At 74.5% G+C, this 456,473-nt stretch carries 424 protein-coding genes, 7 tRNA genes, 1 other RNA gene, 2 pseudogenes and 1 riboswitch (2 of these 435 only partly in view); of the genes and pseudogenes, 248 read left to right on the top strand and 186 right to left on the bottom strand.

Translation table 11 applies throughout. The annotated features are described in order from the left end of the window. From ybeY to leuA, 6 genes are all read left to right on the top strand, one after another. Window positions 1-21 carry the end of an rRNA maturation RNase YbeY gene (gene ybeY / locus H2O74_RS10210; RefSeq protein WP_182111487.1) on the top strand. 432 nt of this gene lie to the left of the window's left edge, so the window shows 21 of its 453 coding nt (coding positions 433-453); the start codon falls outside the window, past its left edge; it ends in the stop codon at window positions 19-21. Further along, window positions 18-1,307, top strand: coding sequence for a hemolysin family protein (locus H2O74_RS10205; RefSeq protein WP_182111486.1), 1,290 nt, complete (start codon window positions 18-20; stop codon window positions 1,305-1,307). Before ybeY ends, H2O74_RS10205 begins: the two co-directional genes overlap by 4 nt. Next, window positions 1,304-2,248, top strand: a complete 945-nt coding sequence (era, locus tag H2O74_RS10200) for a GTPase Era (protein WP_182111485.1) — start codon at window positions 1,304-1,306, stop codon at window positions 2,246-2,248. The genes H2O74_RS10205 and era overlap by 4 nt, the downstream gene beginning before the upstream one ends. Window positions 2,249-2,309: 61 nt before the next feature. Then, window positions 2,310-3,800 carry a S9 family peptidase gene (locus H2O74_RS10195; RefSeq protein ID WP_182111484.1) on the top strand — a complete coding sequence of 497 codons (1,491 nt, stop codon included), beginning with the start codon at window positions 2,310-2,312 and terminating at the stop codon, window positions 3,798-3,800. A 98-nt stretch (window positions 3,801-3,898) separates the two neighbouring features. Then, entirely contained in the window at window positions 3,899-5,560 is a 1,662-nt protein-coding gene (locus tag H2O74_RS10190; RefSeq protein WP_182111483.1) for a hypothetical protein, read from the top strand. Window positions 5,561-5,826: 266 nt separating this feature from the next. Continuing rightward, the gene (gene leuA, locus H2O74_RS10185; RefSeq protein WP_255491897.1) at window positions 5,827-7,533 is read left to right on the top strand and encodes a 2-isopropylmalate synthase; all 1,707 of its coding nucleotides are present in this window, start codon (window positions 5,827-5,829) and stop codon (window positions 7,531-7,533) included. Window positions 7,534-7,601: 68 nt separating this feature from the next. Here leuA and rsgA read toward each other — a convergent pair whose 3' ends face one another. Continuing rightward, window positions 7,602-8,672 (bottom strand): ribosome small subunit-dependent GTPase A, encoded by a 1,071-nt coding sequence (gene rsgA, locus H2O74_RS10180; protein ID WP_182111481.1) that lies wholly within the window; start codon window positions 8,670-8,672, stop codon window positions 7,602-7,604. 330 nt (window positions 8,673-9,002) lie between these two features. On the opposite strand from rsgA, the gene recO reads away from it, so the two are divergent. Both recO and H2O74_RS10170 read left to right on the top strand, forming a co-directional pair. Beyond that, complete coding sequence (gene recO / locus H2O74_RS10175; protein ID WP_182111480.1) at window positions 9,003-9,734, top strand: DNA repair protein RecO; 732 nt, start codon at window positions 9,003-9,005, stop codon at window positions 9,732-9,734. Continuing rightward, a complete protein-coding gene (locus tag H2O74_RS10170; protein ID WP_182111479.1) occupies window positions 9,734-10,561 on the top strand; it encodes an isoprenyl transferase in 828 nt (275 codons plus the stop codon). Before recO ends, H2O74_RS10170 begins: the two co-directional genes overlap by 1 nt. A gap of 39 nt (window positions 10,562-10,600) precedes the next feature. Here the strand turns inward: H2O74_RS10170 and H2O74_RS10165 are convergent, their stop codons facing one another. From H2O74_RS10165 to H2O74_RS10145, 5 genes are read right to left on the bottom strand one after another with little or no spacing between them, the layout of a single operon-like run. After that, entirely contained in the window at window positions 10,601-11,107 is a 507-nt protein-coding gene (locus H2O74_RS10165; protein ID WP_182111478.1) for a DedA family protein, read from the bottom strand. Further along, entirely contained in the window at window positions 11,100-11,534 is a 435-nt protein-coding gene (locus H2O74_RS10160; RefSeq protein WP_182111477.1) for a Fur family transcriptional regulator, read from the bottom strand. The genes H2O74_RS10165 and H2O74_RS10160 overlap by 8 nt, the downstream gene beginning before the upstream one ends. After that, window positions 11,534-12,466, bottom strand: coding sequence for a metal ABC transporter permease (locus tag H2O74_RS10155; RefSeq protein ID WP_370525727.1), 933 nt, complete (start codon window positions 12,464-12,466; stop codon window positions 11,534-11,536). Before H2O74_RS10155 ends, H2O74_RS10160 begins: the two co-directional genes overlap by 1 nt. Then, on the bottom strand, window positions 12,463-13,236 hold the full coding sequence (locus H2O74_RS10150; protein WP_182111476.1) for a metal ABC transporter ATP-binding protein: 774 nt from the start codon (window positions 13,234-13,236) through the stop codon (window positions 12,463-12,465). The genes H2O74_RS10155 and H2O74_RS10150 overlap by 4 nt, the downstream gene beginning before the upstream one ends. A 37-nt stretch (window positions 13,237-13,273) precedes the next feature. Further along, window positions 13,274-14,200 (bottom strand): metal ABC transporter substrate-binding protein, encoded by a 927-nt coding sequence (locus H2O74_RS10145; protein ID WP_220457946.1) that lies wholly within the window; start codon window positions 14,198-14,200, stop codon window positions 13,274-13,276. 228 nt (window positions 14,201-14,428) lie between these two features. Here H2O74_RS10145 and H2O74_RS10140 point away from each other — a divergent pair, with 228 nt between their 5' ends. The 3 genes from H2O74_RS10140 to H2O74_RS10130 are packed head-to-tail and all read left to right on the top strand — an operon-like array spanning window position 14,429 to window position 18,593. Next, complete coding sequence (locus H2O74_RS10140; protein WP_182111475.1) at window positions 14,429-15,814, top strand: glycine--tRNA ligase; 1,386 nt, start codon at window positions 14,429-14,431, stop codon at window positions 15,812-15,814. A 16-nt stretch (window positions 15,815-15,830) separates the two neighbouring features. Then, a complete protein-coding gene (gene dusB / locus H2O74_RS10135; protein WP_255491896.1) occupies window positions 15,831-17,021 on the top strand; it encodes a tRNA dihydrouridine synthase DusB in 1,191 nt (396 codons plus the stop codon). Between the two features lie 27 nt (window positions 17,022-17,048). Further along, window positions 17,049-18,593 carry a PQQ-binding-like beta-propeller repeat protein gene (locus H2O74_RS10130; protein ID WP_182111473.1) on the top strand — a complete coding sequence of 515 codons (1,545 nt, stop codon included), beginning with the start codon at window positions 17,049-17,051 and terminating at the stop codon, window positions 18,591-18,593. A 21-nt stretch (window positions 18,594-18,614) separates the two neighbouring features. Here the strand turns inward: H2O74_RS10130 and H2O74_RS10125 are convergent, their stop codons facing one another. Both H2O74_RS10125 and H2O74_RS10120 read right to left on the bottom strand, forming a co-directional pair. Next, on the bottom strand, window positions 18,615-20,354 hold the full coding sequence (locus tag H2O74_RS10125) for an alpha-amylase family glycosyl hydrolase (RefSeq protein ID WP_182111472.1): 1,740 nt from the start codon (window positions 20,352-20,354) through the stop codon (window positions 18,615-18,617). Between the two features lie 57 nt (window positions 20,355-20,411). After that, window positions 20,412-21,476 (bottom strand): LacI family DNA-binding transcriptional regulator, encoded by a 1,065-nt coding sequence (locus H2O74_RS10120; RefSeq protein WP_255491554.1) that lies wholly within the window; start codon window positions 21,474-21,476, stop codon window positions 20,412-20,414. A 170-nt stretch (window positions 21,477-21,646) separates the two neighbouring features. On the opposite strand from H2O74_RS10120, the gene H2O74_RS10115 reads away from it, so the two are divergent. The 16 genes from H2O74_RS10115 (at window position 21,647) to H2O74_RS10040 (ending at window position 40,309) form a co-directional block, all read left to right on the top strand. Then, entirely contained in the window at window positions 21,647-22,891 is a 1,245-nt protein-coding gene (locus H2O74_RS10115) for an extracellular solute-binding protein (RefSeq protein ID WP_182111470.1), read from the top strand. Window positions 22,892-23,000: 109 nt separating this feature from the next. Further along, window positions 23,001-24,629, top strand: a complete 1,629-nt coding sequence (locus H2O74_RS10110; RefSeq protein ID WP_182111469.1) for an ABC transporter permease subunit — start codon at window positions 23,001-23,003, stop codon at window positions 24,627-24,629. 1 nt (window position 24,630) lies between these two features. Beyond that, window positions 24,631-25,563 carry a sugar ABC transporter permease gene (locus H2O74_RS10105; RefSeq protein WP_182111468.1) on the top strand — a complete coding sequence of 311 codons (933 nt, stop codon included), beginning with the start codon at window positions 24,631-24,633 and terminating at the stop codon, window positions 25,561-25,563. 13 nt (window positions 25,564-25,576) lie between these two features. After that, entirely contained in the window at window positions 25,577-27,442 is a 1,866-nt protein-coding gene (locus tag H2O74_RS10100; RefSeq protein ID WP_182111467.1) for a glycoside hydrolase family 13 protein, read from the top strand. A 35-nt stretch (window positions 27,443-27,477) separates the two neighbouring features. Next, complete coding sequence (locus tag H2O74_RS10095) at window positions 27,478-28,788, top strand: deoxyguanosinetriphosphate triphosphohydrolase (protein WP_370525724.1); 1,311 nt, start codon at window positions 27,478-27,480, stop codon at window positions 28,786-28,788. A 9-nt stretch (window positions 28,789-28,797) separates the two neighbouring features. Continuing rightward, the gene (gene pnuC, locus H2O74_RS10090; RefSeq protein WP_182111465.1) at window positions 28,798-29,409 is read left to right on the top strand and encodes a nicotinamide riboside transporter PnuC; all 612 of its coding nucleotides are present in this window, start codon (window positions 28,798-28,800) and stop codon (window positions 29,407-29,409) included. After that, a complete protein-coding gene (locus tag H2O74_RS10085; protein ID WP_182111464.1) occupies window positions 29,406-30,467 on the top strand; it encodes an AAA family ATPase in 1,062 nt (353 codons plus the stop codon). Before pnuC (H2O74_RS10090) ends, H2O74_RS10085 begins: the two co-directional genes overlap by 4 nt. A 22-nt stretch (window positions 30,468-30,489) precedes the next feature. Beyond that, a complete protein-coding gene (locus tag H2O74_RS10080) occupies window positions 30,490-32,136 on the top strand; it encodes an AAA family ATPase (protein ID WP_255491553.1) in 1,647 nt (548 codons plus the stop codon). Further along, window positions 32,133-33,173, top strand: a complete 1,041-nt coding sequence (locus H2O74_RS10075) for a hypothetical protein (protein WP_182111463.1) — start codon at window positions 32,133-32,135, stop codon at window positions 33,171-33,173. Before H2O74_RS10080 ends, H2O74_RS10075 begins: the two co-directional genes overlap by 4 nt. After that, window positions 33,170-34,996, top strand: coding sequence for a hypothetical protein (locus H2O74_RS10070; RefSeq protein ID WP_182111462.1), 1,827 nt, complete (start codon window positions 33,170-33,172; stop codon window positions 34,994-34,996). Before H2O74_RS10075 ends, H2O74_RS10070 begins: the two co-directional genes overlap by 4 nt. Further along, window positions 34,986-35,600: a hypothetical protein gene (locus H2O74_RS10065; protein WP_182111461.1), complete on the top strand. Its 615-nt coding sequence runs from the start codon at window positions 34,986-34,988 to the stop codon at window positions 35,598-35,600. Before H2O74_RS10070 ends, H2O74_RS10065 begins: the two co-directional genes overlap by 11 nt. A 59-nt stretch (window positions 35,601-35,659) precedes the next feature. After that, on the top strand, window positions 35,660-37,216 hold the full coding sequence (locus tag H2O74_RS10060; protein WP_182111460.1) for an AMP-dependent synthetase: 1,557 nt from the start codon (window positions 35,660-35,662) through the stop codon (window positions 37,214-37,216). Between the two features lie 39 nt (window positions 37,217-37,255). Next, window positions 37,256-37,768, top strand: a complete 513-nt coding sequence (locus H2O74_RS10055; RefSeq protein WP_182111459.1) for a toxin-antitoxin system HicB family antitoxin — start codon at window positions 37,256-37,258, stop codon at window positions 37,766-37,768. A 72-nt stretch (window positions 37,769-37,840) separates the two neighbouring features. After that, entirely contained in the window at window positions 37,841-38,683 is an 843-nt protein-coding gene (locus tag H2O74_RS10050; RefSeq protein WP_182111458.1) for a DUF4097 family beta strand repeat-containing protein, read from the top strand. 25 nt (window positions 38,684-38,708) lie between these two features. Next, window positions 38,709-39,485, top strand: coding sequence for an ABC transporter ATP-binding protein (locus H2O74_RS10045; RefSeq protein WP_182111457.1), 777 nt, complete (start codon window positions 38,709-38,711; stop codon window positions 39,483-39,485). Further along, window positions 39,482-40,309, top strand: a complete 828-nt coding sequence (locus H2O74_RS10040; protein WP_182111456.1) for an ABC transporter permease — start codon at window positions 39,482-39,484, stop codon at window positions 40,307-40,309. Before H2O74_RS10045 ends, H2O74_RS10040 begins: the two co-directional genes overlap by 4 nt. A 16-nt stretch (window positions 40,310-40,325) precedes the next feature. On the opposite strand, the gene H2O74_RS10035 is transcribed toward H2O74_RS10040, so the two are convergent. Continuing rightward, window positions 40,326-40,781 carry a VOC family protein gene (locus H2O74_RS10035; protein ID WP_182111455.1) on the bottom strand — a complete coding sequence of 152 codons (456 nt, stop codon included), beginning with the start codon at window positions 40,779-40,781 and terminating at the stop codon, window positions 40,326-40,328. 122 nt (window positions 40,782-40,903) lie between these two features. Between H2O74_RS10035 and dnaG the strand changes: the two genes are divergently transcribed. The 6 genes from dnaG to fucO all read left to right on the top strand — a co-directional run bounded on the left by dnaG (window position 40,904) and on the right by fucO (window position 47,664). Next, window positions 40,904-42,865, top strand: a complete 1,962-nt coding sequence (dnaG, locus tag H2O74_RS10030) for a DNA primase (RefSeq protein WP_182111454.1) — start codon at window positions 40,904-40,906, stop codon at window positions 42,863-42,865. Between the two features lie 123 nt (window positions 42,866-42,988). Then, window positions 42,989-43,285, top strand: coding sequence for a hypothetical protein (locus H2O74_RS10025; RefSeq protein ID WP_182111453.1), 297 nt, complete (start codon window positions 42,989-42,991; stop codon window positions 43,283-43,285). 86 nt (window positions 43,286-43,371) lie between these two features. Then, a complete protein-coding gene (locus H2O74_RS10020) occupies window positions 43,372-44,745 on the top strand; it encodes a polysaccharide lyase family 1 protein (RefSeq protein ID WP_220457945.1) in 1,374 nt (457 codons plus the stop codon). 149 nt (window positions 44,746-44,894) lie between these two features. Then, a complete protein-coding gene (locus H2O74_RS10015) occupies window positions 44,895-45,362 on the top strand; it encodes a DUF664 domain-containing protein (protein WP_182111452.1) in 468 nt (155 codons plus the stop codon). A 114-nt stretch (window positions 45,363-45,476) separates the two neighbouring features. After that, on the top strand, window positions 45,477-46,427 hold the full coding sequence (locus H2O74_RS10010) for a DUF808 domain-containing protein (RefSeq protein ID WP_182111451.1): 951 nt from the start codon (window positions 45,477-45,479) through the stop codon (window positions 46,425-46,427). An 85-nt stretch (window positions 46,428-46,512) separates the two neighbouring features. Next, window positions 46,513-47,664 (top strand): lactaldehyde reductase, encoded by a 1,152-nt coding sequence (gene fucO, locus H2O74_RS10005; protein WP_182111450.1) that lies wholly within the window; start codon window positions 46,513-46,515, stop codon window positions 47,662-47,664. Between the two features lie 83 nt (window positions 47,665-47,747). On the opposite strand, the gene H2O74_RS10000 is transcribed toward fucO, so the two are convergent. After that, window positions 47,748-48,248, bottom strand: coding sequence for a Fur family transcriptional regulator (locus H2O74_RS10000; protein WP_182111449.1), 501 nt, complete (start codon window positions 48,246-48,248; stop codon window positions 47,748-47,750). Between the two features lie 171 nt (window positions 48,249-48,419). Here H2O74_RS10000 and H2O74_RS09995 point away from each other — a divergent pair, with 171 nt between their 5' ends. Further along, window positions 48,420-49,541, top strand: coding sequence for a HoxN/HupN/NixA family nickel/cobalt transporter (locus H2O74_RS09995; protein WP_255491550.1), 1,122 nt, complete (start codon window positions 48,420-48,422; stop codon window positions 49,539-49,541). A gap of 28 nt (window positions 49,542-49,569) precedes the next feature. Here H2O74_RS09995 and H2O74_RS09990 read toward each other — a convergent pair whose 3' ends face one another. The 6 genes from H2O74_RS09990 to H2O74_RS09965 form a co-directional block, all read right to left on the bottom strand. Next, window positions 49,570-50,139 carry a DUF308 domain-containing protein gene (locus H2O74_RS09990; protein ID WP_182111448.1) on the bottom strand — a complete coding sequence of 190 codons (570 nt, stop codon included), beginning with the start codon at window positions 50,137-50,139 and terminating at the stop codon, window positions 49,570-49,572. 107 nt (window positions 50,140-50,246) lie between these two features. Continuing rightward, entirely contained in the window at window positions 50,247-51,182 is a 936-nt protein-coding gene (locus tag H2O74_RS09985) for a glycoside hydrolase family 68 protein (protein WP_182111447.1), read from the bottom strand. Window positions 51,183-51,185: 3 nt separating this feature from the next. Next, window positions 51,186-52,070 carry a carbohydrate ABC transporter permease gene (locus H2O74_RS09980; protein WP_182111446.1) on the bottom strand — a complete coding sequence of 295 codons (885 nt, stop codon included), beginning with the start codon at window positions 52,068-52,070 and terminating at the stop codon, window positions 51,186-51,188. A gap of 1 nt (window position 52,071) precedes the next feature. Continuing rightward, on the bottom strand, window positions 52,072-53,040 hold the full coding sequence (locus H2O74_RS09975; protein ID WP_255491549.1) for a carbohydrate ABC transporter permease: 969 nt from the start codon (window positions 53,038-53,040) through the stop codon (window positions 52,072-52,074). A gap of 111 nt (window positions 53,041-53,151) precedes the next feature. After that, entirely contained in the window at window positions 53,152-54,447 is a 1,296-nt protein-coding gene (locus tag H2O74_RS09970) for an extracellular solute-binding protein (protein ID WP_182111445.1), read from the bottom strand. A 105-nt stretch (window positions 54,448-54,552) separates the two neighbouring features. Beyond that, window positions 54,553-55,587: a LacI family DNA-binding transcriptional regulator gene (locus H2O74_RS09965; RefSeq protein ID WP_255491894.1), complete on the bottom strand. Its 1,035-nt coding sequence runs from the start codon at window positions 55,585-55,587 to the stop codon at window positions 54,553-54,555. Window positions 55,588-55,791: 204 nt separating this feature from the next. On the opposite strand from H2O74_RS09965, the gene H2O74_RS09960 reads away from it, so the two are divergent. From H2O74_RS09960 to H2O74_RS09935, 6 genes are all read left to right on the top strand, one after another. After that, window positions 55,792-57,876, top strand: a complete 2,085-nt coding sequence (locus tag H2O74_RS09960) for an alkaline phosphatase family protein (protein WP_182111444.1) — start codon at window positions 55,792-55,794, stop codon at window positions 57,874-57,876. Between the two features lie 2 nt (window positions 57,877-57,878). Further along, window positions 57,879-58,664, top strand: coding sequence for an MBL fold metallo-hydrolase (locus H2O74_RS09955; protein ID WP_182111443.1), 786 nt, complete (start codon window positions 57,879-57,881; stop codon window positions 58,662-58,664). A gap of 130 nt (window positions 58,665-58,794) precedes the next feature. Next, window positions 58,795-60,078 carry an ABC transporter substrate-binding protein gene (locus H2O74_RS09950; protein ID WP_255491548.1) on the top strand — a complete coding sequence of 428 codons (1,284 nt, stop codon included), beginning with the start codon at window positions 58,795-58,797 and terminating at the stop codon, window positions 60,076-60,078. A gap of 42 nt (window positions 60,079-60,120) precedes the next feature. Next, window positions 60,121-61,047 (top strand): carbohydrate ABC transporter permease, encoded by a 927-nt coding sequence (locus H2O74_RS09945; protein ID WP_182111441.1) that lies wholly within the window; start codon window positions 60,121-60,123, stop codon window positions 61,045-61,047. Continuing rightward, window positions 61,047-61,946: a carbohydrate ABC transporter permease gene (locus H2O74_RS09940; RefSeq protein ID WP_182111440.1), complete on the top strand. Its 900-nt coding sequence runs from the start codon at window positions 61,047-61,049 to the stop codon at window positions 61,944-61,946. The genes H2O74_RS09945 and H2O74_RS09940 overlap by 1 nt, the downstream gene beginning before the upstream one ends. A gap of 52 nt (window positions 61,947-61,998) precedes the next feature. Next, window positions 61,999-62,071: transfer RNA gene (locus H2O74_RS09935), tRNA-Asn, on the top strand. A gap of 58 nt (window positions 62,072-62,129) precedes the next feature. On the opposite strand, the gene H2O74_RS09930 is transcribed toward H2O74_RS09935, so the two are convergent. Beyond that, a complete protein-coding gene (locus tag H2O74_RS09930; protein WP_182111439.1) occupies window positions 62,130-62,633 on the bottom strand; it encodes a hypothetical protein in 504 nt (167 codons plus the stop codon). A 139-nt stretch (window positions 62,634-62,772) separates the two neighbouring features. Between H2O74_RS09930 and H2O74_RS09925 the strand changes: the two genes are divergently transcribed. Further along, window positions 62,773-62,846, top strand: a tRNA-Ile gene (locus H2O74_RS09925). Here the strand turns inward: H2O74_RS09925 and H2O74_RS09920 are convergent. From H2O74_RS09920 to H2O74_RS09905, 4 genes are read right to left on the bottom strand one after another with little or no spacing between them, the layout of a single operon-like run. Continuing rightward, complete coding sequence (locus tag H2O74_RS09920) at window positions 62,828-63,364, bottom strand: hypothetical protein (protein ID WP_182111438.1); 537 nt, start codon at window positions 63,362-63,364, stop codon at window positions 62,828-62,830. The genes H2O74_RS09925 and H2O74_RS09920 overlap by 19 nt on opposite strands. Window positions 63,365-63,414: 50 nt before the next feature. Then, window positions 63,415-63,906 (bottom strand): hypothetical protein, encoded by a 492-nt coding sequence (locus H2O74_RS09915; protein ID WP_182111437.1) that lies wholly within the window; start codon window positions 63,904-63,906, stop codon window positions 63,415-63,417. Between the two features lie 2 nt (window positions 63,907-63,908). Further along, window positions 63,909-64,100 carry a hypothetical protein gene (locus H2O74_RS09910; protein WP_182111436.1) on the bottom strand — a complete coding sequence of 64 codons (192 nt, stop codon included), beginning with the start codon at window positions 64,098-64,100 and terminating at the stop codon, window positions 63,909-63,911. Window positions 64,101-64,135: 35 nt separating this feature from the next. Next, a complete protein-coding gene (locus tag H2O74_RS09905; protein ID WP_182111435.1) occupies window positions 64,136-64,495 on the bottom strand; it encodes a YtxH domain-containing protein in 360 nt (119 codons plus the stop codon). Window positions 64,496-64,825: 330 nt separating this feature from the next. Here H2O74_RS09905 and def point away from each other — a divergent pair, with 330 nt between their 5' ends. Beyond that, entirely contained in the window at window positions 64,826-65,317 is a 492-nt protein-coding gene (def, locus tag H2O74_RS09900) for a peptide deformylase (protein WP_182111434.1), read from the top strand. Between the two features lie 176 nt (window positions 65,318-65,493). After that, on the top strand, window positions 65,494-65,994 hold the full coding sequence (locus H2O74_RS09895; RefSeq protein ID WP_182111433.1) for a DUF3145 domain-containing protein: 501 nt from the start codon (window positions 65,494-65,496) through the stop codon (window positions 65,992-65,994). Window positions 65,995-66,391: 397 nt separating this feature from the next. Here H2O74_RS09895 and H2O74_RS09890 read toward each other — a convergent pair whose 3' ends face one another. The 5 genes from H2O74_RS09890 to H2O74_RS09870 form a co-directional block, all read right to left on the bottom strand. Further along, window positions 66,392-67,636, bottom strand: coding sequence for a beta-ketoacyl synthase (locus H2O74_RS09890; RefSeq protein WP_182111432.1), 1,245 nt, complete (start codon window positions 67,634-67,636; stop codon window positions 66,392-66,394). Between the two features lie 98 nt (window positions 67,637-67,734). Beyond that, window positions 67,735-67,983 carry an acyl carrier protein gene (locus H2O74_RS09885; RefSeq protein ID WP_182111431.1) on the bottom strand — a complete coding sequence of 83 codons (249 nt, stop codon included), beginning with the start codon at window positions 67,981-67,983 and terminating at the stop codon, window positions 67,735-67,737. Between the two features lie 97 nt (window positions 67,984-68,080). Continuing rightward, window positions 68,081-69,082, bottom strand: coding sequence for a beta-ketoacyl-ACP synthase III (locus tag H2O74_RS09880; protein ID WP_182111430.1), 1,002 nt, complete (start codon window positions 69,080-69,082; stop codon window positions 68,081-68,083). Continuing rightward, entirely contained in the window at window positions 69,079-70,053 is a 975-nt protein-coding gene (locus tag H2O74_RS09875; protein ID WP_182111429.1) for an ACP S-malonyltransferase, read from the bottom strand. Before H2O74_RS09875 ends, H2O74_RS09880 begins: the two co-directional genes overlap by 4 nt. A 78-nt stretch (window positions 70,054-70,131) precedes the next feature. After that, window positions 70,132-71,307, bottom strand: a complete 1,176-nt coding sequence (locus tag H2O74_RS09870) for a CdaR family transcriptional regulator (protein WP_255491547.1) — start codon at window positions 71,305-71,307, stop codon at window positions 70,132-70,134. A 160-nt stretch (window positions 71,308-71,467) separates the two neighbouring features. Between H2O74_RS09870 and H2O74_RS09865 the strand changes: the two genes are divergently transcribed. After that, entirely contained in the window at window positions 71,468-72,151 is a 684-nt protein-coding gene (locus H2O74_RS09865) for a hypothetical protein (RefSeq protein ID WP_182111427.1), read from the top strand. 81 nt (window positions 72,152-72,232) lie between these two features. Here H2O74_RS09865 and aceE read toward each other — a convergent pair whose 3' ends face one another. After that, window positions 72,233-75,025 (bottom strand): pyruvate dehydrogenase (acetyl-transferring), homodimeric type, encoded by a 2,793-nt coding sequence (aceE, locus tag H2O74_RS09860; protein WP_223147948.1) that lies wholly within the window; start codon window positions 75,023-75,025, stop codon window positions 72,233-72,235. A gap of 274 nt (window positions 75,026-75,299) precedes the next feature. Here aceE and H2O74_RS09855 point away from each other — a divergent pair, with 274 nt between their 5' ends. The 7 genes from H2O74_RS09855 (at window position 75,300) to H2O74_RS09825 (ending at window position 80,363) form a co-directional block, all read left to right on the top strand. After that, window positions 75,300-75,710: a DUF3052 domain-containing protein gene (locus tag H2O74_RS09855; RefSeq protein WP_255491546.1), complete on the top strand. Its 411-nt coding sequence runs from the start codon at window positions 75,300-75,302 to the stop codon at window positions 75,708-75,710. Continuing rightward, window positions 75,707-76,192, top strand: coding sequence for a peroxiredoxin (locus H2O74_RS09850; protein ID WP_182111424.1), 486 nt, complete (start codon window positions 75,707-75,709; stop codon window positions 76,190-76,192). Before H2O74_RS09855 ends, H2O74_RS09850 begins: the two co-directional genes overlap by 4 nt. 50 nt (window positions 76,193-76,242) lie before the next feature. After that, window positions 76,243-76,316 (top strand) — tRNA-Val (locus H2O74_RS09845). A 36-nt stretch (window positions 76,317-76,352) separates the two neighbouring features. After that, complete coding sequence (locus tag H2O74_RS09840; protein ID WP_182111423.1) at window positions 76,353-77,207, top strand: MOSC domain-containing protein; 855 nt, start codon at window positions 76,353-76,355, stop codon at window positions 77,205-77,207. Window positions 77,208-77,217: 10 nt separating this feature from the next. Continuing rightward, entirely contained in the window at window positions 77,218-78,432 is a 1,215-nt protein-coding gene (locus H2O74_RS09835) for a Nif3-like dinuclear metal center hexameric protein (RefSeq protein ID WP_255491545.1), read from the top strand. 18 nt (window positions 78,433-78,450) lie between these two features. Then, complete coding sequence (locus H2O74_RS09830; RefSeq protein WP_182111422.1) at window positions 78,451-79,203, top strand: zinc ribbon domain-containing protein; 753 nt, start codon at window positions 78,451-78,453, stop codon at window positions 79,201-79,203. Continuing rightward, complete coding sequence (locus H2O74_RS09825) at window positions 79,200-80,363, top strand: bifunctional RNase H/acid phosphatase (protein WP_182111421.1); 1,164 nt, start codon at window positions 79,200-79,202, stop codon at window positions 80,361-80,363. Before H2O74_RS09830 ends, H2O74_RS09825 begins: the two co-directional genes overlap by 4 nt. A 26-nt stretch (window positions 80,364-80,389) precedes the next feature. Here H2O74_RS09825 and H2O74_RS09820 read toward each other — a convergent pair whose 3' ends face one another. Next, the gene (locus tag H2O74_RS09820; RefSeq protein ID WP_182111420.1) at window positions 80,390-81,175 is read right to left on the bottom strand and encodes a YaaA family protein; all 786 of its coding nucleotides are present in this window, start codon (window positions 81,173-81,175) and stop codon (window positions 80,390-80,392) included. A gap of 101 nt (window positions 81,176-81,276) precedes the next feature. Here H2O74_RS09820 and rnpB point away from each other — a divergent pair. The 4 genes from rnpB (at window position 81,277) to H2O74_RS09800 (ending at window position 84,141) form a co-directional block, all read left to right on the top strand. After that, an RNA gene (gene rnpB, locus H2O74_RS09815) (RNase P RNA component class A) lies at window positions 81,277-81,665 on the top strand. Window positions 81,666-81,848: 183 nt separating this feature from the next. Beyond that, on the top strand, window positions 81,849-83,114 hold the full coding sequence (locus tag H2O74_RS09810) for an MFS transporter (protein WP_255491544.1): 1,266 nt from the start codon (window positions 81,849-81,851) through the stop codon (window positions 83,112-83,114). 101 nt (window positions 83,115-83,215) lie between these two features. Beyond that, window positions 83,216-83,656 carry a response regulator gene (locus H2O74_RS09805; RefSeq protein ID WP_182114195.1) on the top strand — a complete coding sequence of 147 codons (441 nt, stop codon included), beginning with the start codon at window positions 83,216-83,218 and terminating at the stop codon, window positions 83,654-83,656. Window positions 83,657-83,787: 131 nt separating this feature from the next. Continuing rightward, window positions 83,788-84,141 (top strand): STAS domain-containing protein, encoded by a 354-nt coding sequence (locus H2O74_RS09800; RefSeq protein WP_182111419.1) that lies wholly within the window; start codon window positions 83,788-83,790, stop codon window positions 84,139-84,141. Window positions 84,142-84,156: 15 nt separating this feature from the next. Here the strand turns inward: H2O74_RS09800 and H2O74_RS09795 are convergent, their stop codons facing one another. The 3 genes from H2O74_RS09795 to map (H2O74_RS09785) are packed head-to-tail and all read right to left on the bottom strand — an operon-like array spanning window position 84,157 to window position 86,694. After that, window positions 84,157-85,008 carry an MBL fold metallo-hydrolase gene (locus H2O74_RS09795; protein WP_182111418.1) on the bottom strand — a complete coding sequence of 284 codons (852 nt, stop codon included), beginning with the start codon at window positions 85,006-85,008 and terminating at the stop codon, window positions 84,157-84,159. 4 nt (window positions 85,009-85,012) lie between these two features. After that, window positions 85,013-85,807, bottom strand: coding sequence for a polyphosphate--glucose phosphotransferase (gene ppgK, locus H2O74_RS09790; RefSeq protein ID WP_182111417.1), 795 nt, complete (start codon window positions 85,805-85,807; stop codon window positions 85,013-85,015). After that, on the bottom strand, window positions 85,804-86,694 hold the full coding sequence (gene map / locus H2O74_RS09785) for a type I methionyl aminopeptidase (protein WP_370525721.1): 891 nt from the start codon (window positions 86,692-86,694) through the stop codon (window positions 85,804-85,806). The genes ppgK and map (H2O74_RS09785) overlap by 4 nt, the downstream gene beginning before the upstream one ends. A gap of 57 nt (window positions 86,695-86,751) precedes the next feature. On the opposite strand from map (H2O74_RS09785), the gene H2O74_RS09780 reads away from it, so the two are divergent. Genes H2O74_RS09780 through map (H2O74_RS09770) form a run of 3 tightly spaced genes read left to right on the top strand, consistent with a single transcriptional unit; the run spans window position 86,752 to window position 88,584 of the window. Further along, on the top strand, window positions 86,752-86,937 hold the full coding sequence (locus H2O74_RS09780; protein ID WP_182114193.1) for an SPOR domain-containing protein: 186 nt from the start codon (window positions 86,752-86,754) through the stop codon (window positions 86,935-86,937). Further along, the gene (locus H2O74_RS09775) at window positions 86,927-87,811 is read left to right on the top strand and encodes a pentapeptide repeat-containing protein (protein WP_182111416.1); all 885 of its coding nucleotides are present in this window, start codon (window positions 86,927-86,929) and stop codon (window positions 87,809-87,811) included. The genes H2O74_RS09780 and H2O74_RS09775 overlap by 11 nt, the downstream gene beginning before the upstream one ends. Continuing rightward, window positions 87,808-88,584, top strand: a complete 777-nt coding sequence (gene map, locus H2O74_RS09770; RefSeq protein ID WP_182111415.1) for a type I methionyl aminopeptidase — start codon at window positions 87,808-87,810, stop codon at window positions 88,582-88,584. Before H2O74_RS09775 ends, map (H2O74_RS09770) begins: the two co-directional genes overlap by 4 nt. Window positions 88,585-88,624: 40 nt before the next feature. Here map (H2O74_RS09770) and panB read toward each other — a convergent pair whose 3' ends face one another. Further along, on the bottom strand, window positions 88,625-89,467 hold the full coding sequence (gene panB / locus H2O74_RS09765; RefSeq protein ID WP_182111414.1) for a 3-methyl-2-oxobutanoate hydroxymethyltransferase: 843 nt from the start codon (window positions 89,465-89,467) through the stop codon (window positions 88,625-88,627). Further along, a complete protein-coding gene (locus H2O74_RS09760; protein ID WP_182111413.1) occupies window positions 89,460-91,112 on the bottom strand; it encodes an NAD+ synthase in 1,653 nt (550 codons plus the stop codon). The genes panB and H2O74_RS09760 overlap by 8 nt, the downstream gene beginning before the upstream one ends. A gap of 91 nt (window positions 91,113-91,203) precedes the next feature. On the opposite strand from H2O74_RS09760, the gene glnA (H2O74_RS09755) reads away from it, so the two are divergent. Further along, window positions 91,204-92,541 carry a type I glutamate--ammonia ligase gene (gene glnA, locus H2O74_RS09755; RefSeq protein ID WP_182111412.1) on the top strand — a complete coding sequence of 446 codons (1,338 nt, stop codon included), beginning with the start codon at window positions 91,204-91,206 and terminating at the stop codon, window positions 92,539-92,541. Continuing rightward, a complete protein-coding gene (locus tag H2O74_RS09750; protein ID WP_182111411.1) occupies window positions 92,538-95,600 on the top strand; it encodes a bifunctional [glutamine synthetase] adenylyltransferase/[glutamine synthetase]-adenylyl-L-tyrosine phosphorylase in 3,063 nt (1,020 codons plus the stop codon). The genes glnA (H2O74_RS09755) and H2O74_RS09750 overlap by 4 nt, the downstream gene beginning before the upstream one ends. Before the next feature lie 125 nt (window positions 95,601-95,725). Here the strand turns inward: H2O74_RS09750 and H2O74_RS09745 are convergent, their stop codons facing one another. Continuing rightward, window positions 95,726-96,133, bottom strand: coding sequence for a CoA-binding protein (locus tag H2O74_RS09745; RefSeq protein ID WP_182111410.1), 408 nt, complete (start codon window positions 96,131-96,133; stop codon window positions 95,726-95,728). Window positions 96,134-96,356: 223 nt separating this feature from the next. On the opposite strand from H2O74_RS09745, the gene H2O74_RS09740 reads away from it, so the two are divergent. Both H2O74_RS09740 and H2O74_RS09735 read left to right on the top strand, forming a co-directional pair. After that, window positions 96,357-96,629, top strand: a complete 273-nt coding sequence (locus tag H2O74_RS09740) for a hypothetical protein (protein ID WP_182111409.1) — start codon at window positions 96,357-96,359, stop codon at window positions 96,627-96,629. 68 nt (window positions 96,630-96,697) lie between these two features. Then, on the top strand, window positions 96,698-98,134 hold the full coding sequence (locus tag H2O74_RS09735) for an HNH endonuclease signature motif containing protein (protein WP_182111408.1): 1,437 nt from the start codon (window positions 96,698-96,700) through the stop codon (window positions 98,132-98,134). Between the two features lie 76 nt (window positions 98,135-98,210). Here H2O74_RS09735 and ligD read toward each other — a convergent pair whose 3' ends face one another. Beyond that, window positions 98,211-99,107: a non-homologous end-joining DNA ligase gene (ligD, locus tag H2O74_RS09730; protein WP_182111407.1), complete on the bottom strand. Its 897-nt coding sequence runs from the start codon at window positions 99,105-99,107 to the stop codon at window positions 98,211-98,213. Window positions 99,108-99,126: 19 nt separating this feature from the next. Further along, the gene (locus tag H2O74_RS09725) at window positions 99,127-100,074 is read right to left on the bottom strand and encodes a DNA ligase (protein ID WP_182114192.1); all 948 of its coding nucleotides are present in this window, start codon (window positions 100,072-100,074) and stop codon (window positions 99,127-99,129) included. A 130-nt stretch (window positions 100,075-100,204) separates the two neighbouring features. Here H2O74_RS09725 and H2O74_RS09720 point away from each other — a divergent pair, with 130 nt between their 5' ends. Together H2O74_RS09720 and H2O74_RS09715 are read left to right on the top strand one after the other, a co-directional pair. Further along, complete coding sequence (locus H2O74_RS09720; protein WP_182111406.1) at window positions 100,205-101,173, top strand: Ku protein; 969 nt, start codon at window positions 100,205-100,207, stop codon at window positions 101,171-101,173. Next, window positions 101,170-102,207, top strand: coding sequence for a PHP domain-containing protein (locus H2O74_RS09715; RefSeq protein WP_182111405.1), 1,038 nt, complete (start codon window positions 101,170-101,172; stop codon window positions 102,205-102,207). The genes H2O74_RS09720 and H2O74_RS09715 overlap by 4 nt, the downstream gene beginning before the upstream one ends. 82 nt (window positions 102,208-102,289) lie before the next feature. Here H2O74_RS09715 and H2O74_RS09710 read toward each other — a convergent pair whose 3' ends face one another. The 3 genes from H2O74_RS09710 to H2O74_RS09700 all read right to left on the bottom strand — a co-directional run bounded on the left by H2O74_RS09710 (window position 102,290) and on the right by H2O74_RS09700 (window position 107,002). After that, entirely contained in the window at window positions 102,290-103,990 is a 1,701-nt protein-coding gene (locus tag H2O74_RS09710) for an AMP-binding protein (protein WP_220457943.1), read from the bottom strand. 119 nt (window positions 103,991-104,109) lie between these two features. Continuing rightward, window positions 104,110-105,381, bottom strand: a complete 1,272-nt coding sequence (locus H2O74_RS09705; protein ID WP_182111403.1) for an OFA family MFS transporter — start codon at window positions 105,379-105,381, stop codon at window positions 104,110-104,112. A 1-nt stretch (window position 105,382) separates the two neighbouring features. Next, window positions 105,383-107,002 (bottom strand): acyl CoA:acetate/3-ketoacid CoA transferase, encoded by a 1,620-nt coding sequence (locus H2O74_RS09700; protein WP_182111402.1) that lies wholly within the window; start codon window positions 107,000-107,002, stop codon window positions 105,383-105,385. A gap of 194 nt (window positions 107,003-107,196) precedes the next feature. Here H2O74_RS09700 and H2O74_RS09695 point away from each other — a divergent pair, with 194 nt between their 5' ends. Genes H2O74_RS09695 through H2O74_RS09675 form a run of 5 tightly spaced genes read left to right on the top strand, consistent with a single transcriptional unit; the run spans window position 107,197 to window position 111,689 of the window. Continuing rightward, on the top strand, window positions 107,197-108,339 hold the full coding sequence (locus tag H2O74_RS09695; RefSeq protein ID WP_182111401.1) for an acyl-CoA dehydrogenase family protein: 1,143 nt from the start codon (window positions 107,197-107,199) through the stop codon (window positions 108,337-108,339). A gap of 40 nt (window positions 108,340-108,379) precedes the next feature. Further along, the gene (locus H2O74_RS09690; protein ID WP_182111400.1) at window positions 108,380-109,156 is read left to right on the top strand and encodes an electron transfer flavoprotein beta subunit/FixA family protein; all 777 of its coding nucleotides are present in this window, start codon (window positions 108,380-108,382) and stop codon (window positions 109,154-109,156) included. A 15-nt stretch (window positions 109,157-109,171) separates the two neighbouring features. After that, window positions 109,172-110,092: an electron transfer flavoprotein subunit alpha/FixB family protein gene (locus tag H2O74_RS09685; RefSeq protein WP_182111399.1), complete on the top strand. Its 921-nt coding sequence runs from the start codon at window positions 109,172-109,174 to the stop codon at window positions 110,090-110,092. Further along, window positions 110,089-111,405: an FAD-dependent oxidoreductase gene (locus H2O74_RS09680; RefSeq protein ID WP_182111398.1), complete on the top strand. Its 1,317-nt coding sequence runs from the start codon at window positions 110,089-110,091 to the stop codon at window positions 111,403-111,405. The genes H2O74_RS09685 and H2O74_RS09680 overlap by 4 nt, the downstream gene beginning before the upstream one ends. After that, window positions 111,402-111,689, top strand: a complete 288-nt coding sequence (locus H2O74_RS09675) for a ferredoxin family protein (protein WP_220457941.1) — start codon at window positions 111,402-111,404, stop codon at window positions 111,687-111,689. Before H2O74_RS09680 ends, H2O74_RS09675 begins: the two co-directional genes overlap by 4 nt. Here the strand turns inward: H2O74_RS09675 and H2O74_RS09670 are convergent. Further along, window positions 111,670-112,497 carry a TetR/AcrR family transcriptional regulator gene (locus tag H2O74_RS09670; protein ID WP_182111397.1) on the bottom strand — a complete coding sequence of 276 codons (828 nt, stop codon included), beginning with the start codon at window positions 112,495-112,497 and terminating at the stop codon, window positions 111,670-111,672. The two genes, H2O74_RS09675 and H2O74_RS09670, sit on opposite strands and share 20 nt — an antisense overlap. 85 nt (window positions 112,498-112,582) lie before the next feature. On the opposite strand from H2O74_RS09670, the gene H2O74_RS09665 reads away from it, so the two are divergent. Both H2O74_RS09665 and fgd read left to right on the top strand, forming a co-directional pair. Further along, a complete protein-coding gene (locus H2O74_RS09665; protein WP_182111396.1) occupies window positions 112,583-114,145 on the top strand; it encodes a hypothetical protein in 1,563 nt (520 codons plus the stop codon). 63 nt (window positions 114,146-114,208) lie between these two features. Continuing rightward, window positions 114,209-115,222: a glucose-6-phosphate dehydrogenase (coenzyme-F420) gene (gene fgd, locus H2O74_RS09660; RefSeq protein WP_182111395.1), complete on the top strand. Its 1,014-nt coding sequence runs from the start codon at window positions 114,209-114,211 to the stop codon at window positions 115,220-115,222. A 19-nt stretch (window positions 115,223-115,241) separates the two neighbouring features. Here fgd and H2O74_RS09655 read toward each other — a convergent pair whose 3' ends face one another. The 6 genes from H2O74_RS09655 to H2O74_RS09630 form a co-directional block, all read right to left on the bottom strand. Next, window positions 115,242-116,555: an alkaline phosphatase gene (locus H2O74_RS09655; protein WP_182111394.1), complete on the bottom strand. Its 1,314-nt coding sequence runs from the start codon at window positions 116,553-116,555 to the stop codon at window positions 115,242-115,244. Window positions 116,556-116,679: 124 nt separating this feature from the next. Further along, window positions 116,680-117,039 (bottom strand): hypothetical protein, encoded by a 360-nt coding sequence (locus H2O74_RS09650; protein ID WP_182111393.1) that lies wholly within the window; start codon window positions 117,037-117,039, stop codon window positions 116,680-116,682. A gap of 106 nt (window positions 117,040-117,145) precedes the next feature. Beyond that, complete coding sequence (locus tag H2O74_RS09645) at window positions 117,146-118,624, bottom strand: FGGY-family carbohydrate kinase (protein WP_182111392.1); 1,479 nt, start codon at window positions 118,622-118,624, stop codon at window positions 117,146-117,148. Next, on the bottom strand, window positions 118,621-119,634 hold the full coding sequence (locus H2O74_RS09640) for a zinc-binding dehydrogenase (protein ID WP_182111391.1): 1,014 nt from the start codon (window positions 119,632-119,634) through the stop codon (window positions 118,621-118,623). Before H2O74_RS09640 ends, H2O74_RS09645 begins: the two co-directional genes overlap by 4 nt. A gap of 125 nt (window positions 119,635-119,759) precedes the next feature. After that, window positions 119,760-120,413, bottom strand: a complete 654-nt coding sequence (locus tag H2O74_RS09635) for a response regulator transcription factor (RefSeq protein ID WP_220457940.1) — start codon at window positions 120,411-120,413, stop codon at window positions 119,760-119,762. Beyond that, window positions 120,410-121,789, bottom strand: a complete 1,380-nt coding sequence (locus H2O74_RS09630; RefSeq protein ID WP_182111390.1) for a sensor histidine kinase — start codon at window positions 121,787-121,789, stop codon at window positions 120,410-120,412. Before H2O74_RS09630 ends, H2O74_RS09635 begins: the two co-directional genes overlap by 4 nt. A 169-nt stretch (window positions 121,790-121,958) precedes the next feature. On the opposite strand from H2O74_RS09630, the gene H2O74_RS09625 reads away from it, so the two are divergent. Continuing rightward, the gene (locus H2O74_RS09625; RefSeq protein ID WP_182111389.1) at window positions 121,959-122,738 is read left to right on the top strand and encodes a DUF4352 domain-containing protein; all 780 of its coding nucleotides are present in this window, start codon (window positions 121,959-121,961) and stop codon (window positions 122,736-122,738) included. A gap of 62 nt (window positions 122,739-122,800) precedes the next feature. On the opposite strand, the gene H2O74_RS09620 is transcribed toward H2O74_RS09625, so the two are convergent. Continuing rightward, window positions 122,801-123,289, bottom strand: a complete 489-nt coding sequence (locus H2O74_RS09620; RefSeq protein WP_182111388.1) for a hypothetical protein — start codon at window positions 123,287-123,289, stop codon at window positions 122,801-122,803. A 400-nt stretch (window positions 123,290-123,689) separates the two neighbouring features. Here H2O74_RS09620 and H2O74_RS09615 point away from each other — a divergent pair, with 400 nt between their 5' ends. The 4 genes from H2O74_RS09615 to H2O74_RS09600 all read left to right on the top strand — a co-directional run bounded on the left by H2O74_RS09615 (window position 123,690) and on the right by H2O74_RS09600 (window position 126,093). Further along, window positions 123,690-124,256, top strand: coding sequence for a hypothetical protein (locus H2O74_RS09615; RefSeq protein WP_182111387.1), 567 nt, complete (start codon window positions 123,690-123,692; stop codon window positions 124,254-124,256). Window positions 124,257-124,350: 94 nt separating this feature from the next. After that, a complete protein-coding gene (locus H2O74_RS09610; RefSeq protein WP_182111386.1) occupies window positions 124,351-124,590 on the top strand; it encodes a hypothetical protein in 240 nt (79 codons plus the stop codon). Continuing rightward, window positions 124,532-125,527, top strand: a complete 996-nt coding sequence (locus H2O74_RS09605; protein ID WP_182111385.1) for an alpha/beta hydrolase — start codon at window positions 124,532-124,534, stop codon at window positions 125,525-125,527. The genes H2O74_RS09610 and H2O74_RS09605 overlap by 59 nt, the downstream gene beginning before the upstream one ends. Beyond that, window positions 125,527-126,093, top strand: coding sequence for a hypothetical protein (locus H2O74_RS09600; RefSeq protein WP_182111384.1), 567 nt, complete (start codon window positions 125,527-125,529; stop codon window positions 126,091-126,093). The genes H2O74_RS09605 and H2O74_RS09600 overlap by 1 nt, the downstream gene beginning before the upstream one ends. Before the next feature lie 789 nt (window positions 126,094-126,882). On the opposite strand, the gene glnA (H2O74_RS09595) is transcribed toward H2O74_RS09600, so the two are convergent. Continuing rightward, complete coding sequence (gene glnA / locus H2O74_RS09595) at window positions 126,883-128,307, bottom strand: type I glutamate--ammonia ligase (protein ID WP_182111383.1); 1,425 nt, start codon at window positions 128,305-128,307, stop codon at window positions 126,883-126,885. Window positions 128,308-128,535: 228 nt separating this feature from the next. On the opposite strand from glnA (H2O74_RS09595), the gene H2O74_RS09590 reads away from it, so the two are divergent. Next, entirely contained in the window at window positions 128,536-129,036 is a 501-nt protein-coding gene (locus H2O74_RS09590) for an RDD family protein (protein ID WP_182111382.1), read from the top strand. A 10-nt stretch (window positions 129,037-129,046) separates the two neighbouring features. Here H2O74_RS09590 and H2O74_RS09585 read toward each other — a convergent pair whose 3' ends face one another. Genes H2O74_RS09585 through H2O74_RS09565 form a run of 5 tightly spaced genes read right to left on the bottom strand, consistent with a single transcriptional unit; the run spans window position 129,047 to window position 132,758 of the window. Next, complete coding sequence (locus tag H2O74_RS09585; RefSeq protein WP_182111381.1) at window positions 129,047-129,676, bottom strand: bifunctional 2-polyprenyl-6-hydroxyphenol methylase/3-demethylubiquinol 3-O-methyltransferase UbiG; 630 nt, start codon at window positions 129,674-129,676, stop codon at window positions 129,047-129,049. Between the two features lie 32 nt (window positions 129,677-129,708). Next, complete coding sequence (locus tag H2O74_RS09580; protein ID WP_182111380.1) at window positions 129,709-130,434, bottom strand: DUF4191 domain-containing protein; 726 nt, start codon at window positions 130,432-130,434, stop codon at window positions 129,709-129,711. Between the two features lie 16 nt (window positions 130,435-130,450). Then, complete coding sequence (gene lipA, locus H2O74_RS09575; protein WP_182111379.1) at window positions 130,451-131,452, bottom strand: lipoyl synthase; 1,002 nt, start codon at window positions 131,450-131,452, stop codon at window positions 130,451-130,453. A gap of 4 nt (window positions 131,453-131,456) precedes the next feature. Further along, window positions 131,457-132,137, bottom strand: coding sequence for a lipoyl(octanoyl) transferase LipB (gene lipB, locus H2O74_RS09570; protein WP_182111378.1), 681 nt, complete (start codon window positions 132,135-132,137; stop codon window positions 131,457-131,459). A gap of 9 nt (window positions 132,138-132,146) precedes the next feature. Next, window positions 132,147-132,758, bottom strand: coding sequence for a MarR family winged helix-turn-helix transcriptional regulator (locus H2O74_RS09565; RefSeq protein ID WP_255491542.1), 612 nt, complete (start codon window positions 132,756-132,758; stop codon window positions 132,147-132,149). 72 nt (window positions 132,759-132,830) lie between these two features. Between H2O74_RS09565 and H2O74_RS09560 the strand changes: the two genes are divergently transcribed. From H2O74_RS09560 to H2O74_RS16850, 3 genes are all read left to right on the top strand, one after another. Then, a complete protein-coding gene (locus H2O74_RS09560; protein ID WP_182111377.1) occupies window positions 132,831-135,062 on the top strand; it encodes an MMPL family transporter in 2,232 nt (743 codons plus the stop codon). Further along, on the top strand, window positions 135,002-136,045 hold the full coding sequence (locus tag H2O74_RS09555; protein WP_182111376.1) for a Gfo/Idh/MocA family protein: 1,044 nt from the start codon (window positions 135,002-135,004) through the stop codon (window positions 136,043-136,045). The genes H2O74_RS09560 and H2O74_RS09555 overlap by 61 nt, the downstream gene beginning before the upstream one ends. A 65-nt stretch (window positions 136,046-136,110) precedes the next feature. Then, window positions 136,111-137,619 (top strand): protein kinase, encoded by a 1,509-nt coding sequence (locus tag H2O74_RS16850; RefSeq protein WP_182111375.1) that lies wholly within the window; start codon window positions 136,111-136,113, stop codon window positions 137,617-137,619. Window positions 137,620-137,623: 4 nt separating this feature from the next. On the opposite strand, the gene H2O74_RS09545 is transcribed toward H2O74_RS16850, so the two are convergent. The 3 genes from H2O74_RS09545 to lpdA all read right to left on the bottom strand — a co-directional run bounded on the left by H2O74_RS09545 (window position 137,624) and on the right by lpdA (window position 141,957). After that, entirely contained in the window at window positions 137,624-138,520 is an 897-nt protein-coding gene (locus H2O74_RS09545) for a TIGR01777 family oxidoreductase (protein WP_182111374.1), read from the bottom strand. A 94-nt stretch (window positions 138,521-138,614) separates the two neighbouring features. Further along, window positions 138,615-140,549, bottom strand: a complete 1,935-nt coding sequence (sucB, locus tag H2O74_RS09540) for a 2-oxoglutarate dehydrogenase, E2 component, dihydrolipoamide succinyltransferase (protein ID WP_182111373.1) — start codon at window positions 140,547-140,549, stop codon at window positions 138,615-138,617. Window positions 140,550-140,574: 25 nt separating this feature from the next. Further along, window positions 140,575-141,957, bottom strand: a complete 1,383-nt coding sequence (lpdA, locus tag H2O74_RS09535; protein ID WP_182111372.1) for a dihydrolipoyl dehydrogenase — start codon at window positions 141,955-141,957, stop codon at window positions 140,575-140,577. Window positions 141,958-142,120: 163 nt separating this feature from the next. On the opposite strand from lpdA, the gene H2O74_RS09530 reads away from it, so the two are divergent. After that, entirely contained in the window at window positions 142,121-142,450 is a 330-nt protein-coding gene (locus tag H2O74_RS09530; RefSeq protein ID WP_182111371.1) for an oxidoreductase, read from the top strand. Between the two features lie 6 nt (window positions 142,451-142,456). Here H2O74_RS09530 and H2O74_RS09525 read toward each other — a convergent pair whose 3' ends face one another. Further along, on the bottom strand, window positions 142,457-143,944 hold the full coding sequence (locus H2O74_RS09525) for a leucyl aminopeptidase (RefSeq protein WP_182111370.1): 1,488 nt from the start codon (window positions 143,942-143,944) through the stop codon (window positions 142,457-142,459). A 39-nt stretch (window positions 143,945-143,983) separates the two neighbouring features. On the opposite strand from H2O74_RS09525, the gene H2O74_RS09520 reads away from it, so the two are divergent. From H2O74_RS09520 to H2O74_RS09500, 5 genes are read left to right on the top strand one after another with little or no spacing between them, the layout of a single operon-like run. Next, the gene (locus H2O74_RS09520; protein ID WP_182111369.1) at window positions 143,984-144,361 is read left to right on the top strand and encodes a hypothetical protein; all 378 of its coding nucleotides are present in this window, start codon (window positions 143,984-143,986) and stop codon (window positions 144,359-144,361) included. After that, window positions 144,358-144,789 carry a hypothetical protein gene (locus tag H2O74_RS09515; RefSeq protein WP_182111368.1) on the top strand — a complete coding sequence of 144 codons (432 nt, stop codon included), beginning with the start codon at window positions 144,358-144,360 and terminating at the stop codon, window positions 144,787-144,789. The genes H2O74_RS09520 and H2O74_RS09515 overlap by 4 nt, the downstream gene beginning before the upstream one ends. 10 nt (window positions 144,790-144,799) lie before the next feature. Then, complete coding sequence (locus H2O74_RS09510; RefSeq protein WP_182111367.1) at window positions 144,800-145,828, top strand: quinone-dependent dihydroorotate dehydrogenase; 1,029 nt, start codon at window positions 144,800-144,802, stop codon at window positions 145,826-145,828. Further along, window positions 145,825-146,034, top strand: a complete 210-nt coding sequence (locus tag H2O74_RS09505; protein WP_182111366.1) for a hypothetical protein — start codon at window positions 145,825-145,827, stop codon at window positions 146,032-146,034. The genes H2O74_RS09510 and H2O74_RS09505 overlap by 4 nt, the downstream gene beginning before the upstream one ends. 43 nt (window positions 146,035-146,077) lie before the next feature. Next, entirely contained in the window at window positions 146,078-146,719 is a 642-nt protein-coding gene (locus tag H2O74_RS09500) for a YitT family protein (RefSeq protein WP_182111365.1), read from the top strand. Between the two features lie 13 nt (window positions 146,720-146,732). Here H2O74_RS09500 and H2O74_RS09495 read toward each other — a convergent pair whose 3' ends face one another. Continuing rightward, a complete protein-coding gene (locus H2O74_RS09495; RefSeq protein WP_182111364.1) occupies window positions 146,733-147,743 on the bottom strand; it encodes an aldo/keto reductase family protein in 1,011 nt (336 codons plus the stop codon). A 48-nt stretch (window positions 147,744-147,791) separates the two neighbouring features. Further along, window positions 147,792-148,382 carry a DUF3043 domain-containing protein gene (locus tag H2O74_RS09490; RefSeq protein ID WP_182111363.1) on the bottom strand — a complete coding sequence of 197 codons (591 nt, stop codon included), beginning with the start codon at window positions 148,380-148,382 and terminating at the stop codon, window positions 147,792-147,794. Window positions 148,383-148,435: 53 nt separating this feature from the next. Between H2O74_RS09490 and H2O74_RS09485 the strand changes: the two genes are divergently transcribed. The 4 genes from H2O74_RS09485 to fabG all read left to right on the top strand — a co-directional run bounded on the left by H2O74_RS09485 (window position 148,436) and on the right by fabG (window position 151,652). After that, window positions 148,436-149,830, top strand: a complete 1,395-nt coding sequence (locus tag H2O74_RS09485) for a dipeptidase (RefSeq protein ID WP_182114188.1) — start codon at window positions 148,436-148,438, stop codon at window positions 149,828-149,830. 165 nt (window positions 149,831-149,995) lie between these two features. Continuing rightward, window positions 149,996-150,439 carry a CrcB family protein gene (locus H2O74_RS09480; RefSeq protein ID WP_255491537.1) on the top strand — a complete coding sequence of 148 codons (444 nt, stop codon included), beginning with the start codon at window positions 149,996-149,998 and terminating at the stop codon, window positions 150,437-150,439. Then, window positions 150,436-150,813 carry a fluoride efflux transporter CrcB gene (gene crcB / locus H2O74_RS09475; RefSeq protein WP_182111362.1) on the top strand — a complete coding sequence of 126 codons (378 nt, stop codon included), beginning with the start codon at window positions 150,436-150,438 and terminating at the stop codon, window positions 150,811-150,813. The genes H2O74_RS09480 and crcB overlap by 4 nt, the downstream gene beginning before the upstream one ends. A gap of 44 nt (window positions 150,814-150,857) precedes the next feature. Further along, on the top strand, window positions 150,858-151,652 hold the full coding sequence (fabG, locus tag H2O74_RS09470) for a 3-oxoacyl-ACP reductase FabG (protein ID WP_182111361.1): 795 nt from the start codon (window positions 150,858-150,860) through the stop codon (window positions 151,650-151,652). 9 nt (window positions 151,653-151,661) lie between these two features. Here fabG and H2O74_RS09465 read toward each other — a convergent pair whose 3' ends face one another. The 13 genes and pseudogenes from H2O74_RS09465 to nadA form a co-directional block, all read right to left on the bottom strand. Further along, window positions 151,662-153,755, bottom strand: coding sequence for a YhgE/Pip domain-containing protein (locus H2O74_RS09465; protein WP_182111360.1), 2,094 nt, complete (start codon window positions 153,753-153,755; stop codon window positions 151,662-151,664). After that, on the bottom strand, window positions 153,752-154,564 hold the full coding sequence (locus tag H2O74_RS09460; protein WP_182111359.1) for a hypothetical protein: 813 nt from the start codon (window positions 154,562-154,564) through the stop codon (window positions 153,752-153,754). The genes H2O74_RS09465 and H2O74_RS09460 overlap by 4 nt, the downstream gene beginning before the upstream one ends. A gap of 43 nt (window positions 154,565-154,607) precedes the next feature. Next, window positions 154,608-155,543 carry an urea transporter gene (locus H2O74_RS09455; protein WP_182111358.1) on the bottom strand — a complete coding sequence of 312 codons (936 nt, stop codon included), beginning with the start codon at window positions 155,541-155,543 and terminating at the stop codon, window positions 154,608-154,610. 37 nt (window positions 155,544-155,580) lie between these two features. After that, complete coding sequence (locus H2O74_RS09450; RefSeq protein ID WP_182111357.1) at window positions 155,581-156,594, bottom strand: urease accessory protein UreD; 1,014 nt, start codon at window positions 156,592-156,594, stop codon at window positions 155,581-155,583. After that, window positions 156,594-157,226 carry an urease accessory protein UreG gene (gene ureG, locus H2O74_RS09445; protein ID WP_182111356.1) on the bottom strand — a complete coding sequence of 211 codons (633 nt, stop codon included), beginning with the start codon at window positions 157,224-157,226 and terminating at the stop codon, window positions 156,594-156,596. The genes H2O74_RS09450 and ureG overlap by 1 nt, the downstream gene beginning before the upstream one ends. 39 nt (window positions 157,227-157,265) lie before the next feature. Further along, a complete protein-coding gene (locus H2O74_RS09440) occupies window positions 157,266-157,958 on the bottom strand; it encodes an urease accessory protein UreF (RefSeq protein ID WP_182111355.1) in 693 nt (230 codons plus the stop codon). A gap of 6 nt (window positions 157,959-157,964) precedes the next feature. Continuing rightward, complete coding sequence (ureC, locus tag H2O74_RS09435) at window positions 157,965-159,689, bottom strand: urease subunit alpha (RefSeq protein WP_182111354.1); 1,725 nt, start codon at window positions 159,687-159,689, stop codon at window positions 157,965-157,967. 131 nt (window positions 159,690-159,820) lie between these two features. Then, window positions 159,821-160,129, bottom strand: a pseudogene (locus H2O74_RS09430) (urease subunit beta); the annotation flags it as partial. Window positions 160,130-160,238: 109 nt separating this feature from the next. Continuing rightward, window positions 160,239-161,102, bottom strand: coding sequence for a hypothetical protein (locus H2O74_RS09425; RefSeq protein WP_182111353.1), 864 nt, complete (start codon window positions 161,100-161,102; stop codon window positions 160,239-160,241). 3 nt (window positions 161,103-161,105) lie between these two features. After that, entirely contained in the window at window positions 161,106-161,411 is a 306-nt protein-coding gene (locus H2O74_RS09420) for an urease subunit gamma (protein ID WP_182111352.1), read from the bottom strand. A gap of 138 nt (window positions 161,412-161,549) precedes the next feature. Next, window positions 161,550-164,993 (bottom strand): FUSC family protein, encoded by a 3,444-nt coding sequence (locus H2O74_RS09415; protein WP_182111351.1) that lies wholly within the window; start codon window positions 164,991-164,993, stop codon window positions 161,550-161,552. A 57-nt stretch (window positions 164,994-165,050) separates the two neighbouring features. Beyond that, window positions 165,051-165,581: a thioesterase family protein gene (locus H2O74_RS09410; RefSeq protein WP_182111350.1), complete on the bottom strand. Its 531-nt coding sequence runs from the start codon at window positions 165,579-165,581 to the stop codon at window positions 165,051-165,053. Then, the gene (gene nadA, locus H2O74_RS09405; RefSeq protein ID WP_182111349.1) at window positions 165,578-166,816 is read right to left on the bottom strand and encodes a quinolinate synthase NadA; all 1,239 of its coding nucleotides are present in this window, start codon (window positions 166,814-166,816) and stop codon (window positions 165,578-165,580) included. The genes H2O74_RS09410 and nadA overlap by 4 nt, the downstream gene beginning before the upstream one ends. Before the next feature lie 42 nt (window positions 166,817-166,858). Between nadA and H2O74_RS09400 the strand changes: the two genes are divergently transcribed. Both H2O74_RS09400 and erpA read left to right on the top strand, forming a co-directional pair. Then, window positions 166,859-168,037, top strand: coding sequence for a glycerate kinase (locus H2O74_RS09400; protein WP_182111348.1), 1,179 nt, complete (start codon window positions 166,859-166,861; stop codon window positions 168,035-168,037). Between the two features lie 131 nt (window positions 168,038-168,168). Next, window positions 168,169-168,519, top strand: a complete 351-nt coding sequence (erpA, locus tag H2O74_RS09395) for an iron-sulfur cluster insertion protein ErpA (RefSeq protein ID WP_182111347.1) — start codon at window positions 168,169-168,171, stop codon at window positions 168,517-168,519. Window positions 168,520-168,601: 82 nt separating this feature from the next. On the opposite strand, the gene H2O74_RS09390 is transcribed toward erpA, so the two are convergent. Both H2O74_RS09390 and H2O74_RS09385 read right to left on the bottom strand, forming a co-directional pair. Continuing rightward, window positions 168,602-168,868 (bottom strand): sulfurtransferase TusA family protein, encoded by a 267-nt coding sequence (locus H2O74_RS09390; protein ID WP_182111346.1) that lies wholly within the window; start codon window positions 168,866-168,868, stop codon window positions 168,602-168,604. Beyond that, the gene (locus H2O74_RS09385) at window positions 168,865-170,031 is read right to left on the bottom strand and encodes a cysteine desulfurase family protein (RefSeq protein WP_182111345.1); all 1,167 of its coding nucleotides are present in this window, start codon (window positions 170,029-170,031) and stop codon (window positions 168,865-168,867) included. The genes H2O74_RS09390 and H2O74_RS09385 overlap by 4 nt, the downstream gene beginning before the upstream one ends. 144 nt (window positions 170,032-170,175) lie before the next feature. Here H2O74_RS09385 and coxB point away from each other — a divergent pair, with 144 nt between their 5' ends. The 3 genes from coxB to H2O74_RS09370 are packed head-to-tail and all read left to right on the top strand — an operon-like array spanning window position 170,176 to window position 173,299. Then, window positions 170,176-171,060: a cytochrome c oxidase subunit II gene (gene coxB, locus H2O74_RS09380; protein ID WP_182111344.1), complete on the top strand. Its 885-nt coding sequence runs from the start codon at window positions 170,176-170,178 to the stop codon at window positions 171,058-171,060. After that, a complete protein-coding gene (ctaD, locus tag H2O74_RS09375) occupies window positions 171,060-172,904 on the top strand; it encodes a cytochrome c oxidase subunit I (RefSeq protein WP_182111343.1) in 1,845 nt (614 codons plus the stop codon). The genes coxB and ctaD overlap by 1 nt, the downstream gene beginning before the upstream one ends. Further along, a complete protein-coding gene (locus tag H2O74_RS09370; RefSeq protein WP_182111342.1) occupies window positions 172,901-173,299 on the top strand; it encodes a cytochrome c oxidase subunit 4 in 399 nt (132 codons plus the stop codon). Before ctaD ends, H2O74_RS09370 begins: the two co-directional genes overlap by 4 nt. Window positions 173,300-173,736: 437 nt before the next feature. Here H2O74_RS09370 and H2O74_RS09365 read toward each other — a convergent pair whose 3' ends face one another. The 5 genes from H2O74_RS09365 to H2O74_RS09345 all read right to left on the bottom strand — a co-directional run bounded on the left by H2O74_RS09365 (window position 173,737) and on the right by H2O74_RS09345 (window position 178,798). Continuing rightward, window positions 173,737-174,366 (bottom strand): superoxide dismutase, encoded by a 630-nt coding sequence (locus H2O74_RS09365; RefSeq protein WP_182111341.1) that lies wholly within the window; start codon window positions 174,364-174,366, stop codon window positions 173,737-173,739. A 164-nt stretch (window positions 174,367-174,530) separates the two neighbouring features. Continuing rightward, a complete protein-coding gene (locus H2O74_RS09360; protein ID WP_182111340.1) occupies window positions 174,531-176,267 on the bottom strand; it encodes a ubiquinol-cytochrome c reductase cytochrome b subunit in 1,737 nt (578 codons plus the stop codon). Further along, a complete protein-coding gene (locus H2O74_RS09355; protein WP_182111339.1) occupies window positions 176,264-177,292 on the bottom strand; it encodes a ubiquinol-cytochrome c reductase iron-sulfur subunit in 1,029 nt (342 codons plus the stop codon). Before H2O74_RS09355 ends, H2O74_RS09360 begins: the two co-directional genes overlap by 4 nt. After that, complete coding sequence (locus tag H2O74_RS09350) at window positions 177,289-178,068, bottom strand: c-type cytochrome (protein ID WP_182111338.1); 780 nt, start codon at window positions 178,066-178,068, stop codon at window positions 177,289-177,291. The genes H2O74_RS09355 and H2O74_RS09350 overlap by 4 nt, the downstream gene beginning before the upstream one ends. 91 nt (window positions 178,069-178,159) lie before the next feature. Then, window positions 178,160-178,798 carry a heme-copper oxidase subunit III gene (locus H2O74_RS09345; RefSeq protein ID WP_182111337.1) on the bottom strand — a complete coding sequence of 213 codons (639 nt, stop codon included), beginning with the start codon at window positions 178,796-178,798 and terminating at the stop codon, window positions 178,160-178,162. A gap of 175 nt (window positions 178,799-178,973) precedes the next feature. Between H2O74_RS09345 and H2O74_RS09340 the strand changes: the two genes are divergently transcribed. Both H2O74_RS09340 and trpD read left to right on the top strand, forming a co-directional pair. Next, complete coding sequence (locus H2O74_RS09340) at window positions 178,974-179,432, top strand: hypothetical protein (protein WP_255491535.1); 459 nt, start codon at window positions 178,974-178,976, stop codon at window positions 179,430-179,432. A 10-nt stretch (window positions 179,433-179,442) separates the two neighbouring features. After that, window positions 179,443-180,528 (top strand): anthranilate phosphoribosyltransferase, encoded by a 1,086-nt coding sequence (gene trpD, locus H2O74_RS09335; protein WP_182111336.1) that lies wholly within the window; start codon window positions 179,443-179,445, stop codon window positions 180,526-180,528. Between the two features lie 11 nt (window positions 180,529-180,539). On the opposite strand, the gene H2O74_RS09330 is transcribed toward trpD, so the two are convergent. Continuing rightward, complete coding sequence (locus tag H2O74_RS09330; RefSeq protein ID WP_182111335.1) at window positions 180,540-180,821, bottom strand: Lrp/AsnC family transcriptional regulator; 282 nt, start codon at window positions 180,819-180,821, stop codon at window positions 180,540-180,542. Window positions 180,822-180,855: 34 nt separating this feature from the next. Beyond that, window positions 180,856-182,874, bottom strand: a complete 2,019-nt coding sequence (locus H2O74_RS09325) for a DEDD exonuclease domain-containing protein (protein ID WP_182111334.1) — start codon at window positions 182,872-182,874, stop codon at window positions 180,856-180,858. Between the two features lie 89 nt (window positions 182,875-182,963). On the opposite strand from H2O74_RS09325, the gene H2O74_RS09320 reads away from it, so the two are divergent. Further along, window positions 182,964-183,221: a hypothetical protein gene (locus H2O74_RS09320; RefSeq protein ID WP_182111333.1), complete on the top strand. Its 258-nt coding sequence runs from the start codon at window positions 182,964-182,966 to the stop codon at window positions 183,219-183,221. 128 nt (window positions 183,222-183,349) lie between these two features. Here the strand turns inward: H2O74_RS09320 and H2O74_RS09315 are convergent, their stop codons facing one another. After that, on the bottom strand, window positions 183,350-185,167 hold the full coding sequence (locus H2O74_RS09315; RefSeq protein WP_182111332.1) for a long-chain fatty acid--CoA ligase: 1,818 nt from the start codon (window positions 185,165-185,167) through the stop codon (window positions 183,350-183,352). A gap of 155 nt (window positions 185,168-185,322) precedes the next feature. On the opposite strand from H2O74_RS09315, the gene H2O74_RS09310 reads away from it, so the two are divergent. Beyond that, a complete protein-coding gene (locus H2O74_RS09310; protein WP_182111331.1) occupies window positions 185,323-186,267 on the top strand; it encodes an ROK family glucokinase in 945 nt (314 codons plus the stop codon). 53 nt (window positions 186,268-186,320) lie between these two features. Here the strand turns inward: H2O74_RS09310 and H2O74_RS09305 are convergent, their stop codons facing one another. Beyond that, complete coding sequence (locus tag H2O74_RS09305; RefSeq protein ID WP_182111330.1) at window positions 186,321-186,941, bottom strand: hypothetical protein; 621 nt, start codon at window positions 186,939-186,941, stop codon at window positions 186,321-186,323. A gap of 67 nt (window positions 186,942-187,008) precedes the next feature. Here H2O74_RS09305 and H2O74_RS09300 point away from each other — a divergent pair, with 67 nt between their 5' ends. The 3 genes from H2O74_RS09300 (at window position 187,009) to H2O74_RS09290 (ending at window position 190,487) form a co-directional block, all read left to right on the top strand. Next, complete coding sequence (locus H2O74_RS09300; RefSeq protein WP_255491534.1) at window positions 187,009-187,809, top strand: 1-acyl-sn-glycerol-3-phosphate acyltransferase; 801 nt, start codon at window positions 187,009-187,011, stop codon at window positions 187,807-187,809. A gap of 108 nt (window positions 187,810-187,917) precedes the next feature. Continuing rightward, entirely contained in the window at window positions 187,918-189,138 is a 1,221-nt protein-coding gene (locus tag H2O74_RS09295; protein WP_182111329.1) for a pyrophosphate--fructose-6-phosphate 1-phosphotransferase, read from the top strand. Continuing rightward, window positions 189,135-190,487 (top strand): class II 3-deoxy-7-phosphoheptulonate synthase, encoded by a 1,353-nt coding sequence (locus tag H2O74_RS09290; protein WP_182111328.1) that lies wholly within the window; start codon window positions 189,135-189,137, stop codon window positions 190,485-190,487. The genes H2O74_RS09295 and H2O74_RS09290 overlap by 4 nt, the downstream gene beginning before the upstream one ends. 60 nt (window positions 190,488-190,547) lie before the next feature. On the opposite strand, the gene pknB is transcribed toward H2O74_RS09290, so the two are convergent. Both pknB and H2O74_RS09280 read right to left on the bottom strand, forming a co-directional pair. Then, window positions 190,548-192,548, bottom strand: coding sequence for a Stk1 family PASTA domain-containing Ser/Thr kinase (gene pknB, locus H2O74_RS09285; protein ID WP_182111327.1), 2,001 nt, complete (start codon window positions 192,546-192,548; stop codon window positions 190,548-190,550). Window positions 192,549-192,583: 35 nt separating this feature from the next. Continuing rightward, window positions 192,584-193,756, bottom strand: a complete 1,173-nt coding sequence (locus H2O74_RS09280; RefSeq protein WP_182111326.1) for a LysM peptidoglycan-binding domain-containing protein — start codon at window positions 193,754-193,756, stop codon at window positions 192,584-192,586. Between the two features lie 172 nt (window positions 193,757-193,928). Here H2O74_RS09280 and H2O74_RS09275 point away from each other — a divergent pair, with 172 nt between their 5' ends. After that, on the top strand, window positions 193,929-194,318 hold the full coding sequence (locus H2O74_RS09275) for an Rv2175c family DNA-binding protein (RefSeq protein ID WP_182111325.1): 390 nt from the start codon (window positions 193,929-193,931) through the stop codon (window positions 194,316-194,318). Between the two features lie 40 nt (window positions 194,319-194,358). On the opposite strand, the gene H2O74_RS09270 is transcribed toward H2O74_RS09275, so the two are convergent. Next, on the bottom strand, window positions 194,359-195,513 hold the full coding sequence (locus H2O74_RS09270) for a polyprenyl synthetase family protein (protein ID WP_370525716.1): 1,155 nt from the start codon (window positions 195,511-195,513) through the stop codon (window positions 194,359-194,361). Window positions 195,514-195,688: 175 nt separating this feature from the next. Here H2O74_RS09270 and H2O74_RS09265 point away from each other — a divergent pair, with 175 nt between their 5' ends. The 4 genes from H2O74_RS09265 (at window position 195,689) to H2O74_RS09250 (ending at window position 199,348) form a co-directional block, all read left to right on the top strand. Then, a complete protein-coding gene (locus H2O74_RS09265) occupies window positions 195,689-196,852 on the top strand; it encodes a DUF4192 family protein (RefSeq protein WP_182111324.1) in 1,164 nt (387 codons plus the stop codon). Window positions 196,853-196,926: 74 nt separating this feature from the next. Next, window positions 196,927-197,325, top strand: a complete 399-nt coding sequence (locus tag H2O74_RS09260; RefSeq protein ID WP_182111323.1) for a universal stress protein — start codon at window positions 196,927-196,929, stop codon at window positions 197,323-197,325. Between the two features lie 226 nt (window positions 197,326-197,551). Further along, the gene (locus tag H2O74_RS09255) at window positions 197,552-199,123 is read left to right on the top strand and encodes an RNA polymerase sigma factor (RefSeq protein ID WP_255491531.1); all 1,572 of its coding nucleotides are present in this window, start codon (window positions 197,552-197,554) and stop codon (window positions 199,121-199,123) included. Between the two features lie 12 nt (window positions 199,124-199,135). Next, window positions 199,136-199,348, top strand: a complete 213-nt coding sequence (locus H2O74_RS09250) for a hypothetical protein (RefSeq protein WP_182111322.1) — start codon at window positions 199,136-199,138, stop codon at window positions 199,346-199,348. Between the two features lie 38 nt (window positions 199,349-199,386). On the opposite strand, the gene H2O74_RS09245 is transcribed toward H2O74_RS09250, so the two are convergent. Together H2O74_RS09245 and H2O74_RS09240 are read right to left on the bottom strand one after the other, a co-directional pair. Then, window positions 199,387-199,860, bottom strand: a complete 474-nt coding sequence (locus tag H2O74_RS09245) for a DUF456 domain-containing protein (RefSeq protein ID WP_255491891.1) — start codon at window positions 199,858-199,860, stop codon at window positions 199,387-199,389. A gap of 240 nt (window positions 199,861-200,100) precedes the next feature. Next, window positions 200,101-200,313, bottom strand: a complete 213-nt coding sequence (locus H2O74_RS09240; RefSeq protein ID WP_182111321.1) for a hypothetical protein — start codon at window positions 200,311-200,313, stop codon at window positions 200,101-200,103. A 178-nt stretch (window positions 200,314-200,491) separates the two neighbouring features. On the opposite strand from H2O74_RS09240, the gene H2O74_RS09235 reads away from it, so the two are divergent. Then, window positions 200,492-202,621 (top strand): type IIA DNA topoisomerase subunit B, encoded by a 2,130-nt coding sequence (locus H2O74_RS09235; RefSeq protein ID WP_182111320.1) that lies wholly within the window; start codon window positions 200,492-200,494, stop codon window positions 202,619-202,621. 33 nt (window positions 202,622-202,654) lie between these two features. Beyond that, window positions 202,655-203,671 (top strand): GNAT family N-acetyltransferase, encoded by a 1,017-nt coding sequence (locus H2O74_RS09230; protein WP_182114180.1) that lies wholly within the window; start codon window positions 202,655-202,657, stop codon window positions 203,669-203,671. A 42-nt stretch (window positions 203,672-203,713) separates the two neighbouring features. On the opposite strand, the gene H2O74_RS09225 is transcribed toward H2O74_RS09230, so the two are convergent. Then, complete coding sequence (locus tag H2O74_RS09225) at window positions 203,714-206,164, bottom strand: DNA topoisomerase (ATP-hydrolyzing) subunit A (protein WP_182111319.1); 2,451 nt, start codon at window positions 206,162-206,164, stop codon at window positions 203,714-203,716. Between the two features lie 101 nt (window positions 206,165-206,265). Here H2O74_RS09225 and H2O74_RS09220 point away from each other — a divergent pair, with 101 nt between their 5' ends. The 4 genes from H2O74_RS09220 to H2O74_RS09205 are packed head-to-tail and all read left to right on the top strand — an operon-like array spanning window position 206,266 to window position 211,594. After that, the gene (locus tag H2O74_RS09220; RefSeq protein WP_182111318.1) at window positions 206,266-209,115 is read left to right on the top strand and encodes a GNAT family N-acetyltransferase; all 2,850 of its coding nucleotides are present in this window, start codon (window positions 206,266-206,268) and stop codon (window positions 209,113-209,115) included. Between the two features lie 59 nt (window positions 209,116-209,174). Continuing rightward, window positions 209,175-209,750 carry a DUF5998 family protein gene (locus H2O74_RS09215; protein ID WP_182111317.1) on the top strand — a complete coding sequence of 192 codons (576 nt, stop codon included), beginning with the start codon at window positions 209,175-209,177 and terminating at the stop codon, window positions 209,748-209,750. Further along, a complete protein-coding gene (locus tag H2O74_RS09210; RefSeq protein WP_255491530.1) occupies window positions 209,747-210,937 on the top strand; it encodes an alkaline phosphatase family protein in 1,191 nt (396 codons plus the stop codon). Before H2O74_RS09215 ends, H2O74_RS09210 begins: the two co-directional genes overlap by 4 nt. A gap of 9 nt (window positions 210,938-210,946) precedes the next feature. Then, window positions 210,947-211,594, top strand: coding sequence for a thymidine kinase (locus tag H2O74_RS09205; protein WP_182111316.1), 648 nt, complete (start codon window positions 210,947-210,949; stop codon window positions 211,592-211,594). A gap of 10 nt (window positions 211,595-211,604) precedes the next feature. On the opposite strand, the gene sepH is transcribed toward H2O74_RS09205, so the two are convergent. Further along, window positions 211,605-212,732 (bottom strand): septation protein SepH, encoded by a 1,128-nt coding sequence (sepH, locus tag H2O74_RS09200; protein WP_182111315.1) that lies wholly within the window; start codon window positions 212,730-212,732, stop codon window positions 211,605-211,607. Between the two features lie 115 nt (window positions 212,733-212,847). Between sepH and H2O74_RS09195 the strand changes: the two genes are divergently transcribed. Both H2O74_RS09195 and H2O74_RS09190 read left to right on the top strand, forming a co-directional pair. Then, the gene (locus H2O74_RS09195; RefSeq protein WP_182111314.1) at window positions 212,848-213,723 is read left to right on the top strand and encodes an inositol monophosphatase family protein; all 876 of its coding nucleotides are present in this window, start codon (window positions 212,848-212,850) and stop codon (window positions 213,721-213,723) included. A 223-nt stretch (window positions 213,724-213,946) separates the two neighbouring features. Continuing rightward, window positions 213,947-214,246, top strand: coding sequence for a DUF4193 domain-containing protein (locus H2O74_RS09190; protein ID WP_182111313.1), 300 nt, complete (start codon window positions 213,947-213,949; stop codon window positions 214,244-214,246). On the opposite strand, the gene H2O74_RS09185 is transcribed toward H2O74_RS09190, so the two are convergent. After that, window positions 214,216-214,707 carry a DUF3093 domain-containing protein gene (locus tag H2O74_RS09185; protein WP_182111312.1) on the bottom strand — a complete coding sequence of 164 codons (492 nt, stop codon included), beginning with the start codon at window positions 214,705-214,707 and terminating at the stop codon, window positions 214,216-214,218. The two genes, H2O74_RS09190 and H2O74_RS09185, sit on opposite strands and share 31 nt — an antisense overlap. Before the next feature lie 52 nt (window positions 214,708-214,759). Here H2O74_RS09185 and dut point away from each other — a divergent pair, with 52 nt between their 5' ends. The 4 genes from dut to H2O74_RS09165 are packed head-to-tail and all read left to right on the top strand — an operon-like array spanning window position 214,760 to window position 217,140. After that, complete coding sequence (dut, locus tag H2O74_RS09180; RefSeq protein ID WP_255491529.1) at window positions 214,760-215,266, top strand: dUTP diphosphatase; 507 nt, start codon at window positions 214,760-214,762, stop codon at window positions 215,264-215,266. 38 nt (window positions 215,267-215,304) lie between these two features. Further along, the gene (locus tag H2O74_RS09175; RefSeq protein ID WP_255491528.1) at window positions 215,305-216,051 is read left to right on the top strand and encodes a DUF3710 domain-containing protein; all 747 of its coding nucleotides are present in this window, start codon (window positions 215,305-215,307) and stop codon (window positions 216,049-216,051) included. Then, window positions 216,051-216,416 (top strand): OB-fold nucleic acid binding domain-containing protein, encoded by a 366-nt coding sequence (locus H2O74_RS09170; RefSeq protein ID WP_182111310.1) that lies wholly within the window; start codon window positions 216,051-216,053, stop codon window positions 216,414-216,416. Before H2O74_RS09175 ends, H2O74_RS09170 begins: the two co-directional genes overlap by 1 nt. After that, complete coding sequence (locus H2O74_RS09165) at window positions 216,409-217,140, top strand: DUF3159 domain-containing protein (RefSeq protein WP_182111309.1); 732 nt, start codon at window positions 216,409-216,411, stop codon at window positions 217,138-217,140. Before H2O74_RS09170 ends, H2O74_RS09165 begins: the two co-directional genes overlap by 8 nt. Here H2O74_RS09165 and H2O74_RS09160 read toward each other — a convergent pair. Then, window positions 217,067-217,741, bottom strand: a complete 675-nt coding sequence (locus H2O74_RS09160) for a TrkA family potassium uptake protein (RefSeq protein WP_182111308.1) — start codon at window positions 217,739-217,741, stop codon at window positions 217,067-217,069. The two genes, H2O74_RS09165 and H2O74_RS09160, sit on opposite strands and share 74 nt — an antisense overlap. Continuing rightward, on the bottom strand, window positions 217,741-218,391 hold the full coding sequence (locus tag H2O74_RS09155; RefSeq protein ID WP_223148091.1) for a TrkA family potassium uptake protein: 651 nt from the start codon (window positions 218,389-218,391) through the stop codon (window positions 217,741-217,743). Before H2O74_RS09155 ends, H2O74_RS09160 begins: the two co-directional genes overlap by 1 nt. Before the next feature lie 95 nt (window positions 218,392-218,486). Here H2O74_RS09155 and H2O74_RS09150 point away from each other — a divergent pair, with 95 nt between their 5' ends. The 5 genes from H2O74_RS09150 (at window position 218,487) to H2O74_RS09130 (ending at window position 226,410) form a co-directional block, all read left to right on the top strand. Then, entirely contained in the window at window positions 218,487-220,466 is a 1,980-nt protein-coding gene (locus tag H2O74_RS09150; RefSeq protein ID WP_182111306.1) for an APC family permease, read from the top strand. After that, complete coding sequence (locus tag H2O74_RS09145) at window positions 220,463-221,800, top strand: methyltransferase (protein ID WP_182111305.1); 1,338 nt, start codon at window positions 220,463-220,465, stop codon at window positions 221,798-221,800. The genes H2O74_RS09150 and H2O74_RS09145 overlap by 4 nt, the downstream gene beginning before the upstream one ends. Window positions 221,801-221,949: 149 nt before the next feature. Further along, on the top strand, window positions 221,950-224,772 hold the full coding sequence (locus H2O74_RS09140) for an aconitate hydratase (RefSeq protein ID WP_182111304.1): 2,823 nt from the start codon (window positions 221,950-221,952) through the stop codon (window positions 224,770-224,772). Between the two features lie 165 nt (window positions 224,773-224,937). Then, window positions 224,938-225,255, top strand: coding sequence for a hypothetical protein (locus H2O74_RS09135; protein ID WP_182111303.1), 318 nt, complete (start codon window positions 224,938-224,940; stop codon window positions 225,253-225,255). A 54-nt stretch (window positions 225,256-225,309) separates the two neighbouring features. Continuing rightward, window positions 225,310-226,410: a winged helix DNA-binding domain-containing protein gene (locus H2O74_RS09130; protein ID WP_182111302.1), complete on the top strand. Its 1,101-nt coding sequence runs from the start codon at window positions 225,310-225,312 to the stop codon at window positions 226,408-226,410. A gap of 12 nt (window positions 226,411-226,422) precedes the next feature. On the opposite strand, the gene H2O74_RS09125 is transcribed toward H2O74_RS09130, so the two are convergent. Genes H2O74_RS09125 through H2O74_RS09115 form a run of 3 tightly spaced genes read right to left on the bottom strand, consistent with a single transcriptional unit; the run spans window position 226,423 to window position 229,329 of the window. Beyond that, window positions 226,423-227,184 (bottom strand): type 1 glutamine amidotransferase, encoded by a 762-nt coding sequence (locus tag H2O74_RS09125; protein ID WP_182111301.1) that lies wholly within the window; start codon window positions 227,182-227,184, stop codon window positions 226,423-226,425. A 40-nt stretch (window positions 227,185-227,224) separates the two neighbouring features. Beyond that, window positions 227,225-227,887 carry a CoA pyrophosphatase gene (locus tag H2O74_RS09120; protein ID WP_182114177.1) on the bottom strand — a complete coding sequence of 221 codons (663 nt, stop codon included), beginning with the start codon at window positions 227,885-227,887 and terminating at the stop codon, window positions 227,225-227,227. Further along, window positions 227,881-229,329 carry a GuaB1 family IMP dehydrogenase-related protein gene (locus tag H2O74_RS09115; RefSeq protein WP_182111300.1) on the bottom strand — a complete coding sequence of 483 codons (1,449 nt, stop codon included), beginning with the start codon at window positions 229,327-229,329 and terminating at the stop codon, window positions 227,881-227,883. The genes H2O74_RS09120 and H2O74_RS09115 overlap by 7 nt, the downstream gene beginning before the upstream one ends. A gap of 85 nt (window positions 229,330-229,414) precedes the next feature. On the opposite strand from H2O74_RS09115, the gene dxs reads away from it, so the two are divergent. The 4 genes from dxs (at window position 229,415) to pflA (ending at window position 235,662) form a co-directional block, all read left to right on the top strand. Beyond that, complete coding sequence (gene dxs, locus H2O74_RS09110) at window positions 229,415-231,301, top strand: 1-deoxy-D-xylulose-5-phosphate synthase (RefSeq protein WP_182111299.1); 1,887 nt, start codon at window positions 229,415-229,417, stop codon at window positions 231,299-231,301. 108 nt (window positions 231,302-231,409) lie between these two features. Further along, complete coding sequence (gene pflB / locus H2O74_RS09105) at window positions 231,410-233,689, top strand: formate C-acetyltransferase (RefSeq protein WP_182111298.1); 2,280 nt, start codon at window positions 231,410-231,412, stop codon at window positions 233,687-233,689. Window positions 233,690-233,836: 147 nt separating this feature from the next. Then, complete coding sequence (locus H2O74_RS09100) at window positions 233,837-234,718, top strand: alpha/beta fold hydrolase (protein WP_182111297.1); 882 nt, start codon at window positions 233,837-233,839, stop codon at window positions 234,716-234,718. A gap of 68 nt (window positions 234,719-234,786) precedes the next feature. Next, entirely contained in the window at window positions 234,787-235,662 is an 876-nt protein-coding gene (pflA, locus tag H2O74_RS09095) for a pyruvate formate-lyase-activating protein (RefSeq protein WP_182111296.1), read from the top strand. Between the two features lie 99 nt (window positions 235,663-235,761). On the opposite strand, the gene H2O74_RS09090 is transcribed toward pflA, so the two are convergent. From H2O74_RS09090 to H2O74_RS09070, 5 genes are all read right to left on the bottom strand, one after another. Continuing rightward, window positions 235,762-237,888 (bottom strand): 3-hydroxyacyl-CoA dehydrogenase NAD-binding domain-containing protein, encoded by a 2,127-nt coding sequence (locus H2O74_RS09090; RefSeq protein WP_182111295.1) that lies wholly within the window; start codon window positions 237,886-237,888, stop codon window positions 235,762-235,764. Further along, window positions 237,885-239,105 carry a thiolase family protein gene (locus H2O74_RS09085; protein ID WP_182111294.1) on the bottom strand — a complete coding sequence of 407 codons (1,221 nt, stop codon included), beginning with the start codon at window positions 239,103-239,105 and terminating at the stop codon, window positions 237,885-237,887. The genes H2O74_RS09090 and H2O74_RS09085 overlap by 4 nt, the downstream gene beginning before the upstream one ends. Window positions 239,106-239,154: 49 nt before the next feature. Further along, the gene (locus tag H2O74_RS09080) at window positions 239,155-240,426 is read right to left on the bottom strand and encodes an HRDC domain-containing protein (protein WP_182111293.1); all 1,272 of its coding nucleotides are present in this window, start codon (window positions 240,424-240,426) and stop codon (window positions 239,155-239,157) included. A 48-nt stretch (window positions 240,427-240,474) separates the two neighbouring features. Then, a complete protein-coding gene (locus H2O74_RS16920) occupies window positions 240,475-240,849 on the bottom strand; it encodes a helix-turn-helix transcriptional regulator (protein ID WP_182111292.1) in 375 nt (124 codons plus the stop codon). 260 nt (window positions 240,850-241,109) lie between these two features. Then, complete coding sequence (locus H2O74_RS09070) at window positions 241,110-241,679, bottom strand: DUF3000 domain-containing protein (protein ID WP_182111291.1); 570 nt, start codon at window positions 241,677-241,679, stop codon at window positions 241,110-241,112. Between the two features lie 124 nt (window positions 241,680-241,803). On the opposite strand from H2O74_RS09070, the gene gndA reads away from it, so the two are divergent. The 3 genes from gndA (at window position 241,804) to H2O74_RS09055 (ending at window position 245,355) form a co-directional block, all read left to right on the top strand. Further along, a complete protein-coding gene (gene gndA / locus H2O74_RS09065) occupies window positions 241,804-243,240 on the top strand; it encodes an NADP-dependent phosphogluconate dehydrogenase (protein WP_182111290.1) in 1,437 nt (478 codons plus the stop codon). After that, complete coding sequence (locus H2O74_RS09060) at window positions 243,237-244,565, top strand: hypothetical protein (RefSeq protein ID WP_309232691.1); 1,329 nt, start codon at window positions 243,237-243,239, stop codon at window positions 244,563-244,565. Before gndA ends, H2O74_RS09060 begins: the two co-directional genes overlap by 4 nt. Before the next feature lie 64 nt (window positions 244,566-244,629). Continuing rightward, the gene (locus H2O74_RS09055) at window positions 244,630-245,355 is read left to right on the top strand and encodes a VOC family protein (protein ID WP_182111289.1); all 726 of its coding nucleotides are present in this window, start codon (window positions 244,630-244,632) and stop codon (window positions 245,353-245,355) included. A gap of 25 nt (window positions 245,356-245,380) precedes the next feature. Here the strand turns inward: H2O74_RS09055 and H2O74_RS09050 are convergent, their stop codons facing one another. Next, window positions 245,381-245,866 (bottom strand): hypothetical protein, encoded by a 486-nt coding sequence (locus H2O74_RS09050; RefSeq protein WP_182111288.1) that lies wholly within the window; start codon window positions 245,864-245,866, stop codon window positions 245,381-245,383. A gap of 36 nt (window positions 245,867-245,902) precedes the next feature. On the opposite strand from H2O74_RS09050, the gene H2O74_RS09045 reads away from it, so the two are divergent. Beyond that, window positions 245,903-246,655: an SDR family NAD(P)-dependent oxidoreductase gene (locus tag H2O74_RS09045; RefSeq protein WP_182111287.1), complete on the top strand. Its 753-nt coding sequence runs from the start codon at window positions 245,903-245,905 to the stop codon at window positions 246,653-246,655. Window positions 246,656-246,723: 68 nt separating this feature from the next. Further along, window positions 246,724-247,734 (top strand): cell division protein ZapE, encoded by a 1,011-nt coding sequence (gene zapE, locus H2O74_RS09040; RefSeq protein WP_182111286.1) that lies wholly within the window; start codon window positions 246,724-246,726, stop codon window positions 247,732-247,734. 71 nt (window positions 247,735-247,805) lie between these two features. On the opposite strand, the gene treZ is transcribed toward zapE, so the two are convergent. The 3 genes from treZ to glgX form a co-directional block, all read right to left on the bottom strand. Beyond that, on the bottom strand, window positions 247,806-249,545 hold the full coding sequence (treZ, locus tag H2O74_RS09035; protein ID WP_182114175.1) for a malto-oligosyltrehalose trehalohydrolase: 1,740 nt from the start codon (window positions 249,543-249,545) through the stop codon (window positions 247,806-247,808). Window positions 249,546-249,620: 75 nt separating this feature from the next. Beyond that, window positions 249,621-252,143, bottom strand: coding sequence for a malto-oligosyltrehalose synthase (gene treY, locus H2O74_RS09030; protein WP_182111285.1), 2,523 nt, complete (start codon window positions 252,141-252,143; stop codon window positions 249,621-249,623). Further along, window positions 252,140-254,254, bottom strand: a complete 2,115-nt coding sequence (gene glgX / locus H2O74_RS09025; RefSeq protein WP_182111284.1) for a glycogen debranching protein GlgX — start codon at window positions 254,252-254,254, stop codon at window positions 252,140-252,142. Before glgX ends, treY begins: the two co-directional genes overlap by 4 nt. A gap of 156 nt (window positions 254,255-254,410) precedes the next feature. Here glgX and H2O74_RS09020 point away from each other — a divergent pair, with 156 nt between their 5' ends. Both H2O74_RS09020 and H2O74_RS09015 read left to right on the top strand, forming a co-directional pair. Continuing rightward, window positions 254,411-254,602: a hypothetical protein gene (locus H2O74_RS09020; protein ID WP_182111283.1), complete on the top strand. Its 192-nt coding sequence runs from the start codon at window positions 254,411-254,413 to the stop codon at window positions 254,600-254,602. A 31-nt stretch (window positions 254,603-254,633) separates the two neighbouring features. Further along, on the top strand, window positions 254,634-255,710 hold the full coding sequence (locus H2O74_RS09015) for an NAD-dependent epimerase/dehydratase family protein (RefSeq protein ID WP_182111282.1): 1,077 nt from the start codon (window positions 254,634-254,636) through the stop codon (window positions 255,708-255,710). A gap of 35 nt (window positions 255,711-255,745) precedes the next feature. Here H2O74_RS09015 and H2O74_RS09010 read toward each other — a convergent pair whose 3' ends face one another. The 4 genes from H2O74_RS09010 to H2O74_RS08995 all read right to left on the bottom strand — a co-directional run bounded on the left by H2O74_RS09010 (window position 255,746) and on the right by H2O74_RS08995 (window position 259,836). Beyond that, window positions 255,746-257,131, bottom strand: a complete 1,386-nt coding sequence (locus H2O74_RS09010; RefSeq protein WP_182111281.1) for an APC family permease — start codon at window positions 257,129-257,131, stop codon at window positions 255,746-255,748. 70 nt (window positions 257,132-257,201) lie between these two features. Further along, on the bottom strand, window positions 257,202-258,221 hold the full coding sequence (locus tag H2O74_RS09005) for an NAD(P)/FAD-dependent oxidoreductase (protein WP_182111280.1): 1,020 nt from the start codon (window positions 258,219-258,221) through the stop codon (window positions 257,202-257,204). Beyond that, window positions 258,218-258,763, bottom strand: a complete 546-nt coding sequence (locus H2O74_RS09000; RefSeq protein ID WP_182111279.1) for an isoprenylcysteine carboxyl methyltransferase family protein — start codon at window positions 258,761-258,763, stop codon at window positions 258,218-258,220. The genes H2O74_RS09005 and H2O74_RS09000 overlap by 4 nt, the downstream gene beginning before the upstream one ends. After that, a complete protein-coding gene (locus tag H2O74_RS08995; protein ID WP_182111278.1) occupies window positions 258,760-259,836 on the bottom strand; it encodes a type III polyketide synthase in 1,077 nt (358 codons plus the stop codon). Before H2O74_RS08995 ends, H2O74_RS09000 begins: the two co-directional genes overlap by 4 nt. A gap of 147 nt (window positions 259,837-259,983) precedes the next feature. Between H2O74_RS08995 and H2O74_RS08990 the strand changes: the two genes are divergently transcribed. Beyond that, window positions 259,984-260,862: a UbiA family prenyltransferase gene (locus H2O74_RS08990; RefSeq protein WP_182111277.1), complete on the top strand. Its 879-nt coding sequence runs from the start codon at window positions 259,984-259,986 to the stop codon at window positions 260,860-260,862. Window positions 260,863-260,886: 24 nt separating this feature from the next. Here the strand turns inward: H2O74_RS08990 and H2O74_RS08985 are convergent, their stop codons facing one another. From H2O74_RS08985 to H2O74_RS08975, 3 genes are all read right to left on the bottom strand, one after another. Then, the gene (locus H2O74_RS08985) at window positions 260,887-261,885 is read right to left on the bottom strand and encodes an alpha/beta hydrolase (RefSeq protein ID WP_182111276.1); all 999 of its coding nucleotides are present in this window, start codon (window positions 261,883-261,885) and stop codon (window positions 260,887-260,889) included. Between the two features lie 126 nt (window positions 261,886-262,011). After that, window positions 262,012-263,421: an MFS transporter gene (locus tag H2O74_RS08980; RefSeq protein WP_182111275.1), complete on the bottom strand. Its 1,410-nt coding sequence runs from the start codon at window positions 263,419-263,421 to the stop codon at window positions 262,012-262,014. 59 nt (window positions 263,422-263,480) lie between these two features. Continuing rightward, the gene (locus H2O74_RS08975; RefSeq protein WP_182111274.1) at window positions 263,481-265,031 is read right to left on the bottom strand and encodes a molybdopterin-dependent oxidoreductase; all 1,551 of its coding nucleotides are present in this window, start codon (window positions 265,029-265,031) and stop codon (window positions 263,481-263,483) included. 73 nt (window positions 265,032-265,104) lie between these two features. On the opposite strand from H2O74_RS08975, the gene H2O74_RS08970 reads away from it, so the two are divergent. Further along, on the top strand, window positions 265,105-265,341 hold the full coding sequence (locus H2O74_RS08970; protein ID WP_182111273.1) for a hypothetical protein: 237 nt from the start codon (window positions 265,105-265,107) through the stop codon (window positions 265,339-265,341). A 19-nt stretch (window positions 265,342-265,360) separates the two neighbouring features. On the opposite strand, the gene H2O74_RS08965 is transcribed toward H2O74_RS08970, so the two are convergent. Continuing rightward, entirely contained in the window at window positions 265,361-266,266 is a 906-nt protein-coding gene (locus H2O74_RS08965; protein ID WP_182111272.1) for a D-hexose-6-phosphate mutarotase, read from the bottom strand. After that, entirely contained in the window at window positions 266,263-267,555 is a 1,293-nt protein-coding gene (locus H2O74_RS08960) for a lactate racemase domain-containing protein (RefSeq protein ID WP_182111271.1), read from the bottom strand. The genes H2O74_RS08965 and H2O74_RS08960 overlap by 4 nt, the downstream gene beginning before the upstream one ends. A 98-nt stretch (window positions 267,556-267,653) precedes the next feature. On the opposite strand from H2O74_RS08960, the gene H2O74_RS08955 reads away from it, so the two are divergent. Both H2O74_RS08955 and H2O74_RS08950 read left to right on the top strand, forming a co-directional pair. Continuing rightward, window positions 267,654-269,048: a mannitol dehydrogenase family protein gene (locus H2O74_RS08955; protein WP_182111270.1), complete on the top strand. Its 1,395-nt coding sequence runs from the start codon at window positions 267,654-267,656 to the stop codon at window positions 269,046-269,048. Then, window positions 269,045-270,613: a gluconokinase gene (locus H2O74_RS08950; RefSeq protein WP_182111269.1), complete on the top strand. Its 1,569-nt coding sequence runs from the start codon at window positions 269,045-269,047 to the stop codon at window positions 270,611-270,613. Before H2O74_RS08955 ends, H2O74_RS08950 begins: the two co-directional genes overlap by 4 nt. On the opposite strand, the gene H2O74_RS08945 is transcribed toward H2O74_RS08950, so the two are convergent. Continuing rightward, the gene (locus tag H2O74_RS08945) at window positions 270,547-271,683 is read right to left on the bottom strand and encodes a LacI family DNA-binding transcriptional regulator (protein ID WP_182111268.1); all 1,137 of its coding nucleotides are present in this window, start codon (window positions 271,681-271,683) and stop codon (window positions 270,547-270,549) included. The genes H2O74_RS08950 and H2O74_RS08945 overlap by 67 nt on opposite strands. A 185-nt stretch (window positions 271,684-271,868) precedes the next feature. Here H2O74_RS08945 and uidA point away from each other — a divergent pair, with 185 nt between their 5' ends. The 4 genes from uidA to larB (H2O74_RS08925) all read left to right on the top strand — a co-directional run bounded on the left by uidA (window position 271,869) and on the right by larB (H2O74_RS08925) (window position 276,789). Beyond that, window positions 271,869-273,650 (top strand): beta-glucuronidase, encoded by a 1,782-nt coding sequence (gene uidA / locus H2O74_RS08940; RefSeq protein WP_182111267.1) that lies wholly within the window; start codon window positions 271,869-271,871, stop codon window positions 273,648-273,650. Between the two features lie 94 nt (window positions 273,651-273,744). Continuing rightward, complete coding sequence (gene uidB / locus H2O74_RS08935; protein WP_182111266.1) at window positions 273,745-275,178, top strand: glucuronide transporter; 1,434 nt, start codon at window positions 273,745-273,747, stop codon at window positions 275,176-275,178. Then, window positions 275,178-276,083, top strand: a complete 906-nt coding sequence (larE, locus tag H2O74_RS08930; RefSeq protein ID WP_182111265.1) for an ATP-dependent sacrificial sulfur transferase LarE — start codon at window positions 275,178-275,180, stop codon at window positions 276,081-276,083. The genes uidB and larE (H2O74_RS08930) overlap by 1 nt, the downstream gene beginning before the upstream one ends. Beyond that, complete coding sequence (gene larB / locus H2O74_RS08925; RefSeq protein ID WP_370525713.1) at window positions 276,076-276,789, top strand: nickel pincer cofactor biosynthesis protein LarB; 714 nt, start codon at window positions 276,076-276,078, stop codon at window positions 276,787-276,789. Before larE (H2O74_RS08930) ends, larB (H2O74_RS08925) begins: the two co-directional genes overlap by 8 nt. Before the next feature lie 26 nt (window positions 276,790-276,815). On the opposite strand, the gene larC is transcribed toward larB (H2O74_RS08925), so the two are convergent. Beyond that, window positions 276,816-278,027, bottom strand: a complete 1,212-nt coding sequence (gene larC / locus H2O74_RS08920; protein ID WP_255491527.1) for a nickel pincer cofactor biosynthesis protein LarC — start codon at window positions 278,025-278,027, stop codon at window positions 276,816-276,818. 130 nt (window positions 278,028-278,157) lie between these two features. On the opposite strand from larC, the gene H2O74_RS08915 reads away from it, so the two are divergent. From H2O74_RS08915 to H2O74_RS08905, 3 genes are read left to right on the top strand one after another with little or no spacing between them, the layout of a single operon-like run. Further along, window positions 278,158-278,334 (top strand): CsbD family protein, encoded by a 177-nt coding sequence (locus tag H2O74_RS08915; RefSeq protein WP_182111263.1) that lies wholly within the window; start codon window positions 278,158-278,160, stop codon window positions 278,332-278,334. Window positions 278,335-278,383: 49 nt separating this feature from the next. Continuing rightward, window positions 278,384-278,788: an ATP-binding protein gene (locus H2O74_RS08910; RefSeq protein WP_182111262.1), complete on the top strand. Its 405-nt coding sequence runs from the start codon at window positions 278,384-278,386 to the stop codon at window positions 278,786-278,788. After that, complete coding sequence (locus H2O74_RS08905; RefSeq protein ID WP_182111261.1) at window positions 278,785-279,516, top strand: DUF72 domain-containing protein; 732 nt, start codon at window positions 278,785-278,787, stop codon at window positions 279,514-279,516. The genes H2O74_RS08910 and H2O74_RS08905 overlap by 4 nt, the downstream gene beginning before the upstream one ends. A gap of 34 nt (window positions 279,517-279,550) precedes the next feature. Here H2O74_RS08905 and H2O74_RS08900 read toward each other — a convergent pair whose 3' ends face one another. The 3 genes from H2O74_RS08900 to H2O74_RS08890 form a co-directional block, all read right to left on the bottom strand. Next, window positions 279,551-280,726 (bottom strand): glutamate--cysteine ligase, encoded by a 1,176-nt coding sequence (locus tag H2O74_RS08900; protein ID WP_182111260.1) that lies wholly within the window; start codon window positions 280,724-280,726, stop codon window positions 279,551-279,553. Window positions 280,727-280,818: 92 nt separating this feature from the next. Beyond that, window positions 280,819-281,466, bottom strand: coding sequence for a DUF2231 domain-containing protein (locus H2O74_RS08895; protein ID WP_255491526.1), 648 nt, complete (start codon window positions 281,464-281,466; stop codon window positions 280,819-280,821). 99 nt (window positions 281,467-281,565) lie between these two features. Next, window positions 281,566-282,417, bottom strand: coding sequence for an SDR family oxidoreductase (locus H2O74_RS08890; RefSeq protein WP_255491525.1), 852 nt, complete (start codon window positions 282,415-282,417; stop codon window positions 281,566-281,568). Window positions 282,418-282,480: 63 nt separating this feature from the next. On the opposite strand from H2O74_RS08890, the pseudogene H2O74_RS16915 reads away from it, so the two are divergent. The 3 genes and pseudogenes from H2O74_RS16915 to H2O74_RS08880 all read left to right on the top strand — a co-directional run. Next, a pseudogene (locus H2O74_RS16915) lies at window positions 282,481-283,068 on the top strand (aldo/keto reductase); the annotation flags it as partial. A 110-nt stretch (window positions 283,069-283,178) separates the two neighbouring features. Next, complete coding sequence (locus H2O74_RS16910; RefSeq protein WP_370525712.1) at window positions 283,179-283,703, top strand: aldo/keto reductase; 525 nt, start codon at window positions 283,179-283,181, stop codon at window positions 283,701-283,703. 86 nt (window positions 283,704-283,789) lie between these two features. Then, window positions 283,790-284,152: an ATP-binding protein gene (locus tag H2O74_RS08880; protein WP_182111258.1), complete on the top strand. Its 363-nt coding sequence runs from the start codon at window positions 283,790-283,792 to the stop codon at window positions 284,150-284,152. A gap of 56 nt (window positions 284,153-284,208) precedes the next feature. On the opposite strand, the gene H2O74_RS08875 is transcribed toward H2O74_RS08880, so the two are convergent. Then, complete coding sequence (locus tag H2O74_RS08875; RefSeq protein WP_182111257.1) at window positions 284,209-284,427, bottom strand: hypothetical protein; 219 nt, start codon at window positions 284,425-284,427, stop codon at window positions 284,209-284,211. 260 nt (window positions 284,428-284,687) lie between these two features. Between H2O74_RS08875 and H2O74_RS08870 the strand changes: the two genes are divergently transcribed. Continuing rightward, on the top strand, window positions 284,688-286,949 hold the full coding sequence (locus H2O74_RS08870; RefSeq protein WP_182111256.1) for a bifunctional diguanylate cyclase/phosphodiesterase: 2,262 nt from the start codon (window positions 284,688-284,690) through the stop codon (window positions 286,947-286,949). A gap of 65 nt (window positions 286,950-287,014) precedes the next feature. Here the strand turns inward: H2O74_RS08870 and H2O74_RS08865 are convergent, their stop codons facing one another. Beyond that, window positions 287,015-287,755: a hypothetical protein gene (locus tag H2O74_RS08865; protein WP_182111255.1), complete on the bottom strand. Its 741-nt coding sequence runs from the start codon at window positions 287,753-287,755 to the stop codon at window positions 287,015-287,017. Then, window positions 287,755-288,096 carry an S-adenosylmethionine decarboxylase gene (locus tag H2O74_RS08860; RefSeq protein ID WP_220457938.1) on the bottom strand — a complete coding sequence of 114 codons (342 nt, stop codon included), beginning with the start codon at window positions 288,094-288,096 and terminating at the stop codon, window positions 287,755-287,757. Before H2O74_RS08860 ends, H2O74_RS08865 begins: the two co-directional genes overlap by 1 nt. A 147-nt stretch (window positions 288,097-288,243) precedes the next feature. Here H2O74_RS08860 and H2O74_RS08855 point away from each other — a divergent pair, with 147 nt between their 5' ends. Next, window positions 288,244-288,672, top strand: a complete 429-nt coding sequence (locus H2O74_RS08855) for an OsmC family protein (RefSeq protein ID WP_182111254.1) — start codon at window positions 288,244-288,246, stop codon at window positions 288,670-288,672. Between the two features lie 30 nt (window positions 288,673-288,702). Here the strand turns inward: H2O74_RS08855 and H2O74_RS08850 are convergent, their stop codons facing one another. Genes H2O74_RS08850 through larE (H2O74_RS08835) form a run of 4 tightly spaced genes read right to left on the bottom strand, consistent with a single transcriptional unit; the run spans window position 288,703 to window position 291,839 of the window. Next, the gene (locus H2O74_RS08850) at window positions 288,703-289,065 is read right to left on the bottom strand and encodes a DUF202 domain-containing protein (protein ID WP_182111253.1); all 363 of its coding nucleotides are present in this window, start codon (window positions 289,063-289,065) and stop codon (window positions 288,703-288,705) included. Further along, window positions 289,062-289,430: a YidH family protein gene (locus H2O74_RS08845; RefSeq protein WP_182111252.1), complete on the bottom strand. Its 369-nt coding sequence runs from the start codon at window positions 289,428-289,430 to the stop codon at window positions 289,062-289,064. The genes H2O74_RS08850 and H2O74_RS08845 overlap by 4 nt, the downstream gene beginning before the upstream one ends. Next, window positions 289,427-290,932: a nickel pincer cofactor biosynthesis protein LarB gene (larB, locus tag H2O74_RS16905; protein WP_182111251.1), complete on the bottom strand. Its 1,506-nt coding sequence runs from the start codon at window positions 290,930-290,932 to the stop codon at window positions 289,427-289,429. Before larB (H2O74_RS16905) ends, H2O74_RS08845 begins: the two co-directional genes overlap by 4 nt. After that, a complete protein-coding gene (gene larE, locus H2O74_RS08835) occupies window positions 290,919-291,839 on the bottom strand; it encodes an ATP-dependent sacrificial sulfur transferase LarE (RefSeq protein ID WP_182111250.1) in 921 nt (306 codons plus the stop codon). Before larE (H2O74_RS08835) ends, larB (H2O74_RS16905) begins: the two co-directional genes overlap by 14 nt. Before the next feature lie 90 nt (window positions 291,840-291,929). Here larE (H2O74_RS08835) and H2O74_RS08830 point away from each other — a divergent pair, with 90 nt between their 5' ends. Then, on the top strand, window positions 291,930-293,426 hold the full coding sequence (locus H2O74_RS08830; RefSeq protein ID WP_182111249.1) for a lactate racemase domain-containing protein: 1,497 nt from the start codon (window positions 291,930-291,932) through the stop codon (window positions 293,424-293,426). Continuing rightward, the gene (locus H2O74_RS08825; RefSeq protein WP_182111248.1) at window positions 293,423-294,340 is read left to right on the top strand and encodes an NAD(P)-dependent oxidoreductase; all 918 of its coding nucleotides are present in this window, start codon (window positions 293,423-293,425) and stop codon (window positions 294,338-294,340) included. The genes H2O74_RS08830 and H2O74_RS08825 overlap by 4 nt, the downstream gene beginning before the upstream one ends. A gap of 51 nt (window positions 294,341-294,391) precedes the next feature. On the opposite strand, the gene H2O74_RS08820 is transcribed toward H2O74_RS08825, so the two are convergent. The 11 genes from H2O74_RS08820 to H2O74_RS08770 all read right to left on the bottom strand — a co-directional run bounded on the left by H2O74_RS08820 (window position 294,392) and on the right by H2O74_RS08770 (window position 307,675). Continuing rightward, complete coding sequence (locus H2O74_RS08820) at window positions 294,392-295,072, bottom strand: GntR family transcriptional regulator (RefSeq protein WP_182111247.1); 681 nt, start codon at window positions 295,070-295,072, stop codon at window positions 294,392-294,394. An 85-nt stretch (window positions 295,073-295,157) separates the two neighbouring features. Continuing rightward, window positions 295,158-296,606, bottom strand: coding sequence for an L-fucose/L-arabinose isomerase family protein (locus H2O74_RS08815; protein ID WP_182111246.1), 1,449 nt, complete (start codon window positions 296,604-296,606; stop codon window positions 295,158-295,160). Between the two features lie 73 nt (window positions 296,607-296,679). Further along, the gene (locus H2O74_RS08810; protein ID WP_182111245.1) at window positions 296,680-298,266 is read right to left on the bottom strand and encodes a beta-N-acetylhexosaminidase; all 1,587 of its coding nucleotides are present in this window, start codon (window positions 298,264-298,266) and stop codon (window positions 296,680-296,682) included. Further along, entirely contained in the window at window positions 298,263-300,473 is a 2,211-nt protein-coding gene (locus H2O74_RS08805) for a family 78 glycoside hydrolase catalytic domain (protein ID WP_182111244.1), read from the bottom strand. Before H2O74_RS08805 ends, H2O74_RS08810 begins: the two co-directional genes overlap by 4 nt. A 102-nt stretch (window positions 300,474-300,575) precedes the next feature. Then, entirely contained in the window at window positions 300,576-301,871 is a 1,296-nt protein-coding gene (locus tag H2O74_RS08800; protein WP_182111243.1) for an ABC transporter substrate-binding protein, read from the bottom strand. Between the two features lie 100 nt (window positions 301,872-301,971). Continuing rightward, window positions 301,972-302,796 carry a carbohydrate ABC transporter permease gene (locus H2O74_RS08795; RefSeq protein WP_182111242.1) on the bottom strand — a complete coding sequence of 275 codons (825 nt, stop codon included), beginning with the start codon at window positions 302,794-302,796 and terminating at the stop codon, window positions 301,972-301,974. Beyond that, window positions 302,793-303,746: a carbohydrate ABC transporter permease gene (locus H2O74_RS08790; RefSeq protein ID WP_182111241.1), complete on the bottom strand. Its 954-nt coding sequence runs from the start codon at window positions 303,744-303,746 to the stop codon at window positions 302,793-302,795. Before H2O74_RS08790 ends, H2O74_RS08795 begins: the two co-directional genes overlap by 4 nt. Then, window positions 303,739-304,770 (bottom strand): ROK family protein, encoded by a 1,032-nt coding sequence (locus H2O74_RS08785; RefSeq protein ID WP_182111240.1) that lies wholly within the window; start codon window positions 304,768-304,770, stop codon window positions 303,739-303,741. Before H2O74_RS08785 ends, H2O74_RS08790 begins: the two co-directional genes overlap by 8 nt. Before the next feature lie 129 nt (window positions 304,771-304,899). Continuing rightward, window positions 304,900-305,577: a DUF4232 domain-containing protein gene (locus H2O74_RS08780; protein WP_182111239.1), complete on the bottom strand. Its 678-nt coding sequence runs from the start codon at window positions 305,575-305,577 to the stop codon at window positions 304,900-304,902. A gap of 110 nt (window positions 305,578-305,687) precedes the next feature. After that, on the bottom strand, window positions 305,688-306,851 hold the full coding sequence (locus H2O74_RS08775) for a Gfo/Idh/MocA family protein (RefSeq protein WP_182111238.1): 1,164 nt from the start codon (window positions 306,849-306,851) through the stop codon (window positions 305,688-305,690). Further along, window positions 306,848-307,675, bottom strand: a complete 828-nt coding sequence (locus tag H2O74_RS08770; protein ID WP_182111237.1) for a sugar phosphate isomerase/epimerase — start codon at window positions 307,673-307,675, stop codon at window positions 306,848-306,850. Before H2O74_RS08770 ends, H2O74_RS08775 begins: the two co-directional genes overlap by 4 nt. Before the next feature lie 224 nt (window positions 307,676-307,899). Between H2O74_RS08770 and H2O74_RS08765 the strand changes: the two genes are divergently transcribed. Continuing rightward, window positions 307,900-309,075 carry a Gfo/Idh/MocA family protein gene (locus tag H2O74_RS08765; RefSeq protein ID WP_182111236.1) on the top strand — a complete coding sequence of 392 codons (1,176 nt, stop codon included), beginning with the start codon at window positions 307,900-307,902 and terminating at the stop codon, window positions 309,073-309,075. A 259-nt stretch (window positions 309,076-309,334) separates the two neighbouring features. On the opposite strand, the gene H2O74_RS08760 is transcribed toward H2O74_RS08765, so the two are convergent. From H2O74_RS08760 to H2O74_RS08725, 8 genes are all read right to left on the bottom strand, one after another. Further along, window positions 309,335-310,615, bottom strand: a complete 1,281-nt coding sequence (locus tag H2O74_RS08760) for a glycoside hydrolase family 125 protein (protein ID WP_255491524.1) — start codon at window positions 310,613-310,615, stop codon at window positions 309,335-309,337. Then, on the bottom strand, window positions 310,612-312,183 hold the full coding sequence (locus tag H2O74_RS08755; protein ID WP_220457937.1) for a hypothetical protein: 1,572 nt from the start codon (window positions 312,181-312,183) through the stop codon (window positions 310,612-310,614). The genes H2O74_RS08760 and H2O74_RS08755 overlap by 4 nt, the downstream gene beginning before the upstream one ends. 66 nt (window positions 312,184-312,249) lie before the next feature. Then, window positions 312,250-313,227, bottom strand: a complete 978-nt coding sequence (locus H2O74_RS08750; RefSeq protein ID WP_182111234.1) for a LacI family DNA-binding transcriptional regulator — start codon at window positions 313,225-313,227, stop codon at window positions 312,250-312,252. A 34-nt stretch (window positions 313,228-313,261) separates the two neighbouring features. After that, window positions 313,262-314,575 (bottom strand): ABC transporter substrate-binding protein, encoded by a 1,314-nt coding sequence (locus H2O74_RS08745; RefSeq protein ID WP_182111233.1) that lies wholly within the window; start codon window positions 314,573-314,575, stop codon window positions 313,262-313,264. Between the two features lie 149 nt (window positions 314,576-314,724). After that, on the bottom strand, window positions 314,725-315,891 hold the full coding sequence (locus tag H2O74_RS08740) for a MalY/PatB family protein (RefSeq protein ID WP_182111232.1): 1,167 nt from the start codon (window positions 315,889-315,891) through the stop codon (window positions 314,725-314,727). A gap of 225 nt (window positions 315,892-316,116) precedes the next feature. Continuing rightward, window positions 316,117-316,191, bottom strand: a tRNA-Val gene (locus tag H2O74_RS08735). Window positions 316,192-316,240: 49 nt separating this feature from the next. Next, window positions 316,241-316,311: transfer RNA gene (locus H2O74_RS08730), tRNA-Cys, on the bottom strand. A 52-nt stretch (window positions 316,312-316,363) separates the two neighbouring features. Beyond that, window positions 316,364-316,435 (bottom strand) — tRNA-Gly (locus tag H2O74_RS08725). A 118-nt stretch (window positions 316,436-316,553) separates the two neighbouring features. On the opposite strand from H2O74_RS08725, the gene H2O74_RS08720 reads away from it, so the two are divergent. After that, on the top strand, window positions 316,554-317,672 hold the full coding sequence (locus H2O74_RS08720; RefSeq protein WP_255491523.1) for a chorismate-binding protein: 1,119 nt from the start codon (window positions 316,554-316,556) through the stop codon (window positions 317,670-317,672). Continuing rightward, window positions 317,669-318,523 (top strand): aminotransferase class IV, encoded by an 855-nt coding sequence (locus H2O74_RS08715; RefSeq protein ID WP_182111231.1) that lies wholly within the window; start codon window positions 317,669-317,671, stop codon window positions 318,521-318,523. The genes H2O74_RS08720 and H2O74_RS08715 overlap by 4 nt, the downstream gene beginning before the upstream one ends. Window positions 318,524-318,541: 18 nt before the next feature. On the opposite strand, the gene H2O74_RS08710 is transcribed toward H2O74_RS08715, so the two are convergent. Then, window positions 318,542-318,970: an SsgA family sporulation/cell division regulator gene (locus H2O74_RS08710; protein WP_182111230.1), complete on the bottom strand. Its 429-nt coding sequence runs from the start codon at window positions 318,968-318,970 to the stop codon at window positions 318,542-318,544. Between the two features lie 99 nt (window positions 318,971-319,069). On the opposite strand from H2O74_RS08710, the gene H2O74_RS08705 reads away from it, so the two are divergent. The 10 genes from H2O74_RS08705 to H2O74_RS08660 all read left to right on the top strand — a co-directional run bounded on the left by H2O74_RS08705 (window position 319,070) and on the right by H2O74_RS08660 (window position 328,241). Continuing rightward, window positions 319,070-319,141, top strand: a tRNA-Val gene (locus tag H2O74_RS08705). A gap of 278 nt (window positions 319,142-319,419) precedes the next feature. Next, window positions 319,420-321,420: a threonine--tRNA ligase gene (gene thrS, locus H2O74_RS08700; RefSeq protein WP_182111229.1), complete on the top strand. Its 2,001-nt coding sequence runs from the start codon at window positions 319,420-319,422 to the stop codon at window positions 321,418-321,420. Between the two features lie 5 nt (window positions 321,421-321,425). Beyond that, the gene (locus H2O74_RS08695; RefSeq protein WP_182111228.1) at window positions 321,426-322,013 is read left to right on the top strand and encodes an HIT domain-containing protein; all 588 of its coding nucleotides are present in this window, start codon (window positions 321,426-321,428) and stop codon (window positions 322,011-322,013) included. Window positions 322,014-322,020: 7 nt separating this feature from the next. Further along, the gene (pgsA, locus tag H2O74_RS08690; protein ID WP_182111227.1) at window positions 322,021-322,653 is read left to right on the top strand and encodes a phosphatidylinositol phosphate synthase; all 633 of its coding nucleotides are present in this window, start codon (window positions 322,021-322,023) and stop codon (window positions 322,651-322,653) included. Further along, complete coding sequence (locus H2O74_RS08685; protein ID WP_309232683.1) at window positions 322,650-323,606, top strand: phosphatidylinositol mannoside acyltransferase; 957 nt, start codon at window positions 322,650-322,652, stop codon at window positions 323,604-323,606. The genes pgsA and H2O74_RS08685 overlap by 4 nt, the downstream gene beginning before the upstream one ends. 59 nt (window positions 323,607-323,665) lie before the next feature. Next, on the top strand, window positions 323,666-324,847 hold the full coding sequence (locus tag H2O74_RS08680) for a glycosyltransferase family 4 protein (RefSeq protein WP_182114168.1): 1,182 nt from the start codon (window positions 323,666-323,668) through the stop codon (window positions 324,845-324,847). Continuing rightward, complete coding sequence (locus H2O74_RS08675) at window positions 324,844-325,470, top strand: hypothetical protein (RefSeq protein ID WP_182111226.1); 627 nt, start codon at window positions 324,844-324,846, stop codon at window positions 325,468-325,470. The genes H2O74_RS08680 and H2O74_RS08675 overlap by 4 nt, the downstream gene beginning before the upstream one ends. A gap of 71 nt (window positions 325,471-325,541) precedes the next feature. Beyond that, window positions 325,542-326,711 carry a PrsW family intramembrane metalloprotease gene (locus H2O74_RS08670; protein ID WP_182111225.1) on the top strand — a complete coding sequence of 390 codons (1,170 nt, stop codon included), beginning with the start codon at window positions 325,542-325,544 and terminating at the stop codon, window positions 326,709-326,711. Between the two features lie 100 nt (window positions 326,712-326,811). Next, window positions 326,812-327,714 (top strand): pyridoxal 5'-phosphate synthase lyase subunit PdxS, encoded by a 903-nt coding sequence (gene pdxS / locus H2O74_RS08665; RefSeq protein ID WP_182111224.1) that lies wholly within the window; start codon window positions 326,812-326,814, stop codon window positions 327,712-327,714. Next, window positions 327,711-328,241 carry an NUDIX hydrolase gene (locus tag H2O74_RS08660; RefSeq protein WP_255491522.1) on the top strand — a complete coding sequence of 177 codons (531 nt, stop codon included), beginning with the start codon at window positions 327,711-327,713 and terminating at the stop codon, window positions 328,239-328,241. The genes pdxS and H2O74_RS08660 overlap by 4 nt, the downstream gene beginning before the upstream one ends. A 37-nt stretch (window positions 328,242-328,278) precedes the next feature. On the opposite strand, the gene H2O74_RS08655 is transcribed toward H2O74_RS08660, so the two are convergent. The 5 genes from H2O74_RS08655 to H2O74_RS08635 are packed head-to-tail and all read right to left on the bottom strand — an operon-like array spanning window position 328,279 to window position 333,695. Continuing rightward, window positions 328,279-329,409: a hypothetical protein gene (locus H2O74_RS08655; RefSeq protein ID WP_182111223.1), complete on the bottom strand. Its 1,131-nt coding sequence runs from the start codon at window positions 329,407-329,409 to the stop codon at window positions 328,279-328,281. Next, complete coding sequence (locus H2O74_RS08650; protein WP_220457936.1) at window positions 329,406-330,596, bottom strand: hypothetical protein; 1,191 nt, start codon at window positions 330,594-330,596, stop codon at window positions 329,406-329,408. The genes H2O74_RS08655 and H2O74_RS08650 overlap by 4 nt, the downstream gene beginning before the upstream one ends. After that, window positions 330,593-331,378 (bottom strand): hypothetical protein, encoded by a 786-nt coding sequence (locus H2O74_RS08645; RefSeq protein ID WP_182111222.1) that lies wholly within the window; start codon window positions 331,376-331,378, stop codon window positions 330,593-330,595. The genes H2O74_RS08650 and H2O74_RS08645 overlap by 4 nt, the downstream gene beginning before the upstream one ends. Beyond that, window positions 331,378-332,985, bottom strand: coding sequence for a phenylacetate--CoA ligase family protein (locus H2O74_RS08640; RefSeq protein WP_182111221.1), 1,608 nt, complete (start codon window positions 332,983-332,985; stop codon window positions 331,378-331,380). The genes H2O74_RS08645 and H2O74_RS08640 overlap by 1 nt, the downstream gene beginning before the upstream one ends. After that, window positions 332,982-333,695 (bottom strand): hypothetical protein, encoded by a 714-nt coding sequence (locus H2O74_RS08635; RefSeq protein WP_182111220.1) that lies wholly within the window; start codon window positions 333,693-333,695, stop codon window positions 332,982-332,984. Before H2O74_RS08635 ends, H2O74_RS08640 begins: the two co-directional genes overlap by 4 nt. A gap of 34 nt (window positions 333,696-333,729) precedes the next feature. On the opposite strand from H2O74_RS08635, the gene pdxT reads away from it, so the two are divergent. The 10 genes from pdxT (at window position 333,730) to H2O74_RS08585 (ending at window position 344,116) form a co-directional block, all read left to right on the top strand. Next, a complete protein-coding gene (gene pdxT, locus H2O74_RS08630) occupies window positions 333,730-334,353 on the top strand; it encodes a pyridoxal 5'-phosphate synthase glutaminase subunit PdxT (protein ID WP_304518590.1) in 624 nt (207 codons plus the stop codon). Window positions 334,354-334,369: 16 nt separating this feature from the next. Beyond that, window positions 334,370-335,128 (top strand): YebC/PmpR family DNA-binding transcriptional regulator, encoded by a 759-nt coding sequence (locus H2O74_RS08625; protein ID WP_182111219.1) that lies wholly within the window; start codon window positions 334,370-334,372, stop codon window positions 335,126-335,128. 52 nt (window positions 335,129-335,180) lie between these two features. Further along, the gene (ruvC, locus tag H2O74_RS08620) at window positions 335,181-335,777 is read left to right on the top strand and encodes a crossover junction endodeoxyribonuclease RuvC (protein ID WP_182111218.1); all 597 of its coding nucleotides are present in this window, start codon (window positions 335,181-335,183) and stop codon (window positions 335,775-335,777) included. 129 nt (window positions 335,778-335,906) lie between these two features. Continuing rightward, window positions 335,907-336,515 (top strand): Holliday junction branch migration protein RuvA, encoded by a 609-nt coding sequence (ruvA, locus tag H2O74_RS08615; RefSeq protein WP_182111217.1) that lies wholly within the window; start codon window positions 335,907-335,909, stop codon window positions 336,513-336,515. A 10-nt stretch (window positions 336,516-336,525) separates the two neighbouring features. After that, entirely contained in the window at window positions 336,526-337,548 is a 1,023-nt protein-coding gene (gene ruvB, locus H2O74_RS08610) for a Holliday junction branch migration DNA helicase RuvB (RefSeq protein ID WP_255491521.1), read from the top strand. Between the two features lie 107 nt (window positions 337,549-337,655). Continuing rightward, on the top strand, window positions 337,656-338,093 hold the full coding sequence (yajC, locus tag H2O74_RS08605; RefSeq protein ID WP_182111215.1) for a preprotein translocase subunit YajC: 438 nt from the start codon (window positions 337,656-337,658) through the stop codon (window positions 338,091-338,093). Window positions 338,094-338,154: 61 nt separating this feature from the next. Then, window positions 338,155-339,984: a protein translocase subunit SecD gene (gene secD / locus H2O74_RS08600; protein WP_255491520.1), complete on the top strand. Its 1,830-nt coding sequence runs from the start codon at window positions 338,155-338,157 to the stop codon at window positions 339,982-339,984. Further along, complete coding sequence (gene secF, locus H2O74_RS08595; RefSeq protein ID WP_182111214.1) at window positions 339,984-341,093, top strand: protein translocase subunit SecF; 1,110 nt, start codon at window positions 339,984-339,986, stop codon at window positions 341,091-341,093. Before secD ends, secF begins: the two co-directional genes overlap by 1 nt. Then, on the top strand, window positions 341,090-341,638 hold the full coding sequence (locus H2O74_RS08590) for an adenine phosphoribosyltransferase (protein WP_182111213.1): 549 nt from the start codon (window positions 341,090-341,092) through the stop codon (window positions 341,636-341,638). The genes secF and H2O74_RS08590 overlap by 4 nt, the downstream gene beginning before the upstream one ends. Before the next feature lie 111 nt (window positions 341,639-341,749). Then, window positions 341,750-344,116 (top strand): bifunctional (p)ppGpp synthetase/guanosine-3',5'-bis(diphosphate) 3'-pyrophosphohydrolase, encoded by a 2,367-nt coding sequence (locus tag H2O74_RS08585; protein WP_182111212.1) that lies wholly within the window; start codon window positions 341,750-341,752, stop codon window positions 344,114-344,116. Window positions 344,117-344,204: 88 nt separating this feature from the next. Here the strand turns inward: H2O74_RS08585 and H2O74_RS08580 are convergent, their stop codons facing one another. Together H2O74_RS08580 and H2O74_RS08575 are read right to left on the bottom strand one after the other, a co-directional pair. Further along, the gene (locus H2O74_RS08580) at window positions 344,205-346,016 is read right to left on the bottom strand and encodes a DUF349 domain-containing protein (protein WP_255491519.1); all 1,812 of its coding nucleotides are present in this window, start codon (window positions 346,014-346,016) and stop codon (window positions 344,205-344,207) included. Then, entirely contained in the window at window positions 346,013-346,807 is a 795-nt protein-coding gene (locus H2O74_RS08575; protein ID WP_255491518.1) for a peptidylprolyl isomerase, read from the bottom strand. Before H2O74_RS08575 ends, H2O74_RS08580 begins: the two co-directional genes overlap by 4 nt. A gap of 177 nt (window positions 346,808-346,984) precedes the next feature. Here H2O74_RS08575 and H2O74_RS08570 point away from each other — a divergent pair, with 177 nt between their 5' ends. The 3 genes from H2O74_RS08570 to H2O74_RS08560 are packed head-to-tail and all read left to right on the top strand — an operon-like array spanning window position 346,985 to window position 350,180. Further along, on the top strand, window positions 346,985-347,665 hold the full coding sequence (locus H2O74_RS08570; protein ID WP_182111210.1) for an MBL fold metallo-hydrolase: 681 nt from the start codon (window positions 346,985-346,987) through the stop codon (window positions 347,663-347,665). An 11-nt stretch (window positions 347,666-347,676) separates the two neighbouring features. Continuing rightward, window positions 347,677-349,047: a histidine--tRNA ligase gene (gene hisS / locus H2O74_RS08565; protein ID WP_182111209.1), complete on the top strand. Its 1,371-nt coding sequence runs from the start codon at window positions 347,677-347,679 to the stop codon at window positions 349,045-349,047. 41 nt (window positions 349,048-349,088) lie between these two features. Beyond that, window positions 349,089-350,180: an Rv2578c family radical SAM protein gene (locus tag H2O74_RS08560; protein WP_182111208.1), complete on the top strand. Its 1,092-nt coding sequence runs from the start codon at window positions 349,089-349,091 to the stop codon at window positions 350,178-350,180. A gap of 7 nt (window positions 350,181-350,187) precedes the next feature. Here H2O74_RS08560 and H2O74_RS08555 read toward each other — a convergent pair whose 3' ends face one another. Together H2O74_RS08555 and H2O74_RS08550 are read right to left on the bottom strand one after the other, a co-directional pair. Continuing rightward, window positions 350,188-350,385: a hypothetical protein gene (locus tag H2O74_RS08555; RefSeq protein ID WP_182111207.1), complete on the bottom strand. Its 198-nt coding sequence runs from the start codon at window positions 350,383-350,385 to the stop codon at window positions 350,188-350,190. Between the two features lie 62 nt (window positions 350,386-350,447). Next, window positions 350,448-350,912, bottom strand: a complete 465-nt coding sequence (locus H2O74_RS08550) for a PPOX class F420-dependent oxidoreductase (RefSeq protein WP_182111206.1) — start codon at window positions 350,910-350,912, stop codon at window positions 350,448-350,450. Between the two features lie 127 nt (window positions 350,913-351,039). Between H2O74_RS08550 and aspS the strand changes: the two genes are divergently transcribed. Next, a complete protein-coding gene (gene aspS / locus H2O74_RS08545) occupies window positions 351,040-352,884 on the top strand; it encodes an aspartate--tRNA ligase (RefSeq protein WP_182111205.1) in 1,845 nt (614 codons plus the stop codon). 47 nt (window positions 352,885-352,931) lie between these two features. Beyond that, entirely contained in the window at window positions 352,932-353,678 is a 747-nt protein-coding gene (locus tag H2O74_RS08540; RefSeq protein ID WP_182111204.1) for an N-acetyltransferase, read from the top strand. A 3-nt stretch (window positions 353,679-353,681) separates the two neighbouring features. Here H2O74_RS08540 and H2O74_RS08535 read toward each other — a convergent pair whose 3' ends face one another. Further along, the gene (locus H2O74_RS08535; RefSeq protein ID WP_182111203.1) at window positions 353,682-354,008 is read right to left on the bottom strand and encodes a hypothetical protein; all 327 of its coding nucleotides are present in this window, start codon (window positions 354,006-354,008) and stop codon (window positions 353,682-353,684) included. Between the two features lie 8 nt (window positions 354,009-354,016). Then, entirely contained in the window at window positions 354,017-356,248 is a 2,232-nt protein-coding gene (locus H2O74_RS08530) for an MMPL family transporter (protein WP_182111202.1), read from the bottom strand. Window positions 356,249-356,358: 110 nt separating this feature from the next. Between H2O74_RS08530 and H2O74_RS08525 the strand changes: the two genes are divergently transcribed. Then, the gene (locus H2O74_RS08525) at window positions 356,359-357,726 is read left to right on the top strand and encodes a replication-associated recombination protein A (RefSeq protein ID WP_182111201.1); all 1,368 of its coding nucleotides are present in this window, start codon (window positions 356,359-356,361) and stop codon (window positions 357,724-357,726) included. 391 nt (window positions 357,727-358,117) lie between these two features. Here H2O74_RS08525 and H2O74_RS08520 read toward each other — a convergent pair whose 3' ends face one another. After that, window positions 358,118-359,020 (bottom strand): type IV toxin-antitoxin system AbiEi family antitoxin domain-containing protein, encoded by a 903-nt coding sequence (locus tag H2O74_RS08520; RefSeq protein ID WP_182111200.1) that lies wholly within the window; start codon window positions 359,018-359,020, stop codon window positions 358,118-358,120. Between the two features lie 438 nt (window positions 359,021-359,458). Here H2O74_RS08520 and rpsD point away from each other — a divergent pair, with 438 nt between their 5' ends. From rpsD to nusB, 27 genes are all read left to right on the top strand, one after another. Next, complete coding sequence (gene rpsD, locus H2O74_RS08515; RefSeq protein ID WP_182111199.1) at window positions 359,459-360,085, top strand: 30S ribosomal protein S4; 627 nt, start codon at window positions 359,459-359,461, stop codon at window positions 360,083-360,085. A 125-nt stretch (window positions 360,086-360,210) separates the two neighbouring features. After that, a complete protein-coding gene (locus H2O74_RS08510) occupies window positions 360,211-360,570 on the top strand; it encodes a DUF948 domain-containing protein (protein ID WP_182111198.1) in 360 nt (119 codons plus the stop codon). Continuing rightward, a complete protein-coding gene (locus H2O74_RS08505) occupies window positions 360,570-360,926 on the top strand; it encodes a hypothetical protein (protein ID WP_182111197.1) in 357 nt (118 codons plus the stop codon). Before H2O74_RS08510 ends, H2O74_RS08505 begins: the two co-directional genes overlap by 1 nt. Window positions 360,927-361,028: 102 nt before the next feature. Further along, window positions 361,029-363,695 (top strand): alanine--tRNA ligase, encoded by a 2,667-nt coding sequence (gene alaS, locus H2O74_RS08500; RefSeq protein ID WP_182111196.1) that lies wholly within the window; start codon window positions 361,029-361,031, stop codon window positions 363,693-363,695. Further along, entirely contained in the window at window positions 363,682-364,179 is a 498-nt protein-coding gene (gene ruvX / locus H2O74_RS08495; RefSeq protein ID WP_255491517.1) for a Holliday junction resolvase RuvX, read from the top strand. The genes alaS and ruvX overlap by 14 nt, the downstream gene beginning before the upstream one ends. A 136-nt stretch (window positions 364,180-364,315) precedes the next feature. After that, on the top strand, window positions 364,316-365,485 hold the full coding sequence (mltG, locus tag H2O74_RS08490; RefSeq protein WP_182111194.1) for an endolytic transglycosylase MltG: 1,170 nt from the start codon (window positions 364,316-364,318) through the stop codon (window positions 365,483-365,485). Beyond that, complete coding sequence (locus tag H2O74_RS08485; RefSeq protein ID WP_182111193.1) at window positions 365,482-366,333, top strand: shikimate dehydrogenase; 852 nt, start codon at window positions 365,482-365,484, stop codon at window positions 366,331-366,333. The genes mltG and H2O74_RS08485 overlap by 4 nt, the downstream gene beginning before the upstream one ends. 114 nt (window positions 366,334-366,447) lie before the next feature. Beyond that, entirely contained in the window at window positions 366,448-368,124 is a 1,677-nt protein-coding gene (locus H2O74_RS08480; protein ID WP_182111192.1) for a GspE/PulE family protein, read from the top strand. 79 nt (window positions 368,125-368,203) lie between these two features. Next, window positions 368,204-369,523, top strand: coding sequence for a type IV pilus twitching motility protein PilT (locus H2O74_RS08475; protein ID WP_255491516.1), 1,320 nt, complete (start codon window positions 368,204-368,206; stop codon window positions 369,521-369,523). Further along, window positions 369,520-370,758 (top strand): type II secretion system F family protein, encoded by a 1,239-nt coding sequence (locus H2O74_RS08470; protein WP_182111191.1) that lies wholly within the window; start codon window positions 369,520-369,522, stop codon window positions 370,756-370,758. The genes H2O74_RS08475 and H2O74_RS08470 overlap by 4 nt, the downstream gene beginning before the upstream one ends. A 155-nt stretch (window positions 370,759-370,913) precedes the next feature. Further along, window positions 370,914-371,324, top strand: coding sequence for a type II secretion system protein (locus tag H2O74_RS16840; protein ID WP_304518588.1), 411 nt, complete (start codon window positions 370,914-370,916; stop codon window positions 371,322-371,324). Between the two features lie 32 nt (window positions 371,325-371,356). Further along, entirely contained in the window at window positions 371,357-371,812 is a 456-nt protein-coding gene (locus H2O74_RS16835) for a type II secretion system protein (RefSeq protein ID WP_182111190.1), read from the top strand. Between the two features lie 95 nt (window positions 371,813-371,907). Beyond that, on the top strand, window positions 371,908-373,737 hold the full coding sequence (locus H2O74_RS08455; RefSeq protein WP_182114162.1) for an Ig-like domain-containing protein: 1,830 nt from the start codon (window positions 371,908-371,910) through the stop codon (window positions 373,735-373,737). After that, window positions 373,734-374,399, top strand: a complete 666-nt coding sequence (locus H2O74_RS08450) for a type II secretion system protein J (protein WP_182111189.1) — start codon at window positions 373,734-373,736, stop codon at window positions 374,397-374,399. Before H2O74_RS08455 ends, H2O74_RS08450 begins: the two co-directional genes overlap by 4 nt. Next, window positions 374,396-375,982: an RICIN domain-containing protein gene (locus H2O74_RS08445; protein ID WP_182111188.1), complete on the top strand. Its 1,587-nt coding sequence runs from the start codon at window positions 374,396-374,398 to the stop codon at window positions 375,980-375,982. The genes H2O74_RS08450 and H2O74_RS08445 overlap by 4 nt, the downstream gene beginning before the upstream one ends. A gap of 14 nt (window positions 375,983-375,996) precedes the next feature. Then, window positions 375,997-376,812, top strand: coding sequence for an A24 family peptidase (locus H2O74_RS08440; protein ID WP_182114161.1), 816 nt, complete (start codon window positions 375,997-375,999; stop codon window positions 376,810-376,812). 106 nt (window positions 376,813-376,918) lie between these two features. Further along, window positions 376,919-377,977 carry a type IV pilus assembly protein PilM gene (gene pilM / locus H2O74_RS08435; protein WP_182111187.1) on the top strand — a complete coding sequence of 353 codons (1,059 nt, stop codon included), beginning with the start codon at window positions 376,919-376,921 and terminating at the stop codon, window positions 377,975-377,977. Next, window positions 377,974-378,672 carry a fimbrial assembly protein gene (locus H2O74_RS08430; protein WP_182111186.1) on the top strand — a complete coding sequence of 233 codons (699 nt, stop codon included), beginning with the start codon at window positions 377,974-377,976 and terminating at the stop codon, window positions 378,670-378,672. The genes pilM and H2O74_RS08430 overlap by 4 nt, the downstream gene beginning before the upstream one ends. A 1-nt stretch (window position 378,673) precedes the next feature. Beyond that, on the top strand, window positions 378,674-379,444 hold the full coding sequence (locus H2O74_RS08425; RefSeq protein ID WP_182111185.1) for a hypothetical protein: 771 nt from the start codon (window positions 378,674-378,676) through the stop codon (window positions 379,442-379,444). A 92-nt stretch (window positions 379,445-379,536) separates the two neighbouring features. Then, entirely contained in the window at window positions 379,537-380,757 is a 1,221-nt protein-coding gene (gene aroC, locus H2O74_RS08420; protein WP_182111184.1) for a chorismate synthase, read from the top strand. Next, on the top strand, window positions 380,754-381,299 hold the full coding sequence (locus H2O74_RS08415; protein WP_182111183.1) for a shikimate kinase: 546 nt from the start codon (window positions 380,754-380,756) through the stop codon (window positions 381,297-381,299). Before aroC ends, H2O74_RS08415 begins: the two co-directional genes overlap by 4 nt. Next, entirely contained in the window at window positions 381,292-382,434 is a 1,143-nt protein-coding gene (gene aroB, locus H2O74_RS08410) for a 3-dehydroquinate synthase (protein WP_255491515.1), read from the top strand. Before H2O74_RS08415 ends, aroB begins: the two co-directional genes overlap by 8 nt. Window positions 382,435-382,444: 10 nt before the next feature. Continuing rightward, window positions 382,445-382,885 (top strand): type II 3-dehydroquinate dehydratase, encoded by a 441-nt coding sequence (locus tag H2O74_RS08405; protein WP_182111182.1) that lies wholly within the window; start codon window positions 382,445-382,447, stop codon window positions 382,883-382,885. Window positions 382,886-382,933: 48 nt separating this feature from the next. Next, on the top strand, window positions 382,934-383,572 hold the full coding sequence (locus tag H2O74_RS08400) for a SatD family protein (protein WP_182111181.1): 639 nt from the start codon (window positions 382,934-382,936) through the stop codon (window positions 383,570-383,572). Window positions 383,573-383,647: 75 nt separating this feature from the next. Next, entirely contained in the window at window positions 383,648-384,103 is a 456-nt protein-coding gene (locus H2O74_RS08395; RefSeq protein WP_182111180.1) for a hypothetical protein, read from the top strand. Window positions 384,104-384,172: 69 nt separating this feature from the next. Next, window positions 384,173-384,736 carry an elongation factor P gene (gene efp / locus H2O74_RS08390; protein WP_182111179.1) on the top strand — a complete coding sequence of 188 codons (564 nt, stop codon included), beginning with the start codon at window positions 384,173-384,175 and terminating at the stop codon, window positions 384,734-384,736. 1 nt (window position 384,737) lies between these two features. Beyond that, window positions 384,738-385,154: a transcription antitermination factor NusB gene (gene nusB / locus H2O74_RS08385; protein WP_182111178.1), complete on the top strand. Its 417-nt coding sequence runs from the start codon at window positions 384,738-384,740 to the stop codon at window positions 385,152-385,154. A gap of 7 nt (window positions 385,155-385,161) precedes the next feature. On the opposite strand, the gene H2O74_RS08380 is transcribed toward nusB, so the two are convergent. From H2O74_RS08380 to H2O74_RS08370, 3 genes are all read right to left on the bottom strand, one after another. Further along, on the bottom strand, window positions 385,162-387,432 hold the full coding sequence (locus tag H2O74_RS08380; protein ID WP_182111177.1) for a bifunctional diguanylate cyclase/phosphodiesterase: 2,271 nt from the start codon (window positions 387,430-387,432) through the stop codon (window positions 385,162-385,164). A 72-nt stretch (window positions 387,433-387,504) separates the two neighbouring features. Next, window positions 387,505-390,816, bottom strand: a complete 3,312-nt coding sequence (locus H2O74_RS08375; RefSeq protein WP_182111176.1) for a bifunctional proline dehydrogenase/L-glutamate gamma-semialdehyde dehydrogenase — start codon at window positions 390,814-390,816, stop codon at window positions 387,505-387,507. Window positions 390,817-390,852: 36 nt separating this feature from the next. Beyond that, window positions 390,853-391,464 carry an alpha/beta family hydrolase gene (locus H2O74_RS08370; protein ID WP_182111175.1) on the bottom strand — a complete coding sequence of 204 codons (612 nt, stop codon included), beginning with the start codon at window positions 391,462-391,464 and terminating at the stop codon, window positions 390,853-390,855. Between the two features lie 167 nt (window positions 391,465-391,631). On the opposite strand from H2O74_RS08370, the gene pyrR reads away from it, so the two are divergent. From pyrR to H2O74_RS08265, 21 genes are all read left to right on the top strand, one after another. After that, window positions 391,632-392,258: a bifunctional pyr operon transcriptional regulator/uracil phosphoribosyltransferase PyrR gene (gene pyrR / locus H2O74_RS08365; RefSeq protein ID WP_182111174.1), complete on the top strand. Its 627-nt coding sequence runs from the start codon at window positions 391,632-391,634 to the stop codon at window positions 392,256-392,258. Further along, window positions 392,255-393,244 (top strand): aspartate carbamoyltransferase catalytic subunit, encoded by a 990-nt coding sequence (locus H2O74_RS08360; protein WP_182111173.1) that lies wholly within the window; start codon window positions 392,255-392,257, stop codon window positions 393,242-393,244. Before pyrR ends, H2O74_RS08360 begins: the two co-directional genes overlap by 4 nt. Next, on the top strand, window positions 393,241-394,584 hold the full coding sequence (locus H2O74_RS08355; RefSeq protein ID WP_182111172.1) for a dihydroorotase: 1,344 nt from the start codon (window positions 393,241-393,243) through the stop codon (window positions 394,582-394,584). The genes H2O74_RS08360 and H2O74_RS08355 overlap by 4 nt, the downstream gene beginning before the upstream one ends. Then, window positions 394,581-395,231: a hypothetical protein gene (locus tag H2O74_RS08350; RefSeq protein WP_182111171.1), complete on the top strand. Its 651-nt coding sequence runs from the start codon at window positions 394,581-394,583 to the stop codon at window positions 395,229-395,231. The genes H2O74_RS08355 and H2O74_RS08350 overlap by 4 nt, the downstream gene beginning before the upstream one ends. Beyond that, window positions 395,228-396,472: a glutamine-hydrolyzing carbamoyl-phosphate synthase small subunit gene (carA, locus tag H2O74_RS08345; RefSeq protein WP_182111170.1), complete on the top strand. Its 1,245-nt coding sequence runs from the start codon at window positions 395,228-395,230 to the stop codon at window positions 396,470-396,472. Before H2O74_RS08350 ends, carA begins: the two co-directional genes overlap by 4 nt. Further along, window positions 396,456-399,803 (top strand): carbamoyl-phosphate synthase large subunit, encoded by a 3,348-nt coding sequence (gene carB / locus H2O74_RS08340; protein WP_182111169.1) that lies wholly within the window; start codon window positions 396,456-396,458, stop codon window positions 399,801-399,803. The genes carA and carB overlap by 17 nt, the downstream gene beginning before the upstream one ends. Then, window positions 399,800-400,717 (top strand): orotidine-5'-phosphate decarboxylase, encoded by a 918-nt coding sequence (gene pyrF / locus H2O74_RS08335; protein WP_370525706.1) that lies wholly within the window; start codon window positions 399,800-399,802, stop codon window positions 400,715-400,717. Before carB ends, pyrF begins: the two co-directional genes overlap by 4 nt. A 96-nt stretch (window positions 400,718-400,813) precedes the next feature. Then, complete coding sequence (gene mihF, locus H2O74_RS08330) at window positions 400,814-401,125, top strand: integration host factor, actinobacterial type (RefSeq protein ID WP_182111168.1); 312 nt, start codon at window positions 400,814-400,816, stop codon at window positions 401,123-401,125. An 8-nt stretch (window positions 401,126-401,133) separates the two neighbouring features. After that, on the top strand, window positions 401,134-401,706 hold the full coding sequence (gene gmk, locus H2O74_RS08325) for a guanylate kinase (protein ID WP_255491513.1): 573 nt from the start codon (window positions 401,134-401,136) through the stop codon (window positions 401,704-401,706). A 157-nt stretch (window positions 401,707-401,863) separates the two neighbouring features. Then, window positions 401,864-402,127, top strand: a complete 264-nt coding sequence (gene rpoZ, locus H2O74_RS08320) for a DNA-directed RNA polymerase subunit omega (protein WP_182111167.1) — start codon at window positions 401,864-401,866, stop codon at window positions 402,125-402,127. Between the two features lie 44 nt (window positions 402,128-402,171). Next, window positions 402,172-403,410, top strand: a complete 1,239-nt coding sequence (gene coaBC / locus H2O74_RS08315) for a bifunctional phosphopantothenoylcysteine decarboxylase/phosphopantothenate--cysteine ligase CoaBC (RefSeq protein WP_182111166.1) — start codon at window positions 402,172-402,174, stop codon at window positions 403,408-403,410. A 4-nt stretch (window positions 403,411-403,414) separates the two neighbouring features. Continuing rightward, on the top strand, window positions 403,415-404,623 hold the full coding sequence (gene metK, locus H2O74_RS08310; RefSeq protein ID WP_182111165.1) for a methionine adenosyltransferase: 1,209 nt from the start codon (window positions 403,415-403,417) through the stop codon (window positions 404,621-404,623). A 63-nt stretch (window positions 404,624-404,686) separates the two neighbouring features. After that, window positions 404,687-406,792 (top strand): primosomal protein N', encoded by a 2,106-nt coding sequence (locus H2O74_RS08305; protein WP_182113948.1) that lies wholly within the window; start codon window positions 404,687-404,689, stop codon window positions 406,790-406,792. Beyond that, window positions 406,789-407,427, top strand: a complete 639-nt coding sequence (locus H2O74_RS08300) for an HAD-IA family hydrolase (RefSeq protein WP_182113947.1) — start codon at window positions 406,789-406,791, stop codon at window positions 407,425-407,427. The genes H2O74_RS08305 and H2O74_RS08300 overlap by 4 nt, the downstream gene beginning before the upstream one ends. Before the next feature lie 9 nt (window positions 407,428-407,436). Then, window positions 407,437-408,414, top strand: a complete 978-nt coding sequence (gene fmt, locus H2O74_RS08295; protein WP_182113946.1) for a methionyl-tRNA formyltransferase — start codon at window positions 407,437-407,439, stop codon at window positions 408,412-408,414. Beyond that, window positions 408,411-409,979, top strand: coding sequence for an RsmB/NOP family class I SAM-dependent RNA methyltransferase (locus H2O74_RS08290; RefSeq protein WP_182113945.1), 1,569 nt, complete (start codon window positions 408,411-408,413; stop codon window positions 409,977-409,979). The genes fmt and H2O74_RS08290 overlap by 4 nt, the downstream gene beginning before the upstream one ends. Before the next feature lie 80 nt (window positions 409,980-410,059). After that, window positions 410,060-410,725 (top strand): ribulose-phosphate 3-epimerase, encoded by a 666-nt coding sequence (rpe, locus tag H2O74_RS08285; protein ID WP_182113944.1) that lies wholly within the window; start codon window positions 410,060-410,062, stop codon window positions 410,723-410,725. 79 nt (window positions 410,726-410,804) lie between these two features. Further along, window positions 410,805-410,966, top strand: a riboswitch (FMN riboswitch). Between the two features lie 157 nt (window positions 410,967-411,123). Beyond that, entirely contained in the window at window positions 411,124-411,849 is a 726-nt protein-coding gene (gene pnuC / locus H2O74_RS08280; protein WP_182113943.1) for a nicotinamide riboside transporter PnuC, read from the top strand. 11 nt (window positions 411,850-411,860) lie between these two features. Continuing rightward, entirely contained in the window at window positions 411,861-412,124 is a 264-nt protein-coding gene (locus tag H2O74_RS08275; RefSeq protein ID WP_182113942.1) for a phosphoribosyl-ATP diphosphatase, read from the top strand. Between the two features lie 56 nt (window positions 412,125-412,180). Continuing rightward, a complete protein-coding gene (gene hisG, locus H2O74_RS08270) occupies window positions 412,181-413,032 on the top strand; it encodes an ATP phosphoribosyltransferase (protein WP_182113941.1) in 852 nt (283 codons plus the stop codon). Window position 413,033: 1 nt separating this feature from the next. Beyond that, window positions 413,034-413,495: a PH domain-containing protein gene (locus H2O74_RS08265; protein ID WP_255491865.1), complete on the top strand. Its 462-nt coding sequence runs from the start codon at window positions 413,034-413,036 to the stop codon at window positions 413,493-413,495. A 10-nt stretch (window positions 413,496-413,505) separates the two neighbouring features. Here the strand turns inward: H2O74_RS08265 and H2O74_RS08260 are convergent, their stop codons facing one another. Further along, window positions 413,506-414,642 carry a DUF3866 family protein gene (locus H2O74_RS08260; protein ID WP_182113940.1) on the bottom strand — a complete coding sequence of 379 codons (1,137 nt, stop codon included), beginning with the start codon at window positions 414,640-414,642 and terminating at the stop codon, window positions 413,506-413,508. 33 nt (window positions 414,643-414,675) lie between these two features. Here H2O74_RS08260 and H2O74_RS08255 point away from each other — a divergent pair, with 33 nt between their 5' ends. The 8 genes from H2O74_RS08255 (at window position 414,676) to lnt (ending at window position 424,646) form a co-directional block, all read left to right on the top strand. Further along, entirely contained in the window at window positions 414,676-415,710 is a 1,035-nt protein-coding gene (locus tag H2O74_RS08255; protein WP_182113939.1) for a YafY family protein, read from the top strand. After that, window positions 415,703-416,683, top strand: a complete 981-nt coding sequence (locus H2O74_RS08250; RefSeq protein ID WP_182113938.1) for a YafY family protein — start codon at window positions 415,703-415,705, stop codon at window positions 416,681-416,683. The genes H2O74_RS08255 and H2O74_RS08250 overlap by 8 nt, the downstream gene beginning before the upstream one ends. 9 nt (window positions 416,684-416,692) lie before the next feature. After that, window positions 416,693-417,010: a hypothetical protein gene (locus H2O74_RS08245; protein WP_182113937.1), complete on the top strand. Its 318-nt coding sequence runs from the start codon at window positions 416,693-416,695 to the stop codon at window positions 417,008-417,010. 62 nt (window positions 417,011-417,072) lie between these two features. Further along, a complete protein-coding gene (gene tatA / locus H2O74_RS08240; RefSeq protein ID WP_182113936.1) occupies window positions 417,073-417,369 on the top strand; it encodes a Sec-independent protein translocase subunit TatA in 297 nt (98 codons plus the stop codon). Between the two features lie 46 nt (window positions 417,370-417,415). Continuing rightward, the gene (gene tatC, locus H2O74_RS08235; protein WP_182113935.1) at window positions 417,416-418,159 is read left to right on the top strand and encodes a twin-arginine translocase subunit TatC; all 744 of its coding nucleotides are present in this window, start codon (window positions 417,416-417,418) and stop codon (window positions 418,157-418,159) included. A gap of 9 nt (window positions 418,160-418,168) precedes the next feature. Then, window positions 418,169-421,033, top strand: coding sequence for an RNA helicase (locus tag H2O74_RS08230; protein WP_182113934.1), 2,865 nt, complete (start codon window positions 418,169-418,171; stop codon window positions 421,031-421,033). Window positions 421,034-421,054: 21 nt separating this feature from the next. Continuing rightward, window positions 421,055-422,707: an amidohydrolase gene (locus tag H2O74_RS08225; protein ID WP_182113933.1), complete on the top strand. Its 1,653-nt coding sequence runs from the start codon at window positions 421,055-421,057 to the stop codon at window positions 422,705-422,707. Window positions 422,708-423,053: 346 nt separating this feature from the next. Continuing rightward, window positions 423,054-424,646: an apolipoprotein N-acyltransferase gene (gene lnt, locus H2O74_RS08220; protein WP_255491864.1), complete on the top strand. Its 1,593-nt coding sequence runs from the start codon at window positions 423,054-423,056 to the stop codon at window positions 424,644-424,646. Window positions 424,647-424,761: 115 nt separating this feature from the next. On the opposite strand, the gene H2O74_RS08215 is transcribed toward lnt, so the two are convergent. From H2O74_RS08215 to H2O74_RS08200, 4 genes are all read right to left on the bottom strand, one after another. Next, entirely contained in the window at window positions 424,762-425,106 is a 345-nt protein-coding gene (locus tag H2O74_RS08215; RefSeq protein WP_182113931.1) for an RNA polymerase-binding protein RbpA, read from the bottom strand. A gap of 239 nt (window positions 425,107-425,345) precedes the next feature. Further along, entirely contained in the window at window positions 425,346-427,502 is a 2,157-nt protein-coding gene (locus H2O74_RS08210) for an ABC transporter ATP-binding protein (protein WP_182113930.1), read from the bottom strand. Continuing rightward, window positions 427,502-428,062 carry a heme-degrading domain-containing protein gene (locus tag H2O74_RS08205; RefSeq protein ID WP_182113929.1) on the bottom strand — a complete coding sequence of 187 codons (561 nt, stop codon included), beginning with the start codon at window positions 428,060-428,062 and terminating at the stop codon, window positions 427,502-427,504. The genes H2O74_RS08210 and H2O74_RS08205 overlap by 1 nt, the downstream gene beginning before the upstream one ends. A 56-nt stretch (window positions 428,063-428,118) precedes the next feature. Continuing rightward, window positions 428,119-429,393, bottom strand: a complete 1,275-nt coding sequence (locus tag H2O74_RS08200; RefSeq protein WP_182113928.1) for an MFS transporter — start codon at window positions 429,391-429,393, stop codon at window positions 428,119-428,121. A gap of 103 nt (window positions 429,394-429,496) precedes the next feature. On the opposite strand from H2O74_RS08200, the gene H2O74_RS08195 reads away from it, so the two are divergent. Continuing rightward, window positions 429,497-430,069, top strand: a complete 573-nt coding sequence (locus H2O74_RS08195; RefSeq protein WP_182113927.1) for an MOSC domain-containing protein — start codon at window positions 429,497-429,499, stop codon at window positions 430,067-430,069. A gap of 15 nt (window positions 430,070-430,084) precedes the next feature. On the opposite strand, the gene H2O74_RS08190 is transcribed toward H2O74_RS08195, so the two are convergent. Next, window positions 430,085-432,823 carry an HAD-IC family P-type ATPase gene (locus H2O74_RS08190; RefSeq protein ID WP_182113926.1) on the bottom strand — a complete coding sequence of 913 codons (2,739 nt, stop codon included), beginning with the start codon at window positions 432,821-432,823 and terminating at the stop codon, window positions 430,085-430,087. A gap of 183 nt (window positions 432,824-433,006) precedes the next feature. Here H2O74_RS08190 and H2O74_RS16635 point away from each other — a divergent pair, with 183 nt between their 5' ends. Beyond that, window positions 433,007-433,249 carry a dihydrofolate reductase family protein gene (locus H2O74_RS16635; protein ID WP_255491863.1) on the top strand — a complete coding sequence of 81 codons (243 nt, stop codon included), beginning with the start codon at window positions 433,007-433,009 and terminating at the stop codon, window positions 433,247-433,249. 69 nt (window positions 433,250-433,318) lie between these two features. Here the strand turns inward: H2O74_RS16635 and H2O74_RS08180 are convergent, their stop codons facing one another. Further along, window positions 433,319-433,873, bottom strand: a complete 555-nt coding sequence (locus H2O74_RS08180) for a MarR family winged helix-turn-helix transcriptional regulator (protein WP_182113925.1) — start codon at window positions 433,871-433,873, stop codon at window positions 433,319-433,321. Between the two features lie 62 nt (window positions 433,874-433,935). Here H2O74_RS08180 and H2O74_RS08175 point away from each other — a divergent pair, with 62 nt between their 5' ends. Next, window positions 433,936-434,649 carry an SDR family NAD(P)-dependent oxidoreductase gene (locus H2O74_RS08175; protein WP_182113924.1) on the top strand — a complete coding sequence of 238 codons (714 nt, stop codon included), beginning with the start codon at window positions 433,936-433,938 and terminating at the stop codon, window positions 434,647-434,649. 35 nt (window positions 434,650-434,684) lie between these two features. Here H2O74_RS08175 and H2O74_RS08170 read toward each other — a convergent pair whose 3' ends face one another. Next, the gene (locus H2O74_RS08170; RefSeq protein ID WP_182113923.1) at window positions 434,685-435,215 is read right to left on the bottom strand and encodes a GNAT family N-acetyltransferase; all 531 of its coding nucleotides are present in this window, start codon (window positions 435,213-435,215) and stop codon (window positions 434,685-434,687) included. A 40-nt stretch (window positions 435,216-435,255) separates the two neighbouring features. Beyond that, window positions 435,256-436,017, bottom strand: a complete 762-nt coding sequence (gene arsM, locus H2O74_RS08165; RefSeq protein WP_182113922.1) for an arsenite methyltransferase — start codon at window positions 436,015-436,017, stop codon at window positions 435,256-435,258. A gap of 101 nt (window positions 436,018-436,118) precedes the next feature. On the opposite strand from arsM, the gene H2O74_RS08160 reads away from it, so the two are divergent. Beyond that, complete coding sequence (locus H2O74_RS08160) at window positions 436,119-436,493, top strand: helix-turn-helix transcriptional regulator (RefSeq protein WP_182113921.1); 375 nt, start codon at window positions 436,119-436,121, stop codon at window positions 436,491-436,493. Between the two features lie 139 nt (window positions 436,494-436,632). Here the strand turns inward: H2O74_RS08160 and H2O74_RS08155 are convergent, their stop codons facing one another. From H2O74_RS08155 to H2O74_RS08145, 3 genes are read right to left on the bottom strand one after another with little or no spacing between them, the layout of a single operon-like run. Then, on the bottom strand, window positions 436,633-437,640 hold the full coding sequence (locus H2O74_RS08155) for a serine hydrolase (RefSeq protein ID WP_182113920.1): 1,008 nt from the start codon (window positions 437,638-437,640) through the stop codon (window positions 436,633-436,635). A gap of 9 nt (window positions 437,641-437,649) precedes the next feature. After that, window positions 437,650-438,012: a TfoX/Sxy family protein gene (locus H2O74_RS08150; protein WP_182113919.1), complete on the bottom strand. Its 363-nt coding sequence runs from the start codon at window positions 438,010-438,012 to the stop codon at window positions 437,650-437,652. Between the two features lie 38 nt (window positions 438,013-438,050). After that, entirely contained in the window at window positions 438,051-438,542 is a 492-nt protein-coding gene (locus tag H2O74_RS08145) for a GNAT family N-acetyltransferase (protein ID WP_255491888.1), read from the bottom strand. An 82-nt stretch (window positions 438,543-438,624) separates the two neighbouring features. Here H2O74_RS08145 and H2O74_RS08140 point away from each other — a divergent pair, with 82 nt between their 5' ends. Further along, window positions 438,625-438,894, top strand: a complete 270-nt coding sequence (locus tag H2O74_RS08140) for a hypothetical protein (RefSeq protein ID WP_182113917.1) — start codon at window positions 438,625-438,627, stop codon at window positions 438,892-438,894. 13 nt (window positions 438,895-438,907) lie between these two features. Here the strand turns inward: H2O74_RS08140 and H2O74_RS08135 are convergent, their stop codons facing one another. From H2O74_RS08135 to H2O74_RS08085, 11 genes are all read right to left on the bottom strand, one after another. Beyond that, window positions 438,908-439,075: a hypothetical protein gene (locus H2O74_RS08135; RefSeq protein WP_182113916.1), complete on the bottom strand. Its 168-nt coding sequence runs from the start codon at window positions 439,073-439,075 to the stop codon at window positions 438,908-438,910. Between the two features lie 83 nt (window positions 439,076-439,158). Next, entirely contained in the window at window positions 439,159-442,557 is a 3,399-nt protein-coding gene (locus tag H2O74_RS08130; RefSeq protein WP_182113915.1) for a pyruvate carboxylase, read from the bottom strand. A gap of 96 nt (window positions 442,558-442,653) precedes the next feature. Next, window positions 442,654-443,238 carry a MerR family transcriptional regulator gene (locus H2O74_RS08125; protein ID WP_182113914.1) on the bottom strand — a complete coding sequence of 195 codons (585 nt, stop codon included), beginning with the start codon at window positions 443,236-443,238 and terminating at the stop codon, window positions 442,654-442,656. A gap of 230 nt (window positions 443,239-443,468) precedes the next feature. Continuing rightward, the gene (locus H2O74_RS08120; RefSeq protein WP_182113913.1) at window positions 443,469-444,017 is read right to left on the bottom strand and encodes a bifunctional nuclease family protein; all 549 of its coding nucleotides are present in this window, start codon (window positions 444,015-444,017) and stop codon (window positions 443,469-443,471) included. A 61-nt stretch (window positions 444,018-444,078) separates the two neighbouring features. Then, complete coding sequence (locus H2O74_RS08115) at window positions 444,079-444,747, bottom strand: MerR family transcriptional regulator (RefSeq protein ID WP_182113912.1); 669 nt, start codon at window positions 444,745-444,747, stop codon at window positions 444,079-444,081. A 113-nt stretch (window positions 444,748-444,860) separates the two neighbouring features. Further along, a complete protein-coding gene (locus H2O74_RS08110) occupies window positions 444,861-445,325 on the bottom strand; it encodes an FHA domain-containing protein (protein ID WP_182113911.1) in 465 nt (154 codons plus the stop codon). Between the two features lie 94 nt (window positions 445,326-445,419). Continuing rightward, complete coding sequence (locus H2O74_RS08105; protein WP_182113910.1) at window positions 445,420-446,196, bottom strand: DUF881 domain-containing protein; 777 nt, start codon at window positions 446,194-446,196, stop codon at window positions 445,420-445,422. 1 nt (window position 446,197) lies between these two features. Beyond that, on the bottom strand, window positions 446,198-446,530 hold the full coding sequence (locus H2O74_RS08100; RefSeq protein WP_182113909.1) for a small basic family protein: 333 nt from the start codon (window positions 446,528-446,530) through the stop codon (window positions 446,198-446,200). Further along, window positions 446,527-447,438, bottom strand: coding sequence for a DUF881 domain-containing protein (locus tag H2O74_RS08095; protein ID WP_182113908.1), 912 nt, complete (start codon window positions 447,436-447,438; stop codon window positions 446,527-446,529). Before H2O74_RS08095 ends, H2O74_RS08100 begins: the two co-directional genes overlap by 4 nt. Then, window positions 447,435-448,046, bottom strand: a complete 612-nt coding sequence (locus tag H2O74_RS08090; RefSeq protein ID WP_255491862.1) for a CDP-alcohol phosphatidyltransferase family protein — start codon at window positions 448,044-448,046, stop codon at window positions 447,435-447,437. The genes H2O74_RS08095 and H2O74_RS08090 overlap by 4 nt, the downstream gene beginning before the upstream one ends. Before the next feature lie 117 nt (window positions 448,047-448,163). Beyond that, the gene (locus tag H2O74_RS08085; protein WP_255491861.1) at window positions 448,164-449,600 is read right to left on the bottom strand and encodes an RNB domain-containing ribonuclease; all 1,437 of its coding nucleotides are present in this window, start codon (window positions 449,598-449,600) and stop codon (window positions 448,164-448,166) included. 52 nt (window positions 449,601-449,652) lie between these two features. Between H2O74_RS08085 and H2O74_RS08080 the strand changes: the two genes are divergently transcribed. After that, window positions 449,653-450,282, top strand: coding sequence for a DUF4126 domain-containing protein (locus H2O74_RS08080; RefSeq protein WP_182113907.1), 630 nt, complete (start codon window positions 449,653-449,655; stop codon window positions 450,280-450,282). Next, window positions 450,282-451,310, top strand: a complete 1,029-nt coding sequence (locus tag H2O74_RS08075; RefSeq protein WP_182113906.1) for an LLM class F420-dependent oxidoreductase — start codon at window positions 450,282-450,284, stop codon at window positions 451,308-451,310. The genes H2O74_RS08080 and H2O74_RS08075 overlap by 1 nt, the downstream gene beginning before the upstream one ends. Window positions 451,311-451,317: 7 nt before the next feature. On the opposite strand, the gene H2O74_RS08070 is transcribed toward H2O74_RS08075, so the two are convergent. Both H2O74_RS08070 and H2O74_RS08065 read right to left on the bottom strand, forming a co-directional pair. Further along, window positions 451,318-452,997: an alpha-amylase family protein gene (locus tag H2O74_RS08070; RefSeq protein ID WP_182113905.1), complete on the bottom strand. Its 1,680-nt coding sequence runs from the start codon at window positions 452,995-452,997 to the stop codon at window positions 451,318-451,320. After that, window positions 452,994-453,959, bottom strand: a complete 966-nt coding sequence (locus tag H2O74_RS08065; RefSeq protein ID WP_182113904.1) for a TIGR03885 family FMN-dependent LLM class oxidoreductase — start codon at window positions 453,957-453,959, stop codon at window positions 452,994-452,996. Before H2O74_RS08065 ends, H2O74_RS08070 begins: the two co-directional genes overlap by 4 nt. Before the next feature lie 92 nt (window positions 453,960-454,051). Here H2O74_RS08065 and H2O74_RS08060 point away from each other — a divergent pair, with 92 nt between their 5' ends. The 3 genes from H2O74_RS08060 to H2O74_RS08050 all read left to right on the top strand — a co-directional run. Next, the gene (locus H2O74_RS08060; protein WP_182113903.1) at window positions 454,052-455,125 is read left to right on the top strand and encodes an App1 family protein; all 1,074 of its coding nucleotides are present in this window, start codon (window positions 454,052-454,054) and stop codon (window positions 455,123-455,125) included. Between the two features lie 82 nt (window positions 455,126-455,207). Further along, window positions 455,208-455,705 carry a GNAT family N-acetyltransferase gene (locus H2O74_RS08055; RefSeq protein WP_182113902.1) on the top strand — a complete coding sequence of 166 codons (498 nt, stop codon included), beginning with the start codon at window positions 455,208-455,210 and terminating at the stop codon, window positions 455,703-455,705. Window positions 455,706-455,842: 137 nt separating this feature from the next. Continuing rightward, window positions 455,843-456,473 carry the start of an HNH endonuclease signature motif containing protein gene (locus tag H2O74_RS08050; RefSeq protein WP_182113901.1) on the top strand. 794 nt of this gene lie beyond the right edge of the window, so the window shows 631 of its 1,425 coding nt (coding positions 1-631); the start codon lies at window positions 455,843-455,845; the stop codon falls past the right edge of the window.

The following is a 456,473-nucleotide window of genomic DNA, read 5'->3' as shown; positions in this document are numbered from 1 at the left end:
ACCTTCCTCGCCACGCGATGAGCGGTGCTCCTGCGGGGGCGCTGCTGGTCGTCGCCGCCCTCCTCGTGCTGCCCGCGGTGATGCTGTCCGCCGGCGAGACCGCGCTGCTGCGCGTGAGCCGCACGGCGCTGGCCGAGCTCGCGGCGTCGGACGCGCCGGTCGGTCGACGCCTGCAGCGCGTCGCCGACGACCAGCACAGCACGGCGTCGGCGGCCGCGTTCGTGCGGGTGCTCTGCGAGGCCCTGGCCGCCGTGGCGGCGACCCTCGGCCTGGCCGCGACCGGTCTGCGGTGGTGGCAGGTCCTGGCGCTCGCCGCCGTCGTCGTCGCCGCCGTCGCGGTGGTCGTGGTGCGGCACGTCCCGCGGACGCTCGGGCGCCGCCACCCGGTGGGGACGCTGCGCCTGACGGCGGGCTGGCTCGTCGGCGCGCGCGTGCTCACGACGCCGCTCGGGTCGGCGGGCGCGGGCATCTCCGAGCAGCACGAGCTCACGGACGACGAGCTGCGCGACATGGTCGACCGGGTCAGCGAGTCGGAGCACATGCAGGACGAGGAGCGGGAGATGTTCCGCTCCGTCCTCGAGCTCGGCGACACCATCACGCGCGCCGTGATGGTGCCCCGCACGGACATGATCACGCTGCCGAGCGGGACGCCGCTGCGCAAGGCCATGTCGCTGTTCCTGCGCTCGGGCTACTCGCGCGTGCCGGTCGTGGGCGAGTCGGTCGACGACGTGCTCGGCGTCCTCTACCTCAAGGACGTCGTGCGGCACCGCCACCTGCACGAGGGCTCCGACGAGGAGCCCGTCGACGGGCTGCTGCGGCCGCCGGTCTTCGTGCCCGAGTCCAAGCCGGTGGACGACCTGCTGCGCGAGATGCAGCGCGGCGCCTTCCACATGGCCATGGTCGTCGACGAGTTCGGCGGCATCGCCGGCCTCGTGACGATCGAGGACGCCCTCGAGGAGATCGTGGGCGAGCTCACCGACGAGCACGACCGCTCGCCCGTCGACGTCGAGGACCTGGGCGACGGCGCGTACCGCGTGCCCTCCCGCCTGCCCGTCGACGAGCTGGGCGAGCTGTTCGACCTCGAGCTCGAGGACGACGACGTCGACAGCGCGGGCGGCCTGCTCGCGAAGGCACTGGGCAAGGTGCCCCTGGCAGGGTCGAGCGCCGTCGTCGGCGGGCTCGAGCTGAGCGCGGACCGCGTGGAGGGACGCCGCAAGCAGGTGGCTACGCTCGTGGTGCGCCGCGCGCCCCTCGACAGCCAGGACGAGGTGCCGGACGCACCACCGACGCAGGGAGCTCCACGATGACCCGCCCGACCACCGACGACGGCACCTTCCGGTCCGGCTTCGTCTGCATCGTCGGGCGGCCGAACGCCGGCAAGTCGACGCTGACCAACGCGATCGTGGGGCAGAAGGTCGCGATCACCTCCGGGCGGCCGCAGACCACCCGGCACGTGATCCGGGGCATCGTCCACCGCCCCGACGCGCAGGTGGTCCTCGTCGACACACCGGGGCTGCACCGCCCGCGCACGCTGCTGGGCGAGCGGCTCAACGACCTGGTCAAGAACACGCTCGGCGAGGTCGACGTCGTGGTCTTCTGCCTGCCGGCGGACCAGCGTGTGGGCCCGGGGGACCGGTGGATCGCCCAGCAGCTCACCGAGCTCGCGTCCGGACCGCACTCGACCCCCGTCGTCGCCGTGGCCACCAAGGCGGACACCGTGCCCAAGGGCCGGCTCGCCGAGCACCTCATGGCGGTGGCGGCCCTGGGGGAGTGGGCCGACGTCGTGCCCGTCAGCGCCGTCGAGGGGTACCAGGTCGACACGCTCGTCGACGTCCTCGTGAGCCACCTCGAGCCGGGACCGGCGCTCTACCCGGACGGTGAGCTCACCGACGAGCCGGAGGCCGTCATGGTCGCCGAGCTGGTGCGGGAGGCGGCGCTCGAGGGCGTGCGCGACGAGCTGCCCCACTCGCTCGCCGTCGTCGTGGACGAGATCCAGCCGCGGGAGGGGCGCGACGGCTCGGACGGCAGGCCGCCCCTGCTCGACGTGCGCGTCGAGCTCTTCGTCGAGCGCGACAGCCAGAAGGCGATCATCATCGGCAAGGGCGGCGCCCGGCTGCGCGACGTGGGCTCGACGGCCCGGCGCGGCATCGAGGCGCTCCTGGGGGCCCGGGTCTACCTGGACCTGCACGTCAAGGTCGCCAAGGACTGGCAGCGGGACCCCAAGCAGCTGCGCCGCCTCGGGTTCTGACGGGCGCGGCGCGGGCTCGGCCCGTCCGGTCCAGCCCGACGGCGCGGCTAGACTCCGCGGCGTGCGATACCGGATCGCGCTCTCGAGCGCCGTGGCAGTCGTGGCGCTCGGCATCGTCGGCACCGTCTCCGGTCCGGACTGGGACCCCGTTCCCCTCACCGAGACGATCGAGGTCGAGTCGGCCGACACCGCCATCGGGGGCGTCGAGGGCGCGGACGCGGTCGGCACCTACGAGGTCGCGACCTCGGTGGTGACCGTCGAGCTCGCGGGCGCCGTGGTCGAGGCCCAGATCAGCGAGCCCGTGGGTGCGCAGGGCGACCGCCCGGGCGTGGTCTTCGTCCACGGCGCGGGGACGGGCAAGTTCGACGTCGCGTTCACGCAGCAGGCGCAGGCCCTCGCGAGCGCGGGCATCGTCGCGATGGTGCCGAACAAGCGGCTCGACACGTACACGACGCGCACGCGCGACTACAACGCGATGGCCAGCGACTACCTGCGCAGCGTCGAGCTGTTGCGCGGTCTGCCGGGCGTGGACAGCGACCGCGTCGGGGTCTACGGCGAGAGCGAGGGCAGCTGGATCGTGCCCGTCATGGCGGCGGACAACCCGTCGGTGGCGTTCGTCGTGCTCGTCGCCGCCCCCGTGGTGCCGCCGCGCCAGCAGGCGGCCTTCGCGGTCGACTCCTACCTGCGCAACACGGGCGTGCCGGAGGAGGTGCTCCGCGCCGTCCCGCGCGTGGTCGGCATGGAGTTCCCGGGCGGGGGCTTCGAGTACGGCAACTTCGAGGTGCGACCCTTCCAGCAGCGCATGCGTCAGCCCGTGCTGCTCGTCTACGGGACGGGGGACGCCGCGATGCCCACCGTGCAGGGCGCGCTCGAGCTGGTCGAGGACCTCTCGATGGCGGCCAACCCCGACTGGACCGTGCGGTACTACGAGGACGCCAACCACGGCATCAAGATCGGCGCCACGCTGGTCCCCGAGTTCGCCCGGGACCTCGTCGACTGGGTGCAGGGACTGCCCGAGACTGGCGACGCGGAGCCCCGGGTGGCGGGCGCGGAGCCGTACCAGCGTTTCCGCGCCGACCCCGTCGAGCGCCCCCGCTGGTTCGCCGAGGGTGACCTCGTCGTCGCGGCTCTCGGCGCCTGCGCCGTGGCGCTCCTCGTGGGCCCGGTGCTGTGGGTGGTCCGCCGGCTGCGTGGACGTCGCCAGCGCGCGCTGGGGCGGGGGATCCTCGCCCCGCTCGTCACGATGGCGGCGGGTGCGGCGCTCACGCTCGTGACCCTGGTGGCCTATCTCATGTCCGTCGCGCACCTGGCCCAGAACTACCTCACGAACCCCGTGCTCGTGCAGGGCGGCTGGCTCGCGGTGCGGCTGCTCGGGGTGGTCGCCGTCGTCGCCGGGGTCGTCCTGGTGTACCGCGTCCTGGACGCGCGGCGCCCCGGCGCGGAGCCGGCCGCGCGGACCGTCACGGGGGAGTGGACCCTGGCGACGGGGGTCGCCGGGTCCGCCGTGCTGCTGCTGATGCTCGCCTACTGGGGCGTCTTCCCACCGACATGATCACGTCGGCCATCCGGGTGCCCGCGGCGCTCGGTTGACCGCTACGGTTCTCCCGGGGCGGCTTCGCCGGGCCCCGGACACCGGAGGGGTTCACGACGATGACCGACGCACAGGGATTCACCGCCGCACAGGCAGCGGACCCGACCACGCCCGGGCAGACGCTCGCCGACATCGCGGCGCAGCGGCCTGACCTGCGGCCCGCCGTGGCGGCCAACCCGGCCACGTACCCCGGCCTGCTCGAGTGGCTCTCGGCCCTCGGCGACCCGGCCGTCGACGCCGCGCTCGCCGCCCGTGGCACGGCCGGGCGGGCGCCCGCCGCCGCCGCGCCGTCCGGTCCGATCACCGAGGTCCCCGGCCGCGGCGCGCCCGCGAGCCAGACGACCGAGCAGCCGACGGAGCAGCCGGCGTCGTCGCCGGCCGGTGAGAGCACCGGCGAGGTCACGCCGGCCGGCGAGGCCGAGACGGCCGTGCTCCCCACCGAGGGCCGCGCCGACGAGACCCCGACCGTCGCGCTGCCGCAGGGCGAGAGCACCCCCTCGTCGGGCGCCGCCCAGGAGTCCGGCGCCTCCCAGGGCGGCGGTACGCCGGCGTCCGCGCAGGGCCCCGCCGCACCGCCCTACAGCGCTCCCGCGCCGACGCCCTACTCCGCGCCCGCCTCGCAGCCGTACAGCGCGCAGCCCACCTCGCCCTACGGTCAGCCGGCGGCCGGCCAGCCGCCCTACGGCCAGCAGCCTCCGTACGGTCAGCCCGGCCAGGGCCAGCAGCAGCCGCCCCACGGCCAGCAGCCCGGCCAGGGCCAGCAGCCGCCCTACGGCCAGCGGCAGCCCGGCCAGGGCCAGCAGCCGCCCTACGGCCAGCAGCAGCCCGGCTACGGCCAGCCGCCCTACGGCGCCCCGGGCCAGCAGCCCTACGGGCAGCCCGGCCAGCAGCGCCCGTCGGGTCCGAGCGCGACCGCCTACCCGGGCGGGGCGTACGGCGGCCCCCCGGCGGGCGGCCCGACCGCCACGGCCTACGCGGGCGGCCAGTACCAGCCCGGAGCACCCCAGAAGTCCTCGAACAAGACGCTCTTCATCGTCCTCGGCGTGATCGGCGGGCTCATCGTGCTCGGCCTCGCGGCGTTCTTCGTCATCCGCGGCCTGCTCGGGTCCTTCAGCGAGCCCGACGGGACCTACGGGTCCGACCCGGAGCTCGACGGGCTGTACGACGCGTGCGCCGACGAGGACTGGGAGGCGTGCGACGACCTGTACTTCTCCTCGCCCCTCGGCTCCGAGTACGAGGAGTTCGGTGACACCTGCGGTGGCCGCACCGACGGTGGCGTGAGCTGCGTCACCGAGTTCGGTCGCTCGTCCGACCCGGACCCCGACCCCGAGGGCGAGCCCGAGGCCTATGGCGACGACCCGGAGCTGGACGCCCTGTGGGACGCCTGCGAGGCGGGTGACGGCGTCGCCTGCGACGACCTGTACTTCTCCTCGCCCATCGGCTCGGAGTACGAGGCGTTCGCCGACACGTGCGGCGGCACGACCGAGGACCGCGGCGGCCTCTGCGAGTACTCGTCCAGCGCGCCGTCGGACGAGCCTCAGAGCTACGGTGACGACCCCGAGCTCGACGCGCTCTGGGACGCCTGCGAGGCTGGCGACAACCAGGCGTGCGACGACCTCTTCATGGAGTCGGACGTCGGCACCGAGTACAACGACTTCGGCGACGACTGCGCCGGCCGGGGCCGGCCCGAGGGCCAGCTGTGGTGCGTGCCGGACGCGTGAGCCGGGGGTACAGTGACGGGGTGCGCGTGACACAGCCTCGGCTGCTTCTTCGTCGCCGCGGCGGGGCCTGACCGACCGGTCCCTCGCCGCGGTGGTCGGTGTGCCGGTCGCTCCCCGAAGATCCCGAGCACCGAGGACCAGCGATGAACCCCAGCACCAGCCCCAGCACGACGACGCCCTCCGCCGGTCGCGCCGGCGCGGCCGAGCGCGCGCCCGTCACCCCGGACGCGCCGTACCAGGAGCGCAACAAGCAGCAGCCGTCGCCGATGCGGGTGGGCAAGTACCGGCCCTTCCACGAGCAGATCCGGGTCGAGCTCCCGGACCGCACGTGGCCCGACCGCCGAGCCGAGAAGGCGCCGCGCTGGTGCGCGGTGGACCTGCGGGACGGCAACCAGGCGCTCATCGAGCCCATGAGCCCCGAGCGCAAGCTCCGCATGTTCGAGCTGCTCGTGGAGATGGGCTTCAAGGAGATCGAGGTCGGCTTCCCGTCGGCGTCGCAGACGGACTTCGACTTCGTCCGGATGCTCATCGACGAGGACCGCATCCCCGACGACGTCGTGATCCAGGTGCTCACGCAGTGCCGGGAGCACCTCATCGAGCGCACGTACGAGGCGATCGCGGGCGCCAAGCAGGCGATCGTGCACCTGTACAACTCGACGTCCGTGCTGCAGCGCGAGGTGGTGTTCCGCTCCGACCAGGACGGCATCCTCGACATCGCGACCTCGGGCGCCCACCTGTGCAAGAAGTACGAGGAGACGATCCCCGGCACCGAGGTCTACTACGAGTACAGCCCCGAGTCCTACACCGGCACGGAGCTCGAGTACGCCCTGCGGGTCTGCAACGCGGTGATCGACGTCTTCGACCCCACTCCCGAGCGCAAGGTGATCATCAACCTGCCGGCGACGGTCGAGATGGCGACGCCGAACGTGTACGCCGACTCGATCGAGTGGATGAGCCGCCGGCTGCACCAGCGCGAGAACGTCGTGCTCTCCCTGCACCCGCACAACGACCGCGGCACGGGCGTGGCGGCGGCCGAGCTGGGGTACCTGGCGGGCGCGGACCGGATCGAGGGCTGCCTGTTCGGCAACGGCGAGCGCACCGGCAACGTGTGCCTGGTGACGCTCGGCATGAACCTGCTGAGCCAGGGGGTCGACCCGGAGCTCGACTTCAGCGACATCGACCGCATCCGGCGCACGGTGGAGTACTGCAACCAGCTGCCCGTCCACGAGCGGCACCCGTACGGCGGTGACCTGGTCTTCACGGCGTTCTCCGGCTCGCACCAGGACGCCATCAAGAAGGGCTTCGACGCCATGGCGGCCCGGGCGGTCGCGGAGGGCGTCGAGGTCGACGACCTCGTGTGGGCGGTGCCGTACCTGCCGATCGACCCGCGGGACGTCGGCCGCTCGTACGAGGCGGTCATCCGCGTGAACTCGCAGTCCGGCAAGGGCGGCATGGCGTACCTCATGAAGACGGAGCGCCACCTGGACCTGCCGCGTCGCCTGCAGATCGAGTTCTCGCGCGCCGTGCAGCAGTTCACGGACTCCTCGGGCCGCGAGGTCACGGCCGAGGACCTGTGGCGCATCTTCACCGACGAGTACCTGCCGGTCGAGCCGGGGAGCGACCTCGCGCCGTGGGGCCGCTTCGCGCTGCGGGGCAGCCGGACGGTGAGCACCGAGGCCGGCCCGGACCTGCTCTCCGTCGACCTCGTCGTCGGGGGCGAGCAGCGCACCGTCGAGGGGCGGGGCAACGGCCCGGTCGACGCCTTCGTCGACGCGCTCGCGAGCCTGGGGCAGCCGGTCGAGGTCCTCGACTACGCCGAGCACGCGCTCTCGACGGGCGGCGACGCGCGCGCCGCCGCCTACGTCGAGTGCGCCGTGGGGGACCAGGTGCTGTGGGGCGTGGGCATCGACCCGTCCATCACGACGGCGTCGCTCAAGGCGATCGTCTCGGCCGTCAACCGCGCGCACCGCTGAGGCACCCGGCCGGGGCCCGGCCCGGCCGGGGCCCGGCCCGGCCGGGTCCCGGCCCGGCCGGGGCCCGGTCAGGGGCGCAGGGGGTGGCGGCGGTACGCCTTGGTGCGCGCCTTGAGCTCGCCGGCCGCGGCCGCGCGCAGGCGCGCGTCGACCCGCGCCGCCTGGTAGGCGGCCTCGCGCACGAGCTTGCGGTAGCTCCGCAGGCGCCGGGGGGCCAGATCGCCGTCCGCGACCGCGGCGACCACGGCGCAGCCGGGCTCGCTCGCGTGCGCGCAGTCGGAGAACCGGCACCCGGCCGCGAGCGCCTCGATCTCCGCGAAGACGTCGGCCAGCGCCTCCTGCCCGGCGAGGCCGACCGATCGGATGCCCGGGGTGTCGATCACCGCGCCGCCCCCCGGGACCATGTGCAGCTCGCGCGTCACGGTCGTGTGCCGGCCCTTGCCGTCGCCTCGCAGCGCGCGCGTGCGCATGGCTTCGCGGCCGAGCAGGGCGTTGAGCAGGGTCGACTTCCCGACGCCCGACGCGCCCAGCAGCGCCAGCGTCGCGCCCGCCGCGAGCCGGCCCCGCAGCGGCTCGAGCCCGACCTCGTCCACCGCGCTGACGGCGACGACGTCGGCTCCGGGCGCGATCGCGACGACCTCGCCCAGGAGCGCGTCGGGATGGGCGACCAGGTCGGCCTTGGTCAGGACGACGAGCGGCTCGGCGCCGGACGACCACGCGAGCGCGAGGAGGCGCTCGATGCGCGCGAGGTCGACGTCGGGCGCCATCGCCTCCACGACGACGGCGACGTCGGCGTTCGCGGCGAGGACCTGGGCGTGCGAGGAGCCGGCGGCGACCTGGGCGCGCACGACGGCGGTCCGCCGCGGCAGGACGGCGGCGACGATCCACCCGTCGGGCGGGACGTGTGCGAGCCGCACGCGGTCGCCGGCGGCCGGGACGGCCGTGGGGTCGGCCGCGGCGGCGCGGGCGAGCGCGGGTGACCACGCGGCCCGGACGGGCGACGCGTCGACGCTCGCGTCGGGCGCGGGGAGGAGGACGTCGCACGAGCCGCGGTCCGGGCGGACGACGCGGGCGACCGGCCCGTCGTCGGGACGAGAGGCGGGCGTGGCAGGGGTGGTGGGCGGTGGAGCAGCGGACAACGGAGTGACCCTTCGAGGGGCCGCGCCGGTCAGCGGCGCGGTCGTGCGGGAGGTACGGGCACGGGGACGACGACGACGTCGGTCATGGCGCGCACCTCCTTCCAGGGGTCCGTGGGCGCCGGCCGGGCGCCCGGGGCGGCGCGCCGGGTGGCGCGGCCGCACCACACCGACGCTAGCCCGCGGTGACGGCTCCGGGCACGCGAAATAGTGGACCGGACACGGCGGTGCGGCCGTGGGGGCCGGTGCGCCGGGCGGAGGGTGTGCGCGGTGCGGGCCGGGCGTGCGGCGCGGCGGGGGTGTGGTGTCGGTGGGGCGGGGGACAATGGTGCCGTGAGCCTCTACCGCGACGAGGCGATCGTGCTGCGCGCCCAGAAGCTGGGCGAGGCCGACCGCATCGTGACCCTCCTGACCCGCCACCACGGCAAGGTGCGCGCGGTCGCGAAGGGCGTGCGACGCACCTCGTCCCGGTTCGGGTCGCGGGTCGAGCCGTTCATGGTGGTCGACGCCCAGCTCTACACGGGGCGCAACCTCGACATCGTCACGCAGGTCGAGACGCTGGGGCCCTACGCCCGTGCCGTCTGCGCGGACTACGCGCTGTACACGGCGGGCACGGCCATGCTCGAGACGGCCGAGCGCCTCGTCGAGGCGGAACGCGAGCCCGCCACGCAGCAGTACCTGCTGCTCGTCGCCGCCACGCGGTCGCTCGCGGAGCGGGCGCACGCGCCGGGCCTCGTCCTGGACTCCTACCTGCTGCGGTCGCTCGCGATCGCCGGCTGGGCGCCGTCGTTCACCGACTGCGCGCGGTGCGGCGCCCCGGGTCCGCACCGGGCGTTCGCCGTCGGCTCGGGCGGTGCGGTGTGCGGTGCGTGCCGTCCGCCGGGCGCCGCCTCGCCGGCGCCCGAGACGTTCCGCCTCCTCGCCGCCCTGCTCACGGGGGAGTGGGCCGAGGCCGACGCGAGCGCGGACCGGGACCGGCGCGAGGCGAGCGGGCTGGTCGCGGCCTTCCTGCAGTTCCACCTCGAGCGCGGGCTGCGCTCGCTGCGCATGGTCGAGCGCGTCTGATGGCGCGTGAGCGCGCGAGCACCCGCGGCCGGCGTGACCGCGAGGTGCAGGCCCCGCCGCCGCACCCCTCGGGGGCGCGCCCGCCCGCGATCCCGGCGCAGTTCGTGCCGAAGCACGTGGCGATCGTCATGGACGGCAACGGGCGCTGGGCGAACGAGCGCGGCCTGCCCCGCACCGAGGGCCACGCGGCGGGCGAGGCGGCGCTGCTCGACGTCGTCGCGGGCGCCATCGAGATCGGCGTCACCCACATCTCCGCCTACGCGTTCTCGACCGAGAACTGGAAGCGCTCGCCGGAGGAGGTGCGCTTCCTCATGGGCTTCAACCGCGACGTGCTGCGCCGCCGCCGCGACACGATGGACTCCTGGGGTGTGCGGGTGCGCTGGGCGGGCCGGCGCCCGCGCCTGTGGCGCTCGGTGATCACCGAGCTCGAGACCGCCGAGGAGGTCACGCGCGGCAACGACGTGTGCACGCTGACCATGTGCGTCAACTACGGCGGCCGCGCCGAGGTCGCCGACGCCGCCAGGGCGATCGCGCGCGAGGTCGCCGCCGGGCGCCTGGACCCCGAGCGCGTCGACGAGCGCACGGTCGCGCGCTACCTCGACGAGCCGGAGCTGCCCGACGTCGACCTCTTCCTGCGCACGTCGGGGGAGCAGCGGACGTCGAACTTCATGATCTGGCAGGCCGCGTACGCGGAGATGGTCTTCCTCGACGAGTACTGGCCCGACGTCGACCGCCGCCACCTGTGGCGCGCCGTCGAGACGTACGCCCGCCGCGACCGCCGCTACGGCGGCGCCGTGGACCGGGCGACGGCGACCGACGCGCCCTGAGCCGCACCCGCGGCGTGCCGGGTCGCGGGGCGCTCGGCCTCAGGCGTCCTGGACCACGGTGACCGTCTCGGCGCCGGCCGCCGCGCGGCGGCGGCGCCGTCGGGCGATGAACACGGCGACCACGCCCGCCAGGAGGCACACGACCGCGGCGAGCGCCCACGGCGAGCGCGTGCCGAGCTCGACCGCGCCCGCGACCGCCGCCATCCCGCCACCCGCCCACACCAGCGCCCAGGCCAGGTAGCCGGGGAACGCCCACAGGGTGTACCGCGGCCACGCCAGCCGCAGCACGCCCGCCGACAGGTGCACCGCGCTCTGCAGGCCGACCGTGAGGAAGGACAGGGGCACGACCGGCATGCCCCAGCGCTCGATGAGGCGGGTCGCCCGCTCGATCTGCGGGTTCTCCAGCCGGTGCGCCCACCGCGAGCGCAGGACGCCGGCGGTGATCCCGCGGCCCACCCAGTAGGTCGCCTGGGACCGGACGGCCGCACCGCCGACGAAGAAGAGGTAGACCGGCAGGAACGGCCAGCCCTCGAGCCACTCAGGCACCGTCGGCCCCCGCGCCCACCTCGACGACCGCACCGCTCGTCCCCGCCCGGGCGCACCCGGTGCACGTTCCGAAGAGCTCGATCGTGTGCTCGATGTCGCTGAACCCGTGCGACGCGCCGACCCGGGCGGCCCAGGACTCGACGGTCGGCCCGTCGATCTCGACGGTCGTCCGGCAGGTGCGGCACACGAGGTGGTGGTGGTGCTCCCGCCGGGCGCACCGGCGGTAGAGCGACTCGCCGTCGGCGCTGCGCAGCACGTCGACCTCGCCGACGTCGGCGAGGTTCTGCAGCGTGCGGTAGACCGTCGCGAGGCCGATGCCCTCGCCCCGCCCGCGGAGCTGCTCGTGCAGCTGCTGGGCGCTGCGGAACTCGTCGACGTCGGCGAGCAGGTCGGCGACGGCGGAGCGCTGGCGGGTCATCCGCTGCATCAGCGGCCACCTCCCAGGGTGAGCTGGACGTCGTCGTCCTGGACGGGGTGGGGGTCGTGAGCGGCGCGCGTGTCGCCGCCGCGCAGGCGCGCGAGCGCCGGACGCGCGATCGACGTCGCGGCGTAGAGCCCGATCGCGAGGACGACGATCGTGGCGCCGGGGGACACGTCGTTCCAGTAGGTGATGGCCAGGCCGCCGACGCAGACCACGGCGCCGATGACCATGGCGAGCGTCATCGTGCGCCGGAAGGACGCGGTGACGAGCTGCGCGACCGCGACCGGGACGATCATCAGCGCGCTGACGAGCAGCAGCCCGACGACGCGCATCGCGAGCGTCACCGTGAGCGCCGCGATGACGGCGATCGCGAGGTTGAGCGCCCGCACGGGCAGGCCCGCCGCGCGCGCGAACTCCTCGTCGTGGCTCACCGCGAACAGGGCGGTCCGCAGCCCGACGCCGATGACCAGCACCAGCACGGTCAGGACGACGGTCAGGCCGAGGTCGGCCCAGGAGACCGTCGAGATGGAGCCGAACAGGTACCCCATGAGGTTGGCGCTCGTGCCCCCGGCCTGGGAGATGAGCAGCACGCCGCCGGCGATGCCGCCGTAGAAGAGGAGCGCGAGGGCCACGTCGCCCGTCGTGCGGCCACGCTCGCGGACCAGCTCGATGAGGATCGCGCCGACGAGCGCGGCGACGACGGCGCCCGGGATCGCGAGCGAGTCGGGCGCGAGGCCCGTGAGCGAGCCCACGAGCCAGCCGAGGGCGACGCCGGTGAGGGCGACGTGGCCGATGCCGTCGCCGAGCAGCGCGAGCTTGCGCTGCACGAGGTAGGTGCCGATGACGGGTGCCGTGACGCCGACCAGGAGCGCGGCCAGCAGGGCGCGCTGCATCAGCGGGTCGGTCACCAGGGACACGAGCTCGCTCCAGGCGGTCACTGGTCCCACCCCACCCTCGGTGCGATCCCCACGGCGAGGTCCTCCGGCGTCCCGTGCGGGTGCACGTGGTCGTGGTCCGCGCCGGCGTGCTCGGCCGACGGGGCGGGCGGTGCGCCGTCGTGCACGACGGAGCCGTGCCGCAGCACGACGGCGCGCCGGACGAGCGGTGCGAGGGCGCCGAGCTCGTGCAGCACCACCAGGACGGTCGTGCCGGCCGCGGCGAGGGCCGTGAGCGCGGCGGCGAAGGCGCGCTGGCTCGGCAGGTCCACGCCCGCGACGGGCTCGTCGAGCAGCAGCAGGTCCGGGCGGCGCACGAGGGCGCGCGCGATGAGCACGCGCTGCTGCTGGCCGCCCGAGAGCTCGCGCACCGGCCGCTCCGCGACGGCGGCGAGGCCGACCTGGTCCAGTGCCTCCAGCGCGCGCCGGTGCGCGTCCCGCGGCGGGCGCAGGCGGCGGGCGTGCAGCGTGCCGGACGTCACGACCTCCGCCGCGGTGGCCGGGACGCCGGTCGCGGCCGAGACCCGCTGCGGGACGTACCCGATGCGCTCCCACTCGACGCCGCGGCCGAGGGGCCGGCCGAGGAGCTCGATGCGCCCGCGGTCGACCGGCACCACGCCGACGAGCGCCTTGACGAGCGTGGACTTGCCGGACCCGTTGGCGCCGAGCAGGCCGACGACCTCACCGTCCTCGACCGTGAGGTCGACGTGGTGGATGATCGGCGCGCCGCCGAGGGTCACGTGCACGCCCGTCGCGCGGACCGCGGCGCTCATCGGCGGGCCTCGCACCCGACGGGGCGGGGTCGCGGGGTCAGGCGCACGCGAGCGCCTCCCGCAGGACCTGCAGGTTGCGCTCCATGGCGCCACGGTAGTCCGTGTCCTGGTCGGCCTGGCTCTCGATCGGGTCGAGCACCGCGGTCTGGACGCCCAGGTCGCCCGCGAGCGCCTCGGCGACGTCCGGGCTCACGAGCGTCTCGGTGAAGACGGTCGTGACGTCGTGCTCCTGGGCGAGCTCGCGGACCTCGCGCAGGCGCGCGGGCGACGGCTCCGCCTCCGGGTCGAGGCCGGAGATCCCGACCTGCTCGAGGCCGTAGCGCTCCGCGAGGTAGCCGAACGCGGCGTGGGAGGTGACGATCACGTCGCGCTCGCAGGACGCCAGGCCCTCGGCGAGCTCGGCGTCCAGGTCGAGGAGGTCGGCCTCGAGCGCGGCCGCCGCGTCCTCGTAGTCGGCGGCGTGCTCGGGATCGGCGTCGGCCAGGGCCTGTGCGACGTCGCCCGCGACGGCGGCGAGCAGGGTGGGGTCGAGCCAGAAGTGCGGGTCGGCGCCGTCGTGCGCGTGACCGTCGTCGCCGTGGTCCTCGCCGTGGTCGTCCTCGTCGTGCTGCGCGGCGTGTGCCGCGATCTGCGGGACGTCGGCCGCGTCGACCACGTGCTCCGGGTCGCGTGCCTCCACGGCCTCGTCGACGGCCGCCTGGAAGCCGCCCAGCAGGACGACGACGTCGGCCTCCCCGACGGCGCGGACCTGCCGGGGTGAGAGCTCCAGGTCGTGGGGCTCGGCACCGGGCGGCGTCAGCGGCTCGACGCGCACGTGGTCGCCGCCGACCCGCTCCGCGACGTACTGGAGCGGGTAGATCGAGGCGAGCACGAGGACGCGGTCGTCCTCGGCCTGCGGCCCGGCGCACCCGCCGAGCAGGAGCGCGGCGGCCGCGGCGAGCGCGGCGGGGCGACGAGAGGACATGACAACCATTCTCAAGACGACTGAGAACGGTTGTCAAACGCGCGGGTGCGCCGCGGTCCGGGGTGGGCCGCACGCGCCTACCGGCCGATTCGGTGCCGCGGTGGGGGCGACGCCGGTAACCTGGGGAGCGCCCGGCCGTCGGCCGTGGCGTGCACCCGACGACGTCCGTGCCCGCACGCGCACGCCGTGCGCGAGCACAGCACGGACCCGCTGAATCCTGGAGCTGATGTGGCACCCACGTCCCGCCTCGACGCCGTCACGAACCTCGCCAAGCGGCGCGGCTTCGTCTTCCCGGCCGGAGAGATCTACGGCGGTACGCGGTCGGCCTGGGACTACGGGCCCCTGGGCGTCGAGCTCAAGGAGAACATCAAGAAGCAGTGGTGGCGGGCCATGGTCACCAGCCGCGAGGACATCGTCGGCCTGGACTCCTCGGTGATCCTGCCGCGTCAGGTCTGGGTCGCGTCCGGCCACGTCGGCGTCTTCACGGACCCGCTCACCGAGTGCCTCTCGTGCCACAAGCGGTTCCGCGAGGACCAGATGCTCGAGGAGTTCGAGGAGAAGAAGGGCCGCGCCGCCGAGAACGGCCTGGCCGACATCGCGTGCCCGAGCTGCGGCACGCGCGGCAGGTGGACCGAGCCGCGCGACTTCAACATGATGCTCAAGACCTACCTCGGCCCCGTCGAGGACGAGTCCGGCCTGCACTACCTGCGGCCCGAGACCGCCCAGGGCATCTTCGTGAACTTCGCCAACGTCATGACGACGTCGCGCAAGAAGCCGCCGTTCGGCATCGGCCAGATCGGCAAGTCGTTCCGCAACGAGATCACGCCGGGCAACTTCATCTTCCGCACGCGCGAGTTCGAGCAGATGGAGATGGAGTTCTTCGTCGAGCCCGGCACCGACGCCGAGTGGCACCAGTACTGGATCGACACCCGGACGGACTGGTACGTCGGCCTGGGCATCTCGCGCGACAACCTGCGGCTCTACGAGCACCCGAAGGAGAAGCTCTCCCACTACTCGACCCGCACCGTGGACATCGAGTACCGGTTCGGCTTCCAGGGCAGCGAGTGGGGCGAGCTCGAGGGCATCGCGAACCGCACGGACTTCGACCTGCGAACGCACTCCGAGCACTCCGGCCAGGACCTCTCGTACTTCGACCAGACCAAGAACGAGCGCTGGGTGCCGTACGTCATCGAGCCCGCGGCCGGCCTGACGCGGTCCCTCATGGCGTTCCTCGTCGAGGCGTACGCCGAGGACGAGGCGCCCAACGCCAAGGGTGGCGTCGACAAGCGCACGGTCCTGCGCCTGGACCCGCGGCTCGCCCCGGTCAAGGCCGCGGTCCTGCCGCTCTCGCGCCACGAGGACCTCTCGCCCGTCGCGAAGGCGCTGGCGACCGAGCTGCGCGCGGCCTGGAACGTCGACTTCGACGACGCCGGGGCGATCGGCCGCCGCTACCGCCGCCAGGACGAGATCGGCACGCCGTTCTGCATCACCGTCGACTTCGACTCGCTGCAGGACCAGGCCGTGACCATCCGCTCGCGCGACACGATGGCGCAGGAGCGCGTCAGCCTCGACAAGGTCTCGGCGTACCTCGCGCCGCAGCTGCTGGGCAGCTGACGGGGGCGTCGTGAGCGTGCCGAGCGGATCCGCGACCCCCGGCCCGCCCCTCGGGGCCGTGCCGGGGGTCCGGCCGCTGCGCATCGGACCGATCACTGTCGACGTCCCGGTCGTCCTCGCGCCCATGGCCGGGGTGACGAACCGCGCGTTCCGGCGGCTGTGCCGTGAGCACGGCGCCGGGCTGTACGTCGCGGAGATGGTCACCTCGCGGGCCCTGGTCGAGCGCACGCCCGAGTCGCTGCGGATCATCCGCCACGACCCGGACGAGCGCCCCCGCTCGGTCCAGGTGTACGGCGTCGAGCCGACGACGGTCGGCGCGGCGGTCCGGATGCTCGTCGAGGAGGACCGCGCCGACCACGTCGACCTCAACTTCGGCTGCCCGGTCCCGAAGGTGACCCGGCGCGGCGGCGGCGCGGTGCTGCCGTGGAAGCGGGACCTGTTCGCGGCGATCGTCCGGGCCGCCGTCGGCGCCGCGGCGCCGCACGGCGTGCCCGTGACGGTCAAGATGCGCAAGGGCATCGACGAGGACCACCTGACGTACCTCGAGGCCGGCCTCACGGCCCAGGACGCCGGCGTCGCAGCCGTCGCCCTGCACGCGCGCACGGCCGCCGACTACTACTCCGGCACCGCCGACTGGTCCGCGATCGCGCGCCTCAAGGAGGCGGTCACGGACATCCCGGTGCTCGGCAACGGCGACATCTGGTCCGCTGAGGACGCGCTGACGATGATGCGCGAGACCGGGTGCGACGGCGTCGTCGTGGGGCGTGGCTGCCAGGGTCGGCCGTGGCTGTTCGCCGACCTCGCCGCCGCGATGCGCGGGTCCGACGTCCGCGTCCGGCCCGGCCTGCGGGAGGTCGCCGGCGTCGTGCGGCGGCACGCCGAGCTCATGGTCGAGGAGTTCGGTGACGAGTCCAAGGCGCTGCGCGAGCTGCGCAAGCACATGGCCTGGTACCTCAAGGGGTACGCGGTCGGCGGGCCCCTGCGCGCCGAGCTGGCCCTGGTCGAGTCCCTGACCCACCTCGACGAGCTCCTCGGGCGCCTCGACCTCGACCAGCCGTATCCCGGCGTCGGCGCGGAGGGGCAGCGCGGCCGCGCCGGCTCGCCGAAGCGTCCGCACCTGCCGGAGGGCTGGCTCGACTCCCGCGACCTCAGCGACGCGTTCCGGCGCTCGCTGCAGGAGGCCGAGCTGAGCGTCTCCGGCGGCTGACCCGGGGGTCGGGTCTACGCTCACCGGATGGGCCGGCCGCACGGGCCCGACCGCCCGCGTGACCTCGTCGACGTCGAGCTCGAGGACGCCGACCGGGAGGTCGCGCGCCCCGCGCGGGCCGCGGGCCGCCCGGTGCCCGGCGGGCGCGCCGGCGCGGTGCGCGGCGTGCCCGGCGGGCGCGCCGGCGCGGTGCGCGGCAGGCGCCGGCTCCTGGGCGCGGGTGCGGTCGCCCTGCTCGTGGTGACCACGGTGCTGGTCTCGGAGCGCGAGTCCGAGCGGGACCGCGCGCTCGCGGCGTCGCTCTCCGGCGTGCCCGGCGTCATGGCACCGCTGGACGGCGCCCTCGCCGAGCGGTGGCGGGTCGACGGCGACCGCGTCGTCGGCCAGGCGGGTGACGTGGTGCTCATCGCGGACGGCGACGCGACCACCGCGGTGGACGCCCGCGACGGCGAGCTGCTCTGGACGCGCCCGTCGCCCGACGGGCGCAGCGGGAGCTGCCGGCCGCTCGCCGACCTGGCCGGGCGCTCGATGCCGGCCGTCGGACGGCAGGGGCCCGAGGTCGGCGCCCCGTCCGGCCCCGACGTGGTCTGCGTGCGCTCGGGCCGCACGGGCGGGCGGGACATCGCCCCGCCCGCGCTGCGCGAGGCCGCGTCCGCGGCGGCCAGCACGACCGTGACCAGCGTGGACGGCGCGACGGGCGTCGAGGGGCGCGCGCTCACGGTCGCGGGCGTCCTGGTCGCCAGCGACGTGCTCGACGGCGACCTCGTCCTGGTGACCGACGCCGACGACGTCCGGCTGCACGTGACCCGGTGGGACCCGGGAACCGGCGCGGTGCGCTGGCGGCTGGTGGTCGGGCGCGACGTCGCGGCGGGTCTGCGGCACGTCGGGTGGCGCGACGGGACGGTCGTCGTCGCCGGTCTCGACGAGACCGTGGCCTACGACCTGCGGGACGGGCGCCCGGCCGACGTCGAGCAGCTCGACGCGGCGACCTCCGCGGTGGAGCAGCACGACCTCCCGGACGGGGCGCGCCTGGTGTGGCGGCACGCGCGGAGCGCGACGTTCCCGGGCGGCTCGGGGAGCGTCGTCCTGGCCGACGGCACGCGCACCGTGCTCCCGGGCCCCGCGCTGCGCACGGGCCTGCGTGACCGGTCCGAGCCCGGGACGCTGCTGGTCGCGACGTCCGGGACCACCGTCGGCGCCGTCGACGTCGCGACGGGCGCCGTGCTGTGGCAGGCACCGGGCTCGCGGAGGACGCGGGTCCCCGTGACGGTCGCCGGCCGCGCCGTGCTCGTCGAGGCCGGGACCGCCACGGCGGTGGACGTCCGCACCGGCGCGGTGGCCTGGCAGGTCGGGCCCCTGGGCGACGAGGCGCACGCACCGGCCCTGACGGACGGCACGCTCGTGCTGCTGCACCACCGCGAGGAGGGACGCGACGCGCTCGTCGCTCACGACGTGCGGACCGGGTCGCCGGCCTGGCGCGCGCCGCTGCCCGAGGGCACGAGGCACGTCGTGGGACCGCTGGACGGGCGGGTGCTCGTCGTCGGCGAGGGGTGGGTCGCCGGGCTGGCCTGACCCACCCCGCGCCGAGGCGGCTCAGGCCCGGCGCGCCCAGACCGTCGCGTCGCCGGGCACGACCGTCGCGCCCTGCGCGATCGTGACGGACGCGTGGAGCACGCCGTACCCCTCGGGCAGGGCGACCTCCCGCTCGCCGAGGTTCGCCACGACGAGGACGTCGTCGTTGTGGAAGGCGACGACCTCCGCCGGGTCGCCCAGGCCCTCGGCCCAGGTCAGCGTGCCGTGGCCGAGCCCGTGCTCGCGCCGCAGGCGCAGCGCGACGCGGTAGGTCTCGTACGTCGACCCCGCGACGCCCCGCTGGACGTCGGCGGCGTACCGCGCGAACGACGCCGGCTGGCTGAGCCACGTGCGGCCGGTGGGGGAGAAGCCGAACCCCGGCGCGTCCGCGCTCCAGGGCAGCGGCACCCGGCAACCGTCGCGGCCGCGCTCGGTGTACTGCGAGCGCCACCACGTCGGGTCCTCGCGCTCGTCGTCGTCCAGGCTGGTGTGCTCGGGCAGGCCGAGCTCCTCGCCCTGGTAGAGGTACGCCGACCCGGGCAGCCCCAGCATGAGGAGCGTCGCGGCCCGGGCGCGGCGCAGGCCCAGCTCCTCGTCCGGCTGCGGATCGCCCTCGCCGATGCCGTTGGGCTTGGAGCCCGGGACGGCCAGGCCGAGGCGCGAGGCGTGCCGGACGACGTCGTGGTTCGACAGGACCCACGTCGTGGGCGCGCCGACGGCCTCGTTGGCCGCGAGCGACGCCGTGACCACGTCCCGCAGCGCGGGCGCGTCCCACCGGGCCGTGAGGAAGGCGAAGTTGAACGCCTGGTGCATCTCGTCCGGGCGGACGTAGCGGGCCAGGCGGCTCAGCGGCTCGACCCACGCCTCGGCCACCAGGCAGCGGTCGCCGTCGTACTCGGCCAGGACCTGGTGCCAGTCGCGGTAGATCTCGTGCACGCCCTCCTGGTCCCACATCGGGCCGCGGTTGCCGGCGCCGGTCGAGCCGTCCTCGGCGCCCACCTCGCCCTCGTGCGCACCGTCGATCATGGCGGACGTGCCGGACCAGTCCGGCAGGCCCTCGGCCTTGACCATGCCGTGGGCGACGTCCACGCGGAAGCCGTCGACGCCGCGGTCCAGCCAGAAGCGCAGCACCGAGCGGAACTCGTCGCGCACCTCGGGGTTGGTCCAGTCCAGGTCCGGCTGCGTCGTGTCGAACAGGTGCAGGTACCACTGGCCCGGCGTGCCGTCGGGCTCGGTGACGCGCGTCCACGCGCTGCCGCCGAAGACGGAGGTCCAGTTGTTGGGCGGCTCGTCCCCGCCCGGGCCACGCCCGTCGCGGAACACGTACCGTGCGCGCTCGGGGCTGCCCGGCGCGGCCGCGCGGGCGGCCCGGAACCACGCGTGCTCGCTGGACGTGTGGTTCGGGACCAGGTCGATGATCACCCGGATGCCGAGGTCGTGGGCGCGCTCGATCAGCGCGTCGATGTCGTCCAGCGTGCCGAACAGCGGGTCCACGTCGCGGTAGTCGGCGACGTCGTAGCCGGCGTCGTGCTGGGGCGAGCGGTAGAACGGCGAGAGCCAGATCGCGTCGACACCGAGCTCGGCCAGGTGCGGCAGGCGGGAGGTGATGCCCGGCAGGTCGCCGATGCCGTCGCCCGACGCGTCGGCGAAGGAGCGCGGGTAGACCTGGTAGATCACCGCCGTGCGCCACCACTCACCGGCCTCGCGGCGGGGGGTCGGGGTGTCGACGGGCGCGGGCGTGACGGACGTGGCGAAGGACATGAGCTTCCCGGTGGTGTCGGTGGATGCGGGGGACGCGGCGTCGGGACGCCGGGGGCGTCAGTTGGCGACGGCGGTCGCGTCGACGGCCGGGACGCGCGCCGCCACCATCGCGGCGGCGGCGACCGGACCCGTCGAGCCACGCACGATGAGCTCGGGGTGGAAGAGCAGCTCGGTGCGGGGGACACGGGTGCCGGAGATCTCGGAGAGCAGGGCGCTGACGGCGGCCTTGCCCATCCGCTCCACCGGCTGGCGCACGGTGGTCAGCGGCGGGTCGGTGAAGGCGATGAGCGGGGAGTCGTCGAAGCCGACGACGGAGACGTCCTCGGGCACGCGGAGCCCGCGCGAGCGGGCGGCGCGGATGGCGCCGAGGGCCATGAGGTCGGACCCGCAGATCAGGGCCGTGTGGCCGCTGTCGATGAGCTCGCCGCCCGCGGCCTGCCCGCCCTCGACGGTGAAGAGCGTGCTGACCACGTGCTCGGCCGGGTCGGCCGCCGGGTCGCGGCGCTGCAGGGCCGCCGTGAACGCCGCGACCTTGCGGTGCGCCGGGATGTACCGGTCCGGGCCGATCGCGAGACCGATGCGGGTGTGGCCCAGGGAGGCGAGGTGGCGCAGCGAGAGCTCGACGGCGACGACGTCGTCGGTGGAGACGGCCAGGGCGTCGACGCCGCGCGCGAAGCCGTTGACCAGCACGATCGGCACCCCGCGGCTGCGCAGGCGGTGGTAGCGGTCACGGCCCGCGGCCATGTCGGCGTGGCGGCCCGAGACGAAGACGATGCCGTCGACGCCGTGCTCGAGCAGCATCTCGACGTACTCGTCCTCCGTGGTGCCGCCGGGGGACTGGGTGCACAGCAACGGGGTGTAGCCCCGCTCGGAGAGCATGGTCTCGATCGCCTGCGCGAGGGCGGGGAAGACGGGGTTGTCGAGCTCCGGGACGATGAGCCCGACCAGCCCCTCGGAGCGGGTCCGGAGCTTCTCGGGACGGTCGTAGCCGAGCACGTCCAGCGCGGCGAGGACGGCCTTGCGGGTGTCGGCGGCGACGCCGGCCTTGCCGTTCAGGACGCGGGACACGGTGGCCGTGCTGACGCCCGCCTGGTCGGCGAGGTCCTTCAGCCTGGTGCGCACGGTCGGCAGCGTAGAGGACACCTGTCCTCCCCTCGGGTTCGGTCTGCAACGACGTGACCTGAAAGTTACCGCAACGATTTGCAGCGCGCTATCCGCGGCGTTAGCGTCGCCGTATCAGAGTCGACGCGGCACGGCCCGGCGGCGAGAAACACGAACCACTGGAGAACACGATGCGACGGAGCATCCCACTCGTCGCGGCTGCCCTCGGCGCCGCCCTGACCCTGGCCGCCTGCGGCGGGGGCGACACGGACACCGAGGACACCGGCGCTGCCACCGAGGAGACCGGCGGTGCCGGAGAGGGCGGCACCCTGACCGTCTGGGTCGACGAGACCCGGCAGGCGGCCGTCGAGTCCGCCGCGGCGGCGTTCGAGGAGGAGACCGGCACGACGGTCGAGACCGTGCTGAAGAACTTCGACGACATCCGCGCGGACTTCCTCGCGCAGGTGCCGACGGGCGAGGGCCCGGACCTCACGGTCGGCGCCTCGGACTGGCTCGGCGAGTTCACGACCAACGGCGTGGTCGCCCCGGTCGAGCTGGGTGACCTCGCGGGCGACTTCGAGGAGATCGCCATCGAGGCGTGGACCTACGACGGCCAGATCTACGGCCTTCCCTACGCGATCGAGAACATCGCGATCATCCGCAACACGGCGCTCGCGGACTCCACGCCCGCCACCTTCGACGAGATGATCGCCCAGGGCCGTGCCGCGGGCACGACGTACCCGTTCCTCGTGCAGGTGGGCGAGGACGGCGACCCGTACACGATGTACCCGTTCCAGACCTCGTTCGGGGCGGAGGTCTTCGCCCAGGACGCGGAGGGCGCCTACCTGCCCGAGCTCGAGCTCGGCGGCGAGCCCGGCACCGCGTTCGCGCAGTGGCTCAAGGCGCAGGCCGACGCCGGCGTGCTGAGCACCTCGATGACCTACGACATCGCCGTCGAGGCGTTCAAGAACGGGGAGTCGCCCTACATCCTGGGTGGCCCCTGGATGCTGTCGACGTTCGAGGGCATGGACCTCGCGGTCGACCCGATCCCGAGCGCCGGCGGCGAGCCCGCGCGGCCGTTCTCGGGCGTGCCCGGGTTCTACGTCAACGCGCAGAGCGACAACCAGCTCATCGCGAGCGACTTCCTCACCGGCTACATGGCCACCGAGGAGGCCCAGGTCGCGCTGTACGAGGCCGGCAACCGCCTGCCGGCGCTGACGGCCGCGGCCGACGTCGCCTCCGAGGACCCGCTGACCGCGGGCTTCCGCGTCGTCGCCGAGGACGCCCTCCCGTCGCCCGCACTGCCCGAGATGGGTGCCGTGTGGAGCTTCTGGGGCGCCACCGAGGCCGGGATCATCAGCGGCTCCATCGAGCCGGTCGCCGGCTGGGAGAAGATGGTGACGGACATCCAGGCCGCCATCGACGCCGCCTCCTGACGGACCTCGTCACGCCGGGCCCGGGAGCGGTACTCCCGGGCCCGGCGTTCCACCAGCGACAGTCACGACGGCCGCGACGCAGCGACGCCTCGCCACCTCAGGAGATCCGATGAGCACTCCGCAGGCCCCGATCGCCCCGCCGCCCGTCGAGGAAGGAGCCGCCGCGCGGGCTGGACGCTCGTCCCACGCGCGGACCTTCTCGCGCGGGTTCTTCGTCAAGCTCGTCCTGGTCGCCCTGATCGACGCGATCGGCGTCTACATCGTCATGGCGGCGATCGCGGAGGGGAACCAGGCGATCCTCTGGGCCACCGTGGTGCTGCTCGCGGTCACGAACTGGGTGTACTTCACCAAGCGCGCGGTGCCGCTGAAGTACCTGCTCCCTGGCCTGGCCTTCCTGCTCGTGTACCAGATCTTCGTCGTCGCCTACACGGGGTACGTGGCCTTCACGAACTACGGCGACGGGCACAACGCGACCAAGGACCAGGCCATCGAGGCCCTCCTGGTGCAGAACGAGAAGCGCGTCGAGGGCACCTCCGCCTACCCGCTGGTGGTGGTCGAGCGCTCCGGGCCGCTCGGCGGTGGCGAGCTCGGCTTCGCGCTCGACGTCGACGGCGAGGTCCGCGTCGGCACGGCGGAGGACCCCCTCCACGACGTCGACGACGGCGTCGTGGACGACGGCACGGTGACCGACGTGCCGGGCTGGACGATCCTCACCCGCCAGCAGGTGCTCGAACGCCAGCGCGACGTGACAGGGCTGCGGGTCCCGGTCTCCGACGACCCCGAGGACGGCTCGATCCGCACGCAGGACGGGCGCAACGGCTACGTCTACCGCTCGAGCCTCGAGTACGACGCGGACACCGACCGCATGATCGACACCTCGACGGGCGTCGAGTACGCGCCCAACGCGGAAGGGCAGTTCGAGGCGCCCGACGGCACGAAGCTCCCGGTGGGCTGGCGGGTCACCGTCGGCTTCGACAACTTCGTGCAGGCGTTCGGCGACACGCGGTACTCGACGCCGTTCCTCAAGGTGCTCGTCTGGACCCTCGTCTTCGCGGTGCTCTCCGTGGCGCTGACGTTCTTCGTCGGCCTGTTCTTCGCGGTGGTCCTCAACGACGACCGCATTAAGTTCCGCCGCGTCCTGCGCGCCCTGCTGATCCTCCCGTACGCGTTCCCGGCCTTCATGTCCTACCTGCTGTGGCGAGGCATGCTGAACCGGGACTACGGGTTCATCAACACGGTGCTGCTGGGCGGCGTCGACATCAACTGGCTCGGCGACCCGTGGCTCGCCAAGGTGGCGGTGATGGGGGTGCAGCTGTGGGTCGGCTTCCCGTACATGTTCCTCATCTGCACCGGCGCCCTGCAGTCCATCCCGGGTGACATCGTCGAGGCCGCCAAGATCGACGGCGCGGGGCCGGTCCGCCTGTGGCGGTCGGTGACCCTGCCGCTCGTCCTCGTCGCGACGACGCCGCTGCTCATCTCGTCGTTCGCCTTCAACTTCAACAACTTCAACATCATCGAGATGCTCACCGAGGGGGCGCCGCGGTTCCCGGACGCCTCCGTGCCCGTCGGGGCCACCGACATCCTCATCACGATGGTGTACTCGATCTCCGGCCTGGACGGCGGGGCGCCCAAGAACTACGGCTTGGCGAGCGCCCTGTCGATCGTCATCTTCGTCATCGTGGCCACCATCTCGGTGATCAGCTTCCGCAGGACGCGCGCGCTGGAGGACATCAACTGACATGGCCACCACCGACCTGACCTCCACCGCCCCGGCCACCGCGTCCCGCCGCGGCCGCCGGCCCGCCGACCCCGCGCAGGTCCGCATGGGCCCGCGCCGCTGGTGGCGCGAGCTGGGCTGGCGCTACGTCGTCGCCGTGCTCGCCATCGTGTACGCGGGCTTCCCGATCCTCTACGTCATCTCGGCGTCCCTCGCCGAGGGCGGGACCCTGACCGGCTCCAACGAGCTGTTCGGCACGATCTCCGGCGCGAACTACGCCGACCTGGGCGACACGCGGTTCTGGAACTGGGTCGTCAACACGCTCGTGGTCGCCACGTCGACGGCCGTGGGCACCGTGCTCATGGGGGCGGCGGCCGCCTACGCCTTCTCGCGCTTCCGGTTCACCGGGCGCCGGGTCGGCCTGTCGGCGCTGCTCATCATCCAGATGTTCCCGCAGCTGCTGGCCTTCGTCGCCGTGTTCCTCCTGCTGCTCTCGCTGGGCGAGGTCGTGCCGGCCCTGGGCCTCAACTCGCGGCTCGCGCTGATCATGGTCTACCTGGGCGGCGCGCTCGGGGTGAACACGTTCCTCATGTACGGCTTCTTCAACACCGTGCCCAAGGAGCTCGACGAGGCGGCCAAGATCGACGGCGCCACGCACGCACAGATCTACTGGACGATCGTGCTGCGGCTGGTCGCGCCGATCCTGGCCGTCGTCGGCCTGCTGTCCTTCATCTCCTCGTTCTCGGACTTCCTGCTGGCCAAGCTCATCCTGCAGTCCGAGGAGAACTGGACGCTCGCGGTCGGCCTGTACCAGTGGGTGTCCGACCTGCTCTCGGCGAACTGGGGGCTGTTCGCCGCCGGTGCCGTGATCAGCGCGATCCCGGTCGTGGTGCTGTTCATCTTCCTGCAGCGCTACATCGTCGGTGGGCTCACGGCGGGCTCCGTCAAGGGATGACCGCGAGCAAGGGATGACCGCAGGCGGGACGGCCCGGCCCGTGCGCCTGGACGCCCACCACGACGGGAGCGTCCGGCACGTGCCGGACGCCACGCCGCGGCTGGGCGACGTGGTGCCGGTGCGCGTGCGCGTGCCGCAGGACGCGCCGACGCGGGCGGTGCACCTGCGCACGGTGCGCGACGGCGAGCCGCACGTGACGCCGGCCCGCCTCGACGTCACGGCCGGCGGCGAGCGCTGGTACGTGGCCGAGGTCGAGGTGCACAACCCGGTGACGTCCTACCGCTTCCTGCTCGACGAGCCCGGCGGCTACCGGTGGCTCAACGGCCGGGGGGTCCACGCCCGGGACGTGCCCGACGCGGCCGACTTCCGCCTCACCGTGCACACCCCGGCGCCGGCCTGGGCCCGCGACGCCGTCGTCTACCAGGTCTTCCCCGACCGCTTCGCGCGGTCGGCCGACGCGCCGGCCGGCTCCGGTCTGCCCGACTGGGCCGAGCCGGCGGACTGGGACGACGAGCCCGTGGGCTCGGGCCCGAGCACGCCGCGTCAGCTCTTCGGTGGGGACCTGCGCGGGATCGAGGAGCGGCTGGACCACCTGCGGCAGCTCGGCGCGGACGTCCTGTACCTCACGCCGTTCTTCCCGGCCCGGTCCAACCACCGCTACGACGCGAGCACCTTCGAGCACGTCGACCCCCTGCTCGGGGGCGACGAGGCCCTGGCCTCGCTCGTGGCCCAGGCACACCGGCGCGGGGTGCGGGTCATGGGTGACCTGACCACCAACCACACCGGCGACGCCCACGAGTGGTTCCGGCGGGCCGCCGCGGACCGGGGCTCGGTGGAGGCCTCGTTCTACCACTGGACCGACGCGGGCCACGTGGGGTGGCTCGGCCACGCGAGCCTGCCCAAGCTCGACCACCGAGCCCCGGCGCTCGCCGACCGGCTGGTCCGGGGCCAGGACTCGGTGGTGGCCCGGTGGCTCCGCGAGCCCTTCGCGCTGGACGGGTGGCGCATCGACGTCGCCAACATGACCGGCCGCTACCGCGACGTGGACCTCACGCACGAGGTCGCCCGCGCGATCCGCGCCACCGTGGCCGCGCAGAACCCCGACGCCCTCCTGGTCGGCGAGCACTTCCACGACGCCTCGCGCGACCTGACGGGTGACACCTGGCACGCGGCGATGAACTACACCGGCTTCACGCGGCCGGTGTGGACGTGGCTGACGCCGCCCGGGAGCACGGCGCCGATGCTGGGCCTGCCCGTGCCGCGGCCGCGGCGTCCCGGTGGGGCGATGGTCGGCGCGATGCGCGACTTCGACGCGCTCGTCCCGTGGCAGGTCACCGCGCACCAGTGGAACATGCTCGGGTCCCACGACACCCCGCGGCTGCGCACCACGGTGGGGGCGGGGGTGCGGCCCGAGGGTGAGGTCGACGCCGCGGTCGAGGTCGCGGTCGGGCTGCTCATGACCTACCCCGGCACCCCGATGATCTTCGCGGGGGACGAGGTGGGCGCCACGGGCGACAACGGCGAGCACGCGCGCGTCACCATGCCGTGGGACCGCCCGGAGCGCTGGCACTCCCGGACCTTCGAGACCTACCGCTCGCTCATCGCCGTGCGCCGGGCCTCCGCGGCACTGCGCCGCGGCGGGCTGCGCTGGCTGCTGGTGGAGGACGACGCGGTGCTCTACCTGCGCGAGACCCCCGAGGAGAGCGTCCTCGTCGCCGTGGCCCGCGCGCCGTGGTCGGGCGCCGTCCTGCCGGAAGGGCTCGGCGCCGGCGCCACGACGCTGCACGGCCCGGACCTGCGGCGCGGCGGGGACGGCCTGCTCGTGCCGGGGCAGGGGCCGGGCGTCGGGGTGTGGCGCCTCGACCGGCCCGCGGTGTGAGGCAGGTCCCGCGGCGGGAGACGGCGCTGGCTAGGGTGAACGGCGTGCCCGACGCCTCCCGCCCCACCGGCCCCCGCACCGGGGCCTACACGGACCAGGACCGGCACCGATGGCTGCCCGAGGCTCCCAAGTCCCAGCAGCGCACGCCGTTCGAGCGCGACCGGGCACGCATCCTGCACTCCTCGGCGCTGCGACGCCTGGGTGCCAAGACGCAGGTGCTCGGCCCGTCGACCGACGACTTCGTGCGCACGCGCCTGACGCACACGCTCGAGGTCGCGCAGGTGGGTCGCGAGCTCGGCAAGGCCCTCGGGTGCGATCCCGACGTCGTGGACGCGGCGTGCCTCGCCCACGACCTCGGCCACCCGCCGTTCGGTCACAACGGGGAGCGGGCGCTCGCGGAGCTGAGCGCCGGCATCGGCGGGTTCGAGGGCAACGCCCAGACCCTGCGCCTCCTCACCCGCCTCGAGCCCAAGGTCACCGACCCCCGCACCGGCCGGCCGGTCGGCCTGAACCTCACGCGTGCGAGCCTCGACGCGTCGGTCAAGTACCCCTGGTCGGCGCCCGACGCGCCGCCCGGGCCGGACGGGACGCCGTCGGCCAAGTTCGGCGTCTACGCCGACGACGCCGAGGTGTTCGCGTGGCTCCGCCAGGGCGCGCCCGACCGCGTGCGGTGCCTCGAGGCCCAGGTCATGGACCTGGCCGACGACATCTCCTACTCCGTCCACGACGTGGAGGACGCGGTGGTCGGCGGCCGCCTCGAGCTCGAGGTGCTGCGCGACCCGGAGGTCCGCGCGCGCGTCGCCGCCCAGGTCCGGCTCTGGTACGGCCACGCGGTCGACGCGGCCTCCCTCGACGACGCGATGCGCCGCCTGCCGCTGCTGGCCACGTGGGTCGAGGGCTTCGACGGCTCCCGCCGGGCCCTCGCGGCGCTCAAGGACATGACGAGCCAGCTCATCGGCCGGTTCTGCGGCGCCGCGATCGACGCGACCCGGGAGGTCTACGGGGGCGGGCCGCTCACGCGCTACGACGCCGAGCTGGTGGTGCCGGCGCCGACCCTCGCCGAGATCCTCGTGCTCAAGGGCCTCGCGGTCACGTTCGTCATGGCGCCGCGCGAGCTCGAGCCGCTGTACGGCCGCCAGCGCGAGATCGTGGCGGACCTCGTCGAGGTGCTCCACGAGCGCGCGCCTGCCGCGCTCGAGGCGCCGTTCGCGGCCGACTGGGCGGCGGCCGACGACGACGCGGCCCGGTTGCGGGTGGTCGTGGACCAGGTCGCGTCGCTCACCGACGTCAGCGCCGCCGAGTGGCACGTTCGGCTCGTGCGCCCGGACCGGGGGAGCCGGCCCTAGGGTTTCCGGGTGGACATCCTGGAGATCATCGGCTTCGTCACGGGGGCGGCGTGCGTCTGGCTCGCGGCGCGCGAGAACATCTGGACCTTCCCGGTCGGCATCGCGAACAACGTGGTCTTCGCCGCGATCTTCGTGAGCAGCGGGCTGTACGCCGGCGCCGCGCTCCAGCTCGTCTACCTGGTGCTCGGGGCGCTCGGGTGGTGGTGGTGGGCCCGCGGCGGGGCGGACCACGGACGCCTGGAGGTCCGCCCGACGCCGCGCTGGGCCTGGCCCGTGGCCGTCGTGGCGGCGGCGGGGGCGACGGCGGTCCTCGCCGTGGTGCTCGGGACGTGGACGGACTCCGCGGTGCCGTTCTGGGACGGCCTGACGACCGGCCTGAGCCTGGTCGCGCAGCTCATGCTGAACCGCAAGTGGCTCGGGAGCTGGTACGTCTGGATCCTCACGGACGTGCTGCTCGTGGGCCTGTACGTGAGCCTCGGCCTGCACGTCACCGCGGCGCTGTACGTGCTGTTCATCGGCCTGTGCCTGCAGGGCCTGCGGCGCTGGCGCCGCGCGCAGCGTGACGCCGCCACGGGCTCCCCGGCGTCCGTGGCCGCCTCCGATCCGGCCCCGGTGGCATGACGCGGTACGCCCACGGCCTGGTGATCGGCAAGTTCTACCCGGTCCACGCGGGCCACCTGAACCTCATCCGCACCGGGCTGGCCCGCTGCGACCGGGTCACCGTGCAGGTGCTCGGCTCCTCCCGGGAGTCGGTCCCGGTCGAGACGCGGGCCGGCTGGCTCCGGGCCGAGCTGCCCGGCGCCCACGTGGTGACGGCGCTCGACGACACGCCCGTCGACTACGCGGACCCGGCCGCGTGGGACGCGCACGTCGCGCTCATGCGCTCCCTGCTCGACGCGCCGGTCGACGCCGTGCTCACGTCCGACGCCTACGGCACGGAGCTGGCGCGCCGCCTGGGCGCCACGTGGCTGCGGGTCGACCCCGGCCGGGTGGGCGTCCCCGTCTCGGGCAGCGCCGTGCGGGCCGACCCGGGGGCCCACTGGTGGGCGCTGCCCGCGGGCGTGCGCGCCTGGTTCGCGCGACGCGTCGTCGTCCTCGGCGCGGAGTCCACCGGCACCACGACCCTCGCCGCCGACCTCGCGCACCACCACGGGCTCGAGCCCGTGCTCGAGTTCGGCCGCGAGTGGAGTGCGGAGCGGCCCGGCGGGCTGGCTGCCCCGTGGCACACGGCCGAGTTCGACCTCGTGGCGCGCGAGCAGGCCAGACGCGAGGACGACGCCGCGGCCGCGACCCCGATCCCGCTCGTGGTGTGCGACACCGACGTGCTCGCCACGACGCTGTGGCACGAGCGCTACACGGGCACCCGGTCGCCGTCGGTCGAGCACCTGGCGGAGCGGCGCGTCCCGGACCTGTACCTGCTGACCGGCGACGAGATCCCGTTCGTGCAGGACGGGATGCGCGACGGCGAGCACGTGCGCCACGCGATGCAGGACCGGTTCCGCGAGGTGCTCGCGGCGCAGGCGGCGGCCGGGGGAGCGCCCTGGCACGAGCTGCGCGGGTCGCCGTCCGAGCGCCTCGCGGCGGCGTGCGAGCTCGTCGCGCCGCTGCTCGCCCGTCCGCGGCCGATGTCGGCACCGCTGCCGCAGCGGGGTGCCGAGGCGTTCGCGGACGTCCCGTGATCATCCGTGCCAGACTCGAGGCGTGCTGAGCCCCGACGCCCCCGTGCCCGTGACCAGCGACCCGACCGCGCCGGCCGCGACCCGCGACATCGACCGGGTCTCCTCGGCGCCCACGCGTCCCGGCAGCGGTGGCGCGACCGGCGCCGACGCCCAGCTCGACGTCGAGCGGCTGTTCGCGGGGGACACCGTCGGCGGTCCGGGCGTCGCGCCCGACGCGCCGCTCGACGAGAAGCTGCGCCAGGCGTACTTCTGGCTGGTCAACCACGCCATCATCAGCCCGCACTACGACGTCGAGTTCGCGGACCCCGCGCGGCCGCGCACCGCCTACCGCATCGGCGACACGCGCGCCGTCGTCGAGCTCCCGACGGACCAGTCGTACTCGAGCTTCGTCCTGCTGCCGCTGCTGACGTTCGCCGTCCGGGGCCGGTGCCTCCTGGTGGGCGGCCCGGGTCGCGGCAAGACGGCGAGCGCGATCCTCATGGGCGTGCTCGCCGGGTACCCGGTGCGCGACGTCCGGCGCGCGATGCAGCACGGCCACCCCCAGCTGACCGTGAGCGACCTGTTCGGCACGCCGCTGCCGCGCGACCTCGTCGCGGCCGAGCGGCTCGCCGACATCGACGTCGCGTGGCGCACCTGGCTCGGGATGCGGGTCAAGATCGTCGACGAGTACAACCGCATCCCCACCAAGACGCAGTCGGCGCTGCTGACGGTGCTCGCGGACGGCTACGTCGAGGTCTTCGACCAGATCTACGAGACCGGCGCCTCGGCCTGGTACCTCACCGCGAACGACGACGCCGGCGGCGGCACGTTCCAGGTCGTCGACGCGCTGCGCGACCGGATCGACGTCGTGGTCAAGGCCCTGCCGTTCAACAACCGCTTCCTCGGCGACCTGGTGACGCGCGCTGAGCGCGGGGTGCGCCCGGAGGACAACGTGCCGCCCGAGATCGTCTTCTCGGCCGACGAGCACGACCGCGTGCACCGCGAGGTCCTCGCGGTGCACCTGCCGGCGCCGGTCCGCCGCCGGCTCGAGTACTTCGCCTCCCAGCTGGAGGTCCTCGAGCACGCCGCCTGGCAGCTCGAGTACCGGACCAAGGACACCGCGCGGCTCGCGGGCGTCGACCCGCACACGCTCTCGGTCGCCGACACCGGGCGCGACCGGCTCGCCGACGTCGGCGCGCAGACGCTCAACGGGCTCTCCGTGCGCGCCCTGCAGTCCCTCATCCTGTACGCGAAGGCGATGGCGTACTTCCGCGGGAACGCGCAGGTCACGCTCGCGGACCTGCGCGCCGTGCTGCCCTTCGTCCTGCACGACAAGCTCCAGCCCGACCTCCAGGCCACGAGCTTCGACGCCCCCGAGCGCCAGGCGCTGCGCACGGACCGGGTCTCGTGGATCCGCGACCTCTTCGACACCACGTGCCGCCAGTACGACGCCGAGGAGCTCGACGCCGACGACCCGGTCGGGGAGATCCTGGCCGAGCTCGACCGCGGCACGCACGGGCTCACCGAGCAGGAGGTGCTGCGGCGCACCGCGCGCATCGAGGGCCTGCTCGCGCTCTGGCAGGACTCGGTCAAGCTCTACGGCAGCGTGTACGACGACGCGCTCGCCCTGAAGTACGCCCACCAGCGCTACTCCGGCTACCTCGCCTGGCTGCGGTGGAGCGGCGGGTGAGCGCGCCGCTCGACCCGGCGTCCGCCACGGGCGCCGCGGTGCGCGCGCGCCGCGACGCGCTCAACGCGACCCTGCGGCGCGCTGCCTCGCAGGGCGCGCCCGCCGACGAGCTCGTGAGCGCGACGGCGGACGCGGTCGGGCTCGTGCGCACGCTCGAGGGCGTCGCGGACGGCGAGGCCCTCGGCGACGCCGTCGAGGCGTTCGTCGACGTCGTGACGACGCTGTGCGCGCGCGGGCGGTGGGTGCCCGGGGCGGCGGAGCGCCGGGCGGTCACCGCGGCGGCGGGCCTGGGGCCGTGGGTGCTCGCGGCGCCCCGTGAGGTCGTGACAGTCCTGGCCGCCGCCGCGCCGGCGGTGCAGCGTGGCGGCCGCACGGACGCGTGGCTCGGGCACCTGCGTGCGGCGGCCCTGGCGGAGCTCCCGGGCGGGGACGGCGCGCGCGACGCGGCGGCGCTCGTGGCGCGCGTCCGGGGTGCCGTCGTCGTGGCCGCGTGGCGCAGCGGGCTCGCGCGCTACCGCGACGCCGCGCTGCGCGCCGTCGTGGACCTGCCCGCGACCGTGGCGGCCGCCGCGCTCGGCCTGCCCGCGGCGGACGCCGCCGCGCTCGAGCGCGACGTGCTCGCGCCGCACCGCCGGGACCGGTGGTGGTGGCCCGACCGGCCCGCCGCGCCCGGCGTGGTCGCCCGCCACGGCGGCTTCCGCGGGCTGGGCGGCCCGTGGCTCACGCGTCCGGTCGTCGCCGGGTGGCTGGACGAGGGCCGCGGTGGTCCGGGCTGGCTCGTGCACGCCGACGGCCAGCGCTGGCTCGTGGTGGCCGACGTGCACGGCGTCGCCGTGGTGCGGGCCGGTGAGATCGGCGGCGAGGTCCCCGCGCCGGGGGTCACGGCCGCGGCGCTGGCGGGCGTGGTGCCGTGGGTCGACACCGTCACGGGCGGTGCGGTCTGCCCCGGGGGCACCGACGGCGCCGTCGCGCTGGTGAGCCGGGCGCACTCCTACTGCGTGGACGTCGTCCGCCTGCCCGCGCGGGTGGCCGCGTGAGCGCGCTGGCGGAGCGCTGGCTCGCGGCGTGGCCCGCGGCGCTCGGGGCGTGGGGGCGCCCGACGCGCATGCACCTGCCGACGCTGCACGAGGAGCGGGTGCCGGGTGCCGGGTCGTTCGCCTGGTTCTCCTGCACCGACGTCGAGGTGCACATCTGCCTCGCCGACGTGCGGGCGCGGGGCCTCGAGGACCACGCGGTCGCCGCCCTGGCGCACGAGGTCGGCCACCACGTGCTCGCGCCCGGCGACCTGCTCACGGCGGCCCGCGTGGCGGCGCGCGTGCGGGTCGGCCTGGTCGACGCGGACCAGCTGGTCGGGACCGTCGCCAACCTGTGGGCGGACCTGCTCATCAACGACCGCCTCCAGCGCCGCGCCGGCCTCGACGTGCTGGGCCTGTACGCCGCGCTGGGGCGACCGTCCCCGGACGACCGGCTGTTCCAGATGGTCTGGCGCGCGTACGAGATCCTGTGGCAGACCCCGCGCGGGGCCCTGACGGACCCCGCGGGCGACATCCCCGAGGACGCGGCGCACCTGTGCGCGCGGCTCGTGCGGGTCTACGCGCGGGACCCGGTCGGCGGCGCCGGCGGGTTCGGGGCCCTGGTCCGCACGACGCTCGCCGAGCAGCTCGAGTCGTACCACCCGGACGTCCGGATGGTGCCCTGCGCGCACGCGGAGACGGGCGACGTGGTGCCCGGCGGCCTCGCGGGCGACACGGGCCTCGGGCGGCCGGTGGTGCACCCGGCGCTCGACCCCGCGGTGGTCGGCACGAGCGGCGACGGCGAGGACGACGACGACGAGGGGGACGACGAGGACGGCGACGAGACCGACGGCGCGTGGGGCCGCGGGCCGAGCACCGGTTCCTCCTCGGACGCCACCGGGCAGAGCCTGGAGCCGGCGGACGCGCTGGCGGCGCTCCGGGCGCTCGGCATGACGGTCGACGCGGCGACGGTCGCCGCCGCGTGGTACCGCGAGCACGCCGCGCCGCACCTCGTGCCGTTCCCGACGCGCCCGGCCCACCCGCCCCGCGAGGAGCTGCTCGGCGGGCTGGAGGCGTGGGAGCTCGGCGACGACCTGGCCGACGTCGACTGGACCGGGACGCTCACCGCCTCGCCCGTGGTCGTGCCCGGCCTGACCACGGTGCGCCGCGACGTGCACCAGGAGGACCCGGTGCGCGACGAGCGCCGGGTCGTCGACCTGGACCTCTACCTCGACTCGTCGGGATCGATGCCGAACCCGACCGCCCGGCGCGCCCCGATCGCGCTCGCGGGCGCCGTGCTGGCGCTGTCCGCCCTGCGGGCGGGAGCGCGCGTGCAGGCGACCACCTGGAGCGGCCCGCAGCAGGTCGCCGGGACCGACGGCTTCACGCGCGACGCCGACGCGGTGCTGGCCGCGATCGTCGCCCACTTCGGTGGCAGCACCTCGTTCCCCCTGCCGCTCCTGGAGCGCACCCACCTCGCACCGGCACCGGCCCGTGCCTGGGGCGGCGCGCGCACGGATGACGACGCCACCCACATCGCGGTGATCTCGGACACGGGCGTCGTCTCGATGTTCGAGGACGTCGCGCCCGCGTCGGTGATCTTCCGCGGCGGCGCGGAGCCGACCGCAGACCCGAGCACCGGGATCGCGGCCCGCGCGGTCGCCGCCGCGGGCGGCGGCGGCACGCTCGTGCTGGAGGCCCAGCAGATCCACGCCGACCGGATCGCCGCCGTGGCACCCGGGTACGACGTCCACATCGTCAACGACCAGGAGCAGCTCGTGGCCTTCGCGCGGGACTTCGCACGCCGCCTCTGGGCGTCCGACGGCGGCGGTGCGCATGGCCGATGACCGCACGCGGCACCCGGGGCCGTCCCTGGCGACCCTCACCCAGCGCCTCGCCCTGACGTCGCCGGACATGCTCGACCGCCACGTCGGCGTCCCGGCCCTCGTCGCGGACGTCGTGATCCAGGTCGACGGCACCGTGCTGGACGCCGCCGGGCTGGCCTGGATCGACCGCACCTTCGGCCCCGACGCGCCACGCCGCACGCGGGCCGGCGCCGCCGTGGCGTGCTGGCTGCTGACCGACCCGGCGCTGCTCGGGCACCCCGGTGTGGCCGCCGCGGCCGCGGAGCGCGGGGGGACGGCCCGGTGGTTCCTCCACGTCGTCATGAGACTGGTGAGCGAGCTCGCGCACGTCCGGGACCCGCGCACGTGGGTCCACCAGGACACGGGCCGCGAGGAGGCCGCGCGGGCGGCGCTGGCGGCGGGCGACCTGCTGCCCGCCGGGGAGAGCGAGCAGGAGGCGGCCGACCGGTGGCAGGCGGTGAGCACCGCCTACCGGGAGGTGGCGTCGCGGGCGATGGCGGAGGAGGTGCGGCGCGCCGAGGAGCTCGCGCGCGCCCTCGCGGAGAAGCGCGCGAAGGAGGCGGCGGCGCAGTACTCCAACTACTGACGACGACGAGCCTGATGACGAGCCACCGATGACGAGCCACCGATGACGACGAGCAGGTGATGACGACGGACGACGAGACCCACGGCGGTCCGGCCGCGGCGCCGCCGCCGGACCCGGTCCGCGCCGAGGCGGTGCTCGGCGAGTACGCGCCGCTGTCCGCGCTCGCGCTCGACGACGCCGAGCGCTGGCCGACCCTGGACGCCGCCGGGGCGGCGCGGCTCGCGGCCGTGAGCGACGACCCCGCCGCACCCACGTGGGTGCACCGGGCGGGCGACCGGCTGCTGCCCGCCGACGTCGCGGCCCTCCACGAGGCGGCGCGGCGGTGGCGCCGACCGACGGCGTCCGAGGTGACCGCGTCCGAGGTGACCGCGTCCGAGGCGACGGCGCCCGACGCCGCCCCGCCCGCCTGGGTGAGCGCGCTGGTCGCACGGGCGCACGAGCAGGTGCCGCGGTACCGCCGGCTCGCGCGCGCCGGCCGCTCGGGCCCGACCACCCCGCTGCGCGACCTCGCCCCCGTCGACCGCGAGGACCTGCGGCGGCGGATCGCCGACTTCGTGCCGCTCGACGTCCCGCTCGACCGCGTCCTGGAGGGCACGAGCTCCGGCTCGACGGGCGCCGCGCTGCGGATCCCGCTGCACCCGCTCTTCGTCGCCGGGGACGTCGTCCTGATCCACCGCCTCCTGGCGGAGGCGGGCGTCGACTGGCGCCCCGCGGTGGACCGGCTCGGCCTCGCGAACGTCGTCGACCAGCGGGCCGCGTTCACGTACCCGTCCGCCATGACGGCCTTCCCGCGCGAGGACGGCGAGCCCGTCCCGGTGATGGCCCGGGTCAACCTCGACGACGGCGCCTGGCGTCGGCCGGGCGACCGGGAGCGGTTCCTCGCGGCCTGGGACCCGCAGGTCCTCAGCTCCTCGCCGCTGCCGCTCCTGCGGCTGGTCGAGCTCGCGCGCGCGGGGCTCGACCTGCACCCCGTCGCGCTCGTCAGCGGGGCGGCGCACCTGACGCCCGCGGTCCGGCGGCTGGTGGCCGACACGTGGGACGCGCCGCTGATCGACCTCTACGGGCTGCGCGAGACGGGGGCCGTCGCCACGCGCCGGGACGACGGTCCGTTCGTCGTCCTGCCGCGGCACGTGTGGGTCGAGGCGCTCGACCCGGGCGGTGCGCCGTGCGCCGACGGCGTGCCGGGGGAGCTGACCGTGACCACCGACGAGAACCCCTACCTGCCGCTGCTGCGCTACCGCACCGGCGACCAGGGCGCCCTGCGCCGCCGGCCCGACGGCACCGTGGAGATCCACGGCCTCGAGGGCCGCGCTCCGGTGCGCTACCGCCACCGCGACGGCACCTGGCGGCCGTCCGTCGACGCGACGCAGGTGCTCCAGGGCCACGGCGTCGCGGCGTGGGAGCTGCACCAGGCGGCGGACGGTGCCGTCCGTCTCCGGGCGCTGCCCGCCGCGGGCCGCACGGCCGCGGGGGAGGCGGCCGCGCGCGCGGCGGCGACCGCCGTCGGGCGCCTGCTCGACCGCGACGTGCGGCTCGACGTCGTCGACGGGCCAGTGGCCTTCGGCGGGCGCAAGCCGCGCCGGTTCACGAGCGACCTGGACCCCGTGGCGTCATGAGGTCTTGTGGTGACACCACAGTGGTGTCACCATGACGTCATGGACCTCACGCCCTACGTCGACGACCTCCAGCACCGCCTGGTCGTCGCGGCGGGCGCGGGCGGGGACGACGCGCGCCGGCTCGCGGAGCGGCTGACCGCGCCGCTGGACGCGGCGGTGCGCCTCGTCCTGCTGGACGTCCTCTCGGCGGCGGCGGGGGAGATCACCGCCGAGATCGCGCCGGGGTCGGTCGATGTGCGGCTGCGCGGGGGCGCGCCCGAGCTGGTCGTCACCCCGCCCGCCGCGACCGTGCCCGCGGCGCCCCCTCCCGTCGTCGCGTCCGCGCCGGACGGCGACGCCCCGGACGCCGGCTCCACCACGCGCACCACCCTGCGGCTCCCGGACCACCTCAAGGCACAGGTCGAGGTGGCCGCCGCACGCGACGGCATCTCGGTCAACACGTGGCTCGTCCGGGCGGTCGCCACCGCCCTCGAGTCGTCCGCCGCTCCCGCCACGCAGCAGGCGTCCTCGACGCCGCGTGGCGCGAGCCGCCTCACGGGCTGGGTGCGCTGAGCGCGCGCCGCGCGCCAGCCCCTCGCCTCGTCCCTCACCCGCGTACCCGCTGACCGACCGCCTGGAGTCGTCATGCCCACGTTCCCGACCGACGTGCCCGTCCCGCTGGTGGTGGACCTGCCGCCCGGAAGCACCCTGCACGTCGTCGCGGGGGAGCGGGACGACGTCGTCGTCACCGTCCTGCCGACCGACCCGGCCAAGCCCGGTGACGTGCGCGGCGCGCAGGACGTGCGCGTCGGGCGCGACGGCGACGCGGTGACCGTCTCCGGCCCGCCGACCTGGAAGCAGTACGTGCCCTTCGGCAGCGGGAGCATGACCGTCACCGTGGAGCTGCCCACCGGCTCCGACCTCAGCGGCCGGGCGGGCAGCCTCTACGCCGAGGGGCGCCTCGGCACGGTCGAGATGACCGTCACCGCCGGGGACGCCCGCGTCGAGGAGGCGGGCCGCCTCACGCTCACGGTCTCGGCCGGCGCCGTCGTCGTCCGGCGGGCCACGGGGCCGGTCGCGGTCCGGGCGAGCGCCGGCTCGGTGCGCCTCGCGGAGCTGGTGGGCGACGGCACGATCCGCGCCGGCAACGGCACCACGACCGTCGGGTCCGTCGTCGGCTCGCTGGAGGTGTCCGGGGCGCACGCGGAGGTCGTCGTCGGGCGCGTCCGCGGCACCGTCACCGCCACGGCCGCCTACGGCGGGATCCGCGTCGAACGCGTCGAGCAGGGGACGGCGACCCTGTCGACGTCGTACGGCTCGATCGAGGTCGGCGTCCCGCAGGGCACCGCCGCCTGGCTGGAGGTCGCCTCGCAGCACGGGACCGTCCGCAACGAGCTGCGGCCCGGCGAGGGCCCCGCGGCCGAGGAGCTGACGGCGGAGATCCGCGCCAGCACGAGCTACGGCGACGTCATCGTCCGCCGTCCCTGACGGACCAGATCGAGGGGGGAGCACCATGACCGAGGACCTGGCGATCGACGTGCGGGGCCTGCGCAAGGCGTTCGGCGACCGGCCCGTGCTGGACGGCGTCGACCTCGCCGTCCGCGCCGGCACGATCACCGCGCTGCTCGGGCCGAACGGCGCGGGCAAGACGACCACCGTGGGCATCCTGTCCACGCTGCTGCGCCTCGACTCCGGCACCGCCCGGGTCGCAGGCTTCGACGTCGTCGCGCAGGCGGGCGCCGTGCGCGCCGCCATCGGCGTCACGGGCCAGATGTCGGCGGTCGACGACCTGCTCACGGGCGTGGAGAACCTGCGGCTCATGGCGTCGCTGCACCACCTGGGCCGGCGAGCCGGGCGCGAGCGCGCCGACGCGCTGGCGGCCGGGCTCGGCCTGGGCGATGCCGTCCGCGCGCCGGTCTCGACGTGGTCCGGCGGGATGCGGCGCCGGCTCGACCTCGCGATGACGCTCGTCGGCAGGCCCGCGGTCGTCTTCCTCGACGAGCCGACCAGCGGCCTGGACCCCCGCAGCAGGCGCGCCCTGTGGGACGAGGTGCGCGCCCTCGTGGCCCGGGGCACCACGGTGCTCCTGACCACGCAGTACCTCGAGGAGGCGGACCGGCTCGCCGACCGCGTCGCCGTGCTCGACCGGGGCCGCATCGTCGCCGAGGGCACCCCCGCCGAGCTCAAGGCCACGCACGACGCCGGCTCGCTCGACGACGTCTTCCTGCGGCTGACGGAGCCGCCGGCGCAGGAGCCCACCGACACGTCGACGAGGGGATCGGCATCATGACCACCACCACCACCGTGCCGCGCACCGCGGCCGCCCGCCCGTGGGCCGACACCGTGACCATGCTCCGGCGGAACCTGCTGCGCGCGGTCCGCTACCCCGGCCTGACCGCGTTCACCGTGGGTGGGCCCGTGGCCGTGCTGCTGCTGTTCGTGTTCGTCTTCGGCGGGGCCCTGGGGGCGGGCGTGGCGCCGGGCGTCACCCCGGGCGCGGCCGGCCGGGCGGCATACCTCGACTACATCACCCCGACCGTCCTGCTCTTCGCGGTCGTCGGGGCAGCGCAGAGCGTGGCGATCACCTCCGCGATGGACGCCACGAGCGGCATCATGGCGCGGTTCAAGACCATGGCCATCTCGCCCGGGTCGGTGCTCGGCGGGCCCGTGCTGGGCACCGTCGTGCAGGGCCTCCTCGCGGCCGTGGTGGTGCTCGGCCTCGCGATGGCGCTCGGGCACCGGCCGGCCGTGGGTCCGCTGGACGTCCTCGGGCTGGTCGGCCTCCTGGCGGTCGTCGGGTTCGCGACGAGCTGGCTGTGCGTGGCCCTGGGCCTGAGCGCCCGGTCGGTGGAGACGGCGTCGAACGTCCCGCTGCTCCTCACGGCGCTGCCGTTCCTGGGCAGCGGTTTCGTCCCGGTCGAGACGATGCCGTCGGGGGTGCGGTGGTTCGCCGAGTACCAGCCCTTCACGCCGATCATCGAGACGACGCGCGCCCTCCTGGACGGCACCGCGGTGCCGGCGACGACGCTCGCGCTCGCCCTCGGGTGGTGCGCGCTCATCGGCGGCGCCGGCTGGGCGTGGGCGCGGGTGCTGTACCGGCGTGAGCGCCGGTGACGCGGTCAGCCCGGGCTCACTGTCCCATCACCTGCGCCATGCGGGCGGCCATCTCGGCCTCGGTCATGTCCTCGAGGTGCGTCGCGATGAGCCAGCGGTGCCCGGACGGGTCGCGCAGCACGCCCGTGCGGTCACCGTGGAACTGGTCGGCCGGCTCGCTCACGGGCGTGGCGCCCGCCGCCACCGCCCGGGCGAAGGTCGCGTCGGCGTCGGGCACCCAGAGCGTGAACGACGCGTGGACGGCGCCCTGCGGGTCGGGGGCCACGACGCCGAACTCCGGCATCTCGTCGCTCACCGTGACGACCGTGCCGGCGATCCGCACCTCCGAGTACATGAGCACGTCGTCGGCGACGAGGCGCAGCACGATCTCGGCGTCGAAGGCCCGCCGGTAGAAGTCGAGCATCGCGAGCCCGTCGCGCACGACGAGGTTCGCGGTCACGGACGGTTGGCCGGGTGGGATGTGCTGGACCATCGGAGCTCCTCCTCGAGCCGGTGCACGATGCCTCACGGTCCAGGGTCCTCCGGGCCGCGGCGGGAGTCCAGGCCTCCCGGCCGCCGTACGACCGCTCGCGGCCGAGCACCTAGACTCGCGCCGTGGCGGGACGGATCAGGCAGGAGGACGTGGCCGCCGTCCGCGAGCGCGCCCACATCGAGGAGATCGTCGGCGAGCACGTCACGCTGAAGTCCGCGGGCGTCGGCTCCATGAAGGGCCTGTGCCCCTTCCACGACGAGCGCTCGCCGTCGTTCCACGTCCGCCCCCAGGTGGGGTTGTGGCACTGCTTCGGCTGCGGCGAGGGCGGGGACGTCATCTCCTTCCTGCAGAAGATCGACGGCCTGGGGTTCGCGGACGCCGTCGAGCACCTCGCCGGGCGGGTCGGCATCCAGCTGCGCTACGAGGACGGCGGGCCGACGAGGCCGGGCGAGGAGCCCGGGCGGCGGCAGCGGCTGCTCGAGGCGCACCGCATCGCGGCGGCCTACTACGTCGAGCAGCTCCTGACGCCCGCCGCCGCCGTCGGGCGCACCTTCCTCGCGGAGCGGGGCTTCGACCGGTCGGCGGCCGAGACCTTCGGCGTCGGCTTCGCGCCGCAGGGCTGGGACCACCTGCTGCGCCACCTGCGCGGCAAGGGGTTCACCGAGGCGGAGCTGGTCGCGTCGGGGCTCATGAGCCAGGGCGGCCGCGGCATCTACGACCGGTTCCGCGGCCGGCTCGTGTGGCCCATCCGCGACGTCACGGGCGACGTCGTCGGCTTCGGCGCGCGCAAGCTCCTCGAGGAGGACCAGGGGCCCAAGTACCTCAACAGCCCCGACACGGCCCTCTACAAGAAGGCCCAGGTCCTCTACGGGATCGACCTGGCCAAGCGCGAGATCGCCAAGGCGAAGCAGGTCGTCGTCGTCGAGGGCTACACCGACGTCATGGCCGCGCACCTGTCCGGCGTGCCCACGGCCGTCGCGACGTGCGGCACGGCGTTCGGGCCGGACCACGCGCGCGTCGTCCGGCGCCTGGTGGGGGACAGCGCGGCCGGGGCCGGGGTGCAGCTGGCGTCCGGCACCTCGGTGGGCGGGGAGATCATCTTCACGTTCGACGGCGACGCCGCCGGGCAGAAGGCGGCGCTGCGGGCGTTCACGGAGGACCAGCGCTTCTACGCGCAGACGTTCGTCGCGGTCGAGCCGAGCGGGATGGACCCCTGCGACCTGCGGCTCGCGCGCGGGCCCGAGGCGGTCAAGGCACTGGTGGCGAGCCGGCAGCCGCTGTTCGAGTTCGTCATCCGCTCCACGATCCGCGCGCACGACCTGAACACGGTCGAGGGCCGCGTGGCCGCGCTGCGCGCGTCGGCGCCGGTGGTCGCCGGCATCCGCGACGCCGCGCTGCGGCCCGAGTACGCCCGCATGCTGGCCGGCTGGCTGGGCATGGAGCATGAGGCGGTGCGCGAGGCGGTCAACGCCGCGGGCCGCGCGGCCCGCTCCGACGGCGCGCGCGCCGACCAGCGACCCGGTCGGCCGGACCCGACCATGCCTGGCCCGGGGGAGCGGCCGGCGCCGCGCGGGGCCGAGGCGCCGCGTCGCCCCATCGCGCCGGACCGCACCGACCCGGTGGCCCGTGTGGAGCGCAACGCCCTCGAGGCCGTGCTCCAGCACCCGGCGGCCGTGGACGCGGCGTCGTTCGACGCGCTCACCCCGGAGGCGTTCAGCGTGCCCGCCTTCCGTGCGGTGCACGAGGCGATCCGGGCCGCGGGCGGCCTGGCCGCGGCCGTGCAGCTCGGGGACCCGTCGGCCTGGGTCGAGCGCGTCCGCGAGGAGGGCGCGGGAGCCGTCGCGGGCCTCGTCACCGAGCTCGCGGTCACGCCGCTGCCCGAGGACCGCCCCGAGGTCCTGGACGACTACGTGCGCGGCGTCGTCGACGCGCTCGTCGACCTGGGCCTGACGCGCCAGATCGCCGACGCCCGCGGGCGCCTGCAGCGGATGGACCCGGTCGCCGAGGCTGACGCGTACGGCGCGGCGTTCGCCGACCTCGTCGCGCTCGAGGGCCGCCGGCGAGCCCTGCGGCATCGGGACTGACCGAGAGGGAGCGACGCTCGCGCACGGCGGACCGTAGCCGTCCGGCGCTCGCGCGCACGTCCCCCGGGGACGAGCATGACGCTTGACGGCGGCCGCACCGGCCGCGCAGGGCAGGGAGGCGCCGTGCGACGACGTCCGAGGGTCCGGCGCGCGGCCCCGGCCACGGCAGCCCTCGTGCTCGTCCTCGTCACCGCGTGCAGCCCGCAGGGGCACCCCACCTTCGCGACCGAGGAGGCGTGCCGGTCGGCGTACCCGGAACCCGACGTCCACTGCCGCTACGACGAGTCGGACGACCACTGGCTGGCCACGATGTGGTTCCCGAGCGAGGAGATCTGCACGGCGGCCAAGGGCAGGCCCTGCAGCGCGGGCAGGTGCGAGACCGAGTGCGAGCCGCTCGAGAGCGGCTCCGGCTGGGCGTGACGCGCACCCTTGACGTCGTCGCGCGCCTCACCTAGCGTGCGGAGAGCGCTTTCCGTCAGTGTCGACGGGGCGCCACGGGAGGCACGATGAGGGCACGGACGGGCGTCGTCGTCGGCGCGACGGTCGCGATGCTGCTGGCGGGCACGCCGGCGGCGGCGAGCAACGGCCATCCGCACGGGAACGGCCATCCGCACGGCGGCGGGCACGGTCACGGCACGGGCCGGACCGACCTCGGCCGCGAGGTGCTCGGCGCGCAGGACGGCTGGGCGGCCGCCGACGGCGGCACGAGCGGGGGTTCCGCCGCGAGCGACGAGCACGTCTTCCACGTCGACACGTGGCAGGAGTTCCGCGACGCTCTCGGGGGCGCCGACGCCCGGACCAACCAGACGCCCCGGATCGTCTACGTCCACGGCGAGCTGAACGCGTACGAGCAGCCGGACGGGACGCTCGCGACGTGCGAGACGTTCGAGCAGGCGAGCGGCTTCGACCAGGACGAGTACGTGGCAGCCTTCGACGCGCAGGCCTGGGAGTGGAGGCTGCCGCCCGCCGAGGTGGAGGCGCTCCAGGCCCGCCAGGACGCCGCCGCCGCGGTGCAGGCGGCGCAGACGCAGCAGCACATCGGCTCCCGGACCACCGTGGTCGGTGTCGGTGACGACGCCCGGGTCGTCGGTGCCAACCTGCGGATCCGCGACGCCGACGACGTGATCGTCCGGAACCTGACCGTCTCGGACTCGACCGACTGCTTCCCCGAGTGGGACCCGGGCGACACCGCGGCCGGCAACTGGAACTCGCGCTACGACAACATCTCGGTCTGGACCTCGACGCACGTCTGGATCGACCACACCACGCTCGACTCGGGTGCGGTCCCGCCGTCGGCGCTGGAGACCGTGCACGGTCGGCCGTACGAGGTGCACGACGGGCTGCTCGACATCACGCACAGCTCGGACCTGGTGACGGTCTCCTACAACGTCTTCGGCGAGCACGACAAGACGATGCTCATCGGGTCCTCGGACAGCCGGACCCAGGACAGGGGCACGCTGCGCGTGACGCTGCACCACAACCACTTCGTCGACGTCGGCCAGCGCGCGCCGCGCGTGCGGTACGGCCAGGTGCACGTCTACAACAACCTGTACACCCAGACGAAGGCGGAGGGCTTCACGTACTTCTGGGGTGTGGGGCGCGAGTCGCAGCTCTACGTCGAGAACAACTACCTCGACCTCGCGCCCGGGACCGACGTCGCCACCGTCGTCGGCGCCTACGGCGGCACCGCCATGACGGAGGTCGGGACCCGCATCGGCACCCGGTGGGTCGACGCGCTCGCCCGGTACAACGCCGCCCACCCGGAGGCGCCGCTCGGCACGGACGCCGGCTGGGTCCCCGAGCTCCACGACCGGGTCCAGCCCACGCCGGCGGTCCCGGCGCACGTACGGCGCGAGGCGGGCGCGGGCGTCCTGCGCTGACCCGCGACTGACCGCGCCGCTTGACCCGGGACGCCGACCCCCGAGTGGAGCGTCGTGCCGCGACACGCCGGGGTGTCGCCGCACGACGCTCCGCGGGGGCCGGGGGCGTGGTGACGTGGGGGCATTGGACGGGGTGCCAGGGTGGGGCCATGCACCTCGACGACGACGACCTGATCACCGCCGCCGACCGGGCGCTCGCGGGCATCGCGCAGATCCTCGAGAGCCTCGGGGACGACCTCGCCAACCGCGCGCCGGACCTGCCCGGAGCGAACACGCCGTTCGCCATCGCCACGCACTGCCTCGGCGTGCTCGACCACTGGGTCGGGCGCCTGGTCGCCGGACGCGACGTCGCGCGCGACCGGGACGCCGAGTTCCGCGCAGCGGGCCGCGTCGACGAGCTCGTGGCGCGGCTGGAGGCCGCCCGTGAGCGCCTCGCCGAGGATGTGCGCGGCGTGGACGGCACCGCGCCGTTCGCCCTGCCGACGGGTAGGCCGCGCCGCGACTGGCCCACGACGCGCGGCGGCGCGATCCTCCACGCGGTCGAGGAGCTGGCCCAGCACCACGGCCAGCTCGAGCTCACGCGCGACGTGCTGCTGGCGCGACACGCCCGGCCCTGACCGCGAGACGGGCGCGCGCGGGTGCCTGGGAGGGCCTAACGTTCCGGGGTGCCACCTGCGGTGGCGCGCCGCAGACGCGACCGACGGTCGTGCGGTGAGAACGAGGGAGAGCTCATGCCTGGTGGTCTGGCCGCACTGCTCGACGACATCGCCGCGCTGGCGAAGATCGCCGCCGCCTCGGTGGACGACGTCGCCGCCGCGGCGGGACGCGCGAGCTCGAAGGCCATCGGCGTGGTCATCGACGACACGGCGGTGACCCCCCGCTACGTCACCGGCTTCACGCCGAACCGCGAGCTGCCGATGATCAAGCGGATCGCCGTCGGCTCGCTGCGCAACAAGCTGCTCTTCATCCTCCCGGCGATCCTGCTGCTGAGCCAGTTCCTGCCCTGGCTCCTCACTCCCATACTCATGCTCGGCGGCACCTACCTGGCGTTCGAGGGGGCGGAGAAGCTCTACGAGGTCCTCACCGGGCACGGCAAGGAGAAGAAGGCCGCCGTGCCGGCGCCCCTGCAGGGGCAGGACGTCGAGAAGACGATGACCAACGGCGCCATCAAGACGGACTTCATCCTGTCGGCGGAGATCATGGTCATCGCGCTCAACGAGGTGGCGGACGAGCCGTTCGTCTCGCGCGCCGTGATCCTCGTCGTCGTCGCGCTCGCGATCACGGCGCTCGTCTACGGCGTCGTCGCGCTGATCGTCAAGATGGACGACATCGGCCTGCGGCTCGCGCAGACCCGCCAGGGCGCCGTCGCGACGGCGGGCCGGCTCCTGGTCAAGGGCATGCCCAAGGTGCTGGCCCTGCTCTCCACGGTGGGGATCGCGGCGATGCTCTGGGTCGGCGGGCACATCCTGCTCGTCGGCGTCGACGAGCTCGGCTGGCACGCGCTGTACGACCTCGTGCACCACGCCGAGGAGGCCGTGCACGACGTCGGCGGTATCGGCGGGTTCCTGGCCTGGCTCGTCAACACGCTCGCGTCCGCGCTCATCGGCGTCGTCGTGGGGGCGGTCGTCGTCGCGATCATGCACGTCATCCCGCGGCGCAAGGGCGCCACGGCCGCTCACTGACGCCCCGCGGGCCGTGACGCCCGCACGGCACCGCCGCGCGGTGCGACTGCCGGCGACCTACCCTGGACGGCAGGGGGCGAGTGCGATGGCGCATCGGATGATCTGGAACCAGACGGCGCACTTCGGCGCGGGGTCGATCTCGGTGATACCGGGGGAGCTCGTGGGCCGGGGCTTCAGCAAGGCCCTGGTGGTGAGCGACCGGGCGCTGGTCGACGCGGGGGTCACCGCGCGGGTGACCGACCTGCTCGACGCCGCGTCCTTCCCCTACGAGGTCTTCTCCGACGTCCTGCCCAACCCGCCCATCGCCAACGTCCAGGCGGGCGTGGCGGCGTTCCGGGCGTCCCACGCCGACGTGCTGGTCGCCGTGGGCGGCGGTTCGCCGCAGGACACGTGCAAGGCAATCGGCATCGTCGTGGCCAACCCAGAGTTCGCCGACGTGCGGTCCCTCGAGGGTGGCGCCGCGACCGCGAACCCGTCCGTGCCGATCGTCGCGGTGCCGACGACGGCCGGCACCGCGTCCGAGACGACGATCAACTACGTCATCACGGACCCCGAGCGGCGCCGAAAGTTCGTCTGCTTCGACCCGCACGCGATCCCGGTCCTGGCCGTCGTGGACTCCGACATGATGGCCGGCGCGCCGCGCGCGCTGAAGGTCGCGACCGGGCTGGACGCCCTGACCCACGCCATCGAGGGCTACACGACCCTGGGCGCGTGGGAGCTGTCCGACCTGTTCCACCTCAAGGCCATCCAGCTCATCGCCGCCTCGTTGCGCGCGGCCGCCGACGGCGACGACGCGGCCGCCGAGCGCATGGCGCTCGCCCAGTACGTCGCGGGCATGGGCTACTCGAACGTGGGGCTGGGACTCGTGCACGCGATGGCGCACCCGCTGGGCGCGTTCTACGAGGCGCCGCACGGCGTGGCCAACGGGATCCTGCTCGCGCCCGTGATGGCGTTCAACGCCGAGCACACGGGGGAGAAGTACCGCGACATCGCGGCGGCGTTCGGCGTCGAGGACGCGGCGACGATGCCGCTCGAGGCCGCGCGCGCGGCGGCGGTCGAGGCGGTCGCCACGCTCACCACGGACCTGGGCAACCCCAGGTCCGTCCGGGACGTCGGCGCGACCGAGGCCGACCTGCCCGCGCTCGCGCAGGCCGCGTCCGACGACGTGTGCGCCGGCGGCAACCCGCGTCCGGCGAGCGTGGCCGAGATCGAGGAGCTGTACCGCTCGATCCTCTGATCCCCCCGCCCGGCGCTCGTACCACCCCCCGCAGCGTCTCGATGTCGTCTCGCTCGATGTCGTCTCGCTCGGCCTGGTGCCACCTACCGGTGACCGGCGGGACCCGCCGGGCCCGTCGGGTCGGTGCGGCACTGGCGGCAGACGCCGGACAGCGCCACATGGGTCGCGGCGAGGGCGAACCCGTGCTCTCGGTCGACGACGCGGGCGACGTCGTCCAGCAGAGCGGCGGGCAGGTCCTGCACGACGCCGCAGCGCTGGCACTCCGCGTGCAGGTGGGCCTCGCGGGCCAGGTGGTAGGCCGTCCCCGTGCGCCGCACGTGGACGTGCTGGACGACGCCGAGCGCGGCGAGCGCCTCGAGGGTGCGGTAGACGGTCGCGCGGTGGACGGTGGGGTCCTCCTGCGCGACGGCGCCGAGGATCTCCTCGGCCCCGAGGTGGCCGTCGGCTCGCGACAGCACCGTCAGGACGGCGCGGCGCGGCCGCGTCATGCGCTCGCCGCGGGCGCGGAGCATCGCGCGCACCCGGGCGACGGTGGTCGCCGCATCGTCCGGCGTGTGGCCCGACGTCGCCTCGTCGCTCGTCATGCCTCACCTCATCGTCCGGCCGGCGCGAGGTGCCGGGCCCCGTGGCCACGGCACCGCCAGCCTAGTGCGGACGGGTCAGCGCCGGCAGGGGTGCAGCCGCGACAGAGTCGCGTTACCGTGGCCTAGCAGGTACCCGGCCCCCGCGGGTGCACACCACTCCAGGGGGTTGCCATGACGACGTCGTCCCGTCCCGCCCAGGCCAAGCGCCGCGTCCCGCGCCTCACGCGGGGGGAGTGGGCCTCGATCGGGGCGATGACCGGTGTCGTGGCCGCGCTCCACGTCATCGGCTGGGGGCTGCTCCTGCTCGTCGTCGCGCCGGCGCAGTACCGGGTCGACTCGACCACGGTCTTCGGCGTCGGCCTCGGCCTGACGGCCTACACCCTGGGGATGCGGCACGCTTTCGACGCCGACCACATCGCGGCGATCGACAACACCACGCGCAAGCTCATGGCGGAGGGCAGGCGGCCGGTCTCCGTCGGGTTCTGGTTCTCCCTCGGGCACTCGAGCATCGTCTTCGGGCTCTGCGTCCTGCTCGCCCTGGGTGTCAGGGCGCTCGCCGGGCAGGTCGAGGACGACTCCTCCGCCCTGCAGCAGACCACCGGCCTCATCGGCATCACGGTGTCGGCCGTGTTCCTCCTGGCGATCGGCATCATCAACCTCGTCGTGCTGCGGCAGATCCTGCAGGTGTTCCGCGCGATGCGCCGCGGGGTCTACGACGAGGCCGCCCTCGAGCGTCAGCTCGACAACCGCGGTGTCATCAACCGCCTGCTGCCGCGCGTGACGAAGGCCGTGACCAAGCCGTGGCACATGTACCCGGTCGGGCTGCTCTTCGGCCTGGGCTTCGACACCGCGACCGAGGTCTCGCTGCTCGTGCTGGCCGGGGGTGCGGCGGCGTTCGAGCTGCCCTGGTACGCGATCATCACGCTGCCGGTGCTCTTCGCGGCGGGGATGAGCCTGCTCGACTCCATCGACGGGTGCTTCATGAACTTCGCCTACGGCTGGGCGTTCTCCAAGCCGGTCCGCAAGGTCTACTACAACATCGCGATCACGGGCCTGTCCGTCGCGGTCGCCCTGCTGATCGGGGGGATCGAGGTGGTCTCGATCTTCGCGGAGAAGCTCGCGATCACGAGCGGCCCCGTCGCGTGGGTCGGTGGGCTCGACCTCGGCATGGTCGGCTACGTCGTCGTCGGCCTGTTCGTCGTCGCGTGGGTGGTGGCGCTCGCGGTCTGGCACTTCGGCCGCATCGAGGAGCGCTGGACCGCCGGGCTGCGGTCCGGGCGGCCCGCCGAGTGACCGCCCGAGTGACCGCGCGACGTCGTGCTCAGTCGCGCGGCGACGCCGCGGCCGCCTGACGCTCGCCGCGGGGCCGGCGGTCGCGGGGCCGTCCCAGCAGCAGCAGGCAGAAGCCGTCGACGAGCGTCTGCACCCCGACCAGCACGCCGAGCAGGCCGAAGGTCGCGTCGACGAGGTCGAGGACCACGATCAGGCCGAGCACGGTGGACAGGAGCCCGCCGAGCGCCAGGACCCAGCGGAAGGCGTCGTTCTCGACGGCGGCGATCAGCCGGGTGATCCCGATCGCGAGGAACATCGCGCCCGCGACCAGGGTGAGGGTGAACGCGCTGGCGTCCGCCTGCCGGAAGAACACGAGCCCGAGGACCAGGAGCAGCGCGCCGCTCAACGACGTGGACCAGAAGCCGCCGCGGCCGATGCGCACGAGGGCGGCCGCGATCGCGAGCGCGCCCGAGAGGAGCGTGGCCCACGCCAGCAGGCGCACGGAGACCTGCGCGGCGATCAGGGTGTGCAGGAGGACCACGAGACCGACCGCGACCAGGAGGACACCCAGGACGAGGTCCCAGCCCAGTCGTCGGCGGTCCCCGGTGGGTGTGCTCATGCGCGTCGCCTCCCGCTCGGCCGGTCGCTCGTGACCGCCACGCTACGACGCGGCACGGCATCGGGCGACCGGTCCGAGCGTGGAGGCGCACGGGCGCGCCGGTGCCGTCAGGCGAGCCGGAGCGTGTCCCCGTCGCGCACCACCGGGAGCGGGTCGGTGATCTCGCCCACGAACCGCCCGTCCTCGAGGTCCCGGAACCCGATCAGCGCCCAGCCCGGTCCGTCGCGCACCAGGCGCGCCGCGTAGAGGCTGGGGTGGTCGAACGTCCGCGCACGGTCCAGGTCCCACGGCCCGAGCAGGCTCCTGCCCGGGGCGCACCACATCCCGCCGCCCGGCCAGGTGGCCCGGCGCTCGGGGGCCATGTGCGCGGGCCAGCAGCAGAAGAGCAGGAACGCCATGCCGTCCACCTCGACCACCTGGGGGACCTCGAGCTGGCCGAACCCCGCGGGTTCCGACAGCGGCGGCCGCACGGTCCACGTGTCCAGGTCCGGGCTCGTCGCGTGCCCGATGACGCTGCGGCCCGCCGGTGGCCCGGCGCGCGCCCGGGCCGTGACGAGCATGTGCCAGCCGTCGCCGTCCGGGTCCGCCAGGACCCAGGGGTCCCGCCACGCCTCGTCGAACCAGGCCTCGCCGTCGTACTTCTCGTACCAGCGTCCGTCGGCCTCGGTGAGCGGACCCGGGACGCGGTGCCAGGTCACCAGGTCCTGCGACCGGGCCGCGCCGATGCGCTGGACCACCCCGCCGTCGGCCCGGCTCACGCCCGTGTAGAACAGGCGCCAGGAGCCGTCCGGCGCCCGGACCACCGATCCGGTCCACGTGGCCTGGTCGTCCCACGCGGGGGAGTCGGCCGCGACGAGCGCGTCCGGCACCAGCTCCCACGTGCGCAGGTCCGTGGACCGGGCGTGGCCGATCGACGCACGCAGGTGGCGTCGGTCCGGGTCGTGCAGGGCCCGGCTGGCACGCAGGAAGAACAGGTGGTGGTACCCCCCGTCGTGCGTCTGCCAGCTGTCCCACACCCAGTGGTCGGGGAGCCGGAGCGCCACGGCTCAGCCCTTCACACCGCTGGAGGCGATGCTGCTGACGAACGCCCGCTGGAAGGCGAGGAACATCACGAGCACCGGCAGGGTGATGAGCGAGGTGTAGGCCATCACCTCGCCCCAGGCCGGGTTGATCTGGAAGAAGTACTGCACCCCCACCATGACCGGCCGCAGCTCCTCCTGCTGGACGACCATGAGCGGCCACAGGTACTGGTTCCACGCCGGCAGGAAGGTGAGGATCGCGACGGTCGCGAAGGCGGGACCGGAGAGCGGGACGATGATCCGCCGGTAGATGGTGAACCAGCCGGCGCCGTCGATGCGCGCCGCCTCGTCGAGGGACGGCGGGATGGTGGAGAAGTACTGCGTGAACAGGAAGATCGAGAACGCGTTGGCGATGAACGGCACGATCTGCACGTGGTAGGAGTTCAGCCAGCCGAAGTCGTACATCGGCAGGCCGTTCTCGAACACGATGGTCGGCAGCTTCGAGACCCAGTAGACGAGCGGGATGGCGATCGTCTCGAAGGGCACGATCAGCGTCGCGATGATCAGGATCAGGACGAGCTTGCGGCCGCTCCACTCGAGCCGGGACAGCGCGAACCCCGCCATGCTGTTGACGACGAGGCCCAGGCCGACGATCAGGACCGTCACGAGGACCGAGTTCGCGAGGAACCGGGCCACCGGGACGCGCTCGAAGACGCCCGCGTAGTTCGCCAGGCTGATGTCCCCGGTCGGCAGGAAGGCCTGCGGCGAGTCGATGTCGGAGAGGATCTGCGCGTCCGGCTTGAGGCTGGAGACCAGCATGAACACGAGCGGGAAGAGGAAGAAGACGGCCAGCAGGACCATCGGGAGGTAGCTGAGGAGCCGGCGTGAGGCCGACGTGCGGTGCGTGGTCATGTCAGTCCTTCTCCCGGGTGAGCCAGCGCTGGACGAGTGCGATGACGAGCACGATCACGAAGAAGATCAACGAGATCGCCGCGCCGTAGCCGGTCTCCTGGCGCCGGTAGCCCTGCTGCACCGCGTGGTAGACGAGCGTCGTCGTCGTGTCGAGGGGACCGCCCTGGGTCATGACGTCGATCTGGGCGAACAGGCCGAGCGCCTGGATCGTGATCGTCACGAGGATGAAGACCATGGTCGAGCGCAGGCCGGGCCACGTGACGCTGCGGAACTGCTGCCACCCGTTGGCGCCGTCCATGCGGGCGGCCTCGTAGAGCTCCTCGGGGATCGTCTGCAGCCCGGAGAGCCAGATGATCATGTGAAAGCCGACGGCCTGCCAGATGGAGAGCACGATGATCGCGCCGAGTGCGGTGCGGGTGTCGTTGAGCCAGTCGGCGCCCTCCAGGGCGCCGCCGCTCACGCGCGAGAGCAGCGCGTTGATGAGGCCGTCGCGCTGGTACATGAACTCCCAGAGCACGGAGATCACGACGATCGACGTGACCACGGGGATGAAGTAGATGATCCGGAACAGCGTCACGCCACGGAGCTTGCGGTTGACCAGGACGGCCATCCCCAGCGCCAGCGCCGACTGCACGGGCACCACCACGACGGCGAAGATGAAGGTGTTGACCAGCGAGCGGAGGAACGTCGGGTCCTGCGTGAACGCCCGGACGAAGTTGTCGCCGCCGACGAAGCGTGGCGGGTTGGGCGAGATCAGCCGGGCGTTCGTGAAGCTGAGCCCGAAGGCGAGCAGCACGGGCACGACCAGGAAGAGGAGGAGCAGGAGGGTCGCCGGGGCGACCATCCAGTAGGCCGAGCGGTGACCCTGACGGGCGGCGCGCGCGCGACGGCGGTTGCGGCCGGTGAGCGCCTGGGTGACCGCCTCGTCCGGCAGCGCGTGCGGGGTGATCTGCTGAGCGGGGAGAGTCATGGTGACATCCGATCCGGCGGCTCGGCGGGGCGGCGCGTCGTCGGGTCGCGGCCACGGTCGCCACGGCCCGGCCGGGGCGCGCCGCCCCGACCGCCGTTCAGGACGGTCGGCTCAGAAGCCGTAGCCGTCGTTGGACTCGATGTTGGTGTCGATCTCCTGGACGGCCTGGTCGAGCGTCTCCTGGACGTCGGCGCCGTTCATGATGTCCTTGCCGGCCCGCTCGAAGACGCTCGAGATGATCGGGTACGCCGGTGTGGGCGGTCGCTCGAGCGCGAGCTGCTGGGACAGCTCGACGAAGGGCTGCAGCGGGTCCCCCTCGCCGAACATCTCGGAGAGCTCCTCGGCCTCGGCCGTCGCGGGGATGACCACCTGGCCGTCCGCGAAGGCGGCGATGTACTGCGGGTCGAAGCTGAACTCGAGGTACTCGCGTGCCCCCTCGCTCGCCTCGCACTCGGCCGAGATGCCCCACTGCCAGGACGCTCCGCCGATCTTCGGCCCCTCGCCGAGGTCCGGCGGCGGGAGGATGAGCAGGTCCTCACCCACCGTCTCGAGCGAGTCCAGCGCGTTCCACACGCCCGTGTAGCTCAGGGCGACCTCGTCGTTGTTGAACTCCTCGTTGCCGATCGTCCCGGCGTTGCTCGCGAGGCCGCGCTCGAAGAGGCCCTGGAACCACTCGAAGAACTCGACGGCTTCGGGCCCGTTGAGCGCACCCTCGGCGGTGAGCATCGACTCGCGGTCGATGAGGTCTCCGCCGGCGCTCTGGAGCATCGGCGAGTAGGCGTAGGACCACCACTCGCCGGCGTCCTCCGCGCCGATGTCGAGGGGGGTGGCGTAGCCCGCGCCCTGGAGCGTGGTGAGCGCGGCGTCGAACTCCTCCCGCGTCCACGGCTCCTCGACGGTCGGGACGCGGATCCCGTTCTCCTCCAGCACCGACCCGCGCGCGAAGACGGACAGCGCCGCGTCCCAGTAGCCCGCCGAGTAGACCTCGTCCTGGTACTCACCCACCGCCGTCGGCAGCAGCGCGTCCGTGATCGCGGGGTCCAGGTCGAGCGGCTGGATGTAGCCGGCCCACGCCCAGTTGGGCACGATCGGCCCGTCCATGTCGAGCAGGCACGGCAGGTCCCCGGCCGCGGCTCCCGCGACGACCGCGTCGTTGTACGCACCCTGGGGGAACGACTCGACGACGACCTCGTACCGGTCCTGCGACTCGTTGTAGTCGCCGATGATCTGCTCGTAGATGGCCAGCTCGGCCGGGTTCCCGGCCGAGTGGGTCCACATGGTCAGCTCGGTGGTGCCGCCGTCGCCGTCACCGCCGCCGTCGGACTGGCCTGCCTGTCCGCATGCGGCCAGCGCGGTGGCCGAGGCGGCGGTGATGGCTAGCATCCCCGTGAAGGACTTGCGACTCATCGTGATTCCCTTCATGGGGACCTCGACGGGCAAGGTCGAGATCCCCCGCTCGACGGACGCCGGCCGGCGCCCGTTCGGGTGGTGTCACGCCCGCCGTCGGCCCGGTCACCGGGCCGGCGGCGGGCCTACCGATTCCCGACGGATGAGCGGGCACGGCATCAGGACGACGCCGTCCCCGTCCGCGGGTCTGTCTCGCACGCCGAGCAGCACCTCCACCGCCCACCGGCCCATCTCGTGGTGAGGAAGGGCGACGGTGGTCAGGGGCGGGTCCAGCTCCGCGGCGATGAGCTGCTGGTCGTCGTAGCCGACGACCGACAGGTCTGCGGGTACGGCCAGGCCGTGGTGGCGCGCCGCGGCGTACGCGCCCATGGCCAGCCGGTCGTTGAAGCAGAAGAGCGCGGTCGGGCGCCGGGCCGGGGGCAGGGCGAGCAGGCGGTCCGCCGCCTCCCGGCCACCGGCCGCGTCCGACGTGCCCCGGACGTGCAGCGCGGGGTCCGGCGTGATCCCCGCCCGGGTGAGCACGTCGAGGTATCCCTCGAGCCGGAGCTCGGACGCGAGGGGGAGCGGGTCCTCGTCGATGTCGAGGTAGGCGATCCGGACGTGTCCCGCATCGACGAGCTCCTGGACCGCAGCGGCCGCGCCCCCGCGGTCGTCCGGGACGACCGCGGCAAAGCCGCCCTCGACCGGTCGGGCATCGAGGAAGACGGTCCCGCGGGGGATCCAGGGCGGGGCGGTGACGGCCCGGTGCCACATGCAGGCGTAGACGAAGCCGTCGACCTGGTGGGCGCGCAGCGTCTCCACGGCGTCCTGCTCGGCGGTGGCGTCGCCGCCCGTGCTGACGAGGAACAGCAGGTGCCCGTTCTCGCGGGCCGCGTCCTGGGCCGCCTCGATCATGCGCACCGCGTACGGGGTGGTGGCGATGCGGTCGGAGAGGAAGCCGATCGTGTGGGTGCGTCGCGTGCGCAGCCCTCGGGCGAGGGTGTTCGGCGCGTACCCCAGGTGCTGCGCGGCGTCGCGCACGCGGTCCTGCGTGGTCGCGGGGATGCGGGTCGTCGCCCGGCCGTTCAGGACGAGCGAGACGGTGGCCGCGGACACCCCTGCGTGGAGTGCGACGTCCTTGATGCCGACGCGTCGCACCATCGTCACCCTTCTCGTGCTAAACCGATTAAGCAACCATTCGAGTGTGATCCGTGTCACACCGCCGTGTCAACCCTCGGACAGCCGTGGGCGGCGCCCGCGGGTCCGGACGGCCGTCCCGGGCTCGGGATGCGGACCATGCGTGCCCTGGCAGGCTGGGGCTGACCGCCACGGTGCCCCGACGGACTCGGACCAGGAGGTGGCACCATGCTCGAGCCCGGGCGACGCCGTCGTGGTCTCCGCGGGAGCGACCTGTCCTCGGCCGTCGCGTCGCTCGCCTCGACGGCCGTGGCCCTGCTGATCGCCGCCGCGCTGTGGGACGACCTGGACCTGGGGCTGGCGCGGGCGCTGCTCGCCGCCGGCGTCGTCGCGCTCGTCGACGCCCTCGTCCGTCCCGTGCTGCGGCCGCTGGCGCGCCTCGGGGGAGCGAGCGTCGCGCTGCTCCTGGGGCTCGCCGTCCAGGTGGCGTCCGTCCTGCTCGCCCTGCGGCTGGTCACGGGCGATGCCATCAGCGTGGGCACGGCCGTCGGGACGCTGGTCACCGTCGCGCTGCTCGGGGCGGTGGGGCGCTGGCTCACGGCGGCCAGCGACAACGAGTACGTCGTCGCCGACCTCGTGGCGCGCGCCCGCCGGCGCTCCCGGGCTCCGCGGCCGTCCGGGGCCGCGCGGCCGGCCGGGGTCGTCGTCGTGCAGGTCGACGGGCTGGCCTACCCGCTGCTGCGTCAGGGCGTGCTGTCCGGGGACCTGCCCACCCTGGCGCGGTGGGTCCGCTCCGGCGACCACGTGCTGCGCCGGTGGTGGGCGGCCGTGCCGTCGACGACCCCCGCGAGCCAGGCCGGGCTGCTCCACGGCACCAACCGGGGCATCCCGGCCTTCCGCTGGTTCGACCGGCGGGCGGGGCGGCTGCTCGTCGCGAACCGGCCGGCGGACGCGGCGCTCATCGAGGAGCGCCTGTCCGACGGGCGGGGCCTGCTGGCCGACGGCGGCGTGAGCATCGGCAACCTGTTCACGGGGGACGCGCCCACGAGCCTGCTGGTGATGAGCCGGGCGGGGCGGCCGCGCGGCCTCGGCCCGGGTGGGGCGTACCTGCGCTTCTTCGCGAGCCCGTTCGTCTTCGCCCGGGCGACCCTGACGACGGTCGGGGAGATGGTCAAGGAGCTCTACCAGGCGCGGCAGCAGCGGGTCCGCGGCATCGTCCCTCGCACGCGCCGCGGCTGGGACTACGTCCTGCTGCGCGGGCTGACGAACGCGATGGTCCGTCACCTGACCGTCGCGCTCGTCGCCGAGGAGATGGTCCGGGGCGCGCCGGTCGTGTACGTGAACTTCGTCGACTACGACGAGATCGCGCACCACGCTGGTCCGGCCCGACGCGAGTCGCTGGACTCGCTCGCCGGCATCGACCGGGTGCTCGGGACGCTGGAGGAGATCCTGCCGGCGGCGGCGCGCGACTACCGGTTCGTCGTGCTGTCCGACCACGGCCAGTCGCAGGGCGCCACGTTCCGCCAGCTCGCCGGACGCTCGCTGGAGGACGTGGTGCGCTCGCTCACGGCGGTCGCCGAGTCCGACGCGGTCGCCGCGACGGGTGACGTGGAGGGCTGGGGGCAGCTGAACACCCTGCTGGCCGACGTGCTCTCGGCCTCGGCGGTCACCCGGTCACTGGCCGACCGGCACGCCCGCCGCTCCGGCGGGGGCGCGACGGACCGGCCGGGGCACGACGCGGACGGCGGGCACGAGGGGCCGCTCGACCTCGTCGTCGCCGCGTCCGGCTGCCTGGGCCTGGTCTGGTTCCCCGCGGCGCGCCGATGGGACCTCGACGAGATCCGCGCGCGCTTCCCCGCGCTCGTGCCGGGGCTCCTCGACCAGCCCGGCGTCGGTCTCCTCGTCGTGCGCAGCCCACGTGGGCCGCTCGCGCTGTCGGCGGCGGGCGTCCACGTCCTGCGGGACGGCACCGTGACGGGCACCGACCCGCTGGCAGGCCTCGGCCCGCACGCCCGGCGCGACCTGCTGCGGGTGGCGTCGATGGACGAGGCCCCCGACGTCCTCGTGCACTCGACGGTGGACCCGCTGACCGCCGAGGTCCACGCCTTCGAGGAGCTGGTCGGCTCGCACGGCGGCCTCGGCGGGGACCAGAACCACGCCGTCCTGCTGCACCCCGCGCGGTGGCCGCTGGCGCAGGACCTGCTCGAGCCGCGCGACGACGGCGAGCTGCACGGCGCCGAGGCCGTCCACCGCCAGCTCGTGCGCTGGCTCGAGGCGGCCGGGCTCCGCACGACGGGGAACGAGGTGGGGTAGGGATGCGCCTGACGTGGCTGGGGCACTCGACGGTCGTCCTGGACCTGGCGGGCGCCCGGGTGGTCGCCGACCCGCTCCTGCGGCGGCGGGCCGGGGTGCTGCGCGTCGTGCGGGGGCCGGGCACCGCGGGGCCCGAGGAGTGGTCGCGCACGGCGCCCGACGCCGTCGTCCTGTCGCACCTGCACCACGACCACTGCGACGTCCCCACCCTGCGCGCCATGCGTGCCGCCGTCGTGCTCGCCCCGGTCGGCGCCGGGCGGTGGCTCACCGGGCGCGGGGTCGAGCACGTGACCGAGCTGGCGGTCGGGCAGCGGCACCAGGTCGGCGGCCTGGTCGTCACGGCCGTGCCGGCGGACCACGGCGGGCGGCGCGAGCCCTTCGGGCCGACCGCGGCCGCCGTCGGGCACCTTGTCGAGAGCCCCGACCTGACCGTCTGGCTGGCCGGCGACACCGGAACCTTCGCCGGGATGGCGCGCATCCCCGCGATGGCGGTCCGTGGCGTCGTCGACGTGGCGGTGGTGCCGGTCTGGGGGTGGGGCCCGCGCCTCGGCCCGGGACACCTGGACCCCGTGCGGGCCGCCGCGGCAGCCCGTACGGTCGGCGCCCGGGTCGCCATCCCGGTGCACTGGGGGACGCTGCGCATGTCCGGCATGGCGCGCCCGATGCGCACGCGCCTGCGGATGCCGGGGGAGTGGTTCCTGCACGCCCTGGCGGACGCCGACGACGGCGGGGCCGATGCGGTCCGCGGCGTGCTGCTCACCCCGGGCGAGGCGGTCGAGCTCGCCTGAGCCGGTCCGGACGACGGCTGCGGATGCGGTTCCGGCCGGTCGGCGTACCGTCGATCAAGGGCCGCCGGGACGACGGCGCCCGCCAGCCGCCCCGCACCGTCGCAGGGCTGCCGACGAGGGAGACGACGACGTGTCCTCACCGCAGCGCCTCGGCTCGAGGGGGCTCAGCCGCCGGACCTTCCTGCACGGCCTCGGTCTCGCCGGCGCCACCGCGGCCCTGGCCTCGTGCGCGCCGGCGTCGTCGCGCGGCGTCACGGAGATCGTCTTCTACCAGTCCAAGCCGGAGGTCATCGGCTACTTCGACGAGCTCATCGAGCAGTTCCACCAGTCGCAGTCCCGCGTCCGCGTGCGCCACGACGCGACGTCGAACCTCGCCGGCTCGTTCGTCCGCGAGAGCCCGCCCGACATCGGGTGCCTCAACTACAACTTCGAGGTCTCGCGCTACGTCGAGCGCGGCGCCCTGAGCGACCTGGGCGACATGCCGGAGGCGGGCCGCATCCGCGAGGACCTCCAGCCCTTGATCGACGTCACGGCGACGTACCCGGACCGCACCAGCGTGATCCCGTACTCGCTCATGGCCGCGGCGGTGCTGTACGACCGGGACCTCTTCGAGGCGAACGGCCTCGTGCCGCCGACCACCTGGGCCGAGTTCACCGCGCTGTGCGACGCGCTCACGGCCGCGGGGGTGACCCCGATCTACAGCACGTTCAAGGACCCGTGGACGATCGCCCAGGGGCACTTCGACTACGCCGTCGGCGGCATGCTGGACACCACCGACTTCTTCGCCCGGCTCAAGGAGCAGGGCGACGACGTCGGGCCGGCGTCCGACGTCGCCTTCCAGCAGCAGTTCCTCGAGCCGGTCGAGCACATGGCGGTGCTGGTCGAGCACTCGAACACCGACGCGGCCAGCCGGAGCTACGGCGACGGCAACGTCGCCTTCGCCAACGGTGAGGCCGCGATGTACCTCCAGGGGCCGTGGGCCCTGAGCGAGATCGCCAAGACCAACCCGGACAAGAACGTCGGGTCCTTCCCCCTGCCGATGACGGACGACCCGGCGGACCGCAAGGTCCGGGTCAACATCGACCTCGCCCTGTGGATCCCGGAGGCCTCGCCGAAGAAGGAGGCGGCTCGCGAGTTCCTCGCGTTCCTCATGCAGCCCGAGGTCATCGACGCCTACAACGCCCAGGCGCTGGGCTTCGGCGTGACGCAGGACGCGGCCGAGGTGACCGACGAGACGCTCGTCGAGCTCAAGGAGTACTACGACCGGGCGGCCTTCTACCTGGGTGCGTCGCAGCTCGTGCCGCAGTCCATCCCGCTGCAGAACTACGCCCAGTCGCTCGCGTCCGGCGCCGACCCGAGCGAGGTGCTCGCGACCCTCGACGCCGACTGGGCGCGCCTCGCCTTCCGCACCTGAGCACGTCCGTCCCGCTCCGCCTCACCGACGACCGGAGGCCTCATGGCGACCACCGCAGCCACCCGACCACGGGCGGTCGACCGCGCGCCGACGCCGGGGCGCGGCCTCGGGCGCCGGCGGGTGGGGACGACCTTCTACCTCATGCTCGTGCCCTCGCTCGTGCTGTTCACCCTGTCGATCGCGCTGCCGGCGATCATGGGCATCACGCTGAGCTTCACCGACTCCGTGGGCTTCGGGGAGTTCAGCTTCACGGGGTTCACGAACTACGTCGCCCTGTTCTCGGACCCGGCCATCGCCGCGTCCTACGGGTTCACGGCCGGGTTCGCCCTGGTCACGGTGCTGCTCGTCAACGTCCTCGCCTTCCTCCTGGCCATCGGCCTGACGTCGAGGATCCGGGCGAAGGTCACGCTGCGCGCCGTCTTCGTGCTCCCCATGGTGATCTCGGCGATCGTCATCGCGTACGTGTTCAACTTCCTGTTCTCCAACTCCCTGCCGCAGCTCGGGCAGGCGATGGGACTGGGCCCGCTCGAGGAGAGCCTGCTCGCCGACCCCGACCTGGCCTGGATCGCGATCGTGGTGGTCACGGCCTGGCAGGCGATCCCGTCGGCGCTGCTCATCTACATCGCGGGGATCCTGTCGATCCCGGGGGAGGTGTACGAGGCGGCCGCGATGGACGGGGCGTCGGCCATCCGCCGGCTGCGGTCCATCACCCTGCCGCTCGTCGCCGGCTACGTGATGATCAACCTCGTCATCGGCTTCAAGAACTTCCTCAACGCCTACGACACCATCGTCGGCCTGACCAACGGCGGTCCCGGCACCGCCACCCGCAGCGTCGCGATGACGATCTTCTCGGGCTTCACGGGCGGGGACTACGCCTACCAGATGGCGAACGCGACCATCTTCTTCCTCATCGCGATCGTCCTCGCCGCCGTCCAGCTGCGTCTGACGCGCGGAAGGAGTGCGTTCTGATGACCCAGCAGAGCCTGCTGACCACCGGGCCGGGCCAGGTGCCCGTCCGACGCCGCCGCCGGTTCCGGGCCTCCGGCGGCCAGGACCGGCCGAGGTGGCAGACCACGGTGCTCCTCGTGCTGTGCTCGACGGCGGTGTTCCTGCCGCTGTACGCCACGGTCGTCATGGCGTTCAAGACGGCCGAGCAGTCGGTCGACGGCCAGGTCTTCGCGCTGCCGTCGCCCGTGTCCCTCGACGGGTTCGTGGAGGCGTGGCGGCTGACGAACTTCCCGCGCGGCTTCGCGATCTCGGTGTTCGTGACCGTCGTCACGGTGGTCGGGACCGTGGTGCTCGCGGCGCTCGCCGCCTACGCCATCGCCCGCAACTGGGACCGGCGCTTCTTCCGGTGGTCGTTCTTCTACCTGCTCGCGGCCATGTTCCTGCCGTTCCCGGTGCTCGCGCTGTCCCAGGTGAAGCTGACGGGCATGGTGGGGCTCGACAACCCGCTCGGGGTCGCGATCCTGCACGTGATGTTCCAGCTGTCGTTCAGCGTGCTGCTGTTCACCGCCTTCATCCGCGGCCTGCCGGAGGAGCTCGAGGAGAGCGCACGCCTCGACGGCGCCAGCACGTGGCAGGTCTTCCGGCGGATCGTGTTCCCGATGATGGCGCCGATGAGCGCGACCGTGGCGATCTTCGCGTTCCTCGCCTCGTGGAACGACTTCATGATGCCGTCGCTCATCACGGCCGACTCGACGATGCAGACGCTGCCGGTGCTCCAGAGCGTCTTCCAGACGCAGTTCAGCAGCAACTACAACGTCGCCTTCGCGTCCTACCTCATGGCCATGGCGCCGGCGATCGTCGTCTACCTCTTCACCCAGCGCTGGGTCATGGCGGGCGTCACGCAGGGCGCGATCAAGTAGCCGCGCGGTCCGGGGCACCGCCACGGATCGGGTAGCATTGCGACCCGCACGATCCCGCGTAGCTCAATTGGCAGAGCATCCGACTGTTAATCGGACGGTTACTGGTTCGAGTCCAGTCGCGGGAGCAGCGCAGCGTAGGCCCCGTCCCCGACGGGGCCTTTCGCATGTCCGGCCGCGTCGGGCTCAGGACAGGCCGGCCGCCTCGCGGACCTTCGCCTCGGCCGCGTCGACGACGGCGGCGGTGGCCGGGTCCGACAGGTTCACGCGCCCGTTCCCGAGCACCTGCGTGAGGAGCCCGCCGTCGGCGTCGCGTCGCAGCGCGACCCGCACGACGGCGCCGCCCGGCACGGTCACGCGCGCGGTGTGGACGACCGAGGACTGCACGCGCTCGTGCACCGCGCGCACGAGCGTGCGCGCGTGCTCGGCCTCGAGGTGCAGGACGGTCGCGGGCGAGCCGTCGACCCAGGTGACGGTGAGCTCCGCCGCGTCGGCGTCGAGGCGCGCCCCGTCGACGTCGCACCACGCCCGGCGCAGGCCGGGCCCGGCGAGCACCTGCAGGTGCTGCGTCGTCACGACCGCCCAGCCGTCGCTCAGCGGGGCCGTCGCCAGGATCTTCTCGCCGCGGCGCAGCTCCAGGCTGCGGCGGGCCTCGTCGGGCAGCCGGGGCGCGCGTCGTCGGAGGGCCATGGGACCACCGTAGCCGCGCGTCGTCACCGCCCTCCTCGCGGACCGTGCCCGCGGACCATGCTCGCGGCCCCCGCTCCCGGCGGTCGCGCTCGACCGCTACGGGCGGGGGTGCGTCCGGCTCCGGTACCGTGACGCGCGCGGGCCAGTAGCTCAGCCGGTCAGAGCAGCGGACTCATAATCCGTCGGTCGTGGGTTCAAGCCCCACCTGGCCCACCCGCGCCCGGTCGTGCGCGCGGGCGCTGGGCTCGGGGGTCCGGCGCCGCGGGTCGGACACCGACCGCCCGCCTCGTGCGCGCCGTCATGGCGACGTGCCCGACCGCGAGCACGACCGCCGCGGCACCAAGCCACGACGACCGGGCGGCGACCGCGGCCGAGGCGAACGCCGCGACGGGCAGCACCGCGAGCGGGAGGGGGAGGCGCGCCACGGTGGCGACGAGGTCCGCGTGCCGCCGGCCCCGCGCGAGGTAGCGGGCCCACACGCCCAGGTAGGCCACCACGCACAGGCCGGCCGCCAGCGCGGGCGCGCTCACGAGCGCCGCCCCGGGGAGCGTGACGGCGGCCGCGACGCACCCCGCCTGCCCGACGCGCTCGAGGGTCGCCAGGGCGCGCACCACGACGAGCGTGCCCTCCGGCGGGGGCAGCGGCCCGTCACGCGGCGGGAGCGCGACGTGCAGGACGTTCGGCGCGAGGACCGCGACGACCAGCGCGATGCCGGGGCCGGAGACGTCCACGCCTCACTGTCGGCGCGCGCGGTCTGCGGCGCGCGGGACGTCCGTCCCGGTCAGCGGTCGGTGTCCGGAGCGGTGGGCAGCCCCAGGAGCCACCCGCTGGTCATGGTCGCGAGGATGATCGGCGCCTCGTAGGTCCGCGGGGCGAGCGCCGGGTCGTCGTCGTGCACGGTGACGACCAGGTCGCTGGGCTGAGGGTTGTGCATGACGATCCCGAGCAGGTTCCCGACCAGACCGCGGGCGCGGTGGCGGCGGCGGGCGGCGCCGGTGAGCAGCGCCTCGAGCACCCGCGCGGTGTCACGGCGGGGGACGTCGAGCTCGACGGTGTCCTCGACGACGACCACGTCCTCGCCGTGCCGGTAGAGCCGCACGACGAGCGAGGGGTCGCCGGGCACCTCGACGGGGACCCAGGCCCGGTCGCCGTCGAGCGGGTCGTCGTCCTCCCACGGGTCGGCCTCGGGCACGGGTGCAGGGGTGCGCCCGTTGCGGACCGCGACCTCCCACAGGCCGCGCACGGCCCGCTGCGTGGCCTCGTCGAGGGGCACGGCTACCCCTGCTCGGTCAGGACCGCGGTCGCGAGGAACAGGAGCGATCCGAGGGCGAGCGCGCCGACCGCGAGGCGGAAGGTCGCGCGCTCGCCCGCCTGGTCGTCGGCCTGGCCGAGACGGAAGGCGCGCACGAGGAGGAAGGCGCCGGTGAGGGTCAGGACGCCGCCGAGGGCGAGGAAGACGGGCTGCACGGGGACAGTCTGCCGTCCCCGTGCAGCCCCCGGGATCAGAAGCGGTCCGTGCCGCCCGTGGTCCCGCTGCCGTTCGTGGGCGTGCCGGTCGTGGAGGTGCCGGAGAGGTCCTCGGTGCTCGTCTCGTAGGAGCTGCCGACCTCCTCGGACCCCGAGCCGGTGCGGCTCTTGACCGCGTCCGTCGCCGACTTCACCGCGCCGCCGACCTTCTCGGTGAGGTCGGGCGCCTTCTCCTTGACGAACGCCGTCGCGTCGGAGACGGTGCCCTGGACGCGCGGGTTCTCCCACACGGTCTGCGCGGACGACCGCAGCTTCTCGAAGCGCTCGCGGCCGGCGCGGGTGCCGAGCACGTAGCCCACGGCACCGCCGATGAGCAGGGCTGCCTTGATCCGCATGGTGACGGTCCTTTCGTCGGTGTGCGCGTCGTGCCGCCGGGGGGTGTCCGGCGCTTCCGAGCGTAGGGGGACAGCGCGGCGCGCGCTCGCGCTCGCCCCACCCGTCTCGGCTGGCGGCACCGCGCGCGGGAGTCGACAGTGGAGAGATGGGTAAAGGACGCGTGCGCAGGCTGGTGGCAATCCTCCCGGTGATCATGGCCGGCGTGAGGTGGTACCGGGACCGTCGTCGTCAGCAGCGCGACGGCGGGGCGCCGGGCCGGCGCTGACGACCCGGGCAGACGTGGGTCCCGGCGGGCACGGTGAGGTCCCGCGCCGTGGGAAGATCCCCCCATGGCGATGAGAGACATCCGCGTCGTGCCGGACCCCGTGCTCCGGACCCCCTGCGAGCCGATCACCGAGATCGACGCGCGTGTGCGCTCGCTCGTGGAGGACCTCCTGGAGACCGTCGACCACGAGGGGCGGGCCGGCCTCGCGGCGAACCAGATCGGCGTCAGCCTGCGGGCGTTCTCGTGGAACATCGACGACGAGATCGGGTACGTCCTGAACCCGCGCATCGTCGAGCTGTCCGAGGACGAGTACCAGGACGGCGACGAGGGCTGCCTCTCGGTCCCCGGCCTCTGGTACCCGACGCAGCGCGCCTGGTACGCGCGCGTCGTCGGCCAGGACCTCGACGGCAAGGAGGTCGTCGTCGAGGGCACCGAGCTCATGGCGCGCTGCCTGCAGCACGAGGTCGACCACCTCGACGGGATGCTCTACCTCGACCGCCTCGAACGGTCCGTGCGCAAGAAGGCGATGCGCACGCTGCGCGAGCAGCTCGCCTGAGTTCTGCTGAGACCGGCTGAGGGCGGCCGACGCGGGCCGCCGTCCGTCGTCGTGGCTGGCGCCGGGCGGTCGTGGTACGGCATGCTGGCCCCAGCACGCCGCGTGACCATGTGTGCCTCCCGGAGCGGGATGAGGTCGTTGGGGAAGACGACCCTCGACCCGTCAGGAGGTGTGACATGGCTGGTGCCATCACCCGCGGTGTACTTTTCGTGCACTCGGCACCCCGTGCCCTGTGCCCCCACATCGAGTGGGCTGCCGGCGGAGTGCTGAGCAGCCGCCTCGCCATGGACTGGACCGAGCAGCCGGCCGCGCCCGGCATGTTCCGCGCCGAGGTGTCGTGGCAGGGCGCGCAGGGGACCGGCGCGCGCCTGACGTCGGCGCTGCGCGGCTGGGCGCACCTGCGCTACGAGGTCACCGAGGAGGCCAGCCACGGCGCCGACGGTGCCCGCTGGAGCCACACGCCCGACCTCGGCATCTTCCACGCGGCCACGGACGTGCACGGCAACACCGTGGTGCCCGAGGACCGGATCCGCGCCGCGCTCGAGCACGCCGGCGACGCGGACCGCATGCGCCGGGAGCTGGACCTCGCCCTGGGCCAGGCCTGGGACGACGAGCTCGAGCCCTTCCGGTACGCGGGCGCGGGTGCCCCGGTCCGCTGGCTCCACCGCGTCGGCTGACCCACACGTCCTCCGGGCGTTGTCGAACCTCCGGGCACTCGCGCACCACGTCCCCGTCGACCCACGGACCTCTCAGCACGCCCCCCGAGCACGCACGTCCCCGACCCTCAGCACGCACCCACCGAGCACGCACGTCCCCGACCCGAGTGTGGAGCGTCGTGCCGTGACACGCCGGTGTGTCGCGGCACCACGCTCCACGCTCGTGGCACGACGCTCCGCGCGAGGGCACGACGCTCCGCGCTCGTGGCACGACGCTCCGCGCTCGGCACACGAGGCTCCGCGCTCGCCACGACGCTCCGCGCTCGGCACGGGGCTCCGCACTGGTGTGGGAGGGGACCGGGGCGGGTAGGGGCCAGCAACCCTGAGGTCCCAGAGGGACCTCGGAGCGTCGAGGACCTCAGGCGGTGGTGACGACCAGCGCCACGTTGTGGCCGCCGAAGCCGAAGCTGTTGTTGACCGCGGCGATCTGACCGTCGGGCAGCGCCCGGGGCGTGTCGCGCACCAGGTCCAGGACGAGGTCCGGGTCGGGCTGGTCGACGTTGATCGTGGGCGGCGCCAGACGGTCGCGCAGCGCGAGCACCGTGAAGATCGTCTCGAGCGCCCCGGCTCCGCCGAGCAGGTGGCCGGTCATCGACTTGGTCGCGGAGAGCGCGACCCGGTCGGCGTCCGCACCCAGCACCGCGCGGACACCGCGCGCCTCGATGAGGTCGCCGACGACCGTCGACGTCGCGTGCGCGTTGACGTGGACGACGTCGGACGCAGTGATCCCGGCGTCGGTGAGCGCCGCGCGCATCGCCGCGACCTGACCCCGCCCCTCGGGCTCGGGGGACGTGATGTGGTAGCCGTCCGAGCTCAGGCCGACGCCGCCGATGCGGGCGTAGACGCGCGCGCCCCGCGCCGCCGCGTGCTCCGCGCTCTCGAGCACGACGATGCCGGCGCCCTCGCCGAGCACGAAGCCGTCGCGCTGGGTGTCGTAGGGCCGCGACGCGCCCGCGGGGTCGTCGTTGCGCGTGGAGAGCGTGCGTGACGCGGCGAAGGCAGCGAGCGGCATCGGGTGGATGGCCGCCTCGGTGCCGCCGGCGACGACGACGTCGGCCCGGCCCGAGCGGATCATCTCGACGCCGTAGCCGATGGCCTCGGCGCCCGACGCGCACGCCGAGACGAGGGCATGGGCCCCGGCGCGCGCGCCGAGCTCGAGCTCGACGTACGCGGCGGGGGAGTTGGGCATGAGCATCGGCACCGTCATCGGCAGGATGCGGCGGGCGCCCTTCGCCTGGAGGGTGTCCCAGGCGTCCAGCGTGGTCCAGATGCCGCCGATGCCCGACGAGACGACGGTGCCGAGCCGCTCCGGCTCCACCTCGGGGCTGCCCGCGTCGGCCCACGCCTCGCGCGAGGCCACCACGGCGTACTGCGCCGAGGGGTCCATGCGCTTCATCTCGGGGCGCGACAGGACGGCGTCGGGCGTGACCTTGAGCTGGGCCGCGAAGGTCACGGGGATCTCGTACGTCGCCGCCCAGTCGTTCTCGAGCGTGCGGGCGCCGGACTCGCCGGCCAGGGCCGCCTGCCAGGTGCTGGGCACGTCGCCTCCGAGCGGCGTCGTCGCGCCGAGACCGGTGATGACGACGTCGGGGATGGTGCTCACGGTTCCTCCAGGACGGGCGGGCGGTGGTGCGGCTGGGTCGTGCGGGCCGGCCGGACCCGTCGCGGGGTCGGGCCGGCCCGCACGGCCGACGGCGGGACTCAGCCCTGCGCGCCGTTGATGTAGGCGACCGCGTCTCCCACGGTCGTGAGGTTCTTGACCTCGTCGTCGGGGATGCGCACGGAGAAGCGCTCCTCGGCGAGCGTGACGATCGTCATCATGGACAGCGAGTCGATGTCCAGGTCGTCCGTGAAGGACTTCTCGGACGAGACGGAGTCGGTCGGCAGGCCGGTCTCCTCGCTGACGATCTCGGCCAGGCCGGTGAGGATCTCCTGCTCGCTGTACGCCATCTGTGTCTCCTTGGTGGGGTGGCGGTCGGTGCCCGGTCGGGCGCCTGACGATTGTTCACCGGGTCCGGCGTGCGTGTCCCCGGTGGTGCCGCGTGTCTCAGGGGAGCACGACGACCTGGGCGGCGTAGACGAGGCCGGCGCCGAAGCCGATCTGCAGCGCGAGCGCCCCGCTGCCGACCTGGCCCTCGCGCAGCAGGCGCTCCGTGGCGAGCGGGATGGACGCCGCGGACGTGTTGCCGGTGTCGGCGATGTCGCGACCGACCACGACGGTCTCGGGGAGCTTGAGCTGCTTGATCATCTGGTCGATGATCCGCATGTTGGCCTGGTGGGGGACGAACGCCTCGATGTCCTGCGGTCCGACGCCGGCCGCGGCCATCGCCTTCTCGGCGACCGGGGCCATCTGCCACACCGCCCACTTGAAGACGCTCGCGCCCTCCTGGCGCAGGGTCGGCCACTCGCCGCTCGTGTGGGCGTCCTGCCACGACGAGGTCTGGCGGATGAGCTGCGCCTGCCCGCCGTCCGAGCCCCACACCGTCGGACCGATGCCCGGCGTGTCCGAGGGGCCGATGACGACCGCGCCCGCCCCGTCGCCGAGCAGGAACGAGATCGAGCGGTCGGCCGGGTCGATGAAGTCGCTCATCTTCTCCGCGCCGATCACCAGCACGTTGCGTGCGGTGCCCGCGCGGACCAGCGCGTCGGCCTGCGCGATGCCGTAGCAGTACCCGGCGCACGCGGCGGAGATGTCGTACGCGGCCGCGGGCGTCGCGCCGATCCGGTCGGCGACGATGGCCGCGCCGGCCGGCGTCTGGTGGAAGTACGTCACGGTCGAGAGCAGGACGGCGTCGATGTCGGCGCCCGTGAGCCCGGCGTTCGCCACGGCCGCGCGCGCCGCGCCCTCGGCGAGGTCGATGACGTCCTGGTCCGTGCGCGCCCGTCGGCGGGTCACGATGCCCGTCCGCTGGCGGATCCACTCGTCGGAGGAGTCGATGGGTCCTGCGACGTCGTCGTTCGTCACGACGTTCTCGCCGCGGACCGCCCCGAGGCCGAGGATGCGGGTGTGCGCGGGCCCGACGGCCTGCGTGAGGGTGGGACGGGTCACGCCTGGGTCTCCTCGGTGGTCGGTGGTCCGGCGTGGCGGAGGGCGAGGTCGCGCGCGGCCTCCAGGTCGGCCGGCGTCTTCACGGCGACCGTCTCCACCCCGGGCAGGCTACGCCGCGCGAGCCCGGTCAGGACACCGGCGGGTGCCAGCTCGATGAGTCCTGTCACGCCCATGGCGACCATGGTCTGCTGGCACAGGTCCCACCGCACGGGCGCGACGACCTGCGCCGCGAGCCGCCCCAGGACCGCGGCGGCGCTGCCGTGCCCGTGCGCCCCGCCGCGGTACGCGGCGCCGTCGGCGTCGGACAGGAACGGCAGCGTCGGGTCCTGCGCGGCCCAGCCGGCCGCGACGGGTCCGAAGACGTCGAGCGCGGGCTGCATGTAGGGCGTGTGGAACGCGCCGGCGACCTGGAGCGGGATGACCCGGGCCCGGGCGGGGGGTGCGGCGGCGAGCCGGGCGAGGGCCTCGAGCGAGCCGGCCGCGACCACCTGACCGCCGCCGTTGACGTTGGCGGGGTGCAGGCCGGCGTTCTCGACGGCCGCGAGCACCTCGGCGGGGTCCCCGCCGACGACGGCGCTCATCCCCGTCGGCTCCAGCGCGGCGGCGTCGGCCATCGCCCGCGCGCGGACCGCGACGAGCGCCGCGGCCCCCGCGTCGTCCAGCACCCCCGCGACGGCGGCCGCGGCGAGCTCGCCCACCGAGTGGCCGGCGGTGACGTCGGGGCGCAGGCCGTCGTCCCCGCCCGCCAGGAGCGCGCGGTAGGCCAGCAGCGACGCCGCCACGATGAGCGGCTGCGCGACGGACGTGTCGCGGATCGTCTGCGCGTCCGACGTGGTGCCGTGGGTGACCAGGTCGGTCCCCGCGGCCTCGCCGAGCGTCCCGAGCCGCTCCGCGGCGCCGGGGAGGTCGAGCCAGGGACTGAGGAAGCCCGGGGTCTGGGAACCCTGACCGGGGCACACGATGGCGAGCACCCGACCACTGTGCCGGTCGCACCGTCGTGCGCCGGGCCACGACGCCCACCAAGGTCGGGACCGGCCCTTGTGCGGAACCTACAAGGTGGTCTCGGCGGGGGACAGGCGCCCCAGCGCCAGGGCCGTCTGCAGGACGTAGGCCTCGCGGGCGTCCAGCGGGTCCCAGCCGGTGACCTCGGCGACCTTGCGCAGCCGGTACCGGACCGTGTTCGGGTGCACGTACAGGACCCGCGCGGCCGCCTCCAGGGAGCGGCCGTGCTCGACGTGCGCGGCGAGGGTCTCCAGGAGCGAGCCGCCGGCCCCGCGCAGGGGGCGGTAGGCGAGCTCGACCAGCGTCCGGCGTGCCACGAGGTCGCCCACCAGCACGCGCTCCGGCAGCAGGTCGTCGGCCAGCACCGGGCGGGGCGCCGTCGGCCAGGCCGGTGCGGCCGCGAGGCCCGCGAGGGCGGCCGACGCCGACCGGCCCGCCTCGGCGAGGCTCGGCACCGCCGGTCCGATCACCACGGGCCCCGGGCCGAACCGCGGCAGCAGGGACGTCGCGGCGGCCCGCAGGTCGCCCTCCCCGCCGAGCACGACGACGAGGCGGTCGCCCTGGATCCCGACGAGCGCGTCGTCGGCCGCGCGGCGCGTCGAGCGGCGCAGCTCGGCGGCGCGCACGTCGTCCAGGGGGTGCAGGCTCGTGCCGACGAGAACCAGCGTGCTGCCGTGGCCCGTCCAGCCGAGCGCGGCGACCCGGGAGCGCAGCGCGTCGTCGGCGTCGCCGCGGATGAGCGCGTCGACGACGAGCGCCTCGAGCCGTGCGTCCCACGCGCCCCGCACCTCCGCGGCACGGGCGTAGACCTCGGCGGCGGAGAAGGCGACCTCCCGCGAGTACCGGAGCACGGCCTCGCGCAGGTCGCGCTCGGCGCCCGGCGCGGCCAGGCGGTCGCTGTGCTCCTCGACCACCTCCACCACCAGGCGGACCAGCTGGAGCGTGTGCTGCAGGGACACCGACCGGGTGAGCTCCGGCGGCGCGGCCGAGAAGATCTCGCTCGCCCCCTGCGGCGGGGTGCTCGGGTCGGAGAACCACGTGATGAAGCTCGAGATGCCGGCCTGGGCGACGAGGCCGACCCACGACCGGTCCTCGGCGGGCAGCGCGCGGTACCAGGCGAGGTTCTCGTCGAGCTTGCGCAGGGCGGCGGCGGCGAGCAGACCGCTGCCGTCGTGCAGGCGCCGCAGGGTGTGCGCCTGGTCACGCGGCGCGGTGGAGACCATGGCTGGGAGCATAGGGCGACGGTCGCCCTGGTGGGGGCCGACGCACGCCGGGATGTTGTAGGGAGCCCACAAGTCCGGACGGCGTCTGCGCCGTCCGAGGGCCCCGTCCGGGCGGTCGTCCGCCGGGCCGCGCCGTGAGGGTGCGGCTATGGTCTTTTCCATGGCCTTCCTCCCGCGCCTTCGCCGCCTCATGCGTCGCCCGGTGTCCGCGTCGAGGGTGGGCGTCCGTCGTCCGACCACGACCAAGCGCCGTGACACCATCCACGAGGACGCCGTGCGCGCCATGCTGGGCGAGGACCCCAACGACGCTCGCGCGTTCACGGCACTGGCCGAGATCGTCCGCCGCCGTGCCGCGGGCATGGGGCCCGACGGCGACCCGCTGACGGCGCCGCAGGACGACGTCGAGAAGCACCGGGCCGCTGACCTCGCCGTGTGGGCCCTGGCCGAGGAGCTCGCCGGCCACCCGCGGGCCTGGTACCCGCTCATCGAGCTCGCGCGCCTGTCGCTGCACCAGGACCACGAGGGTGCGATCCGCCGCCTGAGCACCGCCGCCGAGCGCGACCCGTCGGGCGTCGCCCTCGTCGAGGGCCTGGCGGTCCTCCGCGAGGCGGGCCAGCCGGTCGAGGCGCTCAACCTCGGCGTCGGGCACTGGCGGGTCAAGGAGCACACCCCCGAGGTGGCCCGGCAGCTCGTGCTCGCCGCCATCGAGGCGGACCGTCCGCACGACGCCAACCAGCACCTCGCCGCGCTCGGGATGCACCCGGACAAGGGTGCTGTCGCACGGCTGCGCCCCGACCTGGACCGGATCATCGCCCAGGCCGGCCAGAACATCAGCGGCCCGTAGGCCGCCCGGCCACCGCGCCGACGACGAAGGCCCCCGCGCTCCAGGAGCGCGGGGGCCTTCGTCGTCAGCGGGGCGGGCGGGTCAGGAGTCGCCGCCCGCGACGCCCGAGGCTCCGGCCCGGACGTCGTGGATCCGGTACCGCTCGATGGCCTGCGCCGGGGCGTCGGCCGCGACCTCGCCCCGACGGGCGAGGAGCTGGAGCACCTTGACCACGGTCGAGGGCCCGTCGATCTTGAAGTAGCGACGGGCCGCCGCACGCGTGTCCGAGAAGCCGAAGCCGTCGGCGCCGAGCGTCGCGTACTCGCCCGGGACCCACTGCCGGATCTGGTCGGGGACCATGTGGTCGTAGTCGCTCGTCGCGACGAACGGGCCCTGCGCCCCCTCGAGCTTCTGGGTCACGTAGGCCGTGCGCGGCTCCTCGCCCGGGTAGAGCCAGTTGTGCTGGTCGGCCGCCAGGCCGTCGCGACGCAGCTCGTTCCAGCTCGTCACGGACCAGACGTCGGCGCGCACGCCCCAGTCGTTCGCCAGGAGCTCCTGCGCCTCGAGCGCCCACGGCACACCGACGCCGGACGCGAGGATCTGGGCCCGCGGGCCCTCGCCCTCGGCGACCGAGACACGGTGGATACCGCGCAGGATGCCCTCGACGTCGACGTCCTCCGGCTCGGCCGGCTGGATCATCGGCTCGTTGTAGACCGTCAGGTAGTACATGACGTTCGGGTCGCGCGGGTCGCCCTCGCCGTACATGCGCTGCAGGCCGTCGCGGACGATGTGCCGGATCTCGTACCCGTAGGCCGGGTCGTAGTGCACGACGGCGGTGTTGGTCGCCGCGAGGATCGGCGAGTGGCCGTCCGCGTGCTGCAGGCCCTCACCCGTCAGGGTGGTGCGCCCGGCCGTGGCGCCGATGATGAAGCCACGCGTCATCTGGTCGCCGGCGGCCCAGAACTGGTCGCCCGTCCGCTGGAACCCGAACATCGAGTAGAAGATGTAGAACGGGACCAGCGCCTCGCCCTGCGTCGCGTAGGACGTGCCGACCGACTGGAACGCCGCGGCGGAGCCGGCCTCGTTGATGCCGGTGTGCAGGATCTGGCCCGACTCCGACTCCTTGTAGGAGAGCATCAGCTCGCGGTCCACGGCGAGGTAGTTCTGGCCGAGCGTGTTGAAGATCTTCGCGGTCGGGAAGATCGAGTCGAGCCCGAAGGTGCGCGCCTCGTCGGGGATGATCGGCACGATTCGCTTGCCGAACTCCTTGTCCTTCATCAGGTCCTTGAGGAGCCGGACGAAGGCCATCGTGGTCGCCACGTGCTGGTGGCCCGAGCCCTTGGCCAGGACGTCGTACGTCTTCTCCGGCGGCAGCGCCACGGGGGCGAAGCTGCTGCGCCGCTCGGGAACGAAGCCGCCGAGCTGGCGGCGCCGCTCGAGCATGTACTGGATCTCCGGCGAGTCCTGGCCCGGGTGGTAGTACGGCGCGTTGTACGGGTCCTCGATCTGCTCGTCCGTGACGGGGATCCGCAGGGAGTCGCGCAGCGTCTTGAGGTCGTCGACCTTGAGCTTCTTCATCTGGTGCGTCGAGTTGCGCCCGGCGAAGTTGGTGCCCAGGCCGTAGCCCTTGATGGTGTGCGCCAGGATCACCGTCGGCTGGCCCGTGTGGGCCGTCGCCGCCGCGTACGCGGCGTAGATCTTGCGGTAGTCGTGACCGCCGCGCTTGAGCGCCCAGATCTCGTCGTCGGTCATGTTCTGCACGAGCGCCTTGGTGCGCGGGTCGCGCCCGAAGAAGTGCTCGCGGATGAACGCGCCGCTCTCGGCCCGGTACGTCTGGTAGTCGCCGTCGGGCGTGACGTTCATCAGGTTGACCAGCGCGCGGTCCTTGTCCGCGTTGAGCAGCGCGTCCCACTCGCGGCCCCAGATCACCTTGATGACGTTCCAGCCGGCGCCGCGGAAGAACGCCTCGAGCTCCTGGATGATCTTGCCGTTGCCGCGCACCGGGCCGTCGAGCCGCTGCAGGTTGCAGTTGACGACGAACGTGAGGTTGTCGAGGTTCTGCTGCGCCGCGAGCTGGAGCATGCCGCGGCTCTCGGGCTCGTCCATCTCGCCGTCGCCGAGGAAGGCCCAGACGTTCTGCTGGCTCGTGTCCTTGATGCCGCGGTTGTGCGTGTACTTGTTGACCCACGCCTGGTAGATCGCCGACGCCGGGCCCAGGCCCATCGAGACGGTCGGGAACTCCCAGAAGTCCGGCATGAGCCGGGGGTGCGGGTAGGAGGACAGGCCGCCGCCGGGCACCGAGACCTCCTGGCGGAAGGCGTCCAGCTGCTCGCCCGTGAGGCGGCCCTCGAGGAACGCGCGGGCGTAGACGCCCGGGGCCGCGTGCCCCTGGAAGTAGACCTGGTCGCCGCCGCCGGGGTGGTCCTTGCCGCGGAAGAAGTGGTTGAGCCCGACCTCGTAGAGGGTCGCGACCGAGGCGTAGGACGAGATGTGGCCGCCGACGCTGACCTCGGGCCGCTGGGCACGCGTCACCATGACGGCCGCGTTCCACCGCAGGTAGGAGCGGTAGCGCCGCTCGACCACCTCGTCGCCCGGGAAGTACGGCTCCTCGTGCACACCGATCGTGTTGACGTACGGCGTCGTGATCGACGTCGGCACCGCCACGTTCCGCTCGCGGGCGCGCTTCAGCAGGTTGAGGAGCACGTACCGGGCCCGGGGCCCACCGCGCTCGTCGACGAGCCCGTCGAACGACTCGACCCACTCACCGGTCTCGTCCGGGTCGATGTCCGGCACCTGGCTGAGGAGCCCGTTGATGAGCGGGCCCGCGTTGTCTCGTGCAGCCACCTGCAACCTCACCTCTCGTCCGCACCGTTGCGACTCCCGGGTGGGCGCCATCATCCAGTGCTCGGGTCGGCCCGAGGAGTGACGTTGGTGTTGCCGGTCCCCGGTCGTCCGACCATTGTCGTTCTTCCGGGTGCAGAAAGTCACACCGGCGGTGCGGCGTGAGACGTGACGTGGGCGACAGCGCGACCGGGCGGCCTGCGTGTGGCGCTTGCCACAGGGTGGGTGGATGCTGTGGGCTTACCGCGATGCCGGGCCGACGAGCTCGCCCGGCGCACGCACGACGACGAAGGGAACGGCACACCAAGTGGGAGCGACCGCGGAACCCGTGGGCAACCGAGGGGCAGCGGGAGCCGAGCGGCTCGGCTTCTCCACCGGACAGGTCATCCAGGAGTTCGGGTACGGCGACGACGTCGACGACGACCTCCGGGAGGGCATCGAGGACATCGTCGGCGGTGAGCTGGTCGACGAGGACTACGACGACGTCACCGACGGCGTGATCCTGTGGTGGCGCGAGGACGACGGTGACCTCACCGACGCGCTCGTCGACGTCCGTGCCGCGCTCGACGAGGGTGGCCTGATCTGGGTCTTCACGCGCAAGCCCGGCCGCAGCGGCCACGTCGGCCACAGCGACATCGAGGAGGCGGCCACCACCGCAGGGCTCCACGCCACGAGCACGCTGGCGATCGCCCCCGACTGGTCCGCGACCCGCCTCGGCACCCGGAACCGGGGGAAGTGAGCGAGGCGGGCGGCGGCGCGACGGTCGCGGCGCCCGTGCCGGGCCAGCCGGCCCCCGACCTCGAGCTGCCCGACGCGCACGGCACGCCCGTGCGCCTCACGGGCCTGCGCGGCGGCCCGGTCGCGCTCGTCTTCTTCCCGTTCGCGTTCTCGGGCCTGTGCACCGGTGAGCTGTGCGAGCTGCGCGACAACCTCGAGGACTTCGAGGCCGCGGGCGTCCGCCTGCTGGGGATCTCGTGCGACCCGATGTTCACGCTGCGCGCGTGGGGCGAGCAGGAGGGCTTCGGCTTCGACCTCCTCTCCGACTTCTGGCCGCACGGGGCCGCCGCGCGGGCGTACGGCGTCTTCGACGAGGGCCAGGGGATCGCGACCCGCGGCAGCTTCCTGATCGACGCCGACGGGATCGTGCGCTGGTCCGTCGTCAACCCGCGCGGCCAGGCCCGCGAGCTGGGCGCGTACCGGGCGGCCCTCGCCGCCCTCTGACGCCGAGGCGTCGTCGGTACGCTGTGGGCGCCGTCGGCGACGACGGCGTGGGGCCTGTAGCTCAGTTGGTCAGAGCGCCGCGTTTACACCGCGGAGGTCGTCGGTTCGAGACCGGCCGGGCCCACCCAGGACCGACGTCCGCCGCTGCTAGCGTCGCGCCGTGCAGGTGACGTCCCTCGCGGTCTACCCGGTGAAGTCGCTCGGCGGCGTGCCGGTGGACAGCGCCCGGGTGCAGCCGTGGGGGCTCGAGCACGACCGGCGCTGGATGGTCGTCGACGAGGCCGGCGCCAAGGTCTCCGCGATCGCGGTCGGCGCGATGGTGACGATCACGGCCACGCCGCGGCCCGACGGCGGCCTGCTCCTGGCGCACGACGGCGCGGCCCCGCTGACGGTCCCGGTCCCGGTGGACGGCCCGCGCGTGGAGGTCACGCTCTCGCGCGTCGGCACGGCCCACGCCGCCGACGACGCCGCCCACGCGTGGCTGAGCGAGGCGCTCGGACGGCGCGTCCGGCTGGTCTGGCTCGACGACCCGCGCCGCCGGGCGGTCACGGCGGAGCACGGCGGCCGGCCCGGTGACGTGCTCAGCCTCGCCGACACGGGCCCCCTGCTGCTGACCAGCACGTCCTCCCTGGAGCGGCTCGACCGGTGGGTCGCGCAGACCTGGGCCGACCGGTACGCGCAGTGCGGCGCCGCCGCGGGGTCGCGCCCCGGGCCGTTGGCGATGACCCGGTTCCGCCCCAACCTGGTCGTGACCGGCGACCTCGAGCCGTTCGCCGAGGACTCCTGGCTGCGGATCACGGTCGGCGACGTCGAGCTGCGCGTCTCCGAGCACTGCGACAGGTGCGCCGTGACGACGATCGACCCGGCGACCGGCGCGCGTGGTCAGGAGCCGCTGCGCACGCTCGCCGCGCACCGCCGCCGCGACGGCAAGGTCTGGTTCGGCGTGCGCGCCGTACCCGTCTCGACCGGGACCGTGCGCCTCGGCGACCGGGTCGAGATCGTGCGCTCCCGGTAGCCTCAGCGGCGTGAGCGGCGACGAGGCGAACCCCGAGACCCTGACCCTGGCCGACGTCGTCGGGCTGCTCGACCGGCGCTACCCGCCCGGCACGGCGGAGGGCTGGGACGCCGTCGGCACGGTGTGCGGGGACCCGGCGCAGCCGGTCCGGCGCGTGCTGCTCGCCGTGGACCCGACGGCCGACGTCGTCGACGAGGCGATCGCCCTGGGCGCCGACCTGCTCCTGACGCACCACCCGCTGCTCCTGCGCCCGGTGCACTCCGTGGCCGCGACGACCTTCAAGGGCGCGCTCGTGCACCGGCTGATCCGCGCCGGGTGCGCGCTGCACGTCGCGCACACCAACGCGGACGCGGCCGCCGACGGCGTCGCCGAGGCGCTCGCCGTCGCCGTCGGGCTGACGGACCTCGCACCGCTCGTCGCGCTGCCGGACGCACCGCTGGACAAGCACGTCGTCTTCGTCCCGGTCGAGCACACCGAGCGCGTGCTCGACGCGATGAGCGGCGCGGGCGCCGGTGCGGTCGGCGAGTACAGCCGGTGCGCGTGGACCGGCACGGGCACCGGGACGTTCGTGCCCGGCGCCGCGGCTGCGCCGGCGATCGGCACCCGGGGCGAGGTCGAGCGGGTCAGCGAGGACCGGCTCGAGATGGTGGCGCCGCGGGGCGCGCGCGCGGCGGTGGTCGCGGCGATGCGCGCGGCGCACCCCTACGAGGAGCCGGCGTTCGACGTCCTGGAGCTGGCGTCCCTGCCGGGGGCCGCGGGGACCGGCCGCGTGGGCCGGCTCGCCGGGCCCACGACCCTGGGCGCCTTCGCGGAGCGGGTCGCCCGCGTCCTGCCCGCGACCGAGCAGGGCGTGCGCGTGGCCGGCGACCTCGACGCGCCGGTCGAGCGGGTCGCCGTCGTCGGCGGGTCGGGGGACTCCCTCTTCGACGCGGTGCGCCGCAACGGCGTGGACGCCTACCTGACCGCGGACCTGCGGCACCACCCGGCGTCCGAGCTGCGCGAGCGCGCCGCCTTCGAGGCGTCGTCGGCCGGACGCCTGCCGCAGGACGGCCGGCCGTTCCTGGTCGACGTCGCCCACTGGGCGAGCGAGTGGCCGTGGCTGGAGTCCGCGGCGCGGGTGCTGCGCGAGGATGCGGCCGGACGGGGCGCTACGGTGGACGTCCAGGTCAGCACCCGGCGCACCGATCCCTGGACCGCCCGGATCGCCTCGGCCCCCCAGCCCTGAACCACCCCCGGAGGACCCGTGACGACAGCACCTGCGCCCGACCAGCTCCGACTCCTCGACGTGCAGGCGCTCGACACGCGCGCCCAGCAGCTCGCGCACCAGCGCCGCGTGCACCCGGCGCACGAGCGCGCGACCGAGCTGGCCTCCCGGCTCGCGGACCTCGAGGCCGCGTACGTCACGTCGAAGACCGCGGTGAGCGACCTGCGGCGCGAGGTCGCCAAGGCCGAGGCCGACGTCGAGCAGGTCCGCACGCGCGCCGCGCGCGACCAGGCGCGGCTCGCGTCCGCGGCGGTCAGCGCCAAGGACGCCCAGGCGCTGACGCACGAGATCGCGGCGCTCGCCCGGCGCCAGTCGGACCTCGAGGAGATCGAGCTCGAGGTCATGGAGCGCCTGGAGGCGCACGAGGCGACGCTCGCCGAGGTCGGCAAGGCCCGCGACGAGGTGCTCGCGCAGCAGGAGGAGGCCGCGGGCATCCTCGAGCGCGCGCTCGCGACGCTGGACGAGGAGCTCGCGCAGGTCGCGGCGGAGCGCGAGCAGGTGGCGCACGGCCTCGACGCGGGGCTCCTGGCGCTCTACGACCGGCTGCGGGCCCAGCTCGGCGGCAGCGGCGCGGCGGCGCTGCGTGGGCGCCGGTGCGAGGGCTGCCGGCTGGACCTGAACCCCAGCGACGTCGAGAAGATCAAGGCGGCGCCGCCCGAGCAGGTCGTGCGCTGCGAGGAGTGCGGGCGGATCCTCGTGCGCGGCGCGGACGGCCGCAGCGCGGCGTCGTGACGCGGCGCCTGGTCGTCGAGGCCGACGGCGGCTCGCGGGGGAACCCGGGACCGGCCGGCTGGGGCGCCGTCGTGCGCGACGCGGCGACCGGCGCCCTGCTCGCCGAGCGCGCCGGCTACCTGGGCTTCGCGTCCAACAACGTGGCCGAGTACTCCGGGCTGGTCGCCGGGCTGGAGGCGGCCCGGGACATCGACCCCGCCGCGCACGTCGAGGCGCGGCTGGACTCGAAGCTGGTCGTCGAGCAGATGTCCGGCCGGTGGCAGGTCAAGCACGCGGACATGAAGCGGCTCGCGGAGCTGGCGCGGGGCGTGCTCCCCGCCGACCAGGTCACCTACACCTGGGTGCCCCGGGCCCAGAACGGCGCGGCGGACGCGCTCGCGAACCAGGCGATGGACGCGCGCGAAGGGCTGTGGCGCGACCACCCCGACGGCTACGGACCGGACGCCACCCCGCCGGTGGAGCCGCAGGCGCCCGCGCGGGCGCGCCGCCCCTCGGGCGCGGCCATGCGCTTCGACGACGCGGAGCCGCTCACCGTCGTCCTGATCCGGCACGGCGAGACGCCGATGACGGCGTCCAAGGCGTACTCCGGGGGAGCGGTGCCCGGGCCGTCGCTGACGTCCACCGGGCGGATCCAGGCGGCGAAGGCCGCGGACATCGTGTTCCGCATCGGCCGCACCCTGTGGCCGGACCTGCCCCACCCCAGCGCGCTGCGCGCCTCGCCGATGGTGCGCACGCAGGAGACCGCGGGTGCGGTCGGCCGCCGGCTGGGCCTGCGCGTCGAGCTCGACGAGGCGTTCCGCGAGTGCGACTTCGGCGAGTGGGAGGGCCTGTCCGCCGATCAGATCGAGGAGCGCTGGCCCGGCGACCTCAAGCGCTGGCACGTGGACGCGGAGTTCCGCGCTCCCGGTGGCGAGTCGATCGAGGACGTGGGCGTGCGGGTCTCGGGGGCGCTCGAGCGGCTGCGCGACGAGGCCGTGGGCCGCACGGTCGTGGTGGTCGCGCACTCCGTCGTCATCCGCGCGGCCATCGGCGCGACGCTCGGTGCGCCGTCGTCGGTCTGGGCCTCGGCCCGCGTCGGGCCCGCCTCGATCACCATCCTGCGCCTGTGGGCCGACGGCGAGCGCGAGGTGACGGTCGTCGGGATGCCGACGGACCTCTAGGTTCTGCGGACCCCGGGGGTCGTGCGTCAGCCGACGACGAGCCGCAGCTCGTGCGTGCCGGCGCGGCGGCCCGGGACGAGCTCGGCGTCGAGCAGGGTGGTGCCCACCATCTCGCCCGCCGCCTCGAGGAGCTCGGCCGGCGTCGTCGGGTCCTCGCCCGCGCGGGTCACGAGGTGGCGGGTGAGCAGACCACGCGTGTGCTTGGCCCAGTGCGAGACGACCGTGCGGCGTCCGGCCTCCTCGCGCAGCACGGTGACGCTCACGTGGCCCGGGCCGCCCGACGGCGCCCACGCCGCCGCGTACGCCGCCGAGCGGCAGTCCACGACCAGGCGGTCCGTCGCGAGCGGGTCGAGCTCGCGGGCGAGCGGCTCGCGCCATGAGCGCGCGAGCGGGCCGACGCCCGGCAGGTCGGTGCCCATCGACAGCCGGTAGGCGGGGATGAGGTCCGCGGGGGTCACCGCGCCCCAGAGCGCCGAGACGACCCGGACGCACCGCAGGGAGCGCGCGCGGGCGGCGTCGTCGGGCAGGTCCGCGAGACCGGCGGCACCGAAGAGGACGCCGGTGTACACGTCGTGCGCGGGCGCCGTCGGCTCGGTCTTCAGGCGCGTGTTCCGCGCGACCTCCGGTGCGAGCGACGCGCCGACCCCGAGCACGTCGAGGGCGTCAGTGCGCCGGCTCGCACGGGCGAGGGCCGTCAGGACGCGGCGGCGGTGCGCGCTGAGGCGGTGCGCGCCGCTCAGGGCGGCGAGGTCGAGGGGGGCGCCGTGCCGGGGGGCCGTCTTGCCCTCGGACGGCGGGAGGAGCACGAGCACCGCAGCAGGCTAGTGCGCCGCGCGGGCCCGCCCGTGCCACGGGGCCCCGGTCATGACGGACGTCACGCCGCCGGGCGGCGTCCCGGTAGCCTGGTCCCGGATGAGTCGGCCAGGCGGTCGCGTCACCGGGTCCGCCCGGTGCCGAGGAACGTCCGGGCTCCGCAGAGCACGGTGGTGGGTAACGCCCACCCGGGGTGACCCGCGGGACAGTGCCACAGAGAGAAGACCGCCTCGCCGCCGGCCTCGGCCGGCAGCGCGGTAAGGGTGAAACGGTGGTGTAAGAGACCACCAGCGCACCGGGTGACCGGTGCGGCTAGGTAAACCCCACTGGGAGCAAGGCCAGACAGGGAGCGTTCGAGGGCTGCTCGCCCGAGCTCCCGGGTAGGCCGCTGGAGGCGTGCGGCAACGTACGTCGTAGAGGGATGGCCGCCACCCGCACCGGGGTAACCGGGTGCGGGGACAGAACCCGGCGTACCGGCCGACTCATCCACCTCGCCCGGCGCCGAGCGGTGAGAGCACGCGCCCACCCCGCCGACGTGACGAACGCCATAGCCGCGGGCCAGGCGCCGATCTGGTGCCACGATGAGGGTCTCCCGTCACCGGCCCGCGCCGCGGAGCTCCGTCGCCCGCGGCCGCGGGGAGCCCTTGCACCACCAGCACCGATGGGACACGTGTGACCGACCGCAGCAGCACCACGGAACGACTCTGGACCCGGGACCTGGTCCTCGCCTCGCTGGCGAACCTCGTCCTGGCGTTCGTCTTCTACCTCCTCATGACCACGATGGCGCTGTACGCCGTGGAGCGGTTCAGCGCGACGGACAGCGCCGGGGGACTGGCGTCGAGCATGTTCGTCATCGGCGCGGTGGTCGCGCGCCTCTTCGCCGGCAACCTCGCGGACCTGGTCGGCCGGCGCCGGATCCTCGTCGTCTCGATGGTCGTCTTCGTCGTCGCCTCGTTCGCCTACCTCCCGGTCGACGCCGCGGCCGACTCCCTCGGTGTGCTGCTGGCGGTCCGCGCGGTGCACGGCGTCGCGTTCGGCATCGCGAGCACCGCCGCGCTGTCCCTCGCCCAGTCCCTGATCCCCGCCTCGCGCCGCGCGGAGGGCACGGGCTACTTCACGCTGAGCACCACGCTGGCGACGGCGATCGGCCCGTTCCTCGGCCTGCTCCTGGTGCACGGCCCCGGGTACGACGTGCTGTTCGTCGTCAACGGCGTGGTCGCGGTGCTCGGGATCGTGTTCTCGGTGCTGCTGCTCCGGACGCCCGACGTGCTGCCGGGGCCGGACGAGCGCGCGCGGCTGCGGCGGTTCCACCCGCGCGACATGCTCCACCCCGACGTGCTGCCCGTCGCGAGCTTCATGCTCGTGCTCGCGGTGAGCTTCGCCGGCGTGCTGACGTTCCTCAACTCCTACGCGGAGGATGCGGGACTCGAGTCCGGCGCGAGCATCTTCTTCCTCGTCTACGCGGTGGTGCTGTTCGGGACGCGCCTCGTCGCGGGCAGGGTCCAGGACCGGCGCGGGGACAACGTCGTGGTCTACACGGCGCTCGCCGCGTTCGCGGTGGGGCTCGTCCTGCTCGGCCTGGCCACCTCCGACGCCGTGCTCGTCGTCGCCGGCGGGTTCCTGGGGATGGGCTTCGGCACGCTCATGTCGGCGATGCAGGCCATCGCCGTCGGCCGCGTGCCCATGCGCCGCGTCGGCGTCGCCGTCTCGACGCACTTCTTCATGGTGGACCTGGGCGTGGGCCTCGGCCCGATCCTCCTGGGCGTGCTGCTCGACGCCATCGGCTACGGCGACATGTACCTGGTGCTGGCGGGCACCGTCGTCCTCTCGGCCGCCCTGTACCACGGCGTCCACGGGCGCAAGGAACGCGCGCGGCGACGCGCCGTGGCGACGCTCGAGACGCCCCTGGACCGCGCGCCGGTGCCGGCGCAGGGCTGAGCGGGCGGCGCTCGGGCCCGGGGCTCCGCACGTGTGGCGAGCGGGTGATGTCCGGCGCCCGGGGAGCGACGGGCCCCCGGGCGTGTGATCATCAGGGCGTGATGATGACCGAGATCGCCGCCCTGGACGTCCTGCTCGTCGAGGACGACCCCGGCGACGTGCTGATGGTCCAGGAGGTCTTCGAGGACCACGGTCTCGGCGGTCACCTGGACGTGGTGAACGACGGCGCCGAGGCGCTGGCGTACCTGCGCCGCGAAGGTGCCCACGCCGCCGCCCGTCGCCCGCACGTGATCCTGCTCGACCTGAACCTGCCCAAGATCGGTGGCCGCGAGGTCCTCGAGGCGGTCAAGACGGACCCGGAGCTCGGGTCCATCCCGGTCGTGGTCCTGACCACGTCGTCCGCGGAGGAGGACGTGGTGCGCGCCTACACGGCGCACGCGAACGCCTACGTCACCAAGCCGGTCGACTGGGACGCGTTCACGGCGGCGATCCGGCGGATCGGGCACTTCTTCGGCGACGTCGCGCGCCTGCCCGGGCGCTGAACGTCACCGCGTCACCCCGGCGGCTCCCGACGTCGGCCGGTATCCTCGGGGAGCCTTCCGACGTCGCACGACGAAGCTCGGGGGCCAGGACTCCCGGCCTGCGACGCCGGGACAGCAGGAGGCCGTAGGTCATGGCAGGCACAGATCAGCACGCCGTCGGGGGGATCACCGTCGCCGAGCGCGACGACTCCACGGTGGCGCATCTCTGGGGCGAGATCGACGAGGCGCTGCGCGAGCAGGCCAGCATCGCGCTGAGCAGGGCGCTCACCCGGGATCTGCCCGTCGTCCTCGACGCCGCGCAGGTGACCTTCATCGACTCCACGGGGATCGCGTTCCTCATCCAGTTCATGCGCGTGGGACGCGAGGAGGGCCTGCCGGTGACCCTGCGCAACCCGCCGTCGCTCGTGACGGACGTGCTGGAGCTGCTCGGCCTGCAGGGCCTGTTCGACGCCTCGGGCGACGAGAGCACCATCACGGCCACCTGAGCCCCGGAGGCGCCCTCAGCCCCGCTCGCGCAACGCCGCGACCTGGCGGTCGTGGTGCCCGCGCTGCTCCGGGTCCGCCAGCCGCGGGTCCTCCGCGGGCAGGCCCGCCCCCGCGGCGCGCGCCCCTGGACGTTCCGGGAAGGCACCCAGCGCGCCCAGGTAGGCGCGGTCCGCGGCGAGCCGGGCGGCGAGCCCGGCCGCGTCGGTCGGCGTCCCGTGGCCCGGCACCAGGGCCTGGACGGACCAGCGCGCCGCCGCGGCCTCGAGGGTGCGCAGGGCGGCGAGGTGGTCCCCGACCGGGTCGACGGCGTCCGTGTCGAGCAGCGGGATCTCGGTCTCCGAGAGCAGGTCGCCCGCGAGGAGCACGCCCGCGCCCGGCACCACGAACGCCGCGCTGCCCGGGCAGTGCGCCGCGTGCGGCACGACGACGACCTCGGGGCCCGACCACGGCACCCGCTCGCCGGGCAGGGGGTCGAGGCGCCCCGTCAGGGCCGGGTCGTGCCCGGGGGCCGTCGCGTCCGCCTCGGCCGCCAGCGCGTCCGCCGTCGCGCGGGCGTGCTCGACGGCGGCGCGGGTGGCCCACCGGGGAACGGCTCCCAGCGCCGCCGACCAGAGCACGTGGTCCCAGTGCGGGTGCGTCGACGCCCCGGCCTCGACGCTCAGCCCGCGGCGCGCCAGGGTGGCGGCGAGGGCCGCGAGGTCGGCCGGCGTGAGCGCCGGGTCGACGAGGAGGCAGCGGCCGTCCGCGCCGAGGACGACGGTCGTCGTCGTGGACCACGGCTGGCTCGTCGCGACCAGGACACTCGGGGCGACCTCGACGAGGGCGACGTCGCCGGGCGCACCGCGGCCGGGCGCGGCGTCGTCCACCGGCTCAGTCGGACGCGGTGGCGTGGGCCGCCAGCGCCGCCGCGCCGACGATCCCCGCGGCGTTGCGCAGCTGCGCCGGCACGATCGGGGTGCGCAGGTCCAGCAGCGGCAGGAAGTTCTGGTGCTTCTTGCTCACGCCGCCGCCGACCACGATCAGGTCGGGCCAGAACAGGTCCTCGACCACCCGGAAGTAGCGCTGGAGGCGCTCCGCCCAGCGCTCCCAGTCGAGGTCGTCGCGCTCGCGCGCGCTGTCCGCCGCGCGGGACTCGGCGTCGTACCCGTCGATCTCGAGGTGGCCCAGCTCCGTGTTCGGGACGAGCGTGCCGTCGACCACGAGGCACGAGCCGATGCCCGTGCCCAGCGTGACGACGAGCACCACGCCGGGCGTGTCCCGGGCGGCGCCGTAGAGCGTCTCCGCGTAGCCGGCCGCGTCGGCGTCGTTGACCGCCAGCACGCGGCGCCCCGTGGCCTCGGCGATGACGCCCGTGACGTCCGTCCCGATCCACGACTCGTCGACGTTCGCGGCCGAGCGGGCCACGCCGTGCTGGATGACCGCCGGGAACGTCACGCCGATCGGCATGCCCGCCGGCAGGTGGAAGGCGTCGAAGAGCTCGCCGACGGTCCGCGCGACGGCGGCGGGCGTGGAGGGCTGGGGTGTGGGGATGCGGACCCGGTCCGCGGCGAAGGTGCCCGCGACGAGGTCGACGGGGGCGCCCTTGATGCCGCTGCCGCCGATGTCGATGCCGAAGGCCAGGGTCGGTCCGGCGGTGCCGGGGTCGAGCTCGGGGGTCGTGGTCATGGCAGGGTCAGGATCTCCGCTCCGGTCTCGGTCACCACGAGGGTGTGCTCGAACTGCGCGCTGCGCCTGCGGTCGCGCGTCACGACGGTCCAGCCGTCGTCCCACATCTCCCACTCCGGTGTCCCCAGGTTGAGCATGGGCTCGACGGTGAACACCATCCCCGGCTCGATCACCGTGGCGTACCGGGGCGCGGCGTCGTAGTGGGGCACGACGAGCCCCGAGTGGAACGCCTCGCCGACGCCGTGCCCGGTGAAGTCCCGGACCACGCCGTACCCGAAGCGCTGCGCGTACTTCTCGATCACGCGGCCGATGACGTTGATCTCGCGGCCCGGCGCGACGGCCTTGATGCCACGCATCATCGCCTCGTGCGTGCGCTCGACCAGGAGCCGCGACTCCTCGTCCACGTCGCCCACCAGGAACGTCGCGTCGGTGTCGCCGTGGACGCCGTTCTTGTAGGCCGTGATGTCGACGTTGACGATGTCCCCGTCCCGCAGGACCGTGGAGTCCGGCACGCCGTGGCACACGACCTCGTTGACCGAGGTGCACAGCGACTTGAGGAACGGGACCTGGCTCGGTCGCGGCTGGTACAGCAGCGTGGACGGGTAGGCGTCGTGGTCGCACAGGAACTCGTGGCCGATGCGGTCCAGCTCGTCCGTCGTGACGCCCGGCGCGACGTGCCGCCCGACCTCCTCGAGAGCCTGCGCCGCGAGGCGGGACGCCACGCGGATCCGCTCGATCGTCTCCGCGTCCTTGACCTCCGAGCCGGTGAAGGGCAGCTCGCGGTCCTTGCCGACGTACTCCGGCCGCTCGATGTGGGCCGGGACGCTCCGCACCGGGCTCAGGGTCCCGGGGACCAGGGTGCCGCCGGGCGCGTGCGAGATCGACATGCCTGGCAGTCTACGGAGCAGGCGCGGAGGTCGCGCCGCGAGCCGGAGGGAGCGGTCATGGGCGACGGCACGGAGTTCTGGTTCAACCCCGGGACGGGGGAGATCGAGGAGGGGCGCGTGAGCCCGTGGACCGAGCGGATGGGCCCGTACCCGACGCGCGAGGCGGCCCAGCAGGCGCTGACGAAGGCCCGCGCCCGCACCGACGCGTGGGACGAGGACGACCGGCGGTGGCGTGACGGCTGACGCCGACCCCGGCGCAGCGCGGGCGCACCTGCGTGCCGACTGCGCGCGGTGCGTCGGCCTGTGCTGCGTGGCCCTCGCCTTCTCGCGGTCCGCGGATTTCGCGATCGACAAGGAGGCGGGGGAGCCGTGCCGACACCTCGCCGTCGACCACCGCTGCACCATCCACGCGCGCCTGCGCCCCGCCGGGTTCGCCGGGTGCACGGTGTACGACTGCCTCGGCGCCGGCCAGCGGGTCACGCAGGTCACCTTCGGCGGCCGGACCTGGCGGGACGACCCCGCGGTCGCGGCCGCGATGTTCGCGGCCTTCGGCGTCGTGCGCGGCCTGCACGAGATGCTCTGGTACCTCGCGGAGGTGCTCGACCTGCCGCGCGCGGCGGCCGAGCACGAGGCGGCGCGCCGGCTCACGGCCCGTCTCGAGCAGGTGACCGCCGCCGCTGCGCCCGTCCTGGCCGACGTCGACGAGCGCGCGCTCCAGGCCGAGGTCGCCCCGGTGCTGCGCCGCGCGAGCACCGCCGTGCGCGGGCGGCGCGCGCCGGACCTCGCGGGCGCGCGGCTGGTGGGCGCCGACCGCCGCGGCACCGACCTGCGCCGGGTCGGCCTGCGGGGCGCGGTCCTGGTGGGCGCGGACCTGCGGCGCGCCGACCTGCGCGAGGCCGACCTCCTCGGGGCGGACCTGCGGGGCGCGGACCTCGCCGGGGCCGACCTGAGCACCGCCCTGTTCTGCACGCCGATGCAGCTCGCCGCCGCCGGCGGTGACGCCGCCACGCGGCTGCCGTCGTCCGTCGCGCGGCCGGACCACTGGCAGGGTGGTGCACCGGTTCCCGCCGCCCCGGCGGACGGGCCCGTCCGACCGGCCGAGAGAGGCACCGCATGATCGAGATCCTGAGCCCCACCGAGGTCGCCCGTGCGCGCGAGACCGGCGCGCTGGTCGGGCACACCCTGCACACGCTCAAGGGCCGCGCCCGGGTGGGCACGAACCTCCTGGAGATCGACGCGTGGGCGCGGTCGATGATCCTCGGTGCGGGCGCGGTGTCCTGCTACGTCGACTACGAGCCGTCCTTCGGGCGCGGCCCCTTCGGCCACTACATCTGCACGTCGGTCAACGACGCCGTGCTGCACGGGCTGCCGCACGACTACGCGCTCGCCGACGGCGACGTCCTCACGCTCGACCTCGCGGTCCTGCTCGACGGGGTCGCCGCCGACGCGGCGATCACCTTCGTGGTCGGCAGCTCACCGCGCCCGGAGGACCTGGCCATGATCGCCGCGACTGAGCGGGCGCTGGCCGCCGGCATCGCTGCGGCCCGCCCCGGGGCCCGCATCGGCGACCTCTCGCACGCCATCGGCACGGTGCTGCGCGCGGCCGGGTACCCGGTCAACACCGAGTTCGGGGGCCACGGCATCGGGACGACGATGCACCAGGACCCGCACGTCGCGAACACCGGGCGACCGGGGCGCGGCTACACGCTGCGTCCCGGGCTCCTGCTCGCGCTCGAGCCGTGGATCATGGCGGACACCGCCGAGCTCGTCACCGACGCCGACGGGTGGACCCTGCGCAGCGCGACCGGCTGTCGCACGGCGCACACCGAGCACACCATCGCCATCACCGACGACGGCGCCGAGATCCTCACCCTGCCGCGCCGCGCCTGAGGCGGCGCGGCGCCCGGCTCAGGTCCGGGCCACCCGGTGCTCACTCGGCGAAGCTGTGCTCCGCCGCGGGGAACCCGCCCGACCGGACGTCCTCGACGTAGGCGCGGGCGGCGTCGCTGAGGGCCTCCCGCAGCCGGCCGTAGGCCTTGGCGAAGCGCGGGGACCAGTCGGTCAGGCCCGCCATGTCCGGCCACACGAGCACCTGGCCGTCGCACTGCGGGCCGGCGCCGATGCCGATCGTGGGGATGGTGAGGATCTCGGTCACCTGGGCAGCGAGCGGCGCCGGCACCATCTCGAGCACGACGGCGAACGCGCCCGCGTCCTGGAGCGCGACGGCGTCGGCGCACAGGCGCTCGGCGGCGCCCTCGCCGCGGCCCTGCACGCGCTTGCCACCGTGCACGTTCTCGGACTGCGGCGTGAAGCCCAGGTGGCCCATCACGGGGATGCCGGCGCCCACGAGGAGGCGCACGTGCTCGGCGACGCGAGCGCCGCCCTCGAACTTCACCGCGTGCGCGCCGGCCTCCTTGAGCATCCGCACGGCAGTCGCGTGCGCCTGCTGGGGGGAGGCCTCGTAGGACCCGAACGGCAGGTCGGCCACGACGAGCGAGCGCTTCACGGCGCCGGTCACGGCCCGCGCGTGGTGGATGATCTCGTCGACCGTCACCGGGATCGTCGTCGCGTAGCCGTAGAAGTTGTCGCCCAGCGAGTCGCCCACGAGCAGCACGTCCGTGCCCACCTCGTCGAAGATCCGCGCGGTCGGCGCGTCGTAGGCGGTGAGCATCGTGATCCGCTCGCCGCGCTCCTTCGCCTCGCGCAGGTGGTGCACCCGGACGCGACGGGGCTTCGGCGCCCCGCCCGCGACCGGCGTCGTCGGCTCACTCATCGACAGGTCCCTTCGGCTCGCGCCAGCGTGTGGTGACCGGGAGACGCCGGTCGCGCCCGAACGCCAGCGCGCTCACCTTCGGGCCCGGGGGGTACTGCCGCCGCTTCCACTCCGCGCGGTCGACCAGTGCGAGCACCGTGTCGACCACCTCGGCGTCGAACCCGCGCGCGAGCAGCTCCTCGCGCCCTTCGGCGTGCTCCACGTAGGCGTCCAGCACCTCGTCGAGCAGGTGGTACGGCGGCAGCGAGTCGGTGTCCATCTGGCCGGGGCTCAGCTCGGCCGACGGGGGCTTGGTGATCGAGCTCTCCGGGATCGGCGGCATCTCGCCCTGGTCGAGCGCGACCTGGTTGCGCCACCGCGCCAGCGCCCACACGCGCGACTTGTCGACGTCCTTGAGCGGCGCGTAGCCGCCCACCGCGTCGCCGTAGATCGTGGAGTAGCCGACCGCCAGCTCGGACTTGTTGCCCGTGGCGAGCACGAGATGACCCTCGACGTTCGAGACGCCCATGAGGATGACGCCGCGGACGCGGGCCTGGAGGTTCTCCCCGGCGACGCCCGGCAGGTCCATCTGGCTCGTGAAGGCGTCGACCATCGGGCCGATGGGCTGGACGCGGTAGTCGGCGCCGAGCCGCTTGGCGAGGTCCTCGGCGTCGTCGCGCGAGTGCTGCGAGGAGTGCCCGGAGGGCATCGAGATGCCCACGACGTTCGAACCGCCCACCGCGTCGGCGGCCATCGCGGCGACCAGCGCCGAGTCGATGCCGCCGGAGAGGCCGAGCACGACGGAGCGGAACCCGTTCTTGGTGACGTACCCGCGCAGGCCGGTGACCACCGCGGAGTACACCTCGGCGTCCGGGTCCATCGGCGCGGCCAGCAGCCCGGGCTCGGGGTCCACGCCGCGGTCGGGCAGCTCCCAGACCAGCAGGTGCTCGACGAACTGCGGGGCTCCCGCCAGGGGCGTGCCGTCCTGCCCGACGACGAAGGAGCCGCCGTCGAACACGAGGTCGTCCTGGCCGCCGACCATGTTGACGTAGGCGACCGGGGCGCCGACCTCGCGCGCCCGCCGGGCCGCCAGCTCGCCGCGGACGTGGCCCTTGCCCTCCTCGTAGGGGGAGCCGTTGAGGACGAGGAGCAGCTCGACGACCGCCTCGTCCATGAGCGAGACGGGGCCCCCGTCCTGCCAGATGTCCTCGCACACGACGATCCCGATGCGCCGCCCGTCCACCTCGATGACGCACTGCCCGTCGCCCGGGGTGAAGATCCGGAACTCGTCGAACACGCCGTAGTTGGGCAGGTGGTGCTTGTCGTACCAGGCGACGACCTCGCCGCGGTGCAGCACGAGCGCGCGGTTCGTGGCGCGGCCCTCGGCGTTGCGCCCCAGCGTCCCGAGGACGACGACGATCTCGCCGAGCCCGGCGTCGACCAGGTCGCGGCACAGGCGCGTGACGGCGCGCTCGGCGCCCCGGGCGAACGAGTCGCGCAGCGCGAGGTCCTCGATCGGGTAGCCGGTGATGGTCATCTCCGGGAAGGCGACGAGGGCGGCCCCCTGGGCCGCGGCGTCGGCCGTCCACCGGAGCACGGCGCGGGCGTTGCCGTCGACGTCGCCGACGCACGTGTCGACCTGGGCGAGTGCGATGGTCAGACCCATGGCGGCCACCCTAGTCAGCGCGCGGGACGCGCGGCGTGCCGAGGCGCGGACCTGACGGTGCTCCGGGCCCCGCGTACGGCAGGATGTGGTCATGGACAGGCAGCAGGAGTTCGTGCTCCGCACGGTCGAGGAGCGGGACATCCGCTTCATCCGTCTCTGGTTCACCGATGTGCTGGGCATCCTCAAGTCGGTGGCGATCGCGCCGGCCGAGCTCGAGGCGGCCTTCGCCGAGGGCATCGGCTTCGACGGCAGCGCCATCGAGGGCCTCACGCGGGTCTACGAGGCGGACATGCTCGCCAAGCCCGACCCCTCCACGTTCCAGGTGCTCCCGTGGCGCGGTGACACCCACGGCACCGCGCGCATGTTCTGCGACATCCGCACGCCCGACGGCGAGCCGTCGCTGGCGGACTCGCGCTACGTCCTGACGCGGGCGCTGAACCGGGCGAGCGAGCAGGGGTTCACCTTCTACACGCACCCCGAGGTGGAGTTCTACCTCTTCGAGTCGCCCGCGGACCCCGAGCGCCCCCTCGTGCCCGTGGACCAGGGCGGCTACTTCGACCACGTCGCGCGCGGCACCGGCCACGACTTCCGGCGGGCCGCGATCACGATGCTCGAGTCCATGGGCATCTCGGTCGAGTTCTCGCACCACGAGGCGGGCCCGGGCCAGAACGAGATCGACCTGCGCTACGCCGACGCGCTGACGACCGCGGACAACATCATGACGTTCCGCACGGTGGTCAAGGAGGTGGCGCTCGAGCAGGGCATCTTCGCCTCGTTCATGCCGAAGCCGCTCGCGGACCACCCCGGGTCCGGCATGCACACCCACCTGTCGCTGTTCGAGGGCGACCGCAACGCGTTCCACGAGCCGGGCGCGCCGCTGGGCCTGTCGAGCACCGCGCGCAAGTTCATCGCCGGCCTGCTCCACCACGCGGCGGAGATCACCGCGATCACGAACCAGTACGTGAACTCCTACAAGCGGATGTGGGGCGGGGCGGAGGCGCCGTCGTACATCTGCTGGGGGCACAACAACCGCTCCGCGCTGGTCCGGATCCCGCTCTACAAGCCCGGCAAGGCGAACTCGAGCCGGGTCGAGTACCGGGGCGTCGACTCCGCGGCGAACCCCTACCTCGCGTACGCCGTGCTGCTCGCCGCCGGCCTCAAGGGCATCGAGGAGAACTACGAGCTGCCCGACGGCGCCGAGGACGACGTCTGGGAGCTCACCGACCCCGAGCGGCGCGCGCTCGGCATCCAGCCGCTGCCGTCCTCGCTCGAGCAGGCGATCGCGGTGATGGAGAAGTCCGAGCTCGTCGCCGAGACGCTGGGCGAGCACGTCTTCGACTTCGTCCTGCGCAACAAGCGCGAGGAGTGGAACGCCTACCGCGCCCAGGTCACGCCGTTCGAGCTGAAGCGGTTCCTGTCGGTCCTGTGACGACCGGGACCGAGGTCGCGGACGGTGGTCGCCGTCGCACGCTGCGCGCGCGTCTGACCCGCCTCGGCTTCACGGACACCGAGCGGGCCTGCTCGTTGCTCGACGACCCCGACCTCGTCGCGGTCGTCGGCACCGTCGACGAGGCCGCGCCGCTGCTCGAGGCGCTGGCGGCGGTCGCCTCCCCGGACGAGGCCCTGCTGGCGCTCACGCGGGTCTCGGGCGCGTGCCGCGGCGCGGGCGAGGGGTCCCGCTGCGGGCTGCGTGACCTGCTCGCGGAGCCGTCGCCCCACCGCGACGCGCTGCTCGCCGTCCTCGGGGCCTCGTCCGCGCTCGCGGACCACCTGGTCCGCCATCCCGACGACGTCGCCGCGCTCGCGGACCCGACCCCGATCGGCGCCGACGTGCGCGACGTCCGGGCCGAGCTGCTCGCCGCCGTCGGCGCGGACGACGGCGTGCCCGAGGGCGGACCCGTCGCCACGGTGGCGGGCGCCGGGGGTGTCGACGCGCTGCGGCGTGCCTACCGGCGGCGGCTCCTGCGCATCGCCGCCGCCGACCTGCTGAGCCCCGAGCCGCTCTCGCTGCTGCCGGCCGTCGCGGCGGCGCTCGCCGACCTGGCCGCCGCCGCGCTCGAGGCCGCGCTGGCCCTCGCGCGCGCGGCGCACCCCGACGAGGCGGCGACCGTCCGGCTCGCCGTGATCGGCATGGGCAAGTGCGGCGGCCGCGAGCTCAACTACGTCAGCGACGTGGACGTGATCTACGTCGCGGAGCCGGTCGAGGGCCGCTCGGAGGACGAGGCGATGCGGGCGGGCGCCAAGCTCGCCGCGTCGCTCGCCCGGGCGTGCGACGGCACGGCGACCGAGCCGCCGCTGTGGCCTGTCGACGCGGCCCTGCGGCCCGAGGGCAAGAACGGCCCGCTCGTGCGCACGGTCGCGAGCCACGTCAGCTACTACGAGCGCTGGGCCAAGACCTGGGAGTTCCAGGCCCTGCTCAAGGCCCGGGTCGTGGCGGGGGACCGTGAGGTGGGCCGCCGCTACACCGAGGCGATCGCCCCCATGGTGTGGTCCGCCGTCGAGCGCGAGAACTTCGTCGAGGACTCCCAGGCGATGCGGCGCCGGGTCGAGCAGCACGTGCCCGCGGCGGAGGCGGACCGTCAGCTGAAGCTGGGCGTGGGCGGCCTGCGGGACGTCGAGTTCACCGTCCAGCTGCTGCAGCTCGTCCACGGCCGCGCGGACGAGTCCATCCGCAGCCCCAGCACGCTGACCGCGCTGGCCGCGCTCGCGGCGGGCGGCTACGTGGGGCGCGACCACGCGTCGCGGCTGGCCGTGTGCTACCGCCTGCTGCGCGCGCTCGAGCACCGCATCCAGCTGCACCGCCTGCGGCGCACGCACCTGATGCCCACGGACGAGGGCGAGCTGCGCACGCTCGCGCGCTCGATCGGCATGCGCGCCGGGGGAGCGGCCGAGGTGCTCGAGCGGTGGCGGACGGTACGCCGCGAGGTGCGGCACCTGCACGAGGAGCTCTTCTACCGCCCGCTGCTCCCGGCGACGGCCAGCCTGTCCCGCGAGGACGTCACGCTCGCCCCCGACGCCGCCCGCGCGCGCCTGGCGGCGATCGGCTACCGGGACCCGGCCGGCGCGCTGCGTCACATCTCCGCGCTCACCGAGGGCGTGAGCCGGCGCGCGTCCATCCAGCGGCAGCTGCTGCCGGTCCTGCTGGGGTGGTTCGCCGAGGGCAGCGACCCCGACGCGGGGCTGCTCGCGTTCCGCCGCCTGTCCGACGAGCTCGGCACCACGCACTGGTACCTCAAGCTGCTGCGCGACTCGGGCGTCGCCGCGCAGCGCCTCGCGCGCCTGCTCTCGACCTCGCGCTACGCGGCCGACGTGCTCGCACGCTCGCCCGAGTCGGTCGCGTGGCTCGACGACGACGCCGAGCTGGCGCCCCGCGACGTCCTGCGCCTCGAGGCGGAGGCGGACGCCGTCCTCACCCGGCGCGACGACGCCACGGAGGCCGCGACGCTGCTGCGGGCGCTGCGGCGGCGCGAGATGGCGCGCACCGCGGTGGCCGAGGTCCTCGGCTCGAGCTCGGTGGTCTCGGCCTCGGCCTCGCTGACCGCCGCCGCCGACGTCGTCCTGGCGGGGGCCCTGCGCATCGCCGAGTACGAGGTGCAGCACGGTCCCGACGGGACGCTGACGCGCAGCGCCATCATCGCGATGGGCCGCCTGGGCGGCAGGGAGCTGGGGTACGCCTCGGACGCGGACGTGCTGTTCGTGCACGACCCCCTGCCCGGCGTCGACGACGCGCGTGCGCAGGCCCAGGCCATGACCGTCGCGCAGCGCGTGCGCCAGATGCTGGGCCAGGTCGGCCCGGAGCCGGCGCTCGAGGTGGACGCGGACCTGCGCCCCGAGGGGCGCAACGGGCCGCTCGTGCGGACCCTCGCGTCGTACCGCGAGTACTACCAGCGCTGGTCGTCGCCGTGGGAGAGCCAGGCGCTCCTGCGGGCGCGCCCGGTGGCCGGTGACCCGGCGCTCGGGGACGCGTTCGTGACGTTGATCGCCCCGCTGCGCTACCCGGACGGGGGCGCCGACGCGGGCATGGTGCGGGAGGTGCGCCGGCTCAAGGCGCGCATGGAGGCCGAGCGGCTGCCGCGCGGCGTCGACCCGAGCCGGCACCTCAAGCTCGGGCGCGGTGGCCTGAGCGACGTCGAGTGGACCGCGCAGCTTCTCCAGCTGCAGCACGGGTTCGAGGTCGAGGGCCTGCGGACGCCGAGCACGCTCGAGGCGCTCGACGCGGCGACCGGCGCCGGGCTGGTCGACGCCGCGGACGCCGCCGTCCTGCGCGAGGCGTGGCTGCTGTCCTCGCGCCTGCGGGACGCCCTCGTCCTGTGGAGCGGGCGGGCCGGCGGTGCGGGCGCCGACGTGCTCCCGCACGACCGGCGCGCCCTGTCCGCGCTGGCGCGCCTGGTGGGCTTCGGCCCGGCGTCGGGCGCCGAGCTGGAGGAGACGTACCTGCGCGCGGGCCGCCGCGCCCGGGCCGTCATGGAGCGCCTCTTCTACGGCTGACACACCCGGTCGCTGCGGATAGGGTCCGCCGGATGGGGTTCGGCTCACGCTCGCCCTGTTCGCCGCGCTCGTGGGCGTCGGCGCGTACACCGTCAGACGCCCGGGCTGACGGCCCGGCGCCCGCGTCAGCGCAACCCGCGCGCGGGCCCCTCGATCTTGGGGCAGGTGTCGACCACGACGTCGAGCCCCGCCGCGCGGGCGCGCTCCTCGGCGGCCGGGTCCGTGACGCCGAGCTGCAGCCAGACGGCCCTGGCCCCGACAGCTATCGCCTCGTCGATGACGGCACCCGCGCGCGAGGAGTTGACGAAGACGTCGACGACGTCGACCGGGCCGGGCACATCGGTCAGGCTCGCGTACCCGGTGGCGCCGTGCACCGTCTCGGCGCGCGGGTGGACGGGGACGATCTCGTGGCCGAGGCCCTGCACGTAGGCCGAGACGCCGTACGCGGCGCGGGACCGGTTGGTCGACAGCCCGACGACGGCCCACCGGCCGGGCGTGGTCAGGAGCCGGTCGATCACCGCGGGATCGTTCATGTGGCCAGCCAAGCACAGCGCGGGTCGCGGTGCAGGGCCGCCGGAGCGTCGGGCAGCAGGGTGCCTCGGGCGACACGGTGCGTCGGCGCTCGGTACGACGTCTTCTGGCTCGACGTCGGCGAGGTTCGACACATCTGAGGGGCAGGTTGGTCAGGTTTCACGACGGCCGGTCGAGGACTCGGTGGGCGCGCCACGGCCCAACCCGTCGCACCGAGGAGAGACCGTGACCTACTACGCTCCGCGCGTCGTCCCGTGCTCCGGCTACGCCACGGCGGGCTTCGTCTTCGCGGCGACTGGTCTGGTGCCTGTCGGTCTCATCCTCTGCATCATCGCCTGGAGCGAGACGCGCAGCGGTGAGCGCGGCGGCCACGCCTTCACGGTCGCCGGGCTCACCCTCAGCGTGATCTGGTTCGCGCTCATGGCGTTGGCGATCGCGCTGGCGGCCAGTGGGGTCAGCCTGCTGTCCCTCGTGCTAGACGCCCTCCTCACCGGCTGATCCGAGACGTCGTTCCTGGTCAGCGTGCACGGCCGGGTCGTGTCAGACCCTGTCCGTAGGGTGCCGGTATGTCCACTTCGCTGAGCGACCCGGTCGGCGCCGGTCCGGTGCCCGAAGACGGTGGCGGGGGTGCCGGCACCTGGGCCGAGGCGTGGCTGTGGTCCATGCGGCACCGGCTCGCGGCGGAGCTCGAGGAGGCGGTCCCCGGCCCGGAGCTTGCCGCTCGGCTGGGCGGCCTGGAGCCGGCGGACATGGACGACGCCGCGCTGATCGAGGCGGTGGCCGCGTGGGAGCGGCTGGCGTCCTGGGTCGCCGCCGGCCAGGCGCGCGCGATCGCGCAGCTCGCCTCGCGGCCGCGGGCGTTGGGTGGGGCCTTCGTGGCCGATCAGGTTGCTGCGTGCCTCTCGACGACCGGGGCCGTGGCTGAGAACAAGGTTGCCCTCGCGCTCGCTGCGGAGCGGGTGCCCGCCGTGGGTGACGCGCTCGCTCGCGGCGAGATCGACGTGCGTCGCGCGACCGTCCTGACGGACGAGCTGCGGCGGCTGCCGGACGCCGCGGCGCAGGACGTCGCCCTCTCAGTGCTTCCGGGCGCCCGCACGTGCACCGCGCCCCAGCTCCGGTCCCGGCTGCGACGGATGGAGCTGCTGCGCGATCCCGACGGCGCCGCGGCGCGGCACGCGGACGCGCGCGGGCAGCGCCGGGTCGAGCTGCAGCCGGTCGCCGACTCCATGGCGTGGCTCGCCGCGTACCTCCCCGCCGACGACGCCCTGGCGGTCCACACGACGCTGACCGCGCTCGCGGGGGAGGCCGCGCCCGACGACTCCCGGTCGCTCGACGAGCGTCGTGCCGACGCCCTCGTGGACGTCGCCACGCGCTGGCTCGACGCGGGGGCGCACCCCGACGGGACGCCGCTGGCGACGCGGCAGGGCAGGCGTCCGCACCTGGCCGTGACGGCGTCCGCCGCCACCCTGCTCGGCCTGTCCCACGAACCCGCGGACCTGCAGGGCTACGGCCCGATCCCGCCGGACATGGCGCGCCGCATCGCGTCCCGCGCGACGTGGGAGCCGCTCCTGGTCGCGGTGCGCAGCGGCGAGCCGCTGGCGCGCGGCACGCGTACCTACGCCCCGACCCGGTCGCTGCGCGACGCGGTGGGCCTGCGGGACCGCACCTGCCGGTTCCCCGGGTGCCGCATGCCGGCGGCGAGGTGCGACATCGACCACGTCACGCCGTTCGACCCGGTGCCCGGCGTCGACGAGCCCAGCGTCGACGAGCCCGGCGTCGAGCAGACCCGCGTCGGCAACCTGCAGGCGCTCTGCCGCCACCACCATCGGGCCAAGACCCACGGCGGCTGGAGCCCGACGCGGCGCGAGGACGGCGTCACCGTGTGGCGCTCACCCACGGGCCAGACCTACCGCCGGCTGCCCGAGCACGAACCGCCGATGAACCCGCCGCGACCGCCGCCGCCCGACGGCGTCATCATCGACCTCCACCCGCCGCCGTTCTGACGCGCTCGGGCCCGCACGGCCCGGCCCGGCGGGGGCCGGGGGGCGGGGCGCAGCCGGCGCCTTCCGCCTGACGGCGTCACGTCCCTGCCGCGAGCAGGTCGCCCTCCTCCTCGAGGCGGCGGACGACGTCGTCGGGGCCCAGCTGGACCATGCCCGGCTCGACCTCGTCCCAGCGGCGGGGCGCGGCGACGCGGGGCTCGTCCTTGGCGCGCAGGGAGTACGGCGTCACGGTGGTCTTGGCCGGGTGGTTCTGGCTCCAGTCCAGGAGCACCTTGCCCGGGCGCAGCGCCCGCTTCATGTTCGCCAGCAGGAGGTCGGGATGGGCCGCCGCGAGCTCGTGCGCGACCGTGCGCGCGTACTCGCGCACCTCGGTGGCCGGCCGGACCTTGGGCAGCGGCGCGTACAGCTGCATGCCCTTGCTGCCGCTGGTCACCGGGAACGTCGTCGTGAGGTCGTCCTGCGCCAGGCGGTCGGCGACGAGGTGCGCGACGCGGGCGCACTCGTCGAGGCCGGCCGGGGGACCGGGGTCGAGGTCGATGACCAGCCGGTCCGCGCCGCGCAGTCCGCCGCGCGGCCCGACCGTCCACTGGGGCGTGTGCAGCTCGACGGCGCCCTGGTTGGCCGACCACACCAGGCCCGGCAGGTCGTCCAGGAACGGCAGGTCGAGGACCGTGCCCTCGTCCTCGGTGCCCGGGCTCGCGGGCAGCTGGAGGTGCCGCAGCCACTCCGGGGCGCCGCGCGGCGTGTTCTTCTCGAAGAACTTCTCGCCGTGGACCGTCGTCGTGAAGCGGATCCGCGTGACGGGGCGGTGCTCCAGCTGGCGCAGGATCGCCGGCGCGACGGCGGTGTAGTAGCCGATCATCTCGGCCTTGGTGAAGCCGGTGGAGGGGTACAGCACGCGGTCCAGGTGCGTGAGCTTGACCGGGCGCCCCTCGACCTCGACCCACTGCGCGTCGTCCTTCGCCACGGTCATCCCCTCGCTCGGCGGCAGGTCACGGAGCCTCCCACGCGTCGACGTCGCCATCCGTGCGCAACGCGCGGACCACGGGGTGACGCAGGCGCCCGCCCCGCATCCGCTGGAGGTAGACGACGTCGACGCCGACCTCCGGCCGACACCACGTGACGCCGCGCGCGTCGACGTCGGGCACCTCGTCGTCCAGCACGGGCTCGGTGCTCTCGCGGCCGGTGAGCTCGCGCAGCAGGTCCGCGCCGCGGCGCCCGGCGAGGCCGCTGCCCGCCTTGCCCAGGTAGCGCCACCTGCCGTCCGCGTCGGGGGCGCCGAGCAGGATCGCGCCGAGCCGGTTGCTCGACGCCGCGACGCCCGCTCTCCCGTACCCCTCGCTGCGCCAGCCGACCACGGCGGCGGTGCGCGTGGCGCGGTGCGCCGCCTTCACCCAGTCGGGTGATCGGCGCCCCGGCTGGTAGGTCGACGTGCGCCGCTTCGCGACGACCCCCTCGAGGCCGTGCTCGAGCGTCACCTGCCACAGCGTCGGGCCGTCGGGGTAGACGGGGGAGAGCTGCACGTGCGCGGGCAGCTCGAGGCGCTCCAGCAGCTCGCGGCGCTCGCTGAACGGCCGGCGGCTCACGTCCACGCCGTCGAGCACCAGCACGTCGAAGACGATGTACGTGGCGGGTGCCGAGGTCGCGAGGCGGGACGCGCGTGCGGCGTCGCGCACGTTCATGCGCTCGGCGAGCGCCTCGAACGACGGGATCCCGCCCGACATCACGACGACCTCGCCGTCGAGCACCGTGCCCGGCATGGCCGCCAGACCGGCGAGCTCGGGGTAGGTCACCGTGACGTCGCGACCGGAGCGCGCGACCAGCCGCAGCGAGCCGCTCGTGGTCTGCGCGAGCACCCGGACGCCGTCCCACTTGACCTCGTAGGACCACTCCGGACCCTCGGGCAGACGGCCCTCTTCGGCCGCACGGGTGGCGAGCATGGGCTGCACGGGTCCATCCTGCCCACAGAAGGTGCCGACCGGCACCCGGATCGCGCCTGCCCTCGATCGGCACAGCGCCCCGGGAGCAGGCAGCCCGACCTGGCGGGCGCGGCGCCGAGGAGGTGGGCGCATGCGTGCGATCTGGAAGGGCGCGGTGGCCTTCGGGCTGGTCAACGTGCCGGTCAAGCTCTACGCCGCGACCGGTGAGCACAGCGTCCCCCTGCACCAGGTGCACCGCGAGGACGGCGGCCGGATCCGGTACAAGAAGGTCTGCAGCGTCGACGGCGAGGAGGTCCCCTACGGCGACATCGCCAAGGGCTACGAGACCGACGACGGGCGGATGGTCGTCCTGACCGACGAGGACCTCGACGACCTGCCCCTGGCGACGGAGCGGGAGATCGCCGTCGAGGAGTTCGTGCCCTCGGACCAGGTCGACCCGATCATGCTCGGCAAGACGTACTACCTCGAGCCCGAGAAGACGGCCGCGAAGCCGTATGCGCTGCTGCGTGAGGCGCTCAAGACCACCGACCGCATGGCCGTGGTCAAGGTGGCGCTGCGCCAGCGCGAGTCCATGGCGGTGCTGCGCGTGCGCGACGACGTCATCTGCCTGCAGACCCTGCTGTGGCCGGACGAGGTGCGCTCGGCGGACTTCCCGATCCTCGAGGCCGAGGTGCAGGTGCGTCCCCAGGAGCTGCAGATGGCGTCCTCGCTGGTCGAGTCGCTCGCCGCCGACTTCGACCCCTCGGCGTTCGAGGACCGCTACCAGGCGGCCCTCGAGTCGCTCATCGAGGCCAAGGTGTCCTCGGGTACCACGATCAAGGCGGCGGCCGGCAAGGACGACGACGAGGGCTCGGGCGGCGAGGTCGTCGACCTGCTCTCGGCGCTCCAGCGCAGCGTCGAGAAGGCGCGCGGCGCGCGTGCCGGTTCGGCGGCGCCCGCCGAGCCCGCGGCCGAGCCCGCGCCGAAGCGGGCGAGCCGCGCCAAGGCGGCCCCGAAGGACGACGAGGCGGCCGAGAAGCCGAAGCGCGCGAGCCGGGCCAAGCCCAGGGCCGACGACGCGGAGCCCGCGAAGAAGACCACCCGGCGCCGCGCCTCGTGAGCGTGGCGCGGGACGACGTCGTCGGGACGCTGCACCGGATCGCCTTCCTGCTCGAGCGGCAGCAGGCGTCTGAGTACCGCTCGCGCGCCTACCGCGGCGCCGGCGACGCCGTCGCGGCGCTCGAGGACGCCGAGTGGCGCGCGCGCACGGCCGACGGCGCCTGGCAGCAGCTGCCGGGGGTGGGGGAGCGCACGGCGGAGGTCATCGCCGCCGTCGTGCACGGCGAGGTACCGGGCGTGCTGGCGGACCTCGAGCGCGAGCTGGGCGAGCGCCTGCGGGCGGCGACCCCGGCGGGCCAGGCGCTGCGGGACGCGGTGCGCGGCGACCTGCACTCCCACACGGACTCCAGCGACGGCGGCGCGCCCGTGCAGGCGATGGCGCTCGCGGCGGTCGAGATCGGCCACGAGTACCTCGCGATCACCGACCACTCACCGCGGCTCACGGTGGCCAACGGGCTCTCGGCCTCGCGCCTGCGGCGGCAGGTCGAGCGCATCGGGCAGATGAACCGCGTGCTCGCGCCGTTCCGCCTCCTGACGGGCATCGAGTGCGACATCCTCGACGAAGGGACGCTCGACCAGGAGCCGGCGCTGCTGCACGAGCTCGACGTCGTCGTGGCGTCCGTGCACTCCAAGCTCCGGATGGAGCGCGCGGCCATGACGCGGCGCATGGTCGCGGCCGTCAGCGACCCGCGCACCGACGTGCTGGGGCACTGCACCGGGCGGCGCGTGCGCGGCAAGGAGCGGCCGCAGTCCGAGTTCGACGCCGCCGCCGTGTTCGCCGCCTGCGCCGAGCACGGCGTGGCCGTCGAGGTGAACAGCCGCCCGGACCGGCAGGACCCGCCGGACGACCTCATCGCGGTCGCGGCCGAGGCCGGGTGCCTGTTCAGCATCGACTCCGACGCGCACGCCCCGGGCCAGCTGGACTGGCTCGTCGACGGCTGCGACCGGCTGGCCGCGCACGGCGTCGACGTCGACCGCGTGGTCACGACGTGGCCGGTCGAGCGCCTCCTCGCCTGGACCCGCGCCCGCTCCTGAGGAGGGACCCGGGGGTGCTACGCCCTCGCGTCGCGGGCGCGACGGGTGCTCGGCTCATCGGGCCGGCGCGGCGCGGCGCGCCTCAGGCCATGGGCGCGGCAGGTGCCGTCGCGGCGGGGACGGGCTCGGTCCCGGCGGCCGTGGTCGCGGCAGGCGCCGTGGTCGCGGCGACGGCCAGGCCGCGCAGGGCCGTGCGGTCCACCTTGCCCGTCGCCTTGCGGGGCAGCGTCGCGACGCCGACGACGGCGGTGGGCAGCTTGTGCCGGGCGAGGGTCAGGGCGCCCAGAGCGCGGACCTCGTCGAGCGCGGGGAGCGGCCCCGGTCCCTCGACGGCGAGCACGATGGTCTCGCCCCACCGCGGGTCGGGCACGCCGACGACGGCGAGGTCGTCGACGCCCTCCCGGGTCGCCAGCTCCGAGACGGCGCGCTCGACCTCGCAGGGGAAGACCTTCTCGCCGCCCGTGTTGATGACCTCGCTGAGGCGCCCGACCACCGTCACGCAGCCGTCCGGGTCGAGGGTGGCCAGGTCACCGGTGCGCAGCCACCCGTCGTCGGTGAACGCGGCACGCGTCGTCTCCGGGTCCCGCCAGTACCCGGGCGTGACGTTCGGGCCGCGGACCTGGATCTCGCCGGCGGCGACGACGGCGGCCGAGCGGGCGCGGACGTCGTCGTCGCCCACGCACGTCGCGGGGGCGGCCGTGGCGGCCGTGGCGGCCGCGCCGGCCGCGCCGGTCGCGCCGGCGGTGACGGGCGTGACGGCGCCGCTCACCGGGTCCGCCAGGCGCAGCGTCGTCCACGGCAGCGGGAGGCCGGCGGAGCCCGCCTTGGCGGTGGTCCAGCGCTGCGGCAGGTAGGTGGCTCCCGGCCCGGTCTCGCTCATGCCCCACGACTGCTGCAGGTGCATGCCGCGCGCCGCGAAGGTCCGCACGAGCGCCGGCGGCACCGGCGCGCCGGCGACGATCGCCGCCCGGACACCGGAGAGGTCCGCGACCTCGAACCCGGGGCACCGGGTGATCGCCCCGAACATCGCGGGCACCCCGAACACCGTGGTGGCGCCGCCGACGAGGTCCGCGAGCGAGCGCTCCGCGTCGAACGCCCGGCGGGACAGGACGGTGCCCCCGCGGACCAGCGTGCGCAGGACGAAGGCGTTGAGGCCCCCGATGTGGGACATCGGCGCCACGGCGAGGGCGACGTCGTCCGCGCGCGTGTCGAAGGTCGCGTCGATGTTGCGCGCGCTCCACCACAGGTTGCCATGGGTGAGCTGCACGCCCTTGGGCCGGCCGGAGGTGCCGGAGGTGTAGATGAGGACGGCCAGGTCGTCCGGGGCGCAGCGCGTGGGCTCGCCGTAGGGGTGCGCGTCGGCGTCGGCACCGAGGGCGCGGGGCGTCGCGTGGCCGTGCGGGACGAGGCTCAGGCCGGGTCGTGCGTGGGCGACGTCGCGGTAGACGTCCGCGAGGTCGTGGTCCACCAGGAGGGCGGACGGCTCGGCGTGGTCGAGCAGCGCACCGGCTTCCGCCGCGGAGAGCCGGAAGCCGAGCGGGACGAACACCGCCCCCGCGTGCGCGCTCGCGAGGAGGGTGACGAGCAGCTCGACGCTGTTGCGCCCGGCGTGCGCGACCCGGTCCCCGGGGCGTACCCCGGCCGCCGTCAGCTCGCCCGCCAGGGCGGCGGCGGCCGCCGCCACCTGCCTCGCGGTCCACCGCGCGTCCTCGTCGACGACGCTCGTGGCGCCCGGCGCGCGGTACGCGGCGTGCGCGAACGCGGCGGCGGGGCTGAGGTCCACGTCCACGTGCTCACTGCCTCTCGTGGTGACCGCGGTACGCGGCGGGCCTGGGATCCCGCCGCGCACCGCGGAGCTGGGTGCCGGCGCCGGCCGTGGGAGGACGGCCGGCGCCGGACAGGTCAGGCTCCCGTCGCCGCCGGAGCGCGGTCCGCCGGGGTGGCAGGCGTGTCCGTCGGCGTCGCCGGACGGCGGCTCACGCGGACCAGCACGAGCGTGAGCAGCAGGCCGACGACCGCGAGCGCGATCGCGATGATGAACGGCTTGGTGTAGTCGCCCTCCGCGCCCATGCTCGCGGCGATCCGCGGGGCGAAGAACGCGGCGACCGAGTACGCCGTGAACACGATCCCGTAGTTGATGCCCTGGAACCTGGGACCGAAGTTCTTCATGGTCAGCGCCGGGAAGATGCCCATGACACCGCCGAAGCACAGGCCCAGGCCGATGATGCCGATCGCGAAGCCGACCGTGGAGGACACGGTGACCAGCACGAGCATCGACAGGCCGACGACCGTGTAGATCAGCATCAGGCCGGTCGTGTAGCCGAGGCGGTCGGAGACCGCGCCCCAGACGATGCGACCGAGCATGTTGCAGGCGGCGTAGATCGACACGAACACGGCCGCGGTGGTGGCGCTCAGGCCGAACATCGCGCTCTGGCCGATGCCGGAGGCCTGCGAGGCGATCATGAGCCCGGAGAACGCGCCGACACCCATCATCAGGAAGATGAGGACGAACGCGGGCGTGCGCACCATGCCGGTCCACGGCAGGTTCACCTGGCCGCCGGCACCCGCCGGCGGTGTCCAGCCGGCCGGGGTGTAGCCCACGGGCGCGGCCCGCAGGAAGAGCGCGGCGACCACGACGACGACGGCGTACACGGCGCCCATCGCGACGAACGCCGTCGTGACGCCCGATCCCTTGATGATCGCCTGGGCCGCCGGGGCGGCGATCACCGAGGCGGCGCCCATGCCGCCGGTGATGAGTCCGGCCGCGAGCCCGCGCTTGTCCGGGAAGAGCTTCATCGTGTTGTTCAGGCAGCCCGAGTAGGCCAGGCCCTGCCCGAGGCCCGCGAGGACGCCGTAGCTCAGGTAGAGCATCGTGGTCGTCGTCGAGATGCCGGTGAGCATGAAGCCCGCCGCGAACATGAGGCCGCCGACGAGGATCGAGACGCGGGCGCCGCCCTTGTCGACGATCCACCCGCCCAGGATCATCGGGATCGGGCCGATCGCGGCGTTGATGGTGAACGCCATCATCACCTCGGGCATCGTCCAGCCGCGCAGGCCGCTCAGCGGCCCGGCGAAGACGGAGAACGAGTAGATCGCGCCCGTGCACATGAGGATCGCGACGGATCCCCAGAGCACGGCCCACCGGTTGATGGTGGGCGTGGCTGTCCGGGACATGTCAGGCCTTTCCGACGAGCGCGGGCGTCGGCGCCGGCGCGGAGGGGTACTGCGGGACGGGGGTACCGCTCACGTGGGCAGCCAGGCCGCCCCAGGTCTCGTGGAAGAGCTCGGCCGGCATCTGCCGCAGGTCCGGGGACACGGCCGGGACGAAGTCCATCTGGTCCAGGACGTCGGTCTGCAGGTCCACGCCGGGCGCGACCTCGATGACGGTCATGACGCCGTCGACCAGCTCGAAGACGACGCGCTCGGTGACGTAGAGGACGCGCTGACCGCGCTGCGCCGAGAACGGGCCGCTGAACGTGATCTGCTCGACCTGGCCGAGGAACTTGTGGGCCCGGCCCTCGGTGCGGATGCTCACCGCGCCGTCCGCGACCTCGACGTCGAGCCCGCCCGCGGTGAACGTCCCCGCGAAGACCAGGGTCTTGGCCGACTGGCAGATGTTGATGAAGCCGCCGCAGCCGGCGACGCGCGAGCCGAACTTCGACACGTTGACGTTGCCGACGGCGTCGGTCTGGGCGAGCCCGAGGACCGCCACGTCGAGGCCGCCGCCGTCGTAGAAGTCGAACTGCGCGTGCATGTCGACCAGGGCCTGGGGGTTGTACGCGTGCCCGAAGTCCTTGAGCCCGGCGGGCACGCCGCCGACGGCGCCGGCCTCGGTGGTCAGCATGATCTGGTCGCTGAGGCCCTCCTCCGCCACCACGACGCCGACGTCGGCGGGGATGCCCACGCCGAGGTTGAGCACGGTGCCGGGACGCAGCTCCATCGCGCAGCGTCGCGCGATGACCTTGCGCTCGGACAGCGCGAGCGGCGCGACGCCCGAGAGCGGGACGCGCAGCTGGCCGGAGAACGACGGGTTGTAGTGGGTGTTCTCGGTCTGGAAGTGGTTCTCCGGGGAGGAGACGACCAGGTAGTCCACGAGGATGCCCGGGACCTTGACGTCGTTCGGGTCCAGCGAGCCGGCCTTGGCGATCGACTCGACCTGGGCGATGACGATGCCACCGCTGTTGTGCGCCGCCTGCGCGATGGGCAGGACCTCCATCTTGAGGCCCTCGTGCGTGAGCGTGAGGTTGCCGTCCTCGTCGGCCACGGTGCCGCGGATCAGCGCGACGTTCACGGGGAACGAGGGGTAGAAGAGCCACTCCTCACCGGCGAGCTCGACCACCTGGACGAGGTCGTCGACCGAGGAGGGCGACATGCGCGCGCCCTCGACCCGGGGGTCGACGAACGTGCCGAGGCCGACCTTGGTGATCACGCCGGGGCGCTTGGCCGCGATCTCCCGGTAGAGCTGCGTGATGACGCCCTGGGGGAGGTTGTACGCCTCGCACCCGTCGGCCTCGATGAGGGCCGCGAGCTTCGGCGACGCGATCGCGATCCCGCCGATCCAGCGCTTGAGCAGGCCCTCGTGGCCCCAGTGGCTCATGCCCTTGTCGCGGCGGTTGCCGACGGCGCTCGCGTGCATGACCGTCAGGGCGCGCGGGGCGCCCGTGGCGAGGAAGCGCTGCTCGACGGCGGCGAGCGTCTCCTCGTTGACGCAGGCCAGGCCGAACCCGCTCAGTGCGACGGTGTCGCCGTCGGCGACGAGCTCTGCGGCCTCGGCCGCGGTGATGACGTGTGCCACGTCGTGTCCCTTCCTCGGAACGGTCGACGGAGGTCCGCCGAACGCTCCGTACTTTTCCGGACGGGCTGCGTCGGTAAACGGGACCATTGTCCTGAGAAGTGGTGGGGGGCAGCGGCCGACGATGGCTCCGGACGCCACGACGGCGGCCGGGCGCGGATCGAACGGGCGCCCCTGGGACTTGGAGAGGGACACCCATGGACTTCGGCCTGACGGACGAGCAGCAGCTGCTCCTGGAGAGCCTCGACGAGCTGCTCGAGCGCGAGTGCCCCGAGTCGTACATCGCCGACCTCGACCTCACGCACCAGCCGCCGACGTCGTTCCGCAAGGCGATGAACGAGGCCGGCTTCGGCTCGCTCGGCTTCCCCGAGGAGTTCGGCGGCACGCCCAGCGACGCGCTGACGCTCGTGATGCTCGCCGAGCGGGTCGCGCGGCAGGGGCTGAACAACGGCTACGGCCTCGAGCTGCTCCAGGCGATGGACATCCTGGAGTTCGGCTCGCACGAGCAGCAGCAGGAGATCCTCGGGCTCCTCGCCGCCGGCGACGTGCCCTTCGCGCTCGGCTTCACCGAGCCCGGCGCCGGCTCGGACAACGCGGCGATGGCCACGACGGCCGTGCACCACGACGGGATGGTGACCTTCAACGGCACCAAGACCCTCATCACCAACGCGCTGCAGTCGCGCTACCTGCTGCTCATGGCGAAGAACCCCGAGGTCGAGGACCGCCGCAAGGCCATCTCGATGTACCTCGTGCCGATGGACGCCCCGGGCGTCACCACGAACCGCCTGGACAAGATCGTCTGGCACATCTCGGACTCGTGCGAGATCTTCCTCGACGACGTCACGCTGCCGGAGAGCTGCCTGGTCGGGGTCAAGGGCAACGGCTTCAAGCAGCTCATGCGCAACTTCGAGCTCGAGCGGCTCGTCATCGCCGCCAACTGCCTCGGCATGGCGCAGTGCGCCTTCGACGACGCCGCCACCTACGCCGCGCAGCGCGTGCAGTTCGGCGTCCCGATCGGTTCCTTCCAGCTGATCCAGCTCAAGCTCACCGACATGGCGATCAAGCTCGAGAACATCCGCAACCTCGTCTACAAGACGGCGTGGATGGTCGACCAGGAGCTGCCGCTCAAGAGCCAGGGCGCGCTGTGCAAGCGCTACGCCGCGATGGCCGCCTTCGAGGTGGCCGACGAGGCGATGCAGATCTTCGGCGGCGTCGGCGTGACCGTCGGCACCCGCGTCTCGCGCCTGTGGCGCGACCTGCGCGGACACCGCTTCGGCGGCGGCACCGACGAGATCATGGTCCACATCGCCGGCCGGCAGATCGTCAAGGACCACAGCTGACGCACCGCGCCCGCCACAGCCACCTCCCGAGGAGAACCCCATGAAGATCGTCGTCGCCTACAAGTGGGCGCCCAACCCCCAGCACGTCGAGGTCCGCCCCGACGGCACCGTCGACCCGAGCCGCGCCAAGGCCTCGGTCAGCGAGTACGACCCCGTCGCCTTCGAGCTCGCCCGCGCGCTCGCCGACACCACCGGTGACGAGGTGGTCGGCCTCACCGTCGGCGACGCGTCCATCGACACCCCGCTCGGCCGCAAGGCCGCGCTCTCGCGCGGCCTGGACCGGCTCGTGGTCGTGGCCGACGACGCCCTGGCCGGCGCCGACGGCACCCGCCTCGCGGCGGTGCTCGCCGCGGCGGTCCGCAGCCTCGGCGACGTCCGCGTCGTCCTGACGGGCGACTCGTCGATCGACGTCGCCGCCGGTCAGGTCCCCATGACGCTCGCCGGGCACCTCGGCTGGCTCGGGCTGACGTCCGTCTCGTCGGTCGTGCCGCAGGACGGCGGCCTCGTCGTCGAGCGCGAGGCGCCGGCCGGCGTCGTGACCCTCGCGGTGAGCGGTCCGGCCGTGCTCGCGACCACGACGGACGCCGTCGTGCCGCGGGTCCCGGGCATGAAGGACATCCTCGGCGCCGCCAAGAAGCCCGTCCAGGTGCTGCCGCTCGCCGAGCTCGACGTGCCGGCCCCCGGCACCGTCGTCACCACCGTGGGCACCGCCCGCCCGGCCGCCGGCGACCGCCGCGGCATCGTCCTGGACGGCAGCGACCCGGCCGCCGCCGCCACCGAGCTGGTCGGCGCCCTGCGCCAGGCCGGCGTCCTGTAGGAAGTGAGCGTCACCATGAGCAACTCCACCCAGGCCCTGGTCCTCGTCGCCGACGAGCCGGCCGTCACCGGGCTCGTCACCACGGCCCGCACCCTCGCGACCGAGGTCGTCGCCGTGGTCGCCGGACGCCGCGAGGTCGCGGACGCCGTCGCCCCCGCCGTCGACCGCGTCCTGTGGCTTCCCCTGCCCGACGGCCTGCCCGTCGAGGCGCTCGCGTCCGAGGTGGCGCGCGTCGTCGCCGAGGCCGCACCGCGCGGCGTCGTCGGCGCCACCACCGGCGCGGGGCGTGCCCTGCTCGGTGCCGTCGCGGCCCGGGTCGGCGCGCCGGTGCTCCAGGGTGTCACCGCCGTCGAGTCCGGCGAGCAGGTCGTCGTCACGCACGGCGTGCTCGGCGGCATCAGCGAGCACCGCAGCGCCGTCGAGGGCGTCGTCGTGCTCGCCGTCGGTCCCGGCGCCGTCGCCGAGGCCGGTGCCGCGGCGCCCGTCGAGGAGGTGGCCGTCGCGCCGCTGACGGGCGTCACGATCACCGACGTGCGCACCAAGGAGCGGGCGGACGTCGACCTGGGCGCCGCGCGGACCGTGGTCGCGGTCGGCCGCGGCCTCAAGGCCCGCGAGGACGTCGCGCTGATCGAGGACCTCACGCGCGCGCTCGGCGGTGAGCTGGCGTGCTCGCGTCCCCTCGCCGAGGGCGTCGACTGGCTCGCCAAGGAGCGGTACATCGGCATCTCGGGCCAGCACGTCTCGCCCGCGCTGTACGTGGCCGTCGGCATCTCGGGTCAGCTCCAGCACATGGTCGGCGTGCGGGACGCGGGCGTCGTCGTCGCGGTGAACTCGGACCGCGACGCGCCGATCTTCGCCCAGTGCGACTACGGCATCGTCGGCGACCTCTACCAGGTGGTGCCGGCCCTCACGGCGGCCGTCGGGGCGACGTCGTGAGCGAGGTCGCCGAGCCGGACTTCGACGTCGCCGTCGTCGGCGCGGGCCCGGCCGGCGCCGTCGCGGCGTACCGGATGGCGTCCGCCGGGCTGTCCGTCGTGCTCATCGAGCGCGGCGAGACGCCCGGGTCGAAGAACCTCTCGGGCGGCGTGCTCTACGGCCGCGTGCTCGACGAGGTCTTCCCGGGCTTCGCGGACGAGGCGCCCGTCGAGCGGCGCATCACGCGCCACGTGACGACGTTCCTCACGCCGGACTCGGCGGTCGGGATCGACTACAGCGGCCAGGGTCTGGCCGACCCGGTCAACGCGGTCACGGTGCTGCGGGCGAAGTTCGACCCGTGGCTCGCCGGCAAGGCCGAGGAGGCCGGGGCGTTCCTCATGCCCGGCGTGCGCGTCGACACCCTGCTCACCGAGCCGGGGCCCGACGGCGCGCCGCGGGTGGTCGGGGTCCAGGCGGGCGACGACCAGCTGCGCGCTCGCGTCGTGGTGGCCGCCGACGGTGTGAACTCCTTCCTCGCGCGGAGCATCGGCCTGCGGCCGAAGGAGCCGACGAACCACATGGCCGTCGGCGTCAAGGCCGTCATGGCCCTGCCGCGCCAGACGATCGAGGACCGGTTCGGCGTCACGGGGGACCAGGGCGCCGCGCACGCGATCGTCGGTGACTGCACGCTCGGGATCGGAGGCGGCGGGTTCCTGTACACCAACACGACCTCGCTGTCGGTCGGTGTCGTGCTGCGGCTCGACGACCTCGTGCGCTCGGGCCGGACGTCGGCCGAGGTGTTCGAGCACTACCTCCAGCACCCCGGGCTCGCGCCGTACCTCCGCGGTGCGGAGATGGTCGAGTACGGCGCCCACGTGGTCGCCGAGGGCGGGCTCGCGATGGTGGGCGAGGTCGCCACCCACGGCATGCTCGTGGTGGGGGAGGCCGCGGGCCTGACCATCAACAGCGGGCTGACCGTGCGGGGCATGGACCTGGCGATCGGGTCCGGCCTCGCGGCGGCGGACGCCGTGGTCGAGGCGCTGGCCGCGGGCGACGTCTCGCGCGAGGGGCTGGCCGGCTACCGGCGCCGCCTCGAGGAGAGCTTCGTCATGAAGGACATGCGGACCTATGGCAAGGCGCCGAAGTTCCTCGAGCGCACCGGCATGTACGGCGCCTACGGCGAGCTCGCGGCGAGCATCTTCCACGACGTCTTCGCGCTGGACGGGACGCCCCGGCGTCACCTCGTCCAGACGGCGAAGGCGGCCTTCTCCCGGTCGCCGGTGACCCTCCGGCAGCTGGTCAGCGACGGATGGGCAGGAGTGAGGGCACTGTGAGCACCCCGATGACGGTTCCCGAGCGGCTCGCCCGCACGACCTTCACGATCGACGAGGAGGAGTCGCACATCGCCATCGACCAGGAGCTGTGCCGCAGCACCGGGACGGACAAGGCGATCATCGCGGTGTGCCCGGCCGGGGTGTACAGCGAGCAGGACGGCCGCGTCGTCGCCGACTACGCCGCCTGCGTCGAGTGCGGCACGTGCCTGGCCGTGGCGGCGCCCGGCGCGCTGCGGTGGCACTACCCGCGCGGCGGCTTCGGCGTCAGCTACCGGGAGGGGTAGGCGCGGAGCCGGCGTGCGCCACCGCGGCGAGCTGGGCGTCCACGAGCCGGGAGACGTACTCCGGCATCGTGCGGTGCACCCGCTCGAGGAGCTCGGGCGGCGTCACGAGGACGTGCATGAGGATGGCGCCCTCGACCGCGTCGAGGAGCTGCACGGCGGAGGCCCCCGCCGGCAGCTCGCCGTCGCGGATCGCGTCCTCGACGCGGTGGCGCTCGTCCAGCACGAACGTGGTGATCGCGTCGTGGCGGATCTCCGCGAACACCGTGGGGTGGGCGCGGGCCTCGACGTACAGGCGCAGCATCGCCAGGCCGAACGGTCCGAGGTAGAGCTGCGCGCGCCGCAGTCCGTGCGCGACGAGGTAGTCGCGCACGGACTGCGGCGCGTCGTCGTCGGTGGCGTCGGACGCGTCGCCGTCGGACGCGTCGTCGGCAGCCGGGTCGGCGGCGGGGGCGGCGTCGGGCGCGTCCTCGGCAGGGCGGTCGGGCTCGCCCCCGGCGGGGCGCGGGGCGTCGGCCGGCTCGGGGCCGAGGGCGTCGTCGCCCTCGGCCTGGACCCGCCGCAGCGCGGAGGCGAGCAGCGTCGCCTTGTCCGGCCAGCGCAGGTAGATCGACGACTTGCCCGCCCGGGAGCGCGTGGCCACCTCGTCGATGGTCAGGCCGGCCCAGCCCTTCTCGCCGAACACGTCGAGGGTGGCCCGCAGCGCACGGTCCTCGAGCTCGGGATCGCGGGGGCGCCCCCGCCCCCGCTTCGCATCCGTCGTGCGGCCGGGCGGTGGGGTCGAGGGCTCCGGCGGGGCGGACGAGGTCACCTCCCGAGGGTAGTGCCGCAGGCGCCGTCCGGCCCGCGCAGAGCCTCCCCGGGCCCGGCCCGGCGCGCGGCGGTAATGTCCGGGAATGGGGCGACGTGGCCGACCGGGCGCGGGGCACGCGATGGTGGAGGTCGAGCTCGAGGCCGACGACGTCGAGGCGGGCTCGGTCCTCGCGGAGCTCGCCGCGCGCAGCCCCCACCACGGCTCGGCGCCCGCGGAGACAGCCGGCACGGTCGACGCCCCCCGGGCCCGACGTGGACCGCGCCTGCGGCCCCGGGTCGTGGGCGCCGTCGCGGTGCTGGGGATCGTCGCCGCGTGGGGTGCCCACGGCCTCCAGGCGCAGCGCGCCGAGGAACGCGCCGCGCGGGCCGGCGCCATCCCGGGCGTCGTCGCACCGCTCGACGAGCCCCTGGTCGCGACCTGGGAGGCGTCCACCGTGCTCGGCGTCTCGTGGACGGACGACCTGGTGCTGCGCTGGCAGGAGCGCATCGGGGGCGTCGAGCTCCAGGCGCTGGAGCCCGCCACCGGGCAGGCGCGCTGGAGCGTGGCGCGCGGCGCGACGGACGACGGCCGGGGCGTGGACTGGTGCGAGGGTGTGGCCGGTCGCGAGGAGCGCCCCGTGGTCCTGTGCTGGCGGGTCTCGCCCGTGGTCGTCCCGAACTCCGACGGCACGACCACGACCTTCGACGGCGAGCTGGTGACCCTCGACGCGACCGACGGCACCGTGGTCTCCGAGCACCCGACGGCCCTGCCGTCCTCCGGCTACGGCGTGATCGACGGTGACGCCGTGCTCGCGTACCGCGACGGTGACGTCGTGCGCGTCGTACGGACGGACCCCGTGACCGCGGAGGTGGTGTGGTCCCGCGAGCTGGCCCTGACCGCGCGCCAGCCGGACGGCTCACCGAGCGCCTGGGTCACGGTCGAGCACGACCTGGTCGTGGTGCACGGGCCGACGACCCTCGTGCTCGACGCCGACGGGGTGACCCTGGGGTCGTGGGACGCGCCGGACGTCGACGTCGAGGATGCCGACGCGCTGTCCCCGTCGCTGGAGGGTGCGCTCGTCGAGGTCACGGACCGGGGATTCGGTGCCTGGACGGACGTCATCGGGTCGAGGCGGGCCGCCACCGGCACCTGGTACGACCGCTCGGGTGCGGCGCTGAGCCCGGTGGAGGGCTTCCTCGCCGAGCCCGAGGTGAGGGACGCGAGCCTGGACCACGTGGTGCTCACCTCGAGCGGCGGCCGGGAGCTGCGCGCGACCGATACGCGGTCGGGCCAGGTGCGCTGGAGCGCGCCGCTCGAGGTCGGTCAGGTGCTGCTGCGGCGGGACGGGAGCGCGATCGTCGCCGACTCCGGCAGCGTCTTCTCGCTCGACCTGCTCACCGGCGCCCGCCAGTGGTCGGTCCCCGTGGCCGGCGCGCGCGCGGACCTGGGCACCGTGACCGACGGGCAGCGCGTGGTGCTGCTCGCGCGGTCCGACGGCCGGTGGGTCCTGCACGCCGTCGGTCTCGACGGCGTGCCGCTGTGGACCTCCGCGCTGCCGACGGCGGCCGCGCTGCCGGACGGCATCCTCGCCGGGATGCCCGTCCTGCTCGAGGTCGACGGCAGCCCCGTGCTCAACGGCAGCCAGACCATGGTGGGCCTGGGCTGACCGCGCGGTGCTCGGCGCGCGGCGCCTACGGTGGACGGGTCGGCCGTCGAGGAGAGGAACCGCATGACGCTCCGCCTGGGGTACAAGGCATCCGCCGAGCAGTTCGGCCCGCGCGAGCTCGTGGAGATCGCGGTCGCCGCGGAGGCGCACGGCATGGAGAGCGTCGCCGTGAGCGACCACTTCCAGCCGTGGCGCCACGAGGGCGGCCACGCGCCGTTCTCGCTCGCCTGGATGGCCGCGGTCGGCGAGCGCACCAGCACGATCCGGATCGGGACGAGCGTGCTCACGCCCACGTTCCGCTACAACCCGGCCGTGCTCGCGCAGGCGTTCGCGACGATGGCGGTGCTCTACCCGGGCCGCGTGTTCCTCGGCGTGGGGACGGGCGAGGCCCTCAACGAGATCGCGACCGGCTCGCGCCCCGCCGAGGAGCCCTGGCCACCGTTCAAGGAGCGGTTCGCGCGGCTCCGCGAGGCCGTCGAGCTCATGCGCACGCTCTGGCGCGAGGAGCGGGTCACCTTCCGGGGCGAGTACTACTCCACGCGTGACGCGTCGATCTACGACCGGCCCGACGGCGGCGTCCCGGTGTACGTCGCCGCGGGCGGCCCCGTGGTGGCGCGGTACGCGGGGCGGGCCGGCGACGGCTTCATCTGCACGTCCGGCAAGGGCATGGAGCTCTACACCGACAGCCTCCTGCCGGCCGTGGCCGAGGGCCTCGAGCGCGCCGGACGCGCGCACGACGACATCGACCGCATGATCGAGATCAAGCTGTCGTACGACCCCGACCCGGCGGTGGCGCTCGAGAACACGCGCTTCTGGGCGCCCCTGGCCCTGTCGAAGGAGCAGAAGCACGACATCGACGACCCGGTCGAGATGGAGCGCGCGGCCGACGCGCTGCCCATCGAGCAGGTCGCGTCCCGGTGGATCGTGGGCTCGGACCCGGACGAGGTGGTCGCCGGCATCGCGCCCTACGTCGAGGCCGGGCTGAACCACCTCGTCTTCCACGCGCCCGGGCACGACCAGCGACGCTTCCTCGAGCTCTTCGAGCGCGACCTCGCGCCGCGCCTGCGGGCCCTCTGACGGCGCCGTAGGCGCGGGGTCACCCCCGCCTGCCGCGCAGCGCGTCGAGGATGACGTCGTGCACGTTCGTGGCGTCCTGCGCGCGCGCCAGGCGCTGGGCCGAGGGGCCTTCCGCGGTCAGCGGCGTGGCGCCGCCGGTGTGGCCCGACGTCGTCCAGTCCACGACGAACTCCAGGTCGGAGCCCGCGACGGGGAAGGGGCCGTCCTCGAGGCTCTGCAGCACCTCGGCGCTCGTGCTGGTCGGGTCGCCCGACTCGTCGTCCGGGTCGACGTTCTCGATCGCGAGCCCGCCGGTCTCGTGGTCGCCGACGACCACGACCAGGGTTCCCGGGTGCTGGCGCGCGAACTCGTGGACCAGTGCCACCGTGGCGTCGAGGGCCTGGCCGGCCTGGATGGTCCGCGCGGCGTTGTTGTTGTGCGCCATCTCGTCGACGCCCTCCTCCTCGACCATGAGGAAGAAGCCCTGGCGGTCCTGGGAGAGCACGTCGAGCGCCTTCTGCGTCATGGTGCTGAGCGGCACGACCGGGGCGTACTCGTCGCCCGCGCCCTCCGGCGCCTGCTCGAACATCTCCTCGTTGGCGAACAGGCCGAGCAGCCGGTCGGCGTCGGCGGCCGCGAGCTCCTCGGGCGTGCTGACGTAGGTGTACCCCGACGCCTGCGCCCGCTCGACGAGGTTGCCGATCGTGCTCCGGCTGACCTCGGGTCGCGGGTCCGCCGGGTCGTCCGGGTAGGCGCCGGGGTCCCCCTCGGGGTACCACCAGTCCTCCCCGCCGCCGAGGATCACGTCGGGCCGGGTCTCCTCGATCATCTGGCGCGCGATCTCGGTCTGGTCGCCGCGGTCGGCGACGTGCGCACCGAACGCGGCGGGCGTCGCGTCGGTCACCTGCGCGGTCGTGACCAGGCCCGTGGCCTTGCGCAGGTCGCGCGCCTCCTCGAGGAGCGTGCGCACCGGCGCGCCGGTGAGGTCGACGGACACGGCCCCGTTGTACGTGCGCACACCCGTGGCGAAGGCGGTCGCGGCGGCCGCGGAGTCGGTCACGGCCTCCTCGGGATCCGCCGAGTCGGTGTGGGTCCACCCCGCGTACTCCAGGGAGTCCATGGCCAGCTCGCCGTCCTGACCGACGGTGGCCAGGCGCGTCGCCTCGCGCGCCGCGATGCTCAGGCCGTCGCCGACGAGCAGGACGACGTTGCGCGCCTGGTCGCGGCCGTTGCCGTGGCCGTTCCCCTGACCGTTCCCGCGGCCGTCGCCCTGGCCCCCGCCCGCGGCCAGGCCGATCGCGAGCACCGCGGCGCCCGCGGCCGTCGTCGTCCGTCGTGACGTGGTGAGTCCCATGTCGCCCCCTGGCCCGACGTCGTCGTCGGCCTCGATCCCGGCACTTCTCCGTACGGGTGAACGTACGCCGCAGGTGCCGGGGCGCACCAGGGTGGCCGGCCGACCGGACCGGGGAGCAGCCCCGTCAGGACCGCAGGGCGGTGGCGGCGGCGGCGAGGAGCGCGCGCACCGGCCCGGCGGCGTAGCCGGCCATGGCCAGGGCGAACCCGTCGGGGTGCACGTCGTCCGCCCGCAGCAGGGGCGGCTCGCCGGCGGCACGCCGGTCGAGCTCGTCCGCCGCCCGCCCCACGAGCCGCTCCACGGCCTCGGCCCGGTACCCGCGGCGCACCCCGGTGCGCGGCAGGGCGGCGAGTGCGGCGCGCAGCTCGGCGCCGGTGCGCGGTGGTGCCGGGCTCGCGGGCTCGCCGCTGCGCGCGGCCGTGTCGCGGAGCGCGCCCACCCCGAGGCCCGGGGCCCCCAGCGCGCGGCCGGTGAGGTCCGTCATGACCGCTCCTTCGTCGACGTCGGTGTCCACCTCGACATCGGCGCGCCGCGGGCCGGGCTTGACCACCCGGACGGGTGGTTCGCCGCGCCCCCTCGACCCCGGCGGCTCAGCCGGCGTCGTGCTCGCGCAGGTCCGCGAGCTCGGCGAAGACGTCGCGCAGCGCGGGGTAGAGACGGGACTGCGCGGCGAACAGCCGTGCGTAGACGTCGGCGGTGCGGGGGTCGGGCACGACGTCGTGGCCGTCCGGGAGGTGGACGTCGGGCGCGCCGCCCGCCAGGTGGCCGCGGGCCAGCGCCGCCGCGCCGGCCGCGCTGATCTCGCCGGCCGAGCAGACGCGCACCGTGCGCCCCGTGACGTCGGCGACCACCTGGACCCACAGCGGGCTCCGGGCGCCGCCGCCGACGGCGCGGACGACGTCGACCCGGTGCCCGGTCGCCGCCTCGAGGCGGTCGAGGTGCAGGCGCAGCTCGAACGCGACGCCCTCGAGGATCGACCGGTACAGGTGCGCGGGGGTGTGACGCCCGTGCCACCCGACGACCGCGCCGCGCGCGAGCGGGTCCCAGTGGGGCGTCTGGGCGGCGTTCCAGTAGGGGAGCGTCAGCAACCCCTCCGCGCCGGGCGGCAGGGCGGCGGCCGCGGCCTCGAGCGCGTCGCCGGGGGTCCCGCCGCCGAACTGCTCGCGGCACCACGAGGCGACGTAGGCGGCCGCGTTGAGCACCGTCTCGAGGGTCCACGTCCCCGGCACCATCCCGGCCAGGGTCCGGAACGCCGGGTCCCACCGGTACTCGGGCGAGGTGACCCCCAGCACCATGGAGGTGCCCAGGTTGAGGTAGGCGACGCCGTCCTGCGCCGCCCCCAGCGCCAGGCCGGCGGCCTGACCGTCACCGAGCCCGGCCACGAGCGGGAGGGGACCGGGCAGGCCCAGCTCGCCGGCCGCCCCCGCGGTGAGCAGACCCAGCACCTCGCCGTCGGGGACCAGCTCGGGGAGCTGGGCGGCGCGCACGCCGGCCAGCGCCAGCAGCTCCGGCGACCACTCGTGCGTGCGCAGGTCGAGCAGCCCGAGCGTGTCGGCCGACGCCGCGCTCGTCGCCCACCGGCCCGTGAGCTGCAGGCACAGGTAGGCCTGGACGTCGCCGACGCGCGCGGCGTCGCGCAGGACGGCCGGCTCGTGCCGGCTCAGCCAGGCGAGCTTGTAGATCGCGGGGGTGGTGTCCGGCGGCTTGCCCGACACGTCGTGGACACGGTCCGTGCCCAGCGCGGCGATCTCGGCGTGCGCGCGTGCGTCGAGCCAGAGGATCGCGGGCCGCAGGGCGGCACCCGTCTCGTCCAGGCACGCGAACGACTCGCGCTGGTGCGTCACGCACACGGCTCCGACGGCGGCCGGGTCGGGGAGCGCCGCGATCGCCTCCCGCGCGGCGTCGCGCGTGGCGTCCCACCACCGGGCCGGGTCCTGCTCGTGCCATCCCGGGCGAGGGCTGCTCGTGGTGATCGGACGGGAGGCGCTCGCGACCACCCGCCCGTCGGCGTCCTCCACGACGGCCTTGGCGGCGGTGGTCGAGCAGTCGACCGCCAGGACGAGCGTCATCGGCCCGGCGCGACGACGACCTTGAGGCCCTCGCGCGCGTGCGCCGCCCGGAACGCGTCGGCGGCGCGCCCGAGCGGGTAGGTGTCGCTCACGAGCGAGGCGACGTCGACCCGGCCGGACGTCACGAGCGCGATCGTCCGCGGGTACATCTCCTTCATGCGGCGCGACAGCTTCAGCGTCAGTCCCTTGCGGCGCGCGGCCGACGCCGGGAAGCAGGTCGAGTCCGCGTCGGGGATGCCCGCCAGCACGACCGTCGCCCCCGGGCCTGCGGCGTGCACGGCGAGCGCCACGGCGTCGTCGTTGCCCGCGATCTCGAGCACGACGTCGCCCCCGCGTCCGGCGGTGGCGTCGGCGAGCGCATCGAGGACTCCCGGGTGCGAGGGGTCCAGGACGACGTCGGCGCCCAGGCGCGCCGCCGCCTCGCGACGGTGCGCGAGCGGCTCGACGGCGACGACCCGCTCGGCGCCGGCCAGCCGCGCCAGCTGCAGGGCGCACAGCCCGATCGGTCCGCACCCCACGACGACCACCGTCGCGCCCAGCCGCGCCCCGCCGAGGTCGACGGCGTGCAGGGCGACCCCCAGGGGCTCGAGCATCGCCGCGTCGGCGTCGCTGAGCTCGTCGGGGACGGTGTGCAGCAGCTCGGTGGGCCACGCCATGAGCTCACGCAGCCCGCCGTCGTTGCGCCCGTGCCCGGCGAAGCGGACGGTGGGGCACAGGTTCCGGTTCCCGGCCAGGCACTGCTCGCAGCGCCCGCACGGGTCCGCGGGGTCCAGCGCGACGCGACGCCCGTGGTGCGGGCCGCCCTCGACGACGCCGGCGAGCTCGTGCCCGAGCACGAGCGGCTCCGACAGGGTGGCGTCGCCGATGCCGCCGTCGGCGAACCAGTGCAGGTCCGAGCCGCACAGCCCGACGGCGGTGACCCGCACGAGGCTCTCGCCCTCGCCCGGCACCGGCTCGTCGACCTCGTCGATCCGCAGGTCGCCGACGCCGTGCAGACGTGCTGCCCTCATCCTGGGTCCTCTCGTGTGGTCGACCCTCGTGCGCCTGGAGCCTACCGACCCAGGGGCGCGCGCTCACCGGGGTGCGCGGCAACACTGCCCGGTGGACGCGGCCTCGGCGGCGGCGGCTCGGCACGTCAGCCGGGCGTCAGGCCGGCACGGTCGACCAGGGTCGCGAGCTGCACCCGGTTCTCGAGCCCGAGCTTGGTCATCGCGCGGTTGAGGTGGGTCTTGACCGTGGCCTCGCTGCAGAACGTCCGTGCGGCGATGGCGGCGTTGGACAGGCCGGCGGCCGCCGCCGTGGCGATCTCCTGCTCGCGGTCGGTGAGGGCGCCTAGCCGGGCAAGCGCCTCGGACCGGCGACGAGCGCCGACGTCGGCCGTCACGTGGTCGACGACGGCGCGCGAGGCGCGGTCCGAGAGCCGGCTGCCGCCCGCCGCCACCACGCGCACGGCGTCAGCGATCTGCTCGGGTGCCGAGTCCTTGGCGAGGTAGCCGCGCGCCCCGGCGTGCACCGCGGCCAGCACGACGTCCTGGGCGTCGAAGGACGTCAGCGCGATGACCGCCGGCGGCTCCGGAAGCCGCTGCAGCGCCGCGGTCGCCTCGACCCCGGACATCCGCGCCATGCGCAGGTCCATGAGCACGACGTCCGGGTGGTGCGCCTGCACCGCAGCCACGACCTCGTCGCCGTCCGCCGCCTGCCCGACGACCGCGAGGTCCTGCTGCTCGAGGATCGTCTGCAGGAGCGTGCGCACGAGCGGGTCGTCTTCGACGAGCAGCACCCTGATCACGCCTGGATCGTAGGGTCCGCCTCCGACACGGGCGCGGCCGACGGCCAGGGCAGGTGCGCCGTGACGACCCAGGCGTCGCCCTGCGGGCCGGCCTCGACCGTGCCCCCCACGGTCGAGGCGCGCTCGCGCATGCCCACCAGGCCGGTGCCGGATCCGGGTGCCTGGGACGGTGCCTGGCCCGGGCTCATGCCGTTGCGCACCCGGACGTGGACGCCGTCACCCGGCGCCGCCCGCAGGTCGAGGTCCACGCGTGCGTGCGGCGCGTGCTTGAGCGCGTTGGTCAGGCTCTCCTGGACGATCCGGTAGACCGCGCGGGTCAGCGCGGCCGGCGCCCGCACGCCGTCCGTGACGAAGACCGTCGCGGCGATGTCGGCTCCGCCGTCGCGCGCCGAGGCGACCAGGTCGGCGAGGTCGGCCAGCGAGCGCCCGGGCATCGGGCCTGCCGTGAGCGGCACCTGGGCGTCGCGCAGGACCGCGATGAGGTCGCGCATCTCCTCCAGGGCCTGGTGTGCCGAGGAGCGCATCGACCGGGCCGCGTCCTGGACCTGCTCGCCGTCGGCGGTGAGCTCGAGAGCGGAGGCGCGCAAGGAGACGATCGAGAGGTGGTGGGCCACGGTGTCGTGCAGCTCGCGGGCGATGAGGTCCCGCTCGTCCTGGCGGGTCAGCTCGGTGGTGAGCTCCGCGCGCAGCTCCTGCACGGCGTGCGCCTGCTCCCGCTCCGCCCGGACCGCCGTGGTCGCGACGTGCCGCGAGCGGCGCACCAGCCCCGTGCCCACCGAGACGGCGAGGAGCAGGAGGCCCAGGACCGCGTAGCCGCTACCGGGCAAGGTCTGCACCTGGCCCGTCACGGGGTCGGCGGCCGAGAAGACGGCGTCGTGCGGCCGACGGGCCGCGTCGCGTGCGAGCGCCACGGCGGTCGCGGCGGCGGCGAGCGCGCCGCACCACCAGGCGGCGCGCGCCGACCGGAACGCGATCACCCGCGGGAGGACGACGAGCACGGCCAGGGCGTCGAGCGGCAGGAGGACGGCGGCGGCGCCGGTCACCACGGTCACCGCCACGGGGTGGCGTCGGCGCAGCGGGAGGCTCGCGCACGCCAGCACGCCGCCGAGCCACGCGAGGACGAGCAGCCCTTGCGGCGGCGCGCCCGCCCTGCCGTCGGCGTGCTGCGACGCGAACGCGACGGCGCCGGTCATCGAGAACACGCACACCAGCACGAGCGCGGCGTCCCCGACGCGGCGCAGCAGCAGGCGGTGACCGGTGAGCCGGCCCGGGGCCGGCACCGTCGCGGCTGCCGCCGGGATGCGGTGCGAGGGTGCTCGCCCGAGCAGCGCGCGCGGCCGGGCCGTCGTCGGTACCGCCGGTGGGGGACTGGCCATGGTCGGGACGGTAGGCCGCACCACCGACACGCCGCGTCCATCGAAGGGCCAGCCGGTGCGAGCCGGTCGGACGACGTGCCGGCCCCGTGGCCCCGGGGACAGTCGGTGCCGGCGCCCGGGACCGTGGCGCCGAGCCGACGCCCGAGATCGTCCCGACCAGGAGGCCCCCATGTCCGAGCCCCAGCACCCGTTCCCGCACCCGCCGCAGCCGGGCGCCGCGCAGCCGCCCCAGGGACCGCACGGGGGCCAGCCCTATGGTGTGCCGGGCGAGCCCCACGCGGCGCCTGGCCACTCCTACGTGGCGCCCGGGCAGCAGTCCCCGGCGCCGGGCGAGCGTCGCAGCTGGTTCGCCCGGCACAAGGTGCTCAGCACGCTCGGCGTCCTCGTCGTCCTGGGGATCGGAGCGTCAGCCCTCGGTGGGGGTGACGGCGACGCCCCGGCGGGTGCAGCCCCGACGCAGCCCGCGGACGCGCCGCTCGCGGAGGACGTCCAGGACGCGCAGGACGAGGCCACGCAGGACGAGGCCACGCAGGACGAGGCCGCCGCCGAGGCGCTCCCGGGCGTCGGCGCGACGGTCGCGGACGGGAAGTTCGAGTTCGTCGTCACCCAGGTCGAGGTGGGGGTGACGCGGGTCGGGGACGACATGTTCGGCCAGGAGGCTCAGGGCCAGTTCGTGCTCGTCCACCTCACGGTGACGAACATCGGCGACCAGGCGCAGTACTTCGACGGGTCGTCCCAGAAGGCGCTCGACGCCCAGGGGCGGACGTTCTCGGCCGACACCGGAGCGGCCATCTACCTCGGTGACGCCAACAGCTTCCTCAACCAGATCAACCCCGGGAACCAGGTCCAGGGCCTCGTGGTGTTCGACGTGCCGGTGGACGCCACCCTGACCCAGCTGGAGCTGCACGACTCCCCGTTCTCGGGCGGGGTCACGGTCGCCCTCGCGTGACCGGTGGTCACCGGCGGTCGCTCCCCGGGGCGAGCGGTCGCCGGTGGCCGCGAAGCCGTCGCTCAGCTCGCGTCCCGGCGCAGCTCCTCGCCGAGCCGGCGCAGGTCCCCGTCGAGCGTGTCGAACGCGCTCCGCACGTCGTCGGACACCTCCTCGCGCGCGTCCGCGATCTCATCCGTCGCGTCGTCGACCGCGTCCAGGGCCGCGTCGCGCACGGACCGGTCCGTGCTCTCCCGCGCGGACTCCGCGCGGTCGAGCGCCGCCTGGGCCTCGTCGAGCGCCTCCTCCGCCTCCCGGCGCACCTCGGTCCCGGCGTCCTGGACGCTCGCGCGCAGGTCGTCGATCTGGGTCTGCAGGTCGTCGAGGTCGACCGCCTCGGCGCTCTCGCTGCCGCCGGACTCATCGCCGCCGCTGCTGCCCCCGCCGTCCTCCGACGCGGAGCTCGTGGCGGCCGGGCGGTCGTCGTCCGGGTCGTCGTCCGGGTCGTCGGCGGCGCAGCCGGTGAGCGCCAGCGCTCCGGCGAGCGAGAGTGCGGCGACGGTCCTGCGCATGAGTGCCCCCTACGGCTCGTGCTGGTCCGTCCAGTCTCCGCCGCACCGCCTCACCCTGCGCGGCGAGCCGACGACAACAGGCAGGCCCCGGCACGGCCACACCAGGCGCCTCCTCGAGACGGTTGGGGCGTGGGAGCATCCTGCGCAGGGGGTGGCTGGTGGACACTTCGGGTGGCGCGGTTCGAGCCGCAGCTGTGCATCGCGGGGAAGCGAGGGCGCAGCGTCCTGGGGCTCGGGCGACGGGCGCCCTGGACGGTCCCCGTCGGCAGCTCCCAGGCGGCGTCGTCGCCGAGAGGCAGGGCTCAGGCCGCCCGCAAGAGCACGTCCACGCGGACGGGCGGTTCACGTCGGCAGTGATCATGGACGACCCCCACGTCGTCGCGCCCACGATGGACGTGCGGTGACGCAGCGCGCGACGGTGTCGGTCCCCGGCGTGGTGCTGCGGGCCGTCCTGGTCCTCGCGGTGGCCACCGGATGTTCCAGGGAGTCGCAGGTCGGGACGCAGTCCGATGAGATCCGCGAGCACGTGTTCACCACGGGCCGGCAGGCCGCGGCGCACATGGAGCGTGAGTACGCCGAGCTCGGTGTGAGCGTCGTGCACTTCCCCGAGCAGGACCGGTGGACGGACTGCGGGGAGGACCTCGCTGCGGACACCGAGGTCCCGGACGCGATCCAGTGGCTCACGACGTGGCAGTTCACGTTCGACACGCGCCGGGAGACGGCCTCTCTGATCGACGAGATCGGTGCGGTGTACGTCGCGGACGGCTGGGAACAGGGCGAGGACTCGGGCTCCGGGACCGGCCGATTGGTCACCTTCCGCCGGGACGGGTACGTGATGCTGTGGGGAGGGGACAGGGCGGTCGACCCGGACCGCGCGACCTTGTTGGGCCTGACCGTCGCAGGGCCGTGCGCGCCTGCTCCGCAGGACATCCGCGAGTGGACACCCGAGCCCGAGCCCGCACCTTGAGCAAGCCTGAGCAACGACGTCAAGGCTGCAGGCGCCGCGCAGGCAGTAGCCGTTCTCGCGACGGCTGCATTGAGCTCGGCTACCCTCACGCGATATGTCAGCAGTGACCCGAGATGTCGTCCGCGCCCTGGCTTCAGGCCTGGTCATCGGCCTGATCATCGTCGGCGTCTCCCACCTCCAGCACCGGGTCACGCCGCAGGTCGTGTGGTGCGCCGCCGCGGTGGCTGTGGCCGCAGCCGTCGTCAACTTCGTGCGGGCGCGCAGAAAGGCCACCAGTGAGCTGGAAGGCTCTGATCGGGGACATCGCCCTGGCGAGAATGCGCCGGGACGCTGAGGTCCCCGAGATCTACCCGCTGACGATCCCGCACGTCGCGGCGAGCGACCAGCAGCTGGCGGCAGCCGAGGAGCGCCTGGGCCACGCCCTCGACCCGCTCCATCGACAGCTGCTCACGTTCGCCAACGGACGGTCGCAGATGTTCGTCCACACCGACCTGCACTCAGCCGGCGAGCTCGGCGGTCGGGGAATCTGGTCCCTGCTCGGTGGCACCGGCACCAACGAGACGAAGATGCCCGGCCAGTACGACCGGGCGATGACGTTCGTCGAGGCGGCCGAACCGCGCGGAAGCCTGGCGGTCATCACCTACCTCGGCGGCCCCATGCCGCAGAGCATCACCGCCGACGCGCCCCACTCGCACTACGCACTCGACCAGGCCGGAGCGCTGCGGGACTTCGTCGCTGGCGTCGAACGGCCCGAGGGTGTCCCGCTCACGGTCGTCGGTCACTCCTACGGCGGGTCGGTCGTCGGTGCGGCCGAAGCTGCGGGGATGGTCGCCGACCGCATCCTGCACGTGGAGTCCGCTGGCGCGGGGCCGAACGTGTTCAATGTGCAGGACAATGCCGACCCGTCGACCCCGCGGTACTCCATGACGGCGCCAGGGGACGCGATCGGCGCCACCCAGGGCCTGCAGGCCGGTCCGTTCGGTCACGGCGCCGACCCCGACCTGCTCGACGGTGTCGTGCGCCTGGAGACCGGCCGCATCGACGCGGACGACCCGAACAGCGGCATCGTGCAGGGCTTGGCCTCCCACAGTGCGGTGTTCAACCGCGGGACGACAGCGTGGGAGAACGTCCTGGCGGTGATGACCGGTGGCGAGGCGACGATGTACACCGAGCCCGACATGCACATGTCCGCCGGCAGGCACCCGGTGGCCGTGCCGCACTACCCGATGTCCGACCCGGACTTCGTACCGCCGACGGTGCAGGTCCAGTGATGCATCGAGCGGGCGCGCGCTTGGCAGCGGGGATAAGCGCGCTGCTCCTGGCGGCGCTGACGGGCTGCGGCCCCGGAGAGGCGGAGATCGTGACCCAGTCCGACGACACCCGCGACGTCGTGTTCTCCACCGCGGCCGAGGTCGCAGCGAGCATCGAGCGCGACTACGCCGACGCTGGCGTGTCGGTCGTGCACTTCCCGGACGTCGAGGACCGGTGGTCGCAGTGCTCCGACGACCTCGTCGCCGACACCGAGGTCCCGACCGCCATCCAGTGGTCCTCGCACTGGTGGTTCGACTTCGACCCTCGCCGCGAGACCGCGTCGCTGATCGAGGAGGTCGCTGCGCCGTACGTCGCCGACGGGTGGGAGCCGGGCCGCGAGCTGCTCTCCGACGGAGGAGGTCGGTCCGTCGCCTTCCACAAGAACGGGTACGTGATGCGGTTGGGTGGGATGCTCGAAGCCGACCCCGACCGGGTGTCCTCCTTCGGCCTGACCGTTACAGGGCCGTGCATCCCCGCGCCGCAGGACATCCGCGAGTGGACCGCCGCGGGCACGCCGGCGCCGTGACCGCTTGGCCGACCGCTTGAACATGTCGCATCGTCGACCCCGCCACCCGCACGCGCCGACGGGGCGCCACCGCCCGCGCACCGTGGTAGGCGAAGCGTCCCGTGTCCGTCTGGATCCCTCGCCATTCGCGTGTCTGCTCAGCCCTGGTGTTCGGTGGCGCTGGCCGGACCCGCTTGCGACGGAGGGGGACTGCCTTGCCCGACTGCACTGATGCGGACCGGCAGGGATACCGCCAAGCCGCCGTACCGGCCCCGGGAGGTGCGAACCAGAAGCATCGTGTCCGGCAACGATGTCGGCCGTTGAGTCCGGAAGCGCCGGCAGGATGGCGGTCGTCGGGTCGCGCCAGGTCAGGTCAGGAACGCCGGAAGGTCGTGGCCGCCGTGGATGAGGCAGCGGTCCAGGCCGTGGTTGAACGCCTCGCAGGACGTCTCCGGGACGTACACGCAGTGGTGGCACGCGCCGGGGCTGGTGCCGCGGGTCCGAGGCCCCCGTCTGTGCGCCGAGCGACGCTGAAGGCCTGGGCGATGTGGCCCACGGTCCAGAACGGGGAGGTCAGGTCGTGCTCGTCGGAGCACGTTGTGGTTGTCATGACGAGACCGGTCCGGGACCAGCCTGTCGCGTCAATCACCGCACGCACGAGGCCCCCGGTGCGGCAGCATCCCCGTGCGGGGGAGTGCCGGACCGGGGGCCCGTATGGGACGACCTCATGGGCGAGCGTCCCGTCGACGCGAGGCGCGCCGCTGTTCGTGCAGGTCAGCGGACTGCGGCCGCCGCATGACGGCCCGCAGCTCAGACGTCGAAGTACAGCTCGAACTCGTGCGGGTGCGGACGCTGGCGGATCGGGTCGATCTCGTGCGTGCGCTTGTAGTCGATCCACGTCTCGATGAGGTCGGGCGTGAAGACGTTGCCCTCGGTCAGGAAGTCGTGGTCGGCCTCGAGCGCGTCGAGCGCCTCCTCGAGCGAGGCGGGGAGCTGCTCGATCTGGGAGTGCTCCTCGGGCGGCAGCTCGTAGAGGTCCTTGTCGACCGGCTCCGGCGGCTCGATCTTGTTCTTGATGCCGTCGAGGCCCGCCATGAGCATGGCGGCGAACGCGAGGTACGGGTTCGACGACGGGTCGGGCACGCGGAACTCGATGCGCTTGGCCTTGGGGTTCGACCCCGTGACCGGGATGCGCACGCACGCGGAGCGGTTGCGTGCGGAGTAGACGAGGTTGACCGGTGCCTCGAAGCCGGGCACCAGGCGGTGGTAGCTGTTGACCGTGGGGTTGGTCAGCGCCACCAGGGCGGGCGCGTGCTTGAGCAGGCCGCCGATGTACCAGCGCGCCATGTCGGACAGGCCGCCGTAGCCCTTCTCGTCGTAGAAGAGCGGCTCGCCGTTCTTCCACAGCGACTGGTGGCAGTGCATGCCCGAGCCGTTGTCCCCGTAGAGCGGCTTCGGCATGAACGTCACGGTCCGGCCGTTGCGGTGCACGACGTTCTTGACGACGTACTTGAAGAGCATCACCTTGTCCGCCGACGCCGCGAGGGAGTCGAAGCGGTAGTTGATCTCCGCCTGGCCGGCGGTGCCGACCTCGTGGTGCGACCGCTCGACCTGCAGGCCCAGCTTGTCGAGCTCGAGGCAGATCTCGTCGCGCAGGTCGGCGAAGTGGTCGACGGGGGAGACGGGGAAGTAGCCGCCCTTGTAGGGGGTCTTGTGGCCGAGGTTCCCGCCGTCCTCCTTGCGGCCGGTGTTCCACGCCGCCTCGATGGAGTCGATGTGGTAGTAGCTCTCGGACTGGCTCGTGTGGAACCGGATGTCGTCGAAGATGTAGAACTCCGCCTCGGGGGCGAAGAACGCGGTGTCGGCGATGCCCGTGGACCGCAGGTAGGCCTCGGCCTTCGCGGCGACCTGGCGCGGGTCGCGGCTGTACGGCTCGTCCGTGTACGGGTCGACGATCGACATGTTGACGTTCAGCGTCTTCTCGACGCGGAACGGGTCGAGGTACGCCGTCGAGATGTCGGCGAGCAGCTTCATGTCCGACTCGTGGATGGCCTGGAAGCCGCGGATCGAGGAGCCGTCGAACATCTGGCCCTCGGTGAAGAACGCCGTGTCGACCGTCGAGGCCGGGACGTTGAAGTGCTGCATCACGCCAGGCAGGTCGCAGAAGCGGACGTCGACGAACTTGACGTCCTCCTCCTTGATGAAGGCAATGACCTCATCGGCCGAACTGAACATCCGGTGCTCTCCTTGGTCTCGCGCCTCGCGCGATCGGACGTCACGGGGGTACGTGCTCGTGGCGTGCTGCGGGTCGAACGTCGGTCCCGACCGTAGACCGGGGCGGTTTCCCCTCGGTGTACCACGTGTTTCCGCCGCGTTACCTGGGAGGCGGGTCGCGGCCCCGGACGCCGCGAGCCGCGCCGGGAGCGGGACCGCGTGCCCGAGCGCCTGTCCTACGCTCGTAGCGTGGCACCACGACGGGAAGACCTCGGTTCCTGGCTCGAGGGTACGCCGGGCAGCCCGGCGTCCGACGGCGGGTCGCGGCTCGGCCTCCCGGCCGAGGGCCCGGGCTCGCAGGCGTCCGTCCTGCGCCGCCTCGTCGGCCTGTGCATCGACTGGGGCGTCGCGCTCGCGGTCGCGGCCCTGCTCTTCCCGGACCCGTCGAGCGAGCTGCCGGGGATCCTGGCGGCGGACTCCACGGCCACGCTCGCGGTCTTCGCGGTCTCGACGATCCTGCTCGTGGCGACGCTCGGCTCGACGATCGGCCACCGGGTCGCCGGGCTGCGGGTCGTGCGCCTGGCCGACGTGCGGACCGGCACGCAGCGCGCTGCTCTCGCCGGCCCGGGCCTCGTGCCGGCGCTCGTGCGCACGGTGCTGCTGTGCCTGGTCATCCCCGCCGTGATCTGGGACGGCGACGGTCGCGGCATGCACGACGTCGCCGCGGGCACGGTCATCGTCCGCCGCTGACGTCGGGCGCTCAGGCGGGGGAGCGCCACACCAGCGTGTACCGCCAGTAGAGGCCGAGGCGCACCACCGCCCCGGGCAGCAGCTCACGCGCCGCCTCCCGCACCTCGCCGTAGGTGGTGGTCGCGTCGGCGAGCGGGACGTCGGCGTTCCAGCCGGCCCGGCGCGCGTGGGCCCACCGTGTCGCGACCATGCCGAGGGCGCCGACCGCCCAGTCGAGCGGCGCGGACGGGTTCGACAGGCCGACCACCACGAGCGCCCCACCGGGCGCCACGAGGCCGCGCAGCCGGGCGATCCCGTCGCGCAGCGGCAGGTGGTGCAGCGTGGCGACGCACGTGACGAGGTCGAACGGCCCGCCGAGGTCGGCGGTCATCGCGTCGCCGGTGACGTAGCGCAGCAGCGGCGAGTCGGCCTGGGCGCGCGCCCGGTCCACGACGACGGGGGAGGCGTCGACCCCCACGACCTCGCGCGTCGCGGCGCCCGCCAGCCGCCGCGTCAGCAGGCCCTCACCGCAGCCGACGTCGAGCACCCGGCCCCACGGCGGCGGCGCCGCCCGCGGGATGCGCCGGTGGTAGTGCGTGTTGTGGTTCCAGAACGGGTCGCGCGACGGCGCGGGCAGGGCGGTGATCGGCGTCGTCGTCACGCCGCCATCGAAGCAGCCGCGTCAAGGACCGGTCAGCGGCCGCGCATGCCCTTGCGGTCGGGGCGGGCGCGGTAGGGGTCGATGCCCTTGGGGACCGGCAGGCGCGGGCCGCCGAGGGCGCGCAGGCGCTTGGTGATCTCCGCGACCTCCTGCTTGGTCAGCGTCCCCTTGAGCTTCTGCACCGTCTTGGCGAGCTTGGGCAGCGGGACCTGGCCCTCGCCGTTGCCGGACTGGATCAGGATCACGGGCACGTTGGGCAGGATGCGCGTGATCTTGCGCTTCTCGGCCTCGAGGAGCTTGCTCTGGCGGCCGCCCGGGCCCTCGCCCACGAGGACGACACCGGCGCGGCCGATGCCCCGGAACACCAGGTCCTGGGTGCGCGGGTCCACGGCGGCGGGCTCCTCGGGGAAGTCCCAGCCCCGGCGGATGGTGCGCAGGGCCGACAGGCTCGCGCCCGGCTGCCCCTCGAGGCGCCGGTAGGCGGCCTTCTCGGCGCGGCGCGCGAGGATGAACATGCCCGCGAGCACGGCGAACGGCACGCCGACGACCAGCGCGTAGATCGGGTGACCCGTCACCTGGCCGAGCACGACCGCGATCGCCACCACGGCCGCGAAGGCGCCGAGGACCCACCACGTCACCGCCGGGTCCGCCTGGCGGGTCATCGTGTACGCCTGCCAGACCTGGTGGTACCAGCGGGTCTTCTTCACCTTGGGAGCCTTGGCCTCCGGGGAGGACTCGCTCGAGCGCTGACGGGCCATGGTCGCGAGTCTAGTGTCAGCGGGCGAGCAGGCTCGACGCCTCCTGGCGGGACGCGCGCTGCTCGGCGAGGTGCGCGAGCCCCGCGGGGATCGTGTCGCCGCGGCGGGTCATGGCCTGGGCCCACAGGCGCCCGGCCCGGTAGGAGGAGCGCACGAGCGGCCCGGACATGACGCCGGCGAAGCCGATCCGCTCCGCCTCGTCGGAGAGCGCGACGAACTCCTCCGGGCGCACCCACCGGTCGACGGGGTGGTGGCGCACGGACGGGCGCAGGTACTGCGTGATCGTGACCAGGTCGCAGCCCGCGTCGTGCAGGTCCTGCAGCGCGGCGGCCGCCTCCTCGTACGTCTCGCCCATGCCGAGGATGAGGTTGGACTTGGTGACCAGCCCGGCCGTGCGGGCCTGCGTGAGCACCGACAGCGACCGGTCGTAGCGGAAGCCGGGACGGATCTGCTTGAAGATCCGGGGCACCGTCTCGAGGTTGTGCGCGAGCACCTCGGGCCGGGAGGAGAAGACCTCGGCGAGCAGCTCGGGCACCGCGTTGAAGTCGGGGATCAGCAGCTCGACGCCCGTGCCGGGGTTGAGCGCGTGGATCTGGCGGACGGTCTCCGCGTAGAGCCAGGCGCCGCCGTCGGGCAGGTCGTCGCGGGCCACGCCCGTGACGGTCGAGTAGCGCAGGCCCATGGCCTGGACGGACTCGGCCACGCGGCGCGGCTCGTCGGCGTCGAAGTCAGCGGGCTTGCCCGTGTCGATCTGGCAGAAGTCGCACCGTCGCGTGCACTGGTCGCCGCCGATGAGGAACGTGGCCTCGCGGTCCTCCCAGCACTCGAAGATGTTGGGGCACCCCGCCTCCTCGCACACCGTGTGCAGGCCCTCGCGCTTCACCAGGCCCTTGAGCTCGGTGTACTCCGGGCCCATCGTCGCCCGGGTCCTGATCCACTCGGGCTTCTTCTCGATCGGCGTGGCAGCGTTGCGGGCCTCGACCCGCAGCATCCTGCGTCCCTCGGGTGCGATCGTCACGTGATCACCCTACGGCAGTCGTCCCACGACGTCCGGGGCGGGCGGACGTCACGGTGCCCAGCGCCCGCTCCAGGTGGCCCACGAGCAGCGGCGTCACCTCGGGGATCGTCACGCGGCGCCCGGTCTCGGCGCTCAGGGTGGTCACGTCGGCGTCGTCGATGCCGCACGGCACGATCCGCCCGAACGAGGCGAGGTCGGCGTCGCAGTTGAGCGCGAGCCCGTGCATCGTCACGCCGCGCGCCACGCGCACGCCGATCGCGGCCACCTTGCGGTCGCGCCGGCCCCGATCGTCGGCGGGGAACCAGACGCCGGACCGGCCGTCGACGCGCACCGCGGCCAGCCCGAGGTCCGCGCACGTGTCGATGACGGCCTGCTCGAGCGCCCGCACGTAGGCGACGACGTCGACCGGCTCGGCGAGCCGGACCACCGGGTAGGCGACGAGCTGGCCGGGCCCGTGCCAGGTGATGCGCCCGCCGCGGTCGACGTCGACCACCGGCGTGCCGTCGACGGGCCGGTCCCACGACGCGGTGCGCCGGCCGGCGGTGTAGACGCTCTCGTGCTCGACCAGCAGGAGCGTGTCGGGCGCCGCGCCGTCCGCGACCTCGGCGTGCACGGCGCGCTGGCGGTCCCACGCCTCGTGGTAGTCGACCAGGCGCCGGCCCAGGTCCAGGCTCACGACGTCCATGGAGCGACGCTACCCGGCGTCCGACGGCGCCGGCGGCGTCCGGCACGCGTCGTCGGACGTGCCGTCGGGTGCCTCGTCCGGGACCTCGCCCGGCGGCACGTCCCAGGCCCGGGGGTGCCCGGCCATCATCACGGCGAGGATCTCGCGCAGCTGCCCGACCTGCTCCGCGCTCAGGCCGCGGACGCTCAGCTCCTCGGCGAAGCGCGGGTCACCGGCCTCCTGCAGCGCGCGGAAGCCCTCCTCGGTCAGGGCGACGTCGTTGCGGCGGCGGTCGTTCGCGTGCGTGCGGCGCTCGATGTACCCGGTGCGGTCGAGGCGGGCGATGATCCGGCTCATCGTCTGCTCGGTGACCCCGGAGCCCGCGGCCAGCTCACGCTGGGACCGGGGGCCGGCGGCCAGCAGGAACAGCACCGGCAGGGAGGCGTGGTTGAGGTCCCACGCCGCCAGGTGGGCGTTCCAGTCGCGCTCGATGCGCCGCGCCACCGCGGAGATGAGGCGGCCGGTGGGCCACCGGTGGGTAGGGATCGGCTGCCCGGGGGCGGGTGCACCGTCGCCCCAGGCCTGCTGGGTGGCGGCGCTGCGGAGGTCCTCCGGTGCGCCGTCCACGGTCCGAGAGGTCACTGCCGACCCTTCTGGTTCAACCTACGGCGGTTCAACTTGTCGCCCAGGCTAGTCAGGTCAACAATACTCAGCATGCTGAGTAAAAGCGGCCGGTGGGCCGGAGTCGTCCGGGGGATCGGGATCCTCGCCGTCATCCTCGTCTGGTTGGGCGTGGCGGGCCTGGGCGGCATGTCCATCGGCAGCCTCTCGGACGTCCAGGAGAACGACGTCGCATCGTTCCTGCCGGAGGGGGCCGAGTCCACCGAGGCCGCCGCCGCCGCCGAGGGGTTCAGCGAGGAGGCCGTGCTGCCCGCGCTGGTCGTCGTGCGCGGGGACGGGGCGCTGACACCGGAGCAGCTGGCCGACGTCCAGGCGTTCGCCGAGGAGATCCCGGGGATCGAGCTCGAGGACGACACGACGATCGAGGACCTGCTCGTGGCGCCGCCGTTCGCCATCCCGTCGGAGGACGGCGAGGCCGCGCTGGTCACCGTCGTGCTCGACGCGGACGCGGCCAACGAGCAGATCGGCGAGGAGCGGGCCGTCAACCTCGTGGTCACCGAGCTGCGCGCCGCGGTCGACGAGACGCTCGAAGCCGACGGGCTCCAGGCGTGGGTCACCGGCCCCGCCGGTGCCATCGCCGACCTCGTCGCGGCCTTCGGCGGCATCGACGGGCTGCTCCTCGTCGTCGCCCTCGCCGTCGTCTTCGTCATCCTCGTCCTCGTCTACCGCTCGCCGTCCCTGCCGTTCACCGTCCTGTTCACGTCCCTGTTCGGCCTGTGCGCGGCCGCGCTCGTCGTCTACGAGCTCGCCGCCGCCGACGTGCTCGTCCTCAACGGTCAGAGCCAGGGGATCCTGTTCATCCTCGTGGTCGGCGCCGCCACGGACTACTCGCTCCTCCTGGTGGCGCGCTATCGCGAGGAGCTGCGTCGCATCGAGTCGCCGTTCACCGCGATGCGCCGCGCGATCCGCGGCTCCATCGAGCCGATCGCCGCGAGCGCGGGCACCGTGATCGCCGGCCTCCTGTGCCTGCTCCTGTCCGACCTGCGCTCCAACCAGAGCCTGGGCCCGGTGGCCGCCATCGGCATCGCGGCGGCGTTCCTGGCCTCGATGACGCTGCTGCCCGCCCTGCTGCTCCTGGCCGGTCGCCGCTCGCGCTTCATCTTCTGGCCGCGCGTCCCGCACGTGGAGGCGGACGCCGCGGACGGCGGCGCCGAGTCGCTCGAGCACCTCGAGGCACGCTCCGGCGTGTGGGGCCGGATCTCCGGCCTGATCGGCCGCCACCCGCGCCGCGTCTGGCTCACGACGGCTGTCGCGCTCGCGGTCGCGTGCCTGTGGGTGCCGACGTTCGAGGCGGAGGGCACCGGCGACACCGACGTCTTCCTCACCGAGGTCGAGTCCGTCGCGGGCGAGGAGTACCTGGCCGAGCACTTCGACGCCGGCCAGGTGCAGCCCGTCACCGTCGTGGTGGACGAGGCGGACCTCGACGCCGTCCTGGACGCGGTCGGCGACGTCGACGGCGTCGCCGCCGCGGCACCGGTCACCGAGGGCGGTGGCGGCGGACGTCCGGCCGACCCCTCCGCCCCGCCCGTGGTCGTCGACGGCCGCGTGCTCGTCGAGGTCGTCACCGAGGCGTCGTCCGAGAGCCAGGAGGCGACGCTCGTCGTCGAGGACATCCGCGAGGCCGCCCACGAGGCCTCGCCCGGGACGCTCGTCGGCGGTGCCGCCGCGGAGCGGCTGGACACGCAGGTGACGAGCGCGCGGGACCTGCGGGTCATCGTGCCGACGATCCTCGCGGTCATCCTGGTGGTGCTGATCCTCCTGCTGCGCGCGTTCGTGGCGCCCGTCGTGCTGATCCTGGCGAACCTGCTGTCCTTCGGGGCGACGATCGGCATCGCGGCGCTCGTGTTCAACCACGTGCTCGACATGCCGGGCGCGGACGCCTCGGTGCCGCTGTACGCGTTCGTGTTCCTGGTCGCGCTCGGGATCGACTACTCGATCTTCCTCATGACCCGGGTGCGGGAGGAGTCGCTCGTGCACGGGACCCGCGAGGGGGTGCGGCGCGGCCTGACGGTCACCGGTGGCGTCATCACGAGCGCCGGGATCGTGCTCGCCGCGACCTTCGGGGCGCTCGCCGTGCTGCCGCTGCTCTTCCTGGTCCAGCTCGCGTTCCTCGTCGCGCTCGGCGTCCTCATCGACGCCCTGGTCGTCCGGACGCTGCTCGTGCCCGGTGTGATCCACGAGCTCGGTGCGGCATCGTGGTGGCCATGGCAGAGGAAGATCGGGGCCCGCGAGACGGCCGGCAGCCGGGAACGCGTGTCGGTCTGATCGGGTACGGGGACGCCGGGCGCGGGATCCACGCCCGGCTGCTCCGCGAGGCGGGGCACCGCGTGACGGACGTCGTCACGCGGGACCCCGGCCGGGTCCGTGCCGCGAGGCAGGACTGGCCGGGCGTGCGCGTCCACGGCGACGTCGACGCGCTGCTCGCCGCGCCCGACCTGGACGTCGTGGTCGTCGCGTCGCCGACCGGCCGCCACCTCGAGCACGCGGGTGCCGCGCTGGAGGCGGGCGTGCCCACGGTGGTCGACAAGCCGCTGGCCCTCGACCGGGAGGGCGCCCAGCACCTGGTCGACCTCGCCGAGGCCCGCGCCGGTCGCCTGACCGTGTTCCAGAACCGGCGGTGGGACGGCGAGCAGCTCACGCTGCGCCGCCTGCTCGACGACGGCGCCCTCGGCACGGTCCACCGCTTCGAGCGCCGCTGGGAGCGGTGGCGGCCCGTGCCCAAGGACCGCTGGAAGGAGAACGCGGTCGGCGACGGCGGCGGGCTGCTGCTCGACCTCGGGTCCCACCTCGTCGACTCGGCGACCCAGCTCTTCGGCCCGGTCGAGGCGGTGCGCGGCGAGCTCCGCGCCCTGACCACCCCCACCGAGGACGACGTGTTCCTGGCGCTGAGCCACGCGTCCGGCACGGTCAGCCACCTGTGGGCGGGCGGCCTGGTGGGTGCGCCGGGCCCCCGCACGCGCGTCCTGGGCTCGGCCGGCGCCTTCCTCGTGACGTCGTTCGAGGGGGAGCCGACGCCGTTCGCCGCGCTCGACCCGGGCGACGGCATGGCGGGGTGGCTCGTGCACGGCGACGAGACCCGCCCCGTGCCGCGGGCCCCGGGGGGACACGCGGACTTCTACCGCGCCGTGGCCGCGTGGCTCGCGGGCGGCCCGGTGCCCGTGGACCCGCGCGACGCCGTCCGGACGGCGGCGGTGCTCGACGCCGCGCGCGTGAGCGCGGTCAGCCGCCGCGACGAGCCCGTCGCCTGACCGCTCCGCCGGGCCGGGCCTGTGGACAGCGCCCCGGCGGGCGCCGGGCGTGGTCGCATGGCGGCGTGAGCGACGACCCGGCCCCCACCGTCCCGGAAGGGCTCGCGGCCGCCCTGGCGGAGGCCGGCCTACGTCTGGCCGGACCGCTCGGTGCCGGCGCGTCCGGCGCGCGGTGGAGCGCCGTGCCGCTGGCCGGCGGACCGCTCGGCGACGTCCGACGCGTCGTCACGCTCGTCGTCACGCGTTCGGCGACCCACACCGCCCGGCTGCACGAGCGGGCGACGGCGCTCGCCGCCGTGCGCCACCCGCACGTCGCCACCGTGAGCGGCGCGCTCGTGCTGCCGGACGGGCGCCTGGCGGTGCTGCACGACGCCGTGGCGGGGCACGACCTGGCCACCCTCCTCGCCGCCCGGCCGGGATGGCGGGCCGGCGAGGTCGTCACGGCGCTCGTGCCGCTCGCCGACGCGCTCGCGGCGCTGCACGAGCGTGGCCTGACCCACGGCGACGTGGCACCGGCGAACGTCGTCGTCGAGGACGGGCGGCCGGTGCTGGTCGACCTCGTCCTGGGCGACGACCCGTTCGAGGGCGGCACCGTCGGGTACGCGGCGCCCGAGCGGAGCCGCGGCGCCACGCCCGCGGGCGACGTGCACGCCCTCGGCCGCCTCGGCATCGCCCTGCTCGGCCCGCCCGACCCGCCGGACGCGCGCGGCCGGGTGGGTGATCCCGCCCGGACCGCCGTGCGCGACGTGCTGCGGCGGGCCGGCGACCCCGTCGCGGAGGCGCGGCCGACGGCGGCCGAGCTCGCGGCCCTGCTCTTCGCGGCGTGCCCGCCCGAGCCGATCCGGCCCGTGGACCCGGCCGTCCTCGCGCAGCTGAGCCTGCGTCGCCTGGCCGAGCCCGACCCGGCGCGGACGCAGCCGCGGCCCCGGCGGGCACGTGGGCGGCACCGCGCCGGTCATCCCCTGCGGTTCAGGCTCCTGGCCGCGACGACCGCCGTCCTGGTCGCCGCGGTCGTCGCGGCCGCCACGGGCGCCGGACGGGTCGGTCCGGTGCCGGCGACGGCGCCGCGGGGGACCGCGTCGTCCGAGGCGACCGGGGCGGGGTACCGCGCCGATCCCGCTGCGGGCGGGGTCGCCCCCGTGACGCTGCCGCCGGCCGCGGCGGCCCTGCGCCTCACGCACGAACGCGCGGAGGCGCTCCTGGCGGCGGACCGCGGCCGGCTCGCCCGGGTCACGGTGCCGCGGTCGCAGGCCGCCGCCGCGGACCTCGTCGCGGCGCGACGCGGCGGTGGCGCGCCCGGGGGAGTGCGCCTCGAGGTGGCGGACGTGGCCCTCGTCGCGAGCAGCGTCCCGAGCCGTCAGGTCGGCGTCGACCCTCGCCCGGGCCGCGCCGGTGGGGGCGCCGGTGGGGGTGCCGCCTGTGCGGACGTCGCGCTGACCGCCGCGGTCGGCGCCGTGCCGGCCGAGCCTGCGCCGGACGCACCGGCAGCCGGCGGCGCCGCGGCCGTCGTGCTGCGCGTCTGCCCCACCGCGGGCGGGTGGCGCGTCGCCTCCGTGCTGGCGCCCTCGGCGTGAGCCGTCAGCGTCCCCGGCCGGCCGTCCACGCGGCGGCGGCGTCGAGGGTGGCGTGCGTGTGCGTGAAGCCGCTGGTCGCGAGCACGGTCGGCAGGGCGCGCTGCGAGGACAGCACGTCGTCGGCGAACTCGCCGAGCGCCAGGCGCAGCGCCACGCGCGGCACGCGGACGACCGCGGGCCGGCGCAGCGCGCGCGCCACCGCGCCGACCACGTCGCCGACCCGGGCCGGGGACGGCCCCGTGAGGTTGACCGCACCGTGCACGTCGGCGGTGAGCAGGTGCTCGATCGCGCGGACCTGGTCCTCGAGGGTGATCCAGGCCCAGACGGCCGAGCCGTCGCCGAGCGGCCCGCCGACACCGAGGCGCAGCAGGGGCAGGAGGCGCCCGAAGGAGCCGCCGCTGCGGGACATGACGATGCCCGTGCGCAGGTGCGCCACGCGCACGCCCGCGTCCTGCGCGGGGCGCGCCGCCCCCTCCCAGGCGCGCACGACGTCGACCAGGAAGCCCTCCCCGGGCTCCGATGCCTCCGTGAGCACCTCGTCCCCCCGGTCGCCGTAGAACCCGACGGCGGAGCCCTGGAGGAGCACGCGCGGCCGGTCGTCGAGGCGCGCGAGGGTGCGGGCGAGCAGCGCCGTCGGCGTCGTCCGGCTGCGGAGGATGGTCGCCCGGTAGGCGGGCGTCCAGCGGCGGTCGCCCAGTCCGGCGCCGCCGAGGTTGACGACGGCGTCGGCCGCCCGCAGCTCCTCCGCGTCGAGCCGGCCGCGGTCGGGGTCCCAGCCGATCTCTCGGCTCGTGGCCGGCGCGCGCCGCACGAGGCGGCGCACCCGGTGCCCGCGGGTCGCGAGGTGCTCCACGAGGGCCGAGCCGATGAGGCCGTGCGATCCGGCGACGACGACGTGCATGCCGCTCACCGTAGGGCAGGGGCGTGCGTCGCGGGGCCGGGGGCGGACACGACGACGCCCCGGACCGCGAGGGTCCGGGGCGTCGCCGCGCAGCTCAGAGCCCGACCTCGGCCTCGAAGTCGCCCTCCTCGATCCGCTTCTTGACCGACATGAGGTAGCGCGACGCGTCGGCGCCGTCCACCAGGCGGTGGTCGTACGACAGGGCGAGGTAGCACACCGACCGCACGGCGATGTACTCCACGCCGTCGGGGTCGCTCGCCACGACCGGGCGCTTGACGATCGAGCCCGTGCCGAGGATCGCCGAGGTGCCGACGGGCACGATCGGGGTGTCGAACAGCGCGCCGCCGGAGCCCGTGTTGGTCACGGTGAAGGTCGCGCCGCTCAGCTCGTCCGGCTTGATCTTGTTGTCGCGCGTCCGGGACGCCAGGTCCGCGATCTTCCGCGCGATGCCGGCCAGGTTGAGGTCGCCCGCGCCGCGGATGACCGGCACGACCAGGCCGCGCTCGGTGTCGACCGCGATGCCGACGTTCTCCTCGCCGTGGTACGTGATCTGGTTGCCCTCGAGCACCCCGTTGACCTTGGGGTGCGCCTTGAGGGCCTCCGTGGCCGCCAGCACGAAGAACGGCAGGAACGTGAGGTTGACGCCCTCGCGAGCCGCGAAGTCGCCCTTCGCCTTGGCCCGCAGGCGGGCGACCTTGGTCACGTCCACCTCGACGACGGTGGTGAGCTGCGCCATCGTCTGGAGCGACTCGACCATCCGCGAGGCGATGATCTGCCGCAGGCGGCTCGCCTTCTCGGTCGTGCCGCGCAGCGGGGAGACGGTCGCCGGGGCGGCCTTCGCCGCCGGAGCGGACGACGCCGGGGCGGCCTGCTGCTGCGAGGCGCGCTCCTGCTCGGCCTTCGCGGCGCGCTCCTGCTCCGCCTTGGCGGCCGCCTCGAGGACGTCCTCCTTGCGGATGCGTCCGCCGACGCCCGTACCCGTGAGCGTGGACAGGTCGACGCCCTTCTCGGCAGCGAGCTTGCGCACCAGCGGCGTCAGGTAGCCCGTGCCACCGCCGGACGGCGCCGGGGCGCTCGAGGATGCGGCCGGGGCGGCCTCGTACGCGGGCTGGCCCGGCGCCGCCGTCTCGGGCGAGCGCTCCTGGGCCTTGGCCTCGGCCGAGGGCTGGGGCGGGGTCACCTGGGACTCCTGCTGCGCCGGCTCCTCGGGCGTGGAGGCCGTCTGCGCGGCCGCCTGCTCCTCGGGCTGCTCCGCGGGTGCCGCCTGCTCCTGGGCGGGCTGCGCGTCGGCCTGCTCGCCGCCGGCCTGCGCGACCGTCGCGGAACCGCCGGAGTCGGCCGAGCCCACGCGGGCCAGCGCCGTGCCGACGTCGACCGTCTCGTCCTCCTGGACGAGGATCTCGACCAGCGTGCCGGCGACGGGAGACGGGATCTCGGTGTCGACCTTGTCGGTCGAGACCTCGAGCAGCGGCTCGTCGACGGCGACCTCCTCACCGACCTGCTTCAGCCAGCGCGTCACGGTGCCCTCGGTGACGCTCTCGCCGAGCGCGGGCATCGTCACGTCCTGGGTGGCGCCACCGCCCGAGCCGCCGGACTGCTGCGGCTGGACCGGCTCGTCCTGCGTCGCGGGCGTCGCGGGCGCCTCGGTGATCTCCTCGGGAACCTGGGCGGCCTGCTGCTCGTCGGCCGACGGCGCCTGGTCCTGGGCGCCGTCGTCGCCGGAGCCCTGGTCCTGGGAGCCCTGGTCGGAACCCTGGTCGGCGGGCTGCTCGTCCGAGCCGCCCGACTCGCCGGCGGCGCCGATGGTGGCCAGCGCGGTGCCGACCTCCACCGTCTCGTCCTCCTGGACGAGGATCTCGGTCAGGGTGCCCGCGAAGGGCGAGGGGATCTCGGTGTCGACCTTGTCGGTGGACACCTCGAGCAGCGGCTCGTCGACCGCCACCTCGTCGCCCACCTGCTTGAGCCACCGGGTCACGGTGCCCTCGGTCACGCTCTCGCCGAGAGCGGGCATCAGCACGGAGTCAGACATGACCTCGCGTCTCCTTCGATGGGGGTCAGTTGTGGGCGTGCAGGGGCTTGCCGGCGAGCGCGAGGAAGGCCTCGCCGATCGCCTCGTTCTGGGTGGGGTGCGCGTGGATGAGGCCTGCCACGTCCTCCGGGTAGGCCTCCCAGTTCACGATGAGCTGGCCCTCGGCGATGAGCTCGCCGACCCGCGCACCGATCATGTGCACCCCGACGACGGGCCCGTCCTTCTGGCGGACCAGCTTGACGAATCCCGCGGTACCGAGGATCTGGCTCTTGCCGTTGCCCCCGAGGTTGTACTCGAGCACCTCGACGTTGTCCGCGCCGTGGAGCTCCTTGGCCTTCGCCTCGGTGACGCCGACCGACGCCACCTCGGGCTCGGAGTAGGTCACGCGCGGGATGCCCGACTCGACGATCGCCGCGGGCTTGAGCCCGGCGATCTCCTCGGCGACGAAGATGCCCTGCGCGAACCCGCGGTGCGCGAGCTGCAGGCCGGGCACGATGTCGCCGACGGCGTAGATGTTGCCGACGCCGGTGTGCAGGCGCTCGTTCGTGATGACGAAGCCGCGGTCGAGCGTGACGCCCTGCTCGCCGTAGCCGAGGCCGTCGGTGCGCGGCCCGCGGCCGACGGCCACGAGGAGCACCTCGGCGTCGAACGTCTTGCCGTCCTCGAGCGTGACGTGCACGCACTGGTCGTCCTGCGTGGCGCTGCTGAACCGCACACCGGTCGAGAAGTTGATCTTGCGCTTCCGGTAGGCGCGCTCGAAGGCCTTGCTCAGCGACTCGTCCTCGTTGGGCACGAGGTGGGGGAGCGCCTCGATGATCGTGACGTCCGCGCCGAACGACTTCCAGACGCTCGCGAACTCCGAGCCGATGACGCCGCCGCCGAGGATGATCGCGGACTGGGGCACGCGGTCCAGCGTGAGCGCCTGGTCCGACGTCATGATCCGGCCGCCGATCTCCAGGCCGGGCAGCGACCGGGCGTAGGAGCCCGTCGCCAGGATGATGTTGCGGCCCTGGTAGCGCGTGCCGTCGACCTCGACCGTGTCCGGGCCGACCAGGCGCCCGTAGCCCTCGACGTAGGTGATGCCGTGCGCCTTCACCAGGCCCTGGAGGCCCTTGTACAGGCGGCCGACGACGCCGTCCTTGTAGGCGTGGACACCCGCCATGTCGATGCCCTCGAACGTCGCCTTGACGCCGAACTTCTCGCTCTCGCGGGCGCCGTCGGCGAGCTCCGCGGCGTGCAGCAGCGCCTTGGTGGGGATGCAGCCCCAGTGCAGGCAGGTGCCACCCAGCTTCTCGGCCTCGACGAGCGCGACGCTCAGCCCCAGCTCGGTGGCGCGCAGGGCGGCGGCGTAGCCGCCGCTCCCTCCGCCCAGGACGACGATGTCGAAGACGGTGGGGCTGTCAGCCACGATGGTGTCTCTCCTCGATAAGACGGGGGTGCTCCGGTCATCTTGTCACTCCCCGCGAGGGGACGTGAACCGCAGGACCGGCGAGCCGGTGTGATCAGCGCGACAAGTCGTCCTACGACTTCACGCCCTGCTCGCGACGCGGCGCCCGCCGTACGCTGTGTCGATGCGACTCTTCCGCCGCCGCGGGCCCTCCGGCGCCGGCGCGCCCGCACCCTCCGCCAAGGAGGCGCAGCAGGCGACGCTCCAGCACCTCGCCGAGTTCGTCCGCACCCGCGTCGGCGTCGAGGCCTACGTCGAGCCGGTCACCTCCGTCACGCAGACCACCGTCGTGCTCATCGCGACGACCGGCGAGTGGACGCGGCGCCGGGTGCCGGACCCGAGGACCGCGTACGCGATCGCCCGGGACCTCGGCATCCCCTGCTACGACGTCCAGCTCACCGGCTACCCGCAGCGCATGCGCGACTGGAACGCGCGTCGGCGCGTGCGCCGCTGACGCCCGTCAGGACTCGAGCAGCCGCAGCAGCGTGCGCACGCCCACGCCGGTGCCGCCGACCGGCGTGTAGCCGTGGGCCGAGGCCTCGTTGAACGCGGGGCCCGCGATGTCGAGGTGCGCCCACGGCGTGCTGCCGACGAACTCGCGCAGGAACAGCCCGGCCACGAGCATGCCGCCGAAGCGGTCGCCGATGTTCGCCAGGTCGGCGACCTGCGACTTCAGGCTCGCGCGGAGCTCGGACGGCAGCGGCATGGGCCAGAACTGCTCGCCGGACTCCTCGGCCGCGCGGACCACGTGGGCCCGGACCTCGTCGGTGCCCATGACCGCGGAGACGCGCGCGCCGAGCGCGACCATCTGGGCGCCGGTCAGCGTGGCGATGTCCAGGACCGTGTCCGGCTTCTCCTCGCAGGCCGCGACGAGGCCGTCGGCGAGGACCAGGCGGCCCTCGGCGTCGGTGTTGAGCACCTCGACGGTCGTGCCGCCGCGCTGCGTGATGACGTCGGAGGGGCGCTGGGCCGTCCCCGAGGGCATGTTCTCGGCGAGGCACAGCCAGCCGGTGACCTTGACCGGCAGCTCGAGCGCCGCCGCGGCGAGCACGGTGTGCAGCACGGCCGCGGCGCCCGCCATGTCGGACTTCATGGCCTCCATGCCCTTCGCGGGCTTGATGGACAGGCCGCCCGAGTCGAACGTGATGCCCTTGCCGACGATCGCGACCGAGCGGGTGGGGCGCGAGGGCGCGTAGGTGAGCTTGACCAGCCGCGGCGGCCGGGACGAGCCCTGGCCGACGGCGACGAGCCCGCCGTAGCCGCCCGCGGCGAGCGCCTTCTCGTCCAGCACGGTGACCTTGACCTTGGTGCCCTTGGCCGCGGCCTTGGCGGCGTCGGCGAAGGCGGCCGGGAAGAGGTCGAGCGGGGAGGTGTTGACCAGGTCGCGCACGCCGTGGACCGCGTCCGCGACGACGGCGGCGCGCGCCGCCGCGTCCTTCGCCGCGCCCTCGCGGGCCCGCGGGGTCGACAGCTCGATCCGGGCCGCGGGCCGTGCCCCGGCGGGCAGGGAGCGGTAGCGGTCGAACGCGTAGGCGCCGAGCAGCGCGCCCTCGGCGACGGCGGCCACCTGCTCCGCGTCGGCGGCGGGCAGTCCCAGGCCGACGGACGTCACGCCCGTGAGCTGGCGCGTCGCGGCGCCCGCGGCGCGACGCAGCGCCTCGGCGGACGGCGTGGCGCCGTCGGCCAGCTCGCCGACGCCCACGAGGGCGACGACCGGGGCCGCCACGGCACCGCCCGAGGGGACGCGGACGAGGGAGTCGGCCTCGCCGGTCAGGCCGAGCGCCGCCGCCTGGCCCACGAGCGCGCGCAGCGCGTCCGGGAGGTCGTCGGCGCCGACGAGCGCCACCGCGGGCGCGGGGGTCGTCCCGGCGCGGCGCGCGACGGCGACGACCAGCGCGTCGACATCGAGGCGGGCGGGGTCCTTGGACGTGAGGGTGAGTGTGGCCACCCGCCGATGCTAGCCGCGCGGCCACGTATCCTCGTCCGCGTGTGGTCCCCCCTCGTCCTGCTGGTCGTGGCCCTGTCCGTGGTGCTCGCGGGGTGGGCCGGCTGGCGCACCGCACGGGACCAGCCCGTGATCCTGCGCCAGCTCCTGTTCGGGGGCGTCGTCGAGGCGCTGCTCCTGGTGCAGGTGCTCGTCGCCGCCGTGCGCGCCGTGACCGGGGACGGCCCCGCCGACGCCCCGACCTTCTGGGGCTACCTCGTCACGACGCTCTTCGTGCTCCCCGTCGCGGCCGCCTGGGCCTTCACCGAGCGCAGCCGCTGGAGCTCGGTCGTGCTCCTCGTCGCCTCGCTGACCGTCGCGTTCCTCACGTACCGCTGCGTCCAGGTCTGGACCGGCGTGCCGGCCGTGGGAGCGGCGTGAGCGCGGCCGACGCGCCCGCCGCCCGGCCGACGGGCTCCGGTCCGGGGCGCCTGCTCGTCCTGGTCTACGGCGTCCTCGCGGTCGCGGCGACGGCCCGCTCGGCGGTGCAGATCGGCCGCGACCTGGAGGCGGCACCCCTGGCGTACACCCTCTCGGCCGTCGCCGGCCTCGTGTACCTGGTGGCGACCGTGGCACTGGCCCGTGGCACCGGCGGCTGGCGCCGGGTGGCGTGGGCCGCCGTCGTCTTCGAGGCGGTGGGGGTGGTGGTCGTCGGGCTGCTGTCCGTGCTGGCGCCCGACCTGTTCCCTGACGACACCGTGTGGTCGCGCTTCGGCGCCGGCTACGGGTTCGTGCCGCTCGTGCTGCCCGCCCTGGGGCTGGCGTGGCTCGTCCGGACGCGCGGGTCGGCCGCCGGGCCCCGGCGCTAGGTTGAGGGCCGTGTACCGGCTGCTGTTCGACCAGGTGTTCCGGCGGATCGACCCGGAGCGCGCGCACCACCTCGGGTTCGCCGTCGTGCGGGGCGTCGCGGCGGTCCCTGGCCTGCGGTCGGTCGTCGCCCGCAGGTGTGCGCCGCCGGGGCCGGCCCTCGAGGTGCTCGGGCTGCGCGTGCCCGGCCCGTTCGGCCTCGCCGCCGGCTTCGACAAGGACGCCCGCGGCATCCGCGGCCTGACGATGATCGGCTTCGGCTTCGTCGAGGTCGGCACCGTCACGGCGCTGCCGCAGCCCGGCAACGACCGCCCGCGGCTGTGGCGCCACGTCGATCGGCGCGCGGTGCGCAACCGCATGGGCTTCAACAACGAGGGCGCCGAGGCCGTCGCCGCGCGGCTGCGGCGCGTGCGGGCGGCGGCCTGGTCGCGCGGCGTCGTCGTCGGCGTGAACATCGGCAAGAGCAAGGTCACACCGGCGTCGGAGGCCGCGGCGGACTACGCCGCCAGCGCGCGGCTGCTCGCCCCGCTCGCCGACTACCTGGTGGTCAACGTGTCGTCGCCGAACACGCCGGGGCTGCGCTCGCTCCAGGCCGTCGAGCAGCTGCGCCCCGTCCTGCGTGCCGTCCAGGACGCGGCGGCCGAGGTCGGCGCCACGGCGCCGCTGCTGGTGAAGATCGCCCCGGACCTCTCGGACGACGACGTCGACGCCGTCGCGGACCTGGCCGCCGAGCTGGGCCTGGCGGGAGTGGTCGCCGTCAACACGACCATCGCGCACACGCTGGGCGAGGGCGGCCTCTCCGGCCCTCCCGTCCGCGAGCGCGGCCTCGCCGTCGTCCGGCGCCTGCGCGAGCGGCTGCCCGCCGGCGCCGTCGTCCTCGGCGTGGGCGGGATCACGACGCCCGCGGACGCCCTGGCGTACCGGGAGGCCGGCGCCGACCTGGTCCAGGGCTACACGGGGTTCGTCTACGAGGGGCCGTTCTGGGCGGCCCGGCTGAACCGAGCCCTCGCCGGCCGCTGGTCGACCGCGGTGGCGCGGTGACCCGGGTGCAGTGGGAGTGGCGCTTCCTCGACGCGCAGGACGTGCCGCTCGACCGGCCGCTGAGCCCGGCGTTCACCAACCGGTTCGACGCGGAGTCGTGGCTCGGCGAGCAATGGCGCCACCTCGCCGGTCAGGGCGTCGCGTCGGCGCAGCTCCTGCAGGAGGGCCACCCCGCGGCACCGGCCCTGCCCCTGCGCACGGGCTGAGCACCCGGCGCCCCGCGCGCCGGGCCGGACGTACCGTGACCCCGTGCGCCGCTCCCTGCAGCTCCTCGTCGGTCTGGTCCTCTACGCGGTGTCCATCGCGACGCTCGTCCGGGCCGGTCTCGGCAACATGCCGTGGGACGTGCTGAGCGAAGGGCTCTCGGAGCGTCTCGGCTGGACCTTCGGCACCGTGACCGTCGCGGTGAGCGGCGTCGTGCTGCTGTGCTGGATCCCGCTGCGCCAGCGACCCGGGATCGGGACCGTCGCCAACGTGCTGGTCATCGGGGTCCTCGTCGACCCGTTCCTCGCCGTCCTCGCGCTCCTGCCGCAGCCGCTGCCGGTGGCGGCGGCGATCGCCATGACGGTGGCGGGCATCGGGCTCAACGGGCTCGCGACGGCTTGCTACATCGGCACCCGCCTCGGCCCCGGGCCGCGCGACGGGCTGATGACGGGCGTGGTGGCGCGCACGGACTGGCCGGTCCGCCTCGTCCGCTCGGGCATCGAGGTGCTCGTCGTCGCGGCGGGCTGGCTGCTCGGCGGGACGGTGGGCCTCGGCACCCTCGCGTACGCGCTGGGCATCGGGCCGGTCGTGCACGCGCTCATGCCGCGCTTCCTCATGGCGCCGCGCGGCACCACGCCCCCGCAGGGCGGGGCGCCCTCGACGTCGGTCGAGGCCGCCCCGGCCTGACGGGGTGCCTGGGTCAGGCGGGCCGCTTCTGCGGCGCACCCTCGGCGGTCTTCGCCGGGTCGCGCACGACGACGTCGCCCAGCACCTCGTCGATGCGCGTCATGAGCTCGGCCGGGATCGTCACGCCCGAGGCGGCGACGTTCTCGTGCACCTGCTCGGGACGCGACGCGCCGATGATCGCCGCGGCGACGTTCTCGTTCTGCAGCACCCACGCGACGGCGAGCTGCGCCATGGTCAGATCCAGCTCCTGCGCGATCGGCGCGAGCCCCTGGACGGCGCCCAGGACCTCGTCGTTCATGAAGCGGCCGATCATGCGCGCGCCGCCCTTCTCGTCCGTCGCGCGCGACCCGGCGGGCAGCTCCTGGCCGGGCTTGTACTTGCCGGTCAGCACGCCCTGGGCGATGGGGGACCACACGATCTGGGAGAGGCCGAGCTCGCTGGAGGCCGGGACGACCTCCTCCTCGATGACCCGCCACAGCATCGAGTACTGCGGCTGGCTCGAGATGAGCTGGATGCCGAGCTCCGACGCCAGCGCGTGGCCGGCCCGGATCTGGTCCGCCGTCCACTCGCTCACGCCGATGTAGAGCGCCTTGCCGTGGTGGACGACGTCGGCGAACGCCTGCATCGTCTCCTCGAGCGGCGTCTCGGTGTCGTAGCGGTGCGCCTGGTAGAGGTCCACGTAGTCGGTCCGCAGCCGCGTCAGCGAGGCGTCGATCGACTCCATGATGTGCTTGCGCGAGAGTCCCACGTCGTTGGGGCCACCCGGGCCGGTCGGCCAGTAGACCTTGGTGAAGAGCTCGTACGACGCGCGTCGCTGGCCCTTGAGGGCCTTGCCGAGGACGGACTCGGCCTTGCCGTTGGCGTAGACGTCAGCCGTGTCGAACGTGGTGATGCCGGCGTCGAGGGCCGCGTGCACGCACGCGACCGCGGCGTCCTTCTCGACCTGCGAGCCGTGCGTGAGCCAGTTGCCGTAGGCGATCTCCGAGATCTTGAGGCCGGAGTTCCCGAGGTAGCGATGTTCCATACCTCGGAATCTACGGCAGCGGCCGGCACCCGTGCGCCGACCCCGGGCTCAGACCGGGAACTCGCCGCGCTTGACCTGGGTGCGCGGCAGCCGGGTCCGGCGCAGCTGGAAGGCGCGGAGGACGCCGTACATCACCGCGCCGCGCTGCACCTCGCCGAACTTGTCGGTCAGGCGCTGGCGCAGCTTGCGGCCCAGCAGGATCGCGTCGAGGACCATGGCGGCGACGTACGTGTAGAGCACGACGATGACCACGATGCTCGCGACCGCGTTCTGCCCGGTGAACATGAGCGCGACGACGACGACGATCGAGGCGGGCAGGAAGAACTCGCCGAGGTTGCGGCGCGCGTCGACGTGGTCGCGCACGAAGCGGCGGACCGGTCCCTTGTCGCGCGGCGGGAGGAAGCGGTCGTCGCCCGTCTGCAGCGCCTGGTGCTCACGTTCGCGGGCCGCCCTGGACGCGGCGCGTGCCGCCTTCGCGGCGGCCTTGCGGTCGGCCGGGACCAGCGGCTTGCGCCGCGCCGCCTCCGCCTCCTTGCGCTTGGGCGTCGGGCGCCCCTTGCCGCTCCCGGACGCCGACGTCGGCTCCGGCGGCACGGACTGCTCGGCGGGCGTGGACGCGGGGCGGTTGCGGGACAGCACACGCCCAGGGTAGTCGAGCGCGCGGGTAGCGTGGACGCGTGACCGACGACTCGATGACACCCGACCGCACCGCCTCCGCCCCGCCCGCCGGGCCCGACGTCGCGACGCTCGCGCAGCGTGTCGCGGACGGGTTCGGCGCCCTGCGCGCCGACCTCGAGGCACTGGTGCGGATCCCGAGTGTCTCCGCCGCCAGCTTCGACCAGGCGCACGTCGCCGAGAGCGCGCGGGCCGTCGCGGCGCTCCTGCGCGACGCGGGCATGCCGGAGGTGCAGGTGCTGACCGCCACGAGGCCCGACGGCGTCGTCAGCCGCCCCGCCGTCGTGGCGCGCCGTCCGGCCCCGGCGGGCGCCCCGACCGTGCTGCTCTACGCGCACCACGACGTGCAGCCGCCGGGCGAGCCGGAGGCCTGGTCGAGCGCCCCGTTCGAGCCGACGGAGCGGGACGGGCGCCTGTTCGGCCGCGGCGCGGCGGACGACAAGGCCGGCGTCGTGGCGCACCTGGGCGCGCTGCGTGCCCTGGGGGAGGATCTCGCCGTCGGCGTCACGGTGTTCGTGGAGGGCGAGGAGGAGATCGGCTCGCCGACCTTCGTCGACTTCCTGCGGACGCACCAGACCCTGCTCGCGGCGGACGTCATCGTGGTCGCGGACTCCTCGAACTGGCGCGTGGGCGTGCCCGCCCTGACGACGAGCCTGCGCGGGCTCGTCGACTGCGTCGTGGAGGTCGGCGTCGTGGAGCACGCCGTCCACTCCGGCATGTACGGCGGGGCGATCCTCGACGCGCCGACGCTGCTCGCCCGCCTCATCGCGACGCTGCACGACGACGACGGGAGTGTCGCGGTGCAGGGCCTGGTGAGCGGACCCGAGCCCACCGTCGACTACGACGAGGACGTGTTCCGTGCGGACGCCTCGGTGCTGCCCGGGGTGCGGCTCGCCGGCACGGGCACGCTCACGGGTCGGCTCTGGAGCAAGCCCGCGCTCTCGGTGATCGGGTTCGACGCGACCCCGGTGGACCGGGCGTCGAACACCATCGCGCCGAGCGCGCGCGCCAAGCTCTCGCTGCGGATCGCGGCCGGGCAGGACCCCGAGGCGGCGTTCGAGGCGCTGCGCGACCACCTCGTGACGCACGCGCCCTTCGGTGCGCGGGTCGACGTCCAGGTGGGGGACCTCGGCAAGGCGTTCCAGGCGCCCGCCGACTCGCCCGCCATGCGCGTCGCGCGCCAGGCGTTCGCGGACGCGTGGGGTACCGCGCCCGTGGACATCGGGATCGGCGGCTCGATCCCCTTCATCGCGGACCTGCTCGAGGTCTTCCCCGACGCCGCGATCCTCGTCACGGGCGTCGAGGACCCCGACTCGCGCGCGCACGGCGCCGACGAGTCGGTCGACCTCGCCGAGCTCGAGCGCGTCGTGCTCGCGGAGGCGCTGCTGCTCAGCCGGATCGCCGGCGCCTGAGCACCGGTCGCCGCCGGTGGCACCCTGCGCGCCACGGGCATACCGTCAGGAGATGAGCAGGGGGGCCGTGCTCCGCGAGCGGCTGGACATCGCGGTGAGTGGGCGAGGGCTGAACAGGCGAGGGCTGAGCGCGCCCGCGCGCGCGGGCGGCCCGGTGACGCCGCCGTGAACGCCGCCCCGGGCCGCGCCCGGATCAGTGCGGCGTCGTTCGGCCTGGTCGTGCTGGGCGGGTTCTTCGGCGTCGCCGCCCGCGAGGGGCTGTCCCTCGCCGTGCCCGACGTCGACGGGGTCCCGGTCGTCATCACGCTCGTCAACGTCGTGGGCGCGTTCCTCCTGGGGTTCCTGTACGAGGGCCTCGCGCGACGCGCGCCGGGGGAGGCGGTCGTCAGTCGGCTCAAGCTGCTCCTGGGCACCGGGTTCTGCGGCGGCCTGACGACGTACAGCTCGCTCGCCACGGACACCGCGGTGCTCCTCGACCGCTCGCGCCTCGACCTCGGCGCGGCGTACGTCCTGGGCACCGTGCTCCTGGGGGCCGCGGCGACGTTCGCGGGCATCGCCCTGGGCGCCCGCCTGCGCGGGCCGACCCGGACCGGGGAGGGTGTCGCGTGACCGCGGGCGCGTTCGTCCTGCTGGTCCTCGCCGGGGGCCTGGGCGCCGGCGTGCGCTACGTGGTCGACGCCGCCATCCGGGCGCGGACCACCTCGGCGTTCCCGTGGCCGACCGCGATCATCAACATGACGGGGTCGCTCGTGCTCGGGGCGCTGACCGGGCTGGTCGTGAGCCGGATCGCGTCCACCGAGATGAGCGCGGTGATCGGGACCGGCTTCCTCGGGGGCTACACGACGTTCAGCACCGCGAGCTACGAGGCGGTGCAGCTCATCCGGGAGCGGCGCTACGGGACCGCGTTCGCCTACGGGGTGGGCGTCCTCGTGGTCTGCGTCGCGCTCGCCTACCTCGGGTACCGCTGGGGCGCCCAGGCCTAGCCCGCCGCGCGCGCTGCGTGCGGCCCACGACGAGAGGACCGACGATGACGTCACTGCTCGAGGGCCGGACGGCGCTCGTCACCGGGGGGACCCTCGGGATCGGCCGCGGGATCGCCGACGTCCTGGCCGCCCAGGGTGCGCGCGTCGCCGTCACGGGCCTGACCGAGGAGGAGTGCGCCCAGGCGCGGGAGCGCGGCGTCCCGGCGCACGTGCTGGACGTGCGCGACGCGCGGGCGTGCCGCGACGTCGTGGCCCGGGTCGAGGCCGAGCTGGGCGGGCTGTCCGTGCTGGCCGCGAACGCCGGCGTCTACCCGCAGGCCCGGATCGCCACGATGAGCGACGACGACCTCGACGAGATCTTCGACATCAACGTCAAGGGCACCGTCCACGCGGTCCAGGCCGCCGTGCCGGCGCTCACCGCCTCGGGGCGCGGGCGGGTCGTCGTGACGAGCTCGATCACGGGCAACGTCACCGGGTACCCGGGGTGGTCCCACTACGGGGCGACCAAGGCCGCGCAGATGGGGTTCGTCCGCTCGGCCGCGATCGAGCTGGCCCCGGCGGGCATCACCGTGAACGCCGTGCTCCCCGGGAACGTCCTGACCCCCGGGCTCCTGGCGCTCGGCCAGGAGTACCGCGACCAGATGTCCCGCTCGGTCCCGCTCGGCTACCTGGCCGAGCCGGCGGACATCGGGGCGGTGGTGGCCTTCCTCGCCTCCGACGGCGCGCGCTACGTCACGGGCCAGGGCATCGTCGTCGACGGCGGCCAGGTGCTCCCGGAGTCACCGGAGGCGCTGACCGAGATGGGCGAGACCGGGCAGCTCGGCGAGCTGGGGGCCTAGGCCGCCCGCCTACAGGACGAGCTCCGGCTGGAGCCGCGCCGGGCTCCACACCCGCTGCCGGTAGGCCGCGTACGTCGTCGCGCCCAGCGCCACGACGAGGACCGCGACGAGCACGGCCACGTCCCGCGCGACCGTCCCCAGGTCGCCGCCGTAGAGCGTCTGCCGCAGCCCTTCGACCGTGTACGACATCGGCAACACCCGGTGCAGCGAGCGCAGGGGCTCCGGGATGGTCTGCCAGGGGAACGTCCCGCCGGCCGTGACCAGCTGGACGAGCATGAGGACGAGGCCGAGGAACTGTCCCACGGTTCCGAGCCACACGTTCAGCGCCTGGAGCACCGCGACGAAGGTCGCCGAGGCGAGCAGGAGCAGCAGGAGCGTGCCGATCGGGTGGACGGGTCGGATGTCGAGCGCGAACGCGACCAGGGAGAACATCACCACGACCTGCCCGACGCCGATCAGCGCCGGCGGGATCCAGCCGCCCAGCGCGGCCCACGCCGCGGGTGCGCCGGCGGAGAGCGCGCGCGACGACAGCCCGCGCACGAGGAGGAACAGCATGTAGGCGCCGATCCACGTGGCCAGCGACATGAAGAACGGTGCGAGCCCCGCGCCGTAGGTGCCCGCCCGCGCCATCGTGTCGCTGACCACCTCGACGGGGTTGCCGATCGTGCGCGCCGTCTCGCGCTCGGTGTCAGGGTCCAGGTCCGGGATGCGGGTGAGCCCCTGCTGCAGACCCTCGCGCAGCTGCGTGACGCCGGAGCCGAGCTCGGACGTGCCGTCGCGCAGCGTCACGCTCGACGACGCGAGCCGCGCGGCGCCGTCCGAGACCTGGGTCGTGCCGGCGGCCAGCGTGCACAGGTCTCTCGCGAGGGTGGCCGCCCCGGAGCTCACCTCGGCCGCGCCCGCCGCCACCTCCTGGCCTCCCTGTGCCGCGGTGGCGATGCCCTGCGTGAGGGCCGGGCTCGCGTCCGCGAGCTCGCGCGCGCCGGTGGCGACCTGGGCCGCGCCGTCGCTCAGCTCGTCCAGCCGGCCGGAGGCGTCCTCGACCTGCGTCACGAGCGAGGCCACGGGCGCCCGGGAGTCCTCGAGGAGCGCCCGGATCTCGGCCGCCTCCGCCTCGGTCAGGCGCCCCTCGGCCACGAGCGGCCCCAGCGCCGCCTCGAGGTCCGTGCGGGCCGTGTCGAGCGCGGCGACGGCCTCGCGCGTGGTCGTGACCGCCTCTCGGCCGACGTGCGCCGCCTCGGCCGCACCGCCCGCGACCTCGCCGGCGCCGACGGCGAGCGCGGCCGTCTGGGCCGGGAGGTCCGCGGTCCGGCTGCGCAGCGTCGCCAGCCCGTCCGCCAGCGTGCCCGCGCCCGACGCCAGCGTGCTCGCGCCCGCGGCGAGCCGGTCGGCGCCGGCCGCCAGCTCCGCGGCGCCGCTCGCGGTCTGCTGCGCGCCCGTCGCGAGCTCGGCCGTGCCCGTGACGAGCTCCACCGTGCCCTGGGACAGGCGGGCGGCGCCCGACTCGAGCTCCTGCGCGCCCTGCACGGCGCTCGAGAGGTTGGTGTGGATCGAGGCGAAGCCCCGCAGGAAGGTGTCGGCGGCCTCGGTGCCGACCTCCTCCGCGATGGAGTCCCGGACCTTGCCCACGATCGTGTCCGCGATCGTCGTCGCGAGGTAGTTGTTGGCGTCGTTGGTCAGGAGGGTCAGGCTCGCCTGCTGCGGCTGGAAGCGCGCCGACGAGACGAGGTCCTGCGAGAACGTGGGGCCGATGATCAGGGCGGAGTCGAAGCGGCCCGACCGGACGCCGGCCTCCGCGTCGGACTGCGAGGTCCGCACCCACCCGAAGCCGCCGTCGCCGTCGAGCAGGCGCGAGGCGACGCGCTCGCCGTAGTCGACCTCGCGCGAGGTGCCGTCGGTCGCGTTCTCGCTGGTGGCGCCGCGGTCCAGGACGACGAGCGCCGCCGGCACCGTCTCGAGACGACCGTAGGGGTCCTCGTTGGCGAAGAGGTACAGGCCGGAGTAGAGCGAGGGGATGATCATCATCGCCAGCACGGCCAGGCGTGGCAGCGTCCCCGCCCACACGCGGCGGAGCTCCGACATCGCCAGGTGGACGGCGGTCACCCTTCCCGTCCGTCCCGCGTCGCGCGCCCTGCGCGTCGACGGCGGCGCGGCGCCGGCTCCGGCTCGTCGGCGGCGTCGAGCAGCTGGGTCGGGTCCGTGCTCTCGGGCGCACCGGTGCGCGGTCGCGCGGGCGCGGCGGGCGGCGTCGTGCGCAGCGCCTCGACGGGGGCCGGCGCGTCGGCCTCGCTCCGGGCCGGGGGCACGTCAGCGCCCAGGTCCCGCGCGCAGGAGCGGCTGCACTGCACCAGGACGCCGTAGCCGAGCGCGGCGAGCTCCTGGGCGAGCTGCCACCACCGCGCCGGCTCGCCGCCGTGGCGCTCGGGCATGGTCAGCACGAGGAACCTGACATCGGGCCGCTCGGCGGCCAGCGTCGCGAGGAGCTCGGTGCGCAGGTCGCCGGGGATGTCGTCGACGCGCAGGCCGGCACGGTCGCTCAGGTCGTGCTCGGCGAGCCAGCGCCGGGTGGCCCCGGGCCCCGCGGGCACGCGGGCGAGCGCGAGGTCCTCCGCGACCACCGTGCCGAGCGGGACGGCGTCGTCCGGCTCGGAGACGCCGGGGAGGTCGACCACCGCCGTGACCCGGCGCAGCTCGGCCGGGTCGGTGGTCGTCGCGCCGTCGTCGTCGACGAGGGTCACGGTGCCGTCGAAGGGGGACAGGCGCCCGGTCGCGGCGAGGGCCAGCGCCGTCAGGCCCTGCCCCGGCTCGCCCGCCAGGAGGACGGCCTGGCCCGTGGTGAGGGTCAGGCCGCCGAGCTCCAGCATCACGGCGCGGCGGCCGCGCACGTGCACGTCGCTCATCGTGATCTGCACACGCCCACCTCGCTCCCACGGGGCGGGCGGCCGACCACGCGTCTCATGTGCGGCGCAGCGCCGGCACGAAGGCCGCGACGACCAGCAGGACCCAGGTGGTCAGGATGTAGGGCCACGTGTAGTGCGGTGCGCTCGTGGCGTCGGTGAGGAGCAGGGTCAGGACGGCGGTCAGCGCCGCGCCCAGGGTCGCGTAGAGCCACGCCGCCACGGTGCTGCGCAGGAAGACGACGGCGAGCGCGATGGCGGTCAGGACGCCGGAGTAGTTCGCCAGGCCGCTCCCGATCGTCTCGCTGCTCTCGCCCAGGGCGAGCGCGCACAGGCTTCCGACGACGCTGCCGAGGACCGCCGCCACCCCGACCCGCCACGAGGCGATGAAGAGGCCGAGCAGGATGAGCGCCCCGGCCCAGACGCTCTCGACGAGCACGACCTCGGAGACGTTCGTGAGCAGCGACCGCAGGAAGGACCGGCCGACCTCGTCCGGGACGTGCTGGGGCGTCGAGCTCACGTGCAGGCTCATGGTGACGGCGTAGACCACGCCCGCGACCGTGCAGAACGGTGCCGTCGTCGCCGGCAGGTCGAACCGCGCGAGCGGCCTCGTGGCGAAGAGCCGCACGAAGAGCCACATCACCGGCGCGCAGAGGACGGCGCCGACCACCGTGGCCACGTACGACCACGCCTGCGCGCCGCCCATCGCGGCGAAGACCGCGGCGCCGAGCAGGGCCCCGTTGTAGCCCTGCATGCCGATCCGCAGGTCCTGCCGGCGCGCGCCCATGAGCGCACCCGTCGCGGTCGAGACCAGGGTGCCGATCACCACGAGGACGGCCATGCGCACGTCGGCGACGACGAACGCCGCCAGGATGAGCAGACCCGTCCAGACGTTCGCCTGGAAGAAGATCTGGGACAGTCCGTGGGCGAAGGCCCGCCCGGTCAGTGCGGTGCCGGTACCGGGCGCTTGCGCCGTTGCTCCTGTCGATGCCATGCCGTCCTCCTCGGCGGCCGCCGCGCGGCCGCCCTCGTCAGGTCTTGCGGACCGTGGGCGCAGGCAGCCCGGTGAGGTGCAGGCGCAGGGCGCGCCAGGCGGCGGTCGCCGCGAGAGTGACCGTCCTGGTCTCGTCCCCGAGCATCCGCACCCAGACCCCGGAGTCGTCGGGCAGCGTGCTGACCCCGAGGCGCAGCGCGCCGGCGAACGTCGCGGCGAGCTCGTCGTGCAGAAGGTCGCTCAGCTCCGCGGCCGGCGCCCGGCGGGTGAGCACGTAGAGCATCGAGAGCACGTCGTGGCCGCCCATGACCGCGGGCCCGCCCGACGCGCCGGCGACCGGGGCCAGGCGGACGCGGTCGAGCGCGAGGAGGGTGCCGTCCGGCCGACGGGCCTCGAAGTCCGACGCCAGGACGGTGTACCGGTGGCGCTCGCCGCGGCCCAGCCGCCCCGCGACGACGGTCTCCCCGGCGAGGAGCGTCGCCGACTCCGCCACCGTCACGGCTGTGCGCTGGTAGAGCCTGGCGTCGGTGAACAGGATGGCCGGGTCCGGCAGGTACTCGACGTAGGCGTCGGGCCCCACGTCGAGGTTCACCTGGGCCACGGCGTAGTCGTGCTCCATCTTGAGCACCTTGGTGTAGGCCGACGTCGTGACGTGCGCGGACGTGCCCGCGCCGAAGGTGAGGTCGGTCCGCAGGCGGTCGCCCTGGAGGATCCCCGCACCGGTCGACATCAGGTAGGTGTAGGGCATGTCCGGCCGCTGCGGGTCGTAGTAGAGCGGGTGCATGATCTGCAGCGGCGACTTCTGGTAGTGCTCCACCAGCTCCGTCCCGTGGGCGCCCAGCGCGAACCCCAGCTGCAGCACGCCGACCTTGCCGGGGCTCCCGACGGCCAGCGTGTCGAGCACGCCGGCGTACCGCGCGACCTCCGGCGGCACCCGCCGGGGCTCGTAGTGCCCCGGCTGGACCCGGTGCCCGCCGTACGGGCGCACGGGGGCCTGGGCCGGCGGGGCGGGCACGGCGGGCGGGGCCGGCACCAGCGTCTCGGTGGCCATCAGACCAGCGCGGACCTGCGGCCGTGCCAGACCGCCATGATCTCGTCCTGGAGCCGCTCGAGGCCGTCGCCCGTCAGTGCGTTGGTGAGCACCACCGGCTTGCCGCTGCGCACGCGCAGGGCGTCGGACTCCATGACGTCGAGGTTCGTGCGGACGTACTGCGCGATGTCGACCTTGTTGATCACCAGGATGTCCGAGTCGGTGATGCCGGGGCCACGCTTGCGCGGCATCTTCTCGCCCTCCGAGGTGTCCAGCACGAAGACGAAGACGTCCGCGAGGGCGGGGGAGAAGGTCAGGGTCAGGTTGTCGCCACCGGACTCGTAGAGGAGCGTGTCGACGTCCGGGAACCGCTCCAGCATCTCGGCGCCGGCCGCGAGGTTCATCGTCGGGTCGTCCCGGACAGCGGTGTGCGGGCACGCGCCGGTCTCCACGCCCACCACGCGGGCCGGGTCGAGGACCCCCGCGAGCTCACGCCGCACGTGCTGCGCGTCCTCCTGGGTGTAGATGTCGTTGGTGATGACCGCCGGTTGCCGCCCGGCGGCCAGGAGCCGGGGGACCAGCGCCTCGGCCAGCGCCGTCTTGCCGGAGCCGACGGGGCCGCCGATCCCGATCCTCAGCACGTTCTCGCTCATGGGTCTCCTTCGTTCGATCCGTCGTGGTGGTGCGCCCGCTCAGCTCGCGAAGAGCCGGGCGTCGGCGCGCTCGTGCTGGGCGGACATGACGTCGGCCATCGGGACGCACCCGCCGAGGTCCTCCAGCGGCCGGTCGACCGCGGCGGCGGCCTGCGCCGCGATCACCGGTCCGACGGCGTGGAGCATCACCTGGACCTGCCGGTGGTCGGCCAGGCGCAGGCGCAGCGCGGCGCCGAGGAAGCTCACGGCGAACGCCGACATGTCGCACACGACCGCCTGCTCGGCCCCCACCCCGGCCGCCGCGTACGCGACGGCCGTGGCGACGGGCTGGCAGCCCGGGGACTCCTTGGCCGCGAGCCCCCGGGCCCACTCGTCCAGCTCCGGCCCGCCGAGCGCCTCCCGTGCGACGTCGGTGAGCTGGTGCCCGCTGCGCACCGATGCGCGGCGCATCTCGCCGTTGAGCTTCGACGCGTAGAGCGTCCGGTCGACCACCCGCACGCCCTCCCAGTCGCCGGCGGCCGCGGCGTCGTGGGCGCGTGCCAGGGCCGTCGCGTCGCCGGGCCCCACAGAGTGGACCAGCAGGTCCTCCAGCAGGGCACCGACACCGCCCTGGCTGACCAGCTTCGCCTGGCTGAACCCCTCGAGCCCGTGCGACATCGTGTAGAAGCCGCTCGGGAACGCGGAGTCCGAGAGCTGGAGGCTGACCAGGAGGCCGAGCGGGTCGGTGCTCATGGCTGCCTAGGCCAGGAAGAAGAGCTGGGTCATCGGCAGCGACTGGGCGGGTTCGATGTGCGCCGGCGTCCCGTCGTAGGTGACCTTGTAGGTCTCCGGGTCGACGTCGATCACGGGCGTGCGGTCGTTGCGCACCATGTGCGCCTTGCCGATCCCGCGGCACCGCCGCACGGGCAGCACCTGGCTCTCCAGGCCCAGCCGCTCGGGGACGCCGAGGTCGATGGCTGCCTGCGACATGAACGACACGCGGGTCGCCTGCGTCGCCTTGCCCCACGCCCCGAACATCGGCCGGTAGAAGACCGGCTGCGGGGTGGGGAGCGAGGAGTTCGGCTCGCCCATGAGCGCCCAGTTGATGAGGCCGCCCTTGATGACCATCTTGGGCTTGGCGGCGAACCCGCTCACCGACCACAGGACGATGTCGGCGATCTTGCCGTCCTCGAGGGAGCCGATGTAGTCGGAGACCCCCTGCGTGATGGCCGGGTTGATCGTCATCTTCGCCAGGTAGCGCAGGACCCGGAAGTTGTCGTTCGCCGCGGAGTCCTCCGGCAGCGACCCGCGCTTGTCCTTGTTGTGGTGCGCCGTCTGGAAGGCGCGCATGAACGACTCCCCGATGCGCCCCATGGCCTGCGAGTCCGAGGAGAACATCGACAGGACGCCCTCGTCGTGCAGCACGGTCTCCGCGGAGATCGTCTCGGCGCGCACGCGCGAGTCCGCGAAGGCGACGTCCTCCGGGATGTCGTGCGACAGGTGGTGGCAGACCATGACCATGTCGAGCAGCTCGTCGACCGAGTTGACCGTGTACGGCAGGGTCGGGTTGGTCGAGGACGGCAGCACGTTGGGGTGGCTGGCCGCCTTCATGATGTCCGGCGCGTGCCCGCCGCCCGCTCCCTCGGTGTGGTACGTGTGGATCGTCCGGCCGTTGATCGCCGACAGCGTGTCCTCCACGTACCCCGACTCGTTGAGGCTGTCGGTGTGCACGGAGAGCTGGACGTCGAACTCGTCCGCGACCGTCAGGGCGTTGTCCAGGGCCGCCGGGGTGGCGCCCCAGTCCTCGTGGACCTTGAGCGAGGACGCCCCCGCCCGGATCTGCTCGATGAGCGGGCCGGGCAGCGAGCCGTTGCCCTTGCCGTGGAAGCCCATGTTGACCGGCATGTCCTCGGCCGCCTGGAGCATCCGGTGCAGGTGCCAGGCGCCGGGCGTGGTGGTCACGCCGTTCGTCGCGTCCGTCGGGCCGGTGCCCCCGCCGAAGAGGGTGGTGATGCCGTTGGACAGGGCCGCGTGCCCCTGCTGCGGCGAGATGTAGTGGACGTGGCTGTCGATGCCGCCCGCCGTGGCGATGAGGTGCTCGCCGGCGATGACCTCCGTGACCGCGCCCACGACGAGCCGCGGGTCGACCCCGCGCTGCACGTGCGGGTTCCCGGACTTGCCGATCCCGACGATCTTGCCGTCCTTGATCCCGATGTCGCCCTTGACGACGCCGAGGATCGGGTCGAGCACGATGACGTTCGTGATGACCAGGTCCAGGCCGCCCGTGGCGCTGGTGACCTGCGGGTCCGCCGCCATGCCGTCGCGCGCGGTCTTGCCGCCGCCGTAGACGACCTCGTCGCCGTAGTTGCCCTCGTTGTAGTCCTTCTCGATCTGGATCACGAGGTTGGAGTCCGCGAGGTGGACCCGGTCGCCGGTGGTCGGGCCGAACAGGTCGACGTACTGCTTGCGCGAGATGATGGCCATCAGCTGTCCTTCGTCTTGGCGGAGTCGGTGCGCGGAGCGCCCTGGTCACCGGCGGAGGACGACCCCGACGGCTCGTTCTGGAAGCCGCCCGCCGCCAGGCGTGCGAAGGCGTCGATGCGGGTCTGGCGCGCGTCCAGGCCGCCGTCGACGAGGTTGTTGAACCCGATGACCCGCCGGCTGCCCGCGTAGGCGGTCAGCGTGACCTCGCGCGAGTCGCCCGGCTCGATGCGGACGCCGGTGCCGGCCGGGATGTCGAGGTGCATCCCGTAGGCCAGCTCGCGGTCGAACCGCAGGGCGCGGTTGACCTCGAAGAAGTGGAAGTGGGACCCGACCTGGATGCCGCGGTCACCCGTGTTGGTCACCGTCAGGGTGACCGTGGGTCGCCCGGCGTTGATCTCGATGTCATCGTCGCTGTGGTGGTACTTCGGGCTGCCTAGCATCGTCGTGCCCTCCGGGTTGCTGGGTGATCCATGCATGCCGCGGGGGCGTGTGTGCTGCCGTGCGTCGTCGTCCGTCCGGTGCGCGCCCCCTCGCACCGGACCTGGGCCCTCAGCCGCTCGGCCGGCTCTCCGCCAGCTCGAACCCGGCCGGCACGGTGCCGTGCGGGTGCTCGTGCGGGTGGCCGTGCCCGTGCGGGTGGCCGTGCCCGGCATCGCCGTCGATCCCGTGGGAGTGGGCGTAGCCGTGGCCGTGGTCGGCGAGCAGGCCGGCCTCGATGCCGGTCCGCCCGTGCTCCAGCGCGTGCAGTGCGGCGTCGCGCCGGCGGCGGACGACCTCCAGGACGGCCGCGCGCGAGACGAGAGGTCCGTAGGACGTGGTCCCGGCGAACCCGTCGACGCCGTCCGGCAGTCCGAACCCTGCCGGAACGAGCACCACGCCGCGGGCGCCCAGCAGTCGCGTGCGGTGCACGACGTCGGCCAGGTCACCCGGGCCGGCCACGCACGCCACCTCGACCGGGACCCCGGCGCCGTGCGTGCGCACCAGGTGGGCCACGCGGTACAGCTCGGCGTCGTCGAAGGGGTCGGCGGCGCGTGCGACGACCACCATCGCGGCGCCCGGCTCCGCCGCGGCGGTGCGGGTCGCCGCACGCCGCAGCGCGGCGACCAGGTGGTCGATCGTGCCGAAGTCGTCGCACAGCGCGAGGCGTCCGCGACCGGCTCCGGCGTCCAGCCAGCGCAGCGTCTTCGCCGCGTCGGCCACCATCACCGGGTCGCGGCCCCACGTCATCGGCAGCACGGCGACGCGCTCCGCACCCTCGGTCAGGGCGCGGGTGACGGCGTCGTGCAGGCGTCGCCCGGCGGTCGCGACCACCGCGCCGGGCAGGGCGTCGAGGAGCGGCTCGAGGCCGATCCCGCCGTCGCTCTCGTGGCCTGCGACGAGCAGCAGCCGGGTGGCCTCGTCGGCCAGCGACATCTCTCAGGCCGCCACGGGGTCGTGGCACGAGACGAGCTTGCTGCCGTCCGGGAAGGTCGCTTCGACCTGGAGCAGCGGCAGCCGCTCTCGCACCCCGGGCATGCAGTCGGTCTCGGCGACCACGTGCTTTCCGAGCTCCATGCACTCGGCGACGGACTTGCCGTCGCGGGCGCCTTCGAGAATCGCCTCGCAGATCAGTGCCTGCGCTTCGCTGAGATTCAGCTTCGTGCCGCGTTCCCGACGACGTCGTCCGATCTCTGCGACCTGGTACACGTACAGCTTCTCGATCTCACGAGGAGTGAGGTCCATGAGTCCACGCCTTCCGGAAGTTGGAATGGCGCGGGGGCCGCCAGAAGTCGTTTCTCGACCATACGACGCCCTCGCCGGATGCGACAGTGCTGGGCGCGATTCGGTCGAAAGGGACGGGCGGATCTGCCGAGCGTGCGCTCAGCGGGCCGCGGCGTCGGCGGGCGCCGCGCCGGCGCCCGCCCCCGGGGAGACCATGCTGACCAGCAGCGTGACGGTCTGGTTGATCCGCTCCAGCTCGTGCAGGACGAGGTCGTCGGTCCGCGCCGCGGGCCCGCCGGAGGCGTCCCGCCGCTCGAGGCCCAGGTCCTCCCGTAGCGGACCGGGCAGCCGGTCGGCGAGGGTGTCCCTCAGGGCCGCGAAGTTCTGGCTCGTGACGTCGCGCAGCCCGCGCCACTCCTGCGGCGTCAGCTCCGTGCCGACGCCCACGGCGTACTGCACCGCCCGCGCCAGGTGGCGGGTGTGCGAGGTCAGCGCCCAGACGGTGGTGAGCTGGGCCTCGACGCCCCCGGCCTCCAGCGCGCCGGCCGACCGGCGCAGGGGCGCGGCCGTCGAGGTGACGCTGCGGACGTCCTGGTTGACGACCAGGAGGCGGTCGTCGATCGCGGCGCGCGAGATCGCCTCGTTGCCCGCCATGCGCTCCAGGCTGCCGAGGACGACCGTCTCGACGTCGGCCGCGAGCCGCCCGGCGTCCGCGTTCAGCTTGGTCCGGGTGCGCGTGGGGAACACCCACCAGGCGACCAGGAGCGCGACCACGGCACCGAAGAGGGTCTCGAGCACGCGGATCTCGATCGCGAGCGTCGTCAGGCGCCCGAGGAACTCGTAGATCATGGCGAAGATCATGGTCGCCCAGAAGGTCGACACGGCCTGGGAGACGGGGCGGTAGTAGGTCGAGGCGAAGGCCGCCACCACGAGCACCGGGAAGAGCACGGCGGGGTCCGAGCCGGTGCTGAGGGCGATCGTGAACCCGACCACCGCACCGGCCACGGTCCCGGCGACCCGCTGGGCCCCCTTGACGAACGTCTCGCCGTCGGTGCCGCCCAGCACCTGGTAGGCCGCGAGCGTGGCCCAGTACTGGTGCGTGGTCGAGACGAGCTCGCCGGCGGCCAGCGCGACGCCCGTGGCGACGGCGGCCTGCAGGGCGCGCCTGGTCGTCGGCGCCATGCCGCGGCCCTCGGCGGGCTCCGGGGGGCCCGCGGTGGCGCGCTCGAGCTCCAGGAGCGCGCCATCGTCGACGTCGAGGTCGACGTCGGGCCGGGGCGGCGCGGTCCCGGCCAGAGCGGCCTCCTCGGCGCCGTGGAGCCGGTCGGTCGCCCGGTAGAGCTCCTCGGCCGCCTCGTGCAGGGCGCGTGCCGGTCCCGGCCACGTGGCCGGGGCCGGCCCGGCGGGCCACGGCTCGAGGTTCGGCGGCGGTCCCGACGGCGCCGCACCGGGGATGCCCGCGCGTCCCGTCGTGGCGGCCAGGTGGGCCTGGAGCAGCGCGAGCCGCCCGGCCAGCCGGCCGCGCATCTCGAGCGAGTACGCGGTGCCCGTGACCGCCCGGGCGGCCATCGTCAGGTTGACGGACGCCAGCTCGAGGTCGAAGAGGCGCAGCCGCAGCTCGGCGCTGCGCACCGGGTCGACGCCCGCCTCCTCGTCGGAGGCCAGCGTCCCCGCCAGGAAGGCCGCGGTCCGGTGCAGCCGACGGGTGTCCACGGCGACCCGCCGGCCGATGTCCGGGTCCCACCGGCCCGAGGAGACGGCGTCGACCAGCGTGCCCATGGAGGCGACCAGGTGCAGGCCGAGCCCGTCGATGCCCGCCTGCAGCGTCTGGCGGGGCCTGTCGGGCAGCACGACGTGGCTGATGACGTAGGCCCACAGGACCCCCGTCACGGCGGCGGCGGCGTACAGCGGGGCGTCGGCGAGCTCGAGGCGCAGGATGAGGGCGAAGTAGTAGACGAGGAAGGCGATCCGGCCCAGGGCCGCCCACCGCGGCCCGAACCGTCCGACCCACACGCCCACGAGCGCGACGCCCACCAGGAGCACGGCGGTCAGGAGGCGCGAGCCCGAGGCCAGCGCGCCGAGCACCACCACGAGGCCCACCGGCACGAGGAGCAGGAGGCTCGTCATCTGGCGGGCCCGGCGCGTGCGTCCCGCCGAGACACCGGTGCCCAGCATCCCGACGAAGCCGCCGAAGATCGCGGCCGACGTCGCGCCGGTCACGTCCGTCGCGCGGAACACGAGCGCGAGGGACGCCGCGCCGAGCACCGCGGCGAGCACCGCCCGGCTCGCGGCGCGCAGCCTGACGTAGCCGGGGTCCACCTGGGCCACGTGCTCGTCGACGAAGGCCTGCCACCGGGACAGCCGGCCGCGCGGCCCGGGCGGCGCCGGCGGCGGCGCCGCCGACGGCAGGGCGTCGTCGCCCTCGAGGCGGCGCAGCGCGAGCGAGCCCTCCCCGTGGAGGATCGAGACCGGCTCGTCGCTGACGATCATGGGCCGGTAGTCGAGGTCCGTGCTGACGGCGAGCGTCGTCTGCTGCGTGCGGTAGGCGAAGGGCAGCCACGCGCTGTACCGGCGGTACGCGTCGTCCACGTCGGCGAGGGGCTCGACCCCGGCGAGCCGTGCCATGTCGCGGTCGACGTGCACGAAGCGCGCCACCCAGGCATCGTCGTCCGGACGACGGGGGAGATCGGCCCGGACCTGCCGCGCGAACTCCTCGGCGGTGACCACGGACGGGACCGCCTCGCTCCGCCAGCCGTGGCGCCGCTGGAGGTAGTCCCCGAGCTCGAGCAGCTGGAAGGTGAGCGGGACGAGCGCGGGCTCGCTCGTGGCGGGGTGCCCGGACGGCAGGCCCCAGCGCAGCGCGCCGAGCGTGTCCCCGACCATGCGCAGCGCGTAGGGGAGCGCGAACCGGTCCTGCCCGCTCTGGAAGTAGTAGGCGGCGTGGTGCAGGCGCAGCCCGGAGACGTAGCTGCCCAGCGCGCCGGCGACGCCGTCGAGGTGCCCGTCGAGGCCTTGCACCTCCTCGCCCCGGATGTACGGCGCGAGCGTGGCGACCGCCGACCCGGCCCCTCGTTCGGCGGGCACGAACTGCTGGCACAGGGCGTTGAGGTCGCCGATCACGTCGTAGACGCCGAGGAGGAACGTGAGCACCAGGGACAGCAGCAGCACACCGGTGAGCGACTCGGCGATGCTGAGGAACCGCAGGACGTCGGTCTCCGCCGTGAGCGCCGAGCCGCCGACGGTCGCGAGCTGTGCCGCGCTGAAGTAGAGCGCGTCGAAGAGGTCGAGCCGGGCCCCGGTGCCGGTGACGGAGAACGCGCCGCGGGTCATCTGCCCGAGGTAGATCAGCCCGAAGCCGGTGATGACCCCGAAGAGCCACACCACGATGGTGGCGATGAGCTGCAGCCCGGTGACCTGGCGCAGCGCCAGGGGCCGCCAGCGTCGCGGCAGCCGGCGCGTGACGCGCCGCAGCGCACGCCACTGCCAGCTGGCGACCCGGCCCGCCAGGTAGCCCGCCTCGTCGTAGTTGAGCGCGGTGAGGAAGACGTCGACCAGCGTGGCAGCCAGCACGACGACGCCGAGGACCAGCCAGATGGTCTCCACCTCAGGAGCGTAGGCCTGCGGGCCGGGGGGCGCGCGGCCGCGGCGCCGCGGTCGCGCTCAGGCGGGGCGGTGCGCGACGTCGAACGCGTCGGCCCAGGCGCTGACCTGCGCCGGGACGGCGGGGCTCGGCCCGTCGTGGCCGAGCAGCGCGGCCACGTCCGGTGCCGCGACGCGGCCGCCGCCGCGCGCGAGGAACCGGCCCGCGACGACGCCGCGGGCCACGTGCTCGCCGTCCCGCTCGAAGACCTGGTCGAGGTAGACGACGCGCGGGTCCCAGCCCAGGACCCGCGACGTGATCGTGAACCGCTGGCCGAGCCGCAGCGAGCGGCGGTACGTCATGGTCGTCGCCACGACGACCGGGTACCAGCCGCGCTGCGCGAGCAGCGGCAGCGCGCCCAGGTCCGCCAGGAGGTTGGTGCGGGCCATGTCCATCATCTGCAGGTACACGCCGTTGTTGACGTGCAGGTACATGTCGAGGTCCGCGGGGGTCACGCGCAGCGTGGTCACCGACGGCTCGAGCAGCGTCCGGCCGGGGACGGCCGGGCGGGGGAACCTGACGCCGAGCGCGAGCCGCAGCTGACGCGTCACGGGGTGGCCGGGGCCGGGCGGACCGGCAGCGCGAGCATCTGGTCCAGCGCGACGCGGGCCCAGTGGGCGTCGTCGGGGTCGACGACCACCCGGTTGACGAGGCGGCCCGCCGCGAGCGACTCCAGGGTCCACACGAGGTGCGGCAGGTCGATGCGGTTCATCGTCGAGCAGAAGCAGACGGTGGAGTCCAGGTAGTGCACCGAGAGCTCGGGGTGCTGCCGGGCCAGCCGGCGCACGAGGTTGAGCTCGGTGCCGATCGCCCAGGCGGAGCCCGGCTCCGCGGCGTCCAGCGCCCGGATGATGTACTCGGTCGAGCCGACCATGTCCGCGGCCGCGACCACCTCGTGCTTGCACTCGGGGTGGACCAGCACGGTGACGCCCGGGACGGCGGCGCGGACGTCGGCGACGTTCTGCGCCGAGAAGCGGCCGTGCACCGAGCAGTGGCCGCGCCACAGGATCATCCGGGCCCCGGCGAGCTCGGCCTCGCTCAGCCCGCCGCCGGGGCGGCGCGGGTCGTACACGACGCAGTCGTCCAGGTCGAGCCCGAGATCGCGGACGGCGGTGTTGCGCCCGAGGTGCTGGTCGGGCATGAACAGGACCGCCCCGTCGCCGTCCCGCCCGCCGACGCGGTCGAACGCCCACCGCAGGGCGACCTCAGCGTTGGACGACGTGCACACCGTCCCGCCGTGCCGTCCGGTGAAGGCCTTGATCGCCGCCGTCGAGTTCATGTAGGTCACCGGCACGGTGCGCCCGGCCACGCCCGCGTCGGTGAGCACGTCCCACGCCTCCTCCACCTGGCCGATGGCGGCCATGTCCGCCATGGAGCAGCCGGCGGCCAGGTCGGGCAGGACGACGGCCTGGTCGTCGGAGGTGAGGATGTCCGCGGACTCGGCCATGAAGTGGACGCCGCAGAAGACGATGTGCTCGGCGTCGGGCCGTGCCGCGGCGTCGCGCGCGAGCTTGAAGGAGTCCCCGGTGACGTCGGCGAAGGCGATGACCTCGTCGCGCTGGTAGTGGTGCCCGAGCACGAAGGCCCGGTCCCCGAGCGCCGCGCGCGCCACGCGGGCGCGCTCGACCAGGTCGGGGTCGGACGGGTCCGGCAGGGCGCCGGCGCACTCGACGCCGCGCTCGGACGCGAGGTCCGAGCGTGCGCCCAGGAGCAGCAGGGCCGCGGAGGCCGCGGGCTCCGCGAACGCGGGCGCGGCGGCGGGGACGGCGGGGGTGACGGTGCTCACGGCGGGATCTTCGCACAGGGGCACCTGGGGCAGGATGTGCCGGTGCGCATCCTCCTGGCCCCCGACTGCTTCACCGGGACGCTGACCGCGCGTGCCGCCGCCGACGCGATGGCGACGGGGTGGGGCCGCGGGGCGCCGCACGACGAGGTGGTCCGGCTCCCGCTCGCCGACGGCGGCCCCGGCTTCCTCGAGACGGTCCGCGCCGCGCTCGGCGGCGAGCTGGTGCCCGTCACCGTGCCCGGACCGCTCGGCGAGGACACCCCGGCGCCCGTCCTGGTCGTCGCGGGCGACGACGGACCGGTCGCCTACCTGGAGTCCGCGCAGGCGGTCGGCCTGCACCTCGTGCCCGCCGACCGGCGCGACCCGACGGTGACGAGCTCGTTCGGGCTCGGTCGCCTGCTCGCGGCGGCCCTGGACCTGGGCGCGCGGCGGGTCGTCGTCGGCCTGGGAGGGTCCGCGACCAACGACGCGGGTGCCGGCCTGCTCGCCGGCCTCGGCGTGAGCGGGGCGGTGCTCCGCGGCGGCGGCGGCGGCCTGGGCGCGACGACGGCTGCCGACCTCGCCGGTCTGGCGGACCTGCGCCGCCGCACGGCGTCGGTCGACCTCGTCGCGGCCACGGACGTGGACGTCCCGCTGCTCGGGCTGCACGGCGCGAGCGCGGGGTTCGCGGGGCAGAAGGGCGCCACGCCCGAGCAGGCGCAGGACCTGGAGCGCGCGCTGGGTCACTTCGCCGACCTCGTCGGCGCCGAGCTCGCGCGCGACGGCGTGCGCCGCGACCTGCTCGCGTCCCCGGCCTCCCGCGGCGCCGGGCGCGCCCTCGCGCAGCTGCCGGGGGCGGGCGCCGCGGGCGGCCTCGGCTTCGCGCTGGCGGTGCTCGGCGCGCGCGTGACCTCCGGCGCCCAGGTCGTCGCGGACGCCGTCGGGCTCTCGGACGCCGTGGCAGCCGCGGACCTCGTCGTCACGGGGGAGGGGGCGCTCGACTGGCAGTCGCTGCACGGCAAGGTCGTGCAGGCGGTGGCCGACGCGGGGTTGGCGCACGGGGTGCCCGTGGTCGCCGTCGCGGGGCAGGTCCTCATCGGCCGCCGCGAGTGGGGGGCCGCCGGGCTCGCCGGGGCGTACGCGGTCGCCGAGCGGCCCGAGCAGGTCCCCGCCGCGCTGGCGGACCCCGCCGGCACGCTCGCGGCACGCACCGAGCGCGTGGCGCGGACGTGGTCACGCTGAGGACGTAGGCTGGGAACAGCGGCACGCCGTCCGCTGTTGGCCAGGACGACGGCCACCGCCGTGCCAGCCGTGAGCCGTTCGAGTCCTGAGCCGTTGACCGGGCTGCCGCCCCGAGAACCCGTGGAGACACCATGAGCGAGACCACCGAGACCGCCACCCACGGCGTCGACCTGAGCGAGGTCGCGGCCGACAAGGTCCGCACGCTGCTCGAGCAGGAGGGCCGCGACGACCTGCGCCTGCGCGTCGCCGTCCAGCCCGGCGGCTGCTCCGGCCTGATCTACCAGCTGTACTTCGACGAGCGCCTGCTCGACGGCGACGCGGTGCGCGACTACGACGGCGTCGAGGTCGTCGTGGACCGCATGAGCGTCCCGTACCTCGACGGCGCGAAGATCGACTTCGCGGACACGATCGAGAAGCAGGGCTTCACGATCGACAACCCGAACGCGGGCAGCTCCTGCGCGTGCGGCGGCTCGTTCGCCTGAGGCCACCCCTGGGCGCCGCGGCGTCCTGACGACCTCGGAGGGCCGGCACCTGGTGCCGGCCCTTCGTCGTGCCCGGGCCCGTTCAGTCGGCGGTGGGTCCGCCGAGCCGGACGCGCGTGGCGCCGGGCGGGCCGCCGGGCTCCGGCTCCTCGACGGCGTGGCCGCGCATCCTGGCCCAGGCGGGCACGTCGTTGCGCGCCGCGGGGTCCGTCCAGAGCACCTCGACGAGCGTGCCCGGCACCAGGTCCCTCGCCGCGGCCGCCAGGCGGATCACGGGCAGCGGGCAGCGCAGCCCGCGCGCGTCCACGCGGACGACGTCGTCCGGGCGCCCGCCGTCGGCGCCCGTCACAGCCCGACCACCCCCGCGGCGTCGCGCACGGCGGCGACGGCGTGCGGCAGCTCGGCCACGAAGCGCTCGACGTCCGTGGCGTCCACGCGTGCCGGCAGCGTGAGCCGGATGTTGCCGTGGGTCAGCGCACCCATCGCGGCGAGCACGTGGCTCGGCTCGAGCGCGCTGGACGTGCAGGCCGAGCCCGAGCCGACCGCGAAGCCGCGCCGGTCGAGCTCGCCCACGATCGCCTCGCCGTCGACGTAGAGGCACGAGAACGTCAGGACGTGGGGGAGACGGTCGACGGGATCGCCCACCACGTCCACGTCGGGGACGGCGGCGGCCGCCGCCCGCACCCGGTCGACCAGCCGGCGGCGGCGCGCGTCGGCCTCGTCGCGCTCGGCGAGGACGGCCTGGAGCGAGACGGCGGCGGCGAAGGCGGCCGGGACATTGACGCCGCCGGGGCTCCACGCGTCCTCGTCCTCCGGCGCGTCGGGCGTCGCCCGGACGCGCGCGCGCACCGCGAGCAGCCCGACGCCGGGGGGCGCGCCCCAGTCGCCGGGGTCGGCGGCGAGGAGGTCCCAGGCGTCGGGCACGGGCACGTGGCCGACGCTCGAACCGGCGTCCACGAGCAGCGGCACTCCCGCCGCGCGGGCCGCCTCGTGCGCGGCCGCGAGGGGCTGAAGGGTCCCCACCTCACCGTTCGCGTGCTGCAGGGCGGCGACGGCCACGCCGTCGGAGGTCAGCGCCGCCGCGAACGCGTCGACGTCGACGCGGCCGTGGCGGTCCACGCCGACGAGCGTGAGCGCGTCGCCGGCGACCCAGCGCCCCGCGGCGAGGACGGCCGCGCGTTCCACGGCCGAGGCGACGACGGCGCGTCCGACGCGGCGCCGCCCGCGGGCGACGGCCCGGACCCCGGCGTGCAGCGCCGTCGTGTGGTTCGCCACGAGGTGCAGCTCGGCGGTGCGGCAGCCGAGGGCCGCGGCGAGCGACTCGCGCGCCTGCTCGAGCAGGAGCCGCGCCCGGCGTCCCTCGGCGTGCAGGCGTCGCGGGTCGGCCCAGCCCTCGGCGAGCGCGGCGTCGTACGCCTCGCGGGCCGCGGGATGCACGGGCGCGCGCCCGGCGGCGTCCAGGTGGGTCCGGGCGCGGCCGTGCCCGTGCGGGGGCGCCGGTGCTGGAGTCACGTGCGTCACGGTAGCCGTCACGGCGTGCCGCCCGACCTGCAGGCCGTCCCACGCACGCTAGGGTGATCCCGTCGAGGACGAAAGTCCCGGTAGGCGCGCCCACGGTGCCGCCCGACCGAGGCCGCATGACACGAGAGGCACCCCTTGGACGCGCAACACCCCCGTCGACGCCGGTCGGGCGTCGCCCGTCTCTCGGCGCTCGCCGTCGTCGTGACGCTGGTCGCGACCGGCTGCTCCGCCGAGGCCCAGAGGGGCTACCTCCCGGGTCGGGAGGACGGCGAGCAGGTCACCAACATGACCGAGCGCATCACCACGCTGTGGACCGGATCCTGGATCGCGGCCCTCATCGTCGGGCTCATCACCTGGGGCCTGATCCTGTGGTGCGTCGCGGTCTACCGGAAGCGGCGCGACGACGACACGCTCCCGGTCCAGCTCCGGTACCACGTGCCGCTCGAGATCATGTACGTGATCCTCCCGATCCTCATGATCGGTGTCCTGTACTTCTACACGGAGCGCGACACCGCGGCGATCGAGGACATCAGCGCCGAGCCCGACCTCACCGTCCAGGTGGTCGGCAAGCAGTGGAGCTGGGACTTCAACTACCTCGACGACAACGTCTACGAGACCGGCGTGCACACGATCGACGTGGGCGCGCCCGGCAACCCGGACGAGGTGCCGACCCTGTACCTGCCGGTCGACGAGCGGGTGGAGATCCACCTGACCTCGCGCGACGTCGTGCACTCGTTCTGGGTCCCCGCCTTCCTCTACAAGAAGGACATGATCCCCGGCCGTCCGAACGTCTTCCAGGTCGTGCCGACCGCCGAGGGCGTCTACGCCGGCAAGTGCGCCGAGTTCTGCGGCGAGTTCCACTCCGGGATGCTCTTCAACGTCGCGGTGGTCTCGCGCGAGGAGTACGACGCCCAGATGGAGGAGCTGCGTGAGGCCGGCCAGACCGGCTTCCTCGGCTCCGACCTCGATCGCACGCAGAACCGCGGCGACGACAACGCGATCCCGACGGGAGAGGGCTGATGGCCGCGGCAGTCGAGACGGTGCCGGGGCTCACTCCCCGCCACCAGGGACGTGGCCGGGCGATCGTCCGCTGGATCACGTCGACCGACCACAAGACGATCGGTTACCTGTACCTGATCTCGTCGTTCTTCTTCTTCTGCATCGCGGGGCTCATGGCCCTGGTGATCCGCGCCGAGCTCTTCGAGCCGGGGATCCAGATCGTGCAGAGCAAGGAGCAGTACAACCAGCTCTTCACGATGCACGGCACGATCATGCTGCTGCTGTTCGCGACGCCGCTGTTCGCGGGCTTCGCCAACGTGATCATGCCGCTCCAGATCGGCGCGCCCGACGTCGCGTTCCCGCGCCTGAACATGCTGGCGTACTGGTTCTACCTGTTCGGCGGCCTCATCGCGGTCTCCGGCTTCTTCACCCCGCAGGGTGCCGCGTCGTTCGGCTGGTTCGCGTACACACCGCTGTCGACGACGACGTACTCGCCAGGGCTCGGCGGTGACCTCTGGGTCTTCGGCCTCGCGCTCGGTGGCTTCGGGACGATCCTCGGTGCGGTCAACTTCATCACCACGATCCTGACCATGCGTGCCCCCGGCATGACGATGTTCCGGATGCCGATCTTCACCTGGAACACCCTGGTGACGAGCCTGCTCGTGCTCATGGCGTTCCCGCCGCTTGCGGCGGCGCTGTTCGCGCTCGGCTCCGACCGGCGCTTCGGCTCGCAGGTGTTCAACCCGGAGCACGGGGGCGCCATCCTGTGGCAGCACCTGTTCTGGTTCTTCGGGCACCCCGAGGTCTACATCATCGCGCTGCCGTTCTTCGGCATCGTCTCCGAGATCTTCCCGGTGTTCAGCCGCAAGCCGCTCTTCGGCTACAAGGGCCTGGTCTACGCGACGATCGCGATCGCGGCCCTGTCCGTCACCGTGTGGGCGCACCACATGTACGTCACGGGCGCCGTCCTGCTGCCGTTCTTCGCGCTCATGACCATGCTCATCGCGGTACCGACCGGTGTGAAGTTCTTCAACTGGATCGGCACGATGTGGCGCGGGAAGCTGACGTTCGAGACGCCCATGCTGTGGTCGCTCGGGTTCCTGGTCACCTTCCTCTTCGGCGGTCTGACCGGCGTGATCCTGTCCAGCCCGGCGCTCGACTTCCACGTCTCCGACACGTACTTCGTCGTGGCCCACTTCCACTACGTGGTGTTCGGCACCGTCGTGTTCGCGATGTTCGCCGGCTTCTACTTCTGGTGGCCCAAGTTCACCGGCAAGATGCTCGACGAGCGTCTCGGCAAGATCCACTTCTGGCTGCTGTTCTTCGGCTTCCACGCGACGTTCCTCATCCAGCACTGGCTCGGTGCGCAGGGCATGCCGCGGCGCTACGCCGACTACATGCCGGAGGACGGCTTCACCTGGATGAACCAGGTCTCGACGATCGGCTCGATGGTCCTGGCCGCGTCCACGCTGCCGTTCCTGTGGAACGTCTACGTGACCTGGCGCAAGGCGCCGACGGTCACGGTCGACGACCCGTGGGGCTACGGGAACTCGCTCGAGTGGGCGACGTCGTGCCCGCCGCCGCGGCACAACTTCACGTCGCTGCCGCGCATCCGGTCCGAGCGCCCGGCCTTCGACCTGCACCACCCCGAGGTCGCGGCCATGGACCACGTCGAGCCCGACGCCGGGCCGCTGGACTGGGAGGGCGACCGCCGCGGGCAGACGTCCCTGGCGGCCGAGCGGCTGGCGACCGGCGACGCCGAGCCCGAGCAGTCGTCGGCGACGATCGTCGACGAGGGTCGGCGCCCGGAGCCCGGCGACGACGTGACCGACGGTGGCAACGCGAAGGACGAGGACCAGCGATGAAGTTCGAGACGCGACTGTTCCTGGCCTTCGTCCCCTTCTTCATCCTCGTCGGGGTCGTCTACGGCTTCTGGAGCCGGTGGGAGCCGGTCGGCGTGGCCTGCCTGTTCCTCACCGCCGGGCTCGTCGCCATGGTGGGCGGGTACCTGGCGATCCTCTCGCGCAAGATCGACGCGCGTCCCGAGGACGACCCGTACGCCGACATCGAGCAGGGTGCCGGCGAGCAGGGCGTCTTCAGCCCGTGGAGCTGGTGGCCCCTGGTCCTCGCCGCGGGCGCGGCCGTCGCGTTCGCGTCGCTCGCGATCGGCTGGTGGCTGCTGGCCATCGGCGCCGGCCTCGGTGCCATCGGCCTCGTCGGCTGGGTCTTCGAGTTCTCCCGCGGACAGCACGCCCACTGACACTGAGCGCGCGCACCGAACCGCGCGCCGACCACGACGCCCGTCCGCCCCTCAGGGGGCGGGCGGGCGTCGTCGTCCCCGGCCCGCCCTCTCTCCGCGGTTCTGGCACCGATCCGGGTGTCCACGCGCCGGATGGGTGCCAAAACCGGGCGTGCGCTCATCGCGGGGGTAGCTGGCGCGCGGTCTCGACGTCCCAGGGTCCCGCCGTCCACGCGGCCGGGCGTCGGTCTTGTGCGTGGCCTCGTCCGCCGCGGCCGCCGCTCGCGCGGACGTTTTGGCACCGATCCGGGTGTCCACGCGCGGGATGGGTGCCAGAACCGGGCGAGCGGGGTCGTGGGGCGAGGGCGTCGTGCGGTGGCGGGACGACGGCGGGCGCGGGCGCGCTGTGTGCGCGCCCGCGCCCGCGGGGTCGATCACCCTCCGGGGAGGGGTGGAGCTCAGGCGAAGGGGACGATGAGGCCCTGCGTCTGGGTCCGGGCCCGCTCGAAGCGCGCACCGGCGTCGGCCCAGTTGACGATGTTCCACCACGCCTTGACGTAGTCCGCCTTGACGTTGACGTAGTCGAGGTAGAAGGCGTGCTCCCACATGTCCAGCAGCACGATCGGGACGATGCCCAGCGGGATGTTGCCCTGCTGGTCGTAGAGCTGGAAGATGCCGAGCTTCTGGCCGACCGAGTCCCACGCGAGGATGGCCCAGCCGGAGCCCTGGATACCCAGCGCCGTGGCGGCGAAGTGCGCCTGGAACCCGTCGAACGAGCCGAAGAACTCGTCGATCGCGGCCGCGAGCTCGCCCACGGGCCGGTCGCCGCCCTCGGGGGAGAGGTTCTGCCAGAACGCCGAGTGGTTGACGTGGCCGCCGAGGTTGAAGGCCAGGTTCTTCTCGTGCAGGTTGATCGCGGCGAAGTCGCCCTTCTCGCGGGCCTCGGCGAGCTTCTCGAGGGCCGTGTTCGCGCCCGCCACGTAGGTCGCGTGGTGCTTGTCGTGGTGCAGCTGCATGATGCGCCCCGAGATGTGCGGCTCCAGCGCCGCGTAGTCGTAGGGCAGGTCGGGCAGGGCGTACTGGGCCATGGATCGGCTCCTCCGGTCAGGTCGCGGGGTTCGCGACGGCTCGGTCATGCTGTCGTGCGGGCACCGGCGGTGGGCCGATGCGGTCAGGGCTCGCCGCGCGGCGCGAGTGCGCCGCGCAGCGAGCCCTGGTGCTCACTGTGGTCGATCTTCAGTCGTCCTGCACCTCAGTGGCCCTGGACGGGGCCGTTCGAGGCGTCGGTGCCGAGCGGTGCCTCGGCCGCGCTGTGGCGCCCGCCCGTACCCGCGCCGACCTGGGCGGTCTCCTCGCCGGCGGGCAGGGCGTCGTGCTCTCCGTGCGAGTGCGCGGCCGCGAGCTCGGCGGGTGTGACGGGCTCGACCCGGTCCTCGTAGAAGAACCGCGAGACCCGCGCCCGCAGGGCGTCCTTGCGGTAGCCCTTGCGGCGCACGCCGCGCTCGTCCTCGGCCGGCGCGAGCTCCAGCGGGCGCCGGGGCTCGTACTGGACGCGGATCCAGCGCTCGTACTCGTCGAGCGGCTCGTGGACCTCGACGTACTCGCCGTTCGCGAACCGCACGATGCGCCCCGTCTCCTGGCCGTGCAGGACGATCTCGCGGTCCTTGCGCTGCAGGCCGAGGCACAGGCGCTTGGTGACCACGAACGCCACGACCGGTGCCACGAAGAACAGGATGCGGAACGCCCACGTGATGTCGTTGATCGACATCCCGAAGTGCGTCGCGATGATGTCGTTCGAGCCCGCCAGGATGAGGATGAAGAACGCCATGAGGATCGCGACGCCGACCGCCGTGCGCACCGGCGCGTTCCGCGGCCGGTCGAGCACGTGGTGCTCGCGCTTGTCGCCCGTGGCCCACGCCTCAATGAACGGGTAGGCCGCGAGCAGGGTGAACAGCACCCCGGGCACGACCACGGCCGGGACCAGCACGTTCAGCGACAGGGTGTACCCGCCGATCACCCACTCGGTGCCCTGACCTGGCATGAGGCGGAGCGCACCCTCGAGGAAGAGCATGTACCAGTCCGGTTGTGCGCCCGCCGCGACCGGTGAGGGGTCGTACGGGCCGTAGTTCCAGACGGGGTTGATGCTCAGGGTCCCGCCCATCAGGGCGAGCACGCCGAACACGATGAAGAAGAAGCCACCGGCCTTGGCGACGTACACCGGGAACAGGGGGAAGCCGACGACGTTGCGGTCCGTGCGACCCGGCCCGGGGAAGTGCGTGTGCTTGTGCAGCACCACCAGGAAGAGGTGCAGCCCGACGAGCGCGAGGATCAGCGCGGGCACGAGCAGGATGTGCAGCGTGAACAGGCGCGGGATGATGTGCTCGCCCGGGAACTCGCCGCCGAAGATGAAGTACGACAGGTAGGCGCCGACGAGCGGGATCGACTTCACGACGCCGTCGGTGATGCGCAGGCCGTTGCCCGAGAGCACGTCGTCCGGCAGCGAGTAGCCCGTGAAGCCGGCCGCGAGGCCGAGGATCATCAGGACGAAGCCGACGAGCCAGTTGACCTCGCGGGGCTTGCGGAAGGCACCCGTGAAGAACACGCGCATCATGTGCGTGACGATCGACGCCATGAACATCAGCGCCGCCCAGTGGTGGATCTGGCGCATGAGCAGGCCGCCGGTCACCTCGAACGACAGGTCGAGCGTCGAGGCGAAGGCCTCGGACATCTCCACGCCGTTCATCGGCGCGAACGGCCCCTCGTACTCGATGAGCCCCATGCTGGGCACGAAGAACATGGTGAGGAAGAAGCCCGTGATGAGCAGGACCACGAACGAGTAGAGGGCGATCTCGCCCAGGAGGAAGGACCAGTGGTCCGGGAAGATCTTCCGGGCGAAGCTCTTCACCGCCAGGCTGATGCCCGTGCGCTGGTCCAGGTAGTCGGCGGCACCGCCAGCGGTGCGCTGGGCCCCGGTTGCTCGAGTGCTCACTTCAGCCGCTCCCAGTAGCTCGGGCCGATCGGTTCGTGGAAGTCGCTCTGCGCGACCAGGTAGCCCTCGTCGTCGACCGTGATCGGCAGCTGGGGCAGCGCGCGGCTGGCGGGGCCGAAGACGACCTTCGCGCCGTCCGCCATGTCGAAGGTGCTCTGGTGGCACGGGCACAGCAGGTGGTGCGTCTGCTGCTCGTAGAGCGCCACGGGGCAGCCCACGTGGGTGCAGATCTTCGAGTAGGCGACGATGCCCTCGTAGGACCAGTCCTTCTTGTCCTCGGCCTCCTTGAGCACCTGCGGGTCGATCCGGACCATGAGGACGACGGCCTTGGCCTTCTCCTCGATCCAGTGCGACTCCTCGCGCAGGCCCTCCGGGATGACGTGGAAGACCGAGCCGATCGTCACGTCGGCCGCGCGGATGGGCTTGCCGGAGGGGTCACGCGTGAGGCGCTTGCCCTTGCGCCACACCGTGTGGCGGAAGGCGTTGATGTCCCAGTTGCCCCCGACGTCGCCGATCAGGGGGACCGCGACGCTGAGCGGCGCGAGGGCGAGGGCGGTCACGACGGCGCCCTTGAGGACGCCGCGCCGCTGGATGCCGGAGTCCTCGACGCCGTCCTTGAGCTGCTGGACGGCCTCGGCCCGGACCGCTGCGTCGCTGCGCTGCGGGTGACGCTGCTCGGACCGCTCGTGGTCGGACATGAGGACCTTGGCCCAGTGCACGGCGCCGGCGCCGATGGTGAACATGGCCAGGAACAGGCCGATCCCCAGCAGCAGGTTCGACAGACGCATGCTCTCGACCGTCTCGCCCGGCCGCACCAGGAAGTACGCGACGAGCGTGCCGATCGTGCCGACGATGGACAGCAGGAACAGGACGACGACCTGCCGCTCGGCGCGCTTGGCGGCCGCCGGGTCGTGGTCCGCCATGCGGTCGCGGTGCGGGGGGAGCCCCGGGTTCTCGAAGCGCTCCGGCAGACCCTGCTCGTCGCGCTGGACGGTGAGCTCGCCGCCGCTGTTGTCGGTCGTCATGAGGACTTCGCTCCGATCCACACCGAGCACGCGATGAGCAGGCCAAGGCCCGCGACCCACACCCACAGGCCCTCGACCACGGGGCCGACGGAGCCCAGGTCGGTGCCGCCGGGTGCGCCGGCCTTCTGCTCCTCGAGGAACGCGATGATGTCCTGCTTGTCATCGGGGGAGAGGTTCGCGTCGTTGAACACGGGCATCGACTGCGGCCCGGTCAGCATCGCCTCGTAGATCTGCGTGGGCGTGCTCCCGGACAGCGACGGGGCGTACTTGCCCTCGGACAGGGCGCCGCCCTTGCCGATGGAGCCGTGGCACATCGCGCAGTTGGTGCGGAAGAGCGCCATGCCGTTGGCGGCGTCGCCGCCCGCGGGGTCGACCTGGTCCTTGGCGGGGATCGCCGGGCCGGGGCCCAGCGAGGCCACGTAGGCGGCGAGCTGCTGGATCTGCTCCTGGTCGAACTGCGGCGGCTTGGCGGGGGCCTGCGGGCCGTTCTGCTGCATCGGCATGCGGCCGGTCGAGACCTGGAAGTCCACCGACGCGGCACCGACGCCGATGAGCGAGGGGACACCGTCGCGGCCCTCGGCCGAGGGGCCGTGGCAGGTCGCGCAGTTCGCCTGGAACAGCGCCTTGCCGGCCTCGACGTCGGACTCGCTCGGAGCGGTGGCGCTGACGGCGCTCGGCGCGAGGGCGGCGTAGAGCCCTCCGGTGGCGAGCAGCGCCAGCAGGAGCAGGATCACCGGGGCGAACCGGTGGTTCCTGCGAGCGGCGATGGCCTTCACGAAGCGTTCCTCATCTCGTCGGTGCACATCGCCGGTGCGAGCGTGCGGTGCTGGTCTGCGGTGGTGGGCTGCGGGCAGCGGCCGCGGTGCGTCACTGGATCAGGTAGATCGCGCCGAACAGCGCGATCCACACGACGTCGACGAAGTGCCAGTAGTAGGAGACGACGATCGCCGTCGTCGCCTCGTGGTGGCCGAAGCGCTTCGCGGAGAACGAGCGGCCGAGCAGCGCGAGGAAGGCGATGAGGCCGCCGACGACGTGCAGGCCGTGGAAGCCGGTCGTGAGGTAGAAGACCGACCCGTACGGGCTCGAGGAGATCGTCACGCCGTGGCTCACGAGCTCGGCGTACTCGAAAACCTGGCCGCCGATGAAGACCGCGCCCATCACGTAGGTGAGGGTCATCCACTCGTTCATGCCCCAGCGGCGGATCTGGAGCAGGCTCCCGGTCCGTCGCGGCTGGAACCGCTCGGCCGCCCACACGCCCATCTGGCACGTGATGGAGCTGAGCACGAGGACGATCGTGTTCGCCGTGGCGAAGGGGATGCTGAGCTTCTGCGTCTCCTCCGCCCACAGCTCGGGGATCGTCGAGCGGATCGTGAAGTACATCGCGAACAGAGCCGCGAAGAACATCAGCTCGCTCGCGAGCCACACGATCGTGCCGACCGACACGGGGTTCGGGCGGTTGACGCTCAGATGTGGGCGCGTGACAGGGGCAGCCGTTGCGGATGACACCTCGTCATTATGGCGGAGGTTGAGGCTCCATGGGTCCAAAGACCCACCCCGAGCACGACACGACTCGATCACACTCCCTCCACGACGCGCCGAGGCGGCCCCGTCGGCAGGCCGCCGTGCCAAGATGCACGTGGTGCCAGAGCAGGCGCCGGCGTCGAGAACGGGTGAGGGCGGCATGGGCGGCACGGTCACGAGCGAGCAGCACGACGGCGAGTGGGATGTGGTTGAGCGCGGTGGTGCTCCGCAGACCCTGCGCGTCCTGCTCTACAGCGACCACGCGGAGACGCGCGAGCAGGTGAAGCTGGCCGTCGGCCGCCGCATCGCCAAGGACCTCCCCCCGGTGGAGTGGGTCGAGGTCGCCACCCCGGAGATCGTCATCGCGACGGTGGACGCGGGCGGCCTGGACCTCCTCGTGCTCGACGGCGAGGCCGGCAAGTCGGGCGGCATCGGTCTGTGCCGGCAGGTCAAGGACGAGGTCTACCAGTGCCCGCCGGTCCTGGTGCTCCTGGGCCGCGCGGCCGACGCCTGGCTCGCCTCGTGGGCGCAGCCCGACGGCGTCGTGACCCGGCCGCTCGACCCGATCGCCGTGCAGGCGGCCGTCGCCGGGCTGCTGCGTCCCGCGTCCGCCGCGTGACGTCGCCGGGATGACGGCAACCCCGGGGTCGGACGGCGCGCGCGTCGCCCGGGCCACGCCCACGTGGCCGGGACTCCTCACGCGGCTGATCGCCGGTCAGGACCTCAGCGTGCCCGAGGCCGCGTGGGCGATGGACCAGGTGATGAGCGGTGACGCCGAGCCCGTGCAGCTCGCCGGCTTCCTCGTCGCCCTGCGGGCGAAGGGGGAGACGGTCGCCGAGCTCACCGCCCTGACGGAGGTCATGCTGGAGCACGCGCGGCGCATCTCGGTGCCCGGGCGAGCGGTCGACATCGTCGGCACGGGCGGCGACCTCATGCACACGGTGAACATCTCCACGATGGCGTCGCTCGTCGTCGCGGGCACGGGCGTGCGCGTGGTCAAGCACGGCAACCGGGCGGCCTCGTCGTCGACGGGCGGTGCCGATGTCCTCGAGGCGCTGGGCGTGCGCCTGGACCAGTCGCCCGAGCGCGTCGCGGAGCTCGTGGACGAGGTCGGCATCACGTTCTGCTTCGCGATGGTCTTCCACCCGTCGATGCGGCACGCCGCCCCGGCACGCCGCGGCCTGGCGGTGCCGACCATCTTCAACTTCCTCGGGCCGCTCACCAACCCGGCCCAGCCGCCGGCGGCCGCGATCGGCGTACCGGACGCGCGGATGGCCGGCCTGATGGCCGGGGTGCTCGCCGCGCGCGGGACGTCCGCGCTGGTCTTCCGGGGCTTCGAGGGCATGGACGAGCTCGCCGCAACCGGCCCGGCCGACGTCTGGTGGGTGCGCGACGGCCTCGTGGAGCGCACGACGATCGACCCGGCGGCCGACCTCGGGCTCGACGCGATCCAGGCCGCCGACCTGCGCGGCGGCGACGCCGCGGCGAACGCCGACGTCGCGCGGCGCGTCCTGGCGGGCGACCCGGGGCCGGTGCGGCAGACCGTGCTGCTCAACGCCGCGGCCGCCCTGGTGGCCGACGGCACGCTCGCGGGCACGGGCTCGGGCACGCTCGTCGAGCGGCTCGCCGCGGGGCTGCGCCACGCGACGGAGTCCGTGGACGGCGGTCACGCGCTGCGCGTGCTCGACCGCTGGGTCGCCGCCTCCCAGGCCTGAGGCGGCTGGGCTCAGTCGCCCAGACCCAGGTCGAAGGCCGACTCGAGGTCGTGCTCCGAGTACGCGCGGAAGGCGATGTAGGTCTGCGTGCGCAGCACGCCGTCGACCTTGCTGAGGCGGTCGGCGATGACGTCGGCCAGGTCGTCGTGCTCGCGGACCCGCACCATCGCGATGAGGTCCACCTCCCCGGTCACCGAGTACACCTCGGTGACGCCGGCCACCTCCGCCACCTCCGTCGCGATCTCCGGGATGCGGGCGGGGTCGGCGTCGATGAGGACGACGGCGGTGATCATGGGTGAGCCTTTCCCTCGGTGTCCGTGGTCCTCATCATGCCGTCCCGCTGACCTGCGCGTCCGAGCGCACGCGGGCGTCGGCGTCGGCGGTGTGCGCGTCGGCCCGGACCGGGGCGTCCACGTCGTCCCGGGCGGTGTCGTCCCGGGCCATGCCGTCCCGGGCGACGCCCTCCCAGGCCGCTTCGTCTGCGGTGTCCCTGACCTCGGCCGCCGGGACGAGGGCGGTCACCGGTGGCGTGCGGCGGGCGACGGCGGCGGCCACGGCGGATGCTGTCGCGGCCGGGGAGCGGAACGCCTCGGCGCCCCGTACCGGGCACGCCCAGCCCTCCCCGGCCTCGACGAGGCGGACGCCCGGCTCCTCCAGCCAGTCGAGCACCAGGTCGGTCTCCTCCGGGTGGGCGGCGGACGCGGGCAGGCACGGCGGCGCGACGTGCTCGGCGGTCGCCACGAGCGCCGCGATGTGCGGTCGCGGGTCGGCGCCGGGCGGGGTCGCGGTGGTCGCCGAGAGCCGGCCGTGACGGACCACGGCGACCTCCCACCCGCCGCCGTCGCGGACGCGGGCGGCGACGAGCTGCGCGTGGCCGGCCGCGCGGCGCGAGCGCTGGGCCCGTGAGGCACCCCGCAGGAAGGCGGCGAGCTGGTCGCGCCACGCGGCGGCCTCCTCGAACCGCTCGGTGGCCGTCAGCTGCGCGATGCGGGTCGCGTGGGCACTGACGACGGGCGCGGGGTCGAGGAGCATCGCGTGGCGCACCGCGTCGACGACGGCGGTGTAGGCCTCGACGTCCTGGCCACCGGTGCAGGGCGCGCCGCACCGGCCCATGCCCGCGAGGGCGCAGGGGCTGGCGTCGGCCGACGGCACGCGGGGGAGCCGGCCGGAGCACTGCCGCAGCGCGAACGTCGCGTGCAGGGCGTCGATCGCCTGCTGGGCTGCACCGCGGCTGGCGAACGGACCGATGTGCGCCTCGGGTCCCGCGGTCGGGCCGCCGTCGCCCCGGACGTCGCGGACGATGCTCAGCCGGGGGTAGGGCTCCACGGTGAGCCGGACCCACGGCATCCGCTCGGGGAAGCGGGAGCGTCGGTTGTAGCGCGGGGAGTGCTCGGCGATGAGGCGCAGCTCGCGTACCCGCGCCTCCAGCACGGTGCCGCAGACGATCGGCACCACCTCCTCGGCCAGCGCGACCATCTCGTTCATGCGGCGCCGGTGCTCCGCCGCCGTGAAGTAGCTGCGCACCCGCGTGCGCAGCGACGTGGCCGTGCCGACGTAGAGGATCTCCCCGCGGGCGTCGCGGAACTGGTAGACGCCCGGCGCGTCCGGCAGGCCGTCGGCCAGGTGGCGCTTGCGGCGCCGGGCGGCGGGCACGGGGTCGGTCGCTGTCGCGAGGTCCTCGAGGTGCGTGATCCCGAGCGGGCCGAGGCGCCCGAGGAGCGCGTGGAGCACGTCGACGGTGGCTCGGGCGTCGGACAGCGCGCGGTGGTCCGGCGTGACCGTCGCCCGGAAGTACGCCGCGAGGGTCGAGAGCTTGTGGTTCGGCACCTCGTCGCGTGTCACGGCGCGCCGCGCGAGGGCGACCGTGTCGACGACCTGGTTGCCGGGCCAGGCGTAGCCGTGGTCCGCGGCCGCCGCCTTGAGGAAGCCGACGTCGAACGCGGCGTTGTGCGCCACGAGGACGGCGCCGCGCGCGAACTCCAGGAAGCTCGGCAGCACCTGCCCGATGCGGGGCGCCTCGCGGACCATCGACGTCGTGATGCCCGTCAGCGTCGCGATGAAGGCCGGCACGGGGCCGCCGGGGTCCACCAGCGTCTGGAACTCGCCGAGCACGCGCCCACCGCGCACCTTGACCGCGCCGATCTCCGTGATCGCCGCCGTCGCCGGGGTGCCGCCGGTGGTCTCGAGGTCCACCACGACGAAGGTCACCTCGGACAGCGGCGTCCCGACGGCGTCGAGCGTGAGCTGCACGCCCGGTCCGGCCGGCGCCGCGCCCTGCTCGCGCCCTACCGCCGCGGCCGGACCGGCGGCAGCGAACGGGGACGTGGAGCGCGGGACGAGGTGCATGGTCGTGACGGTAGGCGCGGGCACCGACACGACCCCGGCGCAACGCCGCGGCGGGCTGCGTGTCGGAGGTCGCACGTACCGTCCGGCGCATGATCATCGACTGCGGGACCTGCACGGTGCGCGGCGACGCGTGCACCGACTGCGTGGTGACCTTCCTGACCATCCCGGTGCGCGCCGGGGCCGCCGTGCCGGACCAGGCGGCTCAGGACGCCTGGTCCGCCCGGGCCGCGCCCGAGGCCGCCGCCGGGGTGGGCGCACCCGACCTGGACGACGCCGAGCGCGCCGCCCTCGCGGTGCTGGCCCGCTCGGGACTCGTCCCGCCGCTGCGGCTGGTGCGCGCCGTCTGACGCGGCGTCCGACCGCCGGGACGGGCCCACGCGCACGCACACCGTGCGGGCGCCGTGGTCGGCGCCCGCACGGTGTGCCATCAGGCGGGGATGCGGTCAGGCGGGGATGCCGCCAGGCGGGGATGCGGTCAGGCGGTGTGCTGCGGCGCGCCGGCGTAGATCGCCTCGATCTCGTCCGTGAAGTCGGCGATGACGCGCGCACGCTTCACCTTGAGCGACGGCGTCAGGTAGTCGTTCGCCACGGTGAAGTCGGTCGTCAGGATCGTGAACTTCCGGATCGACTCGGCGCGGGAGACCGCGGCGTTGGTCCGCTCGACCGCCCGGTCCAGCGCGGCGCGCACCTGGGGGTGCGCAGCGGCCTCGGCCACCGTGAGCTCCGGCAGCCCGTGCGTCGCCAGCCACCCGGGAAGCGCCTCGGCGTCGAGCGTGACGAGCGCGCCGATGAAGGGCTTCTGGTCGCCGACGACGACGACCTGGCTCACGAGCGGGTGCCCACGCAGCCGGTCCTCGAGCACGGCCGGCGCCACGTTCTTGCCCGCGGCCGTGACGATGATCTCCTTCTTGCGGCCGGTGATGCGCAGGTGGCCGTCCTCGTCCATCGACCCCAGGTCCCCGGTCCGGAACCAGCCGTCGGTGAACGCCTCGGCCGTCGCCTGGGCGTTGTTGTGGTAGCCGACGAAGACGCCGTCGCCGCGCACGAGGATCTCGCCGTCGGCAGCGACGCGCACCGCGAGCCCGGGCAGCGGCGGGCCGACGGTGCCGATCTTGACGCCGTCGGGGACGGAGACCGTGGCCGGCGCGGTCGTCTCGGTGAGCCCGTAGCCCTCGAGCACGTTGAGCCCGACACCGCGGTAGAAGTGCCCGAGGCGCTCGCCGAGCGGGGCGCCGCCGGAGATGGCCCACTGGGCCTGGCCGCCGAGCGCCGCGCGGATCTTCTTCAGCACCAGGACGTCCGCGACCTTGTGCTGCAGGCGGAGCCACGGGCTCGGGCCGCGCGGTTCGTCCAGCGCGCGCGAGTAGACGATCGCCGTCTTCGCGGCGCGCTGGAAGATCCCGCGCTTGCCGCCTGCGGCGGCCTTCTGCTCCGAGGAGTTGTAGACCTTCTCGAACACGCGCGGCACGGAGAGGATGAACGTCGGCTTGAAGGAGCCCAGGTCCGGGACCAGCGTCTTGGTGTCCGGGGCGTGGCCCAGGACGGCGCCGGCCGGGATGACCAGCACCTCGATGAAACGCGCGAAGACGTGCGCCAGCGGCATGAAGAGCAGGGTCCGGGACCCGGGCGGGCACACCTCGCTGCCGAGACGCGCGACCGCGTTGCGCGTCAGGCTGACGAAGTTGGCGTGCGTGAGCTCGGCGCCCTTGGGACGTCCGGTGGTCCCCGAGGTGTAGATGAGGGTCGCGATGTCCGACCCGACGGCCAGCGCGCGCCGCCGCTCGATCTCGGCGTCGGGCGTCCCCGCACCCGCCTCGGTCAGCGCCCCGATGGCGCCGTCGTCGATCACCAGGACGTCCTCGAGCGTCGGCGCCTGGTCGCGCACACCCGCCACGGTCGCGGCGAGCGCCGCCGTCTCCACGACGAGGAGGCGGACGTCGGCGTCGGTGAGGATCCAGACGATCTGCTCGGCCGACGACGTCTCGTACAGCGGCACCGGGATCGCGCCGACCGCCCAGACGGCGAAGTCGAGGAGGGTCCACTCGTAGCGCGTGCGGCTCATGATGCCGACGTGGTCGCCGGGCTGGATGCCGCGGGCCACGAGGCCCTTGGCGACAGCGACGACCTCGGCGTCGAACTCCCGCGCGGACAGGGGGATCCAGGGTCCGTCGGGCGTGGTCTTGTGCTCGATCAGCGTTGCGTCCGGGAGGTCGGCCACGCGTGCTGCGAGGAGGGTGTTGAGGTTCTCGGACGGCGAGACCTCGACGAGGCGGGGGGTGGCGAACTCGTCCATGCTGGCTCCAGTGGCAGACGGATGGGTGTGCAGACCCTACCCACTCCCCGGGGCGCGCGGACGCAGGCCGGGCGTCCTGCCCCCGATCGCGTGAGGCTCGGTAGCCTGCACCGAGGGTTTCTCGCGGCTCAGGCCCATCTCGAGCAAGGACGGACATGTACGCGATCGGTGTGGACATCGGCGGCACGAAGATCGCGGCGGGCGTGGTCGACGAGGACGGCAGGATCGTCGCCAAGGCGAAGCGGAAGACGGTCGCCGGTGACGCGGCGGAGATCGACCGCGCCGTCGCCGACCTGTACACCGAGCTGGCGGCCGGCTACGAGGTGAGCGCCCTGGGCGTCGCGGCGGCGGGCTTCATCGGCTCGGACCGCTCGACGGCGCTGTTCGGCGCCAACATCGCCTGGCGCGACTACCCCCTGCGCGAGCGGATCGCCGAGCTCGTGGCCGACGACGTGCGGATCGTCGTGGAGAACGACGCCAACGCCGCGGGCTGGGCGGAGTTCCAGTTCGGCGTCGGGCGCGAGGTCGACGACATGCTGCTGCTCACGGTCGGCACGGGCCTGGGCGGCGCCCTGGTCGTGGGCGGCCGCCTGGTGCGGGGTGCGTGGGGCGTGGCCGCCGAGGTCGGTCACCTGCGCGTGGTCCCGCAGGGCCACCAGTGCGGGTGCGGCCTGCACGGCTGTTGGGAGCAGTACGCGTCGGGCAGCGCCCTGGTGCGCGAGGCCCGGGCCGCCGCGTCGGCCCACCCGGACCGCGCGACCCGGCTCGTCGAGCTCGCCGACGGCCGCCCGGACGCGATCAGCGGCCCGTCGGTGACCGTGGCGGCCAAGGAGGGCGACCCGCTCTCCGTCGAGCTGCTGGCCGAGCTCGGCCGCTGGATCGGCGAGGGCTCGGCCTCGGTCGCGGCGCTGCTGGACCCGGCGCTCGTGGTGATCGGCGGAGGCGTCGGCGCGGCCGGGGACCTGCTCCTCGAGCCCGCCCGGGCGGCCTTCCTGTCCCAGCTCTCGGGACGCGGTTTCCGGCCGGAGGCGCGCATCGAGCTCGCCGCCATGGGCAACGACGCCGGCATCGTGGGCGCCGCGGACCTCGCCCGGCTCTGACGCCGGGACCGGCGCGCCGGCCCGGGCGACCGCCCCCTCAGACACCAGGCCCCTCAGACGACGGCGCCCGGCCCGTCGTCGTCGTCCCGGCGGTGCGGCATGCGCCACAGGAGCAGGCCGACGGCGGCGACGAAGGCGGCGCCGGCGACCTGCAGCACGAGCGCGGGAAGGTCCTGCCAGGCGACGACCGCGACGAGCATGAGCAGCGGGACGCCCGCGACGGCGCCCCAGGCCATCGTCAGCAGCGGGTCGCCGCCGAGCACGGGCCCGGGGTCCGGCGGCTGGAAGTGCTCCTCCGCCGCCTCGACGTCGGGGTCGGGGCTCCAGGAGCGTGGTGTCGAGGGGTCCGGCGGGCGCCGGTCCGCCTCCGGCGCGTCGGCGGGGACGTCCGGCGGGGCGTCGGTGGACCGGCGGTGCGGGCGTTCCGGTGGCGCCTGGGCGTCGGCGTCGCGCGGGGCGGCACCCAGGTCGCCGAGCTGCGCCACGATCTCGGCCCAGCGCGCCTCGATGTCCGTGTCCGAGGACTCGTGCGGGCCGGCCGTGCCCTCGGGGCCGTCGGCCTTCCCGTCGCCGGCGCCAGCGCCGGTGGGTACCGGACCGTCCGCCCCCCGGTCGTCGCCCGGTTCGGGTGACGTTCCGTGGGGTTCTTCGGCGTCGTGCGGACGTCCACCCATGCTGAGCACTCTAGAGTCGTGGGGTCGCTGCGCGTGGGTCGCGCGAGCGCAGCAGCGGAGGTGACGCTTGTTCTACTGGCTGATGAAGCACGTGGCGCCCGGTCCGCTCCTGCTCGGGATGTTCCGTCCGTGGGTGCGGGGGATCGAGAACGTGCCGGAGACCGGAGGGGCGATCCTCGCGAGCAACCACCTCGCGGTGATCGACTCCTTCGTGCTGCCCCTCGTCCTGTCGCGGAAGATCCAGTTCATCGCCAAGGCGGAGTACTTCAACGGCACCGGCATCAAGGGCCGGCTCAAGGCGGGCTTCTTCCGCGGGGTCGGCACGGTGCCGGTGGACCGCGGGGGCGGCAAGGCCGGTGAGGCAGCCCTCAACACCGGGCTGCGGATCCTGCAGGAGGGCAGCCTCTTCGGGATCTACCCCGAGGGCACGCGCAGCCCGGACGGGCGCCTGTACCGCGGCAAGACGGGTGTGGCCCGGCTCGCCCTGGAGGCGGGCGTCCCCGTCATCCCCGTGGCCATGGTGGGGACCAACGTCGCGCAGCCGATCGGGCAGGTGATCCCCAAGCCGATGCGCATCGGGATCGTCATCGGCGAGCCGCTCGACTTCAGCCGGTACAAGGGCATGGAGAACGACAGGTTCATCCTGCGCTCGGTGACGGACGAGATCATGTACGCGCTCATGAGCCTCTCGGGCCAGGAGTACGTCGACCTCTACGCGGCGACCGCCAAGGCGCGCATCGCGGCCGGTCACAGCCCCGACGAGGCCGCGCCCGCCGACGAGCGCCCGCACGCCCCCGGCGGGCGTCCGGTGCCCGACGTCCAGGTTCCGGTCCCGCCCCAGGACGAGGTCCCGCCCTCAGTAGGATGAGCGTGTCGCCCACGGCGACCGCCACGACCGAGGGCCCGCCGCTGCGCCGCCGGTCGGCTCCCACGCTCGTGGGGGCCCTGTGCAGATCAACGAGAAGGTGAGTCCGAGATGTCGGTTCGTCGTGTCGCCCTGCTGACCGCGGGCGGCTTCGCCCCGTGCCTGTCCTCCGCCGTCGGAGGGCTCATCGAGCGCTACACGGAGATCGCCCCCGACGTCGAGCTGATCGCCTACCAGCACGGCTACCACGGCCTGCTCACCGGCACCAAGGTCGTCGTCGACGACGAGGCGCGCGCCAAGGCCGGGATCCTGCACCGCTTCGGCGGCAGCCCGATCGGCAACTCGCGCGTCAAGCTCACCAACGCGAAGGACTGCGTCAAGCGCGGCCTGGTGCGCGAGGGCCAGGACCCCCTGCACGTCGCGGCCGAGCAGCTCAAGGCCGACGGCGTCGACGTCCTGCACACGATCGGCGGGGACGACACGAACACGACGGCGGCGGACCTCGCGGCCTACCTGCACGAGAACGACTACGAGCTGACCGTCGTCGGGCTGCCCAAGACGATCGACAACGACGTCGTGCCGATCAAGCAGTCGCTGGGCGCCTGGACGGCCGCGGAGGAGGCGGCCGGCTTCGCGCGCAACATCATCGGTGAGCACCGCTCGGGCAACCGCATGCTCATCGTGCACGAGGTCATGGGGCGGCACTGCGGGTGGCTCACGGCGGCGGCGGCGGCGGAGTACCGCCGCTGGCTCGACACCCAGGAGTGGGTCCCGAGCATCGGCCTGTCGCGCGAGCGCTGGGACATCCACGCCGTCTTCCTGCCCGAGCTCGCGATCGACATCGAGGGCGAGGCCGCGCGCCTGCGCGAGGTCATGGACACCGTCGGCAACGTCAACATCTTCCTGTCCGAGGGCGCCGGCATGCACGAGATCGTGGCGCAGCTCGAGGCGGCCGGCGAGCAGGTCCAGCGCGACCCCTTCGGTCACGTCAAGCTCGACACCATCAACCCGGGCCAGTGGTTCGCGAAGCAGTTCGCCGAGCTGCTCGGCGCCGAGAAGACGATGGTGCAGAAGAGCGGCTACTACTCGCGCGCCGCGGCGGCGAATCCCGAGGACCTGCGCCTCATCAAGTCGATGACGGACTACGCCGTCGAGTGCGCCCTGCGGGGCGAGTCCGGCGTGATCGGGCACGACGAGGAGGACGGGGACCGGCTCAAGGCCATCGCGTTCCCGCGCATCGCCGGCGGCAAGGCGTTCGACGTGTCGGCGCCGTGGTTCGGCTCGCTCCTCGAGGGCATCGGCCAGCCGCTGGTCCCGGCATCCGCGTCATGAGCGTCGAGCCCGACCCCACGGTCGTCTCGGGGCTGGACGCGTGGCGCGACCTGCCCGCGCGGCAGCAGCCGCTGTGGCCCGACGCCGACGTCGTCGCGGCCGCCACGGGCGAGCTCGCCGCCCTGCCTCCGCTGGTGTTCGCCGGCGAGGCGGACGTGCTCACGGCGCGCCTGGCGGCCGCCGGGCGCGGTGAGGCCTTCCTGCTCCAGGGCGGGGACTGCGCCGAGACGTTCGCCGAGGCCACCGCCGACAACATCCGGAACAAGATCAAGACGATCCTCCAGATGGCCGTCGTCCTCACGTACGGCGCGAGCCTGCCCGTGATCAAGATGGGCCGGATGGCCGGGCAGTACGCCAAGCCGCGCAGCTCGGACGACGAGACGCGCGAGGGCGTGACGCTGCCCGCGTACCGCGGCGACGCCGTCAACGGTCACCCGTTCACGCCCGAGGCGCGCGTGCCGGACCCGCACCGCCTGGTCGACGCGTACCACCGCTCGTCGGCGACGCTCAACCTCATCCGCGCGTTCACGACGGGCGGCTTCGCCGACCTGCGCCGGGTGCACGAGTGGAACCGCGGTTTCCTGGCGAACCCGGCCTACGCGCGCTACGAGGAGACCGCCGCGCAGATCGACCGCGCGATCCGGTTCATGGCGGCGTGCGGCGCCGACTTCGACGCCCTGCGCACCGTCGAGTTCTTCTCGAGCCACGAGGCGCTCCTGCTCGACTACGAGCGGGCCCTGACGCGGATCGACTCGCGCACGGGCACGCCGTACGACTGCTCGGCGCACTTCCTGTGGATCGGCGAGCGGACGCGCCAGCTCGACGGGGCCCACGTGGACTTCCTGTCCCGCGTGCGCAACCCGATCGGCGTGAAGCTCGGCCCGACGACGTCGGCCGACGACGCGCTCGCGCTGATGGACCGGCTCAACCCGGCGGACGTCCCCGGCCGGCTGACCTTCATCACCCGCATGGGTGCGTCGCGCATCCGCGACGCCCTGCCGGGTCTCGTGGAGAAGGTGCACGCCTCCGGGCGCCCGGTCACGTGGGTGTGCGACCCGATGCACGGCAACACGATCACGTCCGCGAGCGGCTACAAGACCCGCCGCCTCGAGGACGTGCTCGACGAGGTGCGCGGGTTCTTCGAGGTCCACCGCGGCCTGGGCACCGTGCCCGGCGGCGTGCACGTCGAGCTCACGGGCGGCGACGTCACCGAGGTCCTCGGCGGCAGCGAGGAGATCGACGACGCGGGCCTGGCCCTGCGCTACGAGACCCTCGTGGACCCGCGCCTGAACCACCAGCAGTCGCTCGAGATGGCGTTCCAGGTGGCGGAGATGATCCGCCAGGCCTGACACCGGACGACGTCGGCCCCCGACCGCTGCGGCGGTGCGGGGGCCGACGTGCGTCGGGGCTCAGGTGATGGTGAGGGTCACGACGCTGCCGAGCGGCGCCTGCGTGCCAGCGGCCGGGTCCTGCCCGAGCACCCGGTTGAGCCCGAAGTACGGGGCGGCCCGTGCCGTCTCGACGCGGAAACCGGCGGCCTCGAGCGTCGCGCGAGCGTCGCTGACCACCGCGCCGTAGGGGATCTCGGGCACCGCTGCGAGCGGCGGCCCCTGCGAGACGGTGATCGTGATCTCGTCGAGCCGCAGCGCCTGCGAGCCGGGCTCCAGGCTCTGCGCCATGACGGTGCCCGCCGGGTGGTCCATCGAGAAGTCGGTGGCCTCGACGACCGTGAGCCCGCGGTCGGAGAGCTCCTGGATCGCGGCGTCGCGCTCGACGCCGACCACGCTGATGACCTCGACCGGCGCGCGGCCGTCGGACACGACCACCGGCACCTCGGTGCCGACGGGGAGCTCGCTGAGCGGCTCGGCGCCCACGCTGATGACGTGGTCGAGCGGGACCTCGTCGTGGTGCTCGCGGCCGGGCTCGGGCACGGTGAACCCGGCGGCCTCGAGCGCGGCGACGACGTCGGCGGCCGGCGCCCCGACGAGCCCCTCCGGGACCGTCCGCAGGTCGGGCCCGAGGGAGACGACCAGGGCCACGGTGCCGTCCTTGCGCACCCGGTCGCCCGGGGCCGGGTCGGCGGAGACGACGTGGTCGACCGGGACGACCGGGTCGAAGGCCTCGTCCTGGCTCACGTCGAGCCCCGCCTGGGCGAGCACCGCCTCGGCCTCGGCCACCGGCGCGCCCTCGAGGCCCTGCGGGACCGTTGTGTAGGCGCCCGGTCCCTCGGCGGCGTACCACCAGATCCCGGCGCCGGCCAGCAGCAGCACGCCCAGCACCACGGCGACGAGCCCGAGCCGGTGGCGGCGCCGCGACCGCGGCACGAGGACGTCCGGCTCGGCGAGGCCCGTGCCGATGGGCAGGGCCATGGTCCGGCCGAATCCCGGCTGGTCGTCGTCCGGCGCGGGCGCGCGTCCCGTCGGGCGCCGGCCGGCGACGTCGAGCGTCTGCGTCGCGTGGGGGTCGGCGGGGGCGGGCGGGGGAGCGGCCGCCTCCTGGGGCGGCGCCGCCACCACCGTCGGCGTCACGTCGGCGCGCCGCGCGAGCGTGGCCTCGTCGAGCGACTCCCGGGTGCGGCGCACGAGCTCGAGCGCCGCGGCGGCGTCGACGGGACGCTCGTCGGGCGCCCTCGCCGCCAGCGCGCCGACGAGCTCGTCGATCTCGGCGGGGAGCCAGGTCACCGCGTCCGAGGGCGGGGGCACGTCGGAGTTCACGTGCTGGTAGGCGATCTGGATCGGCGTCGCGCCCGTGAAGGGCTGCGTGCCGGTGAGCATCTCGTACGCGAGGATCCCGACGGCGTAGACGTCCGTGCGGGTGTCGCTGGTGCCGTGCGCCACCAGCTCCGGTGCCAGGTACGCGACGGTGCCGAGCACGGTCCCGGTGGTCGTCGCGGTGACCTCCGTGACGGCGCGTGCGAGCCCGAAGTCGGCGACCTTGATCCGCCCGTCGGTGGCCAGCAGCACGTTCTCGGGCTTGACGTCCCGGTGGACCAGCCCGACGCGGTGGGCGGCAGCCAGCGCGTCGAGGATCGCCGTGAGGGTGTCGAGGGTCTCGCCGACCGTCAGGGCGCCCTCGTCGGTGAGGCGGCGACGCAGGTCGGTGCCCTCGACGTACTCCATCGTCAGGTAGCTCGTCTCGCCGTCGAGCCCTTGGTCGAAGACGCCGACGAGCCCCGGGTGCGTGAGCCGGGCGGCGGCGCGCGCCTCGCGGCGGAAGCGTGCGACGAACTCGGCGCCCGTCCCGCCCTCCGCGAGGTGGGGGTGCATCACCTTGATCGCGACCTCGCGGTCCAGGCGGCGGTCGACGGCGAGGTAGACGGTCGCCATGCCGCCCCGCGCGATCCGGGAGAGCACCTCGTACCGTCCGTCGATCAGGTGACCGAGGAGGGGGTCCGCGAGGGTGGCTGCCACGTCGGCAGTCTACGGAAGCCGGTCCGCGGAACCCGTCAGGCGTACCGCGTCATGTGCGTCTGGATGTTCGCGACGTAGACCCGCGTGTCGGCGTACATGCCGTACTTCCGGACGCCGGCCTGGCCCTGGTAGTAGCTCGCGATGGCGGTCGGCAGGTCGGGGCTCGTCGCGACGAGCTGCTTGAGGATGGCCACGCCCGCCGTGACGTTGTCCCGGGGGTCGAGCAGGTTCAGGGGCCGCCCCACGAGGTCGGAGGCCCAGGCGCCGGAGGTCGGGATGACCTGCATCGTGCCGATCGCGTTGGCGGGGGAGACGGCCGCCTGGTTGAAGCCCGACTCCTGGAAGGCGATCGCCTGCGCGAGCGCCGGGTCGACGCCCATCGTGCGCGCCGTGCTGACGACCAGCGCCTGCATATCGGCCTTGCTGGGCACGCCGGCCGCGAGGAGCGCCGCCTTGTTGGCGTTCGCCGAGTCCACGGTGGCCTGCGGGTAGGTCCGCCCCGCGAACGTGTTCCCGACCAGCTGGGTGGTCGGCGCGGCCGCCGGGGCGGTCGCGGCGCCCGCACCGGGGACCTGGAGCGTCTGGCCCGCGCGGATGAACGCGTCGGCGCCCAGCCCGTTGGCGCTGATGATCGCCGACGTCGTCGTGCCGTACCGCGTCGCGATGCCGGAGACCGTCTCGCCCGCCACGACGGTGTGGCCGGTGGTGCTGGGCGGCGCGGCGACGGGCGCGGCCGCCGCGGGGGCGGCCGGGGCGGAGCCGCTCGGGATGGTCAGGGCCTGACCGATGCGGATCATGGCGTCGGCGCCCAGGCCGTTCGCGGCGACGATCGAGGCCGTCGTCGTCCCGTAGCGCGTCGCGAGCCCGGAGACGGTGTCGCCGCGGACCACGTGGTGCGTGGTCACCGCGGGGGCTGCCGGGACGGCTGCCGGTGCCGCTGCCGTCGCGGTGGGGATGACGAGGCGCTGGCCGGCACGGATCGACGCCCGGGCGTCGAGGCCGTTCGCGGCGACGATGGCGCTCACGCTGGTCGAGGTCCGCTGGGCGATGTGGCTCACCGTGTCGCCCGAGCGCACCTCGTAGTCCTGCGCGTGCGCGCTGGTGGCACCCGCGGCGACGCCCGCGACGGCCAGGGCGACGGTCATGCCGGTCCCCCCGGCCACGCGGCGCGTGGGGGACGGGGACCGCAGAGCGGCGGCGTTCGACATGGCTTCACCTTCGGTTGAGCGGAGTGCGACCGGCCGTCCCCCGGAGCCATTGCGGTGCCTGAGGGGCTGAAGTTGCCAGTGTTACTGGTGTGACAGATGTGAAAACTACCGCGCCCGGCTCGCCGACGGAAGGCGACGGCATGGTCCGGGCGGGTGACCGTAGGCTGGGGAGGTGACTTTCGAGGACCTGGTCGACGAGTGGCTCCCCCTTCCCGACGTCGCCGAGCGGCTCGGCACGGACGTGGGCAAGGTGCGGCGCCTGCTGCAGGAGGACAAGCTCCTGGCCGTGCGCCAGGGGGAGCGGCGCATCCTGGCGGTGCCCGCGAAGTTCCTCATCGAGACGGCGTCGGGCTGGGAGGTCGTGCCGTCGCTGCAGGGCACGCTCGTCCTGCTGCGCGACGCCGGGTTCTCGGACGAGGAGACGGTCGCGTGGCTGTTCACGCCTGACCCCTCGCTCGAGTCGCTGGGCACGGGCGCCACGCGGCCCTCGACGCCGGTGGACGCGCTGCGCGCGGGGCACAAGACGGAGATCCGCCGGCGCGCCCAGGCGCTGGCCCTCTAGCCCTCCGGTCCTCCGACCGCGCCGCGCGGGCGACCCGCCCTCAGGCGCGGCGGCGGACCAGGGCGGCGCCGAGGGCGACGAGCATGTCGCGCCCCTCCGGCTCGAGGTCCGAGGCGGCCAGGGTCCGCAGGGGCGGGTCGGCGAGGTCGTCGATGAGCGCCTCGACCGCGTCGACGGCGCCGGACCCGCGCAGGGTCGCCCGGAGCCGCTCGACGTCCAGCTCGGTGAGGTCCTGACGCCCGAGGTGCTCCAGCACGAGGGCCCGGTCGGCGGCGGAGGCCGCCCCGAGCGCGCGCGCGACGAGCACCGTGCGCTTGCCCTCGCGCAGGTCGTCGCCGGCGGGCTTGCCCGTGGCGGCCGGCTCGCCGAAGACGCCCAGCACGTCGTCGCGCAGCTGGAACGCCTCGCCGAGCGGCAGGCCGACCTCGCGGCACCGCGCGAGGGCGTCGGGTCCCGCCCCGGCGAGGGTCGCGCCGAGCGTGAGGGGGTGCTCGACGCTGTACCGGGCGCTCTTGGCGCGCACCACCTCCCGGGCCCGGGCCTCGTCGGCGGCCGGGTCGGTGCCCCAGGGCAGCGTCTGCGCGAGGACGTCGAGGTACTGGCCCACCGTGACCTCGGTGCGCATCGTGTCGAAGACGGCGCGGACGGCGCGCGCGCGCTCGGGGGCGAGCGGCGTGGTCGCGGCCGTGAGCTCGCGGTCGCACGCGATGAGGGCGAGGTCGCCGAGCAGGATCGCGGCCGACTCCCCGAACCGGTGGGCCGGGCCGGACCATCCCTGCTCGACGTGGCGCGCCTCGAAGGCGCGGTGGGCCGACGGACGTCCGCGCCGGGTGTCCGAGCCGTCCATGACGTCGTCGTGGAACAGGGCGGCCGCCTGGAAGAGCTCGAGGGCCGCGCCGCAGCGCAGCGCCGCCGCCTCCTGCACCGGGTCGTCCGCGTCGCCCCCGTGCGCGCGCCAGGACCAGTAGCACAGGGCGGCCCGCATGCGCTTGCCCCCGGCGAGCATCGCCGTCATGGCCTCCACCAGGGCCGCGGCGTCCGGGCCGATGCCGTCGAGCTCGGCGGCGAGGTCCTCGAGGTGGGCGTGCAGGGCGGCCTCCACGCCGGGCCGCACGCGAGCGATCGCGGTGGCCGCACCGGGGACGTCGTCGCCGGTGGTCGGGCCGGTGCCGGGGAGCGGGTGGGGCGGCTGCACGCGGCCAGCCTAGGCGAGGGCAGCCGACCCACGGCGGCCGCGACGGCGCCGGTCCGCGACGGTGCCGTCCGCGACGGTGCCGGTCCACGGGGTCCCGGTTCTCCACAGTCCCGGTTCTCCACAGGCGCGAGGGTCCCGGCGCCACGGCGGCCCCGCGGTCGGCTCGGATGGGCCCATGCCGACGACCATCCGCACCGCCGAGCCGCGCGAGCTGCTGTCCCTCGTGCCGTACCAGCTCGGGTTCCGTCCCACCGACAGCGCCGTGCTCGTCAGCCTCCGCGGGGACCGGGGCCGCGTCGGGCTCGTCGCGCGGGTCGACCTGCCCGACCTCGTGGACCCCGCGACGGGGCCCGGCATCGCGCGCTCGCTGGTCACCCACCTCGTGGACGACGGCGCCGACCGCGCGGTGCTCGTGCTCTACCCCCGCGGGCCCCGCGCAGACGCGGCGGCCGAGGTCCGCGCCGCGCGGGCCCACGTCCTGGCGGCGGCCGCGCCGCGCCTGCAGGGCGTCGAGTGCTGGGTGGTCGGGCCGACCGGCTACTACGCGGCCGGGTGTGCCGACGCCGCGTGCTGCCCTGCCGAGGGGCGGCCGCTCGCGGACCTGCAGTCCACCGAGGTCGGCCTGCACATGGTCCTCGCGGGCGCCGCGGTGCTGGCGTCCCGGGCCGAGGTGGCGCAGATCCCTCTCGCGCCCGCGGCGGCTCGCCGCAGTGCGCGTCGCGCCGCGGCCCGCTGGTCGCGCCACGCCGCGGACGCCGTCGACCCGGCCGAGCTGGTCGCGTGGCGTCGGGAAGGGATGGACCTGTGGCGGGCCGAGCTGGCCCGTGCGGCCGGTGCGCTGGCTCCGGCGGTGCGTGGAGGCACCGCCGCGGGAGCGGGAGGTTCGCGCGGCGCGCCCGGCCCGCGTCTGACGACGGTCGTCGCGGGACGCCTGCAGGCGGTCCTGGCCGACGTCCGGTGCCGCGACGGCGTCCTGCTGAGCCTGGTCCCGGACGGCGGCCCCGTCGCGGACGGCGTCCTCGCGGGCCACGACGAGGGCGTCGGCGCCGCCCTGGACGCCATCGTCGACCCGGTCGCGGGCGTGCCGCCGGACCCGGCGCTGCTCGCCGGCGCCGTCGCGCTGCTCGAGCAGGTCGCCGCGCACTGCCCACGCCGCGCGCTCGCGCCACCGCTGACTCTCCTCGGCGTCCTCGCGTGGTGGCAGGGGGAGGGGGCCAGGGCGGCCGTGCTGCTCGAGCGGGTGCTCGAGGTCGAACCGTCCTACCGGCTCGCCGCGCTGCTCGGCGAGGCGCTGGCGGCGGGCATGCCGCCGGGATGGCTGCGCCCGGCACGCGGCTGACGTGCGGGCACGTCGGTGGGCCGTCCCGTGATCGGGTAGCGTCGCTCCCGCTGGGCCAGTCCAGAGGAGGACAGATGAGCGTGGTGGTCGGCTACGTCGCGACACCGGAGGGCGACGCCGCGTTCGACACGGCCGTCGCCGAGGCCAAGGCACGGGGCGTCGACCTCGTGGTGGTCCTCAGCGAGCGGGGACACCGCTTCGGCGGCGAGACGCCGGACCTCGAGGCCCAGGCCGCCGACCTCCGCACCCGCGTGGCCGACAGCGGGGTCGCCCTCGACGTCCGCCGCACCACGGGCGGACGCGACGTCGCCGAGGACATCATCGACGCCGCCCGCTCCGGCGGTGCCCAGCTCATCGTCATCGGCCTGCGCCGGCGCAGCCCGGTCGGCAAGCTGCTCCTGGGGTCCAACGCCCAGCGCATCCTGCTGGACGCGCCGTGCCCCGTGCTCGCGGTCAAGCCGCCTGCGTCCTGAGCCTCCCGACGTCGGGAGCACCCGCGTCCTGAGGACCGGGCGCGGTGGCGGGCGCGCCCGCAGAGGTCCCGAATGCGCCCCCGGCAGCGCCGTCGGGCGCCCTGCCGCCGCCGCGGATCGTCACTCGGACGGCCTTCGAGGCATGGATCGGGACCCTCCTGACGTTACAATGTGCGTCTACTCCCGGACCAATCTCTGCGAGCCTGGCGCTGCCGAAAGGTTCTACGTGTCATCCCTCTCTTCTCGTTCTTCCCTCCCGCGTGAGTTCGAGCACCCTGCCCTGCAGGAGCTCGTCCGCCGCGGCCACACGCACGGCACCGTCGACGCAGCGGACCTGCGCCACGCCTGCGAGGTCGCGGACGTGGCGCCCGCACGCCTGCGGAGCATCCTGCGTGGCCTGTCCGACGCGGGCATCTCCGTGAGCGAGCCCACGCGCCCCGCCGTGGCGGCCGCCGCGACCCGCCGGTCCGGCACCACGACCGCCCTCGCGCCCGAGGCGGACGGCGCCGCGCCGGCCAAGCCCGCGGCGAAGCGCGCCACCACGAAGTCCGCGACCGCCAAGGCCGCCGCCAAGCCGGCAGCCGCCAAGGCCGCGTCCAAGGGCCCCGCGACCGCCAAGGCGAAGGCGGCCGCCAAGGCCGCCGCCGGCGGCGAGGACGTGGAGCCCACGGACGACGTCGAGCCCGGCGACGACGACGTGGTCGTCGAGGACGTCGTGGTCGAGGACGTCGTCGTCGTCGAGGGCGACGCCGAGGACGCGGGCACGACGGAGGACGGCGAGACGACCGCGAAGCCCGCCGCCAAGGAGGAGGAGACCGAGGACGCCGGGTTCACCTACTCCGACGCCGACGACGACGACGCCCCGGCGCAGCAGGTCGTCACGGCGGGCGCCACGGCCGACCCGGTCAAGGACTACCTCAAGCAGATCGGCAAGGTCGCGCTCCTCAACGCGGAGCAGGAGGTCGAGCTCGCCAAGCGGATCGAGGCCGGCCTGTTCGCCGACGAGAAGCTGGCCGCGAACCCGAAGCTCGAGCCCAAGCTGCGGCGCGAGCTCGAGTGGATCGCGTCCGACGGGCGCCGGGCGAAGAACCACCTGCTCGAGGCCAACCTGCGCCTCGTCGTCTCGCTCGCCAAGCGCTACACCGGCCGCGGCATGCTCTTCCTGGACCTGATCCAGGAGGGCAACCTCGGCCTCATCCGTGCGGTCGAGAAGTTCGACTACACCAAGGGCTACAAGTTCTCGACCTACGCGACGTGGTGGATCCGCCAGGCCATCACCCGCGCGATGGCGGACCAGGCGCGGACCATCCGCATCCCGGTCCACATGGTCGAGGTCATCAACAAGCTCGCCCGGGTGCAGCGGCAGATGCTCCAGGACCTGGGCCGCGAGCCCACGCCTGAGGAGCTCGCCAAGGAGCTCGACATGACCCCGGAGAAGGTCGTCGAGGTCCAGAAGTACGGCCGCGAGCCCATCTCCCTGCACACGCCGCTCGGCGAGGACGGCGACAGCGAGTTCGGCGACCTCATCGAGGACTCCGAGGCCGTCGTGCCTGCGGACGCGGTGAGCTTCACGCTCCTGCAGGAGCAGCTGCACCAGGTGCTCGACACGCTCTCGGAGCGCGAGGCCGGCGTCGTGTCCATGCGGTTCGGCCTCACGGACGGGCAGCCCAAGACGCTCGACGAGATCGGCAAGGTCTACGGGGTGACGCGCGAGCGGATCCGGCAGATCGAGTCCAAGACCATGTCGAAGCTCCGCCACCCGAGCCGTTCGCAGGTGCTGCGCGACTACCTCGACTGACCTGTGCCACGCATGAGCGCGAGGGCGGCCGGCCGTGTGCTGGCCGCCCTCGCCGTGCTCGGGGCCGCGGGCGTGCTCGTCGTCGGCCGCGTGCACGGCTCCTACGACGGGCTGCTGGTCGCGATCTCGGCGCTCGGCCTCGTCGGCGGCGCCGTGCTCCTCGTGCGCGACGCGCGTCGCGGGCGGGCGCCGGTGGGCCAGCCCGGTCGGCGGCCGCTGGTCTGAGCCGGGCCCCCGGTCCCGGACGTGCCCGGACCGCGGGGTCAGCCGCCGAACACCGCCGCGAGCAGCCACGTCGCGGCGGCGATGCACGCCAGACCGAGCTCGATCACCATGCCGAGCGCCGTCGCCTTGAGCGCGACCATCGCCGAGCCGCGCGCCTGCGCGACGTCGCGCAGACGCAGGTACTCCATGCCGAACAGGGCCAGCGGGAAGAACACGAGCAGCCCGATCACGGGGATCACGAAGAAGCCCACGATCCCCGCGAGCCCCGCCACGAGCAGCGAGCGGCGTGGCACGCCGGCGTCGCTGACCCGCTTGCCCGCGACGACGTAGGTCGCGGCCCACCCGGCCGCGAGCAGGAGCAGGGCGATGCCGAGCACGACCCAGCCGGTGACGGTCCCGGTGTCGATCGCCCACACGAGCAGGGCGACCGCGATGAGCAGGGACCCCGGCAGCACCGGCACGACGATGCCGACCAGGCCGACCAGGATGGCGAGTCCGACGAGCAGGTCCACGAGGTCCAACGGTCACTCCAGGGGGCGGGCAGCGCGGCTGCGGGGGAGGCAGGGCGCCGGCGGGCGGCGCTGCGCCGGGGTCGGCAGCAGAGCCTACGACGCGAACGGCCGACGACGCGGGGCCCATCGACGACACAGGACGACGCAGGCCGATCAACGACGCAGGGCCCGGGACGGTGTCCCGGGCCCTGGAGGCTCGTCGTGCGAGCGGGTCGCCGCGCCAGGCGGCGGTCGTGGATGTCAGCGGGTCGGTGCGCCGTGCTCCTCGAGGAGCCGCTCGGTCTCGTCCTGGACGCTCACCGCGACGTCCGCGAACGCGGACGCGTGGCGGCGACCGTGGTGGGCGCAGAAGAGGAGCTCGCCGGTCGGCAGCACGACACGCACGTATGCCTGAGCGCCGCAGCGGTCGCAGCGATCGGCTGCGGTCAACGGGGAGGTCGTCGTCGTGGTCACCGCTCCATACAACCACCCCGACACCGACCTGACCCCCCGGAAGCGGCGATATTCGCTCACCGCGTAGTCCGTTGGTCCCTTGTGCCCGAGCCGCGTCCCTCCGCGCGCTCCGGGGCCGGGGTCCCGGCCCCGGTTGCGCCTGCCGGGGCGTGTCGGGCCCAGCACCTAGGATCGGGGCGTGACCAGCACGGTGTCAGAGTCCAGCTACACCGCCCGCCACCTCTCGGTGCTCGAGGGGCTGGAGGCGGTCCGCAAGCGACCCGGCATGTACATCGGGACCACCGACTCGCGCGGCCTGATGCACTGCCTGTGGGAGATCATCGACAACTCGGTCGACGAGGCGCTGGGCGGTCACTGCGACCGGATCGACATCGTGCTCCACGCGGACTCCTCGGTCGAGGTGCGTGACAACGGCCGCGGCATCCCGGTCGACGTCGAGCCCAAGACGGGGCTCTCGGGCGTCGAGGTCGTCTTCACCAAGCTGCACGCCGGCGGCAAGTTCGGCGGCGGCTCGTACGCGGCGTCGGGCGGCCTGCACGGCGTCGGCGCGAGCGTGGTCAACGCCCTGTCCTCCCGGCTCGACGTCGAGGTGGACCGCGGCGGTCGCACGCACCGGATGACCTTCCACCGCGGCGAGCCCGGCCGGTTCGCGGACCCGGCCGCCGGCGCCGACCCGGACGCGCCGTTCACCCCGTTCGTGGACGCGTCCGAGCTCGCCGTCGTCGGCAAGGTCCCCCGCGCGCGGACGGGCACGCGCGTGCGCTACTGGGCCGACCGCCAGGTGTTCCCGCGCACGGCCGTGTTCTCGTACGACGAGCTCGTCTCGCGCGTGCGGCAGACGACGTTCCTCGTGCCGGGGCTGACGATCACGGTGCGCGACGAGCGCGGCCTGCCCGGGACGCCGGGCGCCGAGGGCCCGCACGAGGAGACCTTCGTCCACCACGGCGGGACCGTCGACTTCGTCGAGTTCCTGGCGCCCGACACGGCCGTGACGCAGACGTGGCACCTCGCCGGCACCGGCACCTTCACCGAGACGGTGCCCGTGCTCGACGGGCGCGGCCACCTGATGTCGCAGGAGGTCACGCGGGAGACCGAGGTCGACGTCGCGCTGCGGTGGGGGACCGGGTACGACACCGAGGTCCGCTCGTTCGTCAACATCATCGCGACGCCCAAGGGCGGCACGCACCTGGCCGGCTTCGAGCAGGCGCTGCTCAAGACGCTGCGCAAGCAGGTCGAGCTCAACGCCCGGCGGCTCAAGGTCTCCACGAAGGACTCGTCGGAGCGCATCGAGAAGGACGACGTCCTCGCCGGCCTCACCGCGGTCGTCACCGTCCGCCTGGCGGAGCCGCAGTTCGAGGGCCAGACCAAGGAGGTCCTGGGGACCGGACCGGTCCGTGCGATCGTCGCCAAGGTCGTGGAGACGGAGCTCACGGCCCTGCTGACGTCGAGCAAGCGCGACCTCAAGGGCCAGGCCAGCCTCGTGCTCGACAAGGTCGTCGCCGAGATGCGGGCCCGGCTCTCGGCGCGCAAGCAGAAGGAGATCTCGCGGCGCAAGAACGCCCTGGAGACCTCGGCCCTGCCCGCCAAGCTCGCGGACTGCCGCAGCGACGACGTCGAGCGCAGCGAGCTCTTCATCGTCGAGGGCGACAGCGCGCTCGGGACGGCCAAGCTCGCGCGCAGCTCGGACTTCCAGGCGCTCCTGCCGATCCGCGGCAAGATCCTCAACGTCCAGAAGGCCTCGATCTCGGACATGCTCAAGAACGCCGAGTGCGCCGCGATCATCCAGGTGCTCGGCGCGGGCTCGGGGCGCAGCTTCGACCTCGAGGCGGCGCGCTACGGCAAGATCGTGCTCATGACGGACGCCGACGTCGACGGCGCCCACATCCGGACCCTGCTGCTCACGCTGTTCTTCCGGTACATGCGTCCCCTGGTCGACGCCGGACGCGTGTACGCCGCGGTCCCGCCCCTGCACCGCATCGAGGTCATCGGCGCCGGCTCGCGCAAGAACGAGTACGTCTACACGTACTCCGAGGCCGAGCTGGCGACGACGCTGAAGAAGCTCGAGCGCTCCGGGCGCCGCTACAAGGAGGACATCCAGCGGTACAAGGGCCTGGGCGAGATGGACGCGGACCAGCTCGCGGAGACGACGATGGACCCCCGCCACCGGACCCTGCGCCGCGTCACGGCGCAGGACGCCGCGGCCGCGGAGACGGTCTTCGAGCTCCTCATGGGCTCGGAGGTCGGACCGCGCCGCGACTTCATCGTGGCCGGTGCGGCGCAGCTCGACCGCGCCCGCATCGACGCCTGAGCGCCGGCACGCTCTAGGGTCTCCCACGTGACAATGCTCGAGCCGATCGCCGTCCGCGCCGACCCGCCCGACGTCCTCGAGGTACCGCACGCGCACCTGGAGCTGTCGTGGCGTCCCCTGCAGGCCCGGGACGCGACGGCGCTGCACGCCCTGATCGAGGCCATCCAGGTGGCGGACGCGCGGCCCCAGCGCGAGTCCTACGAGGACGTCGTGGAGATGTTCGAGGGCGGCTGGAAGGACCTGGAGCGCGACACCCTGGGCGGCTTCGACACCCACGGCGTGATGCGCGCGTACGGCTTCGTGGAGGTGCTCCCGAGCGACGTGAGCACGGTGCGCGCGTTCCTGCGCGGCGGGGTGCACCCGCGGTGGCGGGGGCGCGGCCTCGGCCGGGCGCTCGTGGGCTGGCTCGAGGGCCGGGGTCGGCAGAAGCTGGCGGAGTCCGGCAAGGAGCTGCCCGCCCGCCTGGCGGTGTTCGTCGACGAGTCCGCCCGCGACCACCGGCGGCTGTGGGCCGCCGCGGGCTTCAGCCCGGTCCGCTGGTACACGGAGATGCGCCGCGACCTCGCCCAGCCGCTCCCGGACGCCCAGGTGCCCGCCGGCGTGCGCGTCGTCGGCTGGGAGCCGGAGCTCGACGACGCGGTGCGGCGCGCGCACAACGAGGCCTTCGCCGCCGACCACTGGGGCTCCGAGCCGCGGACGCCGGAGACGTGGCGGCACGGCCCGCACTTCGCGCCCACGTGGAGCTTCGTGGCGCTCGGCGACGGGGACGAGGTCCTGGGGTACCTGATCTCGGGCCGTTACGAGGACGACTGGGCCGCGGACGGGTACACCTCCGGCTACACGGAGCTGCTGGGCGTCCGCCGCGCGGCGCGCGGGACCGGTCTGGGCACGGCGCTCCTGGCGCGGGCGATGACGGCGTACCGGGCGGACGGCATGCAGTACGCGTGCCTAGGGGTCGACACCGCCAACCCGTCCGGCGCCCACGGCATGTACGAGCGTCTGGGCTACGAGGCCACCCACGGCGAGGTCCTGTACAGCGTCGAGCTCTGAGCCCTGCCGGGCCGGCGGTCCCGCGAGGCGCCGGCCCCGCGGTCAGCCGACGGCGTGCAGCGGGGCGGGCAGCGCGACGCCGCTGCCGTCGCGGCGCGGGTCGAGGGGCGGCAGCTCGAGGGCCTGACCGGCCGAGCCCGTCGCCCGGACGGGCGCCGGCCCGACCCAGGCGAGCAGGAGCGTGTCCTCGCCCCGCAGGAAGCGCTGCGCCCGCACGCCGCCGGTCGCGCGACCCTTGGCGGGGTACGCGTCGAACGGCGTGACCTTGGCGGCGCCGGGCTGCGTGCCCGCCAGCGCGCCGGAGGTCCCGGCGACCGTGACGACGACCGCCTCGGGCGTCCCCGCGGGGACCGCGCCGAAGAAGACCACGCGCTCGCCGGGCGCGAGCTTGATCCCCGTCATCCCGCCGGCCGGGCGGCCCTGCGGCCGCACCGCGGCCGCCCCGAAGTGCAGCAGCTGGGCGTCGCTCGTGACCAGCACGAGCTCGTCGTCGTCCCCGACCACGGTGGCGCCCACCACCTCGTCGCCGTCGCGCAGGCCGATGACGTCCCACGCGTCGCGGCTCGGCGCCTGCTCGCTCACCACGCGCTTGACGACGCCGCCCGCGGTGCCCAGCGCCAGCGTCGGGCTGTCCGCGTCGAGGCCGACCAGGGCGAGGACGCGCTCACCGGGCCCGAGCTCGAGCACCTCGCTGACGGGCACGCCGCCCGAGAGCGACGGGGGACCGTCCGTCGGCGGCATGCCGGGCAGGTCCAGCACCGGCAGGCGCAGCACGCGGCCCCGGTTCGTCACCGCCCCGATCTCGCCGCGCGTGGAGGTCAGCACCCGCGAGGCGACGACGTCGTGCGCGGCGCGGCGGCCCTCGCGCGCCGGCTCGGTCTCGTCGGCGGTACGGGCGAGGAGGCCCGTGCCGGAGAGCAGCGCCCAGCAGGGGGCGTCGGCGATCTCGAGCGGCGCGGTGCGGGCGGCGGGCGCTCCGACCACGCCGGACCCCCCGGCGTGCTCGAGCAGGATGGTGCGGCGCGGCGTGCCGAAGGTGGCGGCGACCTTCGCCATCTCGTCGCTCACCACGGTCCGCAGCAGCGCGTCGTCGGCGAGGATCGCCTCCAGCTCGGCGATCTCGCGACGCAGCTGCTCGGCCTCCTTCTCCAGCTCGATCCGCGAGAACCGCGTGAGCCGCCGCAGCCGCAGCTCGAGGATGTACTCGGACTGCTGCGTGGACAGGTCGAAGACGCTCATGAGGCGCTCGCGCGCGACCTCGGCGGTGTCCGACGCCCGGATCACCTGGATGACCTCGTCGATGTCGAGGATCGCGACGAGCAGGCCCTCGACGAGGTGCAGCCGCTCGAGGCGCCGCGCGAGCCGGTGCGCGGTGCGCCGCCGCACCACCGTGAGCCGGTGGCTGACCCAGACCTCGAGCATGTCCCGCAGGCCGAGGGTGCGCGGCTGGCCGTCGACCAGCGCGACGTTGTTGATGCCGAAGGAGTCCTCCATCGGCGTGTAGCGGTACAGGTGCTCGAGCACGGCCTCGGGGTCGAAGCCGCTCTTGACCTCGATGACGAGCCGGAGCCCGTGGGTGCGGTCGGTGAGGTCGGTGACCGCCGTGATGCCGCCCAGCTTCTTGGCCTGGACCGCCTCCTTGATCTTCTCGATCACCTTCTCGGGACCGACGAGGTAGGGGAGCTCGGTGACGACGATCCCCTTGCGGCGGGGCGTGACGTTCTCGATCCGCGCGGTCGCGCGCGTGCGGAAGGTGCCGCGCCCCGTGCGGTACGCCTCGCGCACGCCCTCGAGGCCGACGATCTTGCCGCCGGTCGGCAGGTCCGGCCCGGGGACGAACCGCATGAGGTCCTCGAGCGTCGCGTGGGGGTTCGCCACGAGGTGGCGCGCCGCGGCGACGACCTCGACGAGGTTGTGCGGCGCCATGTTGGTGGCCATGCCGACGGCGATCCCCGAGGCGCCGTTGACGAGGAGGTTCGGCAGCGCGGAGGGCAGGACCTCGGGCTGGGTCAGCTTGTTGTCGTAGTTGGGGCCGAAGTCGACGACGTCCTCGTCGAGGTCGGTCACCATCGCCATGGCGGCAGAGGCCAGGCGCGCCTCGGTGTAGCGCGGGGCCGCGGGGCCGTCGTCGAGGGAGCCGAAGTTGCCGTGGCCGTCGATGAGGGGCAGGCGCAGGGAGAACGGCTGGGCCATGCGGACCAGCGCGTCGTAGATCGCCGTGTCGCCGTGGGGGTGGAGCTTGCCCATGACCTCGCCCACCACGCGGGCGGACTTCACGTGGGCCCGGTCGGGGCGCAGGCCCATGTCGGCCATCTGGTAGAGGATGCGGCGCTGCACGGGCTTGAGGCCGTCGCGCGCGTCGGGCAGGGCCCGCGCGTAGATGACCGAGTACGCGTACTCGAGGAACGAGCCCTCCATCTCCGCCTGGACGTCGATCTCGACGATGTTCTCGGCGACGGGTCCGACAGGCGCGTCTGGGGTTCGGCGGGCCATCGGCGGCGGGGCTCCTCGGTTCGTGCGGGGCGGACGTCCCATTGTCGCTGCTGGCGCGCCGGTCCCGGTCCCGCGACGCGCCCGGCGGCTAGCCTGGGCCGGTGAGCGACGCGGCGGGCCCGGCTGGGAGCACGGCGCCGGGCTACCCCCGTCACTGGGAGGCCGACGTCGTCCTGCGTGACGGCAGCACCGCGCACGTGCGGCCCATCCGCACGCAGGACGCGGCTCGGCTGCAGGCCTTCCACGTGGCGCAGTCCGAGCGCTCGACGTACTTCCGCTTCTTCGCCCAGCTGGAGCGGCTGCCCGAGCGGGATCTCACCCGGTTCACGCAGGTCGACCACCACGACCGGGTCGCGCTCGTCGCGGTCACCGACGCGCCCGAGGACGAGGGCGGCGAGCGCATCATCGCCGTCGCCCGCTACGACCGGACCGGCCCGGCCGAGGCCGAGGTCGCCTTCAACGTCGCGGACGACCACCACGGCCGCGGGCTGGGTTCCGTGCTGCTGGAGCACCTCGCGGCGGCGGCGCGCGAACGGGGCATCCGGCGCTTCACGGCCGAGGTGCTGCCGCAGAACGGGCAGATGCTCGGTGTGTTCCGCGTCGCCGGCTACGTCGTGCGCCAGCACCTCGACGACGGCATCGTCACCGTGTCGTTCGACCTGGACCCCACCGAGCGCTCGCTCGCCGTCATGGCCGACCGCGAGCACCGGGCGGAGGCGCGCAGCGTCCGCGCCCTGCTCACCCCCGCGTCGGTGCTCGTCGTCACGGACGGCGGCCCGGGCACGCGCGCACCGGCCCTCGCCGTGGTCGCGCACCTGCGCGGCACCGGTGCGCCGGGCGACCCGCCCGCCGTGGGCGCGGGTGACGCCGACGGCGTCCTGCGCCCCGTCGTCCACGTGGTCGGACTGACGGCGGACGACGCCGCCGGCGCGCTGGTCCACGACGACGTCGCGACCGTGCCCGGCCGGGTCGACCTGCTCGTCCTGGCCGTCGCCGCCGAGCGCGCCGCCGACGTCGTGCGGCGCTGCGCACGGCTCGGGGCCCACGGCGTCGTCGTGCTGACGGGCGGGTTCGCCGAGACGGGACCCGACGGCCTCGCGCACCAGCGGGCGCTCGTGCGGGCGGCGCACGGCGCGGGGATGCGCGTGCTCGGCCCGGCGTCGTTCGGCTTCTTCCGCCACGGCGACGCGTCGGCGCGCCCGGGTGCGTCCGGTGACGGCGCCGGGGGCGGCGACCCCGCGCCCACGGTCAACGCCTCGCTCACCCCGGCGCTGCCGCAGCCGGGGAGCCTGGCGCTGTTCTGCCAGTCCGCGCCGCTGGCGGTCGGGCTGCTCGCCTCGGCGCGACGCCGCGGCCTCGGCCTGTCGACCTTCGTCTCCTCGGGCAACCGCGCCGACGTGTCCGGCAACGACCTGATGCAGTTCTGGACCCAGGACGACGCGACGCAGGTGGTCGGGCTCTACCTCGAGTCGATCGGGAACCCCCGCAAGTTCGCCCGCGTCGCCCGCCGGCTCGCCTCCGGCAAGCCGCTCGTCGTGCTGACCGCCGGGCGCTCCGGGCACGTCGTGCCCGCCGGCCACGCGCTGCGCACCACGCGCGTGCCGCGGCGCGCGCTCGACGAGGTGCTGCGCCAGTCCGGCGTCGTGCGCGTCGAGAGCCAGCACGCGCTGCTCGACGCGGCGCAGCTCTTCGCGCACCAGCCGCTGCCCCGCGGCCGCCGGGTGGCCGTGCTCACCGGGTCCGAGCCCATGGCCGCCCTCGTCGCGGAGGCGGCGTCCTCGGCCGGCCTGACGGTGGTGGACCGGCGCGCCATCCTCTCGGCGGGGGAGACGGAGGAGGAGCTGCGGCTCCTCGACGCCACGCTGAGCGAGGTCTACGCCGACCCCGGGACCGACGTCGTGGTCGTCGTCCACGTCCCCACCCTCGGCGCGCCGGACCCCCGTGTCGCGGCCGCGGTCGCGCGAGCCGCCGCGGGCTCGGGCCGCACGACCGTCGCGTGCGTGCTCGGTCTCAGCGGCATCACGCCCGCGCTGACGGCCACCGACGCCGAGGGCCGGACCTGGTCGGTCCCCGCGTACGCGGCGCCCGAGGACGGCGTCGCCGCGCTCGCCGCCGCCGTCCGCTACGCCGCGTGGCGCGCGCGGGACCACGGCCACCCGCTGGACCCGCCGGGCGTGGACCGCTCCGCCGCGCGTCGCCTGGTCGCCGACGCCCTCGCGGGGGCCCGCACAGAGCCGGGCCGGCCCGTCGACGAGGACGAGGACGCCGCGGTGGTCCTCGACCCGGACCGCACGAGCGAGCTCCTGGGGCACTACGGGGTCACGCTGTGGCGGACCGAGCGGGTGGCGGACGCCGACGAGGCCGTCGCCGCCGCCGAGCGCCTCGGGTGGCCGGTGGTGCTCAAGAGCACGGCCCCGCACCTGCGGCACCGGATCGACCTCGGCGGGGTCCGGCTCGGGCTCACGGGCCCCGACGCGCTGCGCGAGGCGTTCGACCAGATGCGGACCGGGCTGGGTCCCCTCGCCGCCGGCAGCCCCTTCGAGGTGCAGCGGATGGCACGCAGCGGCGCCGCGTGCGTGATCCGCTCGTCCGAGGACCCGCGCTTCGGCCCCGTCGTCTCGTTCGGCCTCGCGGGTGACGCGGTCGACCTGCTCGGCGACCTGTCGCACGCCGTCGCGCCGCTGACCGATGTCGACGTGGAGGAGATGGTGCGCAGCGTGCGCGCCGCGCCGCGGCTCTTCGGCTACCGCGGGCTCCCGGCGCTCGACGTCGCGGCGCTCGTGGACGTGCTCGGGCGGGTCGCCGTGCTCGCGGACGACCTGCCGGAGGTCCGCAGCGTCGAGCTGCACCCCGTGCTGGTGTCCCAGGACGGCGCGGCCGTGCTCGCGGCCCGCGTCGAGGTCGGCCGGGCCGGCCGCGCCGACGCCGGGCGCCGCGCCCTGCCGCAGTAGGCGCCCGGCCGCCCGGGGAGGAGCACCACCGGGGTCCCGATCGGTGGAAGGATGGGCAGATGCCCGGAGCCATGACCGACCTTCGCCGCAGCCTGCACCACGCGGGCTACTACCCGGAGCTCGTGGGCGACGTCCTGGACGTCGCGCTCGCGGGCGAGCCGGTCGTCGGGCACCTCGTCCATCCGGAGACCACCTTCGACTCGACCGAGGTGCGCCGCCACGTCACGGTCCTCGTGCTGACCCCGACCCGGCTGGTCCTCGCGCACGTCGACGACCACCCCGCCGACTCGGAGCACCCGTCGGCGAGCGCGTCGGCGACCACGGAGTCCGTCCCGCTGGCCCACCTGCACACGGTCGCGCTGACCCACGTGGTGCCGGTGCCCGAGAAGCACCGCGCGGGCGCCGTGCCCGCCGAGCTCACCCTCGCGCTCGGGTGGGGAGCGGTCCGGCGGATCGACCTCGAGCCCGCGACGTGCGGCGACCCGTCGTGCGACGCCGACCACGGGCTCACCGGCACCAGCTCCCCGGACGACGTCGTCGTGCGGGTCTCGGCGCAGGCCGAGGGCGCCGAGGCCGTCCGGGCCGCCGTGGACTTCGCCCGAGCCCTGTCCGCCGCCAGCGCGGGGGCCCGGTGACCACCACCGACGTCGTGGCCGGTGCCTTCGCCGCGGCCGGCTTCGTCAGTCCCGACTACGGCGGCTGGTGCCTGGACGCCGTCCTGCCCGGCGCGGCGGCGGCGCTCGCCCGTCCGCTCGGGCTGGACCTCGACCGCCTGCCCGACGGCGCCGCGGAGGCGCAGGCGCGCCTCGACCTGCCGGACGCGTCGCGGGTCTGCGTCGTGCTCGTCGACGGCCTCGGCCACGAGATGCTCACCGAGCGCGCCGGTCATGCGCCGTTCCTGCGCTCGCACCTCGCAGGGGCGCGCACCCTGACCTCGGGCTACCCGTCGACGACCGCGGCCTCGATGGGCCTGTTCGGCACCGGGTGCGCCCCCGGCCGCACGGGGCTGATCGGCTACACCGTGCGCAACCCCGAGACCGGAGGGCTCGCCAACCTGATCTCGTGGGAGGGCGCCGGGGAGGCGACCTCCTGGCAGCGTGAGGAGACCGTCTTCGAGCGGCTCGCGGCGGCGGGCGCCCCCGTGAGCTTCGTCGGCCCGGCCAACTTCGCCGGCTCCGGCCTGACGGAGGCGGCCCTGCGCGGGGCGAGCTTCGTGCGCGCCGAGCGCCTCGAGGACCGCGTGGACGCCGCGCTGTACGAGCTGTCCGCGCCCGGCCTGGTGTACCTGTACTGGCGCGACGTCGACAAGGCGGGCCACCAGTTCGGCTGGCGGTCGCCGGAGTGGGGCGACGCGCTGGCCGAGGTCGACCGCGAGCTCGCGCGCCTGGCGCGCTCCCTCCCGGCCGGGACGCTGCTGCTGGTCACCGCGGACCACGGGATGGTCGACGTCGACCACGGCCTGCTCGTGGACGTCGCCACGACGCCCGCGCTCGCGCGCGACGTCGTCCTGGTGGCGGGGGAGCCGCGCGCGAGCCACGTGCACGTGCGCCCCGGGACCGCGCCCGACGTCGCGGCGCGGTGGCGCCAGGTCCTCGGCGACCGCGCGCTCGTGGCGCTGCACGACGACGCGGTGGCCGCCGGGTGGTTCGGGCCCGTGGCCGAGCACGTCGACGCGCTCGTGGGCGACGTGGTGGTCGCCGCGCGGGGTCGGGCCGGTGTCGTCGACTCGCGGACCCAGACGCCGCACTCGCTCACCCTCAAGGGCATGCACGGCTCGCTCACGCCGGGCGAGATGCTGGTGCCGCTGATCGTGACCGGCTGAGAGGGACCCATGGCGGAGCTCGTCTTCTTCAGCGGGACGATGGACTGCGGGAAGTCCACGCTCGCGCTCCAGCTCGACCACAACCACGCGGCCCGCGGGCGCGGCGGCGTCATCTTCACGCGTGACGACCGCGCGGGCACCGACGTGCTCTCCTCGCGCCTGGGGCTGCGGCACAGCGCCGTGGAGGTGCGCGACGACACCGACTTCTGGGACGAGGTCGTGGTGCGGCGCAGCCGCGGGGAGCGCGTCGACTACCTCGTGTGCGACGAGGCCCAGTTCTACTCGCCGCGCCAGGTCGAGCAGCTCGCGCAGCTGGTCGACGAGCTGGGCGTGGACGTCTACGCGTTCGGCATCACGGCGGACTTCCGGACCCGGCTCTTCCCCGGCGCGGCGCGGCTCATCGAGCTCGCGGACCGGGTCGAGGTGCTCCAGGTGCAGTCGCTGTGCTGGTGCGGGGCCCGGGCGACCCACAACGCGCGCATCGTGGACGGCGTCATGGTCGTCGAGGGCGAGCAGGTCGTCGTCGGCGACACGGGGCCCGGTGGCCGGCAGGCGCACGTCGCGTACGAGGTGCTGTGCCGCCGGCACCACATGCGCCGGATGACGAGCGTCGCGGCGCGCGCGACGGCGCAGGTCCCCGACACGCTCCCGTTCTGAGCCGGCCGCCCTACTCGGGCTTGGCGCCGAAGACGATCTCGTCCCAGCTCGGCACGCTCGCGCGGCCCCGGCGCGAGCGCCGGGCCAGCGGCGGGGGGACGTCGGCCTCTCCGGCCGGGGGCGTCGGCGCGTCGGGCGCGGCGACCGCGGGGGTGGACGCGTCGTCCGCCACGGGCCGGCGGCGCGCCGACGGCGGCAGCTCGAGCACCGTCGCGTCCGTCGCGAGATCGGGTCGCGAGGCCGGCGGGTGGGCCGCGGGGACCGGGCCCGGTGTCGTCGACCCGGGGCGCTCGAAGTCGAACGCGTGCTGCGGCCCGAAGCCCTCGAAGTCCTCGCCGTCGTCCTCCGGGTCGTCGGTGTGCGCGTCCGACGGCTCGTCGAGGGGCTGACGCACGCCGCGGCGCCCCGACAGGTCGTCGAGCAGCAGGTGTGTCGGGTCCGGCGCGTGCGGTGCCGCGGCGGCGGGCTGGTCGACGGACGCGAGCAGCGGGCGCAGCGCGTCGTCGACCTCGACGTCGAAGACCTCACCGGGAACCGCCGAGAGGTGACGGCGGGGGATCGGGCCTTGCGCCAGCTCGGTCTCGCTCAGCCAGCGCGCCTCGTCGTCCACGGCGCGCAGGACGCGCGCCGACGGCTCGAAGGTCCACCGCGCGGACCGCGACGTGCCGGCGACGTCGAACGCGACCTCGACGGTCCACGGGCCGGCGCTGCCGCCGCGGAACGCGTCCCAGCGGATCGACGAGCCGGCGACCCCGCGCGTGGCGAGGCGGTCGGTGACCAGGTCTCCCAGGACCGGTGCGCCGGGGTCGTGGCCGATGCGCGTGCCGCGTGCCTGCGTGGCGACGAACTCGCGCTCGGCGAGCACCGGACCCTCGTACCGGCGCACGGCCGGCAGCGGCATGCCCGAGTCCTCGGCCAGCTCCTCGGCCGTGGCACCGGCGCGGATGCGCGCCTGGATCTCCCGCGGGGGCAGCGTGCCGCTCTGCTCGGCCCGCACCTGCTCGAGCTGGGGCCGGTCCCGGCGCACCGCCGCCCGCAGCGCGTCGTCGATGGGCAGGCTGAAGCGCTGACCGTCCACTCCCTCGAGGACGACGTGCTCGCCGTCCTCGTGCAGCCCTACCAGTCGCAGCTCGCTCATGGCACCTCCTGCCACGAGGGTGCCACCTGCCGGCCGCCCGGCCGGGGAGGCGGACCGGTGTGCCGCCGGACCGGGCGTGGTGCGGCGGGCGCGCCTGCGGCGGCAGGATGGGTCGATGAGCGCCGCACAGCCACCGTCCCCTCCGACCCGTGGCGCCGCCCCGCACCCCGACGGGCCCGACGTCGTCGGCCTGGGCCGCCTCGCCGAGCGCCTCGCCCGGGAGGCGGGCGCGCTGGTGCGCGACGGCCGGCCGCGGCAGGTGGATGTCGCCGGCACCAAGTCGAGCCTCGCCGACGTGGTCACCGCCATGGACCTCGCGTCCGAGGCGCTGCTGCGCCGGATCCTCGCCACGGAGCGCCCCGACGACGGCGTGCTCGGCGAGGAGGAGGGGCACGTCGGCGGGACCACGGGGGTGACGTGGGTCCTGGACCCGATCGACGGCACGGTGAACTACCTCTACGGGATCCCGGCGTACGCGGTGAGCGTCGCCGCCGTGACGGGCCCGCCCGAGCCCGGCCGGTGGACGGTCCAGGCCGCGTGCGTGCACGCCGTGGCGGACGGGCGGACGTGGACCGCGGTGCGCGGCGGGGGCGCGTTCCTCGACGGCGTGCCGCTGCGCGTCAACGGCCCCGTCCCGCTCGCGCAGAGCCTCGTCGGGACGGGCTTCGGCTACACCGTGGAGCGGCGCCGCGTCCAGGCGCGCGTCATCGCCGACGTGCTGCCCCGCGTGCGGGACATCCGCCGGATCGGCTCGGCGGCGATGGACCTGTGCACCCTCGCGGGCGGCGGCCTGGACGCGTACTTCGAGCGAGGGCTGGCGCCCTGGGACCTCGCGGCGGCGTCGCTGGTCGCCGAGGAGGCCGGGGCGCTCGTCACCGGCCTGCGGGGGGCGCCGGCGTCGACCGCCATGACGGTCGCGGGCCCACCCGAGACGGTGGGCGCGCTGGTCGCGCTGCTCGAGGGTCTGGACGCGGACACCGACGACGCCTGACCCCTCGCGACCCGGATCGCGCGCTCCTCGCACCTCCGGTTGCCCGAGTTGTGCGGGTTGGCTACGGTCCCGCGGGGGGCCATGTGCGCGGCCTGCCGTGAGTGGGGCACAATCCCCAGGCCGACCAGCCCTCGGGAACATTCGGGCCGTGTCGTGCATTGATTACGTACCGGCGACCGCGCGACCGCGCGGCGCGAGAACGACACGGAGTGTGTGACGCCTGATGGCAACCGACTACGACGCCCCTCGCAAGACCGAGGAAGACCTCTCCGAGGACTCGCTGCAGGAACTGCAGGCGCGTCGCTCCGACAAGAACTCCGGGGTGGTCGACGAGGACGAGACGGAAGCGGCCGAAGGGTTCGAGCTCCCGGGCGCGGACCTGTCGGGCGAGGAGCTCTCCGTCCGCGTCCTGCCGCGGCAGGCCGACGAGTTCACCTGCGGCAGCTGCTTCCTGGTGCACCACCGCAGCCAGCTGGCCGGCGACAAGAACGGTCAGCCGATCTGCTCGGAGTGCGCCGCCTGACCTGAGCGACGGGCCGCGTCCAGCGCGGCCACGAGGGCCTGGGGCCGGCGGGTGGAGACCACCCACGCCGGCGTCGGGTCCTGCGGGTCGTCGACGACGACCACCACGGCCCCGGGGATCCACGCGCGCAGGCACACGTAGGTGCGCGCGTCGGACCCGGGGCCGAGCTGCGCGCGGACCCCGTCGCGGTCGAGCACGCGGGCCGCCCCCAGGAGGGCGACGGGGATGTGCGCCCGCCCGGCCCGCAGCTCGCCGCCCGCGACCTCGACGGGCGCGCTGGTGCGCACGGCCGCCGCGATCGCGACCAGGAGCGAGACGACGCCCCCGACCAGCGCGACGTCCCCGCGCACGGGCAGCAGGGCGATGACCATGAGGACGGCGAAGCCGATCACGAAGCACCACCCCAGCGGCCCGGGCCAGAGCCGTTCACGGTGGAGCACGTCGGTCGAGTGGGGCGCCATGCCTCCATGGTCTCAGCCCGCGGGACGTGGGGCGGCACTAGGCTCGGGCGTCGTGGACAACCGCCCTCACCCCGTCGAGGTCCTGCTCGTCATGCTCGACGACGGGCTCCCGGAGCCCACGTACGCCCACCCCGGGGACGCGGGCGCCGACCTCGTGGCGCGCGTCGACGTCGACCTCGCGCCGCTCGCCCGCGCGACGGTCCCCACGGGCGTGAGCATCGCGCTGCCGGACGGCTGGGCCGCGTTCGTCCACCCGCGCTCCGGCCTGGCGCGCGACCACGGCGTGACGGTGGTCAACGCGCCCGGGACGGTGGACGCGGGCTACCGCGGCGAGATCCAGGTGACGCTGCTCAACACCGACCCGACGACGGCGGTCCACCTGCGGCGCGGGGACCGCATCGCGCAGCTCGTGGTCCAGCGCGTCGGGCGGGCGCGCTTCGTGCGCGCCGAGCGCCTGCCGGGGTCGCACCGCGGGGCCGGCGGCTTCGGGTCCACGGGCGGCGGACCCGCCGGACCTGCCGGGGCCGCCACGCCGGGCGCGGACGGCGCCGACGGGTAGGAGGCGCCGCCCGAGGCGTCTAGTGTCGTGGTGAGTGCGTGTCCAGGTTCCAGGAGGCAGCAGGCGTGGGTGTGTTCGGACGAGGCAAGCGGTCGACGGAGTCGTCGGCGGAGCCCTCGGCGCAGGCCGCCGAGGCGGACGTGGTGCCCGGTGACGTCCCCGCCCGGGAGCGTGGCCCCTGGGACTCGGGCGAGGTCCCCGAGCGCGGCCGCCGGATCGACCTCGGCGCCCTGTGGCTGCCCGGGCGCGAGGGCATGGAGCTCCGGATGGAGATCGAGAAGTCGTCGAAGATCGTGAGCGCCGCGGCCGTGTCGCTCCACGGCTCCGCGCTCCAGCTCCAGGTGTTCGCCGCGCCGCGCACCGAGGGCGTGTGGGACGACATCCGCGCGGAGATCGCCGAGTCCGTCGTCAAGCAGGGCGGATCCGCCGACGACGTGCCGGGCCCCTTCGGTCGCGAGCTCCTCGCGCGCCTGCCCGTGCGCACGCCCGAGGGGCGCACGGGCCACCGGCCCGCGCGCTTCATCGGCCACGACGGCCCGCGCTGGTTCCTGCGCGGCGTCATCACCGGCCGGGCGGCCGTGGAGCCGGCGGAGGCCGAGGAGCTCGAGGCCGTCTTCGCCGACGTCGTCGTGGTCCGCGGCCCCGAGCCGCGCGTGCCGCGCGACCTGCTGCCCCTGACGATGCCCGGTCAGCGGCCGGTGGCCGCGGTCGTCCCGCCGGGCGCCGCTCCCGCCCCGACGCTCGACCCCCTCACGCGCGGCCCCGAGATCACCGAGGTGCACTGATGGCGCTCAAGGCGCTGCTGCACGGCATGGTCGCGTCGCAGGCGCAGCTCGAGGCCGACGAGGAGCAGCGCGAGACGCGCCGGCAGGGGTGCGCCTCCGTGGCGGAGCTCCAGGACCGCCGCCGGGCCGTGGTCTCGGGTGTCATCCGCTCGGTCACGCTGCGCCCGCGCACGACGGTGCCCGCGCTCGAGGCCGAGCTCTACGACGGCAGCGGCAGCCTGACGCTCGTCTGGCTGGGGCGGCGCAGCATCCACGGGATCGACCCCGGCCGACGGCTGCGCGCCGAGGGCCTGGTGTGCGCGCAGTCCGGGCGGCCGACGATGTTCAACCCGCGCTACGAGCTCGCGCCGAGGCCCGGTGAGTAGTCCGGCGGGCGAGCCCGAGTCCCCGCAGGCGGAGCGGGCCCGCTCCGGCGTCGCCCCGGGACGGGGCGTCACCGCCCTGGCCGCCGACGAGTTCTCGTTCGCCGACGCGGTCGGCGGCTGGCGCGGGGTCGTCGAGTCGGGTGCGCCGGGTCTGCTGTTCGTGGTGGTCTTCGTCGCGACCCGCGAGCTCGTGCCCGCCCTCGTCGTCGCGCTGGGTCTCGCCCTGCTCGCGGTCGTCGTGCGGCTCGCGCAGCGCACGCCGGCCACCCAGGCCTTCTCGGGCGTGCTCGGGGTCGCCATCGGCGTGGTCTGGGCCTGGCGTACGGGCGAGGCGCAGGACTACTTCGCGTGGGGCCTGTGGGTCAACGTCGCCTGGTGCGTGGGCGCGGTCGTCTCCGTCCTGGCGCGCTGGCCGGCGGTCGGCGTCGTCGTCAGCCTCCTGCGCGGACAGGACATGTCCTGGCGGGTCGACGCGGGCGCCGCGGCGCTGCGGCGGCGCTACGTCCTGGCCACGTGGCTCTGGGCCGTCCTCTTCGGCGCACGCCTGGCCGTGCAGCTGCCGCTCTACCTGCAGGGCGCCGACGCCGTGGGCTGGCTGGGTACCGCCCGGCTGGTCATGGGCGTGCCGCTGTTCGCGCTCGGCCTGTGGCTCACGTGGCTGCTGGTCGGCTCACCACGAGGTCGTGCAGAGCAGCCGGATCGGCCTGCGACCCCGCCACGATGAGGAGCTCGTCGCGCGCCTCGAGCGTGTCGTCGGGGCTCGGGGCGATCGGCGTCGTGCCGCGCACCACGGCCGCCAGGACCGTGTCGGGCGGCCAGACCACCTGACCCACGCGCGTGCCCACCAGGGGCGAGTCCTCCGGCAGGGTCACCTCGAGGATGTCGGCACCCGACTGGTGGAAGGTGAAGATCTTGACGAGGTCGCCGACGGCGACGGCCTCCTCGACCATCGCGGTCATGATCCGCGGCGTGGAGACGGCGACGTCCACGCCCCACGCCTCGTCGAACATCCACTCGTTCTTCGGGTTGTTGACGCGCGCGACCGTGCGGGGCACCCCGTACTCGGTCTTCGCGAGGAGCGAGACCACGAGATTGACCTTGTCGTCGCCGGTCGCCGCGACGATGACGTCGCACTCGTCGGCCTTCGCCTGGGTCAGGGTGGACAGCTCGCACGCGTCGGCGAGCAGCCACTCCGCCTCGGCGACCGAGGCGACGCGCATCGCGGACGGCTGCTTGTCGATGATCGTGACCTCGTGCTCCGCGGCGATCAGCTCGGTCGCGATGGACCGCCCGACCGATCCGGCTCCGGCGATGACGACGCGCATCAGTCCACCTCCGGGGGGACGCGGGTGAGGATCCGCTCGACCTTGGCCAGGTCGGTCGCCATGACCAGGACGTGCACGACGTCGTTCTCCTGCAGGACCGAGGTCGGCCCCGGCAGCACCCCGTCGCCGTAGCGGGTCAGGTAGGCGACGCGGGCGCCGGTCGCGGCCTCGAGCCGGCGGAGCGGCTGGCCGACCCACCCCGGGTGCACGTCCATCTGGGCCATGATCACCTGGCCCGACGCGTCGCGGTACTCGTCGGTGGCACCCATGGGGAGCATGCGCCGCAGCACCTGGTCCGCCGTCCAGCGGACCGTCGCGACCGTCGGGATGCCGAGGCGCTGGTAGATCTCGGCGCGGTGGGGGTCGTAGATCCGGGCGACCACGTTGCCCACGCCGTAGGTCTCGCGCACGACGCGCGCCGCCAGGATGTTGGAGTTGTCGCCGTCGGAGACGGCGGCGAAGGCGTACGCCTCCTCCACGCCCGCCTGGACCAGCGTCTGCCGGTCGAAGCCGAGTCCGGTGACGCGCTTGCCGGAGAAGCTCTGCTCCAGCCGGCGGAACGCGTCGGGGTTCTGGTCGATCACGGCGACGGAGTGCCCGCGACCCTCCAGCGACTGGGCGAGCGTGGCGCCGACGCGGCCGCAGCCCATGATGACGAAGTGCACAGATGGTGACGGTATACCTCCGGCGCCGCGACGGCGCCCGACGCCCGTGGGCGGCCCCTGCGGCCCTAGGATGGTGGATCGTGTCGGACATCGCGGATGCGGCGAAACGTCTGCTGCTGGGCCGGCCGGTCCGCAGCGACCGGCTCGGCCACACGCTCCTGCCGAAGCGCATCGCCCTGCCGGTCTTCGCCTCGGACGCCCTGTCCTCCGTCGCGTACGCCCCGGACGAGATCCTGCTGACCCTCGCGATCGCGGGTCTCGGCGCGACGCTCGTCTCGCCCTGGGTGGGCGTGGCGGTCGCCGTGGTCCTCGGAGTCGTCGTCGCGTCGTACCGGCAGAACGTCCACGCGTACCCGTCGGGGGGCGGCGACTACGAGGTCGCGACCGTCAACCTCGGCCCGCGGGCGGGCGTCTCCGTCGCGAGCGCCCTGCTCGTGGACTACGTGCTGACCGTGGCGGTGTCGATCTCCTCGGGCGCCCAGTACGCCGCGTCGGCGATCCCGGCCCTGCGCGGGCACGAGGTGCCGGTCGCCGTCGGCGTGGTGCTGCTCCTGGCCCTGGCCAACCTGCGCGGGGTCAAGGAGTCCGGCCGGGCGTTCGCGGTCCCCACCTACCTGTTCATGGCGGCGCTCGGGACGCTCGCGATCGTCGGCGCCGTCAAGGCGGCGACCGGGACGCTGCCGCTCGCGGAGACGGCCTCGCTCGAGGTGCTGCCGGAGGCCGGGTACGAGGCCGGCCTCGTCGGGCTGGGCGGCGCGCTGCTCGTGCTGCGCGCGTTCGCGTCCGGCAGCGCCGCCCTCACCGGGGTCGAGGCCATCAGCAACGGCGTGCCGGCCTTCACCAAGCCCAAGAGCCGCAACGCCGCCACCACGCTGCTCCTGCTGGGCGCGCTGTCGACGACGTTCATCATGTCGATCCTGCTGCTGGCCCAGGCCACGCACGTCCACTACGTCGAGTTCCCCGCGGAGCAGCTGCTCCGCGACGGCGTCCCCGTCGGCGAGGACTACGTGCAGCACCCGGTGATCGTGCAGCTGTCGGAGACGATCTTCGCCGGGGCGCCGTGGCTCGTCGTGTTCGTGGCCGTCGTGACGGGGCTGATCCTCGTGCTCGCCGCCAACACGGCGTTCAACGGCTTCCCGGTGCTCGGGTCCATCCTGGCGCGGGACGGCTTCCTGCCGCGCCAGCTGCACACGCGCGGCGACCGGCTCGCCTTCTCCAACGGCATCCTCACGCTGGCCGCCGGGGCGATCGTCCTCATCTGGGCGTTCGACGCCCAGGTCACCCGGCTGATCCAGCTCTACATCGTCGGCGTCTTCGTCTCGTTCACGCTCAGCCAGCTCGGCATGGTGCGGCACTGGAACCGCGAGCTCCGCACCGAGCCGGAGGCCCGGGCCCGGGCGCACATGCGCCGGTCCCGCGCGATCAACGCCGTCGGCCTCGGCCTGACGGGCACGGTCCTGGTGGTCGTGCTCGTCACCAAGTTCACGCGGGGCGCGTGGATCGCGATCCTCGCGATGGCCGTCGTCTTCGTCCTCATGCAGGGCATCCGGCGCCACTACGACTCGGTGCAGCGCGAGCTCGCGCTGGGCGACGACGAGGCCGCGGCGCGTGCGCTGCCGAGCCGGGTCCATGCGATCGTGCTGGTCTCGCGGCTCCACAAGCCGACCATGCGGGCGATCGCGTACGCGCGGGCGTCGCGCCCGTCCGTGCTGGAGGCCGTGACCGTCAGCGTGGAGCCGCAGGACGTGGCGACGCTGCGCGAGGAGTGGGAGCGGCTCGGCCTGCCCGTGGCGCTCAAGGTCCTCGACTCGCCGTTCCGCGAGATCACCCGGCCGATCCTCGGCTACGTCAAGTCCATCCGGCGCGAGAGTCCTCGCGACCTGGTCGTCGTCTACATCCCCGAGTACGTCGTCGGGCACTGGTGGGAGCACCTCTTGCACAATCAGAGCGCACTGCGCCTCAAGGGCCGGCTGCTGTTCACGCCGGGCGTCGTCGTGGCCTCCGTGCCGTGGCAGCTGGAGTCGTCCGTGCAGGTCGCGCAGCAGGGGACCACGCCGTGACCGGGCCGCAGCGGCGTCCCGGCCGCACGCCCCGCCCCCGGCCGTCCCGTGCCGCGCGCCCCCCGCGCGGGCCCGGCGAGCACGACGGCGAGCACGTCGTCCTCGAGGTCGGCCCCGTCGCGCACGGCGGCATCTGCGTCGCGCGCCACGAGGGCCGGGTGGTGTTCGTCAGCCACAGCCTGCCGGGGGAGACGGTGCGGGCCGTGGTGACGGACGGCCGCGAGGGGGCGACGTTCTGGCGCGCGGACGCCGTGGAGGTGCTCGAGGCGAGCCCGGACCGCGTCCCGGTGACGTGGGAGCAGGCCGGCCCCGGCGGCGTCGGCGGCGCGGACCTCGCGCACGTCGCGCTGCCCGCGCAGCGGCGGTGGAAGGCGGCCGTCGTCGCCGAGCAGCTGCGCCGCCTCGCGCACCTCGAGCGCGACGTCGTCGTCGAGCCGGCACCGGGCGACGACGACGCGGGCGGCTGGGGATGGCGCACGCGCGTCGAGCTGGTCGTCGACGGCCAGGGCCGCGCCGGCATGCACCGGCCCCGCACGCACGAGGTCGTGCCGCTGACGGACATGCCGCTCGCGGTCGACGAGATCCGAGGGCTTGGCCTGTTCGAGCGCCGGTGGCCCGCCGGGGCGCGGATCACCGCCGTCGCGCCCGTGGGCGGCGACGCGCCGCTCGTCGTGGTCGACGGCGAGCCGTGGACCGAGAAGGGCGCCGACCGGCGGCCCAACGCCCGCACCGCGGTGCGCGAGCGCGCGCAGGTCGCCGGGCGGACCTACACGTGGCGGGTCGCGGGTGACGGCTTCTGGCAGGTCCACCGCGCGGCGCCCACCGTGCTCGCGGAGGCGGTCGTCCGCGCCGTGGGGGAGCGTCCCGGCGCCACCGTCGTGGACCTGTACTCCGGTGCCGGCCTGCTCACGCTGCCCCTCGCGGACCTGGTCGGCGACGCCGGACGCGTCGTCGCGGTCGAGGGCGACGAGCGCGCGGTCAAGGATGCGCGCCGCAACGTCCACGAGCACCCCCAGGTCGAGCTGCACCACGGGCCGGTGGCCGGCGTGCTGGCCTCCGGTGCCGTCGCGCGCGCCGACGTGGTGGTGCTGGACCCGCCGCGCGTCGGCGCGGGGCGCGACGTGGTGGCCGCGATCGCGGCCCTGGAGCCCGAGCGCATCGTCTACGTGGCGTGCGACCCCGCGGCGCTGGCCCGCGACGTCGCGTACCTCGCGGGACACGGCTACGCGCTCGGCGACCTGCGCGCGTTCGACCTGTTCCCGATGACCCACCACGTCGAGTGCGTGGCGGTCCTGGACCGCTCGCCGCTCGATGCCCCGCCGTCGGCAGGGTAAGATATCTTGACGTCGAGATATCTCGGCGGAGCGGCTGCGAGATAGCCTGCCCGCAGAGGTCTGCGGACGTCCGCGGCGGGTCCCACGACCCGCCGCAACCCCTGCCGGCGATCGCCGTCCCGCGGGGGACGAACCACGAAGGAGCAGCCGTGAGCAGCGTCGACACGTTCGGGTCGAAGGGCACCCTGGAGGTCGGGGGAGCCTCGTACGAGATCTACCGGCTGGCCGCCGTGCCGGGCCTGGAGCGCCTCCCGTACAGCCTCAAGATCCTCGCCGAGAACCTGCTGCGCACCGAGGACGGCGCCAACATCACCGCCGACCACGTGCGCGCGGTCGCGGCCTGGGAGCCGTCCGCCGAGCCGAGCACCGAGATCCAGTTCACGCCCGGCCGCGTCGTGATGCAGGACTTCACCGGGGTGCCGTGCGTCGTGGACCTCGCCACCATGCGCGAGGCGGTCGCCGACCTCGGTGGCGACCCCGCCCGCATCAACCCGCTCGCCCCCGCCGAGCTCGTCATCGACCACTCGGTCCAGATCGACGTCGCCGGCCGCCGCGACGCGTTCGAGCGCAACGTGGAGCTCGAGTACCAGCGCAACTTCGAGCGCTACCAGTTCCTGCGCTGGGGCCAGACGGCCTTCGACGACTTCAAGGTCGTCCCGCCCGGCACCGGCATCGTCCACCAGGTCAACATCGAGTACCTGGCGCGCGTCGTGATGACGCGTGAGGTCGGCGGCGTCCTGCGCGCCTACCCCGACACGTGCGTCGGCACCGACTCCCACACGACGATGGTCAACGGCCTGGGCGTGCTCGGCTGGGGCGTCGGCGGCATCGAGGCCGAGGCGGCGATGCTCGGTCAGCCGGTCTCGATGCTCATCCCGCGCGTCGTCGGCTTCAAGCTCTCGGGCGCCATCCCCTCGGGCGTCACCGCGACGGACGTCGTCCTGACGATCACCCAGCAGCTGCGTCAGCACGGCGTCGTGGGCAAGTTCGTCGAGTTCTACGGCGACGGCGTCGCGCAGGTGCCGCTGGCCAACCGCGCCACGATCGGCAACATGAGCCCCGAGTTCGGCTCGACCTGCGCGATCTTCCCGATCGACGGCGTGACGATGGACTACCTGCGCCTCACCGGCCGGTCGGACGACCAGGTGGCGCTCGTCGAGGCGTACGCCAAGGAGCAGGGCCTCTGGCACGACCCGTCGTCGCCGCAGTACGTGGAGCCGGTCTTCTCCGAGTACCTCGAGCTGGACCTGTCCACGGTCGTCCCGTCGATCGCCGGGCCGAAGCGCCCGCAGGACCGCATCGAGCTGACCGACGCGAAGGAGTCCTTCGCCACGAGCATCCTCGACTACGTCGACGACGCCGAGGCGGCGCCCTTCACCGGCCTGGACGAGTCGGTCGACGAGACGTTCCCGGCCTCGGACCCCATCGCGGCCGGCGAGCACACCGACGCCTCCGACGCCCCGGCGCAGGTGCCGAACGGTGACAGCGCGCGGCGCCCGCACAGGAAGGTGTCGCTCACGCTCGCGGACGGCACGGCGACCGAGCTCGACCACGGTCACGTGGTCATCGCCTCGATCACGTCGTGCACCAACACCTCGAACCCGTCGGTGATGCTCGCCGCCGCGCTGCTGGCGAAGAACGCCGTCGCCAAGGGCCTGACCGCCAAGCCGTGGGTGAAGACCTCGATGGCGCCGGGCTCGAAGGTCGTCACGGACTACTACGAGAAGGCCGGCCTGTGGCCGTACCTCGAGAAGCTCGGGTTCCACCTGGTCGGCTACGGCTGCGCGACCTGCATCGGCAACTCGGGCCCGCTGCCCGAGGAGGTCTCGGCGGTCGTCAACGAGCACGACCTGTCCGTCGTCTCGGTTCTGTCCGGCAACCGGAACTTCGAGGGCCGCATCAACCCCGACGTGAAGATGAACTACCTCGCGTCGCCGCCGCTGGTGATCGCCTACGCGCTGGCCGGCACGATGGACTTCGACTTCGAGAACGAGCCGCTGGGCACCACGGAGGCGGGGGAGCAGGTCTTCCTGCGCGACATCTGGCCCGCGCCGGACGAGGTGCAGGCGACGATCGACTCGTCGATCGACCGCGCGATGTTCACGGCCGACTACGCCGACGTGTTCGCGGGCGACGAGCGGTGGCGCTCGCTGCCGACGCCCGAGGGCAGCACGTTCGAGTGGGACGCGGAGTCGACCTACGTCCGCAAGCCCCCGTACTTCGACGGCATGGCCGCGACGCCGGAGCCGGTGACGGACATCTCCGGGGCCCGCGTGCTCGCCAAGCTCGGCGACTCCGTGACGACCGACCACATCAGCCCCGCCGGTGCGATCAAGGCGGACAGCCCGGCCGGTCGCTACCTCGCCGAGCACGGGGTCGAGCGTCGTGACTTCAACTCCTACGGCTCGCGCCGCGGGAACCACGAGGTCATGATCCGCGGCACCTTCGCCAACATCCGGCTCCGCAACCAGCTGGTGCCGGGCGTCGAGGGCGGCTTCACGGTCAACCACCTGACCGGCGAGCAGACGACGATCTACGACGCCGCCCAGGCCTACGCCGAGGCCGGCGTCCCGCTCGTCATCCTCGGCGGCAAGGAGTACGGCTCCGGCTCGTCGCGGGACTGGGCGGCCAAGGGCACGAGCCTGCTCGGCGTCCGGGCCGTGATCGCCGAGAGCTTCGAGCGGATCCACCGCTCGAACCTCATCGGCATGGGCGTGCTGCCGCTCCAGTTCCCGGCGGGCGAGACGGCCGACTCCCTCGGCCTCGACGGCACGGAGACCTTCGACATCGCGGGCGTCACGGCGCTCAACGAGGGCACGACGCCGAGCACCCTCACGGTGCGGGCCACCAAGGCGGACGGGACGGTGACCGAGATCGAGGCGGTCGTGCGGATCGACACCCCCGGCGAGGCGGACTACTACCGCAACGGCGGCATCCTGCAGTACGTCCTCCGCTCGCTCGTGGGCGCGTGACGCCCGCCTGAGGGCCGCAGGACGCTCGACCCGGGCCGTCGCCACCGCTGGTGGCGGCGGCCCGCGTCGTCCCGGGGTGTCCGCTCGCGGTCGCGCGTGCCGTGTGGCAGTCTCCTCGTCGCGCGACCGGCAGGAGCCGGCGCGGCACCCGGCGAAGGAGGACCAGTGGCAGGCTCGGCAACCCAGATCATCGAGGTGGCGCTTCCGCCGGAGCAGGCGGAGGCAGCGGTCTACCAGGCCTTCGTGCAGGCCGGGCTCGAGGGCGTTGCCGGGGGCGGCGGCATCATGAACGGCACCGTCGGGGTGAGCTGGGCGAGCTGGGGCGAGAAGATCCGCGCCACGATCGGTCACGGGACGCACGGCTCGGTCGTGCACCTGCACAGCGAGAGCGCGCTGCCCACCACGCTGATCGACTTCGGCAAGAACAAGAAGAACCTCGCGAAGGTCGTCGCGGCGATCCGGGATCACGCGCCGGTGGTCTGAGGGACCACGGAAGCGGCCCTGGGCGGGGCCGGCCGGTGTGCCTAGGCTCGGGGGGTGTCCACGACCGACGCCGACCTGGCACGGTGGCGACTGGTGACCCAGCGCCTCGCCGCCCCGCACGCCGCGTCCGCGACCGGCGTCGTCGCAGGGCTGCTCGCCGTGCAGGCGGAGAACCCCGCGCAGGCGGCCTGGGGCGTGGCGTCGCGGACCGTCGCGCGTGAGGCCACCGACCTGGCGGGACTGCTCGACAGCGGCGCGGTGATCCGCACCCACGTCCTGCGCCCCACGTGGCACTTCGTGTCCGCGGCCGACGTGGGCTGGCTCGTCGCGCTCACCGCGCCCGCGATCCGGCCGCTGTTCACGCGGCAGCTCGCGGACGAGGGCTGGTCGCCCGGGCGGACGGACCGAGCGCTCGCCGACGTCGTCGACGTCCTCGGTGCCGCACCCCACAGCACCCGCGAGCAGGTGGCCACGGCGCTCGCCCACCGGGGGGTGCCGATCTCGGGACGCGCGCTGATGCTGCTCATGGGGCTCGCGGAGACCGACCGCCTGGTGTGCAGCGGGCGTCCCGCCGACGGGCGTCACACCTACGCGCGGTTCGAGGACCGGGTGCCACCGACGGCGCCCCGCGAGCGCGACGAGGCGCTCGGCGAGCTCGCGTGGCGGTACTTCGCGGGCCATGGCCCCGCGACCGAGCGTGACCTCGCGTACTGGGCGACGGTCACCGTCACGCAGGTGCGGCGGGGGATCGGTGTGGTGCGGGACCGGCTGGAGTCGTTCGTCCACGAGGGGCGCACGTACTGGCACGCGCCGGGCGGCGCCGCACCGACGTCGCCGCCCCGTCCCGACGGGCACCTGCTGCAGATCTTCGACGAGACCTACCGCGGCTACCAGGACACCCGCAGGCTCCTCGACACCGCGGGTCGCGTGCCGCGCGGGCGCGAGGCCAGCACCGGTATGGCCCTGGTCGACGGCCAGATGGTGGGCTGGATGCGGCGGACGACCGGGGCGCGGGTCCGGTTCGAGGTCGACCCGTTCGCGCCCCTCGCGCCGTCCGCGCACCGGGCGCTGGCGGCCGGCGCCGCCCGGTACGGGGCGTTCCTTGGCCTTGACCACGAGCTGGTGGTCAAGGCGGCGGCCGGCGCCCCGGGATAGGACGCGCGGCGGTCAGCCGCGCGCCGCCGCCGCGGCGGCGAACCGCTCGAGCCCCGCGAGGGCCGGCGGGACGAGCGTGCCCAGCACCGCGGGTGCCCGGGCGGCGAGGTCGCGGACGCGGTGCGTGGCCAGGTCCGTCGCCATCTCGGGGGTCGCGAGCCAGGTGCGCAGGAGGTCGGCGTCGACCTCCAGGTGGAACTGGAGCCCGAGCGCGCTGCCGGCCCGGAACGCCTGCACCGGGGTCGCGGGCGTGCTCGCGAGGAGCGTCGCGCCCGTCGGCAGGTCGGCGGCGTCGCTGTGCCAGTGCAGCACGGTGGGCCGCTGCCCGAGGGGCGCCAGGACCGGGTCGTGCTCGACCACCTCGACCGGGGCGAACCCGATCTCGGTGCCGTGGGCCCGGTGCACGGGTGCGCCGAGGGCGCGGGCGAGCAGCTGCATCCCGAGGCAGATGCCCAGCACCGGCACGTCGGCGTCCACGGCGTCCGCGAGCAGCCGGCGCTCGGCGCGCAGGCCGGGGTAGCGCTCGTCGTCGTCGGCGCTCATCGGGCCGCCCATGACGACGACTCCCGCGAGGTCTGCCGGCGCCGGCAGGTCCGGGTGCTCCTCGTCGAGGACGATCCGCGTGGTGCGCTGGTGGTCGCCGAGCACGCGGGCCACCAGTCCCGGCCCCTCCCACGGCGCGTGCTGGAGCACGAGGACCGGCCGCGTGGGCCGGTGACGGTGCCGACCCCGGCGCGCGCCCGCCTCGCGGGTGGTGGGGCGCTCGGGGGTCACGGGCCGAGCCTAGGGGCGGGGACGCGAATGCGCCCCGCGGTCAGGGCCTCGCCGAGACCGTCCGGCCGCGGTCCCAGGGCTCCGTCCAGCCGAGCTCGTCGAACAGGCGGTCGACGACGAGCGCCGTGAAGCCCCACACGAGGTGGTCGCCCACCACGAAGGCGGGGCCCCGGGGCCGCGGCGGCGAGCCGACCGTGGCCGTGCGGCGGTGGGCGGGGTCCAGGAGGTCGGCGACGGGCGCCCGGAACACGTGGGCGGACTCCTGACGGTCGACCACGCCCACCGGCGACGGCCGCGCCCACCACGCCAGCACGGGGGTCACCCGGTGGCGGCTCACGGGCAGGGAGAGCTCGCCGAGCGTGCCGAGCACCTCGACGCCGCCCGGGTCGAGGCCGGTCTCCTCGGCCGCCTCCCGCAGGGCGGCGTCGACCGGACCGCCGTCGGTCGGGTCGATGCGGCCTCCGGGGAAGGCCACCTCGCCCGCGTGGTGCGTGAGGGAGGAGGCGCGACCCACGAGCAGCAGGTCCAGGTCGGCGGGGACGGCGTCCGACCGGTGCCGGGCGTCGACCCGGTCGAGCGCCCCGAACAGCACGAGCACCGCCGCCGGCCGCGACGCGGCCTCGGGGGTCGGCCAGCCGGGCCACGCCAGGCCGCGGGCCGCGAGCTCGGCGAGCCGCTCGCGGGCGGGTCCGGTGCTCACCAGCCGTGCGGGAGGGGCCGGCCCTCGTCGTAGCCCGCCGCCGACTGCACCCCGACGACCGCGCGCTCGGTGAACTCCTCGAGCGTCGTCGCCCCCGTGTAGGTCAGCGCGCTGCGCAGGCCGGAGGTGATCTGGTCGAGGAGGTCCTCGACGCCCGGGCGCCGCGGGTCGAGGTACATCCGGGAGGACGAGATGCCCTCCTCGTACAGGCCCTTGCGCGCGCGCTCGAACGCCGAGCCCCCGACGGTGCGGGCCGCGACCGCGCGCGCCGACGCCATCCCGAAGCTCTCCTTGTACAGCCGGCCGTCGCCGTCCGCATGCAGGTCGCCCGGGCTCTCGTGCGTGCCCGCGAACCAGGAGCCGATCATCACCTGCGACGCGCCAGCGGCGAGCGCGAGCGCGACGTCGCGCGGGTGCCGCACGCCGCCGTCGGCCCACACGTGGGCGCCGAGGCGACGCGCCTCGGCCGCGCAGTCTAGGACCGCGGAGAGCTGCGGGCGCCCGACGGCGGTCATCATGCGCGTCGTGCACATCGCGCCAGGGCCCACGCCGACCTTGACGATGTCCGCGCCCGCCTCGACCAGGTCGCGGGTGCCCTCCGCGGTGACGACGTTGCCCGCCACCACGGGGACGCCCGGTGACAGGCCGCGCACCGCCGCGAGGGCCTCGAGCATCTTGCGCTGGTGGCCGTGCGCGGTGTCCACCACGAGCACGTCGACGCCGGCGTCGAGCAGCGCCGCGGCCTTGCCGCGCACGTCGCCGTTGATGCCGACAGCGGCGCCGACGCGCAGGCGTCCTGCGGCGTCCAGGGCGGGGGCGTAGATGGAGCTGCGCAGCGCGCCCTTGCGCGTCAGCACGCCGACCAGGACACCCTCGGCGACGACGGGCACGAAGCGGCGGCGCGAGCGGTGCAGCTGCTCGAACGCCCGCTCCAGGCCGTCCGGCGCCGAGACGACGCTCGCCTCGACCACCGTGGGGTCCGGCGTCATCACCTCGCCGACCTGGGTGAAGCGGTCGACGCCGCTGCAGTCGGCCTCGGTCACGACCCCGACCGGCCGCCCGTCGGCGACGACCACGGCGGCGCCGTGCGCGCGCTTGCCGATGAGGGTCAGGGCGGTGTGCACGGTGTCCGTCGGGGAGACGAGGACCGGGCTCTCCAGCACGGTGTGGCGGGCCTTGACGGTGGCCACGACGTCGGCGACCACGTCGACCGGGATGTCCTGGGGGATGATCGCCAGGCCGCCGCGCCGGGCGACGGTCTCGGCCATGCGTCGCCCGGACACCGCCGTCATGTTGGCGACGACGACGGGGACGGTGGTGCCGGTGCCGTCCTGCGTGGCGAGGTCGACGTCGAACCGTGACGTCACCTCCGAGCGTGAGGGGACGAGGAACGCGTCGCCGTAGGTGAGGTCGGCGGTCGGCTGGTGGCCGGGCAGGAAGCGCATGCCGACAGCGTACGGAGCGCGTCGCGCGCGCGGCAGGGTGCCGCCCCGCGGGCCCTCCACCGGGCGCGCGCCGTACGATGTCGAGATGCCTCTCCTGCCCGGGATCACCTCGCCGGCCGCGCTCCGTGCGTTGCGACCCGCGCAGCTCGACGCGCTCGCCCGCGAGATCCGCGAGTTCCTCATCCAGTCCGTGTCCCGCACGGGCGGGCACCTCGGTCCGAACCTCGGCGTGGTCGAGCTGACGGTCGCGCTGCACCGCGTGTTCGAGTCCCCGCGGGACACGCTGGTGTTCGACACCGGCCACCAGTCCTACGTCCACAAGATCCTCACGGGGCGCGCCGACTTCTCCGAGCTGCGCCGCCGCGGCGGGCTGTCCGGCTACCCCAGCCGCACGGAGTCCGAGCACGACGTGGTCGAGAACTCGCACGCCTCGACCGCGCTGAGCTGGGCCGACGGGATCGCGCGCGCCAACGCGCTCCAGGGCCGCACCGACCGCCACGTCGTCGCGGTGATCGGCGACGGGGCGCTGACCGGCGGCATGGCGTGGGAGGCGCTGAACAACATCGCGTCCGGCCAGGACCGCCGGCTCGTCATCGTGGTCAACGACAACGGCCGGTCCTACGACCCCACCATCGGCGGCCTGGCGCACCACCTCGACGTGCTGCGCACGACCCGCGGCTACGAGGACGTGCTCGCGTGGGGCAAGCGCACCCTGCGTCGCTCCGGCCCGCCCGGCCGTCTCGCGTACGAGGCGCTGCACGGCCTGAAGAAGGGCATCAAGGACGTCGTCGCGCCGCAGGGCATGTTCGAGGACCTCGGCATCAAGTACGTCGGGCCCGTCGACGGGCACGACGTCGGCCAGGTCGAGCACGCGCTGCGCCGGGCGCGCGCCTTCGGCGGCCCGGTGATCGTGCACGTCATCACCGAGAAGGGCCGGGGCTACGTCCCCGCCGAGCAGGACGTCGCGGACCGGTTCCACGCCGTGGGCAAGATCCACCCCGAGACGGGCCTGCCCGTCGCGCCGTCGCGGTTCGGCTGGACCTCGGTCTTCGCCGACGAGATGGTCGCGATCGGCCGTCGGCGGCCCGACGTCGTCGCCCTCAGCGCCGCGATGCTCCAGCCCGTCGGGCTCGCGCCCTTCGCGGCGGAGTTCCCCGACCGCGCGTTCGACGTCGGCATCGCGGAGCAGCACGCCGTGACGTCCGCCGCGGGCATGGCCTACGCGGGACTGCACCCGGTCGTCGCGCTCTACGCGACGTTCCTCAACCGCGCGTTCGACCAGGTGCTCATGGACGTGGCGCTGCACCGTGCCGGCGTCACCTTCGTGCTCGACCGCGCCGGCCTGACCGGGGACGACGGGGCGAGCCACAACGGCATGTGGGACATGGCGCTGCTGCGCGTCGTGCCAGGCCTGCGCCTGGCGGCCCCGCGCGACGAGGAGCGCCTGCGGGCCGCGCTGCGTGCCGCGGTGGACGTCGACGACGCGCCGACGGTCGTGCGCTACCCCAAGGGTCCGCTCCCGGACGCCCTGCCGGCGGTCGAGAGCCTCGAGCAGGTGGACGTGCTCGCCCGGCACGTGCCGGACGGCGGTGAGCCCGCCGCGTCGGTGCTCGTGGTCGGCGTCGGCCCGATGGCGCACACCGCCGTGGAGGTCGGCGCCCTGCTGGCGGCCGAGGGCCACGCCGTGAGCGTCGTCGACCCGCTCTGGGTGCTGCCCGTGCCCACGACCCTGGTCAAGCTGGCGGGGGAGCACGACCACGTCGTGGTCATCGAGGACGGGCTCGTCGAGGGGGGTGTCGGTGCGATGCTCGCGCAGCGGTGCGCCGAGGCCGGCCTGACGGTGCCGGTCCAGCCCGTCGGCATCCCGCTGGGGTTCCTCGACCACGCGACGCGCTCGCAGCTGGTGGAGCAGCTGCGGCTCCGGGCGCCGGACGTGGCGCAGGACGTCCTCGGGCAGCTCCGCACGCGATGAGCCGTGGGCCCTCGACCGGCACGAGGAGTCGAAGGTCCCAGGTCGTCCCATGAATTGACGCGTAGCGTCGACGATGTCAGAGACCGACCACGGAGGAGCGCAGCGCGCATGGCCATCACCGCAGACACCACAACGGTCGTCCAGCCCGAGCCCGACGCCCCGCAGCGTGCGTGGCAAGGTTTCGTCGTGGGTCCGTGGCAGGACCAGGTCGACGTCCGGGACTTCATCCAGCGCAACTACACCCCGTACTCGGGCGACGCGTCGTTCCTCGCCGGGCCGACCGAGCGCACCACGGGCATCTGGAAGCGGCTGTGCGAGATGTTCCCCGCCGAGCGCGAGCGCGGCGTCTACGACGTCGACGCGAAGACGCCCTCGTCGATCACCGCCCACGCGCCCGGGTACATCGACAAGGACAACGAGCTCATCGTCGGCCTGCAGACGGACGCGCCGCTCAAGCGCGCGATCATGCCGTACGGCGGCTGGCGCATGGTGGAGAACGCCCTCAAGACCTACGGGTACGAGCCCGACCCCGAGACGGCGAAGATCTTCACCGAGTACCGCAAGACCCACAACGCCGGCGTCTTCGACGTCTACCCGCCCGACGTGCGTGCCGCGCGCAGCTCGCACCTCGTCACCGGCCTGCCGGACGCCTACGGCCGCGGCCGGATCATCGGCGACTACCGTCGCGTCCCGCTCTACGGCGTCGACGCCCTGATCGAGGCGAAGAAGCTCGAGCGGGCCGAGCTCGACATGGAGCGTTCGACCGAGGACGTCATCCGCGAGCGCGAGGAGAACGCGGAGCAGATCCGCGCCCTCGGCGAGCTCAAGCAGATGGCCGCGAGCTACGGCTACGACATCTCCCGGCCGGCGAGGACGGCACGCGAGGCCGTCCAGTGGCTCTACTTCGCCTACCTCGGCGCGGTCAAGGAGCAGAACGGCGCGGCCATGTCGCTGGGCCGCACGTCGACGTTCCTCGACATCTACCTCGAGCGGGACCTCGCCGCGGGGCGCCTCACCGAGGAGCAGGCGCAGGAGCTCATCGACGACCTCGTCATCAAGCTCCGCATCGTCCGCTTCCTGCGCACGCCCGAGTACGACGCCCTCTTCTCGGGCGACCCGACGTGGGTCACCGAGTCGATCGGCGGCCTCGGCGAGGACGGCCGGCCGCTCGTGACGCGCACGTCCTTCCGCTACCTGCAGACCCTGTACAACCTGGGCCCGGCCCCGGAGCCGAACCTCACGGTGTTCTGGAGCCACAAGCTCCCCGAGGGCTTCAAGCGGTTCTGCGCCCAGGTCTCCATCGACACGTCCGCGATCCAGTACGAGTCGGACGACCTCATCCGCTCGCAGTGCGGCGACGACGCGGCCATCGCGTGCTGCGTCTCGGCGATGACCGTCGGCAAGCAGATGCAGTTCTTCGGGGCGCGGGTCAACCTCGCCAAGGGCCTGCTGTACGCGATCAACGGCGGCCGCGACGAGGTGTCGGGCAAGCAGATCGCCCCGCTGGCCGCGCCGATCACCGGTGACGTGCTGGACTACGACGAGGTGCGGGCGGCCTATGACAAGCTGCTCGACTGGCTCGCCCAGACCTACGTGGACGCCCTGAACTGCATCCACTGGTCCCACGACAAGTACGCGTACGAGCGCATCGAGATGGCCCTGCACGACCGGGCCGTCCTGCGGACGCTCGCGTGCGGCATCGCCGGCCTCTCGGTCGCGACCGACTCGCTGTCGGCGATCAAGTACGCCACGGTGCGTCCCGTCCGGGACGAGACCGGGCTCGTCGTGGACTACGAGGTCGAGGGCGAGTTCCCGACCTACGGCAACGACGACGACCGCGCCGACGACATCGCGGTCGAGCTCGTCCGCGACTTCATGGAGAAGGTGCGGCGCCAGCCGACGTACCGCAACGCGAAGCACACGCAGTCGGTCCTGACCATCACGTCCAACGTCGTCTACGGCAAGCACACCGGCAACACGCCGGACGGGCGCCGCGCCGGCGAGCCGTTCGCCCCGGGCGCCAACCCCATGAACGGGCGCGACTCGCACGGCATGCTCGCCAGCGCGCTGTCGGTCGCGAAGCTGCCGTACTCCGAGGCCCAGGACGGCATCTCCCTGACCTCGACGGTCGTGCCCTCGGGCCTCGGTCGCAACCGTGACGAGCAGGTGACGAACCTCGTCGGTCTGCTCGACGCGTACGACGTCTCCCACGGCTTCCACATGAACATCAACGTGCTCAACCGCGAGACGCTCGAGGACGCGATGGAGCACCCGGAGAACTACCCGCAGCTGACCATCCGGGTCTCCGGGTACGCCGTGAACTTCGTCCGGCTCACGCGCGAGCAGCAGCTCGACGTGCTGTCGCGGACGTTCCACGGCGCGCTCTGACGCACGGCTGACCGACCCCGACGGGGCGTGGCGCTACGGCGCCGCGCCCCGTCGGCGCGTCACGCCGCGATGAGTTCGCGCGACGCGGGGAGTCGGCACACTCGGCGGGCGCACGAGCGTCCGGCGCCGAGCGACAGGAGTCCCGCGATGACCTCCACGACGACGAGCACCCACACCCTCGAGGTGCCGGGCGCGACCCTGACGTACGACGTGCGGGGCCCGCTCCCGACCGCCGACGGCGTCCCGCCGCTGCTGCTCGTCGGCCAGCCGATGGACGCGAGCGGCTTCGGGACGCTGGCGTCGTACTTCCCGGACCGGACCGTCATCACGTACGACCCCAGGGGACTGGGCCGCAGCGTGCGCAGCGACGGCAGCGTCGAGCAGCGTCCGGAGCAGCAGGCCGACGACCTGCACCGGCTGGTCGCCGCGCTCGGCGCGGGGCCCGTCGACCTGTTCGGCTCCAGCGGCGGCGCGACCACGTCACTCGCACTCATCACCGCCCACCCGCAGGACGTCCGGCAGGTCGTCGCCCACGAGCCGCCCCTGATCGCCGTCTTGCCGGACGCGGACCACGCCGCCGACCTCTGGCGGCGCGTCCGGGACACCTACGACGCGCGGGGCTGGGGCTGGGGCATGGCCGCGTTCGTTGCCATGACGTCCTGGCCCGGCGAGCTCACCCCCGCGGTCCTCGCCGAGCTCCCCGACCCGGCCGCGTTCGGGATGCCGGGCGAGGACGACGGGACGCGCGTCGACCCCCTGCTGTCGGGCGCGTCCGACCCGGTGGTGGCCTACCGGCCGGACGTCGCGGCGCTCGCGGCGGCGCCGGTGCGGCTCGTCGTGGCCGCGGGGATCGAGAGCGCCGACACGATGACGTGGCGCACCTCGCAGGCGCTCGCCGCCTCGCTCGGCCGTGAGCTCGCGGTCTTCCCGAGCAACCACGGCGGCTTCCTCGGTGACGAGTTCGGCATGCCGGGTCAGCCCGAGGCGTTCGCCGCGCGGCTGCGCGAGGTCCTGGACGCCGGCGTCTGAGGCGGCCGTGGGGAGCGCGAGGACATTCGTCCCATGACTATGGGGCCGTGATCGACCATGATGGAGGCATGAGCACAGCAACCGTCGAGGGCGCACCCGTGATCGAGCTCACCGAGCCCGTCGTGGCCGGCTCGCACGAGCGCGCGACGGCCGGCACGGCGGGCCTGGAGCTGGCCGACCTGGACCGCTCGGCCCGGTTCGCGCAGATGCGCGCCGGAGAGATCGGCTCGCTGCACTCCTGGGAGCTCGTCACCGCCGTGGACGGCCCGGGGACGCGGATGACGGCGTTCCTGTCCGGGTGCCCCCTGCGCTGCCTCTACTGCCACAACCCCGACACGATGGAGATGCGGCGCGGCGAGCCCGTCACGGCCGACGAGCTGCTGGCCCGCGTGCGGCGCTACGTGCCGGTGCTCAAGGTCACCGGCGGCGGCCTGACGCTCTCGGGCGGCGAGCCGCTCATGCAGCCGGCGTTCGTGGCGCGGATGCTGCGGGGCGCCAAGGAGATGGGCCTGCACACGGCGATCGACACGTCCGGCTACCTCGGGGCCCACTGCACCGACGCCATGCTCGACGACATCGACCTCGTCCTGCTCGACGTGAAGTCGGGGGACCCCGAGACCTACAAGCGCGTGACGGGCCGCGACCTGCAGCCCACGCTGGACTTCGGCCGGCGGCTCGCCGCCCGGGGCACCGAGATCTGGATCCGCTTCGTGCTCGTCCCCGGCGTGACCGACGACGAGGCGAACGTGGAGGCGGTCGCCGAGTACGTCGCGAGCCTGTCGAGCGTGTCCCGCGTCGAGGTGCTCCCGTTCCACCAGATGGGGCGGGACAAGTGGGATCAGCTCGGCCTGCGCTACGAGCTGGACGGGGTGCCGGCGCCCGACGCCGCCCTCGTCGAGCGCGTGCGCGGCCAGTTCCGCGCCCGCGGCCTGACGACCTTCTGAGGTCCGCCGGGGCGCGGCCCGACCTCCGCACGGCCTGACCGCACGGCCCGACCTCCGCACGGCCGAACCCCCGTCGTGCGGGTCCGGCCGCGCGGCGCCTCAGGCCCGGGCGACGTCAGCGGTCCCGGGCGCCAGGAGGCGTCGGCCCAGCACGCGCTCGGACCACCCGCTGCGGTCCAGGTACGGGCAGATGCCGCCCAGGTGCAGCGGCCAGCCGGCGCCGAGCACCATGCACAGGTCGATCTGCTCGGGTCCGTCGACCACGCCCTCCTCGAGCATGAGCCCGATCTCCTGGGCGAGGCCGGCGAGCACGGCGTCGAGCACGCCCTGCTCGTCCAGCGCACCCGCGCCGCCGGGCTCGCCGAAGGCGTCCTGGATCGCGGGGTCCACGTCGGCCTCGGCGCCGGACCCGTCCGGCTCGGGCACGACGCGACGCCCCTCGGCGGCGAGCCGCTCGAGCCCGGGGGAGAGCGGGTAGCGCTCGCCCAGGTCCTCGTGCAGCGAGCGCAGCACGTGCAGCGCCACCGGGAGCCCGACGAGCTGGATCAGCGCGAACGGGCCCATGGGCAGCCCCAGCGGGCGCAGCGCCGAGTCGGCGACCGTCACGGGCGTGCCGCGCTCGACCGCACCGGCCACCTCGGCGAGCATCCGCAGCAGGAGGCGGTTGACGACGAAGCCCGGCCGGTCGGCCACGCCGACCGCCGTCTTGCCGAGCTGCTGGGCGACGGCGAAGGCCGTCGCGACCGCGGCGTCCGACGACGCCTGCGTGCGCACCACCTCGACCAGCGGCATCTGCGCGACCGGGTTGAAGAAGTGCAGGCCGACGACGCGCTCCGGGTGGCGCAGGTGCGCGCCCATCTGCGTGACGGACAGCGCCGAGGTGTTGGTGGCGAGCACCGCGTCGGGGGCGATGACGTCCTCGAGCTCGGCGAACACGCGCTGCTTGAGGGAGAGCACCTCCGTGACCGCCTCGACCACGAGGTCGGCGCCCGCGAGGGTTCCCAGGTCGGTGCTGACCTGCACCGACGCCAGGATCCGGTTGGCCTCCGCCTCGTCGATGCGCCCCTTGCGCACGAGCTGCTCGACCTGGCGCCGGACGTGGGCCAGGCCGGCGGCCACCCGCTCGTCGTCGATCTCCCGCATGTGCACCGGCACGCGCAGGCGCCGGGCGACGAGCACCGCGAGCTGCCCGGCCATGAGCCCGGCGCCGACGATGCCGACGCTGCGCACCGGGCGCGCGAGCTCGGCCGCCGGCGCCCCCGCCGGGCGCCGGGCCTTGCGGGTCGTGAGGTCGAACGCGTAGAGCCCCGCCCGCAGCTGGTCGCTCATGATCAGCTCGGTGAGTGCCGCGTCCTCGGCCGCGTACGCGGTGTCGCGGTCCGCCGTGCGGGCGGCCGCGAGCAGGTCCAGCGCGCGGTAGGGCGCGGCCTTGGCGCCGTGCAGCCGGCGGTCGAGCTGCGCCCGCGCGGCGCCGACGACGGCGTCCCACTCCGCCTGGCCGTCGAGCGGCCGCCGCTCGACCACCACGCGCCCGGCGAGCACGTCGGCCGCCCACCGCACCGACTCCTCGAGGAAGTCGGCGGGGTGCAGCACGACGTCGACGAGCCCCGTCTCGAGCGCCTCGGCCGCCTTGGTCATGCGGTTGTTCGCGAGCGGACGCGTCAGCACCAGGTCCACGGCACCGCGGATCCCCAGGAGCCGCGGCACCTCCCAGCAGCCGCCCCACCCGGGCACGAGACCGAGGAACGCCTCGGGCAGCGCGAGCGCCGCCACGTCGGCCGCCACGGTGCGGTAGGTGCACGCGAGCGCGACCTCGAGTCCGCCGCCGAGCGCCGCGCCGTTGACGAAGGCGAACGTGGGCACGCCCATCTCGCCGAGCAGGCGGTAGGTGGCGTGCCCCAGCTCGGCGATGGCGCGCGCCTGCGCGTCGTCGGTGATCCCCGCGACGCCGCGCAGGTCCGCCCCGGCGGCGAGGTAGTACGGCTTGCCGGTGACCGCGACGGCGCGGATCTCGCCCGCCTGCGCCCGGGACCGCTGGGCCAGCAGGGCCTCGCGCAGCTCGGTCAGACCACCGGGGCCCAGCGTGGTGGGCTTGGTGTGGTCGAAGCCGTTGTCGAGGGTGACCAGCGCGAGGAGGCCGCCGTCGGGCAGCGCGACGTCGCGCACCAGCGCGTGCGTCACACGCTCCTGCGGCGCGGCGGGCGTGGTGGTCGTCGTCTCGCTCATGCCTGCTCCTCCGACGTCGCGGCCGTGTTCTCCCAGATGACGGTGCCGCCCTGGCCCAGCCCGACGCACATCGTCGTCATCCCGTACCGGACGTCCGGACGCTCGGCGAGCTGGCGCGCGAGCTGCGTCATGAGGCGCACGCCCGACGACGCGAGCGGGTGCCCGACGGCGATGGCGCCGCCCCACGGGTTGACGCGCGGGTCCTCGTCGTCGATCCCGAACGCGTCGAGGAAGGAGAGCACCTGCACGGCGAACGCCTCGTTGATCTCGATGAGGCCGATGTCGTCCATCGTCAGACCCGCGCGGTCGAGCGCGCGCTGCGTGGACGGGACCGGGCCGAGGCCCATGACCGCGGGGTCGACGCCCGCGTAGGCGAACGAGACGAGCCGCATGCTGCCGCCGAGCCCGAGCTCGTGGGCGACCTCCTCGGCCGCGAGCAGGCACATCGTCGCGCCGTCGGTGAGCGGTGCGCTCGTCGCGGCGGTGACGCGTCCGCCCGCGCGGAAGGGCGTCGGCAGGCTCGCGACCGTCTCGAGCGTAGTGCCGGGGCGCGGCGGCTCGTCGGCGGTCGCCAGGCCCCAGCCGCGCGCGGGGTCGCGCACGGCGATCGGCACGAGGTCGGGCGTGATCCGCCCGGCGGCGAGCGCCGCGGCGTAGCGCTCCTGGCTGCGGACGCCGTAGGCGTCGGCACGCTCGCGCGTCAGGGCGGGGTAGTGGTCGTGCAGGTTCTCGGCCGTGCGGCCCATGACCAGGGCGTCGGCGCTGACGAGGCGCTCGGCGACGAACCGGGGGTTCGGGTCCGCGTCGCCGCCCATCGGGTGGTGGCCCATGTGCTCCACGCCGCCCGCGAGCACGACGTCCTGCGCGCCGACGCCGATCGCCGAGGCGGTCGCGGTGACCGCCGTCATGGCCCCGGCGCACATGCGCTCGACGGCGAAGCCGGGCACCTCGCGCGGCAGGCCGGCGAGCATCGCCACCGTGCGGCCGAGGGTCAGGCCCTGGTCGCCCGTCTGGGTCGTCGCGGCGATCGCGACCTCGTCGATGCGCTCGGGCGGCAGCCCGGGGTTGCGCCGCAGCAGCTCGCGGACGGCCTTGACCGCGAGGTCGTCGGCGCGGGTGTGGGCGTAGAGCCCGTCGGGCTTGGCCCGCCCGAAGGGGGTGCGGACGCCGTCGACGAAGACGACCTCGCGGACGGGGCGTGGGGGACGCGCGGGCATCGTGCCTCCAGGCTCGGACGACGTCGTCCGGTCGGGTCCAGCAGGGTAGTTACCGGAGAGTAACAAAGGCCGCGACGAGCGGCGGCGTCACCAGCTCGACCTGCCAGGGCCGCGCCCCGCCGTCGCGCAGGAAGCGCGCCACCGTGTCCGCGTCGAGCTCGGCGGGCGGGGTCCAGCACAGCCGCCGCAGCAGGTCCGGCTGGAGCAGGTTCTCGACCGGCACCTGGTACTCCTCGCCGAGCGCGGTGACGACGCCCCGCGCTGCGGCCAGGCGGGCGGCGGCGGCGGGGTCGCGGTCCGGCCACGACCGGGGCGGCGGGGGAGCGTCCGTGCGCGGACCGCGCAGCGGCGGCAGCTCGGACTCCGGCAGGGCGAGCGCCTGCTCGATCGCGGCGAACCACTGCTCGGCACGGCGGCGCGTGCCCTTGCCCGAGAACGGGCGCAGGGCCACGAGGTCGGCGACGGACCGCGGCAGCGCCGTCGCGGCCGCGACGATCGCGGCGTCCGGCAGCACGCGGCCCGGTGAGACGTCCCGGCGGCGCGCGTCGGCCTCGCGCGCCTCCCAGAGCGCCCGCACGACGGCCAGGCGGCGTCGGTCGCGCACGGTCTGGAGCCCCGACGTCCGGCGCCACGGGTCGACCCGCGGCGGCGCGGGGGGCGCGGTGCGGACGGCCTCGAACTCCTGGCGCGCCCACTCGGCCTTGCCCGCAGCCTCCAGGCGCGCGCCCAGCTCGCGCCGCAGGTCCGTGAGCACCTCGACGTCGAGCGCGGCGTACAGCAGCCAGTCGCGCGGCAGCGGGCGGGTCGACCAGTCGACCGCGGAGTGCTCCTTGGCCAGGCCCAGGCCCAGGACGTCGGCGACCACGGCCGCCAGTCCGACGCGCGGCATGCCCAGCAGGCGGGCCGCGAGCTCGGTGTCGAAGACGGCGTCGGGCCGCAGCTGCTGCTCCGCGAGGCCCGGCAGGTCCTGCGACGCCGCGTGCAGGACCCACTCCACGCCCTGCAGCGCCTGGCCGATGCTCGACAGGTCGGGCAGGGCGATCGGGTCGATGAGGACGGTGCCGGCGCCGTCCCGGCGCAGCTGCACGAGGTAGGTCCGCTGCCCGTAGCGGTAGCCCGACGCGCGCTCCGCGTCGACCGCCACCGGGCCGGTGCCCGCGGCGAGCGCGGCGGCGGCCTCGGCGAGCGCGCCCGGGGTCTCCACGACGTCCGGGACGCCGTCCGCCGGCTCCCGCAGCGGGGTCACCTCCGGGGCGTGCGGGACGTCCGGAGCCTCCTCCGGATCGCTGGCGGCAGACTCGACGGAGGGGACGTGCGGCATGACGTCCAACCTACGTGCTGGGCGCCGCCCGGCGCGCCAGGCGCGCGCTCAGGCCAGGAGCTCGTTGCGGATCGCGTACGCGACCATCTCGGCGCGGTCGCCCGTGCCGACCTTGCGCGAGATGCGCGCCAGGTGGCTCTTGACCGTGAGCGCCGACAGGTCGAGGTGCTCGCCGATCTGGCGGTTCGAGCGGCCCTGCGCCACGAGGCCGAGGACCCCCAGCTCGCGCGCGGTGAGCTCGGGGCCCGGTGCGGGCGGCGCGACGGGCGGCTTGGCCGCGATGCGCACGGCCCCGGGGCTCTCGGCCGTCACCGCGCCGCGGACGCCGCCCCCGAGCAGGACGACGAGCTCGCGCCGTCCGGACTTGCGGGTGAGGAGCACGGCGCGGGTCGACTCCCGTCGACGCAGGGAGCGCACGAGCATGTGACCATCGCCGTCGGCGATCTCCGGCACCACGAGGCACAGCGGCCCGGTGCCCGGCGCGACCCGCGGGGAGGGCGGGTACGTGGGGCCCGCTGCCCGTGCCGCCCCGGTGACCGGTCGACGGGCAGGGGCGCGGTTCGCCGGTGTTGTCCGGACGTGCTCGACGGTCACGGGAAGCTCCACACTGCCAGGCGGGACGATCTGTGCTCCTGCTATCGGCAGGTTGTCCCGAGGGCTTGAGCCCCGATTCCCGACCGCCTTCAGCGGCGCCGGCCCAGCGTGGAGACGCCGTCCGGCAGGGGCGGCAGACCGGCCGCCTGGCACAGGAGCGTGGCCCAGGCGCCCAGGTGCGCGCCCGCCTCGCCCTCGGGGGACCAGGAGGCGCGGATCTCGACCTCGGACTCGGACTCGCGCTCGGCGAGGGTCCCGAACGTCTCGGAGGCCACGCGGGTGACCGTCCCGCCCAGGGCGTGGTGCGGCACGTCCGCGAGCGCCTCGGTGACCCACGACCAGGCCGCCTCGCACAGCAGCGGGTCCGAGCCGGTCTCGGGGTCGAGCGTCGCCCGCACGAGCGTCACCGCACGGAAGGTGCCGTCCCACGCCTCCTGGCCAGCCGGGTCGTGGAGGAGGACGAAGCGGCCGGACGCTGCGTCGTCGTCGGGCCCGGTGCCGGAGCCGGCGACGTCGGCCGTGAGGGCGACGGCGTACGGGGCGATGCGCGCGGGAGCCGGGATCTCGGTGAGACGGACCTCGGGACGCAGCCGCTCGTCCCGCAGGGCGTGCAACGCGCGCACGAACTCCTGTGGCACTCCGGCGCCGGCGGTGATCACGTCTCGCAGAGTACGTGCGAGGTCCGACACCGGCGGGGACCGCCGCGCGGACACCCCGGAGCGTCACCTGCGTGCCTCGGTAGGCTGGCCCGAACCGTCACCTCCCGAAGGGAAGTCCTCGAGCATGACTGCACGCGCGCAGATCGGTGTCACCGGGTTGGCCGTCATGGGTCGCAACCTCGCGAGGAACTTCGCCCGTCACGGGTACACGGTCGCCGTGCACAACCGGTCCTACGCGAAGACCGAGTCGCTCATCGCGGACCACGGCGACGAGGGCGACTTCGTCCCGTCGCAGACGATGGCCGACTTCGTCGCCTCGCTCGAGCGCCCGCGCAAGGTCGTCATCATGGTCAAGGCGGGCGGCCCGACGGACGCGGTCATCGCCGAGCTGGTGCCCCTCCTGGAGGAGGGCGACATCGTCATCGACGCGGGCAACGCGCACTTCCCCGACACGCGCCGCCGCGAGGCCGAGCTCAAGGCGCACGGCCTGCACTTCGTCGGCACGGGCGTCTCGGGCGGTGAGGAGGGCGCGCTCCTCGGCCCCAGCATCATGCCGGGCGGCTCGCGCGAGTCGTACGAGTGGCTCGGCCCGATCCTCGAGGACATCTCGGCCAAGGTCGACGGCGTGCCGTGCTGCACGTACGTGGGCTCGGACGGCGCGGGCCACTTCGTCAAGATGGTCCACAACGGCATCGAGTACGCGGACATGCAGCTCATCGCCGAGGCGTACGACCTCCTCAAGCACGGGCTGGGTGCGTCCGCCCCGGAGATCGGCGAGATCTTCGCCGAGTGGAACACCGGCGACCTCGAGTCGTTCCTCATCGAGATCACGGCCGAGGTGCTCGCGCACACCGACGCGGCGACGGGCCTGCCGTTCGTCGACGTCATCCTCGACCAGGCGGAGCAGAAGGGCACGGGCCGCTGGACGGTCCAGAACGCGCTCGACCTCGGGGTCCCGATCACGGGCATCGCCGAGGCGACGTTCGCGCGCGCCCTGTCGGGCTCCGTGCCGCAGCGCACCGCCGCGCGGGGGGTCCTGCTCGCCGACGCGCAGGCGTGGGACATCGCCGACCGGGAGGCGTTCGTCGAGGACGTGCGGCTGGCGCTCTACGCCTCCAAGGTCGTCGCGTACTCGCAGGGCTTCGACCAGATCGCGGCCGCGTCGGCCGAGTACGGCTGGGACATCGACCGCGGCGCCATGGCGCGGATCTGGCGGGGCGGCTGCATCATCCGGGCGCGCTTCCTCAACCGGATCACCGAGGCCTACGAGCGCCGGCCGGACCTGCCGCTGCTGCTCGCTGACGACTACTTCTCGTCCGCCGTGGGCAACGGCGTCGCCGCGTGGCGCCGGATCGTCGCGGCGGCGGCGCTCAACGGCGTCCCGACGCCCGCGTTCTCCTCCTCGCTCGCGTACTACGACGGGGTGCGTGCCGAGCGGCTGCCGGCCAACCTCATCCAGGCGCAGCGCGACTTCTTCGGGGCCCACACCTACCGCCGGACCGACCGCGAGGGGACCTTCCACACCGAGTGGACGCTCGACCGGTCCGAGAGCCCCGCGTGACCCAGGGCTCCGGCACGGCGGGAGGGCTCGCGCCCGCGCCGCCGCTGATCACGCGCGCGGAGGGTCGCTCGGCCGGGGGGCGGGCGTTCCAGCCCGTCATCCTCGGCGCCGACATCGGCGTGTACGCGCTCGCGCGCGCCTTCCACGAGGGGTACGGCGCGCGGTCGGTCGTCGTCAGCATGACGGTGACCGGCCCCGTCGCCGACTCGACGATCCTCGAGAACGTCGTGCTGGGCGGGGACGCGACGCCCGAGGACCTCCTGGCCGCGCTGCGGGACGTCGCCGCGCGCTTCGCGGGGGACCCGGACGCGCCCCAGCTGCTGCTGCTCGCCAACACGGACTGGCTGGTGCGGTTCCTGGTGACGCACCGCGCCGAGCTCGAGCAGTGGTACACCGTGCCGTTCCTGGGCGAGGAGCTGCTCGGCCGGCTCGCGGACAAGGCCAGCTTCGCGGAGCTGTGCACCGAGCTCGGCATCGCGACCCCGCGCACGGTGGTGCAGGACTTCACGACGGCCGACGACGCGGGCTGGGCGCCCGTCGGGGTGGACCTGCCCTTCCCGGTCATCGCCAAGGCGGCCAACAGCGCGGACTACGAGCGGCTGAGCTTCGCGGGCAAGAAGAAGGTCTACCAGGTCGATTCGGCGCCCGAGCTGGCGGCGCTGTGGGTGACGCTGCGCGACGCCGGCTTCCGGGGCCGCTTCGTCGTGCAGGAGATGGTCCCGGGCGACGACACGCAGATGCGCTCGATCACCTGCTACGTCGACACGCGCGGGGTCGTGACGATGTCCTGCTGCGCGCACGTGCTCCTCGAGGAGCACACGCCCAGCGGGCTCGGGAACCCGGCCGCGATGATCACCGGGCGGTTCGACGACATGCTCGAGCAGGCGCAGCGGCTGCTCGTGAGCACCGGCTACGTGGGCTTCGCCAACTTCGACGTCAAGGTGGACCCGCGTGACGGGTCCGCCCAGTTCTTCGAGGTGAACCCGCGCATCGGGCGCAACAACCACTACGTCCTCGCGGCAGGTGCCAACCCGGCGCGCTTCCTCGTGGCGGACCGGGTCGACGGCGAGGCCGTGGCGCCGGTGTCGGTCGAGCGCGAGGTGCTCTACTCGATCGTCCCGCACCGCCTCCTGCTGCGGTACGTCCTGGACCCCGCGCTGCGCGCGAAGGTCCAGGACCTCATCCGACGCCGCGCGACGGCGCACCCGCTGCGCTACCGCGCCGAGACGCGCCTGCGTCGGCGCCTGTACGTGGCGGCGGCGGCGGTCAACCAGGTGCGCAAGTTCCGCCGGTACTACCCGGAGGTCACCGGGACCGGCCTGTAGCGGCGCGGCGGGACGTCGCCCGCTGCTGCTGCCACGCGCGCCGCAACCCTCGTACCGTCGGACCATGCCCTGCCGACTGACGGCCCTCGCGTTCGACGCGTACGCCCCCGGGCGCCTGGCGCACTTCTGGGCCGCGATGCTCGCACGGGACGCGCTCGACGACGCCGGAGGTGGCGTACTGCTCCCCGGGTCGCGGACGCAGCTCGGCCTGCGGTTCGTACCGCAGCAGGCTCACGAGGTCGGCCGGAACCGGAGGCACCTGCACCTCACCAGCACGAGCGCAGCCGATCAGCGGCAGGTCGTCGAGAGCGCACTCCGGCTCGGCGCCCACCACCTCGATGTCGGGCAGCGACCCGAGGAGGGGCACGTGGTGCTGGCCGATCCCGAGGGCAACGAGTTCTGCGTGATCGAGCCGGGGAACGCCTACCTCGCCGGCTGCGGCCCGCTCGGTGAGCTCACGTGCGACGGCACCCGGGACGTCGGGTTCTTCTGGGCGGCGGCGCTGGGCTGGCCCCTGGTGTGGGACCACGACCAGCAGACCGCGATCCAGTCCCCCGAGGGTGGCACCAAGATCTCGTGGGACGTGTGGGACGCGCCGGCCGTGCCGGGGGAGAGCCCGCGGGACCGGCTACGGCTCGAGCTCGCCCTGACCGCCGGGGACCTCAGCCAGGAGACCGAGCGACTGGTCGCGCTCGGCGCGCTGCGCCTGGCCACGGACGACGGCGCGGTGGTGCTCGCCGACCCCGGCGGCAACGAGTTCCACCTCGGTGCCTCCCCGACCCCCAGGTGACGTACCACGCCGGGCGGCGGGCGTCTCAGCCGAGCTGGCTCGTGCCGCTGTAGAGGTGCAGCACCGGGACGTGCAGCTCCTCGCGGGCCCGCGAGGCCCAGTCGGTGTGGAACGTGTCCTCGAGCGCGTGCGGCTGGGTGACGACCACGACCTCGCGCACGGTCGCGTCCTTGACCGCGGCGCGCAGCGCCGGCAGCGGGTCGTCGGCCACGACGACGCCGTCGGCGCGCACCCCGGCCGCCACCAGTGCCGCGACGCTCGCGGCGAGCTGGTCCTCGGCCGTCGCGCGCGCACGGACCGGCGACGGCTCGCGACCCAGGACGTCGTCCAGCGCCTCGCGGAGCTCGCCCATGCTCAGGTGGTCGACCAGCGACACGAGGAGGTTGCGCTCCGTGTCGGCGGGCACCAGCACGTGGTACCGGACGTCCTCGCCGGTGTGCAGCGCGGTGATGTGCTCGACGTCGGCGGTGGTCAGGGAGTCCTCGCTGAGGAGGAGGATGGTCTCGCTCACGTCGGCAGCGTAGCCGCCGGACCTAGTCTGGGCGCCGTGGACGCATCCCGGCGCACGGCCGACCAGGGGCCCGCGCCGGTGCCGGGCGGGCCCGTCGCGGACCGCGTCGTGCTCGTCGCGGGCGGCACCGGCGTCGTCGGTGGTCACGTGGTGCGGGCCGCCCTGGACGCCGGGGCGCGCGTCGTCGTCCCGACGCGACGCCCGCCCGGCGCCGTCGGGCGAGGGCTGCCCCGCCACGATCGCCTCGTGCGCGTGACGGTGCGCGACTGGGCCGACCCCCACGAGGTCCCCGCGGCGCTCGCCGCGCACGGCTGGACGGCCGACGCGGTGGTCGCGGCCCTCGGCGGCTGGTGGATCGGCACGCCGCTGGTCGGCCTCGAGCCGCTCGTGTGGCGCCAGGTGCTCGACGACAACCTCACCGCGCACTTCCTCGCGGCGCGGGCGCTGGTGCCGCTGGTCGGCGCCGCGGGCGCGCGCCGCGACCCCGTCTACGTCGCGCTCAACGGTGCTGCCGCGCGCGTGCCGATGGCCCTGTCGGGCCCCGTGAGCGTGGCCGGCGCGGGGCAGCGGATGCTCTTCGACGTGCTGCGGGCCGAGCTGGCGGCGGGCGCGGGACCGCGGGTCCGCGTCCACGAGGTCGACGTCCTCGCCGCCGTGGCCGGCGACGACCGCAACCTCGACCCGGTGGCCGAGATCAGCGGCGACCGCGTCGCCGCGGCGGTGCTCGGCGTCCTCGCGGACGCGTCCTCCCCACCGGTGGTGGCGCTCCCCGCCCCGGACGCGCGGTGACGGGCGTCGCCTGGGACGACAACGCGTCACCCGGGCACGTGCGCCCGGTGGGGAACTAGGGTGGCGGCGTGAGTCCAGCGGCGAGCCTCGTGGGTCGCCGCCCGGAGGTCGCGGCGGACGAGCTGCTGGCCCAGCTGACGCCGCCCCGGCACTTCGCGGACGCGTCCTTCGACTCCTACCTGCCCGACCCCGCCCACCCGAGCCAGTCGGCCGCGCGCGAGCGGCTGGTCCAGGTCGCGGAGCGGCTCGGGCGACCCTCCCGGCGGGGGTGGCTGCGCCGACCCCCGGCCCCGCCGGCCGTGTACCTCGACGGCGGCTTCGGCGTCGGCAAGACCCACCTGCTCGCGGCGCTCGCCCACCGCACACCGGACGCGGCGTTCGGCAGCTTCGTGGAGTACACCCACCTGGTCGGGGCGCTCGGCTTCGCGCCGACGGTCGCGGCCCTCTCGACGCGCCGGCTCGTCTGCATCGACGAGTTCGAGCTCGACGACCCGGGCGACACCCTGCTCATGTCGCGCCTGCTGCGGGAGCTGTCCGACGCCGGCGTCGGGTTGGCGGCCACGTCGAACACGCTGCCCGAGCAGCTCGGCGAGGGCAGGTTCGCGGCCGAGGACTTCCTGCGCGAGATCCAGGCGATGTCCGACCGGTTCGAGGTGCTGCGCATCGACGGACCGGACTACCGCCACCGCGGTGGCGGTCACCGCCTCGAGGCGCTCGACGACGACGTCGTGCGGCAGGTGACGTCCGGCACGCCGGGGGCGACGTGCGACGACTTCGGCGCCCTGCTGGCGCACCTGCGCACCGTGCACCCGAGCCGCTACGGCGCGCTCGTGGAGGGCGTGGCGACCGTCGGGCTCACGGGGGTCGGCCGGGCGCGGGACCAGGCCGACGCGCTGCGGCTGGTCTCGCTCGTCGACCGGCTCTACGAGGGCGACGTCCCCGTGCTGCTCGGGGGCGACGCCGATCCCGTGCTGTTCGACGACGCGATGCTCCGCGGTGGTTACCGCAAGAAGTACCTGCGCGCCCTGTCCCGCCTCGGCGCCCTCGCGCAGGACGGCCGGGGGCGCGTCGCGCGCTGACGGCCGGGGCGCGCCCGACATGCCGTACGGGGCGGCCGGACCCTCGCGTCCGTGGCGCGCCGCCCGCCGGGTCAGGCGCGGCGGTGCACGACGGCGACCCCGCGGCCGTCCAGCGTGAGGGTCCCGTCGCCGCGGTGCACCTCGCCGAAGGAGGCGAGCAGCGCGCCGGTGAGCGGCACGGCGGCGCCCTCGTCGCTGACCGACGCCACGACGCTCACCCGGCCGCGGTGGAGGGCGAACCAGCCCTCGCCGAAGTCCGCGCAGGTCTCGGCCAGGTCGCCGGACGCGATCTCCGGCACCGAGCGCCGGATCGCGATGAGGTCGGTGTACCAGCGCAGCAGCGCGGCGTTGCCCGGCTGCGCCGCCTCGGACCAGTCCAGCCGGCTGTCCGCCACGGTCGTCGGCGCCTGCGGGTCCGGGACCTCGACGTCGCCGCCGTAGATCTCCTCCCAGCCGTGCCCGGCGAACTCCGAGCGGCGACCCTGGCGGATGGCCTCCACCAGCTCGGGCTCCTCGTGGTCGGTGAAGAACTGCCACCGGGTGCGCGCGCCCCACTCCTCGCCCATGAAGAGCATGGGCGTGAAGGGCGAGAGCAGGACGAGCGCGGCGGCCGCCGCGAGTCCGGCGTCGTCCAGGTGCTCCGACGGCCGGTCGCCCAGCGCCCGGTTGCCGACCTGGTCGTGGTCCTGGCTGAAGACCACGAAGCGGTGACCGTCCGTGCCGGGCGGGACGGGCGCGCCCCAGTCCCTGCCGCGGAAGGTGGAGTGCGTGCCGTCGTGCAGGAAGACGCGCGTGAGGACCTTCTGGAGCGCCTCGGGGGAGCCGAAGTCCACGTAGTACCCGTGACGGTCGCCCGTGAGGTAGGCGTGCAGCGCGTGGTGGACGTCGTCCGCCCACTGGGCCGTCATCCCGAGCCCGCCCTGTGCGGTCGGCGTCACCATGGTCGCGTCGTTGAGGTCGGACTCGGCGACGAGCGAGAGCGGGCGGCCCACCTCCTCGGCGAGCGCGGCGACCTCGTCCGCGAGCTCGGCCAGCAGGTGGCGGGGGGAGTCGTCGACGAGCGCGTGGACCGCGTCCAGGCGCAGCGCGTCGATCCGGAAGTCGCGCAGCCAGCGCAGCGCGTTGTCGATGACGAAACGGCGGACCTCCGCCGACCCGTCGCCGTCGAGGTTGACCGCCTGGCCCCACGGGGTCTCGTGCCGGTCCGTGAAGTACGGGCCGTAGGCGTGCAGGTAGTTCCCGGACGGGCCGAGGTGGTTGTAGACCACGTCGAGGCACACCGCGAGCCCGCGCTGGTGCGCGGCGTCCACGAAGCGCTGCAGCGCCGCCGGCCCGCCGTACGGCTCGTGCACGGCGTACAGCGCGACGCCGTCGTACCCCCAGCCGTGCACGCCGGGGAACGCGGCGACCGGCATGAGCTCGACGACGTCGACGCCCAGCGCCACCAGGTGGTCCAGCCGCCCGACGGCGGCGTCCAGCGTGCCCTCGGGCGTGAACGTCCCCAGGTGCAGCTCGTAGACCACGGCACCGCGGACGTCGCGGCCCGCCCAGGCGCCGTCGCGCCACGCGTGCGCCGACGTGTCGAAGGTCCGGCTCGGGCCGTGCACGCCCGCCGGCTGCCAGGCGCTGCGCGGGTCGGGCCGCGGGTCGTCGCCGTCGAGGACGAACGCGTAGTCCGTGCCGTGGCCCAGGCTGACGGGCGAGCGCCACCAGCCGCCCGGCTCGGGCAGCATCGCGTGGCGCTTGCCGTCACGGCCGGGCAGCTCGATCTCGGCCAGCTCGACGTCGGGCGCCCAGACGCGCGGCGTGATGCCGCCGTCTGCCGCGGCGCTCGCCTCAGCCAGGGCGGGGTACCGGGCGGGGACGGGGGTCTGCTCGCTCACCCCTCAAGCCTGCCCGGCGGGCACGAGGAGGGCCACCGGAAGGTGCTCGAGCAGCAGCTCGAGCGGGACGACGCCGCCGTCGATGGTCCGGCCGGTCAGGACGTCGGTCCACCGCCACTCGGGGATGGCGACGGTGTGCGCGCCCCAGCCGCCGAGGCGCTCGAGCGAGAGGGCGAGGCGCGTCGCGACGGTGATCGCCGCCGGCACGCCGGCCTCGGTCCGGGCGAACGCGAAGGCGTTGCCCGTCGACGCGGGCAGGGGCGCGTAGCCCGCCTCGGGCCCGACGAAGCACCCGGGGCGCTCGCGCCGCACCCGCAGCGCGCGCGACGTGACCACGAGCTTCTCCTCGTCGAGCGTGCGCGGCGGCTCGGTCTCGAGCCGCTCGAGCATGCGCTCGAGCCCGGCGACGTCGACCGGGCGCCGGTTGTCCGGGTCCACGAGCGCCACGGCGGAGACCTCCGTGCCCTGGTAGACGTCGGCCACCCCCGGCAGGGTGAGCTGGACCAGCTTCATCCCGAGCGTCGCGGCCCGGATCCCCGGCGCCGCGCGTCGGGCCCAGTCCTCGTAGGCCCCGAGGACCTCCGGCGCCGTGAGCAGGTGGCGGGCGAACCCGAGGACGGCCTCCTCGTACGGCTCGTCGGGGGCGGTCCAGGACGTGTGCGACTTCGCCTCGCGGATCGCCTTGGTGAGGTACCCCAGGAGGCGGTCCTCGGCGATCGGCCCGCCGTCCCACGTCCCGGCCAGGGTCTGCCACAGGATGTTCTCGGTGCGGCCGTCGAGCAGCACGGGCCGCGTCTCGCCGGTCAGCGACCGCAGGTGGTCGACGTGCTGCGACCACTCGACCGGCAGCTCGGACAGCACGCCGAGCCGGGCCCGGACGTCCTCGCTGCGCTTGGTGTCGTGGGTGGACAGGCCGGTCATCGCCACGGGGGCGTGCGCCTGCGCCCGGGCCGCCCACGCGTGCAGCTCCTCCGGGCTGATGGCGAACCGCTCGGGTGCGCCGCCGACCTCGGCCAGCGAGAGCAGCTGGGTCCAGCGGTAGAACGCCGTGTCCTCCACGCCCTTGGCCATCACGGCGCCGCAGGTCTGCTGGAACCGCACCACGAGCTCGTCGCGGCGCGCCTCCCGCGTGCGCCCGGCGGAGCCGATCTCGCGGCCCAGGAGCATCTCGGCGAGGAGGTCGAGCGTCTCGAGGCGGTCCTCGTCGAGCCGGGTGCGGGCGAGCGCGACGCACTCGGCGAACGCCTCCTGCACGTCGGGGTGCACGGGCTCGCCGGGGCGCACGTAGTAGCGGTACCTGTCGCACGCGACCACGAGCTCGACGAGGCACTCGTGCAGCGAGCGCCAGGTGTGGTCGCGCAGGCGCACGTCGTCGCGGCAGATGTCGGCGGCGAGGTCCGCCAGGCGGTGGACCTCCGCGTACAGGGGCCCGGCGACGATCTGCCGCTTGGCTTCCTCGATCATGCGCGGCAGGGCGTCGGTGGTGTCGCCGGTGAGGCGGTGCATCACGGCCCCGAGCTCGCCGCCGCCGCCGGGGTCGACGAACGTCGCGTGGACGCGCCACATGGCGTCGTACCCCGTGGTGCCGACGCTCGCCCAGTCCTCGGGCAGCTCCTCGGTGGGCGCGAGGATCTTCTCGACGGCCACCCAGGCGCCGTCGGTCGCCGTGGCGAGCCGCTCGAGGTAGCCGTGCGGGTCCGCCAGGCCGTCGGGGTGGTCGATGCGCAGGCCGTCGACGACGCCGTCGCGCACCAGGCCGGTCACGACCGCGTGCGTGCGGTCGAAAACCTCGGGGACCTCGACGCGGACCGCGGCCAGCGTGCCGACGTCGAAGAACCGGCGGTAGTTGAGCTCCTCGTCGGCGACCTTCCAGTACGCCAGCCGGTAGTGCTGGCGGTCGACCAGCTCCGCCATCGGCAGGCTCTCGGTACCCGGCCGCACGGGGAAGACGTGGTCGTAGTAGCGCAGGACGGTGCGGGGGCCCTCCAGGCCCGGCACCTCGATCTCGTCGAGCGTGAGCTCTCCGTCCGCGAGCACCGCGCCGATGCGCCGGCCCAGGACGGGCATGAGCAGCGCGCCCTCGCCCGCGGACCAGTCGACGTCGAACCACGAGGCGTACGGGGACTCGGGCCCGTCCGCGAGCACCGACCACAGGGCGTGGTTGTGCCACACCGGGGTGGGCACCGCCATGTGGTTGGGCACGATGTCCACCACGAGCCCGAGGCCGTGCTCGCGCGCCGTCGCGGCCAGGCGGTCCAGCGCCTCGCGCCCGCCGAGCACGGGCGAGATCTCGTCGTGGTCGACGACGTCGTAGCCGTGCGTCGAGCCGGGTGCCGCGCTGAGCAGAGGGGACAGGTACACGTGCGTGACGCCGAGCCGTGCCAGGTACGGGACCTGGCGCGCGGCGTCGTCGAGCGTGAGGTCCGCGTTGAGCTGCAGCCGGTAGGTCGAGACGGGGACCGGCCGACCCTCGCGCGGCCGCCGTCGCGCCGGACCCTGCCGCTCCGTGGCCGGCTCGGGGCTCACTCGCCCACCCGCCGGGTCAGCACGAGGGTGCTCCGTCCCGTGATCTCGACCGCCGCGCCCGCCTTGACCTCGGCGCCCGTCTCGAGCGTGTGGTCGGTGTCCAGGACGCAGGTCCAGACGGTGCCGTACTCCGCCGGGGGCAGCGTGAACGTCACCGGCTCGGGCGCGGCGTTGTAGAGGACCAGGAAGCTGTCGTCGACCACCGGCTCGCCGCGCGGGTCGGGCTCGACGATCGCCTCGCCGTTGAGGAACACCATCACGGCGCGCGCGAACCCGTTGTTCCAGTCCTGCTCCGACATGTGCTCGCCGTCGGTGGACAGCCAGGCGATGTCGCCGAGGTCGGACTCGCCCCCGTGGTGCGGGTTGCCGGAGAAGAACCGGCGGCGGCGCAGCACCGGGTGGTCGCGGCGCAGGTGCACGAGGGCGCGCGTGAACTCCAGGTGCGTCTTGGCCCGCTCGTCGAGGTCCCAGTCCATCCAGGTGATCTCGTTGTCCTGGCAGTACCCGTTGTTGTTGCCGCCCTGGGTGCGGCCGATCTCGTCGCCGTGGGAGATCATCGGCACGCCCTGGGAGAGCAGCAGCGTGGTCAGGAAGTTGCGCTGCTGGCGCCAGCGCAGCTCCAGGACGTCCGCGTCGTCCGTCGGACCCTCGACGCCGCAGTTCCAGGAGCGGTTGTGGCCCTCGCCGTCCTTGTTGTCCTCGCCGTTGGCCTCGTTGTGCTTCTCGTTGTACGAGACCAGGTCGTGCAGCGTGAAGCCGTCGTGGGCCGTGACGAAGTTGATCGACGCGATCGGCTTGCGGCCCGTCTGCTCGTAGAGGTCCGAGGAGCCCGACAGGCGGCTGGCGAACTCGGCGAGCGTGGAGGGCTCACCGCGCCAGAAGTCGCGCACCGTGTCGCGGTACTTGCCGTTCCACTCCGACCACAGCGGGGGGAACCCGCCGACCTGGTAGCCGCCGTCGCCGACGTCCCAGGGCTCGGCGATGAGCTTGACCTGGCTGATGACCGGGTCCTGCTGCACGAGGTCGAAGAACGCCGAGAGCCGGTCGACCTCGTGGAACTGACGGGCCAGCGTGCTCGCCAGGTCGAACCGGAACCCGTCGACGTGCATCTCGTTGACCCAGTAGCGCAGCGAGTCCATGAGCAGCTGCAGGACGTGGGGGTGCCGCATGAGCAGCGAGTTCCCCGTGCCCGTCGTGTCGTAGTAGTGCGCCGGGTCCGTGTCGACCAGCCGGTAGTAGGCGCCGTTGTCGATGCCGCGGAAGCACAGCGTGGGGCCCAGGTGGTTGCCCTCGGCGGTGTGGTTGTAGACGACGTCGAGGATCACCTCGATGCCCGCCTCGTGCAGCGCCTTGACCATCTGCTTGAACTCCTGCACCTGCTGGCCCGGCACGGGCGAGGAGGCGTAGCCGTTGTGCGGCGCGAAGAAGCCGATCGTGTTGTAGCCCCAGTAGTTCGACAGGCCCTTGTCCTGGAGCGTGGGGTCGTTGACGAACTGGTGCACGGGCATGAGCTCGATCGCGGTGACCCCGAGGGCGACCAGGTGCTCGATGATCGCCGGGTGCGCCATGCCCGCGTACGTGCCGCGCAGCTCCTCCGGGATGCCGGGGTGCTGCATCGTCAGGCCCTTGACGTGGCCCTCGTAGATCACCGTCTCGTGGTAGTCGCGCAGCGGCGGCCGGTCGTGGCCCCAGTCGAAGAACGGGTTGATGACCACGGACTTCATGGTGTGGGCGGCGGAGTCCTGCGTGTTCAGGGAGTCCGGGTCGCCGAAGTCGTAGGAGAAGAGCGCCTGGTCGCCGTCGATCTGCCCGTCGATCGCCTTCGCGTACGGGTCCAGCAGGAGCTTCGAGGGGTTGCAGCGCAGGCCCTTCTCCGGCTCGTACGGGCCGTGCACCCGGTAGCCGTAGCGCTGACCGGGCTGGATGGTGGGGAGGTAGGCATGCCAGACGAACGCGTCGACCTCGGGGAGCTCGATCCGGGTCTCCGTGCCGTCGTCGTCGAAGAGGCACAGCTCGATCCGCTCGGCCACCTCCGAGAAGAGGGCGAAGTTGGTGCCGGTGCCGTCGAAGGTCGCGCCGAGGGGATAGGGCTTGCCGGGCCAGATCTGCATGGCGCAAGACTGCCAGCAGGGTGGGACACGCGCGCTCCGAAGCGAGCGCGCGAGACGGGGCAGTGGCGCAGGACACGTCGTCCACGCCGCGCCGCACCGCGGCGCCCCCGCGCCGCTCGGCGTGCGGGCCGGGCGACCCGGTGCGACCGTGGCCCCATGAGCGAGCAGACACCTCAGGAGAACGCCGCCGGCTACGACCCCGCCCGGGACCAGGACGCGGACCCGGAGAGCCTCGAGCCCCGTCAGGGGTCGCAGGCGTCGGGCGCCGAGAGCACAACGCAGGGCGACCCGGACGCCGACCCGGACATGCTCAACCCGCGCGAGGTCGAGTCCGGGGACGAGCTCTGACGCAGCGCCTCGACGCCGGGGGGTGGCGGGCATGAGGGTCGTCGTCGTCGGTGCCAGCGGCAACATCGGCACCGCGCTGCTGCGCACCCTGCGGCGCGAGGAGGCCGTCGACTCGGTCGTCGGCATCGCGCGCCGCGTGCCGACCACGACGCCGCCCGCCCCCTACGACGTCGCCCGGTGGGTCGGGACCGACCTGGCGGCCGGCCCGGACGAGCCGGTCGTGGCGGCGCTCGCGGACGCGATGGCGGGCGCCGACGCCGTCGTGCACCTGGCCTGGGCGATGCAGCCCAGCCACCGGCGCGACGTGCTGCGCGCGACGAACGTCGACGGCACCGCGCGCGTCATCGAGGCGGTCGCCCGCGCCGGCGTGCCCCACCTGGTCGTCGCCTCCTCGGTCGGCGCGTACGCGCCCGTCCACGACGACGTGCCGCGCACCGAGGACTGGGCGACGCAGGAGGTCCGCAGCAGCTCCTACAGCGTCGACAAGGTCGCGGTGGAGCGGCTCCTCGACGAGGCCGAGGTGCTCCACCCGTGGCTGCGGATCGCTCGCGTGCGGCCCGGGCTCGTCTTCCAGCGGCGTGCCGCCGCCGGGATCGAGCGGTACTTCCTCGGGCCCGCGGCGCCGGCCGCGGCGCTGCGGCTCGGGCGGCTGCCCGTCCTGCCGTGGCCGCGCGGCGTGCGCATGCAGGCGGTGCACGCCGACGACCTCGCGCAGGCCTTCCGCGCCATCCTGCTCGACCAGCAGGCGGGCGCCTTCAACGTCGCCGCCGACGACGTCCTCGGCGCGGCCGAGTTCGCGCAGGTCCTCGGCCACGGCCGGTACGTCGAGGTGCCCGTCGCCTCCGTGCGCGCCGCCGTGCAGGGCGCCTGGTACGCGCACGGCGTGCACGTCAGCCCGGGCTGGGTCGACCTCGCCGCCGGGATCGCCCTGATGTCGACGCAGCGCGCACGGACGGTGCTCGGCTGGCGACCCACATGGACCGCTCAGGAGGCGCTCGCCGATCTGGTCGACGGCCTGGCGCACGGGTCGGGGACAGCGAGCCCGCCCCTGCGGCCCCGGTCACGGGCCAGGCGGTCCCTGCTCGGGGGACAGGCCGCCGAGCGCTGAGGCGTGCGCCCTGGGCCGAGCCCGGGCCCGACGCCTCAGTGGTGCCCGCCGTCCGCGGCGGCGCCCTCCTCCGACTCGACCTCGGCGCGCCGACGCCGTGCCCCGCCCGCGCCACCGGTCGCGAGGTGCAGCAGCGCGCCGGCGCCGAGCAGGATGCCGGCGAGCAGGAAGTGCTGCGGCTCCTGCTGGGTGAGCAGGACGAGGCAGCTCGCGATCGCCAGGTACGGGATCACGGTGGGCGCGCGGAAGTGGTCGTGCTCGACCGTCTCGCGGCGCAGGACCAGCACCGCGACGTTCGTGCTGAGGAAGACCACGAGGAGCAGCAGGACCACCGTGGCGGCCAGGTCCACGAGCTCGCCGGTGAGCGCGAGCACGATGGCGACGAGCGTCGTGACAGCGATGGCGACCCACGGCGTCCGGCGGCCCGGCAGCACGCGGCCGAGGACGCGCGGCAGCAGCCCGCGGTCCGCCATGCCGTAGGCGAGCCGGCTGGCCATGATCATCGTCAGCAGCGCGCCGTTGGCGACGGCGATGAGCGCCACGACGGCGAAGAGCTGCGGCGGGATCCCGCCGAACGCCTCGACCACCTCGAGCAGCGGTCCGGACGACTCCGACAGCGTCTGCGGCGCGACGACCGCCGGTGCGACGTAGCCCACGGCGAGGTACACCACCCCGGCGGTCACCATCGACCAGAACAGGGCTCGCGGGTAGACGCGGCTGACGTCGCGGACCTCCTCGGCCAGGTTGGCCGACGTCTCGAAGCCGACGAAGGAGTAGAACGCGATGAGCGCGCTGCCCAGCACGGCCGCGCCCGCCGTGGTGCCCTCGGGCACCTCCAGAGGCCCGACGCCGGCGCCGTCACCACGGCCCAGGACGATCGCGCCGACCACGATGACCAGCACCAGGCCGGCCGTCTCGATCAGCGTCATGGCGACGTTGGCGCCGAGCGACTCCTTGATGCCGCGCGCGTTGAGCAGCGCGACCAGCACGAGGAAGACGATCGCGGTCACCGGCACGGGGACGTCCACGAAGGCGCCGAGGTAGTCGCCGGCGAACGCGAGGGCGAGCCCGGCCGCGCTGACGACACCCGCGGACAGCATCGAGAACCCGACGAGGAAGGCCACCAGGGGGTGCCGGAAGGCGCGCTCCGCGAAGACGGCGGAGCCGCCCGCGCGCGGGTACTTCGTGACCAGCTCGGCGTAGGAGCACGCCGTGAGCAGCGCCATGAGCAGAGCGAGCGCGAACGCGAGCCACACGGCCCCGCCCGCGACGCCGGCCATCTCGCCGACGAGGGCGTAGATGCCCGCCCCGAGCACGTCGCCCAGGATGAACAGGTACAGCAGGGGACCGGTGACCGCGCGACGGAGCCTGGTCGGGTTCTCGCCCGGGGCGCTCGTGGCGGCTGGTTCGTTCGAGGACATCCCCGGAGTATCGGCACGGACGCGCCCGCGCGCGCGGCGAGAGGGCGCGCCGTGGTGCCACGCCGCCGGCTCAGCGCGCGATGCGCTCCACGAGCGCGCCGAACAGTGCCGGGATGCCGGCCGACACGGGCACGATCCCGGGCCGCAGCGGCGACGTCGCCCAGGCCACGAGCCCGCCCGTGAGCACGCGGTAGTCCCGGGTCGCGTCCGACCAGGCGCGCTCGTACGCGCCGGGGTCCTCGAGCGTGAGCACCGCGGCCCGGGCCTGCGCGAGCCCCACCCGCAGGCCCTCGCCCGTGAGCGCGTCCACGTAGCCGGACGCGTCCCCGACGAGCCGCACCCGGCCCGCCGCGCGCCGGGCGGCCTGCTGGCGCAGCGGCCCGGCGCCGCGGACCGAGCCGGCCGCCGGCGCCGCGGCCAGGCGGGCACTCAGCTCCGGGAACCCGGCGAGGGCGGCCTCGAAGGACATGCCCTGGGGCCCGAGCAGCGCGATCCCGACGAGGTCGTCGGCGACCGGCGTCACGTACGCCTCGGCGGTGCGGGACCAGTGCACCTCGACCAGGTCGGTCCAGGGCGCGAGCCGGAAGTGCCGGCGCAGCCCGTACCGGCGCCGGCCGCGGCCGGGCACCTCGAGCCCGACGAGCCGGCGGACCGTCGAGTGCAGCCCGTCGCAGGCCAGGAGCCAGCGGGCCGTGACGCCCGCGGCGCGGACGGCGTCCTCGTCCTGCTCGAGCGCCGTCACGCGGGCGTGGCGCACGTCGATCCCGAGGCCCGCCGCGCGCTCGCGGAGCGCGGCGTGCAGGGTCGTGCGCCGCACGCCGCGGCCGGGACCGGAGCGGAACCGGTGGTCGACGTGCCGCGCGGGGGCCCGGTAGCTGATGCCCGCGATGACGTGACCGCCCGGGTCGACGCCCAGGCGCGTGAGCGCGCGCAGCGTGCCCGGCATGAGGCCCTCGCCGCACGCCTTGTCGATGTCGCCCTCGCGGGGCTCGAGCACGACGACGTCGTACCCGGCGAGCCGGGCCTCGATCGCCGCCGCCAGGCCGACGGGTCCGCCGCCGACGACCAGGACGTCGGTCGCCGGGGTCACGGTGCGACCGGCCGCGCCTCCGCCGGCTGGGGCAGGGCCGCCAGCGCGCGCTCCTCCGCCGGGATGCGGAAGCCGAGCAGCAGGACCGCGTTGAGCACCGTGAACGCGAGCGCCGTGACCCAGGCCGTGTGCACGAGCGGCAGGGCGATGCCCTCGGCCACCACCACGAGGTAGTTGGGGTGGCGCAGGAACCGGTAGGGACCGCGGTTCACGAGCGGGAGGCCCGGCACGACGATCACCCGGGTGTTCCACTGCGGCCCGAGCGTGCCGATGCACCACCAGCGCAGCGCCTGGCTGGCCACCACGGCGGCGAGCGCCGTCCACCCGAGCACGGGGATGAACGGGCGGTCGAACGCGTGCACCTCGACCACGCACGCCGCGAGCAGGCCGGTGTGCAGCGCCACCATGGGCGGGAAGTGCCCCTTGCCGGTCTCCACCCCCCCACGCGCGAAGGACCAGCGGGCGTTGCGGGTGGACACGACGAGCTCGGCGAGCCGCTCCAGGGCAGTCACCGCGACGACGAGATCGAACAGCAGTCTCATGAGGCCTCCGGCCAGCGCAGCAGGACGTGCTCGGCACCGACCCCGGGGCCGAACGCCATGAGGACGCCGACGCCCCCCGGCGGTGGTGGGGCCTCCATGGTGCCCGCCAGGACGTGCAGGACGGAAGCAGAGGAGAGGTTCCCGTTCTCGGCCAGGCACCGGCGCGAGACGGCCAGCGCGGCCTCGTCGAGGTCCAGCGCGTCGCGGACCACGTCGAGGATGCGCGGCCCGCCCGGGTGCACGACCCACGCCGCGACGTCGCGGACCTTGAGGTCGTGCCCCTCGAGCAGGGCGCCGACGTCGTCGGGCAGCGTGGCGGCGAGGAGGTCGGGCAGGCCGGCGGCGAGGACGATCCGGAAGCCGCTGCCGCCGATCGACCACCCGAGCTGGCCCTGGGTCCCGCTGACGATCCGGCTGCGGGACCCGACGAGCTCGGGCGCCGAGGCCGGGGCGGTGCGCGCGGCCGGGTGCTCGTCGCCGACGACCACCACCGCCGCGGCGCCGTCGCCGAACAGACCGCTCGCCACGAGGTTCGCCATCGAGTCGTCGCCGTGCTGCATCGTCAGCGAGCAGAGCTCGACGCAGACCAGGAGCGCGACGCCCTGCGGGCGGCCCAGCAGGAGCTCGTGCACGGTGCCGAGCCCTGCCGCGCCGCCGGCGCAGCCCCACCCGAACGACGGCACGCGGCGCACGTCCGGCCGCAGACCGAGGCGCGGCGCGAACAGGGCGTCCAGGGACGGCGCGCCGATGCCCGTGACCGACGTGAACACCACGACGTCGACGTCCTGCGCTCGCAGGCCGGCGCTCGCGAGCGCCGCGGCGGACGCCTCGACGGCGAGGTCGGTGCCGATCCGGATGAAGTGGTCGTTCGCGGTCCCGAACGACGTCAGCCCGGCGTACTCCTCCAGCGGGAGGACGAAGTGCCGTGAGCGCACCTGGGAGGCGCGGTGCAGCGACTCCAGACGGGACAGCCGGTCGGGGCCGGCGAGCAGCGGCCCGATGGCGGCCGTGATCTCTTCCTGGGGGTACGACTGTCCGGGGAGCACCGGGGCGACAGCCAGAACGCGCGACATGGCGGAATCGTGTCACGCCCGGTCATATCCGGCCCGGGGACGCGTCACATCCGGTCGCAGCCGTCGTGACGACCCGGTGCTCGCGCGCGCGACGGTGCGCCGCGCTAGCGTCGCGAGGTCCGCGCCGCACGTCCGCCGGGAGGGTCGATGACCGCGCAGGGTGCCGGGGCCGTGCCCGCGCGGCTCGGGCGGGCGACGCTCGGCCGCCGGCTCGAGGGCCTGGTCCGCGCGTGCCACCCGGGGCCCACCGTCGTCGTGACGGCCATCTCCCTGACCTTCGCGCTGGGCGCCGGGGCGCCCGTGCCGACCGCGCTGCTCGCGACCGCGGCGGTCCTCGCCGGCCAGCTCAGCATCGGGTGGTCCAACGACTGGCTCGACGCCGGGCGCGACCTGGCGGTCGGCCGCAGGGACAAGCCCGTCGTGGCGGGCCTGGTGAGCGCGCCCGCGCTGCGGACCGGTGCGCTGCTCGCCGCCGCGGCGTGCGTGGGGCTGTCCCTCGCCACCGGGGCGGTCGCCGGGTTCGTGCACGTCGCCGCGGTCGCGAGCGGGTGGGCGTACAACGCGCCGCTCAAGCGCACCGTCGCGTCGTTCCTGCCCTACACCGTCTCCTTCGCCCTGCTGCCCCTCTTCCTCGTCCTGGCCCAGGGCCGCCAGGCGGCCTGGTGGGTGATCGCCACGGGTGCGCTGCTGGGCGCGGGGGCGCACGTCGCCAACGTGCTCCCGGACCTCGAGGCCGACGCCGCCACGGGCGTCCGCGGCCTGCCGCACCGCCTCGGCCGGACGGCCTCGGGCGTCCTGGCCCCGAGCCTGCTCGTCGGCGCGGTGCTCGTCGTGGTGCTCGGTCCGCAGGAGCGTGCCGCGCTCGCGCTGCCCGCGGCCGCGGCGGCGACGGTCCTGGCGCTGTGCGCCGGGGCCCTGGCGCTCGGCCGGCCCGCCAGCCGCCTGCCCTTCCGGCTCACCATGGTCGTCGCGGCGCTGTGCGCCGTGCTGCTCACCGCGTCCGGGGGCCGCGCCGTCGTCGACTGAGAGGCCTCGAGCCGCGGGCTCCGCTCAGACGGTCGCCGCGTCCGGGGTGAGGGTGCGCGGCCGGTCCAGCGCCGCGGGCAGCCACGAGAACACCGTCGCGAGGTAGTCCTCGCGCGGCCCGGGCGCCGACAGCACGAGGTCGTGGACGCCGCCCTCGATCCTCACCAGCGTGACGTCGGGGCCGAGCAGCGGTGCCCGCAGCGCGATCTGGGCGACGTCCAGCACGGTGTCCTGGCGGTCCAGATCGGGGTTGTCGAGCCGGTTGGGCCCCGACTCCGCCGACGTCGCCACGAGGACGGGCACGGGGATCCGCAGCCCACGCGCGAGCCGCGCGTGCCCCCGGCGGACGGCGCGCAGCCACCCGGCCCGCACGGGGAAGCCCTCGGGCGGCTTGAGCGCGAGGTCGTAGTCCCAGCGCCCGCCGTGGCTGACGTGCAGGTGGTAGGAGTACGCGGACGTCCCGCCCGCCACCACGCGCAGCGGGTCGAGCGGACCGACGACGTCGAGCACGCGGCTCTCCACGACGCGCCGGAACCAGCGCGCGTTCAGGTCGAACCACGGGCTGTTGAGGACCAGCGCGTCGATGGCGCCGACACGGCGCAGGCCGTGCGCCCACAGGCTCGCGATCAGCCCGCCCGTGGAGTGCGCCATCACCACGAGCCGCGGGTGCCCCTCGTCGTGGCGGACCACGCGCGCCGCCCGCGTGAGCTCGGGCGCGTGCTCGGCGAGGTCGGTGACGTAGTGCGGGACCTGCCCCTCGCGCAGCGAGCGACCGGCGTGGCGCAGGTCCAGCGCGTAGAACGCGTACCCCTCGGCGTGGGCGCGCTCGGCCAGGTGGCGCTGGAAGAAGTAGTCGTTGAAGCCGTGCACGTACAGCACCGCGGGCCGCTCGCCGAACCCCTCCGGCAGCGGGTCGGGCCGGTGGCGGACCAGCGTCGCGACCGCCGCGTCCGGCCCCGTGCCGAGCTCGAGCGTCGTCGCGCTGAAGCCCGCCCCCAGCACGTCCGGCACCCAGGAGCGCATGACCCACCTCCGCCCGACCGCGACCCCTGCACCAGCGCCTCCTCGGCCGCGCCGGTCCGGGGCCGCGGCGGAGGCCTCCAGTGTGGGCCGGACGGGCGCGCCCGTCGCGGGGTGCTGCGGTCGGGGTCAGGCGGCGGGCAGGAGGACCCGGTCCCGGGGACGGCCCGCCTTGACCGGGAGCAGCAGCGCCAGGCCGATCGCGAGGACCACCATGATCCCGAGGACGCCCCAGTGCTGCGAGCCCGACAGCGCGATGAAGGTCGAGAAGCCGAGCGGGGCGAGGAAGCTCGCCGCGCGCCCCGTCGTCGCGTACAGCCCGAAGATCTCGCTCTCGCGGCCGGCCGGGATGAGACGCGCGAGCAGCGTGCGGCTCGCGGACTGCGCGGGGCCGACGAAGAGGCACAGCAGCAGCCCGAAGACCCAGAACGCGGTCTGGCCGGCGTCGTGCAGGAGGAAGACGGCCGTCCCGGCGACGAGCAGCCCGACGAGCGAGGTCGTGATGATCGCCTTCGGTCCGACGCGGTCGTCGAGCCACCCGGCCGCGATCGTCGCGAGCCCTGCCACGACGTTCGCCGCGATCGCGAACACGATGACGCCGTCGGCCGTGAACCCGAACGTCCCGGACGCGATGACGGCCCCGAACGTGAAGACCCCCGCGAGCCCGTCCCGGTACACCGCGCTCGCGAGCAGGAACCACAGCGTCTGCCGCCGGTCGCGCCACAGGGCGCGCACGTCGGCGAAGAGCTGGCGGTAGGACCCGAGGATGCCGAGCCGCGCGCGCCCCGCGCTGCGCGGCACCTCGGGCACCGCGACGAGCACGGGCACCGCGAACGCGGCGAACCAGAGGGCGGAGACGAGCACGGCCGCCCGGATGTTCAGGCCGTCCTCGCCGGTCACGCCGAACCAGCCGGTCTCCGGGTTGATGAAGCCGACGAAGAGGATGAGCAGCAGCACGATGCCGCCCAGGTAGCCCGCGCCCCACCCGATGCCGCTCACGCGCCCGACGTCGCGCGGGGTCGAGACCTGCGCCAGCGTCGCGTTGTAGTTGACCGAGGCCAGCTCGAAGAAGATGTTGCCGACGGCGAGCAGGAAGATCCCGAGCAGCAGGTTCTGCTGGAGGTTCGTCGGGTCGGGCGTGACGAAGAACATCGCGGCGCTGATCGCGACGGTGACGGCGGTGTAGACGCCCAGGAGGAGCTTGCGCCGACCGGTGTCGTCCGCGCGGGCGCCCAGCACGGGGGCGAGCAGCGCGATCGCGAGGCCGCCGGCGGTCAGGCCCCACCCGAGCCAGGTGCTGTGCTCGGCCAGCACCCGGTCCAGGGCGGTGCCCGCCGCCCCGTCCGGGTCCAGCTCGGCGGCGGCGACCACGGCGGGGTCGACGAAGCTCGAGCTGGTGAGCCACCGCGTGAAGACGAAGGTGGTGATGACCGCGTTGAACGCCGCCGACCCCCAGTCCCACAGCGCCCACGCGACGACGCGTCGGCGCCGGTGCCGTGCGTCCACGGGAGCGGCAAGATCGACGTCGGCGTCAGTCATGCGCGCATCGTACGGTCACTCGCGGGCTGACCCGTGACCTGCCCGTGGGCGCCGCCGGCTCAGCCGCGCACCTCGACGTCGACCTCGTGCCAGCCGGTCGCGCCGTCCGGCACGACGTCGGCCCGGCGCCCGGTCTGCACGCCGTCCGGATCGGCCGCCCGGACGCGCAGGACGTGGCGCCCGGGCTCCGCCGCCCACGTCCACGACCACTGGCGCCACGTGTCGACGCTGATCTCGTCGGCCAGCGTCGCCGCCTCCCACGGGCCGTCGTCCACCTGGACCTCGACCCCGGTGATCCCGCGGTGCTGGGCCCATGCCGTACCACCCACGCCGACGTCGCCGGCCGCGACGACGGCGCCGCGCCGCGGCACCTCGATGCGTGAGGCCGTCTTGACGGGTCCCTCGGCGGACCAGCCCCGCGCGGTCCAGTAGGCCTCCCGGTCGGCGAACCGCGTCACCTCGAGGTCGGTGAGCCACTTGGTCGCCGACACGTACCCGAACAGCCCCGGCACGACCATCCGCACGGGGAAGCCGTGCGCCGCGGGCAGGGGGTCACCGTTCATGCCGACGGCCAGCAGCGCGTCCCGGTCGTCCAGGAGCACGGGCAGGGGGGTGGACGCCGTGAAGCCGTCCGCGCTCGTGGAGAGCACCATGTCCGCCCCGGGCAGCGGCCCGGCGCGCTCGAGCAGCGCGCGCACCGGAAGGCCCAGCCACAGCGCGGTGCCGACCAGGTCGCCGCCCACCGGGTTCGAGACGCACGCGAGCGTCACGTGGGCCTCGACGAGGTCCTCCGCCAGCAGCTCGTCCAGGGCGAGGGTGACCTCCCGCTCGACCATCCCGTGCACCCGCAGGCGCCACGTCGCCGGGTCGACCTGCGGCACCACCAGCGCGGTGTCGATCCGGTAGAAGGCGCCGTTGCCGGTCACGACGTCGACCACGCCCGGCACGGGCGACTGCGCGCCCGCCGGCACCGGCGCCGCCCGCCGGGCCGCGGGCGGCAGGCGCAGGGCCTCGCGGGCGCGGGCGACGGTCCGCGCCGTCGAGCCCGCGACGGTGCCGGCGGCGGCGGTCAGCGCCGCGACGACGGCGACCGTGAGCGCGCCGGCGAGGAAGCCGCGGCGGTCGGGTCCGGGGGACACGTCGGCGCTCGCGGGGGCGCCCGGGGACATCCGGCCGTCGTCGGGGGAGGCCCGCGTGATCCGCTCCGCGAGCATCCGCAGCGCGAGGGCTCCCGCGACGCCGCCGACGACGCTGGGCAGCGCGGCGGCGACGCCGTTGCCCGGCCGCCCGGCCGCCACGACGCCGCCGAGCACGCCGATCGCGAGCACGACGGCGCTCGCCGCGACGGGGGACCGCACCGCGAGCAGGCCGGTCGCGGCCGCGACCACCGCCAGCACGAGGACCATGGCGACCACGAGCGCCGTCTTGTCAGCCGTACCGAAGGCGCCGATGGCCAGGTCCTTGAGCCATCCCGGGGTCACGTCGATGAACGCGTCGCCGACCGCCGTCAGCGGTGCGGCGCCGACCGGCAGCAGCGCCGCCACCAGCTGCGCGACACCGAGCGTCAGCGCGGCGGCCAGGAGGCCGGCGACGACCGCGCGACGGGACATGTCCCGAGCCTGCGTCCTGAGCGGGCCGGTGTCACCCCCGGGCCGTGTCGGTGGTGGGGGAGATGCTCGTGCCATGGCAGCACGTCCGCCCTTCGAGCGCCCCACAGCCGTCCCGGGCTGGCGCGCGTCCCGCTGGGGGTACGACCCCGCGCTGGAGTGCTACTGGGCCGAGCTCGCGCGCGACGCGGACGGACGGGTCCTGCGCCTGGGACCCGAGCGCCTCCTGACGACCGTCCCGGCGCTCGCGCGCGCGGTCGGTCACGTCACCGGGGTGGGCGACGACGTGGCGTACCTGGCGCTCACCGCGTGAGGGGTCACCGCGTGAGGGGTCACCGCGTGAGGGACGGTGCGCGCCGGTCGCCGGGACCCCCCGGCTCCACCGTGAGGACGGTGACCGTCCGGCCGGTCTCGCCCGGCGCCAGCGTCACCGCCCCCTGCCCGACGTCGGCGGCCTCGACGCACAGCATCTCGGGCCACTCGTCGTCGGCCAGGTCGGGCAGCGCCGCAGCCCGGTCCGGGCCGGGGTTCCAGAGCACCGTGCCGCGGGCCCCGTCCGTGGTCACCACGACCCGTCGCCCGTCGTCGTGCACGACGACGGGCTCGCCGGCGCCGAGGTAGACGCGGTCGACCTCGCCCCGGACGAGCGTCGGCTCCGCGCCCGGCCCGACGCGCTCGCCCCCGGCCGCCTTGTCGAGGTACGGCAGCCCCGCCAGCCCCGTCACGCGGACGCGGCCGACGTCGGCCACCCGCAGGTAGGTGTGCAGGGCCGCCTCGTACGTCAGCTCGGCGTCGCCGAGGTTGGTGACGGCCAGCGTGATCCCCAGGCGCTGCCCGACGACGACCTCGAGCTCGGCGGCGAAGCGGTGCGGCCACGGACCGCTGCGCGTCGTCTCGTCGTCGCCCAGCCCCAGGCGCAGCGCGACGTCCTCGCCCCGCCGCTCGGCCCCCGTGAGCCGCCACCGGCTCACGCGGGCGAAGCCGTGCGCCGGTCCCGCGCCGCTCGCGTGCCCGCCGAACCACGGGAAGCACACCGGGATCCCGCCGCGGATGGCGACGCCCGGCTCGAACCGGCTCGCGCGGCTGTGGAACAGGACCGGCCCGTGCCCCCGGGGCGCCCACTCGAGGACGTGGGCACCCTGGAGGTGCACGACGGCGGTGGCGGCCGGGCTCTCGACGCGGACGACGGGGAGCCCTCCGGCGCCCTCGGCGAGCGTGACGCCCGCGGGGAGGGTCACGGCGCGACGCCGCGGAGCCGGTGCAGGACCTCGCCCGCCTGCGGCACGACGAGCGTGTCCGGGTCGGCGGACCACGCGTCGACGTCCACCTCGGCGGGGTCCAGGTAGTCGAGGTTGGCGGCGCGCACGACCTCCTCCGGGATGCCCGTCGCGAGGGTGACCGTCACGCGGCAGCGCTCGCCGTGCTCGTCGTCGTAGGTGCCCGCGCCGCGCAGGTGGGTGGAGTGCGCGAGGTCGCCCCAGGGCACGTCCTTGAAGCGGTCCCACTGCTTCACGAAGTAGTCGCGGCAGTGGTAGCCGATCTCCACGATCTGCGGGTGCATCACGGAGATCTCCGTGATGTGCGGCGCGTAGAGCACCACCTGGCCGCCGTCGGCGACGACCGGCTCGACCTTGTAGAAGCCCTTCGCGCCCGTCCACATGTCCTCGTACTTCTCCGGGATCAGCGACAGGACCCGGCGCACCGGCGCGTCGAGGTAGCGCACGTGGGTCTGTGCCGACACGTCGGCGGCCGCCGCCCACGCGGACGTGGGCGTGCCGAACGCCGCGGCGTGCAGGTCGGCCGTGCCGGAGCGCACCACGAGGCACAGGGCGTGCCGCTCGCCCGGGACGAGCGCGGCGGCCTCGTCGATGAGCGCGCGCACGGGCGTCGTCCCGCGCGTCCCGATGATCTCGACGCTGGAGATGAGGGCGCCCAGCCAGTGCGAGACGTTGATGACGTCCTTCACGGCGATGCCCGGGAACAGGTACTTGTTGCCGCCCGAGAAGCCGACGACCTCGTGGGGGAAGACCGGCCCGACGATGAGGGTGACGTCGTGCTCGACCACGGCCCGGTTGAGCCGCACCTCGACGTCGCGCACCAGGCGGCCCTCGGACAGCTCGGCCAGGCGGTCGGCCGTGATGGTGCCGACCGTGACGAACGTGCCCTCGTCCCACCACTCGTGGTTGAGGACCGTGGTGCCGGGGTAGGTCGCCGCCAGCTCACCCTCGGCGTACCCGAGGTGGCGTGCGAGCTCCGCCTCGCCCATGGGTGCGTGGGTCCCCAGCGCGACGAGCACCGTCAGGTGCGTCACCCGGCCGTGCACGCTCTCGTGGACCGCCCGCAGCAGCAGGGGCAGGGGGCAGGAGCGGGTCCCGTCGGGGACCACGAGGCACAGGCTGCGCCCGTCGAGGTCGAGCGTGCCGAGCTGCTCGGCCACGAACGCGCGGACCTCGTCGGGCGTCAGCACGCTGGTCGGGTCGCCGACCACCGCGGCGGTCTCGGGCGTGGTGGTCGTCGACGTCGTCATGGGCCCCACCCTGCCGTCACCGCGGTCGGGGAGCAACGTCGCCCGGCAACTGGCGGCAACCGGTTGTCGCTCCGGTGCGGGCGCTGAAGACTCGCGGGATGACCACCGCACCGACCGCAGCGACGACGTCGTCGAGCGGTGCCCCCCGCCGCTCCTCGCCCCGCCCGCCGGTGCGGCACGTGCACCTCGGCCTCGGCAGCTTCTTCCGGGCCCACCAGGCCTGGTACACCCAGCACGCCCCCGACGGCGGCGACTGGGGGATCGCGGCCTTCACCGGCCGCCGCCCCGACCTCGCGCGCGCCCTCGCGGCGCAGGACGCGGTCTACACGCTCACGGTGCGGGGCGCGGCGCAGGACCGGTACGAGGTCGTCGAGTCGGTGGCCGCCGTCCACGCGGCGGCCGACCACGAGGCGTGGCTCCGGTACCTGGCGGACCCCCGCGTCGCGCTCGTGACCACGACCGTCACCGAGGCCGGTTACGCGCTGCGGCCGGACGGGCACCTCGACCTGGACCGCTCCGACGTGGGGGCGGACCTGGCCGCGCTCCGGGCGGACCCGCGCGCCCTGGTCGCCACCGCCCCCGGGCGGCTGGTCGCCGGCCTCGCGGCACGCCGCAGGAGCGACGCGGGCCCGCTCAGCCTGGTCCCGTGCGACAACCTGCCCGGCAACGGCGCGGCCGTGGCCCGGGCCGTCCTCGACCTCGCGGAGGCGCTGGACCCGGCGCTCGCGGCGTGGGCCGCGGCGCACGTGACGGCGGTGACCACGATGGTCGACCGGATCACGCCGGAGCCGACCGCCGAGGACGTGGCCCGCGTCCGCGCCGTCACCGGAGCGCTCGACGCGGCCCCGGTGACCACCGAGCCGTTCAGCGAGTGGGTCATGGCGGGCACCTTCGCCGCCGGGCGGCCGGCGTGGGAGGCCGCGGGCGCGCTCGTGGTCCCCGACGTGGAGCCGTACGAGCGCCGCAAGCTCTGGCTCCTCAACGGCGCCCACTCGCTGCTCGCGTACGCCGGCCTCGCGCGCGGCCACGGCACCGTCGCCGAGGCGATCGCGGACGAGACCTGCCGGGGCTGGGTCGAGCAGTGGTGGGACGAGGCCTCCGCCCATGTGCCCCTGCCCGCCGCCGACGTCGCCGCCTACCGCGCCGCGCTCCTCGAGCGCTTCGCGAACCCGAGCATCCGGCACCGGCTGGACCAGATCGCGGCGGACGGCTCCCTCAAGCTGCCCGTGCGCGTCCTGCCGACGCTGCGGGCGGAGCGCGCCCGGGGCGGGCTCGCGGCGGGCGCCAGCCGCGTCGTCGCCGCCTGGATCCACCACCTGCGGGGCGACGCCCCGCTGCGCGACCCCGACGGCGAGCGGCTGCGCGTCGCCGCGTCCGGGCCGACGGCACCCGCGGTGCGCCGGGTCCTCGCGCTGCTGGACCCCGAGGTCGCGCAGGACGAGACGGTGCTCGCCGCGGTGCTCGCCCAGATCGAGGAGGTCGCGCGGCCATGAGCGGCACGGGTGCCGCGGCCGCCGGGTCCACCGGACACCGGGCGCGGGTGGTCGTCGGGCTCGACGTCGGCACGACCGCCGTCAAGGCCGTCGCCTTCGAGGTCGGCACGGGACGGCGCAGCGTCGCGAGCCGCCACTACCCGCTGCTCGAGCCGGCACCGGGCCACCAGGTGCAGGACCCGGCGCACGTGCTGCGCGCCCTGGAGCGGGCCCTCGGGGAGTGCGTCCGCGCGGTCGGCGGTGCGGACGTCGCCGGCGTCGCGGTGAGCGCGGCGATGCACGGGCTCGCCGGCCTGGACGCCGCCGGTCTGCCCACGACGCCGCTCCTGACCTGGGCCGACGGGCGCGCGGCGGACGTCGCCGGGCAGCTGCGGGCGTCGGGCGCGGCGGCCGTGCTCCACGACCGCACCGGCACGCCCGTCCACCCGATGTCCCCGCTGACCAAGCTCGCGTGGCTGGCCCGGCACGACGCGGCGACCGTCGCCCGCACCGCGTGCTGGGCGGACCTCAAGGCCCTCGTGCTCGCCCACCTCACGGGGAAGGTGGTGACCGAGCGGTCCTCGGCCTCCGCCTCGGGCCTGTGGGACCGGCGGACGCGGGCATGGGACCCGCACGCGCTGGCGGTCGCCGGCACCACGGCCGCGCACCTGCCCCGGGTCGTCGAGCCGGAGGAGCGCCTGGCCCTCCTCCCGGACGTCGCCCGCAGGCTCGGCCTGCCGGCCGGGACGCCGGTCGTGGCCGGCGGCGCCGACGGGCCCCTGGGCAACCTGGGGGTGCGCGCGCTCGCGCCCGGCGTGCTCGGGCTCTCGCTCGGCACCTCCGGCGCGGTGCGCACCGTCATCGCGCACCAGCCCGAGCGGCTCGACCCCGCGCTGTTCTGCTACGCCCTCAGCGGCGACCTGTCCGTCGTCGGGGGCGCCGTGAGCACGGGAGGCGTGGCGCTCGGCTGGGCCGTCGACGCGTTCGCGCCCGAGCTGCGCGGGCACCACGACGCCCCCGAGGCGCTGCTGCTGGCGGAGGCCGCGGCCGTCCCGCCGGGCAGCGACGGGCTGGTGATGCTGCCCCACCTCCTGCCGGAGCGCGCCCCCTCGTGGGACCCGACCCTGCCGGGCGCCTACCTCGGGCTGGCCGCACGCCACCGACGCGGCCACCTCGTGCGCGCCGCCGTCGAGGGCGTCGCGCTCCAGCTGGCCGACCTGGTCCGGCGCCTCGACGCCCTGCACCCGGTCACCGAGGTGCGCGCGACCGGGGGAGCGCTGCGCTCGCCGGTGTGGCGCGCGTCGCTCGCCGCGGCCCTCGACCGCCCGGTGCGCGTCGTCGACGCGCTCGCGGGCTCGGCGCTCGGCGCGGCGGCCCTCGGTGCGCACGCGCTCGGCCTCGCGCCGGACCTGCCGGCGGCGCTCGCGCTCCTCGGCGGCACCGGCACGGACGACGACGTCGTGGTCCCGGACCGCGAGGCCGTCACGGCCCTGGCCGCGGCCCGCGCGAGCGTCCCGCGCTACCTGGCGGCGCTCGGCGCGGTCGCGGTGCCGGGCACGGGCGTGCCGCCCGCCGCGGCGGACTGAGCGCGCGCGGCCCATCCCGTGCGCCGTCGTGGCCGGGGGCCGGTCGACCCGCGGACCAGCAGCTGGGCGGGCAGGAGCACCGGTCGCACGTCGCGGAGCTGGCGGCGGTCGTGCTGCTCCAGGAGCGAGCGCACCGCGTACGCACCGAGGTTGCGCAGCGGCGCGGCGACCGTCGTCAGCGGCGGGCTGCAGAAGTCCGCACCGAAGATGTTGTCGAAGCCCACCACGCTGACGTCCTGCGGGACGCGGGCGCCGAGCGCGGCGAGGCCGCGCATCAGCCCGATCGCCAGCAGGTCGTTGTAGGCCACGACCGCCGTCGTCGGCTGCTCCGCGAGCGCCGTCGTCGCCGCCGCGCCGCCGGCGAGCGTGGGCGGGAACGGCCCGAGGCGCCGGACCCGGAGATCGAGCTCGAACGCCGCCTCGCGCATCGAGCGCCAGCGCATGCCGTCGGCCCACGAGGCCTCCGGACCCGCCAGGTACGTCAGCGTCGTGTGCCCCAGGCCCGCGAGGTGCTCGACCGCGCGGCGCGTCCCGCGCGCATTGTCGGTCACGACGCTCGGCACGTCGGTCATGACGCGGTTGAGCACGACCGTCGGTCGCTGCTTCGCGGCGACCCGGATCGCGGAGTCCGACATGCGTGACGTCGCCAGGACGAGCCCCTCGACGAGCGGGAGGGTCCGGTCCAGCGCCTCGCGCTCGGCCTCGCTCGACTCGTCCACGTCGGCGACCAGCATGGTGTAGCCCGCCGCGTTCGCCTCCTGCTGCGCGCCGCGGATGATGTCGAAGAAGAACGGGTTCGTGACGTCGGAGACGACGAGCGCGAGGAGCGACGTGCGGCCGGTCGGCAGGGCGCGCGCGAGGGGGTTGGTGCGGTAGCCCATGGCGGCGGCGGTCTGGCGGATCCGCTCGGCGGTCTCGGCGTTGACCCGGCCCGGGCGGGAGAACGTCCGCGAGACCGTGGACGGCGCCACCCCGCAGGCCCGCGCGACGTCGTAGATGGTCGGCGTGGCGCGGCGGAGGGGCCCAGCGCCGGCGACCGGGAGGGCCGTGCCCTCGTCCTGGACGTCCATCACCCCACCGTAGGTTTCGCGGCAACCGGTGGCAACCGGTTGTCGTTGCCCCGAGGGGGCCGTGCCCGACCGGGTGGCAACGAATGGCAACCGCTTGTCGCCCCGCGACGGCACGCGCTCAATGGAGGCACGCGGGAACGTCCCGGATCCCTTGAGCGGCCGACGCGGGCCGAGAGGAGCACGACATGCTTCGTCCCCAGGACACCAGCACGCGGGAGCGCAAGGCGCTCGACGGCCTCTGGGACTTCCGGCTCGACGCGGCGGGCGAGGGCCGCGCGGCGGGCTGGTTCGCCGGGCGCCTCGAGGGTGCGACGTCGATGCCGGTCCCCGCCAGCTACAACGACGTCCCGGCCGACGCCGACGCGCGCGACCACGTGGGCGACGTCTGGTACCAGACCGTCGTCCGCGTCCCGCGCGGCTGGGCCGGCCGGCGCGTGGTGCTGCGGTTCGACTCCGCGACGCACCGCGCGGTCGTGTGGGTCGGCGACACGGAGGTCATGACGCACGAGGGTGGCTACACGCCGTTCGAGGCCGACGTCACCGCACTGGTCGCCCCCGGCGAGGAGGTCCGCGTGACCGCCGTCGTCAACAACGAGCTGAGCTTCCAGACGATCCCGCCCGGCATCGTCGAGGACACGCCGCACGGGCGGCGCCAGCGCTACTTCCACGACTTCTTCAACTACGCGGGCCTGCACCGCTCGGTGTGGCTGTACGCCACGGCGCCCGAGCACGTCACCGACGTGCGGGTGGTGACCGAGGTAGGCGAGGACGGCGTGACCGGCGTCGTGCGCTACGAGGTCGAGCACTCGGGCGGTGTCGCCGTGCGCGTCACCCTGCGCGACGCCGACGGCCGTGCGGTGGCGACGGGCGAGGGCGCCCGGGCCGAGCTCGAGGTCGCGCGTGCCCACCTGTGGGCGCCGGGCGACGGGTACCTCTACGAGGCCGAGGTCGAGCTGCTCGACGCCGACGGCGCGACGCTCGACAGCTACCTCCAGAGCGTCGGGATCCGGACCGTCGAGGTCCGGGGCACGCAGTTCCTCATCAACGGCGAGCCGTTCTACTTCACCGGCTTCGGCAAGCACGAGGACGCGCCCGTGCGGGGCAAGGCCCACGACGACGTCCACCTCGTCAACGACTTCGCCCTGCTCGACTGGATCGGCGCCAACTCGTTCCGCACCTCGCACTACCCCTACGCCGACGAGGTCTACGACTACGCGGACCGGCGCGGCATCGTCGTCATCGACGAGGTCGCCGCCGTCGGCCTGAACATGGGCCTGGGCGGCGGGATCTTCGGCACCCAGGGGTACCCGACGTTCTCGCCGGAGACGATCAACGACGCGACCCGCGAGGTGCACGCCCGCGCGATCCGCGAGCTGGTCGCGCGGGACAAGAACCACCCGAGCGTCGTGCTCTGGTCGATCGCGAACGAGCCCGAGTCCGACACGGACGCGGCCCGCGAGTACTTCGAGCCGCTCTTCGCCCTCACGCGCGAGCTCGACCCGAGCCGGCCCGTGGGGTTCGTCAACGTCATGCTCGCGCCCCACGGCGCGTGCCAGGTCTCCCAGCTCGGCGACGTGCTCATGCTCAACCGGTACTACGGCTGGTACGTCCACACGGGTGACCTCGAGGCCGCCGAGGCCGCCTGGCGCGAGGAGCTCGGCCAGTGGGCCTCCGACGGCAAGCCGATCATCATCACCGAGTACGGCGCCGACACCATGCCGGGCCTGCACTCGGTCACCCCGGTCCCGTGGACCGAGGAGTACCAGGTCGAGTACCTCGACATGAACCACCGCGTGTTCGACGCCGTCGACGCGGTCGTCGGCGAGCACGTGTGGAACTTCGCGGACTTCGCGACGTCGTCGGGCGTGTTCCGCGTCGACGGCAACAAGAAGGGCGCCTTCACGCGCGACCGGCGCCCGAAGGCGGCGGCGCACGCGCTGCGCCGCCGCTGGACCCGTGACCGCTGACCACCGGCGTCCCCCCGCGCCGCTGCGCAGCACCGCCACCGTCCCCGGAGCCACCACCGGCACCGCCGGGTCCGCCACCGATCGAGGGAGTGCCATGACCAGCACCGCGGCTGCCCCGGCAGCCTCCGTCCCGTCGGCCACGCCGGCACCCGCCACCGGCGGGAGGCTGCGCCTGTCGCAGCTGGTCGGCTACGCCTCGGGCGACGCCGCGAACAACCTCGCGTTCTCCATGTCGTCGATGTTCCTGCTGCTCTACTACACCGACGTCGTGGGCATCTCGGCCGCCGCGGCGGGCACGCTCTTCCTCGTCGTGCGGGCGTGGGACGCGTTCGCCGACATCTTCGCGGGCCGCCTCGTGGACCGGACGATGACGCGGTGGGGCAAGTTCCGTCCGTTCTTCCTCTTCGGCTCGCTGCCCCTGCTGCTCCTGAGCGTGGCGACCTTCACGGTGCCGGGCGGGCTCGGGGGCACCGGCACGCTCGTCTACGCGTACGTCACGTACGCGCTGCTGGGGCTGGCGTACAGCCTCGTCAACATCCCGTACGGCTCGCTCGCGTCGGCGATGACGCAGGTCCCCGAGGAGCGCGCCAAGCTGGCGAGCTTCCGGATGGTGGGCACCGCCGCCACGATGATCTTGCTGGCGTTCGTCGTCGCGCCGCAGATCACCCGCTCGGACGACCTGCAGCAGTCCCTGACGCTCACCACGCTGCTCTTCGTCGTCGTGGGGCTCGGGCTGTACGGCCTGCTCTTCCGGACCTCGCGGGAGAACGTCGTCCGCGACGTGGCGAGGGTGAGCCTGCGCCAGAGCCTGGGCACCCTCAGGGGCAACAGGCCGCTGCTCATGCTGTGCCTGTCGGCGCTGTGCTTCCTCACGGGCATGTTCACGTTGCAGACCGTGCAGGCCTACTACGCCCGTGACGTCCTGGGGGACGCGAACCTGTTCATCGTCCTGACGGTGGTCAGCACGCTGGCGATGTTCGCGGTCGCGCCGGTCATCCCCAGGCTCGTGCGCGGCGTCGGCAAGAAGGCCGCGTACGTCGGTGCGGGCGCCCTGGCCGTCGTGGCCGCGACCGGCGTGGCCCTCACGCCGCCCACCATGTCGTGGCTCGCGATCGTCTTCTTCGGCCTGTACGGCATCGGGCTCGCCGCCGTGAACATGCTGATGTTCGCGCTCGAGGCGGACACCGTCGAGTACGGCGAGTGGCGCAGCGGGGTCCGCACCGAGGGCACCACCTACGCCGTGTTCTCCTTCACCCGCAAGCTCGGCCAGGCCGTGGGCGGGGCGGCCGCCGCGTACGGGCTCGGGCTGGTCGGCTACGTCGCCGAGGCGGAGCAGCAGACGCAGGCCACGACCGACGGCATCCGCTACATCGCGGGCTTCGTCCCCGCCGTGTTCATCGCCGTCGGCGTGCTCATCATGCTGGCCTACCCGCTCACGGAGAAGGTCTTCCGGTCTATGGTCGGCGAGGTCGAGGCCCGGCGCGCCGCACGCGCCGGCGCCGCCACGGACGGATCGCGGGAGGTCTGATGCACGCACCGGTGGACCGGCCCGGCACCCGCTGGGCGGACCCGCTGGGCCCGGACGACCGCGGCGCCGTGGAGCACGTCTCCGCGGCGCTGCGGCGCGCCGTGCCCTCCGGTCGCCTCGGCGTCGCCTTCTCCGGAGGCGTCGACTCGTCGGTGGTCCTGGGCCTGGCCGTCCGGGCGCTCGGGGCCGAGCGGGTCGTGGCCGTGCTCGGCGTCTCCCCGAGCCTCGCGGCGGACGAGCGCACCGCGGCGCACGACGTCGCGCGCGCCGTCGGTGCGCCCGTGGTCGAGGTCCGCACGCACGAGGGCGAGAACCCGGAGTACCGCCGCAACGGACCGGACCGGTGCTTCTTCTGCAAGGACGAGCTCTTCGCGCGCATCGGTGACGAGGTGGTCGAGGCCCACGGGCTGACGGCCGTCGCGTACGGGGAGAACGCCGACGACGCCCGCCGGCCCGACCGCCCCGGCTCGCGCGCCGCGACGTCGCACGCCGTGCTGCGGCCCCTCGCGGACGCCGGGCTCGACAAGCAGGCCGTGCGGCGCGTGGCGCGAGCGCTGCGCCTGCCGTCGGCGGACAAGCCCGCCGCCCCGTGCCTCGCCTCGCGCATCCCGCACTTCGAGGAGGTCACGCCGGACAAGCTCGCGCAGGTGGAGGCCGCCGAGGCGGCACTGCGGCGGGTCGGGCTCGGCGACCTGCGCGTGCGGCACCACGGCGACGTCGCGCGGCTCGAGGTCCCGGCCGAGCAGGTCGTCGCCGTCGCCTCGGAGCCGTTGCGGGGCGAGGTCCTGCGCGCCGTGCGCTCGGCGGGGTTCCGCTTCGTCGCGCTCGACCTCGCGGGGGTGCAGTCGGGCGCCTTCACCCTGCCGCTCGTGACGGCGCGCGGGGGAGGGGACCACCGTGGCTGAGGCCGTGCCGGACGGCGGCGCCCCGGCGGCCTGGTCGCCGCCCGCCGCGCTGGACGCCTTCGTGCGCCTCGACCACGACCGGGCGCGGCGCCGCGGCTTCGCGGAGGCGGTGCTGTGCGAGCCGAAGACCGTGGACCAGGTCGCCGCGATCGCGCGCGAGGTCGGCGACCGGGGGGCGCGCACGCTGTTCACGCGCGCGACGCCGGAGCAGGCCGCCGCCGTCCTGGAGGCGCTGCCGGACGCGCACCACGACCCGGTCGCGCGGGTCGTGGCCTGGCCGGCGCGTCCGCCCGCGCCGAGCGGCGGGCACGTCGTGGTGCTGGCGGCCGGCACGTCGGACCTCCCGGTCGCCGCCGAGGCGGCCCTCACGGCCCAGCACCTGGGCCGGGCGACGAGCCTGGTCGTGGACGTCGGGGTGGCGGGGCTGCACCGCGTGCTCGAGCACCTGGAGCTGCTGCGCGCCGCCCGCGTCGTGGTCGTCGCCGCCGGGATGGACGGCGCTCTGCCGGGCGTGGTGGCGGGACTGGTCAGCGCGCCGGTCGTGGCCGTGCCGACGTCGGTCGGCTACGGCGCCGCCTTCCAGGGTGTGGCCCCCCTGCTGACCATGCTCACCGCGTGCGCCCCGGGTGTCGCCGTCGTCAACATCGACAACGGCTACGGCGCCGGGCACCTCGCGGCGCAGATCGCGGCGCCCCAGCCGGCCTGAGGCCGGGCCGGGGCCGCCGGGCCGACTCACCGGGGCCAGGAGGCGCCGGCGACCAGGCCTGCGGCGTGGGCGGCCGCGCGCGCCGCGGCCAGGACGACCGCGACCGGCCGGCCGGACCCGTGCGCCAGCGCCACCACGTCGTCGAACTCGGGCATCGCCTGCAGCACCCGCCCGTCGCGGTGGCCGACCTTGACGCGCACCGTGCCGTCCTGGACGTCGACCGGCACCCAGGCGCGCTCCAGGACCTCCCGCTGCACCGAGGAGCGACGCACGCCGAGGGTGGACGTGTGCTCGAGCACGACGTCGGCCAGGGCGTCGGCGCCGTCGTGCCCGCTGAGCACGTGGAGCGTGTGCGCGGGTCGCCCCTTCTTCATCACGACGGGACTGAGCCAGGCGTCCAGGGCGCCCCGGCCGAGCAGCTCGGTGAGCACCTCGGGCCACACGCGCGGGTCGAGGTCGTCGACGTTCGCCTCGAGGAGCACGGCGGAGGTCGGGGCGCCGGCGGCCTCGGCCGCCGCGGGTGACTCGTCGCCGAGCACGACGCGCACGACGTTGGCGCGGTGCGGCGTGTCGCGCGTGCCGGCGCCGATGCCGCTGCCGGTGACGGTCATCGCCGGCAGCGGGCCGGACGACCCGGCCAGCGCGGTGACCAGCGCCAGGCCCGTCGGCGTCGCGAGCTCGCCGTCGCCGCCCGCGAGCACGGCCCACCCACGGGACAGCTCGAGCACCGCCGGGGCGGGCACGGGCAGCACGCCGTGGTGCGCCCGGACGGTGCCCGAGCCCAGGGCGACGGGGGAGACGACGACACGCTCCGCACCGAGGGCGGCCAGGCCGGCCGCCGTGCCGACGACGTCGGCGATCGCGTCGAGGGCGCCGACCTCGTGGAAGTGGACCTCGGCGGCGGGGACCCCGTGCACGCGCCCCTCGGCGTCGGCGAGCCGCTCGAACGTCGCCCCGGCACGGGACCGGACCTCCTCGGGCAGGTCGGCCGCGGCGAGCAGCCCGCGGATCGTGGACCAGGTCCGGTGCGGCGGGTCCTCCACGAGCACGTCCACGTGCACCTTGGCCGCGCGCAGCCCGGCGCGCCGGACCTGCTCCACGCGCAGCGCCACGGCGCCGGGCACGACGGCGTCGACCGCCTCCTGCAGCGCCGGCAGCGGGGCGCCGGCGTCCACCAGCGCGCCGAGCAGCATGTCGCCGGCCACGCCGGCGGACGCATCGATCCAGATCGTCGTCACGGGTCTCCTCAGGTCGAACGCCGACGCTATCGCCGCACCGCCGGGCGCGTCGGACCGTCCGCTCGACGGGCGAAAGCGCGCGGATCGTCGTACGTTCGGCTCGGAAACACCGCTCCACCAAGGAGGAACCATGGGACTGGACGACAAGATCGCCAACGCCGCCGAGGGTCTGGGCGGCAAGGCCAAGCAGGCGACCGGCGGGGCCACGGGCGACCGCGAGCTCGAGGCGGAGGGCCGCGGCGACCAGAAGAAGGCCGACCTCAAGCAGGCCGGCGAGAAGGTCAAGGACGCGTTCCGCAAGGACTGAGTCGCGGTTGCCGTCGACGGCTGGGGAGGAGGTGGGTGTGGTGAGGTCGATGGAGCTCCGTCTGCCCGCCCACCCCGGCCACATCCGGCACGGCCGGCAGTGGGTGCGCCGTCAGGCGGTCGCCTGCGGCGTCCACGACCACATCCTGCGTGTCCTGGAGCTCCTCACGAGCGAGGTCGTGACGAACGCCGTGAAGTACGGCGGGGGCCGAGAGGTGCGCGTGCGCGTCGCCGTCGAGGACGACGTCGTGCGCGTGGGCGTGCGCGACACGAACCCGGAGCCGCCGGCACTGCTCGACCCGGGCGAGGTCGAGCTCGGCGGCCGGGGGATGCACCTCGTGCGGAGCCTCGCCCAGGCCTGGGGCGTCGTCGAGCACGCCGAGGACGGCAAGTCCGTCTGGTTCGCCCTCGCCCTGGCGCCCGAGGGCGCCGAGGCAGGCACCCGCGCCGGGTGACGGGGGTCCACGTCGGCACGTCCGGCTGGAGCTACGACCACTGGCACCCGGAGCTGTACCCCCACGGGTCGGCGCCGCACGACCGCCTCGGTCACTACGTGTCGCGCTTCGGCACCGCCGAGCTCAACGCGAGCTTCTACCGGTGGCCGACGGACCGGGCCTTCGCCTCCTGGCGTCGGCGTCTGCCCGAGGGGTTCCTGCTCTCCGTCAAGGCCCCGCGCGGCCTGACGCACGCCAAGCGCCTGTACGCGCCCGAGGCGTGGGTCGGACGCATCGCCCGCGGCTGGCACGAGCTCGGGGCGCGCCGCGCCGTGCTGCTGGTCCAGCTGCCGCCCACCCTCGAGCGCGACGACGCCCGGCTCGACTGGTTCCTGGGCCGGCTGCCGGACTGGGTGCGGGTCGCGGTGGAGGCGCGGCACCCCAGCTGGCACGACGACGCCGTCCTCGCGCTGCTCGAGCGGCACGGCGCCGCGTACTGCGTGATGAGCGGTGCCGGCCTGCCGTGCGTGCTGCGGGCGACGGCGCCCTTCGTCTACGTCCGCCTGCACGGGCCCGACCACCACCACCTCTACGGCGGCTCGTACGGCGAGGACGACCTGCGGTGGTGGGCGGACCGCATCGGGGAGTGGCGCGCGGGCGGGCGCGAGGTCTTCGCCTACTTCAACAACGACGGCGACGCGAACGCGGTCCGCAACGCCCTGCGCCTCCGCGAGCTCGTCGGGGGGTGAGCCGGCGGCGCCGGTCGCGCCCGGCGCCGGTCGCTCAGCGCACGGTCAGGGCCGCGGCGCGCCGCACCACGTGACCGTGGTCGGCGCTCTCGGCGAACCACGCCCGCTGCCGCGTCGCACCGGTCCCGCGCCGCCACGGGCCCTCCAGCAGCTCCGTCACGGCCTCCTCGTCGCCCGCGTCGCGCAGCGCCTCCCGCACGTGGTCGACCAGCTCGGCGACCGCGGCCGCGGCGGGCACCGGGCGGGACGTCGTCGGGCTGACCAGCTGGCCGCGCAGCCCCGAGCGCGCCGCCCGCCACGAGGCGCCGCGCAGGTGCTCGACGCGCGTGGTCGGCGTGGGCGTCCCGGAGGCGGCGTCGCGCGCCGCCGTCTCGACGAGCCCGCGCACGAGGGCGGCCAGGAGCGTGGCGTCGTCCGCCTGGAGGCACACGTCGGCGATGCGGACCTCGACGGTCGGGTAGCGCGCCGAGAGTCGGGCGTCGAAGTAGACCATGCCCGGGTCGAGCACGGTGCCCGTCGCGATGAGCTCCTCGACGAGCTGGTGGTAGGCCGCCGCCGAGCCGAGCGGCGCGACCGGGCCCGCCGTCGGCCAGCGGTTCCAGACCTGGGAACGGAAGCTCGCGTAGCCGCTGTCCTCGCCGTTCCAGAACGGCGAGTTGGCCGTCAGGGCCAGGAGCACGGGCAGCCACGGGCCGATGCGGTCGAGGACGGCGACGCCCTCCTCGTCGTCCTCGACCCCCACGTGCACGTGGCAGCCGCACGTGAGCTGCTCGCGCGCCGTGAGCGCGAACTCGCGGTTGATGGCGAGGTACCTGTCGCCGGGGGAGAGGGTCGGGACGACCTTGGGCGGCGCCGTGCCGAGCGCGGCGATCCCGGCGCCCACGCGCGCGGCGGCGTGCGCGGCCCGCGCCCGGCCGGCCGCGATCTCCTCGCGCAGGTCGCCCAGGCTGGTGCACGGTCGCGTGCCCGTCTCGATCATCTGCTGCTTGAGCTCGGCCTCCAGGTCCCCGCCGGGCTCGTCGCTGCGGTCCGGCGGGTCCACCGGTCCTGCGTCCGCGTCCGCGAGGGCCGGGTCCGCGAGCCAGGGACCGGCGAGCGCTGGGCCTGAGAGCGCCGTCCCGTGGGCGGCGAGGACGGCGCCGGCGACCCCGACGACGCTCCCGTCGGGCTCGACCAGCAGGTACTCCTCCTCGACCCCGACGGTGCGCACGCGTGCAGTCTGCTCATGCCGCGGCTCCTGCGCTACCGGGACGCCGGGCGCCCGCCACCCGGACCGGTGGCGGGCGCCCGGCGCGGACACGCTCAGGCGACGACGGCGTCGGTCGCGGGCGTCGCCCCGACCCGCTGGGCCGGGGGCAGCGACTCGGCGAACGCCGCGTCGCGGCTGGACACGTTGCGCGCGATGGCGAGGTGGGCGCCGAGGAACCCGCCGGCCGCCACGGCGGCGACCCCGACGAGCCCGAGCGCGCGTCCCCGGCCGTGCCGGCCCCGGCGGCGCGCGAGCCAGGAGGCGGAGAAGAGCCCGAGCGCGAGCGAGTTGCCGGCGGCGTGCACGACCCCGACGCGGGCGCTGCGCTCGTCGGTGTGCGCCCACTCGGCCATCCCCGTCAGGGCGGTGGGCACCGCCGTGAGGATGCCGAGTCCCACCAGCCGCTGTGCGGCCGCGCGCGACTCCTCGCCGCCCACCAGGTCGAGGACGACCGCGGACATCCAGGCGCCGATGGGCGCGTCGGTGAGCAGCGGGTGCAGCGCGTGGCCCATCTGCCGGCCGAGCAGCAGGTCGCGCCTGCCCTCGTCCGCGACCAGCGCCTCGCCGAGCGGCCGCAGCGCCCGTACCGCGCCGTCGAGGCGGGAGTCGTCCTCGATCGCGCGGGCCACGCCCACCATCGGGGGCCGGGGGGCGCCGGGGGAGGCTCCCGTGTCGGTCGACGTCGTCGTTGCGTGCGTCATGCGTCCTCCAGGGGTCGTCAGCGCGGCTGCGCCGGGTGGGTGGGGTCACCGTGCGGGTTCATCGCCGCACCTGGGCGGCCGGGAGGGGGCGGAGGGCGGTCATGACCCCTCCTGCGGGGCGTCGGGGGTCCCGCGTGCCGGTGCGTCGTCCGCGTCGTCGCCCCGTGGCTTGGCCATGGCACCGTGCACCGCCGCGCGTGCGCGCTCGGGCAGCACACGGGACAGGCCCGCCTGGGTGGCGCCCATCGCCGAGACGACGACGTGGTCCTTGCCGGCGAACAGGGCGTCGAGCCCCTTGCGCGCGACGGTGGCGGCGTCGGTCCTGGGCCCGCGCCCGAGCAGCGTCTCGTCCATGCCGGAGCGGTCGAAGAACTCCGTGTCCGTCGGGCCCGGCTGCAGCGCCGTCACGGTGACCCCCGTGCCGGCGAGCTCGCGGCGGACCGCCTCGGCGAACGACTGCACGAAGGCCTTGGACGCCGCGTACGTGGCGTTCCACGGGCCGGGCATGGTCGCGGCGACGGACGAGGTGACCAGCACCCGGCCCGCGCCCTGCGCGACCATCCCGGGGAGCAGGCGGTGCGCGAGGTGCACCGTCGAGACCACGTCCAGGTGCACCACGCGCAGCTGCGCGGTCAGGTCGGACCCGACGAAGGCCCCGCCGAGGCCCACCCCGGCGTTGAGGGCGAGGACGGCGACCGGCCGCCCGGTCGCCGAGATCGCGGCGACGAGCTGCTCGACGCCGTCGGACGTCGCCAGGTCGGTGCGCACGGGAACGACGCCCGCGCGCCGGGCGAGCTGCTCCGCGGCGACCGCCAGCTCGGCGTCCTCGGCGCACAGGACGAGGTCGTGGCCGCGCTCCGCCAGGTCGTCGGCCAGCGCGCGCCCGATGCCGCTCGAGGCGCCCGTGACGACCGCCAGCGGACGGTCGGTGACCGCCGCGTCGACGCTCACGCGTCCCATCCGTGCGCGCGGTCCGGGCGTGCCGTGGCGGCGCACGCCGCGGGTCGTGTCGCGATGGTCGACGGGGTCACGGCGCCACCTCCGGAGGGCTGTGCGCGGAACGGTCGCTCCACCATCGCGCCACGAGGCGTGAGGCGCATCCGGTGGCTGTCGCCCGACCTGGCGGAGGGACCCGGGCGCGCCCGACCTGCGGGCGCGGGCCGGTCGGGGCATCCTTGGGTGCGGCAGCCCCCGCCGAGCCCAGGAGCCCCCGTGCCGACGCCCACCTCCCCTCACGGACCCGGCACACCGGCGAGCGGGCCCCGCCCGGCGCCCTCCGGCCGACCCTGGCTCCGGACCCTGGGGCGCACCGGCCTGACCGTCTCGGCCGTCGGGGCGGGCGGCGGGCCACTGGGCAGCATGCCGAACCTGTTCGGTCGCGACGTGCCGGCCGACGAGGGGGTCGCGACCGTGCGGGCCGTCCTCGCGAGCCCGATCCGCTTCCTCGACACGGCCAACGGCTACAGCGGCGGCGAGAGCGAACGCCGGATCGGGCGGGCGATCGCCGAGGCGGGCGGGCTGCCGCCCGACATGCTCCTGGCGACCAAGGTGGACCCGTCAGGCCGCGACTACTCGGGCGACCGGGTGCGGACGTCGGTCGCCGAGAGCAGGGCGCGCCTCGGCGTCGAGACGCTGCCGCTGGTCCACCTGCACGACCCGGAGAACTTCCCCTTCGCCGAGATCACGGCCCCGGGGGTGCCCTGGAGACTCTCGTGGCCCTGCGCGACGCCGGGGAGGTCGGCGCGATCGGCCTGGCCGGCGGTCCCGTCCCCGAGATGGCGCGGTACCTCGACCTCGGCGTCTTCGACGTCCTCCTGGTGCACAACCGCTGGACGCTCGTCGACCGCAGCGCCGGACCCCTCCTGGACGCCGCCGCCGAGCGGGGGATGGGCGTGGTGAACGCCGCCGTGCACGGCGGCGGCATCCTGGCGACGGGCGTCACCGGCGAGGGGCCCGCCCGGTACGGCTACCGCACCGCGCCGCCCGAGGTGGTGGCGGCGGTCGACGCCATGGATCGGGTCTGCCGCGATCACGGCACCGACCTGGCGACCGCGGCCCTGCAGTTCTCGCTGCGCGAGCCCCGCGTCGACGCGACAGTGGTGGGCATGAGCCGCCCCGCCCGGGTGGCGCAGACGGTCGCGGCCGCGTCGGTCGAGCTGCCCGACGCGCTCTTCGACGACCTCGACGGTCTCCTGCCCCCGCCGCACGCGTGGCTCGACGCCGGCTGGGGGCGCTGAGATGCGCGCGCCCGTCGCGTGGGTGACGCTGACACCCGACGCCGTCTCTCGCTGCCACCGCGGCCCGGAACGCTGAGGGGAGTCCCGTGAGGTTCCCTGCCGACCCCGCGTGGATCTCGCGGTCGCGCCGCGCCGTCACGCGTGAGGCGCAGGAGGCGGGCGCGTCGGGCCACGCGCTGCGGATCGTGGCGCTGCTGACGTCCGAGGCGGTGGCCAACGCGGTCGTCCACGGGCCGTCCGACGGCGAGGTCAGCGTCGACGTGCTGGCCCACGACGGCGTGCTGCGGGTCGGCGTCCACGACCAGAGCACGCGCCTGCCGGTGCGGCGCGAGGTGCAGGTGACCGCCCACGGCGGCCGTGGCGTGATGCTCATCGACCGGCTCTCGCGGCGCTGGGGCGTGGACCGGGACCCCGACGGCAAGACGGTGTGGTTCGAGGTCAGCCTCTAGCCCTCCGACCGCCCGTGCCTCTCGCCGCCGGACGCGCTGCCGCCTGGCGCGCGCGCTCAGGCGCCCCGGGCGGCGCGCGTGTGTCGCACGCGCGACAGGTGCGTCGTGCGGCTGAGCAGCACCCCGCGTCGTCGTTCGAGCTCGTCGAGCGCCGCCAGCAGCCGGTCGCCCGCGCGCTGTCGCTCGATGCCCGACACCGCCCACATCCGCGTCGTCGCGGCGTCGCGGACCAGCTCGCGCAGCTCGGTCGTCCCCATCCTCGTCAGGTCACGCATGGGTTCCCCCGTCCCCACGACGGCGGGTGCCCGCCCCGCCGTACCACCGCCAGCCTGGCACGGACTCCGGTCCGTGTACACGTCTGCGGTCGCACGGGCCGTGACAGTTCTTCACCCGCGCTGTGACGTGCGCGACGTCCCGGACCCCTCAAGATCAGGTTGTGGGCGTCCGATAGTCCGGCGATGCATCAGAGCACATGGGACCGCACCCGGGACGCCGTGACCGTCGACGGGCGCTCGAGCGACCGGACGGGGACGAGATGAGCGCACGCGTCGGCAGGCTGCCGGCCACGCTGCCCTGGCTCATCCTGGCGCTCGGCGCCGGCGTCACGCTCGTGCTGCCGGGGACGGACGCCGACGCGCCGACCCGCACGGCCCTCGTCGTCACGCTGACCGTGTTCTTCCTGGTCCTGCTCGCGCGGCTGGCCGTCGCCGCGCGGCGGGACCCGCACCGACGCCCGGCGCTCGGGTTCCTCGGCGTGGCCGTCGCGACGTGGGCGGTCGGGAGCGCGACGGTGAGCGCCGTCCAGACGGTGGCCGAGGTGACCTTCCCGGCCCCGGGCGAGGTGCTCTGCCTGGCCTCGTACCTCGGGATGGCCGCCTTCCTCCTGCTCGACGCGCGGCACCGTCCGACCACGACGGCGGCGATCTGGCTCGAGGCCGCCGTCGTGTGCGGCGCCAGCGTCTGCCTCGCCGCGTTCGTCGTCCTGACGCCGCTCTCCGGCGTGTTCGCCGCGGCCGACCTCTCGCTCCTGCTCGCGATCCTGTTCCCGCTGATCAACGTGCTCCTCGCGGCGCTGACGCTGGCCCAGGTGCTCCTGCGGCAGCGGGAGTGGTCGCGGGCGACCGTCGGGCTCATCGCCGGCTTCCTGGGCCTGGCCGTCGCCGACAGCACGTTCATCGTGGCCATCATGTCCACCCGGACGTACACGACCAGCCTGGCGACCGCCGCCCTGTGGGGGGCGAGCTTCGGCCTGGTGGTCGGTGCCGCCGCGACACGCCGGGTGGCGACGGTCACGACGTCGCCGCGGCCGGCCACCGGGCACCTCATGCTGGCCGGCGCCGCGCTGGCGGTGGCGGTACTGGTGCTGAACCCGGCGGGCCTCGTCGGGTGGTGCCTCAAGAGCTTCGCGATCGCCACGCTCGTCTGCGCCGGCGCCCGCACGGTCCTGGCCCTGCGCGAGGCGCAGGGCGCCGCCGAGGCCCTGCGGCTCTCGCTCACCGACGAGCTCACGGGCCTGCCCAACCGGCGGGCGCTGCTGGCCGCCGCCGACGAGGCGCTCGAGCAGGGTCGTCCCGTCGGGGTGATGCTGCTCGACGTCGACGCCTTCAAGGACATCAACGACAGCCTGGGGCACGCGGTGGGCGACGACGTGCTCGTCACGCTCGCCGACCGGCTGCGCGCAGCGCTCGACCCCCGGTTGATGGTCGCCCGCCTCGGCGGTGACGAGTTCGCCGTCCTTGCCCCGTGCGACGACGTGCTCGCGCTGTTCGAGGTGGGGGAACGGGTGCGGGGCGCCATCCAGGCGCCGCTGCGCGTCGACGCGATGGATCTCACGCTCGACGCGTCGGTGGGCATCGCCGTGCACGAGCCGGACGGCGGCTCGGCCACCGAGCTGCTCCGCCGGGCGGACATCGCGATGTACGAGGCGAAGCAGACCGCGTGCGGCGTCCTGCTGTTCGACTCCTCGCAGGACGGTGTCGCGGCGCACCGGCTGCGCCAGGGCGAGGCGCTGCGCTCCGGGCTCGCGGGCGACGAGCTCGTGGTCTGGTACCAGCCCCAGGTGGACGCCCGGACGCGGCAGGTGGTCGCGGTGGAGGCGCTCGTGCGGTGGTCCCACCCGACCGAGGGGCTGCTGCTCCCGGTCTCGTTCCTGCCCGACGCCCGCCGGTCGGGTCTCATGCCCGCCCTCACCGAGACGGTGATGCGCCGGGTCATCGCGGACGCCCAGCGCTGGTACGCGGCCGGCCTCGGTATGCGCGTCGCGATGAACTGGGCGCCGCCAGAGCTGGTCGGGGGCCAGCTGCTGCCGCGGCTGTTCTCCGCGCTCGCGGCGTCGGGCCTGCCGTCGGACCGCCTCATCGTGGAGGTCACCGAGGACTCGTTCCTGGCGGACCCGGAGCGGGCCCGTGCCGCGCTGCACGAGCTGCGCACGCACGGCGTCCAGGTCTCGATCGACGACTACGGCACGGGCTTCTCGTCCCTGGCGTACCTGCGGGACCTCCCGGTGCAGGAGCTCAAGATGGACCGCTCCTTCGTGCGGGCGGTCGCGACGGACGAGCGCAGCCGCATGATCGTCCAGTCGACGACGCAGATGGCCCGCGCGCTCGGCATGCGCCTGGTCGCCGAGGGTGTCGAGGACGAGCAGGCCGCCGCGCAGCTCCTCCCGATCGGCGTCGACGTCCTGCAGGGCTACCACATCGCCCGTCCGATGCCCGCCGCCGACGTGGAGCGCTGGGTGCGCGAGTGGGACGCGGCGGCGACCGCCGTCCCGCACCCGTGGGGCCAGGCGGACCGCTGAGGGCGTCGCCGTGGTCGCGTCGGCCCCGCGGGCCCGACGCGACGACGGCGTCGGGCCGCGGTGGGTCACGCCATGAGCGGCTCCGCGGTGAGCGGGTCGAGCAGGGCCCGCTCCGGCGACGCCGAACGGTCGCGCCGCAGCCGGAACTCGGTCAGCGGCGGCACGTCGACGCCGTCGAGCCCGACGCCGAGCGTGACGAGCCGGTACGCGTCGGGCAGATCGCGCCGCTGGGCGTCGAGCGTCGAGGCGCACATCGTGTAGACCGGGGTGCTCGCCGCCGAGCCGAGGTACGGCGCGGTGCGGGTGCCGGGCAGGGCGCGGCTCGTCAGGCCGACCGCGGTCAGCATGCGCCGGACGCGCTCGTCGAGCACGGCGACGTAGGCGGACATGCCGTTGGCGCGGCACACGTTGATCAGCCCGTGGTAGAGCGCCACCCCGAGGTGCTGGCTCAGGGCCTTGGTGTCGCGGCGCACGCCCAGGGTAGCGATCTCCCAGGTCGTCGACAGGTCGAGCCCGGCCGCGGCGGCCGCACGCCTCCCGTCGACCCCCCAGGGCTCGCGGTCGAGCTCGACGAGCGTCTTGAGGCCCGCGGCGCCCCCCGGGGCCAGGAGCCGGACCGCGCCGATCACGTCGTCGTCGGCCGCGAGGACGAGGAACGCCGAGTCGTCGTCGTACGGGCCGTACTCCAGGTCGAGCTCCTCGCGGGTGTTGCCGTACCAGGCGGAGAAGACCTCGGCCTCGCACGCGAGCGCCGACTCCCGCAGGTCGCCGGTGACGTCGAAGTGGAGCGCCAGGTGCGGTGCCATCAGAACTCCTTGTGGACGACCGTCGTCGCGTCGAAGAACTCGCGGGTGTAGGTCACGACGGCGTCGACGGAGAACGGCTTGCAGGCGTAGATGTCGACGCTGAAGAACAGGTCGGGCTCGTCCCAGGCGTAGAAGTGCGCGCCGGACGTCTCCCAGTGGATCCACCCGGCCCAGCCGTACAGCGGCGACTGGTGCGTCGCCGGCTCCATGAGGGCGACCATGTCGATCTCCTTCGAGAGCCGCGAGAGGTACGCGGAGATGGCCTCCGCCGTGATCGGCTCGCGGCACAGGCCCTCGACGACGAGACGCTGGCGGCAGATGGTGGGGGCAAGGTCGAGCACTGTGACTCCTCGGTCGGGGTGGATGTGCTCCGAGTATCGGGCGGTCGGTGATCATCGCCCGGTTTCGTCGTCACCCGAACGGCCCTTGTCATCGCTGCTCTGTCACGTGGGGTCATGTCGGTGCGCCGCGAGTGGGACGATCGTCCGATGAGCGAGCAGAGTCGACGCCACGTGTCCCTCCGGCGCGAGGGCCAGGGGGTGTACGTCGCGAGCAACGACCGCGGCGGCGTCGTGCGGATGGGCGGCGGCGACGGGACGGACTTCACGCCCGTGGAGCTGCTCCTCGCGGCGGTCGCCGGGTGCAGCGCCGTCGACGTCGACGCCGTGACGGCTCGCCGGGCGACGCCCGAGACGTTCACGGCCGACGTCGAGGCGCTCAAGGTGCGCGACGAGACCGGCAACCGCCTCACGGACGTCCGGGTGACGTTCACGGTCACGTTCCCCGAGGGCGAGGCAGGGGACGCGGCGCGCGCGATCCTGCCGCGCGCCCTGGCGACGTCGCACGATCGCACCTGCACGGTGTCGCGAACGATCGAGGCGGGCACACCGGTGACGGTGCGGCTCGCGGGGGCGTGACGCCGCCCTGAGGCTGCGGAGGGCTCGCGCCTACCCGGCGAGCAGCACGAGCACGACGACGCCCGCCCCGCACCCGGCGGTCACCGTCGCGAGCAGCAGCAGGAGGCCCGCCCCGGGTAGGCCCGCCCCGGGCAGGCCCGGGGAGCCGGCGACGCCGCTGAGGGCGGCGCTGGTGCGCCGGTCCCGACGTGCCGCGCCGACGGCCAGGGCGAACCCGCCGAGGGCTCCGAGGGCCGCGACGACCACGGCGGAGGCCCGGAGCTCCGGAGCCAGCAGCCGCACGGCGACCAGGGGTCCGACCATGAGGGTGAGCGACGTGCGCCGCCACGCCAGCGCGGTCCGCTCGGGCTGCAGCCCCGGGTCGAAGGGGACGTGCCGCGCGCCGCCCCTCACGCGACGAGGACGCCGACGCCGAGCAGCGCCACGGCCAGCAGGATCCCGACCGTGAGCGGTGCGGCGAGGAGCGACGCGGGCAGGGGCCGGTCGTGGCGGATCGCCCGCTCGACGCGCACCCACCCGAACCACGCCTGCACCGGTGTCGCGGCGCCCATCGCGAGGAAGAGGAGCGCGGCCGCCCGGCGCAGCCCCGGCTCCATCGGCAGGGGCAGGGCCTCGAGGGCGATGCCGACGGCCAGCAGGGCGAGGGAGGTCCGGATCCAGGCCAGGAACGTGCGTTCGTTGGCCAGGGAGAAGCGGACGTCCGGCTCCCTCCCACCGCCGTACACGGCGCGGGGGAACCGGCGTTCCGGGCCGCTCACCGTGCGGCCGCCGGTGCTCCCCGGTGCCCGAGGACCGCGCGGACGACGTTGGCACGGCCTGCGGGGTCCCGGGTGCCGGCGCCGACGCCCACGGCGACCGTGACCATGGTGGGCACCGGCCCCCAGCCGGGGGCAAGCGCGCGCAGCAGGGCCATCCCGGTCGGTGTCGCGAGCTCGCCCAGTGCGCCGCCGCCGGACCCCTCGTGGTCGCCCGGGGGTCTCGCCAGGTCCCCGGAGGTGGTCGGCCAGCCGAGGGCCAGCTGCGCCACGGCCGGCACGGGCACCGGCATGCGGCCGTGGGCGCCGTCCACGTGGCCGCTGCCCACCGCCACGGGCGTGCCGACGACCTCGGTGACGCCGAGCAGGCGCAGCGCCTCGCAGGTCCCGACCACGTCCGCGATCGCGTCCAGGGCCCCGACCTCGTGGAAGTGCACCGACGCCGGGTCGACGCCGTGGACGTGACCCTCCGCCTCGGCGAGCCGCCGGAAGACGGCCGACGCGAGGGCGCGGGTCTCGGCGTGCAGCGGTGCCGCCTCGAGGTGCTCCTCGACGGCGGCCCAGGTGCGGTGGGGCGGGTCCGGCACGAGCACGTCGACGTCGACCTTCGTCGCACGCTGGCCGCCGCGTGTCACCGGCCGCACGGAGAGCCGGACGGAGCCGGGGGTGACGGCGTCGACCGCCGCCTGCACCGACGCGAGCGGTGCGCCCGCGTCCAGCAGGGCGCCGAGCAGCATGTCGCCCGCGATCCCCGCGGAGGCGTCGAGCCACAGCGTCCGGCCCACGGCCGTGTCCGGTGCCGCGGTGTCCGGTGCAGCGGCGGCCGGTGGTGTCGCGGGCGCCGCGATCTGCGCGGCGAGGTGGCCCGCGCCGTACCCGTTGTCGATGTTGACGACCGCGACGCCCGGCGCGCACGACGTGAGCATGGTGAGCAGGGGCGCGAGACCGCCGAAGGCGGCGCCGTAGCCGACCGACGTCGGGACGGCCACCACGGGGGCGCTGACCAGTCCCGCGATCACGCCGGGCAGGGCGCCGTCCATCCCCGCAACGACGACGATCGCGGCGGCTGAGCGCAGCAGCTCGAGCCGGTCCAGCACCCGGTGCAGGCCGGCGACGCCGATGTCCACGACCAGCTCGGTCGGTCGGCCCGAGGACGAGGCGACGAGCGCCGCCTCCGTCGCGACAGGGAGGTCCGAGGTGCCCGCGCACGCCACGACCACGAGGCCGCCGCTGACCTCGGGCGGTGCCGCCGGCCAGATCACCAGGCGGGGCACGGGCTCGTACCGCGCGTCGGGCAGCTCGGCGAGCACGGCGGCGGCCCGTGCGTCGTCGACCCGTGTGAAGACCGTCGGGAGGCGGTCGGGGCCGCGCTCGCGCAGGGCGCGCGCGATCCTGCCGAGCTGCTCCGGTGTCTTGGCGTCGGCGAGGACGGCCTCCGGGTAGCCGCGGCGCCGGAGGCGGTCGTGGTCGAGGTGGGCCACGCCGCTCAGGTCATCGCGGTCCACGGCTGACCTCGACCAGGGGCAGGGTGAAGGCGCCGGACTGGATACCGGCCAGGTCGACGGTGACGAACCGGAATCCGACCGCGCGCACCGCCGCGACCAGCTCGCCTCGCACGTCGGGCGCGACGAGTCGTCCGAGGTCCGCGGCGGGGACCTCGATGCGCGCGACCTCCCCGTGATGGCGCACGCGGCAGTCGGCGAAACCGAGCCGCAGCACGGCGTCCTCGGCCGCCTCCGCCTGCCGCAGGCGCTCGGGAGTGACCTCGACGCCGTGCGGGATCCGCGAGGCGAGGCAGGGCGCGGCCGGCTTCTCGGCGACCGTCAGGCCCAGGCGGCGCGCAACCGCGCGCACCTCCGCCTTCGTCACGCCGGCATCAGCGAGCGGCCGCAGCACGGCGTGGGCGCTCGCGGCGCGCGACCCGGGTCGGTCGGGCCGCAGCACGTCGTCCGCGTTCTCGCCGTAGGCGACGGCGGCCAGACGCAGGCGCGCGACGAGGTCGTCGTCGATGCGTGTGAAGAGCTCGTCCTTGCAGTGGAAGCAGCGGTCGGCCGCGTTGGCGCGGTACGCCGGGTTGGCCATCTCGTGGGTGGGGACCTCGACGACCTGCACCCCGAGCCCTGCCGCGGTGGCGTGCGCGAGCGTGCGCTCACGCCGCGCCAGCGACGGCGAGACGCCGAGCAGCGCGCGCACCGCCCCCGCGCCGAAGGCACGTGCGGCGACGGCGACCACGACCGCGGAGTCGACGCCCCCGGAGTACGCGACGCCGAGGGGGGAACCGGGGGAGAACGCGGGTCGGCCGTCGGCACCGGTGCGGGCCAGCGCGGTGACGATCCGCTGCTCGACCGCCTCCGCGGAGGTCTCCTCCGGCTCGCGCGCGGCGAGGTCGCCGCGGGCGGCGGGTGGGGCCATGCGGACCACGTCATCCTCCTGCCTGGTGCCCGGGCACCGTTCCGTAGAGGATACTGCATGCAACATGCACAGACTGCCGAAGGAGCCCGCATGAAGGTCGACCTCGAGTACGGCCACGGGACCATGACGGCGGAGCTGCCGGACGACACCGACGTGTTCGTGCCGGGGGAGACCGTCGCGGACCCGGCGTTCCTCCCGGACCCGATCGGTGCCACCCGCGCCGCCCTGCGCGCGCCGCTGGGTCTCCCGCCGATCGGCGAGCAGGCGGGTCCCGGCTCGCGCGTCGTCATCGTCTTCCCCGACCGCGTGAAGGGAGGGGAGCACGCGACCTCGCACCGGCGCGTCGCGATCCGCCTCGTGCTCGACGAGCTGGAGGCGGCCGGGGTGGCGCCCGGCGACATCCTGCTGCTGTGCTCCAACGGGCTGCACGCCAAGAACACCGAGGCGGAGCTGCGGGGCATCCTCGGCCCGGACCTCTACGCCGAGTTCTCCGGCGGCCGCCTCGTCAACCACGACAGCGAGGACGAGGCGAACCTCGTCGACCTCGGCCGCACGGCCCAGGGGGACCCGGTCATCGTGAACCGTGCCGTGTTCGAAGCCGACGTCGTCGTGATGATCGGGCACACCCTCGGCAACCCGTACGGCGGCTACTCCGGTGCGTACAAGCACATCGCGACGGGCATCACCCACTGGCGCTGCATCGCCGCGCACCACGTCCCCAAGGTCATGCACCGGCCGGACTTCACGCCCGTGAGCCATCGCTCGCTGATGCGCAGCAAGTTCGAGCAGATCGGGCGCCACATCGAGGAGCGGATGGGACGCAGGCTCTTCTGCGTCGACGCGGTGCTGGACACGCGCGCGCGGCAGATCGCGGTGCACGCGGGCGACGCGGAGAGCGTGCAACGCGCGTCGTGGCCCGTCGCGGACCGGCGGACCTTCGTGCCGTTCGCCGAGCAGAAGTACGACGTGATGGTGTTCGGCCTGCCGCAGTCGTTCCACTACGGCGACGGCATGGGCACCAACCCGCTCATGATCATGCAGGCCATCTCGGCCCAGGTCGTGCGGCACAAGCGCGTCCTGGCCGACAACTGCGTCATCATCGCGTCCTCGATCTGCGACGGCTGGTTCCACGACGAGCTGTTCACGGGCTACCGCGCGATCTACGACATGTTCCAGACGAACGGCAACCAGCAGCTCCCCGACGTCAACGCCTACGCGGAGCTGCTGGCTACCGACGCGGAGCTGATCCGCCGCTACCGCTTCGGCTACGGGTTCCACCCGTTCCACGGGTTCTCGATGATCAGTTCCGGTCACATCGCCGAGATGAACACGTCGGCCGTGTACCTCGTGGGCGCGCGCGAGCCGGGGTACGCGCGAGGCATGGGGATGAAGACCCGGGCGACGTTCGAGGAGGCCCTCGCGGACGCGAAGCGCAAGTACGTCGGCCCGCAGCCGCGGGTCCTCGCGCTGCCCCGCGCCTTCCGGACGGCGGCCGTGCACCTGTGCCTCAAGGACGGTCCGGAGGCCCTCGCCCAGGCATCCCGCCATGATGTGCCGACCACCGACACGAGAGGACCCGCGTCATGACCACACCCACCGGCGGTGCAACCCGACCGGCGGGCACCGCCGGCGGCGCCCGCGTCGGCGTGGTCGGACTCGGGGCGATGGGGCTGCCCATCGCCCGCGTCCTGGACGGCGTTCTCGCCTACGACCCGGATCCGGGGGCGCGCGACCGTGCCGCCACCGCCGGCGTCGCGCTGGCGCAGGACCTCGCCGACCTCGTGGACCGCTGCGACGTGGTCGTGCTCTCGCTGCCGACGCCGGACGTCGTCGCCGACGTCGTCGCGCAGGTCGCGGCGTCGCGGCGGCCCGCCCCGACGGTCCTCGACACGAGCACGATCGACCCCGCCACCGCGCGGCGCAGCGACGAGCTGCTCCGCGCGGCGGGCGGCCGCTACGCCGACTGCCCGGTCCTCGGGCGGCCCGAGGCGGTGGGCCGCTGGACGCTGGCGGTCGGCGGGGACGAGGACGTCCTGGAGACGGCGCGACGGGCTCTCGCGCCCGTGGCGGCACGGATCCTGCTCGCCGGCCCGGTCGGTGCGGGACAGACGATCAAGCTGCTCAACAACCTCATGCTCGGCACCATCAACGCCGCCACGGCGGAGGTGCTGCTCCTGGCCGAGGCGGCGGGCGTCGACCCTGGCATGTTCGTGGACACGCTACTGGACTCCGGGGCGGCGTCGGTGAGCGGGCTCTTCCGAGACGTCGCGCCGCGCGCGGTGGCGGGCGACTTCAGCCCGACGTTCTCGCTGCACCTGATGCACAAGGACAACGGCCTCGCGCTCCGTCTCGCCGACAGCCTCGGCGTGCCGCTCGCCGTCGGCCCGGCGGCCCAGCACCTCAACACCATGGCGCTGGCCGCGGGGCACGGGCACGAGGACTCGATCGCGGTGCTGAGGGTGCTCGAGGAGATCACGGGCCGCACCGCGAGGCGGCACTGAGCTCGTCCGTCGTCGGTCGGCGCGGCGTCGGTCCGACCCGCGCCGACCGGCCTAGGTCCCGGCCGGACGGTCCGGGACGGCGAACCGGGCTGCGATGTCGTGCCGGATACGCACGATGTGCGCCCGCGCCGCCTGCTCCGCCTCGTCCGGTCGCCGGTCGACGACCGCCTGCAGGATGGCGTGGTGCTCCTTGATCGCCTGATGCGACCAGTTCGCCGGGTCGCCGCCGAGCATGGCGACCGCGATCTTGCCCTGGACCCGGTCGAGCGACGTATGGAGCTCGCTGTTGTGCGCCGCCGCCCGCAGCGCGGCGTGGAACGCGAGGTCGAGCGGGACGTGCTGGTCCGAGGCGCCCCCGGCGAGCGCCTCCGCGTGGCGGTCGTACGCCTCGCGCAGGGTCTCGATCTCCTCGGGGGTGCCGCGCTCGGCCGCGAGACGCGCGGACAGTCCCTCGAGCACCTCGCGCACCTCGTAGAGCGGCAGCAGCTCGGACGGGTCCAGCACGGCGACGACCGCGCCGCGGTGCGGCTCCTCGGTCGCCAGACCGTCCTGCACGAGGCGCTGGACCGCCTCGCGCACGGGGCTCCGGCTCACCGCGAGCTGCTGGGCGAGCTGGGGCACGCTGAGCCGGCTCCCGGGGGCGAGGCCGCCCTCGAGGATGGCGCCGCGCAGCGTGGCGTAGACGGTGTCCGCCACGCGGGCCACCTGCGGGAGAGGGGTGAGGGAGCTCATCGCCGGGCACGTCCTGTCTCGGTGGCTGTGCGGGCTGGTGAGCACGACACTAGCGGGCGCCCCGCAGGACGAACCGGCCCCCGCATCAGTGCGCGCCGCCGCTCACGTGGCGGTGCTCGACGCCCAGGAGGCTCGCCACGGCGGCAACGTCGGCCGACCGGTGACCGAGCGCGAGCGCCCAGTGGTGCCCGACGCCGGAGGCGCTCCACGCGTCGACCCACTCGCCGGGGTCGCACCCGAAGGCCACGCGCGACGTCGTGTTCCCGATCGCCAGCAGCGGGCCCGGCACGACCTCGCCCTCGCTCGTGAGGAAGGTGAGCCGGCCGTCGCGCTCCTGGCCCAGGCCGACTGTCGTCACCGGACCCGGTCGGACGTCGAACTCGACCGACACGCCCCAGCCCCGCTTGCCGTGGAAGACCCCGAGCCCGCGCAGCAGCGGCTGCTGCGCGCTCACGGCCAGGTGCGCCGGCCCGTCGTGCCCCATCTCGACGACGTCGTCGTGGAAGTTGAGCGCCTGGATCTCGGTGAACGACCCGCCCGCGCCGAGCGCCTGGGTCGCGAGCATGGCGACGCTGGTGCGCAGCTCGTACTCCCCGGCGGCGGGGATGCCGCGCGCGGTCAGGAGCGAGGCGCCGAGGATCATGCCGGCGCCGAGCCGCTCGTGCTGCTCGCCCTCGAGGCCCCGGTGGTAGTAGGCCAGGGAGTCGAGGTCGAAGTCGGCGACCAGCCGGTCGAGCCCGACGGAGACCCGTGCCGCCCACTCCAGATCCACCGGGTCGACGGAGGCGTCCAGCTCGAACAGCTCGTGGGCCAGCCGGAGGCGCGCCGCGAGCTCGTCGTCGCGCACCTGCGCGACCCGCACCCGCAGGTCGTCGATCTCGAGCACCTCGACGTGCGAGCCGAGCTGGGTGGGCAGGAGCGTGAGGTCGGTCGCGACGTCGAGCATCCCGGGGTAGAGGTGGCCGAGCAGGCCGTGGCGCGCGGTGCGCAGGCGCGCGCGGACGCCGGCCGCGCGGACCCAGCGGTCGATGCGGGTCCACGCGCGCTCGCTGCGCAGGTGGCCGGACACGGAGCGGAATTCGATCCCCGCCCGCCGGAAGACGTTGCCGACCTCGGGCACCGAGCACTGGCTGCAGTAGGCCAGCCACTGCCCGGTGTCGAAGGTCGCGTGGTCCATGGCCTCGGTCGGCTGCAGGTCGATGACCAGCACCGGCGCACCGCTGCGCTGGGCGACCGGCAGCACCATCGAGGACGTGAGGTAGGTGGTGAGGAAGAGGACGATCAGGTCGCAGTCCGCCACGCGGAGCGTCTCGGCCGCGGCCGCGCCCTCCTGCGCGTCGGAGACGAACCCCGCGTCGACGACGTCGACGTCGAGGCCCTCGAAGCGCTCGGCGACGTACCGGGCGGACTGCTGCAGCTGGGGGAGCAGTCCCGGGAACTGCGGCCAGTAGGTGCCGAGACCGCCGGACACGAGGCCGATGCGGGGCCGACGCCGGCGGAACGGGACGAGCTCGTCGAGCGGTGCGGTGGTCATGCGGCTCCTCGTGGTGCTGCGGCGGGTGACGGTGCGCTCGGCAGGGTCACGGTCCCGTTCCTCGGCGCGAAGTTCATCGAGCGGGTCCGACGGGCGGGTCGGGCCACACCGAGGCCGCCCGGAAGTAGCGCCATCCCTGCGCCTCCCACAGCGGCACCTGCCCGGCCAGGCGCCCACGGAAGTCCTGCCAGGGGCGCGGCGCGGTCGACCACGCCTTCTCGGCGACCCCGGCGAGGCGGGGGAGCAGCATGAACTGCAGCTCCGCCACGGAGGCGACGGTCTCGGTCCACATGGCCGCCTCCACGCCGACGACCTGGTCGGCGGGCAGGTCCGGCACGACCGTCGCCGGGTCCCACGCGTAGTACTCCTCGACGGTCATCGGCTCGTACAGGCGCAGGCCGAGGGCGTCGCGCAGGGCGACATCCTCCGGGTCCGTGGACACGTCGGCGTACGGCCGGTCGAGGTACGCGACCGTGGCGGGCGAGACGATCACCCGGTTGCCGTCCCGCCGCATGCGGTCGACGTCGGCCCGCCCGGCGGCGACGAGCAGGGCGAGCTGCGCCGCGTCCGGGAGCCCGAGCGCGCGGCGCATCTCGGCCGTGCCCTCGGCATCGGTCCGGGAGCTGTCGCGCCAGTGCTGCAGCAGCGGGTCGCCCCCGAGGCCGCCCCGCGACAGCTCCTGCCAGCCGACCAGGCGCCGCCCTCGGAGGTCGACCTCGGCGGTGAAGCGCGACCAGAACGTGGCGTACTCTTCGGCGCCCATCCCGAAGGCCTCGTCCCCACCGAGGTGGAGGTACGGGCCCGGGGTCAGGTCGACCAGGGTATCGACGACCTGCTGGAGGAAGACGAACGTCTCCGGCTGCCGGTGGTCGAGGTGCAGGTGGGAGGCGTACCCGCCCGGCTCGCCGTGGCCGCGCCCCAGGTGGGGGTAGGCCCGCAGGACGGCGCCGCTGTGCCCGGGGATGTCGACCTCCGGCACCACGCGCACGAACCGGTCGGCCGCGTACCGGACGATCTCGCGCAGCTCCGCCGTGGAGTAGAAGCCGCCCGGGCGGCCCGCGTAGGCCGTGCCGGCGCTCGTCCGCGTCAGCTCGGGGCGGCCGGGCACCTCGAGGCGCCAGCCCTGGTCGTCGGTCAGGTGCAGGTGCAGCACGTTGAGCTTGTAGAGCGTCATGAGGTCGATGACCGCCATCACCTCGGCCACGGTGAAGAACGTGCGCACGACGTCGAGCGACAGCCCGCGCCAGCCGTAGCGAGGCCCGTCCTGGATCTCGGCGACGTCCGGGCGGGCGATGCCGTCGACGCCGCCGGCCGCGGCGAGCAGCTGCCGCAGGGTGGTCAGCGCCCGGAAGGCTCCCTCGGGTCCGGCCGCGTGCACCTCGACGCCGGTGCGGTCCACCCGCAGCCGGTACCGCTCGTCGGCGACCTCGCCGTCCGGCCCCAGCGGGGGCAGCGCCGGGAGCCCGTCGGTCGTGCCGGACTCGCGGGGGACCAGCCGGAGCGGGAGGCCGTCGCCCCGCAGGGGCAGGTCGGCGAGGGCGGGCAGGTCCGCGCACCGTCCGGACCAGTGCTCGTCCCAGGAGGCGTCGGGAGACAGGGCGGCGACCTCGAGCCGCCCCGGCGCCGGCTCGACGCGGGTCGGCCACGGGACCAGGCTCATCGCGTCACGCTCCCGGTGGGGTACGGCTCCGCGACGGCGAACTTCCCGGCCCCGAGGTCGTGCGCGGCCCCGGACGGCATCACGACGCGGCCGGGCAGCCCCGGCGGCAGCTCACCGCTGACCGTGATCGCCCCGTCGGTGACCCGCCAGGCGGCCCGGATGGTCCCCGCGGGCGAGTCGTAGTGCCCGGACGCGTGCCGGAGGTCGCCGCAGGGCGCGGGCTGGATGAGGGCCCGGGTGAAGCCCGGCTCGTCGCCGTCGCGACGGATCCCCACCACGTGCTCGGACAGCCAGGACACGATCGCGCCGTTCATGAAGTGGTTCTGGCTGAACCCGAAGGTCGGCCCGTCCCAGGTCTCGGTGAGGCTGGTGGCGCCGTGCTTGAGCATGTACCCATAGCTGGGCCGGTCGGAGACCTGCGTCGTGGCGAACAGCGTCTCGTGCCGCCCGCCCGCCCCCAGGTGCCGGACCAGCGCCGCCATCGCGACCTCGCCGACGTCGAGGTAGTAGCCGTCGGCCACGATGCGCCGCTCGATGCGGTCGAGCAGCGCGTCGTGCTCCGCCTCGGTGACGAGGCCGGCGTCGAGCACGAGGATCTCCTCCGCGATCGAGCCCTCACCGAAGCCACCGTCCGCGCGGGCGAACTCGGCGTGGAACCGCGCAGCCCCCGTCGCGGCCCGCTCGCGCCAGAGCCCGGCGCGTTCCGGCCGGTCCACCACGTCGGCGACCTGGGCCGCGACGGTGAGCAGCTTGACCAGCGTCGCGGTGGAGACCAGGGGCACGTAGCGGAACTTCTTGACCGACGCACCGTTGAAGTCGCCGAGCCCTTCCAGGAGGAGCCCGTCGACGGTGGCCGACCACAGGTACTCCAGGTACGCGTCCATCGCCCCGAACGCCCGGTGGAGCACCTCGGTGTCACCGAACTCGCGGTGCAGGGCCCAGGGCAGGAGCACGACGGCGCCGCCCCAGTTCGGGTCGCCGCGCCACGGGTCGGGGAACTCGTGCCACTCGGGGACGTAGAGGCCGATGCTGCCGTCCGGGCGCTGCGCCTCGACGACGAGGTCGACGGTGTGGTCGAGGATCGGGCGCACGGCGTAGGTCCGGACCAGCACGTCGAAGACCAGGTGCACCTGCTCGATGTACCCCAGCTTCTCGCGCTGCGGGCAGTCGGTCATCACCGAGAACATGTTCGAGCGGATCGCCCGGCGCGTGATCCGCTCGATCGCGTCGATCTGCGCGTTGGAGGTGCTCAGCGAGCCCGAGGCCGGCGCGTCGGCCGCCAGGACCAGCACGCTGACGTCCTGCGGCTTCGGAGCCTGCGCCAGACCCGTGACCTCGAGGTAGCGCAGGCCGTTGTACATGCCGAGCGGTCGCCAGGTCGCGGGCTCGGCCGCCGTGCGCACGCGGTGGTAGACGGGCCCCCACCCCTGCGTGCGCACGTCGACGGAGCCGTCGGGGAGCAGGAGCTCGGCGGGCCGGAGCCGGACCTCGGCGGCCGCGGGCAGGGACAGGCTCGGCCACCCCGCGACGTTGACGCCGAAGTCGACCACGTACGTCCCGGGCGCGGGTTCGGTGACGGCGACAGCGGGCACGTGCTCGACGACCCGCACGGGCAGGCTGCGCTGCGCGACGGCCACCACGCCGTCGGGAACCCGGGCGGGCACGGCGGACTGCCACGCGCGGATGCCCGCGGGGGAGTCGTCGGGCTCGAGGGCGGCGTCGTAGTCCTCGCCGCCTACCCAGTTCGAGACAGTCGTCGCACCGGGCACCGCGCCCCAGGTCGCGTCGGTCGTGACGGTCCTGCGGCTGCCGTCGGCGTGCACGAGGCGGAGCTGCGCAGCCGCGGCGACGTCGCCGAGGTCCTGCTCGACCTTCGTCCACCGGTCGTCCGTGCGCACGGAGCGGTACATGCCGCCGGCGAGGTCGAGCCGCACGGTGTTCGCCCCCGGCCGCAGGTGAGCCAGGACGTCGTGCTCGACCACCTCGACGCGGCGCCGGTAGTCGGTGTACCCCGGCTGGAGCGCCGCGTCGCCGACGTCCTCGCCGTTGACCCGCGCCCGGAAGACGCCGAGGCACGCGACCGCGAGGTGCGCCGCGACGACGTCGTCGCCGATCTCGACGACGGTCCCCAGGACCGGCAGGCCCGTGCCGTCCTCGTGGTGGCGGGCCTCGGTGATCCACTCGCCGAGCTCCTGGGTGAACGCCATCGCCGAACCTCTCCTCGCTGGTGCGCCGCGGCGGTCGCCGCGGCAGGGTCGTCCGGTGGGCGCCACGCGTGCGACGCCCACCGGCCCGGCCTGCTTCCGCGGCTACTTCTGCGCCGCCGCCTGCATGTCGGCGGTCACCGACTCAGCGGTCGACGAGCCAACGAGCATCCCCTGCGCGCCCGCCTGGAGGGCTGCCTGGACCTCGGGGTTGGGCCACGACACGTCGGGCGCCGGCGTGGTGCGGCCCTCGGCCTGGAACTGCTGGAAGACCGCCACCTCGACGGGCGCCTCGAAGTTCTCCGCGCCGATGGTCGGCACCGCGCCGGCCTGCAGCTCGGCCAGCATCGAGAGCTGCTCGACCTCGCTCATCCAGTTCACGAACGCCATGGCGAGCTCGGGGTTCTTCGCGTCGGCGTTGACGCCCATGGTGGAGCTGAGCGACGCGGGGAGCGTCGTCTCGTCGGGGTCGTCCGTCGCGGGCAGGGGGACCATCTCGAAGACCGTGCCCTCCTCGGCGTTCTTCTGGATCTCCGAGAGAAGCGCGCCGACCTGGACCGCCGCGAGGGCCTCGCCCTTGCCGAGCATGACGTAGGACGCCGGACCGTCCGTGCCGGTCGGGTTCTGCTGGAAGCAGCCGGCGTCGATCATCTCGCCGTACTTCTCCATGACCGTGACCCACTCGCTGTCCGTGAAGTCGTTCTCCGTGCCCACGCCGGCCTCGAACTCGGGGTCCTTGCTGTCGACCAGCGTCGAGGCGAGCGCGTACGGGATCAGCTGCGAGATCCACGCCATGTTCGCGCCGAGCACGTAGGCCGGCAGGCCGGCGTCCTGGGCGTCGGCGCAGAAGTCGAGCACCTCGCTCCAGGTGGTCGGCGGCGTCAGGCCCGCCGCCTCCATCGCCGTCTGGTTGTAGATGGCGCCGATGCCGAAGGCCGTGGAGGGGAAGCCGTAGACCTTGTCCTCGTAGCTGAGGAAGGACCGGTACGGCTCCTCGAGCTGGTCCGCCCACGGGGCGTCGGAGAGGTCGGCGAGATAGCCGTTCTCGGCCAGGACGCCCACCGAGGTCGGCGAGCCGGCCCCCGGGTTGAGGTAGAGCACGTCGGGGGCGTTGCCGGCGGACAGCTGCGTCGAGAGCAGCTGCTGCGCGTTCTCGTTGCCCGCGACGTACGTGACGTTGACGGTCGTGCCCTCGTGCGACTCCTCGAACGCGGCGATCAGGGGCTCGGTCTGCACCTTGGTCCACGGCGAGAGGAAGGACAGCTCGCCGCTGACCTCGCCGCCCTCGGACCCGCCGCCGGTCTCCGGTGCCTCGGGCTCCTCCGCGGCCGAGCTGCACGCCGTCAGGGACATCAGTGCCAGTGCGGCCACGACGAGCGGGGCCAGCCTGCGGTGCTCCATTGCAGTGTCCTTTCGTTGTCTCCGCGCCACCGTCCGGTGGTCGCGGTCGCTCTGCCGTCCCCGTGCGTCACGTTCTGCCCGGGCGGGGGGATGCGAGGTCCTAGCCCTTGAGCCCGCCCGCGAACCCGCCGATGACCTGCTTCTGCAGCAGCGCGAAGGCGATCAGGACGGGGATGGAGGCGAGGAGCAGGCCGGAGAACACGACCTGCCACTCCGTGACGTACTCGCCCACGAAGGACGTGATCGCGACCGTCACGGTCTGCTCCCCGCTGCCGGCCAGGTAGAGCAGGGGGGTGAAGAAGTCGTTGTACATGGCGATGCCGTTGAGGATCGCGATGGTGAGGGTGATCGGCCGCAGCAGCGGGAAGACCACGTACCGGAAGGTCTGGAAGGGGCCGCAGCCCTCGATCTGCGCCGACTCCTCGAACTCGCCGGGCAGCGCCCGCAGGAAGAGCGTGTACAGGAAGATGGAGAAGGGCAGGTAGATCGAGGAGTAGACGACGACGAGGCCCCACGGCGACCCGATCAGTCCCAGGTCGCGGATCATCGTGTAGAGGGGCAGGGCGGCGAGCTGGAGCGGGAGCATGAGGCCGCCGAGGAAGACGACGGACCAGGCGCTAGAGAACCAGCCGGTGCCGCGCACGAGGTAGTAGCTCGCCATCGCCGAGACGGCGATGACGATCACGCTGCTCACGACGGTGACGAGGATGCTGGTCACCAGGGCCTTGGCGAGGCCGCCGTCGACCCACGCCGTGACGACGCCGTCGAACGATGGCGGGACGCTGGGCTCGAGCGCGGAGCTCGTGGTCCCCTCCTGCCGGAACGCCACGTTGACCAGGAGGTAGAACGGCACCGCGAAGAGCAGCGCGACCACGATCATGACGGCCTCGAGGACGCCGGTGCGGAACGTGTAGCGGGATCTCATGCGCTTCGCTGCCTCCGGAGCAGGGTGAACTGGATGGCCGTGAGGACGGCGATGACGACGCTGAGGACCACGGCCAGGGCCGCGCCGTAGCCGTAGTTGCCGAACTTGAACGCCTCCTGGACCAGGAGGGTGGAGATCGTCTGGGTCTGGTTCGCGGGCCCCCCGCCGGTCAGGACGTACACCTCGTCGAAGACGCGGAGACCGGCGATCATGGTCAGGACCATGTTGATCGTCACGGCGTGGGACAGGTACGGCAGGGTGACGCTGAAGAAGGTGCGCACGGGGCCTGCACCGTCGAGGCTCGCGGCCTCGAGGACGTCCGGCGGGACGCCCTGCAGCCCCGCCAGGTAGATCACCATGGTCGAGCCGACGGACTGCCAGGCGATCACGAAGATGATCACGGCCAGCCCGAGGCTCGGGGTGCCGAGCCAGTTGGGCGGCGTGTCGACGCCCACGACCGCCAGGACCTCGTTGACCGGCCCGTCGGGCGCGACGATGTACTTGAACGTGTACCCGAGCACGACGGGCGAGAGGACCGCGGGGGCGAAGAAGACGGTCCGCAGGACGAGCCGGGACTTGATCTTCGTGTTCAGGGCCAGCGCGAGCAGCATGCCGGCCACGTTCTGGATGACGACCAGCGCGAAGGCGATGATGAAGGTCCGGGTGACGGCCCCCAGCCCGTCGGGCGCGGTGAAGATCGAGACGAAGTTGTCCAGCCCGACGAACTCGCGCTCCGGGCTGAGGCCGTTCCAGTCGGTGAAGGAGATGGAGACGCCCTCGATGCTGGCGCGGACGGTCAGCGCCAGGAAGAGGACGATCGCGGGGGCGGCGAACCACCACGGGACGTAGGAGCCCCGTCGGCGGCCGCGCCGAGGGCGGTGCGGCTCCGTGGGGGTCGGCGCAGGGCGCGTCGCGCGACGCCGGGTCGCGGCGGTGCCGGGCTCAGACACGGGCCCACCCACGCTCGCCGGCCTGGTCGGGGGCTGCTGCCGAACCGAGGGGCGGTGCCGCGTCCGAGCCACCCAGCCGGGCAGCTCCGAGCGCCGCGACCGGGTAGTCGGGCGGCACCAGGCGGATGCGCGCGGACAGCGCCAGCGACGCCGCGAACGGCGACGCCGCCGACTCCTGCGCGTCGAGCTGCGTCAGCAGCTGCAGAAGCGGTGCGCCGAGGTTCGCGAGACCGCCGCCGAGCAGCACGAGCTCCGCGTCCACGGTCAGGACGACGAGCCGAGCAGCGGCCAGGACCCCGGAAGCAAAGCTCCGGGCGGCGGCTGCCGCCGCGGCGTCGCCCCGCGCCGCGGCTGCCAGCATGAGCGCCGCGGGGTGGTCGCCGGCGACCGGCCACGACCGCGCGATCGCGAGTCCTGAGGCGACCGTCTCCAGGCAGCCGCGCAGTCCGCACGCGCACGGCGCGCCGGCCGGGTCGACGACGAGGTGGCCGATCTCCCCGGCGACGCCCGTGGCCCCTCGCCACAGCGCGCCGTCCAGCACGAACCCGGCGGCCAGTCCCGTGCCGAGGTTGAGGTACGCCACGCAGCGGCAGCCGCCGCCGAAGGCGTCGTAGGCGGCCACGGCCGCGGCGTTGACGTCGTTCTCCACGTACGTCGGAGCGCCCAGGCGCTCGGTGAGCACCGCACGGAGGTCCAGTGCAGTGATCCCCAGGTTGACCGCGTCGCGCACCACGCCGGTCGCCGCGTCGACCGCGCCGGGCATGCCCACGCCGAGCGACGCGACCGCGGCGAGGGGCGTCCCGGCATGCTCCAGGGCGGCCACCGCCGCCGCGACGATGCTCTCGACGACGGCGTCCGGTCCGTGCCCCGTGGGGCGTCGCGCCTGGCCGACGATCGTGCCCCGGGGGTCGAGGACCACGGCGAGCACCTTGGTCCCCCCGACGTCGACCCCGACGCGGACCGGCGCCCCGGCCCCGGCCTCCGGCGGCTCTGCCGAGGGCTTTCGTGAAACTACATGTTTCATGTCGGTAAGGATAGGTCCCTAACAATCCTTTGGGAAGGCGATTCCCGGGAGATCTCTCGCGGGCTGCCAGGCGCTCGGGCGGGGAGACGGGGCGGGCGGCCACCGTGGGCGCGCCCGCCCGGGCGAGGGTCAGGGCGCCGGCGTCAGGGGGCCGATGCGGACCGTCGTGAGCATGCCGATGTCCAGGCCCACCGCCGTGACGAGGCGCGCGGGCTGTCCGTGCGCCAGCTGGACGGCGAGCGAGGAGACGGGCTCCGACTCGGCGCCCGCGAGCTCCCCGGTCCACTCGAGTGCCGCGCGGGCCGAGCCGCCGGGAGGCAGCTCGACCGGGCGGGGGGTCGCGGCGCCGCCGTCAGCGGCCCGCTGCTCGGCGAGCAGCTCGAGGCGGTGGCCCCACGTCCCGCGCGCTCCCAGGCCGACGTACCCCGACACGGTGCAGGCGCCCTCGCCGGTGTTCGTGACGACGAGCGTCGCGTACCGGTGGCCGAGCGCGGCGTCGAACCCGGTCAGCTCGTACGTGACGGCGTTGCCGTCGCAGGTGGTCGCATCCTGCGGTCCGGTCGCTGTGACGCGGAGCAGCGCGTCGACGTCCGCCTGCGACAGCTCGTGGTCCGGGACGACGGGGGAGTCCGGCGCCTCGTCCCACCCGGGCGGGAGGTCGCCCTCGGTGGGTGGCGCCGCGGTCGCGGGGGGCCGTGCCGAGGGGGCGGGCGGGTCGCCGCTCGGGCCGCAGCCCGTGAGGGCGCCGAGCGCGAGGCCGGCGGCGCAGACGCCCCCGGCGCGTCGGGTCACCGGCCGCAGGCGCACGATCCGGAGCATAGGCGGGCGAGCGCGGCAACCAGCTCACGGACGTCCGGGTGACCTCCACCGGGCGCAGGCCACGCCATGGGACGGGAGCGGGCGGCACGACGCCCCGGTCACACCCCGGCGTGATGTTCCTGGACGGCAAGCACGTCGATGTCGACAGACGGCGGCGCGAGGGCGACCGGCGCGCCGGTGCGGGCCGAGTGGTAGATCGCACGGACCAGCTCGACGGCGTGGCGGCCCTCGATGCCGTCCACGAGCGGGGGCCGACCCTCCTGGGCCGCCGCCACGAAGTCCAGGAGCTGGTCGCGGTGCGCCCGCCCCCAGGCGTCGGCAGGAGCCGGCGTGTCGTCGGCGGTGTGCTCGGCGCCGCGGGCGCGCGCGGAGTCCTCGACCGCCTCGGTCGCCGCGCGGGTTCCCCCGGTGGCCACCTGCAGGGCGTGCGCCGTCGCGGACTCGCCACCGCGACGGACCCCGTCGACCGTCACGAACGTGGCGAGCCGGTCGCCCTCGATGACCGCGCCGCCACGTGTGCCGTGGACGCCCAGCCGTGCGGCGAACCCGGGGTAGGCAGCGGTCGACGCCATGATCGTGCCGATGGCGCCGTTCGTGAACTCCACCGTCGCGCAGATGACATCCTCGACCTCGATGCGTTCGTGCGCAGCGGTCCGCGCTTGGGCGTAGACCGTCCGGACCGGGCCGCAGATCCACCGCAGCACGTCCAGCGTGTGCACGCCCTGGTTGATCAGCGCACCGCCGCCGTCCATCGCCCAGGTGCCCCGCCACTCGCCGGAGTCGTAGTACGCCTGCGGGCGGTACCACGGCACGCGCGCCTCCGCGAGGACGAGCCGGCCCAGCTCGCCGTCGTCGACCGCGGCCTTGACGACCTGGGACGCGGGGTCGAACCGGTGCTGGGAGACCACCGCGAGCGCGGCACCCGAGACCGCCTGCGCGGCGAGGAGCTGGTCGCATGCCTCCACCGAGACGTCCATGGGCTTCTCGACGATCACGTGCTTCCCGGCGAGCAGGGCCGGCACGCCCACCTCCGCGTGCAGACCGCTCGGGGTGCACACGGTGACGGCGTCGATCGTGGGGTCTGCGAGCACCTCGTCGTAGGGGGCGGCCCGCACGCCGAACTCCGCGGCCAGGGCACGGGCACGTTCGGGGACGGCGTCCGAGCAGACCACGAGATCGGCGTGGCCGCGCAGGTCGAGCAGTGCCCGGGCGTGCGTCGGTGCGATGACGCCGCAGCCCACGAGCGCGAACCGCAGACTCATCGGTAGGGCACGCCCTCGGCCTCGAGGATGGCCGTGAAGGCCCGGGTGGCGCGGACGAAGTTGTCCGCGCCGGAGAACCCACCCAGGTGGTGCGCGTCGGCCAGGTGCGGCTCCATGGACACGAACCCTTCGTAGCCGTCGTCGGCGAGCGCGCGCACGGTCTCGCGCAGCCGGCCGTCCCCCTCCCCGGCCGGCACCACCTCTCCGGTGGCCAGGACGGCGTCCTTGACCTGGATGTAGTCGGTGTAGGGGCGCAGGAGCGCGTAGGCCTCGGGGAACGGCACGACGCCGCACTGCACGAAGTTCGCCGAGTCCCACGCCAGGCGTAGTGCGGAGGAGTCCACCGCCGTCACGAGGTCGTGGACCCGCTCGGGGACGTCGCCGAAGATCTCCTTCTCGTTCTCGTGGAGCAGGACGACGCCGCCCGCGGCGGCTCGCTCGGCCAGCGCGCTCATCCGGCGGACCACCTCGTCCCGGTAGGCCTCGGGTCGCTGCTCCGCGGTCAGGAAGAAGGAGAAGACCCTGATGTACGGCGCGCCGACCGCGTGGGCGACCTCGACCGCGCGGTCCATCCGGCGCAGGTGCGCATCGAAGTCGTCGGTGATGTTGACCTTGCCGAGGGGCGAGCCGATGGACGAGACCCCGATGCCGTGCGCGGCGAGGATCCGGGTGATCTCGGTGACCTGCTCGTCGCTCAGGTCCAGGACGTTGACGTCCCACGCGCTGCGCAGCTCCAGGTACCGGATCCCGAGGTCGTCGAGAACGCGGCACTGGACCTCCGGGTCCGGATCGATCTCGTCGGCGAATCCGGACAGGACCCACATCGCGAGGACCTCCAGGGTTGGTGCGGGGACGCAGGGGCACGGCGCCGCAGCGGTGCCCGTTACGTTAGGGAGGGCGCGTACGCGCAGCAACGGATTGCAGCATGTTGCCGTGGGACCGACCCCTGTCCGGTGGGACAGGCAACTCAGAGCAACTGCTTGTGCCCGCAGGCCGCGGCTCGGTGTGATGGACGGTCCCCGACACGACGACCCACAGGAGCACCCCCATGGCGGACACCGCCGTACGCCTCGGCATCATCGGACTCGGGCAGCAGGGCAGCATGTACGCCACGCTGATCAGCGAGGGACGGGTCCCGCACATGAGCCTGGGAGCCGTCTGCGACACGGACCCCGCCAAGCGGGAGCTCGTCCGCTCGTCGTACCCCGGCGTCGCCGTGCACGACGACTACACGGCGATGCTGACGTCGGGCGACGTCGACGCCGTCGTGACGACCGTCCCGCACTTCCTGCACCCCGAGATGGGCATCGCCGCGCTGCGCGCCGGTGTGCACGTGCTCGTGGAGAAACCGGTCGGGGTCTACACCCGCCAGGCGGACGAGCTCGTCGCCGTCGCCGGGACGAGGCCCGACCTCACCTTCGCCATCATGTTCAACCAGCGCATGAACCCGCTGTACCGGCGCCTGAAGGAGATCGTCGAGGGCGGCGAGATCGGCCGGGTCCTGCGGAGCAGCTGGATCATCACCACGTGGTGGCGGCCGCAGGGCTACTACGACTCCAGCGCGTGGCGTGCGACGTGGGGCGGCGAAGGCGGGGGCGTCCTGGTGAACCAGGCGCCGCACCAGCTCGACCTGTGGCAGTGGATCTGCGGCATGCCCCAGCGGGTGTACTCCAAGCTCGGGTACGGGGTGAACCGTGACATCGCCGTCGAGAACGAGGTCACCGCCCTGGTCGACTACGGCGACGGCGTGACGGGCACCTTCGTCACCTGCACCTACGACATCGCGGGCACGGACCGGTTCGAGATCCTCGGCGACCAGGGGAAGGTCGTCGTCGAGGACAGCAGGCGCGCCGTCGTGACACGGCTGCGCAAGCCCGAGGCCGAGCTGAGCGCAGCCATGGACATGGCCGACGTCGCACGCCTGTACACGGGCGAGGTCGACCTCGACACGCTCTACACGCAGGAGACGATCGAGTTCGAGTCGCCCTTCGGCCAGCAGCATGCGGACGTGCTCGAGAACTTCGCTCTCAACGTCCTGGACGGCACGCCCCTGATCGCTCCGGGGGCGGACGGCATCAACGGCGTGCGCCTCGCCAATGCGATCCACCTGTCGAGCTGGCTGGGCGAGGAGGTCCGGCTGGACTTCGACGACCAGCAGTACCTGAAGCTGCTCGACGAGCGCATCCGCGAGGAGGGCACCTACCCGGTGCGCGGCGAGGGCTGACAGCACCCGATCCCCGTGACCAGGTCCTTCTGACCGAAGAGGAACACGAAGAACCAGGTCCAGATGAACGTGAAGATCGCGGTGGTCGCCAGTGCCCCTCAGCTCGGAGATGCGGACACGTGCTCACCACCTTCCGTCGGCGTGCGTCGGTGTCGGGCCGGTGGCCGGGGTCTCGTTCGTGCGTGGCGTTCGGGGCATGAGGGTCCTTCGGTCAGGGGACAGGGGAGTGCAGCCGAGGTCGACGTCGCTGAGCTCTCGGCTACGGGAGCCGGACGCCCGCGACGTCGAGGACGAGCTCGCAGAACATCGAGTCCGCCCAGGAGAACCAGTCGCGGGTGTGCACGGCGGGTTCGTCGCCGTGGAACGACTCGTGCATGCGGTACGTGCCGGCGTGGGTCGAGCACAGCGTCGCCACGAGCGCCCGCTTGACGTCGACGGCAGGGCTGGTCAGCCCTTCGACGCACAGGGCCATGGGCCAGACGAACCCCGCGGGCGTGTGCTGGCTCCCGACGCCCGACGCAGCCCGGCCCCGGACGTAGGTGGGGTTGGCCGGGCTGAGCACGAAGGCGCGCGTGGCGAGGTACAGGGGGTCGCTCGGGTCGACGCCGCCGGTCAGCGGCAGCGAGAGCAGGCTCGGCATGTTCGCGTCGTCCATGAGGACCGCGTTCCCGAGCCCGTCGACCTCGTAGGCGTAGATGCGACCGTGGACGGGGTGCTCGACGACTCCGTGCCGGGCCACCGCCGCCCGGATCTGCCCGGCGAGCGCCTCCGCGTCGGCGGCGAGCACGTCGTCCCCGAGGACCCGGCGAGCCAACGTGGCGAGCTGGGTCAGCGCGGCCGCGGCGAACAGGTTCCCGGGGACGTTGTAGTTCAGTGCGCAGGCGTCGTCGCTGGGCCTGAAGGCGCTCCAGCTCATCCCGGTCGGCGCGACCGGGTTGCCCCGCCCGTCCCGGACCAGGGTGTCGGACGCCGGGCCGGTGAGCCGGCGGAAGCGGTACGGCGATCTCGCCTCGTGGTCCTGCTCGACGCGCAGCGTGTCCACGACCAGCCGGGCCGCCCGCGCGAACGTCGTGTCGACGTGGTCCGTCGTGCCGGTGAGGGCCCACAGCTGATGCGCGAGCTGCAGCGGGAAGCACAGCGAGTCGATCTCGTACTTGCGCTCCCAGACCCACGCCGACATCTCGGTGAGGTCGTCCTGGTGGCCGGCGCCGTCGGGCCGCGCGTTGACCGCGTTGGCGTACGGGTCACGCAGGATCGCGGCGGCCTGCTGGCGCACGAGCCCGACGACGACGTCACGAAGGCCGGGGTCCTCGGCGGTGAACGGGAGGTAGGGGCGCATCTGCGCCGCCGAGTCCCGAAGCCACATGGCGGGGATGTCCCCGGTCAGGACGAACGTCGTGCCGTCCGACGCCGTCCGGACGGCGTCGCGCAGGGTCCGGGTCATGGCGTCGGTGAAGATGCGCTCGACGACCGGGTCGGGCCATGCGGCGCGGACGAGCGAGACCATCCGGTCGCGGGTCGCCGGGTCGAGGACGGTCACTCGATCCCGCTCAGCAGCGGGTCCGTGCCCCACGCGCTCTCCCACGCGTAGGTGGTCTCCCGGTCACCGGTCCGCCAGCGGCGCGGCGCCGAGGTGTGGACCCAGTCGAGCGGCTCGACCCCGCCCGGCTCGCCCCCGTCCAGCGCGATGCGCACGGCGGCGCGCAGGTCGGCGTCGACGCGAGGCGTGCGGGACGCGGGATCGACCGACAGGAACAGGGCGGTGCCGCTGCGCGCCACGAGGTCGAGGAACTGCCGGTTGAGCTCCCACGGGGTCTGCGGCGTGGCGGGGACGCAGTCCGGGTCGACCGTGAAGAAGGAGCCATGCTGGGCGAGACGGAACGCCAGGGTGTTGACCCCCATCCGGCGTGTCCGCTCCCACTGCCGCCCGGACGTGTCGTCCCCGGTGCGCTGGGCGGTCTGCAGACCGGCCGCGAGGTGGCCGACCGTGTTGCAGCCGAGCACGACGGCGCCGTCGGCGTTGTCGTGGATGACCCGGTACAGCCCGACGAGGATCTCGGCGGTCGTCCGGCTGCGGTCCGCGAAGCTCCACCCCGGTGACGTCAGTCGGGCGCCCTGGAAGGCGTGACCGAAGCGCCCCAGCACGTCGAAGGTGGAGAAGTCGTGCTTGAGGAGCTCGTAGCCCCACGCCCGGAAGCGCCTCACGTCCGCCCCGATCACCTCGAGGGACTCCGGCAGCGAGAGGTCCAGCGGCCACATGCCGCCGAGCGGCGTCGTTCGTGTGTAGCCGGTGCGCACACGTGACGTCGCGGGCCGGAACCACAGCCCGGGGCGGGCACCCGCGGCGCGGATGCGCTCGGCGACGGCGGGCATGTCGGTGAACGAGCCGGTGCCCGTGTCCCACGGGCCGCCGGCCGCGCCTCCACCGGGGCTCCAGCCGCCGTCGACCACGCTGAAGGGCCGGACCGCGTGATCGCCCGCGAGTCCCGCGACGAGGTCGGCGTCGGCAAGGATCGTGTCGACGTCGAACTCGCCGTAGGTGTGGTACCAGTTGTTCGAGCCGACCAGCGGGGCGGTCGACGGGCTGGTGCCGGGGCTCAGCGCACGGCACAGGCGGCGGTGGACCGCGAAGGGGCCCTCGCCGTCGGCGCCGACGACGGCGCGGACCGTGGCGACGTCCAGGACGCGGTGACCGAGGACGACCGCGCTCCCGCCCGACCGCACGTCGCACCAGAGCGTGACGCCGGCCGGGTCGACGGTCCACGAGCAGAACGCCGCCGGGCGGACCTGCACGCCCATGCCTGTCGTCCCCCCGCTGCGTGGGTCGTGCGCCAGCCAGTACCAGGGCAGGGTGCGCTCGGGGCGCATCACCCCCCACTCGAGCTCGCCGTAGCTGCGCTCCCAGGCGTCGCCGAGGATGCGTACCCCTTCGGGCTGGGGCAGCGCCCAGCGCAGGGCGATCCGCTCGATCTCGTGACCGGGCGCGCTGAGCGCGACGGCCAGGCCGTCGCCCACGGGGCGCACCAGCACGTCGGCGGCCACGGAGCTCCAGGTGGAGCGCTCGGGGTCGGGTCGCGCGGCCAGCGGCTCGGTGGAGGAGCCCGTCACGACGTGGACGCTGTCGGGGGGTGGAACGGCGGAGTAGGGCATGGGGTCCTCGGGTGTCGGGCGCCGTCAGGCGCGTCGCAGGTGGGTGGGGATGACGACCCGGCGCGCTGGGCCGGTGGAACCGTCGATGCGGTCGTAGAGCAGGCGTGCGGCACTGCGTCCGAGCTCTGCGGCGTCATAGGTGACCAGGGTGAGGGGCGACTCGACGAGCGGGGCGAGCTCGAAGTCGTCGAACCCGGCGATCGTCGGAGGCGCCGTGCGTCCCGCACCGGTCAGCGCCGCGAGGGTCATCCGGTTGTTGTCGGCGAACAGGGCGGTCGGCGGCTCGGCGGTACGCAGGATGCCCCGCACGGCGTCCGCGGCCGAGGCCACCGTCATGTGATCGACGCTCACCAGCCGTGGGTCGACCGGTATCCCGGCGTCCGCCAGGGCGCTGCGGTACCCCGCCCAGCGCTCGGACCCGGGCTCGGCCGTCACGTCGCCACCGAGGTAGGCGATCCGGCGGTGGCCCGACGAGAGCAGGTCCTCGACGGCGCCGCGCGCGCCGTCGAGGTTGGCGAGGAGCACCACGTCGCTCTCCACGCCCTGGGGCTCACGGTCGAGGAACACGAGCGGGACGTCGCCGGTCTCCACCGCCACGGGACGGTGGTCGCCGGGCGCGGGCACGACGAGCAGACCGTCCACGTTGCGACGCAGCATCTCGGTGACGAGGTTCTGCTCGAGCGGGAAGCTGCGCCCGGTGACTCCGATCGTGACGAGGTCGCCGCGCGCGGTGGCGACCTCCTCGACCCCGTGCGTGATGCCGGCGGAGAAGGGGTTGGCGATGTCCTCGATCAGCAGCGCGATGGTCTCGCTGCGGCGTCCGGGGCGGAGGTTGCGGGCCGCCAGGTTGGGCCGGAAACCCAGCGCGTGGATCGCGGCCTGCACCCGTTCGCGCGTCGCCGGGTTGACGTAGCGCTCGCCGTTGACGACGCGCGACACCGTCGAGACCCCGACTCCCGCGGCCGCGGCGACGTCCTTGATGGTGATGTTGCGCGCGGTCATGGGCCCTCCGGTGGTCGGCAACGAGGTGTGGCGGCTATCCGAGGCCGGCGTTCACCTCGTCGATGAACGCCCGAGCGGCCTCAGCCGGAGTCTGGCGCTCGAAGAGCACCTCGGCCAGGTAGCGGCTGAGCACCTCGGAGGTGTTCCCGCCGCCCACAGGCGCCGGCGGCGCGACCTCTCCGACCTCGTCGGCGATCTCGTCGATGTAGGCGAGCGTGGCTGCGTCCGCGTCGCTGACCAGGTCCGCGATGGCTTCGCGGAGCGCGCTGTTGGGCGGCGCGCCGCGCTCGGCGAGCATGACCTCTGCGGCCTCGGTGCTGTTGATCAGGTAGTCCACGAACGCCGCAGCCTCCTGCGGGTGCTCCGTGCGCGAGGAGATGGACCAGAACATCGAGCCCTTGTAGTAGGCCCCGTTCTCGGAGGCCTTCCCGGTCAGGCTGGGGGGCCGGAGCAGCACGAGCTCCGAGGACCCCGAGGCCGTCATCGCGGAGTTCAGCGTGTTGCTGTCGGCGGCGGTCATGCCCTGCCGGTTCTGGGCGAAGACCTTCTGCTCGACCGTCGCCGTGAGGTCCTCGACGATCTCCGACGGGGGCGGGGTGAGGCCGTCCTGGCTGCGGCGCAGGACGGTCTCCCAGAACTCGGTCACCGTCGGCACGCTCAGCCCCAGCTCGCCGTCGGCCGTGTACAGCGACTCGCCGCGCTGGCGCGCGAAGTAGTTGAGGTAGGCGTCCCACGAGCCCATCGAGGCCGCCCCGTACACGCCCGACGGGGAGTTCTCACTGATCTGGCGGGCGATCTCGTCGTAGTCGTCCCAGGTCCACGTCGAGTCGTCCGGCAGCTCGACACCGGCGTCGCGGAACACCGCGGGGTTCGCGATGACCACGAACGAGTTGATGCCGGCCGGGATCGCGAAGAGCCCATCTTCCATGTGCCCGATCCCGAGCGCCGCGGGGTCGATCGCACTGGTGTCCACGGACTCGGGGATCTCGAGGAGCGCACCGCGCCCCGCGTACTCGCGCAGGTACTTCTCGTCCATCTGGATGACGTCGGGCATGTCGTTGGCGGCGACCGTGGTGGCGAGCTTGTCCCAGTAGCCGCCGTAGTCGCTGTACTCGGGCGTGATTGTGACACCGGGGTTCTTGGCCTCGTAGGCGTCGATCACGGTCTGCGTGATCTCGTGCCGTGCGTCGCTGCCCCACCAGCTGAATCGCAGCTCGACGTCGCCGTCGTCGCCCGGGTCGGTGCTGCCGCTGCAGGCGCTCAGAGCCAGGGCGAGCACCCCGACCCCGGCGAAGACCGCACGGCGGCTCCCGGTGGTGGTCGGCCTCGGGCAGTGGGTCTCAGGCATCGTTGCATGGCCTCTCGCGTCGGCGTTGTCCCGTACCCGGTGACGGGCGCGGCCGCGTCGTCGCGGCTCTGGGAACGTTACCGGGAACGGTACCAGGATGACTAGGGCGAGCCCTCGGGTCGCAGCCCGGTCCGGGCTGGACCGTCGGCTCAGGCTCGCGCGGCCGCGGCCCCCATGTGTCGCACGGCCTGCTCGACGAGGGGCCGCGGCGTGGCGAAGTTGTACCGGAGCCATCCCGCGCCGACGGCGCCGCACGCCGCACCGTCGACCCCCGCGACACCCGCCCGCTCGGCGAAGAAGGTGGCCGGCGCCATCGCCAGGTCGAGGCCTCGGCAGTCGAGCCAGGCGAGGTAGGTGCCCTGCGGCGGCGTCCAGCGCACCTCGGGAAGGTGCTCGGCGACGAGGTCCACCAGCAGGGCCCGGGTGCCGTCGAGGTAGTCGCGCACCTCCTCGAGCCACGGGCCGCCCTCGGTGTACGCCGCGGTGGTGGCGATCGCACCGAGAGTGCTCGCCCCCTGCCCGGCGACGACGGCGATGCGCTCCCACGTGGCGTCGTCCGCAGGGTTGGTGGTGACGAGCTGGGCGCACTTGAGCCCGGGCAGGTTCCACGCCTTCGACGCCGACACGGCCGTGACGGTGTGGGCGGCGGTCGTGGCAGACAGCGACGCGTACGGGACGTGGGTCGCGCCGGGAAGGACGAGGGGTGCGTGGATCTCGTCGGCGAGGACTCGCGCCCCGGTCGCCGCCACGACGTCCGCCAGTGCGAGCAGCTCCGCGCGGGTGTGCACGTGGCCCGTGGGGTTGTGCGGGTTGACCAGCACGACCAGGCCGCCGGCGGGCTCCAGCGCCCGGCTGATCGCGTCGAGGTCCAGGGTCCATCCCCCTGCGGCCCGCGCCATGGGGACCTCGACGAGCGGCCGCCCGAGGATGCCCGGCGCCGCGAGGAACGGCATGTAGGCGGGTGTGGGGACGACGACCGGTGAGCCGGGCGCGGAGAAGTGCTCGACGGCCGTGCGGAACGCGGTGTGCACGTCGGCGACCAGATGCACCGCGGATGCGGGCACGTCCCACCGGTAGGCGCTGCGCAGCCGGTGGGCCGTCGCCCGGGACGTCGCCGCCGCCACCGAGGGCGGCAGGTAGCCGAACGCCTGGGCGTCGACCGCCGAGCGAAGGGCAGCCACGACGGGCTCGCTGGCCGGGAAGTCCATCTCGGCGACCCCGGCGCCCAGAACGTCCCCGGCGGTCGACCACTTGACCGAGCCGCGCCGCCGCAGATCGTCGGCGGTGCGGAGGTGGAAGGGAGGGGGCGTCGTCATGCGCCGCCATCCTGCCGCCCCACCTGGGAGTTGGACAGCGAGGTCACCCCGACGACTGGACCGGCGCGTCCGCGCGCCGGGTCGGGACGGGGGTGTCCACGTCACGGTGCCGAGGGCGACACCACTGTCAGGGAGGCCCCTCTACAGCCGTTGCTGCGCGGGGTCCCCGACACGCCGAAGGCCGCCTCGGATGTCTCCGAAACGGCCTGTGACCTGCGGTGATGCTGGTGGGCGATACTGGGATCGAACCAGTGACCTCTTCCGTGTCAGGGAAGCGCGCTACCGCTGCGCCAATCGCCCGTGCCGGAACACGGCTGTGCTGCTCGGTTGATGCTGGACTGCTGATGCGAGGTGGAGACGGGATTCGAACCCGTGTGGACGGCTTTGCAGGCCGCTGCCTCGCCTCTCGGCCACTCCACCGTAAGGCTCCTGCACCCACCTGGGCGTTGCCCGTACGGGTATGTCGCCTCCGAGCGGACGACGGGATTCGAACCCGCGACCCTCACCTTGGCAAGGTGATGCTCTACCACTGAGCCACGTCCGCGCGACACGCTCTCCGGGTCTCCCCGGCGCCTTGTGCGTCCCGAACTCTAACGGACCGCGAGGACCAGAGCCAAACCGGCCCGCCGCCCCGCGCGTCGGGCGCCCGCTAGCGTGGCCGCGTGCCGGTCGATCCCCTCGAGGTCCCGCGCCTGCCCGTCGAGGGCTGGGCCCGCTTCGCCGGGGTCCGTGCCCGCGGGCCCGTGGAGTGCGTCGACGTGCTCCGCCACCCGGAGCGTCTCGAGCACGGGTTCTGGGTGGTCGTGGGGGAGTTCGACGGTCCCGTCCGCGCCTGGCGCTTCGCCGAGGTCACGCGGGACGGCGTGTCACCGGGCGGTCTGCCGTGGCGGGGCCCGCCGGCCGACGCCTGGTCGAGCTCGATGTCCCGCGACGCCTACCTCGCCGGCGTCGCGGCCGTGCGGGAGCGGATCCGGGCCGGAGACGTCTACCAGGTGAACCTGTGCCGGGTGCTCAGCGCGCCGTTGCCGGCCGGCTCCGACGGCGCGGAGCCCTCGGCCGCGGCCCTCGCGGCGGCCCTCGAGGTGGGCAACCCGGCGCCGCACGCCGGCGCCCTGCACGTCCCGGCGGGGCAGGGCCTGCCCCCGGCGTGGGTGGTCTCGGCGTCACCCGAGCTCTTCCTGCGCGTGCGCGACGGCGGGGTGGGGTCGGGTCCGATCAAGGGCACGGCCGCCACCGCCGCCGGGCTGTCCGGCAAGGACCGGGCCGAGAACGTGATGATCGCGGACATGGTGCGCAACGACCTGCAGCGCGTGTGCCGCCCCGGCACGGTCGAGGTGACGTCGTTGCTGGGGGTCGAGCACCACCCGGGCCTGGTCCACCTCGTCACGCGGGTCGAGGGGCGCCTGCTGCCCGGCCAGGGCTGGGAGAGGCTGCTCGCGGCCACGTTCCCGCCCGCGTCGGTCTCCGGGGCGCCGAAGCGCGCCGCGCTCTCGGTCATCCGCGAGCTCGAGCCCGGTCCCCGCGGTCCCTACTGCGGCGCGTTCGGCTGGGTCGACGGCGACCGCGGTGAGGCCGAGCTCGCGGTCGCCATCCGCACGTTCTGGTGGACCGCCGACGGCCGGCTCCACTTCGGCACGGGGGCGGGCCTGACGTGGGGGAGCGACGCGGCGGCCGAGTGGGCCGAGACCGAGCTCAAGGCCGCGCGCCTCGTCGCCCTCGCGAGCGCGACGGCGGATGATGGGACGGTGCCCCCGGGCGCGGACGAGGAGGACGACCGATGAGCGACCTTGCGGTGTGGGCGGACGGACGCCTGCGGGATGCGGCCGAACCGGTCCTCAGCCCCGTCGACCACGGGGTCACGGTGGGCGACGGCGTGTTCGAGACCTGCGGGGTCGTGCGGGGGAGCGCGTTCGCCCTCACCCGCCACCTCGCGCGCCTCGGGCGCTCGGCGCGCGGGCTCGGGCTCGACGAGCCGGACCTCGACGCCGTCCGGGCCGGTGTGTCGGCGGTGCTCGCCGCGCAGCCCGGCGCGGGCCGGGTGCGGATCACGCTCACGGCGGGCCTCGGCCCGCTCGGGTCCGGGCGCACCCCGGGCGCGCAGACGCTCCTGGTCGTCGCCGGACCCGCGGCACCCCCGCGCCCCGTCACCGCGGTCCGCGTGCCGTGGACGCGCAACGAGCGCTCCGCCGTCGCGGGCCTCAAGACGACGTCGTACGCCGAGAACGTCGTGGCGCTGGGCGAGGCGACGCGCCAGGGCGCGGACGAGGCGCTCCTGGCCAACACCGTCGGGGCGCTGTGCGAGGGCACGGGGAGCAACACCTTCGTCGAGCGCGACGGCGAGCTGCTGACGCCCGCGCTGAGCACCGGGTGCCTCGCGGGCATCACGCGGGAGCTCGTGCTGGAGTGGTCCGCGCAGGCGGGGCTGCCGGTGCGCGAGGCGGGACCGGACGAGCTGCCCTGGACCGCGCTGGACGACGTCGTCGCCGGCCGGGCCCACCTCGCGCTGAGCGGCTCGGTCCGGACGTTCGTGCCGATCGTCGGGCTCGACGGCCACCGGCTGGCGGCCGGGCCGCTGACCGAGCGGGTCGCCGCCCTGTACCGCGAGCGCGAGGCGGCCGACGTCGACCCGTGAGGCCGGCGGGGCCGGGCCTCAGGCGTCGAGAAGCGTCACGATCAGCCGCGAGATCTCGTTCTCCATGCGCTGACCCTCGCTGCCGAACGGCACGAGCTCGACCGTGGCGGCGATGAACCGCTTGAACGGCTCGACCGGGCCGGCGAGCAGGGCGTCGCCCTCGACGCCGCTCAGCGCCACGAGCAGGTAGGTCGGGTCCTCGTCGCGCCAGATCCGCGCGTCGCCGGTCCCCGCCGGCGCCGACGCGTCGGCCAGCACACCGTGCGCGATGAGCTCGCGGCCCAGCAGCCACGTGGACGTCGAGTGGGTCCCCGTGAAGACGACGCGCACCGTGTAGGGATCGCTCGCGTCGAAGCTGAGCTCGGCCCGCACGGGCATCACGCTCGCGTCGGAGAGCACCAGGTGCATCGGGACGGCCTCGCGGACGTCCTCGACCTGTCCTGCCATGGCCACCCCTTTCCCTGTCGATTCCGTATTCGGCGCGGAGTTCGCTAACATCATCGCGTCGTCGTGCGGTGCTCCCTCGTGAGCACCACGCCGCATGACGGGCGATTGGCTCAGTGGTAGAGCGCCTCGTTCACACCGAGGAGGTCACTGGTTCGAACCCAGTATCGCCCACCTTGTCGGCCCCCGGTCATCCCCCGAACGGGGCATCACCGGGTGAAACTGTTTATGACTCCCTGAGACCTCGCAGGTCAGGCGGCCTGCCCGTGATGTGTGACCTAGGTCCCGTCCGGGTGCGCCGCAGGAGTCGTCGCCGGGTGCATCACCCGTCCGGCTCAGTGCCGTGAGGCCCGCCTTCCCGACACCTGAGACGGGCCCCGGCCCTGTGCGCGTCCCCCGGGCGGTCCCCGGTCGGTAGCATCGTCGGACCGCCCAATCGAGGAGTTCGTGCCGTGCCACAGATCACCCTGACCGTCGACGGAGCCCAGCGTGAGGTGCCCGAGGGGACGACGGCGGCAGAGCTCTTCGAGGGGCGCCGCGAGGTCGTGGTCGCCCGTGTGGACGGCGAGCTGCGCGACCTGTCCGCGCCGGTCCCGGCCGGCGCGCAGGTCGAGGCCGTGACCGTGGACTCTCCCGACGGCCTCGCGGTCCTGCGCCACTCCGCGGCGCACGTGCTGGCCCAGGCGGTCCAGGAGCTCCACCCGCAGGCGCGCCTGGGCATCGGCCCGCCGATCACGGACGGCTTCTACTACGACTTCGACGTCGAGACACCCTTCACCCCCGAGGACCTCAAGGCGCTCGAGAAGGTCATGCAGCGCATCGTCAAGGAGGGCCAGACCTTCCGCCGGTGGGAGGTGACCGAGGAGCAGGCCCGCGCCGAGCTCGCCGCCGAGCCCTTCAAGCTCGAGCTCATCGGGCTCAAGGGCACGTCCGACACCGCCGCCGAGGGCGCCTCGGTGGAGGTGGGGCTCGGTGGCCTGTCGATCTACCAGAACGTCAAGCGTGACGGGTCCGTCGCGTGGCAGGACCTGTGCCGCGGCCCCCACCTGCCCAGCACCCGCCTGCTCGGCAACGGGTTCCAGCTGACCCGCTCGGCGGCCGCCTACTGGCGCGGCTCGGAGAAGAACCCCCAGCTGCAGCGCGTCTACGGCACGGCCTGGCCGACGAAGGACGAGCTCCGGGCCCACCTCGAGCGGCTGGCCGAGGCCGAGCGGCGCGACCACCGTCGCCTGGGCAACGAGCTCGACCTGTTCTCCTTCCCCGACGAGATCGGCTCCGGCCTGGCGGTGTTCCACCCGCGCGGCGGCATCATCCGGATGGAGATGGAGGACTACTCGCGCCGGCGCCACGTCGAGGCGGGCTACTCCTTCGTCAACACCCCGCACATCACCAAGGAGCGGCTCTTCCAGCTGTCGGGCCACCTCGACTGGTACTCCGAGGGCATGTACCCGCCCATGCACCTCGACGAGGAGCTGGACGACGAGGGCAACGTGCGCCGGACCGGGCAGAACTACTACCTCAAGCCGATGAACTGCCCGATGCACAACCTGATCTTCCGCTCGCGCGGGCGCTCGTACCGCGAGCTGCCGCTGCGGCTCTTCGAGTTCGGGACGGTCTACCGCTACGAGAAGTCGGGCGTCGTGCACGGCATGACGCGGGCGCGCGGGTTCACCCAGGACGACGCGCACATCTACTGCACCCGCGAGCAGATGCGCGACGAGCTGACGGGGCTGCTGACCTTCGTCCTCCGCCTGCTCAAGGACTACGGGCTGAACGACTTCTACCTCGAGCTGTCGACGCGCAACCCGGAGAAGTCCGTGGGCTCGGACGACGCGTGGGACGAGGCGACGCGCACGCTGGAGGAGGTCGCGACCGCGTCGGGCCTGGAGCTGGTGCCCGACCCGGGCGGCGCCGCGTTCTACGGGCCCAAGATCTCCGTCCAGGCCAAGGACGCGATCGGGCGCACGTGGCAGATGTCCACGATCCAGCTCGACTTCAACCTGCCCGAGCTGTTCGAGCTCGAGTACACGGCGCCCGACGGCTCGCGGCAGCGCCCGGTGATGATCCACCGCGCCCTGTTCGGCTCGATCGAGCGGTTCTTCGCCGTGCTCACCGAGCACTACGCCGGCGCGTTCCCGGCCTGGCTCGCGCCCGTGCAGGTCGTCGCCGTGCCGGTCGCGGAGCCCTTCAACGACTACCTGGGCGACGTCGTCGCGCGGCTGCGGGCCGAGGGGATCCGCGCCGAGGTCGACCTGTCCGACGACCGGTTCGGCAAGAAGATCCGCACCGCCTCGACGCAGAAGGTGCCCTTCGTGCTCATCGCGGGGGGCGAGGACGTCGAGGCCGGTGCCGTCTCCTTCCGCTACCGCGACGGTCGCCAGGAGAACCAGGTGCCGGTCGACGAGGCGGTCCGCCGGATCGTCTCGGCCGTGCGCGAGCGGGCCCAGGTCTGATCGGCGTGGCGGACCAGGGGCAGGGGCCGGAGGCCGGCGACGCCGAGCCCGCGGCAGGGCTGGCCGGGGTGCCCGACGGCTTCGAGCGGCTCTGGACCCCGCACCGCCTGGCGTACGTCGGCGGGCAGGACAAGCCGGCGGGTCCGGCGGCGGAGCAGTGCCCGTTCTGCCGCGCCGTCGGGCTGCCCGACGAGGAGGGTCTGGTGGTGGCCCGCGGCGAGCGCGCGTTCGTCGTGCTCAACCTGTACCCGTACAACTCCGGACACCTCATGGTGCTGCCCACCCGGCACGTCGCGGACTACACCGACCTCGACGCGGACGAGACCGCGGAGGTCGCGGCGCTGACCCAGACCGCGATGCGGGTGGTGCGGTCCGTCCTGCGTCCGCACGGCTTCAACCTCGGGATGAACCAGGGCGCCGTCGCCGGGGCCGGGATCGCCGCGCACCTGCACCAGCACGTCGTGCCGCGGTGGGGCGGGGACATGAACTTCCTGCCGATCATCGCCCGGACCAAGGCCCTGCCCGAGCTCCTGGGCGACACGCGGGCGCGCCTGGCGGCCGCCTGGCCCGCCGCAGCCCCTGCTGGAGGATGATCGCCCCGTGCTGAACCGCCTGCGCGCAGGCGCGGCCCGCGTGGTCGGGCCGTTCGCGCGCTTCCTGCTCGCCCGAGGCGTCTCGCCGGACGCCGTCACCGTCACGGGCACCGTCGGCGTCGTCCTCGCCGCGCTCTGGCTCCTGCCGACGGGGCACCTGCTGGTCGGCGCGCTGGTCATCGCCTTCTTCGCCCTGACGGACATGATCGACGGCGTGATGGCGCGGACGGCCGGCCGGGCGAGCTCCTGGGGCGCGTTCCTCGACTCGACGCTCGACCGGTTCGGGGACGCCGCGATCTTCAGCGGGCTGCTCCTCTTCCTGGCGACCCGCGACCACGACCTGGCCGCCGTGCTCGCCCTCGCGTGCCTCGTCCTCGGGTCGGTGGTGCCCTACGCCAGGGCGCGGGCCGAGGGCCTCGGCATGCGGGCCGACGTCGGCATCGCCGAGCGCGCGGACCGGCTCGCCGTCGTGCTCGTCGCGACCGCGGTGGTCGGGCTCGGCGCCCCCGTCGCCGTCCTGACCGTGGTGCTGGCGCTCCTCGCGGTGGCGAGCGCGGTGACCGTCGCGCAGCGCATGGCGGTCGTGTACCGCCAGGCGCACGCCGCCGGGCGGGGCGCCCCCGGGGCGGGGGAGGCATGAGGCTGCGGATCGACGGCGGGCGCGCCTTCCTGCTCGCCTGGCACGCGGCGGACCGGCTGCCCGAGGACGTGGTGCGCGCCGCCATGCTCGTGGCCGCCGACGCGGCCTGGCTCGTCCGGGGCGCCGGGGTCCGGCGCCTGGAGGCGAACCTGCGCCGCGCCCGGCCGGACGCCGACGCGCGCACGCTGCGGCGCCTGAGCCGCGAGGGCATGCGCACCTACCTGCGCTACTACGCCGAGGCCTTCACCCTCGGCAAGCTCAGCGACGAGCAGATCCTCGCGCGCGTGCGTGCCGTGGGGGCCGAGGCGCTCCTCGAGCACCTCGGCGCGGGCAGGTCGATCGTGCTCGCGCTGGGCCACGAGGGGAACTGGGACCTCGCCGGCGCGTGGGCGAGCCGGCACGTCGCGCCGGTCACGACCGTCGCCGAGCGTCTCGAGCCGCCGGAGGTATTCGAGGAGTTCGTCCGCCTGCGGGAGGGGCACGGGATGTCGATCATCCCGCTCGACGCGGGAAGCGACGTGTTCCGGGCGCTCATCGCCGCGGTGCGGCGCGGCGGCCTGCTCGTGCCGCTGCTGGCCGACCGTGACCTCACGGCGCGCGGCGTGGAGGTGGACCTGCTGGGCGAGCGGGCCCGCGTCGCCGCGGGCCCGGCGGCGCTCGCCGTCGCGACCGGTGCACCGCTGGTCCCCACGTCGATCCGCCACGAACGGCTCCGCGGTGCCCGGCGTCGGGCCGCCGGCAGCCGGTGGGGCATCGTCATCACGTTCCACCCCGAGGTGGCGGTCCCCGAGGGCCTCCCGCGCCACGAGCGGGTGCACCACCTCACGCAGGCCTGGGTCGACGTCGTCGGGCAGGAGATCGCCGAGCACCCCACGCACTGGCACATGCTTCAGCGCGTCTTCGTCGCGGACCTCGACCCGGAGCGGTACGCCGCCACGACGGCGGCGTCGTGACCGGCCCCGTGAACGTCCCCGCGGCCGGTCCGCGGCCCGGCCGCGGCGATCGCGGCCCGCTGCGCATCGGGCTCGTCTGCCCGTACTCGTTCGACGTGCCCGGCGGCGTGCAGTTCCACGTCCGCGACCTCGCCGAGGCGCTGCAGCGCCAGGGACACACCGTCTCCGTGCTCGCGCCCGCCGACGACGACACGCCGCTGCCGGACTACATCACGCCGGCCGGGCGTGCGGTGCCCGTGCGCTACAACGGCGCCGTCGCGCGCATGACGTTCGGGCCGGTGAGCGCTCACCGCGTGCGGCGGTGGCTCCAGGAGGGCGACTTCGACGTCCTGCACCTGCACGAGCCCGTGACCCCGAGCCTCGGCATGCTCGCCCTGTGGATCGCCTCGGGGCCGATCGTCGGGACCTTCCACACGGCGCTCATCCGCTCGCGTGCCCTGCAGATGGCCTACCCCGTGGTGCGCTCGAGCCTGGAGAAGATCTCGGCGCGGATCGCGGTGTCCGAGGACGCCCGCCGCACCCTCGTCGAGCACATGGGCGGCGACGCGGTGGTGATCCCCAACGGCGTCTACGTGGACGACTTCGCGTCGGCCGAGGCCGACCCGCGGTGGACCGGCACGCCGCAGGCGCCGACGGTGGCCTTCCTCGGACGGCTCGACGAGTCGCGCAAGGGGCTGCCGGTGCTCACCGCGGCCATTCCCGCGGTGCTGGCCGTCCACCCGGGTGCCCGCTTCCTGGTCGCGGGCCACGGCGAGACGGGCGCGGCCGAGGCGCGGGAGGCCCTCGGGGAGCACGCGGCGTCGGTGACGTTCCTGGGCGCCGTCTCGGACGAGGACAAGGCGCGGCTCCTGTCGTCGGTCGACGTGTACTGCGCGCCGCACACCGGTGGCGAGAGCTTCGGCATCGTCCTCGTCGAGGCGATGAGCGCCGGCGCCACCGTGGTCGCGAGCGACCTGGGCGCCTTCCGTCGGGTGCTGGACGGCGGCGCGGCGGGGATCCTGTTCCGCAACGGCGACTCCGCGGACCTGGCCGCCACGCTCAACCGGGTGCTCGCCGACCCGGACCTGCGCCGCCGCACGTCCGCGCGCGCGAGCGCCGTCGTGCGCCGCTACGACTGGTCGACGGTGACGCACCAGGTGCTGACGGTCTACGAGATGGTGCTGGCCGGCACGAGCCCGGACGTGCGCGTGCGCGAGGACCCGGCGTCGGTGCGCGCGGGCGAGCCGGGGGCCGGGCGGTGAGCTGGTCCGAGGTCACGGTCCTCGTCACCGGCGCGCTGCTGCTGCTCCTGTGGTGGCTGTGGGTCGCCGCGAGCCGGCTCGACCGGCTGCACCGCAAGGTCGGCGCCTCGCGCGCGGCGCTGGACACCCAGCTGGTGCGTCGCGCGTCGGCCGCGGCTGAGCTCGCCGCGTCCGGGCTGCTCGACCCCGTGAGCTCGGTCCTGGTCGGCGAGGCGTCGTGGGCGGCGCTGTCCGCCGGCGAGCACGGGCGGGCCGAGCTGGTCGAGGCGCTGCCGGGCGTGCCTGTCGGCGCACCGTCCGGTCCGGACGCCCGGGTCGAGCGCGAGCTCGCGGAGAGCGAGCTGTCCCGTACGCTTCGGGCCGCGCTCGCCGACCGGGCGGAGGTCGCCGCCCTGGTGGCGGACCCGCTCGGCGAGGCGCTCGTCGGCGCGCTGTCCGAGGCGTGGTACCGCGTGCAGCTCGCGCGGCGGTTCCACAACGAGGCCGTCGCGCAGACGCAGCGGATGCGCGGCAAGATCTTGGTCCGGCTCCTGCGGCTCCACGGCCGTGCCCGGATGCCGCACACGGTGGAGATCGACGACGCTTGGCCCCAGGCACTCGCCCGACCCGGAGAGGTGACATGAGCTACCCCCAGCACGTCGCAGGTCCTTGGCCGACGACCGGTCCGCCGCAGCCCACCGCGGCCCCCCCGAGCATGGCCCCGCCCGGCGCGGCACCCGGACCCGGCGGCGTCGTCGCGGCGCCGCGGCGCGCGCACGGCGTCGGCACCGCGATCGCGCTCGGCGTGCTCGGGGTGCTGGTCCTGGTGGCGATCGCGGTGATCGGGCTCCAGGTCGGCCTCCGCGCCGTGCCCGCGGCCGCCGTCCTCGCGTTCATCCCGCTCGCGCTGGTCATGCTGGCGATCAAGTGGGTGGACCGCTGGGAGCCGGAGCCCTGGCAGGCGCTCGCCGTGGCCTTCGGCTGGGGCGCCTCGGTCTCGGTGCTCGTCGCCCTGGTGCTCAACACCGGCGCGATGCTGGCGCTGGTCGCCTCGGGCAGCTCGATGCTCCAGGCGGACATCCTCGGCGCCGCCGTCGTGGCGCCCGTGGTCGAGGAGGGCATCAAGGCCCTCGGTGTCCTGATCATCTTCCTGGTCTGGCGGCGCTCGTTCGACGGCCCGGTCGACGGTCTCGTCTACGCGGCGACGGTGGCGGCCGGCTTCGCGTTCGTCGAGAACATCCTGTACTTCGGCAGCACCGTGGCCGCGACACAGGGCGTGCCCGGTGGAGGCGCCGCGGTCGTGACCATCTTCCTCATGCGGGGGATCATGTCCCCCTTCGCGCACGTGCTCTTCACGGCGTGCGTCGGGCTCGCGCTGGGCATCGCGGCCGAGCGGACGTCACGCTGGGCGTGGGTCGGCGCGCTCCCGGTCGGCCTCCTGCTGGCGACCGTGCTGCACGGGCTCTGGAACGGCAGCGCCATGATGGGCGACGGCACCGGCTTCATCACCATGTACGTCGTGTTCCAGGTGCCGCTCTTCCTCGGCACGGTCGGCCTGGTGGTCTGGCTCCGTCGGCGGGAGGCGCGCGTGGTGCGCGAGCGCCTGGGCGAGTACGCCGCGACGTGGTGGTACGCGCCCGCCGAGGTGACCATGCTCGCGTCGCTCGGCGAGCGGCGCCGCGCCCAGGCCTGGGCCGCCGGGCGGGGCGGTCCCGAGGGCAAGGCCGCGATGGCCCACTTCCAGAAGGTCTCCACGCGGCTGGCCTACCTGCGCCACCGGGCGCAGACCGACCGCGCCGACCTGCGCGCGGCGCAGGACGAGAACGCGGCGCTGGGCGAGCTCGTCGTGGCCCGCCAGCGCCTCCAGCGCGCCCTGTCGGTCTAGGATCGGGGAGCCGCGCCGAGGGCGACGCGGCTCCCCAGCACCGCGCCGTAGCCGTGGCGACCGCCCATGGTCCTTCCACCGAGCCGCGAGGACGTCCGACGTGAGCACCGAGAACGCGCAGAACATCATCGGCACCGCCAAGGTCAAGCGGGGCATGGCGGAGATGCTCAAGGGTGGCGTGATCATGGACGTGGTCACGGCCGAGCAGGCGAGGATCGCGGAGGACGCGGGTGCCGTGGCCGTCATGGCGCTCGAGCGCGTCCCGGCCGACATCCGCGCGCAGGGCGGTGTCGCCCGCATGAGCGACCCCGACCTGGTCGACGGCATCATCGAGGCCGTCTCGATCCCGGTGATGGCGAAGGCCCGCATCGGGCACTTCGTCGAGGCGCAGGTGCTCCAGTCCCTCGGCGTCGACTACGTCGACGAGTCCGAGGTGCTCACGCCGGCGGACTACGAGCACCACATCGACAAGTGGGCCTTCACGGTCCCCTTCGTCTGCGGTGCGACGAACCTCGGTGAGGCCCTGCGCCGCATCACCGAGGGCGCGGCCATGATCCGGTCGAAGGGCGAGGCGGGCACGGGCGACGTGTCCAACGCGACGACCCACATGCGCACGCTGCGCGACCAGATCCGCCGCCTGACCTCGCTGCCGCAGGACGAGCTCTTCGTGGCCGCGAAGGAGCTCCAGGCGCCGTACGACCTGGTCGTCGAGGTGGCCCGCACCGGGAAGCTCCCCGTCGTCCTGTTCACCGCCGGCGGCATCGCGACCCCCGCGGACGCGGCGATGATGATGCAGCTGGGCGCCGAGGGCGTGTTCGTGGGCTCCGGGATCTTCAAGTCCGGCAACCCCGCCGAGCGCGCCGCCGCGATCGTCAAGGCGACGACGTTCTACGACGACCCCGACGTCATCGCGAAGGTCTCGCGCGGCCTGGGTGAGGCCATGGTCGGCATCAACGTCGAGGACGTCCCGGAGCCGCACCGCCTGGCCGAGCGGGGCTGGTGAGCACGGGAGTCACCCAGCTGGGCCCCGAGTGGGTGCCCGGACCGGATGGCGTGCCCTTCCGGCGCGGTGCCCGCGTGATCCTGCTCGACGCGGCGGACCGCGTGCTCCTGGTGCGGGGGCACGACATGGACGACCCCGCCCGGTCCTGGTGGTTCACCGTCGGCGGCGGGATCGACCCGGGCGAGAGCGCGTCGGACGCGGCCGTGCGTGAGGTGGCCGAGGAGGCGGGGCTGTCGCTCTCCCGGGACGACCTGGTCGGGCCCGTCGCGGTGCGCAGCGCCGACTTCCGGTTCCTGCGGCAGACGGTCCGGCAGTCGGAGGAGTTCTTCGTCGCGCGCGTCGAGGCGCCCGGGGCGCTGAGCACGGACGGGTGGACCGACGTCGAGCGCGCGTTCATGGACGAGGTCCGGTGGTGGGCCCTGGACGAGCTCGAGCGCGTGCGCGAGGAGGTCTTCCCCGCCGAGCTCGTCCCGCTGGTGCGCGGCCTGCTCCACGGGTGGGACGGCGTCGTCCGGACGCTCGGCTAGGGCGCCGGCCGCCGTCGCCCGTCAGCCGTCGGCGTCGTCAGGCGTCGTCGTCCGTCAGGCGGGGCGAGACCGGCGCCGGGGTGCGGGCGCGGCCCGCGCTGAAGACCGCGAGCACGACGTCGGCGCGGCGCACGCCCAGGCGCTTGCGGAGCGCGCCCTGCGCGTGGGGGGAGTCGATCACCTCGGAGTGGGGTGCGACGCTGACGCCCGCGCGGTGGGCGTGCAGCCACAGGCGCTGGAGCACCCGGCCCGCCTCGACGACCTCGGCGGGCGGCAGGCCGAGGCTGCTGTCCATGGCCTCCGTGCGGCTGTGCACGCCGTCGAGGCCCAGCGCGCGGGTGTCGGCCACGAGCGCGAGGTGCCGCGGCCCGTCGTCCGCGTGCCGCCCCACCGGGACCGGCTGGCCGCGGCCGAGGAGCTCGAGGGTGCGCGCGGCGCGGCCCGCGACCCCCAGCAGGGGGTCGCGCAGGGCGGCGCGCCGCGTGAACGGTGCGGCCAGGCGCGCGGCGAGGCGCGGCACACCGAGCATCGCGTCGGTCATGCCGTCCTGGCGGTAGCGCGGGTGGTCCGGGCTCAGCCGGAGCCACCGCACGAGCTCCTCGGCGACGCCCCGGCGCGAGACCGTGGAGGCGGTGCCCAGCCGGACGAGGTGCCGCATCGCGGCGCCGTCGACCTCCCCGAGCCGGAGCCAGTCCGGCAGGCCGGCCGCGTCGGTCCAGACGTCGGGCGCCGCCCCGAGCTCGCCGCGGTGGACCCGCCGGGTGCGCACGTCCTGCGGCGTGAAGGGGGTCGGGTACGGCGCGTCCTCGACGTGCAGCACCAGGACCGGGGTGGCCGGGTCCGCCGGCCCGCGCACGGGCAGGTCGTGCAGCCGCTCGAGGTGCGGGGTCGGCTCCGCGCGCAGCGACCGGCCGTCGGCCGCCGCGGCCACCGCGGCGCTCTCCACCCAGGCGCCGAGGCTGAGCAGGAGGTCGCGGAAGGTCGGGTCACCCGCGCAGAGCACGCGCGACGGCACGACGGCGAGCTCGATCGTCCGGCCCGCCACCCGCGGCGCCCACGGCTGGGTGTTGTGGGGCGACGGGGCCCTGCCCGCGATCGTGAGCCAGCGTCGCAGGGCGTCGTCGGCGAGGGCGGGGTCCGCGGCGGCCGCGGGGTCGGGCGTGCTCACGTGGGCCTCGTCTCAGGGGAGCCGCTGGGTGTGCGGCGGTCGGGCGTGGCGGGGGCTGTCCCGCCCGGGTGGCCGGTGTCCGCGTGGGCGGCGCCGAGCGGCAGGCGGTAGAACGTCACGCCGTGCAGCGGGCGGCCGCCGAAGCGCTCGAGCTGGCGCCGCGATCCCGGGTTGTCGGGAGCGATCATCGTGCTGCGCAGCCGTGCGTAGCCGCCGGTCGCCAGCGCCGCGTGCAGCTGCCGGCTCAGGAGCGTGAGCACCCCGCGGCCCTGCCGGTCCGGGTCGGTGCCCTGGATGACGAGCACGGCCTCGCGGCGGTACCGGCCCCGGGTCGCGAGCAGCTCGAGCCGGCGCAGCACGCCCAGCCGGCCGCCGGCGCGCTGCACGAAGGCGGTGAGGTCCGGGACAACGAGCAGGAACGCGACGAGCCGGCCGGAGCGCGCGTCGCGGGCGAGCAGCAGGAGCTCCTCGTCGACGAGGAAGGCCAGGCCGTCCGTCGCCGCCGCCATCTCGGCGGGCGTGATCGGGGTGTAGTAGGGCAGCGCCGCGAAGGACCGGTTGAGCACCTCGAGGACCTCGGGCACGAGCCGTCCGACGCTCGAGCGCCGACCGCGCTCGAGCACGAGACCCGCGGCCCGCCACTCGTCCGGCGTGGGCGCGCCCGCCGCGTTCGCCGGGTCGACGTCCACCGCCCACGTCTGTGCCTCGCCCCAGCGCCGGAACCCCAGCGCCTCGTACGTGGCCGCGACGCGGGCGGGGCTCCACGGGGAGTCGACGAAGCCGCGCTCCTCGAACCCGGACGTCAGGACGCCGCCGGTCTGGTTCGGGAGCAGCGAGACCGGGCCGAACAGCTGCTCGTGGCCCTCCGCCCGTCGCGCGAGCCCGTCGACCAGCGCCCGGGCGGCCGCCTCGTCGGCGAACTCCGTGGCCCCGAACAGCAGCGAGCGTGCGCCGAGCCGGGCGTCGAGGCGCGCGTCCGTGTGGACCGTCGTGCGGCCGACGACGTCGCCCGACGCGTCGCGCGCGAGCAGGAGGGTCACGGGCTCGGGGTGCGGGCTCCGCCCTCGCCACCACTGCTCGACGGTGTCGGCGAGCAGGGGCACGGCGAGCTCGCGCGGGTGCAGGCGCAGCGGCAGGTCGAGGAACTCGCGCAGCTGCGCGCGCGTCCTCACCTCCTCGAGGTTCACGGGGCCGCCTCCCCGGCCGGGTCGGCGACGTGGATGCGGATGTACCCGGCGGTGCCGTGGCGCCGGTCCCGCGTGATCCAGCGCATGAGGCGGCGGTGCTGGGGGAGGCGGGCGAACGCCAGCAGGTCGTCGCGCGTGGCGAAGAACGCGAGCGTGCCGAGCGTGAAGGGCGGCTCCCAGTAGACGCCGTGCCACACGTAGCCGCGCAGCCGTCGCATCGCCGCCACCATCGGGTACCACTCGCGCGACAGCACGGCCCACGAGTGGGGACCGCGGTAGCGCGTCGCCCCGACGAACATCGCGCCGGCGTCGACCGGCGAGCGCGGTGCGGCGGGCGGCGGGAGCGGCCGTCGCGGTCGACGCCGCGGGCCGCGCCCCGGGCGCAGCGCGGCGGCGTCGTCGTCCGCGACGCGGGGCGGGACGGTGCCGCGCTCCGCCTCGCGCGTCACGGGCGTGAAGCGCTCGATGTGCGCCATGACGTCGCCCTCGGCGCGCCACCGGCCGTTGGTGTACCCCTCGGGCTCCGCGCGCAGCCGGCGGTGGCGCTCACCGGACGGCCGGGCGGCGAGGAAGGCCGCGGCGTCGTCGGGCGTGGCGAACCACGCCAGCACGCCGCGCGCGCCCGCGAGCCGGTAGCCGGTGCTCCAGCGGTGCCCCGCCGCGTCCCGGGCGGCGCTCCGGGCCGCGCGCTGCCAGCCGCGCGGCGCCTCGGGGCGCTCGAGCACCACCATGGCCTCGGCGCGCGCCTGGCGCGGGGCCCGCGAGAAGTCGGCGCTGCGCATCAGCGCGCCGCGGACGGGACGTCGCGGTCGCCCTCGTCCACCAGGTACACGTTCTTGATCTTCGTCGAGCCGCCCGCGAACGGGCCCGTGCCGTGCGCGTGCACCTCGACCCGCAGGTCCGAGGCCGTCGGGTCCTCCTCGAGGGACTGGGCCACGTCACGCGAGACGGACGCGAGATGGCGCAGCACCCCGGCGGCGGCGCGCGACGCGAGGTCCGCCCGCTCGGCGTCGTCGAGCGCGGCGTGCGCACGCAGCTGCAGGTGGATGCCGGGACGCTGCTCGTGGTCGCCGATGTCGACCAGGGAGAGCTTGAAGGACTCGATGGCCGCCGCGTGCGGGTTGTCGAGGTAGAGCCCGTTCTCGACGTCGAGCGGGTAGAGGTTCGCGCCCATGTAGGAGACGGTCGAGTCCTTGCGGCCGAAGAGCAGGAGCAGGGGCAGGCGCATGCCCTGGACCGCGGCCGCGCGCTCGACGCCGAACGTCAGGCGCGAGCGCAGCGGCTCGGGCAGGCGGTCCACCGCGGCGCGCATCGCGTCGAAGCTGAGGATCATCGCCTCGTCGCCGATGTCGTAGCGCAGCTTCGGGCTCATGATGTCGGCGGAGTTCAAGGTCACCAGCAGGCGCCCGTCGGACGTCGTCTCCAGGTAGGTCTCGAGCGGGTTGTACTGGAAGACCATCGGGGTGCGGGCCTCGCCGTCCCCGAGCACCTCCCGGCGCAAGGGCTCGTGGGCGATCAGGGCGCGGCGCAGCCACACGGTCAGGTCGCTCTCGCCGGCCATCCCGATGGTGAGGTCGGAGGCCCCGTAGCCCGAGTAGACGCGGCCGAAGCGGTCCTCCAGGTAGTCGCGCAGCCCCTCGGTGAGCGCCTCGCCGCCGACGAAGCCGTTGAGGTCGTAGGCGTCCCAGTCGAACCCGTCCGCGTCGAGCCGGTCCCGCAGGTGCTTGAGGAAGGGCGGGTACGCGCACACCAGGTAGGTGTAGCCGGGGCCGAAGTGGCGCAGCGTGTCGACGATCTTGTCGATCTCCGGGCCGGTGTTCTTGACCATGGCGATCCGCGACATGGCGATGCCCGTGTTGGTGCCCGTCGCCCAGGCGCCCATCGAGAAGGCGTTGATGGCGAAGAGCCCGCGGGTGCCGAAGATCTGCGTCACGTACCCCGCGACGTTCTTGTGGACCGTGGCGAGCTCACGCTTCGAGCGCAGCCAGTTGTACGGGGTCCCGGACGAGCCGGACGACTCGTCCACCACGGTGCCCACGGTCCGGATCTCGCCGTCCCAGCAGCGCTCCGCCTCGGGGTACCGGTCGACGTAGCCGTGCTTGGAGGTGGGCTCGTACGCCGTGAGGTCCCACCAGCGGAAGCGGAAGCCGTGCTCCTCGACGTGGCGGCGGTACGCGGGCACGTCCAGGTAGGCGTGCTGGCAGATCATCCAGGCGTTGAGCCGCGCGAAGCGCTCCATCGCGGGGTGGTAGTTCCGGGCCGTGAACCGCCACAACGCGGGGTGCACCCGGTACATCCGGTAGACGAGCGTGACGACCCCGGTCGCGACCCGCAGCGCCGCCTGGCGCAGGACGCTCGTCCGACGCGGCGCCGCGCCGGTGCCTGTCACCGCGGCGCCGTGGCCGGATGTCCCGGGGCGCCCGGTCCCGCGGCGCCGGCCGCGCGGGCCCCGGCCCGGCGGCGCCACCAGACGATGCCGATGACGAGCATCGGCATCCCCGTGATCGCCGTGGCGATGGCGGCGAAGACGCCGAACACGGACCCGAAGATGCCGACGAAGAACGGCCCGAACGCCTGGTCCGGGGCGAGGAGCACCCGTGCGGTCCCGCCGTCGCTGACGGGCGGCGCCGTGACCGTGTACTGCCCCGCCTCCTGCGTGCGGAAGGCGCCGACCGAGCGGACGGCGGTGCCGTCGCGCGACGCCGAGAGGTTCACGCCGGGGCTCCGGTCGGCCACGATCTCGTTCCCGTCCGGGCTGACGAGCACGACGTCGTCCTCGAGCTCGACGTGGTCCCCGCCCGCCGAGGTCGAGGTGGCCAGGAGCACGACGTAGCTCGTGTCCGCCTCGAGCTGCGCCGTGCCCTGCCCTGGCGCGCTCACCTCGGCGACGACCCCGGGACCCGCCTGACCGTCCGACGTCAGCAGGTCGGTGGGCAGGAGGTTGAGGAAGGTCCGTCCGACGAGGACCGCGATGACGACCGTCGCGACGCAGAGCACCGCTCCGGCGACGGTCAGCGCGACCGGTCCGCGCAGCGAGGTCGACGGCGGGGCGGCGTGCGGGCCCGCGGGCGCCGCGGGCGGGGGGAAGGGCGCGCTCATGCCCCGAGGATAGGGCGGCGTAGGATCCGCCGACGTGATCTCCGACACGCCGCCCAGGATCGGTGTCCTGGCCCTCCAGGGCGACGTGCGCGAGCACGTCGCCGCGCTCGAGGCCAGCGGCGCGCGTGCCGTGCCCGTGCGGCGCACGCGCGAGCTCGCCGAGGTCGACGGGATCGTGCTGCCGGGCGGCGAGTCCACGACGATGGCCAACCTGCTGCAGGTCTTCGAGCTCTTCGAGCCCCTGCGCGACGCGATCGCCGCCGGCCTGCCCGCCTACGGGTCGTGCGCGGGGATGATCCTGCTCGCCGACCGGCTCGAGGACGGCGCGGCGGGCCAGCGGACCCTCGGCGGGCTCGACGTGACCGTGCGCCGCAACGCCTTCGGCCGTCAGGTCGACTCCTTCGAGACGGACCTCGTCGTCGAGGGCGTCGCCGACAGCGCCACGGACCCGGTGCACGCCGTGTTCATCCGCGCGCCGTGGGTCGAGCGCACCGGGCCGGGCGTCCGGGCGCTGGCCACCGTCGCATCGGGCCCCGCCGCCGGTAGGATCGTGGCGGTGCGCGAGCGTGACGTGGTCGCGACGTCCTTCCACCCCGAGATCACGGGGGACATGAGGCTGCACCGGCTGTTCGTCCAGATCGTCACCGAGCGCGGCTGAGGGGTTCGTCGAAGCGATGTCCGGTCACTCCAAGTGGGCCACCACGAAGCACAAGAAGGCCGTCGTCGACGCCAAGCGGGGCAAGCTCTTCGCGAAGCTCATCAAGAACATCGAGGTGGCCGCCCGCGTGGGCGGCGGTGATGTCGCCGGCAACCCGACGCTCTTCGACGCGATCCAGAAGGCCAAGAAGTCCTCGGTCCCGAACGACAACATCGACCGCGCGGTCAAGCGCGGCTCCGGCCAGGAGGCCGGCGGGGCGGACTACCAGACCGTCATGTACGAGGGCTACGGCCCCGGCGGGGTCGCGGTCCTGGTCGAGTGCCTCACCGACAACCGCAACCGTGCGGCCGCTGACGTGCGCATCGCGTTCACCCGCAACGGCGGCGCGATGGCCGACCCCGGGTCCGTGTCCTACCTGTTCTCCCGGCGCGGCGTCGTGGTGATCCCCAAGACGGACGGCCTCACCGAGGACGACGTGCTGGCGGCGGTCCTGGACGCGGGCGCCGAGGAGGTCACCGACCTGGGCGAGGCGTTCGAGGTGCAGAGCGAGGCGTCCGACGTCGTCGCCGTGCGCACCGCGCTGCAGGACGCCGGGATCGACTACGACTCGGCCGAGGCCCAGTTCGTGCCCGCCACGCAGGTCGAGGTGGACGCCGAGGGCGCCCGCAAGATCCTGCGCCTCATCGACGCGCTCGAGGACAGCGACGACGTCCAGGACGTCTTCGCGAACTTCGACGCGTCCGACGAGGTCATGGCGGAGCTCGAGGAGGACTGAGCGCCCGGCGAGGCGTCCGGCCGTCGCGTCCGCGCGCTGGGAGACTGGTGCGGTGCGCGTGCTGGGAGTGGACCCGGGCCTGACCCGCTGCGGTCTGGGCGTGGTCGACTCGCGCCCGGGGCGGCGGGTGGTGCTCGTCGCCGTCGGCGTCGCGCGCTCACCGGTCTCCGACGACGTCGCGTCGCGCCTGGCCCTCGTGGGTGACCAGGTGGAGACCTGGCTGGACGAGCACGAGCCCGACGCCGTCGCCGTGGAGCGGGTCTTCGCGCAGCACAACGTGCGGACCGTCATGGGCACGGCCCAGGTGTCGGGCGTCGTCATGGCGGCCGCCGCCCGGCGCGGGATCCCGGTGGCGCTGCACACGCCGTCGGAGGTCAAGGCGTCGGTCACGGGCTCCGGGCGGGCCGGCAAGCCGCAGGTGCAGCAGATGGTCGCGCGGATCCTCGGGCTCGCGGAGCTGCCCACCCCCGCCGACGCGGCCGACGCGCTCGCCCTGGCGATCTGCCACCTCTGGCGGCCCGTGGCCGCGGGCACGACGTCGCCGGTCCGTGCGGGGACCGGCGCGGGCGGCGCCGCGGGGGCCACGTCCGGGGCGACACCGGCCCAGCTCGCCTGGGCGCGGGCCGAGGCCGCCGCCCGGCTCCGGTGAGGTCCGGCGCGTCGGGGCACCCGGTGTCCGGGCGGCGCGCTAGCGTGGTCGTACAGATGTTCGGGTCGCTCGCGTGACCGCGTCCCGCCGTGGCGGCGGCGCGTCCGCGCGAGGAGGACGGGAGGGTTCGTGATCGCCTCGCTGCGCGGGCAGGTCGTCGGGGTGCGCCTCGACGCGGCAGTCGTCGACGTGGGCGGTGTCGGGATGCTCGCGTACGCGACGCCGGCGACCCTGGCGGGACTGCGCGTCGGGCAGGAGGCCGAGCTCGCGACGTCGCTGGTCGTCCGCGAGGACTCGCTGACCCTCTACGGCTTCGCCGACGCCGACGAGCGGGACACCTTCGAGGCCGTCCAGACGGTGAGCGGCGTCGGGCCACGGCTGGCGCTGGCGATGCTCGCGGTCCACACGCCCGACGCGCTGCGGCGCGCGGTCGCGGGGGAGGACCTGGCGGCGCTCCAGCGCGTGCCCGGCATCGGGCGCAAGGGCGCGCAGCGGATCGTGCTCGAGCTGGCCGACCGCCTCGGGGCCCCGTCGGGCGGGCCGACGACGGCGGCGGCCGCGGTCGCCGACCGGCGCGGTGAGGTCGTGGAGGCGCTCGTCGGGCTCGGCTGGACCGCGAAGGCGGCCGAGGAGGCCGTCGCCGTGGTGTCGCCGCCTGACGCGGGGCCCGTCGACGCCGGCGAGGTCGCCTCGGTCCTGCGTGGCGCGCTGCGGGTCCTGGGCGGCGGTCGTGCCTGACGAGGAGATCGTGACCGAGCGCATCGTCGCCCCGGGCGCGGAGGATCTCGAGCGCGCGGCGGAGGCCGCACTGCGGCCGCAGCGCCTGGCCGAGTTCGTCGGGCAGCGCGTGGTGCGCGACCAGCTCGAGCTCGTGCTCCACGCCGCCCTCGGGCGGGGCAAAGCGCCCGACCACGTCCTGCTCTCCGGCCCGCCCGGGCTGGGCAAGACGACGCTCGCCATGATCATCGCCGCCGAGCTCGGGACGTCGATGCGCGTCACGTCGGGTCCGGCCATCCAGCACGCGGGGGACCTCGCCGCGGTGCTCTCCTCGCTCGAGGAGGGCGAGGTGCTCTTCCTCGACGAGATCCACCGCCTCGCGCGTCCCGCCGAGGAGCTCCTCTACGTCGCGATGGAGGACTTCCGCGTCGACGTCGTCGTGGGCAAGGGGGCGGGCGCCAACGCGATCCCGCTCGCGCTGCCCCCGTTCACGGTCGTGGGCGCGACCACGCGGGCGGGGCTGCTGCCGGCGCCGCTGCGCGACCGCTTCGGGTTCACCGGGCACCTCGACTTCTACGACGACGAGGAGCTCCAGCAGGTGCTCGCGCGCTCGGCCGGGCTGCTCGGCGTCGACCTGCACGCCGACGCCGCCGCGGAGATCGCGAGCCGGTCCCGCGGCACGCCCCGCATCGCGAACCGCCTGCTGCGCCGCGTGCGCGACTGGGCCCAGGTGCGCGGTGACGGCACGCTGGACCTGGCCGCGGCCCGCGCCGCGCTGGCCGTCTACGAGGTGGACGACCTCGGCCTCGACCGGCTCGACCGCGGCGTGCTGCGCGCGCTGTGCGAGCGCTTCGGCGGCGGGCCGGTGGGGCTCACGACCCTCGCGGTCGCGGTCGGGGAGGAGCCCGAGACGGTCGAGACGGTCGCCGAGCCGTTCCTCGTCCGCGAGGGCCTCATGGGGCGGACTCCGCGCGGCCGCGTCGCCACCGCGCGGGCCTGGGCGCACCTCGGCCTGCGGCCCCCCGCACCGGGCTCGGACACCCTCTTCGGCTGAGCGCCGCCCGCCCGGGAACCGCGCGTCCGCGCGAGGCGTTAGGGGCCAGGAGCGTCGGTCACCTAGACTCGCGCGGTCGCAACCCAACAGGACGTGAGAACGACACCATGGACTACAGCTTCCTCATCATCCTTGCCCTGGCCTTCGGCGCCATGTGGCTCATGACGAGCCGCACCCGCAAGCAGCAGAAGGAAGCCGCGAACTTCCGGGCGAGCCTGGCCCCCGGCCAGGAGGTCATGACGGGCTCTGGCCTGTTCGGCACCGTCGTCGACGTCGAGGGCGACATCGTCACCCTCGAGACGTCGCCCGGCGTGACGAGCCGCTGGCTCCGTCCCGCCATCGCCAAGCTCGTGGACCCGCCGGTCGCGGACGAGCTGGAGGCGGAGGACGCGGACGACGAGCTGGACGACGACGAGCTGTACGAGGACGAGCTGTACGAGGACGAGGTCGACGAGACCACGGACGCCGACGCCACCCTCCAGGTGCCCGACGACGCGTCGAGCCTCACCGAGGGGCGCGACGACGAGGGCACGACCCGTCGCTGACGGGGGTACCGGGCGCCGCACCGCGGCGCCCCGGGTCTGACGCACGAGAGAAGACGGACCGTTGGCCACATCGAACCGCCCACGCCCGAAGCGCACGCTGGTGTCGCTCGGCGTCGTGGTGATCGCCCTCCTCGGCGCTCTCCTCGCCGGCAACCACTGGTCGGACGCGTCGCTGACGCCGTCGCTGGCCCTCGACCTCGAGGGCGGGACGCAGGTCATCCTCACGCCCACCGCGGACAGCGGTGAGAAGGTCACCGAGGAGACCATCGCGCAGGCGATCGAGATCATCCGCCAGCGCATCGACGCGTCCGGCGTCGCGGAGGCGGAGATCACCAGCCAGGGCGGCTCGAACATCGTCGTGGCGATCCCCGGGGAGCCCGACGCCGAGACCCTCGACCTGGTGCGGGAGTCGGCGCAGATGCTCTTCCGGCCCGTCATCGTCCAGGCCGCGCCGACGCCGGTGCCCGAGGAGCAGCGCACCCCTCTCGGCGAGACGCCCGTCGAGCAGGTCGAGCCCGCCGACGCGAGCGACCCCGCCTGGCTCACGCCTGAGCTGCTCGCCGAGTTCGAGGCCTACGACTGCACCGACCCCGCGAACCTCCGCGGCGGCCCGGACCTGGTCGGCTCCCCGGACGAGGCGGTCGTCGCGTGCGACGCGTCCGGCACCGCCAAGTTCGTGCTCGGACCGGTCGAGGTGCGCGGCGACGACGTGGAGAGCGCGAGCTCGGGTCTGCGCACGACGCAGACCGGCGCGGTGACGAACGAGTGGGTCACCAACATCGAGTTCAACCGGGAGGGCACGAGCCAGTTCCGTGCCGTCACGGAGCGCCTGCTCGGGCTCGAGTCGCCGCGCAACCAGTTCGCGATGGTGCTCGACGGCCTGGTCATCTCCGCGCCCTCGGTCAACAGCGTGATCGCGGACGGCAAGGCCGAGATCTCGGGCAACTTCACGCGCGAGTCGGCTTCGACGCTCGCGCAGCAGCTCAACTTCGGCTCCCTGCCGCTGACCTTCACCGTCCAGAGCGAGCAGCAGATCTCCGCGACGCTCGGCTCCGAGCAGCTCCAGCGCGGCCTCCTCGCGGGCCTCATCGGGCTGGTCCTGGTCGGCATCTACTCGATCTTCCAGTACCGGGCGCTCGGCCTGGTCACGGTGGCCTCGCTCGTCATCGCCGGCGTCGTGACCTACCTGCTCATCGCCTTGCTCTCGTGGACGCAGGGCTACCGCCTCAGCCTCCCGGGCGTCGCGGGCATCATCGTCGCGATCGGTGTCACGGCGGACTCGTTCATCGTCTACTTCGAGCGTGTCCGCGACGAGCTGCGGGACGGGCGCACGCTGCCGGCCGCGGTCGCCGAGGGCTGGAACCGCGCGCGCCGCACGATCCTCGCGTCCGACGCGGTCAACTTCCTCGCCGCGATCGTCCTGTACTTCCTCGCGGTCGGCGGCGTCCGCGGGTTCGCGTTCACGCTCGGCCTGACGACGCTGGTCGACCTCATGGTCGTGTTCCTGTTCACCCACCCGGTGATGGTCCTGCTCGCCAGGACCAAGTTCTTCGGCGAGGGCCACCGGGCGTCGGGCCTCGACCCGGAGAGCCTCGGTGCCCGCAGCAGGTACGTCGGGCGCGGCCGCGTGGTGGCGCCCGGCGAGCGCGCGACGGCGTCGCGCCGGCCGGGCACGTCGACCGCGGTCGACGACGTCGTCGCGACGCCGGCCGACGACCGGGAGCCGGTGGGCGTGGCCGGGGGCCGCCGGATGACCATCGCCGAGCGTCGCGCGGCCGAGCGCCGCGCGGCCACGGCCGGTGCGTCGGGCGCGGGGCACAGCAGCACGGCACCGCCGGACGGCGACGACGGCCCGCAGGCGGATGCCGGCACCGAGCGGAAGGACGCCTGATGCCCTCGCGCGTGGCCCAGTGGGGCAACGACCTCTACACCGGCAAGCGCTCGTACGACATCGTCGGGCGGCGCATGCGGTGGCTCGCCATCGGCGGCGCCGTCATCCTCGCCTCGATCGCGCTGCTGCTCGTGCGCGGCATCAACCCGAGCATCGAGTTCAGCGGCGGTGCGGAGTTCACCGTCACGGGCGCGGCGACGACCGAGCAGCAGCCCGCGCTCGACGTCGTGGCCGAGGTGGCCCCGGAGGAGGTGCCCAGGGTCTCCGGCCTCGGCGACTCCTCCGTCCGCGTGCAGACGGGCGAGCTGGAGCAGGACGTCGCGGACGAGATCGCCTCCGGTCTCGCCGAGGCCTACGACGTCCCCCTCGGCGACGTGAGCACGTCGCTCGTCGGACCGAGCTGGGGTGCCGACGTCACCGCGAAGGCCGTGCAGGGGCTCGTGATCTTCCTGCTCCTGGTCGCCGTCGTGATGACGCTGTACTTCCGTGCGTGGCGCATGGCGGCCGCGGCCCTGTTCGCGCTCGCGCACGACCTGATCATCACCGTGGGCGTCTACGCCGGCATCGGCTGGGAGGTCAGCCCGGCGACGGTCATCGGGTTCCTGACGATCCTCGGGTACTCGCTCTACGACACGGTCGTCGTCTTCGACAAGGTGCGGGAGAACACCGAGAAGGTGCTGGAGCAGCGCCGGTACACCTACGCGGAGCTCGCCAACCTCGCGGTGAACCAGACCCTCGTGCGATCGATCAACACGTCCGTCGTGGCGCTCCTGCCGGTCTCGGCGATCCTCTTCATCGGCGCCTTCCTGCTCGGCGCGGGCACGCTGCGCGACATCGCCCTCGCGCTGTTCATCGGCATGTCCGTCGGCACGCTCTCGTCGGTCTTCATCGCCACGCCGTTCGAGGTCTTCCTGCGCGAGCGGGAGCCGGCGATCCGCGAGCACACCGCGCGTGTGCTGGAGGCTCGCAAGGCGACCGCGCCGGCGGACGCGGACCCCGCCGAGGCGGTCAAGGTCCACGTCGGCGCGCCCGTCCCGGGCGGGCACCTGGGCAACAGCGCGCAGCCCCGGCGCCGCAAGCCGAACCGGCCCGCGGGCCGCAAGCCGTGAGCGGGACCTCCCCGCAGGAGGGACGCTCGCTCGTGGAGCGGGCGTCCGCTCTCGTGACGGACGTCGTGGACCACCCGCAGCCCGGCGTCACGTTCAAGGACATCACCCCGCTGCTCGCGGACGGCGCCACGTTCGCCGCGGTGGTCGAGCACCTGGCCCACCAGGCTCCCGGACCGATCGACCTCGTCGTCGGGATGGAGGCCCGCGGCTTCATCGTGGGCGCGCCGGTCGCCGTGGCGCTGGGGGCGGGCTTCGTGCCGGTCCGCAAGGCGGGCAAGCTGCCCCGTGCGACCCTGGCGAGCGCGTACGACCTGGAGTACGGCAGCGCGGTGCTCGAGGTGCACCCGGACACGATCCCGCTCGGTGCGCGGATCCTCGTGGTCGACGACGTGCTCGCCACGGGCGGCACGGCCGCTGCGACCGTCGAGCTCCTCGAGCAGGCGGGCGGCGTCGTCGTCGGGCTCGCGTTCCTCATGGAGCTGACCTTCCTGCACGGCCGCGAGCGGCTGCCGGGCCGCGAGATCGACGTCCTGCTGACCTACTGACGGCACGAACCGCGGCGCCCTGCACCAGCAGCGGGCGACGAGGCCGGCCGGACGGCCACGCGGCCCCTGGCCAACTAGACTTGGTGGCGTCGTCGGGACGAGGAGGGCGTGATGGCCGAGCAGCCGGTACCGGTGCCGCCGCGCGCCGCGGGCGAGGCCGTGACGCCCGCGCCAGCGCCCGTGCCCGACGCCTCGCCCCGACCGGCGCCCGAGACGCCCGGCACGGGGTCCCGTGTCCGCTCGCGCCTGGTGCGCTTCGGCAGCCGGACGCCGGCGGGCTCGCCCGCGCTCGAGCCGCTCATGCTCGCGGTCCGCGCCAACCATCCCAAGGCCGACCTCAGCGTGCTCGACCGCGCCTACGCGGTCGCGGAGCGGGCCCACCGGGGCCAGGTGCGGCGCAGCGGCGACCCGTACATCACCCATCCCGTCGCCGTCGCCACGATCCTCGCGGACCTCGGGATGACGCCGTCGACCCTCGCGGCGGCCCTGCTCCACGACACGGTCGAGGACACCGAGTACTCGCTCGACGACCTGCGCTCCGACTTCGGTCCGGAGATCGCGATGCTGGTCGACGGGGTGACCAAGCTCGACAAGGTCGTCTACGGCGACGCCGCGCAGGCGGAGACCGTGCGCAAGATGGTCGTCGCGATGTCGCGCGACATCCGGGTGCTCGTCATCAAGCTCGCGGACCGGCTGCACAACGCCCGGACCTGGCGCTTCGTGCCGGCGGCGTCGGCCGAGCGCAAGGCGCGCGAGACGCTCGAGATCTACGCGCCCCTGGCGCACCGGCTCGGCATGAACACGATCAAGTGGGAGCTCGAGGACCTCTCGTTCGCGACGCTCTACCCGAAGGTGTACGAGGAGATCGTCCACCTGGTCGCCGAGCGGGCCCCGGCTCGCGACGAGTACCTGTCGGTCGTGCGCGAGCAGGTCACGGCCGACCTGCGCGCGGTGAAGATCAAGTCGACGGTGACCGGCCGGCCCAAGCACTACTACTCGATCTACCAGAAGATGATCGTGCGGGGCCGCGACTTCGCCGACATCTACGACCTGGTGGGCGTGCGCGTCCTGGTCGACTCGGTCCGCGACTGCTACGCGGCGCTGGGTGCGCTGCACGCGCGGTGGAACCCGGTGCCGGGCCGGTTCAAGGACTACATCGCGATGCCCAAGTTCAACATGTACCAGTCGCTGCACACGACGGTCATCGGGCCCGGTGGCAAGCCGGTCGAGATCCAGATCCGGACGCACGAGATGCACCGTCGCGCCGAGTACGGCGTCGCGGCCCACTGGAAGTACAAGGAGATCGCGAAGCAGTCCGGCGGCGCGGTCGACGCGGCGAGCGACATGGCCTGGCTGCGCCAGCTCGTGGACTGGCAGCGCGAGACCGCCGACCCGACCGAGTTCCTCGACTCGCTCCGGTTCGAGATCCGGGGCCAGGAGGTCTTCGTCTTCACGCCCAAGGGCGACGTCATCGCGCTGCCCGCGGGGTCCACACCGGTCGACTTCGCCTACGCGGTCCACACGGAGGTCGGCCACCGCACCATGGGCGCGCGGGTGAACGGGCGCCTGGTGCCGCTGGACTCGACGCTCGACAACGGCGACGTCGTGGACGTCCTGACGTCCAAGTCCGAGACGGCCGGTCCCAGCCGGGACTGGATGACCTTCGTCAAGAGCCCGCGTGCCCGCAACAAGATCCGCCAGTGGTTCTCCAAGGAGCGCCGCGAGGAGGCGATCGAGCACGGCAAGGACGCGATCGCCAAGGCGATGCGCAAGCAGAACCTGCCGATCCAGCGGCTGCTCACGCACGAGGCGCTCGTGACGCTCGCGAACGAGATGCGCTTCGCCGACGTGTCGTCGCTGTACGCGGCGATCGGCGAGGGCCAGGCGTCCGCCGTGACCGTGGTGCACCGCCTGGTGCAGTCCATGGGCGGCGAGTCCGGGACCGAGGAGGACCTCGCCGAGGCGACCCGCCCGGGCAGCCAGCGTCGCCCGCGCTCGGGGGACGCCGGCGTCGTGGTCAAGGGCGTCAGCGACATCTGGGTCAAGCTCGCCAAGTGCTGCACGCCGGTCCCGGGCGACGAGATCGTGGGCTTCGTCACGCGCGGTGCCGGCGTGAGCGTCCACCGCACCGACTGCCTCAACGTGGAAGGGCTGCGCAACCAGCCCGAGCGCATCGTCGAGGTCGAGTGGGACACGGGGACGGGCACGCTGTTCCTCGTGCAGATCCAGGTCGAGGCCCTCGACCGGTCACGGCTGCTGTCCGACGTCACGCGGGTCCTGTCGGACCACCACGTCAACATCCTCTCGGCGACGGTCTCGACGTCGCGGGACCGCGTCGCGCTCTCGCGCTTCGTGTTCGAGATGGCCGAGCCGGCGCACCTCAGCTCCGTGCTGGCCGCCGTGCGCAAGGTCGACGGCGTCTTCGACGTCTACCGGCTCACGGGCTCGCGCGCCGCCGAGCTGCCGGCGCGCGGCTAGGTCGCAGCGCGACCCTCAGGTTCTCGCCCACGGCGGCTGCCGAGGGGGACCGGGACGGATCGTCCTCGGCCCCCCTCGGCGCCGCGGGTCAGCGGGAGTCGGCCGCCGCGCGCTCGACCTGCTCGAGCCACGCGCGCCGCGCGTCGAGCGCCGCACGGGCGTCGGCGACCTTGCGCGTGTCGCCCGCGGCCTCGGCCTTCGCGAGGTCGGCCTCGAGCCCGGCGATCGCGGCCTGGAGCTGCGCCAGGGCGCCCTCGGCACGCGCGCGCGTCTCGGGGTTGCTGCGCTGCCACTGGGCGTTCTCCGCCTCGCGCACCGCCTGCTCGACGGCGCGCAGGCGGCCCTCGACGCGCTGGACGTCGTTGCGGGGAACCTTGCCGGCCTGCTCCCACCGCTCCTGGATGTCGCGGAGCGCCGCACGCGCCGCGGGCAGGTCGCGGACCGGGACCAGGCGCTCGGCCTCCTCGAGCAGGGCGAGCTTCACCTGGAGGTTGGCGCCGAACTCGGCGTCGATCTCCTTCTGGGAGGCGTCACGCGCGGCGAAGAACTGGTCCTGCGCCGCGCGGAAGCGGGCCCACAGGGCGTCGTCGTCCTTGCGGTTGGCCCGGCCGGCGGCCTTCCAGCGCGCCATGAGGTCGCGGTAGGCGGCCGACGTCGCGCCCCAGTCGGTGCTCGTGGCGAGGGCCTCGGCCTCCGCGACGAGCGCCGCCTTCTCGGACTTGGCGGCCGAGTTGTGCTTCTCGAGCTCGGCGAAGAACCGGCGTCGCTCCCGGTCGAACGTCGACCGCGCGTGGCTGAAACGCTTCCAGAGCGCGTCCTCGGTGGCCCGGTCGATCCGCGGACCGTGCCGCTGGGCGTCCTTCCACTCGTCGAGGAGCGCGCGGAGCTGCTCGCCCGCGGGGCGCCACTGGATCCGCTCGGGGTCCGTGCCCGCGATCTTCTCCGCGGCCTCCACGAGGGCGGTGCGCGACTCGATCGCGGCCTGCTTCGCGGCGGCGCGCTGGGCGTCCGCCTCGGCCCGGCGCTCGGCCGCGACGCCACGCAGCGCCTCGAGCCGACGGCGCAGGCCGTCCAGGTCGCCCACGGCGGCCGGCTCGGCGAGCTCGGCGGTGAGGTGGTCCAGCGTGGACTCGATCTCCTTGACGGCGAGGTCGGCGGTCGCCATCCGGGTCTCCAGCAGGAGCACCTTGGCGTGCAGGTCCGCGAACCGGCGCACGTAGAACGCCAGTGCGTCCGCCTGGTCGGCGCCGGGGTACTGGCCCACGACCCGCTCGCCGGACTCCTCGCGCACGTACACCGTGCCGTCCTCGTCGACGCGACCCCAGCGCGCCGCCTCCTGGGCCTCCGCCGCGCTCAGCGCCGCCGGGACCGGGACGACCGGCGCCTGCGGTGCGGCGTCGCCGGACGGCGTCGGGCGCGCGGCGACGGGCGGGCGGGGGAGCGGGCGCGGGACGGGCCGCGGGGTCGGGCGCGGCGCGGCCGGTGCTTCCTGGGCGGCCGCAGGGGCCTGCGCGGGCGCGGCCGCCTCGACGGGCGCGGGCTCCTCGGAGGGCTCCGCGACAGGCGCGTCCGGCTCCGCGGCAGGCGCGTCCGGCTCCGCGGCAGGCGCGTCCGGCTCCGCGACAGCCGCGTCGTCAGGCGCGGTGTCCTGGGCGAGCGGGGTCTCCGTGTCGGTGCCGGCGACGCCGGTCGTCTCCGTCTCGGTGACCTCGGCGGCCTCCGTGACCTCGGCGGCCTCGGTGGCCTCCGTGACCTCGGTGGTCTCCGTGGCCTCGGTGGTCTCCGCCACCACCTCGACGGGCGTCTCGGCCACCTGCTGCGTCTCGGTCTGCGACTCGACCGGAGCCTGCGGCTCGGTGGTCGTCTCCGGGGTGCCCTCGGGGCGCTCCTGCTCGGTCACTGGACCTCAACTCCTTCGATGGTGACCTCGGTCGCCGGTGTCTGACCGGTTCCCTCGGCGATGCCGGCATCGGCGACGGACTGCAGCACGTCCATGCCCTCGGTGATCCGTCCGAGCACGGTGTACCCGCCCACGCTGTCCGCGGGGATGGTCGAGTCCTCGTGCACGAGGAAGAACTGGCTCCCCATGCTGTCGGGTTCGCCCGTCCTCGCCATGGCCACCGTACCGGCCGGGTAGACATCGTCGGCGGGGGCGTTCTCCACCGGACCGAAGCGGTACGCGGGCCCGCCCGTGCCGTCACCGTTCGGGTCGCCGCACTGCAGGACGGCGATCCCGGCGCTCTCGGTGGTCGTCAGGCGGTGGCAGGTGGTGCCGTCGAAGAACCCCTCGCGCGCCAGCGTGACGAACGAGGCGACGGCCTGCGGCGCCGCGGCGCCGTCGAGCTCGAGCACCAGGTCCCCGGCCGTCGTGGTCAGCCGGCCGGTCCACGTGCGGTTCTCCGCGAGCGCCGGGTCCGGCGGGGCCGCCGCGGGATCGTCGGCCGTCGTCGGCTCCGGGGTGGTCGTCGGCTCGGCGGTGGGCGTCGGGCTCGTGCCCGTCCTGCTCGAGTCGTCCGCGCTCTGGCTGTTCCAGACGACGAGCGCGACGAGGGCGACGAGGGCCACGGCGCCCAGCACCGCACCCGTGATGATGCGCCGACGGCGACGCTGCGCCTGGAGCTCGGCCTGCCGGGCGAGCCACTTCTCGTGGCGTCGTCGGGCGTACTCCCGCTCGCGCTTGCTCGGCGCCACCACCACTCCCGTCTCTCGCGCGCGGGGGCCCGCACGAGCGGCCCGGGGACCGAGCCGCATGATCACCCGCGCGTCGTCGGGCCGCGGACAGTCTAGGCAGCAGGGGAGCGCCTCAGCCCGGCGGACGGGGCCCCGCACGTCACGGTCCGGTCTCGGTCCGTGGCTAGGCTCGAGGACGTGATCCTGCGGACCCTCGTCGCCCCCCTGCTGGGCGCCTGCTGCCACGTGCTCGTCGACGACGACCGCTGCGTGGTCGTCGACCCGGGAGCGGGCGTCGCCGACGACGTCGTCGCGCTCGTCGAGCGGGAGGGCTGGCGGCCCGCGGGCGTGCTCCTGACCCACGGTCACGTCGATCACACGTGGGACGCGGCGCAGCTGGGGGAGCGCCTCGGCGTCGCGGTGCACGTGCACGTCGAGGACGCGTACCGCCTCGAGGACCCGTTCGGGTCCCTGGGACCGCTCGGTGACCAGCTCGCAGCCTTGGCCGGCGGCGCGCCGCCGGCGCCGCGCGACGTCGTGACCTTCGCCGCCGACCCGGGCGAGCCGGTGCCGCTCGTCGTCGGCCGCGGCGACGCCGCCGTGGAGCTCCGAGCGCTGCACAGCCCCGGTCACACGCAGGGATCGACCGTCTACCTCGTGACCGGTGACGACGGGGTCCCGGCTGCCCTGACCGGCGACGTCCTCTTCGCGGGGACGATGGGTCGCACCGACCTGCCCGGAGGCGACGGCGACGCCATGGCGCGCACCCTGAGCCGGCTCGCCCGCCTCGACCCGGCGACGGTCATCCACCCCGGGCACGGCGGGACGTCGACCATCGCGGTGGAGCTGGCGACCAACCCGTACCTGCGCGCGACCTAGGATCGGGCACCATGGCCCGTCCCACACCCCTGTCCGGTTTCCCCGAGTGGCTCCCCGCGGAGCGCCTGGTCGAGCAGCACGTGCTCGACGTCCTGCGGCGCACGTTCGAGCTCCACGGGTTCGCCGGCATCGAGACCCGCGCGGTCGAGCCGCTCGACCAGCTCCTGCGCAAGGGCGAGACCTCCAAGGAGGTCTACACGCTGCACCGGCTCCAGGAGGACCCGGCCGCCGGCGGCGAGGGCGCGGGCCTGGGACTGCACTTCGACCTCACGGTGCCCTTCGCGCGGTACGTGCTCGAGAACGCCGGGAAGCTCGCCTTCCCCTTCCGCCGCTACCAGATCCAGAAGGTCTGGCGCGGCGAGCGCCCGCAGGAGGGGCGCTTCCGCGAGTTCACGCAGGCGGACATCGACGTCGTCGGCCAGGGCGAGCTGCCCTATCACCTGGAGGTGGAGCTCCCGCTGGTCATCGCGGAGGCGTTCGCCGCGCTGCGCGACGTCGGCGTGCCGCCCGTGCGGATCCTCGTCAACAACCGCCGGGTCATGGAGGGCTTCGCGCTCGGCCTGGGCCTCGCGGACGTGGAGCCGGTGCTCCGCTCGCTCGACAAGCTCGACAAGATCGGCGCCGACGCCGTCGCGACGCTCCTGCGCGACCAGGCGGGTGCCGACGACGCCCAGGCGGCCGCGATGCTCGAGCTCGCCGCGGTGCGCGGTGAGGACGAGTCGGTGGTGCAGGACGTGCGAGGGCTCGCCGAGCGCCACGGTGCCGGGGGAGAGCTGCTCGACCAAGGGCTCGCCGAGCTCGGCGCCCTCATGGCCTCGGCGGCGCGGCGCGCGCGCGGCGTGATCGTCGCCGACCTCAAGATCGCCCGCGGCCTGGACTACTACACCGGGTCCGTCTACGAGACCGTGCTGGTGGGGCACGAGGACCTGGGGTCGATCTGCTCGGGCGGTCGCTACGACGCGCTCGCGTCCGACGGCGCGAACACCTACCCGGGTGTCGGCCTGTCGGTCGGCGTCTCGCGGCTGGTCTCGCGCCTGCTCGCGGGCGGCCTCGTCCGTGCCACGCGGTCGGTGCCGAGCGCGGTGCTCGTCGCGGTCACCTCCGAGGAGACGCGTGCGGCGAGCGACGCGGTCGCGGTCGCGCTGCGGGCCCGCGGCATCCCGGTCGAGGTGGCGCCCGCGGCCGCGAAGTTCGGCAAGCAGATCCGGCACGCGGACCGGCGGGGCATCCCGTTCGTCTGGTTCCCGGCCGACCCCTCCGCCGAGCCGCAGGCCGTCGACCAGGTCAAGGACATCCGCAGCGGCGAGCAGGTCGACGCCGACGCCGCCGTGTGGGCCCCGCCCGCCGAGGACCTGCTGCCGCGCGTCGCCGCCACGGAGTGACCGCTTGACGAGGCGGTCGAACGCGTGTTCGACTGCCTCGCATGAGGTGGGACGGCCAGCGGATCGGCGCCGACGACGGCGCGCTCCCTGACCTCGCGCGCCCGGACCTGGCCCTCCAGGGCCTCGTCCGCAGCGTGCGGACGCCGGACTTCGCCGGGGTGACGTTCCACGAGGTGGCGGCCAGGAGCGCGCTCAACAAGGTGCCTGCGGCGTCGTCCATGCCCTTCCGCTGGACGATCAACCCGATGCGCGGATGCCTCCATGCGTGTGTGTACTGCTTCGCCCGGCCCACGCACGAGTACCTCGACCTCGACGCGGGGCGGGACTTCGAGACGCAGATCGTCGTCAAGACCAACGTCGTCGAGGTCCTGCGCGCGGAGCTGGCGCGGCCGTCGTGGCGCCGGGAGCACGTCGCGCTCGGGACCAACACCGACCCGTACCAGCGGGCCGAGGGCCGCTACCGGCTGATGCCGGGGATCATCGACGCGCTGGCGTCGTCCGGTACGCCGTTCTCGATCCTCACCAAGGGCACGCTCCTCAAACGGGACATCCCCCTGCTCGCCGAGGCCCAGCGCCGCGTGCCGGTCGGCATGGCGATCTCGCTCGCGGTGCTCGACTCCGGGCTCCAGCAGTCCGTGGAGCCGGGCACCCCGACGCCCCGAGCGCGCCTCGACCTGATCCGTGCGCTGCGCGACGCCGGCCTGCCGTGCGGCGTCCTCGTCGCGCCGGTCATGCCCTGGCTCACGGACTCCGTCGAGCACCTCGACGCGCTCCTCACCGAGCTCGCGGCCGCGGGCGCCACCGGCGTCACGGCGCTGCCGCTGCACCTGCGCGGGTCGGTCAAGCCGTGGTTCCTGCGCTGGCTCGCGTCCGAGCGGCCGGACCTCGTGGGTCGCTACCGCAGGCTCTACGGATCGGGCGCGTACGTCTCCGCCGAGTACAAGGACTGGCTGCACGCGCGACTGCGGCCGCTGCTGGAGCGCCACGGCTTCGCGACGTCGGACCACCGGGCCGCCGACGGTGCCGTGCGAGCAGAGGAGGGCTCGTACCCGCTCGGGAGCATGGCGGGCTGGGACGCGGACCGCGCCCCGGCCGCGCTCGACGTCGGGCCCATGCAGCCGGCGCTCTTCTGAGGCGCGGTCAGCCCTGCTCGTCCGGCAGGGGCGCTGTGTCCTCCTCCGGCTCGAAGCTGGACGGCTCGCCCAGGCCGATGGCCACGCCCTCGTCGCCCATGCCCGCCGTGTCGGCCGACGCGCCGTCCCCGTGCGCGGCGGCGACCTCGTCGGCCCCGCCCGGCTCGCTCGTCGCGTCGTGTCCCGTGCTCGTGTGCTCGCTCATCTCCCCATGGTGCGTCCGGCCCGCGAACCGCGCGCGTCCTGGGGGCGAACCGTCCGCGGGTGTCAGGACTGCGCGAGCCGCGCCGGGAAGCCGCCGGTGGCGACGGGGCCCCACCGCTCGATCGTGACCCGGATGATCGACTTGCCCTGGTCGACCATCGCCCGGCGGTACTCGTCCCAGTCCGGGTGCTCGCCCGCGATGTTGCGGTAGTACTCGACGAGCGGTTCGACGGAGTCCGGCAGGTCGAGCACCTCGGCGGTGCCGTCGACCTGGACCCACGGGTCCCAGTCGTCCGAGACCACACACAGGCTCACGGCGGGGTCCCGGCGGGCGTTGACCGCCTTCGCGCGGTCCGGGTAGGTCGAGACGACCACGCGCCCGGCGTCGTCCACGCCGCAGGTGACGGGTGACATCTGCGGGCTGCCGTCGCGCCGGCGGGTGAGCAGGACGGCGTGGTGGCGCGGGCGCAGGAACTCGAGCAGCTGCTCGCGGTCGACGCGGTCGGCGGTGGCGATGCGGCGGGCCATGGGTTCCTCCTGGTGACGTGGGGCGAGCGCCAGTCTGCCGCGTGGCCCGCCACTAGACTCGTCGGGGCCCGACGACGTCGGCCCACGCGCACCACCCGTACCGCAGAACCCGTCTGGAAGGACGACCGTGCTCCGCACCCACACCGCCGGCTCCCTGCGAGCCGAGCACATCGGTCAGACCGTCACGCTCACGGGCTGGGTCGACCGGCGGCGCGACCACGGTGGCGTGGCCTTCATCGACCTGCGCGACGCCTCGGGCATCGCCCAGGTCGTGATCCGAGACGAGGCCGTCGCGCACGGTCTGCGCAACGAGTACGTGCTCCAGGTGACCGGCGAGGTCGGCCGCCGCCCGGAGGGCAACGAGAACACGAACCTCGCGACCGGCGAGGTCGAGGTGACGGCCGCCGAGGTCGTCGTCCTGAACGAGTCGGCGCCCCTGCCGTTCCAGGTCTCCTCTGCGCTCGACGAGACGGTCGGCGAGGAGGCGCGCCTGAAGTACCGCTACCTCGACCTGCGCCGCCCGGCGCCGGCCCGCGCGCTGCGGCTGCGCGCCCAGGCCAACGCGGCGGCGCGCCGCGTCCTGGACGCCCAGGACTTCGTGGAGATCGAGACGCCCACCCTCACGCGCTCGACGCCCGAGGGTGCGCGCGACTTCGTCGTCCCCGCCCGGCTCTCGCCCGGCTCCTGGTACGCCCTGCCGCAGTCGCCGCAGCTGTTCAAGCAGCTGCTCATGGTCGCCGGCATGGAGCGCTACTACCAGATCGCCCGCTGCTACCGCGACGAGGACTTCCGCGCCGACCGCCAGCCGGAGTTCACCCAGCTCGACGTCGAGATGAGCTTCGTCGAGGAGGACGACGTCATCGCGCTGGCCGAGCAGGTGCTCGTCGCGCTGTGGGAGCTCATCGGGTACACGATCCCGACGCCGATCCCGCGCATGACCTTCGCCGACGCCATGGCGCGCTACGGCAGCGACAAGCCGGACCTGCGCTTCGGCCTCGAGCTGGTCGAGCTCACCGACTACTTCCGCGAGACGCCCTTCCGCGTGTTCCAGGCGCCGTACGTCGGCGCCGTCGTCATGCCCGGGGGCGGCTCGCAGCCCCGCCGCACGTTCGACGCGTGGCAGGAGTGGGCCAAGCAGCGCGGCGCCAAGGGCCTCGCCTACGTCACGGTGGGCGAGGACGGCGAGCTCGGCGGCCCGGTCGCCAAGAACCTGTCCGACGCCGAGCGTGCCGGTCTGGTGCAGGCCGTCGGCGCGAGCCCCGGCGACTGCGTCTTCTTCGCGGCCGGGAAGGTGTCCGAGGCGCGCGCGCTCCTCGGCGCGGCGCGCCTGGAGATCGGCCGTCGCGTCGGCCTCATCGACGACTCGCAGTGGTCGTTCGTGTGGGTCGTGGACGCGCCCCTGTTCAAGCCGACGGGCGAGGACGACGACGTCGCCGTCGGCGGTGGCTCGTGGACGGCGGTGCACCACGCCTTCACGTCCCCCACGCCGGACTGGATCGACCGGTTCGAGGAGGACCCGGGCAACGCGCTCGCCTACGCCTACGACATCGTCTGCAACGGGAACGAGATCGGTGGCGGCTCGATCCGTATCCACCGCCGGGACGTCCAGCAGCGCGTGTTCGAGGTCATGGGCATCGGCGAGCAGGAGGCGCAGGAGAAGTTCGGCTTCCTCCTCGACGCGTTCGCGTTCGGCGCGCCGCCGCACGGCGGCATCGCGTTCGGCTGGGACCGCATCCTCACGCTGCTCACCGGCTCGGAGTCCATCCGCGACGTCATCGCGTTCCCCAAGTCGGGCGGCGGCTACGACCCCCTGACGGGTGCCCCGGCACCCATCACGGCCGAGCAGCGCAAGGAGGCCGGCGTGGATGCGAAGCCCGAGGGCAAGGCGGCGGCGAACGCACCGGTGGGCGGACGTCCGTCCCCCGCCGGAGGCGGCCCGGCGGCGGAGGGCGCGCAGGGAGCGGGCGCCTGACCGGGGTCGGCGCCGACGCCTTCGGCCCCGCCTGGCGCCAGGACCGGATGCTCCTGGGCGACCGGGTGCGCTGGGCGACAGTCGAGGTCGAGACGTCACCCGACCCGCGCGACGCGGTGCTCGTCGCCGTCGTGCGCGAGCAGCGCACGACGCTCCTGGCCCGCGGCGACGCGCACGCGGCCCGCGAGCTGGTGCGCGACCGGGTCGCGCGGCGGTCCGCCGCCGGCGCGGACACGGCTGTCGGCTGGATGAGCCTGCCGCGCGGCGACGACGTCGACCCCGCGGTGCTGGACCGCCTGGGTCTCGCCCCGTTCTCGACCTGGGACTGGCTGGCGACCGAGGCGGAGCCGCCCCGCACGGACGCCGAGGACGTCGTCGCGCGCCTGGACCCGCGCGCCGACGACGCGGCGATCCGCGCGTGCCTCGCCGCAGCGAACCCCGGCACGACCGCCGACCCGCTCGGGCACGAGGAGGCCGCCTGGTACGGCGTGCGCGACGGCCACCGGCTGGTCGGCGTCGTCGGCGCGGCGCTGCGCGGCGGCCGGAACGACGACGACCACTCCTGGCACCTGCACGGGCTCGGGGTGCGGCCCGAGGCGCGGTCCCGGGGCCTGGGCGCCGCCCTCACGGCCGCGGTGACGCGCGCGGGCCTGCGCGAGGGCGCCACCTGGGTGTCCCTGGGCATGTTCGCCGACAACGACGTGGCCCGGCGCCTGTACGAGCGCCTGGGCTTCGTCACCGAGGCGGAGTTCGCGTCCTTCGGCCCGCTCGGTGCGCGCCGCCCACCGACCTGAGGCTCACCAGCGGCGCGGCGGCTCGATCTCGCCGCTGAACCCGCGGTGACGGGGGCGTCCGGCGTCCGTGGGACCGGACGCGTCGCTCGTGCCGGGCCGGGGGCCGCCCGAGCCGCGTGCGGTGGCGACCCGCCTCCACGCCCACACGGCGGCTGCCGCCAGGCCCGCGGTGACGAGCCCCGTCGACCACCACCGCATGGCGTCCAGGGGTTCCCCGCCGCGGAGGGCAGCGACGAGCATGGTGGTCGCGTGGAGCCCGGCCCAGAGCGTCAGGACGCCGGCCAGCAGCAGGCGGGCGCCGAAACGGGGTGGCGTCTCGGGCGTGGGCACGGGACTCCTCAGTGGGCGAGGTCGACGCGCTGCTGGAGGCGCCGCAGGGGACCGGGGGCCCACCAGTTGTACTTCCCGAGCAGCGTCATGGTGGCCGGGACGAGCAGCATCCGGACCAGGGTCGCGTCGATGAGCACGGCGACGGCGAGCGAGAAGCCCACCTCCTTGATCACCAGCAGCTCGCCGACCACGAAGCCGGCGAACACCACGATGATGATCAGCGCGGCGGACGTGATGATCCGGCCGGACCGCTGCAGCCCGAGGCGCACGGCGTCGTCGTTGGTGGCACCGCCGTCCCACAGCTCCTTGATCCGCGAGAGCAGGAACACCTCGTAGTCCATCGCGAGGCCGAAGCCGAACGCGATGACGAGCGCCACGACGTACGTCTCGATCCCGCCCGTCGGCGTGAACCGCAGCAGGTCGGCGAGGTGGCCGTCCTGGAACACCCACACGAGCACGCCGAGCGAGGCGAGCAGCGAGAGCGCATTGGTCAGCAGCGCCTTGAGCGGGATGACCAGCGACCCGGTCATGAGGAACAGCAGCACGAAGGTGGCCAGCACCACGATGCCGGCGGCCCACGGTGCGCGGTCGGCGAGGGCGCCGGTGAAGTCGATCTGGTTGGCCGCCTGCCCGGTGACCCAGACGGGGAAGGGCGCGTCGACGGCCCGCACCTCGTCGACGACGGCGCGGGCGACCGCTCCGCCGGCGTCGTCGGTGTCCGGGCGGACGCCCACGACCACGTAGGCGCCGGTCGGCGCCGGCGGGTCCACGGAGGCGACCTCGTCCAGCTCCGCGAGGCCCTCGGCCCACGCGGCGACCTCCTCGAGCGGGCCCTGGGCGACCACCACGACCGCGGGCGTCGCCGAGGCGGGGTAGTTCTCGCCGATCGTCTGGACGTACGCGCGCTGGTCGGAGTTGCGGGGGAGGAGCTCCACCGTGGAGTTGCGGAGCTCCATGTGCGCGGCCGGCGACGCGAGCAGCCCCAGGACCGCGATGCTCCCGACCAGCACGAGCCAGGGCCGGCGCTGCACCCACGCGGCGAGGCGTGAGAAGACGCCCTCCTCCGAGACGACGTCGCCCGTGCGCTCCAGGACGCGGCGCAGGCCGGGGACGCGGCTGATCAGGCCCGGGCGCACGAGCCGGCGCCCCGCGAGCACCAGCAGGGCGGGCACGAGGGTGAGGGCCGTCGAGACGGCCACGAGGATCACGGCGACGCCCGCCGAGCCGAAGGCGCGCAGGATCGCCGGCTCGAAGACGACCAGGCCGAGGATCGAGATCGCCACGGTGAGCGCCGAGAACGCCACGGTGCGCCCCGCCGTCTGCATGGTGCGGCGCAGGGCGGCCTCGACCGCGGGGTCGCCCCGCCCGCGGCGCCGGCGCCCGGTGGTGGGCTCGTCGAGGGCGGACAGCTCCTCGCGGAAGCGGGACACGATCAGCAGGCCGTAGTCGATGGAGAGCCCGAGGCCGAGCAGGGTCACGACGTTGACGACCGAGGAGTCCATGTCGAGCCAGTGCGACAGCCCGTAGACCGCGCCGAGGCCGCCGGCGATCGAGGCGATCGCGCCCGCCATGGGCATCGCGGCGGACAGGAAGCCGCCGAACACGAGCACCATGACCAGCAGCGCGATGGGCAGCGCCACGGCCTCGCCCGTCGCGAGGTCCTTCTCGACCTGCCCCGTGATCTCCTCGAAGATCAGGGACGTGCCGCCCACCTGCCCGGTGACGTCCGGGTCGACGTCGGCCAGGGCGCCGACGAGGCCCTCGAGCCGGTCCTGCACCTCGGCGAGCGCCGTGTCCTGGCGGGTCTCGCTCAGGTCGGGCTCGAGCTCGACGACGACGAGGAAGCCCTCGCCGTCGGCCGCGAGCAGCGGGGCGACGGCCGGGCTCTGCGGGCCCTCCGGGAGCATGTAGGGGTCGATCACGGCCCCGACCCCGTCGATCGCCAGCAGCTCCTCGCGTGCCGCGGCGAGCGGCTCGGCGACGTCGGGCGCGAGCGGGTCGATGCGTTCGACGGCGAGCGTCAGGCTCGGCCCCGTGGTGGCGGCGTCGGCGAGGATGTCGTCCGCCTGCGCGCTCTCGGAGCCCGGCACCTGCGGGGCGCCCGTCGACAGGCGCTCGAAGAGGTTCTGCCCGCCGACCCCGACGAGCGCGAGGGCGAAGCAGAGCACGGCGAGGACCGCCCAGACGACGATCGTGCGACGTGGGTGACGCGCGATGACGCGGCCGAGGGTGTCGAACACACGGCCAGCATCCCAGGCTCGCGCACCACCACGCACCGCGAGCCGCCGTGAGGTGCGTCCCGGCCCTGGCTGCGGCACGCCGGCACCGGTCGCGTGCGTAGGCTCCGGGCATGGACCTGTTCGACGCCACCACCTCCACGGGGCAGGGGCTCCCGGGCGTCAGCAGCAGCACACCGCTCGCCGTGCGGATGCGGCCGCGCGTGCTCGCCGAGGTGGCCGGCCAGCAGCACCTCCTCGCGCCCGGCTCCCCGCTGCGGCGCCTCGTCGAGCCCGCGGACGACGCCTCGCGCCGTGCCGCGCCGTCGTCGGTCGTGCTCTGGGGGCCGCCCGGGACGGGCAAGACGACGCTCGCCTACCTCGTCGCGGCGACGTCGGGCCGCCGGTTCGTCGAGCTCTCGGGCGTGACGTCCGGCGTCAAGGACGTGCGGGCAGTCGTCGAAGACGCCCGGCGGCGCCTCGCGACGGGCGGCGCCGAGACCGTCCTGTTCATCGACGAGGTGCACCGCTTCTCCACGACGCAGCAGGACGCGCTCCTGCCCAGCGTCGAGAACCGCTGGGTCACGCTGGTGGCGGCGACCACGGAGAACCCGAGCTTCTCGGTGAACTCGCCCCTGCTGTCGCGCTCGCTCCTGCTGACCCTGCGTCCCCTCACGACCGACGACGTCCGCACGCTGGTCCGGCGTGCGGTGGCGGACGAGCGCGGGCTCGGGGGGAGCGTGGAGCTGGCCGAGGACGCCGAGGAGCACCTCCTGCGGCTCGCGGGCGGCGACGCGCGCAAGGCGCTGACCATCCTCGAGGCGGCGGCCGGTGCGGCCCTCGAGGCGCACCGGGGCGGTGACGTCGCCGTCGTCGACCTCGCGACCGTCGAGAGCGCCATCGACGTCGCGGCGGTCCGCTACGACCGCGCCGGGGACCAGCACTACGACGTCATCAGCGCGTTCATCAAGTCGATGCGCGGCTCCGACGTCGACGCGGCACTGCACTACCTGGCGCGCATGGTCGTGGCGGGGGAGGACCCGCGGTTCATCGCGCGACGCATCGTCATCGCGGCGGCCGAGGAGGTCGGCATGGCGGACCCGTCGGCGCTGCAGACCGCCGTGGCCGCGGCGCAGGCCGTCGCGCTCATCGGCATGCCGGAGGCGCGGATCATCCTGGCGGAGGCCGTCGTGCACGTGGCGACGGCACCGAAGTCCAACGCGTCGTACAAGGCGATCGACGCCGCGATCGCCGACGTCCGGGCCGGCAAGGTCGGGACGGTGCCGCCCCACCTGCGCGACGCGCACTACGCCGGGGCGCAGAAGATCGGCCACGGTCAGGGCTACCGGTACGCCCACGACCAGCCGCACGCCGTGGCGGCCCAGCAGTACGCGCCCGACGAGCTCGACGGCGCCCGCTACTACGAGCCCACGGACCGGGGCTACGAGCGCGACGTCACGGCCCGCCTGGCCCGCATCCGCCAGATCCTCCACGACCGCTGACGCCCGCCCGTCCGGCCGCCCAGCCGGTTTTGGCACCGATCCGGGCGCCGACGCACCCGATTCGGTGCCAAAACGCATCCGCGGCGCGTCGGGCCGGCGGGTCCGGGACGCCGATCCGCGCCGCCGCCACCTCCGGCCACCTCCCGCCGGCCCCGCTGTGCGCGCCGCGTCGCCCACCCCCCGCAGGGCAGTTGTGGCACCGATCCAGCGCCGGCGCAGCCGGATCGGCGCCACAAGGCCGACGCGGCGGATGGGGGTGGGCGGGGCGGCTGGCCGGGTCCGCGGGGCGGCTGAGGCTGGGGCCGCCGGGCGGTGGCCCGGCGATTCAGCCGGTGCGGCGGGGTGGGTCAGCCGGTGCGGCGGGGTGGGTCAGCCGGTGCGGCGGGGTGGGTCAGCCGGGGCGGCGGGTGGCGAGGAGGGCGGCGATCTGGGCGACGACGTGCTGCGGCCGGTCGACGACGTCGTGCCAGGTGAAGCGCAGGACGGACCAACCGGCCGCGATGAGGCGGTTCTGCTTGTCGCGGTCCGCCTGGAACTCGGTGACGGCGTGATAGCGGAACCCGTCGACCTCGATGACGAGGCGCTCGGCGACGAAGGCGACGTCGGCGCGGCCGATGATCCCTGACGCGTCACGGATCGGGTGGTCCGCGCGCCAGCCCGTGAGTCCGTGACGGTCCAGGAGGCGGTGGAGCCGACGCTCCGCCGCGCTGAGCGCGCCCGCCCGGACGTCCTCGAGCGCCTGGCGGCGCTGCGTGTTGCCCCAGCGCCAGGGCCCGTCCCGCAGCGCCCGCTCGAGGACGCCGGCCGAGAGCAGCTGTCGCGTCGCCGCCCATGAGACGAGCCGCTCCGCGTCCGCCTGCGGCAGGCGCCCGACGCAGTCGAGCAGCGTGCGCGTCCGACCGGTGACAAGGGCCCCGTCCACCGACTCCACGTCGCCGCGACCGAGGGGGTAGCGGTGCGTCGCGATGCTGTGCCGGGAGGCGCGGCGACGTGGGACGAGGGCGTGGTCGACGACGTCGTCGGGTACCGGCAGGCCGTGGAAGCGGGCAGCGGTGCCCAGGCACGCGACCGCGTCGGGCCAGGTCAGGCCGATCGAGACCATCCGGCGCTCGGGCGTCGGTGCGGTGCCGCTCGCGGCGAACGCGTCGCCGCGGACGCGCACCCACTCGCCGGACGTGATCCGGCGCCGGACCTGGTCGGGCGTGGCCCCGGCCGCCCACGCCTGTCGCACCGTGAAGAGCCCGAGCTGGCGACGGGCGTCCGGAGGTGCCCAGCCCGGCGCGAGTCGTCCCATCGCCACACCGTGCCGCCCTGGACGCGACGACGGCGCGCGGGCCCCCGCCCGCTGTGGACAGCAACCCCTGTGGATGCGACCACCCGATCCGCCCCCCGCCGTCGCGGCCGCCGCCCCACCGCCGCCCCACCGCCCACCGCCGGTTATGGCACCGATCGGGGCGCCCGCGCACCGACATCGGTGCCAAAACCTGCGAAGGGTGGGTGGCGGGGGGCGTGGCGTGGTCGGGTCGGGCGTGGTCGGGTCGGGTGTGGTCGGGCGGCGTGGGCCGGCGTGGGGCGGCGAGGGTGGGCGGGGGACGGGGGTGCGGTAGTCTTGTCCGGTTGCCCGTCGCGGGCAGCCACCCTGGGGACCTCAGCCGCATCACGAAGGTTGGTCCCACACCCGCCGGAGACCGTCCGCTGCGGGATGTGCCACGACAACGACAGGAAGTACCACGTGTCCTCTGTGACCCGCGCGCGCCGCCAGGTGCGCCTCTCCCGGGCCCTCGGCCTGGCCCTGACCCCCAAGGCCGTCAAGCACTTCGAGAAGCGGCCCTACCCGCCCGGCGAGCACGGCCGCGCCCGTCGCCGCACCGAGTCGGACTACGCGGTGCGTCTGCGCGAGAAGCAGCGTCTGCGCGCCCAGTACGGCCTGCGCGAGAAGCAGATGGCCCGTGCGTTCGAGGACGCCCGCAAGACCCCCGGCCTGACCGGTGAGGCGCTGGTCGAGAACCTCGAGACCCGCCTCGACGCCCTGGTGCTCCGCTCCGGCTTCGCGCGGACGATCCTCCAGGCCCGCCAGGTCGTCGTGCACCGTCACGTGCTCGTCGACGGCAAGATCGTCGACCGCCCCTCCTTCCAGGTGAAGCCGGGCCAGACGCTCCAGATCAAGCCGCGCAGCCAGACGAGCGACCAGTTCCGCGTCGCCGCCGCCGGTGCCCACCGCGACGTCCTGCCGGCCGTCCCGGGCTACCTGGACGTCCAGCTCGAGAAGCTCTCGAGCCAGCTGACGCGCCGCCCCAAGCGCGCCGAGGTCCCCGTGACCTGCGAGGTCCAGCTGGTCGTCGAGTACTACTCGCGCTGACCGCACGCCGCACGAACGACGCCCCGTACCCCGGCAGCCGCCGGGTGCGGGGCGTCGTCGTTCGGCGGCCCGAAGGCCGGTAGTGTCGTCCCGGTCCCACGCCCCCCTCAGGAAGGACGCCCGCAATGTCTCTCGGTGACGTCGCCGGACTCATCGCCGCGATCGCCTTCGTCGGGCTCGTGGGCGTTCTCGCGGTGCCGCTCGTCAAGCTCGGCCGCACGTTCGACGCCGCCACGCAGTCGGTCAAGGACCTCACCGACCACACGGTGCCCGTCCTCGACGAGACGGCGACGACCGTCGCCTCCGCCAACGCGCAGCTCGGCAAGGTCGACACGATGACGACGTCGGCGGCCGAGATCAGCCAGAACGTCTCGGCCCTCACGGCGCTCGTCTCCGCCACCGTCGGCGGGCCGCTCATCAAGGTCGCGGCCTTCTCCTACGGCGTGCGCCAGGCGCTGTCGGACCTCACGGCCCGGTTCAAGTGATGCGCCGCCTCTTCTGGATCGGGGTGGGCGCTGCGGGCGCCGTCGTGCTCGTCGACCGGGCTCGCCGCGCCGCGCGGCGCTACACCCCGGCCGGCGTCGCCGAGCAGGTCGAGGAGGCCGGTCAGCGCGCCGGCTCCGCCGTCCAGGGTGCGCTGGCGACCTTCCGCTCCGCGTTCGAGACGCGTGAGCGTGACCTCGTCGCCACGCTCCTCGTCCAGCCCGAGGGGGGCGACGCAGGCGCCGTCCTCAAGCGACGCGACCGCCAGGGCGAGGGCTACCTCGCCGGCCCGCGCGACGTGCCGGCGGACCGCCCCCGGGGCCGCGTCGACGACGACGATCCCCTGTACGACTTCTAACCTGAGACGGGCGGCGCGTTCCCGCGCCGCCCACCGCCGGAGCCGACGACGTCGGCCGAACCACCCGGCCGGGCGCGTCCCGGCCACAGACGTGAGGACACCATGCGGACCGCCGAGATCCGACGCCGTTGGCTCGACTACTTCGAGCAGCGCGACCACGCCGTCGTGCCGAGCTCGTCGCTGATCTCGCCGGACCCGTCGACCCTGTTCGTCATCGCCGGCATGGTGCCGTTCATCCCGTACATGCTCGGGCAGCAGACCCCGCCGTGGCAGCGCGCGACGAGCGTGCAGAAGTGCGTGCGCACCCTCGACATCGAGGAGGTCGGCAAGACCACGCGCCACGGCACGTTCTTCCAGATGAACGGCAACTTCTCCTTCGGGGACTACTTCAAGGAGGGGGCGATCTCCTACGCGTGGGAGCTCGTCACCGGTTCGCAGTCCGACGGCTTCCTCGGCTTCGACCCCGACAAGATCTGGGTCACCGTCTACGAGGACGACGACGAGGCGGCCCAGCTCTGGCGCCGGATCGCCGGGCTGCCCGACGAGCGCATCCAGCGCCGCGGCAAGAAGGACAACTACTGGCACACGGGCCAGCCCGGCCCGGCCGGTCCGTGCTCCGAGATCTACGTCGACCGGGGCCCGCAGTACGGCGCCGACGGCGGTCCCGTGGTCGACGAGGACCGGTTCCTGGAGATCTGGAACCTCGTCTTCATGCAGTACGCGATCGACGGCGTCCGTGCCAAGGACGACTTCGACATCGTGGGCGACCTGACGCAGAAGAACATCGACACCGGCATGGGCCTCGAGCGCGTCGCCTACCTGCTCCAGGGCGTCGACAACCTCTACGAGATCGACGAGGTGCGCCCGGTCATCGACGCGGCGTCGGAGATCTCGGGTCGCCGCTACGGCGCCGAGCGGGACGACGACGTGCGCATGCGCGTCGTGGCCGACCACGTGCGCTCCGCGCTCATGCTCATCGGTGACGGCATCACGCCCTCGAACGAGGGCCGCGGCTACGTGCTGCGGCGCCTGCTTCGCCGCTCGGTGCGCGCGATGCGGCTGCTGGGCGTCGACGAGCCGTCGATGCCGGCGCTGCTGCCGACGTCGATGAACGCGATGAAGCTCTCCTACCCGGAGCTCGAGACGGACTTCGCCCGCATCTCCCGCATCGCGTACGCGGAGGAGGAGGCGTTCCGCCGCACCCTCGTCTCCGGCACGACGATCCTCGACACGGCCGTCGCGCAGGTGAAGAAGCAGGGCGGCACGCGCCTGGCCGGCGAGCAGGCGTTCGCGCTGCACGACACCTACGGGTTCCCGATCGACCTGACGCTCGAGATGGCGCAGGAGCAGGGGCTGACGGTCGACGAGCAGGGCTTCCGCGACCTCATGAAGGCCCAGCGGGACCGGGCGCGCGCCGACGCGAAGTCCAAGAAGGGCAGCGCGGCGACGACGACGGGCTACCGCGAGCTGCGCGAGGCGGGCGCCACCGAGTTCACCGGCTACACCGAGCTCACGACGCCCTCGACCGTGCGCGGCCTGCTGCGCGACGGCGCCGTCGTGCCGCGCGCGCAGGAGGGCGAGACGGTCGACGTCGTGCTCGAGCGCACGCCGTTCTACGCCGAGTCCGGCGGCCAGGAGTCCGACGCGGGCGTCATCACGGCGGACGGCGCGCGCCTCGAGGTGCTCGACGTGCAGCGCCCGATCAAGGGCCTCGTGGTGCACACGGTGCGTGTCGCCGAGGGCGAGGTCGGTCCGGGCACCGAGGTGCTCGCGCAGGTCGACCCCGAGTGGCGGCTGGGTGCGCGCCAGGCGCACTCCGGGACGCACGTCGTGCACGCCGCGCTGCGCGAGGTGCTCGGACCGGACGCGCTGCAGTCGGGCTCCTACAACAAGCCCGGCTACCTGCGCCTGGACTTCTCCTGGAACCAGGCGCTGTCGCCGTCGGCCCGCAGCGAGGTCGAGGAGGTCGCCAACCGCGCGATCCGCAAGGACCTCGGCGTGTCCTGGCAGTACATGACGCTGCCGGAGGCGAGGGCGTGGGGCGCGATCGCGCTCTTCGGCGAGACCTACGACGAGCAGGTGCGGGTCGTGGAGATCGGCGGCCCGTGGTCGCGCGAGCTCTGCGGCGGCACGCACGTCGACCACTCGAGCCAGATCGGCCTCATCGCGCTGACGAGCGAGTCGTCCGTCGGCTCGGGTGCGCGCCGCGTCGAGGCGCTCGTCGGCATCGAGGCGTTCCACCACCTGGCACAGGAGCGGGCGCTCGTGGCGGCCCTGACGGACACCCTGAAGGTGCGCCCCGAGGACCTGCCCGAGCGCGTCGCGGGCGTCGTGGCACGGCTGCGCGAGGCGGAGAAGGAGCTCGCCGCGCTGCGCCAGGGGCGCCTGCTCGCCGCGGCGGCGGGCCTCGCGGAGGGCGCCCGGACCGTGGGCGGGACGCGGGTGGCCGCGTACGACGCGGGCGACGTCGGCTCCGCCGACGACCTGCGGACCCTCGCGCTCGACGTGCGCGGACGGCTGGGGGAGGACCCGGCTGTCGTCGCCGTCGGTGGCGTCGCGAAGGGCCGCCCGGTCGTGCTCGTGGCGACCAACGCGGCGGCCCGCGCGGCCGGGCTGCGCGCCGGTGCGCTCGCCAAGGTCGCGGCGGGTGCGCTCGGCGGTGGCGGTGGCGGCAAGGACGACGTCGCGCAGGGCGGCGGGACCGATGCCGCCCGCCTGCCGCAGGCCCTCGCCGCCGTCGAGGCCGAGGTGGCGCGTGCCGCTGGGTGACGCCGGCGCGCCGGCGCCACTGCCGCGCGGCGCGCGCGTCGCGGTCGACGTCGGCTCGGTGCGGGTCGGCGTCGCCGCGAGCGACCCCGACGGGCTCATCGCGACGCCCGTGGAGACCGTCCCGCGCGACCAGTCCGGCACGTCGGACACCGCGCGGATCGCCGAGATCGTGTCCGAGCGTGGCGCTGCCGTGGTCTACGTGGGGCTGCCGCGTAGTCTCTCGGGGGGCGAGGGTTCGGCATCGGCCCTCGTTCGGACCTATTGTGTGGCGCTGGCGCACGCGGTCGCACCGGTTCCGGTGCGTCTCGTTGACGAGCGGCTCACCACGGTGACCGCCCATCAGGCGCTGCACGCGTCCGGCCGGTCCGGACGACGTCACCGGGCGGTCGTCGACCAGGCGGCCGCGGTGGTGATCTTGCAGGCGGCGCTCGATGCCGAGAAGGCATCCGGGCGTAGGGCGGGGGAGCAGGTCGGGTCCGCGTGAGCGGCCCGGGACGACGCAGGAGGGCGTCCGGCGACCCGGCCGGGGCCTACGGTCCGCACCACCCCCGAGGGCGGACCGGAACGAGGAGGACTGACGTGACGAGGCAGCTGGCGACGGTGCGAGCGGAGACCCCAGCATGAACGACCTCTTCCTCGACGAGATCGTCCAGCCGGACGAGCCGCGCGAGGCGCCCGCCGCCCGCAGCGCCCGCCGGTCCGAGCGTGCGGAGCGCGACCGGCGCCGCCGCAAGCGCCGTCGGCGCAACCTCGTCGCGCTCATGCTGAGCCTGCTCGTCATCGGCGGCGCGGCGTGGGCGGTCATGCAGTTCGTCATGCCGACGATCAACGACCTGCGGGGAGTCTCGCTGGACCAGGGCAACGACGACTACCCGGGCCCCGGCCACGGCAGCGTCGACGTCGTCATCCCCGAGTCCGCGACGGGCGGCCAGATGGGCGAGGTGCTCCTCGAGGCCGGCGTCGTCGCCTCGAAGGACGCCTTCACCCAGGCCTACACCGCCAACCCCGACGCGGGCGGGATCCAGCCGGGGACCTACCGCCTCCTGCTGCAGATGAAGGCCGCGGACGCGGTGACCGCGCTCCTGGACTCGGAGAACCGCGTCCAGACCAAGGTCACGCTGCCCGAGGGGCTCCGCGTCGACCAGATCCTCGAGCGCCTGTCGTCGGTGACCACCGTCCCCGTCGCCGAGTTCGAGGCCGCGATGGCCGACACGGCCGCGACGGGTCTGCCCGCCGAGGCCGGTGGCAGCTACGAGGGCTGGCTCTTCCCGGCGACGTACACGTTCCAGCCCGGGACGACGCCGACCCAGATGCTCTCGGAGATGATCGGCCAGACCGTGGCCAACCTCGACGCCCGCGGGGTCGCGGCCGCGGACCGGCAGCGCGTCCTGACCATCGCGTCGCTCGTCGAGCGCGAGGCTCGCTCGCCCGAGGACCGGGCCATGGTCGCCCGGGCGATCCAGAACCGGCTCGACGTCGGCATGAAGCTCGACATCGACGCCGCCGTCGCCTACGGCGCCGGCATCCCCGGCACGGAGCTGCGGAACGCCCACAAGGACGACACGAGCAACCCGTACAACCTGTACGCGCGCACCGGGCTGCCGCCCACGCCGATCGCTGCGCCGAGCCTCGTCTCCATCGACGCGGTCCTCAACCCGGCGGACGGCCCGTGGATGTACTGGGTGACGATCAACCTGGACACCGGCGAGACGCGGTTCGCCACGACGCTCCAGGAGCACAACGAGAACGTGCTCCTGCTGCGGCAGTGGGAGGACGAGAACCAGGGGTGAGCACCGCTCGGCGCGCGGCCGTCCTCGGCCATCCCATCGCGCACTCCCTCTCACCCGTCCTCCACCGGGCGGCGTACGCGGCCCTCGGGCTCGGTGACTGGCGCTACGACGCGCTCGACGTCACCGAGGACCAGCTGCGGGACGTCGTCGGCGCGCTCGACGCCGACTGGGCCGGCCTGAGCCTGACGATGCCCCTCAAGCAGACGGTGCTCGGCCTCCTGGACCACGTCGAGCCGCTGGCCGAGGTCGTCGGCGCCGTCAACACGGTCCTCGTCCAGGGCGGCGGGGGGCGACCCGTGCTCGTGGGCGCGAACACCGACGTCCACGGCGTCGTGGCGGCGCTGCGCGAAGGGCTGGGCGAACGCCGCGTCGGCACCGCGGTGGTCCTCGGTGCGGGCGCGACGGCGGCGTCGACGCTCGCGGGGCTCGCGCAGCTGGGGTGCACGACCGCTCAGGTGTACGTCCGGTCGATGGCGCGGGCCGGTGCGACGATGCGCGCGGCCCACCGCATGGGCGTCGAGCCCCGCTTCCTCACGATGGCGCCGGCGGCGCGCCTGCACGCGGCCGTGCTGTCGGCCGACGTCGTGGTCTCGACGCTCCCGCCGGGCGCGGCGGACCCGCTCGCCGCGGAGCTGGCGGGTGCCGGGGCCGTCGCCGGCGTGCTGCTCGACTGCGCGTACGACCCGCGCCCGACGGCGCTCACGGCGGCGTGGGCGCGCGCCGGCGGTATCGCGGTGACGGGGGAGCGGATGCTGCTCCACCAGGCGACCGAGCAGGTCCGGCTCATGACCGGACGCCCCGCGCCGCTGGCGGCGATGGAGCGGGCGCTCGGCGACGCGCTGGGCTGAGGCCGCACAAGCCTTCAGGGTTCGCGGAGGGCTGCCGATAGGTGAGGTGGACGCCCCCGCGACGCGGCGGGACACGGTGGAGCCCCCGCTCACGTGCCGCCTGGAAGGACACCTGTGAAGCAGCTCGGAGACATCCTCCTCGACGAAGGTCTCGTGACCGAGGGCCAGCTCATGGCGGCCCTCGACGAGCAGGTCCAGCGCGGGGAGTCCCTCGGGCGGACGCTCGTCGAGATCGGCATGATCTCCGAGACGCAGCTCGTGCGCGCCCTGGCCGCCCAGGTCGGCATGGAGTTCGTCGAGCTCGCCGACTTCCCGGTCGACCGCAACGCCGTGGCCCTCGTCCCGGCGTCGCTGTGCCGCCGGTACGTCGTGCTGCCCGTCGCCATCGTGGACGGCGCACTCGTCCTCGCGATGGCAGACCCGGGCAACGTCCTCGCGGTCGACGACGCCCGCACGATGGCGGGCGTGCCCGTGCGGACCGTCGTCGCCACGCACGACGACCTGATCACCGCGATCGACCGGTACTGCCGGGCGGACGACGAGATGGAGGACCTCACCGCCGCGTTCGGCGAGGAGGCCGCTGCGGCCGACATCGAGTCCGAGCTCTCCAAGGTCGGCGACATGGTCGACGACGCGCCCATCGTGCGCTTCGTCAACCTCCTCGTGACGCAGGCCATCCAGGACCGCGCGTCCGACATCCACATCGAACCGGCCGAGACGGACCTCCGCGTCCGGTACCGGATCGACGGCGTGCTGCACGAGATGCAGCGGGCGCCCAAGCAGATCCAGGGCGGCGTCATCTCCCGCCTGAAGATCATGAGCGACATCGACATCGCGGAGCGGCGCAAGCCGCAGGACGGACGCATGTCCGTCACGCACAACGGCCGCAAGATCGACCTCCGCGTGGCGACCCTGCCGACGGTCTGGGGCGAGAAGGTCGTCATGCGAATCCTCGACAACTCGACCGCGAGCCTCGACCTGCGCGACCTGTCCTTCCTGGACGACAACCACGCGACCTACCGCGAGTCCTACACCAAGCCCTACGGGATGATCCTCGTCACCGGACCGACCGGGTCCGGCAAGTCGACCACGCTCTACGCCACGCTGAACGCGGTGTCCAAGCCCGAGATCAACGTCATCACGGTCGAGGACCCGGTCGAGTACCGGCTCGCCGGGATCAACCAGGTCCAGGTCAACCCGAAGGCGGGTCTGACGTTCGCCGGCGCGCTGCGGTCGATCCTGCGGTCGGACCCGGATGTCGTCCTCCTCGGTGAGATCCGTGACCACGAGACGGCGCAGATCGCGATCGAGGCGGCGCTCACGGGTCACCTCGTGCTCTCGACGCTCCACACCAACGACGCGCCCAGCGCCGTCACGCGGCTCATCGAGATGGGCATCGAGCCCTTCCTCGTGGGCTCCGCGCTGGACTGCATCGTGGCCCAGCGTCTTGCCCGCAAGCTCTGCGAGAAGTGCAAGGAGCCGTACCGGCCCAGCGAGGTCGAGCTGATCGCGGCGCGGTTCCCGTGGAGCCCCGGCGAGGAGACCCCGCTCCTGCACCGGCCGGCGGGCTGCTCGTCGTGCTCCCAGACGGGCTACAAGGGCCGGATGGCGATCCACGAGGTCATGCGTGTGACCGAGGAGATCGAGCGTCACGCGGTGGCGCACTCCTCCGCAGCCGACATCGCTCGGACCGCGCGCGACCAGGGCATGATCACGCTCCGCGACGACGGCTGGACCAAGGTGCTCCTCGGACAGACCTCGATCGAGGAGATCCTGCGCGTCGTCGCGTAGCGGCGGACGGCTCAAGCCCCGGGCGCAGGCCGTCGATAGACGACGCGAGCGTCACGTACGAACCCATCGAGAGGCCGCTGTGAACGAGACCAGTCCCTATGGCGCCGGTGACCCGAGCCGCCGCACGTCCCTGCAGGGCCTGCCGCCGACGCCGGGTGGCGCCCCCGCAGCCCCCGTGGCGAGCGCCCAGTACGGCGCGGCCCCCGCACGGTCGGAGCGCAGCGCGCGGATCGGCATGGCGCAGGGCGCGCGGGACGGGGACCTCGACCTCGACAACGCCCTCCGGGCGATGATCGAGTGCAACGCCTCCGACCTTCACCTCACCGTGGGCGCACCCCCGATGGTCCGGCGCGACGGAAGCCTCCGAGCCCTCGAGGGCTTCCCGGTGCTCACGGCCGACTCCCTCCAGCGGAGCCTCTACGCGGTGCTGAGCCAGAAGCAGCGCGAGAAGTTCGAGGAGGTCATGGAGCTCGACTTCGCCTACGCGGTCCGGAGCGTGTCGCGGTTCCGCGTGAACATGTACCGGCAGCGCGACTCGGTGGGTGCGGCGTTCCGCATGATCCCCTACGAGATCAAGCCCCTCGAGGCGCTCGGGGTCCCGGCGGTCGTGGCGAACTTCGCCGGCCTGCCGCGCGGGCTCGTCCTCGTGACCGGACCGACGGGCTCCGGCAAGTCGACCACGCTGGCGGCGATCGTGGACCTCGCCAACCGGACGCGAGCCGACCACATCATGACGGTCGAGGACCCGATCGAGTTCCTGCACCGTCACAAGAAGTCCCTCATCAACCAGCGTGAGGTCGGCGCCGACACGCTGTCCTTCGCCACCGCGCTCAAGCACGTGCTCCGCCAGGACCCGGACATCATCCTCGTGGGCGAGATGCGTGACCTCGAGACCATCTCCGTCGCCCTGACCGCCGCCGAGACGGGCCACCTCGTCTTCGCCACCCTGCACACGCAGGACGCGGCGCAGACGATCGACCGGGTCATCGACGTCTTCCCCGCGCACCAGCAGTCGCAGGTCCGCACCCAGCTGGCCAGCGCGCTCCAAGGCGTGGTCTGCCAGACGCTGTGCTCGCGCGTCGGGGGCGGCCGGGCGGTCGCGACCGAGGTCCTGCTCGCGACGCCCGCGGTCCGCAACCTCATCCGCGAGGGCAAGACCCACCAGATCTACTCCGCGATGCAGGCCGGTGCGAAGCAGGGGATGCACACGATGGACCAGCACATCGCCGACCTCGTGCGCTCCAACCGCGTGACGTACGAGAACGGCCTGGAGAAGTGCCACAACGTCGAGGACTTCAACCGCCTCGTCGGCCGGTCCTCCAGCATCGCGCAGGGCATGACGGCCGGGATGCAGGCCGACCCGGCGACCGCCGGCTACGGGATGGGGGGCCTGAAGTGAGTACCACCAGCACGACGGCGAAGGTCTACGAGTACGCCGTCCGGGACGCCACGGGCAAGATCGTCAAGGGGCGGATCGAGGCGAACTCCCAGGCGACGGTCGTCAACCGCCTGCGGACGATGGGGATGGCGCCCCTGTCGATCAACGAGGTCAGCACCTCGGGCCTGCAGAAGGAGATCTCCCTCCCGGGTCTCTCCGACCGGATCTCGCTCAAGGACCTGGCGATCCTCGCGCGCCAGCTCGCCACGATGATCAACTCGGGCCTCTCGATCCTGCGTGCGCTCGGCATCCTCGCCGACCAGACGGAGAGCAAGCCGCTCGCCCGCGTGGTCGCCCAGGTGCGCAGTGACGTCGAGACGGGGTCCGCCCTGAGCGTCGGGCTCGCCAAGCACCCGCAGGTCTTCCCGCCCCTGATGATCAACATGATCAAGGCCGGCGAGGTCGGCGGCTTCCTCGACCAGGTGCTCGTGTCGATCGCCGAGAACTTCGAGTCCGAGGTGAAGCTCCGCGGCAAGGTCAAGTCCGCGATGACCTACCCCGTCGTCGTGTTCGTCATCGCGATCCTCGCGGTCGTGGGGATGCTCCTGTTCATCGTGCCCATCTTCGCGAACATGTTCGCGAACCTCGGCGGTGAGCTCCCGATGCCGACCCAGATCCTGGTGACGCTCTCGGAGTGGATGAAGATCGGCGGCCCGGTCCTGCTCGTCGCGGTCGTCATCGCGGGGGTCTGGTGGGGAAAGAACAAGCACAAAGAATCCGTGCGCTCCGTCGTCGACCCGTGGAAGCTCAAGATGCCCATCTTCGGAAAGCTCTTCCAGAAGATCGCGGTATCACGTTTCACGCGTAATTTCGGCACGATGATCCACGCCGGCGTCCCCATTCTCCAGGCGTTGAACATCGTCGGCGCGACGAGCGGCAACATGGTGATCGAGAACGCCACGAAGGACATCGCCGACTCCGTGCGCCGCGGGGAGTCCCTGACGGGCCCCCTCGCCCAGCACCCCGTCTTCCCGCCCATGGTGGTGCAGATGATGGCCGTGGGTGAGGACACCGGCGCTCTGGACTCGATGCTCGCGAAGATCGCCGACTTCTACGACCAGGAGGTCGAGGCGACCACGGAGCAGCTCACGTCGCTCATCGAGCCGCTGATGATCGCCGTGCTCGGGAGCATCGTGGGAACCATGATCATCGCGCTCTACATGCCCATCTTCAACATCTTTGAGCTCATTGAGTGACGGGTGCCCGAATTGCGGTGGGCCGACCGGGTGAACTTCACGCACCGCCTATTCGGCGTCTCAAGTCCGACGTGACGCGCGCCGATTCGCATGGTGCACGACCTCACTCACCGCCACGCTCGTGGCACTCACGCTGAAACCGAAAGGAAGCGCACATGATCTCGCGCATCCGCAAGTCCCTCGACGAGAAGGACCAGGGCTTCACCCTGATCGAGCTCCTCGTCGTCATGATCATCATCGGCATCCTCGCCGCGATCGCCATCCCGGTCTTCCTGAACCAGCGCAAGTCGGCGACCGACTCCTCCATGAAGTCGGACCTGCGTGGCGCGGCCACGCTGGTGGAGACCCACATGGTCGACACGCAGGAGTACCCCGCGGACCAGACGGAGTTCGCCGCGCTGGACCTCAAGAAGGACGCCGACACGACCCTCACGTACTCCGGCGCCAGCGGCGCGTTCTGCATCGTCGCGACGCGCGCAACCGGCGCCCAGGCGGGCACCCAGAACTGGGCGTGGGACAGCGACGGTGGCGGCCTCAAGGGCATCGGCTCCGCCACCACCTGCTGACACAGACATCCTCTAGCGAGAAGAGAACTCACATGATTGCTCGGATCCGCAAGTCCCTCGACGAGAAGGACCAGGGCTTCACCCTGATCGAGCTCCTCGTCGTCATGATCATCATTGGCATCCTCGCCGCGATCGCCATCCCGGTGTTCCTGAACCAGCGCAAGTCGGCGGTCGACTCCTCGATCAAGTCGGACCTCCGCACGGTCGCGACCACCATCGAGACGGTCATCGTCGACACGCAGAAGAACCCGGCGTCCGTGAGCCAGGCTGCGACGGCGAACGCACCGGTCGTCGTCACACCGACGGGCACGGGGGCGACGGCGATCAACGTGACGGTCAGCTCCGGCAACCTGGTCGAGTACAAGAACCAGACGGACGGCGGCTACTGCCTCACCGGTTGGAACACCGACGGAAACGCCAACACCAAGACCAAGGGCATCACCTACAACAGCACGGCCGGCGGCCTCGGCAAGGCGTGCGGCGCCTGACCCTGCGGAGCCTGATCTGTGCACGGACGGGCCGGGACCATTCGGTCCCGGCCCGTCCGCCGCACCCCCGACGATCGCTGACCACAAGGACGATCATGCTCACTTCACGTGGCGCCCCGGCCGAGCGCGACTCCGATTCCGACGCCGGCTTCACGCTGGTCGAGGTCATCGTCGCGCTCGTCCTCCTCGGGATCGTCGCGTCGGCGGCGCTGGGGTTCTTCATCGAGGGGACCCAGACCTCGAGCCACCTGCAGCGGTCGCAGAACGCCGTGGCCGTGGCGAACGAGGCGATGGAGCTCGCCTACGGCGTCGACCCCCGGAACAAGCCCGGTACGACCGTCCCCGGCGTCGTCGTCGGCCGCGCGAAGACCGACGTGCAGGCGCACTTCGCCGCGGCGACGGCGAAGGCGGTCGAAGGTGTGACGAACACGTATCCTTTGTGGGACGGCGCCGCCACCGACTCCACCAACGCCGCGGTCAAGCCGTGGTTCGAGCGCGAGCTCTCCGGCCAGACCTACGAGGTGACGACGCTCATCGGCAGCTGTTACCGGCTCAAGAGCACCACGGCGACCGACCAGGTGTGCACCAAGCTCCCGGGCCACTCGTCGGATCCCGGCGAGACGGCCGCGGCCGCCAAGCCGTACGTGCGGATGCTGCGCATCATCGTGGTGGTCACCTGGACGCCCACCGGTGGTGAGTGCTCCGGTGGGACCTGCTCCTACCAGCTCAGCGGCCTGGTCGACCGGAGCGACGACCTCGAGTGGAACCAGGTGGTCAAGCCCGTCGCGGTCGACGACTCAGAGGTCTTCGCCGTGAACGAGGGAACGAAGAACCTCAAGCTGCTCGCGAACGACCTCATCGGGCCGCTGTCCGCGAAGCCCGTCGAGATCGTGACGCCGCCCGCGAAGGGCGCCCTGACCGCGCCGGACGCCGCCGGAGTCACGGGGTACAAGCCGCCCACGGGCGAATCGGGCATCTTCACCTTCACGTACCGCATCCGCGACGCGCGCGGGGCGATCTCCGACCCCGCGACGGTCACGCTGCGGGTCGAGCCGAAGGCTGCACCCGACTACGCCATGCCGGTCATCGCCGGGCAGCCCAACCCGCTGGCCGTGCTCACGAACGACCTCGGCAGCCCCAAGAGGATCGAGATCACCGCCGGCGCCAAGCGGGGCACGGCCGTGGCGAGCGGCCTGACGCTCACCTACACACCCGGCCCGGGCGTGACCAGCGGGACCGACACCTTCACCTACAAGTTCATCGACGAGTCCGACCAGGAGAGCGCGAGCGTCGAGGTGACCGTGGCGATCGACCGCATCGTCACGCTCCCGCGCACCGTCGACGTCAGGCTGAACGGCTCGGCCTCGCCCGAGATCGACCTGACGTCCACCCTCACGGACGGCAACACCGATGCCGCCGGGTTGCGGGTCATCGTCTCGGGAAGCAAGCCGGCCCACGGCACCCTGCGGATCGACGGCAAGGACTACGGCGGAGCTGGTCCGACCACGGGCGCCTCGGTGAAGTTCCAGCCGCCGAACCGGGTCGGGGAGTACACCTTCACCTACCAGCTCATGCGCGTCGGGGGAGCGACCGGCCCCACGAGCACGACGACGATCCGGGTGCTCCCGTCGGGCGGCAACGACGACCTCGGCACCCTGACGCACAACAAGACCCACAACGTCAACCTGGCGAAGAACGACTTCCCCGCCGCGGGAGTCCAGGGCAACCCGGGCAACGTCGAGATCGTCATCACCCAGCCGCCGACGAGCTGCGGTTCGTTCGAGAGTGCGACGAGGTACAAGGCGCCGAAGCTGGGCTCCAAGGAGGAGATCCGGTGCTCGATGACGTACGTCATCAAGGGCACGGGAGGCAGCAGCGCACTCGTCTCCGCTCCGGTGACCGTCACCTGGAAGGTGAAGGGGTGAACGCGCCGGCGGTCCGGACCCGCGACGGCGGACTCACCCTGATCGAGCTCCTCGTCTCGATGGGGATCTTCACGGTCGTGCTGGTGGTGTTCATGAGCGGGCTCATCAGCATGACGACGAGCACGGTCCGCGCGCAGGACGTCACGAACGCCGGCGACGCGGTGCGGTCCGCCTTCCAGACGATGGACAAGCAGATCCGGTACGCCGATGCGGTGAACCGGCCGGGCGTCGGCGCGAGCGGCTCGTACTACCTCGAGTTCCGCACCGGCGCCCAGCCCGACGGCCTGGCGCCCCTGTGCACCCAGTGGCGGCTCGACCCCACCGCACGGACGCTCGCGTACCGGACGAAGCGCGATGTCCCCTCCGCGCCGGTGAGCCCGTGGCGCACCATCGCGACGGACGTGCGCAACCCGCTGTCCGGTCCCGACAAGAACATGCCCTTCCGGTTCGAGGCGGCGGGCGGCGCCTCCGCGCGCCAGTCGGTCACCGTGAGCCTCGACGTCGGCCGCGGCGCCGCCGGGCCCGACGCGGTGACGGGCGCGGACATGGGGACCGTCTTCGTCGCACGCAACAGCTCCTACGCGTCACCCAGCAACCCCGACCTCGACTCCGACGGCATCAGTGACACGCCCGTCTGCGGAAACCCACTGGAGCGCCCGTGAACACCCCGCACCCCGCCATGATCGCCCTCGCCCGCCGGATCACCCGGACCGTGTCCGGACGCGACGAGGGGGTCGCCATGGTGACCACGCTGCTCGCGATCATGCTCACGACGATGCTCAGCATCCTGCTGCTCGGGGTGCTGCTCTCGCAGTCGATCCCGACGACCTACGTGCGGGCCGCGAGCCAGACCGTGTTCGCCGCCGAGGCCGGGGTCAACGCCGTGGTCGGCCAGATCCGCGGGGCCCAGGCGATCACCGACTCGTACGGCGACATCAAGAAGCTGCCGTGCTCGGCCTCCGGGCCGGTCGACGGGGCCGGGGACGCGCTGCGCTACACCGCGACCGTGAGCTACTACGTCGTCGACCCGACGGGCCGCAGCGAGTCGTGGCTGTCGACCAACGCGATCCCGTGCAACCCCGGCACCGGCCCGGTGAAGGCGCCCGGGTACGCGCGGATCGTCGCGACGGGCGCCGGGGACGGCGTCGCGGGGATGGGCGGGACGACCGGGGACCGCACCGTCTCGGCCGTCTACGAGTTCCAGATCACGAACAACAACATCCCCGGCGGCCTGATCTTCTCGTTCGACACGAATCAGAGTCCCGACCGGTACTGCCTCCAGGCCGACGCCGCCGCCGCCAACTCGCACATCTCCTACGTGCCCCGGGCCAGTTGCGGCACGGACGACATCACGCAGCTCTGGGTCTACAGCGACACGTACCAGATCAAGCTCGCGAGCACCACGCTGCCCACCTTCACGGGTGGCCCGCTGTGCATCACGGCAACCCCCAGCTCGGGTGGCCCGGTGAAGGCCACGCTGCAGAAGTGCAAGGACAAGACCGACAGCGCCCGGTGGAGCCAGCTCTTCAGCTGGGAGGGCGGTGCCAAGTTCACCGGTCAGAAGGACCCGATCTCGGACGGCTACAGCGGCTACTGGCTCTCGTCGGGCCAGAAGGGCGAGCCCAAGGACAAGGACCTCCACATCTGGAACCAGTCGCCGAGCAACAACGAGTGGGGTTCCTTCAACCCGGACCCCCGTGTGGGTGCCGGGGCGGCCGGGTACGGCACCCACCAGATCGTCAACTACCTGGAGTTCGGCCGCTGCTTCGACGTCACCGACGAGAGCGTCGGCAAGTCGTTCATGATCGTGTACCCCTGCAAGCAGGACCCGAGCGGTGGCTCGCGCCTGCTCTGGAACCACAAGTGGTACTACACGGAGCCGACGTCCACCGTGGGTTCGCTCGGTCCCCAGCAGATCCACGTCCTCGACGGCAAGAACAGCGGCAAGAAGAACTGTCTGGTCTCCCCGGGCACGGAGGGCGGCTACGTCACCCTCACCTCCAGCTGCAGCACGACCGCGAAGAACCAGAAGTGGACGCGCCACGCCGACACGGGCAGCTACGGGACGTCCTGGACGTTCACCGACGAGTGGGGCCGGTGCGCCTCGGTCGGTACCGCCAAGATGCCGTCGACGTCGTGGTCCATCATCGTCACCTCCACGTGCAACTCGGGCCTCGGCCAGAAGTGGAACGCCCCGCCGAACACGATCTCGGCATCGCTCGACGGATACCAGGAGATCCCCTGAACCTCGCCCTGGTGATGCCCGCGGCGGGCCCCGCCTCGCTCCAGGCGATCGCGCTCGTCTGCGCGGGCGTCCTCGGCCTGCTCGTCGGCTCGTTCCTCAACGTCGTCGTGTGGCGGGTGCCCCGCGGTGACTCGGTGGTCCGACCGCCGAGCGCGTGCCCGACGTGCGGGGCCCAGATCCGCCGACGGGACAACGTCCCGGTCCTGTCGTGGCTGCTCCTGCGGGGGCGGTGCCGGGACTGCGGCGCCCCGATCTCGGCGCGGTACCCGCTGGTCGAGCTGGCCACGGCGCTCCTGTTCGTCCTGGTGGTGGTCCGGTTCGGCAGCGCCCTGCCGGGCGCCGCCGCTCTCCCCGCGTACCTGTACCTGGCGGCCATCGCGGTCGCGCTGGCGCTGATCGACGTCGACGTCCACCGGCTGCCCGACGCGATCGTGCTGCCCGCGTACCCCGTGGTGGCCGTGCTGCTGTCGATCGCCACGTGGGCCACGGGGGACTGGGGAGCGCTCGGCCGGGCCGCGCTGGGAGGGCTCGCGTTGCTCCTGCTGTACGGCATCCTCTTCGTCGCCCACCCCGGCGGGATGGGACTCGGCGACGTCAAGCTCGCGGGCGTCCTCGGGCTCGCGCTGGGCTGGCTCGGCTGGGGCGCCCTCGCGGTCGGTGCGTTCGCCGCCTTCCTCGTCGGCGGCGCCTTCGCCGTCGCCCTCCTCCTGGCGGGGCGCGCCGGCCGCAGGTCCGGCATCCCGTTCGGCCCGTGGATGCTCGTGGGTGCGGCGATCGGCATCGGGTGGGGCGAGGCCCTCTGGGCGGCCTACCTCGAGCTGCTGCTGTGAGGCCCCGGCGCGGTACGGGCAAGACGCCGCGCGGAAACGCTCAAGGGTCCCGCCCGGCGTCCCGATAGGTCAGCAGCAGGCAACCTCACGGACCGAAGGACACTCCATGGCCAAGACCCGGGTGATCGGGCTCGACATCGGATCGACGGCGGTGCGAGCAGCCGAGCTCGAGCTCAGCGGTCCGCGCGGTCGCGCCGCCGCCACCCTCGTGCGGTACGCCGAGGAGCCGCTCCCCGCCGGCGCCGTCCAGGACGCGCAGGTCGCCGAGCCGCACACGGTCGCGTCCGCGCTGAAGGAGCTGTGGCGCCGCGGCAAGTTCTCCTCCAAGGAGGTCGTGCTCGGCGTCGGGAACCCGCGCGTGATCGTCCGGGAGCTCGAGCTGCCCTGGCTGCCGATGCACCAGCTCCGCGCGTCGCTCCCGTTCCAGGTCCAGGAGCTCCTCCCGATGCCGGTCGAGGAGGCGCTGCTCGACTACTACCCGACGGGGGAGTTCGCGGGACCCTCCGGCCGCACGCTCCAGGGCATGCTGGTGGCCGCGTCGCGCGACACCGTCAGGGTCAACGTCATGGCCGCGGAGAGCGCTGGCCTCAAGCCCCAGATGGTCGACCTCAACGCCTTCGCGCTGCTGCGCGCGATGTCCCGCGGGGAGCTCGCCGACCAGGTCGTGGCCATGGTGGACGTCGGGGCCCGTGTCACGAACGTGATCATCGCCCGGCGTTCGGTCCCGCGGTTCGCGCGGACCCTGCCCTCGGGCGGCCAGGACGTCACCGACGCCCTCGCCGGGCACCTCCACGTCGCCGTGCACGAGGCCGAGAACCTCAAGCGGGAGATCGGCGTCGGCTTCTCGGTGAGCCCGGAGCTCTCGTCCGGTGCGGCCGCGATCGGCGAGGTCACCCGGGGCCTGGTCGAGGCGGTCCGCAACACCTTCGTCTACTACCAGGGCAACAACCCCGGCGCCGGCATCGACGTCGTGCTGCTGACCGGCGGCGGGGCGCAGCTGCCCGGGCTGGGCCAGTACCTCGCGACCGCGAGCCGGCTCCCGGTCGCGATCGGGGACCCCCTCGCGACCCTCAAGGTCGGGGCGGACGTCTCCGCCCACCTCCCCGCCGGCGGCTCGGCGCTCATGGCGCTCCCCGTCGGCCTCGCGTTCGGAGTCGCCGCGTGACCGCCATCGCACCGGCACCGGAGGTCGTGGACACGACCGTGCCCGGAGCCCCCGCCGCACCCCAGGTCAACCTCCTCCCGCCGGAGGTCCACGCCGGCCGCCAGGTCTCGCGGATCAAGAGCTGGGCACTCATCGCCGTGCTGGTCGCGCTCCTGGTCGCGACCCTCCTCTACGTCTGGGCGGCGTTCTCCGCGAAGCAGGCCGAGGCCGAGCTCGCGCTGGCGCAGGACGAGAGCCAGGCGCTCCTCGCCGAGCAGGCGCAGTACGCCGAGGTCCCGCAGGTGCTCAACCAGACGCAGGAGATCGCCGAGGCCCGGGAGCTGGGCATGGGCGCCGAGGTGCTGTGGCGTCCCTACCTCGGAGCCGTGGCCGCGACAGCGCCCGCCGGCGTCAGCATCGACACGCTCTCGTACAGCCCGTCGCTGCCCAGCGAGCTCGCGAGCTCCGACCCGCTCCTGACGGAGCCGACGACCGGCGCGCTGTCCTTCGAGGCGCGCTCGCTCACGGTGCCCGACACGGCCGGGTGGATGGACGCCCTCGAGGCCGTCACCGGCGTGACGAACCCGTGGTTCAGCTCGGTCGCCATCACCCAGGACGCCGAGAGCGGCGCCACCTACTACGTCGTCAGCGGGACGGTCCTGCTGACGACGGACGCCCTGTCCGGCCGGTTCACGACGCAAGAGGAGGCCGGCTGACATGGGGTCGAAGGCACGCAACTGGATCTTGGGCGCCGCGTTCATCGCGGTCCTCGTCCTCGCGGGAAGCTGGTTCCTGGTCACGCAGCCCAAGCTCGACGAGGCCGACGAGACGCGCATGAGCGTGGAGGACGAGCTCGCCCGGCAGGACCTCCTCCGCGCCCAGCTCACGACGCTCCGGGGGCAGTTCGAGCAGATCGACACCCTCCGCGCCGAGCTGGCGAGCCTGCAGACGCAGGTGCCGGCCGAGGCGGAGCTCTCGGGCTACCTGCGGGACCTCCAGAGCCTCGCCGAGGCCCACGGCGTGACGCTGATCTCGGTGAACCCCGGCACACCCACCACGGTTCTCGAACCGGCACCGGTCGCGCCGCCCGCACCGGAGTCGGTCGCCGACGCCCCGGCGGAGGACGGCACCGCGACGACCGACGTCCTCCCGCCCGCGCCCACGAGCCGCCTCGTGCAGCTGCCGATCGCCATGACCGTCGTCGGGCCCCATGACGGGGCCCTCGCGTTCCTCGAGGCGGTGCAGACCGGGACCTCCCGGCTCTACCTCGTCACGACGTTCACGAGCACGTCGCAGCAGCAGATGGAGGCGTCGGGCGGACGCCCGGCGACCGGTCGGGGCGACCTCGAGATCAACATCGACGGGTTCGCCTACGTCCTGCCCGCCGACCCGACGACGGTCGTGCCGCCCGCCGACGGGCAGGAGGCGGCGCCCGCGCCGCTGCCGTACAGCGACCGGAACGTCTTCTCACCCGTCGCCGGAGGCTGAGCGCCCCCACGCGCCGCACCACGCACCTCGGCCCGCGTCCGCAGCCCGGACGCGGGCCGAGGTGCGTCCGGGCGCGTGGGAAGATCGGGACCATGCTGCGTTGGTTGACCTCGGGTGAGTCGCACGGCCAGGCGCTCGTCGGGATCCTCGAGGGTCTGCCCGCGGGCGTGCAGGTCACGAGCGCGGACGTGCGCGACGCGCTCGCCCGGCGCCGGCTCGGCTACGGCCGCGGCGCACGCATGGCCTTCGAGCAGGACGAGGTCCGGATGCTCGCCGGGCTGCGGCACGGCGTCACCCAGGGCGGCCCGCTCGCGATCGAGATCGGCAACAGCGAGTGGCCCAAGTGGGTCGACGTCATGGCCGCCGACCCCGTACCGCCGGAGCGCCTACTGGTCGACGCCGGCACCGGCGACGAGCGGGAGGTCGCCCGCAACCGGCCGCTCACCCGCCCCCGGCCCGGGCACGCCGACCTCGTGGGCATGCGCAAGTACGGGTTCACCGACGCGCGTCCCGTGCTCGAGCGGGCCTCGGCGCGGGAGACCGCGACGCGCGTGGCGCTCGGCGTCGTCGCCGCGCACTTCCTCGAGCAGGCCGTCGGCGTGCGCCTGGTCTCGCACGTCGTGCAGATCGGTCCCGTCGCGGTTCCCGACGACGCCGCGCTGCCCACGCCGGACGACGTCGCGGCGCTGGACGCCGACCCGGTGCGCTGCTTCGACGCGGCCGCCTCGGCGGCGATGGTCGCCGAGATCGACGACTGCCACCGCGCGGGCGACACGCTGGGCGGCGTCGTGGAGGTGCTCGCGTACGACGTGCCCACGGGCCTCGGCAGCTACACGCACTGGGACCGCCGGCTGGACGCGCGGCTCGCCGCCGCCCTCATGGGCATCCAGGCCATCAAGGGCGCCGAGGTGGGCGACGGGTTCCGCACCGCCGCGCGCCGCGGCTCGCAGGCGCACGACGAGATGGAGCGCGACCCCGCCACGGGCCGGATCCGCCGCCGCAGCAACCGCGCGGGCGGCCTGGAGGGCGGCATGACCAACGGCGAGGTGCTGCGCGTGCGCGCCGCCATGAAGCCGATCTCCACGGTCCCGCGCGCGCTCGACACGGTCGACGTCGCGACGGGGGAGACCGCGCGCGCCATCCACCAGCGCTCCGACGTCTGCGCCGTGCCGCCCGCCGCGGTCGTCGCGGAGGCGATGGTCGCGCTCGTCCTGGCCGACGCCGTCGTCGAGAAGTTCGGCGGGGACAGCGTCGCCGAGGTCGCGCGCAACCACGCCGCGTACGTCGCGTCCCTGCCGGAGCTGCTCCGATGAGCGCGGTGCCCGCCGGGCCGCGCGCGGTGCTCGTCGGCCCGCCCGGGTCCGGCAAGTCCACGGTCGCCCGGCACCTCGCCGCGCTGCTCGGCGTCGCGTGGCGGGACACCGACGAGGACGTCGAGCGCACCGCGGGCAAGGAGATCAGCGCGATCTTCTTCGACGAGGGCGAGCCGCACTTCCGTGCCCTCGAGCGGGCGGCGGTGGTCACCGCGCTCACCGAGCACGACGGCGTGCTGGCGCTCGGCGGCGGCGCGGTGCTCGACGCCGCGACGCAGGAGGCCCTCGGGGCGTACCGCGACGCGGGCGGCACCGTCGTGTTCCTCGACGTCTCGCTCGCCCACGCGGCCCCCCGGGTCGGCTTCCAGCGCGCCCGGCCGCTGCTGCTGGGCAACCCCCGCGCGCAGTGGCAGGCACTCATGGACGCGCGCCGCCCGGTCTACAGCAGCGTCGCGACGATGCACGTGCTCACCGACGACGTCGCGCCGCAGGACGTCGCCGCGACGATCGCGGCAGCCCTGGAGGGACCCACCCGTGACTGAGCCCACCGCGTCCGCCGCCCCCACGCGGATCACCGTCGCGGGCGAGCACCCGTACGACGTCGTCGTCGGCCACCACCTGCTCGGCGAGCTCGCCGGGATGCTCGGCGATCGCGTGCGCCGCGTGCTGGTGATCCACCCGGGCGCGCTCACGGCCTCGGCCGAGGTCGTGCAGGAGGACCTGCGCGCGCAGGGCTTCGAGGTGTTCCTGGCCGAGGTCCCCGAGGCCGAGGAGGCCAAGTCCGCGCAGGTCGCGGCCTTCCTGTGGGGAGTGCTCGGCCAGGCCGACTTCACGCGCAGCGACGCGATCGTGGGGCTCGGCGGGGGAGCGACCACCGACCTCGCGGGTTTCGTCGCGGCGACGTGGCTGCGCGGCATCCGGGTCGTCCACATCCCCACCACGGTGCTGGCCATGGTCGACGCCGCCGTCGGCGGCAAGACCGGCATCAACACGCCCGAGGGCAAGAACCTCGTCGGCGCCTTCCACCCGCCCGCCGGCGTCCTGTGCGACCTCGTCGCGCTCGGGTCCCTGCCGGTGCACGACCGCACGGCGGGCCTGGCCGAGATCGTCAAGGCCGGCTTCATCGCCGACGAGCGCATCCTCGAGCTCGTCGAGCAGGACCCGGCCGCGCTCGTCGCGCCCACCCTGGACGACGCCGCCGCCGGCCGGCTGCGCGAGCTGGTCGAGCGCGCCATCGCGGTCAAGGCGCGCGTCGTGGGCGAGGACCTGCGCGAGGCCGACCTGCGCGAGATCCTCAACTACGGGCACACGCTGGGCCACGCCATCGAGCAGGTCGAGCGCTTCGCCTGGCGCCACGGCGCCGCGGTCTCGGTCGGCATGGTCTTCGCGGCGGAGCTCGCGCGGCTCGCGGGGCGCCTCGACGACGACGTCGTGGACCGCCACCGCGCCGTGCTCTCCTCGCTCGGGCTCCCGACCACCTACCGCGGCGACCGCTGGGACCGGCTCCTGGCGGCGATGCGCCGGGACAAGAAGTCGCGCGGCGCCCTGCTGCGCTTCGTCGTGCTCGAGGACGTGGGCCGGCCGACCCGCCTCGAGGGGCCCGACCCGGCGCTGCTCGCCGCCGCGTACGCCGAGATCAGCCGCGAGGCGCCGACCTCCTCGCCGGTGCTGCTCTAGCCTTGCGCGCATGACGCGCGTCCTGGTCCTCAACGGTCCCAACCTCGGCCGCCTCGGGGTGCGCGAGCCGGAGGTGTACGGGTCCGCGACCCTCGCCGACCTCGCCGAGCACGCGGCCGGCTGGGCGGCGGGAGCCGGCCTCGAGGTGGACGTCCGGCAGACCGACGACGAGGCCGAGATCGTCGGCTGGCTGCACGAGGCCGTCGACACCCGTGCGCACGTGGTGCTCAACCCGGCGGCCTTCACGCACTACTCCTACGCGCTGCGCGACGCGGCCGCGCAGGTGACGTCCGCCGGGCTGGTCCTGGTGGAGGTGCACCTGTCGAACCCGTACGCGCGCGAGGAGTTCCGGCACACGAGCGTGGTCGGCGGCGTCGCGACCGGCACGGTGGCGGGGTTCGGCTTCGACTCCTACCGGCTGGCGCTGCTCGCCGTCGCCGCGCGCGTCTGACAAAGGCCGCGCCTTGTAGCGCACGGGACAAGCGCCTAGCCTTGTCGCGTGTTCGTCGTCACGATCGACCAGATCGGCAGCCGCGTCGTCGGGGACCGCGTCGACGGGCTCCTCGTCATGCTCGACACGCTCGCCGAGGGGTCGACCCAGGTCCGCCGCTCGATCGTGCGCGCCTTCGACCGGACCGTGGGCGACGAGGTCCAGGGTGCGCTCGACGACCCCGTGGCGGTGGTCGACCTCGCGCTGACCGTCCTGCGGACCGGGCGGTGGAGCATCGGCATCGGTGCCGGTGAGGTCGCGACACCCCTGCCCGCCTCGGTCCGCGCGGCGCAGGGCCCGGCGTTCGTCGCCGCGCGCGAGGCCGTCGAGGCGGCCAAGAGCCGGGCCCGCGCCGTGCCGCTCGCCGTGCGGGGCCGCGACGACGAGGCCGCCGCCGATGCGGAGGCCGTCCTGGCGCTCGTCGGGGCCGTGCGGGACAGGCGGTCGGACGCGGGCTGGCAGGCCGTCGACGCGCTCGCCGCGCGCCCGTGGGCGACGCAGGAGGAGGTCGCCGCCGCGCTGGGCGTGAGCCAGCAGGCCGTCAGTCAGCGGCTGCGGACGGCCCTGTGGGGCGAGGAGCTCGCCGCGCGCGCGGCGGCTGCCCGGCTCCTGGCGCGGGCCGAGGGACGTGTCGGGGGCGACCGGTAGCCTCGCGGCGAGCCGTGCGGCGGGAACCCCCGGGACCCGGCGCGGCCGTCATGGCCCTGACGACGAAGGAGACGCGTGGACGACTGGCTCACCCTGGTGCTCGGCCTCGCCGCGCTGATCGTCAGCGCGGCCGGCGGCTGGCCGCTGACCTCCGGCATCCTCGCTCTGGCGGCGCGCTCCTCCGACGCCGGGGCCCCGGACGTCCCCGCGTCGCCCGGCGCCCTCCCGCAGCACGTCCCGGACGCGGCCGGTTCGACTCCCGGCGGCGACGGGCCCGTGGGCCCGGACGCGCAGGCGGCCCTGCGGGGCGGCACGTGGATCGGGATCCTCGAGCGGCTCGCCATCACGGGCTCGATCCTCGCCGGCTACCCGTCGGGCATCGCGCTCGTCATCGCCGTCAAGGGCCTGGGCCGGTACCCCGAGCTCCGCGAGCACCCGGGCACCTCGGAGCGCTTCGTCATCGGGACCCTCGCGTCCATGCTGTGGGCCGCCGTGGTCGGGGCCGTGGTGCGCCGAGTCCTCGCGGGCTGACGGTAGACTGCTCCGCGCGCGTCGCCGGGCGTCGCACGAGCCCCGACCGACCTGACAGGAAGATCTGCTGTGGCCACGACGAACGACCTGAAGAACGGCACCGTCCTCAACCTGGACGGCCAGCTGTGGACCGTCATCGAGTTCCAGCACGTCAAGCCGGGCAAGGGTGGCGCCTTCGTGCGCACCAAGCTCAAGAACGTGCTCTCGGGCAAGACGGTCGACCGCACCTTCAACGCCGGGACCAAGGTCGAGACGGCCAACGTCGACAAGCGCGACATGCAGTACCTGTACAAGGACGGCACGGACTACGTCTTCATGGACACGTCCACCTACGACCAGCTCAACGTGCCCGAGGCCACGGTCGGCGACGTCGCCAACTACCTCCTCGAGAGCCAGCAGGCCATGGTCGCGACGCACGACGGCAGCCCGCTGTACGTCGAGCTCCCGCCGTCGGTCGTCCTCGAGATCACCTACACGGAGCCCGGCCTGCAGGGCGACCGGTCCACGGGCGGCACCAAGCCCGCGACGCTCGAGACCGGCGCCGAGATCCAGGTCCCGCTGTTCCTCGAGCAGGGCACGCGCGTCAAGGTGGACACCCGCGACGGGTCCTACCTCGGCCGTGTGAACGACTGACTTGGCCGCACGCAGCAAGGCCCGCAAGCGCGCGCTGGACGTCCTCTTCGAGGCGGACCAGCGGGGCGTCCCGCCGCTCGAGCTGCTGGCGACGCGCATCGCGGAGCCGGGCCACGAGAGCGCGCTGCCGCAGTACGCCGTCGAGCTCGTCGAGGGCGTCCTGTCACAGCTCGACCGCATCGACGAGCTCATCGCGACGTACTCGCACGGCTGGACGATCGAGCGGATGCCGGCCGTCGACCGGGCGATCCTGCGCCTCGGCGCGTGGGAGATCCTCTTCAACGACGACGTCCCGGACGCGGTCGCGGTGGACGAGGCCGTCGAGCTCGCGCGGGGGCTCTCGACGGACGAGTCGCCGTCGTTCGTCAACGGGCTCCTGGGCCGGATCGTGGACCTGAAGCCGACGCTGTCGGTCTGACGACGTCTCAGACCGGGGTGCCGCCGACCGGCACGAAGTCGTAGAGCACGGCCCGCGTCGCGGGGTGGCGGGCGACCGACAACGGGCGGCGCCCGCGTACGGGGACCCGGGGGGACGGCCGGCCGAGCATGTTGCCCTGGACCACGGGCACGCCCATGTCCACCAGGGCCGTCAGCTCGGCGACGTTCTCGACCCCCTCGGCGACGACCTCGAGGCCGTGGGCCTCCGCGAGCCCGAGGATCGCCTTGAGGACTGCCACGCCCTCGCTCGTGGCGATGTCGTGCACGAACGTCTGGTCGATCTTGAGCACGTGGATCGGGAGCTCGCCCAGGCGTGACAGCGAGTTGTAGCCCGTGCCGAAGTCGTCGAGGGCGATCTTGACGCCGCGCTCGACGAGTACCGCGAGCGCGTCGCGCACGTGCTCGGCGTCGTAGAGCAGCGCGCTCTCGGTGACCTCGATGGTGAGCATGTCCCAGCGGTCGGTGCCCCAGGACCGCTCGACGAGAGCGACGAAGTCGGGCTCGTCGAGCTGGCGCGCCGCGACGTTGACCGCGACGGGCAGGTCGAACTGCTCCATCCCGTGCCGCGCGGCGACGAACATCTGGCGGCCGACCTCGACGATCAGGCCGGTCTCCTCGGCGAGGGGCAGCCACTCGCCGGGACGGCGCAGGGCGCCGTCGTGACGCCAGCGGGCGAGGACCTCCAGCCCGATGACCTCGAGGGTGAGGGCGTCGCTCAGCGGCTGGAAGTACGCGACGATCTCGCCGTCCCTGATGCCGACCTCGAGCTCGTCGCGCGCCGTCGCGCGGGCGTCGACGCGGGCCCGCAGGCGCTCGTCGTAGAGCGCCACGCCCGCGTGCGAGCGCTTGCCCTCGAGCATCGCCAGGTCGGCCTCGCGCAGCAGCCCGTCGGGGTCGACGACGTCGCCCGGTGCCCAGGTGGCCACGCCGACGGTGATCGTGGTGCGCACGACGTCCTCACCGGGCGCCTCGAACGTGTCCCGGACGCGCCGGGCGAGGGCCCGGAGCTCACCGTCGTCCGGCGCGCGGTCGAGGACGGCGACGAACTCGTCGCCGCCGTGGCGGGCCAGGAAGGTGCCCGCGCTGAGCACGGCCGTGAGGTGCTCGGCCGCGTGGACCAGCAGCGCGTCGCCCCAGGCGTGGCCGTGGCGGTCGTTGGCGAGCTTGAACCCGTCGAGGTCGCAGAACAGGACGGCGACGGGCGTGCGCTCCACGTTCGCCCGGTCGAGCGTCATCGCGAGGTGCTGGTCGAGGGCATGCCGGTTCGCGAGCCCGGTCAGGGAGTCGGTGAAGGCGGCGCGCTTGAGGCGCGAGGTCATCGCCTGGCGCTCGGCGGCGCTCGAGACGACGCGCGCCAGGTCACGCAGGAAGGCGGCGTCGACGGGGTCGTCGGGTCGGCCGTCCTCGGCGAACAGCTCGGTGACGAACCGGTCGCGCGACAGCGGCCGGATGGTCCCCACGATCCGGTCGTCGTCGAGGAGGCGGCGCGCGGCGGCGACGGCGCGCTCGAGCGCCTGCTCGGGCGTGCGCAGCAGCCACGCGTCGTTGGTCACGGCGCTCAGCGCGTCGCGCATGCTCGCGCGGCGCAGCCAGTCACGGCGCACCTCGGCGATGCGGAAGGCGGCCATGAACATCAGGCCGGCGATGAGCGGGACGACCCACAGCCCGGCGAGCCACTCCGTCGACTCGTTCGGCGGCGGGACGGCGGAGACGATGAGCAGGGTCGTCGAGACGGTCCCGGCGACGGTGACGACGGCCCCGACCGCGGTCATGGTCCGGCCCCGCAGCCGGCGCAGCACGGTGGTCGCCACCACCAGCAGGGGCACGAGCAGCACCGCGGTGCGGAGCGGGCCGTAGACCGGGATGCCGTCGACGTAGCGGTGGGCGAAGACGAGGTCGGTCGTGACCCAGAGCACGGCACCGCACGCGTACCACGCGGCCATGGCCGCGACCGGGCGCACGTCCGGACGACCGCCGCTGCAGACGCGGACGGCCGGCTCGCTGATCACCACCGCCGCAGCGACCGCGAGGAAGCGGAGGAGCAGGAGGGCGCTGTGCGCCGGCTCCGCCGTGAGGAGCAGCAGGCCGTTGACCAGGCTCACCGCCGCGAGCGCGAGCGCCCACACCACGGTCCAGAGCGCCTCGGCGGGGCGGAGCCCGTGGCGCCAGCCGCTCGCGTGCAGCGCGCAGAGCCCGACGACCACTCCCGCCACGAGGCACTGGAGGACGACGGACCACGTCAGCGCAGATCCGGACACATGGGCAGTATCGGTGGCGTACCGCTCCTGCTTGAGCCCGGCGCACCGGGCATTCAGGTGATGTGTGCGCGCTCAGCCGTCCGCGGGCAGGTGCCCGAAGCGGTGCCGCGTCCGGCTGATCGCCTGCTCCCGCAGGACGGTGCGCAGCTCCCGCTCGCCCGAGGCGACCACGGGCGCGTCGATGAGGGTCACCTCGCCGACGCGCGCGGCGACCGCCTCGCGCAGCCCCGCGCTGGTGCCGACCAGGCGGACGCGCCCCGTGACGGCCCCGTCGCGCACGCGTACCGCGAAGGCGTCGTCCGCCTCGCCGGGCGCCCGCGAGAGCGTCACCGGAACCCCGGCCAGCGCTGCCGCGGCGCGCACGCGCGTCACGTCCCGCTCCCTCGCGTCGGCGCCGACCCGGACCGTCAGGTGGGGCACGGGGCGGTAGCGCAGCACGTTCGCCTCGACGGCGAGCCCCGACGGGTCGTGCTCCACGCCGAAGTGCTCCCGCCAGCAGCGCTCGTCGTCGGCCCGCGCCCAGGCGAGCCAGCCGTCGTCGTCGCGGGGGACGTCGGGGGCGTCCGCCCACGCGCCGAGCTGCGGCACGTAGCCCGGACCGCCGGCCTTGGCGCCGGGCCCGACGGCGCTCGCCTTCCAGCCGCCGAAGGGCTGGCGCCGCACGATCGCCCCGGTGATGTGCCGGTTCACGTAGGCGTTGCCGACCTCCACGGCCCGGAGCCAGTGCTCGATCTCGCGCTCGTCGAGCGAGTGCAGTCCGCCGGTGAGCCCGAAGGCCACCTCGTTCTGCACGGCGATCGCCTCGTCGAGGGTCTCGACGCGCATGACGCCCAGCACGGGCCCGAAGACCTCCGTGAGGTGGAAGAAGGAGCCCCGCGCGACGCCGTGCTTGACGCCGGGCGTCCAGAGCCGGCCCTCGGCGTCGAGGCGGCGCGGACGCACGAGCCAGCGCTCGCCCGGGTCGAGCGTCGTCAGGGCCCGGAGCAGCCTGCCCTGCGCGGGCTCGACCAGCGGGCCGACGGCGACCCCGAGGTCGGACGCGGGCCCCACCCGGAGCGACGTCACGGCATCCGCGAGCTGGCGCCGCAGCCGGTCGTCGCGGCCCGCCGACCCCACCAGCACCAGGAGCGAGGCCGCCGAGCACTTCTGTCCCGCGTGGCCGAACGCCGACCGCACGACGTCCGCGACCGCCAGGTCGACGTCGGCCGACGGCGTCACGACGAGCGCGTTCTTGCCCGACGTCTCGGCGAGCACGTCCAGGTCCGGACGCCACGACGCGAAGAGCCGCGCCGTCTCGATCGACCCCGTCAGGAGCACGCGGCGCACGTCCGGGTGCGTCACGAGGTGCCGGCCGACGTCGCCCTCGGGCGCGTCGAGGACCTGCAGCAGGTCGGGGGCGAAGCCCTCCGCCTCGAGCGCCCGCCGCACGGCGCCGTAGGCCACGCCCGCGCTGCGCGGCGTCTGCGGGGCCGGCTTGGCCAGGACGGGGGACCCGGCGGCGAGCGCCGCCAGCGCGGAGCCGACCGGGATCGCCACGGGGAAGTTCCACGGCGGGGTCACGACGGTGAGCCCGTCCGGCCGGAACACCGCGCCGGGGACCGCACCGTCGGCGAGCGCCTCGGCGCGGTCCGCGTAGTACCGCGCGAAGTCGACGGCCTCGCTGACCTCCGGGTCACCCTCGGCGACGGTCTTGCCGGCCTCCTGCGTCATCACGGCGACGAGGTCCCCGCGCGCACGCTCCAGCTCGAGCGCGGCCCGCCGCAGCACCGCCGCGCGGCGCTCGGGCGACGCGGTGGCCCAGGAGTCGCGCAGGCCGAGGGCGACCGCCACGGCGTCGTCGACGTCGCGTTCCGTGCGGATGACCACGGCGGCCGGCACGTCGACGTCGCGCGCCGGGAGGGCCGCCGCCCAGGCGCGCGCCTCGGCGACGGCCGGGTCCGTGTCCGGGACGTTCTCGAAGCCCGGACCCGGGAGCGTCGGCTCGCCGCGGGGCACGCGCCGGGGCAGGGTGGCGGCGGTCGCGGCGCCGGCGACGGCGGCGACGAACGCGTCCCGCTGGCCTTCGACGCCCGCGGCGTCGCCGTCCTGGCCGCCGGCGAAGAGGTCGTGCAGGAAGTTCTGCGGCGCCGCGTTCTCCTCGAGGCGCCGCACGAGGTAGGAGATCGCCACGTCGAAGTCGTCCCGGGCCACCACCGGCGTGTAGAGCAGGACGTGGGTGTCGGGAGCGACGGCGTCGCGCACGGCACGGGCCTGGGCGGGCGCCATGCCCTGGAGCATCTCGACGTCCAGCGCCTCGCCGACGCCCCGCTCGCGCGCCAGGAGGTGGGCGAGCGCGACCCCGTAGAGGTTGTGGCTCGCGGCGCCGACCCGCACCGCGCCGGTGCGTGCGGGGTCCAGGGCACGGTCCAGGAGGCGCACCCAGGAGGCGTCGACCTCGGCCTTGGTCCCGTAGGGCGCCTGCGGCCAGCCGTGCAGCTCGGCCTCGACCCGCTCCATCGCGAGGTTCGCGCCCTTGACCAGGCGCACCTTCACGCGCGCCCCGCCACCGGCGACCCGGCGCGCCGCCAGGGCCGTGATCTCGTCCAGCGCCGCGTGGGAGTCGGGCAGGTACGCCTGCAGCACGATGCCCATGGCCATCGAGCTCAGGTCCGCGTCGGCGAGGAGGCGCTCGAAGACCGCGACGGTGAGCTGCAGGTCCCGGTACTCCTCCATGTCGAGGTTGAGGAACGTGCCGTGCGCGTGCGCGGACCGGTACAGCGGCTGCAGGCGGTCGACGACCCGGTCACGGCTGCCCGCGGTGTCCCAGGTGGCGAGCTGGCTCGCCACGGCGGAGACCTTCACCGAGACGTAGTCCACGTCGGGACGCTCGACGAGGGCCCGGACGCGGTCGAGGCGCGAGCGCGCCTCGACCTCCCCGAGCACCGCCTCGCCGAGCAGGTTGAGGTTGAGCCGGAAGCCCTCGGCGCGGGCGCGGGCGACGTGCCGGCGCAGGCCCGGGCCCGCGTCGGCGACGAGGTGCCCGACGAGCTGGCGCAGGCGGGCGCGCGCGGCCGGCACGACGACGTGCGGCAGGACCGGCGCGACGCGCGCGCCGACCGCCAGCAGCGCCCGGTCCGCCGGCCCGAGGAACGCGCCGGCCGCCGAGGCCCGGTCGGCGAGCCCGGCGAGCTCGGCCGCCGCGACGCGGACGTCCTGCGGGCGCGCGACCCGGTCGACGAAGCGGACCGCCAGCTCGAGGCCCGCCGGGTCCGAGACGAGGCCCGCGAGGCGTCCCGTCGTGCGCCGCTCGCTCGCGGTCTGGTCGGCGGCGGTCGCGGCGACCCACCGCTCGGCGAGGCGGACGGCGTCGTCGGTCAGGGAACCCAGGGCCGTGGTGGGGGGCATGGGCTCATCGTGGCCCGGGGACGGCGCGGCGTCGCGTCACCCGCCGCCGGCGCGCGGATCCGCCGCTCCGGGCGAGACCGCCGCCCCGAGGCCCTGCAGCCACTCGGCGACCGCCGTCGCGACGGCGGCGTCATCGGTGGGTGAGTGCCCCCCGGGGACGAAGATCGTCGTCACCGGCCCGGGGATCGCGGCAAGGTGGCGCACCAGCTCCTCGGGCGTGCCGAACGGGTCCTTCAGACCCGAGACCGCCAGCACCGGCACGCCGACGTGCGGCAGGTGCGCGATCCGCAGCCGCTCCGGCGCGCCGGGCGGGTGCAGGGGGTAGGACAGGAGCACCAGGCCGGCGGCCGGCTGCCCCTCCGCGAGCGCCATCGAGCACATCCGGCCGCCGAACGAGCGTCCGCCCAGCACGATCGCGCCCGGGTCCACGCCCAGATCGGCGGCGAAGCGGTCGGCCTCGGCCCGCACGTGCGCGACGGCGACGGGCGCCCGCTCCGGCCCCCGCCGCCCGGCGGCGCGCCCCGGGAAGTCGACCCGGCGCACGGGGAACGGAGCCAGCGCCGCCTCGACGGCGAGCAGGGTCCGGTGGTCGCGGCTCGCTCCCGAGCCCGGGGTGAGCAGGAGTCCGGCCGGCGTCGACGTCGTCACCCGCCCAGACTGCCACCCGCGGCCCGGCCTGGCCCGGGGACCCCGCGCCCACCGTGGCCCCGCGCGCCGGTGGACGCGACGGCGTGGCGGGGTGCGCGGTCCGGTAGTGTCGCGGCGTCCGACATCCTTTAAGACCCGTCCTGAGAGGCGGGGAAGGAGGTCGCCAGATGTCCTCTGGCCCTGCCGTGCCCGATGCCCTCCGTCCCTCCGCGGACGCCGCCGCCCCGACGCCGGGCGCCGAGGTGCTCTCGCCACCCGAGATCGCCCGGGCGCTGACCCGCATCGCGCACGAGATCCTCGAACGCAACAAGGGCGGCTCCGGGCTCGTCCTGCTGGGCATCCCGACGCGCGGCCTGCCGCTCGCGCACCGCCTCGCCGCGAAGATCGCGGAGGTCGAGCCGGGCGTCGACGCGAGCGCGATCGTGGGGGCCCTCGACGTGACGATGTACCGCGACGACCTGCACCGGCACCCCACGCGCACCATCGGCGCGACCGAGCTGCCCGCCGGCGGCGTCGACGACCGGACGGTCGTCCTGGTGGACGACGTCCTGTTCTCCGGCCGGACGATCCGCGCCGCCCTCGACGCCCTGAGCGACCTCGGCCGCCCGCGCGTCGTGCAGCTGGCCGTCCTGGTGGACCGGGGGCACCGCGAGCTGCCGATCCGCGCCGACTACGTCGGCAAGAACCTGCCGACGTCGCTCACCGAGCAGGTGCGCGTGCGGCTCGTCGAGACCGACGGCGAGGACGGCGTGCGGATCGGCTCCCGCGCCGCCGCGGGGGAGGGGTCCCGGTGAAGCACCTCCTCAGCGCCGCGGACCTCGACCGCGCCGGTGCCGTCCACCTGCTCGACACGGCCTCGCAGATGGCGGCCACCCAGGGGCGCGAGATCAAGAAGCTGCCCACGCTGCGTGGCCGCACGGTCGTCAACCTCTTCTTCGAGGACTCCACGCGCACCCGCATCTCCTTCGAGGCCGCGGCGAAGCGGCTCTCGGCCGACGTCATCAACTTCTCGGCCAAGGGCTCGAGCGTCTCCAAGGGCGAGTCCCTCAAGGACACGGCGCTCACCCTGCAGGCCATGGGTGCCGACGCCGTCGTCATCCGCCACCAGGCGTCGGGGGCGCCGCACCGCCTGGCCCACTCCGGCTGGGTGGACGGCGCCGTCATCAACGCCGGCGACGGCACGCACCAGCACCCCACGCAGGCGCTCCTGGACGCCTTCACGCTGCGCCGCCACCTCGTCGGCGACGCGCAGAACCCCGACGGCGTGGGCCGCGACCTCGCCGGCCTCCACGTGGCGATCGTGGGGGACGTGCTGCACTCGCGGGTCGCGCGGTCGAACGTCAACCTCCTGCACACCCTCGGCGCGCGCGTCACGCTCGTCGCGCCGCCCACCCTGGTGCCCGTCGGTGCCGACGCGTGGACCAGCACGACGTCGTACCACCTGGACGAGGTCATCGCGGACCAGCAGCCGGACGCGATCATGATGCTCCGCGTCCAGCGCGAGAGGATGGGCGGGGACGGCACGGGTGCCGGCGCGACCGGGTTCTTCCCGAGCCCGCTCGAGTACACGCGGGCCTACGGGCTGGACGCGCGGCGCCTCGCGATGCTCCCCGAGCACGCGATCGTGCTGCACCCCGGCCCGATGAACCGGGGCCTGGAGATCTCGGCCGACGCGGCGGACTCGCCGCGCGCGGTCATCGTCGAGCAGGTCGCCAACGGCGTCGCCGTGCGGATGGCCGTGCTGTACCTGCTGCTCGCCAAGGAGAAGGAGACCGCATGAGCGCCCCCCACCTGCTGCGCGGGGTCGCGCCGCTCGGCGGACCCGTGACCGACCTCCTGCTCGCGGACGGCCGGATCGTGGCCACGGGCGCCGACGCGGCGCGCGAGGCGGGGTCCGCCGTCGTCGTCGACGGTGAGGGGCTCGTCGCCCTCCCGGGCCTCGTCGACCTGCACACCCACCTGCGCGAGCCCGGCCGCGAGGACGCCGAGACGGTCGCGTCCGGCACCCGCGCCGCGGCCCTCGGCGGGTTCACGGCCGTGCACGCGATGGCGAACACCTCACCCGTGGCCGACACCGCCGGCGTCGTCGAGCAGGTCTGGCGCCTGGGACGCGACGCAGGCTGGGCGGACGTGCTGCCGGTCGGCGCCGTCAGCGTCGGCCTCGCGGGCGAGCAGCTCGCCGAGCTCGGCGCGATGGCGCACTCGGCGGCGCGCGTGCGGGTGTTCTCCGACGACGGCAAGTGCGTCCACGACCCCGTCCTCATGCGCCGTGCCCTGGAGTACGTCAAGGCGTTCGACGGCGTCATCGCGCAGCACGCGCAGGAGCCCCGGCTCACGGCCGGCGCCCAGATGCACGAGGGCCGCGTCTCGGCCGAGGTCGGCCTCGCGGGCTGGCCCGCGGTCGCGGAGGAGGCGATCATCGCGCGGGACGTGCTGCTCGCCGAGCACGTCGGCTCGCGCCTGCACGTGTGCCACCTGTCGACGGCCGGGTCGGTCGAGATCCTGCGGTGGGCCAAGTCCCGGGGCATCCACGTGACGGCCGAGGTCACGCCGCACCACCTGCTGCTGACCGACGAGCTCGCCCGCACCTACGACCCGCTGTACAAGGTCAACCCGCCGCTGCGGACGGACGAGGACGTCCTGGCGGTGCGCACCGGCCTCGCCGACGGCACGATCGACGTCGTCGCGACGGACCACGCGCCGCACACGCGCGAGGACAAGGACTGCGAGTGGGCCGCGGCCGCGTTCGGCATGACGGGCCTGGAGACGGCGCTGTCGGTCGTGCAGACGACGATGGTCGAGACCGGCCTGCTCGACTGGGCCGACGTCGCCCGCGTCCTGTCGGTCGCCCCGGCCCGCATCGGGCGGATCGACACCGGCGCGCGCGCCCAGGGCCGCCCCCTCGCGGTCGGCGAGCCCGCCAACGTCACGCTGGTCGACCCCGCCGCGCGGTGGACGGTCGACCCGGCCGACCTCGCGAGCCAGAGCCGCAACACACCGTACGAGGGGCGGGAGCTCGCGGGACGCGTGGTCGCCACCTTCCTGCGGGGTCGCCCGACCGTGCTGGACGGCCAGCCGGTCGAGGGCGCCGTGGCGGGCGCGCAGGGCGGCGTCGCGTGAAGACGTTCCTTGCGGTCCTGCTCCTGCTGGCCGTCGTCGTCCTCGCGTACCGCGGGATGCTGCGCGGATGGCGGCGCCGGACGGAGAGGTCGGCCGCGGCCGTCGCCGAGCCGCCGCGCACGCTTCCGCCGCCCACCCGGGGTCGCGGCCCGGTCATCGGTCCTGCGGTGCCCGGGGCGTCCCTCGAGTCGTGGCGCGAGGTCGAGCCGGACGACACGGACGGCGACAGGGGGCCTGCGCGCACCGAGCCGGTCGAGGTCACCTACGTGTCGACCACGACTGCGGGGGAGTGGCTGGAGCGTGTCACCGCGTACGGCATGGGGCGTCCGTCGCAGGCGACCGTCCACGTGCACGACGCCGGCGTCCTCATCGAACGGCCCACGGTGCAGGACATCGCGATCGCGCGCGCAGCGATCCGTGGCGTCGAGCTCGTCTCGGGCGTCGCCGGCAAGGTCGTCGGCCGCGAGGGCATCGTCGTGATCCGGTGGGAGACCCAGCCGGGCGACCGCGACGGGCCGCCGCTGTACGCCGACACGGGGCTGTACCCGCGCCGCCGCGCCGACCGTGACCGACTCGCGGCCGCCGTGCGCGAGCTGCTGGACCCGCCCGCCGCACCACCGCCCGCACAGCCCGAGGAGAACCGATGACCGACCAGACCGCCGTCCTGGTCCTCGAGGACGGCCGGACCTTCACCGGCCGGGCCTACGGCGCCTCGGGCCGCACCCTGGGCGAGATCGTCTTCAACACCGGGATGACCGGGTACCAGGAGACGCTCACCGACCCGTCGTACCACCGGCAGATCGTCGTGATGACCGCGCCGCACGTCGGCAACACCGGCATGAACGACGAGGACCCGGAGTCCACGCGCATCTGGGTCGCCGGGTACGTCGTGCGCGACCCCGCGATCCGGCCGTCGAGCTGGCGCTCGCGACGCACGCTGGACGACGCGCTGCGCGCCGAGGGGGTCGTCGGCATCAGCGACATCGACACCCGCGCCCTCACCCGCCACCTGCGCGAGCGCGGCGTCATGCGCGCGGGCATCTTCTCCGGTGAGGCCCTCGTGGACGCGTCGGGCCGCCGCCGGGCGGAGCAGGACCTGCTCGACGAGGTCGCCTCCGCACCCGCGATGCACGGCGCGGACCTGGCGAGCGAGGTCTCGGTGACCGAGCCCTACACCGTCGAGCCGGTGCGAGGACCCGCGAGCGGCGCCGAGCCGGTCGCGACGGTCGTGGCGATCGACCTCGGCATCAAGTCGATGACGCCGCAGCGGCTCGCCGAGCGCGGCATCCGCACCCACGTCCTGCCGGCCACGGCCACGACGCAGGACGTCCTCGCGCTGGAGCCCGACGGCGTCTTCTTCTCCAACGGCCCGGGCGACCCGGCCGCGGCGACGCACGAGATCGAGCTGCTGCGCGACGTGCTCGACCGGCGGATCCCGTTCTTCGGCATCTGCTACGGCAACCAGCTCCTGGGCCGCGCGCTGGGCTACGGCACGTACAAGCTCACCTACGGCCACCGCGGGGTGAACCAGCCGGTCATGGACCGGCGCACGCGCAAGGTCGAGATCACCGCGCACAACCACGGCTTCGCGGTGGACGCGCCGCTCGACGGGGAGTCCACCGCCCCCCACGACGGCGGCCGCTACGGCCGCGTGACGGTCTCGCACGTCGCGCTCAACGACGACGTCGTCGAGGGGCTCGAGTGCCTCGACCTGCCCGCGTTCTCGGTGCAGTACCACCCCGAGGCCGCCGCGGGCCCGCACGACGCCGGCTACCTGTTCGACCGGTTCGTCGAGCTCATGACCACCGGCTCGGTCACCGACCGCGCCACGGCCGACCACGCCGCCCCGACCCACGAGGAGCACGCCCCCGATGCCCCGTCGCTCTGACATCTCCAGCGTCCTGGTCATCGGCTCCGGGCCGATCGTCATCGGGCAGGCCGCGGAGTTCGACTACTCGGGCACCCAGGCCTGCCGTGTGCTGCGGGCCGAGGGCCTGCGCGTCATCCTCGTGAACTCGAACCCGGCCACGATCATGACGGACCCGGAGTTCGCGGACGCGACCTACATCGAGCCGATCACCCCCGACGTCGTCGCGTCGATCATCGAGAAGGAGCGGCCCGACGCGATCCTGCCGACCCTGGGCGGCCAGACCGCCCTCAACACGGCCATCGCGCTCGACGAGGCCGGGGTGCTCGAGCGGTTCGGCGTGGAGATGATCGGCGTCAACACCGCGTCGATCCACCTCGCCGAGGACCGTCAGGCCTTCAAGGAGGTCGTCGAGCGGTGCGGCGCCGAGAGCGCCCGGTCCTTCATCGCGCACACCCTCGACGAGGCGCTGGCGGCGGCCGCCGACCTCGGCTACCCGCTCGTCGTGCGGCCCTCGTTCACCATGGGCGGGCTCGGCTCGGGCATCGCGTACGACGAGACGCAGCTGCGCCAGATCGCCGGCGCGGGGCTCCACTACTCGCCGACGACGGAGGTGCTGCTCGAGGAGTCGATCCTCGGGTGGAAGGAGTTCGAGCTCGAGCTCATGCGCGACCACGCGGACAACGTGGTCGTCGTCTGCTCGATCGAGAACGTCGACCCGGTCGGCGTGCACACGGGCGACTCCGTCACGGTCGCCCCCGCGCTGACGCTCACGGACCGCGAGTACCAGCGGCTGCGCGACATCGGCATCGCCATCATCCGCGAGGTCGGCGTCGACACCGGCGGCTGCAACGTCCAGTTCGCGGTCGACCCGCAGACCGGCCGCGTCGTGGTCATCGAGATGAACCCGCGCGTCTCGCGGTCCTCCGCCCTCGCGTCCAAGGCGACCGGCTTCCCGATCGCGAAGATCGCCGCGCGGCTCGCCGTCGGCTACACCCTCGACGAGATCCCCAACGACATCACCGGCTCGACGCCGGCGTCGTTCGAGCCGTCGCTCGACTACGTGGTCGTCAAGGTGCCGCGCTTCGCGTTCGAGAAGTTCCCGGCGGCGGACGCGACCCTCACCACGACCATGAAGTCGGTCGGCGAGGCGATGGCGATGGGCCGCAACTTCGCCGAGGCGCTCGGCAAGGCGATGCGCTCGATCGACAAGTCCGGCTCGACGTTCCACTGGGACGGGCCGACCCCGACCGGCACCGAGCTCGAGGCCCTGCTCGCGACGATCGCGGTGCCCACCGAGGAGCGCCTGGTGCAGGTCCAGCAGGCGCTGCGCTCGGTCGGGCGCGACGGCGGCGCCACGGTGGAGCAGGTCTACGCGGCCACGGGCATCGACCCGTGGTTCCTCGACCAGCTCGTGCTCGTCAACGAGATCGCGGACGAGGTGGCCACGGCGCCCGAGCTGGGCGTGGAGCTGCTCCGCCGAGCGAAGCGCCACGGCCTGTCGGACGTCCAGATCGCCGCGCTGCGCGGCCTGGGGGAGGAGACCGTGCGCCAGCTGCGCCACGCGCTCGGCCTGCGCCCGGTGTTCAAGACCGTCGACACCTGCGCCGCCGAGTTCGCGGCGCGCACGCCCTACCACTACTCCTCCTACGACGAGGAGACGGAGGTGCGGCCGCGCGAGCGGCCCGCGATCCTCATCCTCGGCTCCGGCCCCAACCGGATCGGCCAGGGGATCGAGTTCGACTACTCGTGCGTGCACGCCGCGCTCGCGCTGCGGGGCGAGTACGAGACCGTCATGGTCAACTGCAACCCCGAGACGGTCTCGACCGACTACGACACCTCCGACCGGCTCTACTTCGAGCCGCTGACGTTCGAGGACGTGCTCGAGGTCTACCAGGCCGAGCTCGCCGTCGGGCCCGTGGCGGGGCTCATCGTGCAGCTCGGCGGGCAGACGCCGCTCGCGCTCGCGCAGCGGCTCCAGGACGCCGGCCTGCCGATCCTCGGTACCCCGCCCGCCGCGATCGACGCCGCCGAGGACCGCGGCGTCTTCGGCCGGGTCCTCGCGGACGCCGGCCTGCCGGCCCCCGCGTTCGGCACCGCCCGGACGCTCGCCGAGGCGACGCAGATCGCGCAGCGCATCGGCTACCCGGTGCTCGTGCGGCCCTCGTACGTGCTGGGCGGGCGCGGCATGGAGATCGTCTACTCCGACGGCCAGCTCGCCGAGTACGTCGACCGCGCGATCGAGGCCGCCCGGTCCGTGAGCGGACCCACGGCGCAGATCCCACCGCTGCTCATCGACCGCTTCCTCGACGACGCGATCGAGCTCGACGTCGACGCGCTCTACGACGGCACCGAGCTCTACCTCGGCGGCGTCATGGAGCACATCGAGGAGGCCGGCATCCACTCGGGCGACTCCGCGTGCGTGCTGCCCCCCGTGACCGTCTCGCGCTCCGAGCTCGACCGCATCCGCGTCTCCACCGAGGCGATCGCGCGCGGCGTCGGTGTCCGGGGCCTGATCAACGTGCAGTTCGCCCTCGTCTCCGACGTGCTCTACGTCCTGGAGGCCAACCCGCGCGCCTCGCGCACGGTGCCCTTCGTCGCCAAGGCGACCGGCGTCCCGCTGGCCAAGGCCGCGGCGCTGCTCATGGCGGGCCGGACCATCGCGGAGCTGCGGGCCGACGGCGTGCTGCCGGCCACGGGCGACGGCGGGACGCTCGGCCTCGACGCGCCGATCGCGGTCAAGGAGGCCGTCCTGCCCTTCAAGCGGTTCCGCACCGCGGCCGGCGCGGTCGTGGACACCGTCCTGGGCCCGGAGATGCGGTCGACGGGCGAGGTCATGGGGTTCGACGTCGACTTCCCGACGGCGTTCGCCAAGTCGCAGGCCGCGGCCTTCGGCGGGCTGCCGACGTCGGGCCGCGTGTTCATCTCGGTCGCGGACCGGGACAAGCGCTCGATCACGTTCCCGGTCAAGCGGCTCAGCGAGCTGGGCTTCGAGATCCTCGCCACCGAGGGCACGGCGGCGGTGCTGCAGCGCAACGGCATCGCGTCCACCGTGGTCCGCAAGCACTCGGCGGGACGCGGGCCCCAGGGGGAGCCGACGATCGTCGACCTCATCGTGGCCGGAGAGGTCGCCATGGTCGTGAACACGCCGTCGGGTCAGGGCGCCCGCGCGGACGGGTACGAGATCCGCACGGCGACCGTCGCGGCCGACAAGGCGATCGTCACGACCGTCCAGCAGCTCGCGGCCGCCGTGCAGGGCATCGAGTCGCTGCGCGCCGGCCCCTTCGCCGTCCGCAGCCTGCAGGACCACCGGCTCGAGCTGCGCGACGCGGTCCTCGCGGTCCAGCGGTGACGGCCGCGGTGCCGGGGGCGGAGGGCGGCACGACGTCGGGCCGGCCGCGCTTCGGCGCGCGGCTCGCCGCCGCCATGGCCGAGCACGGGCCCGTCTGCGTCGGGATCGACCCCCACGCCGGGCTGCTGGCCGAGTGGGGGCTGACGGACGACGCCGAGGGCCTGCGCCGGTTCGCCCTCACGGTGACGGAGGCGCTCCTGGGCCGGGTCGCCGCGCTCAAGCCCCAGGCGGCCTTCTTCGAGCGGCACGGCTCGCGGGGCGTGGCCGTGCTCGAGGAGGTCGTCGCGATGGCCGCGGGCTCCGGCACGCAGCTGGTGGTCGACGCCAAGCGCGGCGACATCGGCTCGACCATGGCCGGCTACGCCGACGCCTTCCTGCGTGACGGGTCGCCGCTCGCCGGGGACGCGCTCACCGTGAGCCCCTACCTCGGATTCGGGTCGCTCGCACCCGCCGTCACGCGCGCCGCCGCCGACGGCCGGGGCCTGTTCGTGCTCGCGCTCACCTCCAACCCGGAGGGCGCCGAGGTCCAGCACGCCGCCGCGGCCGATCCGGACGGGAGCGCCGCGTCCGTCGCCGGCGTCGTCGCGGCGCACGCGGGCGCCCTCAACGCCGCGGAGCTCGCCACGGCGGGCACGGGCGCGGGCCTCGGCTCCGTCGGACTGGTCGTGGGAGCCACGGTCGCGCCGGCGGCTGAGCGGCTCGGCATCGACCTCGCGGGCGTCCGCGGCCCCCTCCTCGCGCCGGGGTTCGGTGCCCAGGGGGCCGGTGCCGCGGAGCTGGCGGCGTTCGGCGCCGCCAGGGCCCAGGTCCTGGTCTCGACGTCGCGCGCCGTCCTGCGGGCCGGCCCCGACGCGGCCGGGCTGCGCGCCGCGACCGCGCGGACCGTCGACGAGGTGGCCGCCGCGCTGCGCTGAGCCCGGCGCTGACCAGCGCCGATTGCCCTGACCCTCCGAGATCGCTAGGTTCGACGCGATCCGGGACTCCTCCCTCCGCGAAGAAGGTGACCACGCGTGGCCCTACCCCCGCTGACTCCTGAGCAGCGCGCTGCAGCGCTCGAGAAGGCCGCCGCCGCGCGCCAGGCGCGTGCCGAGGTGAAGAACCGCCTCAAGTACTCCCAGGGCTCCCTCGCCGAGGTGATCGAGCAGGGCCGCACCGACGACGTGATCGGCAAGCTCAAGGTCTCCGCCCTCCTGGAGTCCCTGCCGGGCGTCGGCAAGGTCAAGGCCCGCGCGATCATGGCCGACATCGGGATCTCCGAGACGCGCCGCCTGCGCGGCCTGGGCCCGCACCAGGCGCAGGCGCTCATCGAGCGGTTCGGCTGATCGACGCCTTGACCGACACGTCACCCGCACGCCTGACCGTCCTCGCCGGCCCCACCGCCGTCGGCAAGGGCACCGTCTCCGCCGACATCCGTGCCCGCTACCCCGAGGTGTGGCTCTCGGTGTCCGCGACGACGCGCGCCCCGCGACCCGGGGAGATCGACGGCGTCCACTACCACTTCGTCGGTCCCGAGGCCTTCGCCGAGATGGTCGCCAAGGGCGAGCTGCTCGAGTGGGCCGTCGTCCACGGGCGCAACAGCTACGGCACGCCGCGCGGTCCGGTCCTCGAGCAGCTCGCCGCGGGTCGGCCCGCGCTCCTCGAGATCGACCTCGCCGGTGCCCGCCAGGTGCGGCTCGCGATGCCGGAGGCGCGCTTCGTCTTCCTCGCGCCGCCCTCGTGGGAGGAGCTCGTGCGCCGCCTGGTCGGCCGCGGCACCGAGGACGCGGAGGAGCGCGAGCGCCGCCTCACGACGGCCAAGGTGGAGCTCGCCGCGGAGAGCGAGTTCGACCACGTCATCGTGAACGACGACGTCCGGCGCGCGACGGACGAGCTGGTCGAGGTCATGGGACTGACGCCGAGGTAGGATGGGCCGTCGCCCACCGTGTGCCGTCGCACCGGCGGGCCTCGTCCCGCCGGGGGAGCTGCGACGTCAGCCGCCCGCGGACCCCACGATCGTCAGCCAGGACCCGCACGCGCCACGCTGCGCCGGGACGCACAGCCGAGAGAACACGGAGCTAGACATGGCCGGAACCGTCGCCGCACCCGAGGGCATCACCGACCCGCCGATCGACGAGCTGCTCGCGGCCGCCGACTCGAAGTACGCCCTCGTCATCTACTCCGCGAAGCGCGCGCGCCAGATCAACGCGTACTACTCGCAGCTCAACGAGGGCCTGCTGGAGTACGTGGGCCCGCTCGTCGAGGCGCGCCACCAGGAGAAGGCGCTCTCGATCGCGATGCGCGAGATCAACGCCGGCCTCCTGACCGTCACGCCCACCGAGGGCTGAGCGCTTCGTCGTCCGCGGGCGGCACGAGACATCGGGAGCGGGGCGTGCGGATCGTCCTCGGCGTCAGCGCCGGCATCGCGGCGTACAAGGCCGCCCTGCTCCTGCGCCTGCTCACGGAGGCGGGGCACGACGTGCGCGTCGTGCCCACGCCCTCGTCGCTCGAGTTCGTCGGGCGGGCGACCTGGGAGGCGCTCTCGGGCCACCCCGTCACGGCGGGGGTCTTCGAGCGGGTCGAGGCCGTCGAGCACGTCGCCATCGGCCGCGAGGCGGAGCTCGTGGTGGTCGCCCCGGCCACCGCCGACCTGCTCGCGCGAGCGGCCGCCGGTCGCAGCGACGACCTGCTCACCGCCGTGCTGCTCACGGCGCGCTGCCCCGTCCTGCTCGCGCCCGCGATGCACACCGAGATGTGGGAGCACCCGGCGACCCGTGCCAACGTCGCCACCCTGCGCAGCCGGGGCGTGCACGTGCTCGACCCCGACTCCGGCCGACTCACGGGCGCCGACACCGGCCCGGGGCGGCTGCCGGAGCCGGCTGCGATCGCGGCGGCGGCGCTGGCGCTCGTCGAGGGTGCCGACCGTCACGGGGCAGCCTCACGGCCGGACGACCGCCGCGCGCCGCTCGACCTCGCGGGTAGGCGCGTCGTCGTCTCCGCCGGGGGCACGCGCGAGCCGCTGGACCCGGTGCGGTTCCTCGGCAACAGGTCGACCGGCCGGCAGGGCTGGGCGATCGCCAAGGCCGCCGCTGAGCGCGGCGCCGACGTCACGCTCGTGGCGGCCAACGTCGAGCTCCCCGCGCCCGAGGGCGTGGGCGTCGAGCACGTCGAGACCACCGCCGAGCTGCGCGACGCGGTGCGCCGCGCCGCCCGCACCGCCGACGTGGTCGTCATGGCGGCCGCGGTCGCGGACTACCGGCCGGCCACCGTCGCGGACCACAAGCTCAAGAAGAGCGGCTCGGACGGCGCCACCCTGCAGCTCGTGCAGAACCCCGACGTCCTGGCGGAGCTCGTCACCGACCGGCTGCGACCCGGCCAGGTCGTGGTCGGCTTCGCCGCGGAGACGGGCGACGCGACGGGCGACGTGCTCGAGCACGGACGCGCCAAGGCCCTGCGCAAGGGCGCCGACCTGCTGGCGGTCAACGCCGTCGGCCCCGGACGGGGCTTCGGCACGCCGGACAACGACGTCGTCGTGCTGGACGCCCGCGGCGAGGAGGTCGCCCGTGCCCAGGGGACCAAGGCCGAGGTCGCGCACGCGCTCCTGGACGCCGTCGTCGCGCGGCTAGGCTGACGGCATGACCGACGAGCTGCGCCTGTTCACGTCCGAGTCCGTGACCGAGGGGCATCCCGACAAGGTCTGCGACCAGATCTCCGACGGCATCCTCGACGCGATGCTCGCGCAGGACTCCGCGGCCCGCGTGGCGGTCGAGACCATGGTCACCACCGGCCTGGTCCACGTCGCCGGCGAGGTGACCACCGAGGCGTACGTGGAGATCCCGCAGGTCGTGCGCGAGGTGCTCAGCCGGATCGGCTACACGTCCTCGACGATCGGGTTCGACGCCGCGTCCTGCGGCATCTCGGTGTCCATCGGCCAGCAGTCGCCGGACATCGCCGCCGGCGTCGACAAGGCCTGGGAGCTGCGGCAGGACGCGACCAGCTCCGGCTTCGACGACCCGGTCGAGGCGCAGGGCGCCGGCGACCAGGGCCTGATGTTCGGCTACGCCAGCGACGACACCCCGTCCCTCATGCCGCTGCCGATCTGGCTCGCGCACCGCCTCGCGGAGCGACTGGCGATGGTCCGCAAGGAGGGCTCGCTGGACTACCTGCGTCCCGACGGCAAGACCCAGGTGACCATCGGCTACGACGGCGACCGCCCGGTGCGGCTGGACACGGTGGTGCTGTCCACCCAGCACGACCCGGGCGTCTCGCTCGACGCCACGCTGGCGCCCGACATCGCGGAGTACGTCGTCGCGCCCGTCCTCGAGGAGCTCGAGCTCGACACGGTCGGCCACCGCCTGCTCGTCAACCCGACCGGCCAGTTCGTCATCGGCGGGCCGCAGGGCGACGCGGGCCTCACCGGGCGCAAGATCATCGTGGACACCTACGGCGGCATGGCGCGTCACGGGGGCGGTGCCTTCTCGGGCAAGGACCCGTCGAAGGTCGACCGCTCGGCGGCGTACGCCATGCGCTGGGTCGCCAAGAACGTCGTGGCCGCCGGGCTGGCGCGGCGGTGCGAGGTGCAGGTCGCCTACGCCATCGGCGCGTCGCACCCCGTGGGCCTGTACGTCGAGACCTTCGGCACCGAGACCGTCCCGGTCGGGCGCCTGACGGCGGCGATCCGCGAGGTCTTCGACCTGCGCCCGGGCGCGATCGTGCGCGACCTCGACCTGCTCCGGCCCATCTACTCGCGGACCGCCGCCTACGGGCACTTCGGCCGCGAGGTGGCGGACTTCACCTGGGAGCGCACGGACCGCGTCCTCGACCTGCACTCCGCGCTGTCCTGACCGCGACGGCCTCCGCACACCACCCCTGGGGACGGCACCGGGGTGTCGGTCGCTCGTGATGGGATGAGCGGCGTGGCGGAGGAGGCAGGGGTCCAGCTGACGCTCGGGGGCCTGCCCGCGCCGCGGCGCCCGCGCCGCCGGACCCCGGGCGAGCTCGCCGCGGTGGACCCCGTGGCTCTCGTCGCCGTCGACCGCTCCCAGCCGCACCTGGACCGGCCGTTCGAGTACGCGGTGCCCGAGGCGATGTCCGCGGCGGCGCGGCCCGGCGTCCGGGTGCGGGTGCGCTTCTCCGGGCAGGACGTCGACGGCTTCGTGCTCGAGCGCCGGCCCGAGGCCCAGCACGACGGCGAGCTGGTGCCGCTGCGCCGCGTCGTGTCGCCCGAGGTCGTGCTGACCCCGGCGGTCCTCGCCGCCGCGACCGCTGTCGCACGCCGGTACGCGGGGACGCTGGCCGAAGTCCTGCGCCTGGCCGTGCCGCCGCGTCACGCCCGCGTCGAGCAGGAGGAGTGGCCGGCGCCGGAGCCGTCGGCACGGGCCGCGGACGACACGGCGACGGGCTCGTGGCCGCAGCTGCCCGGCGGCACGGCGTTCCTGCGGCGCGTCGCGACGGGGGAGTCGCCGCGCGCGGTCTGGCAGGCCCTCCCCTCGGGGCACGGGACGGGGTGGGCGCGCGACATCGCCGCTGCCGTCGTGGCGGCGCGGGCGGGGGGACGCGGGGCGCTCGTCGTCGTCCCGTCGGGCGCCGACGTCGAGGTCCTCGAGCGCGCCCTGGAGGCCGCGGGCGTCGCGGCGTGGGCGCCGGGAGCGGGGTCCGGCCGCGTCCGGCTGCTCGCCGACGACGGTCCCGCGGCGCGCTACCGCGCGTTCCTCGCGGTGAGCCGGGGCCTGGCCGACGTCGTCGTGGGCACCCGCGCGGCGGCGCTCGCCCCCGTCTCGGACCTCGGGCTCGTCGTGTGCTGGGACGACGCCGACGGACTGCACGCCGAGCCGCGCGCGCCCTACCCCCACGCGCGCGAGGTCCTCGCCGTGCGCGCCGACCTGGAGGGCGCGGCGATGCTCGTGGGCGGCTACGTCCGGTCGGTCACGAGCCAGCGCCGGCTCGCCGAGGGCAGCGCCCGCGCCCTGGGACCGCCGCGGGACGCCGTGCGGGCCGCGGCCCCCCGCGTGACGGCGCTGACGTCCGTCGAGCTGGCCCGCGAGGGACCCGCGGCGGCGGCGCGCCTGCCGGGCGCCGCCTGGCGCGCGGTCAAGGACGGCCTGGCGGCCGGGCCGGTGCTCGTGCAGGTCCCGCGCGCCGGGTACGTGCCGGCCGTCGCGTGCGGCACCTGCCGCGCGACGCCCCGGTGCGGGCACTGCAGCGGGCCGCTCGAGCTCGCCGGACCGCACGCGCCGCCACGCTGCCGCTGGTGCGGGCGCCTCGCGACCGGCTGGCGGTGCCCCGAGTGCTCGGGGACGGCGCTCCGCTCGGTGCGCGTCGGCTCCGGCCGGACCGCGGAGGAGCTCGGCCGGGCCTTCCCGGGTGTCACCGTCCGCGTCTCGAGCGCCGCGACCGGCGTCGTCGCCGAGGTCGGCGAACGGCCCGCCCTCGTGGTCGCCACGCCGGGCGCCGAGCCGCGGGCCGCCGGGGGCTACGCGGCCGCGCTGCTGCTGGACGCCGCCGTCGTCACCGCACGGCCCGGCCTGGACGCGGCCGTGGACGCGCTGCGGACCTGGACCGCGGCAGCGGCGCTGGTCCGGCCGGCGGCCGCGGGCGGCCGCGTGCTGCTCGTGGGCGACGGCGCGCCGCGCCCGACCCAGGCGCTGGTCCGGTGGGACCCCGGGCACCTGGCGGAGCGCGAGCTCGCGGAGCGCTCGGAGCTCGCGCTGCCCCCGGCCGTCCACATGATCGCGCTCGACGGGCCGCGCGAGGCCGTGGAGCGCCTGCTCGGGCGCCTCGCGCTGCCCGCCGGGTCCCAGGTGCTGGGGCCGCTCGCGGTCGACGGCGCACCGGCCCCCGCGCAGGACGTGCTGGACCCCGAGCTCCTGCGCCCGGTGCGGGCGCTGGTCCGGTCCCCGTGGTCGGTCGCCGCCGAGGCGACGACCGCGGTCGCCGCCGCCGTCGCCGCCCGCAGCGCCCGCCGCGAGCCCGGTAGCGTCCGCGTCGTCGTCGAACCCCTGGAGGTGCTGTGAGCCGGCAGATCGACGCCGTGCTGTTCGACCTGGGCCAGGTCCTCGTGCGGTGGGAGCCGCGCCTGCCCTACGTCGGCCGGCACGACGACGCCAGCGTCACGGCGTTCTTCGAGGAGGTCGACTTCGCCGCCTTCAACCACGCGCAGGACGCGGGCCGCACCTGGGCGCAGGCGCGCGACGCCCTCGCGGCGTCGCACCCCCACCACCTGCCGATGCTCGACACGTACGTCGCGCACTTCCGCGACGCGCTCCCGGGGCCGGTCGACGGGGCGCCCCAGGTCGTGGCGGACCTGCGGGCCGCGGGGATGCGGCTGCTGGGCCTGACGAACTGGTCGGCCGAGACGTTCCACCACGCCGCGCAGGCGGCGCCCGTCGTCGCCGAGCTCGAGGACGTCCTGGTCTCGGGCCGGGAGGGCCTGGCCAAGCCCGACCCGCGCATCTTCGCCCTCGCGGTGACGCGGTTCGGCCTCGACGCCGGACGCACGCTCTTCGTCGACGACTCGCCCGCGAACGTCGCGGCGGCCGGGCGGGCGGGGCTGCGGGCCCACCACTTCACGTCGCACGCGGCCCTGCGCCGGCACCTCGGCGAGCTCGGCGTCGACCTGGGGGCCGGGGCGACGACGGCGCGAGCCTAGGATCGTCGGATGCGTCTGCTCTTCGCCGGCACCCCGTCGGTCGCCCTGCCGGCCCTCGATGCGCTCCTCGCGTCCCGCCACGAGGTCGCCGCGGTCCTCACCCGGCCCGACGCCCCCTCCGGGCGCGGGCGGCGCCTGCGCCCGAGCCCGGTCAAGGAGCGCGCACTCGAGGCCGGCATCCCCGTGATCGAGGCGTCGACGCTGCGCGACGAGGCGACCCGGGAGGCGGTGCGCGCCGTGCGACCCGACTGCGCACCGGTGGTGGCCTACGGGGCGCTCCTGCCGCCGGCCGTGCTCGAGGTCCCGCCGCTCGGGTGGATCAACCTGCACTTCTCGCTCCTGCCCGCCTGGCGCGGCGCCGCACCCGTGCAGCACGCCGTCCTGCACGGCGACGAGGTCACGGGCGCCTCGACCTTCCGCATCGACGAGGGCCTGGACACCGGCCCGGTGCTCGGCACGCTCACCGAGACCGTCCGGCCGCGGGACACGTCGGGCGACCTGCTGGAGCGCCTCGCGCACGCGGGCGCCGGCCTGCTCGTCGCGACGCTCGACGGGCTCGAGGACGGCGCCCTGGTGGCGGTCCCGCAGTCCGCGGAGGGCGTCAGCCACGCGCCCCGGCTGACCACCGACGACGGGCGGGTCCGCTGGGAGCACCCGGCCCAGGCGACCGACCGCCGGGTGCGCGCCGTCACCCCGGCGCCGGGAGCGTGGACCACGCTCCCGGACGGCGAGCGGCTGCGCCTGGGGCCCGTCGTGCCGCGTCCCGAGGTGACCGGCCTGGCGCCGGGCCAGGTCGCGGTGGGCAAGAAGCACGTCCACGTGGGGACCGGCACGCACGCCGTCGAGCTCGGGGAGGTCTCGCCCGCCGGGCGGCGCCCGATGGCCGCGGCGGACTGGGCGCGCGGCGTGCGCGACCTCGACGGCGCGGTGCTCGGCACCGTGCTGGAGACCTCCGTGCTGGAGACCGGGGGAGGGGCCGCCCGATGAGCGACCGCCACGGACGACGCGACGGCGCACGCCCCGAGGGCGGGCGGCCGGACGGCGGACGCCCCGGAGGCGGCCGCGACGCCACCGGGCGCCAGCGCGGGCCGGCCCGCCTGGGCGGCGGCGGCGCACGGACGAGCCAGGCACCCGGCGAGCGCGCCCGCACGGCGGACCCCGCGCGGCTCGCCGCGTTCGAGGTGCTGCGGGAGGTCGCGGAGTCCGACTCCTACGCCAACCTGGTCCTGCCGCCGCTCCTGCGTCAGCGGGGCATCCGCGGCCGCGACGCGGCGTTCGCCACCGAGCTCGCCTACGGCACGCTGCGGCTCCAGGGCCGCTACGACGCCGTGATCGCGATCGCGGCACGACGCCCGACGGCGCAGATCGACCCGCCGGTGCTCGACGCGCTGCGCCTCGGGGTCCACCAGCTGCTGGGGATGCGCGTCCCGGCGCACGCGGCCGTCTCGGTGACGGTGGGCCTGGTGCGCGGGCGCATCGGTGCCGGCCCCGCGCAGTTCGCCAACGCCGTCCTGCGCCAGGTCTCCGCGGAGCCGCTGGACGTGTGGCTCGAGCGCGTCGCCGACGCCGCCGGCACGGACCCGGTCGAGCGGGACGCCGTCGTGCACAGCCACCCGGCCTGGGTCGCGCGCGCGCTGCGGCAGGCCCTCCTGGCCGACGGGCGCTCGCCCGACGAGCTCGCGCCCCTGCTCGAGGCCGACAACGCGGCCCCGGCGGTCACGCTCGTGGCCCGCCCGGGTCTCGCGGACCCGCAGGACGTGCTCGCCGACGCCGCCGACGCCCGGCCGGGCCGCTGGGCGCCGACCGCCGTGGTGATGAGCGCGGGGGACCCCGCCGACGTGCCGGGCGTGCGGGACGGGCGGGTGGGCGTCCAGGACGAGGGCAGCCAGCTCGTCGCGCTCGCGCTCGCCGCCGCGCCGGTGGCGCCGACCGGCGCCGACCTCGCGGGGGAGCGGTGGCTGGACCTGTGCGCCGGTCCCGGCGGCAAGGCCGCGCTCCTCGGCTCGCTCGCCGCCCAGCAGGGAGCCACCCTCGTCGCCAACGAGGTCCAGCCCCACCGGGCCCGCCTGGTCCGCGGCGCCCTCACGGCCCTGCCCGACGGCGTCGCGGAGGTGCGGTGCGCCGACGGCCGCGTGGTCGGGGACGAGGAGCCGGCCGTCTACGACCGGGTCCTGGTGGACGCGCCCTGCACGGGCCTGGGCGCGCTGCGCCGCCGGCCCGAGTCGCGCTGGCGTCGGACGCCCGCCGACGTCGGACCGCTGACCGAGCTGCAGCGGGCGCTCCTCGGCTCCGCGCTCGACGCGGTGCGCCCGGGTGGCGTCGTCGCCTACGTGACCTGCTCGCCCCACGTCGCCGAGACGCAGCTGGTCGTCAAGGACGTCCTGCGCCGGCGCGACGACGTCGAGCAGCTCGACGCACGGGACGTGCTGAGGTCCGTGGTGCGCGACGGCGCCGGTGCGGCGCTCGAGCTCGGGCCGGGCCCCTGGGCGCAGCTGTGGCCGCACGTGCACGGGACCGACGCCATGCACCTCGCGCTGCTGCGCCGCCGCTGACCCACCCTGACCCGCGCGTCCGCACCGACGGCGGGCGCGCGCCGGCGCCACCGGCTCTCGGTCTGCGACACACTGGCGCCATGGACGTCGTGATCTCGCCCAGCATCCTCTCCGCCGACTTCACCAACCTCGAGCGCGAGCTGGGGCGCATCGGCAGCGCCGACATGGTGCACGTCGACGTCATGGACAACCACTTCGTGCCCAACCTCACGCTCGGCCTGCCGGTGGTCGAGCGCATCGTGGCGGTCTCGCCGGTGCCGGTCGACACCCACCTCATGATCGAGGACCCGGACCGCTGGGCGCCCGGCTTCGCGGAGGCCGGCGCCGCGTCCGTCACCTTCCACGCCGAGGCCGCGCGGGCGCCGGTGCGGCTGGCGCGCGAGCTGCGACGCCTCGGTGCGAGGGCCGGCCTAGCGCTGCGCCCCGCGACGCCGGTCGAGCCCTTCCTGGACCTCCTGCCGGAGCTGGACATGCTCCTGGTCATGACGGTCGAGCCCGGCTTCGGCGGCCAGCCGTTCCTCGACGTCATGCTCCCCAAGATCCGGCGCGCCCGGCGGGCCGTGGAGCAGGCGGGCCTGGACGTCTGGGTCCAGGTGGACGGGGGCGTGTCCGCGAGCACCGTCGAGCGTGCGGCAGAGGCCGGCGCGAACGTCTTCGTCGCCGGCTCGGCGATCTACACGGCCGACGACGCCGCTGGTGCGATCGACGAGCTCCGGACGCTCGCCCGCGAAGCCCACGCGCACTGAGCCCACGCGCTGAGCCCACGCACTGAGCCGGACGTCCCACCGGGCCCCAGCGACGCTGTGGCACACTGTCGGCGAACTACTACGTGCTCCGGGGTCGGTGAAAGTCCGAGCCGGCGGTGACAGTCCGCGACCCGCCCACGACCGTGATCCGCACCACTCGGTGCGGGCCGCGATCGAGGGCGGTTGACCTGGTGGAACTCCAGGACCGACGGTGAAAGTCCGGATGGGAGGAAGCACGTGGCGTCAGCGACGGCACTTTCTGGTGCCGGCGCGACGTCGACGCGACCCGTCGCGCACCCCCGGAGCTGACCGCCCGAGGGAGATGCCATGACGACCGCCGCAGCGCGCGCGCTCCGCAGCACGCCGCCCACGATCACCACCCCCCGAGGGGGCCGGCGATGATCGACTGGCTCTTCGACGCCCAGCTCACGATCGCCGGGTACCCCATCCTGTGGCGCGAGGTGATCGGCAACCTCTTCGGGCTCGCCTCGGCCGTCGGCGGCCTGCGCCGCCGGGTGTGGGCCTGGCCCGTCGGCATCGTGGGGAACGTGCTGCTCTTCACCGTCTTCCTCGGCGGCGTGTTCGACACGCCGCAGGCCAAGGACCTCTACGGGCAGGCCGGGCGACAGGTCTTCTTCGTCGCCGTCGCGGTCTACGGCTGGGTCCGGTGGCGGCAGGCCCAGGCCGAGGGCGGAGCGGACGGCGACGGCACGGCGATCGTGCCGACCTGGGCCGGGCGCCGGGGCCGCATCCAGCTCGTGGTGGCGGCCGCCGTCGGCACCGTGGTCTCCGCGCTCGTCTTCCAGGCCCTCGGCTCCTGGGGCCCGTGGGCCGACGCGTGGATCTTCACCGGGAGCTTCCTGGCCACCTACGGCATGGCCCGGGGCTGGACGGAGTTCTGGCTCATCTGGATCGCCGTGGACATCGTCGGTGTGCCGCTGCTCCTGCAGGCGGGCTACTACCCGTCGGCGTTCCTCTACGCGGTCTACGGCGCCGTCGTGCTCTACGGCTTCACCGTGTGGGTGCGGGCGCAACGCACCGGCCGGGCGCAGCAGATCACCGCGTCGTCCGGCGCGGGGACCCTCGCCGTGGACGGGGCCGCCGCCCGCGACCAGGGCGTCTAGGCTCTGACGTCGTGAAGACGTTCGACTCGCTGTTCGCCGAGCTGGCCGACAAGGCCGCCACCCGCCCCGCAGGCTCGGGCACGGTCGCCGAGCTGGACGCCGGCGTCCATGCGATCGGCAAGAAGATCGTCGAGGAGGCCGCCGAGGTGTGGATGGCCGCCGAGCACGAGGGGGACGAGCGGACGGCCGAGGAGATCTCGCAGCTGCTCTACCACCTGCAGGTGCTCATGATCGCCCGCGGCCTCACGCTCGAGGACGTGTACACGCACCTCTGACCGGTCCTGCGGCCGGCCCGTCAGCACCATCCAGCACCCACCACACCGAGGACCCCGTGCTCCGCATCGCCGTCCCCAACAAGGGATCCCTCTCCGAGCCCGCTGCCGAGATGCTGCGGGAGGCCGGCTACCGCCAGCGGCGCGACTCGCGCGAGCTCGTGCTGCCGGACCCGGACAACGACGTCGAGTTCTTCTTCCTGCGCCCCCGCGACATCGCGGTGTACGTCGGTGCCGGCACCGTCGACGTCGGCATCACCGGGCGCGACCTGCTGCTCGACTCGGCGTCGTCCGCGACCGAGCACCTGCGGCTCGGCTTCGCGCGGTCGACCTTCCGCTTCGCGGCGCCGGCGACCCAGGCGCTGTCGGGCGTGCGCGACGTGGCCGGACGGCGCGTCGCCTCGTCGTACCCCGTGCTCGTGGCGTCCCACCTGCGCGCCCACGGCGTGAGCGCCCAGGAGATCGTCCGGCTCGACGGCGCGGTGGAGACCGCGATCCAGCTGGGCGTGGCGGACGTCATCGCCGACGTCGTGGAGACCGGGACGACGCTGCGCGCCGCCGGCCTCGAGGTCTTCGGCGACCCGATCCTGCGGTCCGAGGCGGTCCTGGTCCGGCGGACCGACGTCGACGAGCCCGCCGGCCTGGACGTCCTGACCCGCCGGCTGCAGGGCGTGCTCACCGCCCGCCAGTACGTCCTCATGGACTACGACGTGCCCCTGGACCTCGTCGAGCAGGCCGTCGCGATCACGCCCGGTCTCGAGTCGCCGACCGTCTCGCCGCTGCACAACCGGGAGTGGGCCGCGGTCCGCGCCATGGTGCGCCGCGACGAGACCAACCGTGTGATGGACGCGCTGTACGACGTCGGCGCCCGGGCGATCCTCGTCACCTCGATCCACGCCTGCCGGCTCTGACGTGCGCGCACCCGACGACGAGCTGCACCGGCCCTTCCGGCCCCGCGCGGCGCGGGTGGTCTCGCTCGGCATGGCCGGCGCCGTGCTGGCGCTCATGGTCGCCATCGCGGTGCTCCTGCCGCGCGTCGCGCCGGACCGCCAGGCGCCGCTGGACCTCGTCGGGATCGTCGGCTTCGGCGTGCTCGTGGCCTGGTTCTGCTGGCGTCAGGCGAGCGTCGCCGCGGTCCCCGACCAGGACGGGCTCACGGTCCGGAACCTGCTGCTGACGCGGCGCGTGACCTGGGCCGAGATCGTCTCGGTGCGCTTCGGTCACGGCCGGGCGTGGGTCCAGCTCGACCTCGCCGACGGCGACACGCTCGCCGTCATGGGCGTCCAGCAGGCCGACGGCGCCCGCGCCGCGGCCGAGGCGCGGCGGCTCGCCACCCTCGTGGCGCGGCACAGCCCGACCTCGCGCGACGACTGACGGGCGCCGCTCAGGCGGAGGCTGCCGCGAGCCCCGCGGCGTGCACGCCCGCGGCGGCGGCGGCGAGGAAACCCTCCGGGTCCGCGTCCAGGCCCCGGCCCATCGTCGACAGCCTGACGGGGCTCTCGGCGAGCGCGGCGAGCAGCCGCGCGCCCGTGGGGATCTCCACGAGCCGGTGGCGTCCGGCCGGCGCGCACAGCGCCTGCGCCTGCGCGCGGACGTGCGCGAGGAAGGCTCCGCGGTCGCCGTCACCGGCCCCCGGGCCCTCCGGCACCGGCACGACGACGTCGGCGGGGGCGAGCGCGACGCGCCCGTAGGCGGTCAGGGAGTGGTGGGAGACGCCGCGGTGCCGCTCCCGTGCGTCGGCCCCGGAGACGCGCAGCGACGCGACGGCGCGCCCCCCGAGGGTCGCCGCGGCGTTCACGGCCTCGCCCGCCGCGACGCCGGAGAAGCCCCAGCGCGTGCCGGTGCCGAGGTTGCCGGGCCCCTGCGCCACGACCACGACGTCGGCGTCGAGCACGTGCCGGGCCGCGAGGAGCCCGGTGTGGACGGTGACGGCCTCGAGGTCGCCCCCGAAGGCCTGGCCCACCGTGACGCACGCGTCGATCCAGCCCGCGTCGCGCAGGCCCGCGACCGTCCGCGAGAACCACGCCGGCAGCGCGCCGCCGTCGGTCATGACGTACACGACCCGCGGCGCGGCCCGACCGGCGTCGGCGGCGGCCGCGCGCGCCCCCGCGACGACCGCGGGCAGCGCGGAGTGCAGGTCCGCGACCACGACCGGCAGGCCGGCCAGGTCGTCCGCGTCGGCCAGGAGCGCGTGGTGCCCCGACTCCTGCTCGTCGACGCCCAGCACCATGGCCTGCAGGGGGGTGTACCGCGCCTTGACGAGGTGCCCCGGGCCGGCGGGCGGGTCCGGCGGCAGGGCGTCCGGCAGCGCCACGACCAGCGCGTAGCCGCCTGTCCCCAGGCCGCGGACCTGCGCGGAGACGTTGAGCAGCACCCGGTCGCCGGCCTGCGGCTCGCCCACCAGGGCAGGGTGCGCCAGCGCCTTGAGCTGCGCGCCGTCGTCGGTGCGGACCGCGAGCTCGACGGCTCCCGTCCACGACGCGCCGCGCGACACCACCGTTGCCGAGCGCCAGGAGATCACGCATGCACGCTACCGGCCGCTAGCGTGGTGCCGATGCCCGACGCCCTGCCTCCCGCCGAGCGGCTGCTCAACCTCGTCATCGCGTTGGTGAACACCCAGCACCGCATGACCAAGGAGCAGATCCGCACCTCCGTCGCGGGCTACGACCACGCGGCGTCGACCGACGCGTTCGAGCGCATGTTCGAGCGCGACAAGGAGACGCTGCGCGAGCTCGGCATCCCCGTCGTGACGGTGACGAGCGCCGCGCACGGCGACGACCTCGGGTACCGCGTGGACCCCGACGCGTACGCCCTGCCGCCCATGGAGCTGTCCGCGGCCCAGCTCGGTGTGCTGGCGCTGGCGGCGGACTTCTGGCAGGGGCAGGTGCTGCGCTCGGACGCGGCCCGCGGCCTGACCAAGCTGCGCGTCGTCGGCGCGACGCCGTCCGAGGCCGACACGGTCGCCGGGCTCTCGCCGCGCCTCAACCCGGCGGGCCCGGCGCTCGCACCCCTGCTCGACGCCGCGCACGACCGCCAGGTCGTCACCTTCACCTACCGGACGGCGAGCACGGGCGAGGTGCGCCGCCGCGTCGTCGAGCCCTGGCGTCTCGTCGCCAGCCGCGGGGGCTGGTACCTCGTCGGCCACGACCGCGACCGCGCGGGCGCGCGCGTGTTCCGGCTCAGCCGCATCGAGGGGCCCGTGCGCACCGTGGGACCGCCCGGCGCGTTCACGGTGCCCACCGGCACCGACGCGCGCGAGCTGGTCGCGGTCGCGCAGCGCGGTGAGGAGCGCGTCGCCTGGCTCGCCGTGGCGGCCGACCGGGCCGGCGCCCTGCGGGCCCGGGCGGCTCGGCACGCCGCCGAGGTCGCCCACGCCGAGCCGCCGCCGGACCTGCCGCCCGCGCCGCCGGGCACCGACGTCGTCGCGCTGCCGTACACCCGCACGGCCGAGCTCGCCGAGGAGGTCACCGGCTACACCGACGGCGTCGTCGTGCTCGCGCCGTCCTCGCTGCGGGACGCCGTCGTGCGGCGCCTGCGCGCGGCGGTCGAGATGGGGGAGCGGCTCGCGCCGGAGGTGACCCGTGGCTGAGCGCACCCCGGAGCGGCTCGTCCGCCTGCTCGGCATGGTGGCCTACCTGGACCGGACCCCCGGCGTGAGCGTGGACGAGGTCGCGGCGCACTTCGGCGTGACGCCGCAGCAGGTGCTCGCCGACGTCGACACGCTGTGGATGTCCGGCACGCCGGGCTACTGGCCGGACGACCTCATCGACTTCGACGCCGGCTCGCTCGAGTCCGGCGTGCTGCACCTGACGCAGGCGCGCGGCATGTCGCACGCGCTGCGGCTCGGCACGCGCGAGGCGGTCGCCCTCGTCGCCGCGCTGCGTGCCCTGCAGGAGGCCGTCGGCCCGGCCCTGGAGCCGGGGCAGCGCGAGGTGCTCGCGAGCACGCTGGCGACCCTGACGGCGGCCACCGGCGAGGCCGCGGCGACCGTCGACGTGCAGCTCTCGGTCGAGGCCGCGCCGGAGGTCGTCGCCACCGTGCGGCAGGCCCTCGCCGGCGGACGTCGTCTGCGCGTGCGCTACGTCGACGCGGCGGACCGGCCCAGCGAGCGCGACGTCGACCCGTGGCAGCTCCTCACGAGCGACGAGCACTCCTACCTGCAGGGCTGGGACCGCGGCGTGGGCGGGGAGCGGCTCTTCCGGCTGGACCGCGTGCTCGCGGCGGAGGTGCTCGACGAGCCGGCCGAGCGGCGCCCGGAGCGCCTGCCGGAGGCGACGTTCCGCCCGCGGGAGGACCACCAGCGCGTCGTGATCGAGCTGGAGGGCAGCGCACGCTGGGTCGCCGAGCAGCTGCCGGTGGAGGACACCGAGGAGCTCGCCGACGGCGGCTTCCGGGTCACGCTGCGCGTCGGGTCGCCCGCGTGGCTGCGCCAGCTCCTGCTGCGGGTGGCACCGCGGGTCCGCGACGTCGACCCGGTCGACGCCGCGACGGACGCCGCCGACGCCGCCCGGCGCGCGCTCGCCGCGTACGAACCGGCCGAGGGCGGACCAGGGGCCCGCTAGCCTGTCCCGGTGCTCTGGTTCAGCGTGTGGACGCTCCTCGTCATCGGCACGCTCGTCGGCGCGTTCTTCCTGGGACGGCGCCTCTACCGCTCGGGCAAGGCCCTGGTGCTGGAGCTCAGCCGCGCGACCGAGGTGCTCGCACAGGTGGCCGAGCGGGCGGAGCAGCTCGCCCCGGCGGCCACCGAGCCCGCCCCGGTCGACCTCGCCGACCTCGACGCCGCCCGCGCCCGGCGCGACGCGACCCGCGTCGCGACCGCGCGCCGCCGCGAGGCGCGCGCGCAGCGTCACGAGGCCGCCTACCGGCGCTGGCAGGCGCTGTCGCGCTGAGGCCCGGACGTGGCCCGGGCCGCGACGGCTAGCATGGAGGCCAACGATCGGAAGGGACTGACGTGAACCTGCGCGGCTGGGAGTGGCTGATCCTCCTCGCGATCGTCCTGCTCCTGTTCGGGGCCCGGCGCCTGCCGGACCTCGCGCGGAGCGTCGGGAAGTCGATGAAGATCTTCCGGTCCGAGGTCAAGGACATGCAGCAGGACCACCCGGCGGCGGGCAGCGGCGTCCCCCCGGTCACCACGCCGCCCACGCCGAGCACCACGTACCCCGTCGACGCGCCGCCCGTGACCACGCCACCCCCCGCCACCACGCCGCCGCGCGTGAGCGACGACGACGGTGAGTCGCGCCGCGCCTGAGGCTGCGCGCCGGCGGCGCGGCCCGCGGCGCACCGCGGACGGCCGCATGCCGCTGCGCCAGCACATCCGCGAGCTCCGCAACCGCGTCCTGCTCGCGGCGGCCGGCGTCGTCGTCGGCGCGGCCGTCGCGTGGCTCTGGTACGTGCCCCTGTTCGAGCTGCTCCAGGAGCCGGTGGTCGAGCTCGCGGCCGCGCGCGGCGACCTCATCACGCTGAACTTCGGCGGCGTCGCCACACCGCTCGACCTGCAGATCAAGGTCTCGCTCTTCGCGGGCGCGATCGTGACCAGCCCGTGGTGGATCTACCAGCTCTGGGCGTTCGTCGCGCCGGGCCTCACGCGCCGGGAGCGCTGGACGACTGTCGGCTTCGTCTGCGCCGGGGTCCCGCTGTTCCTCGTCGGCGGCGCCCTCGCGTGGTTCCTCCTGCCCAAGGCCGTGGCCATCCTCAGCGGCTTCACGCCCCCGGGGGCCGCGAACCTCATCGACGCCCAGGGCTACCTCGAGTTCATCATGAAGATGGTGCTCGCCTTCGGCATCGCCTTCCTGCTCCCCGTCGTCATGGTCGGGCTCAACGCGGCCAACCTCGTGCGCGCCGACACCTGGCGCGCGGGCTGGCGGTGGGCGGTGCTGCTGTCCTTCGTCTTCGCGGCGGTCGCGACGCCGACCGCCGATGCGATCTCGATGTTCGCGCTCGCCATCCCCATGTGCGCGCTCTACGTCCTCGCCCTGGGCCTCTGCGTGCTGCACGACCGCAGGGCGGACCGACGGGCCGAGGCGCTCACCGCTGCCTAGGCTGGAGCCATGTCCTCCCCGGCCGAGCGGTACGCGGCGTCGCGCCGCCGGGCCGCCTTCCAGCGCAGCGAGCTCGCCGCCTTCGCCGAGGGCTACCCCTTCGGTCTGGACCCCTTCCAGCTCGAGGCCTGCGGGGCGCTCGAGGGCGGGCGCGGTGTGCTCGTCGCGGCACCGACGGGCGCCGGCAAGACGGTCGTGGGCGAGTTCGCCGTCCACCTCGCGCTCCAGCAGGGCCGCAAGGCGTTCTACACGACGCCGATCAAGGCGCTGAGCAACCAGAAGTACGCCGACCTGGCCCGGCGCCACGGGGCGCAGAACGTCGGCCTCCTCACGGGCGACACCACGGTCAACGGCGACGCCCCGGTCGTCGTCATGACGACCGAGGTGCTGCGCAACATGCTCTACGCGGGCTCCCGCGCCCTGGACGGCCTGGGCTACGTCGCGATGGACGAGGTGCACTACCTGGCCGACCGCTTCCGTGGCCCGGTCTGGGAAGAGGTGATCATCCACCTGCCCGACGACGTGCAGCTCGTCTCGCTGTCCGCCACGGTCTCCAACGCGGAGGAGTTCGGCGACTGGCTCACGATGGTCCGCGGCGACACGGCCGTCGTGGTCAGCGAGACGCGCCCCGTGCCGCTGTGGCAGCACGTCCTGGCGGCCGACGCGCTGTACGACCTCTACGCCGGCCACGTCGACCCCACGGCGCCGGGGGTGGACCCGCCCATCAACCCGGACCTCGCCGTCGCGCTGCGGCGCGTCGACCGCGCCGACGGCTCCCGCGGCCCGGGGGACCGCGGGTACCGGGGCGGGGGCCGCGGACGGCCGCAGACCCGCGGCGCCGCCCGCCTGGGAGCCCGGCGACCGCCGCCGCGGTTCGCCGTCGTCGAGCAGCTCGACGACGCCGCCCTGCTGCCCGCGATCTACTTCATCTTCTCCCGCGCGGGGTGCGCCGCCGCGGTGCAGCAGTGCCTGCGCGCCGGCCTGCGGCTCACCACGGCCGAGCAGGAGGCGCAGATCCGCGCCGTGGTCGAGGAGCGGTGCGCGGCGATCCCGCGCCAGGACCTGGCGGTGCTCGGGTTCTGGGAGTGGAGCCAGGCGCTCGAGCGGGGGATCGCCTCCCACCACGCCGGGCTCCTGCCGCTGTTCAAGGAGACGGTCGAGGAGCTGTTCTCGCGCGGCCTGGTCAAGGTCGTCTTCGCCACCGAGACCCTGGCGCTGGGCATCAACATGCCGGCCCGGTCGGTCGTGCTGGAGAAGCTGACCAAGTGGGACGGCTCCGCGCACGTCGACATCACGCCGGGGGAGTACACCCAGCTCACCGGACGCGCCGGGCGCCGGGGCATCGACGTCGAGGGGCATGCCGTCGTCGTGGACCACGGCGGGCTCGACCCCGTGGCGCTGGCAGGGCTGGCGTCGCGCCGGACCTACCCGCTGCGCTCGAGCTTCCGGCCCACCTACAACATGGCCGTCAACCTCGTCGCCCAGGTCGGACGCGACCGCGCGCGCGAGGTGCTCGAGACGAGCTTCGCGCAGTTCCAGGCCGACCGCGCCGTCGTCGGCCTGGCACGCCAGGCGAAGGCCCACGCCGAGGCGCTCGAGGGCTACGCCGCAGCGATGACGTGCCACCTCGGCGACTTCGCGGAGTACGCGGACCTGCGCCGCAAGGTCGCGGACCGGGAGCAGTCGCTGTCCCGCGAGGCCGTCCGGGCCCGGAGGTCCGAGGTGCTGACCAGCCTGCAGCAGCTGCGCGCGGGCGACGTCGTGGAGATCCCGGTCGGACGCCGGGCAGGCTTCGCGGTCGTGCTCGACCCCGGGCGGGACGCGGGCCTCGACGGCCCGCGGCCCACCGTCCTGACGGGGGAGCGGAAGGTGCGCGTGCTGAGCGTCGGGGAGCTCGCGGGCGGGGTGCGCACCGTGACACGCGTGCGCATCCCCAAGGGCTTCGCGCCGCGCAACCCCGGGTCCCGGCGAGACCTGGTCTCGGCGATGAACACCGCCCTCGCCGAACCGCCGAAGGGCGGCGCCGCCGCGGAGCGCCCGCGGGGCCGGGGGAGGAACGGCTCGGCCGCCGCGGACGACGCGACCCTCGCCGACCTCCGACGGCGGCTGCGCAACCACCCCTGCCACGGCTGCTCCGAGCGCGAGGAGCACGCCCGGTGGTCCGAGCGGTACCACCGGCTCAAGCGCGAGCACGACGCGCTCGTGCGCCGGATCGACGGCCGCACGAGCTCGATCGCGCGCATCTTCGACCGGATCTGCGACGTGCTCACCGAGACCGGCTACCTGGAGCTGGTGACCGACGAGCACCGGACGGACGCCGAGGCGGTGGCCGGCCCCGCGCGGGGACCGGCCCGCACGCGCGTGACCGACGCCGGGCAGTGGCTGCGGCGGCTGTACGCGGAGAGCGACCTCCTGGTCGCGGAGTGCCTGCGCACCGGCATCTGGGACGGGCTCGACGCGCCGGCGCTCGCCGCGGCCGTCTCGGGCGTCGTCTTCGAGGCGCGGCGCGAGGAGCGGGACGCGGCACCTCCCGTGCCCGGTGGACCGCAGGGCAGGCTCGCCCAGGCGCTCGACGCCACGGTGCGCGCCTGGTCGCGGCTCGAGGACATCGAGCTCGCGCACGGGCTCGGCGCCACCCGTCCGCTGGACTTCGGGCTCGTCGAGCCGATCCATCGCTGGGCGAGCGGCCGAGGGCTGGCGACGGTGCTCCAGGGCACGGACCTGGCCGCCGGCGACTTCGTGCGGTGGTGCAAGCAGGTGGTCGACCTGCTCGACCAGATCGCCCAGGCGGCGCCGACGCCGACGACCCGCGCCGCCGCCCGGCGCGCCGTCGACCAGGTACGCCGGGGGGTCGTCGCGTACAGCTCCGTCTGAGGCCTGCGATACGTTCGGCCCGTGGCCAGCACCCTCTACCGCAACGGCGTCATCCACTCCGCGGCCGACCCGTTCGCCGAGGCCGTCCTCGTCGCCGACGGGCAGGTCGCGTGGCTCGGCAGCGAGGCGACCGTCCACACGGTCCTCGACGGGGTCGACGAGGTGGTCGACCTCGACGGTGCGCTCGTGACGCCCGCCTTCGTCGACGCGCACGTGCACGTCCTCCAGACCGGCGGCGCGCTGCGGTCCGTGGATCTCGGCGCCGGATCGGGCGTCGCGACCCTCGCGGCGGCGCTCGGCACGGTCGCGGACGCGGCCCGGCGCGCGCGCGACCTCGGTCCCTCCTCACCCCTGGTGGGGCGCGGCTGGGACGAGACGTCGTGGCCGGAGAACCGCCCGCCGACGCGTGAGGAGCTCGACCGGGTGGGCGAGGGCGCGCCCGTCGTGCTCCTGCGCACGGACGTCCACTCGGCCGTGGTCTCCTCGTCGTTCGCGCGCGTGGCCGGGTGCGACACGCTGCCGGGGTGGCGCCACGACGGCCTCGTGACGGGGGAGGCCCTCGACCGCGCCATGACGGTGGTCAACGCCGGCATGCGCGCGGACCGCGATGCCCTGCACCGGGCCGCGCTGGAGGCCGCGGCCGCAGCGGGGATCGCCTCGGTGCACGAGCACAGCATGCCGAGCAGCGACGAGCTCGACGACCTCGTGCGGCTGCTCGAGATCTCGCGCGACCCCGCCGGCGGCCTGCCGCTCGTCGTCGGCTACCGGGCCGAGCTCTGCGCGACCGAGGACGACGCCCGCTCGCTCCTGGCACAGGTGCCCGGACTGACCGGCATCGGCGGCGACCTGTGCGTCGACGGGTCCTTCGGCTCCCGCACGGCGGCTCTCCGCGCCCCGTACGCGGACCTGGCGCCGGGCGCCGCGGGGGCGAGCGGGGAGCTCTACCTGAGCGCCGAGGAGGTCGCGGCCCACCTCGCGGCCGTCGGCCGGGCCGGGAAGCACGCCGCCTTCCACGTCATCGGCGACCGCGCCATGGAGGAGGTGCTGCAGGGCTTCGAGCTCGCCGCCGACGCGGAGGGCTCCATCGCCGTCCGGGGCGGGCGGCACCGGATCGAGCACGCGGAGATGGTCGACGCCCGCGCGCTCGCCGCCATGGTGCTCTTCGGCGTCGTCGCCAGCGTGCAGCCGGCGTTCGACGCCCGCTGGGGCCACCCGGGCGGCATGTACGCGCGCCGGCTCGGGGCGACGCGCGCCGCCGGGCTCAACCCCCTCGCCGACCTCGCGGCCGCCGGCGTGCCGCTCGCCCTCGGCTCCGACAGCCCGGTGACCCCGTTCGACCCGTGGGGTGCCGTGCGCGCGGCGATCGAGCACCACGACCCGGGGCAGCGCGTCTCGGCGCGCGCGGCGTTCCGGGCGCACACGCGCGGGGGGTGGCGCGCGGCGGGCCTGGACCACACGGGCGCCGGCGAGATCCGCCTCGGTGCGCCCGCGACGCTCGCCGTGTGGCGGGCCGACAGCCTCGCGGTCCAGGCACCGGACGGACGCGTCGCGGCGTGGAGCACGGACCCCCGCGCGGGTACGCCCTTGCTGCCGGAGCTGGGCCCCGACGTGGCGCCGCCGCGGTGCCTGCGGACGCTGCGCGACGGCGTCGTGCTGCACGACGAGCTCGGCTGAGGAATCGTCGCGACACGCCGACGGACACGCCGTCCGGCGAATCTCACCCCCTCGCGCGGACGTCCGGATGACCTGCGGCGATGGTCGTGACCTGCGCTTTCGTCGGCTTGACGGAGCGTGGTGAGCCGGTAGGTTTTCGGGTGTTCCTCCCCGCGGTTCGCGGACCCGGTCGCCCTCGAGGCTGATCGGTCCGCCCCGGTCGAGGGCACCGGCTTGGCCCGCATGTTCAGTAGACAACGGGCGTCGTGTCCCTCGGGGGGCGACGTCCGGTCCGAAGGACATGCGGGCCGGTCGGTCGGTGCCGCGGGGGAGCACGACCGCTCTGCCGCGCGGTTACCCTGGAGGCGTGCCCTTCGCCCCTCCCCGCCGGATCACCAGCCTGATCCTGGCCGTCGTGGCGGGCCTGGTGTGCGACGCGAGCTTCCCCGGCCTCGGGCTCTGGCCCCTGAGCCTCGTCGCCGTCGCCCTGCTGTTCATCGCCTTCGGGCGCGACAGCGCGCGCTGGAACTTCCTCGTCGGGCTGACCTTCGGCCTGGCGTTCTTCCTGCCCCACCTCACCTGGATCCAGGGCTCGGTGGGCGAGATCCCGTGGGCCGCCCTGTCCCTCGTCGAGGCAGCGTTCGTCGGCCTCGTGGGTGCCGCGTGGGCGTGGGCCCGGCGCGGTGCCGTCATCTGGTCGGCCCGGAGGCTCCAGGTCCCGGCGTTCGCGCTGATCTGGGTGGCCGCCGAGGAGGCGCGGCAGGTGCTGCCGTTCGGCGGCTTCCCCTGGGGACGGCTCGCCTTCGCCCACGCGGACTCGCCGCTCGGCCGTTGGGCGTGGGCGGGCGGTGCGCCGCTGGTCTCGCTGCTCGTCGTGGTCGGTGGCGTGATCGTGGCCTTCGCCCTCCTGGCGCTGCGCCGCATCGACGTCGGGGCCGCCAGCGGCTACCTCATCGTGGCGGCAGCGCTCGTGGGCAGCGGCTGGCTGCTGCCGCTGGGCTCGGCGCCCGACGCCGGCCGGCTCGAGGTGGGCGCCGTGCAGGGGAACGTGCCCGACCGAGGCCTGGACTCGTTCCAGCAGGCGCGCGAGGTGCTCGACAACCACGTCGCGGGGACGTACGCCCTGCTGGACGTCGTCGCGCCGGGAGACCTGGACCTGGTCGTCTGGCCCGAGAACGGCTCCGACATCGACCCGACCGTCGACGAGGCGGCCGGCGCCGCCGTGCAGGGAGCGGCCCGGGCGCTCGACGCGCCGCTGCTCGTCGGGACGCAGGAGTTCCCGGCCGACGGCGGTCGGCTCAACATGTCCCAGCTCTGGGACCCCGAGCTCGGCGTGGTGGACCGTTACGCGAAGCAGCACCCCGCGCCGTTCGCCGAGTACGTGCCCATGCGCGACGTCGCCCGCCGCTTCTCGGACGCGGTCGACCGCGTGAGCACGGACATGGTCCCCGGGCAGGGCGTCGGGCTCATCGAGCTGGAGTCCCCGCGCCTGGGCCGCACCGTCGGCCTCGCGGACGTCATCTGCTTCGAGGTCGCGTACGACGGCATCGTGCGCGACGCCGTCCAGGCCGGGGGAGAGGTGCTCCTCGTCCAGACGAACAACGCGACGTTCGGCCGCTCCGACGAGTCCACCCAGCAGCTCGCGATGAGCCGCCTGCGGGCCATGGAGCACGGGCGGGCCACCATCCAGATCTCCACCGTGGGTGTCAGCGGGGTCATCACGCCCAACGGCGTGCTGACGCAGACGACGGGGCTCTTCACGGCCGAGCAGATGGTCGCCTCGCTCCCGCTGCGCACCGAGCTCACGCCGGCGACGCGCTACGGCGACGCGATCGCGTGGGTGCTGCGGGTGCTCGGGCCGATCACGGTCGTCGCGGGCATCGCCGGGGCCCGCCGCATCCCGCGCGCGGACCGGCTCGCCGCCGCGGACGCCCCGCGCACGGCCCAGCGCGTGCGCTGACACCCCGTCCCGCGCCAGGACAGCGCGTGCCGCGGCGAGGGCCGCGGGTCGGCACGACATGACGAAGGCCGCCACCCCGTGGGGTGGCGGCCTTCGGTCGCGCTGGTGACCGCCGTCAGGCGGAGCGGCGCAGCTTCCCGGCGCGCAGCAGCTCGAGGCGCTCGGTCAGGAGCTCCTCGAGCTCTCCGACCGTGCGGCGCTCGAGCAGCATGTCCCAGTGGGTGCGGGGCGCCTTGCCGGCCTTGGGCTCGGGCTTGCTGGCGTCCCGGAGGAGGGCCTCCTCGCCGCAGCGGCACTCCCACACGACCGGCACGTCCGCCTCGGCCGAGAAGGGCAGGATGATCGTGTGCCCGTTGGGGCAGTCGTAGTACGCCTGGAACCGCGGGGCGAACTCCACGCCCACGTCCGACTCCATGCTGTGGGCACCGATGCGCATACCGCGCAGTGATCGGTCAGCCATCGCGTGACCTCCTTGGCCGCTGGGCGGGCAGAGAGGATCACTCCCGCCCGGTGGGTCTGTCTGTCGTCCTGCACTCTCAACGCGCCCGCCGCCACCGGTGTTCCGGCGGGTCGTGAAGGTCCGGTGAACGTGCCACCACCGCCGCGGTGAACCGGCGCCGCGGCTGCGGTCCACCGTCCCGCGGGCGCCGTCGCCCTGCAACTCGGGAGCCCGGGGACGTCGTCGCGGGCCGTTCGACCTCAGCGCTCGGGGTGCCCGGGCTGCGCGAGGACGACGCCGTCGGTGAACATCACCCCGTCCGCGAAGCGCGCCTCGACGCTGCCGCCACCGAACTGCTCGGCGTACAGCCGCGCGTACAGACCGCCCGTCGCGAGCAGCTCGTCGTGCGTCCCGCGCTCCGCGATGCGTCCCGCGTCGACCACCACGATGACGTCCGCGTGCCGGATCGTGGAGAGGCGGTGCGCGATGGCGATCGTCGTCCGCCCCGCCATGACCTGGTTCAGCGCCTGCTGCACCAGCCGCTCCGACGCGGTGTCCAGCGCCGAGGTCGCCTCGTCGAGGATGAGGATCCTCGGGTCCTTGAGCAGCACGCGCGCGATCGCCAGCCGCTGCTTCTCACCGCCGGAGAGCCGGTACCCGCGCTCGCCCACGGTCGTGGCGTAGCCCTCCGGGAACGCCATGATCCGGTCGTGGATGTTCGCCGCCCGGGCCGCGGCGGCCAGCTCGTCGTCGCTCGCGTCCGGGCGCGCGTAGCGGAGGTTGTCCCCGATGCTCGCGTGGAAGAGGTACGGGTCCTGCGTGACCATCCCGACGGCGTCCGCGACGGAGGCCAGCGTGAGGTCGCGGACGTCGTGGCCGTCGATGAGGACAGCACCGGAGTCGACCTCGTAGAGCCGGGGGACGAGGTAGCTCAACGTCGTCTTGCCTGCGCCGGAGGGGCCGACGAACGCCGCCAGCTGGCCGGGCTCGATGCGCAAGGACACGCCGCGCACCGTCCACGTGCGGCCGGGTCCCGGCCCGTCGGCCGGGGAGTGGTCCGACGCAGAACCGTCCGTCGGGGAGCCGTCCGGCCCGGAGCCCTCGGGCGCGCCGTCGCCGACCGGGCGGAGGCTCCCGTGGCCGCCCGCCGGCGTGCCGGCGGACCGCGGGCGCTCGACGGCCGCGGCGGGCGGGTGGCCCCCGCCAGCCAGCACCACGCCGCCGCCCATGGCCGCGTACCCGAGCATCGCGCCGCGGCCGCCGCCCATCCCCATGCCGCCCCCGCGTGGCAGGGGACCGGGCGCGGGCGCGACGAGCGTCGGCGGAGGCGGGTAGGAGAACCAGACGTCCCGCAGCTCGACCTCGCCCCGGATGTCGTGGGTGGGCAGGGCGGTCGCGCCCTCGCGGTCGCGAATCGCGGGCACCAGGTCGAGGTACTCGAAGATGCGGCGGAAGAGCGCGAGCGAGGTGGTCACGTCGAGCGCCACCCGCATGAGCGAGACCATGGGCATGAGCAGGCGCGCCTGGAGCGTCGAGAACGCCACGAGCGTGCCCGCGGAGATCTCGGTGCCGCCCTCCAGCATGTAGCCCGAGGCGAGGTAGACGAGCGCGGGGGTGATCGCCATGAACGCCGTGACGACGCCGAAGAAGCCCTGTCCGGCCATCGCCTGGCGCACCTGGAGCCGCACCTGCCGGTCGTTCTCCTCCCGGTACCGCGCGACCTCGGCGTCGGACCGGTTGAAGACCTTGCTCAGCAGGACGCCCGAGACGCTCAGCGCCTCCTCGGTGATCGCCGTCATGTCCGACAGCGACTCCTGCGTCTGTCGCGCCAGGACCTGACGCCGCGCGCCCACCCGCCGCTGAAGCACCAGGAAGACGGGCATGAGCACGATCGCGATCAGGGTGAGCTGCCACGAGAGCAGCACCATCGCGACGAGGGACGCGATGACGGTGACGGAGTTGGACAGGATGCTCGCGGCCGTCGTGGTGAGGACCGACCGGACCCCGCCGACGTCGTTGGCGAGGCGCGACTGGATCGAGCCGGTCTTGGTGGCGGTGAAGAACGCCAGCTCCATGCGCTCGAGGTGCTCGAACAGCCGGCCCCGCAGGTCAGCCATCGCCTTGTTGCCCACGGACGTCGTCAGGTAGGTCTGGCCGACGCCGATCGCGGCGCTCACCAGCGGGACGGCGATCATCGCGGCGACGAGGATGCCGAGCAGGCGCAGGTCGACGCCGCCGCCGTCCACGGGGTACAGCGCGCGGTCGAACACGGCCTGGGTGAGGAACGGCGTGACGATGCCGAGCCCGGCGCCGACGACGATGGTCACCGCGACCAGCACGAGCTGCGCGCGGTACGGGCTCAGGAGGCCGCCGACCCGCCGCAGCAGCGGGCCGGTGTCCGAGGGTGCCGCTGCCATCAGCGCCCGGTCCCGGCCCCGTCGCTCGTGGCCGCGTGCTGCGCGCGGCACATCTCGTCGAGGGCCTCGACGACGAGCGCGTGGTCCTGGGCCTGGGGGAGGCCGGAGACCGTGACCGTGCCGACGATGCCGACGTCGCGCACCGTCAGGGGGAAGGAGCCGCCGTGGGCGGCGTACTCCTGCACCGGCAGGCCGGACTCCTCCGCGAACGTGCGGCCGTTGCGGCGCGCGCGCAGCCCGAGGAGGAAGGACGGCGCGCCGAAGCGGTTCACCACGCGGCTCTTGCGCTCGACCCACGTGTCGTTGTCGGGCGTCGTGCCGGGCAGCGAGGCGTGGAACAGCTGGTGGCCGTGCCGGCGGATGTCGACGGTGATCGGCAGGCCGCGCTCCCGGCCCAGCGTCACGAGCCGCAAGCCGAGGGCCCAGGCGTCGTCGTTGTCGAACCGGGTCAGGACCAGCGTCCGCTGCTGCTCGAGCACCTCGGCGATGAGCAGGTCCACCTCCGCCGCCGGGTCGGGCGTCGCGCTGGCCTGCGGGTCGTGCGTGCCGGGTGCGGCCATCGGTCCTCCTGGTGATCGGGTGTCCAGCCTGCCGCACGGCACCGACAGGCGCCGACTCACGGCTCCGGGGAGCGCGCGTCGTACTGCCAGAAGCGCCGCTGCGTGAGGGCCAGCACGAGGACCAGCACGGCGCAGGCGAGCCCGCCCGCGACGGCGGCGAGCCACTCGGTGGTCGCCTCGCCGACCCAGCCCAGCAGGAGGTCGCCCAGCCGGGGTCCGCCGGCGACGACCACGATGAAGATGCCCTGGAGGCGCCCGCGCATCGCGTCCGGCGTCGCCGACTGCAGTATGGTCTGGCGGAACACGGAGCTGATCGTGTCGGCGGCCCCCGCCACGACCATGCACCCGGCGGCCGCCCACACGAGCGGCCCGGCGCCGCCGTCGGCCGGCGGAGCGGGGGAGCCCGCCACCACCGCCCCGAACGCGACGACGGCCAGGCCCCACCCCACGATCGCCACGACGACCGCCCGACCCTGCCGGTGGACGCCCCCGAGCGGCCCGGAGAAGAGTCCGGCCAGGACGGCGCCCGCGGCGATGCCCGCGGTCAGGACGCCGACGGTCGCCGCGCCGCCGCCGAGCATGGTCGCCGCGATCGCCGGGAAGAGCACCCGCGGCATCGCGAGGACCATCGCCGTGAGGTCGACGAGGAACGTCATCCGCACGTTGGGTCGCGTGCGCAGGAAGCGCAGGCCCTCGAGGACCGACCCGAGGCCCGCGCGGCGCACGTCGCCCTCGGGCGGCAGGGGCGGCAGCGCCGAGAGCGTGAGCAGCGCGACCACCAGGAGCACCGCCTCGATCCCGTAGGTCCACGTGTAGCCGACGCCCGCCACCAGGGCACCGGCCGCCAAGGGCCCGACGGTCGCGCTGAGCCCGTGCGCGAGGCCGCCCAGCGCGTTCGCCGCGGGCAGGAGGTGCGCCGGGACCAGGCGCGGGATGGCGGCGGTCCGGGCCGGCGAGCTGACGGCGAAGCAGGCGTTCTGCAGCGCGACCAGCGCGTAGAGCACCCGCACGTCCTCGAGCCCGGCGGCGGCCTGGCCGACGAAGCCGAGCGAGACGACGGCCAGGCCGACGGCGGTCAGCAGCACGACCCGGCGGCGGTCGTGGGCGTCCACCAGCGCGCCGCCGTAGAGCCCCAGCAGCAAGAGGGGCACGAGGGCGGACAGGCCCACGAGCCCGACGCTGAAGGTGGAGCCGGTCAGGTCGTACACCTGCAGGCCGACCGCGACGGTCGTCAGGTGGGTGCCGACGGCCGAGAGCGACGTGCCGGCCCACATCCAGCGGTACGCGCGGCTGACGCGCAGCGGCGTGAGGTCGACGAGCAGGCGGGCCACTGGCCCCATTCTCCCGGATGCCGGGGGACGGCCGCTGTCGCGTGCGGTGGCTGAGACGGTGCCGCGCGCGACGGCCGGGCCGGGCGGGGGAGAGGATGGGCGGGTGCCCGCGCCCCACCGCTACGACGTCGAGATCCTGCACCTCCTGGTCTCCCCGGCGCACGCCTACTTCGGGCGGGCGCGGGACGGGGCGGCGGACGTGCCGACGACGGACGCGGACCGCGTCGACCTGGTCGCGGGCAAGGGCATCGTGGGCGACCGGTTCTTCGGCAAGGCCGCGCACATGGACGCCGCGGTGACGCTGCTCGCCGTCGAAGGGCTCGAGGCGATGGCGGCCGAGCTGGGGACGGCGCCGTTCGACCCGCTGCTGACCCGGCGCAACGTCGTCCTGCGGGGTGCCCACCTGGCGCCGCTGCTGGGGGAGGAGCTCGTGCTGGAGTCCCGGGGCACGTCGGTCCGGCTGCGGGCCGGCCGTCCGGCGAACCCGTGCGCCTGGATGGACCGCGTGCTGGCTCCCGGCGCGCACGCGGCGATGCGGGGGCGCGGGGGAGTGCGGTGCCAGGTGCTGACGGGCGGCGCGCTCCACCGGGGACCGGCCGTGCTGCTCAGTCCCGTGGAGCTCGACCCGGCGCGCGCCGGCGAGGCGGCCGTGCGTCGCGCCTCGCGCCTGCCGTAGGGCCCGCGTCGGCGTTCAGCGGCTCCGGGTGCCTGCGCGCCGGATCGCAGCCTTGGCGAGCTCCATCACCAGGAAGACCAGCACGGCCAGACCGGCCGTCAGTGCCCAGCTGTGCGCGCCGATCGGCGCGGAACCGAACCAGGTGTTCATGAACGGCGCGTAGGTGAACACCAGCTGGAGCACCAGCAGCGCCCCGGCGGACACCCACAGGCCGCGGTTGCCGGTGAGCACCCTGGTCGTGAGCGCCGACCCGTTGAGCAGCCGGCAGTTGAGGAGGAAGCCCAGCTGCCCGAGCCCGAGCATCATCACCGCCGCCGTCTGGGCCACGGCGTAGTCCCCGGTGCGGTCGCGCTCGAGGAGGAAGACCACCAGCGTCGCGGTCCCGATCACGACGGACGCGACCAGCACGACGGCGAGCGCCGTCGGTGAGAGCACCTGCTCGGTCCTCGACCGTGGCGGGCGCCGCATGATGCCCGGCTCCGCGGGCTCGCCGGCCAGCGTGAGCGAGAGGGTGAGCGCGGTGGCGAGGTTGATCCACAGGATCTGTACGGGGGAGAGGGGCAGCGTGAGCCCGGTGAGCACGGCGACGAGGATCACCAGCGACTGGGCGCCGTTGGTGGGCAGCAGGAACACGACCGCCTTGCGGATGTTGTCGTAGATCCGCCGGCCCTCCTCGACCGCGCGCTCGATGGTCGCGAAGTTGTCGTCCGCCAGGACGATGTCCGCGGCCTCCTTGGTGGCCTCGGTGCCCTTGATCCCCATGGCGATGCCGACGTCGGCCCGTGTGATCGAGGGGGCGTCGTTGACGCCGTCGCCCGTCATCGCGACGACCTCCCCGTGCGACTGCAGCGCCCGCACGATCCGCAGCTTGTGCTCGGGCGACGTGCGGGCGTACACGTCGACGTCGCGCACGACGTCGCGCAGCGCATCGTCGTCCATCGCCTGGAGCTCCGCGCCCGTCAGGGCGCGCACGTCGCCCTCGCCCCCGACGATGCCGAGCTCGCGGGCGATCGCCGTCGCCGTGCCCCTGTGGTCGCCGGTGATCATCTTCACGCGGATCCCCGCGGCGTGCGCCTCGGCGATCGCGGCGGTCGCCTCGGGCCGCGGGGGGTCGACGATGCCGACGACGCCCAGGAAGGTGAAGCCGCCGTCGAGGTCGTCCAGCGCGATCGCGTCGACCCCGTCGGCCGGTCGCACGGCCGCCGCGAGGACGCGCAGACCACGGCTCGACAGGGCGTCGACCCGCTCCTCCCACGCCGCCCTGTCGAGCGGTGCGGTGCCGCCCTGCACCGACTCGGTGTCCGACCGGGCGAGCAGCGGGCCCGGGGCACCGACGAGGTGCACCACCCGCGTCGTGAGACCAGGCGGCGACGCGACCGGCAGCTGGTCGAGGGTCGCCGAGAACTTGTGGGCCGAGTCGAACGGCACGGAGTCCAGTCGCGTCGAGCCGCCGGTGCGCGCGCCCGCCTTGACGGCGAGGACCTCCAGGGCGCCCTCCGTCGGCTCTCCGACGAGGCGCCAGCCCGCCTCGGTGCGCTCGACGCGGGCGTCGCCGCCGAGTCCGGCGGCCAGCACCAGGGCCGCCAGGTCGGGGTGGTCCGCCACGTCGGCCGCCTCGCCGTCGGACGTCACCAGCCGGCCATGGGGGTCGTACCCGGTGCCCTCGACGGCGTAGGTGCCCCCGGTCGTGACGACGGTGCGGGCGGTCATCTCGTTCTGGGTGAGCGTGCCCGTCTTGTCCGAGCAGATCGTCGTCGTCGACCCGAGCGTCTCGACCGCCGCCATCCGGCGGGCGATCGCGCGGCGCCGGGCCATCTGCTGGACCCCCAGGGCCAGCGTGATCGTCACCAGCGCGGGAAGGCCCTCCGGCACGGCGGCGACCGCGAAGCCGATCGCCGCGGAGATCAGGTCCTCGGCGCCGAGCCCGTGCACGAACCTGCCCACCAGCAGCATGACGACGGCGAGCACGCCGATGAGGACGGAGAGCTGGGCGCCCAGGCGGGCGAGCTGGCGCGACAGCGGGGTGTCGAGCGTCTCCTGCTCGCTCACCAGCGTGGAGATGTGGCCGATCTCGGTGTCCGCGCCGGTGGCCACGACCACGCCCTCGCCGTTGCCGGTGGTGGCCAGGGTCCCGGAGTACAGCATCGAGGTCCGGTCGCCGAGGTCGGCGCCGGAGGGCACCGCGTCGGGGGACTTGGTCACCGGCACGGACTCGCCGGTCAGGGCCGACTCGTCGACCTGGAGCCGGACCGAGGCCAGCAGGCGCACGTCGGCGGGGACCCGGTCGCCGCCGCGCACGCGGACCACGTCGCCGACGACGAGGGTCGCGGCGTCGACCACGCCCCAGTCGCCCCCGCGGCGCACCTGCGCGTGGAGGGACTGCATGGTGCGGAGCCCCGCCAACGCCGACGCGGCCCGGCCTTCCTGGACGAAGCCGATCAGCCCGGTCGCCACGATGACCACGACGATGACCACGAAGTCGACCCAGTCCTGCGTGAGCCCCTTGAGCACGGCCGCGGCGACGAGGATGTAGATCAGGACGTCGTCGTACTGGCGCAGCAGGCGCCGCAGCACCGAGGGCTTCGGCGGCTCGGGCAGCTCGTTGCGGCCGTCGCGCTCCAGGCGCCTGCCGGCCTCGGCTGCCGGCAGCCCGCTCGACGAGCTCTCGACGGCGTCCAGCACCTCCGGCGCGGGAAGCGACCACGGCGCCGGTGGCGCCGCGAGGCGCGGGTGGTCGGGTGTGGCGGTGGCCATGCAGCCACGATCCACCACGGGGACCCATGGGGCGAGCCCGCCCAGAGGCTCGGCACCGAGGTGCCAGATGTGATCATGAGCCCCCTGAGCACTGGCAGGCCGCGGAGAAGGTCGTCTACTCGACGACGCTCGAGCAGGTCCAGCGCGCGGACCAGGGTCGAACGCACGTTCGATCCTGCGGCGGTGCGCCGGCTGAAGCTCGAGGCGGAGCACGACCTGACGATCGACGGTCCGACGCTCGCCGCCCAGGCGATCAGAGCGGGCCTGGTGGACGAGTACCACCTGTTCATCACGACGAGCGTCGTGGGCGGCGGCACGCGGATCTTCCCGGACGGCGTGCGACTCGACCTGGAGCTCGTCGAGGAACGGCGCTTCGGCAGCGGACTGATCTACGCGCAGTACCGGACGGGCGGCGGGTCGACGTGAGCCCTCGGTGACCTTCGCGGCCGCCGGGGTCGCCGCGCACCCGTGTAGCCGATAAGGGACATTATGTCATTACGCTGGCGGGCTCCCCGTCTCTGTTCGGCGGCCAGGGCCGTGCCGCCCGTCCTGTGCCACTCCCCGCATCGTGCCGAGCCAGCGCCCGAGGAGGCTCTCGAGCTGGTTCAGCTCGGCGTCGCTGAGGCCGGCGCTCAGCAGGTCGTCGACGGCGAGCACCTGCGAGGCGCTGCGCTCGACCAGGCGGTGCCCGGCGTCCGTGAGCGCGACCTCGACGCGCCGGCCGGGTGCGGCGCGTCGCGTGACGTGTCCGTCCAGCTCGGCGCGCGCCACCCGCTGAGAGATGGCACCGGCGCTGACGAGGCAGCGATCCGCCAGCTGCCGGGTCGTGAGCACGTACGGCTCTCCCGCCCGCCTCAGGGTGCTGAGCAGGTCGAGCGTCGCCGCGTCGATGCCGAGGTCGCGCAGCACCGCCTCGCGGCCCTTCCGCAGCTCGGCCGCGACCGCCTTGGTGAGCCAGGTCGTGGCGACGGACCGCGTCGGCGCGCCGGGCAGCTCCCGCTCCCACGCGCGCGCGACGGCCTCGGGCCCCTCACGGGAATCTGTCGGCACGAGCTGGACCTCCGGTCGCGTGATCTGACATGTTTAGCACTAAACGTAGCGGAGGTGCGCGCATGAGCAGGACAGTCGTCGTGACCGGTGGCGGCCGAGGGATCGGCAAGGCCATCGCGGAGCGGTTCGTCGCCCTCGGCGACGACGTCGTGATCACGAGCCGGGCGGACGACGTCCACGACCAGGCAGGCCTGATCGGCGCGCGCGGCGTGCGCATGGACCTCGAGGACGTCGGCTCCGTCGCAGCCCTCCCCGCAGCCGTCGGTGCGGTGGACGTGGTGGTCAACAACGCCGGAGGCTTCGCGGGCGCTCCCCCGGGCCCGGCCTCGCCTCTCGAGGCGGTCGCCGCGCACTGGCGCCGCAGCCTGGCAGTCAACGTGGTGGGCGCGGCCCTCGTCGTCGCCGCGCTCGAGGACCGCATCGCCCCGGGCGGATCGGTCATCACCATCGGCTCGATCGGCGCGGAGTACGCCGGCAACCCGTACTCGGCCGCCAAGGCCGCGCTGCAGGCGTGGGGCGCGGGCCTGTCCGAGCGCCTCGGGCCACGCGACGTCACCGTCAACACCGTGGCGCCGGGGTACGTGGAGGACACCGACCTCTTCGGCGGCCCCCTGGGCACGGAGCGACGCGCGGCCCAGATCGCACGGACGCACACGGGGCGGCCCGGCCGACCGAGCGACATCGCCGGCGTCGTGGTCTTCCTCGCATCCGCCGACGCGCGGCACATCACCGGGCAGACGATCCACGTCAACGGGGGCGCCCACACGACGCGGTGAGCAGGCGCCGGGTGAGGCCAGTGGTCCCCGCCGCCCTACGGCCGCAGGGCGGCGTAGAGCAGCATGTCCACCCGCCGGCCACCGATCACCTGGCGGCTGCGCAGGAGCCCCTCCCGCTCGTAGCCGGCGCGCTCGGCGGTGCGGACGGACGCGACGTTCCACGGCTCGATGTAGAGCTCGACCCGGTGCAGCTCCGGGAGGGTCCAGGCGAACGCGGTCAGCGCCGCCAGGGCGCTCCCAGCGACACCGCGGCCACGCTCGGCGGGCGCGACGCCGTAGCCGGCCGTACCGCGGCCCTGCTCGCGGTCCGCGAGCCACAGCCCGACCTGGCCGAGCGCCCGGCCGTCGCCGGCGTCGGCGATGCAGAACGAGTACCCGGCACCCGTGGCCCGTCGCTCCTCCTGACGCGCCATCCATTCGCGGGCCTGCTCGATCGTCGCCCCGGCGGCCAGCGAGCCGGTCAGCGCGGTGTACGGGTCGGTCGCGAGATCCCGGACCATGCCGACGTCCCGCGGCTCGAAGGCGCGCAGGTAGACGCCCCCCGACGACGGTGCGGGGGTCGGCATGGTCAGCACCCCGACAGTCTCCAGGGCGCGCGGGCTCAGGTCACTCCCCCGCCGCCGGCTTGCGGGCGCGCACGATCGCGCCGTGCATCCCGTCGGCCACGTCGTGCGTGAAGCGGACCTCGGCGTCGACGAAGCCTGCGGCCGCCAGCCCGGCCAGGTACTCCCCGCGTGACAGCGCCCCGGCGATGCACCCGACGTACGAGCCGCGCTCAGCCCGCTCCTCGGGGCTCAGGTGGTCCTCGGCGACCACGTCCGAGATGCCCACGCGCCCGCCCGGCACGAGCACGCGGAATGCCTCGGCCAGCACCGCGGGCTTGTCCGTGGACAGGTTGACGACGCAGTTCGAGATGACGACGTCGACCGCGGCGTCGTCCAGCGGCAGGTCCTCGATCGTGCCCTTGCGGAACTCGACGTTCGTCGCGCCCGCCTTGGCCGCGTTGGCGCGGGCCAGCTCGAGCATCTCGTCGGTCATGTCGACGCCGTAGGCGAACCCGGTCTCCCCCACCCGGCGGGCCGAGAGCAGCACGTCGATCCCGCCACCCGAGCCGAGGTCGAGGACGCGCTCGCCCTCGCGCAGCTCCGCGACGAGCAGCGGGTTGCCGCAGCCGAGCGACGCCGCCATCGCCTCGGCCGGCACGGCCGCCGCGTCCTCGGCGCCGTACAACGCCGCCCCGAAGCGCTCGTCGATCACCAGGTCCTCCGGCCCGCAGTCCCCGCCGCCGCAGCACCCCGCGTCGCCGCTCCCCTGCACCGCCGCCAGCGCGTAGCGGGTCCGGACCTGCTCGCGGATGTCCTGCACCATGACTCCTCCAAGGATCGATGAATCTCGATACCCGGAGCCTCGTCGTCATATCGACCCGTGTCAATATCGACACTCATCGATCGGGGTGCGACGATGGCCGCATGGCTCTGGACGTGATCCCTGAGAGCGGCACGCCGTCGGCCGACTGCTGCAGCCCGGCCACCGCGGCGACCATGACGGCGAAGGACGCCGAGCGGACGTCCCGCGCCCTCAAGGCGCTCGCCGACCCGGCCCGCCTCCGCCTCCTGTCGATCATCGCCGCACACGAGGGCGGCGAGGCGTGCGTCTGCGACCTCACCGGCCCCGTCGGCCTGACGCAGCCGACCGTCTCCCACCACCTCAAGGTGCTGGCCGACGCCGGCTTCGTCACGCGCGACAAGCGCGGGGTGTGGGCCTACTACGCGCTGGTCCCCGGCGCGGTCGAGGAACTGACGTCGAGCCTCGCGGCTCACCTGCGGCACCGCGACGACGACTGACGGCCCGCGCGATCGCCGTCGTCCGCCCCGCCGCCGGCCGACGCGTCGCCAGCACGACGCGGAGGGTTGTACCCGCCCACCGGTCACAACTCTCCGTGCAGCCGGCACATCGGGCCACCCGGGTCCTCGGCCGGCAGGGTCAGTCGGCGTCCTCGCGGAGCACCGGCCAGGCGCCGTCGGACGTGTTGGCCAGCACGGTGACGGTGAGACCCGTGGTCGGGTCGTGCCGGGTCCGCGCGGAGACGCCGGCGTCGTACCCCTCGAGGACGACGTCGCGCGAGTCGGGCTCGAGCCAGAAGCCGCGGCCGTAGCGCATCCCCTCGTCCGGGACGTCGCTCACCGGCTCCACGAGCGCCGCGAGCGTGCCCGGCGAGACCACCCGCCCGGCGAAGACCGCGCGCCAGAACGCCGCGAGGTCCCCGGCGGTCGTCACCAGGCCGCCGTCGCCGCTGCCCCGCACCGGCAGGTGCAGCACGTTGGTGCGCGGTCCGTCCTCGTCGAGGTAGCCGACGGCGACGTCGGCCGCCGGCTCGTCGGATCGCGGGAAACCGGTGCGCAGCAGCCCCGCGGGCGCCAGCACGCGCTCGTGGACGAGCGTGGCGAACGGCGTGCCGGTGATGCGCTGGGCGAGCAGCGCGAGCAGGACGTAGCCGGAGTTGTTGTAGGCGAACTGCGCCCCCGGCTCGCTGACCTGCGGCCTGCCGTCGAGCACGGCGAGGTACCCCTCGGCGTCGTCGAGGCGGTGCGTGGGCACGGGCAGCACGTAGTCGGTGATCTCGCCGTCGCCGGACTCGTCGAGGTAGTCGCCGATCCCCGACGTGTGCGCGAGCAGGTGCCCGACCGTGACCCGGTCGTCGACCAGGGGCAGGTCCGTCCCGAGGACGGGGCGCACGGGGGTCTCCAGCGTCAGCCGACCCTCGTCCAGCAGCGCGCCGAGCGTCAGGGCCGTGAAGCCCTTGGCGATGCTCGCGACGCCGAACCGGTGCTCCGGGGTCGCCGCGATGCCGTGCGCGCGGTCCGCGAGGCCGTACGCCTCGGTGAACACCAGCTCGTCGCCGAGGTCGACGCGGACCACGCCGGAGAACCCGCTCGTCAGGGCACGGGCGTGGAGGGTGGGGCCGAGGGTGCTCGCGTCGGCGGGAGGCATCCGGGGATGCTAGCCGCCGCCCGGAGCAGGGTCGCCTCGATTCCGCCCGGCGCGGTGGTGCTCGAGCGCCACGCCGAGCCAGCGCGCCAGGTCCTCGTCGTCCTCCAGCGCGTCCTGCGCGACCGAGATCCAGCCGTGGCCCATCGATCGGCCCGCGCCCATCTCGGCCGGACGCGCACCCGGCAGCGCGAGCAGCTCGGCGGCTCGCGCGGGGTCCGAGCGCACCAGCAGGTCGCTGTCGCCGCGCGCGCAGACGAGCATCCTCTCGTCCACCATGAACGCCAGCCCGCCGAACATCCTCACCTCGCGGACCGGCGCGTGAGCCGCCAGCGCGCCGCGGATCCGCTCCGCCAACGTCTGCGTACCGGTCACCCCCGCCGCCTCCCCCTCTGGCTCCGAGAGTCGCGGCGCTACCGCGCCGCGCCCAGCGGACGGGACCACCGCTGCTCGGTGCGCGCCGGGTCCCTCGGCAGCGGCATCGTCGCGCCCGTCGGAGCAAACCCGGCCCCGAGGCACGCGCGGGCCGCCGCGTCGTTGCCCGCGATCTGCCAGAGGGTCAGGCGCTCGGCGCCCTCCTGGAGCGCGAGCCCCGCGGCCGCGTCCAGGAGCCGCTGCGCCACTCCCCCGCGCCGCGCCTGCGGACGCACCCAGAGGGAGACGACGTGCCGCTCCGCGTCGTCCGCCCCGGGCTCCTGGATGGCGCACACCAGGCCGACGTCGTCGCCCGCGTCGTCCCGGGCGACGAACCACGCGCTCGAGCGCAGGCGCATGCGCCACTGGCGCTCCCCGAACCCCTCCTCGCGCGCGATGCTCGAGCCGAAGGCGTCCGGGTCGGTGCGCAGGGCGTCCAGCCGGATGCGCGCCAGGCGCTCCCACTGCTCCTCGTCGAGCCGTTCGATCATCACGTCCACATGATGCCCTGGAGCGCCCCGTCGGCCCAGGGCCCGCGCCCGAGGGCCCCGCCGCGCGTGGGATCCTGGGGCCATGACGACCCCCGACGACGAGCAGCGCACCTGGGCCGGCAACCGGCCCCTGACGACGCGGTGGTGGTGGTCGCCCGCGCTGATGATCGTCGTCGGCGCCGTCGTGATCGGCTACCAGGTCTCGGCGTACGTCGGCGAGGGCGGGATCTTCCTCAACGGCGTCATGATCGTGATCGGTGCGGCCGTGATGGTCGCCGGGTTCGTCTCGCTGCGTCGCGCGCACCGTGAGCAGCGCGCCACCGTCGCGTCGCCGCCGCCCGCCCAGGACTGAGCGCCGGTCGGCCCTAGGACGTCAGCAGCGGCTCGCCGTCGGGGCCGCGCGGCACCTGGCGCGCGACGTCGGCCACCTCCTCCTCTGGACGAGGCGGGACCGTCTCGTCCACCTCGAGGTGCGGGACCTCGATCTCGGCGCCGACGTGGCCGTGCGGGTCGGGGGCGACGGGCTCGGACAACGGGACCTCCCGGTGGGTGCGTGGAGCGACCACCGTACGGGCTGGGGCCGGCACGCGCCCGGCCACCCGCCCGGACCCGGTGCTCAGGAGATGACGAGCACCAGGTCGCCGCCCTCGAGCTGCTGCACCCCGCCGATGGCGACCCGCTGGACCTTGCCGGCGACGGGCGTCGTGATCGACGCCTCCATCTTCATCGCCTCGATGGTCGCCACGGACTGGCCGGCCTCGACCCGCTGCCCCTCCTGCACGAGCGGCGTGACGGCGCCGGCGAACGGCGCGGCGATCTGGCCGGGGGTGCCCGGGTCGGCCTTCTCGGCCGCCGCGTGGTCCACCTCGACGCCGCGGTCGCGCACCTGGAGCGGGCGGAGCTGGCCGTTGAGCGTGAACATCACCGTGCGCATGCCGCGCTCGTCGGGCTCGCCCACGGCCTCCATGCCCACCAGCAGGCGGACGCCGCGGTCGAGCTGCACCTCGACCTCGGTCGCGGGCTTCATGCCGTAGAGGTAGCGCGCCGTGTCGAGCACGCTGACGTCGCCGAACGTGCTGCGGAACTGCTCGAACTCCTTGGTGGGCCCGGGGAAGAGCAGGTGGTTGAGCCGGTTGCGCCGCGTGGCCGAGTCCCCGGCCAGGTCGCGGAGGTCCTCCTCCGTCAGCGGGGTGACCGCGCGGCGCGGGTTGCGGCCCTGGAGGGCCTTGGTGCGGAAGGGCTCGGGCCAGCCCCCGGGCGGGTCGCCCAGCTCTCCGCCGAGGAAACCGACGACCGAGTCCGGGATGTCGAACTCCTCGGGCGCCTCCGCGAAACGGGCCGGGTCCGCGCCGCGGGCGACGAGGTGCAGGGCGAGGTCGCCGACCACCTTGCTCGACGGCGTGACCTTGACCAGGCGCCCGAGCAGCCGGTCGGCGGCCGCGTACATGGCCTCGATCTGCTCGAACCGGTCGCCCAGGCCGAGCGCGATGGCCTGCTGGCGCAGGTTGGAGAGCTGGCCGCCGGGGATCTCGTGCTCGTAGACGCGTCCCGTGGGACCGGCCAGGCCGGACTCGAACGGCGCGTAGATGCGCCGCACGGCCTCCCAGTACGGCTCCATGTCGCACACGGCGCGCAGGCTCAGGCCCGTGTCGCGCTCGGTGTGCTCCAGCGCCGCGACCAGCGCGGACAGCGGCGGCTGGCTCGTGGTGCCGGCCATGGCGGCGCTCGCCGCGTCGACGGCGTCGACACCCGCGTCCACGGCCGCCATGAGCGTCGCCATCTGGCCGCCCGCGGTGTCGTGGGTGTGCAGGTGGATGGGCAGGTCGAACCGCTCGCGCAGGGCCGTGACCAGGCGGTGCGCCGCGGCGGGTCGCAGCAGGCCCGCCATGTCCTTGATCGCGAGCACGTGCGCGCCCGCCTCGACGATGCGCTCGGCCAGCCGGAGGTAGTAGTCGAGGGTGTAGAGGTCCTCGCGCGGGTCGAGCAGGTTGCCGGTGTAGCACAGCGCGACCTCGGCCACGGAGGTGCCGACCTCGCGCACCGCGTCGATCGCGGGCCGCATCTGCTCGACGTCGTTCAGGGCGTCGAAGATGCGGAAGATGTCGATGCCGGTCGCCGTCGCCTCGCGGACGAAGGCCTGGGTGACCTCGGTCGGGTACGGCGTGTAGCCGACCGTGTTGCGGCCGCGCAGCAGCATCTGGAGGGCGACGTTGGGCAGCGCCTCGCGCAGGTACGCCAGGCGGTCCCAGGGGTCCTCGCCGAGGAAGCGCAGGGCGACGTCGTAGGTCGCCCCGCCCCAGGCCTCGACGCTCAGCAGGCCGGGCGTCGCGCGGGCGACGTAGGGAGCGGCGGTGACCAGGTCGAACGTGCGCACGCGCGTCGCGAGGAGCGACTGGTGGGCATCACGGAAGGTGGTGTCCGTGACGGCCACGGCCGTCTGCTCCCGCAGCGCGCTCGCGAAGCCGGCCGGGCCCAGCTCGAGCAGGCGCTGGCGGCTCCCGGCGGGCGGCGGCTCGGAGAGGTCCATGCTCGGCAGCTTGCGCTGGGGCTCGAGCACGTGCGCCGGGCTCCCGTGCGGGCGGTTGACGGTGACGTCGCCCAGGTACGCCAGGATCCGCGTGCCGCGGTCGGCGCTCTCCTTGGCGGCGAGCAGCTCGGGGCGCTCGTCGATGAACGACGTCGACAGGTCGCCCGCGACGAACGCCGGGTCGTCCAGCACCGCCTGGAGGAACGGGATGTTCGTGCGGATGCCGCGGATGCGGAACTCGGCGAGGGCGCGACGGGCGCGGCGCACGGCCGTCGGGTAGTCGCGGCCCCGGCAGGTGAGCTTCACGAGCATCGAGTCGAAGTGCCCGCTGATCTCGGCGCCCGCCGACGCCGTCGCGCCGTCGAGCCGCACACCGGCGCCGCCCGGCGACCGGTAGGCGATGATCCGGCCGGTGTCCGGGCGGAAGCCGTTCGCCGGGTCCTCGGTCGTGATGCGGGTCTGCAGGGCGGCGCCGTTGACGCGGACCGTGTCCTGCGAGATGCCGAGGTCCGCCAGCGTCTCCCCCGACGCGATCCGGAGCTGGGACTGCACGAGGTCGATGTCGGTGACCTCCTCGGTCACCGTGTGCTCGACCTGGATGCGCGGGTTCATCTCGATGAACACGTGCTTGCCGGCCCGCTCCCCCACGGTGTCCACGAGGAACTCGACGGTGCCGGCGTTGACGTAGCCGATGCTGCGCGCGAAGGCGACCGCGTCGCGGCACAGCGCGTCGCGCAGCTCCGGGTCGAGGTTGGGCGCCGGGGCGATCTCGATGACCTTCTGGTGGCGCCGCTGGACCGAGCAGTCGCGCTCGAACAGGTGCACGACCTCGCCGGTGGCGTCCGCGAGGATCTGCACCTCGATGTGGCGCGGGCGCAGGACGGCCTGCTCGAGGAACACGGTCGGGTCACCGAAGGCGCTGTCCGCCTCGCGCATCGCCGCCGCCAGGGCGCCGGGCAGCTCCTCGCGCGCGTCGACCCGGCGCATGCCGCGCCCGCCGCCACCGGCGACGGCCTTGACGAAGACCGGGAAGCCGATCTCCTCGGCGGCCGCGAGGAGCGTGTCGACGTCGGACGACGGGTCCGAGGACGCGAGCGTCGGGATGCCCGCCGCCTTCGCCGCACGCAGGGCCGTGACCTTGTTCCCCGCCATCTCGAGCACGTGGGCGGGCGGCCCGACGAACGCGATCCCGGCGGCCTCGCACGCCCGGGCCAGCTCGGGGTTCTCGGAGAGGAAGCCGTAGCCCGGGTAGACGGCGTCGGCGCCGGACTCCTGCGCCACGCGGATGATCTCGGCGACGTCCAGGTACGCGCGCACCGGGTGACCGGGCGAGCCGATCGAGTAGGCCTCGTCCGCCTTGAGGCGGTGCTCCGAGCTCCGGTCCTCGTAGGGGAAGACGGCGACGGTGCGGGCACCGAGCTCGTAGGCCGCGCGGAAGCCGCGGACGGCGATCTCAGCACGGTTGGCGACGAGGACCTTCGAGAACACGGCTCACCTCAGATGTAGCGGCGGGGGCACGAGAACCGTAGCCCCCCGGAGCGCGCTCGTACCCGTCGTCCGCGAGGCGGACGCGCGATCGCCGCGTCAGCCTGCGGTGCGCGCCCGGCGGCGCTGCGCCAGCTCGTCGTCGGCGACCGCCGCGGGTGCGTCCTCGCTCACGCGCTCGGTCGGCAGGGCGGCGAGCGTCCCCTCGACCTCGCGCCACACGCGCCCGACGGCGATCCCGAAGACGCCCTGGCCGCCCTGGACCAGGTCGATGACCTCGTCCGCGGAGGTGCACTCGTAGACGCTGGCGCCGTCGCTCATGAGCGTGATCTGCGCCAGGTCGTCGACGCCCCGCTCGCGCAGGTGCGCGACAGCGGTGCGGATCTGCTGGAGCGAGACCCCGGTGTCGAGGAGCCGCTTGACGACCTTGAGGACGAGGATGTCGCGGAAGCTGTAGAGCCGCTGGGTGCCCGAGCCGCTGGCCGGCCGCACCGTGGGCTCGACCAAGCCCGTGCGGGCCCAGTAGTCGAGCTGGCGGTAGGTGATGCCGGCGGCGCGGCACGCGGTCGGGCCGCGGTAGCCGGTCGTGGTGTCCAGGTCGGGCAGCTCGTCGCCGAAGAGGAGTCCCTGGGCGCGCTGCGGGACGCCGACGGCCTCCTCGGCCGTGTCTCCGGTGCCGCTCACGGGCCACTCCCCTCGCTGTCGTCCCGCCAGGTGCTCTGCGGGACGTCGTGCCACCCTCACGCCGCCGGGTCGGCGGCGCTTCACAGGATGTCCACACGTCACGCTAGGGCCGGGGGGTGGGGCAGTCAACGAACCGGCGGGCGACGCGCCGCGGCGTGTTGCTGCGGCGTGTCTCACCTTCGACCTCAGGTTGAGACAGGGCCTGCGACCTGGTGCTCCGCACCCGTCCGTCAGGCGCCCCGGGGCCCGCCCTCCCCGTGACCGGCGTCACCGCCCTCCTCCTCCTCCGGCGCACCCTCGCCGCTGACGAAGTCGTCCGCGCTGACCGTGTCGAGGAAGGCGCGGAACTCCTCCACCTCGTCCTCGGTGGTGTGCTCCTCGACCTCGAGGCCGGACTCCTCGAGGACCTCGGGCGCGCAGAGCACCGCGCACCCGGCCCGGACCGCGACCGCGATCGCGTCGGAGGCGCGCGCGTCGACCCGGGTCTCGTCCGCCATGACCAGCTCGGCGTGGAAGACCCCGTCCACGAGCGAGATGATCTCGACGCGGTCCAGGCCCGCCGAGCACTCCTCGATGACCGCCGCGAGCAGGTCGTGCGTCATCGGCCGGGGCGGCACCACGCCCTGCTGGGCCGTCGCGATGGCCGAGCCCTCCGTCACGCCGACGACGATCGGGAGCAGGCGTCGGCCCGCGAGGTCGAGCAGCAGGACCACCACCTGGTCCAGCGGCGCCTGCCGGCGCACCCCGAGCACCTCGACAGGGATGAGGTCGTCGCGCATGGGTGCCACGCTACGTCCGCGGCGTCGCCGCGACGAGTGGACCTGCCGCGGGTCGTCCGCGTCAGCGCGTCAGGCCGGCGACGCCCGACCGGACGAACGCCGTGTGCAGCCGACCGCAGAGCTCCCCGACCTCGGCCGCCACGGTGGCGGCGTGCGCCTGCGCGGCGACGGCGCGCTGCCCCCGCAGGGGCGCGACGATCTGCTCGACGACCGAGACCTGGCGGTCGGCGGCCTGGCGGAACGAGCGCAGGTGGCGCGGCTCGACGCCGTGCTCGGCAAGCGCCCCGGCCAGCACCACCACCTCGCGCGCCCACGCGTCCAGGTGGCCGGACGCGCTCGGCGCGAGGACGCCCGCCTCGACGAGCTGCACGACGAGCGCGGGGTCGACGCCCGTGTCGGCTGCCAGCCCCTCCGGCGTCCAGCGCCCGGCGCCCGCCGCGACGGGTCGTTCACCGTCGGTGGTGGCCAGGCGCGGTGCCGGCCGCTCGTCCTGCTCGCCGGCGTCGAGGGCGGCGAGCTGCTCGCCGATCACCTTCAGCGGCAGGTAGCGGTCCCGCTGCTGGCGCAGCACGAACCGGAGGCGCTCGACGTCGGCCGGGCTGTACTGCCGGTAGCCGCCCGCCGTACGCCGCGGCTCGACCAGACCCTGCTCCTCGAGGAAGCGGAGCTTGGAGGGCGTCACCGTCGGGAAGTCGGCCCCGAGGTCGGCGAGGACGTCGGAGATCCGCATCGTGGGGTCCGTCGAGACCCCGTGCGGCCAGCGGCCGTCCAGGCGCGGCGCGGCGGGCGCCGGCGTCGCGTCGTGGTGGGTCCGCTCCTCCGACCTGCGCCGGGGTGCGGGCGTCACTGCGCCGCGGCCGCGGCCGCCGGGCTCGGGTGGAAGGTCATGCGGAACTTGCCGATCTGGACCTCGTCGCCCGCGCGGAGCACGGCCTGCTCGATGCGGGACCGGTTGACGTACGTGCCGTTCAGCGAGCCGACGTCGCGCACCACGAAGCCCTCGCGCTCGCGCACGAACTCGACGTGCTTGCGGGAGACCGTCACGTCGTCGAGGAAGATGTCCGCGTCGGGGCTGCGACCCGCGACGGTCCGGTCGGCGTCGAGCAGGAACCGCGCGCCCGCGCTCGGGCCTCGCTGCATGATCAGCAGGGCCGACGTCGGCGGCAGTGCCGCGACGGCGGCGTGCTCCTCCGGGCTCAGGCCCACCCTCGGGGCATCGGACTCGACCGCCCCGATGACACCGTCACCGAAGCTGATCGTCGTGTCGGCATTCGCCCATCGCGGCTCGGAGGCGTCGCGCTCGGTCATCGTTCCTCCTACGCCACGGGGGTGGTGATCACGTCGTTGTCGGGGCACAGCCTATGCAAACGCGGGGCACCTTCGCAGTCCCTCGTCCGGCCGCTCACCCGGCGTCCGGCGAGGTGGGCACCGGCGTGGCGTGCTGGGGCGGGTCCACGAGGCGCACGGCGTCCACGACGACCGTCTCCAAGGGCTGCACGTCGCTGGTCCCGCCGTACCCCCGAACCACGGCGAGCGCGCCGCCGGGCATGTTGAGCGCGGGCACGATCACGTCGGGGTCGCCGATGGCCAGCCAGCGGTACGGCGGGGCGATCGCGACGCCGTCGATCTCGACGCCGTCCGGCGTGTCGACGAGGTAGGTGGAGGCCGTGACCCGCACGTCGTTGAGCTGGATGGCCTCCGCGCCCGCGTTGCGCATCTCCTCGACGACGTTGAGCAGCGCGAGCGCGGGCACCTCGCGGCGCTGGTCGCGCACGACGAGCGAGACTCCCGGGCCCTCGGCCGGCAGCCGACCCGCGAGGATGCCCTGCTGCGCGGCGCGCTCCATCGCCGCGTCCTGGGCGGCGCGCTGGGTGTCCGAGCCGGTCACGAGCTCGGCACGCTGCTGGCGCAGGGCCGCGGCCTGGTCCTCGAGCTCCTCGGTCCGCTGCGTCACCTCGTCGAGGATCCGGACCAGCTCGTCCTGCCGCAGCGACGACAGGCCCTCGCTCCGGTTCTGCTGGACCTGCACGACGATCGCGAAGCCGAGGAGCGCGCACAGGATGCCCGCCATCACCTGGGCGCGGGTGGCGCGCGGCGCCAGGGCGCGCCCCAGGGTGCGCCAGGCCGAGCGGGAGGTGCCCGGGTCGGGGGGCTGCGGCGTCGTGTCCGGTTCGCTCACGTCAGGCCTTGAACAGGTGGCGGCGGATCGCCGCGGTGTTCGAGAAGATCCGGATCCCGAGCACGACCACGACGGCCGTCGAGAGCTGCGTGCCGACGCCCAGCTGGTCGCCCAGGAACACGATGAGCGCGGCGACGACGACGTTGGACAGGAACGAGACGACGAACACGCGGTCGTCGAAGGTGCCGTCCAGCAGCGCCCGCAGGCCGCCGAACAGCGCGTCCAGTGCCGCGACGACGGCGATCGGCAGGTACGGCTGGAGCGCCTGCGGCACGGTGGGCTCGAGGAGGAGTCCCACCACGGCGCCGATGGCCAGGCCGATGAGCGCGATCATGAAGTTCCCCCTCCGGGTGTCCCGTCGTCCGTGCCCTCGGTCGCCCCAGACCCTGCCACATCGTCCGGGTCGAGCGGCGAGGCGTAGCGCAGGGAGGGCGCCGCCCCGGCCGGCAGCTCCACCTCCTGTGCCCGCACGCTGACCCCGATCTCGAGGTTGGCGCTCAGGGACGCCAGGTGGTTGGCGGCCGTCGTGCGGGCGAAGGCCGTCTGGACCGCCTGGGCGTCGCCGACGACCTCGATCCGGTACGGCGACAGGAGCGGCACGAGGTCCACCAGCACGGCGGGCCCGACGCCGCGGATCGCGCTCAGGGCCGTGAGCCGCTGGCCGTTGATGGCGATGCCCTCGGCCCCGGAGGCCCACAGGCCGTTCGTGACGATCTGCAGGTCGATGTCCTGGACGCGGGTGCGCGGGTCGGCCTCCTCCGCGTCCGCCACGGGCGCGTCGGTGAGCTCGACGACGAGGCCGTCGCCCCGCACGGCCGTGACGCCCGAGGCGAGCTCGAGCTCCTCGAGCTCGGCGAAGAGCTCGGGGTCCGCCGCGGCGAGCGCGTCGCTGCGCACCTGCGCGACCTCCGCGGCGAGGGCGTCGTGCGTCGCCTGGAGCTCGTCCGCGTGCGCCGTCCGCTCGGCGATCTGCTCGGCCAGGAGGGCGCGCGCGCCGGTCACCGAGGGCTGGGGCGCCCGCAACGAGACGACGGCGGCCGCGACCAGGAGACCGAGCGCGGCCGCGACCGCGAGCGTGATGCCGCTCCGGCGCGCACGCGCGGCGGGCGCGAGCGGCGTCCGCGGGCGGGCGGCCGCCTCCGCGTAGCCGGCGTCCACGGGCTGGTACATCACCTCGTTGAGGAGGCTCATCGACGCGTCGGGGCGCTGCCCCGCGGGCGGACGGCGGCCGGTCGGGGTCATGCGCGCCCGCCGTCGGTCAGCGCGCGCCAGGACTGGCGCAGGTAGATGGCGGCCGCGAGCCAGTACAGCCCCATGCCCCACCACGCGAACGCCCACCCCGCGACCCCGGCGACCGGCCCGATCGGCTCCTCCCACTGCGCGAGCAGGAGCAGCGGGAAGGCGTAGAGCAGCGCGAACGTGCCGGCCTTGCCGACGAAGTGCACGGGCAGCGGGCCGATGCCCCGCCGGACCAGCACGAGGAGCACGAGCGCGAGCAGGACGTCACGGCCGACCACTGTCGCCAGGACCCACCCGGGGACCACCTCGCGCGCGGCCAGCCCGACGAGGGTGACCAGGATGAAGAGGCGGTCGGCCGCCGGGTCGAGCAGCTCGCCGAGGCGCGACCGCTGGTCGAGCGCGCGGGCGAGGACGCCGTCGAGCCAGTCGCTGGCGCCCGCGACCGCGAGCACCAGCAGGGCCCAGCCGTCCGCTCCCTGCGCGATGAGGACCGCGAAGACGGGGACCAGCAGCAGACGCAGCGCGCTGATGATGTTGGGGAGCGTCACGATGCCGTGGCGTCCCCGGCGCAGGGCCCCACCGCCCGCCGGGGCACGGCTGAGGTCAGTCACCGCGTAGACCGCCCCCCGACTCGCACATCGTCCTCACCGCGGCGATCCTACGGGGGACGGGCCGTGCGCCGGGCCCACGACGCACCCCGCGGACGCTCCCGGGCCCCTGGCGCGACCTCAGCGCGCCGCCCGCCCGGGGACGAGCGCCAGCTCGACGCGCCGCGTCGGGACGTCGGCCGAGACGACCCGCACCCGGACCCGCTCGCCCACCGGCAGGTCGGCCGTGGTGGTGCGGGCGACGACCGCCGGCTCCTCCAGGCGGACGGTCCGGGCGTCGATGGCGACGCCCTCGAGCTCGCGCCCCACGAGCGGCCCGAGCAGCGCGGCCTCCACGAGGTCCGTGCACGCCCGGTCGACCGCGTTGGCGCGCTGCGTGCCCTGCGCCATCCGGGCGCCCAGGCCCGGCAGCGCGTCGCGCACCCAGGCCGGGACGTCGCGGCCCGCGTGCAGCGCGAGGCACACCTCGAGCCCGTACCGGTCGACCAGCCGCCGCAAGGGCGCCGTGACGTGGGCGTACGGGGCCGCGACCGCGCCGTGCCGCGGCTCGGCCGGGGACGCGCCGTCGAAGGGGGTCCACGCGGCGCCGCGGAACAGGCCCGTCGCTGCATCGAGGAACGCCGCCGTCGTGGGGAGCGACCGGTCCAGACCGGCCAGGACGTCCCCGTAGGAGGCGCCGTCGGGCCACGGGACACCGAGCGTGGCCGCGACGCGGCGCAGGGCCGCGACCGCCTCGTCCGGTGCGGGCGGCATCGTGCGCAGGACGCCGACGCCGCCCTCCAGCATCATGCGCGCGGCCACCATGCCGGTCATCAGCGAGATCTGGGCGTTGTGGTCCTCGAGCGGCACGGGCGCACGCTGGACGAGGCGCCACCCCGGCCCCTCCCGGACGACCTCCTGCTCGGGCAGGCCGAGCGAGACCCCGCCCCGCGCGCGCTCGAGCGCCGCCCGCAGGGTGCCGATCTCCGCCAGGAGCGCGACCGGGTCGTCGTCGTCCACGCCCGCGTCGAGGCGCTCCTGCTCGCCGGCGTAGTCCAGGCGGAGCCGGCTGCGCACGGTCGCGCGCTCGACCGCGGCGTCCGTCACCTCGCCGTCGGCCCCCAGCGCGAGCGTCCACACGACAGCCGGCCGGTCGCGGTCGGGCAGGAGCGACCCGGCGTCCTCGCTGATCGCGGGCGGGTGCAGCGGGACCCGCGTGTCCGGGCAGTACACGGTCGTCACGCGCTCGTGCGCCGCGCGGTCGAGGGCGCCACCGGGACGGACGAACGCCGCGACGTCGGCGATCGCGTACCGGACGCGGTAGCCCTCGCCCGCACGCTCGAGGTGCATGGCCTGGTCGAGGTCGGTCGAGCCCACCGGGTCGATCGTCCGGAACTCGACGTCGCGCAGGTCGCGCCGGGAACCCTCGACCGGCACCACGCGGCCGGCCACGACGGCCTCGGCCTCCGCCAGGGCGTCGGGGGCGAACTCGACGGGCACCTCGTGCTCACGCCGGACGGCGTCGAAGCCGGGGGCGAGGCCGTCGGGGGACCTGAGACGTCGACGCTGCACGGGCACGCGCCCACCCTACGCAGCGCCCGATGTCGATCACGGATGCCATGCTGTGCGCATGCTCGAGCTCCTGACCGGCGCAGGTCTGGCGACCGCCTCCGGGCTGAACGCCGCGCTCCCGCTCCTCGTGCTCGGGGTCCTCGACCGCTGGACCCCGTTCCTCACGCTGCCGGACGGCTGGCAGTGGCTGACGAACGGCTGGGTCCTGGCGATCCTCGCCGGGCTCCTGGTGCTCGAGGTGGTCGCGGACAAGGTGCCCGTCGTCGACACCATCAACGACGTCGTCCAGACGGTCGTGCGCCCGACGGCGGGCGGGCTCGCCTTCGGGGCGGGCTCAGGCTCGCAGACGGTCGCCGTCACGGACCCGGGCGAGTTCTTCACCTCCGGGTCGTGGGTGCCGGTCGCGGTCGGCGTCCTGCTGGCGCTGACCGTGCACACCGGCAAGGCGCTCGGCCGGCCCGTGGTCAACGCCGCCACGGCCGGCGCCGGCGGGCCCATCGCGAGCGTCCTCGAGGACGTGGCGAGCGCCGTGATGACGTTCGTGGCGCTCGTGCTGCCGGTCCTCGTGATCGTCGGCCTCGCCCTCCTCGCCTGGGCCGGCGTGCGCGTCGTGCGCCGGCGCGCGCAGCGTCGCCGCAGCCCGGGTCCCCCTGGCCCCGACCCCGATCGAAGGACGGTGAGCGCCTGATGCGCTTCGGCTACCACGTGGGCTACTGGGCGGCGGGTCCTCCCCCGGGAGCGGAAGAGGCCGTCGTGGCCGCCGACCGGCTCGGCTTCGACTCCGTGTGGACCGCGGAGGCCTACGGCTCGGACGCGCTGACGCCGCTCGCCTGGTGGGGCAGCAGGACCAGCCGCATCCGCCTCGGCACCGCCATCGCGCAGATCTCGGCCCGCACGCCGACGGCGACCGCGATGGCAGCCCTGACCATGGACCACCTCAGCGACGGCCGCTTCGTGCTCGGCCTCGGAGCGTCCGGCCCGCAGGTCGTGGAGGGGTGGTACGGCACGGCGTACCCGCGGCCGCTCGCGCGCACCCGGGAGTACGTCGACGTCGTGCGGCAGGTGCTGCGGCGCGAGCAGCCGGTCGTCGCCGACGGCGCGTTCTACCAGCTGCCCTACCCGGGTGGCACCGGCCTCGGCCGCCCCCTGCGCTCGACCGTCCACCCCCTGCGGCCCCACCTGCCCGTGCACCTCGCGGCGGAGGGGCCCAAGAACGTCGCGCTCGCGGCCGAGGTCGCGGACGGCTGGCTGCCGCTGTTCTACGCACCGAGCGTGGACGGCTTCTACCGCGAGGCGCTGGCCGAGGGCTTTGCGCGCCGCTCGGCGGCGCTGCCGCCGCCGGAGCAGTTCGAGGTCAGCGCGACCGTCCCGGTCGTGGTGGACGACGACGTCGAGCGGGCGGCCGACGTCGTCCGCCCGTTCGTCGCGCTGTACGTGGGCGGCATGGGCGCCTCCGCCGCCAACTTCCACCGCGACATGGTCGAGCGGCTCGGCTACGTGCGCGAGTGCGACGAGGTGGCCCGGCTCTTCGCCGAGGGGCGTCGGGCGGAGGCCGCCGCCGCCGTCCCCACGGCGCTCGTCCAGGACATCGCGCTCGTGGGTCCGCCGGCGGCCATCCGCGACCGCCTCGCCGCGTGGGACGAGACGGTCGTCACCTCGATCCTCGTGCAGGGCGACGCCGCGGCCCTGCGTGCGGTCGCCGACCTGCTGGGGTGAGAGCGGCCTACACGAGGTGGCGGCTGTCGGGTCCCATGACCCGCAGCCACCGGTAGCCGTAGCCCTCGAGCTCGATGTCGACCGCGCCGCGCTCGTCCACGGTGCACTCCCCCGCCTCGAGCAGGTTGACGAGGCGGTGCCCCGGCGGCGTGCTGTCCAGGCGCAGCGGGACGGTCAGCGGCTCGGGTGACAGGTTGTGCAGGGTGATCACCGCGGCGTCGTCCACGGCGCTGCACAGCGCGACGACGCTCGCGTGCGGCTGGTCGACCACCTGCACCTGCGTCCAGCCGAGCTCGGGGCTGTCCCGGTAGCGGCGCACCAGCGTCGCGATGAACGACATCAGCGAGTCGGGGTCGCGCCGCTGCGCGCGCACGTTGACGTGGGCCGGGCCGAACCCGCCCTCGGTCACCGGCGACGGCAGGCGTGACGCGCGGGCGCGGGAGAACCCGCCGTTGGCCTCGTCCGACCACTGCATCGGCGTGCGCACCGCCATCCGGCCGGGGACGTCGAGGTTCTCGCCCATGCCGATCTCCTCACCGTAGAACAGCGTGGGGGTGCCGGGCAGCGCGAAGAGCAGCGAGTAGACCATGCGGATCCGGCGCGGGTCGCCGTCGAGCATCGGCGGCAGGCGGCGGCGCAGACCGCGGTCGAAGAGCTGCATGTCCGGGTCCGGCCCGAACGCCGCGAAGACCTCCTGCCGCTCGGACTCGGTGAGCTTGTCCAACGTGAGCTCGTCGTGGTTGCGCACGAACGTGGCCCACTGGCAGTCGCGCGGGATCTCCGGGCGGTCCAGCAGGGCCTTGACCAGCGGGCCGGCGTCCTGGCGCGCGAGCGACAGGTAGAGGTTCTGCATGGCGATGAAGTCGAACATCATCGTGAGCTCGTCGCCGTCGCCGTTGCCAAAGTAGAGCCGCTGCTCCGCGTGCGGCAGGTTGACCTCTCCCAGCAGGATCGCGCCGCCCGCGCGCCGTCCCAGGAACGAGCGGAGCGAGCGCAGGTACTCGTGCGGGTCGCCGAGCGCCTCGACCTGCTCGTCTCCCGCCCCGAGCGTCTCGAGGAAGAACGGCACGGCGTCGACCCGGAAGCCGTCCAGCCCGAGCTCGAGCCAGTAGCCCATCACCTTGGCGATCTCGTCGCGGACCGCGGGGTTGGCGACGTTGAGGTCGGGCTGGTGCTTGTAGAAGCGGTGGAGGTAGTACTCCTGCGTCTTCTCGTCGTACTCCCAGATGCTCGACTCCTGGTCCGGGAACACGACCTCGGCGGAGGTGTCCGGCGGCGTGTCGGCGCGCCAGACGTAGAAGTCGCGGAAGGGGCTGTCCTTGCTCGACCGGGCCGAGCGGAACCACGGGTGCTTGTCCGACGTGTGGTTGACCACGATGTCCGCGATCACCCGCATCCCGCGGTCCTTCGCCGTGCGGATGAGCTCGACGAGATCACCGGGCGTGCCCAGGCGGGGGTCGACGCCGTAGAGGTCCGTGACGTCGTAGCCGTCGTCCCGATCCGTCGTCGGGTAGAAGGGCATGAGCCACAGACAGGTGACGCCGAGCTCCGCGAGGTGGTCGATGCGCTGGGCGAGGCCCTGGAAGTCGCCGGTGCCGTCGCCGTCCCAGTCCATGTAGGTCTCGACGTCGAGGCAGTAGATGACCGCGTTCTTCCACCACAGGTCGCCGGTCTCGGTGACGTTCACGAGGCGCTCCGCAGCTGCGGCAGGACGCGCTCGCCGAACGTGTCGATGAACGCCTCCTGCTCCTGCCCGACGTGGTGCAGGTAGACCTCGTCGAAGCCGAGAGCCGCGAGGTCGGCGATGCGTCCGGTGAGCTCCGCGAGGTCGGAGGAGACCAGGACGGCGTCGTGCACGTCCTGCGGGCGCACGTGCGACGACGCCACGTCGAAGTGCTCCGGCGTGGCGAGGTCCCAGCACACCGGGGGCGGGAACACGTTCGAGCGCCATTGGTCGAAGGCGATGCGCTCGGCCTCCGCCTGGTCCGGCGCCCAGGACACGTGGACCTGGAGCGCGAGCGGGCCACGCCCGCCCTCCTCCCGGTAGGCGCCGATGAGCTCCCGGAGCACGTCGTGGGGCTGGTTGATGGTGATGAGGCCGTCGGCCCACGTCGCGGCGCGCCGCGCGGTCGCCACCGTGACGGCCGGGCCGATGAGGGCCGGAGGCTCCTCCGGCAGGGTCCAGATGCGCGCGCGGTCCACGGTGACGAGGCCGTGGTGGGTGACCTCCTCACCCGCGAGCAGGCGGCGGATCACCCCGACGGTCTCGACGAGGCGGTCGTCGCGCACCTCCTTGACGGGCCACGGGTCGCCGGTGATGTGCTCGTTCGCGTTCTCCCCGGAGCCGAGCGCGGCCCAGAACCGGCCCGGGAACATCGCGGCGAGGGTGGCCGCGGCCTGGGCGATGATCGCGGGGTGGTACCGCTGACCGGGCGCGTTGACGACACCGAAGCGCAGTGAGGTCGTGGCCAGCGCGGCGCCGAGCCAGGACCAGGCGAAGCCCGAGTGGCCCTGCCGGGCGCTCCACGGTGCGAAGTGGTCGGAGCACATGGCGGCGTCGAAGCCGGCCTGCTCCGCCTGCTGGACCGCGCGCAGCAGCGCGGCGGGGTGGACCTGCTCGTGCGAGGCGTGGAATCCGATGATGGTCACGGCGACGTGTCTACCGGGCTCGGGCGCGCGGCGCGCGTCCAGCGAGCGGCCCAGGGCGCGCGCGGGCGCGTCCGATGCCAGACTCGTGACGCGTGAGCAACCAGACCGGCAGCAGCCGCCCCCACCGTGCCGCACGCCTCGAGGACCGGCTGAACGGCTTCCTCGTGGACCAGCTCGACCACCGGGGGTGGGTGCCGCGCATCGAGCCCTACACCGGCTACGGCGCACCCGGGTGGGTCCGGATCATGGCGCGCGCGCTCCTCGCCCCGCCCGGGACGACGGCCGGCGAGGCCACCGAGCGCGATCCCGAGTCGGCCCAGCGCGCGGTCCGCGGCTGGCGGTCCTTCCTCACGGCCCAGGTCGCGGACGTCGAGGTCGAGGTGCAGGTCGGCAGCCGGACGCACACGGTGCGCTCGGACCGCGGCGGCTACGTCGACACCGTCGTCGAGGCGGACCTCGAGCCCGGCTGGGGCCAGGCGACGCTCACCCTCGGCGGCCGCAGCATCACGGCGCCCCTGCTCATCGTCGGTGCGGACCAGCGCACCGCGCTCGTGAGCGACATCGACGACACCGTCATGGTCACCGCGCTCCCCCGGCCCATGCTCGCCGCGTACAACAGCATGGTGCTGCACGAGAACGCGCGGCGCGTCGTGCCGGGCATGTCCGCGTTCTACCGGCGGTGGGGCGCCGCGAACCCCGGCGCGCCGACCTTCTACCTCTCGACCGGTGCGTGGAACGTCGCGCCCGCGATCCGCCGGTTCCTCGAGCGCCACGGGTACCCGTCGGGTCCGCTGCTGCTGACCGACTGGGGCCCGACCAACACGGGCTGGTTCCGCAGCGGGCAGCACCACAAGCGCGAGACGCTCCGCCGCCTGATGACGGAGTTCCCGCACATCCGGTGGGTGCTCGTGGGCGACGACGGCCAGCACGACCCGCAGATCTACGGCGACATCGCCGCGGAGCACCCGGACCGGGTCGAGCTCATCGCGATCCGGCAGCTGACCCCGGCGGAGCAGGTCCTCGCGCACGGCACCCCGACGCCGGCCGAGGACGACGACCTCGGTCGGCGTGGCGACACGGCCGCCGTCGTACACGGCGGGGACGGCAACGAGATCGCGCTGAAGCTGGTGGACGCGGGCCTGCTGCCCGCGGCCGGGCAGGGCTGACGGCGCACGCCTCCGGGTGGTCGCGTGGCCGCCTCTGGGATATCGCGTGGCCGCGCGTCTTTGCCCTCTCTAGTGTCACGGGATGACGCCTGCTGTGACCGTGCGGCCCGCGGTGGTCGCCGACGCCCCCGAGATGGCGCGTGTGCACGTCGACTCCTGGCGCCAGACCTACCGCGGACTCATGCCGGACTCGGTGCTGGACGACCCGGAGCTCCTCCGGAGGCGCGAGCACTTCTGGACCGTCGGCCTCACCGACGAGCGCTACCGCGGCAACCGCGTCGCCGTGTCGGAGATCGACGGCGCGGTCGTCGGCATCGCGATGTCCGGACCGGCCCGCGACCCGGACGCCACCTGGAGCCGACAGCTGTTCGTGCTCTACGTGGATGCCGCGCACCACGGCTCAGGTGCCGGCGCGGCGTTGCTGGACGCGGTCCTGGACCCCGACGAGGGCGTCGCCGCCTGGGTGGCGGACCCCAACCCGCGCGCGCAGGCCTTCTACCGCAAGCACGGCTTCGCGCCCGACGGGCGGAGCACGACGGAGATGGACGTGCGGCAGGTGCGGTTCGTGCGCGGCGTGTGACGGGCGCTCCTGCCGGCCGACGAGGGCTGTGCGCGGCCGGGTCGGTTGTGTCCGGATCTCGGGCGGCGCATGGTGCGTGTCGGTGGCCATTAGTACACTAGTTCGATCAGGGGCGAACCGGTGCACAGGGGGTCGAGATGGGCGAGGCGGGTGGGATCGGGGTCGAGGGCCTCGACGCGCTGCTCGCCCGGCTGCGTGCGGACGCCGCCGCGTTGGCGGGGATGGCGCTGGGTTCGCTGGAGGGGCCGCGGGCGGCCGCGGTGCGTAGGGACCTGCGGGTGGTCGGAGACCAGATCCACCTGGCTGCCTCGGTCCTGCTCGCAGCGGTGGAGGCGGACGGGCGCTGGGCGCTAGGTGGGGCGGACCGCACGGTGGCGGGGCACGTCGCGCGCCGTGAGGGCATCGCCTACGGGGACGCGGCCCGCCAGGCCCAGCTCGGCCGGGCCATGGGCGAACTGCCCGTGGTGCGCGAGGCGGTGGCGTCCGGGGAGATCACCCGGGGTCACGCCGAGGCGTTGAGCCGGCTGGTGTCCTCCCCCGCCCGGCGCGCCGCCTTGGCCAGCGACCTGCCCGACCGCAATGAGGCGTTCTTCGTCGAGCAGGCCAAACGCCTGGGTGTCGACGAGTTCCGCCGCCTGACCAGTCGCATGGCCACGAAGCTCGACGACCAGGCCGCCGAGCGTGAGCACCGCCAGGCCGTCGCCCGCCAGCGCCTGACCTTGACCCCGCGCGGGGACGGCGTCACGGTCGCGGGGTTCCTCACCCACG

Origin of the sequence: Actinotalea sp. JY-7876, from assembly GCF_014042015.1 — a bacterium.
Taxonomy (GTDB): Bacteria; Actinomycetota; Actinomycetes; order Actinomycetales; family Cellulomonadaceae; genus Actinotalea.
Note: the sequence above shows the minus strand (reverse complement) of the source record. Positions and strands in the feature narration are given on the sequence as shown.

Bases quoted from the DNA above. Each gene is read 5' to 3' on its own strand.
- H2O74_RS09760 (WP_182111413.1), bottom strand. From the start codon at position 91,112: ATGGGTCTGACCATCGCACTCGCCCAGGTCGACACGTGCGTCGGCGAC.
- H2O74_RS09970 (WP_182111445.1), bottom strand. From the start codon at position 54,447: ATGAGTCGCAAGTCCTTCACGGGGATGCTAGCCATCACCGCCGCCTCG.
- H2O74_RS10170 (WP_182111479.1), top strand. From the start codon at position 9,734: ATGGCGCGTGAGCGCGCGAGCACCCGCGGCCGGCGTGACCGCGAGGTG.
- H2O74_RS10045 (WP_182111457.1), top strand. From the start codon at position 38,709: ATGACCGAGGACCTGGCGATCGACGTGCGGGGCCTGCGCAAGGCGTTC.
- glnA (WP_182111412.1), top strand. From the start codon at position 91,204: ATGGACAGGCAGCAGGAGTTCGTGCTCCGCACGGTCGAGGAGCGGGAC.
- H2O74_RS08795 (WP_182111242.1), bottom strand. From the start codon at position 302,796: ATGAGATCCCGCTACACGTTCCGCACCGGCGTCCTCGAGGCCGTCATG.
- H2O74_RS10105 (WP_182111468.1), top strand. From the start codon at position 24,631: ATGGCCACCACCGACCTGACCTCCACCGCCCCGGCCACCGCGTCCCGC.
- H2O74_RS08875 (WP_182111257.1), bottom strand. From the start codon at position 284,427: ATGCGTGACCTGACGAGGATGGGGACGACCGAGCTGCGCGAGCTGGTC.
- H2O74_RS10085 (WP_182111464.1), top strand. From the start codon at position 29,406: ATGACGCGGTACGCCCACGGCCTGGTGATCGGCAAGTTCTACCCGGTC.
- H2O74_RS08405 (WP_182111182.1), top strand. From the start codon at position 382,445: ATGACGCGCGTCCTGGTCCTCAACGGTCCCAACCTCGGCCGCCTCGGG.
- H2O74_RS08870 (WP_182111256.1), top strand. From the start codon at position 284,688: ATGAGCGCACGCGTCGGCAGGCTGCCGGCCACGCTGCCCTGGCTCATC.
- pflB (WP_182111298.1), top strand. From the start codon at position 231,410: ATGGCCATCACCGCAGACACCACAACGGTCGTCCAGCCCGAGCCCGAC.
- H2O74_RS10000 (WP_182111449.1), bottom strand. From the start codon at position 48,248: ATGACGAGCGACGAGGCGACGTCGGGCCACACGCCGGACGATGCGGCG.
- H2O74_RS10190 (WP_182111483.1), top strand. From the start codon at position 3,899: ATGACCGACGCACAGGGATTCACCGCCGCACAGGCAGCGGACCCGACC.
- H2O74_RS09290 (WP_182111328.1), top strand. From the start codon at position 189,135: ATGAGCGTCGAGCCCGACCCCACGGTCGTCTCGGGGCTGGACGCGTGG.
- ureG (WP_182111356.1), bottom strand. From the start codon at position 157,226: ATGAGCGAGAACGTGCTGAGGATCGGGATCGGCGGCCCCGTCGGCTCC.
- H2O74_RS09865 (WP_182111427.1), top strand. From the start codon at position 71,468: ATGGCCTTCCTCCCGCGCCTTCGCCGCCTCATGCGTCGCCCGGTGTCC.
- H2O74_RS09580 (WP_182111380.1), bottom strand. From the start codon at position 130,434: ATGGCCCGTCAGCGCTCGAGCGAGTCCTCCCCGGAGGCCAAGGCTCCC.
- H2O74_RS08230 (WP_182113934.1), top strand. From the start codon at position 418,169: ATGTCCTCCCCGGCCGAGCGGTACGCGGCGTCGCGCCGCCGGGCCGCC.
- H2O74_RS09705 (WP_182111403.1), bottom strand. From the start codon at position 105,381: ATGTCCCGGACAGCCACGCCCACCATCAACCGGTGGGCCGTGCTCTGG.
- H2O74_RS09090 (WP_182111295.1), bottom strand. From the start codon at position 237,888: ATGAGCGAGACGACGACCACCACGCCCGCCGCGCCGCAGGAGCGTGTG.
- H2O74_RS10015 (WP_182111452.1), top strand. From the start codon at position 44,895: ATGCACCTCGACGACGACGACCTGATCACCGCCGCCGACCGGGCGCTC.
- arsM (WP_182113922.1), bottom strand. From the start codon at position 436,017: ATGGTGCAGGACATCCGCGAGCAGGTCCGGACCCGCTACGCGCTGGCG.
- H2O74_RS08255 (WP_182113939.1), top strand. From the start codon at position 414,676: ATGCCCGACGCCCTGCCTCCCGCCGAGCGGCTGCTCAACCTCGTCATC.
- pilM (WP_182111187.1), top strand. From the start codon at position 376,919: ATGGCCAAGACCCGGGTGATCGGGCTCGACATCGGATCGACGGCGGTG.
- H2O74_RS09735 (WP_182111408.1), top strand. From the start codon at position 96,698: ATGTCCACTTCGCTGAGCGACCCGGTCGGCGCCGGTCCGGTGCCCGAA.
- H2O74_RS09685 (WP_182111399.1), top strand. From the start codon at position 109,172: ATGAGCAACTCCACCCAGGCCCTGGTCCTCGTCGCCGACGAGCCGGCC.
- H2O74_RS16920 (WP_182111292.1), bottom strand. From the start codon at position 240,849: ATGCTCGTGCGCTCCCTGCGTCGACGGGAGTCGACCCGCGCCGTGCTC.
- map (WP_370525721.1), bottom strand. From the start codon at position 86,694: ATGTCGATCTCGCACGCGCCCGGCGGCACCCTGGTCCCCGGGACCCTG.
- glgX (WP_182111284.1), bottom strand. From the start codon at position 254,254: ATGCAGATCTGGCCCGGCAAGCCCTATCCCCTCGGCGCGACCTTCGAC.
- H2O74_RS08055 (WP_182113902.1), top strand. From the start codon at position 455,208: ATGACGCCTGCTGTGACCGTGCGGCCCGCGGTGGTCGCCGACGCCCCC.
- H2O74_RS08805 (WP_182111244.1), bottom strand. From the start codon at position 300,473: ATGGCGTTCACCCAGGAGCTCGGCGAGTGGATCACCGAGGCCCGCCAC.
- H2O74_RS09665 (WP_182111396.1), top strand. From the start codon at position 112,583: ATGGGGCGACGTGGCCGACCGGGCGCGGGGCACGCGATGGTGGAGGTC.
- H2O74_RS09965 (WP_255491894.1), bottom strand. From the start codon at position 55,587: ATGGTGCGACGCGTCGGCATCAAGGACGTCGCACTCCACGCAGGGGTG.
- H2O74_RS09330 (WP_182111335.1), bottom strand. From the start codon at position 180,821: ATGATCACCGCCGTCGTCCTCATCGACGCCGACCCCGCCCGCATCCCG.
- ppgK (WP_182111417.1), bottom strand. From the start codon at position 85,807: ATGACCACGACCCCCGAGCTCGACCCCGGCACCGCCGGACCGACCCTG.
- H2O74_RS08715 (WP_182111231.1), top strand. From the start codon at position 317,669: ATGAGCGACCTTGCGGTGTGGGCGGACGGACGCCTGCGGGATGCGGCC.
- H2O74_RS09215 (WP_182111317.1), top strand. From the start codon at position 209,175: ATGCCCGGAGCCATGACCGACCTTCGCCGCAGCCTGCACCACGCGGGC.
- H2O74_RS08175 (WP_182113924.1), top strand. From the start codon at position 433,936: ATGAGCAGGACAGTCGTCGTGACCGGTGGCGGCCGAGGGATCGGCAAG.
- H2O74_RS09485 (WP_182114188.1), top strand. From the start codon at position 148,436: ATGACACCCGACCGCACCGCCTCCGCCCCGCCCGCCGGGCCCGACGTC.
- H2O74_RS08115 (WP_182113912.1), bottom strand. From the start codon at position 444,747: ATGCGGATCTCCGACGTCCTCGCCGACCTCGGGGCCGACTTCCCGACG.
- H2O74_RS08910 (WP_182111262.1), top strand. From the start codon at position 278,384: ATGGAGCTCCGTCTGCCCGCCCACCCCGGCCACATCCGGCACGGCCGG.
- H2O74_RS08120 (WP_182113913.1), bottom strand. From the start codon at position 444,017: ATGCGCGACGACCTCATCCCTGTCGAGGTGCTCGGGGTGCGCCGGCAG.
- H2O74_RS09085 (WP_182111294.1), bottom strand. From the start codon at position 239,105: ATGCCCGCGCGTCCCCCACGCCCCGTCCGCGAGGTCGTCTTCGTCGAC.
- H2O74_RS09990 (WP_182111448.1), bottom strand. From the start codon at position 50,139: ATGAGCACACCCACCGGGGACCGCCGACGACTGGGCTGGGACCTCGTC.
- H2O74_RS08555 (WP_182111207.1), bottom strand. From the start codon at position 350,385: ATGAGCGAGCACACGAGCACGGGACACGACGCGACGAGCGAGCCGGGC.
- larE (WP_182111265.1), top strand. From the start codon at position 275,178: ATGCACGCACCGGTGGACCGGCCCGGCACCCGCTGGGCGGACCCGCTG.
- H2O74_RS08080 (WP_182113907.1), top strand. From the start codon at position 449,653: ATGCTCGAGCTCCTGACCGGCGCAGGTCTGGCGACCGCCTCCGGGCTG.
- aroC (WP_182111184.1), top strand. From the start codon at position 379,537: ATGCTGCGTTGGTTGACCTCGGGTGAGTCGCACGGCCAGGCGCTCGTC.
- H2O74_RS10035 (WP_182111455.1), bottom strand. From the start codon at position 40,781: ATGGTCCAGCACATCCCACCCGGCCAACCGTCCGTGACCGCGAACCTC.
- H2O74_RS08095 (WP_182113908.1), bottom strand. From the start codon at position 447,438: ATGACCCCGACCGGCCGCCGTCCGCCCGCGGGGCAGCGCCCCGACGCG.
- H2O74_RS09450 (WP_182111357.1), bottom strand. From the start codon at position 156,594: ATGGCCACCGAGACGCTGGTGCCGGCCCCGCCCGCCGTGCCCGCCCCG.
- H2O74_RS10010 (WP_182111451.1), top strand. From the start codon at position 45,477: ATGCCTGGTGGTCTGGCCGCACTGCTCGACGACATCGCCGCGCTGGCG.
- H2O74_RS08645 (WP_182111222.1), bottom strand. From the start codon at position 331,378: ATGCGCAGCGCCGACTTCTCGCGGGCCCCGCGCCAGGCGCGCGCCGAG.
- H2O74_RS09320 (WP_182111333.1), top strand. From the start codon at position 182,964: ATGATCATCGACTGCGGGACCTGCACGGTGCGCGGCGACGCGTGCACC.
- H2O74_RS08970 (WP_182111273.1), top strand. From the start codon at position 265,105: ATGGCAGCACGTCCGCCCTTCGAGCGCCCCACAGCCGTCCCGGGCTGG.
- H2O74_RS08985 (WP_182111276.1), bottom strand. From the start codon at position 261,885: ATGCGCTCCTGGGTGCCGGACGTGCTGGGGGCGGGCTTCAGCGCGACG.
- H2O74_RS09545 (WP_182111374.1), bottom strand. From the start codon at position 138,520: ATGCACGTCGTCGTCGCCGGATCGCACGGCCTCATCGGCTCGGCCCTC.
- ureC (WP_182111354.1), bottom strand. From the start codon at position 159,689: ATGGCCATCATCTCGCGCAAGCAGTACGTCGACCTGTTCGGCCCGACC.
- lipB (WP_182111378.1), bottom strand. From the start codon at position 132,137: ATGGACGTCGTGAGCCTGGACCTGGGCCGGCGCCTGGTCGACTACCAC.
- H2O74_RS08100 (WP_182113909.1), bottom strand. From the start codon at position 446,530: ATGATCGCGCTCATCGGCCTGGCCATCGGCGCCGTGGTGGGACTCCTC.
- H2O74_RS08140 (WP_182113917.1), top strand. From the start codon at position 438,625: ATGACGACCCCCGACGACGAGCAGCGCACCTGGGCCGGCAACCGGCCC.
- secF (WP_182111214.1), top strand. From the start codon at position 339,984: ATGCCCTCGCGCGTGGCCCAGTGGGGCAACGACCTCTACACCGGCAAG.
- H2O74_RS08745 (WP_182111233.1), bottom strand. From the start codon at position 314,575: ATGCCTGAGACCCACTGCCCGAGGCCGACCACCACCGGGAGCCGCCGT.
- fucO (WP_182111450.1), top strand. From the start codon at position 46,513: ATGGCGCATCGGATGATCTGGAACCAGACGGCGCACTTCGGCGCGGGG.
- H2O74_RS09645 (WP_182111392.1), bottom strand. From the start codon at position 118,624: ATGACGCTCGTCCTGGCGGTCGACTGCTCGACCACCGCCGCCAAGGCC.
- H2O74_RS09355 (WP_182111339.1), bottom strand. From the start codon at position 177,292: ATGACGACCGACAACAGCGGCGGCGAGCTCACCGTCCAGCGCGACGAG.
- H2O74_RS08950 (WP_182111269.1), top strand. From the start codon at position 269,045: ATGAGCGGCACGGGTGCCGCGGCCGCCGGGTCCACCGGACACCGGGCG.
- H2O74_RS09170 (WP_182111310.1), top strand. From the start codon at position 216,051: ATGGCGCTCAAGGCGCTGCTGCACGGCATGGTCGCGTCGCAGGCGCAG.
- H2O74_RS10125 (WP_182111472.1), bottom strand. From the start codon at position 20,354: ATGTCCTTCGCCACGTCCGTCACGCCCGCGCCCGTCGACACCCCGACC.
- H2O74_RS08415 (WP_182111183.1), top strand. From the start codon at position 380,754: ATGAGCGCGGTGCCCGCCGGGCCGCGCGCGGTGCTCGTCGGCCCGCCC.
- H2O74_RS08990 (WP_182111277.1), top strand. From the start codon at position 259,984: ATGACCGCGCAGGGTGCCGGGGCCGTGCCCGCGCGGCTCGGGCGGGCG.
- yajC (WP_182111215.1), top strand. From the start codon at position 337,656: ATGGACTACAGCTTCCTCATCATCCTTGCCCTGGCCTTCGGCGCCATG.
- H2O74_RS09940 (WP_182111440.1), top strand. From the start codon at position 61,047: ATGACCCAGCAGAGCCTGCTGACCACCGGGCCGGGCCAGGTGCCCGTC.
- H2O74_RS10040 (WP_182111456.1), top strand. From the start codon at position 39,482: ATGACCACCACCACCACCGTGCCGCGCACCGCGGCCGCCCGCCCGTGG.
- H2O74_RS09155 (WP_223148091.1), bottom strand. From the start codon at position 218,391: ATGGGCTGCGGCCGCGTCGGCGCCACGCTCGCCCAGTCGCTGGAGGGT.
- H2O74_RS10205 (WP_182111486.1), top strand. From the start codon at position 18: ATGAGCGGTGCTCCTGCGGGGGCGCTGCTGGTCGTCGCCGCCCTCCTC.
- H2O74_RS10150 (WP_182111476.1), bottom strand. From the start codon at position 13,236: ATGAGCGCCGCGGTCCGCGCGACGGGCGTGCACGTGACCCTCGGCGGC.
- fgd (WP_182111395.1), top strand. From the start codon at position 114,209: ATGACGCTCCGCCTGGGGTACAAGGCATCCGCCGAGCAGTTCGGCCCG.
- rpe (WP_182113944.1), top strand. From the start codon at position 410,060: ATGGACGTCGTGATCTCGCCCAGCATCCTCTCCGCCGACTTCACCAAC.
- gndA (WP_182111290.1), top strand. From the start codon at position 241,804: ATGACTGCACGCGCGCAGATCGGTGTCACCGGGTTGGCCGTCATGGGT.
- H2O74_RS10020 (WP_220457945.1), top strand. From the start codon at position 43,372: ATGAGGGCACGGACGGGCGTCGTCGTCGGCGCGACGGTCGCGATGCTG.
- ligD (WP_182111407.1), bottom strand. From the start codon at position 99,107: ATGACCGTGGCGAAGGACGACGCGCAGTGGGTCGAGGTCGAGGGGCGC.
- H2O74_RS09160 (WP_182111308.1), bottom strand. From the start codon at position 217,741: ATGCGCGTCGTCATCGCCGGAGCCGGATCGGTCGGGCGGTCCATCGCG.
- H2O74_RS08540 (WP_182111204.1), top strand. From the start codon at position 352,932: ATGCTCCTGGGCGACCGGGTGCGCTGGGCGACAGTCGAGGTCGAGACG.
- H2O74_RS09365 (WP_182111341.1), bottom strand. From the start codon at position 174,366: ATGGCCCAGTACGCCCTGCCCGACCTGCCCTACGACTACGCGGCGCTG.
- H2O74_RS08710 (WP_182111230.1), bottom strand. From the start codon at position 318,970: ATGGCAGGACAGGTCGAGGACGTCCGCGAGGCCGTCCCGATGCACCTG.
- H2O74_RS10050 (WP_182111458.1), top strand. From the start codon at position 37,841: ATGCCCACGTTCCCGACCGACGTGCCCGTCCCGCTGGTGGTGGACCTG.
- H2O74_RS09720 (WP_182111406.1), top strand. From the start codon at position 100,205: ATGCGTGCGATCTGGAAGGGCGCGGTGGCCTTCGGGCTGGTCAACGTG.
- H2O74_RS08975 (WP_182111274.1), bottom strand. From the start codon at position 265,031: ATGTCCCGTCGCGCGGTCGTCGCCGGCCTCCTGGCCGCCGCGCTGACG.
- H2O74_RS09695 (WP_182111401.1), top strand. From the start codon at position 107,197: ATGGACTTCGGCCTGACGGACGAGCAGCAGCTGCTCCTGGAGAGCCTC.
- H2O74_RS09280 (WP_182111326.1), bottom strand. From the start codon at position 193,756: ATGTCGAACGCCGCCGCTCTGCGGTCCCCGTCCCCCACGCGCCGCGTG.
- H2O74_RS09185 (WP_182111312.1), bottom strand. From the start codon at position 214,707: ATGGCGCCCCACTCGACCGACGTGCTCCACCGTGAACGGCTCTGGCCC.
- H2O74_RS09975 (WP_255491549.1), bottom strand. From the start codon at position 53,040: ATGACTCTCCCCGCTCAGCAGATCACCCCGCACGCGCTGCCGGACGAG.
- H2O74_RS09260 (WP_182111323.1), top strand. From the start codon at position 196,927: ATGAGCGTGGTGGTCGGCTACGTCGCGACACCGGAGGGCGACGCCGCG.
- pyrR (WP_182111174.1), top strand. From the start codon at position 391,632: ATGTCCTCTGGCCCTGCCGTGCCCGATGCCCTCCGTCCCTCCGCGGAC.
- H2O74_RS08440 (WP_182114161.1), top strand. From the start codon at position 375,997: ATGCCCGCGGCGGGCCCCGCCTCGCTCCAGGCGATCGCGCTCGTCTGC.
- H2O74_RS08375 (WP_182111176.1), bottom strand. From the start codon at position 390,816: ATGCCCCCCACCACGGCCCTGGGTTCCCTGACCGACGACGCCGTCCGC.
- H2O74_RS08980 (WP_182111275.1), bottom strand. From the start codon at position 263,421: ATGACTGACGCCGACGTCGATCTTGCCGCTCCCGTGGACGCACGGCAC.
- H2O74_RS09995 (WP_255491550.1), top strand. From the start codon at position 48,420: ATGACGACGTCGTCCCGTCCCGCCCAGGCCAAGCGCCGCGTCCCGCGC.
- H2O74_RS09225 (WP_182111319.1), bottom strand. From the start codon at position 206,164: ATGGCCCGCCGAACCCCAGACGCGCCTGTCGGACCCGTCGCCGAGAAC.
- H2O74_RS09885 (WP_182111431.1), bottom strand. From the start codon at position 67,983: ATGGCGTACAGCGAGCAGGAGATCCTCACCGGCCTGGCCGAGATCGTC.
- H2O74_RS08895 (WP_255491526.1), bottom strand. From the start codon at position 281,466: ATGACGCACGCAACGACGACGTCGACCGACACGGGAGCCTCCCCCGGC.
- H2O74_RS09955 (WP_182111443.1), top strand. From the start codon at position 57,879: ATGCGCCTGACGTGGCTGGGGCACTCGACGGTCGTCCTGGACCTGGCG.
- H2O74_RS09800 (WP_182111419.1), top strand. From the start codon at position 83,788: ATGGCAGGCACAGATCAGCACGCCGTCGGGGGGATCACCGTCGCCGAG.
- H2O74_RS09000 (WP_182111279.1), bottom strand. From the start codon at position 258,763: ATGAGACTGCTGTTCGATCTCGTCGTCGCGGTGACTGCCCTGGAGCGG.
- H2O74_RS09020 (WP_182111283.1), top strand. From the start codon at position 254,411: ATGAGCGAGCAGACACCTCAGGAGAACGCCGCCGGCTACGACCCCGCC.
- H2O74_RS08170 (WP_182113923.1), bottom strand. From the start codon at position 435,215: ATGCCGACCCCCGCACCGTCGTCGGGGGGCGTCTACCTGCGCGCCTTC.
- H2O74_RS08585 (WP_182111212.1), top strand. From the start codon at position 341,750: ATGGCCGAGCAGCCGGTACCGGTGCCGCCGCGCGCCGCGGGCGAGGCC.
- uidB (WP_182111266.1), top strand. From the start codon at position 273,745: ATGACCAGCACCGCGGCTGCCCCGGCAGCCTCCGTCCCGTCGGCCACG.
- panB (WP_182111414.1), bottom strand. From the start codon at position 89,467: ATGAGTGAGCCGACGACGCCGGTCGCGGGCGGGGCGCCGAAGCCCCGT.
- H2O74_RS09305 (WP_182111330.1), bottom strand. From the start codon at position 186,941: ATGGGTGGACGTCCGCACGACGCCGAAGAACCCCACGGAACGTCACCC.
- H2O74_RS09250 (WP_182111322.1), top strand. From the start codon at position 199,136: ATGAGCGCGAGGGCGGCCGGCCGTGTGCTGGCCGCCCTCGCCGTGCTC.
- H2O74_RS09960 (WP_182111444.1), top strand. From the start codon at position 55,792: ATGCTCGAGCCCGGGCGACGCCGTCGTGGTCTCCGCGGGAGCGACCTG.
- H2O74_RS08625 (WP_182111219.1), top strand. From the start codon at position 334,370: ATGTCCGGTCACTCCAAGTGGGCCACCACGAAGCACAAGAAGGCCGTC.
- H2O74_RS09625 (WP_182111389.1), top strand. From the start codon at position 121,959: ATGTCCGAGCCCCAGCACCCGTTCCCGCACCCGCCGCAGCCGGGCGCC.
- H2O74_RS09745 (WP_182111410.1), bottom strand. From the start codon at position 96,133: ATGAACGATCCCGCGGTGATCGACCGGCTCCTGACCACGCCCGGCCGG.
- H2O74_RS08800 (WP_182111243.1), bottom strand. From the start codon at position 301,871: ATGGAGCACCGCAGGCTGGCCCCGCTCGTCGTGGCCGCACTGGCACTG.
- H2O74_RS08155 (WP_182113920.1), bottom strand. From the start codon at position 437,640: ATGCCTCCCGCCGACGCGAGCACCCTCGGCCCCACCCTCCACGCCCGT.
- H2O74_RS08505 (WP_182111197.1), top strand. From the start codon at position 360,570: ATGCGCCGCCTCTTCTGGATCGGGGTGGGCGCTGCGGGCGCCGTCGTG.
- pnuC (WP_182113943.1), top strand. From the start codon at position 411,124: ATGATCGACTGGCTCTTCGACGCCCAGCTCACGATCGCCGGGTACCCC.
- H2O74_RS08110 (WP_182113911.1), bottom strand. From the start codon at position 445,325: ATGACCGAGCGCGACGCCTCCGAGCCGCGATGGGCGAATGCCGACACG.
- H2O74_RS08770 (WP_182111237.1), bottom strand. From the start codon at position 307,675: ATGTGGGTCCTGTCCGGATTCGCCGACGAGATCGATCCGGACCCGGAG.
- tatC (WP_182113935.1), top strand. From the start codon at position 417,416: ATGCCGCTGCGCCAGCACATCCGCGAGCTCCGCAACCGCGTCCTGCTC.
- H2O74_RS08830 (WP_182111249.1), top strand. From the start codon at position 291,930: ATGAAGGTCGACCTCGAGTACGGCCACGGGACCATGACGGCGGAGCTG.
- H2O74_RS09230 (WP_182114180.1), top strand. From the start codon at position 202,655: ATGCTCGAGCCGATCGCCGTCCGCGCCGACCCGCCCGACGTCCTCGAG.
- H2O74_RS08425 (WP_182111185.1), top strand. From the start codon at position 378,674: ATGGGGTCGAAGGCACGCAACTGGATCTTGGGCGCCGCGTTCATCGCG.
- H2O74_RS08635 (WP_182111220.1), bottom strand. From the start codon at position 333,695: ATGAGCGCGCCCTTCCCCCCGCCCGCGGCGCCCGCGGGCCCGCACGCC.
- H2O74_RS08945 (WP_182111268.1), bottom strand. From the start codon at position 271,683: ATGGACGTCCAGGACGAGGGCACGGCCCTCCCGGTCGCCGGCGCTGGG.
- trpD (WP_182111336.1), top strand. From the start codon at position 179,443: ATGACGGCAACCCCGGGGTCGGACGGCGCGCGCGTCGCCCGGGCCACG.
- H2O74_RS08825 (WP_182111248.1), top strand. From the start codon at position 293,423: ATGACCACACCCACCGGCGGTGCAACCCGACCGGCGGGCACCGCCGGC.
- H2O74_RS08740 (WP_182111232.1), bottom strand. From the start codon at position 315,891: ATGACGACGCCCCCTCCCTTCCACCTCCGCACCGCCGACGATCTGCGG.
- H2O74_RS08215 (WP_182113931.1), bottom strand. From the start codon at position 425,106: ATGGCTGACCGATCACTGCGCGGTATGCGCATCGGTGCCCACAGCATG.
- dxs (WP_182111299.1), top strand. From the start codon at position 229,415: ATGCCTCTCCTGCCCGGGATCACCTCGCCGGCCGCGCTCCGTGCGTTG.
- H2O74_RS08995 (WP_182111278.1), bottom strand. From the start codon at position 259,836: ATGTCGCGCGTTCTGGCTGTCGCCCCGGTGCTCCCCGGACAGTCGTAC.
- H2O74_RS09340 (WP_255491535.1), top strand. From the start codon at position 178,974: ATGGGCGGCACGGTCACGAGCGAGCAGCACGACGGCGAGTGGGATGTG.
- sepH (WP_182111315.1), bottom strand. From the start codon at position 212,732: ATGAGCGAGCTGCGACTGGTAGGGCTGCACGAGGACGGCGAGCACGTC.
- H2O74_RS09190 (WP_182111313.1), top strand. From the start codon at position 213,947: ATGGCAACCGACTACGACGCCCCTCGCAAGACCGAGGAAGACCTCTCC.
- H2O74_RS08670 (WP_182111225.1), top strand. From the start codon at position 325,542: ATGGCCCCGCCCGGCGCGGCACCCGGACCCGGCGGCGTCGTCGCGGCG.
- H2O74_RS09055 (WP_182111289.1), top strand. From the start codon at position 244,630: ATGCCCTGCCGACTGACGGCCCTCGCGTTCGACGCGTACGCCCCCGGG.
- H2O74_RS08510 (WP_182111198.1), top strand. From the start codon at position 360,211: ATGTCTCTCGGTGACGTCGCCGGACTCATCGCCGCGATCGCCTTCGTC.
- H2O74_RS08955 (WP_182111270.1), top strand. From the start codon at position 267,654: ATGACCACCGCACCGACCGCAGCGACGACGTCGTCGAGCGGTGCCCCC.
- H2O74_RS09640 (WP_182111391.1), bottom strand. From the start codon at position 119,634: ATGAGGGCAGCACGTCTGCACGGCGTCGGCGACCTGCGGATCGACGAG.
- H2O74_RS08855 (WP_182111254.1), top strand. From the start codon at position 288,244: ATGAGCGAGCAGAGTCGACGCCACGTGTCCCTCCGGCGCGAGGGCCAG.
- H2O74_RS09015 (WP_182111282.1), top strand. From the start codon at position 254,634: ATGAGGGTCGTCGTCGTCGGTGCCAGCGGCAACATCGGCACCGCGCTG.
- H2O74_RS10060 (WP_182111460.1), top strand. From the start codon at position 35,660: ATGACGACGGACGACGAGACCCACGGCGGTCCGGCCGCGGCGCCGCCG.
- H2O74_RS09870 (WP_255491547.1), bottom strand. From the start codon at position 71,307: ATGGTCTCCACCGCGCCGCGTGACCAGGCGCACACCCTGCGGCGCCTG.
- H2O74_RS09895 (WP_182111433.1), top strand. From the start codon at position 65,494: ATGGCTGGTGCCATCACCCGCGGTGTACTTTTCGTGCACTCGGCACCC.
- H2O74_RS08290 (WP_182113945.1), top strand. From the start codon at position 408,411: ATGAGCGACCGCCACGGACGACGCGACGGCGCACGCCCCGAGGGCGGG.
- ctaD (WP_182111343.1), top strand. From the start codon at position 171,060: ATGGCCGCGGCAGTCGAGACGGTGCCGGGGCTCACTCCCCGCCACCAG.
- H2O74_RS09205 (WP_182111316.1), top strand. From the start codon at position 210,947: ATGGCGGAGCTCGTCTTCTTCAGCGGGACGATGGACTGCGGGAAGTCC.
- H2O74_RS08865 (WP_182111255.1), bottom strand. From the start codon at position 287,755: ATGGCACCGCACCTGGCGCTCCACTTCGACGTCACCGGCGACCTGCGG.
- H2O74_RS10130 (WP_182111473.1), top strand. From the start codon at position 17,049: ATGGGCCGGCCGCACGGGCCCGACCGCCCGCGTGACCTCGTCGACGTC.
- H2O74_RS08160 (WP_182113921.1), top strand. From the start codon at position 436,119: ATGGCTCTGGACGTGATCCCTGAGAGCGGCACGCCGTCGGCCGACTGC.
- H2O74_RS09690 (WP_182111400.1), top strand. From the start codon at position 108,380: ATGAAGATCGTCGTCGCCTACAAGTGGGCGCCCAACCCCCAGCACGTC.
- H2O74_RS16840 (WP_304518588.1), top strand. From the start codon at position 370,914: ATGATCTCGCGCATCCGCAAGTCCCTCGACGAGAAGGACCAGGGCTTC.
- H2O74_RS09620 (WP_182111388.1), bottom strand. From the start codon at position 123,289: ATGCGCAGGACCGTCGCCGCACTCTCGCTCGCCGGAGCGCTGGCGCTC.
- H2O74_RS09655 (WP_182111394.1), bottom strand. From the start codon at position 116,555: ATGGGACTCACCACGTCACGACGGACGACGACGGCCGCGGGCGCCGCG.
- H2O74_RS08210 (WP_182113930.1), bottom strand. From the start codon at position 427,502: ATGGCAGCGGCACCCTCGGACACCGGCCCGCTGCTGCGGCGGGTCGGC.
- carB (WP_182111169.1), top strand. From the start codon at position 396,456: ATGCCCCGTCGCTCTGACATCTCCAGCGTCCTGGTCATCGGCTCCGGG.
- H2O74_RS09495 (WP_182111364.1), bottom strand. From the start codon at position 147,743: ATGGAACATCGCTACCTCGGGAACTCCGGCCTCAAGATCTCGGAGATC.
- H2O74_RS09610 (WP_182111386.1), top strand. From the start codon at position 124,351: ATGTCAGCAGTGACCCGAGATGTCGTCCGCGCCCTGGCTTCAGGCCTG.
- erpA (WP_182111347.1), top strand. From the start codon at position 168,169: ATGAGCGAGACCACCGAGACCGCCACCCACGGCGTCGACCTGAGCGAG.
- H2O74_RS09295 (WP_182111329.1), top strand. From the start codon at position 187,918: ATGTCGGTTCGTCGTGTCGCCCTGCTGACCGCGGGCGGCTTCGCCCCG.
- H2O74_RS09325 (WP_182111334.1), bottom strand. From the start codon at position 182,874: ATGCACCTCGTCCCGCGCTCCACGTCCCCGTTCGCTGCCGCCGGTCCG.
- sucB (WP_182111373.1), bottom strand. From the start codon at position 140,549: ATGTCTGACTCCGTGCTGATGCCCGCTCTCGGCGAGAGCGTGACCGAG.
- H2O74_RS09265 (WP_182111324.1), top strand. From the start codon at position 195,689: ATGCCGACGACCATCCGCACCGCCGAGCCGCGCGAGCTGCTGTCCCTC.
- H2O74_RS09370 (WP_182111342.1), top strand. From the start codon at position 172,901: ATGAAGTTCGAGACGCGACTGTTCCTGGCCTTCGTCCCCTTCTTCATC.
- H2O74_RS09945 (WP_182111441.1), top strand. From the start codon at position 60,121: ATGGCGACCACCGCAGCCACCCGACCACGGGCGGTCGACCGCGCGCCG.
- larE (WP_182111250.1), bottom strand. From the start codon at position 291,839: ATGGCCCCACCCGCCGCCCGCGGCGACCTCGCCGCGCGCGAGCCGGAG.
- H2O74_RS08305 (WP_182113948.1), top strand. From the start codon at position 404,687: ATGAGCGGCGTGGCGGAGGAGGCAGGGGTCCAGCTGACGCTCGGGGGC.
- H2O74_RS09560 (WP_182111377.1), top strand. From the start codon at position 132,831: ATGCTGAGTAAAAGCGGCCGGTGGGCCGGAGTCGTCCGGGGGATCGGG.
- H2O74_RS08960 (WP_182111271.1), bottom strand. From the start codon at position 267,555: ATGACGACGTCGACGACCACCACGCCCGAGACCGCCGCGGTGGTCGGC.
- H2O74_RS09555 (WP_182111376.1), top strand. From the start codon at position 135,002: ATGGCAGAGGAAGATCGGGGCCCGCGAGACGGCCGGCAGCCGGGAACG.
- era (WP_182111485.1), top strand. From the start codon at position 1,304: ATGACCCGCCCGACCACCGACGACGGCACCTTCCGGTCCGGCTTCGTC.
- H2O74_RS08810 (WP_182111245.1), bottom strand. From the start codon at position 298,266: ATGAGCCTGGTCCCGTGGCCGACCCGCGTCGAGCCGGCGCCGGGGCGG.
- H2O74_RS08455 (WP_182114162.1), top strand. From the start codon at position 371,908: ATGCTCACTTCACGTGGCGCCCCGGCCGAGCGCGACTCCGATTCCGAC.
- H2O74_RS09805 (WP_182114195.1), top strand. From the start codon at position 83,216: ATGATGACCGAGATCGCCGCCCTGGACGTCCTGCTCGTCGAGGACGAC.
- H2O74_RS10160 (WP_182111477.1), bottom strand. From the start codon at position 11,534: ATGCAGCGGATGACCCGCCAGCGCTCCGCCGTCGCCGACCTGCTCGCC.
- glnA (WP_182111383.1), bottom strand. From the start codon at position 128,307: ATGTTCAGTTCGGCCGATGAGGTCATTGCCTTCATCAAGGAGGAGGAC.
- H2O74_RS09930 (WP_182111439.1), bottom strand. From the start codon at position 62,633: ATGGCCCTCCGACGACGCGCGCCCCGGCTGCCCGACGAGGCCCGCCGC.
- H2O74_RS08355 (WP_182111172.1), top strand. From the start codon at position 393,241: ATGAGCGCCCCCCACCTGCTGCGCGGGGTCGCGCCGCTCGGCGGACCC.
- H2O74_RS09905 (WP_182111435.1), bottom strand. From the start codon at position 64,495: ATGCGGATCAAGGCAGCCCTGCTCATCGGCGGTGCCGTGGGCTACGTG.
- rpoZ (WP_182111167.1), top strand. From the start codon at position 401,864: ATGGCCGGAACCGTCGCCGCACCCGAGGGCATCACCGACCCGCCGATC.
- H2O74_RS09420 (WP_182111352.1), bottom strand. From the start codon at position 161,411: ATGGACCTCACTCCTCGTGAGATCGAGAAGCTGTACGTGTACCAGGTC.
- H2O74_RS10055 (WP_182111459.1), top strand. From the start codon at position 37,256: ATGGACCTCACGCCCTACGTCGACGACCTCCAGCACCGCCTGGTCGTC.
- H2O74_RS08685 (WP_309232683.1), top strand. From the start codon at position 322,650: ATGAGGCTGCGGATCGACGGCGGGCGCGCCTTCCTGCTCGCCTGGCAC.
- H2O74_RS09315 (WP_182111332.1), bottom strand. From the start codon at position 185,167: ATGGACGAGTTCGCCACCCCCCGCCTCGTCGAGGTCTCGCCGTCCGAG.
- leuA (WP_255491897.1), top strand. From the start codon at position 5,827: ATGCGGGTGGGCAAGTACCGGCCCTTCCACGAGCAGATCCGGGTCGAG.
- H2O74_RS08815 (WP_182111246.1), bottom strand. From the start codon at position 296,606: ATGACCACCGCACCGCTCGACGAGCTCGTCCCGTTCCGCCGGCGTCGG.
- H2O74_RS08145 (WP_255491888.1), bottom strand. From the start codon at position 438,542: ATGATCGAACGGCTCGACGAGGAGCAGTGGGAGCGCCTGGCGCGCATC.
- H2O74_RS09115 (WP_182111300.1), bottom strand. From the start codon at position 229,329: ATGCGCTTCCTGCCCGGCCACCAGCCGACCGCCGACCTCACCTACGGC.
- H2O74_RS09630 (WP_182111390.1), bottom strand. From the start codon at position 121,789: ATGGCCAGTCCCCCACCGGCGGTACCGACGACGGCCCGGCCGCGCGCG.
- H2O74_RS09650 (WP_182111393.1), bottom strand. From the start codon at position 117,039: ATGACGGACCTCACCGGCCGCGCGCTGGGGGCCCCGGGCCTCGGGGTG.
- H2O74_RS09195 (WP_182111314.1), top strand. From the start codon at position 212,848: ATGAGCGCCGCACAGCCACCGTCCCCTCCGACCCGTGGCGCCGCCCCG.
- H2O74_RS08205 (WP_182113929.1), bottom strand. From the start codon at position 428,062: ATGGCCGCACCCGGCACGCACGACCCGCAGGCCAGCGCGACGCCCGAC.
- H2O74_RS08750 (WP_182111234.1), bottom strand. From the start codon at position 313,227: ATGACCGCGCGCAACATCACCATCAAGGACGTCGCCGCGGCCGCGGGA.
- aceE (WP_223147948.1), bottom strand. From the start codon at position 75,025: ATGGCGCCCACCCGGGAGTCGCAACGGTGCGGACGAGAGGTGAGGTTG.
- carA (WP_182111170.1), top strand. From the start codon at position 395,228: ATGACCGACCAGACCGCCGTCCTGGTCCTCGAGGACGGCCGGACCTTC.
- H2O74_RS09980 (WP_182111446.1), bottom strand. From the start codon at position 52,070: ATGACCACGCACCGCACGTCGGCCTCACGCCGGCTCCTCAGCTACCTC.
- H2O74_RS09010 (WP_182111281.1), bottom strand. From the start codon at position 257,131: ATGTCCTCGAACGAACCAGCCGCCACGAGCGCCCCGGGCGAGAACCCG.
- H2O74_RS10100 (WP_182111467.1), top strand. From the start codon at position 25,577: ATGACCGCAGGCGGGACGGCCCGGCCCGTGCGCCTGGACGCCCACCAC.
- H2O74_RS09725 (WP_182114192.1), bottom strand. From the start codon at position 100,074: ATGCTCGCCACCCGTGCGGCCGAAGAGGGCCGTCTGCCCGAGGGTCCG.
- H2O74_RS08775 (WP_182111238.1), bottom strand. From the start codon at position 306,851: ATGAGTCTGCGGTTCGCGCTCGTGGGCTGCGGCGTCATCGCACCGACG.
- H2O74_RS09425 (WP_182111353.1), bottom strand. From the start codon at position 161,102: ATGTCGCTGGCCGACGAGGCCACCCGGCTGCTGCTCGTCGCAGGCCAC.
- H2O74_RS09455 (WP_182111358.1), bottom strand. From the start codon at position 155,543: ATGGCATCGACAGGAGCAACGGCGCAAGCGCCCGGTACCGGCACCGCA.
- H2O74_RS08550 (WP_182111206.1), bottom strand. From the start codon at position 350,912: ATGGCCCGCCGCATCGCCACCGCCGACCGCGTCGACCGCGAGCAGCTG.
- H2O74_RS08820 (WP_182111247.1), bottom strand. From the start codon at position 295,072: ATGAGCTCCCTCACCCCTCTCCCGCAGGTGGCCCGCGTGGCGGACACC.
- hisS (WP_182111209.1), top strand. From the start codon at position 347,677: ATGGCCCGTCCCACACCCCTGTCCGGTTTCCCCGAGTGGCTCCCCGCG.
- pflA (WP_182111296.1), top strand. From the start codon at position 234,787: ATGAGCACAGCAACCGTCGAGGGCGCACCCGTGATCGAGCTCACCGAG.
- H2O74_RS10145 (WP_220457946.1), bottom strand. From the start codon at position 14,200: ATGTCCTCTCGTCGCCCCGCCGCGCTCGCCGCGGCCGCCGCGCTCCTG.
- metK (WP_182111165.1), top strand. From the start codon at position 403,415: ATGACCGACGAGCTGCGCCTGTTCACGTCCGAGTCCGTGACCGAGGGG.
- H2O74_RS09440 (WP_182111355.1), bottom strand. From the start codon at position 157,958: ATGAGCACCGACCCGCTCGGCCTCCTGGTCAGCCTCCAGCTCTCGGAC.
- H2O74_RS10110 (WP_182111469.1), top strand. From the start codon at position 23,001: ATGAGCACTCCGCAGGCCCCGATCGCCCCGCCGCCCGTCGAGGAAGGA.
- H2O74_RS10115 (WP_182111470.1), top strand. From the start codon at position 21,647: ATGCGACGGAGCATCCCACTCGTCGCGGCTGCCCTCGGCGCCGCCCTG.
- def (WP_182111434.1), top strand. From the start codon at position 64,826: ATGGCGATGAGAGACATCCGCGTCGTGCCGGACCCCGTGCTCCGGACC.
- H2O74_RS09780 (WP_182114193.1), top strand. From the start codon at position 86,752: ATGGGCGACGGCACGGAGTTCTGGTTCAACCCCGGGACGGGGGAGATC.
- H2O74_RS08765 (WP_182111236.1), top strand. From the start codon at position 307,900: ATGGCGGACACCGCCGTACGCCTCGGCATCATCGGACTCGGGCAGCAG.
- alaS (WP_182111196.1), top strand. From the start codon at position 361,029: ATGCGGACCGCCGAGATCCGACGCCGTTGGCTCGACTACTTCGAGCAG.
- H2O74_RS09100 (WP_182111297.1), top strand. From the start codon at position 233,837: ATGACCTCCACGACGACGAGCACCCACACCCTCGAGGTGCCGGGCGCG.
- H2O74_RS10065 (WP_182111461.1), top strand. From the start codon at position 34,986: ATGGCCGATGACCGCACGCGGCACCCGGGGCCGTCCCTGGCGACCCTC.
- H2O74_RS08190 (WP_182113926.1), bottom strand. From the start codon at position 432,823: ATGGCCACCGCCACACCCGACCACCCGCGCCTCGCGGCGCCACCGGCG.
- uidA (WP_182111267.1), top strand. From the start codon at position 271,869: ATGCTTCGTCCCCAGGACACCAGCACGCGGGAGCGCAAGGCGCTCGAC.
- mltG (WP_182111194.1), top strand. From the start codon at position 364,316: ATGAACGACCTCTTCCTCGACGAGATCGTCCAGCCGGACGAGCCGCGC.
- H2O74_RS09530 (WP_182111371.1), top strand. From the start codon at position 142,121: ATGCGACTCTTCCGCCGCCGCGGGCCCTCCGGCGCCGGCGCGCCCGCA.
- H2O74_RS16835 (WP_182111190.1), top strand. From the start codon at position 371,357: ATGATTGCTCGGATCCGCAAGTCCCTCGACGAGAAGGACCAGGGCTTC.
- fmt (WP_182113946.1), top strand. From the start codon at position 407,437: ATGCGTCTGCTCTTCGCCGGCACCCCGTCGGTCGCCCTGCCGGCCCTC.
- H2O74_RS08915 (WP_182111263.1), top strand. From the start codon at position 278,158: ATGGGACTGGACGACAAGATCGCCAACGCCGCCGAGGGTCTGGGCGGC.
- H2O74_RS09310 (WP_182111331.1), top strand. From the start codon at position 185,323: ATGTACGCGATCGGTGTGGACATCGGCGGCACGAAGATCGCGGCGGGC.
- H2O74_RS08560 (WP_182111208.1), top strand. From the start codon at position 349,089: ATGAGGTGGGACGGCCAGCGGATCGGCGCCGACGACGGCGCGCTCCCT.
- H2O74_RS08075 (WP_182113906.1), top strand. From the start codon at position 450,282: ATGCGCTTCGGCTACCACGTGGGCTACTGGGCGGCGGGTCCTCCCCCG.
- H2O74_RS09080 (WP_182111293.1), bottom strand. From the start codon at position 240,426: ATGCCGCACGTCCCCTCCGTCGAGTCTGCCGCCAGCGATCCGGAGGAG.
- H2O74_RS08785 (WP_182111240.1), bottom strand. From the start codon at position 304,770: ATGAAACATGTAGTTTCACGAAAGCCCTCGGCAGAGCCGCCGGAGGCC.
- H2O74_RS09600 (WP_182111384.1), top strand. From the start codon at position 125,527: ATGCATCGAGCGGGCGCGCGCTTGGCAGCGGGGATAAGCGCGCTGCTC.
- map (WP_182111415.1), top strand. From the start codon at position 87,808: ATGATCGAGATCCTGAGCCCCACCGAGGTCGCCCGTGCGCGCGAGACC.
- fabG (WP_182111361.1), top strand. From the start codon at position 150,858: ATGACGTCACTGCTCGAGGGCCGGACGGCGCTCGTCACCGGGGGGACC.
- H2O74_RS08525 (WP_182111201.1), top strand. From the start codon at position 356,359: ATGGACCTGTTCGACGCCACCACCTCCACGGGGCAGGGGCTCCCGGGC.
- H2O74_RS08520 (WP_182111200.1), bottom strand. From the start codon at position 359,020: ATGGGACGACTCGCGCCGGGCTGGGCACCTCCGGACGCCCGTCGCCAG.